The organism is Gemmatimonadota bacterium (genome assembly GCA_016704275.1).
In the GTDB taxonomy this organism is placed as follows: Bacteria; Gemmatimonadota; Gemmatimonadetes; order Gemmatimonadales; family GWC2-71-9; genus Palsa-1233.
The window spans coordinates 171,752-587,500 of sequence record JADJAK010000003.1 but is presented as its reverse complement, the minus strand read 5'-3'; the positions used below and the strand labels follow the sequence as shown (position 1 = coordinate 587,500).

Sequence of the window (415,749 nt, the reverse complement as noted above, 5' to 3'; positions counted from 1 at the left end):
TCCTGAAACCGTGTGCCGACAAGCTGTGGGAGGGTCCGCAAGGGCCTGACCGCGTGCCTTTTGCATTATGATCCGGCGAGTTACTGATCACGTGCGGGTTAAGGCCCTCAGGGCCGGAGCCAGAGCGAAAGCGAGTCTGAATAGGGCGCATGTACGTGGTCGTAGACCCGAAGCCGTGGCGATCTATGCTTGAGCAGGTTGAAGCCGCCGTAACAGGCGGTGGAGGACCGAACCGATGTGGGTTGAAAACCGCTCGGATGACTTGAGCATAGGGGTGAAAGGCCAATCAAGCTCGGAGATAGCTGGTTCTCCCCGAAATATATTTTGGTATAGCCTCGGAAAATGAGTTCCTGGGAGGTAGAGCTACTGGATGGGTCCGGGCCGCGTCAGCGGTACCTCCCCCAACCAAACTCCGAATGCCCATGGAATGCTGTCCGGGAGGCAGTCGCTGTGCGCTAATGTACAGCGGCGAGAGGGAAAGAACCCAGAACGACTGCTAAGGCCCCGGAGTGGTGGCTCAGTGTAGCAAAGGATGTGATTTTGCTGTGACAACTGGGAGGTTGGCTTAGAAGCAGCCATTCCTTTAAAGAGTGCGTAATAGCTCACCAGTCCAGCGAGATTGCGCCGATAATGGTCGGGACTTAAGCCACCCGCCGAAGCATCGTCTTCATGCTTTGCATGAGGGGTAGGGGAGCGTTCCCATAGCGATGAAGCCGCGGCGGAAGCCTTGCGGTGGAGCGGTGGGAAGTGAGAATGCCGGATTAAGTACGCGATAAACAGGGTGAAAACCCCTGTCACCGTAAGCCTAAGGTTTCCTGAGCCATGTCGATCAGCTCAGGGTTAGTCGGTCCCTAAGGTGAGGCCGAGAGGCGTAGCTGATGGGAAACGGGTCAATATTCCCGTACCAACTGTAGGCCGTTATGAGCTCGAGGAGGGACGCAGGAGCAGGGTGTCCGACGGATTGTGGTTATGCCGTTGCAAGGTGGTAGACGTTTCCCGGTAGGCAAATCCGCTGGGATAGTCGAGAACCGATGCCGAAGGGTCTTCACCGACCCGCAAAGGGATGCTGACGCCGACTGCCGAGAAAAGCTTCGCGAGCCAGGACTGCAGTTGACCGTACCGTAATCCGACACAGGTAGGCGAGGCGAGCAGCCTAAGGTGCTCGAGTGATTTACGGAAAAGGAACTCGGCAAAATGACCCCGTAACTTCGGGATAAGGGGTGCCGGCAGTAGCTGACCTAATCAAGGGAAGGCGAGACCGGCCGCAGAGAATCGTCCCAAGCGACTGTTTAGCAAAAACACAGGAGCGTGCTAAGGCATTGTCCAAGCCAACGTATACGCTCTGACTCCTGCCCGGTGCCGGAAGGTTAAGGCAAGCTGTCAGCCGCAAGGCGAAGCAGTGAACCGAAGCCCCGGTAAACGGCGGCCGTAACTATAACGGTCCTAAGGTAGCGAAATTCCTTGTCGGGTAAGTTCCGACCTGCACGAATGGAGTAACGACTTGGGAGCTGTCTCTTCCGTAAGCTCGGCGAAATAGAAGCATCGGTGAGGATTCCGATTACCCGCGACAGGACAAAAAGACCCCATGCACCTTTACTACAACCTGTCATTGATTGTCGGTATGCGTTGCGTAGCATAGGTGGGAGCCGGTGAAACCGGGGTTTCGGCCCTGGTGGAGGCACCAGTGAAATACCACCCTTCGTTTACTAACAATCTCACTCAGCCGGCAACACCGGCGAGGACCGTGGCAGGCGGGTAGTTTGACTGGGGCGGTCGCCTCCTAAAAAGTACCGGAGGCGCACAATGGTTGGCTCAGTGCGGTCGGTAATCGCACGTCGAGTGTATACGCAGAAGCCAGCCTGACTGCGAGCGCGACAGCGCGAGCAGGGACGAAAGTCGGTGTAAGTGATCCGGCGGGACCGTGTGGACGGCCCGTCGCTCATCGGATAAAAGGTACGCTGGGGATAACAGGCTTATCGCGCCCGAGAGTTCACATCGACGGCGCGGTTTGGCACCTCGATGTCGGCTTGTCACATCCTGGGGCTGGAGAAGGTCCCAAGGGTCCGGCTGTTCGCCGGTTAAAGTGGCACATGAGCTGGGTTCAGAACGTCGTGAGACAGTTCGGTCTGTATCCGTCGTGGGCGTGGGAATGTTGAGGGACGTCGACCTTAGTACGAGAGGACCGGGTCGAAGCGACCGCTCGTGTACGGGCTATCCTGCCAAGGGTATCGCCCGGTAGCGATGTCGCGCGCAGATAACCGCTGAAAGCATCTAAGTGGGAAACTGTTCCCAAGATGAACATTCCTGGGTCTTAAGACCCCTGAAGGGCCGTGGGAGACTACCACGTTGATAGGCGGCAGATGTAAGGCGTGCAAGCGCTTCAGTCGAGCCGTACTAATCGCCCGTGCAGTTTGATCTCTCCCTATTATTTTTGGTTTTCGGTTGCCTTCCCAGGCACATCATCCCTCCCTTCGCTTGTTAATCAGCCCATATTTTTGGCTGGCGACCAGCGCGCAGGGGCCACACCCGTTCCCATTCCGAACACGGTAGTTAAGCCCTGTAGCGTCGATGGTACTACGACTGCGAGGTCGTGGGAGAGTAGACCGTCGTCAGCCACCCCATTGAAGCCCGAGGTTCCGCAAGGAGTCTCGGGCTTCTGGCGTTTATTGAGGTGCTAGAGGTCATAAGTCGTAAGTCGTAAGTCGGTAGGCCCGCCCCGACCTACGACTTAAGACCTAAGACCTCTTCCACGACTATCTTCCCCCATGCCAAAGACCGGACGCATCGCCCTGGCCGGCCGACCCAATGTCGGCAAGTCCTCCCTCATGAACGCCATCCTCGGCACCCCCCTCGCCATGGTCTCCCCCAAGGCCCAGGCCACGCGGATCCCCGTCACCGGGCTCCACACCGAGGGTGACGTCCAGATGATCTTCGAGGACCTCCCCGGGCTGCTCGATCCCGCCTACCTGATGCAGTCCGCGATGCGCCACATGGCCCTCGAGCTGCTCCCCAAGGTCGACGTGATCCTGCACTTGCATCCCGCCGACGAGGGTGACCATCCCGATTTCGCCTCCCTCGTCCCCGATGCCCCGGCCTTCACGGCGCCGATACTCAAGGTGCTGACCAAGGGCGACCTGGTGAGCGGCCCCCGCCGGACCGAGCTCATGAAGACCGTCGTCGTGACCGAGATTGGCCGGCCGGCCTCGATCAAGGCGCTGTTGGCGGCCATCACGCCGCTGCTGCCCGAGGCGCCCTTCAGTTACGACCCGGAGGACATCGGTACCCAGCCGGTCCGCTTCTTCGTCGGGGAATACCTCCGCGAGGCGGCGTTCCAGGAGCTGGGCGACGAGGTGCCCTATTCGTTCGCGGCCGAGGTGGACGAGTTCCGCGAAACCCCGGCGCCAGTGTACATTCGGGCGACGCTGTACGTGGAGCGGGAGTCCCAGAAGGGCATCGTGATCGGCAAGCAGGGCGCCACCCTCAAGAAGATTGGGGCCCACGCCCGGCAGCGCCTCGAGACCCTGTTGGGGGAGAAGGTGTACTTGGAGACCTGGGTCAAGGTCCTGCCCAAGTGGCGCCGCTCGCCGACCGCACTGACCCGCTTTGGCTTTCCCATCCCGGACCCCGAGATTCGTTGATGCCCCTGGCTCAGGAACTCCTCGACCTGCTCGTCTGTCCGAAGTGCAAGGGCGACCTTGTGCATCGCACCGAGCCGGAGGAATCGCTGGCCTGCCTTGCCTGTCGTCTGGTATTCGCGGTCGAGGATGACATCCCGATCATGTTGCTCGACGAAGCCACCCCTCTCGACTGACCTCCGTGCCCCCACTTGATGATCTTCGCGCCGCCGCTGCAGCCCGGGCCGCGGCGCTGGAAGCCGATTTCACCGGCACCGAACACCTCCTGCTCGCCTGGCTCGACACCGCCACCGGGCCACTCGCCGACGCCGTCACCACCGCCGGCCTGACCCCCGACACCCTCGCCGCGTTGATGGCCCAGGGGAAGGGACGTCGGCGCGGCGGCGTCCCAGCCGGCGAGCCCGGTGGGCTCTCGTCGCAGGCCCAACGCGTGATTGACCTGGCAACCGAGCAGGCTGTCGCCGCCGGCCGCACCGACGCGACCCCGGACGACCTCTTCCTCGCGATGATCCATGAGCCGCGGGGGATCGTCGCGCGGGCCCTCACCGAGTACCAGCTCAAGCCGTCAAAGCTGCGCGCACTGGTCCGAGCCGAGGCCCCCAAGCCACGGCGCGATCCGGCCGAGGCCGAGGCCCGAGCCGCCGAGAAGGCCGCTCGCCGTGCGGCGCGTGAGAATGAGCCCAAGCCAGAACGTCCCGCGCGGAGCGAGGCCCCAGCCCCCAAGGCCGAGCGCCCGGCGCGCCCCGAACCGAAGCGCGGTCGCGATCCCGAGATCGACGACATCCCCGAGCCGCGGGCACCGGTTCGGCCCAAGCTGGTGCCGCCGCCCAAGCCGGTCGCGGTCGTGGTCGAACCGGCCAAGCGCCGCTTCGGCATCACGACGCCGCTCTTCCTCGCGGTCCCGGTCGCCATCTGGCTCTACAGCACCGGCGCCGATCCGCTCTGGATCTTCATCACGGCCTGTCTCGGCGTGCTGCCGCTCGCCGGGCTCATGGGCACCGCGACGGAACACCTCGCCGAAAAGACCGGCCCCGCCCTGGGTGGCCTGCTCAACGCGACCTTCGGCAACGCCGCCGAGTTGATCATCGCGCTCGCGGCGCTGCGCGCGGGTTACGTCGACCTCGTCAAGGCGTCGATCACCGGCTCGATCCTCGGCAACCTGCTGCTGATCCTCGGCCTGTCGCTGATCGCCGGCGGCACCCGCAAGCCGATGCTCGCCTTCAATCGCACCAACGCGGGGATGAGCTCGGCGATGCTCGCGCTCGCCGTGGCGGGCATGGTCTTCCCGGCGCTCTTCCACGCGACGCACCCCGATGCTGCCGTGCTGGTCGAGCTGCACCTCTCCGAGGCGGTCGCGGTCATTCTGGGTGTGACCTATATCTTCTCCCTCGTCTTTGTGCTGAGGACGCATCGTCCACTCTTCGGCGGCGCGAGCCACGGCGTGGACGGACCGGTGTGGGGGATCGGCCGCGCCGTGCTGGTGCTCGGCCTGGCCACCGTCGGCGTCGCGGTGATGTCGGAGATTCTGGTGCATGCCGTCGAGCCGGTGACGAAGACCCTCGGCGTCTCCGAGGTGTTCCTCGGGTTGATCATCATCCCGGTGATCGGCAACGCCGCAGAACACGCGACGGCGATCGTGGTTGCCCGGAAGGGGAATACCGACCTGGCGTTCCAGATTGCCCTCGGCTCCTCCACTCAGGTGGCGCTGCTGGTCGCACCGATACTGGTCTTTGCAGGCGCGATGATGGGCGTGGTCGGCATGAACCTGGTCTTCCCGGCCTTCGAGGTGATGGCGCTCAGCGTCTCGGTGATCCTGACCGCGATCATCACGCTGGATGGCGAGTCCCACTGGTTCGAAGGGGTGCAGCTGCTGGCCCTGTACGCCATGCTCGGTGCGGCCGCCTGGTTCATTTGACGGCCTCTGCGGGAGCGGATACGTTGAATTGTTGGTTCACCCTCGTCCCGGAGTGCCGGCGTGCCGCTGCCGCGTCGCACCATCCTTCACTGTGGCTCGCCTGAGCAGCCGCTGCCGGAGTTGTACCGGCGGTGGGCCGAGGGCACCGGGATGGTCGTCGAGTTCACGGACGATCCCGCCGAGATCGAGGCGCGGATTCTCCGGGGGCGCGGTGCGCTCCTCTTCGTGGGGGACGACGAGGGGCACCCCGAACGGGAGGCGATGCTCCGTCGGCTGAAGGGTGATGCCTACACGGCGATCGTCCCGGTGACGATCCTTGCAGGGGCGCACGACGCCAATCGGGTGGCGCGTTGGTACGAGGCCGGCGCCGATGAGGTGTTGACGCCCCTGTTCGCCCCGGCCGAACAGCGGGCCCGGCTTGGGGCCTTGATGGCGCGGACGGAGCGCAACGTCGGCGTCCATCCGTCGACGCGGTTGCCGGGCACCATCGAGATCGAGCGCGAGTTCCGGCGTCGGATCGACGCGGCCGCCGGCTTCGCCGTCTGCTACGCCGACCTCGACCACTTCAAGGAGTTCAACGACCGCTACAGCTACTACGATGGCGATCGGGTGATCTTCGTGCTCTCGCGCATCCTCCACGACGTCGTCCGCGGCGTGGTCGGTCCGGAGGGCTTCGTCGGCCACATCGGTGGCGACGACTTCATCTTCGTGGTTCCCGCGGCGTCGCACGCCGAGATCTGCGCCGAGATTCTCAACGTCTTCGACACCCTGGTGCCGTTGCAGTACAGCGAGCAGGATCGGCGGGCGGGCTACTTCTTCGGCAAGGACCGTCGCGGGCAGTTGCATCGCGTGCCGCTGATGACCCTGTCGATCGGCGTGGTGACCAATGCGCACCGGACCTTTACCCATCCGGCGCAGATCAGCGAGTTGGCCACCGAAATGAAGAGCTATGCCAAGACGCTTCCCGGCTCGGTCTACGTGGTGGACCGGCGCCGCAGTGATCATGAGATTCGTAGTGGGCCGGGTGGGCGCGATGCCCGCGGCTCCTGAGGCTTCGAGGACCCGATGAACGTTACCTGTCCGCAATGTGCGTCCGTCTTTCGGGTGGACCCCGCCAAGGTCCCCGAGTCCGGTGTTCGTGCGCGCTGCTCCGTCTGCGCCGGACTGATCGCCGTGCGCCGTCCGCCCATCTCGGCGCCGGTGCTTCCGCCGATCGACATTCCGCTCCCACCGAGGGACGTCCAGCCGACCGCGCCTGTCGTCGAGCCCATCGTGGCACAGCCGCCGGCGCCGGAACCGGAACCGGTCGTCCACCACGAGCCGCTGTTCGAGGCGCCACCACTCGAGGCACCACCGATCGACGTGCCGCCGCCGGTGGCCGAAGTCATGGTGCGCGACGTCGCGGCGCCGGTGATGCCGCCGGCGGTCCCCTTCACGACGCTGCCCCCGGAGCCGACGCCGGCCGCTCGTCCGGCGGCACCGACGCCCGACGCTGAGGCACCACGCGCGGCACCCGGCCGCTTTGCCAATCCGTTCCTGCAGCAGGATCCGGCGACGCGCGCGCGTCGCTTGGCGCGCGCCCTCGTCTCCGATCTCGTCGTCTACCATCCGGAGAAGCGGCAGCGCGGGCTCGCCGACGGCACGCTGAAGGAGCTCTTCTCCGAGGAGATCCGGAAGAGCTGGGAAGAGTATTCGGATCAGGTGGGGCAGGAGATCGCCACCACCACGCCCTGGTTCACCGAGGCACTCAACGAGATCCTCGCCGAGGGGCGGCCGCTCTTCGGTTGAGGCACCCGGCGGCGTCGCCGCGCAGGGCCGATCGCGTTATCTTTGAACGCTGAGTCCGGGTCGTTCCCCGCCACCGGGCGGGTGAGCGGCCCGGTGGTGTCTCTGGTCCCGATGGGGTGGTGTGATGGCCGATCTTTCCGAACGCGCAGCGGGCTTGAAGCAGCGAGTCGTCGAACTCCGAGACTTCCTTTGACGTCCCACGGAAGACGGCGCGGCTGACGGACCTGGAAGGACGGCAAGGCGATCCCGCGTTCTGGGCGGATTCGGAGCGTGCCCGGGAGCTGGTGCAGGAGATCAAGACGCTGAAGGCGTGGATCACGCCGCACAGCGACCTCTCGGCGCGCGTTGATGACGCGAGCGGCATGCTGGAGCTGCTCGAGCTCGAGCCCGATGCGTCGATGGAAGCCGACATCGCCACGGAGCTCGACAAGATCACCGCGGGGCTCGACAAGCTCGAGATGCAGACGATGCTGCAAGGCGCCGACGACCAGCGCGACGCGCTGCTCACGATCCATCCGGGCGCCGGCGGCACCGAGTCGCAGGACTGGGCCCAGATGCTCATGCGGATGTATGTCCGCTGGGCGGAACGGCGCGGCTTTGCCGTGACGATCCTCGACCTGATGGAAGGCGACGAGGCCGGCATCAAGTCGGCCACGATCGAGATCAAGGGGCAATACGCCTACGGCTTTCTCAAGGCGGAGAAGGGCGTGCACCGGCTGGTGCGCATCTCGCCCTACGACTCGCAGGCGCGGCGGCACACCTCGTTCGCGTCGGTGTTCGTCTATCCCGACATCGATGACACCATCGTCATCGACATCCGCGACGAAGACATCAAGATGGACGTCTATCGCGCGTCGGGCGCCGGCGGCCAGCACATCAACAAGACCTCCTCGGCGGTCCGGCTCACGCACATGCCGACCGGCACCGTGGTGGCCTGCCAGCAGGAGCGCTCGCAGCACAAGAACAAGGACACGGCGATGAAGATGCTGCGCGCCGCGCTCTATGCCCTGAAGCTCGAGGAGCAGGAGGCCGCCAAGGCGGTGCTCGAGGCCACCAAGAGCGACAACTCGTGGGGCAACCAGATCCGTTCGTATGTCTTCCAGCCGTATACGATGGTCAACGACCACCGCACCGAGCTGAAACTGACCGACGTGCACGCCGTGATGGACGGCGATCTCGACGAACTGATCGAGGCGTATCTGAAGCGGAACGGGGGGACGGCTGCATGAGTGATCCGCTGCTGATTCGGGGGCATGTCGAGGAGGGTCGGCGCGCCAAGCGCACCGCGCTCGAAGCGATGGGCGTGACGCCGTTCGCCTACGCCTTTGCCCGCAGTCACACCGCGGCCGCGGCCCTCGCGCTGTGGGACGACGCGATGGGCGAGGACGGACCGGTCGTGACCGTCGCGGGTCGCCTGGTGGCGCTGCGCGGCCAGGGGAAGACGGTCTTTGCGCACCTCGAAGACGCCTCGGGCCGGATCCAGCTCTACTGCCGGCGCGATGCCCTCGCCGACGGGTGGGCGGTGCTCGAATTGCTCGACCTCGACGATCACGTCGGCGTCGAGGGCCGGCTCTTCCGGACCCGGACCGGCGAGGTGACCCTCGCGGTGTCGGCCATCACGCTCCTCGCCAAGAGTCTCCGGCCGTTGCCGCGCGGGAAGGTCGAGACCCTCGAGGACGGCAGCACGGTGGTCCATGGCGGGCTGACCGATCCGGAGGTCCGCTATCGGCAGCGCTACGCCGACTTCGCGGTGCATCCCGAACTCCGCGAGACCTTCCGGCTGCGCGCGCGGGTCATTGCCTACATCCGGCGTTTCCTCGACGAGCGCGACTTCCTCGAAGTCGAGACGCCGGTGCTGCAGCCGCTCTATGGCGGTGCCTCGGCCCGGCCGTTCGTGACGCATCACAACGCCCTCGACATGCCGCTCTTCCTCCGCATCGCGGACGAGCTGTACCTCAAGCGGCTGCTCGTCGGTGGCTTCGAGCGCGTGTATGAAATCGGCCACGACTTCCGCAACGAGGGGATGGACCGGACGCACAATCCCGAGTTCACCATGCTCGAGTGGTACATGGCGTACGCCGACTACCACGAAGTGCTCACGATGTTCGAGGAACTCCTGAGCGGGCTGGTGCAGGCGACGCTCGGTGGCGTGCAGCTGGAGCGGCAGGGGCACACGCTCGATTTCACCGCGCCGTACCGTCGGGTCTCGTTCGTCGAGGGAATTCGCGACACCTCGGGGCTGGACGTGCTCAACGATTCCGAGGCTGTGCTCCGTGCCTACCTCGTGAAGCGTGGCGAGCCGGCCGAGTCGGCGGCGACGATGGCGGGTGGTCGGCTGCTCGACGAAGTCTTCAAGGTGACGCTCGAGCCGACGCTGGTGCAGCCGACCTTCGTGCTGGACTATCCGCGCGCGCTCTCGCCGCTGGCCAAGCCGCACCGCGACGATCCGCGGCTCACGGAGCGCTTCGAGTTCTTCGTGCTCGGTCGGGAGGTGGCCAACGCCTTCTCCGAGTTGAACGACCCGGACGACCAGCGGGCGCGCTTCGAGGATCAGGTGGCCCAGCGGGCCGCCGGTGATGACGAGGCGCAGCAGTTCGACGCCGACTACATCCGCGCGCTCGAGTACGGCATGCCGCCGACCGGTGGTATCGGCGTCGGCATCGATCGGTTGGTGATGCTGCTCGCCGATGAGGCCTCGATCCGCGACGTGATCCTCTTCCCGGCGATGCGCCCCGAATCCACCGGCACCGGGTCGGCCGCGCCGGCCGCGCCGATCGCTCCCGAGGGCTGATGGCCGCCCGCTGGTGGCCGACGGCGCTTGAGCGCCAGATCGCACTGCGCTACCTCCGCGGGCAGCGCGGCACGAGGAGCGCGTCGCTCCAGACCATCATCGCGACCGCCGGGATCGCCATCGGCGTCGCGGCACTGATCGTGGTGCTCGGCGTGATGACCGGACTCCGGAACGACCTGCGTGACCGGATCCTCGTCGCGGCGCCGCACCTCCGCGTGCTCACCTACGGTGCCTCGCTGCGGGTCGACGACTGGCAGGCGCAGCTCCCGAAGATCCGCAGCGTCCCCGGTGTGGTGCAGGTCGCGCCCGAGGTGAACACGCAGACGATCACGCTCAACGCCGATGGCTATCCCGAGCCCGCCGCCGTGCTCGGGATCGAGCCGGGGCTGGGCCACGACGGCGTCGTCCGACTCGACTCGGTGATGACGCAAGGGAACCTCGACTTCAAGCCGACCGCGACCGATGTCGATGCCGCCGTGGTGCTCGGGGGCCGGCTGGCGCAACGTCTCTCTGTGCTTCCAGGGGATCTCCTCCAGATCATCCAGCCGAAGGCGGTTCGCCGGAGTCGCACGCTAGGCACATTGACTGGCGCCAACGTGGTGCCGTGGACCGTCGAGGTCACCGGGACGTTCGAGACCGGGATGTACACCTACGACAACACCTTCATGGTGATGTCGCGGTCGGATGCGCAGCGCTTTGCCGGGCTCGATAGCGCCATCACCGACATCGCCGTCCGCGTGAGCGACCCGTGGCGTGCAGTGGCGATCGCGCGGCAGATCGACACCCTGCTCGGCCTGCCGTATCGGACCGAGGCGTGGCAGGAGCAGAACGGCACCCTCTTCGCCGCGCTCGAGCTCGAGAAGAAGGCGATGGCGATGGTGATCTTCTTCATCATGCTGGTGGCGGCGTTCAACATCGTCGGGACGCTGACGATGGTGGTGGCGTTCAAGACGCGCGAGATCGGTATTCTGCGCGCCATGGGTGTCACGCCGTCGGGCATCGGTCGGATCTTCCGAACCCAGGGGACCACCATCGGTTTGGTGGGCACCTCGATCGGACTCGTGCTGGGCCTCGCGCTCTCGCTTGCCGTCGATCGCGGCAAGCTGATCACGCTCGATCCGACCGTCTACTTCATCGACGCCTTGCCGATCCGCACCGAGCCGCTCGACGTGCTGGGCGTGGTGCTGACGTCGCTGGCGATTGCGGTGCTCGCGACCATCCCCGCCGCCCGCCGCGCCTCGCAGCTCGAGCCGGTGGAAGCGATCCGCGCCGAATGAGTATCCTGCTCGAAGGTCACGATCTGGTTCGCCGCTTCACGGGCGGCGACGGCACCCCGGTCGAGGTGCTGAGCGGCGCGTCGCTCACGATGGCTCCGGGCGAATGCGTGGCAATCACGGGCGCCAGCGGCACCGGGAAGAGCACCTTGCTGCACCTCCTCGGTGCGCTGGATCGGCCCGATCGTGGGACGGTCCGGCTCGAGGGCGTCTCCTTCGCCGACCTCGGTGCGGACGCGTTGGCCGATGTGCGGAATCGACGGATCGGATTCGTCTTCCAGTTTCATCATTTGCTGCGCGACTTCACCGCCACCGAGAACGTCATGATGCCGTTGCTGATCGCCGGGGTCGCGCCGGCCGATGCCCGACGCCGCGCGACCGCCGAGTTGGCGCGGGTCGGCCTCGAAGGGCGGGCGGCGTCGCGGGTGACGGTCCTCAGCGGCGGCGAGCAGCAACGGGTGGCCCTGGCCCGGGCGCTGGTGCCACGGCCGGCCCTCCTGCTGGCCGACGAGCCGACCGGCAATCTCGACGTCCCGACGGCGGCCCGGATGCATGGCCTGCTGCTCGACGCGGCGCGCGAGGCCGGGGCGGCGGTGGTCCTCGTGACCCACAATCCCGACCTCGCCGCCCTGGCTGACAGGGTGCTTACCCTGCACGGCGGCGTCCTCTGCGCCGCCGATCAGGTGGGGACCGGGGGCATGAGCCTCTGCGTCGATTGTCACCAGCGCGAGGCAGTGGTCCACCTCACGCAGGCGGAAGGCGGCGAGGTGCGGACGCTCCACCTCTGCAGCCGGTGTGCGGCCGAGCGCGGAGTTGCTACCGATTCCGAGGTCGAGGAGACGCCGCTCGGCGCGTTCCTGGCGGCCATGGGAAGCGGCGGCGCCATGCTGGCGGCAGCAGCCGCCCCGGACGTCCACTGTCCGGCGTGCGATGCGACCCTCGGCGATTTCCAGGCATCGGGTCGATTGGGATGCCCCACCTGCTGGGAGACCTTCGATCGCCCCCTTCGAGAACTGCTCCGCCGGGTGCATGGGGCGACCCGCCATGTGGGCGAGGCGCCCGGGCAATCGGCGGTCGCCGCCGGCGCCCTGACGGCGGAGCAGCAGGTGGCCCGATTGGAAGCCGTGCTCGCCGCCGCGGTGGCCGCCGAGCGCTTCGAAGAGGCCGCCGAGCTGCGGGACCGGCTGCGGCAGCTCCGTGAGGTGGCCGAGTGACCACCGACGGGCTCTACCCTGATGGGGCGCTCCCCTGGCTGGACGCGACCGGGCCGGACAGCGCCCTGGTCGTCTCCACCCGGGTGCGCCTGGCTCGGAACCTGACTGGACGGCCGTTCTGGGGTCGGAATTCGCCGTTGGACCGCGAAAGTGTGGTCCGGATGGTCGAGGCGGCCTCCGGCGAGGCGCCGGGGCTCTCCGGGGCCGCTGTGGTCCGGGTGGACGGCCTGAGCAAGCGCGAGCGGATCCTGTTGCATGAGCGGCAGTTGATCTCCCGTGAACTGGCCGGGCTGGACGCCTCGGGACGGGTCCGTTCGGGGGCCGGTTTGCTGCTCGGGGCGACCGCCTCGGTGATGCTGAATGAGGAGGATCACCTCCGCATTCAGGCCTTCCGGTCCGGCTTCGCGCTGGCGGCCGCACATGCCGATGCGGCGGGGGCAGAAGCCGATTTGGGGCGGCGACTTTCCTTCGCCTTCCACCCCGAGTTCGGCTATCTTACGAGCTGTCCGACCAACGTCGGTACCGGCCTCCGCGCGTCGGTGCTGATGCACATCCCGGCCCTTGTGATGACCCGGGAAGCCGCGAAGGTGCTGCATGGATTGGGGCAGGTGGGGCTCACGCATCGTGGCCTCTCCGGTGAGGGGAGCGAAGCCCTCGGCCACCTCTTCCAGCTCTCCAATCAGACCACCCTCGGCAAGTCGGCGACGGAGCTCCTGGATCATTTGGGGCGATTGGTCCGTCAGGTCGTGGAATACGAGGAACGGGCGCGGATCGTCTTGCGACGCGACGCCCCGACGGCCCTCGAGGACCAGGTGTGGCGTGCGTGGGGACTCCTGCGGCACGCCAGGGCACTGGGCCTCGAAGAGGCGGTGACCCTGTTGAGCAGCGTCCGGCTGGGCGTCGGGATGGGCATCCTTCCGGCCGTGGCGCGACCGATCTTGAACCGGCTCCTGGTGCTGGCGCAGCCCGCGCACGTAGCCCAGGATGCCGGGACCGGCCTCGACGACGAGGCACTCGCGATGCACCGCGCCACGTTGGTGCGTCGACTGCTGGCTGACACGGAGGGTGGCGGATGAACGGCTACAACTTCACCGACCGCGTGCGGAAGGTGCTCCAGATGGCCCGCGAGGAAGCGGCCCGTCTGCACCACGAGTACGTCGGGACGGAGCACATTCTGCTCGGGCTGATTCGCGAGGGAGAGGGCGTCGCTGCGGCGGTGCTCACCAACCTTGGCGTCGAACTGGAGGATGTCCAGCAGAAGATCGAAGAGACGGTGAAGAAGGGAAAGGCGGCCTCGGCCGCCGGTCCGGAGCTGCCGTACACCTCGCGTGCCAAGAAGGTGCTCGAGCTGGCGATGGTCGAGGCCCGTGAGCTGAACCACTCCTACGTGGGCACCGAGCACCTGCTGCTCGGCCTGCTCAAGGAAGAGAAGGGGATCGCGGCGCAGGTCCTGACCGATGCCGGCATCTCGCTGGAACAGGCGCGCAGCGAGACGCTGCGACTGCTTGGCTCCGACCTCCCGGCGCAGCCGCCCGCGTCGTCGGCGCCGGCCGCCGGTCCGCAGAGCGTGCCGCCCAAGGGCGACAAGAAGTCGAAGACGCCGGCCCTCGATCACTTCTGCCGCGACCTCACGACGCTCGCCGCCGAGGGAGCGCTCGACCCGACGATCGGCCGTGCGAAGGAGATCGAGCGCGTCATGGAGATCCTGGCGCGTCGCAAGAAGAACAATCCGGTGCTGATCGGCGAGCCGGGCGTCGGCAAGACGGCGATCGTCGAGGGGCTCGCGCTCCTCGTGGCGAACGGCAATTGCCCCGACGTGCTCCGCGACCATCGCGTCCTCTCGCTGGACATGGCGGCGGTCATCGCGGGCACCAAGTATCGCGGCCAGTTCGAGGAGCGGCTCAAGGCGGTGATGAACGAGATCGCGCAGAGCAAGAACGTGATCCTCTTCATCGACGAACTGCACACGCTCGTCGGCGCGGGTGCCGCCGAGGGTGCCATCGACGCCTCCAACATGCTGAAGCCGGCGTTGGCGCGCGGCGAACTGCAGTGCGTCGGCGCCACGACGCTCAACGAGTATCGCAAGTACATCGAGAAGGACGGCGCGCTCGAGCGTCGCTTCCAGACCGTGGTGGTCGAGCCGCCGTCCATCGAGGAGACGATCGAGATCCTCAAGGGGCTGCGCGGCAAGTACGAAGACCACCATCGCGTGACCATCCCTGATGCCACGCTGAAGGCGGCCGCGGAACTCTCGGAGCGCTACATCACCGACCGGTTCCTGCCGGACAAGGCGATCGACGTGATCGACGAAGCGGGCGCGCGCGCCCGCCTGGCGTCGCAGCATCCGCCCGCCGAAGTCGGCGCGCTGAAGCTGCAGCTCGAGCAGGTCACCGTCGAGAAGGAAGAGGCGGTCCGCGACCAGAACTTCGAGAAGGCCGCGGCCCTCCGCGATCGCGAGCGCGACCTCCAGCAGCAGATCCGTCAGGTGCAGGAAGACTGGGAGCGCGAGCGGCAGACGATGCGGCCGATCATCGACGAGGAGGCCGTCGCCTTCATCGTCGGGCGGTGGACCGGCATCCCGGTCACGCGCATCCAGGAAGCGGAGGCGTCGCGCCTGCTGCGCATGGAAGACGAGCTGCACGTGTCGGTGATCGGCCAGGATGAGGCGATCAAGGCGGTGTCGCGCGCCATCCGTCGCTCGCGCGCCGGCCTCAAGGATCCCAACCGCCCGATCGGCTCGTTCATCTTCTCCGGCCCGACCGGCGTCGGCAAGACCGAGCTCGCCCGTTCGCTGGCGAAGTTCCTCTTCTCCGATCCGTCGGCGTTCATTCGCGTCGACATGTCGGAGTACATGGAGAAGTTCTCGGTCTCGCGGCTGATTGGTGCGCCGCCGGGGTATGTCGGTTACGAGGAATCCGGGACGCTCACCAAGGCGGTCCGCCGCAAGCCGTATTCGGTCGTGCTGCTCGACGAAATCGAGAAGGCGCATCCGGACGTCTTCAACATCCTGCTGCAGGTGCTCGACGAAGGCCACCTGACCGACAACTACGGCCGGGTCATCGACTTCAAGAACACCGTCGTGATCATGACCTCGAACGTCGGGGCCCGCGACATCATGCAGGGGAAGTCGCTCGGCTTCCACGCCGCCGACGGCGCGCAGAGCTTTGCCAAGATGTCGGAGACGGTCAAGGAGGAGATCGGCAAGGTCTTCAATCCGGAATTCATCAACCGGCTCGATGACGTGATCGTCTTCCATCCGCTGGCGAAGGAGCACATCGCGAAGATCGTCACCGTCCTGCTCAAGGACGTGATGCGGCGGCTCGGCGACGAGGTGCGGCTCACGCCGGCGGCGATCGACTTCCTGGCCGATCACGGCTATGACCAGAGTTATGGCGCGCGTCCGCTGAAGCGTGCGATCCAGCGGTACATCGAGGACCCGCTCAGCGAGCGGATTCTCGCCGCGGACTTCGTGCCGGGAGATGAGATCGAAGTGGATGTTGCCCCTGAAGGGGACAAGCTGGCCTTCCGGGCCCTGTCCGAGAGCAAGGCCTGAGCGCCGCGTCGGTGTGCCGGCGTGTACTCGGGGTGGCCGCAGTGGCCACCCTGATGCAGACCACGCCGCTCCGGGCGCAGGATCCGCCGGCGATGCCACCGGTCGATTCGATCCTGGTCGAGGGCAACCTCCGCAACAAGGCGGACCAGATTCTGGCCGTTGCCGGGCTCAGCAAGGGTGCCGTCATCACCTGGCGTGACATCCAGCGCGCCATCACGCTGCTCTACCGGTCCGGTCAGTTTGACCGGGTGACGGTCGAGCAGCGCGAGGGAGACGAGGTCCTGATCCTCGCGCTGGTGGTGGTCGAACGGCCGCTGCTGCGAAGCTGGACGCTCGAGGGGCCGGACAAGGTCGCGGCGCGGCAGTCGAAGGAGTTCGTCCGGCTCGCGATTGGGCAGCCGATCGAACGCGTCGCTGCCGCCAAGGCGCGATATCAGATCGACTCGATGTATCACAAGCTCGGCTACTACACCGCCAAGGTGACCTACAAGGAGACCCGGACCGAGGACGGCGGCGTCACGCTGGCCTACACGGTCGACGAGGGCAATCGCGTCGCGATCGCCCGGGTCGAGGTCGAAGGCAATTCGGCGATGACGGCCGAGCAGATGGTCGGGGCGATGGCCACCAAGCCCGAGGGCTTCTGGTGGTTCCGCCCCGGCGCGTACAACGAGCGCGAGCTCGACCTCGACATGCGTGAGCGGCTCCCCCGGTGGTATGGCGAGCGGGGAATGATCGACTTCCAGGTGGTCCAGGACACGATCGTCGACGACCAGCAGAACGGGAAGGCCACGCTCAAGCTGAAGGTCGAGGAGGGCGACGTCTACAAGGTCGGCACCTTCGAGATCATCGGCAATCGGCGCTATTCGCTCGAGGAGCTGTCGCAGGGCTTCCCGTTCGGCCTGCCGGGTCAGGTGGGCACCGGGCAACAGCTCGGCGGGCTCTTCAACCGCAGTCAGTGGGAAGAGGCGACCCAGAAGGTCGGCGAGACCTACGCCAACGCCGGCTACATCCAGGCGCGCGTCGATCCCGAGCAGGCGCGGCGCACCCTCCCCGATGGCAGCAAGGTGCTCGACCTGCGGTGGCGGATCTTCGAGGGCCAGCCGGCGACGGTCAACAAGGTCAACATCGTCGGCAACGAAGTCACCCATGAGCGCGTGATCCGCGAAGCGATCGTCCTGCTCCCCGGGCAGCTGTACAACCAGGAAGCGGTGAAGCGGTCGTACCAGAACATCTCGAATCTCGGCTACTTCAACCCGCTGCCGAATCCGGACATCGCGCCGGCACCGAACGGCGTCGACGTCGACGTCACCTTCCGCGTCGAAGAGAAGCGGACGGGCAACATCAACTTCGGCGCCTCGGTCGGCCAGGGCACCGGACTTGGCGGCTTCCTCGGCCTCGAAGAGCCGAACCTCTTCGGCCGCGGCAAGCGCGGGCGGTTGCAGTACCAGTTCGGCCGGAACATCAACGACTTCTCGCTGTCGTATTCCGACCCGGCGATTCACGAGAGCCGGATCTCCGGCACGCTGACGGTCTACAACTCCCGCCAGCGGTACGTGATCGGCGACCTCGGGCGGCAGCAGCAGGAAGGCGGCTCCATCCAGCTCGGCTTGCCGTGGCTCGGCTCGCGCGTCTCGCGACTCTTCGCCTCGTACGGCTTCCAGCGGATCCGCTACTCCGAAGGGTCGGTGGAGTTGCAGGCGCGGTACCAGTGCGCTCCGTGTTCGCGGTCGACGATCGGCCTGTCGTTCATGCGCGAGACGCGGATCGGCCTGCCGTTCCCGATCGCCGGCTCGATGGTGCAGGTTGGCGTCGAGCAGAATGGCGGTCCGCTCGGGGGCACCGGTGACTACCAGAAGGTCGACCTCGATACCCGGTGGTACGCCCCCCTCGGGCGCGTCGGCGGCACCCCCGGCTCCCTCAGCGGCGGCGTCCAGTTCACGCTCGGCCTGACGGCCAAGTCGGGCTTCATCTTCGGTGATCCGGGTGGCTTCTTCACCCAGCTCTATTCGCTCGGCGGCGTGCAGTATGGCATCCCGCTCCGCGGCTACAGCGAGTTCGCGATCACCCCGAACGGCTTCGACACCCAGGCGGGTGGGCAGCGCGCCAGCGCCGACGGCTTCGGCAAGTCGTACGCGGCGTTTACGGTGGAGGCGGGCGCCAGAATCTCCCAGGCGCTCTATGTCAACACCTTCTTCGATGCCGGCAATGTCTACCGCAATGTGCGCCAATACGATCCCACTCGTCTCTATCGGGGCGCAGGCGTCGGCGTGGCGTTAATTTCCCCGCTTGGCCCGATCGGCGTCGATCTCGGGTACGGGTTCGACAAGCTGGACAATCTGGGTCGCCCCAAGCCCGGCTTCCAGCTTCATTTCCGCCTCGGCAACTTCCAGTAGTTGCTGACTTCAACCGGCAGTACGCCAAGGATGTCCCGATGATTCGTGTTGGATTCCCGCTCCGCGCCCTCGGCCTTCCGGCCGCCATGCTCCTGCTCGTGGCGCCGGTCTCGGCCCAGTCGATCGCCGGCTGCAAGGTCGCCTACGTGAACGGGGCGCAGGTGCTCCAGTCGACGCCTGGCTACGCGCAGGCGGACTCGATCTTCAAGCGCGAGATGCAGATCTACTCGACCGAGATCGCCAAGCTGCAGGGCGACCTCCAGGCCGCGGCCGCCAAGTTCGAGGAGACGTCGGTGATGCTCTCCGCCACGAACCGCGCCGCCGAGCGGAAGAAGCTCTCGGACCAGCAGGATGCGCTCGAGAAGCGTCAGCAGGACATCCAGACCAAGGCGCAGGATCGTCGCACCCAGCTGGTGTCGCCGATCGAGTCGCGCATCACCGCCGTCATCGAGGGCATTCGCGCCGAGAACAACTGCGCGATGATCTTCGACGTCGCGGTGGACGGCAACGCCATCCTCGCGGCCGACAAGTCCCTCGACCTGACCGCCAAGGTCATCGAGCGTCTCCGCGGCGCGACCGCTCCGGCCGCGAAGCCCTGAGCCTCGGGGCTGAGGGCGCGCTGACGGCACAGGCGGTCGCCGACGTGGTCGGTGGCCGCCTGTATGGTCAGGGGGACCTCCCCCTGCGGCGGCTCCGTTCGCTCGAACTGGCCGAGGCCGATGCGTTGGCGATCTGTCTCGGTCCGAAGTACCTCCCGGCCATGGCGACGACGCGCGCCGGGGCCGTCTTGCTGCCCGAGGCGCTGCGCGACAGCGCCGGCCCGTCCACGCGCATCGTCGTGGCCGACCCGGCCCAGGCGGTGGCCGAGGCGGCCCGTCTGCTCCATCCCCGCGCGGGCTCCGTCCCACAGATCGACGTGTCGGCCCGGATTGGCGCCGGCACCACCATCGGGGAGTCGCCGCGCATCGGGGCGTTCGTCGTGGTCGGCGCCAACGTGACCATCGGCCACCGCGTGCGCATCGGTCCCCATGTGGTGATCGAGGACGGCGTGATCCTTGGAGACGATGTCCGGCTCGACGCCGGCGTCGTCGTGCATGCGCAGGCCTTCCTCGGCGATCGGGTCTGGTGTCAGACGCGGTCGGTGATCGGGAGCGAAGGCTTCGGCTTTCACTCCGACGCCTCGGGACATCGTCGCTCACCGCAGGTTGGCGGCTGCCTCCTCGGCGACGACGTCGAGGTCGGCGCGGGCAGTTGCATCGATCGCGGATCGCTGGATGACACCGTCATCGGTCGCGGCACCAAGCTCGACAATCTCGTGCATGTCGGTCATAACGCCCGGCTCGGCGAGCACTGTCTCGTCATGGCGGGCACCGGCATCTCGGGGAGCGTCATCATCGGCGACCGGGTGATTCTGGCGGGCCAGGCCGGGATCGCCGGCCACCTCGCGATCGGCAACGACGCGCGGGTCGGCGCACAAGCTGGTGTGATTTCCTCCGTTCCCGCTGGTGCCTCGGTGTCCGGCTATCCGGCCCGACCGCATCGCGAGTTTCTACGGGCGATGGCCGCCCTATATCGTTTGACACCGCATGTCGACGCCCTCGAAGCGCTCGGCAGGGCAGAGGAGCAGGACGATGGCTAGGCGCACGCTGGCCGGCACGGCAACTGTCTCCGGAACCGGGCTGCATACCGGCGCGAAGACCACCGTTCAGGTCGGCCCCGGCGAAGCCGGGAGTGGCATCCGATTTCAGCGCACCGACCTGCCGGGTCAGCCGCTCGTCGCTGCGCGGGTCGCGCAGGTCGAGGCGACGGAGCGTCGGACCGGCCTGGCCGACGGCGGCGCCGCGGTGCAGACGGTCGAGCATCTGCTCGGGGCGCTGTTCGCCGAGCAGATCGATGACGCGCTCATCACCATCGACGGCCCCGAGCCGCCGATTCTTGATGGCTCCTTCCAGCCGTGGATCGAGGCGATCGACCGGGCCGGGGTCAAGGAACTCGAAGGCGACCCGGTGGTCATCCGTGTCACGGCGCCCTTCACGGTCGAGGAAGGTGACGCGCGCTACGTCGTGGCGCCGGCGTCGAACTTCCAGGTCACCGGGACCATCGAGTGGAACCATCCGGTCATCGGCCGCCAGTCGTTGTCCGTCACCATGACGCCGGAGTCGTTCCGCCGCGAGATCGCCCCCGCGCGCACCTTCGGATTCGTGCACGAGGTGGCGGCGCTGCAGGCTCGCGGCCTGCTGCAGGGCGCCACCCCCGACGTGGCGGTCGTGCTGTCGGAGAGCGGGATTGCCTCCGGAACGTTGCGCTGGCCGGACGAATTCGTGCGCCACAAGATCGGCGACATCGTCGGCGATCTCTCGCTGCTCGGCGCACGGATCGAAGGGCACGTGATCGCCGAGCGCCCCAGCCATCAGGGCAACCTGGCGTTGGCACGGGCGCTGGCGCGGCTCGCGCTGCGGTCCGACCCGCGTCGTCTCGACGTCACCGCGATCATGGACGTGTTGCCGCACCGCTATCCGTTCCTCCTGGTGGATCGCGTGCTCGAGATCGAACCGGGGAAGCGCCTGGTCGGGATCAAGAACGTCACCATCAATGAGCCGTTCTTTCAGGGCCATTTCCCGGGCCATCCGATCATGCCCGGCGTCCTGATCGTCGAGGCGATGGCGCAGGCGGGTGGTATGCTGTTGATGGACAACTTCGATGACCCGGGGTCGAAGGTCGTCTACTTCGCCGCCCTGGATGGGGTGAAGTTCCGTCGGCCGGTGGTACCGGGCGACCAGCTTCGCTTCGAGCTCGAACTGCTGCAGTTCCGTGGGCGCACCTGTCGCATGAAAGGACAGGCCTTGGTGGAAGGACGCGTCGTGTGCGAGGCCGAGATGCTGGCGACGGTGGTGGACCGGTGACCCAACGCATTCACGTGTCGGCAATCATCGACCCGGCCGCGACGATCGGGGACAACGTCGAGATCGGGCCGTTCGCGATCATCGGACCCAACGTCACCGTGGGCGACGGCTGTCGCCTCGGCGCGCGGGTCACGCTGGAGCGCAACGTCCTGCTCGGCGAAGGGATCCAGATCGGCACGGGCGCCGTGCTCGGCAGCCCGCCGCAGGACCTCAAGTACCGCGACGAGGAAACCTGGGTCGAGGTCGGCGACGGGACGATCATCCGTGAGTACTCCACGATCAATCGCGGCACCGCCGCGTCCGGCAAGACGACTGTGGGTTCTCGCTGCTTCATCATGACCTACGTCCATATCGCCCACGATTGCCACATCGGCGATGGCGTCGCGATCGCCAACGGCTCCCAGTTGGCCGGCCACGTGACGATTCAGGATCGTGCGGCGCTGTCCGGGCTGGTGGCGGTGCACCAGTTCACCACCATCGGGGCGCACTGCTTCATCGGTGGGGCCACGCGCGTCAGCCAGGATATTCCACCCTACGTGAAGGCGGTGGGCAACCCGGTGGAACTCTACGGCCTGAACTCGATCGGGTTGCAGCGCTCCGGATTTCCGCCCGAGACGATCGCGGCGCTCAAGCGCGCGTACCGGCTCTTCTTCAACTCCGACTTCAATCTTGGCCAGGCGCTTGATCGCGCCCGCACGGAGCTGCCTGCGATTCCGGAAGTCGAGCGCTTTGTCGAGTTCGTCTCCTCCTCGCAACGCGGCGTCCCGGCGTGAGCTCGCGGATCCCGGTCGGCGTGGTTGGCGTCGGCGCACTCGGTCGGCACCACGCCCGCCACTACGCCAAGATGCACGGCGCGGAATTGGTCGGAGTGTACGATGCCGACCCGGCACGTGCCGCCCTCGTCGCGGCGGAAGTCGGCTGCCGCGCCTTTCCGGTGCTGGCCGAGTTGCTCTCCGAGGTGCGTGCCGTTTCCGTCGCGGTCCCGACGTCTTACCACCATCAGGTCGGACTCGAATGCCTCGGGCGTGGCGTGGCCGTGCTCATGGAGAAGCCGATCGCCGTCACGCTCGAGGAGGCCGACGCGCTGCTGAGCGAAGCGACCCGCCAGGGCGTCGTGCTGGCGGTGGGGCATGTGGAGCGGTTCAATCGTGCGGTCCGCGCGGCCCAGACGGTCCTCGAGCGCCCGATCTTCATCGAGGGCATTCGGCTGGCACCGTTCCAGCCGCGCGGGACGGATGTCGCCGTGGTGCTCGACCTGATGATCCATGACCTGGACCTCGCGAACCACCTCGTCGGCGGTGCGCCAACGCAGGATGTCCGAGCCAACGGCGTCTCGATCCTCTCCCCGCACCTCGACATGGTGAACGCGCGCGTGGAGTTCCTCGGCGGCGTCGTCGCGTCCATGACCGCATCGCGCGTGGCCCGTGATCGGGTGCGTCGGCTGCGCGTCTTCCAGCCCTCGGGCTACATCTCGATCGATCTGGCCGAGGGCAGCGGCACCTTCATGCGACTCCGCGACGGGTGGCGTCCCGGGATGGGCAGCAGCATCGAGGAGATCGTCGAGACCATTCCGCTGACGGCACCAGAGGCGGATGCACTCGGCCTTGAGCTCGCGGCGTTCGTCGCCGCCGTGCGCGGCGAGCGTGCCGCCATCGTGACGGGCGTGGAAGGGCGGGCTGCCCTCGCGCTCGCGCTGGAGGTGACGGCGGCCGTCCAGCGCTCCCCCCAGCCTGCGCTGGGGCGATGACCCCCCGGATCCTCATCACCGCCGGAGAGCCCTCCGGCGACTTGCACGCCGCCCGGATTGTCGCGGCACTGCGCGCTCGAATGCCCGAAGCGGTCATCGAGGCGGTCGGGGGTCCGCTGATGGAGAAGGCCGGCGCGGTCTTGCGACGATCGATCGATGGACTGGCCGCCATGGGACTGGTCGAGATCCTCGACAAGCTGCCGGCGCACATTCGCCTCCTCCGCATGCTCACGGCCGATTTTCGCGCCGGTCGGTACGATCTCCTCATCACCGTCGATTACCCGGGGTTCCATCTCCGCCTGGCCGAGTCGGCCAAGCGCCACGGCGTGCCGGTGCTCTGGTACATCGCGCCGCAGCTCTGGGCCTGGCGACCACAGCGTGCCGCGCGTCTGGCGCGTGCCGTGGATCGACTCGCGGTGATCCTGCCGTTCGAGGAGGCCTTCTTTGATGCCGCGGGCGTCGAGGCGACCTACGTCGGGCATCCGCTGGCCGATCGCGAGGCGCCGTTGACGCGCGCCGTGGCACGTCAGCAGCTCGGGTTGCCCGAAGGTGCCCGCACGCTGGCCCTCTTTCCGGGATCGCGTGCGGGCGAGATCAGCCGTCTCTGGCCGGCGTATCGCGAGGCGGCGCGACAGCTCCTCGCGAGCGGCGCCTGCCAGGAAGTGCTGGTGGCCGCCACCGAATGGGGCAGCTATCCCGGGGCCGAGGGGATGCGCCTGGTGCGCGACGACTCCTCGCGCATCCTTGCGGCGGCCGACGCCGTGCTCGCCAAGTCGGGCACCACGACACTCGAAGCGGCGATGGCCGACGTCCCGATGGTGGTCGCCTATCGGGTGCATCCGGTGACCTATCGGCTGGCGCAACGAATGATCACCGTCAAATGGGTCTCGCTGGTCAATCTGATTGCCGATCGTGAGGTCGTGCCGGAGTTGTTGCAGGGCGACGCCACGCCGGCGCGGCTGGTGGCGGCGATCGCCCCGCTGCTCGATCCCACGAGCGCGGCCTGCCGGGCCCAGCGCGCCGGGCTGGCCGAGGTGCGCGCGCGAGTCGGTGGCCCGGGTGCCAACGCTCGGGTGGCCGAGCTCGCCGCCGGATTGCTCGCCGCATGAAGATCCCGATGCCGCAGCTCCTGCTGCGCTGCGTGGTCGAGCCGCTGGTGTCGGCGCTCGCCGGCTCCTGGCGCATGCGGGTCCATGGCGAGGCGCGCGTGGCGGCCCTCCAGGCGAGCAACACGCCGGTCGTCTTCCTGTTGTGGCACGAGACGTTGCTGCCGCTGCTCTGGTGGCAGCGCCGCCGTGGCATCGGCATCGTGGTCAGCCAGGGGCGCGACGGCCAGGTGCTCGCCGACTACGCGACGCGCCTCGGCTATCGGTGCATTCCCGGCTCCTCCTCGCGCGGGGCGGTGCGTGCCTTCCTCAAGGCGGTGCGACTCCTCGACGAGTCGGTCTCCGTCGCATTCGCCACCGACGGCCCTCGGGGACCGCGGCGCGTCGTGAAGCCCGGCGTGGTGCGCGCAGCACAGCGCGCCGGGGCGCCGATCGTCCCGCTCCACGCCGTGGTCCGCTCGGGGTGGCATTCGCACTCCTGGGACCGGACGGTCGTCCCGAAGCCGTTCACCCGCGTCGATGTCGGCTACGGCGAACCGTTCACGATCGCGGCGGGCGAGGAAGGACTCGGGGCAGGCGTGGCGCACGCCGCCGCCGCGCTCGAAGCGCTGGAACGCGAGATGGTGGCGTGATGGCGACGCGCAAGCGCGACGGCCACCGACTGGTGCGCTGGCTGTGGACGGCGCGCTCCCTCGGGGCGAGCAGTGCGCGCGCCGCACTCGTTCCGGCCAGCGGACTCTGGCATGCCGGGATGGCCGTGCGCGAGCTGTGCTACGCCCGGGGCTGGCTGGCCCGGCACGCCCTCCCGTTGCCGAGTGTGGCGATCGGGAATCTCTCGGTGGGTGGCTCGGGGAAGACGCCGCTGGCGGGATGGGTCGCCTCTCACTATGTCTCTAGGGGTTTGCGGCCCGGGATCCTGCTGCGCGGAGTGGGTGGCGACGAGGCCCTGGTGCATCGCGAGGCGGTTCCCGAGGCGATCGTGGTGGCCAACCCCGATCGAGTGGCCGGCGCCGCGATGGCGTTGGCCGCCGGGGCCGAGGTGCTGGTGCTGGATGACGCCTTTCAGCGCCTCGACGTCTTGCGGGACCTCAACCTGTGCCTGGTGAGTGCCGAGACGAGCCGCGCGGTGCCGTGGCGACTGCCGGCTGGTCCGTGGCGCGAGGGGTTCGGGGCCCTGGCCCGCGCCGACGGGTTGATCATCACCCGGAAGCGGGCCGATGCGGGCACCGCCCAGCAACTGGCGGCGCAGCTCGCCCCGCGCGTCAACGGGCCGGTCGCCATCGTCCGCCTCGACCTGGCGATGCTTGAGGGGCTGACGAGTGGACAGCAGCAGCCGATTGGCGTACTCGACGGGCGGCGCGTGGTGGCCGCCAGTGCGATCGCCGATCCGGAGGCCTTCGTGACGCAGCTGAAGCGCACGGGGGCGCAGGTGCAGGTGGCAACCTGGAAGGATCATCATCAGTTCCGCGACGAGGACGTCGCCTGGCTCGCCCATGCGGCGCGCCGTGCCGACCACGTCGTGATCACGGCGAAGGATGCCGTCAAGTTGCGCGACCGCTGGCCCGCCTCCGTCCCCGAGCCGCTGGTTGCCCGGCTCGCGGTGACCTTCGAGGCAGGAGAGGACGCACTGCGGTCCGCGCTCGACCGAGTGGTCGGGCACGACGCCTGACCACCGAACCCTGAGGTCCCTCGCGGACCGGAGTCTGACATCATGGCTAGCCCGAAGTCGCGCAAGTCAAACGAAATCATCTCGCCGGACAAGGATCGTCGCTTCACCTCGGAGGAGAATCCGTTCGAGGCGATGATGAGCCGGTTCGACGACGCCGCTCGTCGCCTCAAGCTGGAGCCGGGGCTCTACAAGGTGCTCCGCGCCCCCGAGAAGCAGCTGATCGTGTCGATTCCGGTAATGCGCGACAACGGCGAGATCGAGGTCTTCACCGGTCTGCGCGTGCTGCACAACACCTCGCGCGGGCCGGCGAAGGGCGGCATTCGCTTCGACATGAACGTCTCGGTCGACGAGGTGAAGGCGCTCGCGGCCTGGATGACCTGGAAGTGTGCCGTCGTGAACCTCCCCTTCGGTGGCGCCAAGGGCGGGGTGATCTGTGACCCGACCTCGATGTCCGCCGGCGAACTCGAACGCCTCACCCGCCGCTACACCTCCGCCATCATCGACCTGCTCGGCCCCGACTCCGACGTCCCGGCGCCGGACGTGAACACGAACGAGCGCGTCATGGCGTGGATCATGGACACGTACTCCATGCACAAGCGCCACACGGTGACCGCCGTGGTGACCGGCAAGCCGGTCGCGATGGGCGGCTCGCTCGGTCGCCGCGAGGCGACGGGCCGCGGCTGCCTGGTGGTGACGCGCCGCGCCTTGCAGCGCAAGAAGATGAAGGTCGCCGGTGCGACCGTGGTGGTGCAGGGCTTCGGCAACGTCGGCTCGATCGCCGCGCAGCTGATGCAGGAAGAGGGGATGAAGGTGGTGGCCGTCTCCGACAAGACCGGTGGCGTCTACAACCCGAAGGGCCTCGACGTGCACGACTGCCTCAAGTGGGTCAAGGAGCACAAGTTCCTCGAGGGATATCCCAAGGGGAAGCCGGTGACGAACGAGGAGATCCTCGAGCTGCCGTGTGACGTCCTCGTCCCGGCCGCGCTCGAGAACGTGATCACCAGCAAGAACGCCGGCGCCATCAAGGCGAAGATCATCTGCGAAGGCGCCAACGGTCCGACCACCGCGAAGGCCGACGCCATCCTCGATGCCAAGGGGATCTACGTCATTCCCGACATCCTTGCCAACGCGGGCGGCGTGACGGTGTCGTACTTCGAGTGGGTGCAGGATCGCGGCGGCTACTTCTGGGATGAAGCCACCGTCAACGAGCGCCTCGAGAAGATCATGGTCAATGCCTTCGACGAGGTCGCAGCGATGGCGGCCGAGCACGACGTGTCGATGCGGATCGGCGCCTACATGTTGTCGATCGACCGGGTCGCCTCGATGCACCGCATGCGCGGGCTCTATGCCTGATGAAGTGGACCCTCGTCGCGGTGGGGAAGCTGCGACCCGCCCTGCGTGAGGTCTGCGACGACTACCTCCGGCGCCTCGGCCGGCACCTGCCGGTCGAGGAGCGCGAGGTGCGCGAAGCGGGTCGGGCAGGATCGCCGACCCGTCAGCGTGATGAGGAAGGGAAGCGCCTGCTCGAGGCGCTGCCCGCATCGACCGACGTCGTGCTCCTCGATGTCGGTGGCAGCGAGTGGTCCAGCGAAGCGCTGGCCACCCAACTCGAGGGTTGGCGTCTCGCCGCCCGCGATCGCGCCTTCGTGATCGGGGGCGCCGAAGGGGTCTCCGAGGCCGTCCGCGCCCGTGCCGCCACGCGATGGAGCCTGGGCCCGTTGACCCTGCCGCACGAACTCGCCCGCGTCGTCGTGGCGGAGCAGCTCTACCGCGCGGGGACGATCCTCCGTGGCGAGCCCTACCACCGCGGTGAGCGCGACACGTGACCGACGACTTGCGACTGCTCGGCGGCGCACCCGCCCCGATTCCGGCCCTCGTCCCCACGACGGTCTCCTGGGACCCGGCGCTGGATGCGGCTATCGTATCGTGCGCGGAGCGCGATGCGCTGCTGGCGCGCCTGCATTCCCCTGGCGCCATGGTCGTGACCACCGGGCAGCAGCCCGGCCTCTTCACCGGGCCGATCTACACGGTCCACAAGGCGCTGGCGGCCGCGGCCTTGGCGCGTCGACTGGAGGCGCAGTGGCGCCGCCCGGTGGTGGCGCTCTTCTGGCTCGCCGGCGACGATCACGATCATCGCGAGGCCAGCAGTGCGGCGTGGCTCGATGCCCACGGACGACTCGACCGCTGGAGTCTCCCCGAGCGGGCGGCCGATGCGGTGCAGCATCCGATGTCGCGGGAGCCGCTCCCCGACAACATCACCGAAGGACTCGACCGACTCGCACGGACGTTGCCGCCGGGGCCCGACACAGACGCCACCATGGCATGGCTCGAGCGGCATTACGTCGCCGGGGCGACGATCCACGCCGCGTATGCCGGTGCACTGGCGCAGTTGCTGGGACCGTATGGAGTCGCCTGCCTCGATGCCACGCATCCGGCCGTCAAGGCCGCGCAGCGACCCGTGCTCGCCCAGGCCCTCCGCGAGGCTACTGCGCTCGACGCGGTCCTCGCGGCGCTCCCCGATGCCGGGACCGGCATCCGTGCCGGTGAGGGCGCCACCCTGGTCTTCCTCGAGACGGTCGCGGGACGCGAGCGTCTTCTGGTGGACGGTGACGGCTTCCAGGCCAGGCGAAGCGGTGATCGCTTCTCGGCCTCGGATCTCGAGTCGCTGCTGGCCACAGCACCCGAACGCTTCTCCGCGAACGTGCTGCTGCGTCCCGTGGTGGAGCGGCGCATCCTGCCGACGGTCGCCTACGTGGCCGGACCTGGTGAGTTCCGCTATCTCACGCGCCAAGCCGCTGCACTTTACGCCCCATTCGCCACCACGCCGCAGACGCCGGTGCCGCGCTGGGGCGGGACGCTGGTCGAGCCGTGGGTGCAGCGCCTGCTGGAACGACTCGGCGTCTCGGCGGAGGCGGTGCTCGCCGATGACGGCACGCTGGCACGATCGATTCTCCGGCGCGACCTCTCTGCGGCCGTGATCGATCAACTCGAGGCGCTGCGCCAGTCGATCGCAACGACGGAGCGTGTGCTCGGCGCCGAGGGCCACCTCCTCGATCCGGTGCTTGATCGCGCCGTTGCCGGTCGAGGGCGCAAGCTCACGGCCGTCGCCGAGGATCTCGAACGACTCTTCGAACGGCACCTCCGGAAGCGCGATGACATCGCGCACGCGCAGTTGCGGCGGGTGCTCGACGCATTGCGGCCTGGCGGCACCCCGCAGGAACGGCACCTGACCGCGGCGACGTTCCTGGCCCGCTACGGTCGGAGTTGGCTGGACCGGATCGTTGCCGCCACGGATGCGTGGGCCGCGGAGTGGTCGGCATGAGCATCATCTCGGTGGTCCTCATCGTGGCGCTCTGCATCCCGATTGTCGCGTTGATCGTCGACTCGCCGATCGGCCGCGCGCTCGGTCGGCGGCTCGAACGCGAACCGACCCCAGGCACGCGCCGCGATGCGGTCATCGGCGAGTTGACCAAGCGCCTCGATCTCCTCGAAGGCGATGTCGAGATCCTGCAGCACACCGTCGACGAGTTGCGCGACGAGAACCAGTTTCTCCAGCGCCTGCTGGATGACGGCGGGCGGCCGCCGCGCGCACTGCCGCCCGAGGAGCGGTGACGCTGCGGAACCGCGGCTCGGTCCTGGTCGGTGCGGGGATCCTCCTCTCGCGGATCGCCGGCCTGGTTCGTCAGCGAGTGCTGGCGTACTACCTCGGTCTCGGCGACGCGGCCGACGTCTTCGCCGCCGCCTTCCGCGTCCCGAACCTGCTCCAGAATCTCTTTGGCGAAGGGGCGCTTTCTGCCTCCTTCATCCCGAGCTACTCGCGCCTGCTGGGCGAGGGCCGCGAGGAAGAGGCGCGTCGACTTGCAGGTGCGGTGCTCAGCATCCTCTCCCTTGTGGTGGCGATCATCGTGACGGGCGGAGTCTTGGCCGCGCCCACCATCGCCAATCTGCTGGCCCCGGAGTGGACCGGCGAGAAGCGCCTCCTCATGGAGCAGTTGATCCGGATTCTCTTTCCGGGTGCTGGCCTCCTGGTGTTTTCTGCCTGGTGCCTCGGGGTACTGAATTCGCACCGCCGGTTTCTGCTCTCGTATGCCGCGCCGGTCGTCTGGAACCTCGCGATCATTGCCGCGGTGTTGTTGGCAGGCAGCGCCGGGGGGATGGGGCGGGTCGTCGTCTGGGCGGCCTGGGGCTCCGTGGCGGGTTCGCTCCTGCAGGTTGCCGTCCAGTGGCCGATGGTGCGGGAGGTTGGCGGCGCAATCTGGTATCGCAGCTGGGTCAGCGTCCCCGACGTCGGGATCGTGGTGGCGACGTTCCTGCCGGCGCTCCTCTCGCGGGGAGCCCTGCAGTTCGTGGCCTTCGTGGACCTCTACCTCGCGCAGTTCCTTGGAACCAGTGCCGTGGCCGTGCTCGCGGCGGCGCAGGTGCTCTATACGCTCCCGGTATCGCTCTTCGGCATGTCGATTTCGGCGGCTGAGCTGCCGGAGATGTCACGAGAGCGTGGCGACGCCGATGCGATCGCCGGATCACTGCGGGTGCGCCTCGACGCGGCGACCCAGCGCCTCGCCTTCTACATCGCGCCGTCGGCCGTCGCCTTCCTCTTTCTGGGGGGCGTCCTCGCCGGCGCGATCTACCAGAGTGGCAAGTTCACCGCGGCGGACTCGCAATACGTCTGGGTCGTCCTGGCCGGCTCGGCGACGGGGTTGCTCGCCTCGACACTGGCGCGACTGTATGCCTCCGCCTTCTACTCGCTCCGCGACACCCGGACGCCGCTCCGTGCAGCGCTCATTCGCGTCGCCCTCGCGACCGTGCTCGGCGCGGTGGCGGCCTTGCTCGTGCCGGGATGGCTTGGCATAGACCCGAAGTGGGGCGCCGTCGGGTTGACTGCCACGGCCGGATTCTCGGGACACATCGAGTTCCTCATACTTCGGCGCGGGCTCTGCCGCCGGATCGGTCGCTTTTCGCTGCCGCAGACCGAGTTGGCCAAGCTCTGGGGAGCCGCCTTGCTCGCCGGGCTCGTGGCCACGGGCGGACGGCTGCTGCTGGGCGCCCTCGCGCCGTTGCCCATGGCCGCCGTCGTGGTGCCGCTCTTCTGTGCGACCTATCTGGCCGCGACGCACACCATGGACATCCCCGAAGCGGCGGTCCTGACCTCGCGCCTGGTGCGTCGCGTCCGCCGATGATCTCCGAGGCCCTCGCACGGAAGCTGGACACGCTCGCAGACGGCCCTGGCGTCTACCTCTGGCGCGACGCCGAGGGGGAGGTGCTCTATGTCGGCAAGGCCAAGAAGCTGCGGACGCGGGTGCGTTCCTACTTCGCCACCGACTTCCCCGACTCGCCGAAGCATCGCCTCCTCCAGCGCCGCATCGCCGATGTCGAGACGATCGTCGTCGTCAACGAGGCGCAGTCGTTGCTGCTCGAGAACAACCTGATCAAGGAATACCAGCCGCGCTTCAACGTGCGGATGAAGGACGACAAGAGCTATCCGTCGATCGCCGTCACGCTCGGCGAACCATTCCCGCGGGTCCTCGCCACGCGTCGCCGGGACATTCCCAAGGCGAAGTACTATGGCCCCTACACCGACGTCGGCGACATGCGCCGCACGCTGGGGCTGGTGCGCCGGATGTTCACGGTCCGCTCGTGTAGCGACAACATTCCCGTCGATCGCCGCGAACGGCCCTGCCTCGACTATCACATCGGACGCTGCAAGGCGCCTTGCGTCGGCTGGCAGGGTGAGACGTCGTATCGCGCGATGATCACCGAGGTCACCGACTTCCTCGATGGCCGCACCGTCGACTTGAAGGCGCGCATCCGGGTCATGATGCACGAGGCCAGTGAACGCGGAGGACTTCGAGCGAGCCAAGGATCTTCGCGACACGCTCAAATGGTTGGAGCAGGTCGAGACGCCGGCGACCGTGGATGTCGTTGGCACCGGGGACGCGGACGTCATCGGCTACGCGCGCGATGGGGACGATGCCGTCGGCGCACTCCTCCGCATCCGGGATGGTCGCGTGATCGGCCGCGAGCATCGCTTCCTGGAGAATGTCGACGAGGTGCCCGATGGCGAGGCACTCGAAGCGCTCCTGGTGCAGTGGTACGTCCCATTGGCCGGGAAGGCACGCCGGCTGCTGCTGCCGTTTCTGCCGGCTGAGCTCGAGGGCCTCGAGGAGTTGCTCCCCGACGCCCGAATTGCCGTGCCACAGCGCGGCGTGGGATCGCGGTGGAGCGAACTGGCCGACCAGAATGCGCGGCACCTCCTCGAGAGCCTCCGGATGGAGAGCTTCGAGACCGAGGAACGCGTCGAGGATCCGGTCTACCTGCTGGGGAGAGAACTCGGGATGACGACCGTCCCGCGCACATTCATCTGCGTCGACATCTCGACGGCCCAGGGCAAGGACACGGTCGGTTCGCTCGTGACGTTCGAAGCCGGGCGTCCGCGCAAGGCCGAGTATCGCAAGTTCAAGATTCAGGGGCCGGGGCAGCAAGACGACTTCGCCGCGATTCACGAAGTGGTCACCCGCTACTTCACGCGCCGCCTCGAGGAAGGGAAGCCCCTGCCCGACCTGGTGGTGATCGATGGCGGCAAGGGCCAGCTCGGCGCCGCGCAGGATGCACTCCGGGCGCTCGGCCTCGACCATATGCCGCTCGCCTCGCTCGCCAAGCGGGACGAGGAGATCTACCTTCCCGGCCAGAGCGACCCCATCCGGTTGACGCGACGCAACCCCGCACTGCGCCTCCTGCAGCGGGCGCGCGACGAGGCCCATCGCTTCGGGGTCACCTACAACCGGAAGCGTCGCACGCAGCGGACGATCACCTCGGCCCTGCTCGACATCCCGGGCATCGGCGCGACCAAGCGGCGGCTCTTGCTCACCACCTTCGGGTCGCTCGCCGGGGTCAAGGCGGCGACCGTTGCCGATATCGCGGCGCTGCCCGGATTCTCGACGACCAGCGCACAGAAACTGCTCGACGCCCTCAAGGGGAGCTGAATGGACTGGCATCTCGAATGTTCTGACTGCGGGCTGGTCGCCGCCCCCGATGGCCTCCCCTCGGTCTGCACCGCCTGCGGTCGCCCCTGGCTGGTCCGCTATCCCGACCGCGTCCATAGCACCATCGAGCGCGCCGAAGTGCGTCGTCGCCACGGCATGTGGCGATACCGCTCCTTCATGCCGCTCGGCGTCAACGAGGAACCGATCTCGCTCGGCGAGGGGGACACGCCGCTGCTTCGGCTGCCGCACCTGGAGCGGAGCCTCGGCTTCACCAATCTCTGGGTCAAGGACGAGGGCACCAATCCGACCGGCGCCTTCAAGGCGCGCGGACTCAGCGCCGCGATCACTCGCGCGGTGGCCGCAGGGGCCACGCGCTTCACCATCCCGACCGCCGGCAACGCCGGGGTGGCGAGCGCAGCGTACGCGGCACGCGCCGGTGCACAGGTCCGCGTCTACGCGCCGAAGAGCACACCGCGAACGATCCTCTCCCAGATCACGGCATTCGGGGGCGAGTTGGTGCTGCTCGACGGGCACATCGGCGACTGCGGCAAGGCCTCCCGGGCCTACGCGACCGAAAGCGGCGCGATGGACCTGAGCACCCTGCGCGAGCCGTACCGGATCGAAGGGAAGAAGACTCTCGGGCTGGAGCTGGCGCTGCAGTTCGGCTGGGAGCTGCCGGAGGTCATCCTCTACCCGACCGGCGGTGGGACGGGGCTGATCGGGATGTGGAAGGCGTTCCACGAGCTGCGCGAGGCCGGTTGGGTCACGTCCCCGATGCCCCGGTTCTATACGGTGCAGAGCACCGGATGCGCCCCGATGGTGAAGGCCTTCGAGGATGGCAGCGAGACGGCGACGCCGTGGGCCGACCCGTGGACCATCGCCAGCGGGCTCCGAGTCCCGGGGCCGCTGGGCGACAAGTTGATGCTCAAGATCCTGCGCGAGAGCGGGGGCGGTGTCTCGGCCATCGCCGATGCCACCATGGCCGACTTTGCGGCCCGGGGGACTCGGGAGGAAGGGGTGGACTGGTCGCCGGAGGGTGGAGCGGCCCTGGCAGCCGCCGTTGCCCTCCGCGATCAGGGGCAGGTGGGGGCCGACGAGCGGGTCGTGGTCTTCAATACCGGGGCCGGCTGGCTCTACCGGACCCCCGAGGATTTGCTCGGCCCCATCCAATGATTGATATTTAGGGGTTCTTGAGGAGGAGGCCGAGTGTACCCCCGGCCCTCCCTCGGGCGTCCCCTACGCTGGAACATGTCAACAACCGGCTGTTGTCGGAGCGCGTAATCAGTGTGGTCGCCAGGCAGGTGACCTTCCATCACCAATGCCGATTTCTCCGGGAATCGGCGGATTGAGACGAGGAACTGCGATGAGGACGTTCGGATTCGTTGGTGTGGCGGCGGTGGCCCTGTTGGCTCTTCCGCTGACGGCGCAGGTCGAGGGCAACCAGCGCGTCATGCGGGTCTTCGCCGGCGGCCGCTATCAGAGCCCCCTCTGTCCGCTGAAGGGTGACTTCCGGACCAGCAGTGCCGGGATGTATCTCAAGACCTCTGTCGAGGGCGCCGAGGGTGGAGCCCGCCCGGATGACGAGAAGCGGATCGGGATCGTCAAGAAGGGCCGCGACCAGGCCCTCGAGGCGGTCAAGGCGAATCCCAAGAGCGGGGCGGGGTGGTATTACCTCGGCCGCGCCGAGCTGCTGCTTGGCAATCTTGTTGGCGCCGACACCGCGTTCACCAAGGCGACGGAGAATGCTCCGGATTGTGCCGAGGAGATCAAGGGGTACCGCCAGCGCGCCTGGCAGCCGCTGCTGACTGGGGCAGCCGAAGCGATGAAGGCCTCGAAGAACGAGGAGGCGCTCACGCTCTTCCGCGAGGCGGCCATCATCTCGCGCGACTACCCGCAGGGCTTCTACAACACCGGCATTCTCTTCGCCAATACGGACAAGCCGGATTCGGCGGCGCACTACTTCGCGCTGGCGGTGGAAAAGAGCGGCAACGATCCGCGGCTCGCCAAGGACAAGCTCTCCGCGATCGTGAACCTCGCTTCGATGTACCAAGCGATGGACAAGCATGCGGAAGCGGTCGTGCAGTTCCGGAAGTTCCTCGCCGTCGAGCCGAACGACGCGCAGGTCAAGAAGGCCATGGCCTCGTCGCTTCGCCTCAGCGGGCAGGCCGAGGAAGCGTCGAAGATTGAATCCGCGATGCTGACGTCGGCGCTCGCCGACGGGTCGGCGACGGCGAACGACCTGATGCAGATGGGCGTGAACCTCTTCCAGGACAAGAAGTACCCGGAAGCGGCTGATGCCTTCGGCAAGGCGCTCGAGAAGGAGCCTTACTTCCGCGACGCGTTGTTCAACCTGGCCAACGTCTACCTGGCCGAGAAGAACGGGCCGAAGCTGGTCGAGACCGCCCAGAAGCTGTTGGCGATGGAGCCGTTGAACACGATCAACATGAAGCTGCTCGGCGAGGGCTATCGCGCCGCCAACGACCAGACCAAGCTGATCGAGACGGTCGAGAAGCTGGTCGGCGTGCCGACCAACGTGTCGATCGACAACTTCCAGGCTCGGAAGGACGGCGCCAAGCTGGTCGCGACGGCCACCGGCCTCGAGGCCACGACGCCGGGTGGCAAGCCGCTGCCGGCAGTCGCGAAGACGCTGACCTTCGAGTTCCTCGATGCCACGGGCACCGTGGTCGCGACCAAGGAAGTCGCCGTGCCGGCCCTCAAGGCCGGGGCGACGCATCCGATCGAGTTCGAGGTGACGGGCGCGAACATTCACGGCTGGCGCTACACCGCGAAGTGAGGCCGGCGCGCTGCCGACGCCGTTGATCGGCGTCGGCGGCCGCGCTATCTTGGTGGCCTCGCGGGAGTAGCTCAGTTGGTAGAGCATCAGCTTCCCAAGCTGAGGGTCGCGGGTTCGAACCCCGTCTCCCGCTTAGGTCCCGGACTGCCCATGGGCGGTCCGGGATCGCTCGTTTTCCCCCTATACACACCGGTCGCCCCCGTCCCTGCCGCCACGAGGCAGGGTTCTGGCCGCGAACTCGCTTGAAGTGAGAGCCCTTAACCCTTGTCAGGGGGCCAACATAGCGTCATATTGACTTGGTGAATAACTCCCTCGGGCGGCTCCCGTGATCAAGGTGACCAGTGTCCAACCCGATTCGATCGGCGAGGAACTCGGACTCGTACCCGGCACCGAGCTGTATACGGTGAACGGCCGCGAGCTCGAGGACTTCCTCGACTGGGAGTTCCTGACGGCGGACGAGGAGTTCACGCTCGTCTTCCAGGAGCCCGGGGCCGACGAGGCGTTCGAGGTCGTCGTCGAGCGCCCGGTCGAGGAGCCGATGGGGGTCGCCGTCGAGCCGCCACGCATCCGGCGCTGCGCCAACCGCTGTGACTTCTGCTTCGTCGAAGGGAACCCGGACGGCGTCCGCGAGGTGCTCTACATCCGCGACGACGACTACCGGCTGTCGTTCCGGTACGGCAACTTCGCGACGCTGACCAACCTCAAGCCGCACGACACCGCCCGGATCATCGAGTACCGGTTGTCGCCGCTCTACGTCTCGGTGCATGCCACCGATCCGGCCATCCGACGCTGGGTGCTTCGCAATCCGCAGGCGCCGGAAATTCTTCCGCAGATGCAGGAATTCGCCGACCACGGGATCGAGTTCCACACCCAGATCGTGATGTCACCAGGCGTCAACGACGGCGATGCCCTCAAGCAGACACTCGACGAGCTCTACGCCTTCGGACCGTCGGTATTGTCCGTCTCCGTGGTTCCGGTGGGGCTGACGGAGTTCTCGAAGCACCACCTGGTGCGCGAACCGGATGACGCCGAGTGCCGCAAGGCCGTGCTCCTGGTCGAGGCCGCCTCCGCCCGTGCCCGTGCCGAACGCGGGACGGCGTGGGCCTACGGCGCCGACGAGCTCTATCTGCGGGCCCATCTCGACCTGCCGCCCGCCGAGAGCTACGGCTCCTTCGACCAGGTCGAGAATGGCGTCGGCTCGGTCCGCTGGCTGCAGGAGCAGGTCCGCGAAGGCGCCGACGACCTCCGTGGCTGGGAGGGGCGGCGGATCGCCGTCGTGACCGGGACCTCGATGGCACCCCTGATGCCGATGGTCCTCGGACCGCTGGAGGAAGCGACGGGCGCGACGTTCACGCTCCTCGCGGTCGAGAATGATCTCTTTGGTCGGCGCGTCACCACCGCCGGCCTGCTTTCGGGCGGCGCGATGCGCGACGCCCTCCTGGCGCTTGAGGGGATCGACCTCGCGCTGCTGCCCGGTGAGTCGGTCAACGACGCCGGGCTGTTCATTGATTCGCTCAGTATCACCGCCCTTGCCGAGGCGGTGCCGATGCCGGTGCGGCTGTCGCGGACCTTTGTAGACGCCCTGATGGAGCCGTTGCCCGCATGAGCAGAGCCACTGTAGCCCTGGTCGGACGCCCGAACACCGGGAAGTCCACCCTTTTCAATCGCCTCGTCGGTGGCCGTGAAGCCATCGTCTCCGACAAGGCCGGCACCACGCGCGATCGTCACTTCGGCGAGGCCAACTGGATCGGCGTCGACTTCTGGCTGGTCGACACCGGCGGCCTCGTTCCTGGCTCGCAGGACACGATGGACAAGGCGATCGGTGCCCAGGTCGAACGCGCCGTCGAGGAAGCCGACGTCGTGATCTTCCTGGTGGACGGCAAGGACGGCATCAATCCGATCGATGCCGAGATCGCCGCCGGCCTCCGCGCCTCCGGCAAGCCCGTCATCCTCGGCGTGAACAAGCTCGACGACATCGCCGACCGCGACGCCCGGTTCGTCTTCTACTCGCTCGGGCTCGGCGAGCCGTGGCCCGTTTCGGCCGCCACCGGGAAGGGAAGCGGTGACCTCCTCGACGAGGTCGTGCGCCTCCTCCCCGAATCGGATGAGGACGAGGAGACCGAGCGCATCGATGTGGCGGTCATCGGCCGACCGAACGCCGGCAAGTCGTCGCTGGTGAACAAGCTCCTCGGCGAGGAGCGGCTCGTCGTGACGCCGATCGCCGGGACCACGCGCGACTCGATCGACACCGACTTCGCCTACGACGGCGGCGTGATCCGGTTCATCGACACCGCCGGACTCAGGCGGAAGGCGAAGGTCGAAGAGGACCTGGAGTTCTACTCGGGGATGCGGACGGAGCGCTCCATCGGGCGCGCCGACATCTGCCTCCTCGTCGTCGACGCCGAGCGCGGAATGCACAACCAGGACCTCCGCATCGCCAACAAGGCGTGGGACGCCGGGTGCGCGGTCATCGTCTACGTGAACAAGTGGGACCTGATCCCCGAGAAGGACGCCAACACGGCGAAGCGCGGGCAGGAGCAGTTGATCGAGAAGGCGCCGTTCCTCGAGTTCGTGCCGTTCCTCTACGGCTCCGCGCTCACTGGTCAACGCGTGCGCAACGTCCTCGAGCTGATCCGCAAGGTGGCCGACGAACGGAAGCGCCGCATTCCGACCGCCGAAGTGAACACCGTCCTCGAGGCACTGCTCGAGCGCGCTGCCCCGCCGCAGGCTGCTGGCGACGAAGTGAAGCTGTTGTACGCGACGCAGATCGAGTCGGCGCCGCCGACCTTCGTCATCATCTGCAATCGGCCGGACCATGTGGCCGAGTCCTATCAGCGGTATCTCATTCGCGGCTTCCGGAAGGCGTGGGGCTTCACCGGCTCGCCCTTGCGGCTGAAGCTGAACCGGCGGGGAAACCGGAATTGACGACCGCGCTCCTCGGTGCGGTCGTGGCGTCGTACCTGCTCGGGGCGATTCCCACCTCGCATTGGGTGGCGCATGGCCTCAAGGGGATCGACCTCCGCACGGTGGGGAGCGGCAATCTTGGCGCGACCAACCTCTATCGTCAGCTCGGGTGGCGGTACGCAATTCCGGTCGGGATCTTCGACATGATGAAGGGCGCCATTCCGGTGGCGGTCATCGGGCCGTGGGCTGGCGCGGGGGCCATCGGCTCGCTGTTGCTCGGCGTGGTGGCGGTGTTCGGCCATGTCTTCTCGCTCTTCGTCGGCTTCAAGGGTGGCAAGGGCGTGGCGACTGGTGGCGGGATCGTCCTCGGCTTTGCGCCCTGGGCCTTTCTGGTGGCGTTGCTGGTGTGGATCGTGACGACGCGCCTGAGCGGGTACGTCTCGCTCGGCAGCATCCTCGGCGCCTTGGCGCTGCCGCCGGCGCTCTGGTTCTTGCATCCGTCCGAACGCGGCGCGGTCCCCTATGTCCTGTTGCTGTCGGCGCTGGTGATCTGGTTCCACCGCGCCAACATCCGCCGGCTGATGGCGGGAACCGAAAACCGGTTCGGGACGGGGCGGTCCACCACGGGGGCGACCACGTGAGCCGGGTCGCGGTCCTCGGCGCCGGCGCGTGGGGAACGGCGCTGGCCGACCTGCTCGCGCGGAAAGGCCATGAAGTGCGCCTCTGGGCCCACGAGCCCGACGTCGCGACCGCGATCAACGCCGACCATCTCAACCCACTCTACTTCCCTGACGCCCCGCTCGATCCCCGACTGATCGCGAGCAGCGATCTCGGGGCAGTGCTCGACGGCGCGCCCGTGATCTGCTCCGTGGCGCCGAGTCACGTCACACGGGCGCTGTTCGAACGGGCGGCGCCGATGGTGCGTCCCGGCACGCACCTGGTGTGCGCGACGAAGGGGATCGAGACGGAAACTCTCGCCCTGATGAGCGATGTCGCCGCCGAGGTGTTGCCGCACGCGCCGTTCGTCGCCCTGTCGGGGCCGAGTTTCGCGGACGAAGTGCACGAGGGCCAGCCGACGGCGATCGTGGCCGCATCGCTCGATGAGGCGGCGTGCGAGGCCGTGCAGCAACTCTTCAGTACGTCCTACTTCCGGGTGTACACGGGGAGTGATGTCACCGGCGTCGAGCTGGCGGGCAGCCTGAAGAACACCATGGCGATCGCCGCCGGCATCCTCGAAGGTCTCGGGCTGGGCCACAATCCGCGGGCGGCGCTGCTGACCCGCGGCCTCGCGGAAATGGCGCGGCTCGGCGCGGCGCTCGGGGCACGGCCGGAGACCTTCGCAGGGCTCGCGGGCATGGGCGACCTGATCCTCACCTGCACCGGGGCGCTGTCGAGGAATCGCCAGTTGGGCGTGCTGCTGGCCCAGGGGATGACGCTGGACGATTACCGTGCGACGCATCGCAACGTGGCGGAGGGGGTCAACACGGCACTCGGCGCGTCACGGCTCGCGGCGAAGCATGGCGTGGCGATGCCGATCACCGAGCAGGTGGCGGCGGTGTTGTATCATGGGGCCTCGCCGCGCGAGGCGATCCGAATGCTGATGGAGCGGGAGCTCAAGGCGGAGCGATGGACATGACGCTGCCGAATCCGGTGCAGCAATTCTTCTCGATCGGCGAGGTGTGTGCCCTCACCGATCTCAAGCCGCACGTGCTGCGGTACTGGGAAAGCCAGTTCCGCTTCCTGAACCCGGCGAAGAATCGCTCGGGCAACCGGGTGTACAAGTCGCGCGAAGTCGAGATGATCATGCTGGTGAAGCATCTCCTCTACACGGAGAAGTTCACCATCGAGGGCGCGCGGCAGCGCCTCGACGCGTATCGCCGCACCGGCGAGCTCAAGAATGCCGCGCGGGCGGCGATGCGCTGGGAGACGGTGCAGGAAGTGCGCGCCTCGCTCGACGATGTGCTGGCCGTGCTCGAGGGACGTGAGCCGGCGATCCGCGCCCAGCCGGCCGACGAAGAGGTGGGGTGAGATGCACATTCTCGTGGTGAATGATGATGGCATTCTCTCGCCCGGAATCCAGGTCCTTGCCGAAGCGTGTCAAACGGTGGCGCACGTCACGGTGGTGGCGCCCGATCGCGAGCAGAGCGCCCAGAGTCATGCGTTGACACTCACGCGGCCGCTGCGCCCGGTGGTGCGCCCCGATGGCAGTTGGCAGGTCGATGGAACCCCCACCGATTGCGTGCTGCTGGCGCTCGAGGCGTTGATGCCGGAGCAGCCGGCGTTCGTCTTCTCCGGGATCAACCACGGCCCGAACATGGGCGAGGATGTGCTGTACAGCGGAACCGTCTCCGCGGCGATGGAGGCCGTGGTGCTCGGCATCCCCGGGGTGGCGATCTCCTTCGCCGGTCGGCGCGAGGACCTGCTTCCGGGCTACGCTCCGATCCTCGCGAAGTTGGTCAAGCGAATCACCACTCTCGACAACTATCCCCGCAACACGCTGCTCAACATCAACCTCCCCGAGATTCCGGCTGATGAGGTCAAGGGGATCACGGTCGCCCGGCTCGGCTCGCGCGTCTTCGAGGGGTCGGTGGCCCGACAGAAGGATCCGTGGGGTCGCGAGGTCTTCTGGATCGGTGGGGGCACCATCACCTGGAGCGGCGAGCTCGACACTGACCACGCCGCCGTGGCGGCGGGCTACATCGCCGTGACCCCGCTGCAACTCGATCTCACGAATCACACCCTCCTCGAAACGGTCCGCGGATGGCGCCTGGAGGAGTAGCGTGAGCGACGGCTATGTCGGCTACCGCTCCGCGCTGGTCGAGGCGCTGCAGCGCAAGGGCATCCGCGACATGGCGGTGCTGCGCGCGGTGGCCACCGTGCCGCGTCACCACTTCGTGCCGGAATCGCTCCGCCATCGTGCGTACGAGGACGCGGCCTTGCCGATCGGCAGTGGACAGACCATTTCACAGCCCTACGTGCAGGCCCGTTCCTGCGAGTTGCTCGCGCTCACCGGGCGCGAACGCGTGCTGGAGATCGGCACCGGCTCGGGCTACCAGACGGCACTCTTGTCGATGTTGGCCGAGAGCGTCTTCTCGATCGAGCGGGTGCCGGAGCTGGCGCGGCGTGCGCATGACGCCCTGCGCTCGCTGGGCGACTACGAGAACGTCTCGGTGATGCACGCCGACGGCACTCTCGGCTGGAAACCGAACGCGCCCTACCAGGGGATCGTCGTCGCCGCGGCCTCGCCCACCGTGCCGAAGCCGCTGGTCGAGCAGCTCGCGCCGGGGGGGCGGTTGGTGATCCCCGTCGGGTCGCAGGAAGGGCAGGTGCTCACGCTGGTGACACGAGACCAGGACGGCCCCGGCTACGCCGAGCAGGCCATTCACGATGTCCGATTCGTGCCGTTGCTGGGCGAATTCGGCTTTTCCCCGCAGGATTGAATGGAATTCCTCAAGACCTTCGTCGGCTACTTCCTGCACCTCGATGTCCACCTCGGGGAGTTGATCCGCAATTACGGCACCTGGACATACGGGATTCTCTTCCTGATTGTCTTCGTGGAAACCGGCGTGGTGATCATGCCGCTGTTGCCGGGGGACTCGCTGCTCTTCGCGGCCGGGACCTTCGCGGCACTCGGCGACCTGAATCCGTGGGTGTTGAACCTGATTCTGGTCGTGGCGGCCGTCCTCGGTGACGGGGTGAATTACCACATCGGCAAGTCGATCGGGTCGCGGGCGTTTTCGGGCAACATCCGGTTCCTCAAGAAGGAGTACCTGGAGCAGACGCAGGCCTTCTACGACAAGCACGGCGGGAAGACGATCATCCTGGCCCGCTTCATCCCGATCATCCGGACCTTCGCCCCGTTCGTGGCCGGCATCGGGACGATGACGTACCCCCGCTTCCTGGCGTACAACGTCATCGGCGCGGTGGCGTGGGTCACCTCCTTCGTCTGGATCGGCTATGGCTTCGGCAATATCCCGGCGGTCAAGGAGAGCTTCTCGCTGGTGATCCTGGGGATCATCGGCGTCAGTGTCCTGCCGATCGCACTGGAGCTCCTGAAGGGGTGGCGGGCGCGGCGGCAACCCGCCGCCTGACCGGGCTGGGGTCCGGCGGGGCGCCCCCCAGCATTAGATTCGTGCGATGCGCCCCCGTAGCTCAGCTGGATAGAGCGGACGCCTCCTAAGCGTCAGGTCGGCAGTTCGAATCTGCCCGGGGGCATGGAACCAGGTGTCCGTCCGTTTCGTCGTAGACCAGGCCACACCATCCCGTCCAATTCCTTGCCCAGTACTGAGGGCTTTGGCGCCATGCATCGCACTCTCCGACCCATCCCGACCGTCCTCGCCCTGCTGGCGCTGACGGGCTGTGCCACTGCCGCCGCCCGCACGCCACCCAGCGCCCCCGTGCCATCGGCGATGCTGGGTGGCGACCCCGGGAGCATCGCGCGCGCCCGCGCTGACAGCATCCGGTACCCCTACACGGCCGCCGACATCCATTTCATGACCGGGATGATCGGCCACCACGCGCAGGCGATCGACATGGCCCGGTGGGCGCCGACTCACGGCGCCTCCGAGTCGATGAAGGTGCTGGCCGGACGGATCATCAATGCGCAGCAGGACGAGATCGTCATCATGCAGCGCTGGCTGCGCGACCGCCAGCTGCCGGTACCCGAGGCGAAGGCCGGCCCGATGGTGATGCAGATGGGGGGCATGGCGCATTCGATGCTGATGCCGGGGATGTTGACCGAGGCGCAGATGAAGGAGCTCGATCAGGCCCGCGGTCTCGACTTCGACCGGCTCTTCCTCCAGTTCATGATCCAGCACCACCGCGGCGCCGTCACGATGGTGAAGGAGCTCTTCGCCACCGACGGGGCCGCCCAGAACGAAACCGTCTTCAAGTTTGCCTCCGACGTCAACACCGACCAGACGACGGAGATTGCCCGAATGGAGCGCATGCTCGCGACGATCCTGTTCGAGAAGCGCGCGCCCTGAGTCGTTCCGTTTCCCTCCACCCCCAGGAGTCTTCCATGACGATTCGTACCACCCAGATCGCGCTGCTGTTCGGCGCCGGTGTCTTGGCCGGTTGCGCCGGCGGTGGTGCCGGCGGCAGTGCGTCGCCCGCGCCGATGGCCTTCACGACGTCACCGCGCCCCGATCCGCGTGTCGGCCTCAAGGCCGGCCTCTATGATGCCGGCGAGGCGTCGTGGAACCTGCGGCTCGCCTCGACCACGAAGTCGCCGCCGAGGTTCGAGGGGTCGACCAACTCCGACCTCGCCTTCACCGGCAAGTATGCCATCCAGGGCAACTACAACGGCTACCAGGTCTGGGACATTTCCAACCCGGCCAAGCCGGTGCTCACCACGGCCTACTTCTGCCCGGCCTCGCAGAGCGACGTCTCGGTCTACAAGAACCTCCTCTTCGTCTCCGGCGAAGGGCAGACGGGCCGACTCGATTGCGGTGCCCAGGGCGTTTCCACGGCAGTCAGCAAGGACCGCCTCCGTGGCCTCCGCATCTTCGACATCACCGACATCAAGAATCCGAAGAACGTCGGCAACGTGCAGACCTGCCGCGGCTCGCACACCCACACGGTGCTCGAGGACCCGAAGGACAAGGCCAACGTCTACGTCTACATCTCGGGCTCGGCCAACGTCCGCTCGGCCGACGAACTCCCGGGCTGCGTGAACACGACGCCGGACAAGGATCCGAACTCGGCGCTGTTCCGCATCGAGGTGATCAAGGTCCCGCTCGCCGATCCCTCGAAGGCGGCGATCGTTTCGTCGCCGCGCATCTTCAACGACCTCACAGCGCCGAAGGGCCACGGCGCGTCGCCGGCTGACGCGGCCGAAATGGCGAAGGCCAAGGCGGCTGGCGCGTTCATCGCTGACGTCGGTGGTGAGCAGATGATCCTTCCTTCCGGCTTCGTCAGGACGATGCTCGACTCCGTCGTGAAGGCACGCGGTGGCGCGGGGGCCCCGACGGGGGCGGACTCCAGCGCCCTGCGCGCCGCGCTGCCGGCCATGATCGCCAAGATGATCGGGCAGCAGGCCGGGCCGAGCAACGCACCGCGCCCGGGACCGACGCAGTGCCATGACATCACCGTCTATCCCGGCATCGGTCTGGCCGGCGGCGCGTGTGAGGGGTACGGCCTCCTGCTCGACATCAGCAATCCGGCCAACCCGGTGCGTATCGCGGCGGTCGCCGACTCGAACTTCTCCTATTGGCACTCGGCGACGTTCAACAACGACGGCACCAAGGTCCTCTTCTCCGATGAGTGGGGCGGTGGCGGCGGGCCGAAGTGCCGCGCCGACGACCCGAAGCAGTGGGGAGCCGACGCCATCTTCACGATCGAGAATCGGCAGCTGAAGTTCCGCAGCTACTACAAGTTGCCGGCGCCGCAGACGTCGCTCGAGAACTGCGTGGCCCACAACGGCTCGCTCATCCCGGTGCCGGGCCGCGACATCATGGTGCAGGCCTGGTATCAGGGCGGCATCTCGGTCTTCGACTGGACTGATGCGGCGCACCCGACCGAGATCGCCTTCTTCGACCGCGGCCCGATCGCGGCCGACCATGCGGGCAACGGCGGGTCGTGGTCGGTGTACTGGTACAACGGCGCGATCGTCTCGTCCGAAATCGCCCGCGGCCTCGACATCTTCGAGCTGGTGCCGAACGCGAACCTGACCCAGAACGAGATCGACGCCGCCAAGACGGTGGTGCTCGATCACCTCAACACCCAGGGCCAGCCGAAGTTCACCTGGGCGCCGACCTTTGCGCTCGCGCGCGCGTACACCGACCAGCTGGAGCGGTCGCGCGGGCTCTCATCGAGCCGGATCACGTCGGTCCGTCAGGCGCTGCTCCGCGCCGAGCAGGCCAACGGCACCGCCAGGCGCGATGCGCTGACCGCGCTCGCCAACGAGGTGAACGGTGACGCCGGCAGCTCGAAGGATGCCCTGAAGGTGCGGGCCCTCGCGGCCGCGGTGCGGGACCTGGCCGCCAAGTAGCACCACCCTTTCTTCAGGCGGGGGGCGTCGACTTCTGGATGAGGTCGGGGCCCCTTCGCCGTGGAGCCCCCTCCCATGTCCGGTGAACTGATTGTCTTGCGTCTGCTGCATGTGGTTGGTGGCGTCGTGTGGGTTGGCGGCGTCGTCCTGATGCATTTCGTCCTGCTCCCGTCGGTCGCTCAGGCCGGCCCAGCCGCAGGTCCGGTGATGGCCGCCATCCCGCAACAGCGGCTGTTCCGGTGGCTCCCCGCGATCGCCGTGATCACCATGCTGGCCGGGATCCGGCTGCTCTGGGTGGCCTCTGCGGGCTTTGCGAAGGAATACTTCCTCACCTGGACTGGCCACACGTACTCGGTCGGGGCGCTGTTGGCGATCGTCGGCTTCCTGATCGCCATGCTCGTGAGTCGGCCGAGCGCCATGCGCGCCGGGCAACTGATGGGGCAGCTGGCTGGCGCGGGCGATGACGCCACGCGGGCCCAATTGCAGGCCGAGGTCGCCAGGCTCCGGGGGCGGGCCGGTCGGTTCGGCGGCCTCTCCACCATCCTGTTGTTGACGGCGACTGCGGCGATGGCCATTGCCCGGTACCTCTAGGATGCCAGCAGCTTCCCCAGACGTTAGATTCGGGGGCTTTCCGCCCCCAACCCCGTCACCAGGTGTCTCGATGCGATCGCATTGCCTTCGTGCGTTCCTCATGTTGTCCGCCGTGGCCATTCCGCTCCACGCCCAGGTCCAGAAGAAGGCGCTGACCCAGGCCGACTGGGATCGTTGGGAGTCGATCGGTGCGCCGACGCTCTCCAACGACGGTCGCTGGGCCGCCTACACCATTCGTCCGCAGGTGGGCGACGGCCGCTATGTCGTCCGTGCCACCACCGGCAACACGGAATACACCATTCCGCTCGGCTACATCGCGCGGGCCAACAACAGCGTCCCCGCGCGCGGCGCGGCGGGCGGTGGGGCGCCGGCTGCCGGTGGCGCCGCGGGGGGAAGCGGGCAGCTGACCCCGGATGGGCGGTTCGCGATCGCGACCACGCAAGCGACCAAGGCCGAGGTGGACCGCATCGCCAAGGCGGTCGCGGCGCTCAAGAATGCTCCGCGGCCAGCCGCGGTACCGGCCGGGGCGGCGCCTGCGCCGGCCGCCGCCGCGCCCGACACGGTGACTCCGAAGGGGGCGCTGGTCATCCTCGATCTTCGGACCGGGGTTCAGACGGCGATTGTCGGGGCACGCGGCCCCCGGTTGGCGAGGGAGAGCAGCAACTGGATGATCTACACGCCGGACTCGGTGCGCGTCCCCGGTGACTCGTCGGCGGCGAATGGTCGCGGCGCGGCCGGTGCCGCCGGTGGGCGTGGCGCTGGTGGCCGCGGTGCCGCGGGCGGGGCAGGGGCTGCCGCGTCGACGGGGCCGCGCCGGACGTACGGCTCCACGATCACGCTGCGGAACATGGTGACCGGCGCCGAGGAGAAGATGACCTACGTCGCCTCGTCGACCTTTGACGACAGCGCCAAGGTGCTGGTCTACACCATCGCCTCGCGGGACTCGACGCAGGACGGGATCTTCATCCGCAACCTCGCGACCGGGACCACCACCACGGTGATGAAGGCGCCGGGCAATTATCGCGGCTTCAACTTCGACCGGGCCCAGCAGCAGTTCGTCTTCACGACCGATGCCGGTGCCGAGTTCGGCAAGCCGGAGGCCGTGGGCACGATCTACCATGGCACGCTCAAGAGCGGCACGGCGACCGCGCTGATCACGCCGGCGATGGTGCCGACCGGACTCCGCATTCCGGCGACCACGACCGCCACCTTCAGTCGCAACGGGACGGCACTGCAGTTCACCATGTCGCCGCCCGCTCCCGATACCATCCCGGCCGACTCGTTGAACGGCAAGGCGCGCTTTGACCTGTGGCACTGGAAGGATCCGCAGTTGCAGCCCGCACAGCTCCTGAGCGCCGGGCGTGATCGGACCAAGAGCTATCAGACGATCTTCCATCTCGGCCCGGCGCCGAAGGCGACACGCACCGTCAAGGGTCGCGACACGATGATGACCCTCGTCGGCGACAAGCGGCTCGTCAAGCTCGCCGATGACACCGTCAGCGGCGTGCAGCTCTCCGACGATGCCAAGGTCGGCGTCGCGACGAGCTCGGTGCGCTACGACATCGAGAAGATGTGGGGCGCGGGCGGCAACGACATCTATGTGGTCGATCCGATCACCGGCATCCGCAAGCAGATCGCCACCCAGGTGCAGACGGGTGGGCAGCTCTCGCCTGATGCGAAGTACGCCTATTACTTCGATCGTGGGAACTGGTATGCCTATCAGCTTGCCACCAACACGCTCCTCAACGTCACGGCCCAGGTGAAGGGCGTCCGCTTCGGTCAGGAGACCTGGAGCACGCCGGACGAGCCAGCGGCCTGGGGCGTGGCCGGCTGGACCAAGGGCGACAAGTCGGTCCTCGTGTACGACCGCTTCGACGTCTGGGAACTCGATCCGACCGGCGCGAAGGCCCCGGTCATGGTGACCGACTCGGTCGGCCGTCGCGAACGGACGGCCTTCCGGATCGTCGACCTGAATCGTGATCGCGAAGAGGATCGCTTCATCGACCCGAGCAAGCCGCTGTACTTCCGCGCCTTCTCCGAGGCCACCAAGGGCAGCGGCTATTACCGCGACCGGCTCGACGTGAAGGGCGCGCCGGAGAAGATCGTCTTTGGCGACTATGCCTATGGCGCGCCGACCAAGGCGAAGGCGGCCGACGTCTACCTCATGACGCGCGGCACCTTCGTCGAATTCCCGAACCTCTGGGTTGGACCGTCGCTCACGCAGGTGACCAAGATCACCGACGTGAATCCGTGGCAGAAGGAGTACAACTGGGGGACGGCCGAACTCGTGAGCTGGCTGAGCGAGGACGGCGTGCCGCTGCAGGGCATCCTGTACAAGCCGGAGAACTTCGATCCCTCGAAGAAGTACCCGCTCATCGCGTACAACTACGAGGATCTCTCCGACGGGCTCTTCAGCTATGTCCCGCCGACCGGCCGGAACATCATCAACGCGACCCACTACGCCTCGAACGGCTACCTCGTCTTCATGCCGGACATCCACTACGAGGAAGGCCACCCGGGCGAGAGCGCCCGCAAGTCGATCGTGCCCGGCGTGCAGATGCTGCTGGCCCGTGGGTACGTCGATCCCAAGGGCCTTGGCATCCAGGGACAGTCGTGGGGCGGCTACCAGGCGGCCTACATCGTCACGCAGACGTCGCTGTTCTCGGCCGCGATGGCCGGTGCCCCCGTCGCCAACATGACGTCGGCCTACGGCGGCATCCGGTGGGGCAGTGGCCTGGCGCGCGCCTTCCAGTACGAGAAGGGGCAGAGCCGCATCGGCAAGTCGCTGTGGGAGGCGCAGGATCTCTACCTCGAGAACTCGCCGCTCTTCCACCTGCAGCGCGTGACGACGCCGCTCTTCATCATGCACAACGACCAGGACGACGCGGTGCCCTGGTGGCAGGGGATCGAGTTGTTCGTCGGCCTCCGCCGGTTGAACAAGGAGGTGTACCTCATCAACTACAACGGTGACGTGCACAACCCGGCGTCGCGCGCCAATCAGAAGGACATGGCCATGCGGATGCAGCAGTTCTTCGACACCAAGCTCAAGGGCGCAGCCGCCCCGGAGTGGATGGTCAAGGGCATCCCGGCCGTCAACAAGGGTCGCGATCAGGTCACCTACACGACCCCCGTGCCGCCCGCCAAGCCGTAACGGCCTCGGCACGACGTACCAACGCAACGGGGCGACGCATCACGCGTCGCCCCGTTGTGTTTTCGCGTGCGACGCGAGCGACTAGGCGCCGCGCTTCGCGATCAATGCCACACGCGATCGGTCCGACACCACCACGCCACCGGGCTTCTCGACCGTCACCACAAACAGCGTCGCCTTCGTGACCCGGATGGCCGGGTCGATCGGCACCAGCGCCTCCGCAGTGCCGGCGGCCACATTGAAGACGCCGCCGTCCACGGGATAGCGTTCATCGCCCGACGCATCGAAGATCCAGAGCTGGTACTGCTCCTTGGTCGGGTCGTTGGCGGCGAGCTGGTGGAATCGCATCACGCCGGTCTGTGCGGAATCGCTCCACACCACGTCGCCGTGCGCGCTGTCGGCCGCCTCGTCGGGGCCACGCGTCCAGGAGAGTTCGCCGGCGGTCGGCAAGAGCGTTGCCCGCAAGGCAGCCACACTCGGCCCGGTGATCACGGTGGGCCCCGGACTGCGGCCGACCATGGCCCAGAGGGCGATCGCGGCGGCGGCGGCCCACCCGGTCCACCATGGCACGCCCGTCGTGCGCCGCGCCCCGAGATCGATCACTGGGGAGACATCCGCCTCGCCCCGGCTGATGAGGGTGGCGGTCAGCTCGCGCGAGAGGGGAGATTCTTCGCCCGCCACCAGCGCGGCCGCAAGCTCCGCCTCGATCAGCTCCTCGTCGGAGGGGCGTTGCATGTCGGTCATCGAGCACCCCCTTCGTTGGACTGGCCCACACCCATCAACGCCCGGGCCCGCAGCAGGCCACGACGCACGTGCGACTTGACCGTGCCGAGGGGCGTGTCGGTCTCAAGCGCCACCTCCTCATGCGTCTTTCCTTCGAGCAGGGTCATCTCCAGCATCCGTCGTTGCATCGGCGTCAACTCGGCGAGCACGCGGCGCGCCGCATCGCCGTGCTCCAGCACCTCCGCCGCTCCGGTCGTCTCGGCGGCCGGATCGAAATCTTCGGGGAAGGCGACCATCACCGGGGCGCGTCCGCGCTTCCGAGCCCGATCAATCAGTCGGCGCCTCGCGATCATTGCCACGAAGCCCCGCGGGGAACACTTGGCTGGGTCGTATCGACCGGCGCTCTTCCACAGGTCGATGAAGATCTCCTGCACCGCATCCTCGGCATCAGCGGGATCGTGGTTCCAGCGCTTCGCCAGCGCCTGCACCAGCCCGCCGAAGGTCTGGACGCAGTCGGCCACCGCACGCTGGTCGCCGCGAGCGATGCGGCCGAAGAGTTCGGCAGCGTCGAGGTCACCCATCATCACGCCGGGAGTGAGGAGCATTCCTGTCATCTCCCCTCGGTTCGCTCCACGTCGTCCGTTGGATGCAGTCGGCTGGATTCATGGCCGGCCGTCGTCGCCGAAGGGGTCTCCCGGCGGGGCGCGCAGGGCCGGGGAGGGTGTCGGCAGTTCGCGACGTTCGCGCCACCGGGTGATGTCCGCGGAGATCGCGGCCCAATGGGCCCGCGCCGTGACCACCCCAACCACGGACCGCGCCTTCGCGTCGGTCCCGAGCGCGGCCAGCTTCAATTCCACGACATCACGGACTTCCTGGGCAGCGTCCCGGTCAGCCGCGAGGGTCAGCATCCGATCCACGACGGCCCGCTGGGTAACACGGCGCAAGGCAGCTTCGGTTGGCGTGGTCGCAGCACCGCGCCAGGTGGCCGCCACGAGGCGGTCGATCACTTCCTCGAACGTGAGCTGGCCCGAGTGGCGCACCGCCCCGATCACCAGGCGCGCGGCACGCTCCCGCTGCAACAAGCCGTCGACGGTGAACTGGGCCAGCGTGCGCGCAGCGCTCAGCGCATCGAAGCCCGGGCGACTGCGGGTCGCAAAGAGCTCCACCGATTCGGGGTAGCCGCCGGGCCGAGGGGCCATCAGCGTCTGAATGGAATCGGGGATCGCCAATTCGGACGGCTCGAGGGTGGTGAGCAACTGGGCGAGGGCCGCGCGTTGACGGTCGGCCGAGATCATCCGCGTCGCCTGCTGCCCATCGCCCTTTACGGCGTAGGCATACTCCATCCCACCGACGGTCTTCACCAGCGAGTTGATTGCGAAGCGATGCCAGAAGTAGAGCGGCACGAAGCGCTCCTGCAGCGTCGCGATCGGCTCACCGTCGCGGATGTTGCGGAGGCCGAAGTGCGCGATGCCCCAACGCCGCACCTCCATCTGGTGCCTCAGGAACTCCTCTGCGGTCGCCGCATCATCCCAGAGATTGGTGCGGGGGTCACTCGCCGATTCGGGGCGGGCGTCGTTGTCGGAGAGGAAGCGATAGCCCTTCCGCAGGCCGTCGGCGACAATCGCGCGCAACGAGTCCGCCTCCACCGCTGCGGGCCAGATGCCGTAGCCCCAGCGGATCGCCCAGACGTCGTACTCGCCGGGGCCCACGTCATAGGCGGCCGAGATATCGGGCCGGCCATTGGTCATCCGGATTCGCGGGGCAGGGTAGTCCATCACCGAACCACGATCGTAGGTCGAAGCGATGTAGTTGTGGGCCAGGCCCAGCGTGTGACCGATCTCGTGCGCCGTGACCTGGCGGACGCGGGCCAGCACGAAGGCGGTGTCGGCCGAGGCGGCGTCGGCGCCGAAGAAGGCCGCGTAAAGGTTGTAGTCGGTGCGCGCACGGTGCGAGTCCATCCGCGCCATTCCCTTGAGCAGCTCGCCGGTGCGCGGATCGCCAACGGCACCGCCAATGCTCCAGCCGCGTTCGTTGCGATTCTCCCACTGCACCACGTTGTACCGCGCATCCATCGGATCGGCACCCGCGGGGAGGTACGCAACGCGGAAGGCGCCGGGCAATCCGGCCCGTGCGAACGCCTCCTCCCACCACTTGGCACCTTCGAACGTCGCGGTGCGGACGGGCTCGGGAATGCCGGGGTCGATGTAGTAGACGATCGGATTGAGGATCGGCGACCCGGGGTTCGCCGGGTCCTGACGCTGCAGCCGGTGCCGCGCGATCCAGCGCTGCGTGAGATCGCCCTGGATCGGCTCGAAGTAGTCCTTGAATCCGGTGGCGCCGTAGCCGACTCGCGGATCGTACAGACGGGGGACGTAGCGAGCATCTGGGAGGGCGAGCAGCGTCAGGTGTTGACGCAGCGTGAATGCCCGGCCATCGGGAACGATGGACTCCACCGTGCGGCCCGGAATGCCACTCGTCGCAAAGGTGAGCGACACGTCGATTTCACTGTTGCCCGGGAAGCCCGCGGTGAAATTGCGATTGACGCCGGAGCGGTCGCGCGCAACGGCGTAACTCCCCTCCTGGCTTCGCTGCAGCGTCGAGGCGACTTCCATCCAGTCACGATGCACGAAGTCCGTCGCATCGACGAGCACGCGGTCGCCCTCGGCGCCGATGATCGGCAACGCACCGGAGATGCTCGACGGAAACGCCTCATCGACCGTGCGACGATGGAGCGAGTCCCCTCGCGTGCGATAGCTCCAGTTCTCGAAGATGACCCGCACCACGTTGCCGGCCGTTTCGAAGCGGGTGACGTAGGACGGGCCGTTGGCCCCGCGATCCAGTCCGATCGGATTGGAGCCGAGCCCGGTCGCGAGCTCGGCGACGAAGAGCGCCCGAAGGCCGCCCTTGGGCAGCTCGAGGGCGAGGGTCCCCTTCGATTCGTCGAGATACATGGTGACGAAGCCGGGGAGACGGCTCCAACCGGCGGTCTTGCTGGCGATGGTTGGCAGCGGGGCGGGGGCCGCGGTCTGCTGGGCCGTCAGCCCGCCATTCGGGAGCACCGCTAAGAGGAGGGTGGCGGCGGCAGCCGGCATCCCCCAGTAGCGGCGGAGATTGGCAATGATCACGGGCAGGCCCCGGAAGACGCAGAAGGTGAGTGCCACCCAGGCCAGCCAGCGACCGCCCTGCAACAGGGTCGGGGCGTACCCGGCCAGCCTGTCTGAGGCGGGGTACCCCGCGAGCGCTTGGGCCAGGGTGAGCAGGGTAAAGGTGACGATCTTGCTGATCGAGTACCCGGTCCGCATGAAGGGGGATCCGACCATGAACTTGCCAAGCTTCGACTTGTGCTGGTCGAAGGGGGCCACCCCTTGGGCGATCCCGATACTCCGGAAGGCGTCCGTGAGGGTGGTCCGGGCGATCACCACGAGCGGGATGACCACCGAAATCAGCCCGAGATCGGCAAAGACGGCCCAGAGCACCAATTCATAGGTGCGATCGGCCGCGATGTCGAGCACCGAGCCAAACATGGTGGTTTGGCCGCTCTTCCGTGCCACCATCCCGTCCACCGTGTCCAGGCCGAGCCCCACCAGCAGGAGGGCGACCCCCGCCAGCCGGAGGGCTGGTGAGCCGAAATAGAGTATCAGGACGTTGGCGAGGAGGAGGGGGAAGCGGGACAGCGTGATATAGTTGGCCAGCAAGCGGTGCTCCGGTCGGGGCTGGGAGGAATGGACACCCTGCAGGGCGGTGGAGACAAGGGACGGGGTCGGGATCTGGCGTCCACCACGCCATTGTGCCATCTTTGGAGGCTGTATCGGCCATTTCTGGCCAGTGGCGGGGCTTCTTACACGACAGGTCGCATGGCTACTTCTACCGACGACACCTCGACGACGACCCCGGATGCCGTGCCGCACTACGCGGACGGCTCCTTCCTGACTCCCCAGCGCATCAAGGTGCTCGGCATCGCCGGTGCGGCGGTCCTGGTGGTGGCGCTCGGGATCTGGTTCGCCATCACGGCGGGCAAGCGCAAGGAGGCCTTCGCGGCCCAGGCCCTCGAGTCGGCGCGGATCACGGCCGAGCAGGGGAACCTGCCGGAAGCGGTGTCCCAGTTCGAGAAGGTCGTCACGACCTACTCCGGCACCTCCGCAGCCTACAGTGCCTCGCTCGGCGTCGCGCAGGCCCGACTGGTGAGCGGGCAGACCGAGCTGGCGATCGCCTCGCTGCTCGACTTCCTCAAGACCAATCCGCCGGCGCTCTACGCGTCGCCGGCCAACGGCCTGCTGGGCAGTGGCTACGAGAACACCGGGAAGTACGCCGAGGCTGCCGCGGCCTACCGCAAGGCGGCCGATGAAGCGACCTCGGATTACCTCAAGGCGTCGGCGCTCCTGGACGCTGGCCGTGCCTTCCGCCTGTCCAAGAACAAGGACGAGGCGATGAAGTGCTACCGCGAAATTCTCGACAAGTACGCCGAGACGGCCGCGAAGACCGAGGCCGAGGTTCGGCTGGCGGAGATGACGATCGGTCAGGGCTGAGACGCTGCGCTGAACGCGGCAGGCCTCGACGGAAACGAAACGCGGCGCCCAGTGGGCGCCGCGTTCTGTTTCCAGTCTGGCGGTGAATCACTTCGGGAAGTTGACCCTGCGAATCGTGAAGGTACCGATGCCGAGGTCGTCCTCGGTGCGAAACACGACGCGATCATCGCCGAAGGCGAGCGGAGCCGCGCCCTTCGCTTCGACCAGCCGGCCGAGGATGCGCCCGTCCTTCGCGAAGGCAGTGGCCGCCCACCCGTCGGCGCCCGGAATCGGATAGTCCACCACCCAGAGCGTCCCGTTCGGGGTCACCTGCGTCCGCTCGAACAGTGGCAGCGAGTCGGCGTGCTCATTGGCCAGCATGTTCTTGCGCATTTCTGCGGTGTCGGGGCCGGCCCCTCCGCCACCGATGGCGCGCGTGGAGCCGACGCTCATCGTCGATGCCCGCCCGCTGCTCGCGCCGGTGAACTGCGCGATCATTTCCGATGCGTTGTCGTTCAGGAGCTTCTCGGTCACCGCCTGACGCGCCTGCGCGACCACGAGCACCTGCTGCAGTCCTCCCGTGGTGTCCCGAAACTCCATCCGGAAGTGGTTCGGGTCAGCCACGACATACCGGCCACCCCACGCAAAGGCCGTCGGGAATGCCTCGAACGTCTTCATCCGAATCGCCATCCCGACCATCATCATTCCGCCGGTTCCCTCCACGACGCGCGGTGCCTCTGGCGGCTTCTCCGCTGGCCCGGTGGTGAAGGCGCGCCGTGACGCATCGGCCGCCGGATTGAAGAGCACGCCCTTGATGCCGGCCGGGGTCCCTGCGGCCGCATCGGCACCCGAGGTGATGTTCAGGCCGTAGAGGAGGAGCCTGCCGTTCGCCTCGCCAATCAGGACGTTGCCGCCGTCCGCCATTGCCTTGGCCAGCGGATACTCGGCACCCAATCCGCTGACCGGATCGACCACCGTGGCGCGAGCGTTGGCGTAGTCCTGCACCAGCACCGTGGTGCCACCGGCTGGCACGATGTTGCCGATCGCGGTGAATTCACCAGGGCCGGCACCCGGCCGTCCGAACTCCTTGCGGCTCATGCCGTCGGCCCCGAAGACGACGATCACCTGGCGCTGTTGATCACGACCGACCAGTCGACCGTCGGCGAGGAAAAGGGCCGGGGCGATGGTGGAGATGTCGGCCGCGGCGTCTTCCGCCGATCCCTTGATCTCGGCGAGCGCCGCACTGTCCAGAGTGAGTCGAGGGGCGCGGCCAAAGGGATCGCCCTCGTGCCGCAGCATGACGATGCCGGCCGAGTCGGACTTGGTCGGCTCGAGGCTCGCGGTCGTGGTCGGTGCGTCGGCGCTGCCAGCACAGGCAGCAACCAGAACCAGGCAGGAGAGGGACCAGGGCTTCACGTAGACTCCAGGCACGGTGCGCGATGGGTGAGGGGCAGGGCGGACCAGTCATTGCATCTTGGATGCGCAATCTACCCCGATTGATTCTGTCCCGACCGGAGCGGAACGGCCCCACCGGGGTACCATTCCGGATGCGCCGCGCCGTCCGCCTCGTTGTCCTCGTCATGCCGCTGCTGCTCAGCTTTGCCCGGGATCGGCGGCGCTGGCTGGTCGGTGGGCAGGGTGCCCTGCGGTCGCCGGCGTTTCATGCGGCGCGGGCGGAGCGCCTCGCGGCCACGATCGCCCGCATCGGGCCGACCTTCGTCAAGCTGACGCAGCTCTTTGCTGGTCGCGCGGACCTGATTCCGTCGCCCTATGTGGAGGCCATCAGCACCCTCACCGACCGTGTCCCGCCGGTCGAGTGGCCGGCGATCGAGGCAGTGCTCCGAGCCAGCTACGGGCGCGCACCGGAGGAGCTCTTCGACACCATCGACCCGATGCCGCTGGCCGCGGCCTCTCTCGGACAGGTGCACCGCGCCACCGTCGGCGGCCGGGACGTCGTGATCAAGGTGCTCCGCCCTGGCGTCGAGGCGACGATCGCCGCCGACCTGCGGATTGCCCGTTGGGTGCTGCGGCAGGTGGCTCCGCGGTTGCGCCCGCCCCATGTGACGGGGCTCGGCAGCGTCCTCGACGAGTTCGAGCGCCGCGTGGCCGAGGAGATGGACTTCCGGCAGGAGGCGCGCTTTGCGACGACGATCCGTGGCAACTTCGCGCACAACCCGTCGGTTCGCATTCCGGAGGTCTTCGCCGAGTTCACTCGGCAGCGCACCCTGGTGCTGGAGTACATCGAGGGGAAGCGCATCGACCGCCTGGATGGTGCCGTCACCGAGGGCCGCTTGGCGCCCGAGCAGGCGCTGCGGACGGTCATGGAGCTCTACGTCCAGATGATGCTGGTCGACGGACTCTTCCACGCCGATCCGCATCCGGGGAATATCCTCGTCGATGAGGCGGGTCGCGTGGTGCTCCTCGATTTTGGCATGGTCGTCGAGGTCCCACCGGCGACTCGGCGTGCCCTCGTGGGCACGGTCTTCTCCGCTATCGCGAAGGACGTGGATGGTGTGGTCGACGGCTTTCATGATCTCGGACTGATCGAGGAAGGGGCCTCACGGGAGTTGATCGCCACCCTCGCGCGCGAGCTGATCACGCTCGCGGGCATGCGCACCACGGCAGAGGAACGGATCGGCCGGGTGACGCGCCTCGCGGATGAAGTGGTCGAGACGTTGTATGACTTTCCGGTCCAGCTCCCGCCGGCAATGGTGTACTTCGCCCGGACGGCGGCGTTGATCGAGGGGTTGGGCGTGCGCTACGACCCGCGCTTCAACGCGGTCGACTTTGCCACGCCGATCGCGCTGCGCTTCCGGGGATCGATCCTCCGGTCGCTGGGCGAGTCGGTGCGCATTCCGGCGGACGTGCCGGGGGCGATCGGCGCGATGGCTGGCTACGCCGTGCGATGGGCGACGCAGGTCGCACGCCTGGTGCTGCCCGTCGGCGGCTAGCGACCGACAGAAATCCGCTATCTTTGGCGCTTCCCCCAGACAGGCTCCGTCCATGCTCGGCTTCCTCCTGCTTGCGGCGTTCCAGCAAGGGCAGACCCCGGCCCCGGCCCAAGGGTTGCCCCCCTCCCCGATTGCCAAGATCGAAATCACTCCGGCGCAGCCGTCGATGACGGCGCGAGATACGATGCGGTTGAGGGCCCGGGCCCTCGACGCAGCCGGGAGGAGGTGCCCAACGTGACCGTGCGCTTCGTGCTCGCCTCCGGGGCGCGCTTCGAGGGGCGCGTCACGACGGATGGTCTCGTGAGCTCCGGCGCCACCGGTCGCCTGCCGATCTCGGTGATCGCGTCGGTGCCTGGGACGGCACCGGTGACCGAGCGGATCGAGGTGCCGATGCTCCCCGGCGCACCGGCGCGAGTGGTGATCGACAAGGCGCCGAATCGCTTGGCCATCGGGCAGCGCGTCGGCCTCACCGCCACGGCGTTCTCGAAGGACAACGACCCGCGGGCCGGCGATCGGATGCGCTGGACCAGCCTCAACCCCGCCGTGGCGCGGGTCAACGAGGCCGGCGTCGTGACGGCGGTCGGCCCAGGGAAGGCGGTGATTCGGGCTGGGACCGCCCTCTCCCGAGATGCGGGCAACAATTCGGTGAACAGCTGGATTGCCACCGCGGAGTTCCCGATCGAGGTGGTGCGGGCCCCGATCGGCAGCATCTCGGTGACCCCGGGTACCGTCGACGCGAAGACCGGTGACGTCCTGCACTTCGGCGTCGACGTGCGCAGCACGGGTGGCGCATCCATCGCGGGGCTCACCCCGACCTGGTCGATGTCGCCAGGACAGGGGACCATCACGACGGATGGGGCGTTCGTCGGGTATGAGGCCGGGACCTACACGATTGTCGCCAACCTGGGTGAGCGGAGTGCGGTCGCCACCGTCCGCCTCACGCCGCGCGACGTGCGCCGACAGGCAGAGGTGGTCGGGAGGCTCCCGCGCACGCTCTTCACGACGGAAGAAGTCTGGCTCCACCCGAACGGCAAGAACCTCTACCTCGGCACCGGCGGGGGCGGCGATCGGATGTACGCCATCGACGTCAGTGCACCGGGGGCGCCAGTCGTGACGGACTCGCTCGTCTCGAACACTCGTCGCGTCAACGACATCATGACAACGCCAGACGGCAAGTTCATGGTGCACACGCGGGAAGGGGCGTCGGACCGGAAGAACGGCATCGTGATCGCGTCGCTCGAGGACCCGGCGCACCCCAAGGTCATCGCCGAGTTCACCGAGGGCGTGACGGCCGGCGTCCACTCGGCGTTCATCTTCCAGCAGCCGAAGCACGGCACGCACGTCTACATCACCAACGACGGCACCGGCGCACTGCACGTCATCGACATCAACGACCCGTACCATCCGAAGCAGGTCGCCGAGTATCGCTTTCCGGGGCCGATGGCCGGGAACTCGCTGCACGACCTCGACATCCAGGATGGCCTGGCCTATTTGTCGAACTGGAACAACGGTCTCGTCATCCTTGACGTCGGCAACGGCATGAAGGGCGGCTCCCCGACGAAGCCGGTGCTGGTGAGCCAGTACAAGTACGACCTCAACGCGATGTATCGCGATGTCGAGGCGAGCGGCGGCCCGGGCTTCATCCGCGGGACGCACACGGCCTGGCGCCACAAGAACTACGTCTTCATCGCCGACGAAGTCTTCCCGGCGAGCCAGGTCGCGGGCGCGAAGGATGCGTCCGCCGGTCGCGCCTACGGGCGGTTGCAGGTGATTGACGTGTCCAACATCGAACAGCCGAAGTCGGTGGCCTGGTACGAGCCGGAGTATGGCGGCGTGCACAACGTCTGGGTCGCTGGTGACACGCTCTACATGGGTGCGTACAACGCCGGCTTCCGCGCCTTCGACATTTCGGGTGAACTGATGGGCGACCTGCGGGCACAGCAGCGCGAGATGGTGCACGTCAACACGGCCGACATGGAGGGGACCGTCGGCGGCCGGAACACCGCGATGACGTGGGGTGTGGTGGTGCGCGACGGGCTCGCGTACGTCAACGACGACAACAACGGCCTGTGGATCATCCGGATGAAGCCGAAGCAACCACCCACCGTCCTCGTCCCATGACTCGGTGGGGATGGACGGTGGGGGCGGGGTTGGCGCTGGGGTGTGCGGCCGCACCGCCCGCTCCCGCGCCGGCACCCGTGACTCCGGCCGCACCAGCGCGGGACTACCTCGTGCTGATTGCCGCGGAAGCGACGGACCAGATCACCCTCGCGCGTTTCGGGGCGGGGGCGCCGAAGGTGGAGCGTGTCCAGCTCACCGGACTCAATCCCAACGAGCCCGATGGGCCGCATGGGCTCGCGGTGGCCCCCGGCGGGGCGACGTTCTTCGTGACCACCGCGCACGGGACACCGTTCGGCTCGCTCTGGAAGTACAACACCGCCACGGGCGCGCAGCTCGGCCGCGTCGAGCTCGGTTCGTTTCCCGCGTCGATGCAGGTCACGCCCGACGGCCACTATGTCTTCGTCGTCAACTTCAATTTGCACGGCGACATGGTGCCGTCGTCCGTCTCGATCGTTGCCGCGGACCAGATGCTCGAGGTCGCCCGAGTCGAGACCTGCACGATGCCCCACGGCTCGCGCCTCAATGCGGCAGGAACCCGACAGTACTCGACCTGCATGATGGACGAAGCACTGGTCGAGATCGACGCGACCAGCTTCACCGTCGCACGCCACTTCATCCTCACCAAGGGTGGTGAGCATGGCATGGCGGGCACCCCGGCTGCCCACGCGATGGGCGCGCCCGCCGCGGGAAAGTGCTCGCCAACGTGGGCCCAGCCCTCGCCGGACGGCAGGCACGTCTTCGTGGCCTGCAACGCATCCAATGAGATTGTCGACGTGGACGTGGTGTCATGGACGCTGGCGCGCCGGATCCCGGCGGGCACGGGCGTCTACAACCTGGCCTTAACGCACGACGGCACACGGCTGATCGCCACCAACAAGCGGGCGCAGTCGGTGTCGATCATCGACGTCGCGAGCGGCCGTGAGCTGGCGCGGATTCCCACCACGCGTCGCTTCCCCCACGGGGCCGTGGTCAGCGACGATGACCGCTATGCCTTCATCTCGGTCGAGGGGTACGGCAGCGAGCCGGGGACACTCGAGATGATCGACCTGCGGCGCCTGGAGCGCGTGGCCGCGCTCGACGTCGGCCAGATGGCCGGCGGGATCGACTTCTGGCGGAGCGAGGCGCGCCGGTAGCTAGCGACCGGCCGCGCGGCGAATCCCCGTAATCACGATGGCCGGGGTCAGGTTCTGGTCCGTGTGGGGCGCCTGCTGGATCATGCGCACGACGTCCATGCCCGCCGTCACCTTCCCGAACGCCGCGAAGCCCTGACCATCGAGATTGCGATGGCCGCCCTCGTCGAGGGAAGGTTGCGCACCGATCGTGATGAAGAAGGCGGAGGTGGCGCTGTTCGGGCCGCTCCGTGCCATCGAGAGCACCCCATCCCCGTGCCGCAGTCCAGTGACGCTGGTCCGCTCGAGCGGAATCGGCGCGAAGCCGGAGTCCGGCTGCGTCCGGCGTGCTCGGCCCTGGATGACTTCAATTTTCACCGAATCGCGCGGCTGGTTCTCGGGCGTCACCGTCCGATGGAAGGCGCCACCGGTGAACAACCCCGCGTCGACATAGCGCAGGAAGTTCGTCACGGTGACCGGTGCCTTCGCGCTGTCGAGGACCGCGCGGATCTCGCCGCTGCTGGTCCCGATGATGATCGCGACCTGACCGCGCTGCCCCTGGGCCGATGCGGGGAGCAGGAGTACGAGGGCGGTCGCGAGGGTGCGAGCGGATGTCATCGCCCCACTCCGGTCAGCGCGGTGAGAATGAGGAGCGCGAGCTGCGGGCCCTTGTACGCATCGGCGGTGTCCTGATACCACTCCGCGGTGCCATGGGCACCGCCGCCGGCTCCACCACCGCTGATGGTGATGGCCGGGATGCCGAGGGAGATCGGAATGTTGGCATCGGTGCTCGCCGCGCTGGTGCGTGGGGTCCAGGCGAGGCCGTCGTCGAGAAGTTTCGCGGCGGCCATGGCCGTGCGGACGATGTAGGCATCGTCGCGCTGGCCGCCGGTCGGGCGAATGCCGATGGTGTCGACCTTGACCGTGATCGGCGCTTTCGACGTGGGCCACCGGGCAAGCTCCTCGCGGACGGCGGTGTCCACGGCGGCACGGATGCGTCGATCCATTTCCAGCAGATTCTCGGCGGACTCGGAGCGCATGTCCACGTCCATCTGCGCCAGCGGGGTGATGGTGTTCACGCTCGTCCCCCCGCGCACCACGCCGACATTGAACGTCGTCCACGGTCCTGCCGGGACTTGCAGGTCGGCGATGCGTGCAATGGCTCGCCCCATGGCGTGCATCGGGTTGGTCATTCCGAAGGCGCCGTAGGAATGACCACCGGGCCCCTCGAAGGAAATGGTGTACCGATGGCTCCCGACCGCTCGTGAGGCGATCCCCGCGCCACCACCACCGTCGACCGAGACGAAGTAGTTGATGGTGCCCGGAAACTCGGTGCCAAAGAGGTGACGCATGCCGCGCAGGTTGCCCGGCCCCTCCTCGCCGACGTTGGCGACCAGATACACCCGGCCGGCGGGTGTAAGTCCGGTCTCTTTCAGCACCTTCGCCAGCGTGAGCAGCACCGCGAGGCCGCGGCAGTCATCGCCGATCCCCGGCCCGGCAATCCGGTCGCCCGTGCGCTTCGTCTTCACGTCGGTCCCTTCCGGGAAGACGGTGTCGAGGTGCGCGGCGACCATCACGGTGGGCCCGCTCCCCGTGCCGAGCTGGGTGATGACGTTGCCGACCGCATCGATCCGCGTGTCGGCGTAGCCGAGGGCGATCATCCGCCGCCTGAAGTCCTCCCCACGCGCGGCCTCCTTGAAGGGGGGCGCGGGGATCTCGCAGATGGCGATCTGTTGCTGTAGGGTCCAGGCCTGATGCTGCTGCATCGAGGCCATCGCCTTCACCACGGTCGGATGTTGGTTGGCGAGCCGGACGTCCTGGGCAGCCGCCGCAGCGGGCAGTCCGAGGATCGCGACCAGGAGGGCACGAAGGGCAGGGGAGTGAATGGGCATCCCCGAATCTACCGACCCGGCATGGCGCGGCGGCAGTCGGCGCTTGCCATGACGCCAGAGCCGGACCCACCTTTCCTCGCACATGCCCCCACTTACATCGTGCGAGCCCCGCCTGTGACCACGGCGACGCTCCCCCTTGGTGCCCCGATGCTGCCCGCGACGCCCGCCGGGTGATCATCGCCTCGTCCCTCGGGACCGTCTTCGAGTGGTACGACTTCTATCTCTACGGGTCGCTCGCCGCGATCATCAGCCGGCAGTTCTTCTCCGGGGTGAATCCGACCGCAGGCTTCATCTTCGCCCTGCTGGCCTTCGCCGCCGGCTTTGCGGTCCGACCGTTCGGTGCGCTGGTCTTCGGCCGCCTGGGGGACCTGGTCGGGCGGAAGCACACCTTCCTGGTGACCATCGTCATCATGGGGGTCTCGACGTTCATCGTCGGGATCCTGCCGGGCTACGCCACCATCGGCATCGCGGCGCCGGTCATCCTGATCCTGCTCCGACTGCTGCAGGGGCTGGCCTTGGGTGGTGAATACGGCGGCGCGGCGACGTACGTGGCCGAGCACGCCCCCCATGGGCAACGGGGAGCGTACACCGCCTGGATCCAGACCACGGCGACGCTGGGGCTCTTCCTCTCGCTGCTGGTGATCCTGGCGTGCCGGGTCGCCCTCGGTGCCGAGGCCTTCGAGGCCTGGGGATGGCGGATTCCGTTCCTGGTCTCGCTCCTGCTCCTCGGCATCTCGGTGTGGATCCGCCTCGCGCTGGATGAATCGCCAGTCTTCAAGCAGATGAAGGCGGAAGGGACGCGGTCGAAGGCGCCGCTGCGGGAGTCGTTCGCGGAATGGGGCAACCTGAAGATTGTCATTCTGGCATTGTTCGGGCTGACGGCAGGGCAGGCCGTGGTCTGGTACACCGGTCAGTTCTACACCCTCTTCTTCCTGACCCAGACGCTCAAGGTCGAGGCCCAGACGGCCAATATCCTGGTCGCGATCTCGCTGCTGCTCGGGACGCCGTTCTTCGTGGTCTTTGGGCGGCTGTCGGACCGGGTCGGTCGGAAGCCGATCATCCTCCTCGGCTGTGCGCTGGCGGCGCTGACCTACTTCCCACTGTTCCGCGCCCTCACCCATTACGCGAACCCCGCGCTCGAGGCCGCCCAGTTCCGGGCGCCGGTGACGGTCGCGGCCGACCCGGCCAACTGCTCGGTCCAATTCAATCCGGTGGGCACCAGCAAGTTCACGTCGAGCTGCGACGTGGCGAAGGCGGCGCTCGTGGCGCGCGGGGTGCCGTACCAGAATCGGGCGCTGCCAGCCGGGGAGGGGGCAGTCGTCCATGTCGGCACGACCGTGATCGCCTCCTTCGACGCGGCCGGCCCGGACGCCGCGGACCGCCGCCCGGTGTTCCAGGAGGCGCTCGGCGGTGCCCTCGATGGGGCCGGCTATCCGGTGACGGCCGACCTCGCGGCCATCAACCGGCCGATGGTGGTCTTCGTCCTCTGGATCCTGGTCCTCTACGTCACCCTGGTCTACGGACCGATCGCCGCCATGCTGGTCGAGATGTTCCCGTCCAAGATCCGCTATACCTCGATGTCCCTCCCGTACCATATCGGGAACGGCTGGTTCGGGGGCTTCCTGCCGACCACCGCCTTCGCGATCGTGGCGGCGACCGGGGACATCTACGCCGGTCTTCGCTACCCGGTGGCCATCGCCACGATGACGCTCATCGTCGGCGCGCTGTTCCTCAAGGAAACCAAGGACGTCGATATCGTGGCCCAGGACGGCCCGCCCCCGATCTGAAAACGGCTCACGCCTCCAGGCGCGCCAGCCGGCTCATCAGGAGGGTACGATGCGGGGCCGATGGTTGCCGAGCCAAAGCCCCCCGATAGTCGTTCCGTGCCCCATCGACATCCCCGAGTCGGTCACGGAGCCATCCGCGGGTCGCGAAGAACCAGCCATATCGGCTGACACCAGGTTCTTCCGCGGTCGCCTCAAGCTCGGCGACTCCCTCCTCGATCCGGCCAGCGAGCACCAGCGCCACGGCGCGGTTGGTCCGCACTACCGGCGTCGGGGAGAGGACCATCAGCCCACCATACAAGTCGACGATCCCGTTCCAGTTGGTCGCCTCGAATGAGCCGGCCCTCGCATGCTCGGCCGCGATCGCCGCCTCGAGGTGGTATCGGGTCGGCGTGTCCGACTCGGCTGCTCGCGAGAGGTGATGAAATCCCCGCTGCAGCAGGACCTCGTCCCACAGGGTGCGGTCCTGGTCGGCGAGCAGGACGAGGCTGCCGTCGTCGCCTTGTCGTGCGGGGAAGCGCGCGGCATGAAGCAGGATGAGGGCCGCCAATGCCTCGACCGCCGGCTCGTTGAGTTCCGGGACGCTCGTCAACAGCATCACGAGCCGGAACGCCTCCCGTGCGAGTTCCGACCTGAGGACCTCGTCGCCCTCCGAGGCGTTGTGCCCCTCGTTGAAGAGCAGGTAGATCGCGCGGAGCGCCACGTCGCGTCGCTGGGCGAGCTCTTCGAGGGGCCGGGCGAAGAGTTCCTCATCTGCTGGCCACTCGCGCATCCGTTTCTTGGCCCGGACAATCCGCTGCGCCACGGTCGCCTCGGGGAGGAGCATGGCCCGGGCGATTTCCCTGGAGCCGAGGCCGCCGACTGCCTGCAGCAGGATGGCCACGACGGCGTCGACCGGCAGGCCGGGATCGGCGCACGCGAGCATCAGGTGAAGCGTGTCCTCTCGTCGGTCGCCACCGCTATCGTCCACTAGTGAAGTAAAATGATGGGCGATGCGAGACTCGAGCTCCTCGCCGAGTCGGGCACGTCGCACCAGATCGACGGCGCGATTGCGCGCGGTCCGCATCAGCCAGGCGGCCGGGACGTCGGGGATCCCATGGAAGGGCCACGTCCGGAGGGCCCGGAGCATCGTCTCCTGGACCACGTCGGCGGCGAGGTCGATCCGGGAGGGGCCCAGGATGCGGACCACCCCGGCGGTCAGCTGTCCCGCGAGGGTGCGGAAGAGCCGCTCGACGAGGTGGTCGACCTCGCGTTCCCGCGCGGGGGTCAGGGCGTGGTCTCCACTCGGCGGACCTCGATCCAGCCATAGTCGAGGTGGGGGCATTCCTGAGCGAGTGCCACGGCGCCGTCGTAGTCCTCGGCCAGGACCTCGAAGAAGCCTCCCACGACCTCCTTGGTCTCGGCGTACGGGCCGTCGGTCACCCCGACGGTCCGGACGTGCCGGCCGCCCTCGTCGGCCAGCTTGATCCCGCCGGCCATGACGCCTCGCTCGGCGAGGGAGTGCCCCCAGGCCACGTAGCGTTCGACGATCGCCTGCATCTCGGCCGGAGAGATGTGCTCGAAGGCGGCGGGGTTCTCACGAAGGATGAGGAGGTACTGCTGCACGGGGAGCTCCTGGTCATGGTCGGGGTGCGACCGCGGCGATTCCGGGGCCGTCACCATGATGACGGCCGAGGCCGGGAATCTCGACAGGACGGCGGGGCGGCGAAAGAGGGAACGCTCGCTCGGGGACATTACAGGGTGCGATTGTGGCGGGGAATGTTTGTTGGCTAGCGCCATAACAGTATGGCAGATAACGCCTTAGGTTTGTTTGGTGGTGGGGGTATTTCTGTGGGATGAATATGACGTATAAGATGTATTATGTTAAGTCGTCATGAGGATAAGTGGGGAAAACTCGAGACCTCCCCATCAGAACGACATGCACTGCCGCGTGACCAGTAACCAGTAACCCGTGACCCGGAAGACGGACCCCCTTCCAGCCCACCCCTCTCGACACAGTCTGACAGTTCCTGGTTACAGGTGACTGGTCACTGGTCACCGGCCACTGGTCACCTTCGAGCACGCAAAAGGCCGCCACGCGGCGGCCCTTTTCTCCCTGCGCCGAGCTCCGCTCAGGGCGTCAGTTCTTCCGACGTCCCCGTGGCATCGGCGTCCCCGGCCTCCAGTTCCGCCACGATTTCCATCGCCTCGAGCTCCTGGGCGGCCGACACCCAGATCTCGGGATATGGCCCCGACCCCATCGGCGTCGGGCCGGCCTTGATGGTCGCCGGAATGCCGGCGGCCTCGAGTTCCAGTCGAATCAGGTCGGCCTCGATCTGGTTGGTGGCCACATAGATGCAGATCATCGGAATCCTCCGTTGGTGGTGGTCACACGTCCAGCCAGACCCCTCGGGCCACCAAGCGGCCCTCCCCGCAGAGCCAGATCTGGGTCGCCCGGCTCCCCTCGATCGTCGCATTCACCGCCAACAGTCGGCCACTCTCGGTCCGGAACCGGAGCGGCAGCTGGTCCAATCCGAGGGCCGCAATCGCCAACGCGGCGGTCACGGTGCCGGTCCCACAGGCCATCGTTTCTGCCTCGACCCCACGCTCGTACGTCCGCACAGCCCACTGCGGTTCATCCACTTTCGAGGCTCCACTTCCAGTAGAACGTGAGGTCCGCGAAACGAAGTTGGCATTGGCCCCGCCGACTCCGGCCCGCTCGTGGAACCGGAGCTCCCGGCCGCGGGTCGGGATGTCGACCGCCGCCACGTCCTCTGTCATGACGACCAGGTGCGGGACCCCCACACGCCCCAGACGGACCCACCCCTCCCCTGCCAGGGGTGGAATTCCAGTCTCGACCGGCACGTCGGTGTCCGGCAGATTGAGCTCGGCCATGTGCCCTTCCCCGACGCATCGGGTCCGGAAGCTCCCCGCGCCGGTGACCAGGGTCATCCCTGCCGGATCGGCCATCTCGAGGTGGGCGGCCAGCCGGGTCGAGCAGAGGGCGGCGTTCCCACACATCGGGGCCGCCGAGCCGTCGGAGTTGTAGAAGGTCATCTCCACGGCGTCCGGCCCGACCGGGGTCAGGATCACGAAGCCGTCGGCCCCGATTCCGTCCCGACGGTCACAGATGGCCCGGATGCGCTCGACCGGCCAGTCGGCCGGGGTCGTGGACCGACCATCGACCATGACGAAGTCGTTTCCCGACCCCGTCAGCTTGAAGAAGACCACACTCACTTGAGCCTCCCGAGCATTGCCTGGAGCTTGAGCCACCAGACCATCCAGACCGCCTCGCGGACGATCCGCTTGTCCATCTTGCTCTGCCCCTCGACCCGGTCGACGAAGATGATCGGGATCTCCTTGAGCCGGAAACCCTTGCAGTAGGTCCGGTACGACATCTCGATCTGGAAGGCGTAGCCGTTGCAACGCACCTCGTCGAACGGGATCGCCGCCAGGACCTCCCGCCGGAAGCACTTGAAGCCGCCGGTGGCGTCGGTCAGCGGCAGCCGAGTGATCCAGTGGACGTACTTGTTGGCGAACCAGGAGAGCAGCAACCGGCTCATCGGCCAGTTGATGACGTTCACCCCGGTGGCATACCGGGAGCCCAGGACCAGATCGGCGTCCTGGATCGCGGTCAGGAAGGCCGGCAGGGCCTTCGGGTCGTGCGAGAAGTCGGCGTCCATCTCGAAGATGAAGTCGTACCCCTTCGGGAGCGCCCAGGTGAAGCCGGCCAGATAGGCGCGCCCCAGTCCCTGCTTGGCGGTTCGGTGCAGCACGTGGACCCGCGGGTCGGCCGCCGCCATCGCGTCGGCCAGCTGCCCGGTCCCGTCAGGGGAGCCATCATCGACGACCAGGACCTCGAGACGCGGGTCCTGCGCCAGGATCGCCGGGACGATCTGGGGGAGGTTCTCGCGTTCGTTGTAGGTCGGCACCACCACCAGCGCACGTTCAGGCATTCATGGTCCGCGGCCGGAATCGTCCGGCCGCCAGCAGCAGGAGTGCTCCGGCGAGCGACCCCAGGGTGATCAACTTGCCGGTCCCGTACCCCGGCGTCTCGTAGCGCAGCGTCACTTCCTTGGCGCCCGGCGGCACCGCCACCGAGAGCATCGCGTGGTTGGCCCGGAGCGTCGGGGCCGGCGTGCCGTCAATTGCCGCCGTCCACCCCGGATACCAGTTCTCCGCCACCAGCAGGTAGGTGGTCTTCGGGTCGCTGCCGCTCAGTACGACTTTCATCGCGCCAGGTTCCCAACTCGACAACGCCGCCGTGACCGGGGAAGGTTCGGGGATCGCCTGCCCCGTCTGGACCCCCGGCACCGTCGTCGTGTCGTCGTACAGCACCACTCGGCTCACCGGGAAGCGCGGGTCGACCACCGTCGGGATGATCTGGGCGTCGGGGACCTTTACGGCGCCCGGGACAATTCGCACCCACTGCGCCGTGCTGTCCCGTTCAAAGAGGTACCCGGCCAGGGCGGCCCGACCCATCGTGCTTGAAAACGAGACCGGGCCGAGGGTCTGACGGTATCCCGGAAACGCCTTCGCCACGTCCTGGTTGGCGACGATGTACTTCACCGCGTATAGGTCGAGCAGCGTCGGGGCGAACTGGTTCGGCCAGTCGTTCTTGCCACCGAAGAGCTCGTCGAAGAAGCGGCTCTCGTTGCCGTGGTATCCGAAGAGAGTCGGGATGGTGTCGGCCATCAGCCACGACCCCTGATAGAGCGTCGCCGCACCACCCCTGCCCGACGGGTCATAACTCCGATACGGATGCGCCGCTTTCCGCATCTCGGTCATGAGTTGGTCGTCGGCGTAGGTCACCGAGGCCGGCGGGAGCCATTCGGGGAAGCGGCGCAGCAGGCTCCAGTTGTCGCCCCAGAGCGCGATGATCATCGCCCCCGCGGCCAGCGCCCCGGTAAGTGCACGACGCTGGACCGCGACCAGCAGCCCGCCACCGAGGAGCACGACCAACAGCATCCGGAGCGAACCGGCACGGAGCTCGCCGGCGTTGGCGCTGACTTGCTGGGTGATGCGTCCCGTCATCTGCGGGTCGAGGCCCGAGCCGATGCTGCTCGCCACGCCCTCGGCCACCCCTTGGAGGGCGCCAGCCACGCCGAGCACCGCGATGAACGCAAAAACGCCCAGGACGATGTTGAGCCGCTTTGAGCTGACCTCCCCGTTGAGCAGACGCTCGACGCCGAGCCCCGCCCAGACGCAGATCGGCAACGCGACCAGGAAGAATGCCATGCCGGCCGCGCGAACCTTCTGCATCATCGGCATCACTTCAAACCAGAGGCGGTAGAACGGCGTATGCCCGCCGAACGCCACCAGCAGGAAGAGCGCGGCAACCATGCCGAAACCAAGGAGCAGGCCGCGCTTCCTCGCGGCACCGAGTCCGAGAATGGCGAGGATGATCACGATCGCGCCGACGTACTCGGTGTGGCTCTTGAAGAAGTTGCTGCCCCAGTAGTTCTCCATCATCCCGTTGAACTGCGGCAGGATGGTGGTCATCAATTCTTCGACTGGCATCGCGTAGGACGTCGCGTACTCCCACCCCGACGACGCGCCGCCGGGGGCGCGCGGCGAGAACGGGATGTACTTGAGGAACGGCAGCCCCTGGATCATGCCGATGCCGACGCCAAGCGCCACGCCGACCGCGGCGAGCCCCATGTCGGCGAGCGGCGCCTTGGGGCGCTCGCGCTCCTTGTCCCAGAACGTCAACCAGAGCGTGAAGAGCCCCGATGCCACCAGCAGGTAGTACGTCATCTGGTAGTGGGGCGACAGCATGCAGAGGCCGATGACGAGCGCATACCAGCCGAAGGCGCTCACCTTGCCATGGCGGATGCCGCGGATCAGCGCCAGGAAGGCGAACGGCGCCAGTGCCGAGACGAAGAGTTTGCCGTCGTGCCCGTTCCGCATCATCGAGACGAGGATGCCGGAGAGCTCGTAGCCGAGGCCGCCGACGACGGCCGCCGTCCACGACAACTTGAGCACACGCAGCAGGCAGTACATCGCCACGCCGGCGATGATCAGGTGCAGGAAGAAGCCGAGCGACATCCCGAGGTCGGTTGGCACCAGCCAGCGGAGCCAGGCGGTCGGATAGAAGATGTCGCCATGCATCGCGGCGATGAACGGCATCCCGCCGAAGATGTACGGGTTCCATTGCGGGATGCTGCCGTGCGCCTTGAAGTAGTTGGCGCCGAACTCGCGGAAGGCGTACCCGGCAATGACCTGGTCGTCGCCGCCGAGGTACTGGCCGGTGAAGAGCGGCCAGCAGAGCGAGAGCGCGGCAAGGACGAAGACCAGGCCGGCCCACAGCAAGGGCGGCCGCGGCTCAAAGGCAGGGCGCGAATCAGGCGTCGTCACGCGACGGCCTCCGCATGAGAAGGAACGGCACCGCAGCGCCGATCTCGTTGATGGTGAGCGTGATGCGCGAGGCGGCCGCGAGGGCAACCGCCGGGCCGATGCCCAGTGATCCCTTCAACAACAGCACCAGCAGCCCTTCCCGAACGCCGAGCCCGCCGGGCACGACGAGGGCGAGGTAGCCGACGATATAGGACGCTGCGAAGGCGCCAGTGGCCGTGGTCCAGTTCAGGTCGAGGGACGGGATCGTCCCGAGCAGCAGCAACTGGAACGCCAGGCCGTAGCCCCCCCACGCGAGGAAGTTGACGAAGAGCGCGCCGGCGAGTGCACCAGGCTCGACCGGCTGCACCGAGCCCGGTTTGCCGATCAGGTGGCCCAGCCGCCGCGTGAGCGATGGCAACGTGAGGGCGAACGAGCAGAGCAGCGCGAAACCTGCCCCGGCGAAGGCCAGCAGGCTCCCATACGGCGTGTAGGGGGCGAGCACGCGGTCGAGGACCACTGTGCCGGTGAACATCAGCGCGACCACGGCCCCGGTCGCCAGTGACACCAGCTGCATGATGACTGCCGACCCGATCGCCGCGACGCCGGAAACTCCCTGCTTCTCGGACATCGCCGCCATTCCGGCGATCGACCAGACCTTGCCGGGGATGTACTTGCCGAGCGAGGAGAGGCACCAGATTCTGGCGGCGTCGACGGCGCGAATGTACTGGCGCCAGCCGTGCAGCACCGCGCGCCACCCCCAGATGAGCAGCCCGTACATCACCCAGGTGACCAGCAACGACGCGATGATGAACTCCCATCGGAGCTGCCACTCGATCGGCTCCGAGGTGACCAGGGACCAGTCGTCGGCGAGCCGGAGCGCGATAAAGCCGATGAGGGCCACGCCGCCGACCGTCTGGATCACCCGCCAGAATTGCTTACTCATCGAGCGCCTCGCCGTACCAGGTGAGAAAACGCTCCGCCACGAACTCGGGAGCCAATCGGATCCGCCACGCCTCGCCCGCCACCCGTGCCGTCGTCCTGGCGTCGGGATCGTGGAGCACGTCCACCAGCGCTGCCGCCAGCGCCGCCGGTTCGGGAGACACCCGGCGCCCTGCCCCTTCCATCGGCACCACGTCGAGGAGTCCGCCGCCATCGGTGCACGCGATGACCGGGACGCCCTGCATCAAGGCCTCTGCCGCCGCGAGCCCGAACCCCTCGCCCCGCGCCGGCATGAGGCAGGCATCCGCCGTGGCCAGCAAGGCCGGGACATCGGTCGGCGCCACCGCGCCAAGGAACTGCACCGCGGCCGAGAGGCCGAGGCCGCCGACCTGCGATTGCAGCGCGGCCCGCGTCGCGCCGTCACCGGCGATCACGAGGGGAAGCGTGCAGCCCTGCTGGCGGGCGAGTGCATACGCTTCGACGGCCAGATGGACCCGCTTCTGCTCCGTCAGCCGGCCGAGGACGACGATCCCCCCACCTCCAATGCTCCAAGGCCGCTCCATTGCCGTCACCGGCATCGGGACAACGCTGTCGTCGGCGACCTTGGCGCCATGCGTCCGGAGCGCGTCGGCGAGGGAACGCGAGACCGTCGTGACCCGACGTGCCCGGTGAAACGGTCGCTTCGCGAGCCAGCGTGCCGGGCCGCTCGTTTCAAGCATCCGGACATCGGTGCCGTGGCAGGTCACCACCATCGGACGCTCGGACGGCGCCGCGAGGCCGGACGGAAACCACCAGTGCGCATGCACCACGCCGCGTGTCGCCCCGTCCAGCTCTTCGCGCGCGCCGGCCCGAAGGGCGCGGATCATCCCGGCAAGCGCCTTCAGTCCCTGCGGCGACTTGGTCGCGGTCGCGAGCTTGCCGGACTGGGCGTACTGCTCGCGATCGGCCGCTGCGTAGCGCACGCGGTGCACCGGCACCCCATCGAGCGTTCCGCGCCCGCCCTTCCCCGCATCGCTCGGCGTCACCACCCGGACATCGACGCCACGCGCACGGAGGGCCACGGCCAGTGGATGGAGGAAGGCGCCCGCCACATCACCCCGCTCGCGCGGATAGTTGTGGGTCAGGAACACCACCCGGAGTGGTTCAGTCACGCCGCTCAGACTCGACGCGTCGCACCAGTTCGCGCTGCTCCTCGCGGAGGTTGGCCACCAGCTCGCCGAGGAAGCCGAATCCGAAGAGCACCACGCCCATGATCAGCAGCGTCTGCACCAGCGACACCAGCAGGGCCACGTCGGCGCGGATAGTGAACCGCAGCACGATCGCCACCACACCGGCCACGAAGCCGAGGAGGAAGAGCAACGCGCCGGCGAGACCGAAGAAGAGCATCGGCTTCCGCCCGAAGCGGAGCTGGAACCAGACCGAGAGGAGGTCGAGCACCCCGATCGGGATCCGCGTCCAGGTGAACTTCGATGTCCCTGCCGTCCGCGGGTAGAGCGGCACCGGCGTCGAGGTGAGCCGGAAGCCGTCGGCCGCCGCGATCACCACCATGAAGCGGTGCCAGTCGGGCCGCATCGGGACGTGCGCCATCACCTCGCGGCGGTAGGCCTTCACCGAATTCAGGTCGGTGACGCGCACGCCGAAGAGCCAACGGCAGAGCGTGTTGTACACGGTCGACACGAACGCCTTTTCGTACTTCCCTTGCTTGGTGCCGGTGACGATGTCGGCGTTGCCGGCCAGGATCGGGGCCACCAGCTGCGGGATGTCTTCCGGCTTGTACTGCAGGTCGGCCGGGTAGAAGACGAAGACATCGCCCTCGGCCGCATCGCCCGCACTGCGGAGCGCATCGGCGATGCCGCGCTGCCGACGGTGGGTGACGACACGCAGAAACGGATACTGTACCTGCAGCTGGGCCAGGACCTGTGGGGTGCCGTCGCGCGAGCCGTCGTCGACGATGACGACTTCGGTGGGGGCGCCGACCTTCGGGAATGCCTCGGCGCACTGCCGCAGGAATTCCGGGAGGTTCTCGGCCTCATCCTTGGCCGGCACCAGCACGGAGACAATCGCGCGCTCGCTCATACGCGCTTCCGCATGCGGGCCGGGAGGATGCCGAGCTGGTCACGATACTTCGCCACGGTGCGCCGCGCGATCTGGATCCCCTGCTCCTCGAAGAGATGGACAATCTGCTGGTCGGTGAGCGGCTTCGCCGGCTTCTCCTCGGCGACCATCTTCTCCAGCTTGGCGCGGATCGAGCGGGCTGAGGCGTCTTCGCCCGAGGCGGTCGAGAGCGCCGACGAGAAGAAGAACTTCAGCGGCAGAACGCCACGCGGCGTCTGGACATACTTCTCGTTGGTGACACGGCTCACCGTCGACTCGTGCATCGAGATCACCTCGGCGACCTCGCGCAGTGTCAGGGGCTTGAGGTACTCGACGCCCTTCTCGAAGAACTCGCGCTGCCGGTCGACGATGAAGTTCATCACCTTGAGCATCGTCTGCCGGCGCTGCTCGATCGCCTGCACCATCCAGGTGGCGCTGTTCATCCGCGAGGCGATGAAGTCCTTGTTCTCCTGCGTCATCCCGCCCTTCTGACGGGCGATGTCCTGATAGGCGCGCGAGAGGCGGAGCCGCGGCACGCCGGTGTCGTTCAGGAACACCTGGTAGCGCCCCTCGATCCGATCGACGATCAGGTCGGGTGTCACGTAGGCCTCGGCGCGGTCGGCGTACTTGAGCCCGGGCTTCGGGTCGAGGCGACCCAGCGCATCGGCGGCGGTCTGCGCCTCGCGCGGCTCGACACTGAAGCGACGGGCCAGGTCGTTCCATCGGTGTGCGATCAGGTCGGGAAAGGCCTGCTCGACGATCCGGTAGGAGAGCGACGTGGAATCGCCGACATCCGTCAGCTGCAGGAGGAGACACTCCTGCAGGGTCCGCGCCCCGATGCCCGCCGGGTCGAGTGCCTGCACCACGCGCAGGGCCGCCTCGAACTCTTCCGGCACGAAGATCGAGACGCCGACCGGCAGCCCCGCCGCGTGACCATTGGTGAGGACGATGTCATCCTCCTCCTCGTCGAGGTCAAACGGGTCGTGATCCTCGGGGTCGAACGCGGGCCGAAGCGCCGGATTGTTGGAGAGAAGCCAATGGTTGGCGGAGGCGAGGATCACGTCGGCATCGCAGCCGAGGTAGCCGTCGTCGTTGATGTTGCCGATGATTTCTTCGCAGAGCAGCCGTTGACGCGCCGGGAGGTCGAGCATCTGCAGCTGATCCCGGAGGTGGTCGGCGAGGTCGCGGCTCTCGACCGAGACCGGCTCGACGTATTCCAGCTGCTCGTACTGTTCCTTCTGCCCGCCGACGTCGAAGCCGTTGAGGAGGATCTCCTCCCAATCCACTTCGTCGTCCTTCTTGACCTCTTCCTGCTGCTCCTCGGTGGTCTTCTCGGGGACTTCCTCTTCCTCCGGTTCCTCGAGCTCCAGGAACGGGTTGTTGAGGAGCTCGGCCTGCAGGTGCTGTTGCAGGTCGAGCATCGGCATGTACAGCATGTCCATCGCCTGGTAGAGGCGAGGATTGATGCGGAGCTCCTGGCGAAGCCCGGTGTGCTGCTGCATGCCAGTCTTCATGCGGGCTGCTCCGTCCGCGCCCGAAGGCGTGCGGTCAGGGTCGGTCCGAGATAGACGTCCGCGACGTGATCGTTCCAGACCAGCTCGGCGACGAGACCCGCCGCCTGGACGGTGCCGGAGTGCATGATGTAGGCGCGGTCGACGATTTCCAGCGTCTGCTCCACGTTGTGATCGGTGATCAACACGCCGATGCCCCGGTCGCGCAACGAGGCGACGATCTGCTGGATGTCGTGCACGGCAATCGGGTCGACGCCGGCGAAGGGCTCGTCCAGCAGCATGAACTTGGGGTTCGTGGCGAGTGCCCGGGTGATCTCCAGCCGACGACGCTCGCCGCCCGACAGCGTGTAGGCCGGCGACTTCCGCAGGGACGTGAGATCGAGTTCAGCCAGCATCTCGTCGAGTTTGGCGAGTCGCTCCGCCTTGGCGAGCGGTAGCGTCTCGAGAATCGCGAGGACGTTCTCCTCGACCGTCATGCGGCGGAAGATGGACGGCTCCTGCGCCAGATACCCGATTCCAGCCCGAGCCCTGCGATACATCGGCTGGTCGGTCAGCTCGGTGTCGTCAAGGAAGATCCGTCCCGCGTCGGGCCGGATCAAACCGGTGACGAGGTAGAAGGTCGTCGTCTTCCCGGCACCGTTAGGGCCGAGGAGGGCGACGATCTCTCCCTGGGCAAGCTCGATCGAGACGCCGTCCACGACGGCGCGCTTGCGATAGCTCTTCCGGAGTCCTTCGGCCCTGAGGACGCTCATGGGGTCGGCCTCTTGGCGGGGAGCACGGCCTTCTTGCCGAGTGAGGCCGTCTCAAGCTGGACGCCGTCGACATGGCCGTTCATCCGGACCTCGTCGAAGCCACTGCCGGGAAACGGCTTCATTGTCACCCGGATGGTGTCGGCCCGCGAGTAGTTGATCGTCGGGGTGGTCTTGCCGTTCTTCTCGACTTGCTGGGTCATCAGGGACCGCGCGGCGCCAATGGCCTCGACGTGCAGCAGGCGAGTCAGCATGGTGCCGGCGGAATCCGCCTGGGCAAACTTTGCCGCGATCCGGTTGCCCCACAGCGTGTCCCGTTCGCGCTTGGGCGTCGCGGTGCTGTCGGCGGTGCTGTCGGGGACCGGCAACGCGATCGTCGTGTCGACCGGGTTCTGGATGGAGCCGCGCCCGCGCACGAAGATCGACTCGAGAATTTCGCCAGGCGTCTTGACGACCACCGAGTCGCCGGTGATGTCATAGCCGGCGCGCGTGGCACGTGCCTGCGTGGTTCGCCCCCAGGCGTCGGTCTGCTCGAGCTTGCCGTCCTTGAAGCGGAGCGCCACCGAGTCGCCGGAGACTCTGGTCGAATCCTGATGCACGTCGCCGTCGCCGTAGGCCCGGAGGTCGTCGAGCACTTCGTTGGTCAGGCCGAGGCGAATGTCCTTGCCGGTCACCCGGAAGGAGTCGGGCCCCGTGCGCCGCCAGCTCGCGGGGGCGCCGGTGAGGATCGTTCGCCCCGCGGTGCCAGTGGTATAGAGGAGCGAGTCGCCCTGCCCCGCCAGATCGCTCCGGTTGATCGTGACGTTGCCCCGACCGCTGAGCCGCGATGAACCGAAGCCGCGCAGGAGGTCCGCGACGATCGTGTAGGGGCCCTTGTCGGCGGTGGTGTCGGTGGCCGCGCGCTTCGGCCTGACCTTGAGCGTCGGGCGCTGCATCGCCACCGATTCGGCGCTGTCGCGGATCCCCTTCACGGCGCGGAGGTAGTCAAGGTAGGGGCCGTCGAGCGTCGTCGAGTCGCCGGTCGTGATGACATGGACAGAGCCCCGTGCTTCGAGCCGCTCGCCCTGCTTGAAGTAGGTGAGCGTGTCGGCCCGCACCGCCACATCCGCGTCCCGATAGTATGCCCGGGTGATGAACCGGACGACATCGCCGTTCATCGACTCCACCGAGTCGGCGCCGATGCGCACATTCTGGCCCTGACAGCGGAAGCGGACGTCGCCGCCGAAGTAGTAGTTCTCGTTGCCCTCGAACGGGACGATCTGCGCCGCCTCGCGCCCGACGGCGCGCTCGAGTTCGAGGGTGCAGCGCTTCGGCGCCGGCACGCGGCGCTTGGGCTGCTGCGCCGAGGCCGGGGCGAGAGCGACCACAAGGAGCGCCGCCACGAAAGCGAGGAGGCGCGCCTTCACCTGCCGCCTCCCTTCGCGGCCGGCTTGGGCGCGGGGGCCTTGGCGGCCGGCTTGTCGTCTTCCTGACCCGGCAGCACGAACCCCTTCCCCTTGGCCCGTCCACCCATCCGCTGCGACCGGATCTGCTTGAAATCCGGATCGGCCGTGAACGATGCTCCCGAGCCGGCACCGTCCGGGGAGGTGAAGGTGTATGCCGTGTCCGAGTAGATCACGTTCTGCACCTTGTCGTAGACCAGGTGCGAACTCTTGAGGACCTTCCCGTTGGCGGCGGTCGCCACGACGTTGCCCCGCGCATCGAGGGTCTGGTCCTTCTTGTTGTAGCTGCCGCTATCGGCGGTGACCACCGAGGTCTCCTTGCCGGTCACCTTGTCGTAAAAGGTGACCTTCAACTTCTTGAGGTCGTTCATCTGGCGGGCGTTGTAGACCCATGCCGATTCCGCATCCACCTGGGAGACCTTCACACCCATGGTGGTGACGTTGAACGACATCCCCTTCATGACTTGATCGGCCGAGTCTCCCGCCGCGGCGACGGGCGGCTCGATGCCACGATCACCGCACGCGGCCAATACCACGGCGGCCAGCAGCAGGAGACGTCGCATCAGACCACCCCCGCCCGCAGCAGGTCGTGGAGGTGAACCACACCAACCACGTGCTGCTCGGCATCGAGCACCGGTGCGGCGACGATCCCGTGCCGCTCCATGAGACCGACCACCGATGCGGCCAGCTCGTCAGCATGGGCGGTGCGTGGACCGCGCGTCATCACGTCCGAGGCAGGTAGCTCGAGAAAGTCGGCCGAGCGGTCCGCGACGCGGGTCAGGTCGCCGGCCGAGATCACCCCCGCTAGCGTGCCACCCTCCACGATCAGCGCCAGGCCGCGCCCCTTCGCGAGCGCGACGACCACCTGGCGCATTGAGGCGGAGGCAGGCAGCTGCCACTCGGCCGGGACCATCACATCCTTGACACGCACGAGCAGGCGACGCCCGAGGCGCCCCCCGGGATGCAGCGCCGCAAAGTCTTCCCGGCGGAATCCCTTCCGCTCCAGCAGTGCCACCGCCAGCGCATCACCCAGCGCGAGGGCCACCGTGGTGCTGGTGGTCGGGGCGAGGTCGTGCGGGCACGCCTCCTCCGCCACTGCGCCATCGAGCGCCACCGTCGCGGCACGCCCCAATGTCGAGTCGACGGCGCCGACGATCGCGATCAGCGGGACGGCACGCCGTGCGAGTTCCGCCAGGAGCCCCACGAGTTCGTCGGTCTCGCCGCTCTTGCTCAGGACGATGGCCACGCTGTCGGCATCGACGAGGCCGAGGTCGCCGTGGAGCGACTCGATCGGATGGAGGTAGGTCGCGGAGGTGCCAGTCGACGTGAGCGTCGCCGCGATCTTCTGCGCGATCACTCCCGACTTGCCGATGCCGCTGACAATGACCCGACCTCCGGTGGCCAACAACTCGACTGCACGCTCAAAGCGTGCGTCGAGTCGCGCTGCCGCGGCCGTGACCGACTCGGCCTCGAGGCGCATCGTGCGCCGCCCGGCGTCGAGGGCGCTGCTCACCCGTGCCACTCCTCGCGGCCGAGGTAGCGCGCCACCGATGCCTCGTAGGACCCGCGGCTCTTGAGCAGCCGCTCCACCACTTCGCGGACGGCGCCATGGCCACCTCGCGACTCGGTCACGTGGTGCGCGGCACGCTTGGCCTCGTCTCGGGCGTTCGCCACCGCGATCGCGAGGCCGACCTTCTCGAAGACCGGCACATCCGGGAGGTCGTCGCCGACAAACGCCATCTGCTCCCACGACAGCCCCTTTCGTTCGAGCAGGGCCTCGATGTGGGCGACCTTGGTGGTCGAGGTGACCTGCAGCACGTCGGGGACGCGCAGTTCCTGGCCGCGGTGCGTGGTCGCCTCGGACTGCCGCCCACTGATCCAGGCGACCTCGATGTCATTCCCCTTCAGGAGTGAGTGCGCCAGGCCGTCATGGATGTCGAAGCGCTTGAACTCGACCCGCTGGCCGCCGACATCGCCGATGAAGACGGCATTGTCGGTGAGCACGCCGTCGACGTCGAAGCCGAGCAGCTTGATCTTGCGGGCGCGGCCCATGTCAAACATCGCCGGCCTCGCGGGCAGCGTGCCAGATCGCCATGGTGCGGCCGAGGAGCGCGTCGAGCCGATCGAGCGGCCACTGCGTCGCGGCGTCGGAGAGGGCGCGCGCCGGTTCCGGGTGCGTCTCGAGGAAGAAGCCGTCGGCACCGGCGGCGGCGGCCGCGCCGAGCAGCGCCGGGATGAACTCGCGCAGACCGCCGCTCGCACCACCGGCCGCCTGCCCCGGCTGCTGCACCGAATGCGTGCCGTCGAAGATCGTCGGGACGCCGGTCGCCTCGCGCATCCGCACGAACGAGCGCTGGTCGACCACCAGGTCGCCGTAGCCGAAGAAGGTCCCGCGCTCGGTGACGGCCACCTCGCTCGCGCCGGCGCTCTTCACCTTGGCGACGGCGCCCGCCATCGCTTCCGGCTGCATCCACTGCCCCTTCTTGATGTTCACCGGCTTCCCCGTCGCCCCAGCGGCGACGAGCAGGTCGGTCTGCCGCACCAGGAAGGCGGGAATCTGCAGCACGTCGACCACTGATGCGGCGACCGCGGCCTGATGCGACTCATGGATATCGGTGAGCAATGGCAGCCCGGTCGCGGCGCGGACCCGTTCAAGCGCCCGCAAGCCAGCATCCACACCCGGCCCGCGTGGCGAGTCGCCGCGCGCGCGGTTGGCCTTGTCGAACGATGCCTTGAAGCAGACGCGCAACTGGTGCTTCTCGCCCATCCGGGCCAGCGTCTCGCCCACGCGCAGCATCGTGTCGTCGTCCTCGACGACGCACGGCCCTGCGATCAGGAAGGGGCCAGGCCCGAATTGCCACAGTGGCATCAGCCGTTGCTCCGGGTGTGCTTGGCGAGCGCCGCACCGACGAACGCCGCGAAGAGCGGGTGCGGCCGCGTCGGCCGGCTCTTCAGCTCCGGGTGGAACTGGCAGCCGACAAACCACGGATGGTTGGGCAGCTCGATCATCTCGACCAGTCCGCCGTCGGGCGACTGCCCCGAGAGCCGGAGGCCATGCTCCGCCAGTACATCGCGATAGGCGTTGTTGACCTCCCACCGATGCCGATGCCGCTCCGAGATCTCGAGTGTCCCGTACGCCTCGGCGGCGTGGCTCCCAGCGCGAAGCCGGGCGGCGTAGGCACCGAGGCGCATCGTGCCGCCCAGGTCCTTCACGTCGCGCTGCGACGCCATCAGGGCGATCACCGGGTCGGGGCAGTCGGGGGCGAACTCCGTTGACGTCGTGCCGGTCATCCCGCAGACGTTGCGGGCGAATTCGATGATCGCCACCTGCAGGCCGAGGCAGATGCCGAAGAACGGCAGTTCATGCTGACGCGCCCAGCTGATCGCCTGGATCATCCCCTCGACGCCGCGCTCGCCAAAGCCGCCGGGGACCAGCAAGCCGTCGTAGTCCTTGAGGATCTCACCGGCCGCTTCGGGCGAGGTGAAGCGGTCGCTGCCGAGCCATTCGATGGAGACGCCGGTGTTGTGCGGGATGCCGCCGTGCAGCAGTGCCTCGCCGACCGACTTGTAGGCGTCGTGGAGGTCGGTGTACTTGCCGACCACGGCGATGCGCACGCGATGCTGCGGCTCGAGGATCCGACCGACCATCGCACCCCAGGTGCTGAGGTCCGGCTCCGGCGTCTCGAGGCGGAGGCGCGAGCAGACCTCGCGATCGAAGCCCTGCTCCGAGAAGCGGAGCGGCAGTTCGTAGATGCTCTTCACGTCGGGCGACTCGATCACCGCGGAGAAGTCGACGTTGCAGAAGAGCGCGATCTTCCGCTTGATGTCGGCGCCGAGGGGACGTTCGCTGCGGCAGATCAGCATGTCGGGCTGGATACCGACCTGCATCAGGTCGCGGACCGAGTGCTGCGTCGGCTTGGTCTTGAGCTCGCCGGCCGCGGCGATCCACGGCACCAGCGTGAGGTGTACGAAGAGCGCGTTCTCGCGGCCGACATCCTGGCGGAACTGCCGGATCGCCTCGAGGAACGGCAGCGACTCGATGTCGCCCACGGTCCCGCCCACCTCGATCAGCACCACATCGTGGCCCGGTGCGGTGCGGCGCAGTGCGCTCTTGATCTCATCGGTGATGTGCGGAATGACCTGCACCGTGCCGCCGTTGTACTCGCCGCGGCGTTCCTTGCCGATGACGGTCTGATAGATGCGGCCGGTGGTGATGTTGTTCTGCTGCGACAGCGAGCGGTCGATGAAGCGTTCGTAGTGGCCCAGGTCGAGGTCGGTCTCGGCGCCGTCATCGGTGACGTAGACCTCGCCGTGCTGGAACGGCGACATCGTCCCCGGGTCGACATTGATGTACGGGTCGAACTTCATCATCGTGACGGACAGGCCGCGCTCGACCAACAGCCGCCCCAATGAGGCAGCCGCGATCCCTTTGCCCAACGACGAGACCACGCCACCAGTGACGAAGATGTACTTGGTGGTGCGGACGGGAGTGGTCATCGGGAATCCTCGGTCAGTTCGCGCCACCGCACTTCGGCGGCAGCCAGGTCGTCTGGGGTATCAATCCCGGCAGGCGCCGGGTTGTCGAGCAGGGCAACGCCGATCGTGAGGCCGGCGTCGAGGGCGCGGAGCTGTTCCAGCCGCTCGGCGCGTTCCAGCATGCAGGTCGGGAGGGCGGTCACGCGGAGCAGCGCCTCCCGACGGTAGGCGTAGACGCCGAGGTGCTGCCACCACCGGGTGCCGGCGAGGTCGGCGGCGTCGCGGACGTGCGGGATCGCGGCGCGCGAGAAGTAGAGCCCCCGGCCGTTGGCGTCGCAGACCACCTTCACCAGGGCCGCCTCGTGGCGGAGATCCGGGTTGAGCGGGGCGGCGGCCGTCCCGATGTCGTCCCCTTCCTGGGCCTTCCGGATCGCGCCGGCGACCGCATCCGCGGGCATGAACGGCTCGTCGCCCTGGAGGTTCACCACGATGTCGTAGGCCGAGTAGACCGGATGCCGGGCCACCTCGGCGACGCGATCGGTGCCGCTCTCGTGATCGGCCGACGTCATGACGACCTCGACCTCCCAGGGATCAACGGCTTCGGCGATTTCTTCGGAGTCGGTGGCGAGCACGAGGCGGTCGACGCCGCGGACCGTGCGGGCGCGCTCGATGACGCGGGCCACAAGTGGGGCCCCACCAAGGAGCTGCAACGGTTTTCTCGGGAGACGCGTCGAGCCGACGCGAGCGGGCACGACAAGCAGGACAGGCACGCTCTAAACTATGCGGGAGTGGCCCCGGAGTCAAAATGCGTGCCGGAGCCGCCGGAATGTGGGTAACTGCTTGATCAACAAACGATTAGCTGTCAAGCCCCGCGAGGCGAAGGAAGTTGACCAGCAACCGCTTCCCGTCCGGCGTCGCGACCGACTCCGGGTGGAACTGGACACCCCAGACCGGGGCGGTCCGGTGTTGCACCGCCATGATCTCGCTCCCGGCCGGGCGATCGGTGGTCCAGGCGGTCACTTCGAGCTCCGCTGGGACTGTCGGCGGGTCAATTACCAGCGAGTGATAACGCATCACCGACATCGGCGCGGCGACGTCCTGGAAGAGCCGCGTGCCGTCGTGGGCGATCTCGCTGGTCTTCCCGTGCATCAGCCGGTCGGCCCGGACCACCGTCCCGCCAAAGGCCTCGCCGATGGACTGGTGACCGAGGCAGACGCCAAGGAGCGGAATCCCCGCCTGGGCCGCAGCGCGGACCAGCGGCACCGAGATCCCGGCTTCTGAGGGGGTGCATGGCCCCGGCGACACGAGGATCGCCGCTGGCCGGAGGGCGATTGCCGCCTCGACGCTCACCTGATCGTTTCGGACGACCGACGGCTCCGCGCCCAGCTCGCCCAGGTACTGGACCAGGTTCCAGGTGAACGAGTCATAATTGTCGAGGACGAGGATCATGGCGGAAAGATAGAAGTCGCCGGTGATTCCGCGAATGGGGATTCAGGCCCATACTTGGCCACCTCTCCGCCACCGGGGCCCTGTTGCGACAAGCCAAGTCCGCCACGATTGACGAGTACCTCGCGAAGCTTCCGACGGCCCAGCGGGCCGTGCTCCAGAAGCTTCGGAAGGCGCTGCACAGCGAGGCTCCCGGCGCTGTCGAGGGGATCTCGTACGGCCTGCCGACCCTCAAGTACAAGAAGAAGGTCCTGATCTACTTCGGCGCCGCGACCCACCATTGCGCCGTGTACGGGGTGCCAGAGCTACCGGCCGCCGCGACCAAGGCCTACGATACCAGCGGCAAGGGGACGATTCGCTTCTCGCCCGACCAACCGTTGACCCCTGCCCTGATTCAGCGGATCGTGGCCACCCGAATCGCCGCCATTGAGGCCAAGCTCAAGCGTGCCTAGCAATGGGCGTCCCCGCCCGTTGGAGACCGGATGAACAGTCGTCGGATCGTGGACCTGATCGGTGTCGGCGTCCTGTGGGGCCTGCTCGCGCTGTTGCTGGGACATCGAGCCTACGGAGCTGGCATCTGGACCGGTGTTGTCTGTGCACCGGCCATCGGGCTCGCGATCGGGGCCATGCTGCAGCAGCCTTTCGAGGACGCCACGACTGGCCGCCGCCGTGTCATCGCGCTCTGCTCCCTCTACCTCGGCGCCACGCTCTTCGCCGTGATGATCGGCCTCGGCACCATCCTCGGTCCGGGCGCGGGCCATCGTCATTTCCATTCCGCGCTGATCGAACCGATCCTCGGCACCTGGTGGGGAATCACCTTCACCGGCTTCTTCCTCGTGCTCTGGCCGCTCGCGTACGCCACCCACTGGTGGCTGGAGTGGCGCGCCACCCGCTGACCGGGCCGCGTGGGATTTTGGCGCCATGGGTGTCATATACCTGACCCCTTCCCGGATGCCGATGCTGCAATCACCGACCGAGGCCGAGATCACCGCCATCTACCGTGACACGGTGGCGGCGTTGTACGGCTTTGTCTCCCGGCGATGTGGCGGCGAGCGGCAGCTCGCCGAGGATATCACGCAAGAGACCTGGCTGCGGGCGGTACGTGAGTGGCGCCGCACTGGTTTGCCGGCCGTGCCGCTGGCGTGGCTGACGACCGTGTCGCGCAATCTCCTCCTCAATCAGCTGCGGACGCGCGTCCCGCTACCGATCGACGCGGTGCCGCCGCAGCAGATCCTCGACGCGCTGGAGCGCGACGCCGTTGGCGACTCGACGGTGATTGCCGTCGCGGTGACCGATGCCCTGACCCGACTTCCCCCGATGAGGCCCAGCTGCTCGAGGCCTTTCACTTCGAACGGCTGCGCGTGTCGCGGCTCGCCGAAGTGATGGGGATCACTGAACGCGCGGTCGAAGGCCGACTGCGCCGCGCTCGCGAGCGGTTGCGACGCGAGCTCGAGACCGATCCTGCCAACCATCGAAGGAGGGCTGCCATGAGCACCCCGGATGACCTGCACACTCCGACGCCCGCGTTCGTGGCCGGCCTCGAGGAGGCCGTGCTCCGCGCCTACCGCGAGGCCGACGCGATTCCCGTGATTCCTCGAGCTCCCTCGACCCGTTGGCGCGACTGGGGCCGCATCGCGGCCGTGCTGCTGCTCGGCGCCGCGCTCGGCATCGGCGGCCAGTTCGCGTCGGCGCAAGTGCGTGACGCCAAGACGCGGAGCGAGATTGAGCGGTCAGTGATGGCCGAACGAGAACTTCAGAGCTTCCGACTTGAACTGGCGAAGCAGGAGGTCAAGCGAATCGATGCGGCCGTGCGACTCGGGGGGATGCCCGCGCGCGCGTTGATGGAAGCGACCCGCGAGCAACGTGTAGGCGAGAGCGCCGTGCAACGGCTTGACCTCGACCTGGCCGAAGTACGCCTGAGCAATGCGCCACCCCGCAACGAGCTCTCCGCGCCACTTGTTGGTGGCCGTGATTTCGTCCTTGAGCGGCTGCGGTTGCGGGCCCCGCTTGCCTTGCGCGAGGAGGATGGTGCCCTGCGCCTGGCATTCGAGGCTGATCGTCGAGTCAAGCTCGGGCTCGACCCCGAGTGCTGCGACCGATGCCCACGTCCGCGCCGTGGATGCTCACCGGGAGATGCAACTTGTCGCCATGCAGCTTCGCCTGCGTACCCTGTTCGTGAAGGAGCGGCTCTCCCCGGGAGAGGTCGCCCGACTGCTGCAGCAGGAGACGATGCAGATCGAAGTGGGGCGGACGAAGGAGCTGCTTGACTTCGACAAGGAGCGCCTCGCACAGGCGGAATTGCGGCGCAAGGCGGGGACAATCACCGAGGTCGAGTTCCGGCGGGTCCAGCTCGACTATCTCGAGCGAGAGCGGATGCTGTACCGCATGCAGGTTGAGCTCAGACGTGGCACGGCAGGGGGCCGGCCCGCTCGAGTATCGCGTCGTCTCGGCGCTTCACCGCGCCGCCGGCGACTCGGTCCTACTCTGGGACCCCGCCAACAGCCGCATCTCCGTGATCTCGCCCAACGGCACCATGCTCGGCAGCTGGGGTGACCCTCGCATGGCGGAGCTTTCGCGAACCCTGCCAGCGGCCGTCGCGGGCGGCCGGTGGTTCGTCCCGGTGCGGCCGGCGTTCGCGCCGGATACCACCACGCTCGTGCGGATCACCCTCGCGACCAAGCGGACCGATACCCTGCTCCGTTTCGCCACGCCGACCTTTCGTCCCGATCGTACGGCGGGGCCTGGTGTGGTGCGCGTCATTGCCCCGGGATTTCTACCGGTCACCGGGTGGGGGGTCTTCCCGGACGGCCGGCTCCTGGTGGTGCATGGCGCCGACTATCGGCCGGAGATTTTCAACCTCGATGGGAGCCGCACTCAGGCCTCAGCGATTCCGTACGCCCCGACTGCGGTCACGGCCGCCGACAAGGCGCGGCACCTGCAGGAGACCGTCGCTGAAATGAAGCGCCGGCTCTCAGGTGAGCTTGCTGCCGGCGCAGGCGGGAAGATGCCGAGGCTCGAGGCCGGTGCCCCCGACCAGTGGCCCGCGATGCTCCCGCCGCTTCGCTCGCCGACGATCCATGTCGATTCGCGTGGTCGTGCGTGGGTGCTGGTCACCGATCCGGCGCGCGCCGGAGGCGATCGCTTCGATCTGCTGAACGCCCAGGGGAAGCGCATCGACGCGCTGCGCCTCCCTGCGCAGGTCACGCTCGTCGGCAGGGACGGGTGTCTCTATGCCACCCGCGAGGACGAGGACGGGCTGCTGCACTTATTGCGGTATCCGCTGCCTTAGCGGCACCCACACCGCCAGGCGGCCCGGCTCGACCGTGACCGCGTCACGGATTCGAGAGCTATCTTCGGGGAGAATCGTCTCCCACCCCGGAGCCCCCCCGTGGCCAAGCTGGTCTACGTCCCACCGCCCGATCCCATACCGCATGCCATCCCGCTCATGGTTGCTGGTGCGGAACTGGCGTTTCAGCTGGGACGGATCGGGATCCACATCTTGCGTGGTCCCGGCGCGGTGGCCGAGGGGCACTCGCACGTCCTGCCGCTGCTCCTGATGCCAGTGACGGTCGGTGCAGTCGCCGTGGGGGCGATGCGGTTGTGGGGCCGGAAGGTCCCGCTGCGCCTCCGCGAGCCACGCATCACGCGTCTGCGCTTTGTTGGCCGGCTGATCCTCATCGGGGCCGTGTTCGGGGTCATTGGACTCCAAGTCGGCCTCGCGAACATCCGTGCGCTCCGCCCGATGGTGCTCATCGACAATCAACGCGTCGTCAGGTCGGCGGCGATGCCCCTTGGCAACGACTCCACGGTTCCGCAGCGGTTGCTGATCGGGCCGACCGGCCGCGATACGCTGACGCTGGGCGGTCGCGTGGTGACGATGGCGAAGGACAGCGCTTCGTTGACGATCGCTGAGCAGGACGGGGCGCGCCGGCTGACCGTGCCCCTGCCCGCGCTCGGGATGCCCCAGCAGGTGGAAGTCGTCCCGATCCGCGCCACGGCCCCGGAACCCGTCGCCTTTGCCGTGCTGGTCACCGGGTCGCCGACGAGCAATCAGGCGATGTTCGCGGTGGCCGATTCCAGTTGGCGGCTCGTCTATCTGGAACGGATGTACCAACGCTGGCCGGCAGCTTCCCGGATGCTCACGCTACAACGCGACACGGTCACCTCATTGGACGTCGTGATCGTGGCGCGGAACGAACTGACGAAACGGATGTACCGCCTGGCCGCGCAATAGCCCTGGTAGTGTCAGGGGCGCGGCGCGATCGAGGGAATTCCGAGGCATGTGCTCGCAATAGCGATGTGGTATCCCGTTCCGTGTGCGGCGATATTCCATCTTCAGCTCAACCGAAGGAGCCCAGCCGTGCAGGCGAATCTCGCGACGACCGATGCGACGGGCGGCACCTCGATCCTCTACAAGATCGATGGCGCGGACTATCTGATGGAGGTCGGCGGCGCCTGGAACGACTTCGCCGACGCCAACGAAGGCCCCGAGTTGGTTGCCGACGCGGTCCTCGGCCGCTCCCTCTGGGATTACGTCGGCGACCTCACCACTCGGCAACTCTATCGCACCATCCTGCGCCATGTCCGTAATGATGGGGTGGCGGTACGCTTTCGCTTCCGCTGCGATGGTCCGACCATGCGTCGCCTGCTCGAGATGGAGATTGCGCCCGTCGACAGCGGCCACGTCCGGTTCTCGGTCGTTCCGGTGGCCGAGGCCACCCGCCCCGCCGTGCCGTTGCTCGACGTGGCCCAGAAGGTCGCTCGAGGCGGGAAATTGATCATGTGCGGCTGGTGCCAGGACGTACGGCTTCCCGGACCGCGGTGGGTGCCGGCAGAGCAGGCCGTCACCGCGCTGGGTTTGTTCGAGGGGACGGCGATACCGACGGTCAGTCACGGCATCTGTCCCGACTGCCATGATGAATTGACCGGCGCGCTGCTCGACACCACCCTCGCGGAAGGAGGGACGATCACGCTCGGCGACTGGGTGGTCGGCTAGGGCGCGGCGCTACTCCAGCTGCGGTGAACGGATCGACGGAATCGCTGTCATCGCCTCGCCCGACTCGAGCCGTTTGATGTGCGACTCGAGTTCCTGCTTCACCAGCGCTCCCAGCAGCCCCCGCTTCTCGTGGGCAAACGGCCGCTGGTAGGCCGCGATGGCGGCTGCGCGGTCACCCATCCGCAGGTAAGCATTGCCGAGCTCGATCGCCGCCGGCAGGTGCCACGGCATGACATCCAGGATCTCTGTGGCCTTTGTGGCAATCATCGCGTAATCGGTGCCCTTCTCATCGTAGACATACTCGAGCAGGCGCCGGAAGAGGTTGCTCGCCCGCGTCCTCGGCAGCGTCTGCGTTCCCTCCCATACCTCGACGATCCCCAGTCGCTTCACCATGGTCAGTCCGGCGAAGACTTTTGCCGGGTCCCAATCGGAGCTCGGATCCGGGCGTCGATCGCTCGCGGTGTAGATGAAGAAGCCGGTATAGATCCCCGCCCGGTTGGTGTCGGCAAGCGACTCGACCTTGCGCGCGGTGGTCAGCTTCAGCGCCTTGGCCTGCTCCTCGCCGAACCAGTATGAGGAGTAAGTCGGCAGTCCGGTCGGCACGATGGCCGAGTCGGAGAATTGCTTGATCTCGTAGGCTCGCTGTCCGAGGTCGAGACCCTCGTTGCCGAAGGCCAGCGCGGCATTCAGGGTCCCGCCGGCGAGTTCGTTGTGGTACTCCCAGAGCCGGGGGATCCGCACGGTCATCACAATGGTCGCGGCGTAGAGCCCACCGACGCCGAGCACCGACATCCGAGTCCGCTGCTGCCAGGCGAACTGCGCGCCTGCACCGGCAATGATGCCAAGCGCCACGATCACGGGGAGCGCGTGCCGGACACCGGCGTACGTGCCGAGGGAACCACTGAGCGCGAAGAGGTGGGTCGCGGCGAGCGCGAGGACCACGGCCGTACTCCAGCGTTGCAGTGGCGTGGTGATGGTTCGTCGCAGCGCGCCCACTCCCACCACGGCCAGGCCGAGCAACGCCAGCGGCACCTTCGAGAGAATGAAGCTCGGCCAGGTGTACCAGGGTGGTGCACCGTAGACCATGGTTCCCCAGAGGAGATGCTGGTTGTCCCCGCGCCCTTCGACCCCAGCACGGACGGTGTCGGCCAGCCCCCAGATGTAGGAGCGTGGCAGGATGTGCCACCTGTCGAGCGCGGTCAGCAGGTCGCGCCAGCGGACCACGCGGAGGTCGCCCAGTTTGGCGACCATGGTGCGATTGAAGTCATCGGCGCCATTGGGGCCGGCGTGGAAGTGGAAGCCGTAGAAGGCCCACAGCGTGCCAATGGCCACCAGGACGACGAAGGCGAGTTGTCCGGCATGGAGGGCGAGGGTATTCAGGTACCGGCGCTGACGATGCCATTGCCAGACGGCGGCGAAGGCGGTGAACGCGCCGATGCCCGCGAGTCCCGGCAGCGCCGAATGCTTCGCGGCGAGGGCAAGACCCATGGCGAGGCCGAGGGCCAGCGCCCAGCGCCATTGCCAGGTCATGATCAGCCGTGCGGCGGTGAGTGCCGCGATGGCGAGCGCCAGCGCGACCGGCAGGTCAGTCATCACGACCGGGCCGTGAGCGCCGACGGTCGGTTCGAACCCGATGAAGAGCAACGTCCCGATGGCCCACGGCATCCCGAAGGCGGAGGCCACGAGCGCGCCGAGGATCAGGAGCATGGCGCCATTCAGGGTCCAGACCGCGATGCGCGCGCGGTCCTGGGCCAACCGGAAATCGTTGTCGAAGAAGAAGGTCTCCTCGACAAAATCCCGCTCGGCGCCCTTGTCGGAGAGGGCGGACTTCGGTCGAAGCGTGAAGGTGGCGGGCATGTTGGCCGCGGCCACGAGCTTCACCAGCGGCGGATGCTCGGGGTTGAGACGGAAATCGTTGGTGCGCAGGTATTCGACGCCGGCGACGATGTGCCACGGTTCGTCGACCGTGAGCGAATCGAGGCGGGTACCGACCGCCGACCGGGCCGTGGCGAGGAGCACCAGGGCGAGGAGGACGAGGGTGTGCACCGGGGTGAGTCGGCGGAAGGTGGCTGGGGGAGTCACGGCCTGTAGATACGGCGGATTCGGAGAGGAGGCAAGTGCGCGCCACCCCTGACGCAGGAGCCTCCGGGCGGTAACTTCAGATTCGACCCTGGGGAGGAACGCCATGATCGTCGAAGCTGCCGTCACCGTTGCTGGATCGCGCACTGCAGTTTGGGCGGTGATCACCGATATCGACCACGCGGCGACCACCTTCAGCGGTGTGGAGGAGATTGAGGTCCTCGAGCGGCCGCTGAGCGGCCTGGTTGGGCTCAAGTGGCGGGAGACGCGGATCCTCTTCGGCAAACCGGCCGCCGTGGAGAAGTGGATCACCGACGCCGCCGAGCCGGAGTACTACAGCGCCCGGGCCGAGAGCGATGGCTTTGTCTTCGTCTCCACCAAGCGGCTCTCCGAACATGACGGGGTCGTCACGCTGACCGAGTCCCACGAGTCGCAACCACAGACCCTCATGGCCAGGCTGCAGATGATTCCGATGGCGTTGTTCTTCAAGGGCGTGATCCGGAAGGCGATCCTGCAGGACCTCCATGATGTCAACGCCGCGCTCGGCGGACACCGGCCGTGAGTCGCGAAGGTCGATCCAGCATCCGGCTCCGCTTCATCGTCACTGACCCGGTGCCCGGTGTCGCGCTGGCCTTGCAATCTGGTCGCTTCGACCTGGTTCCCCCGACGTCGGTGACGGCATCGGCGGTGAGCTTCGAGTGTGCGGTGGAGGCCAGTCAGCCGGTCGCAGGTGGCCCGGTCGTCTGCTACGGGCCGTTCACCCAGGGGCCGCCGGCGGCGCGGTTTGTCTACATCACCGTCGGGACACGGGCCGGGCAGCCCAACAGTCCGTATGAGCGGCGGGCGAAGATCCCGCTCACCGGAATCACCCCCGAGCTCTTCCTCGGTGCCGTGAAGGATCCTGAGCGCATGCTCGAGGTACGGTTCGGCGGTCGGGGCCGGGACGGCAGCCCGGTCTGCGCCACGGTGAAGTTGGCGGCGGATGCCTGGCGGCTCGTTTCCTCTCCTACCGGACCGGTGCGCTAAATGTCTTCCGCGTTTCGCTTCGTGCTCGTCACGCTCGGTGTCGCTGCCATTTTCTGGATGACTAACCGGTTTCTCTGGCAGGACGAGCGCTCCATCATCGAATTGCTCGTGAAGGCGCTGGCCTGGTGTGCCATGATGGCGGCGCTCGCGCGCTGGCAATCGCGCCGTGCGCGGGCCGGCAAGGTCAGCGACTTCCATCCCGCCGTCTATTTCGTGCTCGGTCTTGTCATGATCGCTGCGGGGATCGAGTGTTGGTACGAGGCGTCACCGACCAGGTCCCCGGAGGACGCGCTCACGTCGGTCGCTGCGGCAGCCTTTGGACTGTTCTTTCTGGGCTGCGGGGTGAGCGCGGCTCGCAACCGCAAGCTCAGTGGAGTGACGCAATGAAATCATTCGTTCTTGGTGGCATGGTCACCGTGTTGTTGCTTGGTGCCACCACCAGTGCCAGCGCGCAGCTCGCGTACCGCGGGCCGACGGCGGTGTTCCGGGATTCCCAGGCCGCCGTCCCACTCTTCGAGCTGAAGCCCACGCTTGGCCCGTTCGGACGCGGCACGACTGCGGCCAAGCCCACCGCGTTGACGGTTCGTCTGAACGGCGTCGCGGGCGATCAGCTCTCTCCGACGCGCTGCCCGATGCGGATCATTCTCCCCGACTCCACCCGGCAGGACGCGATGCCGATCAGCCGACCCAATCTCACGACGGTCGAGCGGATGCCGGTTGACCGGAGCAGCTGTTCGATTCGGTAAGCACGCCTCAGACCCCGACGCCCTACCCCGGAGTGCCCTTTGGCGATCATCCGTCTGACGACCGTCGCTCTCCTCGCCGTCATCGCTCCAATGGCGACCGTCTCCCTTCAGGCGCAGGTCCCCGTTGCAGCAAAGGCGTTACTGCGCATCGACGCAGAGGCCGAGAATCTCAGTGCGATCTCGACGCTTGCGGTGAGCCCCTCGGGGATCCTCGCCGTCTATCTCCGTCAGGATGGGGTCATCCGCCTCTACAGCCCTGCGGGGAAGCTGCTCGCATCGGCGGGGCACACAGGGGAGGGTCCGGGCGAATTCCGGCAACTCGACGCCATCGGGTGGCTCGGCGATACCCTCTGGGCATCCGATGGTCGCCTGCGTCGGTTGACTCGGTACACCGCCGACGGAAAGTTCCTTCGCGCCATTCAGCTCCCTGACCGCATCGAGCAGGTTGTACCCGGCGCCGCATCGACCCGATATACCGGTGCCCGCTTGCAGGCGGTCTATCCTGACGGCAGTCTGCTGCTGCAGGTGATGCAGTTCAGGGTTCCTCGCTCCAACGCTCCGAAGGAAGTGATGGGTGACCCGCGGTACGCTGTCCGTTCCTCACTCGAGGGCGCCGTACGCTTCCTGGTCGCGACGGATCCTCCGAACCTCTGCAAGTTCGCGGGGCCGGAGATCATCATCAGCATGCCAGGGTCCTCCTGCCCCATGACGCTGCGCGCGACTCCTCCGAATGCCAGCCGCCGGGTCGCGGTGCTGCAGGAGACCTCGCCCGGCGGATCGGGCTTGATCAGGGTTGTCGCCGTGAACGACCGCGGTGAACCGCTCTTCGAGCACAAACGGTCAGTCCCGTTGCGCCCGGTGCCGTCCGAGGCACATGACCGCCAACTCGAAGGGGTGCCGAACGACATGCGCGAGCAGGTCGCGGCGCGAACTCGGTTTTTCCCGCCGGCCTTCGAAGTACAGGTGGCACCCGGAGGTGCCGCCTGGATCGGCCTCGACGCAGCCTCGGGCAAGCTTCGCGAGTGGTTCCGCCTCGATGCCAACGGCAGGCAGCTCCCCTCCGTCTGGCTCCCCGCCTCGGCCAAGGGGCTCGCCTTCGATCGACGCGGCGCGTGGGCGATCACCGAAGCAGAAGACGGCTCGCAGAGCATCGTCCTCTACGAGGCACGGCCATAGTGCTCCAACGCACCATTGTCACCCTGCTCCTCGTGGGCGTCGCTCCGCTTGCCGCCCAGACGGACTACATGGCGCGCGCTCGGCCGCTCCTTGGCTGCTGGACCATGTCCGTCGGCACATACACGCCTGCGCAGGGCCGAGATTCGACCTGGGTACACCCGCCCCGCATCATGAAGGTCGACACGACGCCCGGACAAGGGATGATGGACAACGACTCTCTCGGCTGGCTGATCGCTAGCGCGACTCCCCCGATCGAGCGACACTGGCGGGGCGCAGTCGGGCTCGGCGAACCAGACAGCCTCGCGCTCTTCTGGACGCGCGGACTCGGCGCGCTCCAGGCCAGCGTGAAGGTTGCTGCCGACACGGCGGAGGGGTGGATCACCCTCATCCGCGACACCGGGTACGACAGCCCGATGGCCCGTCTCATAATGACCCGCACCCGATGCCCTTGACCGCCCACTAGTTCCAGTTGTCGATCTTCATATCGTCCGGAGCGGGCCTTCCCTGCCCTGTCTCCACCAGCTCGCGCAGGCTCAGCAGGAAGACCGCCCACTTCGTGCTGCAGTGCGCAGTGAATTCCACCGCCTCCTGCCATCCGCGGTGACCGAAGAGCAGCACCGTCATTTCGCCGTCATGGGTCAGGTCGAAGGTTGCCTCGGTGCCGACCCATTCCGGCGGACCGGCCACGAAGCGCCAGCGCACGGCCCGATTGGGCTCCAGCGCCGCAACCTCGAACTCCATCTGTCCGATCTCGTGTCCGTCGCCATGGCGGAAGACGACCGTGACCCGACCACCCAACGCCGCCGACCCGGTCGAATCCCGAGTCCACCACCCTGCCACGCCGTCCACGGTGGCGATCGCCGCGTATACCTGCTCGAGTGGTGCCTTGATTCCGATGCGATGAATGATATCGACCACGTCTGCTTCCTCTCGTGACAAGTGGACTACTCCGGTGCTTCGACGAACGCCTTGAGGCGTGCCGCGGCCGCATCCCACTGGGCCGAGACCTGATCGAGATACTCGCGCGCGACACTGAGCCGCTTGAGGTCAAGCGAGTACACGTGCTCCCTCCCCTCCTTGCTGTCGCGGACCAGGCCGACTCGTTCAAGCGACTGCAGGTGCCGGGTGATGCCCTGCCTCGTCATCCCGCTCCCTTCGGTCAGGCGCGTGATCGAGAGGTCGCCTTCGACGGCGAGTCGGCCCACCAGGGTGAGGCGCGTGGTGTCGCCAAGGGCGGCGAAGACGGGGGCCGCGTGGCGGACGGCGCCGCTGCGACTACTCGACATACGCCGCCAGCTTCTTCGACTGCCCGTTCCATCCGCCGGTGTTCATCCGGAACGCCTCCACACGGCGCGTGGCCGGCAGCTGGTCAAAGCCGGACTCGATGATGGTGATGGCGGTACCGCCCGCGTTCTCCTCGAGGCGGAACTCCACCAACGTCATTGGCTCGGCGGTGTAGTCGACCTTCGGGTCGATGGCGCCCGGGTGCCACCGGTAGGAGAAGTAGCCCTCCGGCTCGACCCGTTCGATCCGCATCTCGATCGTCACGTGCTCCAGCCCCGCCATTCGGAGGCTGCCGTGGACGATCGCCCCGGGCCTGAACGGACCGTCGAGCGAGATGCCGAACCAGGTGCCGAACTCGGTGGCGTCGGAGAGTGCGCGCCACACCCGGGCGCGTGGCGCGGCAACGTCCAAGCGCTTCTCGATCCGGTCGGTTGTCTCGGGCTGTTCGGCTGTGCTGCTCATGGGGGTGCTCCAGGCGGGGGTCGAAGGAACGACAATAGGCAACGGTTGTGTTGCACATGATACGACGGGCTGGAGGGAAGCGCAAGACTTTGGTTGCGCATTGGAGCCGGACCATGGCGCGTGGCGCCTCGCGGGGGCCGTGGCCTGATACCTTCCATCCAGTCGCCGACCCCCCGCGGCCGTACCCGGACCCGGAGCCCGGCATGTTCAAGGGCCTTACGTCGATCGTCGTCGCCGCCGTCCTCCTCGGATCGGCGCCCACCGCCTCCGCGCAGCAACCTCCCCTCCCGGCACCCGTCGACAGCGGCAAGATGGTGCGGATGTACACCGCGACGACGATGATCGAGGGTCGACTGCTCGCCCCGTACGGCAAGCACGACTCGGCGCTGTACTACTGCCGTTTCCCCGGCAGGCCGTGCCTCGGGATCGAGGACTCGGCCGCCATGCGCACGATTCCGGTCAGCGACCTGCGCCGGCTCGACGTCTCGACCGGATCGCACTGGCGCCGTGGCGGACTGATCGGTGGCGTCATCGGCGCCGCGATGGGCGTCGCCGCGACCGCGTTTGCGGTCAGCATGTGCGATACCACCGACTGCGCCTCCCACCGCGACACCATCGTGATTCTCGGCGGCATCAGCAGCGGCCTGACGTTCGGCGCCCTCGGCGCACTCTGGGGATCGGCCTTTCCACGATGGGACTCACGGTGACTCAGTGACCAAGGCGCCACAAACACTCCCGCGGGTGGTTGGCTTCATGCTCTTCGCGATCACGGTGTGGGTCGCGGGGCCAGTCCTGATCGGATCCCACCAGTTCGAGTGGGCTCGCGCCGCCGAGGGGATGCTCACCGGCGCGTTCTTCGCGATCGCGATCACGGCGACGGATCATTCCCGACTGCCCGTGGAGAAGCGCTTGGCACCGCCCCACGCGATCGGCCTGGGTGGATTCAGTCTGGCGCTCCTCGGCATGATGGTCGCCGAAGGCGCGGCGCGGCGATCGAAGCTCGATGCCATCATGGTGGTTGGCTCGCTGCTCTTCGCGTTGCCGGGGGGCTATCTGATTGTGGCCGGAATGCGGCAGCGGCGATCGACCGACGCCCAGGGCGGTGCCTGACGGTTGGTCCACTCGCAGAAATCGACTTCGGAGTACCCATGACCGCACCACGCGTCCCCACGTTCGCAACCGTCGCCCTCGTCCTGTTCGCCGCCCCGAGCGGCGCGCAGGCCTTCGCCGCCCCCTCCTTCGCGCGCCCAACCTGGACGTCGGCGCAATCGTTCACCACCGTCACGGGTGTTCGAGAGCTCTCGAGCGGCTCGGTGCTCGTGGCCGACTTCTCCGAGCCGATGGTCCACCTGCTGGCTCCGGGTGGCCAGAGCGCCAAACAGATTGGCCGAAAGGGATCTGGCCCGCGCGAGTACCTCACGCCCCTGCGGCTGATCGCGCTCCCGAACGACTCGACCCTGCTGATCGATCGGGACGCAGATCGCTACCTGATCATCGCGCCGAACGGGGACATTGTCGCCACGACCCCTTTCCCCGAGCAGATGCGTCTCGCCGGCCAGTACATCCGCGGGGCCGACCAGGGCGGGCGCCTCTACTTCCAGATGCGTTACATCGCCCCGGAGCCGACCGCCCCCTCGACGACGGGCATTCTGCGCTGGGATCGCCGGAGCGTCCGATTCGACAGCCTCGGCTTCGTGAAGATGCCCTCCGCCACCCCGATCGGCGGCAAGCTCGCGAACGGCGCCAGCTACCAAGGGATGCGGATCATGCCGTACACGCCCGCGGATGCGTGGACCGTGGCCCCCGACGGCCGGATCGCGATGATTCGCGTTGCGCCCTACCGTGTCGATTGGCTCGCGACCGGCCGCCCGCCGGTGGTTGGCGGGGCCATCCCCTATTCCCCGGTCCCGGTGACCGATGCGGACCGGAAGGCGAACGAGCCGAAGGGACCTCCCTTCACGCTGGTGTACGCCGAGGTCAAGCCACCCTTCAGCAATGACGCGGTCGTGCTGGATGACCGAGCGCGTCTCTGGATCGGCCGCTCGTTCACCCGAGGCGCGAAGACAAGAGACTGGGATGTTGTCGATAGCCAGGGGAAGCTGCTCAAGACGATCAACCTCGCCGCCGACAAGTGGATCATGGCCGTCACCGCACGCTTCGTCTACGTGCTCTGGCGGGACCAGGACGACGTGGAGTGGCTGCAGGCCTACGCACGGTAACGGGCTAGCGCCGCACCGAGCGATCGCTGAGCAGCTTGCTTGCCGCCTGCCTCGCCGCCGGGGTACTGTTTCCCATGCCCACCATCCGCTCCGCCGCCCTTGCCGTCCTCACGGCGCTCCTCGCCGCGCCCCTCTCCGCCCAAACCCGCCCGACCGTCACCGGGTTGCTGACGGAGTACCGCGCCAACCCCCTCGGCACGGACGTCGTCAAGCCGCGCCTCAGTTGGCGGATCGAGAGCCCGCGCCGCAACACAATGCAGGCGGCCTATCAGATCCAGGTCGCCACATCGCAGGCAGCGCTGACCGCCGGCAAGTCGCTGCTCTGGGACTCGGGCCGCATCACCACCGATGCCTCGATCTTTCGCCCGTACGACGGCCCGGCGCCGACCTCGGCGACGCGCTACTACTGGCGCGTCCGCGTCTGGGACGACGCCGGCAATCCATCGGCCTGGAGCACCCCCGCCTTCTGGGAGACGGGCCTGCTCAAGCCCACCGATTGGTCGGCCCGATGGATCGGGCCATCGGCAATCTCGAAGGACTCCGCCGGCGCCCCTGCCCCGCTGCTCCGCGGCAGCTTCACCGTGAACGGTGCGATCCGCTCGGCTCGCGTCTACGTCACGGCGCGCGGCCTCTACGAGCTGCACCTGAACGGGCGGCGTGTCGGTGAGGACTTCTTCACCCCCGGCTGGACATCGCTCAATCGCCGCCTGCAGTATCAGACCTACGACGTCACCACCGCGCTCACCCAGGGGGAGAACGCCATCGGCGCGATGCTCGGCGACGGCTGGTATCGCGGCTACCTCGGTTTCAGCGGCCGCCGACACGCCTATGGCACCACGGTGGCACTGCTCGCGCAGCTCGAGATCCGCTACACCGACGGCCGAGTGCAGCGCGTGACGACCGACAGCGCGTGGCGAAGCAGCACCGGCGCAATCACCTTCGCCGACATCTATCGCGGCGAGAGCTACGATGCTCGACTCGAACAGGCGGGGTGGGATCGGGCCGGCTTCGACGTCCGCAACTGGCAACCGGTGACACTCGCTCCGACCACGACCGCCGTGCTGGTTGCGCCGACGACGGAGCCCGTGCGGCGCACCCAGGAAATCACCCCCATCAGCATCCTCCGCTCCCCGTCGGGGAAGGTCATCTATGACCTCGGTCAGAACATGACAGGTTGGGTGCGGCTCCGGGTGCGCGGCAGTGCAGGCACGACGGTCACCCTCTCGCACGGCGAAGTGCTCACCCCCAAGGGCGAGCTCTACACCGACAACCTGCGCGACGGCTTCCAGAAGGACCGCTACACCCTCAAGGGCGGCGGCGACGAGATGTGGGAGCCGCACTTCACGTATCACGGCTTCCGATACGTGCAGGTCGAGGGGCTGCCGGGTGAGCCGTCGGTCGGCGCCATTACCGGCGTGGTCGTCCACACCAACCTGACCGAGACCGGGACGTTCGTCACGTCGGACACGCTGCTGAACAAGCTGCAGCGCAACATTGTCTGGGGGCAGCGCGGCAACTTCCTCGACGTCCCGACCGACTGTCCGCAGCGCGATGAGCGGCTCGGGTGGACCGGCGATGCGCAGGTCTTTGCACGGACAGCGAGCTTCAACATGAACGTCGCCGGCTTCTTCGCGAAGTGGCTCGGCGACCTTGCCCTCGACCAGCATCCAGGCGGCGCCGTCCCCTGGGTCATCCCCAATCCACTCGGCGGCGACAGCACCCGCTTCGCCTCCGCGGCCGGCTGGGGCGACGCATCGACCGTCGTGCCCTGGACTATGTACCAGATGTACGGCGACCGCGGTGGACTCGAACGGCAATTCGCCAGCATGACGGCGTGGGTGGACTACGAGGCGCGCCGCGCCGGCCCAGCGCTGCTCTGGAAGCAGGACTCGCACTTCGGCGACTGGCTCGCCTGGCACAGCGACGACGCTGGCTATCCCGGTGCCACCACCGGCACCGATTTCATCGCGACGATCTATCTGGCCCACTCGGCCGACATTGTCTCGCGCGCCGCCACCGTCCTCGGCCGCACCGCCGACGCCGCCAAGTATCGCGACCTCTTCAACCGGGTGCGGGTCGCGTTCCGAAAGGAGTTCGTGACGGCGAACGGTCGGGTGGCGGAGAACACCCAGACCGCGTATGCCCTCGCGCTCAACTTCGGGTTGCTCGACGCCAGCGAGATGCCGCAGGCGGTGCAGCGCCTGGTCGATGACATCGGCAAGCATGGTGGCCACCTTTCGACGGGCTTCCTCGGCACGCCGGAGCTGACGCACGCGCTCTCGCGCAACGGCCGGACCGATGTGGCCTTTGCGCTGCTCAATCAGCGCGGTTATCCGGGGTGGCTCTATCCGATCGGGCGTGGCGCCACGACGATGTGGGAACGGTGGGACGGCATCCGTCCCGACGGGACGTTCCAGGAACAGAGCATGAACTCATTCAACCACTACGCCTTCGGCGCGATCGGCGACTGGATGTACCGTACCATCGGCGGGCTCGACGTCGACGACGCCGCACCAGGCTACAAGCATGCGATCATCGCCCCGGTGGTCGGCGGCGGGATCACCAGCGCGAAGACCGAGTTGCAGACGTCCTATGGCCCGCTCGGCTCCGACTGGCGGGTGGCCAATGGGGTGATGACGCTCACGGTGACGGTGCCGGCGAATACGACGGCGAGCGTGACGCTCCGGAACACCACCGCCGCGACGGCGCGTGAGGGTGGCATGGCGTTGTCGGCGGCCGCGGGTGTGCGCAGCGTCCGGGCCGAGGGGAAAGACCTGGTGGTGACGATTGGGTCTGGGCGGTACGTCTTTGACACTGCGGCGCAGTAGGAGCAATCATGGGGAATCCGCCAACCGACCTTGGCGATCTTGCGCACGCGATTCAACTGGCCCTCGCGCCGGTCTTTCTGCTCACCGGCATCGCTGGCATCCTGAATGTCATGACAGGGCGTCTGGCTCGGATCATCGACCGCGGTCGGTACCTGACGGAGCGGGAACTGCCGCCCGCCATGGTCGCATCGTCCGCCTATCGAGTCGAGCTGGCCAGTTTGGAGTTCCGGCGCCACTTGGCGAGCTCCGCCATCGCCGCCAGCACGCTCTCGGCGCTGCTGGTGTGCGTGGTCATCGCGTCCCTCTTCGTGCAGGTGCTGCTGCAGGTCGAGCTGCGGTGGGTGGTGGGGGCGATGTTCACCGGTTCGACATTGGCTCTCGTCGTGGGGCTGGGCTACTTCCTGCGCGAGGTCCACTTGGCCACCAAGACGGTGCGCATCCCAAGCGCTACCCCGAGCGCGTGATGCCACTCACGACCCGAGCCACCTTCCGCATCAACCTGCTCCTTGCGCTGCTCGGTGCGGTGGTGGGCGCCCTCGCCGCGATCCCCTGACCTGGTGGGCAGGTGTTGTCAGGCGCCCCGCCGGCGGATCTCGCCAATCCTCTCGGAACATGCGGCTTGGGATCATGGGGCCTGTTCGACCGATGCTTGCCTGGTCGTCGCTCCGCAGCGTGCCGCTTTGGCGTGCCGCGCTTGAACCCACCATCGGGGCCCTTGTCGGGGCAGCGCTCGGCATGGCCACCGGTTCAGAGGCGTTGTTCCTGCTCGGAACGGTAGCTGGGCTCGCGCTCCCCGCGTGGCGATTGAATCGGGTCTATCGCGAGGTTCCCCGCCTCGACGCCGCGACGGCCAGCGAAGGACTTCCCCTGGAACCGTGACCCTTCTCCGATCGGAGACGTCGGCATTCACTGCGCTGCGTCGAGATTCCCACGCGCACCACTGCCCCGCTGCTGTTCCCCGTCGGATGCCGCTACACTTCGTTTGATGCAGCGCCTCACTGGCCTCCCTCGCGCGATCGCATCGCTCAGCGGCGTGTGGTTCGTGCTGTTCACGCTCCTGCCAGGGAGCCTGCGGCCGTGCCCAATGCACCCGGGTGCGCACGGCTCCCCGGCGCCGATGGAGATGGCGGGGCACCATCACCACGCACCGACCCCGCCGATGCCGGATGCGCACGACGGCTGCGATTGCCTGGTGACGTGTTGCGCGTTTCCGGCGATGCCGGCTGAGCCGGCACCCATCGTGGCACGCGTCGTCGCCTTGCCACACCTTCCGCCCGCCAGCGCCACGCCATCCCTCGCGCCGACCCGCGCCCGGCTCCTCCCCTTCGCCAATGGCCCTCCGGTGCTGCCCAGCAGCTGACGCACTTCGCGTCTGCTGCTCGTTCCACGGCACATACGGATCGGAGCGCAACGCGTCATGTCGCACTTCAAACTCGAGGCGGCCCACTGGGCCCTGGCCCTCGTGGTGATCACCGCGTGCACCCGGGGCGATTCCCGGGTGCACATCGAGCACGTCGCGTTCACGCGTGACGTGCTGGGCGCGGACGTGGCCGGGTACTTCACCGTCCGGCTCGATGGCAGCCCTCTCGACTCGGTGGCCGAAGTGTCGTTGGCGGAGGCCCAGATCGGCTCGATGCAGACCGTCCAGGCGCACCGCTCGACGGTCGGCAGCAACTCGCTCACGATGATGATGCCGGTCGGTCCGGTCCCGATCGGGCCCACCGGAATCCGGCGATTCGCCCCGGGTGGCTATACCGCCGTGTTCTACGGCATGCGGCGGCCTCTGGTGCCGGGCGATTCGGTCACCCTGACCGTCACGATGACGAGCGGTCGCAAGGCGAGCGTGGTGGCCCCCATTCTCGTCTACGACAGCCTCGAAGCGGCGCTCGATCCAACCTCCCTGACGCGACAATCCACCGACGCACCGACGGCGATGGAGGGCGCTCGACTCTATCGTGCCAACGGCTGCGCCAGCTGCCACGGAGCGGAAGGGCGGGGCGACGGCCCGGTGGGCCATACGCTGGTACCGCCGCCCCGCGACTTCCGCCTCCCGACGTCGTTCAAGAGCGGCACTGACGCCCAGAGCATCGCGCGCACCCTGGCGATCGGCATGCCCGCCGGCGGGTCGATGCCCCTCTTTGCCCATCTCACCAATCACGAGCGACGCGCATTGGCGCTCTACCTCGTCTCGCTACGCACATCACTTTCCGAACGGAGCAGCACACCATGACCGCCATTGCAAGCACCTCCCTGCGCGGCATTGCCGCGTTCCTGGGCGTCACCCTGATTCCCGCCATCGCGCTCTCGGCGCAGGCCGCCACCGTGACCGTACGCGACGTCTGGGTCCGCGAGGCTGCCGCCGGGCGTCCCACCACCGCCGCCTTCCTCATCCTCGAGAACAAGGGTGATGCCGTCCGCGCGCTGATCCGCGGCACCGCCAGCGTCGGCGACACGCTCGAGCTGCACGAGATGAAGCGCGACAACGGGATGATGCGGATGTCGCCGGTGGCGCGTATCGAGATTCCGGCCCACGGCGAAGTCGCCCTGCGCCCCGGTGGACTGCACCTGATGATCTTCGGCCTCAAGGCCCCGCTCACCGTTGGCGACACCGTTGCGCTGACGCTCACCTTCGACGATGGCAAGACGCTCTCGCTGAAGGCCCCGGTGCGCGCGATGCAGGGGATGCCGTGATCCGGGCCGTCCGAGCTTGCGGGCTACTGCTGGCGTTGTTGACCACGGTCGTGGGCTGTTCCGGGAAGCCGCCGGAGCAGCCCGCGATCGGCGGCGACTTCACGCTGATCGACCAGGACAGCGCGCGTTTCGAGCTCGCCTCGCTGCGCGGCAAGGTTGTCCTGGTCTTCTTCGGCTACAGCCAGTGCCCCGATGTCTGCCCCACGACCCTTTCCAAGCTGTCGTCGGTGGCGCGTCGCCTCGGCGCGCAGCGGGCAGAGATGCGGGTGGTGTATGTGAGCGTGGACCCGGAGCGCGACACGCCCGCCGTGCTCAAGGCCGACCTGCAGAACTTCGACCTCGACGCCGTCGGCGTGACCGGCACGCGCGCCGAGATCGATCGGGTCGTGGCGATGTACGGGGCCAAGTATGAGATCGTCCAGACGCCGCAGTCGGCGGCGAAGTACACGGTGAGCCACTCCACAACGCTGTACCTGCTTGACAAGCAGGGGAAGGTCGTGGAACAGTTCCCGTACGAGGCGACGGCCGATGAAATCGCCGAGGCAGTGCGAGGACGACTCGCGCCCTGACCACGGAGTCGTGAGGAGGTACGTCATGCTGGCGGAATGGGGATGGGACGCCGAGTGGGCGGTCGCGCTGGCCGCTCACGGGTCCGCCGGCGAGCAGGCTGCGCGTGTGACCGCCCAGGAGCGCGATCGCTGGGCTGTGCAACTGGAGCACGGTCCCGCCGAAGCACGCCTCGTCGGGACGCCTGATTGGCCGCTGCCGGTAACCGGCGACTGGGTTGTGGTGCGCCCCGGCCCGATGCCCGGCGATCCGTGGTCGATCATGGGAGTGCTCCCCCGTCGCACCGCCATCTCTCGCGGGAGTGCCGGCGAGGGGGGCACCGAGCAACTACTCGCGGCCAACGTCGACGTCATCTGGGTCGTGCAGCCGCTCGACGCGCCGACCAATCCGCGCAGCATCGAGCGCTATCTCGCCGTGGCATGGGAGAGCGGTGCGGTGCCGACGGTCGTGTTGACGAAGGCCGACCTCGTCCCCGAGCTGGCGGCCGCGCGGCTCGAGGTGTCGGCCGTGGCGCTCGGCGTTGACGTGCATGTCGTGCGCGTCGACGATGCCGCGAGTGTCGCCGCGCTGTCGGCGACCCTGCGCCCGGGACGCACGGTGGCACTCCTCGGGCCGTCCGGGGCCGGCAAGTCGACGCTCGTCAATACGCTCGCGGGGGCGCATAGGCTGGAGACTGGCGAAGTGCGGGCGTTCGATCGCAAGGGTAGGCACACCACGACTCGCCGCGAACTCTTCCAGATCGAGGGCGGCGCCCTGCTGATGGACACACCGGGACTGCGCGAACTGCGGATCTGGACGCTCGACGAAGGACTCGCCGGGGCATTTCCGGAGATCGACGAGCTCGCGGCGACATGCCGTTTCCGGGATTGCCGTCACGACGCCGAGCCCGGCTGCGCCGTGGTGGCTGCAATGGAGGCGGGGCAGCTGGCCGCGGACCGACTCGCGAGTTATCGCAAGCTCGTCGCCGAGGCGGCGTGGATCGACCGCAAGAGCGACCCGCTCGCTCGAGCCGCCGCGGTGTCCGAGCACAAGACGGCGATGAAGACGATGAAGCACCACCCCAAATACCGGCGCGGCGAGGGGTAGGGCGACAGAGTGGCGACCGCCGGGGTGGACAATTGGGGGATCCGGGAGTCACTTGGATGGAGAGTTCGAGTCGCCTTCTCTGCGATCCCCAGGAGAGTCCGTGGCTTCCTTGCTTCCGCCGCCCCAGACGCTCCCTCGCGCGATCGGCACCGTCCTGTTTGGTGTCGCGGTCTTCATCGGGCTCTCGTTCCTCGACAGCAGCCGCGTCCAGGATCTGACATCCCTTTCGTTGAGCATCGCGGGTGGCGTTACCGTCGGGACCATATTGGTCGCGCTCGACTTCGGGCAATTGGCGCCGGGCCATCGACTACCACCTCGGCAAGCGATCGGCCTCGCGGCCGTCCAGCTCGCATTGCTTGGGTGGCTTCTGACTCGCTTCCTCCACGGATTGGACTGGGTGGTGCTCGTGCTCGTCGGGGTACTCGCTATCCCCGGGCTCTTCCTACTCGTCAGTGGGGTGCACACCCTGCGCGCCATCGAGCGGTGAGTGTTGGCCACGGCGGCAGCTTCAGTGCCGCGCTCTTTCGCTACCCGGGCAAGGGCGGCTGGCACTTCGTCCCGGTACCCCCGCTAGGCCCCGTCCGCGTTGGGTCACACCGGTGACCCAAGGTCTGGCGTCGGGTCGACCAGCGTCTGGCGCGGGAAGGATGGGCGGACACTGCTCGCGGGCCTCCTCTCGACGGCCTCGGCGCAAGCGCCCCGCGTCATCGAGAACCCACGACCTACGTGGAAGCCGAGTGAAGCGGTGGCGCTCTCCACCGCGCCGACGCTCGTTATCGGCACCGACGGGGGGCCCGACTACGAACTCTCGCGCGTTCGAGGGGCGGCACGACTGCGGGATGGCCGCATCGTCGTCGCAGATGCCGGCAGCCTGACACTGCGCTTCTACGATGCTGCGGGGCGTTTTTTGAAGTCCGCCGGAGGAAAGGGGGGAGGCCCGGGCGAGTTTGAACAGATGGACTCGTTCTGGCGGTTGCCGGGGGACACCCTCGTGGCAGGTGGCATGATGCCGGGAGACCTCTCGTACTTCACGGGGGATGGGAAGTACCTGTTACGGCTTGCGAAGACACCACCGCCGCCGCCACCGGGCGGCGGGGCCGCCTCGGGGATGCGACTCACCCTGGCGCCGCTGGATGGACGCGGCCAGCGCGTCATCGGGTATCTGCCGATGGGTCGTCCACGCGCCGCGGGTGGCCGCTCCGTCGATTCGTTTCCGGTGGCGATCGTCGATCAGAAACACATCGAGACGCACCGCATCGGCAGCCTGCCATCAATGTCTGTGACCATGGACGAGGGCGAGCTGCGACCGCCCTGGTTCGGCGCCCAGGCAGCCTTTGCCGCGGACGAATCGCGGGTCTATTACGGCCTTGGACTGGACTACTCCGTCCAGGTCTACTCACGGAGTGGAAGCCTCTCTCACACGATTCGCAGGGCGTGGACGCCGCGCAAGGTGACCAAGGCCGACATCGACAGCTATGTCGTCGAATGGGGCAAGCGCTGGATCAAGTCGACGGGTGCCGCGGCCGAAGCAGAACGCGTCGACCTGCGCAACGACCCCTACGCCTCCGTCGTGCCAGCATTCTCGCAACTGATTCCCGACGCCATCGGCCGCCTCTGGGTTCGCGAGGCGCACCTCGCCGATGCGCCAGGCGCCGGACAGCTCAACACCACCCCGCTCGTGGCCAGCACCTGGAGCGTCTTCGACGCGGCCGGCCGCTGGCTCGGTGATGTCACCATGCCGGCACGGTTCCTTCCGCGCGATATCGGAGCCGACTATGTCCTCGGCACCGCGCTCGACGCCGACAATGTCGAGACCGTCGTGATGTACCGGCTCGCGCCCCGAGGGGCGCGCTGACCGGCTGACCGGCTGACGCCATGATGCGTTGACCCCCATCAGGAGGAGCTGATGCGCACAACCGGTTGGGTGATCATGACGTTCCTCAGTGTCGCGGTAGCCGCGTACGCCGCCGCCGTGCTGCTCGTCCCCGGTTTCGGCCCGCCGTTCGTTGCCGACCGCCGAGCCATCACCCCACTCGCCGTCATTGCCCACCTCGCCGGTGGCCTCACCGCCCTCGCCCTCGGCCCCTGGCAACTCAACCGCTGGCTCCGCACCCGCTACCTCGCCCGGCACCGCTGGATCGGGAAGGCCTACGTCGTCGCCGTCATGATCGGCGGCCTCGGTGGCCTCGCCCTCGCGCCGCTCGCGCAGGAAGGGTTCGCCTCGCACCTCGGCTTCGGCCTCCTCGCCACCCTCTGGCTCGCGGCGACCCTGCTCGCGTACCGCTCCATTCGAGACGGCGACCACGGCCGCCACCGCGAGTGGATGATCCGCTCCTTCGCGATGACCCTCGCGGCCGTCACGCTCCGGATCTACATCCCGCTCAGCGTGATCGCCGGCATTCCGTTCAACGAGGCCTATCCGGCCATCGCCTGGCTCTGCTGGGTCCCGAACCTCATCCTCGCGGAGTGGTTCATCCTCGATCGCCGGCGGGTGCCCGACGCAATCGCCTGACGGCGGTGTGACGGGCCGTTGCCACCTGAAACTTGCGCGGCACGTCCCCGTACTTTACAATACAAAGTGCTTTACCGTCTCCCAGGAGAGGCCCGTGCGTCCTTGCCAGCCCAGTCCGTCGGTCACCGCATGACAGCCCCGGAGCCCGAACCGACCCCGCTGCACGACCGGGCCCTCCAGGACCTGTCGTTCATCCGGCGCACCATGGAGGGCGCCGCCTCCTTCACGGATGTCCCCGGCAAGGGGCTGGTGGCACTCGGGCTGATCGCCATCGCGGCGGCCTTCATGGCCTCCCGACAGCCCACTCCCGATGCATGGCTCACGGTGTGGCTGGTGACGGGTCTCATCGGCGGCCTCGTGGGCAGCGGAACCATGTACCACAAGATGCGCCAACGGATCGGCGCCGGCGGTGCGTTCTCGCTCAGCGCTCCGGCCCGGAAGTTCTTCCTCGGCTACTGGCCGGCACTGCTCGCCGGCGCGGTCCTCACCGTCGCCCTGATCGATCCGGGCACGCCGGGTGTCGAGGCGCACGTGACCGAACGACTCCTCCCTGGTGTCTGGCTGCTGCTCTACGGCGTCGGCGTCACCACGGCCGGGGCGCATTCGGTTCGCGCCGTCCCGTTGATGGGGATCGGATTCATCCTCCTCGGCACGACCGCGCTCTTCTGCTCCGCCCTCGGCGGCGACCTCATGCTCGCCCTCGGCTTCGGCGCGCTACACATCGGCTTCGGTGTCCACATTGCCCGGCGGCACGGTGGCTAAGCCGCGCGGCAGCGCCGCCCGGGCGCACAAGCCATCTGCCACCGAGGCACCGGCCTCGAAGGCACCGGGCCCGAACCTGCAGGCCATTGATGGGGATGTCTCGATGCCGATGTCGCTCGATCGGATCATCCACGAACGGATGCGCCTCGCGATGGTGAGCGCGCTAGCGGTGCACGACACCCTCTCGTTCAACGAGCTGAAGTCGCTGCTCGACACCACCGACGGCAACGTCTCGGTGCACGCCCGGAAGCTCGAGGACGCCGGCTACATCACCTGCACCAAGAGCTTCGAGGGCCGTGTGCCGCGCACCGAGTTCCGCCTCGCCCCGGCCGGACGCCAGGCGCTCGAGGAGTACCTCGGCCACATGGAAGCGCTGATCCGTCGCGTGGGAGGCGCCTGATGCCCGCCGGGATTCCCTCGCACCTCGCGATCATCATGGACGGCAACGGCCGCTGGGCCACCTCACGCGGGCGTCCGCGCTGGATGGGGCACGCCCGTGGCGCACGCACCGCCGCCGAGATCGTGGCGCACTGCGCCCGCCTCGGCGTGGCGGACCTCTCGCTCTACGCCTTCTCCAGCGACAATTGGAAGCGCCCGCGCGAGGAAGTCGGCTTCCTCTTCGACCTCTTCGCCTCGCACCTCGAGAACAAGCTGGCCTCGCTGGTCACCCATGGCATCCGGCTCTCGATCTTCGGCCGACGCGATCGCCTGCCGACCAAGCTGGTGATCGCGATCGAGGAGGCCGAGCGCCGCACCGCCCATGGAACACGGATGCATCTCCACGTGGCGATCGACTATTCCAGCCGCGCCGCACTGGAGGACGCCCTGCCACGGGCTGACCATGCCACGCGCACTGCCCTGTTGCCGTCGGTCGACCTGCTGGTGCGTACCGGCGGGGAGCGGCGTCTCTCCGACTTCCTGCTGTGGGAAAGCGCCTACGCCGAGCTCGCCTTCCTCGACGTCTGCTTCCCCGACTTGAGCACCGACGACCTCGACGCGGCCTTCGCCGACTTCGCCCGACGCGATCGACGCTTCGGTGCCGTTCCGTCCATTGCCTCCCCCCTGGAGCCCGTCACATGACCGTCGTGCAGATTACCCAGTACGCCGAAGAACCGGAGGCGCTCGAGGCGCTGTATCGCCGTGACCCGGCGCTCTTCAACCGTTCGTTCGCCGAGGCCTTCCGGGCGGCGCCGCAGTCGCCAGTGCTCCGTGCCTGGCAGGCCCGGCTCAACTATCGGGAGCAGTCGGATCAGGCGGCGACGCGGCGCGGCGTGATGATGGTCATCCTGCTGGCGCTGATCTCCGGCGCGGCGGTCCGCCTGCCGGCGCTGGCCCTCACGGTGGATTGGTACTATCCCCGCTTCGCGCCGATGATCGTCATCCTCGGACTCTGCACCTACTTCTGGATCGCCAACCCCGACCGCCGACGAATCATCCTCGGTCTCGGCGTCGCCCTCAACACCGGCATCTACGTCTCGCTGCTGCCCGGCTTCAAGGATTCGGTGGTGATGGCGCTGATTCACCTCCCGATCCTCTTCTGGGGCGTCCTCGGCCTGGCGTTCACCGGGTCAGCGTGGCGTGACACCGATGCCCGCATCCGCTTCATCCGCTACAACGGCGAGATGGTGATCCTCGTCGCCCTGGTCGGCCTCGGCGGCATGGTTTTCAGCGGACTGACCGTGGCGCTGTTCGAGATGGTGATGAAGGACAGCGCCGAGCAGTACTTCGAGAACATCGGCATCTTCGGCGTCGCCGCGGTCCCCGTGGTGGCGACCTACCTCTATGACGTCGTCTTCCGTCGGCGCACCGGGATTCCGGCCGTGCTCGCGCGCGTCTTCGCCCCGCTCTTCCTGGCCATGTCGACGATCTACCTCGGCGTCGCCTTCCTCGGCGGGCAGAACCCGTTCCTCGACCGCAGCTTCCTGATCACCTGCAATGGCCTGCTGCTGGTGGTCCTGGCGATCACCGTCTTCTCGATCGTCGAACGCGACGCCGATTCGCCCACCGGGATCGTGGACACGATCAACGTGGCGCTCGCCGGCGTCACGCTGGTGATCAATGCCATTGCCCTGTCGGCGATCGTCTTCCGGCTGGCCTCCTACGGCTTCACGCCGAATCGTGTCGCGGTGCTCGGCGTCAACCTCGTGATCATGGTCCACCTCGCCCGTATCTGCTGGTCCTACCTTGGCGTGGTGCGCGGGCGTGCCAGCTTCGCGACGATGCGGCCCGTCGTGGCTGGCTACCTCCCGGTCTATGCCGTGTGGGCCGCGCTGGTGACGTTCCTGCTCCCGGTGGTGTTCCGCTTCGCCTAGTGCTGGCTGACTGGCCCGCCCTGAGGAGGGGCGGCATATTCCGCTCGGTCGATTCCCCACACGCCCGAGCCACCCGATGAGCGATTCCCTCTCGCGCCGAGCTGCCCTCAAGGCACTCGGCGCGGCCGCAACCGCCGGCCTGATTCCCACCACGCCGACTCTCGCCACACCGGTCACGGGTCGGCCCGCCCCGTTGCCGACCGAACCGATCGGCTCCCCACAGGCGACCGGCGAGATCGTGCCGCTGACGAGCACCAGCGAGGTCTTCACGCCGGCGCGTGGCGACTCCTTCATGCGCTTCTCGTTCGACTTTCCGGAACCCTCGGTAGTCTTCGGGCCGCACCGCTTCGGCTTCGTCCTCTTCACCAACGAGAACACCTACTCGCTCGACATGGCGCGGATGCGGGCCGAGGGGAACGACGACGCCATGCGGCTGACATGCGACTCGTTCGTCTGGGCCGGTGGGCAGGAGAAGGTGCCGGGGAAGTTCGAGGCGACCTTCAGACGCGGCGGCCAGACGATCGAGTGGGACATCGTCGTGACCATGCCGCACCCGGTGAAGACCGTCACCACGGTGATCCGAGACATTCCGAAGGGGCCGGTCTCCTTTGGCGGCGGGGGCTTCGTCAATCCGCGCGAGGGCGACTTGTTGGGTGGCTACACCTTCGGCGCAGGGGACCTGCACGGCGCCTTCTCGCCGATCGGGATGACGACGCCGATTGCGGTATTGCAGGCGGCGGATGCCGACTTCCTCGCCTTCTCGACCCTCGACGATCGCGTCCGCCCGAAGCGATTCCTCTTTCAGCAGGGTGAGAAGGGCTTCCGGGTCGAGGCGATCTACGAGCATGACGCCTGGCGGAACGACACCACCCTCAAGGTGCCAACCTGGCGATTGCTGCGCGCCACGACCTTCGAGGGGGCGATGACGCCTCACATGGCGCACATTGAGCGCGCGTACGCGCTGCCGACCTACGAGACCCGCCCCGACGCCCCGGCGTGGATGCGCAACGTGGCCCTCGTCACGACGTTCCACGGGCAGCACTATACCGGCTACGTCTTCAACGACTACGCCAAGCAGCTCGAGATCCTCCGCTGGATGGCGACGCAGATCGCCCCCGAACGGGTACTCGTCTTCCTCGCATCATGGGATGGCCGCTACTACTGGGACTACCCCAACTACACGGTGCCCGAGCGGATGGGCGGCGAGGCAGGCTTCCGGCGGCTGATCAGCGAAGGCCAGAAGATGGGCTTCAAGATGATGCCGATGTTCGGCGCCAACTCGGCCAACCGGCAGCAGCCTTCCTGGGAGAAGATCAAGGGCGGCGCGACCTACAAGCTCGACGGCGACCTCTACAACCTGAACTGGGTCGATTGGAACAACGATCGCCATCAGGACGGCTGGCTCACTTACATGAACCTGGGCCACGACGCCTGGCGGAACCACATCACGGGGCGGATCGCCGAGACGATCGAGCGCTTCGGCGTCGATGCCTACTTCCTCGACATCGTTGGCGGGCACGTCAACGCGACCACAGGCGACATGCACGAGGGGACCAAGCGGATGATCAGCGACCTGCGGACGCAGTTTCCCAAGGTCGCCTGCGTCGGGGAGATGCCGTACGACGCACTCTACGGCTTCATTCCGATGTTCCACGCGGGTGGTGGTGGGCGGTGGCGGAAGTACGCCCGCTTCTTCTCGCACCTGAGCGCCCCCGCCCCGGGACGCGGCAGCAGCGGCGTCCACGAGGCGGGATTCCAGCGCTTCAACACCGAAACCCTCGGGCTCTCGCCCAACACCATCCCGACGCTGCAGGTGGTCGACGACACCTTTACCGTGCACCGCGAGACGATGGCCGCGGTCATCGCTCGCGCCAAGCAGCGCGCCGGCCTCGGCTAGCGCGCGCCTGCGCGCACCATCCGGACGCCGAAGATCGGCACGATGCGCCCAGGCGGAGTGGCCTGGAAGCGCACGGTGACCTTCGTCTTGCCGCGCACGAGTGTAGCCGGCACGGGATATGTGGCGTCCCAGTAGCCCACCGCGTCCGGCTTCGCCTCGAAGGTCCCCACCACCGTGCCATCGACCAGAACCTCGAAGTTCCCGGCAGCCGGCATCAGGCCCATCTCATTCAGGTAGGTCACGACGACCGCCATCGGCGCCTCGGCATCCACCGCGAGCTGGTAGGAGAACCACCCCCCTCCCGCGCGATTGGGCTTGCCGTCGGCAGTACCGGCAGGCCGGTTCGCGGGCTCGCTGACGTATCCCGCCGCGGTCTCCTCTGCGACCACACCCGGGTGCACCACACTGACGGTGGCGGCCTCCAACCGACGGACGCGTTCCCGCTCGGCCGCAATGGCACCAACCCGCGCATCGAACTCCGCCGTCGTGATCACGTCGAAGTAGTTGCTATACCGTCGGCGATGCGTCCGATAGAATGGCTTCAGTGGGAGGTCGGTCGGCGGCGCCGGTTCGGCCGGCACCCTGGCGACCTGCTTCGCCGTGAAGTCACCTGGCGCGCCGGCGGGCAGCAGCCACTCGGTGAGCGGCTTGTCATCCGTCACCAACGCCGGGATCCTCGCCACGCTCGCGCCTTCACCACCGCGGCTCGGCCCATGGTCACCCGCGAGCACGAGCGGGCCCCACATGACGGCCGTGACACGCTTGTTGTCGGCTGTTGGCTCAAAACGCAGAGTCTTCGGCAGGCTCATCTCGATGGTGTCACCGGCCTTCCACTGCCGCGTGATGCTCACATACTGACTGGGCGGCAGACCCGACTCGTCGATCCCGATCCGCCACCCGCCGGCGGCACCTGCCCGGAAGCTCGCGATCGGCGGCTGGGGCAGCTGGCTGCCGTTCACGCTGACGGCGTAGCCATCGCCCGCCCACGCAGGGCGACGGAGGTGGATGGTCACCGGCTTCAGCGATCCGGCGACGACCTTGATCCGTGCCGTGTCGCCGTCCGGGAAGCTCGTCTCCTGAACCAACTTCATCCCGGAGGCAAAGTCGGCCGAGCTGGGGACGAAGAGATTCACCCAGGCCTGGTCGACGTGCTCATAGTAGATGCCATCCCCATGCAAGGCGTGGCTCTCCATCCCGCTCCCGACGCAGCAGGTGAAGTCGCGCTGCATGTCCTGGTATTCCTGCGTGACGCCACGCCCGGCCGGTACCATGTAGGAGGTCGTACCGTCGGCCGGATCGATCGACGCCAGGATGTGATTGAAGAGCACGCGCTCGTGGAAGTCGCCGTACTCGACATCCGGCCGGAACGAGAAGAGCCGGATCGAGAGCTTGCGCATGTTGTAGGCGTTGCAGGTCTCGCAGGTGCGGCCGTCGAGGCGATTGCTCAGCTGGTCCGGCATCCCGAAGTACTCGGCCAGGCCGTGCCCGCCGGTCGCGTAGGTGTGGTGCTGCACCACGCGGTCCCAGAAGAAGGAGGCGGCGACGATGTCGGCAGGGTCGCCGGTGTAGCCATAGCGCGCGGCCGATCCGATCAGCTTGGGGATCTGACAGTTGCCGTGCTTCCCGGCGAGGTTGTCCTGGTGCCGCTTGAGCGCTTCGGTGAACGCCAGGTGCTCAAAGCGATGCGACAAGTCGAGCCAGCGCTTGTTACCGGTGTCGGCGTAGAGGTCGGCAAAGACCTCGTTCATGCCACCGTACTCGGTCAGGAGCATCTTCTGCACCTGCGCCTCCGACAGCGGCGCCAGCACCGACTCCGCCCACGCGGCGTACTTGATCTCGAGCGCCAGTGCCGTGGCGTTGCCGGTATGGCGGTACGCATCGCGGAGTCCGGCGAAGGTCTTGTGCAGCGTATACCAGGGGGACCAGAGGCCGTTCAGGTCGAAGCCACCGGAGCGGATGTTCCCCTTCGAGACCGCACCGAACGCCTCGCGCAGCCCTTCGAGGGCGCCGAGGTAGCCGTCACCGTTCTTGAGCTGGACCTCCTGCATCTCCTTCACGAGATAGTCTGCGCGCGCCTTGAATCGGACGTCGCCCGTGGCCCGGTACATCAGGCTCACCCCTGACAGGTGGTGGCCGGCGATGTGCCCCGTGAGGTTGCGACCCCCGCCGTCCCATCCTTCGTACGGCTCGGCCTTCTTGGGCAGTCCCGCACGCAGCCGATAGTGGGCCATCATCCGATCGGGATCGAGCGCGAGCAGGTAGCTCGCGGTGACATCCTGTGCGCGCTTCAGTGGCCCGCCAAGTACCCGCACCTTGTGCAGCGGCAGTGGACGCGCCTTCAGCATCCGCAGCTCGAAGGCGCGGATCGTCGGGTCGATCGTCGGGACCGCCTCCGGCGGCTCAGCGGCGATGTCACTGCCGGTGAGAGGCCCCAGCGTGAAGGCGGCGGCAGTGGCGGCAGACTGCTGCAGGAAGTTGCGGCGATTGGTCGGCATCAGGGACGCCCCTTGGCTGGAACCGTCAGCGCACGCTCGCCGATGCCGGGCTGCTTCATCAGCGCTTCGATGTCGGCGATCTCGATCGGCACGAAGGCGGACAGCACCTCGTAGCCCGTCTCGGTGATCAGGATCATATCCTCAAGCCGGACGGAGAGTTCACCGGCGCCGTCGATGGTCATCTGCGGTTCGATCGTGAAGATGTAGCCTGGCTCCAGGGTCCGGGTGATGTTCGGCACGTCGTGCACTTCCATGCCGACGGTGTGGCCGAGTGAGCCGCCCCGGCCTGTGCTGCCGGCAGGGGCGGGCTTGTAGCGGTCCATCATCGCCTGCGCGGCCGCCTTGATCCGCGGATCGGTGAAGCGATACCCCGCCATGATCGACTGCATCTTGACGTACGCGCTGTCCATGACGGCGCGCGCGGTCACGTGCGGGCGGATGGAGGTCAACACCGCCTGATAGAGACGGAGGTAGATGGTGTAGTACTCGCGCTGCCTGGGCGTGAACTTGCCGTTGACCGGCCAGACGCGCGTCACGTCGGCGGTGTAGTTGCCGAGGTCGGGGGCCCAGTCGAACTGCAGCAGCTCACCGTCGACCAGCGTGCCCCGGTTCTTGTGATAGTGGGTGTACTGCATCCGCGGCCCGCCGGCGATCAACGGGAAGTACGACGTGCCATACGCCCCGCCCCGCTTGTAGACATACTCGGCCGGCGCCTCGAGCTCGTGCTCGAGCATCCCCGGTTTGGTGTCCCGCATCGCTTCCATGATCCCGAGTCCGGCGAGACGGCTCGCCTCGCGGATCAGCGCGATCTCTCGCGGCGTCTTGAAGGCCCGCAGCGAGTCGAGGATCGGATCGAGGTCCTTGATCTGCGCCGCCGGCACCGTGCGCTTCACTGCCGCCACGAACAGCTCCTCCCGCGAGACGCGCCCGTCCCAGGGATCGGCCTTGGAGCGACGGAAATAGCCGGCGACGTCACTAGCCGATTCGCTGCTCTGCGTCTCCGGTCGGAAGGGGGTGTAGATGACGCGACCGTCCAGCGCGGCGAGCATGACCGCAAAGGAGTCGCGAGGCATGACGGCGTCGACGCCGGTCACCCGCCGAGCGGAGTCGGTCGCCGTCAGATAGGGCCCGTACTGGCGGACTCTGGGCGTGGCGGCATTCAGGAAGAGTGTCGTACGCTTGGTGCGGCCATCGATGATCAGCATCGCGCGTGGCTCGATGACGCCACTCAGGTAGAAGAACTGGTTCCCCTGCCGCAGCGTCCATTCGCCGCGGGCCTCGGTGGCGCCCTGGATCACTGCCACCCCCTCGCCGATGTGCTCCGTCACCTTGGCGCGGTGGGCGGCGAACTCCTCCGGCGGGAAGACGTCGGTGAAGCCGCCTTGCGCGGCCATTGGCGCCGCCGAGAGGACGAGCGCCACTGCGGCGATGCTGGTGCGACGTGCCATGCGGTCCGTTCCTTGTGGTGGTTACTTCCGGGTGAATGCAGGGGGCGTCATCAGGAGCCGGGTCCGCGGGTCGAGAACCACATCCCGTGGCGCCCGCGCGCTCGGGATCTCGATCCGCGTGCTCGCGCCCGCGAACGGCATCGTCGACACTGTCGTGGCCGCTCCGATGCTGTCAGGCACGATGCCCACATCCAGCGAGAGGCGGTACGGCGCACCGGCCTGCGTCTGCCGAAGCTCGATGACGACCACCTTCCGGGCGTCATCCCAGCTCCATGTCCCCGTGATCGCGGGCGAGATGGTACGATGCAACCACTGCTCGAAGAACCAGCCAAGCGACTGGCCCGACACCTCTTCCATGACCCGCTGCAGGTCATCCGACGAGGCATTGGCATCACGGTAGCGCTTGGAATATTCGCGGATCCCGGTGCGGAAGACCCCATCGCCAAGCTGGACGCGGAGCATGTGGAGGACCCAGGCACCCTTCTGGTAGACCAGGTTCGGGATCACCCCGCGCAGGTCCGCCGGGTTGGCATGGACCACCGGATGGTTGACCCGCGTCTCGGCGGCCAGTGCCGTGGTCCGCGCCCGCTGGAGACCCGCGACGAAGGCGTCGCGCCCGTCATAGTGCTCGGTGAAGAGCAGCGTGAAGTAGGTGGCGAAGCCTTCGCTGAGCCAGGCATCGTCCCAGTCACTTTCGGTCACGGCATCGCCGAACCACTGATGTGCAATCTCATGCGCCACGAGCGACGTCTGCGGCGTGGTGCGGACGGTGTTCTCGCCGTAGAAGATCGCGCTGGCGTGCTCGGTCCCGCCGCCGCCGAAGGCTGCCGCCACGTTGGCCAGCTTCTCGTACGGGTAAGGCCCGATGTAGTCGCTGAAGAACTCCATCGCCTGGCGGGCCGGTGCCTCGTAGGTCAGGATGCCGTTCTCGAGCTCCTGATAGGCCACCCAGGTCTGCAGCGCCACGCCCCGGACGGTGCCGGCGTGATGCACCGCAAACTGGGCGACGCCGATGGCATTCAACCATGACGAGATGGGCACCGACTGCGCCCAGTGCGTCCGCTTGGTGCCGTCCCCCCGGGAGATCTCGGACTGGAGCAGTCCGTTGGCGACGACCGCATACTTGGTCGGCGCCGTGACGATGAACTCGCTCGTCGCCTTGTCCGAGGGGTGGTCGATCATCGGCAGCCACTGCCGTGCCTGGTCGGGCCAGTTCCACGAGAAGAAGCAGCGCTCCTTGAACTTGTTGAGTCCCACCATCAGGCCGCCGGCCGGAATCCCGTGGTACCGCACCCGGAAGCGACGCAGCTCACCCGCCGCCGGCGCACGGCCCAGCGTCATGGTGAGGCGGTTCTCACGATGCGTGAATGGCACTGCCACGCCGTCGCTGGTCACCTCGGCGACTGCCATCCCCTTCCCGTTCGCGATGCTCGCGAGGTCGAGGAAGTAGCTGGTCAGTCCGCCCTTGGTGAAACGCACCGTGACCGTGGCGTCGCCGACGAGGTCGTCGGTCGAGTCGTTGAGCGCGAGTTCGAAGCGATAGTGCTGCACGTCGATCCCCGGCTGACGCGGGTAGGCGTCGCGCATGGTCGGCGGCGTACCGACAAGGCCAGCGGATAGTCCGACAAGGGCCAACAGATGCATCGCGAGCTTCTCCGGGTGCCGTGCGTGTGAGATGAAGCGGGTCGTACCCTAGCCGGGCACCTTCGGTGCAACGAACCGCTTCGATGCCTGCTCGTAGCTGTGCGCGAGCGCGAGGAGGCGTGCATCGCTCCCCGGCAGTCCGACGAACGAGAGGTTGCCTCCCGGCATGCCGTCGCTGCCGAGGCCGCTCGGCACCGAGACTTCGGGGAGGCCGAGCCAGTTGCCGTAGCCGAGCGTGGTGCGGATGTCGGGCCAGTTGTCGACGGCGCGGGGCGCCGGGAACGGCATCGTGGGGTAGACCATCGCCTCGATCCGCTGCTGCCGGAACGACTCGGCCAGTTGCGCCGTCACCTCAGCGCGCGACCGGGCAAACGACACCCCCGCCGGGTCGCTCTCGTACGGTTGCACCATCAGCTTCGCCATCGCCTCCCATTCCTTCGGGAGCACGTCATAGAACTTCTGGAAGGCCGCCAGGCCCCTCTGCACGTCCCGCTCCGCGTGGGCACTTCCCTGCCGCTGGAAATAGCGGAGGAGGGCGTTGGCGGTGGCGGCGGGGGAGTTTGGGTCCGGGCGGACGTCCTTGCGGGAGGTGGCACTCGCCGCGAACAGTTGCCGAACCGTGGCGCGGGTGACCACCGGGGCGAACGGCTCGACGATGGCACCAGCGCTCTTGAGATCAGCGATGGACCGATCGAAGAGTGCCACGGATTCGGGAGACATCTGGTCGCGCGGGACGTGGAACTCCACCAAGCCGAGGCGGGCCCCCCGCAGCGCGTGATCGTCAAGTGACGTGAGGGAGCCGCGGCGCCATGGCGAGGTGAGGGCGAGGCCGTCTGAGGCGTCGGGGCCGGCGATCGCGTCGAGCATCAGCGCGGCATCTGCGACGAAGCGAGAGAGCGGGCCGTGGGTGTCGAGGTAGGGCCAGGTCGGAATCACGCCACTGCGTGGGACGAGGCCGAAGGTCGGTTTCACCCCGACGACGCCGGTGAACTGTGCCGGGATGCGATTGGAGCCCCCGTCGTCGGTGCCCAAGGCGGCGAAGGCGATGCCGCAGGCGACGGAGACGGCGGAGCCGGCGCTGGAGCCTCCGGGGGTCTTGATATCGGCCGAGTCGTACGGATTGATCACCTGGCCAGAGAGCGAGGCGGTGCCGTTGCCGCGGTAGGCGAAATCGTCGGCGGCCGTCTTGCCGAGGAGGACCGCGCCGGCGGCGCGGAGCCGGGCGACCTCCAACGAGTCGTGGCGTACCGGCTCAGGAAAGAGCTCCGCCCAGGCGGCACTCGAGGCAGTGGTCGGGAGGCCGGCCATGTCATAGATCGACTTCGCGAAGAGCGGGACGCCGTCGAGCGGACCACGCAGGGCGCCGCGTCGGGCGCGTTGGTCGGAGGCTGCGGCCTCGGCGAGGGCGCGGTCACTGAGCAGGTCGGTCGAATGGAGCCGGCGATTCCAGGCGTAGCTATGGTCGATCGCCTGGCGGGTCACCGTGAGCGCGGTCCATTCCCCACGGGCGCGGCCGGTCTGGAACTGGAGGATGGTCCCGGCGAGCGGATCGGGGGGCAGCACGGGCCAGCGGAGGAGCGGCGCGGCGAAGAGGGCGCCGAGGGTCTCGAGGGCTTCGCGGCGTGTCAGGGGCATGGGGAAGTTTACAGCGATTTCGGGGGCGAGGGGGGTGGCGGGTTGCAGTCGGGGGAATCGGGGTAGCTTCAATCAGGCGGGCGAATCGACGGTCACATCCGGGAGGCGACATGTCGTTTGGCGACGAGGGCACCTTGGCGGCGGTCAAGCGGGATATCCGCAACTTCATGACGGCGCAGGAGGCGTATCGCCAGAAATGGGGCGACTACGCGACGGATGCGGCGACGCTCGATCGGTTGGGACTGCTGACGCTGACGCCAGGCCACATCGTGAAATGTACCGGGACTCCCACCGGGTATTCGGTCACGGTGAGCAACGACGCCATTCTCGATGGGCCGCGGCGCTGCTCCGTGTACATCGGCGATGCCGCGCGGGCGGCGGGCAAGCAGGAGGGACGGTTGGAGAGTCACGAATGATCCGCCTGCTCCGGGGGCGGTGGGCACTCCTTGCATGGCTCAGCGTCGTGGCCTGCACATCGGGCGAGCAGCCGCCGGCGGTGATCGACACGCTCCCGTCGGGGCAGATCACGGTCACCAACCACGCCCCTTCAGGGTGGGCGGACACCAACGGCTGGAAGATCGTCAAGGTCTCGGAGCGAACGTTCAAGTTCGGTGAGCTCGGCGCGATGGAGCGGCCCAACTCCCCGGCGCTGTTCGCCGACGGCGGAGTGGTCGTCGTCAATCAACGCCCCGTCTTCATATCACGATTCTCCCCGACGCTTGAGCCCCTTGGACAGTTCTCGCGCGAGGGCGAGGGGCCTGGCGAGTTCCGCGGTCCCGAACTGTTCGTGGCCCGCGACTCCATCTACGTCGTCGACAACCAGCGTTCGGTCCTCGCCGCATTCGACAGAAACGGGATACTGGGCCGGGAGACGTTGCTCCCCTGTTGCGTCAACGACATGCCCGTCGTCGACACCGCGGGCCGATTCGCGATCGGCGGGCCCTTCACCAACCCCCGGACGGCCATTCGGTGGTGGTCGCTGGATGGCAGCCGCTTTGTCGATTCCGTCACGCTGCCGCCGGGCCCGGAGCCAATTGTCATCGCGCCGTGCAGCTTCCAACTCCCGTATCAGGCCGAACGGATGGCAGCGGCCGGTCCGAATGGCCTAACCTGGTGGGGCGTGAGCGACGCCGACCGGTTCGTGTTGACGCGACGTGGGTCAGACACGATTCTGGTCACCACCAGCGATCGGCCGAGGGTGCCAGTGACCGACGCGAATCTGGCGTACATCTTCGATGACACCACCTTCTTCGCGAAGCAGTGCGGCGCCGCGCTGACCACGCGACGCGGGGATGTCCCCAAGCTGCGGCCCGCGTTCAGCGACCTGCACGTGGATTCGCAGGGCACGCTGTGGGTGCAGCGCCCGAAATCGACCTTCGATGTGTACGCGCCGGATGGGCGCTGGCTGGGAGTGGTCGCGAATCCGATCTCCGGGAACGAGAACTGGTATTGGCGCGGCGACCGCATCGCCTCCGTCGAGACGCGTGACGATGGTGCGTTCGTGCTCAGGGTGTATCGGGTGGAGCGGCGCTGAGCCCCGCCCCCCGGTCACCACGCCACACCGGGAGGGTGGAGCTCATTCGCCGTGGCGGCTTCGCAGCTCGCCCATCACCGTTCATATGGCTAGCGGAGGGAATCCCCACTCGTCGCCGGCCCTTCTGGGCCCCCCCCCCCCCCCCCCCCCCCCCCCCCCCCCCCCCCCCCCCCCCCCCCCCCCCCCCCCCCCCCCCCCCCCCCCCCCCCCCCCCCCCCCCCCCCCCCCCCCCCCCCCCCCCCCCCCCCCCCCCCCCCCCCCCCCCCCCCCCCTCCCGCATCGTGGCCCGCCCTGGCCGCCGTGACCGCACTGACCGCCGCGCTCCTCGCCGGCTGCTCGTCGACCGTGCCGGCACCGACACCCGCCCCTGCCCCAGCCCCTGCCGCTTCGGCGTCGAGCCGCACTGCCACGGCCACCACCGAGCGGCTGCCAGCGTGCAGTGGCCCAGTCGTAGATGGCAGGGTCTTCACCTCTGATGAGATCGATCTTCCGCCAGCCTATCGCGATGGACCGGCGGTCCAATACCCGGCCGCCCTTCGGCAAGCGGGCGTCAAGGGCAGAGTCACGCTCGCCTACATCATCAACGGCGATGGCTCTGTGGACAGCACCAGCGTGACCGTGATCTCCTCGACCAACCCGGCGTTCGAGGAGCCCTCACGGAGGGTGGCGGCGGCGACCCGCTTCTGGCCCGGCTGCCTCAGAGGGCAGCCGGTGCGCACCCGCGTCACGCAGGGGATCATGTTCGACGTCAGGCGCGACGGAGGCGGCGCGCCGTGAAGATCGCGCTCGCGGGCCTCCTTCTCCTCGCGGGCTGCGGCACGACCTCCATCGATGCCACTGGTGCCCTCGTCGGAAGCTGGGGTGGCCCCAATCGCAAGGTGACCGCCTCGACCTCCGAGGTGTTCGTTTCCCTCCCGTGTATGCGCATCAGACTCGAGGGCCCGATTCAGGTGGCATCGGATGGATCGTTCGCGGCGATCGGGACCGTAGACGCAACCTCCTGGCTAGGTGGTGTCGGCACGCCGGCACGCGCTTCGGGGGTGGTCGTCGGTAACCGGTTGATTCTCGGCATCGAATGGCAGAACGCCCAAGGGCAATGGCCATCGGCCCCGAGCGTCTCCACTCTCATCCGCGGACAGGAGGTCACATGGCCGGACGGCCGTACCTGCCTCGCCTGATGGTGAGGGCCATCCTCCTCGCGCTTGTTCCGCTACCAACCGCGGCGCAAGGTGTCGCCACCTTCGATGCGCTGGTGCGGCAAGTGGTGCTCACGCGGACAGGTGGCTACGGCCACCCCACCGGCATCAGTTATCAGGCCGCCGACTCCACGACAATGCGCCTGCTCGGCAGCAACGATTCGCTACGCGTCACACCGCCAAAGTCATCATCCCCCATCGATTGCCCCAGCGTCACCAGCGCCCCGGGGCGGTGGACCGGCGGGTACCTGATTACGGTCTCTGACACGAGCACGCCAGAGGACGGCGTCCGACGCCTCACGGTCGAACTGTCGTGCACCAGTCACGTGGTTATCCGGAATGAAATGCCGACCAGGTTTTGGGAGCTCGGTGTCTGGGACGTCATCCACGATGCGACCGGGTGGCGCGTCTTGCGGCAGATCACGCGGCGGATGACGTGAGCGACGGGAACGAGGCCGCCAAGGTCCAGCGCATCGCCGCCTTCTCCGACGGCAACCAGGGTGGCAATCCCGCCGGCGTCTGGATCGGCGACGCCTTCCCCTCTGACGCCGAGATGCAACGCACGGCGCATGAGGTCGGCTTCTCGGAGACGTCGTTCGCGGTCCCGACGGCAACCGGCTTCCGCGTCCGGTACTTTGCCCCGGCCTCCGAGGTCCCCTTCTGCGGCCACGCGACGATTGCGCTCGGGGCAGCGCTCGCGCTCGCGCACGGCGACGGCACCTTCGCACTCGAGTTGAACGACGCCAGGATCACGGTCGAAGGGCGGCGCGACGGGACCGTGGTAATGGCGGCGCTGCAGTCGCCGCCGACTCGCAGTGCTCCGGTCTCGCCACTGCTGACGTCGGAAGTGCTCGGGATGTTCGGGTACACGGCGCAGGACCTTGACTCGCGCATCCCTCCGGCGATTGCGCACGGGGGCGCGGACCATCTCGTGGTCATCTTGAAGTCGCGAGCGCTCCTCGCCGCGATGCGGTACGACCAGGAGGCCGGTCGAGCGCTGATGCAACGCGAGGGGCTCGTCACCATCCTTTTCGGCTGGGCCGAGTCGGCGCAGCGCTTCCATACGCGGAATCCCTTTGCGTCGGGCGGCGTCTACGAAGACCCGGCCACCGGCGCCGCGACGGCGGCGTTCGCCGGCTACTTGCGCGACATCGGCTGGCCGCACGGCGGCGTGATCGACATCGTGCAGGGCGAGGATATGGGGATGCGGTCGCTTCTCCGGGCGGAGATCCCGGATGTCCCGGGCAGTTCGATTCGCGTTTCGGGAACGGCGCGGGTGATGGAGAGGTAGGACATCCTCGTTAGCGAATCGTCATCCTTGCGCCACGCCCCCGCCATCTCCAAGCCTGACATTGAGTGCACTACCCCCTTCGCCTCGGAGTGCCCTCATGCGCCTCGTTCAACTCCTTCCGCTCCTCGGGCTCCTGTCAGGCTGTCGCTCGGCCGAACCGCCACCACAACAACCGGCGGAGCGCATCGCGGCGGCCACGCAGCTCACCGAGATGCCACAGCTGGAGCGTCGAGCTTTCACGCTCGCAGAAGCGGATCTTGCTGACGACGAGTATGGCCCGCTCGCAATCAGCGGAGAGGGAGTCGTCGTGTTCCGCGCGTCGGCGAGTGATGCGCCGATGTTCAGGATCGTCGATTCCACTGGCCGTCGACTGCATGCGTTCGGCCGACAGGGTGATGGACCGGGCGAGTTTCGTAGCCCGCTCTTCATGCAGCCGCGCGACACGAGCATCTGGATCTGGGACGCGCGCCGAATGGTTTCCCTGCTGTACTCGTTCCGAGGGGATCCCCTCGGTGAGTCACTGGCCCCCGTCGTTCGGTGGCCGGCAGCGTGGGCCGGAGACTCCGTGGATCTCTGGGTCCCCCCAGGACCCGGTACGCAGGCGGCCCCGGCGGTCCTGCGAACTGCCGTGCGCGGCGGCCCCGACCGGACCCTGATCCCCGCGACCGACTCGGGGCTCAGACACATCGTGGCGGCCTGGCTCGGCCAACGCCTTGACCTCCTGCCCTACGCGCTCGGCCCTGATCGCATCTACATCGGCGACTCCTACAACTTCCGGATCTACAGCTACGATGGTAGCGGCAAACCGCTGGCCGTCTTCGGCAGGCAGCTACCGCCTCACCACCGCGGCCCCCGCGAGGCCGCGGAGTATCGCGCGAGCCTCACGCGCGGGCTGCAGCCGTACGTCGGACCGGATGGCAAAGCCGTGCGGCAGCCTGGCATCAGCGCACGCCTCGACACCCTCGATCGCGAGGTTACGCCGCACTTCTTCCGCGCCCCGCTCCATGTCGACGACGTTGGGCGACTTTGGGTGATCGGGACGCTGAACGATTCAACGACGGTCGACGTCTTCGCCGATACCACCTTTCTCGGGCGCACCGTCCTCCCCTGCTATCTCAACCGCAGGGGAATGCCGGCCTCTGTCACTAGCAAGTGGTTGTTGCTGGAGTGCACCCTGCCTGAGTCGTCGGACCGGCCGACCGAGTTGCAACTCTATCGTGTCAAGGAGATCCAAAGGCCATGACCGGGACGCGATGCTCTCTTCGCACTGGCCTGAGCCTGATGGCACTCACCGCCTGCGGTGGCGGCACCCAACCCATCGTCCCGTTCGCAACCCGTGACAGCGCCGGCGTGGAGATTGTCGAGTCCGGTAGTGCTCTCTGGGACAGTACTCCAGGATGGACCGTCGACTCGACTCCCACACTGACGATCGGCAAGGCCGAAGGGGACGACCCTTACCTCCTGTCGCATGTCGTAGATGCCTTCCGTCGGGACGATGGATCGATCGTCGTCCTGGACGGCTCCAGCCACCAGCTCCGCGCATTCGATTCGACCGGCACATTTCTGGTCGCACGGGGCCGACGAGGCAACGGACCGGGCGAGTTTCGCTATATCGAATACGCGTCCCGCTGCGGCCGTGACGCGATCTGGGTGCAGAGTGGTCAGCGCATCTCCGTCTGGGGGACCGACCTCGCCTATCGACGGGAATTCACGTTCGCCGACAACATGATGTGGCCCCTGCTCTGCCTCGACGGGACAGGTCTGGTGGTCAAGGAGGACATCCGGCGGATCGGTGAAGACCCGAGCGACGTGATCTACGACACCTCGCTCCAACTTCGCGTCCTGGATTCGCTCGGTGGTGCGCGCCGAGATCTCCTCACGATGCGATTGCGCTCCTACATCAACATCAGCGCTCCGAAGGGTGGCATCGGCTTTCCCCACCCGTTCGGCAGCCAGACCCAGCTCGGACAGGATGGCGACCAGCTGGTCGTCGGCGAACCTCACGAACTCTCCTTCCGCCGCTACTCGGACGACGGCCGACTGCGTCGGATCGTGAGAGGGCCGCTCGAGTCGTTCGAGTTGACGTCGGCGATGCGAAACAGCTACACCTCCGCCACGCTCACCGACCGCGAGTCAATCGAGATCCGGACGGCCCTGGCCACGAAAGACTACCCGATGCCACAGCGCTTCCCCGCCTACACGGCCCTGGAGGTCGACCGCGACGGCAACACCTGGGTGCGACGCTTCGAGATCCCGGATATTCCAGCGCGTCGCTGGGGCGTCTTCCGGCAGGATGGCCGATTCCTCGGACACGTCACCCTCCCCGCTGGAGTCCAAGTACTGGAGATCGGTTCCGACTATCTCCTCGGCCTCGGCAAGGGTCCAATGGACGAAGAGCAGGCGCAGCTGTACCGTATCAGGAAGTAGCGACCTTCGTCCCATCACTCCATCGAGGCTGCCATGACCACCCGACACTCGCTGATGCTCGTCGCCGCCATCTCGCTCGTGCCCACGCTCGCCACCGCACAGTCGACCCGTGTCGGCGTCTCCGGTGGGCTCAACTTTGTGGGCGGCGGCGCGAGTCGGATCGGGGTCGACGTCGAGGGCACCACGGTCACTGGCGCAGACCGACAGGGGGAATACGTCTCCGCGTTCCTCGAGCGCCATGGCGATGCCGGTCCACTCGGCATGCGGCTCGAAGCGTTCTACAGCCGGCTCACGTCGGGACGGCAGACTTGGTCACCCAAGGGCCGCCCCGCCCTACGCGACGAGACCTTCGGCGCCGTGGCCACCCTCGTCTACTCGCTGCGCGCTGGAAGCGACCTGACGCCGTATACCCTCCTCGGCGCGGGCCTCTACGCGACCTCCCTCGGCACCAACCCCGACCCCTCCGCATCCACCGTGAGTCAAACGGCACGTGGTATGGGGTTGGGCATGCACGTGGGCGCAGGCCTCGAGTGGCAACTCCACCGCACGCACTCTTTGCGGAATGGCGCTTTCAGCAGGCACTGCACCAAACGCGCGGAGGAGCCTTCATGCCGTTCGTGCTCGGGGTGAAGTTCTAGGGCCCAGCAGAATCGTCGGCCCGAGCGGTCGCTGACACTTTCCGAGCCCCGGGGACGTCTTGTTCTGGAACGCCAGCAGCCCCCAATCAATTCGGCTTTGATCGAGCCCTCAGCGTGGGCGTCTCGGAGCCAAAAACGCGGAGCCTCCCATGGGTGACGACCTCTTTTTCGCGCTCCTTTTCGTGGCAATCTCCGTCACCATGAACCTCGTCCTCGCCATCGCCTGGTTCCGCTCCACCCGTCGTGCCAGTCGCTTCGAGAAGCGGCTCTTCGCGGCCCCGCCAACCTTTGACCGCCGGGTGGAGCATCTCGAGTCGGTCCTCGACTCCGTCGCCGGCCAGGTCGACCGCCTCGCCAACGGACAGGAGTTCCTCAGTCGCATCATGGGGGGAGCGGAGCACCCGCGGAGCGGAGCGCCCGCAGGTCGAGACCCCCCATTAACATCCACGACCCCGTGGCGGGAGGACGTCCTCCCGCCTTCATCGTGAGCGTAGGGACGACCCTACATCGTCGCTGGAGTCGTCGAGATGGCATGGATCGCCCTGTTTGTCGCTGGACTGCTGGAGATCGGTTGGGCTGTGGGCCTCAAGTACACCGAAGGCTTCACCAAGCTCTGGCCAACGGTCGGCACCGCCGCTGCGCTCGTGGCGAGCATGGGGTTGCTCGCCTTCGCGATGCGCACCCTGCCGCTCGGGACGTCGTACGCCGTCTGGACCGGTATCGGCACCGTCGGCACGGCGATCCTCGGCATTGTCCTCTTCCGCGAGCCAGCCACGGCGATTCGCATCACCTGCATCGCCATGATCGTCGCCGGCATCGTCGGACTCAAGCTGGCATCGGCGCCAACACCGAACAGTTGACCCCTCGTTTCCGACTTCGCCAGGAAGACGCCATGCACGCCAATACCATCACCCCGATCCTCAACGTCTCCATCATCCAGGAGAGCTTCGCGTGGTTTGCAAGGCTCGGTTGGACGAAGGGGTGGGAGTCGTGACGGCGCGCGCACCACTCCGGGTCACCCGATATCCGACGGCGCAGGACTTCCTGAGTGACGTCGGTCCATTCCTCATGGCCGATGAGGCCGAGAATGCGTTGATGATCGGCGTGGCAGAAGCACTAGTCGGCCAGGATTCCCCGGTCTACTTCGCGGCGGTGCATCTGGACGGCGCACCGGTGCTGGCCGCTTTCAGCAATCATCCCGAGAAGCTCGGCCTCACGCAGACGGGCGAGACGTTGGCCGTGACGGCGCTCGTCGACGACGTGCTCGCGGCGTGCCCTCACATCACACGCATTGGCGGCCCCGAACCAACCGTGGCGCATTTCGTGGCAACGTTCGTTGCGCACACGGGACGTCGCGTCACCGACCGGATGGGGACACGCATCCATCGGCTCGATGAATTGCGGCCACCGGCACGCATCCCGCCCGGGAGGCTGCGCGTGGCGGTCGAGGCCGACTTGCCGACGCTCGTGCCGTGGGTCGAGGACTTCCTGGTGCACATTGGCGACCAGGGTGAGGCGCGACAGATCGCCGAGGTGCGGGTGCGTGGCGGGCAGGTCTTCGTGTGGGAGGATGAGGCGCCGGTCTCGATGGCCGCCTGGACGGGCAAGACACCGAACGGCGTACGTGTGAACCTCGTCTACACGCCCCCGGCCTTGCGCGGTCGGGGCCTGGCCTCGGCCACGGTGGCCGCATTGACCCAGTCTCTGCTGGACCAGGGAAACCACTTCTGCTGCCTGTACACCGACGTCACCAACCCGATCTCGAACGCGATCTACGCGAAGCTCGGGTATCAGCCGGTGTCTGAGGCAGCGTTGTACACGATCTTCCGCCCGGGGGGGGGTGCCATCGTGAGCGACCGCCTTTCCTCGGCGCGGGCGCCCTTCATGGGGCATGCGGTCAACCGCTACGCTCGGCGTGATCATCGTTCGCGCTGCCGGCCCGCGGACACCACGCCCCCGATTGCGGTGCCGCCCTACTGTCGCCCGCCCAGACCGCGCTGACCAGTAGGACTCTCGGCCCCGTCGACAGCCGCTGCGCCTTGCGGGCTCGCGCGACAAGCCGATTTGAACCGCCCCCTGATTGTCGTCGGCGGGCTCGGCAAACTCGGCTTCTTCGGCCTGACCCGGCGGGCGGGTGGGGGCCCCACCGCCTACAGCGGCCCCGCGGTGCGACCTTCCTCCTCGGCCGCTGGCGCCTCGCTGAACGCCACCCCCGACCTCATCCTCGCCGGCATCTTCCTCCTGTGGGCGCGCGCACCTCGTCCATGAGCGCGATACTCGCCCCGGTTCTCGCCGCCATTCTGCTTATCCTGGCGCTGATCCACCTGTACTGGATGGTGCGCGGCGTCGGGGCCAGTGCGGCCGTGCCGAGCCACCCCGACGGGACGCCGGTTTTTCGACCAGGACGCGTCGCCTCCTTCATCGTCGCCGCGGCGCTCCTTCTGGCCGCGACGATCGTGCTGGGCCAGGCACAGCTGCTCCGGCTCGACCTGCCACCCGGGTTGCTTCGACTCGGCACCTGGGGGTTGGCCGCAGCCTTCGCGGCGCGCGCTGTCGGTGACTTCCGCTTTGTCGGGCTCTTCAAGCGGGTCCAAGGAACGCGGTTCGCCCGCTGGGACAGCCTCCTCTTCACCCCGTTGTGCCTGGTAATTGCCCTTTCGGCCGCGATTGTGGCCACGAGCGCGGAGTAGTCCTCCCCTCCGCGGGTGGTGCTGGATCACTATGCGCCACCAGTGAAGCATTCGGCCCGCCAGGCCAAGCGCAACCTTCCGCCCCCTCCGAGCATCAACTTTTCCGGTGCGCACCCCGTACGGGTGGCGACACCTCTCTCGCGCGGCAGTTGCCCGTGAGTTGATTCCCCTGCCTGGAGCCATCTGATGATTCGTGCCCGAACCCTGCTCGCCCTGCTTGTGGGCCTGCCCTTGGCGGTGAGCGGCCAGTCCGGCGCAGTGCGCTATGACCAGTCGACCCGTATCGACATCAAGCTCCCCCCCGAATTGGCCCGGAACCCCGAGGTCATGGCCAACATGGGGAACATCCCCAAGTCCTCGACTCGGCCGATGCAGCTGCGCTTCACCCCGCAGGCCGCCCTCTTCGGGCCGGCGCCGGTGAGCGCCGCTCCGGGCGCTCCGGGCGCCGCCGGGATGGCCACCAGAGGCGACGTCATCATGATGGGCGGCTCGGCCGGTGGCGGTGGCGCCGCTCGTGAGGTCATGGTCATGGACGCCTCCGCGATGTCTGGGAGCTTCGCCTTCTTCGGCGGTGGCGGTGGTGGGATGGACGCGGTCACGGGTGCCTTCACCGACCTGGAGAGCGGCAGCTACGTCGAGCTGCGGTCCCTCTTGGGCCGGACCTTCCGGATCACGGATAGCCGCCCCGCCATCGGCTGGAAGCTCACCGGCGAGTCCGCCCAGTTCCTCGGCTACCCCGTCTTCCAGGCAATCGCCAAGCAGGACACCACCTCGATCGAGGCGTGGTTCACGCCGGACATCCCGGTCTCCGCCGGTCCCGCCCAGTACGGTGGCCTGCCCGGCTTGATTCTCACGCTCGCGATCGATTCGAATCGTGTCGTCTTCACCGCCACCGCCGTGGACCTCAAGACACCCGTCGAGAAGATCTCGGCGCCCTCCGAGGGCAGCAAGGTGACCCGCGCGGAGTACGACAAGCTCCTGGCCGACAAGCAGGCCGAGATGATGAAGGGCCGCCGTGGACGGGGGAACTAGGATGGCCTTCGTGTCGCGTCGCCTTCGGGCCGTCGCCGTCGTGGCGGCCGCCCTCATCGGATTGGCCGCATCGGCCAGCTCCGCCGCCGCCCAGCAGTTCAACGTCCGCGGGGTCGTCGTTGACTCCGCCAAGAAGCCGGTGTCTGGTGCGATGGTCGTGGCCCTGACCCGGAAGGACTCGGTCATCGCCGCGTTCGCCACCTCGGGAGGCTCCGGTGGCTATGTCCTGTCGCGCCTCGCGCCCGGCAACTACATCCTCCAGGTCACCCAGATCGGCTCGAAGCCGTATCGCCGCGACTTCACCCTCGGTGCCGCCGCCTTCACGGCCGACACCGTGATGATGATGGGCGCCGGTCCAATCAAGCTCAATGACCTCGTGGTCAACGCCGAACACATTCCGATCGTGAACAAGCCGGACACCCTCGAGTTCAACGCTGCGGCGTTCAAGACGCGGGTCAATGCCACGACGGAGGAGCTACTCAAGCGGTTGCCCGGCGTGACGGTCGATGCCGACGGCACCATCACCGCGCAGGGCAAGACGGTGCAGCAGGTGCTGGTTGACGGCAAGGAATTCTTCGGCAACGACCCGAAGATGGCGACCCGCAACCTTCCCGCTGCCGCCGTTGACAAGGTGCAGGTCCTGCAGAAGAAGTCCGATGCCGCCGAGTTCTCGGGCATCGATGACGGCAACGAGCGGACGACGGTCAACCTCGGTGCTCAAGCCGAACGCGCGGGTGGGCTACTTCGGCCGTGCCGTCGCAGGCGCCGGGCCGAAGCCGAAGACCGACGCATCATTCGCGGGCCCGAAGGGTGACGACGCCCGCTACACCGGGGCGCTCAACCTCAACCGCTTCTCGCCGGTGACCCAGCTCTCGCTGGTGAGCAACCGCAACAACGTCGGGCAGTCTGGCTTCTCGTTCGGCCCCGAGGCGGTCATGATGGGCCGCGGCAGCGGCGGCGCCGGCGGCTTGGGCAGCGGCTTCAGCGAGACGATGGCGATCGGCCTCAACGGGAGCCGCCAGTTCGCCAAGAACAGCTGGCTGCGCGGCAGCTACTTCCTGAGCACCAGCGACAACCGGCAGCAGGCATTCACCGATGACCAGCTCCTGCAGGGCGCCGCGGTCTCGGCGAACCGGCACGAGACGGCGACCACGCAGGCGGAGAACACCTCCCACCGCCTCAACATGAACGCCCAGCATGCCTTCAACGACTGGAACCAGCTCCGCTTCCGCGGCAACTTCAACGCGGGTACGAGCAACTCGGACAACCTCTCGGCCCAGGAGACGCGCTTTCCCAACGGATCGCTCCAGAACAGTGCCACCTCGCGCGTCGCGACCGATGGCGACAACCTGAGCGGCGACGGGCGGTTCACCTTCTCCAAGCGCTTCAATCAGGCCGGCCGGTCGCTCGTGGCCGAGGCGTGGGGTGAGCTCTCCTCGCCGGAACAGCGCTCGAATCTGGCGTCGACCACCACCCTCGTGGGCGCGCCGGGAGGCACCACGATCCGCGACCTGCTGCAGACGCAGCGCCGCGACAGCCGGACCGCGACCACGGGCCAGCGCCTGGGGCTTACGGAGCCGCTCGGCAAGGGCCGGTCGCTGGAGCTCTTCGGCCAGCATCGGGCCATCTCGGAGGACCAGACCTACGACGTGAACGACCTCGTGAACGGCACCCCGGTGCCGAACACCGACCTGAGCCGCGCCTTCGAGCGGACCTACAGCTATCTCCAGGGCGGCACGCGCTTCAGCAAGAGCAGCCAGGCCCTTCGCTGGGTGCTGGGGCTCGAGGTGCAGAACTCGGATCTGCAGGGGAAGATCATTGGCCGCAATGAGTCGATCGACAACGGCTTCACGAACGTGTTGCCGTCGGCCAACCTGCGCTACCAGTTCAACCAGGGCAGCAACGTCAGCGTGAACTACCGGACGTCGACGCGGGACCCGTCGCTCAACGAACTGCAGCCGTTCGTCGACAATACGGACCCGCTGCGGACCTATGCCGGCAATCCGAACCTGACGCCGCAGTACCAGCACAGCCTTTCGGCCGACTTCCGGCGCTTCGACCAGTTCACCTTCCGGAACGTCTACGCGTACGCGAACGTCGGGTACAATCGCAACCAGATTGTCCAGTCCCGCGTGATCGATGCGCAGGGCCGCCAGACGGTCATGCCGGTCAACCTCGGCGACGGCTGGAACGGCAACGCCGGCGTGAACCTCGGCTCGCCGATCCGGTCGCTGGGCGCACAGGTTGACGTTGACTACAGCTACAATCGGTCGGTCGGCCAGGAACTCGTCAACGCGGTCACCAACGAGAGCCGCAACTCGTCGCACAACATCGGCCTTCGCCTGCAGAACCGGTCGAAGGAGGTCTTCGACCTCAACGCCGGCGCACGGTGGGGCTTCAACAAGGTCGCCTACTCCATCAACAGCGCCCTGAACCAGAGCTACCTGACCAGCACCTATTACGGCGACGGCACCTGGTTCCTCAGCAAGACGTTGTCGGCGAACGTCAGCGGGAACTACCAGGTCTACGACCAGGACCTCTTCGGACCGCGGGACAACATCTTCATGCTCGGCGGTTCCATCGGCGTGCAGATGCTCGACAACCGGGCCGAGTTCGGCTCTATGGCGTCGACCTGCTGAACGAGAACAACGGGATCTCGATCTCGAGCACGAGCAGCTACATCCGGCAGCGCCAGTCGCCGACGCTCGGTCGCCGGGTGATGGTGCAGTTCAGCTACTCGCTCGGTTCGAACCTCGCCCCGGCGGGTGGTGGCGGCATGCGCGGCCGGTAACGGCACGGCAACAGCGGGCAGGAACGAAACCGCCGTACCGGGACATCCGGTGCGGCGGTTTCGCCGTGTGACCCCCGCCCTTCCCCTGAATGACTAAGGGGACTTGACAGGCCACGTCAACGACGTACGTTCCCCTTATCTCTTCAGGGGACTATCATGGCGGAGCTGGACCTGCTGCACGGCACCCTCGATCTCATCATCCTCAAGGCCCTGATCTGGGGGCCATCACATGGCTACGCCGTGGCGCGCTGGGTGGCGGATACCACCGGGGAGGAGTTGCAGGTGGAGGAGGGCGCCTTGTACACGGCCCTGCACCGCATGGAAAAGCGTGGCTGGATCGCCGCCGAGTGGGGACTGTCCGAAAACAATCGGAAGGCGAAGTTCTACCGCCTCACGCCGGTCGGACGGAAACAGCTGCGCGACAAGGCGGAAATGTGGCAGCGCTACGCCCGTGCGGTTGCCCGCGTCCTGAGCACGGCCTGAGCCCCGGCCATGAGCATCCCTCCACGCTTCCGGCGGCTCTTTCGTATTGACCGCGGCTCCGAGGACGTCCCGACGGCGGTTGCCGACGAATTGCAGTTTCATTTCGACATGACCATCGAGGAGCTCGTAGCGGCGGGGATGTCACGAGGAGGCGACCCGGGACGCACAGGCGCTTCGGGGACGTGGAGCAGACGCGACCGCACCTGCACGGACTCGATCGCGCCCGGGTGACGCTCGAACGACGCGCGCGCTGGTGGAGCGGACTCCGCCAGGACCTGCGGTACGCAGTCCGGGGCCTCCGTCGGTCGCCAGGCTTCACGCTCGGCGTGACGCTTACGCTGGCGCTCGGGATCGGGGCCAACGCGACGATGTTCTCGATCATCGATCCGATTCTCTTCCGGCCCCCCGCGTATCTGCGCCACTCTGATCGGGTGCACCGGCCCTTCGTGGCAACGGTGCAGCAAGGCAGCGAGGCCTTCCAAGGGTCCTTCAGTTATCGCCAGTATCTCGACCTCGCCAGCGACACTCGCTCCTTCGAGCGCTTCGCCGGCTATTGGGCCACGAGCCTCGCCGTCGGCACCGGAGACAACGTCGAGGAGCAACGGATCACCGGCGTCAGTGCGTCCTTCTGGCCGCTGTTCTCGGTCCGGCCCGTACTCGGCCGCTTCTTTGGCGCGGAGGAGGATCGCCTCCCCTTCGGCGAACCGGTCGTCGTCCTGAGCTGGCCCTATTGGCAGATCAGGCTCGGCGGTCGCACGGACGTCCTCGGGCAGCAACTCCGGATCGGGAAGCTGAGCTACACCATCGTTGGCGTGGCGCCGCGTGACTTCCTCGGCTTCGAGCTGCGCCGCTCGATCGGCTTCGTGCCGCTCACCAATCTTGCCTCGAACGTCTTCGAGGACCGCGGAGCGGGTCAGCGCTACTCCGACACCTACAACATGAACTGGTTGCGCCTTGTTGCGGAGCGCAAGGCGGGCATCACGGCCGCCGTGGCCACTGCGGATCTTCAACACGCCGTGGTGCGCTCCCTCGAGCGACGCGCCCTGGAGCAGCCGGGTCGACGACCGCTCTCGGAGATCAAGCCGCGCGCGATGCTCTCCCCCGTGCAGGAGCAGGCCGGCCCCAATCGATCTGCCACGACCCGCGTCGGCACCTGGCTCGTGGGCGTTGCGCTCGTCGTGCTGCTGATTGCCTGTGCGAACGTCGGGAACCTGCTCCTCGCGCGGGCGCTGCGGCGTCGGCGGGAGATCGCGGTTCGACTGGCCTTGGGCGTGACCCGCGGGCGTCTCCTCGCGCAGCTGCTCACCGAAAGCCTCCTGCTCGCCGCACTGGGGGCGGTCGCCGGCCTGTTCGTGGCAACCTGGGGCGCATCGATCGTCCGGGGAGCGCTGGCGCCCGACACCGAGCCGATCGGCATCCTCTCCGACACGCGACTCCTGGTCGTGGCCGGCATCACCATGACGTTCACTGCGATCGTGTGTGGCCTCGCCCCGGCCTTGCTGGTGTTCCGTGCCGATCTCGTGGCGGGGCTGCGCGGAGGCGTCCGAGAAGGCGGTGGACCACGCTCGCGGTTGCGCAGCGGGCTGCTGATCGCGCAGGGGGCCCTGTCCATGCTGCTCCTGGTGGGCGCGGCCCTCTTCGTCAGCTCCCTGCGTGCCGTTCGTGCCGAACCGCTGGGCTACGATCCCGCGCAGATCACCTACGTCGAGCAGAATCTCCGCGGCGTTCCGATGCCGGATGACGAGCGCTACCGGCTGCTCGACCGACTCGTCACTCGTGCAGGGGCACTGCCTGGGGTCGTCGCTGCCACCCGGACCACCAGCGTGCCGTTCTGGACGGACTGGAGCATTGACCTCTTCGTTCCCGGCATCGATTCGGTCGGAAAGCTGGGCGACTTCATCCTGCACTCCGTGAGCAGCGGCTATTTCCGCACCATGGGAACTGCCATCCTCGAGGGTCGTGGGCTTGTCGATGCCGACCGTGCCGGCAGCGAACCGGTCATCGTTGTCAGCCGGTCGATGGCCCACGTCCTCTGGCCCAACCAGCCGGCGCTCGGGAAGTGCGTCAAGCTTCAGGCCGACTCGCTCCCGTGCCACGTCGTCGTCGGGGTCGCGGAGGACATCAAGCGCGGCTCCCTGAGCGCGGACCCCGGGCTGCAGTACTACGTTCCGGCGGCCCAGTACCCGGCGGGCGCCTTCGGCATTCTCGTCCGGACGACGCGGCCTGCGGCGTCGATGGCCGAGTCGATTCGCCGGTCGCTGCAGGCCGAGATGCCCGGCCCCGCGTACCTCACCGCTCAACCGCTCGATCGCCTGATCGCACCCCAGATGGTCCCGTGGGAGCTCGGCGCCACGATGTTCACGTTGTTCGGTGGCTTGGCCCTCCTGGTCGCGAGTGTCGGCCTCTACAGTGTCCTTGCGTACGGCGTGGCTCAACGGCGGCAGGAGCTGGGTGTCCGGATCGCGCTCGGGGCACGCGTCGTTACCGTCCTGCGACTGGTCGTGCGGGATGCGATGCAATTGATGCTGGTGGCCGTGGCGCTCGGGCTATGCGCCGCCCTGGCCGCCGCACGGTGGGTGGCGCCGCTGCTGTTCCACACGTCGCCACGCGACCCCGTGATCCTTGCCGGTGTCGCCGCGATCCTTTTGCTGGTGAGTCTGGCGGCCGCATTTGCCCCGGCCTGGCGCGCGGCGCATGTCGACCCGGCCATCGCGCTCCGCAGCGAGTAGCCCCAAGATGGCATGTCAAACCGCCGCCCCGGGGAGACCTGGGGCGGCGGTTTCGGCGTACCAGCCAGCGCGACGACTGAGTGGTCAACGCACGACGATCGTTCCACGCGCGCCCGAATTGGGGTCGATATAGCGATACGTCCCGGCCGTGGTGAAGATCGTCTCGACAATGGAGAGGCCCGCGTAGGGGAATCGTCCGCCGACGAACAAGGGCGCACCATCCGGCTCGATGGAGTGGTCCTCGTAATCGAAGATGCTCATCTGCCAGCGGACCGTCGCGCCAACGGCGACCGTGTCGACGGCGGGAGCCGTGCGATTCCACCCGCTGACGAAAATGAGGGTGTTCGTGTTGAGGTAGATGGTCGCGAGCGGAGGCTCGACCACGAGGTTGAAGCGCGCGGCGAGGCCATCGGCGACGCTGGCCCGAACCACCGCGCTGCCGGTGCCCGGCACCGCCCCGACCACGCGGGCGACGCTGCGGCCGTCGCTCTTCGTGGCCGGATCATTCAAACTAATCATCACGGGACCCTGCTCGACACTCCAGACCACCGGTACGCCGGCCACCACGTTGCCGAATCGGTCGCGTGCCGTCACCGACAGCGGCTGGAACGCGGTCCCGTACGGTGGCAGGCTCTGGGCATTACCGGCCGTGGCCTCGAGGGTCACCACCGGCCCGGTCGTTGCCGTGGCGAGGAAGTTCACGGGTCCGGATCGATTCCCCTGGACGCGCGCGGTGGCGATGTACGTCCCCTTGCCCGCCCCGAGAACCCATCGCGCCGTCGCGATCCCATCCACGCCGGTCACGGTCGAGGGAAAGAGTGTGCCGCCAGCGGTCTCCCATTCAACCGGGATCCCCGCGATCGGCTGGCCGTTTCGCGTGACGGCCACAGCAAGGGGAATCGGCAGCTGCTGCCCGACCTCGGCCACCTGCTGCGTGGTGGACGGGACCACAAACGCGTTGACCGCCGGGACGGCAGTCGCCGTGAAGGTCACCTGCTTGGCCTCAGGAGCGTCGATCTTCGCCGTGACCTGCACCTCCCCTGTCTGCTCCCCCAGCTGCCACGTCGCCTGCGCCTGCCCGTACTCGTCGGTCACCCAACTGCGCGGCGTGAGTGTTCCGTTCACTCCACTCCAGCTGACCGGAACCCCCGGCGCTGGGTGCCCATCGAATCGAACTTCCACCAGCAATGGGCGAAGCAAGGAGGATCCGGTGATCCCCTCCTGCTTGTCCGTCAGGGGAATCGCGATCATCGTCACCACCGGCGCTGGTGGCGGCGGATCGGCTGGGGTGGGGGAATCACCGCAAGAGGCCACGGCAATGCCCACGCAGGCCAACGGGGGGACCCAGAAGCGAAGACGCATGCAGGCCTCACAGGGGGGGATGAACAACGATACTCGAAGGTACTGGTAGACAATAGGTGGTCGCCGGAGCACGGTATGGCCCGGCACGCAGAAACCGCCGCACCGGGAATTCCGATGCGGCGGTCTTGTCTTGCGGTGCTACCGGTGGATCAGTTGCCGAGCGCCTTCTTCAGCGCGGCCGCGCCGCCGAGCACCGGCAGCGTCACCGAGGTGCCATCGAGGTCGATGGTCAGTTCGGTGCCCGGCGCCGGGTGGATCGTGAAGCCCAGAGTCGCTGGAGAAGATCATCAGGCCGAGCTGCTGGCCGGGCTTGATGATCTGGTCGTCCGGCTGGAGCGGGAAGGTCACCGTGACGAACTTCCCGGGCACGAGCGGCTCGCCCGGCTTCTTCGAGGTGAAGTCGGCGGCGCCCTTCAGCGCCTTGTAGTTCTGCGGGTCCGCCCAGCCGCGCGTGACGACGCCGACCTGGCCGGCGCTACCGATGTTCGCCGGCTCGAACGGCAGCGTGACGAGGTACACCGAGAGGTTCGCGGCGGCCTTGCTCGACGCCAGCTTCAGCGTGACGAGCGTCGTCCCCGAGAGATGGATCGAGTCCTTGAGGATCGGCAGCGCGTAGAGCAGCCGATTCGGCGACGACGCGGCCAGCGCCATGTCGCCCGGCTTGACGTGCCAGTCGTCGACCAGCTTCTCGACGCCCTGCTTCCCCGTCGTCATGAAGGCGAGCGCCCCGACGCCGTTGCCACCCTTGGCCAGCTTGAGCTTGACCGGCTTCGTGCCCGGGATCGGGAAGTCGGCGGAAGGTGGGCGCTGCGGGCCCCGCGGCCGCCACCGGCGACCGTGGCGGTTGACTGCACGATCATCGCGCGCGGGAGATTCTCGACGCCATTGTCGACACCATAGAGATAGTGCGCCCACCACTTGTTCTGGATATCGGCCGGCGGCGGCGCGCCGTGCCCGCCCTGGCTCATGTAGATCTTCGACGACTTGTTGATCTTCTTGAGCGCGTCCCACATCCGGGTGCTATTGTCGGGCATCACGTTCCAGTCGTTGAAGCCGTGGGCGAAGAGCACCGCGGCCTTCACGTTCTTGATGTATCGGTCTGGTCGCGCAGCCCCAGCCGTCGTTGTAGTCACCCTTCTCGCGGTCCTGGAAGCTCTTGAACTCGCCATCGCGCCAGATCGAGTCGCACGCGGCGCGCACGCGTCCGCTGTGGATGAAGTCATAGAGGACGTCGATGTCCTCGCCGAGGTAGCCACCGGGCGAGCGCACCAGGCCGTAGCTCCGGTAGTAGCGATAGTTGGAGGTGTTAGGCGAGATCGGGATGATCGCCTCGAGCCCCTTCACACCGGTGGTCGCGGTCGCCATCGGCATCGCGCCCTCATAGGACGTGCCGTACATGCCGACCTTGCCGCTCGACCACGACGTTGCCGACACCTGCTCGTTGCCGTCGACCGAGGTGTAGCCCTTTGCGCGGCCGTTGAGCCAGTCGATCACGAACGAGGCGGAGGTCCGCTCGGAGGTGTCGCCCGAGCTCGGGCAGCCCATCGACAGCCCGGTACCGGCCTGCTCGGCGGCAACGGTCGCGAAGCCGCGCGGGACCCACTGCGTGGCGTAGCCGACACGGAGGGGCGGGTTCTCCATGAACGCGCGCTTGGGGACATCGGTCCGCTTCGGGCCCGGGACGCCGAGCTCATGCTCGACGTTCCAGTTGGCGGGATTGTTGGTGGGGCCGATGTAGGGCGAGGCCAGCATGATGATCGGCACCTTCAGACCCGCCTTCTCGGCGGCCCCCGGCCGGACGATGTCGGCATGGACACGGTCCATCTTGCCGTCGCGGTCGGAGTCGAAGTTGGTCTCGACCCAGACCCGCTGCTTCACCATCTGCGCGGTGTCGGCGAACTCGGTGACCGGCATCACCATGCCGTCCTTGATGATCGGTCCGATCTTCCCCATCGTCGCCATCGCGGAAACGGGAGCGATCGGAGCGGGGCCGCCGGCGCGGCCCTGAGCGGCGAGCGAGGTCGTTCCGGCGAGGGTCACCACCGCGAGCATGGCGGCGTGACGGCGAATGGTCATCGTGGGCAAAGGCAGTGACATGCTGAGGCACCCAGCTGAGGGAGGAACGAATTGAAACGTATGGGCGAGATCGATAGTTGACCGGCAAACCATCGTGGCGGCGTCAACAATCACGAATACGCCGCCGGGGCGCAACTTGTTGTGTCTGGCGCGATCCGCAGGCGGATGGTATCTCGGAAGGGTGGTGTGCAGCTGCCGCAGGGCAGCTGTGACCGACGACTTTGAGCGCCAGCGCCCCGTGATGGCGCCCCGTCGCACGTCGTCCCCATATAGCTTCCCTCGGCTCCCCCGACCCGGCACCTGAGAGGTCTCCCATGAGACTGCCGCTTCTGTTCGCGCTGCTTGTCGGACTCCCTGCCGCCGCGCGTGGCCAGGATCGCCCGACCCTCGACGATTCCCTGCTTCGCTCCTACGCCCAGGCCACGCCCTGCCCGGCACAGCCGCCGGCGGCCTGGCTCAAGGGTGACTCGGCGATAGCCCGCAAGCCGACTTGCACGGTCGTCGCGATGGCGGCGGCACGGCTGGCCGCAGACCCGGATCCCGTCGTTCGCGCATTGGGGGTGTCGCCCACGTGCGTCTCCTCCATCGGAATGAGTGGATGGGGGCAACCGACCCCGATGTATCGGACCGATCAGCCGGCGCAGCGGGTATCGAGCGGCCCACGGAATACTTCGCCCTCTGGGGAGTCACCTTTATCGACAAGGACTCAAACCTGGTGTACGTCTCCGTGAACCGATTTTCTGGCGCGGTCACCCACCGAACGCGAGCCATCGACGCGCGGAACCCGGCGCCCAAGGCATGCCAGCGATGAGGGTTGTCGCGACCGCAATCATCGTCCTCCTGTGGCGCGGGGCGCACGGCCTCGATGCCCAGCGCGTCGTGACCCGCGATAGCGCCGGCGTGCGGATCGTCACCTCGCCGCCGCGGAGTAAGCCCCCGGTGGCCTTTCGGGTGGGACCACAACTCTGGGATGTCGGTGGCCTCAACGACGATCCAGCTCGCGAGCTCGGCCGAGACGGTGGCCATCACGCCGTCGTGCTCTCGAATGGCACGATCGTGGTGAGCGACCGGACGCGTATCGTCTATTTCGATGCGCGTGGAAGTTCATAGGCAGTGTTGGTCGCAAGGGCGGCGGACCTGGCGAGTTCGAGCTGGTCGGCGCCATGTGCGTTCGCACCGGCGACACGCTTCAGGTGAATGATGGCGGGATCCATCGAACGACCATCATTACCCCGGATCGCGCGATCGCGCGCATCGTTCCCGGGCGACGGACCGGCGAACTGAAGGGCTGCCTCGACACGAAGTGGACGATCACCACCGAGCTCTTCCCGAAGGGCGACGGCTGGACCCAGTGGGTTCACGTGCGCGGAGTCGCTGACGATGGGGTGCCTCGGGTGGATTTCGGCGACTTCCCCCTTCGAGGCATGGGAGTCGCCATGCGGACGGGTGCGCTCGCGGGCCACGGCAGTCGACTCGCGCTGGGTAGCGGGATCGAACCGAGTGTGGAGGTCCACGACACCACCGGACGGCTCGTCCAACTGATCCGCCTCGACGAAAAGCCCGCATCCATCACGGCCGCAGAAATGGAGGCGGGCGTCGGCATGACCCAAGGTGCCAACCTCAAGACAGGGGCAAGCTTCAAGGTCCCCACGCCGAAGGGCGCTCCGATGACATGGCCGGCCTACGGGGAACTGCGCTATGACCCGCTCGGCCGACTCTGGATGGAGGACTACACCAAGCAGCTCGGCACCGGCTGGTGGACCGTCTTCGCGGCGAGCGGAGAGTCGCTCGGCCGGATGCAGCTACCGAAGTCCGCGAAGGGCACGCCCCCACTGGTGGTTGGCTTCACGCGGGACGCCGTCCTTGTCCGCCGGCTTGACGACGACGGCGCCCCGCACGTGACGGCGTACCGCCTCATTCCCGTCAACCGCTAGACTTCAGCGCCCGCTCCGCTCCATCGGGGCGACCTCAGCCAGCATCCTCGGGCGAACCCCCTCCTCGACGGTCGGAAGCCCCTTCGAGGCCGTTGTCGACATCGTTGCTGACCAGTTCAGTCAATTCCACGGAGTATGTGATGCTCACCGCTGCTCGACTGACCGCCTTTGCCGCGACTACCCAGCCCGACCTCGCGCGCGCCTTCTATGGCGAGACGCTAGGGCTGCGACTGATCACCGAGGATGACTTCGCGCTGCTTTTCGACGCCAACGGCACCGACCTGCGCGTGCAGAAGGTCCGCACCGTGCAGCCCGCGGAGTACACCGCGCTCGGCTGGCAGGTCCCCGAACGGTACCCCTACTTCGAGCAAGACGCGGACGGCATCTGGGACGCCCGGCGGCGCGTGGCGTGGTTCGGGGACCGGATGGCAACCTGTTGTCTGTGGTGACGGTGCCAACATCATGATCGCGACCGGCCCTGCACGGATCGGCCTGATCGCACTCCTCTGCCTTGCTGGCGTGCTGCACGATGGCGTGGCCCAGGCTGGCCTCGCCAAGCCCGTCATCGGCAAGCTGCCGAATGGTGCGATCAGCGTGGTGAACACCGGGCCGAGCCGCTGGGTGGACACCAACGGTTGGAAGCTGGTGTATGAGCGCACGGTGCAGCCGGCCGAGGGCGAGCCGGGTGTGCTCCTGAGAGCCCGTAAGCACGGCGCTTCCGCCGGCGGATATCTCGCCACGATCGATTTCCGCAATGTCGCGGTTCGGCTGTACGGCCCCGACGGCAAGTTCCTTCGCGCCATCGGGCGACGTGGAGAGGGGCCGGGCGAGTATCGCGTCCCCTTCGCCGCGTTCTTCAAGGACCTCTACGTGTATGACCCGCAGCTTCGCCGCGCATCGGTGTTCACCGTCGACGGCAAGCTGGTCCGCACCGTAGCCACCACGGCGAACGACCAGTACCCGATTCACTTCGACGCGCGAGGGATGATGGTGCTCCGCGCGAGCACATTCACTCGCACGCAAGTGACGGCCCGATGGGTGTACCAGACGCGCACTGGCCAGAAGCTGGACTCGATGGTGGCCCTCGGGTGGCTCGACGCGAAGTCGTGGAAGTACGTAGGGGGAGAGGGACCATCTGAGTGGACCATCCCTTTCCCTCCCACCAACATCGAGCAGCTGCTCCCGACGGGAGGAGCAGTGATCGGCCGCACGGACGACTATGCACTGGTCGTCACCAGGACCGGAACCGATACCGTGCGCCGTTTCTCGCGCGTCAATCCCCCGCTGGTCCGGATACCGGAGGCCACGCGCGATTCGGCGCTGCAGGCAAATGTGCGCCAGCAGCCGAAGCTCCGCGGGATCGCGCGCCTCGAGGATGTTCCGACGCACTACGCCCCGTGGCGCGGTGTGTACCTCGACGCGAGTGGCAACTTCTGGGTGCATGCGCGCACCGAGAGATCCGACCGCACCAGATTCGATGTCTACACGCCCGACGGTGTGCTGCTCGGAGCGGTGGTCGCCCCAATCCCGGCCGCGGCCACCGTGAACTTCCACGGCGACCGGCTTGCGGTGATCGATACCGATGCCGACGATCTACCACGGATCCGGATCTTCCGGATCGATCGCCGCGGGAAGTAGCGTGAACCGCTCTACCACCCTCCTCGACGCCGCCGACCTCACGGTCAGCCGCTTTGACCACCCTCCGCACGAGGTGCACGACGACCCCGACCGCGAGGAGGGCGGCCACTATGGCATCGCGTTCGTGCAGGAAGGGTGCTTCGGCATCGGCACGGCGTGGCTCCACCCGGGGGCCGTCCTGCTGACGCAGCCGGGAGTCGCAGTCGCCTGCCGGCACGATTCGTCGTATCCCACGGATGTCTGCATCGCCGTCCGCTACAACGAAGCGGCCGCTGCGCCATTCGCGCATGCTTGGGCCGGGCGGGGTGGCAGTCGAGGCGACGACCGACGCCTCGGCTGGCGATGGTGCAGCGTCGCCTGGCGATTGCGATTGACGCGGCGGATGATTTCGCGGTCGAACGGTGGTCGCTCGGTGCGGTGATGGCACTTGCGGCGGAGAGCCAGGATGCGCGGGCCCGGGGTGCCTACGCCCCGCGTGCCGCCGACATCGACGCCGTCGTGGCCTGTTGCCGCGCGATCGAGCAGGACCCGACCTCGCGACAACTCGTCGCCGAGCGGGCGCGCGCCGTCGGGTTGAGCTCGACACGTCTGACGCATCAGTTCCGGCGGTACCTTGGCGTCTCGCCGCACCAGTATGTCCTGGGCTGGCGACTCGCGGCGGCCACCGAACTGCTCGATCAGGGCTGCTCCGTGTCGGAGAGTTGCTGGCGCTCGGGCTTCGACAACCTCAGCCATTTCTGCCGCAGCTTCCTGCGCGCGCTCGGCGTCCGCCCCTCTTCGTGGCGCACCCTCGCCCTCCCCGAAAGACGACGAAAAGTGCAAGCCATGCGGAGGGCCGTCCTCTAGGATTCCGGCTCACTCCAAGGAGGATGTATGCGGCATGGCAACATTCTGGCACTGGTGCTCGCGGTGAGCGGGCCCGGTACGATGGCGGCGCAGGGTGCGCCGAGGGTCGCGGCGCCGCTCCCGCCCGCAGAGCTCAAGGCGCTTGAGGCGATTCGGAAGGATGTCTGGGTCCACTGGTTTACCGGCGACACGGCCGGACTGCGACGGGTGCTGCCTCCCGAGCTGATCGCGATCAGCCCCGATGGTACCCCGTGGCAGACGCTCGAGCAGACGCTCGAGGGCTCGATCAAGTTCAAGGCGGCGGGCAATCGATTCATCTCGGTGACGTTTGAGGGGACGACCGTTCATCGCTTCGAGGCGGTGGTGGTGATGTTCTCCAGCTACGCCGTAGTGACCGAGCGCGCCGGGCAACGGAACAGGCAGCGGGGCCGAGCCACTGAGGTGTTTGTCCGGAAGGATGGACGGTGGGTGCATACCTCGTGGCACCTGGACGTCACTTCATGATCTGACCAGACCGTCTTTAACTGCCCCTGGAGTATCGCCATGGCAGGTGCCGATCGAGCCATCGGAGTATCCTGGGTGCGGTGGGTCACGGTGTTTGTCATGACGATAGCGGGGTTGGCACCGAGCCTGCCGCTGCCCGCTCAATCGACACGTCCGCAGCCGCCCTCCAAGTGCGTGAGCACGGATCACTATCTGACCTGCGGTCTGATGGCCGGCAACATTGACGACATTCTCTACGCGCGCGTTGGTGACGGAAGGCGCGAGATTCGATTCTGGGCGTCCGGTGCCGGCGACCCAGCATATCTGTTGATCTTGCGCCAACACCGCGACTCCGTCTCGGGACAGGTCGTGCTGCTGTGGCATCCGTCCGCTCGGGGTGATTCCTTCGTCAGGGAGTCGTGCGGGCAGCAGTGGTGGAACGATGGCGGCGGCGCCTGCATTGCGAAGCTGAGTGCTCCTCGCGACTGGAAGGACATCCTGGCGCAGCTCGACGAGGCGGGGTTGGCCATGGTCCCGGGCACCCCGGTTCCGACCCGTCCGTGCCCACCTCTGGATTCGGTACCCGGGCAACCCCGTCGGCCGCGCATCTGCGGATTTGTGACCGGCGGGGATTCCTACGTCCTCGAGGTGCATACGCTCACGACCTCCTGGCGATATAAGTTCCCAAGGCTGCCGGATACACTGACGCCAGGGTACCCGCGCGACAGGAAGATCCTAGACCTCCTGACCTGCGTCATGCAGAAGTGGGGCGACGGACCCTGTCTCGAGGACCGGAGACCGTAGATGCTACGCTTCCGCTTCGTGCTGGCACTCCTCGCTACGACCGCCCCCCCAGCGGCGGGACAGTTCATGGAACGCCTGCCGTGTGCTGGCGGCGACTTCTACGCGCCATGCGCACTCACCGCCGGCCGCATTCCGGACCTCCGCACGATGTACTTCAAGGCAGGAGAGCGGGAGATCCGCTATTCGTCGGTCTATGGGAGGGACTCACACAGCCGTCTCCTGGTGATCCACGAACGCGATGGGATCGTCACCGGGCGACTCTTCCTGGTGATGTACTCCAACTTGATGGGCAGCCAGTTTGCGCAGGAGAGTTGCCTCGACCAGTACTGGGTTGGCAGACAGGGCATCTGCGTCCGCCGCCCGGCCGCCGAGGAACCCGATTGGGCGGACGTGCTGCGCCGGCTCGATGCACTGGGAGTGGCCGAGTTGCCGTCGTATCCGGCGCCCCCCTTCCCCGAAGACACCACGCCGCTGCCGCCGACCAAGCCCGGCATGCTGCCGGTGGACCGGGTCTCGCGGATTCTGTGGGACGGGCCGAGCTATTCCATCCAACTCCGCAATCCTGAGCTGTACTGGAGTTACCAGGTGCCGTCAATGCCGGATCCGGCCGCTCGAGCGTCCAAGCGAGACGCGGAGATCGTGCGCCTGCTGGAGTGCACGGTCGCGAGCTACGGTGGTGGTGCGTGTCGCGATGACCGGGACCGGTAACAGATGACCGCTTCGCATCGCCTTGTGGGACAGGGCGGGATGCTCCCGCGAGTTCTCGCGCTGCTGGTGGTTCCGGCAGCGTTCGTCGTGGTGGTGTTGGGTGGGTGGCTAGCCAACGGCGGCCCCAGCATGACACGGGATGCTGGCATGGGATTCGGCGTGATCACGCTCTTCCTGATCCCGCCGTTCGTGATCAGTCTCCTCGCCGTGCCGATCTGCTATCCGCTGCTGCGCGGCGTGCCACTCCGCCGCCTGTTGATGTTCTCGGGTGTGGTGCTCCTCGGATATGTCGTAACGACCGCCCTCCTCGGCCTGCTGATCTTCGCTGGGCTCGGGCCACGCGACGGCGGACTGGCCGACTCGCTGACATTCGCCCTCCTTCCGTTTGCCCCGATCGTGCTGGCGCTGACGCTCGGCTATTTCGTGGCAAGGCGGGCACCGCCTGAGCCCTCGACCACGGCCTGACGCACCCCCGCCCCGCCGGGGTTCCGCCTCCGCCACATCCGAGGCAGATTCTCCCCTCACGACCCACTCTCAGGGAGGTCCAAATGAACGTGTTTGCGGTGATCACCCTCGCGACGCTCGCCATCGGGGGCCCCGGCCCCGACTGGCTCCCGCTCCGCTGGCAGGCGACGAACGGCCCCCGAGACGTCGACTTCATGGTCAGCAGCGTGAAGGTCACCGAGGGCATTCTGTCGGTCGCCGTCCGCCGCTCGCGCGAAGTGGCACTGAAGCAGGACCCGACCATCGCGCCGGAAACCAACCCCTGGACTTGGCAGGAGCTGCAGGTCGATTGCACCCAACCCCGCTGGCGCGTCCAGACGAGCGTCTCGCTTGGGAAGGATGGTCGCATGAAGAACGGCTATGGCGGCGATGGTACCTGGCTGCCGCTCGAATCGCCCAGCCTGGCAGAGGCACTCCGCAAACGGCTCTGCCCCGCGGCCTAGATCTCCCCAACCTCGGAGCAAGTAGATGCCCTCTATCAATAACGGCAACGTCGCCGACGGTGACGACTGCCGGGTCATCGCCGGCACTCACAAGGGCAAGTCCGGCACCGTGCGCGACATCAACACCAGCGCGGGTGGACATGTGACGATCACCGTGGTGCAACCCAACGGCGACCGCTTCAAGACCCTGGCCCGCAATGTGACTGTCGTGCCCCGTCCGCGCTGAACGCCCCCCGCCCACAACACTCCGACATTGGGACGTACGCTGCCCATGGCCGTAACCCTGAATGACGACGCGCAGAAGCAGGCGCTCGCGTCGATCGCCCGTTTCTGCGCGGATGAACTCGAGCTGGAGTTGAGCGGCGTCCAGTCGACGCAGCTGCTCAAGTTTCTCCTCGCCGAGATCGGACCGTCGATCTACAACAACGGCGTGGCGGATGCCGAGGCCTTCCTGCGCGATCGGCTCGCCGACCTTGAGGCGACCTGCTACGAGCCCGAGTTTGCCTACTGGCCCAAGGCGTCGTCGGTGCGCCGGAAGCGGTGATCGCCGCTAGACCACGTCCCTCGCCACCCGGACGATCGCCGCCACGCTCTTATCGACATCGGCGGCGGTCGTCGCCCACGACGACACCGAGATCCGCATCGCCGTCTTCCCCTGCCACAAGGTCGGACCGGCCCAACAGGTGCCTTCTTCCTGAACGGCCGCAATCACGCGGTGCGTCTGCTCCGGCGTGCCGAATGACACCAGCACCTGATTGAGCACCACCTCGTTCAGGATCTCGAAGCCTGCCGCGCCCAGTCCCTCGGCGAAACGGCGCGCGTGCACGCAGGTGCCATCGATCATCGCCGCGACGCCCTCCTTCCCCAGCGAGGACAGCACCGCCCAGACATCCACGCCGCGCGCTCGGCGCGACAGCTCGGGCGTGTAGTCCGAGGGGTTGCGCTCGGCGCTCGCCGTCGGCAGGTACGACGCGGTGACCGCCATCGCCGCTCGCAGCGCCTCCCCGTCCTGCACGAGGGTGATCCCGCTGTCGTAGGGCACGTTGAGCCACTTGTGCGCGTCGGTCGCCACCGAGTCGGCGGCCTCGATGCCAACCACGTGGTGCGCCAGCGCGGGTACTGCCCCAGCCCACAGCCCGAACGCTCCGTCCACATGCACCCACGCGCCACCGGCGTGCGCGTGGGCGATGATGGCCGGCAAGGGATCGAAGGCGCCCGTGTTGAGGTTGCCGGCCTGGGCCACCACGATCGTCGGACCGGTGATCGGTGGAAGCGCTGAGGCGATCATCCGCCCCTGGCCATCGACCGGAATGCGGACGATCCGATCGCGCCCGAGGCCGAGGAGCCCAAGCGCCTTCAGCACCGTCGGGTGCACCTCTTCGCCGACGATCACCGTGATGGGTGGTGCCCCGAAGAGGCCGTCGGCCTCGACATTCCAGCCCGCATTCGCGAGCACACGATGCCGACCCGCCGCGAGACCGCACAGGTTGGCGACCGTGGCCCCTGTGACGAACGCCCCCGCCGTGGTCGCCGGGAAGCCGAACAACTCGGCCAGCCAACGCAGCGCCACCCGCTCGATCACCGCCGTCCCCGGCGTGGCACGGTAGAGTCCGGTGTTCTGATCCCACGCCGTCGAGAGCCAGTTGGTGGCGACACTCACGGGCAGTGCACCGCCGATGACGAAGCCGAAGAAGCGCGGCCCCGCCATCGCCATCGTCGCGGGGGCGACCATCGCATCGAGGCGAGCGAGCACGGCGGCCGGTGCACTGCCCGAGGTGGGCATGGGCTCGTCCAGCTCACCGAGCCTGGCGACCGCCGATGCATCGGGGGCAACGGCACGGGAGCCGAGGCTGTCGAGGTAGCGAGTCGCGCGATCGGCCGCGTCCTGGAGGAGTCGCGCGGTGTCGTGGTCCTGGAGCGAAGGTGCGGTCATGGGCTCGGATCGTCGGGGTGAAGGTCAGCTCGGAAAATTGGGCTCCCGTTCCAGATGCGCAATCGCGCCGGCCAAGACGACATGTCGTGAATCAGTGAGTGGCGGCGCATCTCCCGATACACATCCACCCTCAGGAGCACGACATGTCGATGATTTCCCGCCGGTCCCTCTTCGCCACGGCCACCGTGGTTCTCGGTGCCATTGTGCTGGCCCCGCGCCCCGCCGCCGCCCAGGATGGGAAGAACTGGATCGCCACCTTGCACGGCACGCACCGCATGCTGTTCGATGCCCCCGCGACCGCCAACGGCGTGCCGCTGGTGCACCTGATGAACTACTACGACACCTACAACAGCGCCTTCAAGGTTGCCGACAAGGATATCGACGGTATCCTGACGTTCTACGGCTTCACGACCTTCCATGGACTGACCGATGCCATGTGGTCCAAGTACAACATCGGGGCCTTCCTGAAGGAGAACGACGCCAAGGGCGTCCCCTTCACCGCCAATCCGTGGCGTGCCGCTCCGACCGCCCTGGGCATGGTGCTTCCACCGGCGAGCATCGAGGCGATGCAGAAGCGCGGTGCGACATTCCTCCTCTGCAACAACGCGTTGCAGATCCTCTCGGGGATGCTTGCCAACGCCCAGGGCCTCGACCCGAAGGCGGTCTACGCCGACATGAAGGCGCACATCCTGCCGGGGGTCACGCTGGTGCCGGGGATGGTGATCGCCGTCGACCAGGCCCAGCGCGCGGGCATTTCCTATCACCGCCAGTAGTCCAGGTACGAAACCCACGTCCCCCTCACGCGCGTAGCTTTGGATGCGCGGGGGGCGGGCCGTGGTAGTCGCCTTCCGCGCGGGACCCCTCTTCCCCTGGAGGACCTGGCCGATGTCGCACCTGCGCCTGGAGAATCGCCACACCGGCGAAGTACTCGACATTCGCCGGACCCGCGAGCGTGGCGTCGAGTGCCTCGAACTCCGGGGGACCCTTCCACCGCGCAGGCGGCCGATCCCTCCCCACCATCCCGGAGCGCACCGCCGGTGTCCTCTGGCTGGATGGCCCCGCGGCATGGGGGAGACCTACCTGCAGGCCGTCTACGATGAACCGGTCCGGCCGATCATCCGCCCCGCCTGTTGCGCCACCGTGAACCAGCGCCCCCCCCCGGGAGGCCCGCCCCGTCTGGCGCGCCACCGCCGGCCCAACAGACCCCCCCCGACCCCGCCCCCCCCCCCCCCCCCCCCCCCCCCGGCCCCGCCCCCCCCTCCGCGATGGCCGCGTGCTGGTCGCCGGCGGATTTGCCGGAGTGTCACAGGCTGCAGTCAGTGCCGAACTGTACGACCCGGCCGCCAACCGCTTTCTGGCGCTGCCCCGCATGCTCGCCCCGCGCCACAGCCACACCGCGACCCTCCTGCGTGACGGCCGCGTCCTCCTGGCTGGCGGTTATGCCGCCGACGGCACGACGGCGTCGGCGGAGGTGTACGATCCCGTGACCCGGCGCTTTGTCGCCACGGGCGCAATGCGCGCGGCACGGGCCGGCCACATCGCCGCCGTGCTGGAGAATGGGAAGGTCCTGCTCGTCGGCGGAGTCGGCCCCGACTGGACCTTTCTGTCGAGCGCCGAACTCTTCGACCCGGCCACAGGGCGCTTCACCACGACGGGATCGATGTCCGTCGCACGGGAAAGCCACGCCGCGGTCCGTTTGATTGACGGTCGGGTGCTCATCATCGGCGGACACCGGGGTCGTCGGGCGGACATCACGCTATACGCCTCGGCCGAGGCCTACGATCCACGCAGCGGGACCTTCAGTCCCGTCGGAGGGATGCGGAACCGGCGGCACAAGCATGACGCCGTCCTGCTGCAGGACGGCCGAGTGCTGGTGATGGGGGGGTCGGACGAGCGCGACAATCGGGGCATGTATCGGAGCACGGAACTCTTCGATCCGCGCACCAACGCCTTCTCGGAGGGCCCCGAGATGCAGCGTGAGCGGTACAAGCATGTCGGCAGTGCCGTCGTGCTGCCGAACGGCCAGGTACTCCTCGCCGGCGGCGCCGCCGAGGCCGAACTGTTCACCCCCGCGACGAACCGATTCTCGCTCGTAGCTGGGGCGGTACCCGTCGCCGGCCTCTTCTCCGCGGTGGCGCTGATCGGCACGACGGACGTCCTGATCACCGGCGGCTACGGCCATGATCGCGGGCCACAGGCCGCCGCGTGGCGCTACCGGCCGTAAGCGCCGCTACGGCTTCCAGCTCGGCCAGTTGTCGGTGGCCGCGTCGTTGGTGATCCGCGTCAACCCGGTGCCGTCACGCTTCATCACGTGAATTTCGAAATTGCCGCTGCGGTTGGAGGTGAAGATGATGTACTCGCCGTCCGGAGACCACGCGGGCGAGGCGTCGCCCCCCGGGTGATCTGTCATCCGGCGCAGGTTCGACCCATCGGCATTCATCAGGTAAATCTCGGCGTTGGTCACCCCGTGGCGCGTCGTCACGAAGACAATCTCGTCGCGCGTCGGTGACCACGACGGGTCCTGGTCGGTCCCCGGACTCTGGTGTGTCAATCCGATTTCGCCAGCGCCGGTCGCGTCCACCGCCCACACGTCATACTGATTGCCCTCGACCGGGAGAACCGTGCGATTCGTCTCGAAGGCGAAGCGCAACCCATCACGCGACCACTCGGGATCGGAATCGACATAGCCGACGCCGAGGACCACCGACACTTTACCGGTACCATTGGCGGCCATCTTCCACAGGGAGCCGCCACTGCTCGAGGCCGTATAGGCGATCTGCGTCCCGTTGGGTGACCATGACGCGAGATTGTCGGTCTCACCGGGGTTGTTCGTGAGATTGGTGACGCCCGTCCCTGTCCCGGTCATCCGGTACACCTCGCCGTTGCCGTCACGCTCGCTGGTGAAGACGATCGACGCCCCGTCGGGCGACCAATCCGGCTCCATGTCATTGGTCGGCGAATTCGTCAGGTTGGCCAAGCCGCCGCCGTCGAACCGCGATCGATAGATCTCGTAGTTGCCGGTGCGATTCGACATCCAGGCGAACTCCGCCCCCGCAATCGCCGGCGCAATCACGCCGAAAGTCGCCGTGCAGGAATAGGAGGCTGCGGCGTTGACCGTGAGCTCGGTCGTGGCGGTACCAGCAGAGGCCGGACACCCCGCAGACCAGCCCGTGAACTGTGCCCCTGCCCCCGGCTCGGCCATCAGTTTGACGATCACGGGCGCCGTGTAGCCCCCAGTCGCGGAACACCCTGTCCCCGTTCCGCTGCAGGCGATCGCGCCGAGGGTCGCGTCGTAGCCGCTGCCGACAGGGACCGCGGAGATCACCCGGCCATTGCCCACAACCGTGACGGTCAGCACCGCGTCGCCGCTTGGCTCGTCGTCATCCGGGTCGGTTGGGCCGGGCGACGAACTGCAGGATTGCAGACAGAAGACCGCGAGGAGTAGCGGGATTGGACCGCGGACGATGCGCCCGATCCGGGAGGGAACGACGAGAGAGGTCACGGAACCAACCTGGATGAGTTGGGGTTCGGGGGGGCCGGGAGGCGAGCATAGGGATACTGCCCGGTACCGCGGTCCGCAAGCGACGCATGGCACCGCCAGGATGGCGCCATCTGCAGGCCGCGCCTACACTTGAGGCGATCCGGCTGCATCCGCCCCCACCACGATCGGAGCACCCCATGGCCGAGACAAAGACGAAACCGACGAAGGTCAGCGTGACCGCCTACATCAATGCCATCGAGGATCCCGAGCGCCGCAAGGACTGCAAGACCCTCGTGACGATGATGACCAAGGTGACCACAGCGAAGCCCAAGATGTGGGGGCCGAGCATCATCGGCTTCGGCAGCTACCACTACAAGTACGATAGCGGCCACGAGGGCGACTCCTGCGTCGTCGGCTTCGCGTCCAGGGCGGCGGCGATCAGCGTCTACATCATGGGCGACTTTCCCGACCGCACCACCCTCCTCGGCAAACTCGGCAAGCACAAGATGGCCAAGGCGTGCCTCTACATTCGCCGACTTGCCGACGTGGACCTCGCGGTCCTCGAGAAGCTGGTGGCCGGCTCAGTCAAAGCGATGACCACGCGCTACGGCAAGACCGGCTGACGAGACCCCTACCCACTCGCCTCGTGTCCGAGGCCCAGGAGTTTGCATGAGCACACGCCCCACCAGTTGCCCCAAGTGCAATGGCCCGATGGAAGAGGGCTTCGTCCTCGACAAGGCACACTACGGCTCTCCCACGACACCGGAATGGCTCGAAGGGAAGCCGGAGCGCTCCTTCTGGACGGGGCTCCGGACCAAGGGGCACGATCGCTACCACGTGATGACCTACCGCTGCGAGCGCTGCGGCTATCTCGAGTCGTATGCCGACTCCGCTCCCATCTGATGGCGACGTCCCGTCGGCATCATGCGCTGCTTCTCGCCCTGACCTGCCTGCCGGTTGGCGTGGCCGCCGCGCAGACGGCCACGCTCGAGTCCCTGGCCTGGCGCACGCCCGCACTGCGCAGCCTGCGGAACGTCGTGACCCAGGATTCGCTCTTTGCCCCCGCCCTGCTGGCCTGCCGGGCGGCGTCGATCGCGCTGCAGGGGCAGGTGGTCGCCAAGCTGCTGGAGGGCGCCGACTCGGCCGCCGCGGCACGGCACACGGCGATCCCCGCGGCCCAGTGGGATGTCACCTGCCTGCTGCGCACGGTTGACACGCTCCCTGGGCTGTTTAGCCGCCCTGGCAGCGTGTCTCGCATCGAGGAAGTGGTGGGGTTGGCTCGTTCAGGAGGACTGGGCGTCGCGCAGCGCCAGACATTCGCGGAACGGCTCGCGGCGGCCACGCCGGCGATGCCAACCACGCCTGCCGCGCTCAAGGACGAAGTGCGCCAGGAATACCTTGCAGACTTCGTCCGCGATCGGCTCGGCGAAGACGAGAGCCTCCGGCGCGGCCAACAACTGCCCGACCTGAGTCGGCCGCCGGCGCCGCTCTCCGTGATCATGCCACCCGCCAACTTCCCCACGTCGATGTTCGGAAAGCAGGTCGTGGCGACATTCCGCCTTGGCCCTGACGGCGTCGTGGAGATCGTCTCGATGCAGCCCGAGATCGGCGATTCGACCTACCGGACGGCGCTGCTGACCACCTTCATGCGCTATCGGTTCCGCCCCGCCACCGACCAGCAGGGCCGCCCCGTCGGTGGTACCTACGTCTACACCTTCAGCTTCAACCGGGGGACCCGCCCCTAGTCACTCCGACTTGACCGATCCGACAAAGAGGATCGGCATGGTCGGCGTGGTCGAGCCGCCCGTCGGCTCCATCGTGACCGCGCTCGCCGCCACCGTGCCCGCGGGCAGCGTCACCTGCTCGATCAACGCGCGACCCTGGGCATCCGTCTGGAAGGTCACCGACGGCATGGGTACGCCATCGACGATGAACCAGAGTTGATAGACCTTCCCCGCTGGCGCCGTGTCGAGCGAGGCAATCGAGAGCAGCGCACTCTTTCGGACGCGATCGAGATAGACACGCACCGTCGGCTTGGCAGCGCCCGTCGAGGCGAGTGTCACCAATTCCACCCCCGGGTCCATCAGCCGCGCCAACAATGCCTCCCGCTCGGCCAGCGTGGTCGCCGTCTGCGCGGCGAGTGCCTGCGCCGCAGCAGTGGCTTCACGCTCGCGGTTGAGCTCACGCGACTGGACGGCGAGAACGCCGAGTGATGCCGCCAGGCCGAGGCCCAACCAGAGCGGCGCGCGAGATGGCCGCGGGGAACGGATCGGCGTCACGGGCGTCTCCGCGACCGCTGGTGGCGCCTCGGGGAGCCGGACCGCCTGTGCCATGACGCGTGCCTTGAGCTCCGACGGCAGGCGGGTCGGCGTGCTGAGCGCGAAGTCGGCCAAGGTCGCGCGCATCTCATCGACTCGGCGGGCCAGCGCACTGTCCGTCCCCAGGCGTGCCTCGAAAGCAGCGAGCTCGGCACCGTCGAGCATGCCGAGGACGTACTCCTCGACCAGGTCCATCAGTGCGTCATTCGACAGGTCGCTCACGTGTGTCCCCCAGGCCCGAGCGCCGCGACCAGGTCGCGCATCTTGCGCAGCCCGAGGCGGAGGCGCGTCTTGACCGTCCCCAACGGCTCGTTGAGCCGCTCGGCAATTTCCGTCTGTGACAGCCCCTCGAAATAGGCCAGCTCGATGGCCGTGCGCTGCGCATCCGGGAGCACCAGCAGGGCGTCTTGAATCCTGCGTGAGCGCTCGTCTGCCAGCACACCCGCGATCGGCGAGGCGAAGCCGCTCCCCATCGCCGGCGGCGCGGACGTCTCGGCCTCCGCGGCATCGGCCAGCTTCCCCCGACGCGACCGGGCCCGCAACAGGTCCAGAGCCCGACTCCTGGCGATGGTCACCAACCAGGCAGCGACGGACCCCCGCTCCCCCTCGAACCGGGCGGCCTCGCGCCACGCCTGCGCAAAGGTATCCACCACCACCTCTTCGGCATCGACTTGCTCCCGCGTGATGCGAAGCGCCAGACCGAGCAGGCCCGGAGCGTAGCGATCGTAGAGCGCGGACATGGCGGTCGCGTCCCCGCTTCTCATGGAACGCACGAGAGCGGAGTCGTCTGGGGGCAGGCGGTCGGCAGGATGTGGCATGCTGCGGGGGACGTTCCTTGGTGGGCTACCCGGCACAGAGTAGCAAGCCGAATCCTACCCCCTCGGGGAACCCCATCACAAGAGCGAGTCGTCACGGGAGACCCTGCGATGCCTCGCCCGGGAGGAAGACCAGGGTGCGACGGCGGCCGTCGATCCGTGCCTCCACGACGTTGACCTGATCATCAAACCGCTCATGCAGGAGCGTCGCCGCGATCCGCCCGTTCCGGAGGCCTTCGATTGCCTTCCCGCGGAGCGCGATGCGGAGCCGATCGCCCTCGCTGCTGATCTGGGACGGGGCCAGGTTGATGACTCGGTCGGCGGCGTCCCGAAGCACGAGCGTGCGCGACAAGTATGCGGCAATCGCCTCGGGTCGGTTCCCTGCGGGGAAGTCCGTCTCGTACACGAGCACCGTCGCCCGCACGTCGTGGCCGATGCCCAGGATGTCGATACGTGCCGCATGCACTGGATGCCACTCGGCGCCGGCGAGCAGTCCCACTGCCGCGAGGACCGCCATGACCCGCGGGGCCATCACCACGGGAGCCGACCCGCCGCGACCACCAACGCGGCCCCACCCACGGCCACGGAAGTCAGGCCGCAAGCGCCACCGCGTGGCGTCGTCTCGGCCGGAGGCAAGGACGGTTCCGATCGCCCAATCGGCCATTGTCAGCACCGAGACGATCGTGGCGAGGATGACGGCCTGCCCCAGCTCGATCCCGATATTGAAGCCGAGCAGTGGCAGGGCGATCCCGCCATCAAAGAGCTGTCCGAGCGTGGTCGCAAAGCCGGCGCCGTGCACCAGGCCGAAGAGCCCCGCGAGGGCGGGGCGTTGCCATCCCGCCGGGCGGGTGCCGCGGCTCCAGAGGTTCTCGATCGCGGCCACCACGATCGTGCACGGGATCAAGAACTCGACCAGTGCGCTCGGCACCGCGAGGAGGCCCAGCGCCACGAGCGCGAGGGTGATGCTGTGCCCGACCGTAAAGGCGCTCACCACCGCGAGGCCGTGCCGCCAATCGCGCAGGCGGTAACTGGCGGCGAGGGCCGCGAGGAAGAGGAGGTGATCGAGCGCTTCGAACGAGAGGAGGTGGCGGACGCCGACCATGATGAAGTCGGCGATCATCGCGTCATCCCCAGTGCCTTGGCATGCGCGTCCAGCAGTCGATCCTCAGTGCCCCATCGCAGTGCCTGGTGCATCGCCTGGCGCGCCTCATCAGTACGCCCTGCCTTGTGCAGCGCCCACGCGTAAACGTCATACCCCAGCACGTCCTTCCGGGTCAGCAGCTCTGCCTCGGCCTGCGCCAACACGGCTGGCACCTGTCTGCCACGATCCAGCAGCGCGAGCCGCCACTGCCGATGCCACGCCGTACCGGGGACCCCGGCAATCAGCGTCTCGAATGCACGGAACCGCTGCTCCGCTTCCTGATCGCGCCCCAAGCGTCGCATCGCCTCGGCGGCGAGTGCCAGCGCCAAGGGATCCCCACCGTGCGCCATCGCCGCTTCGGCATACTCGAGGGCGTCTGCTGGATCGTTGGTATCGAGCGCCAGTTGGGCCTGCGTCATCAGCACCCGCGCGTCATCGGGCGCGACGGCGGTGGCCGCCTGAAGTGCGCGTGACGCGAGCCGCGTCGCGCCGACGGTGCGTGCGAGATCCCCAATGCGCAGGTCATACCACGCGATCTGCTCCGCCGGCGTGAAGGCCATGCGACGGGCGTCTTCCCTGGCCTGCTCCAGCAGCGCCTTGGCATGACCCGCCCGGCCACGCATGGCCGCCCACCGGGCCACCCGCGCGGTCACGGCCGGATCCTCACCCCCGTGGTCCAGCGGGGTGAACAGCCGATCCGCCAAGGGATAGTCTCCCTGCTCGAGCGCAATCTCGGCGCGCAACGACTGCGCGCCATGCGAGGAGGGATCAGCCGTGAGCAAGGAATCGGTGGCGTCGGCCGCCTCGGCGAACCGGTGCTGTCCGATCAACGCGATGGCCAGGACGCGGAACGCCTCGCTGTTGTGCGCGCGTCGATTGACCAGCGATCGACGTGCCTCCTGCTCCGCAAGCAGCAAGTCGCCCGGACTGCCACGTTCACGCGCGCGCTGGAGATACAGCGCTGCCAACCGAAGCCGATCGAAGGCCCCGGTCGGATCGCGCTCCGCCCGCATCGTGTACCACGCGATGTCGGCATCACGCCGACTCCGTTCCCCGGCGACATCCCAACGCGGCGATGCCGCGACGCGCGTGTGACCGCGCATCGCCACCGCCGTCGCCACCCCGAAGGAGGCGATCACCGACGTGATGACGATCACACGCGCCCACCGCATTAGTTCTTCACCGCGAGGTACGGGAACGTGGTCAGGAAGTTCGAGTCGTTGGGTACGTTGTCGGACGCCAGCCCAGGCGAGACGTTGCTCGGGTCGAGCAGCGTGCCGAAGATGGCGCTCAGTCCGGCATCGACGACGTCATCGCTCAACTTGCGTCCGCCGTAGCCATCCGCGAGGGCCCAGCTGAGCCACCCGGCGCTGGCGATCGGCTTGTCGGTCTGCACGATCAGCATGTCGGGCAACAGCACGGTCGCCAGCGTGTTCTGCACCGTCGCGTTGCGGCCGGCCACGGTCGCGATGAAGTTCACGAACTCGGCGCGGATGGTGGTCGGGTCGACGGCCGGCCCGGTGCTGCCATGCAGGGCGTGGCTGCGCTTGGCGAGGAAGACCTCGCTCACCAGCGGATTGCCGAGGCGCTGCACCTGGTTGTACATCCGGGTGCCGTTGTCGGTCGGCATGGTGGTGCTGTCGCTGCTGCAGCCGGCGCCGACGAGCACGGCGACGAGCAGAAGCGGTGAGACGGCAAGACGGGTCATGGGGGCAAGCCTCAGGCGAGAGAAGGTGGTGTTCATCGGGAGATCGTGCCCCAGAGGCCGATCTTGGCGTTGCCACCGGCGGTGAGCTGCGCCGTCGGCAACTCGATCACCAGGGAGGCGACATTGGCGCCAAGCAGCACGTTGACGGCCTGTCCCACGGGACGAAACGCCGTGGCCGTGGCAGTCGACGGCGTGGAGAGCGGGCCGGTCCCGGGGCGGCGATCCGGGAGGATCCGGAAGAACTGCTCAAGGTCGATGAAGAACGGCTCGTCACGAACGCCGGCGTAGACCTGCATGCCGCTGGTCGATCCCAAGGTCGTGTTGATCGTGCCGGTCACCGCCGGCTCCATGGACGAGACGACGTTCTGCATCGCCCCACGGACCGTGGGTGCGAACGGGCCGCGGACGAAGACCTTCTGGTTGGCGCCGGTGCCGGTGAAGGTCACCTGCAGCACGAGGTCCTCGAGGGCGTCCCCAGTGTTGTCGATCTTGATCTGGTAGAGGAGGTTCGGATCGAACGACGATGACGCCGCCTCGGCGGGGGTGATGAACGGGTGCGAGTTCAGCACCAGCGCGATCCGACCGGCGGTGGTCGGGAAGGCGTAGAAGTCGGTCAGGTCCTGTGTCGGGTTGAGCTCGACGTCGGCGGTGTCCTGGTGGTCGGAGGCCTGGACGAGTTGCCAAGCGCCGGTCAGGGCCACGACGCCGAGGACGGCGGCGAGACCGAGCCGCACGGTTCGGGAGGGGGTGTTCATCCTGGTGGTACTCCTGGTGGAGGTGGTCGTGCTTCTGCACGCATCAGGGGTACGGCACCGGCCGGGGATCGGATCTCTCCACGCCCTGCCGGGGGCGAGGGGTGTCCATTTTCGGCCCCGGGCCCCACATTTCCGACTCTCCCTTTCGCCAATCGACGGCCCCATGACTGCACCCCCTCCCGTGCGCAGCCAGTCCTCCTATTTCTGGCTCTGCCTCGCGCTCTCGGCGACGGTGTTCTACGGCTTCTCCATCACCTACTTCCAGCCAATGCTGGCGGGGGCGTACCCCGAGTCCTCGACCACCGTCCACATTCACGGCTGGACCTTCTTCCTCTTCTACCTCCTCCTCCCCCTCCAGGCGTGCCTGATCCGGGCCCGCCGGGTGGCCTGGCACCGCGCCCTCGGCACACTGAGTCTCGGACTCGCCGCGGCGATGATCGGCACCGGCATGGTCGTCATCGGGACGCAAATGAACCTCTCGCTTCAACCCGATGGCTCGCCGTTCTGGCAGGGGATGGGGCTGGCCGTCTTTTCGACCCTGATCCTCTTCACCCTCTTCTTCACGCGCGGGATCCTGGCACGCCGCGATCGGGACCGACACCGCCGCTTCATGCTGCTGGCCAGTGCCGGCGGGATGGGTGCTGCCGGCTTTCGGGTCATGACCCAGGTGCTTGGCTTCTCGATCGCAGCCGGCGTCGTCGGCATCCTGATTCCGAATCTCTTCATCGTGGCCGCGATCCTGATTGATCGCCGCCGGGGGCGTCCGTTCCATCCGGTCTATCGCACGGGCCTTCCGCTCTCGGTGGGGCTGGAAGTCGCTGCCTTCCTGATCACCCCGACGCCGGTGGGCCGTGCGCTCGCTGAAGCCCTCGCCTCGGTTGGCCGGGCACTCGCTCCTCTCTACTGAGACCACGACCCATGCTGCTCACCGCTCCCGCCCTGATCGGCATCGCACTGCAAGCGCAGTTGATTGCCACCCTGCCCCGCACGCCGCTGCCCAAGCCGGCTCCGGGGGTGGCCCACGCCGGGGTGCACCAGAACACCGCCGCCGCGGGGCGACTCGTGGGGACGACGCTGACCCTCGCGGTCGACATCGTGGAAAGCGGGTGGAAGCCGGAAGGGGCAGACGACCCCGAAGTGCCGATCCTCGCCTTCGCCGAGCATGGCAAGCAGGCGACCGTCCCGGGCCCACTTGTCCGCGTGCCGCTCGGGACGACCATCGCCCTGACGCTTCGCAACACGACCGACTCTGCGCTGGTCATTGGCGGGTTCCGCTCATCGCTCGCCGCGGAGCGCGACACGATCCAGCTCCCGAAAGGGGCCACGCGGGTCATCCGCTTCCGGGCGAACGCCGCCGGCACCTTTGCCTACTGGGGAGCCTTCCTCGGCACCGACCCGATGGATCGCCTCTGGAAAGACAGCCAGCTCAACGGGGCGATTGTCGTCGATGCCCCTGGGGCCTCCACGCGCGACCACATCCTCGTGCTGAGCGAGTGGTTCCATCCGTACGAGGAGAACCGCCCCTTCGAGGTCGTCTCCGTGATCAATGGCAAGGGGTGGCCGTACACCGAGACCATCAACCTGACGCAGAACGACTCGACCCGCTTTCGCGTCGTGAACATGACGGCGCTCTACCACCCGCTCCATCTGCACGGCTTCTACTACCGGATTGAATCGCACGGCACGGGGCGAAAGGATGTCGCCGTGCCGATGGCGCTGCGCCACCTCTCAAACACCGACCTGATCGCGCCGGGCAATACCGTCACCTTCTCCTTCCTCCCCTCGACGCCCGGCAACTGGCTCTTCCACTGTCACTTCTCCTTCCATGTGGACGAGACGGTCACGCTGAGTGGCTCGCCGAAGGATTCGGCGGAGGCGGCGGCCATGGCGGCGATGCCGAGCGGACCGCACACGATGGCGAGCACAGAGGGCCACTCGATGCGAGGCCTCGCGATCGGGATCAAGGTGGCGCCGGCGCCGAGTTATGTGCCGACCTCGACGGCCAACGCGCGCGACATGCGGCTCTTCATCCAGAAGAAACCGAACGCCCTGATGACGGGGGCACCAGCCTACGGCTTCGTGCTGCAATCGGGCCCGAAGGAACCGGCCAAGGACTCGGTGAACCTTCCCGGCCCGGTACTCGAGCTGGTGCGTGGCAAGCCGGTCCGCATCCTCATGAAGAACAACCTCGACGAACCGTCGTCGGTGCACTGGCACGGACTCGAAATCGAGAGCTTCCCGGATGGTGTCCCGCACTGGAGTGGGCTGGGCGACAAGGTCTATTCGCAGATTGCTGCGCACGATTCCTTCGTGGCGGAGTTCACGCCACCCCGGTCGGGGACGTACCCGTACCACTCGCACTTCAATGACCGGCACCAGATGCTCGCCGGGATGTACGGTGCGCTGATCGTGACCGATGGCCCGCGTGACTTGACGCACGACCACCTGATCGTCGCCGGTGGTGGTGGCCCCGAACTGGAGCGGAAGGCCGAGAGTTTCTATGCGCTGGTCAATGGGCGGCGGTTCCCTCGGCCACTGCGCCTGACCGTCGGCGAGACGCACCGCCTTCGCATCGTCTCGGTCCACCCGGACTGGCGGATCGCCTTCACCCTCCAGAACGATTCGTCGCTCGCACGTTGGCGGCCGATCGCCAAGGACGGCGCCGATCTGCCGGCCGCGATGCGGATGTCCCGTGCCGCACATGTCGAGATGGGGCCCGGCCAGACGGCCGACTTCACCTTCACCCCCACCCGCCCCGGCACCTGGCGGATGGAGATCCGGTCGGTCGAGACCGGGTGGTTCATCCCGCTTGAGGTGATCGTCGCGCCGAAGGGGCCGAAGCGGTAATTCCGGGCGGATGGCGGTAGTTTTCGGCTGATCCTGATTCCGGGGCGGGCATGAGCGAGCGGGAGTACGACGACGAGGAAGTGGCGGCCATCTTTCAACGGGCCGCTTCGCCGGAACATGCGAGCGTCGCCGCGCCCGGTCAGGGGAAGGGACTCACGCTTGCGGCGCTGCAGGAGATCGGGCGGGAAGTCGGCATCGCCCCGGAATCGATCGCCTCCGCCGCGCAATCGCTTGAGCAGGCACCGCGCGCCAAGCCCGCCAGCGTGCTCGGTGTCCGGATCGGCGTGGTGGACGCGGCCGAGTTCGACCGCCCGATCAGCGACCCGGAATGGGAACGGCTGGTCTCCGATCTGCGGACGACCTTCAACGCGGCCGGCGTCGTGCGCTACGACGGTCCCTTCCGCCAGTGGAGCAACGGCAACCTGAAGGTCCTGGCGGAGCCAACGGCCACCGGGCATCGGCTGCGCTTCCAAACCATCAACAGCGCCGCGCAAGGGATGATCAGCGCCGGCCTCGGCGCGTTCATCGCCGCGACCGGGGCGCTCCTGGTTGCGCCGAATGCGCCAAGCGCCGGTGCGGCCTTCCTGGCGCTCGGTGGCTCGGCAGCACTTGGCGTCGGGTGGTGGCGCCTCAAGGGGTGGGCAAGCCAACGGCAGGCCCAGTTCTCCGCGCTCGTGGGCCGGTATCGCGGGGCCCGCATCCTCCCGCCTGGGGTGGAGTAGCCGGTGGCGCTGACCGCGACGATCTACAATCTCGACATCCAGCTGGCCGACGTCGACCGCAACGTCTACGAAGAGCTGGCCCTCCGGGTCGCCTGCCACCCGTCGGAGTCGCCGGAGTACCTGATTGCCCGGGTGCTGGCGTACTGCCTCGAGTACACCGAGGGGATCGCGTTCGGTCGTGGGATCTCCGAGCCGGATGATCCACCGATCGCTGTCCGCGATCTGACCGGCAGCCTGCTCGCCTGGATCGAGATCGGCTCGCCCGATGCCGCACGGCTCCACAAGGCGAGCAAGGCGGCACCGCGAGTGGCGGTGTACACGCACAAGGAGCCTCGCACGCTGCTGCGACAACTCGAGGGCGAGAAGATCTACCGTGCCGAGGCGCTCGAGCTGTACGCGTTCGACCGGGCACTCATCGATGGCCTCGTGGAACTGCTCGACCGGCGCACCAAGCTGGCGCTCTCCATCTCCGATCGGGAGATCTACGCGACGGTCGGTGACGTCACCGTCTCCGGCGCGGTGGAGCGGCACGCCCTCATCCCCTAGCACCTCCCCGAATCACCCTCACTCGCGGCGAGCATTCCATGGAACGACGCCCTTTCGTGCGGTTGGCAGGACTCTCGGCACTCACCGGCCTCTTCGGCGCCCGCCAGACCGCCTGGGCCAGCACCCCTGCCCTCGCAGCGCCTCGCCCTGCGCCCGGCAGCTGGAGCTTCGTCCTCCTCCCCGACACGCAGTGCTACAGCGAATCCTACCCTGATGTCTTCATGGCGCAGACGGAGTGGATCGCGCGGCAGCGCCAGGCGCGCAACATCCAGTTTGTCCTCCACCTCGGCGACATCACCAACAACAACGTCCACCCCGAGTGGATCAATGCGCGTCGCGCGATGGACGTGCTGCGCCAGGCGGGGATCCCGCACCTGCTGGTGCCCGGCAATCACGACATGGGCACCTGGGGGAACGCCGACTCGCGCGAGTCCTTCTTCAGCGACTACTTCATCCAGCGGAATGCGCGGGTTGGCGGTGAATCGGAGAACGCCTTTCTCCGGGTCACCGTCGGCGAGGCGAAGTTCCTGATTGTCGGCCTCGAGTTCGGCCCGCGCGACAAGGTGGTCGACTGGGCCAACGAGATCGTCGCCAAGTATCCCGACCACCACGCGATCCTGGTGACCCACGCCTACATGTACTCCGACGACCAGCGCTTCCATTGGACCGGCCCCGGCAAGGCGCAGAGCTGGAATCCCAACGCCTACCCCGTCGGCACCAACCCGGCGCTCGCGGCCGAAGGCGTGAACGATGGCGAGGCGCTCTGGCAGAAGTTGGTGAGCCGACACAGACAGTTCCTCTTCACCTTCAACGGCCACGTCCTCAACGACGGCATCGGCACCCTCGAGAGCAAGGCGCCGTTGGGCCACTCGGTGCACCAGATGCTCGTCAACTACCAGTGCGGTGTGACCCCCGACCGGAAGAAGGGTGGCGGCGGCTTCCTCCGGCTGGTCGAGGTCCAGGCCGACGGTCGCACGGTGAACATCAGCGACTACTCGCCCTACTATGACCAGTGGTTGACGGAACCGGATCGGAAGTTCACCATTGCGGTCGACCGCGACCTCAACAAGCCGTTCGCACCATGAACCTGCCGTCCTGCTGACGGCCCGGGCCTCGTGCCCATCCCCGCTCCACCCACGGAGAACACCATGCGCCGATTGATGCTGGTCCTGAGCACCGCCGTTGTGATGGGCTGCGCCAAGAAGGAAGAGGCGCCGCCCGAAGTGGTCACCGAGCCGCCGGCACCGGTCGCCCCGGCGCCGATCGACATGGCCGCCGTCGCCGGGACGTGGGAGATGAAGACGATGGGGGCCACGTCCGACAGCGTGCTGACCACCTTCACCCTCGAGGCCTCGGCGGACACCGCGGGCTGGCTGATGGCCTTCCCGAAGCGGACGCCGATGAAGCTGAGCATCACCGTCTCGGGCGACAGCATCATGTCGGTGAGTCCGCAATACGAGAGCGTCCTCCGGAAGGGGGCCAAGGTGCAAACCAACACCGTCTTCCACCTGGTCGGCGACAAGTTGGTCGGGCGCACAACGGCCCACTACACGGGGGCCGGCGCGGATTCGGTGGTGACCTTGCGGAGCGAGGGGACCAAGCTGCCGAAGTAGTCAGGCGTCGGGCAGTGGCGGGACGCGACGGGTGGTCGCCCAATCGGGCGGCCACCCGTCGTCGGTTCAGCGGTTGGCCAGTTCGAACTCCTTCATGAAGTCCACCAGCGCCACCACGCTGTCGCGCGGGCAGGCGTTGTAGATGCTCGCACGGATGCCGCCGGCCGAACGGTGGCCCTTCAGTCCTTCCATGCCGCGCTTCCCTGCCTCAGCCAGGAACTTGCTGTCGAGCTCATCGCTGGCAGAGCGGAAGACCACGTTCATGTGCGAGCGGCTGTCGGCGTGCACGGGCGTCCGGAACATCATGCTCTGGTCCAGGAAGTCATAGAGCAGCGCGGCCTTCTCGGCATTGCGTTCCGCCATCGCGCCGAGGCCGCCGGTTTCCCGGATCCACTTCAGCACCAACCCGACCATGTAGATCGCGAAGGTCGGCGGGGTGTTGTAGAGCGACCGCTCCTTCACGTACGTGCGGTACTGCAGCATCGTCGGGAGCGAGGCCGGGGCACGGTCCGCGAGGTCGTCGCGGATGATCGCCATCACGACGCCGGACGGGCCGAGATTCTTCTGGGCACCGGCATAGATGAGGCCGTACTTGCTGACGTCGAGCGGGCGGCTGAACATGTCGCTCGAGGTGTCGGCGATCAGCGGCACGCCTTCCGGCACCGGCGGCAGCTCGCTCCACTGCGTGCCATAGATGGTGTTGTTCGTGGTGATGTGGACGTACGCCGGCGCGGACGAGTAGGCGATCTCCGCCACGTCGGGGATCCGGGTGAACTTCGACCCGGCCGCCGACACCGCCACATGGGTCGCGCCGAACTTCGCCGCTTCCTGGACCGCCTTCTCCGACCAGACCCCGGTGACGAGGTAGTCGGCGGTCTCGCCGGCGGGGAGCAGGTTCATCGGCACCATGGCAAACTGCTGCGAGGCGCCGCCCTGCATGAAGATCACCTTGTAGTGGTCGGGAATCCCCGCCAGTTGCCGCGCTTCCTCCTCGGCGTCCGTGATGATCTTCTCGAATAACTTGCCCCGGTGGCTGTGCTCCGCCACCCCCATCCCGCTGCCGCCGATGTTCCAGATGTCCTGCTGTGCCTGCCGCAGCACCGACTCCGGAAGGACGCCTGGTCCGGCACCGAAGTTGTGGATCCGCTCTGTCATGATCGAGGTTCCCGCTCGCGAAGGATTAGGCGATGGCCGTGAGGTCAACGCTCAGGATGTGCGGATTGCCGCTGCGAATCTCCGCCAGAGCAGCGTCCGATGGCGCCGAGCCGAGCTGAATGCGGGCTGCCGCGGCCTCGGCACCATGGTAGGGGATGTTCTCGACCTCCTCGACATTGACGGAAGCTTCGGCAAGCACCCGGAACACATGCGCCAGCACACCGGGGCGGTTCTGGTGGCGGACCGTGAGCACGTGCGTCGCGGCGCTGCGCGCAAGGCGATTGACGCAGTACGGCGCCACGCCGGTCTTTGCGAAGGCCTCGACGATTCGCACCACCTCCTGCGCGATGGCGATCTGCGCCTGATCCGTCGAGGCACCAACATGGTGCGTCCCGTAGACCCCGGGGAGATCGGCAATGGCGGGCTTGAACTCCGCCTTTCCGCCGCCTGGCTCGCCGTCGAAGACGTCGAGACCAACGCGGAGTCCTCGCTCCGTGACGGCTGCCGCAAGTGCCACCTCGTCCACCACACTGCCACGGGAAGCGTTGATGAGGTATGCCCCCGGCTTCATTGCCGCGAGGAACTCGGCGTTGACCAGCTTCTTGGTCTCCGCGCCGCCGGCGACATTGATCGAGACGGCGTCGGAGTGTCGCGCGACCTCGAGCGGCGTCTCGCAGTACCCTACCCCGATCCGGTCGGCCTCCTCGTTGGTGAGGTTCCGCGAGTAGGCGACCACGTGCATGCCGAACGCCTGGGCCCGCTTCGCGATCTCGCGACCAATCTGACCGAGCCCGACGATGCCGAGGGTGCGGCCGTAGACTCCGCGCGCCTTGGAGTACTCGCCCTTGCGCCACTCGCCGCGCCGCAGGTCGGCGACCTGATCCGGAATCCGGCGGTCCATGCCGAGGAGGAGCCCCATCACCAGCTCCGCAACCGCGATCGAGTTCTTGCCCGGCGTGTTGGCGACGAAGACCCCGAGGCGCGAGGCGGCGGCGACATCAATCGAGTCGATGCCGGCGCCGGCACGGATCACCAGCGAGAGGGCCGGACCGGCCGCCAATGCGGCCTCGCTCACCTTCTTGCCGCGCACGATGAGCACTTTGGGATTCACCTCGGCGATGGTGGCCGGGAGTTCCTCCATGGCACCATCGGGCCGAAGCACCACGTCACAGCCGAGATCCTTCAGTCCATCGACGCCCACGGTTTCGAACTTGTCTGCGACCAGCACTTTCATTGCGTTGCCCCTCCCGGGGTCATGGGGTCGAAGGTGTGGACGAAGAACCCGCTCTTCAGCTTGGGTTCGAACCAGGTGGACTTGGGCGGCATGATCGCGCCGGCGTCGGCAATGGCCATCAGCTGTGCGACCGACACGGGATACATCGCGAAGGCCACCGCGTCCTGGCCGGAATCCACCCGACGTTCGAGCTCGGCGGTCCCGCGGATGCCGCCCACGAAGTCGATCCGCTGATCGATGCGCACGTCGCCGATCCCGAGGATCGGTGCGAGCACGCGCTCGTGAAGCAACGACGCGTCGAGCGAGCCGATCGGATCGTCGGCAGCGACGGAGGCCGAGTCGAGCCGCAACCTGTGCCAGCTGCCGTCGACATAGATGCCGAACGTCCCGGCCGCATCGGGCACCGGTGTCGTGGTTGGGGTCAGGGTGCCCACCGCGGCGAGCCGCGAAAGAAACGCCGCCGGGGTGAGGCCATGCAGATCCTTCACGACGCGATTGTACGAGAGGATGTGGAGCTGATCCGACGGAAAGAGCACCGCGAGGAACCAATTGTAGTCTTCATCGCCGGTATGATGCGGGTTGGCCGCTCGCAGCGCCTTGCCGGTGCGCCACGCGGAGGCACAGCGGTGGTGTCCATCGGCTACATAGCAATCCGGCATCGCCGCGAAGGCGGCAGCATAGGCGTCGGTGGCACTGACACGCCAGACGCGCTGGCGCACCCCATCGTAGGTGACCAGATCGTACAGCGGCTCCTGCGCCATCGTGGTGGCGTTGAGCGCGGCCAACGAGGCTTCCGGCCGGTGCGTCAGGAAGACCGGCTCCGCGTGCGCGGCGAGGGTCAGCACGTGGCGAGTGCGGTCGTCCTCTTTGTCGGGCCGCGTCTTCTCATGCTTCTTGATCAGGTCGGCTTCGTAGTCGTCGACATGCACTCGACCGACCACGCCGACCTGCGACTTCCCCTCGCGGGTCAGCTCGTAGAGGTAGAAGGCCGGCGCATCGTCGTGGATGAAGGTGCCGTTGCCGAGGACCAGGTCGAGGTTCTCCTTGGCCTTGGCGTAGATCCGATCGTCGTGCGGGTCGGTGTCTGGGGGGAGGTCGATGTCGGACCGTCCCACGTGGAGAAAGGAGAGCGGATTGCCGGCGGCCAGGGCAGCTGCCTCGGCGCGGTTGACGACATCGTAGGGCGGCGCGACGACGCGATCGACCAGATCGGGCCTGGGACGCCACGCACGGAATGGGCTGAAGCGGATACGCCCTCCGGGGGAGGTGCAGGTGCGAGGGGGGAACCTCGGATGATACCCCCGGCGGGCCACCGGCAGGTAGTCGGACCGGTGCGTGTCGACCCTTGACGGGTACGCCCAGCGGGCCGAGAATGGGGTGGCCGGACCCCGGCCGATCCTGCGATTCCGCCTTCCCCGCCACCGACTGTCCTCATGACCTGGCTCGCCTCGATCGCCGTAGCCATCCTCTCCGGCCTCCTCACCATGCTGGCCGCAGGCTTCGTGGCCACCCTGGCCGTGGATTGGCACCGGATCTCCTCGTTCGAGGGCAACTCGGGCTACTTCGTCGTGGGGCTGGGGCTCGTCGGGCTGGTCGGCGGGCTCCTCGTCGGCTTCGTGGTCTCACGCTACCTCGGTCCCGGATTCTTCAAGGCGCTGGGGGTAGCCCTCCTGATCACCTGCAGCTGCATCGGCCTCATCGGAGGGATCTCCCGGTTGATGGCGGACGTGCCACCGACCCTCGGCGGCGAGACAGTGGCGCTGGCCGTCGAGTTCCGCTGGCCAGCCGGTCAGCCGCTCCCTGCCGCTGACTCGGCCGAGTGGTTCCTCCGGTTGCACTCGGCGACTGGCGGGACGTTGCGGACCAGCCGCAACGGCCCCCTCTGGCGCGAAGATGCACGCATGGAGGATGGCCGCTGGATCGTGCCGGGCGCCGTCTCGCTCTTCACCGAACGGGGCGACCGGATCATCGACGTGGTCCCCGACAGCATTCTCAAGAACGGTTTCAGGGTCCCGATCGGGCGCTCGCCGAAGCGGAGTCAACTCGAATGGAGCGAGTGGCTCCCTCGCAAGCCTGGCGACGACGGCATCACGTTCCGCTTCCGCGTCGTGCCAGCCAATCAGCCGCTCCGCACCGAAGCGTTCGGCCCCTTCGAGGTCACCACCATCGCGCGCTGGCTGGGGGAAGTGACCTACGCTGGCCAGCCGCCAATGTGGAGCGCGACCGCGGAATTCCGGATCCGACACCGGGGACAGCCCGTCGTGATCCCGCACCGGCCAGATTCTGTCGAGACGGTGACGCCGGTCGAGCTCGCGACGGCCGTCGCCGCCGTACGTGGTCCGACGCCGGCGCTGATGGTCCAGGTCACCATCGAGCAGGGCGTGGGCACCTGCTACCTGCTGGTGAGTACGGCCGGAGCACCGCGGATCGAGCGCGTCGGATCATGTGCCCATCCCATGCAACTCGCCCCGCTCACCAACGATGCGGCAGAACTGGCTACCACGACGCTGATGCCCGAAGGGCGCTTTGATCGCACCTCGTTCGCCCGATCGCGCTATTACCTCTTGGCCAACCATCTCTTCGACAGCGAGACGATGACCCTGCGGCCGTATGACAGTGCCGATCAGTCGCAGCTGATCGACCGGTTGCCGCCGATCGGGATCGCGCCGGATGCGCAGAGCTTTGTGCGCGCGGAATGGGACAGGGACACCACGGGCAAGTTGGTGTTGGCCGTCACCCGGCTTGATGGAGGTCCCCGCTACCGGATGTCGGTGGATGCGGCACGGATGCGCTACTTCGTGATCGACCACGTCGACCAGGCGTGGCTGCAGCGTCACTTCGAGTGGCGGCACGAGCCCGGACACCTCGACTCGCTGGTGCCCCGAGCGAGCTTCGCCCCGATGCCGTATCGGGGGACGCTCTCCACTGCATCCGATTACCGCGAATATCGCCTTGGCCCCGCCCTGCCCGGGCTGCGGCCAGCGGTGATCGATTGGCTGGTGGCTGAGTTCAAAGCAGAGCGTGTCACCAGCGACGAGTCGGCGTTTGCGCAAGAAGTGAAGATCGGGGAAACCGTGCTCCATGTCAGCTACAGCCCCGATGGTGAGTCACACGTCGGGATCTGGATGGATCGTGGACCCGACACCAGGCTGGTGGCCGAGATTGCACGGCGGCTCGACGCCGCGCTCGCGACGTATCGGTTCGACCAGTTCATCGGACAACCGCCGTCTTCGACACCCTGAGCCCGCTCCAAGGAGCGATATCCCGGCCCCGGGGTACGGCAGTAGGTTCACGGTTCACCCCGATATCTGGAGCGCCGCATGTCCGTCGCCAAGGTTGCCGAACTGATCGCCGAGTCGAACAAGAGCTTCAAGGACGCCATTGAAGAGGGCGTGGCCCGTGCCCACAAGACCATCCGCAACGTGACGGGCGCGTGGGTTGAGGGGCAGAAGGTCATCGTGAAGGAGGGGAAGATCGTGGCCTTTCGCGTGATCCTGAAAGTCACCTTCGTGCTCGACGACTGATCCGTGGAGTCGACGCCCTGACGCGCGATCCCGTGGCGCCTGGGGCGCTGACCCATCTTCGCCGGGTGACCACCTGGCTGGATGATGGCATCCGCGTGCCCGGCACGTCGTTCCGATTCGGTATGGACCCGATTCTCGGCCTCGTGCCGGGCGTCGGCGATGCCGCCGGTGCCGCCCTCTCCGCCGGCGATCGTGGCCGCGGCGGTGCGGCAGGGGGTCTCGCGCTTCACCTTGACGCGGATGGCGGGGAACGTGGCCCTCGACGCCACGCTCGGCATCGTCCCGCTCCTGGGCGACCTCTTCGACGCGGCCTGGAAGGCCAATCGGCGAAACCTCATCCTCCTCGAACGGCACCTGAGCGAGCCGCCGACCGCGGCGCGCGCCGATCGCCGCTTCGTGGTGGTGCTGGTCGGGGCACTGGTCGTCCTGGTTGGCGCCTTGATGCTCGCCGGCGCGATGCTGAGCGTGGCCATACTGCAGTGGCTGTTCGCCCGCGTGTAAATTGCGGGGGACGTGGTCATCTGTCGCCCCGGTACTTCTGGAGGATCGCCTGCTCCCCTCGACCCGACGCCTTCGCCCCGCCTTCCTGCTCGCCCTGACGACCGCGGTCGTCGCCGGCTGCCAGCAGGACACGCCCCAGAAGGCGGTGACCGCACTCTATGACATCCTTCGGGACGCCAAGGTGACCGGCGCGCCGACGGTCGAACAGCTCGCCCGCATGGCGCCCCACCTTGGCAACGAATTGCACGCGACCCTCGACAGCGCGCACCTCCGTCGAGAGGCCGACGTGCTGGCCCAGTCGGGTGAGAAGCCGGCGTTTGCCGAGGGCGATCTCTTCTCGTCGCTCTTCGAGGGCGCGACGTCGGTGGCTCCGGACGCAGCAGGAGCCGACGCCCCGGTGCATCGGCTAGTGGTCCGGTTCCGCAACGACAGTGTCTCGCCCGTGGTCGAGTGGACCGACACGGCAGTGGTGGCGATGGAGAGCGGACACTGGGTGGTCACCGACATTCGGTACGGCGGAAGTTGGCCCCTTGCCAATCGAGGGAGTCTCGTCGCCTCCCTGCAGGCCGTGCTGCATCCCCCGAAGTACGTCAAGTGGCAGCTTGAGATGGACGGCATCGGACTGGGGCGCGTTGGCATGACAGTCGCTGCGGCCGAGCGCGTCCTCGGGCCGGCCAAGGTGGAGCGCATCGAGGCAGGCGCGGTGTGCGGCTATGCCAACTTCGCCAAGCTGCCGAAGGGAGTCTCCTTCATGGTCGCTGGCGACACCCTCGTCCGCGCCAACGTCAGCACCGAAGGCGTGCGCACCGCGGAGGGGATCGGCGTCGGAAGCCCCGAGGCGGCCGTGCGTGCCGTGTACGGCAACCGGATGACGGTCGAGCCGCATCCCTACGAGGCCCCGATCGGCCACTATCTCGTGGTGACCGACGCGAGTCGACCCGGCTTCCAGATGATCTTCGAGACGAACGGCACGTCGGTGACCACCTTCCGGGCCGGGCGATTGCCGGAAGTGCGCCTGGTCGAGGGATGCGCCTGACCCGCTAGCCCCGTGGGTGGAACTTCCGGTGCACGTTCCGCAGGTAGTCGCGGTCCACGTGGGTGTAGATCTGCGTGGTCGAGAGGTCGGCGTGGCCGAGCATCTCCTGCACCGCCCGCAGGTCCGCGCCCCCTTCGAGCAGGTGCGTCGCAAACGAATGCCGCAGTGTGTGGGGCGTCACGCGCTTGGTGATTCCCGCTTGCGCGGCCCGCTTCTTTACAATGCCCCAGGCACCGACCCGGCTCAACGGCTCCCCACGCGCGTTCAACAGCACCCTGCCCTGTGACTTTCCGCGGTCGAGTTCGGCGCGCGTGGTGTGCAGATACACCGACACCGCGCTCACGATCGGACGCCCGATCGGCACCAGCCGCTCCTTCCGCCCCTTCCCGAATGCACGCACCAGCCCATCACCGAGCAGCAGGTCGGTGAGTCCCATGTCGCAGAGCTCCGAGACACGCAGACCGGCCCCGTAGGCCAGCTCGAGCATCGCGCGATCCCGCCATGCGAGGGTCTCGTCCACCTGCGGCGCAGCGAGGAGGCGGTCCACCTCCTCCACGGAGAGCGTGTCGGGGAGTGTCCGCCACTTCTTCGGTGTCTCGAGCCGATCACTCGGATCCTTCTCGACCAACCCCTCGGCCGCCATGAAGGCGAACCACGTTCGCAGCGACGACACGTGCCGGCGAATCGTGGCGCCGCTCAATTCGAGGTCCTTCAACAGGAAGATGAACTCGCGCAGGAGCGGTGTCGTCAACTGCCGCGGCTCGGTGATCCCCTTCGACCGGGCAAAGGAGACCAGCCGAGACAAGTCGCGCTGGTACGCCTCGATCGTGTTGGGCGAGTGCCCTGCTTCGAGGGAGAGGTGATCGCGGAAGGAGGGGAGGTGAAACGCGGCCACCAATTCCGGGGGGAGGTCGCCGAGGCTCACGGTGCCAGGCGCTTCCGTCGGCGCCACCAGATGAGGCCGCCGATCGCGATCAGCACCAACAGCCCGATGCCGGCCACCTTGTTGAACTGATTCACCCAGCCAATCACCGTCTCCCAATTCTCGCCAAGCTTCGCCGCGGCGAGAATGATCCCACCGTACCAGAGTGCGGAGGCGAAGAAAATCGGCACCAGCGCGCGAAACGGCCCGAGGTGGATCAGCCCCGTGAAGGGCGCCACGACCGCACGCACCCCAGGGAGGAGCCGCCCGACGAAGAGACCGAGCAGGCCGAACCGCTGGTACTCCTTCCGGACAATGGCGAGCCCCTGCTCCGGGAGGAAGCGCTTGGCGAAGCCGGATTCGAAGAGGGTGTGGGAGTGGCGCGCGGCGAGCCAGTACATCCCCATGGCACCGCCAACATTGGCAACCAGGGTGATCGCGAAGATGATCCGCGCGTCGATGATGCCGCGATAGGAGAGGAAGGCACCGAGGGCAATCGCGGTGTCGGCCGGAAAGGGCGGGAAGATGTTCTCGACGGCGGCGAGGAGCGCAATCACCGCATAGATGGCGACCGGCGGGAGCCCCGCCAGCCATTCCACCATCGCGGCCATCAGACGGGCCGCAGCGTCGCGACGGCGATCACGGCAATCCCTTCGCCGCGGCCGAGGAACCCCATCCCCTCGTTGGTCTTGGCCTTGAGCGACACCGCCCCATCGCCGACACCCAGCGCCTCGGCGAGGCGCGCCTGCATCGCGGGGACATGCGGCGCCAGCTTCGGCGCCTGCGCGATGACGGTGATGTCGCACTGCTGCATGGTCCAGCCGGCGGCAATCACGCGGCGGTGCGCCTCGATCAGCAGCGGAATCGAGTCGGCATTGGCGTAGGCCGGATCGGTGTCGGGGAAGAGCCGGCCAATGTCGCCCAGCGCGGCGGCGCCAAGGAGCGCGTCGGTGAGGGCGTGCGAAACCGCATCGGCGTCGGAGTGGCCGACGAGGCCGAGGGAGTACGGAATCGTCACGCCGCCGAGGATCAGCGGGCGTCCGGCACCGAAACGGTGCGAGTCGTAGCCGATCCCGACGCGAATCACGCGACCGCCGCCAACGGCGATTCGATGAGCGAGTAGTCCTGGCGACGCCGGGCCGGGTGCATGCCGGCATCACGAATGGCGCGCTCCATCTCCTCGATCGTGGCGCGGTACGTGGTGCCAGCGGCGGAGACGACGTTCTCCTCCATCATCAGCGACCCGAAGTCATTCGCGCCGAAGCGGAGGGCCACCTGCCCCACCTTCAGCCCCATCGTCACCCAGCTGGCCTGCATGTTGGGAATGTTGTCGACGAGGATGCGCGCGGTAGCCAGCGTGCGGAGGTAGGTGACGGCGTCCGTCTTGACGCGGTCGCTCATTGCCGTCCCTTCGGGCTGCAGCGGCCAGCAGATGAACGCCGTGAACCCGCCGGTGCGCGCCTGCACCTCGCGGATGCGGAAGAGGTGCTCGATGCGGTCCTCGTCGGATTCGCCGAGGCCGTACATCATCGTGACCGAGGTCTTCATCCCCTGGCGATGCGCCTCTTCCTGCACGCCGAGCCACTCGTCGGTCTGCGCCTTCTTCTTGGCGACGCGCTCGCGCACCTCGTCCACCAGGATCTCGCCGCCGCCGCCGGGGATCGAGTCGAGTCCGGCCTCGTGCAGCTGGCGCACGACCTCCGGCATCGGAATCCGGAAGCGCTCCGAGAAGAAGACCACTTCCGACGGCGAGAAGCCGTGGATGTGGATCGGGTGATGCACCTTGATATAGCGCATCAGCTCGAGGTACCAGTCGAACGGGATGTACGGGTTGTGCCCGCCCTGCAGCAGGATCTGCGCACCGCCGATCGCCTTGCACTCGTCGATCTTGGCGCCGATCTGCTCGAACGAGAGGACATACCCTTCATTGTCCTTCGGGCGCCGGTAGAAGGCGCAGAAGGCGCAATCGGCCACGCAGACGTTGGTGTAGTTGATGTTGCGGTCGATGATGTACGACACCGTCGGCTCCGGATGGAGCCGGTGCCGGGTCGCATCGGCCAATGCGCCGAGTTCGAGGAGCGGGGCGCGCTGGTAGAGCTCGAGCGCCTCGCGAAACTCGCTGCTGTTGCGATCCACGGTGCTCATTCAGGCCGCCGTGAGAAAGGTGAGGGAGCCATTCGGTACCAGTCCGTCGGCGGCGAGACGCCCGAAGAATTCGGTCAGCCCCGCGAGGTGCCGGTAGGAGAGATCGTAGTCGAGGTCGCCGAGATAGGCGCGGCAGGTGGCCGCGGGGATCCCGGTGCGTGCGGCCGCCTCGGCGGCAATGATGTCGAGGTTGGCCACGCCCCAGTCGCGGGACGCACAGAGCCGTTCGTGAAGCGCCAGTGCCTCGGTCCGATCGGCATCGCGGCGGGCCGCCCAGACGGCAAAGACGAACGGCAACCCGGTCCACTCCTTCCACGCCTGGCCCAGGTCGATGAAGACCGGGTACTGCCCCGATGCGCGGAGGTGGAGCGCCGCGTCGCCGATGACGAGGACGGCGTCGTGCGGCAGTGCCTGCAAGCCCGCCAGGTCGTTCGGCTCGGCGCGCACCGTCGCGAACTGCGGCGACACCTGCCAGCGGTGCTTGCAGAGTAGCTCGAGCAGCAGCACCGACGTGCGAGACGACGCGGTGCGCAGGACGGTGGCGCCATCGAGCTCGTTCACCGGCCGCTTCGAGAAGAGCGCCACCGAGTGCACCGGGCCGTCGCAGGAGATGGCGAGGTTCGGGAGCAGGTGGTAGAGCGACGCATCCCGCGCGTACTCGACCGCCGAGACGGCGCTCACGTCGAGCTCGCCGGCCGCGAGCAGGTCGTTCAGTTCGGCGGCCGTGGCGGTGACCACCTCCGCCCCGCAACTGACCACACCCCGGTCCATCGCCGCGAAGACCGGGGCGGTGTTGATCCAGGGGAGTCGACCCAGCCTCACGCCGCGTGCACCACGGGGAGCGACATCCGCGACGTGCCGCCCTTCGGCATCACCAGGTCGGTGAAGTCGCTGCGGACCGCCTCGTAGAGCGAGTTGCGCTCGACCGGAATCTTCTGCGCATCGCGGATCAGCGACACGAGCCCTTCATAGGGCATGTGCATCTGCGTCGTCGCACCGGCCTCGTGATAGACCCGCTCGTAGACCACCGTGCCCTCGACGTCGTCGCAGCCGAACGCCAGCGCGATCTGTGACAGGAAGGGCGTCACCATCGGCCAGTGGGTCTTCACGTGGGCGATGTTGTCGAGGAAGAGCCGACCGACCGCGATGTTCTTCAGGTCCTCGAAGCCGGTCGTGGCGGTGCCGACGCGTCCGAGCTCCTCGCCGAGTTCGTTGTTCTCGGTGTGGTAGGCGAGCGGGATGTAGGTCAGGAAGCCGCCGGTCTCGTCCTGCAGCTCGCGCAGCATCGAGAAGGTGCTCGATCCGGTCGTCGGCGGTCTCGATGTGGCCGTAGAGCATGGTGCAATTGGTCGGGATGCCGAGACCGTGGGCCTCGCGGTGCACCTTGATCCACTCGGCGCCGGTCAGCTTCCGCTCGGCGATCGTCGCGCGGACCGCGGTCGAGAACACCTCGGCGCCGCCGCCGGGCATCGAGGTGAGGCCGGCCTCCTTGAGCGCGATCAGCACCTCGCGAACGGAGGTCTTCTCGATCCGGGCCAGGTGCGCGATCTCGACCGCGGTGAGCGCCTTGATGTGGATGTGCGGGTGGCGCTCCTTGAGGCCGCGGATCATGTCGGTGTAATACGACAGCGGCAGCTTCGGGTGCAGCCCGCCGACGATATGGAATTCCTTGGTCGGTCCGCCGATGGCGGTGGCCGCCTCGTGGTAGACCTCGTCGAGCGATCGGGTGTAGTGCCCTTCCTCGTTCGGCATCCTGGCATACGAGCAGAAGGTGCAGGTATTCCGGAGGATGCAGACGTTGGTCGGGTTGATGTGCTGATTGGCCGAGAAAAAGACGCGGTCGCCGTTCTTGCGCCGGTTGGCGAAGTCGGCGAGGGTGCCGAGGCCGATCAGGTCATCGGTGGCGTAGAGCGCGCGGGCGTCGGCGGCGTCGAGGCGGATGCCATCGGCGACCTTCCTGGCGATCGGCCGGAGGGCTGGGTCGCGGAGTCGCTCCTCGTGGAGGGCGACGGGCGAGAGGGTCGGCGGCGCCTGCTCGGTCATGGTGGTCATCCCTCAAATCTACGGGCACCCGGGGTTGGGGCCAACGTTCTCCTGGGGTATACCCGGGAGGGGTGGTCGGGTTGCCTCCTGGAGGGCCGCCACACCTCCCGGAGTGCCTTCGGACGGGCATATTTCAGGGCGATGGCCCCCTCCCCCACCTGCCTCTCCTGCAATCGGCCGTTTCCCCGGAACGGCGAACTCGCCTCCCTCCCCGAGGGGCGGCGGATCGCGTTCGACCCGGGGCAGCGGCGCGTCTGGCGGATCTGCACCAAGTGCGGCGAGTGGAACCTGCTGGGGGCGGAGGCGGCGGGGGCGGCGCTGGGGGAGTTGGAGGCGCGGGTGCCGGCGCGGGGAACGGCGCTGCTGATCACCCATGTTGGGCCGCGGCTCGAGTTGTTGCGGGTGGACCGTTTTGCGGATGTCCGAGTCGGCGAGCTGGCCATGGCGGAGCGTCGAGACAAGCTGGCCTCGGCTTCGGGTACGATGGCGGCAGTCCTCGGCGGGCTGATCGTGCTCGTGGTGCCGTTCGGGCTGTGGCGCGCTGTCGGACGTCCAGAGCTGATGGTCCTGCCGATGACCATGATGAGTGTGTTGCTGTTCGGGCGTGAGTGGTACCGACGCCGGCAGGGCCTCCGGGTCAGTGGGCCCCGACTCGCGATCGGAGCCCTCTGCCTCCTCGTGGGCGTGGGGAGCGCTATCGTGGGACGGGCTGGGTGGGACTCCGTCGGCCTCGCTGCGCTCACAGGCGTGATCGCGTTCGGATTGACCAACGTCATCCCGCTGACCGCCAAACTCCCCTCCGGACGGTCGGTACGCGTCCCTGGTGAGCACTGGGAGAGCATCGGCATTCGTTGGGACGTTGAGCGCGGCGAGCTCTCGCTGCGGGCACGAGACGGCACCTGGCTCGACTCGGGCGACTCGTGTGTTCTGCTGCGTCACGTGCTGGAGGAAAGCCTGATTGGCGCGCTCACCGATGAGGAACTCGCCAAAGGTCAGCTGCTGGCCACGACGCACAGCGTCGCGGGCATCCTCGGGGCGCTCGACGCCTGGCGCCAGGACCGCGATGACACGCTTCGGCTCACCGACATCCCGGTGATGTATCTCGTCGCGCTCGATCTCGGCTTCGCCCGCCAGGAGGACGGCTCCCTGTCGGCGCAGCTCGCGCACGAGAAGCTGCTCGACGCGGCGAGGGTCGCCGAGGAAGCCGAAGCGCTCGATCGGCCTCCAGGAGGCGCCTGATGGCCAAGGACGCCTGCCTCGAGTGCGGCAAGCCGTTTCCAGCCAACGCGCAGTTGGCGAGCGTCCCGCTTGCCCGACTTGTGGCGTTTGATCCTGATGCCAATCGGGTGTGGCGGATCTGCGACGCGTGCGACGGCTGGAACCTGCTCGGGCCGGAAGCCTCGAGAGGCGCGATCCCCGAACTCGTCGCCCGCCACACCAACGAGCCCTCTGCAGGGCGCGGTGGAATCGCCATGACGGTGCTCGGCAGGCGCGATGTGGTGCTCTTCCGACTCGGGACGCCGCCAACTCGACTGGGGGCCGACCTCGCTGCCTCGGAAGCACACGCCGAAATCGGCGCGCCGATACCGTGGGACATCTACGCGACCATGGGGCTGTTGTTCCTGGCAGCGGCTTCGCTGTCTTCCTGGGTCAGGAGATTCCCGACCGTCAACGCTCTCCTCGACAGGAGCCTGCTGCTGCTCGCGGCGGCGACGTTCTTCACGGTGCGTGGCCTTCTGGCGTCGCGCGAGCTGTGGCGGGGCCAGCCAGCGGCGCTCCGACTGCTCCCGGTCGTCGGGCTCCCCGCCATCGCGTTCATGTTCGGCGAGCCGGATGTACCACTCTGGGGTGGGTTGGTCACGATCCTCCTCGCGACCGCGGCCGGCCTGTGGGCTGGGCGCCGTGCCGGGAGCCCGAGGGGTATCCGCTGGTCCGATTCCGGCGACGCCCTGACCTACCACGACGGCATCACGCCGTCCGAAACAGGCCAGAATGCCCTGGTGTCGCTCTCGATGGAGTTGCAGCGGGAGTTCAATGAGGTCGCGAAGCCCGCGGACCGGGACGCTGCGTGGACGCTCTGGAAACGCCACGAGTCGGTGGGCGCACTCGTTGAGAGCTTCGCGTCGCGCCGCAGACGGGATGGACTCCTCCGACTGACGGACCTCAGCGCTTCGGAACGCATGGCACTCTTGATCGCCGTCAGTGCGCGACTCGCCGAGCCGCCAGCCGAGGTCATCGCCGGGCTTCAGGAGGCGGAGCGAGTCGCCGCGATCGCGGAGACCCTCGACCTGCCGGCAGAGCTGGGCTGATGGCGAAGGACAGCTGCCTCGAGTGCGGCAAGCCGTTTCCTCCCAACAAGGAGTTGGCGAGCGTTCCGCTCGCCCGTCTCGTGGCTTTTGATCCTGATGCCAACCGGGTCTGGCGCATCTGCGAACCGTGCGCGCACTGGAACCTCCTGGGGCCAGAGGCGGCAAGTGGCGGCGACCCCGGAATTGCTGGCGCGCAGCGAGGCGCGCAGTGCGTGCCGGCGGCATGGGTCTCGGACTGATGGCCATCGTCGGCGGGAAGCCCTCCTGCTCCGGGTCGGGGCCGTGCCCGACTCTTCCGGTCGGCGCTGTAGGCCGCGAGATCCACTCCCAAAGGCGGCAAGAGGCGTCACCTGGCACGGCTGATAACCGCGTTCGCCTTCATCGGCGCCGTCTGCGGCGCGGGGTTCTGGTGCTGGAACGGATTCCGCTTCCTGTCGACGCTGTGGCACAGCGACTCGCGGAGGGCGCTGTACTGTTCGCTTTTGTGGCTCGCTTCGCTCTTCTGGAGAAGGAGATCTTTCGCCGGAGGCATCCGTGGGCCCCTGGGTGCCGTTGCTATTCGTTCCTTCGATCGTCCCGACGTTCTGCGATGTCGATTCTCCGATCGGGCTCGTGCTGCCGCCTGGTGGTCGGTGTCGGCATCGGTTTCGGACTGGCCGGAGGGAGGGAGCGCCACGAGGTATTTCGCTGGGACGACGACAGCGACAGATCCGAGATACCACGACGGCCACCACCCGGAGAAAGTGGCTGACTCGCGCTGACGTTGCCCTCTTGGAGCTCGTCCGGGACTTCACCGTCAAACGGGTCGCACCCCAAGCGCCGGGACGCGGCTGGGCGATCTGGCGGCAACACGGCTCGCTGCCAGCGATCTTGAACCAGTTCTCAGGACGCCGCGACGTCGATAGCGCTTGCCTGCTCGACCAGTGAGATGGAGCTCTGCGAGCGCCTCGCCCTCCTCGTTGCCATTGGCGCCCGACTCGCCGAGCCGCCGGCGGAAGTAGTCGCCGGCCTCGATGAAGCGGAGCGCGTCGCGGCCATCGCCGAGTCCCTCGATCGACAGCTCGCGGAACCGGCGTGACGTCCCCGCTCCAGCCACGATCGCACGACCCTGCCCTCGCGACCGCCGTCGAGACAACTCTCGCAGAGACGCAGGCCAAGCCCTCACGCATGCCGAGTCTGCGCACGTGGCTTAGGGGGATCGGGGCAGTCTGGATCCTCGTCGCCACCGTGAACGGGACCGCGCGGACGTCGGCGGGATTCTATGTCGGCTTCGCGCTGTTCGGTGCGGCGATGTTGGGCCTCGCCGGCGTGATGAAGCTCAGGGCGGGCGAGAAGGGTCCGGGATGGCGCATCGGCATCGCGACGACCGGCGTGCTCGCCGGCATGATCGCCACCGGAGTCGGACTGCTCTCGGTGCCATGGGCCACCGGCGCGCTCGCGGTCGGTGCGTTGCTCGGATGGTGGGGGACGCGCCTTGAGACCGTGGGCGAATCACTCACGTGGACGCCAGGGGGTGACGACCTGCGCTACCGCGACGCTGGCGGGATCATCGACCAGGCCGAAGGTGGCAATCATCGTCGATCCGGTGGAATCCAACCCAGGGGCGGTTGCGCCGACGGCACGGGTCGCCGAACTCGGCGAGCTGCGCGACGTGCTGGCATGGCTGGCATTCGAGACGGGCACTTCAGGAAGGATCGCCGTCGATGATCTCAGCGACCATCAACGGCTCGTGCTCGCGCTGGCGCTGCGCGCCCACGCGGCGAAGCACGGCCCTACCCTCCCAACACCTCCCGCACCTTCGTCGACAACTCTTCCGGCGTGAACGGCTTCGGCAGGAACGGCACGTCGCCGTGCTCGGCCGCCACCAGCTCCTCGCTGTAGCCCGACATCAGCAGCACCTTCATCTGCGGATGCCGCTCGCGGATCCGGCGCGACAGCTCGCCGCCGCCCATTCCCGGCATCACCATGTCGGTGAGCAACATGTCGATCGTGCCGCCATGGTTTGCGTCCAGCGCGAGCGCCTCGGCCCCGCTCGCCGCGCTGAGGACCACGTAGCCGAGCTGCGTCAACACCCGGTCGACCAGCTTGCGGACCTGCGCCTCGTCTTCTGCCACCAGCACCGTTGCGCCACCCGCGGCCTTCTTCTCGACCGCCGCCGCACTCGCCGCCGCCTCGACCTCTGCCGAGGCCCGCGGGAAGACCAGCCGGAACAACGCCCCCTCACCGACGGTCGACTGCACCTCGATCCGCCCGCCCGCCTGCTCCATGATGCCGTAACAGGTCGCCAAGCCGAGACCGGTGCCCTGCCCCGCCGGCTTCGTCGTGAAGAACGGCTCGAAGAGGTGCGCCAGCACTTCCGGGGCGATGCCCTGGCCGGTGTCGCGGAAGGTCAGGTGCACCTCATCGCGGACCGCCAATGCCTGGATGGTGAGCGTGCCGCCTTCGGGCATCGCGTCGCGCGCATTGACCGCGAGATTGGTCAGCAGCTGGTCGCCCTGCGTGGGGTCGATCAGGATGGGGGCCGGGTCCGGGGAGAGCCGAATGCTGAGCGCGACACCGTCGCCCACCAGCTGGCGCAACCGGCGATTCGCGTCGAGGATCAACGCGTTGACGTCGACCACGCGCGGCTGCACCACCTGCCGACGCGCGAACGCCAGCAACTGCGAGGTGAGGTCCGCCGCCCGCGCCGAGGAGCGGACGATCTCCTGCACGTCGGCCAACGCTTCGGGTTGATCGGCGACCCGCGCCTCGAGCAGGTGGCCATAGCCGGAGATCGCGGTGATCAGATTGTTGAAGTCGTGCGCGATCCCACCAGCCAGCCGCCCGATCGACTCGAGCCGTGCCGCCTCGGTCAGCCGCCGCTCGAGCTTCCGCTGCTCGGTCACGTCGCGGATGATCATCAGCACGCAGCGCATCCCGTCGATGTCGACGAGTCGGCCCGCCAGTCGCGTCTCGCGGACCGCGCCATCGGGACGCACCAGCGCGACGGCGAAGTCCGTCAGCGTACCGTCCCGCGAGATCGCGCGCACCATCGCCTCGCGGTCGGCCGGCGTCGGCCAGAGCTTCAGCTCCACGGCCGATCGCCCGAGCACCTCGTCCCGACTGCGCCCGGTCAACTCGACGAAGCCCTCGTTGACCTCGAGCAACACCCCATCGGCAAAGCGCGTGAGTGCCACGCCGTCCGGCGTGAGCGAGAAGAGCCGGGAGAACTTCTCCTCGCCCCGAAGCCGCGCCGCTTCGGCGCGTGCGTCGCGACGCCCCACCAGGACGAGTGCCAACCCGGCGGCGAGGAGCACGAGGGCCGCCAGGGCCGTGCGCATCGGAAAGACGCGCTCCCGGATCGTCACGGCCCAGCCGTCAGTCGGCATCGCCAACAGTTGCCACTGCCGCCCCGCGAAGGTGACCGATGCGCGGATGGCCCGACCGTTTGCCCCGACCACTGTCGAATCACCGACGATCAGCGCGCCGCGTTCGTCGACGAGCGCGCTCCGGATATTGGGAAGGTTCTCGAGCCCCGCCTCTACGGCGATCGGTGCCAGTCGCACCACCACGGCGGCCACGGCGATGACCGAGTCATCGGGGCCGCGCGCGGCGAGTCGCCCGACGAGTCCGGCTCCGCCCTGATACAGCTCGGTGGGGCCGGACACGACGATTCCCGGCTCGGTCAGCGCTCGCTGGAAGTCGGCGACCGTGCCGGGTCGGGCATCACGCAACAGATTCCGGCCGACCGCCTGCTCATTGCCCGCCTGCGGCCAGATGTGGGTGATGATCCCGTCGGGAGCGACGAATTGCACCGCGAGCACGCTGGGCACATCCCGGAGAATGTCCTCCGCGAAGCGGTCGAACTCCTTCGCGCGATCGGGCTTCGCCCAATGAATTTCGAGGAAGGACGAGAGCCCATGCAGCAGCGCCATCCGACCGCGCAGGGACGTTTCGAGCGCCGTGGCGGTCGGCACCACTTCGTTGCGCACCGACTCCCGCAGCAGCTCGCTGCGCACTCCGGCGTACCACTGATCCGCGACCACCGCGATCCCTCCGGTGCCGAGGAGCACCAGCAGGGCCGTCGTCCAGGCCGAAAAACCGACGCCCCCCCGCCGGCGTTCGCCGCGGGGGGGCTGAGTGGTCGGCATGACCGGGGTCGTCATCAGAGAGCTCGGACCGCCAACGTCACGTTGTGGCCGCCGAAGCCGAAGGAGTTGGAGAGGGCCACGCGCACGGGCTGACTCCGCTTGACGTTCGGCACACAATCCAGATCGCACTCGGGATCGGGATCATCGTTGTTGATGGTCGGCGGGACTTCTCCGGTGCGAGCCACCAGCAGGGACACGACGGCTTCAATCGCCCCGGCCGCGCCCAGCGCGTGTCCGGTCATTGACTTGGTCGAGGCAAAGATGAGCTGCTTGGCCCGGTCGCCGAAGACCGCCTTGACCGCGTTGGTCTCGGCGATGTCGCCCTGAGGCGTCGAGGTGCCGTGCGCGTTGATGTAGTCGACCTCGTCGAGCGAAATGTTGCCGCTCTCGAGGCACATCTGCATCGCCTGCATCGCGCCATGGCCATCCGACGGGGGCGAGGTGATGTGGTACGCGTCGCCCGATGCGCCGTAGCCGATGACCTCGCCGAGGATCGTCGCGCCACGGGCCTTGGCGTGCTCGTACTCCTCGAGCACCATCATGCCGGCGCCGTCGGCGAGGACGAAGCCGTCGCGTCCGCGATCGAACGGACGCGACGCCCGGGTTGGTTCATCGTTCCGGGTGGACAGCGCCTTCATGTTGCCGAAGGCCGCCACCGTGAGGCCGGTGATCGCGGCCTCGCAGCCGCCGGCCAGCATCACGTCGGAAATGCCGCCCTTGATCAACTGCCACGAGGTCCCGATGGCGTGCGCGCCCGAGGCGCAGGCCGAGACGGTGGCGAAGTTGGGGCCGCGGAGGTTGTAGCGAATGGACGCCAATCCTGCCGCGATGTCTGGAATGAACATCGGGACGAAGAACGGCGAGACACGGTCGGGCCCCTTGGTGAGGTAGGCCTCGACGTTGTCGGTGAAGGTCTGCATGCCGCCGATGCCGGCCCCGATGATGCAGCCAGCCCTGGCGGCGTTGATGGTGCCCGGCTCCGCGAGTCCGGCCTGCACCATCGCCTGATGGGCGGCGGCCAGGCCGTACTGCGCGAAGAGGTCGTAGCGCCGTGCTTCCTTCTTGTCGATGTAGGGGAGCGGATCGAACCCCTTCACCTCGCACGCGAAGCGCACCGACGACCGGACGGGATCGAACTTCGTGATCGGCGCCGCGCCGGAGACCCCCGCGAGCAGGTTCGTCCAGGACTCGTCCACGGTGAGCCCCACCGGGGTCACCAGGCCGAGTCCCGTCACCACGACGCGGCGCGTCAAATCACTTCCCCAGCTTGTCGTTCAGGTACTTCAGCGCATCTCCCACGGTCCGCAGCTTCTCCGCGTCCTCGTCCGGGATGTCGATGTCGAATTCCTTCTCGAAGGCCATCACCAGCTCGACGGTATCCAGGGAGTCGGCGCCGAGATCCTCCATGAACGAGGCCTCCGGGGAGAGCTTCTCGCGCTCGACACCCAGTTCCTCGACAATGATGTCCTTGACCTTCTCCGCCACGTCACTCATGTGATGCCTCTGTGCGTTGTGTGAACGATGAACCAGCTCAGCCGATCATGCCGCCGTCGACCACCAGGACCTGCCCGGTGATGTAGGCCCCCATTTCCGACGCAAGGAACGCGACGGTTCCCGCGATGTCCGCCGGGGCGCCGAGGCGACCCAACGGGATGGACTCCAATAATGCCGCCCGGGCCGTCTCCGGCAAGGAGGCCGTCATGTCCGTCTCGATGAACCCCGGCGCGATGCAGTTCACCAGGACGCCCCGGGCCGCGTACTCCTTCGCCACCGACTTCGAAAAACCGATCAGCCCCGCCTTGCTGGCCGCGTAATTGGCCTGCCCGGCGTTGCCGGTCACGCCGACCACCGAGGCGATGTTGATGACCCGCCCGAAGCGGCGCTTCATCATCCCTTTGATCACCGCCTGTGTGGCGACGAACGCCCCCGTCAGGTTCGCGGCGAGCACCTCATCCCAGTCGGCCTGGCCGAGGCGGATGAGGAGGTTGTCGCGCGTCAGGCCGGCGTTGTTGACCAGGATGTCGATCGGACCGAGTTCCGCCTCGCAGGCGGTGATCGCGGCCCGGATGGAATCCGGCTGGGTGACGTCGCAGGCGAAGCCGCGGGCACGCGGGCCGATGGCCGCCGCGACCTCGGCCGCGTTCGCCGCCGACCGACCGACGACCGCCACCTGGGCGCCAGCGGCGTGCAGCGTCTCGGCGATCGCACGGCCGATGCCGCGGGTGCTGCCGGTCACGAACGCAATGCGCCCGGTGAGATCAAGCTGGAGGGTCATGAGGCGAGGAAGGTCTCGAGGTCGGCAGCGGTCCCGAGCGGCGTGCAGGACGCCTCGGGGACGATGCGCTTGAGGAGGCCGGTGAGCACACTGCCCGGGCCGATCTCGAGCCAGCGTGCGTCGGGGTACTCCCGCGCGATCCGCTGCATCGAGGCGACCCAGCGCACCGGGGCGGTCAACTGATCACCGAGCAGCCGGATGGCGTCGTCGCGATCGTCCACCAGCTCGGCCGTGGCGTTGGCGCAGACCGGGAAGGCGGGCGTCCGGAAGGGGGCGACGTCGAGCGCATCGCGAAGCCCGCGCACGGCGCTCTCCATCAGCGGCGAGTGAAACGCCCCACTGACCTTGAGCGGCAGCACCCGCTTGGCCCCGGCGGCCTTGCACGCCTCGCCACCACGCTCGACCGCCGACGGATCGCCGGAGATGACCGTCTGATCCGGTGCATTCTGGTTGGCGGCGACGACCACGCCACCGCCCGCGGCACTCGCCTCGGCACAGCAGCGCTCGACGATGGCCGTGTCGAGCCCGAGCACCGCCGCCATCGCGCCGGGACGTGCCCGGCCCGCCTCGTACATCAGCGCGCCCCGTCGGCGCACCAGCACGGCGGCGTCGGTCGCCTCGAGGGCGCCAGCGGCGACCCAGGCGCTGTACTCGCCCAGCGAGTGCCCAGCCGCCGCCGCGACGGGGCCGAGCTTGTCACCGAGCACCGCCAGCACCGCCGCCGAATGGGCGAGGATCGCGGGCTGCGCATTGTGCGTGAGCGTGAGGTCGACCTCGGGGCCCTCCCACATCAACGTGCTCAGCGGCGTCGAGAGTTCGTCGTCGATCCGCTGCAGCACATCGCGCGCAGCCGGAAACGCCTCGGCCAGGTCACGCGTCATCCCGACCTTCTGCGACCCCTGCCCGGGGAACAGGAGGACGGTTACCACCGCACCACCACGCTGCCCCAGGTGAAGCCGGCGCCGAAGGCGACGAGCATCACGACCATCCCCGGCTTCAGGCGGCCTTCGAGTACAGCCTGCGTCACCGCGAGCGGGATGCTCGCCGACGAGGTGTTGCCATAGCGATCGAGGTTGACGAACACCTTCTCCATCGGAATGCCGGCATGCTTGGCGGTCGCCTCGATGATGCGGAGGTTCGCCTGATGCGGAATCAGGAGGTCGATGTCGTCGGCGGTCATCCCGGCCTGGCGGATCGCCTCGTCGGTGGAGCGGCTCATCGCCAGAACCGCGGCCTTGAAGACCTCGCGGCCCGCCATCTTGATCAGGTGGCGCTTCTCGCGCACCAGCTCTTCGGTGAGCGGATCGGCGGCGCCACCACCGGGGATGTGCAGCAGATCGGCCAGCTTGCCATCGGCGCCCAGGTAGGCCGAGAGAATGCCGCGTTCCCCGCCCTGCACCCGCTGCACGATCCCGGCACCGGCGCCGTCGCCGAAGAGGATCGCGGTGCCGCGGTCTTCGGGGTCGACGATGCTGGAGAGCTTCTCGGCGCCAACCACGAGAATCGTGTCGCCGTGGCCGGTCGCCATCAGGCCCTCGGCGATGGTCAGCCCGTAGACCCACCCCGGGCATGCGGCCACGACATCCACCGCCCAGCACCCTTCGATGCCCAGCGCGGCCTGCAGGTCACAGGCGGCCGACGGCAGGCGATGATCCGGAGAGACCGTCGCGAAGACGATCCCGTCGAGATCCGCCGCCGTGAGACCCGCCATGGCGAGCGCCTGCTGGGCGGCAACCAGGGAGTAACTGGTCAGCGTCTCGAAGCGCTCGGCGATGTGGCGCTGCCGGATGCCGGTGCGCTCGGTGATCCAGGCGTCGGAGGTGTCGAGCGTCTTCTCGAGGTCGGCATTGGTCACCACCCGACTCGGGGCCGCGGCACCGACGCCGATGATCGCCGCGATGGGGCGCGTGATCATTCGGCCACCGGGGCGTCGCGCAGCGACAGTTCAGTGGCGATGTGGTCGCTCAGGCCGACCCGCACCGAATTCACGGCATAGCGGATGGCATTCTTGATGGCGATCGGGGTCGACGAGCCGTGGCAGATGATCTGCACTCCCTTCACGCCGAGGAGCGGTGCGCCGCCAACTTCCGAGTAATCGAGGAAGCGCATCAGCGGCGCCATCTCGGGCGACTGCAGCAGCCCGGGGCTTTCCGCCTTCAGCACGCGGCCCAGCACCTTCCCCATCGACTCGTAGAATTTCAGCAGGATGTTGCCGACGAAACCGTCGCAGACCACGACATCGATGCGGCCGTGCTTCGGATGGCCGACGACGACGTCGCGGCCCTCGATGTTGCCGACGTAGTTGATGCGCGGGTGGGAACGGAGCGCGGCATGCGCCTCCCGAACGATCGCGTTCCCCTTCTCATCCTCTTCGCCGACATTCAGCAGGCCGACCTTCGGCTCGGGACGTCCCATGACGTCCCGCGCATAGATCGACCCGAGGTAGGCGAAGTTGAGGAGTTCCTTGGCGGTGCAATCGACATTCGCGCCGGCATCGAGGACGAGGACGTAGCCGTCCGGCGCCGGGAATGACGAGGCGACGGTCGCGCGATCCACGCCGTCGTGGAGTCCGAGGAGGATGGTGCCACCGGCGAGCAGGGCGCCGGTGTTGCCCGCCGAGACGAAGGCATCGGCGGCGCCGTCACGGTGCAGCCCGAGGCCGATCACCAGGGACGAATTGGGCTTCTTGCGCACGGCGGCCAGCGGCTTTTCGGCCATGCCCACGACCTCGGCGGCCGGAACCACCGTGAGGCGGCTCCGGTCGAGATCGGGATAGCGCGCCAGTTCTGCCTCGACCGCGTCGGGCTGGCCGACGAGGAGAAGCGAGAATTCCGGCGGCAACTCGCGGAGGGCAAGCGCCGCGCCGGCCACTTCGGTGGCCGGCGCATGGTCGCCCCCCATCGCGTCGAGCGCGACGCGAATCACGGCCTAGTTGTCCTCGACCTCAACGCGCTTCTTGCCCGCGTAGTACCCGCAGGACGGGCAGACCCGGTGCGAGAGCTTGGGCGCGCTGCAACGCGAACAGGGCTGCGTCGCCATGCCAGCACCGGTGTGGTGCCCACGGCGCAAGCGCTTGCGCGACTTCGAGAGTTTCCGCTTCGGAACAGCCATCGGTGCCTCAGTTGGTCGTGCCAGCCGTGCACGCGCACGGACCGGCGTTCAAATCTGCCCCACAGGTGAGACAGAGTCCTGCACACTCAGGGCGACAGAGGGGAAAGGGCTGCACCCGCAACACCAGCTCCTCACGCACCGCCTGCCCCAAATCCACCTCGCTCGACGAGACCGCCAGCGGATAGACACTGGGATCCTCGAGCAGTTCTTCGTTCGCCGAGAAGACCACCTCGACCGCTTCGTCGAGCAGTTGGACGAGCGGCTCCAGGCAACGGCGGCATTCTCCCGCCACCCGCGCCGTCAGATGCCCGTGCCAGAGCACGTCATCACCGGCCGTCCCCTGCAACCGACCCCCAACCTCCACCGGAGCCACCAGGTCGAGGGTCAGCCCCTCGAACAGCGGATGGTCCGCCGGGACCGTCGCCTCGGTGGCGACCGGTCCGTCCTGCAATTGGCGAAGATCGAACGAAAGCATAGCCATCAAAGCTAGCAGACGAGACGCCCCGCGGTCAACCCGGTCAGACCACCCCGAGGAGAGCTAACTCACGCTCGGGAAAGAAGAAAGCGATCTCACGGGCGGCGTTCTCGTCGCTGTCCGAGCCGTGGACCGCGTTCTTCCCCTTCGACTCGGCAAAGAGCTTCCGGATGGTCCCGTCCGCCGCTTCGGCCGGATCGGTCGCCCCGATCGCCGTCCGCCACGCCAGGACGGCATCCGGCGCTTCCAGCGCCATCGCCACCACCGGCCCCGAGCTCATGAACTCGACCAGCTCGCCATAGAAGCCGCGCTCCCGGTGGACCGCGTAGAACGCCTCGGCCTCGACCCGAGTCAGGCGAAGCATCCGCATTGCCTTGATGGCAAAACCAGACTTTTCCACATGAGCCAGGATTGCGCCGGCGTTACCAGCGGCGACGGCGTCGGGCTTGAGCATGGCGAACGTCAACTTTCCAGCCATCGGTGTAGCTCCACAAGGTCGTAAGTCGTATGTCGTAGGTCATAGGTCATAAGTTGTAGGTGTCTTACGACCTATGACTTATGACCTAAGACCTCATGTATTACTTGAGCTTCCCCTTCAGCAGTTCGACCACATCCACCGGTCGCCGCATGATCCCCATCCCGGCCGCTTCAAAGGCCGCAAACTTCTCCTCCGCCGTGCCGCTGGCGCCGGAGATGATCGCGCCGGCGTGCCCCATCCGGCGGCCCGGAGGCGCCGTCGCTCCGGCCACGAAGCCGACAACCGGCTTCTTGACGTTGGCCTTGATGTAGTCCGCCGCTTCCTGCTCCGCCGTGCCGCCGATCTCGCCCATCATGACGATGGCCTCGGTCTTCGGGTCGGCATTGAAGGCGGCCAGGACGTCGATGAAGTTGGTCCCGACGATCGGGTCGCCGCCGATCCCGACGCAGGTGCTCTGGCCGAGGCCAGCCTTGGTCAGGTGGTGGACGATCTCGTAGGTCAGCGTGCCGGAGCGCGAGACCAGGCCGATCGGACCCGGGGTGCAGATCGAGCCGGGGATGATGCCGACCTTGGCCTCACCCGGGGTGATCATGCCAGGGCAGTTCGGGCCGATGAGACGGATGTTCCGCTCGGCCAGGTACGGCATGACGGTGGTCATGTCGAGGACCGGGACGCCTTCGGTGATGCAGACGACGACCGGGATCCCGGCGTCGGCCGCTTCCATCATCGCGCCGGCCGCCATCGCGGGCGGGACGTAGATCACCGAGCAGTTGGCGCCCGTGGCCTTGACGGCCTCGGCGACGGTGTTGAATACCGGCACCTTGCTCTCGAAGGTCTGGCCGCCCTTCCCCGGCGTGACACCGGCGACGACGTTGGTGCCGTACTCGACCATCTGGCGAGCGTGGAACGACCCTTCACGGCCCGTGATGCCCTGCACCACCAGGCGCGTGTCCTTGTTGATCCAGATGCTCACGCGGCCTCCTTGGCAAGCGCCACGGCCTTCGAGACCGCCGCGTCCATGTCATTCATCGCCACCATCCCGACGCTCTCGAGGATCTTGAAGGCCTCGGCCTCGTTGGTTCCCGTGAGCCGGATGACGATCGGCACCTTCACCTCGAACTGCTTGGTCGCAGCCACGATCCCGTTGGCCACATCGTCGGTGCGCGTGATGCCGCCGAAGATGTTGAACAGGATGACCTTCACGCTCGGGTCGGAGGTGATGATCTTCAGGGCGTTGACGACCTTCTCCGGATTCGACGAGCCGCCGATGTCCAGGAAGTTGGCCGGTTCGCCGCCGTAGTACTTGACCAGGTCCATCGTCGCCATCGCCAGCCCGGCGCCATTCACCACGCAGCCGACGTTGCCGTCGAGCTTGATGAAGGTCAGGTTGGCCCGGCGCGCCTGCACTTCGCTCGGCTCCTCGGCCGACTCGTCACGGAGCACCGCGAGGTCGGGGCGACGATCGAGTTCGTTGTCGTCGATGATGATCTTCGCGTCGAGCGCGAGGACCTTGCCGTCGGGCGTCGTCACCAGCGGGTTGATCTCGGCCAGCGAGCAGCCATTCGCCATGAACACCTGGTACAGCTGGGTCATGATCTTCGTGGCAGCCTTGACGTGGTTCCAGTCGCGGTAGAGCGCCAACGCCAGCTGCAGCGCCTGATGCGGCAGCAGCCCGTAGCGCGGGTCGACCGCAAGCTTGGTGATCTTCTCGGGCGTCTTGGCCGCGACTTCCTCGATGTCGACGCCACCGGCGTCCGACACCATGAAGACCGGCTTCTGCGAGGCGCGGTCGAGGATGAGGCCAACGTAGCTCTCGGTCGCGATCTCGGCGGCCGGAACGACGAGGACCTTGTTGACCACGAGGCCCTTGATCGTCATGCCGAGGATCTGCGAGGCGCACTCAAGCGCCTCGGCCGGATTGCGCGCCAGCTTGACGCCGCCGGCCTTGCCGCGGCCGCCGACGTGGACCTGCGCCTTGACGACCACCGTGCCACCCAGACGCCGGGCAATCGCCTCGGCCTCGGTCGGCGTGGAGGCGACGTCGCCGTCGAACATGGGAATCCCGGCGACCTTGAGGAGGTCGCGGGCCTGATATTCATGAAGGTTCACGTACACCTCGGGAGTGTGTCTCGAGCCTCAACCACGAAAAATCCGAGCAAAGCCCCCGAAAATAGCCGCGCGGGGGCCGCATCGCCACTTGGTCCCGCTACTTCGGCGGCTCCTCCGCCAGCAGCTTTCGCAACGCCTCGAAGGCCCGGCCGAAGGCGGTCAGGTCGCCCCGCGCCAGGGCGGAATCGGCCCGCGCCATCCATTCCCGGGCCTTGAGCCACCGCTCCGCCTCGGCAACGGCGGATTCGGGGGGCTTTGGAGCGGTCGGGTCGCCGAGGAGCTCGGCCCACGCCGATTCCGGATCACGGGCCGCCGTCGCCCGCTCCCCCACGGAGGCCGCCACGGCGAGGGCGGTCACCCTCCCGAACCGATTGACCGCGATGATCGGTTGCCAGGCCATCAGGCCCGCCGGTCCCGGATACCAGCGCACCGTGCCGGGGATGATCGAGTCCCGGGCGGCGCGGGCCGAGTCACGCCACCGGGAGAGGATGGGCAACCGATTCCAGCGGCGTTCGGCCTCCCGAGCGTTCTCCGCGCCCTGCCCTTCCTGCCGAACGACCTCGAGCCGCATGATCCCGGCCCGTCGCGAGGCCGTCAGGATGGTCGCCAGCGCCTGCCGCGCGGGGTCCTCCATGACGCTCTGCCACCCCGGCCCATCCCGAACCGACCAGACAGGCACCGGGGACTCCGGCGGGCCATCGGCCTCGCGCCGCCCGGGCCGCTTCCCGAAATGCCACGCCGGACCTTCCAGGATGCGCAACTGCGCCTCGATCAGCAGCCGCGGATAGTGCAACTCCGCGACGATCGCCGGCGGCAGGGGACTCGACTCGACCAGCGGCCCGAGGATGGTGGCCCATGCCTTGGCGAGCGCGTCGGCCGCGGGATCGAGATAGACCCGCACCGAGCCCGACTCCGGCTCCATGAGGGCGACGAATCCGGGCTTGACCCCGGCCACGTCACGGCCGCCCCAACGACCGTGGGTCGCCAGGGGGTATTCGCTCAGGGGAATCACGCCCTGCACCACCCAGACGGCACGGCCCTCCACGATCACCAGCTCGCCCGGCAGCCACGAAACCATCGGCATCAGCGCCGCCGCACGATCACTCGGGTCGAGCAACCAATCGACACTTCCCGAGGGCGACGGCCGCAGGAGACCACCGGCCTGACGGCCCCCAGGCGAGCATGACGCGCCGGAAGACGCCGCTGGTCGAGACGCCGGTGGCCGTGGCCTGCCACTCGGGCGCGCCCGGTCGGACGCGTACACGATCCAGTCCGATCCGCGTGACGATACTGCTGCTGTCCTGGAGCGGGGCGCGGGCATCGCGCACCGTGATCGCTTCGAACGCGGGGCCGCGTGCGCTCCTCGCGATGGCCAAGTGCCACACTGCGGACACCGTGTCACCGTGCAGTTCGCGCCCGGGCGTGGCCACCAACAAGGTCGCGCCTTGCCCGTCGACCAGTCGCCGAAGCGAGGTCTGGTCCCATCGGCCCGTCACCGGTGGCAACGTGTCCGGGGCAGCCGTCGCGGCGACCGGGTTGAGCCCCCACGCGTCGGCGGTGGCAGCACGGATCTCGGCGTCGGCGGTCGCGACCGGCGCGGTCGGCTCGCTCATGGCCGGTACCAGCCATCGTTCGACGGCCATCGCCGCGCCGAGCACGATCCAGCCGGCGAGGAGCAAGGAGGTGCGGCCGCGGAGCGCCCAGGTCGCCGACATGACTGCCACCGCGATGGCCGCACCCATGAGCGCCTGCGAGGCGAGCTCGCGCACGCTCAGCACCACCATCGGCAGCGGCTCCTGCATGGCGGCCACGGCGAGCCAGGGGTGCAGCATTGCCCCCACGCCGACCGCGATCGCCAGCAACGTGATCAACGCCCCGAGATGGTATCGGCTGTGCGGGTGCACGACGAGTTGCCCACCCTGTCGACGGATGCCGCCCGTGATGGTGTAGAGCAGCGTGATCATCGCCAGCGCCAGAACGACCAGCGTGACGAAGTAGTCGTAGCCGATCTCCCACACCGGAAGCTGCGCCACGAAGGTGCCGAGGTCGGCGCCAGAGATCGGTTCCGGTCGGCCGAAGCGCAGCCCCTGCCACGCCAAGGCAATCGGTGCACGCCAGCTGCGCGCACCGGTGCCCGTCATGCCGCCGAGCAGCAACCCCATCCCCACGGCCCAGAGCGTGAGCGCGCGGGGCGAGATCGCGACGGGGATCTCCTCCTCCCCGACCCGCTGCGCGAGCGTGACCGACGCGATCCCGCGCACCACCCAGAGGGCGTGCGCGATGAACCACGCGGCGGCGACGGCGATGGCAGCGAGCTCCAGCATCCAGCCAAGCAGCATCCATTCGGACACGGCCTGGGCGGCCGCATCAGAAATCGCGGCCGCCCACCAGCGCGCCGTGAGCAGCACGGCGAGCAGACGGCCCAGAATGAGCAGCACCACCACCGCCCCACCCACGGCGAGGAGCCGCCGTGCGCGCGGCGTCATGCGCCTAGGCCCCGATGCCCCGCGTGGCGAGCCAGGCCGTCATCTCGGCGTGGTGCGCGTCGCGAGCCGCGGCCGAGGTGCCCTCGAATCGGAGCACCAGGATCGGCTGGGTGTTGGAGGCGCGGACGAGTCCCCAGCCGTCAGGGTAGCGGATCCGCACGCCATCGATGGTGACCACGGGATACAGCGCCGCGAAGTGCGCCGCGGCCGCCTCGACGATCGCGAACTTGGTCTCGTCGCTGCACTCCACGCGGAGTTCGGGGGTGGCGAATGTCTCGGGCAGATCGGCCAGCAGCGCGGCAAGACCGCCAGGGCCCCGGGAGACAATCTCGCAGAGTCGAGCAGCGGCGAAGAGCGCGTCGTCGAAGCCGAGCCAGTCGCCACCGAAGAAGATGTGGCCGCTCATCTCGCCCGCGAGTGGCGCCGCCTCTTCCTTCATCTTCGCCTTGATCAGCGAGTGCCCGGTCTTCCACATGACCGGCCGTGCACCGGCTGCCGTCAGGGCCGCCGGCAGGGACTCGGAGCACTTCACGTCGAAGATCACCGGCACGCCCGGCCCGAACCGCCGCACGGCATCGCGGCCGTAGAGCACCAGCAACTGATCGCCCCAGATCTGGCGTGCCGACTCATCGACCGCGCCGATCCGATCACCATCGCCATCGAAGGCGATGCCGAGCTCGGCACCGTGCGCGCGCACCGCCTCCTGCAGGTCGACGAGATTCTCGAGGACCGTCGGATCGGGATGATGGTTCGGGAAGGTGCCGTCGCTCTCCGCGAAGAGCGGGACCACGTCGACACCGAGCGCCTGCAGGGTGGAGATGGCGATCAACGCCGCCGCGCCATTGCCGCAGTCGACCACGGCCTTCACCGGGCGCGCCAGGGCATGACGCGAGACGATCGCCTCGCGATAGCGCCCGAGGATCGACGCGTCGCTCGCGTGGTGGCCGGCCCCGGTGGAATACTGCTCGACGGCAATCCGTTCCCACAGTTGCTGGATCGCTTCGCCGTGCATCGAGCCGCCGGTGATCACCATCTTGAAGCCGTTGAACTCTGGCGGATTGTGCGAGCCGGTGACCTGCACGCCGCCGTCCGTCGCGAGGGCCTGCACCGCGAAGTAGAGCGCCGGCGTCGGCAACGTGCCGACGTCGATCGCGGTCCCGCCGGCGGCGACGATCCCATCACGGACCGCGGCAGCGAGTGCATCGCCGGAGGGGCGATTGTCCCGACCCACCACCAGTACCGGCGGACGGCCGAGGCGTTCGGTCACCACCGAGGCGAAACCGCGCCCGAGGTGGTGGGCCAGCTCCGGGGTCAGCTGATCGCCGACGATGCCCCGGACGTCATACTCGCGAAAGATCGTGCGCGGAAAGAGCATCGGTCGCTCGCTCAGCGCGTCATGATGGGCGTGGCGATGGCCCGCAGCTGCCCGGCCGTCTGCCCCGCGAAGTCCAGCACCGGCTGCGGCCAGACGCCCAGCACCACGATCGCAGCAATGCAGACGGCCACCGCCACCTTCGCCGGCAACGGGAAGCGAATGCTCTGGTGGGCCTGCCGAGTGCGTGTCGGCTTCAGCGTCATCGAGAGCACCACCGGGAGGTAATAGCCGATCGAGATACCGCTGCCGAGCATGGCGACAACCGGGAGCAGCACCTCACCCTGGCGCAGCGTGGCGGAGATCAGGAACCACTTGCCGATGAAGCCGAACGTTCCCGGAAAGCCCAGCAGCGAGAGCATGCAGAGCGAGAGTCCGAGCGACGCGAAGGGCCGCACTGCGTAGAGGCCTTCCAGGTCGGTCAACTGCACGGTGCGGGCGCCGGCGCGCTCGATCGAGGCGAGGATGCCGAAGGCGGCCACCGTCGTGATGGAATACGCAATGAGGTAGACCATCACCGACGCGGTCCCCTCGTCGCTGTTGGCATAGAGCGCGAGGAAGAGGTAGCCGGCGTGCGCGATGGCGCTGTAGGCCAGCATCCGCTTCAACGAGGTCTGCGCCAGGGCGACCAGGTTGCCGATGAGGATCGTCACGATCGCCAGGCCGGCGAGAATCGGTCGCCACAGCTCCACGTAGGCCGGGAAGGCCTCGGCCAGGAGCCGGGCCAGTGCCAGGAAGGCCGCCGCCTTGACACCGCTCGCCATGAACGAGGTCACCGGGGTCGGCGCGCCTTCGTACACATCGGGTGCCCAGGCGTGGAACGGGACGGCCGCCACCTTGAACGCGAAGCCGACGAGCAGCAGCCCCATCCCGAACTTCGCCATCAGTGTCGGCGGCGTGCTGGCCAGTTGCGCGCCGATGAGCGCGAAGTTGAACTGCCCGGTCGCGCCGTACGTCAGGGCAATGCCATACAACAGGAAGCCCGAGGCGAACGAGCCGATCAGGAAGTACTTGAGCGCCGCCTCGGCGGATGCCCGCCGAGTCCGGTCATAACCGGCCAGGACGTACACCGAGATCGACATCACCTCGAGGCCGAGGAACAGCACCGTCATGTCCACCGCGCCGGCGAGCAGCATCATCCCGACCGTCGCGAGCATCAGCAGGACGTAGTACTCCGGCGCGAGGATCCCCTGCCGTTCGAGCCAACGGAGCGACATGATCGTGATGGCGAAGCCGATGCCGAGCAGGAGCGCGTCGCTGGCAAAGCGGAAGCCGTCGAGCGCGACCATCATCGCGAGGCCGTCGGGGTGCGCGCCGATCGCCGCCAGATACGCGGTGCCTGCACCGGCCAGGAGGTAGCCGCCCAGCGAAAGGACGCCGACGAGTCGCATGTCCTGCGCGGTGCGATGGCGCCAGCCGACGACGAGCAGCACCACGAGCGCCCACGCCGTCAGCAGCAGCTCCGGGAGCAGGGCGAGCGTGGCCCCGCCCGGGGTCGAGAGATCGATCGGAGTGCTCATCGCTGACCTCCCGGGCGGATACCGACCGGCCCCGGGAGCTCCGCGGGCGGCAGCGACGGTTCAATCATTTCCACGTAGCGCTTGACCGCGCTCTCGGTGCGTCGGAGGAGCGGGCCCGGATAGAGACCGATCCAGACCATGGCGGCAATGAGCGGTGTCAGCACGGCGATCTCGCGCATGTTGAGATCGCCGATGCCCTCATTGGCCGGGTTGGTGAAGCGGTTGAAGAAGACCCGTTGGGTGGCCCAGAGCATGTACGCCGCCGAGAAGACCACGGCGGTCGTCGCGACACCCACGAGCACCGGGTACCGCCCGAACGAGCCGATCAGCACCAGGAATTCGCCAACGAAGCCGTTCAATCCGGGCAATCCGATCGAGGAGAAGGCGGTGATGACGAAGGCGAGCGACATCAACGGTGCCACCCGCGCGAGTCCGCCGAACTCGGAAATCATCCGGGTGTGCCGACGCTCGTAGAGCATGCCGATGATGAAGAAGAGCGCACCGGTGGAGATGCCGTGCGAGACCATCACCATCATGGCGCCCTGGACGCTCTCGACCGTACTCCCCCAGATCCCCAGCATGACGAAGCCCAGGTGGGAGACGGAAGAATACGCGACCAACCGCTTGAGGTCGGGCTGCACCATCGCCACCAGCGCGGCGTACACGATGCCGACGACGGCGAGCGTCGTCATGACCAGCCCGGTGGTCTTCGAGAGCGCGAAGGCGGGGACGAACGGAATCGCGAACCGGAGGAAGCCGTAGGTCCCCATCTTGAGCAGGATCACGGCCAGGTCGACCGAGCCGGCGGTTGGCGCCTCGGTGTGCGCATCCGGCAGCCAGGTGTGGAACGGGAAGAGCGGCACCTTCACCGCGAAGGCCACGGCGAAGGCCACGAACAGCCAGCCCCCCCACGGGGCCATCACGCCGGCGTGCTCCAGCAGGTGCGCGTAGGCGAACGAGTAGGTCCCCGTCGCCTTCCCCACCTGGAAGACCATCCACAGGATCGCCACCAGCATGAGCAGCGACCCGACGAAGGTGTAGATGACGAACTTGGTCGCCGCGTAGAGCCGGTTCGAGCTGCCCCAGATGCCGATCATGAAATACATCGGGATCAGCAGCAGTTCCCAGAAGGTGTAGAAGAGGAAGAGGTCGAGCGAGACGAAGACGCCGAGCATCCCCGCCTTCATCGCGAGGAGGAGCGCGTAGAAGCCGCGCTGCTTGTGGTCGATGCTCCGCCAGCTGCCCCAGACCACCAGCGGCATCATCACGACGGAGAGCAGCACCATCAAGACGGAGATGCCATCGATGCCGACGCGATAGCCGATGCCGTAGCCGGAGAGCCAGGGGACGTCGGTGACGAACTGCATCCCCCCGTTGGCGGGGTCGAAGGCCCACCAGAGGCCGATGCCGAGGAAGAACTCGAGCAGGGCGACGGTGAGCGCGATCCAGCGCGCCGCCTTGACCGGAAAGAGCAGCACGAGGGGCATCCCGACCAGCGGGAGCACCAGCAGCACGTGCAGGATCCAGCGATCGTAGCCGATGCCAGCGAGGAAGGCAGCCATCGGTCAGCCCACCAGGGTGCGGAGGATGATGACCACCCCGGCCGCGAAGAGGGTGACGTACAGGGCGGTCTGCCCGTTCTGCAATCGCGAGCCGAGCCAGCCGAGTCCCTGCGCCAGTCGCGCCGTCCCGCCAACCCCCATGCGATCGACCAGGAACTGGTCGAAGCCCTTCCAGAGCACGGTGCGGGAGAACCACACCGTCGGCCCGACGAAGAGCTTGGCATACAGTTCGTCGATGAAGTACTTGCCGTTGAGCAGGCGCCAGAGCCCCCGTTCCGCGGGCTGCGCCGCGGGAAGCGGAATCGCCTGCCCCAAGGTGAGCCGCACGCCGAGCGCGAGGCCCGTCAGCGCGATCAGCACGGCACCGCCGATGAGGTACAGCTCGGTGTGGCCGTGGGGGAGCACGAGCGGATCCATGAGCTGGGTCGCGCCTGCCGTGACCGGCTCGAGCCAGTGCTCCAGCGCCGCGGACCCACCCACAAAGCTCGGCAGGTTGAGCATTCCGCCCGCGACGCTCAGCACGCCGAGGACCGCGAGCGGCACGGTCATGATGGCCGGCGCTTCGTGGAGATGGGCCTCGACGCCGTCGCCGCTGCGGAACTTGCCGAGGAAGGTCATCGCGATCAGGCGCGCCATGTAGAAGGCCGTCATCAGCGCCGCCGCGAGGCCAAGGAGCCACGAGACGAAGTAGACCGGATTGTGCTCGCCGCGCACGAAGGCGGCGGTGAGAATCTCATCCTTCGAGAAGAAGCCCGAGAACGGTGGCACGCCGGCGATCGCCAGCGTCGCGAGCGTCATCAGCAGGAAGGTCCACGGCATCGCCTTCCGCAGCCCGCCCATGTTGCGCATGTCCTGGGCGTCGCCATGCGCGTGCGCGTGATGCTGCGCCGCGTGCATGCTGTGGATCACGCTGCCGGCACCGAGGAAGAGCAGCGCCTTGAAGAAGGCATGCGTCACCAGGTGGAAGATGCCGGCCGAGAAGGCACCGGTCCCCACCCCGAGGAACATGTAGCCCAGCTGGGAGACGGTCGAGTAGGCCAGGACCTTCTTGATGTCGTACTGCCGGAGGCCGATCGTCGCGGCAAAGAAGGCCGTCAGCGCACCGGTGATCGCCACCACCTCGAGCGCCACCGGGGCCAGCGCGAAGATCACCCCCGTGCGGACCACCAGGAAGACGCCCGCGGTGACCATCGTCGCCGCGTGGATGAGCGCGGAGACCGGCGTCGGGCCGGCCATGGCGTCCGGCAGCCAGACGAAGAGCGGGATCTGCGCCGACTTGCCGGTGCAGCCGAGGAAAAGGAAGAGCGCGATCGTGGTGGCGATGGTGCCGGCGTAGGGGAGGACCGCCGGCGCCCGCAGCGCCAGCTGGGCGTAGTCCAGCGTCCCGACATACCACCAGAGCATGAACATCGCGATCAGCACGCCGAAATCGCCGATGCGATTGGCAAGGAAGGCCTTCTTCCCGGCATCCGCATTCGCGTCGATGTCGAACCAGAAGCCGATCAGGAGGTACGAGCAGAGCCCGACGCCTTCCCAGCCGATGAAGGAGACCGGGAGCGACGCGCCGAGGACCAGCACCAGCATGAACGCGACGAAGAGATTCAGGTACGCGAAGTAGCGCGCGTAGCCCGGATCGTCGTGCATGTAGCCGACGGAGAAGAGGTGGATCAGCGAGCCGACCCCGGTGATCACCAGCAGGAGCACCACCGAGAGGCGATCCACCTGCAGCGCGAGGTCGATGCTCAGCGCGTCGGAGACTGGCATCCACTGCCAGAGCATCACCTTGACCGGTTCCCCGGCACCCGCGGCCGACTCGCGGAAGACCGCCAGTGCCACCGCGAACGCGCCGAGCAGCACCCCGACGCCGATCAGCGAGACGAGCCCCTTCGCCTGCGGCCGCTTGAACGCGATGACGCCGTTGGCGACGGCGCCGAGCAACGGCAGGAGGATGGCGAGCCAGATGTATGGCGTCACGCCTCAGCCCTTGAGCAGGTTGAACTGCCGGAGATCGACCGACTGCACATGCCGGAAGATCGCGAGAATGATGGCCAGGCCGACGGCCGCCTCGGCCGCTGCCACTGTCATCACGAAGAAGACCATGATCTGCCCGCTGGTGCCGTGAACCTGCGACAGCGCCACCAGCGCCAGGTTCACGGCGTTGAGCATCAGCTCGACGCACATGAAGACGACGATGGCGTTGCGGCGGATCAGCACGCCCACCACGCCGAGCACGAAGAGGATGGCCGACAGGGCGAGGGAAGGACCGAGCAGCATCAGAGCCTCTTCTTCGCGAGGACGACGGCGCCGATGACGGCCGCCAGCAACAGCACCGAGGTGATCTCGAACGGAATCAGGTACCCCTGGAAGAGCGGCTCCGCGATCCGGCCGACCACCCCGCGCGGATCCGGCATCGCCTGGGCCGCCGACGGGAAGACATAGGCGGGCACCGCCATCGAGTCGGGCATCGTGGAGAACTCGCGGGCCAGTCGCTCCGGCGAATAGGCCCTGAGCCGCACCAGTTCGGCCCCCATGAACGCGGTGATCCCGCCCGCCACCAGCCAGGCCGGCCAACGCTTCCACTCGCGCGGGACGGCCTCGATGTTGAGCAGCATGATCACGAAGAGGAAGAGCACCATCACCGCGCCGGCGTAGACCAGCACCTGGATCGCCGCGATGAACTCCGCGTTGAGCAGGACGTAGATCCCCGCCAGCGCGAACATCGTCGACACCAGCCAGAGGGCCGACGCCACCGCGTTGGTGCGCGTGATGCAGAGGAGGGCCGAGGCCACGGCCCAGGCGGCGAAGATCCAGAAGACGATCGTCACGGCGGTCATCTCACTCGCCTCGCGGATCGGAGGGATCCCACAGCGACGAGACCGGATGGACCTGCGCCGAGAGCCGCTCGAGATCGTAGACAAAGCGGTCGCGCGAATACTCGGCGTTCTCGTAGTGCACGCCGACATGGATCGCCTCTTCCGGGCAGACTTCCTGGCAATAGCCGCAGAAGACGCAACGGAACTCGTCGATCTCGTAGATCAGCGGATAGCGATTCCCTTCCTCGTCCTCGCCCGGCACCAGCTTGATGCAGTTGGCCGGGCAGATCTGCGGGCAGAGGCCGCAGGCAACGCACTTGGACCGCCCCTGCTCGTCGGTCAGCATCCGGTGCGTCCCGCGCCACCGCGTGGCCAGGCGCCAGTCGTCGGTGCTCTTCTGCTCGGGGTACTGCATGGTGAAGCGCGGCTGGAACATGTGCTTGAACGTCAGCACCATCCCCTTGAGCGTCGCTCGCAGGTACGAGACCTCGCGGTCCGGCCGATGCATCACCTTCACGCCGATGGCCATTACTCCTCCCCGGTGGTGCGCGCGGCCAGTCGCACCGGCCGAATCGGGGTGCTGACGCCCCGCACGATCCGACCACGATCCAGCACGAAGATCAACAGCCAGCCCAGGACCACGTTCAACCCGAGCAGCCCGAACGCCTGCGCCCGCGGGGTCGTCCAGCCGAGGCCGCGGTCCAGGCCCCAGATCGCCCCGGCCGTCACCAGGATGTAGGCGAGCGCCAGCGGCAGCAGGACCTTCCACCCCAGCGACATCAGCTGGTCGTAGCGGAAGCGCGGCAGCGTCCACCGGATCCACATCACGAAGAAGATCCAGAAGAACATCTTGCCGAAGAAGAAGAGATGGGTCACCAACGTCTGGGCGAGTCCGCCCTGCTGGTCCCAGGTCGTGAACGGAATGTCCCAGCCACCGAAGAAGAGCGTGGTCAGCATCGCCGAAATCGTGACGATGTGCGCGAACTCGGCGATCATGAACATCGAGAACTTCATCGCGCTGTACTCGGAGTGATACCCGGCCACCAGCTCCGACTCGGCCTCGGGAAGGTCGAACGGCAGGCGGTTGGTCTCCGCGAACCCGGCGATCAGGAAGACGAAGAACGAGATGAAGAGCGGGCCGACGAACCAGAGCCCCGCCTGCTGTTTGGCGATGATCTCGCTGAAGGAGACGTTGCCCGTCATCAGCAGGAGCGGGATGAGCGAAAGCCCCATCGCCACTTCGTAGGAGATCATCTGCGCCGAGGCGCGCAGTCCGCCGAGGAGCGAGTACTTGCTGTTCGACGCCCAGCCGGCCAGCGCCACGCCGTAGACGCCGAGCGAGGAGATGGCGAGGACGAAGAGGAAGCCGATCGGCACGTCGGCGATCGAGATCGTCATCGGGCCATCGAAGGTGGCACGGCCGACCAGCGGCAGGGTGATGTCGAAGTGGAGCGGCAGCGGCGCCGCCAGGGGAATCACCCCCAACAGCATCAGTGCCGGAATGAACGAGAACGCCGGGGCCATCATGAACAGGGCGCCGCTGGCACCGGCCGGCCGGGTCTCTTCCTTGATGAAGTTCTTGAGGCCGTCGGCCGCGGGCTGCAGGATGCCGAAGGGCCCCACCCGATTCGGGCCCGGCCGGTTCTGCATCCACCCCGCCACCTTCCGCTCCATCAACGTCATCAGCGCGACGCCCACCAGCAGCACCGTGAAGATGACCAGCAACCTGACGACCGACACCAACAGGAACCCCTTCATCTCGGGACTCATGCCGTCACCCCGGCGCCCGTCACCACCCGGCCGGTGAGGCCGAGGTCGCGGTGCGTCATCCCGGCGAAGGGCGCCAGCGCGCCGAACGCCTCGGATGCCGTCGCCGGTGCTTCGCGTTCAGGCGTGTTCAGCGCCCAGGCCTCCCAACAGACTCGCCACGCCGGCCAGGCCATTCCCGGCGCCGGACGCGCCGGCAGGTAGCGCTGGGCGCGGCCATCGCGGTTCACATAGACGCCCTGCTCCTCGACCATCGACGTGATCGGCAAGACCAGCGCGGCCGGACCAAGGCGTGCATCGGCCACGGTGGTGAGGTGCACGACCGCCGCCGCGGACGCGACCGAGGCCGCCTCGGCGTCATCCAGCTCGACGTCCAGCACGACCACCAGCGCGGCACCCGCAGCGGCGGCCACTGCCGCCGCGAAGTCGCGGCCGATGCCGAGCAGCTCGGCGCCGCCGAGATTGGCCGCACGTTCGGCCCGAAGCGCCAGATTCGGAATGGTGCCGATCGGCGCGCTTGGCCCGAGCGGAACCTTCATCGCGGCGGTGACTCGGTGCCCTTCGAGCAGCTGCATCGCAGCGCCCAGCGATTCCACCGACGCCCGGCCACCAGCCAGCAGCACCACCGGGCCGTCGACGTTCCGCACCAGGGCGGCAAGTCCTTCCAGGGCGCTCGGCCAGTCCGTGGCGTGGTAGCGGATGCCGTCGTGCGCCATCGGCGCCTCGACCCGATCCCCCCGGTTCATCCAGCGATAGTCGCTGCGGCCGGTGTCACAGATGAAGTGGCGGTTGACCTCGAGATTGGCCCGGGGGCGCAACCGCACCACCGCGTCGTCACGGGTGTCGACCATGATGTTGCACCCCTGCGTGCAGCCGGGGCAGATCGACGCCGTCTTGTCGAGGTCCCAGGCGCGCGCCTTGTGCAGAAAGTCCTTCGAGACCAGCGAGCCGACCGGGCAGAGGTCGACCACGTTGCCGGCCCAGTCATGATCGAGCAGCGCACTCGGATCGATGCCGATGTAGGCGCGATCGCCCCGCTCCGAGACGTTCAGCACCTTCTCGCCGACGACGTTCCCCATGAAGCGGACGCAGCGGGTGCAGAGAATGCAGCGGTTGGCGACGTAGAGGATGTCGGGGCCGAAGTCCTCGACCGGGCTGTAGCGCTTCGGGTAGTCGCCGTAGCGCGAAGCGGCCTGCCCTTCCTGGAAGACGAAGTCCTGCAGCTCGCACTCGCCGGCCTGGTCGCAGACCGGGCAGTCGAGCGGATGGTTGATCAGCAGGAACTCCAGCACGCCCTCACGCGCCTTCTTCGCCGCCGGCGAATGGACGTGGATCACCTGGCCATCGGCGATCGGCGTCACGCACGACGGGACCAGCTTCGGGAACTTCTCGATCTCGACCAGGCACATCCGACAGACGGCCGGCGACGGCAGCGAGGGATGGTAGCAGTAGTGCGGGACCAGCACGCCGGCCTGCTTGGCGGCCTCGATGATCGAGGTACCCTTGGGCACCGTCACCTGCACGCCTTCGATCGTGACCGACACCATCTCGATGGTCATCGGGTCAGACCTCCGCGAGCGACGGAGCGTGCGCGCCGGTGATGTAGGCCTCGAACTCGTGCCGGAACTTGCGGATGCCGCTCACCACTGGCGTCGCGCAGGAATCGCTGAGCACGCAGATGGTCTTTCCCGTCATGTTGTCGGCCAGGTCCATCAGCAGGTCGAGGTCGGACATCTTCCCCTCGCCGCGCAGGATCCGTTCGAGGATGCGCGTGGTCCACGCCGTCCCCTCGCGACAGTTGGTGCACTGCGCGCAGCTCTCGTGGGCGTAGAAGCGCGCCAGCCGCATGATCTGGTAGACCATGTCGGTCGAATCGTCCATCACGATCATCCCGCCCGAGCCGAGCAGCGAGCCCTTCGCCGCGATCCCCTCGTAGTCCGTGGCACACTCCGCCACTTCATCCGGGGTCATGATCGGCACCGAGGAGCCGCCGGGGATCACCGCCTTGAGGGTCCGCCCCGGCAGCATCCCGCCACAGCAGTCGAAGATCAGCTCCTGCATCGAGAGGCCGAGGGTGATCTCGTAGGTCCCGGGCCGCTGCACATGCCCGCACACCGAGATCAGCTTGGTGCCGGTGCTCTTCGGCGAAGAAAGCGAGAGCGAGGCATACCAGGCGCCGCCGCGGGTCAGGATGTGCGGCACCGCAGCGAGGGTCTCGACGTTGTTGATCGTGGTCGGCAGGCCGAAGAGACCCGCGACCGCCGGGAAGGGCGGCTTGATGCGCGGATTGCCACGACGCCCCTCGATGGCATTCATCAGCGCCGTCTCTTCACCGCAGATGTAGGCGCCCGCGCCGCGATGGACGACGACCTCGAGCCGCTTCCCCGAGCCGAAGGCATTGGCCCCCAGGGCACCCGCGGCATATGCCTCGTCGACGGCGGCCTGCAGGATGTGATACGGTTCGGTGTACTCGCCGCGAATGAAGATGTAGGACGTTTCCGCGCGGATCGCGAGGGCGCCGATCGCGCAGCCCTCGATGAGCGCATGGGGCGTCCACCGCAGGATCTCGCGATCCTTGAAGGTGCCCGGTTCGGATTCGTCGGCATTGCAGCAGAGGTAATGCACCTTGCCATCGTCCTTCGGCATGAAGGACCACTTCAGACCGGTCGGGAAGCCGGCGCCGCCCCGCCCGCGCAATCCGGACGCCTTCACCTGGTCGACGATCGCCTCGGGGGTCATCGTCAGCGCCTGCTGGAGCGCGACGTACCCGCCACGCGCCACCCAGCCGGCGTAGCTGCGCGCCTCGACATCGCCGAAGTGGGTCGAGAGCAGCGGCGTTTCCTTCGGATGGATCGGATGGGGATAGCCCATCAGGGATACCTGGCGAGGAGGGCCGGAATGCTCTCGCGCGTCACCGACTCGATGAAGTCGTCGTTGATCAAGACCGGCGTGTTGAAGGCGCAGGCACCAAGGCACTCCGCCTCGGCCACGGTGAAGCGACCGTCTGGCGAGGTGGCGCCCAGTTCGCCGCACCCGGTGTGCTCGAGGAACGCCTCGAGGACCCCTTCCGCGCCGCAGATGTTGCAGGGCGACGTGGTGCAGACCTGGATGAAGTACTTCCCCACCGGGTGCGTGTGGTACATGGTGTAGAAGGAGACCACGCCGCGGATGTAGGCGGCGGTGATGCCGAGTTCGCCGGCGATCTCGTGGATCGCTTCCGGCGCCACCCAGCCGCGCGCTTCCTGGACCATCCAGAGCGAGGGCAGCAGCAGGGCCTGGCGATTGGGATACTTGGTCGCGAGGGCCTCGAGGCGGGCCTTGGTCTCGCCGGTGAACACCGGCTGATACGGCTCGGTGGAGTGGCCGGTCATCGGTCGATCTCTCCCATCACGATGTCCACGCTGGCGTTGATGGCGATGACGTCGGAGAGCAGCGCCCCTTCGCAGAGTCGCGGCAGGACCGCCAGGTTGAGGAACGAGGGTGGGCGGATGCGCCACCGCACCGGCTTCGCGGTGCCGTCGGAGACGAAGTAGTAGCCGAGTTCGCCCTTGGGATTCTCGGCGCCGAAGTACACTTCGCCGGCGGGCACCTTGATCCCTTCCATCACCTGCTTGAAGTGGAAGATCATCGCCTCCATGTCGCCCATCGCGCGCGACTTGGGCGGCAGGATGACGCGTGGATCGGCGACGTTCACGGGGCCGGGCTGGATCCGGTCGAGCGCCTGCTCGAGGATCCGCGTCGACTGGAACATCTCCTCGAGGCGGACGCGGTAGCGGTCGTAGATGTCGCCGTACTGGCCGATGGGCACGTCGAAGTCGAATTCGTCGTAACCCAGGTACGGACGATCCTTGCGGACGTCGTAGTCGACGCCGCTCGCCCGGAGCATCGGGCCGGAGAGCGAGTAGTTGATCGCCTCCTCGGGGCCGATGACCCCGACGCCCTGCGTCCGCCCGCACCAGATGCCGTTGTTGGTGAACATCGTGTCCACCTCGCGCAGCACTGACGGGAAGTTGCGCACGAACTCGCGCAGCCCGGCTTCCCAGCCATCCGGCACGTCGGCCAGCATGCCGCCGACCCGCGACACGGACGTTGTGAGCCGGGCGCCGGTCCACGCCTCCTGGAGATTGTAGATCAGCTCGCGCTGCTGGAACATCCAGAGGAACGGCGTGAAGGCGCCGAGGTCGATGCCGGTGGTGCCGAGCCAGACGAGGTGCGAGATGATCCGACTCATCTCGCAGGCGATCACCCGCAGGTAGCGGCACCGCTCGGTGATCTCGATCCCCATCATCGCCTCGACCGCCATCGCGAGGGCGACGTTGTTGGCCATCGGGGCGAGGTAGTCGGTCCGGTCGGTGAGCGGGATGATCTGGTTGTACTGCCGGTACTCCCCGAGCTTCTCGAAGCCGGAGTGGAGGTAGCCGACGTGCGGGATCACTCGCTTGACCGTCTCGCCCTCGAGCTCGACCACCAGGCGCAGCACGCCGTGCGTGGCCGGGTGCTGCGGGCCGATGTTCACGAGCATGTGTTCGGCGCCGAAGTCGTCGGAGACCGACTCGCTCGGGCGGCGGGCCACGCCGAGGGGGATGTTGCGGACCTTGCCGTCGGCGCCGACGGTCGGCGTGCTCATCGAGAGCTCGAGGGTGCGGCGACTCACGACGTCCCCTCCTTCGTCCGGGTCAACAGGCGCGCCTGCATGTCGGCCGGGAGTTCCTGATAGGCATCCGCGATCGACAGCTCCTCCATCGAGTAGTGCGCCTCGGGATTCGCGGCGAGCGCCTGCAGCGTCTGCTCGGCCCGCGACCGATGGCCGCGGAGCGGGAAGGACTTCCGGAGCGGGTGCCCCTCGGAATACGTCTCCCACATGAGGATGCGACGGAGATCGCCGTGGCCGGCGAAGACGACGCCGAACATGTCCCACGCCTCACGCTCCAGCCATTCGGCGCCCTTCCAGAGGTCCGTCACCGTGGCGACCTCGAGGCGACCGACCGGATCGAGGGCGATCTTGACCCGGAGATCGACCCGACGCGCCAGCGACCGCAGCTGGTAGACGACCTCGAGCGGCCGTTCGGGATCGCGATATTCGACGGCGGTGATGTCGGTGAGGTAGTCGAACGCCTGGGCGGGGTCCTGTTGCAGCCATTCCAGGATGTCGTGGGCGCGGGCCGCGGCGACCTGGACCACCTGCTGGCCCGAGTGGAGGGCCGTCCGTTCGATCGCGGCCCCCCAGCGCTCACGGAGGGCCGCCACCGTCGCGGCGGCTCCAGACGCGGCGCGTTCCGCCGGGGTGCCGGCGGTGTCGCCTGCGCTCATCCCGACCTCGTCTGGCTGACCGAATTGCCAAACGGCTCCGAGACCTCGTTGATCTCCTCGGGGCGGCGGAAGAGGCCGTCGGCCTGCACCAGGTGTTCCACCCGGAGCATCGGGTCGACCATCGACTCCTGCTTGATCTTCTTCTGCAGCATCAGGATGCCGTAGAGCAGCCCTTCGGGGCGCGGCGGGCAGCCGGGGACGTAGACGTCGACCGGGATGATCGTGTCGATCCCCTGCACCATCGCATAGGTGTCGAAGATCCCGCCGGTCGAGGCGCAGGCGCCCATCGAGATGGCCCACTTCGGCTGGGGCATCTGGTCCCAGATCCGTCGAATCACCGGCGCCAGCTTGAAGGGGAGACGTCCGGCACAGATCAGGACGTCGGCCTGTCGGGGGGAAAAGCTCTGCCGCTCCATTCCGAAGCGGGAGATGTCATAGCGCGAGGCGGCGGTGGCCATGTACTCGATCGCGCAGCAGGCGGTGCCGAACGGCATCGGCCAGAGGGAGTTGGAGCGCGCCCAGTTGGCGAGGAAGTCGAGCCGGGTGGTGACCCAGTTGGGCGAGGTCAGCTCCAGCGACTCGTCGCTGCCCATCGGCGGCGGCAGGGTCAATCCCATTGCAGCGCTCCCCGCTTCCAGATGTAGACATAGCCGACCGCCAGGATGAGCACGAAGGTCAGCATCTCGATGAAGAGGACCCCGCCCAGCTCCCGGAACTGCTGAAACGCCACCGCCCACGGCACCATGAAGACCGTCTCGATGTCGAAAATGATGAACAGCATGGCGATCAGGTAGAACTTGACCGAGAAGCGCTCGCGGGCATCGCCCAGCACGGGCATCCCGGATTCATAGGCGGCGAGCTTGACGGCGGTGGGACGGGACGAGGAGAGGAAGTGCGAGAGGCCGAGGATCAGGGCCGCATTGGCCACCACGAAGAGGAGTAGCATGAGAATCGGGATGTACGGCTGCAGCACGCCTTGCCCCCTCTCGTGAAATGTTTCACAATCCCGACCAAAATACCGCCCTTGGGTGGCGATTTCAACCAGAGGGAGGCGATGCATTGGCGGACTGGCACCCATATATTCCCCGCCGTTGAACCGCGCTCCCCTCCAGTCCCCACCCCCACCTTGGCAGGCGCTGATGTCCATCAAGTCGGACCGCTGGATCCGCCGCATGGCGACCGAACACGGCATGATCGAGCCCTTCACGGACGGGCAGGTCCGCGCCGGCGGGATCTCCTACGGTGTCTCGTCCTACGGCTACGACATGCGCGTCGCCAATGAGTTCAAGATCTTCACCAACGCCCTCTCGGCGATCGTCGACCCGAAGCACTTCGACGAGAAGAGCTTCGTGGAGTTCACCGGCGACGTCTGCGTCGTGCCACCGAACTCCTTCGCGCTGGCCCGATCGGTCGAGTACTTCCGGATCCCGCGGAACGTGCTGACCATCTGCGTCGGCAAGTCGACCTACGCCCGCTGCGGCATCATCACCAACGTGACGCCCTTCGAGCCGGAGTGGGAAGGCCACGTCACGCTGGAGATCAGCAACACGACGCCGCTCCCCGCCCGGGTCTACGCGAACGAGGGGATCTGCCAGGTCCTCTTCTTCGAGGCCGACGCCGACGATGTCTGTGAGACGAGCTATGCGGACAAGAAGGGGAAGTATCAGGCGCAGCGCGGGGTGACGTTGCCGCGGTTGTAGGAGGGTCGTAAGTCGTAAGTCGTAGGACGTGAGAGGTGAGACGTGCCCGATTGGGGGCAATGTCTCACCTCTCGTCACGTACGACGTACGACCTACGACTTACGACCTACGACCCTTCATTACTGGAACTGCAAATTCCGCTCGAAATCCGCCGGACTCGTCGCCGCCGCCTTGGCGACCTCCAGCGAGATCAGTTGCGCGGAGTAGAGCTCCGTGAGGTGCTGGTCGAACGTCTGCATGCCGTACTGCGTGCGGCCGGCCGCGATGTGGTCCCGGATCTCGCTGGTCATCTGCGAATTGGCGATGCAGTCGGCGATCGTCGGCGTGTTGCGCATCACCTCGGCCGCCACCACGCGCCCCTGCCCATCTGCCCGCGGCAGGAGCCGCTGCGAAATCACCGCCCGGAGCGACTCCCCCAATCGGAGGCGCACGGCGGTCTGTTCGTTCGGGTCGAAGACGGAGACGAGGCGGGCGATGGTGCGCTGGGCATCGGTCGTGTGCACGGTACTGAAGACGAGGTGCCCCGTCTCGGCGGCCTTGAGGGCGATGTCGATGGTGGCGCGGTCGCGCATTTCGCCGACGAGGATCACATCGGGATCCTGCCGGAGCGCGGCGCGCAGCGCCATCTCGAACGACTGGGTGTCGGAGCCGATTTCGCGCTGGATGACGTTGCTGCGGTCATCGCGGTGCAGAAACTCGATCGGGTCCTCGATCGTGACGATCTTGCCGGCGCGCCGGTGGTTCACATACGCGATCATCGAGGCGAGGGTCGTCGACTTGCCGCTCCCCGTGGTCCCGGTGAGGAGCACGAGGCCGCGTTCCTCCATCGCGATATCGGCCAGCACCGTGGGGAGGCCGAGCTGCTCGAAGTCGGGGATCTGGTCGGCAATGGCGCGGAGGACGGCGGAGACCGACCCACGCTGACTGCAGAGATTCACGCGGAACCGCCCCACTCCCTGGACCGAGTAGGAGCAATCGATGTCCTGCAGCTGGTCGAGCACCGCATCAATCGTCTCGGCGGTGGCCTTCCGGGCGTTCAACAGGATGTGCCCGGCCAGTTGGCGCGTCTCGACCGAGGTCAGCGGCGGAACGCCCGCCACCGGCGCGATGGCCCCCCGCAACCGCATCCGGTAGGGCCCGCCCGCGCAGATATGCACGTCGGACGCGCCCAGCTCGTGCGCCTTGCGGAGAATCAGGTTGAAGGTCTCGATCAAGGACATGCGGCTTCCGGGCACGGGGGTCTTCAGGCGATTCGACGCCCCATAACCAGCACAGCCCGTGCCGCACCCAACTGTCAACCTTTTTGACGATCAGCCTCAGGCCTGGAGCCGCCGGCTCTCCGCCACCGTGCGCCAGATGCCCAATTCCCCCTCCATGACCCGGCTCACCTCGGCCGCCACGGCGCCCACCTCGAGCAGCTCGATCGGCTGGACCCAGCGCATCCGGTCGGCCAGCCGCCCGAGCTGTGGCGCAATACCGCCCGAGCGGAGGACGCTCCCCTCGAAGTCCGCCGTGCCCAGGAAGCCGTGAATGCCGGCCGCCAGCGCCGGCAGGGTGACCGCCGCGGCATGCAACGACGGGTTGATGATCTCCTCGGCCTCGAGGATCCGCGGGGCCGACCACCCCAGCAAATCGGCGGTGATGAAGCCGACCACCCCGGTGAGCCGCGCCATGGCGAGCAGCACCGCAAGGACCACGAACCGCTCTGCCCACGCTTCCATCGGATGGTGGATCTTGGCCGACCGCGAGGCGACCGCTTCATGAAACCGCTGCTGCGGCAACAGCTCGGCGGAGAGGAACCAATCCCGCGTGGCGGCGGTGTGCGCTGTGTCCAGGGTCCCGCCGATCAGCCCCGCGTCCCGTGCAACGGCGCGAAGGTACCAGGCCACCCACCCCTCCCGATCAGCGCCTGGCTGGGTCGCGGGGCGAACCGCCTCCGGCACCCGCACCAGCGGCGTCGTCCGGGCCAGTGGCCACAGCATGGCCAGATGGCGGACTCGCTCGGCGAGCGAGCGGAATTGCAGCCAGCGATCCTGCGATCGGACCTGCCGCCCTCGCCGAACGAAATAGAGCACCACCAGCAGCAGCAGCACCTCGCCCGCCTCCGGGACGGGACCGAGCGCCTCGAATTCAGCCGCCCCGATCCCCGCCGCCATGACGGCGAAGACGGTGAGGAGAAAGATCGCCGTGAACGATTGCCGAAATGCGGCGCCATACCAGACCGCCGCCGCATCTGCCCAGCCATGGGCGTCGGCAAAGCGGGCCGTGAGCTCCTCGCGGCGCTCTGCGGGGAGCACCGTCCAGGCGCGGCGCCACTCCTCGCCGCAAGCCTCACCCGGCTGCTCGGGGATCGACCCACCGGCGGGAGCCTTCGTCCCGGCGGCGAAGTGCACCAGGCGGTCGTAGAGTCGCGAGCGCGGCCGTCGCGGGAAGTCCCCCGTCAGGAACTGGCCGAGGATGGGATCGGGGGTGGGTGCGGCGAGCAACGCCGTGAGGACGGCGGGGAGCCGATCGAGTCCACTCCCCCGCCCCTCGTCCGAGGCGCTCAGATCTTCCAGCCAGGGTGCGTTGGGAAGCCGGGGATCGATGCGAATGATCGGGACCGCGTCGCGTCGGGCGTGCTGCACCACCTCGGCGGTCCCCCCGACACCTCGAGCCCGCTCCCCATCCCAGACCGCGACCAACAGATCGGCCTGCTCCACCAGGACCCTGGCCAACGGGACGTAGGCGTCGTACCGCCCAGCCACGCCGTCGAGGACCGTGACGGCCGCGCAGCCCTCAATTGCGGCACGCAGCCCCTCCTGAGTGGTGGCGTGATGTCCCTCGATCGGGAACGGCAACACCGCATGCACCGCCCAGGACGGCTCGGTGTGTGCCGCATCGACGGCATCGCGATCGGTACCGTCGGCCATCCCGGTGAGCAGCGTGAGCCGCGGTCCGTCCGACCGATAGTGCCGCACATCCGCCGTGGTCGCCACGGCGCTTTCGCGGACCTGACGAAGGAGCCGGGCCAGGGTTCCCCGTAGCAGTCCGCGGTCCACCCCTTCGAGGCGCTCGGCCCGATGGCCGACCACCCCGACCCGGATGGCGACGCGGGGCCGGAGATCGGCGCGGACTGGTTCGGGGGATGCAGAGGGCATGGGGTCAGGGTCGGAGGGTGGCAGGGTACGCTGGGGCAACCCCCAAGATCTAACGGTCGCGGGGCCGCCCCGGAAGGCACGCGGCCGGTTGCGGCCCTGCCCGGTGAGAGCGATGTTCTTGCTCTCCTCCCTCCCCCGCGGTCCATGGCCCACGACGTCTTCATTTCCTACTCCAGCACCGATCAGCCGGCGGCGCTCGCCGTCCTGCACGGGCTCGAGAGTGCCGGCATCCGCTGCTGGATCGCACCGCGCGACATCACGGCCGGGGCGATCTGGGCCAAATCGATCATGGAAGGCATCAGCGGCTGCCGCGTCCTGGTGGTGGTGTTCTCCACCAACGCCAACCGGTCCGAGCACGTGATCAACGAAGTGGACGCCGCGGTCCGCAAGGGCGCGATCATCATTCCATTCCGCATCGAAGACGTGATGCCGGATGGGGCGATGGAGTACCACCTGCGCACGCGTCACTGGCTCGACGCGCTCACGCCGGACCTCCAGCGGCACACGGAATTGCTCGCGGAGAAGATCCTGCCGCTGCTCGCCGCGCCGAGTGGCGCGGGGCCCACACCGACGGCACCGCCCCGTCCGATCCCCGAGGGGCTGCCGAAGCGCCCGGTGAAGAAGGGGCCACCGCGCCAGTGGCGTCGCTATCGCACGCCGGCCGCGCTCCTCGGGATCGTCCTGCTCGGGGGTGGGTGGTACGCCACTCGTGCCCGGCCCAAGGAGGGCGTGCAGTTCGAGGTGAAGGAGGTGTCGAGTAGTGGCGGCACCGCACTCTCCGTCCGCGTGACCGGGGCGACGATGCGCTTCTTCGAAGGGCCGCGAGAAACACCGACGCTGACCACCCGCGCGTACGCCGACTCGTTCGCGATCGGCCGGGCCCGCTATCTCTACCCCGAACTCAAGCTGACCTACGACGCGCCGGGTCGCGACTTCACGATTCCGTTCTCGTGCACCGTTACGCGTGACGGTGGCACGGTGATCACCACCATCGCCATCGTGGCGAAACTCCAGGCCGCCTGGACCGAGAGCTATCACACTTACGGATACGGCCGCGACACGCCGGGCTGGTGGCAGCTCGGGCGTCACGAAGTGCGCTGCTACTATGGCGAGGAGCTGATCTTCCGCAACTGGTTCCGGATCGTCGCATCGGGTGACGGCGCGGCGTCGCCCGCCTCTGATGGTCCGGTCGCAACCGCCGAACCGCTGGCTCGCATCCATGCGCGCGTGCGGCGGATCACGCTCTTTCCGTCGGGTCGTCAACTGCCGCCGGAGGCCTCACAGAGTCCGACCACGACCTTCGAGTCGGCGCAGACCACCTACATCGGCGCCAAGGTGTTGCTCAACCACGACGCACCCGGTCGCCGACTCCAGGCGGCACTCACGTGCCGCTTCCTTCGCGACGGCACCACCGAAATGGGCCGCGCCACGCTGCGCTACGACATTCAGCCGACGTGGACCTCGACCTGGGCGGCGATCCCATTCGGTCGCGAGACGGCGGGCGGCTGGCCGGTCGGGCAATATCTGATCGCCTGTGACGACGGGCAGCGCACCCTCGCGCAGCAACGGTTCACGCTGCGCTGAGGGTCGGGCGGCTCAGCGTCGAGGCGGGAGCGCAGCCCGGGCCGCATCGACGCCCTTCGCGGCGTTCTGAATGCGCTCGGCCAGCTCCTTTGCCTCGGCAGCGGCACGCGTCGAGTCGTGATCGCGCAGTGCCTCGACAACTCCGGGGAACTGCACGTTGGAATAGCCGTTGTCGCGATCCGACGCGAAGATCAGGTTCTTCAACAGCGGCCGTCCCACCAGGCCACTCGGCCGCGCCAGCATCGGTTCGACGCGCCGCAGCAGCCGATTCGCCTCGGCGAGCGACCCCGGATCCGGATTGCTGGTCAACAGGGCGTCGCGCGCCGATGTAAAGCGCGCGCCGGCCGCCTCAAGCTCTCGCGCGGCCGCCGCCACGCCATCCAATTCGCCACCGATGGTGGCCGCCCCCGGCTCACGACGCGTGCGCTCGACCAGCGTGAGGAGGTACGCCCCGAGCATGCCGTGATCGAGCGGGACGACGGCCGCGTTTGCCAGTCGGGACAGAATCACCGACGACAGTTGACCCGCGGCGACATGGCTCAGGTATCCCGGATCGCCGAACCGCTCCATCCAGGTGTAGCTGTCGTACGCGCTGTGATACACGCCGCCCGGGCCACCGAAGCCGAACTCGATCGACGGCAGCCCGAGCATGTTGTAGAAGCCGGCGAAGTCCGACCCGCCGCCGAGATCGCCGACGGGCGGCAGCGGCCGCTGTGTGGTGACCGTGCGTTGCGCCCAGTCACGGTAGATCGAGCCGGTATCACCCGGCTGCCGGATCCCGTGCGTCGCGTCGCGCAGGAACGCCGCCAGTGACGCAGTCCCCCCGCCACCGAACGAGCGACCGGACGCCGCCACATCCTGGTTCAGGTAGGCGACAGCATTGGCCGACAGGGTGTCGCGCATCAGCTCGACCCACTCGGTCGACCCGACCAACCCCCACTCCTCGGCGTCCCAGGTGGCGAAGACGATCGTCCGGAGCGGACGGTGGCCCGCCTTGAGTGCTGCACCCCACGCCTCCGCGGCCTCCAGAATCGAGACGACACCGGAAACGTTGTCGGCCGCGCCCGGGCCCCAGGCATCGCGATGCCCGCCGACGATGACCATCTCGTCGGGAAACTGCGACCCGCGAATCACGCCGAAGGTGTTGACGATCGTCTTGAAGGCACGCTCGCCGCGCTCGGGCCAGAGCGCAACACGCGCCTGCACCTTCTCGTCGCCGAGGTGATAGCGGAACGCCAGACCACCCTGCCAGCCAGCGGGGACCGACGGACCGCGCATCTCACCAAGCAGCTGGCCGGCGTTGCCATAGGAAATGGGAACCACCGGAATCTTCGGCAGCGTAAGCGTCTCGGGGGCCGCACGCTTCGCGTCGAGCGTGGACGGCCACCCCGGCGTCGTCGGATCGCCGAAGCCGTTGTAGATCGAGCCGCGCTGCACCCCCGTCGCGGGCCGCATCGGACCTTCCGGATAGACGTCACCCTGCGTGAATCCGTCGTCGAGCGGATCGCTGTAGATCAGCAGCCCGACCGCGCCATGCGCTTCGGCCTCGCGCGCCTTGATGCCGCGGAAGGAGCGCCCGTACCGCGCGATGACGATGCGCCCTTTCACCGCGATGCCGAGCGAATCGAGCGTGGCGTAGTCGGCCGGGAGGCCGTAGTTCACGTAGATCAGCGGCGCACGCACGTCGCCGGCGCCGGCATTGCCATTCATTGCGGGCCAGCGCTGCAGTCCGGTGGTCGGGTCGCCCGCAACGGCCGGTTCACTGAGGTCGAGGCGACGGCGCGTCGGCGTGAGCCGTTCCACCACGGTCGAATCGTGATACGGCAGGTAGACGCGGAACGGCACCCGCATCGTGTCGAGCCCGTAGGAGGCCATCGTCGTGAGGACGTAGTCCGCCGTCGCCCGCTGCGCCGGCGTGCCCGCAATGTGCGGTCTGGCCGCCAACGTGCGGGCATGGGTGCGCGCCGTCGCCGCCTCGGGCACCGCGAGCAGCCGCGCCTCGAGTGCGGCTTCGCGTGCGGCGCCGAGCGGCGTGAAGCCGGTGATGGCAACCTGCGCCTCGGCGATCGTCGGTGCCGTCAACAGAACCAGTCCAGCAAGCAGGCGTGTCCGGATCATGGCGCGATCGTCCCTGTGATGTCGTAGATGCGAAGTTCCGGACTCGCGGGGTTCTTGGCGGTGAAGACGTAGGTCCGGCCGTTGATCACGGCAATCTCGCCGGTATGCAGCCCGCCGCTCACCACCACGGAGCCGCGGAGGACCGGGGCGCGGGGGTCGGCGAGGGAGTACACGTAGAGCCCGGCCCCGGCACCCCCTTCCGCGGTCGCGACGAGCGCGACGTTACCCGGGGTGACGGCGACGTCGCTCACCGTGGTGGCGTTCGGAATGGCAATCTCGAGAATCGGCGCTGGTGTCGTGCCGCCCACGTCCCAGATGCGGATGCTGTTCCCGCGCGCGTTCCGGTTGCCCCACCCGCCAGTGTAGGCGGTGGTCCCGGTGACCCAGAGGTCGGAGACATACTGCGTGGGCACGTTGTTGCCACCGCCGAGGGTGGCGAGCGTGAGCGGATCGAGCACCCAGAGGCCGCTGAGCATGTCCGTGGCGTACAGCCGGCCGCCCGCGAGCATCACGCCCCAGATGTAGGTGTTGTTGGCGCCGCCGGGTTGCACCTGCGCGACGATGCGGCTCGACATGTCACCGGTGAGGGTGCCGGACACATCGACGGCGATGACACCGCCATTGTAGTACGCCGCATAGAGAATCTGCCGCGCCTCATCCATCCAGAAATTGTGCGCCCCGGCGCCGGGGACAGTGATGAAGCCGACCTCGACCGGCGCGGCCAGGTTGCTGACGTCCACGATATGGATGTCGCCGGCCGATGCCACGCCGACGGTCCCCGGGCCTTCCTGGCCGATGAAGAGGTACTTCTTCTGGTTCGTCACCGGGTTGTGGAACCACCAGGCGTTGTGGACCTGCGCGCCGCCGGCCACGCCGTTGGTGTTCGTGATCAGCTGCGAGACGAGCTCCGGATTGTTCGGCGATCCGCCGCGAACACCGTTGCCGACATCGTAGATGTAGACGCCGGCATTCCAGGCGCAGACGAACGCCAGCCCGTCGCGCACGAAGGTATCGTGATGCCCGTACGTTGCCGGCACGCCGACCGACGCCACCAGGACCGGCGTCCGATTCACGACGGCACTCGTCGCGGTCGCGGAAAAGACGATTTCCGGGGTGCCCTGCGTCACCGTGGCGCGTGCCGAGTTCGTGCCGGCATTGGCCCCGAGGGTGAGCACCGCGGTCGCCTCGCCGAGGGCATCGGTGACCCCTTCACCCGGCGTGATCGCCCCCCCGCCCAGGATCGGATTCCAGCGCACCCGCCGTCCGGCAACGGGCACACCCAACTCGTCCTTCACGCGGATCTTGAACGGCTGCAGCGCCGTGCTGACGGAGGCCGTCTGGTTGTCGCCAGACACCAACGTCACAAAGACCTGGGGCTCGGAGGCGACGGGCGGCGTACCGCAACCAGCGACGACCAGCATGAGCAGGGCGAGTCGGGGGGCTCGAAGCATCTGAACCTTCTGCGGGAAGTGAGTCAGGGAGTGTGGTGCTGATGATCCGGGTCGGCGGCGAGAACGCCGTAGCGACCCATGCGGTGGTGACGCATCCCCCACCCCACAACCACACCGATCGATAATTGCCGAACGGAGGTCCGGCCATACAGTTGGACGGGGTCGAAGATCCCGGCGTCGAGCTTCTCCACGTCGCCGAACGTCGCTTCGATGAACGGCGTCGCCCGGAACGGGAGCGCGGGATCGCGAAGTTCGCGCGCCACGCGGACGGTGTGCAGCGTCCAGCGACCGATGCCGAGAATGCTGTTCTCAAGATGCGGGCGGAGCGATCGGAATGGATCGGTGAGGCGCTCCTCCTCCGGTCGATCCGTCGCCTCGAATCGATACCCTGCCGACCAGGGACCGCGGCTGATGCTCCCCTCGGCCAGCAGGGAGAGGAAGACGAAGGTCCCCTCGAGTTCGCTGGTGCGCGCCCACTCGGCCATCATGTAGCGAGTGCCCCAGCTCGGGGCATCCTGCCAGCGAAGTGATCCCGACGCCTTCTTGGCCCGACCGCCGGCCGCCAGACGATGCTCCGGGGAAAGTATCGAGGCCACCGACGCCTGGAGTTCGAGTCCGGTCAGGGGACGCACCGTCACCCGGAGCGCGCGCGAATCGCCGAAGCGCCACTGCCCGTCGGGAAGTCGCAGGAGCGGCCACTGCGACGGACGCTCCGGCTCATCCCCGTTGAAGAGGGCGCCCTCGACGGTCACCGGACCATGATCCACCTGGCCGATGACGACGGCGCGTTCCAGCACCTGCGCCAGGTGGTGGTTTACCGGGTAGCGGAGGAACGGCCGCACCATCGGGTCGTCTGTGCCGAACGGTACGAAGCCCTTCCCTGCCACCAGGCCGAGTCGGGTGCCGCGCCGCGCCGTCCCCAGCAGATCGGGCGTCCCGAGCAGCAGCTCGTGGACCGTCGTGTGCGGGTGTCGCCGATCGACAAAGCCCTCGCCCCAACCGCCAGGGGTCAGCTCGCCATCCGGGATGCTGATGCTCTCGAAGTTCAGGGTGAACGTCGCCTGCAGGCGCCCGCCCGCGGCGCTCAGCAGCCCCATCGCGACGGGCTGCACGAGGCGAACCTCGGTCAGCGAGCCGCCACCGGGGATCGGGTCGACCGAGGTCGCCACGCCGACCCCTTGCGCCATCGGCGTGAGCCGAACGCTCGACTGGGCGGAGAGCGCGATCGCGCCCCCGCCCAGTGCGGCCACCACGACCAGCGCCCGCCCGCGCCAGCTCACATCACGCCTGAGGCGGCGTGCGCGCCGACGCGCTCACCGAGCGAGGCTCGGAGATATTCGCGGTTCAGGAAGGCGATGTTCTCGATCGAGATCTCCTTGGGGCAGGCAGCCTCGCACTCGCCGAAGTTGGTGCAGCCGCCGAAGCCCTCCTCGTCCATCGCGTTCACCATCGCCAGCACCCGGCGCTCGCGCTCCGGCTGGCCCTGCGGCAACAGCCCGAGGTGGGTCACCTTCGCCGAGGTGAAGAGCATCGCCGAGGCATTGGGGCAGGCCGCGACACACGCACCACAGCCGATGCAGGCGGCGGCATCCATCGCGCGGTCGGAGGCCTCCTTCGCAATCGGAATCGCATTGCCGTCCGGCGGCGCGCCGGTCGGCACGGAGACGAAGCCCCCGGCCTGGATGATCCGGTCAAACGGCGAGCGATCGACGACGAGGTCGCGGAGCACCGGGAACGCCTTCGCGCGCCACGGCTCGATCGCGATCACGTCCCCATCCTTGAAGCTGCGCATGTGCAGCTGGCAGGTGGTGACCCCACGCTTCGGACCATGCGGCGCGCCGTTGATCACCAGCGAACACATGCCGCAGATTCCCTCGCGACAATCGTGGTCGAAGGCGATCGGCTCTTCCCCGCGGCCCTGCAACTCCTCGTTGACCACGTCGAGCATCTCGAGGAACGACATGTGCTCGTTCGCCGTTGCCGCGTACTGCTTGAATGCACCCGGCGCCCCGGGACCCGCCTGGCGCCACACCTTGAGGGTCAGCTTCATGTCGCTCACTTGTAGCTCCGCGTCGCGAGCTTGACGAATTCGAAGTTCAGCTCTTCCTGGTGGCGGAGCGGCGTCTTCCCCTCCCCCTGATATTCCCACACGGCGGCGTGCGCAAAGTGCTCGTCGTCGCGCAGCGCCTCGCCGTCTTCGGTCTGGTACTCGGTCCGGAAGTGTCCGCCACACGACTCTTCGCGCTCGAGTGCGTCGCGGCACATCAACTCGGCGAACTCCATGTAGTCGGCCACGCGCCCCGCCTGCTCGAGCGCCTGGTTCAACGCTGCGCCCGACCCCAGCACCTTCAGGTTGCTCCAGAACTCCGCCCGGAGTTCCGGAATCCGCTTGAGCGCTTCCTGCAATCCGGCCTTGTCACGCGCCATGCCGCACTTCTCCCACATCAGGAGGCCGAGCTCGCGGTGGAACGAATCCACCGTGCGCGTCCCCTTGATGTCGAGGAAGCGCTGCGTCGCCGCCCGCACTTCCGCCTCCGCGGCCTTGAACGCCTCGTGCGAGGTGTCGACCGGCGCGAGCTTGGTGCCGGCGAGATAGTCGCCAATCGTGTACGGCAGGACGAAGTAGCCGTCGGCCAGCCCCTGCATCAGCGCCGAGGCGCCGAGGCGGTTGGCGCCGTGGTCGGAGAAGTTGGCCTCGCCGATCACGTGCAGCCCCGGCAGCGTGCTCATCAGGTTGTAGTCGACCCAGAGTCCGCCCATGGTGTAGTGGACTGCCGGATAGATACGCATCGGAACCTGATACGGATTCTCGCCGGTGATCTGCTGGTACATGTCGAAGAGGTTGCCGTACCGCTCGCGGATCGTCGCCTCGCCGAGTCGCGCGATCGCCGCGGAGAAGTCGAGGTAGACGCCGCGGCCACCGGGGCCGACGCCGCGCCCGTCGTCGCAGGCTTCCTTGGCGGCCCGGGACGAGATGTCACGCGGCGCGAGGTTGCCGTAGCTCGGGTACTTCCGCTCGAGGTAGTAGTCGCGCTCGGCCTCGGGGATCTGCCCCGGGGCGCGCGTGTCGCCCTGCTTCAGCGGCACCCAGACACGACCATCGTTCCGGAGCGATTCCGACATCAGCGTCAGCTTGGACTGGTAGTCGCCGCTCACTGGAATGCAGGTCGGGTGAATCTGGGTGAAGCACGGGTTCGCGAAGCCGGCGCCGCGCTTGTAGGCACGGTAGGCGGCCGTCACGTTGGCGCCCTTGGCGTTGGTCGAGAGGTAGAAGACGTTGCCGTAGCCCCCGGTGCCGAGGACGACGGCGTGCGCCGCGTGCGAGGTGACCTCGCCGCTGACCAGGTCGCGGACGACAATGCCGCGCGCCTTCCCGTCGACCACGACCACGTCCAGCATCTCGTGCCGGCTGTACATCTTGACCGCCCCGAGACCGATCTGCCGCTCGAGCGCCTGGTAGGCGCCGATCAGCAACTGCTGGCCGGTCTGCCCCCGGGCGTAGAAGGTCCGCGAGACCTGCGCACCGCCGAAGGAACGGTTCGCGAGCATGCCGCCGTAGTCGCGCGCGAACGGAACACCCTGCGCCACGCACTGGTCGATGATGTTCACCGACACCTGCGCCAGCCGATAGACGTTGGCCTCGCGGGCCCGGAAGTCGCCGCCCTTGATGGTGTCCTTGAAGAGCCGTTCGACCGAGTCGCCGTCGTTCTGGTAGTTCTTGGCGGCATTGATGCCGCCCTGCGCTGCGATGGAATGGGCGCGGCGCGGCGAGTCCTGGAAGCAGAAGCAGGAGACCTGGTAGCCGAGCTCGGCCAACGAGGCCGCCGCCGAGGCACCAGCGAGGCCGGAGCCGACGACGATGACGTGGAACTTCCGCTTGTTGGCGGGCGACACGAGCCGCACGTCGGCGCGATGACGATCCCACTTCGCGTCGAGCGGTCCGGCCGGGATCTTGGCGTCGAAATTCATGACTGTGCTACCCCGGTTGTCAGCGCAGGAGCCCGAAGAGGGCGGCAAGCGGAATGGAGAGGAAGCCGCCGGCCACCAGCAGCGTGAGCCCGACCGCGATCGAGGTGCGGGTCCGATTCCAGGCCGGGTGATTCAGCCCGAGGGTCTGGAAGACCGACCAGATGCCATGCCAGAAGTGGGCGCCGATGGCGACCATCGTCACGGCATAGAACGCCGCCGTCCATTGCACCTGCATGCCGCTGATCAGATTCCGCCCGACTTCGCCAGGGTAGAAATCCGGGTGCAGCGTGCCAGTGGTGAAATGGAGGATGTGAAAGACGATGAAGACCAGGATCAGCACGCCGCCCCAGCGCATCGTCCGGGCGGCATACGTCGAGACCCGCCGTTCCGCCTGGCTGTAGGCCTGTGGCCGGGCGCGCCTGGCCATCTGGGTGAGCTGGTAGGCGGCGAGGATGTGAATACCGACCATCGCCAGCAGTCCCGCGCGTGCGACCCAGAGCAGCGCCCCGAAGGAGCGCAGCCACTCGGCGTAATGGTCCAACTTCGCCGGGTCGACAAAGATCAGGACATTCGACGCCATGTGGGACACCAGGAATCCCACCAGCGCCAGCCCGCTCACCGCCATCGCGACCTTCTTGCCGATCGCGGTCTGCCAGAGTGCCTCGAGTCGATTCATCCGGCGCTCAGACGATCGCCTGGATCGACCGCACCGATTCGGCCGAGGCGTGCAGCGCCGTGCGCTCGTCGTCGGTCAGCGTGATGTCGATGATCCGCTCCAGCCCGCCGCGACCGAGGACGCAGGGCACGCCGCAGTAGACGTCGGTGAGGCCGAACTCACCCTGCAGCCACGCCGAGCACGGCAGGACGCGCTTCTTGTCGAGGACGATGGCCTCGACCATCTGCACCGCCGCCGCACTCGGCGCATAGTAGGCCGAGCCGGTCTTCAGGTGGGCGACGATTTCCGCGCCGCCATTCCGCGCCCGCAGGACGATCGGATCGAGGACCTCTGGCGTCAGCAACTGGGTGACCGGGATCCCCGAGACGGTGGTGTACGACACCAGCGGCACCATCGTGTCGCCGTGGCCACCGAGGACCATCGCCTGGATGTCTTCGACGGACACGCCCATCGCCTCGGAGAGGAACATCCGGTAGCGCGCGGTGTCGAGCACGCCGGCCATGCCGATCACCCGCTCGCGCGGGAAGCCGGTCGCCTGGCGCATCACGTAGCACATGGCGTCGAGGGGATTGGAGACGACGATCACGATCGCGTTGGGCGCGACCTGCTTGATCTGTTCGCCGACGGAGCGGACGATGCCGGCGTTGGTCTTGACGAGGTCGTCGCGGCTCATCCCCGGCTTGCGGGCGATACCGGCGGTGACCACGAAGAGCTCGGACCCGGCGGCGAGGGTGTAGTCGTTGGCGCCGACGACCCGTGCGTCAAAGCCCTCGACCGGGCCCGATTGCCACTGGTCGAGGGCCTTCCCCTGCGGGATCCCCTCCGCCACGTCCACCATCACCACCGTCCGCGCGAGATGCTTCTCGGCGATTCGCTGCGCTGCGGTGGCGCCGACGTTGCCGGCACCGACCACCGTGATCTTCTCGAACATGGGCCTTCCCGACCAGAGTGTCCTGACCGCGGCGCGGACGTCGTATCCGCTCGGCTGGTCAGCCTCGGAAACGTAATCGGCCGGGACACTCCCCCCAACGGGGGTGGGTCGGCTAGCGCCGCCTCGCGCGGCTCCGTGGCCGCTCGGTCGGCGGCGCGGCCACGCCGGCGGCGGTCCCGTCGCCGATCCGCTTCGAGGCAAAGCCGAGGAGCGCCTTGGTGGCGCCGGCCAGATCGCCGGGCACCTTCCCTGCCAGCCGGGGCAGTCGGTAGATCCGCTCCGGGTACTTGTCGCGGATCTTCTCCGGCAGCGCCAGGCTCGCGTCGCCGAGCACCAGCACGCTGTTGGCCCGGAAGGGCGCCTCGGCGGCGTCCCGCTCGGCATCGGCCGAGAAGTAGAGGCAGCGCTCCCGACTCATCGCGTCACGGAAGGCGCGCCAACCGGGATGCAGCCACCAGTCGAGCGCCTCCCAGTCCTTCGGGCCGGCAGCGCGGAACTCGGCCGCGTCGGCGGCGAAGGTCAGCGGTCCGATCAGGTGGAGCGACGCATCGGCGGCGCCGCACTCGCGCGCCACCGCGCCGGTGACCTCGGCGGGAACGGCTTCGAGCAGGGCAATGTGGAGCGGCATGCTGGGCCCGGGCTGCGGGAAATGAAGGGTGGGACTGCTGAAGAGAACGCGAAACCCGGCCATCCCGCAACCATCGCGAGACGACCGGGAATCGGATGCCCTGCCCTGGCGTGCTACTGGCGGCAGCTCGCCTTGGGGTTGAACGGCCCTTCCTTGTCGAGCTTCACGCGATGATCGAGGTTCGCCGCACGGAGCACGACATCGAAGCTGAGCTTCGCCACATCGGCCATGTGGCCGTAGTTGATGTACTGCGGCTCATCGGTCACCTGGTGGTAATCCGAGTGGCCGCCGGTCGTGAAGAAGACGACCGGGATGCCGTACTTGGCGTAGCTCCAGTGGTCGCTGCGGCAGTAGATGTTCTGCGGATGGCCGTCCGCATCGATCTCATAGTCGAACGTGAAGCCATGCTTCTTGTCGGTGTTCACCGATTCGACGAGGTCACCGTACTCCTTCGAGAGCCGGCGCGAGCCAACCAGCTGGAGGTAGCCGGCGCCGCCGTAGATCAGGCCACCGGCCTTGGTGCTGCCCGTGACGTCCGAGGCGAAGCCGCGACCGACCATGTCCATGTTGACCGCCGCGACGATCGAATCGCGCGGAACGGTCGGATGGTCGACGAAGTACCCCGACCCGATCATCCCCGACTCTTCACCCGTCTGCCAGATGAAGATCACCGAGCGCTTCGGCTTGATGACGCCCTTGGCAAACGCCTCCGCCACCTCGAGCACGGTGACGCTGCCCGAGCCGTCATCGTCCGCGCCGTTGTAGATCGAGTCCGCGCGCGGTGCCGTCCGGATCCGGCGGGCCGCGGCGATCTTGCCGTTCACCATCGCCCACTTGACCGGATCCTTCAGCGCGTCCGGCGAGGGACGGCTGTCGGCACCCTGAATCAGGAACACCTCGGCGAAGGCCTTGAGCGAGTCGTGGTCGGCCGGGCGGTTGTTGTAGCCGACGTGGTCGTTGTGCGCGCCGATGAGGACGTACTGCGACTTCAACGTCGGATCGGTACCGGGGAGGATCGCCACGACGTTGCGCGTCGGGACCGGTGCCGCCGTGAAGTTGATGTTCGCCGCGAGGACGGCCCCTTCGGTGCCCTTGGCGACCTGCTCAATCGGCTTGCCGAACAGCAGTTCGGCGACGCGCGGCGTGATGGTCAACTGCAGCGGCGACGTCTCCGCGACCGCGGCGCCAACCAAGGTGTTCGGCGTTTCCGTAACCCTGGCATTGACGGCCATCGCCGGGAGGGTCGCCGGGCCAACCATCACCAGCGCGGCCGCACCGGCGTAGAGCGCCGGCGAGATCGGCCCGCGACCCGCCGCCCCGCTCGCGAGTGGCGTGGTGACCACGACGACCTTCCCCTTGATCTGCTCCGGCGTGACCGAGTCCCCGCGCATGCCGCCATAGATCGCGGTGCCGGTCCGGTTGCCGATCTGATTCCCGGTGAGGTCCTTGCCGACGACCAACGCCGCGCCGCCCGCCGAGGCCGTGCTCGCCCGGTCGAGCATCCGGCCGTACGTCGAGAGGTTCTGGAAGAAGGTGCCGTTGTCGCCACCCGGGCGCAGGCCGAGCCGGCGCACTTCGCGCTCGATGTAGGCCGTCGCACGGATGTTGTCCTCGGTGCCGAAGCGGCGGCCCATCATCGAGTCGTCGGCATAGACGTAGAGCCGGGTCATCAGGTCGCCGGCCGAGATCGCCGGGGTCGTCATCGGCCCCTTGTACTTGAGCGGGAGCGGCTGCTGTGCCGCGGCAGGGGTGGCGAGGGCGACGAGCGTCGTCAGCAGCAACGCCTGGCTGGAACGGGAGGAAATCGACAAGAGCATCACCACGAGTGAAGGGGAACCAAGGACGCGCCACCACCCGGCGGCGCCAACAACGAGAGCACTACGCACCACCTCGCCAGAAGTTGCTCAGCCGCCCCGCACGTGCATTTCCTTGCGCGGATCGGCCCGAAGGCCTTCCAGCGGCACCAGAATGCCACGTTCCTGCACCGCTGTCCGCTCCTCGGCCCCGCGGTCCCGGCGTGACGCCCAGGCCGCGCGGAGGATGTCGCGGATCGCGACGTCGTCGCTCCCGTCCCGAAGCGCGGTCCGCAGGTCGATCCCGCTCGGCGCGTAGAGGCAGCGATAGAGCGTCCCGTCGGCCGTGAGGCGTGCCCGATCGCAATCCCGACAGAACGGGGCCGTGGTCGACGAAATGACCCCGACCACCGTGCCGTCGGCGAAGCGATACCGCTCGGCCGGCGCCCGCGGATCGCCATGCCGCGGCTCGGCGGTCACCGCGCCGAACGCCTCGGCCAATCGCGCCAGGATCTCCTCGCGCGGGACGACCTGCGTCGAGTCCCAATCGGTGGCGCCGCCGACATCCATGTACTCGATGTAGCGTGGCTCGAGGCCGGCGCGCGTCGCGAAGCGAGCCAGGTCGACGAGCTCGTCGTCGTTGAAGCCCCGCACGACCACCGTGTTGAGCTTGATGCCGGCAAATCCCGCGCGGATGGCGGCGGAGATCCCTTCGAGCGCATCGCCATGGTGCGTGCTCTTGGCAAAGGCCGCCATCCGATCGGCGCGCAGGGTGTCGAGCGAAATGGTCACGCGATGCAGCCCCGCGGCCTTCAGCGCCTCCGCCTGCTGCGCGAGCAGCAGGCCGTTGGTCGTGAGGGCCACTTCCCGGATGCCCGGCACCGCCACCAACGTCGCGACGAGTTGTGCGAGGTCGCGCCGAAGCAGTGGCTCGCCACCGGTGAGTCGCAGCTTCGAGACACCGAGCGACGCGAAGGCAGTCGCCAGGCGGGTGATCTCCTCGAAGGAGAGAAGCGACGCCCGCGGCAACCAGGTGTACTCCTCCTCGGGCATGCAGTAGCGGCACCGAAGGTTGCAGCGATCGGTCACCGAGATCCGCAGCGAGCCGAGCGGGCGGCCGAACTGGTCGAGCACGCCGCTCATGGCGTGCCTCCGGTCGGCACGGTTCCGTCAGGCGCGGTCGGATCGACCCATGCCTCGCTACCATCGAGGTACCGCTCCCGCTTCCAGATTGGCACCTGGGCCTTCACGGCCTCGATCACCCAGCGGCAGGCCTCAAATGCGGCGTCGCGGTGCGCAGAGGCCGCCACGACGATCACGGCGGCCTCACCAACGGTCAGCCCACCCAGCCGGTGCGCCAGGGCGACCCTGACCTTCCACTGCCCCTCGGCCTCCGCCACGATCCGGGCGCAGGCCGCCTCGGCCATCGCCCCGTAGGCGCTGTACTCCAGTCCCAGGACGCCCCGACCGGCGTGATGGTCGCGGACGAGGCCAACGAAGGTCGCCAACGCCCCACGGTCGGGAGCGGAGACCGACGCCATCAGCGCCGGGAGATCGAGGGGATCGTGTTGCAGGTGCACGGGTTAGCCTCCCGCGAGCGGCGGGAGCAGGGCCAGTTCCGCATCGGCGGGAAGGCGGTCGCCGGGGGCGGCCTGTGCCTGGGCGACGGCAACGAACGGCTGGGGAGGAAGTGACGCGCCCCCCGGCAACGCGCGGAGGGCAGCGATCAGATCAGCAACGGTGGCACCATCGGGGAGATCCACTGACACCGACTCCGCGCCGAACAGTTCGGCGTACCGCGCGAACAGCAAGACCGGCCGACGCATCACTCGTCGTCGTCCATCTCCGACCCATCGTCGATGTATTCCTCGTGAGCGACGAGTGCCCGCAACTCCTTGCTGGGCTTGAACACCGGCACGGGACGCGCGGCCACTTCCACCGGATCACCGGTGCGCGGATTGCGCGCCATGCGCGTCTTGCGACGACGGATCTTGAACGTCCCGAAGCCGCGGACTTCGATGTTGTGCTGGTCGCGCATCGCCAACTTCACGGCGTCCAGGAAGGCGTCCACCACGCGGGCGCAGTCCTTCTTGGAGATCATCGGCCCCGACGTTCGGGCGATGGCGGCAGTGACTTGTTCGACGAGATCGGCTTTGGTCATCTGAGCCCCTCGGGGAGACACCGTGAGGGCCGTCCACAGGCCCCCTTCGGGCCGATATGTACGACCCTTAAGCGTTGTCTGTCAAGAGGTTGCGCCCTTTTCGGCTCGCCGGACCCGGATCGCCTCCAGGAACTCGCCGAAGTGCGGGAAGGCATCATGGGGCCCCGGAGCCGCTTCGGGGTGGTACTGGACCGCGAAGACGGGGAGCCGAGTGTGCTTGAGCCCCTCCACCGTCCCGTCGTTCAGATTGAGGTGGGTCACCGCCAGCTCCGGGGCCCCGGGAATGCCCGCTTCCGTGCCCTGGACCGCGAATCCGTGGTTCTGGGTGGTGATCAGGACCTTCCCCGTCGCCAGCTCCTTCACGGGGTGATTACCGCCCCGGTGGCCGTACGGCAGCTTGGCGGTGGCGCCCCCGAAGGCGAGCCCGACCAGCTGGTGCCCAAGGCAGATCCCGAAGGTCGGGACGCCGGCCTCGGCGACCGCACGAATCGTCTCGCGGGCATAGCCAACGGCGGCCGGATCGCCCGGACCATTCGAGAGGAAGAGCCCATCAGGCGCCTTCGCCAGAATCTCGGCGGCGGTCGTCTCGGCCGGCACGACCTCGACGCGGAGGCCGGTCGACTCGAGCATCCGGACAATGTTGCGCTTCATCCCGAAGTCGATCGCCACCACCGATGGCCCGCTGCCCTGCACATACGACTCGGTGACCGTCGCACGCGAGGCGAGGTCGAGGCCGTTCATCGATGGCGATGCGGCGAGTTCGGCGCGCAGCGCATCAGTCGGCCCGTTCCCCTCGGCGATCACGCCGCGCATCGCGCCGCGTTCGCGGATGTGCCGCGTCAACCGGCGGGTGTCGACGCCCGTGATGATCGGCACGCCGGCGGCGGCAAGCCACTCAGGCAGCGACGTCACCGCCTGCCAGTTCGAGTAGTGCTCGGCCAGCTCCCGCACGACCACGCCGCTCACCTGCGGGTGCGCGGATTCGTCGTCGGTCGCGGTGATGCCGTAGTTGCCGATCATCGGCGCCGTCATCACGACGATCTGGCCGAGGTAGCTGGGATCGGTGAACGTTTCCTGATAGCCGGTGAGGTTGGTGGTGAAGACGACTTCACCGAACCCCTTGGCGATCGGTCCGACCAGTTGGCCGGCGAACCAGCTGCCGTCCTCCAACAAAACGAAGGCGGGACGAAGTGTCCCGCCTGCGTTGGTCGCCATCACGGCTGCTTGGTCCCGGCGGGCGCCGGTGCTGGCGTCGTCCCGGGAGCGGGAGCGGGCGCCGTGGTGACCGGCGGGGGAGCCGTGGTACCCTCGAGCGGCGAGGTCGGCACGGGCGCCTGCTGGGCCCCCTGCTGCAGCTTCTGCTGCACCTCGCTGGCCGCAGTGGCCCTGCCCGGCGCGATCGCCGAGAGGAGCAGTGCGAGGCCCATGAAGGCGCCGCCAGTGATCCAGGTGGCCTTGGTCAGGATCGTGGTGGCCTGACGGCCGCCGATCGCCTGCACGCCGCCGCCGCCGAGCGAGGCAAGCCCGCCGCCTTGGCCAGCCTGCATCAGAACGACCGCCGCGAGGATCAGGGCGTCGAGAATCATCAACGTCAGCAGAAAACCGAACATCCGAAAGTCCTGTGGTTTGAGCCTAGCCCCCCAAGATAGCGGCCCGGTGGACCGGGCTCAACCTCTAGGGGGCCAGCGTCGAGCAAATCCCCGCCCACCCATCCGGGTCGAGCGAGGCGCCACCGACCAGCACCCCGTCGAGCTCGGGCTGGGCCAGGAGGGCGGCCGCGTTGCCGGCGTTGACGGAGCCGCCGTAGAGGACTCGGGTCGTCCTCGGGAGGCCCAACCCCTCCAGCACCCCGCGAATGGCGGCGTGGACCGTGTTGGCGTCCTCCGGGGTGGCGTTCTTGCCGGTGCCGATCGCCCAGACCGGTTCGTAGGCGATCACCAGGTCGGCCGTCGGTGCCACACCGGCGAGCGCGGCCTGGAGCTGCCTGGCGCAGACAGCCTCGGTCTCCCCGGCCTCGCGCTGCGCGAGCGTCTCGCCGACGCAGAGCATCGCCTGGAGGCCACCGCCGAGCACCGCCGCCACCTTCTTGGCCGTCTCGGCGTCGGTCTCCCCGAAGACGTGCCGCCGTTCGCTGTGGCCGATCAGCGCGGCACCCGCACCGGCGGCGCGCACGAGCGGGACGCTGACCGCCCCGGTGAAGGCGCCCTTCGGCTCCCAGTGCACGTCCTGCGCACCGGCGACGATGTGATCATGTCCGCGGATGGCGTCGGCCACTGCTTCGAGCGACACGGCCGGTGGAAAGAACGCCAGCGTGCGGCCGGCACGCGGCGCGTCGAGCGAGAGAAAGCGCTCGAGGTAGAGTCGTGCCTCACCGGGGGCGACCTGCATCTTCCAGTTCGCGGCGAACAACACCGGGCGCCCCATCAGGCGTCGTCCAATGCTTCGACACCCGGCAACGGCTTCCCTTCAAGAAACTCGAGCGATGCACCGCCACCGGTCGAGACGTGCGTCACCTGCGACTCCAGTCCGGCGGCCACAATCGCGGCAGCCGAGTCGCCGCCGCCCACGATGGTGATCGCCCCCGATGCCGTGGCCGACGCCAGCGCGCGCGCCACGCCCATCGTGCCGGCGTCGAACGGCGGCATCTCGAACACCCCCATCGGGCCGTTCCAGATGACGGTGCGTGCGCCCGCGATGATCGCCGAGAACTGCATCACGCTCGATGCGTCGATGTCGTACATCGCCCAGCCCGCCGGGATGCCATCGCGTGGCACGCCGCGCGTCACCGCGTGCGGCTCGAGTCGCTCGGCGATTCGCGCCCCGGTCGGCAGGACCAGTTTGCTGCCGGCCTTGGCAATCAGTTCCTTGGCCATCTCGACCCGGTCGAGCTCAACCAGCGAGTTGCCGACCTCGAGTCCCATCGCCTTGAAGAAGGTGCACGCCATCGCGCCGCCGACCAGGATATGATCGACCTTCGGGAGCAGCGCCTCGATGAGGTCGATCTTCCCCGAGATCTTGGCGCCACCGAGAATGGCGACGAACGGGCGCACCGGTTTGTTGACGGCCTCGCCGAGGAACGTCAGTTCCTTCTCCATCAAGAAGCCGGAGACGGCCGGCTTGAGCAGATGCGCGATCGCTGCCGTGCTGCTGTGGGCGCGATGCGCCGAGCCGAACGCGTCGTTGACATACATGGTGCCGAGCGCGGCGAAGCGCTGCGCCAGCGCCTCGTCGTTCTTCTCCTCGCCCGGATAGAAGCGGGTGTTCTCCGCCAGCGCGACACCACCGCGCGGCATGTGCCGCACCGTCGCGGCGGCGTCATCGCTGGTCGGATCCGGCAGGAACGTCACCGGGAAACCCAATGCCACTTCGAGCGCGCGAGCCACCGGGCGGAGCGAATACTTCGGATCGGGACCGCCCTTGGGACGGCCGAGGTGCGAGAGCAGGACCACTCGCGCGCCCTTGTCGCGGAGGTAACGGATCGTGGGCAACGACGCCCGGATCCGCGTGTCGTCGCCGACCACGCCATCGGTGATCGGGACGTTCAGATCCACCCGAACCACGACACGTTGCCCGTCGAGGTGCACCCCCTCGAGCGAGGCGAGGGTCCGCTTGCTCACAGCTGCGCGCCGATGTGACGGATCATGTCGACGCAGCGCGCCGAGTACCCCATCTCGTTGTCATACCACGACGAGACGTGGATCATCGTCCCCTCGAGCACGGCGGTCGAGAGCGCGTCGACGGTGCTCGAGGCGCGGTCGCCGGTGTAGTCCACCGAGACCAACGGCTCATCGCTGACGAAGAGCACGCCCTTGAGCGCACCAGCGGCCGCCGCGCGGAAGGCCGCGTTGACCTCCTCCACCGTGGTGGTCTTCTCGACCGTGCAGACCAGCTCGACGAGCGAGACGTCGGCGGTCGGGACGCGCAGCGCGACGCCGTCGATCTTCCCCTTCACCTCGGGGATCACGAGCGACGTGGCCTTCGCGGCGCCAGTGCTGGTCGGGATGATCGACATCGCCGCCGCGCGCGCCCGGCGCAGATCCTTGTGCGGCAGGTCGAGGATGTTCTGGTCGTTGGTGTAGCTGTGCACGGTGGTCATGTAGCCGCGCACCCAGCCGAAGTTGTCGCGGATGACCTTCACCACCGGCACGAGGCAGTTCGTGGTGCACGACGCGTTCGAGATGACGTGGTGCTTGGTCGGATCGTAGTCGAGGTGGTTCACGCCGTAGACGAAGGTCTTGTCCTCGCCCTTCGCCGGCGCCGAGATGATCACCTTCTTCGCGCCGCCCTGGATGTGCAACGCCGCCTTGTCGCGATCGGTGAAGTGGCCCGTCGATTCGAGCACGATGTCGACACCGAGCTCGCCCCAGGGCAGCTTGGCCGGGTCGCGCTCGGAGAGGACGCGCACCAGGTCGCCGCCGACGTCGAGCCCGCCCTCGACCGCGCGGACGTCGCCCGGGAAGCGGCCGTGCACCGAGTCGTACTTGAGGAGGTGCGCCAGCGTCTTCGTGTCCGTCAGGTCGTTCACGGCGACGAAGTCGATGTCGGTGACCCCCGCGGCCTTCGCGGCGCGAATCACGTTGCGGCCAATGCGGCCGAAACCATTGATGCCAACACGGATGCTCATACGGGCTCCTCACTCCAGCGAGAGTGGGTCAAGGGTCTCAATCGGGCAGCGGCGCCCACCAAGGGTGGTTCGGCGCGCGCAAAGGTGATCGCTTCCACCTGGGGAGCTCCGGCATCGAGCAACGCCCCAGCAGCGGAAACTAATGTCGCTCCGGTGGTGAATACATCATCCACAAGAATGACGCCTCGGGCACTCGGAATGGCACCAAACGCCTCGGCGAGATTGGCCAGCCGGGCCTCGGGGGCCAGGCGGGTCTGCGTCGGGGTTTCACGGCAGCGGACGAGCCGCTCCGGACGGACCGGCCACCCTGCACGCCGCCCGAGCGCCCGGGCCAACACCTCGGCTTGGTTGTAGCCCCGCTGCCGCCGCCTCCCTGCCGCCAGCGGGATCGGGACCAGATCCGCGTCGGGCCGCCCAGCCAGCAATGGCGCCATCCGGACCGCGAAGGCGTCCGCCAGCCGCCACCAGCCGAGGTACTTGAAGCGATGCACGAGGGGGCGGACCCGGTCATCAAGGAAGACGGCGGATTGCACCGGACCGATCCCGGCCGGCCACTGGGCGCAGAGTCGGCACGCCAGACCAAGCGGAGATGGTTCGCCACAGATGGCACAGCGGGGCTCGGGGAGGGCGCGCCACTGCACCCGGCAGCCGGCGCAGACGAGGGGCTCGTCCGGCTCGACCACCGGTTGCTGGCAGACGAGGCATTCCGACGGGAGGAGCCAGCGCTCCGCCCGTCGGGCCACTTCACCCCAGGCGACCATCGAGGGCGGCCTGCAGGATGGCCATCGGCGCGGTGAGGCCGGGGAACCAGAGTCGCCACGAGGCCGCGCCCTGCACGAGCAGAATGTGGCGGCCGTCATCCGCCCGAAGACCGCGCGCACGGCACGCCTCGACCCACCGCGTCGGGCCACGCTCGAGGTAGGTCAGGTCAAGCGCCGCGCGCAGCGCCGGTCCCTGCGACGGATCGATCGGCATGCCATCGCCCCCGGCCAAGCCGAGTGGTGTGGCGTTGATGACCACCTCGCACTCCTCGGCCGCCGCGGCGGCCACGCCCACGGAGGCACACCACGCCAGAAATGCCTCGCCACGCCCCGGGGCCCGGGAGCGCACCGCGATCCGGGCACCCCGCTCGCGCGCTGCCCCCACGACGGCGCGGGCGCTCCCACCGGTCCCAAGCAGATGCCACGCTGTGGCGGGCGCCTCGAGCCGATCGAGCGCCGAGAGAATCCCGTCGACATCGCTGTTGCCAAGCATGGTGCCACCGTCGACGCCGCGGCCGAAGACATTGGCCACACCCAGCGCCTGCACGCGCTCGTCGCGCACACCAGGCAGAGCGGCGGCAGCGTTCTTGTGCGGAATGGTGATGTTGCCGCCACCACCGCTGGCCACCAAAGTGTCGGCCAATGTCGGGAGCTGGGCGGCACTGCACGGCATCGCGACGTACACCGCATCCAGACCCGCGGCGAGGAAGCCGGCGTTCTGCATGCGCGGCGAGAGCGAGTGCGACACCGGATCGCCAAGCAGGGCAAAGAGGCGGGTGTTGGCGCTGATCCTCACGGCCGCGCCTCGCGGACCAGCCGCGCCGTCACGGAGCCCATGAGCTGGTCGAGGCTGTCGGCGGTGTAGCGATAGTCCTCGACATCGCCGCCAACAGGGTCGGCGACGTCCGGTGGAAAGTCGTCGCGGCGGCCGGCATACTCGACCACCGTGTGGGTCTTCCCTGCTCCCCCCATGGCGAGCACCGCCGTGGCGTGGCTCCGGCTCATCGTCAGGATCAGGTCGGCCTGCCGCACCAGGTCAATGGTGAGCGCCGTCGCGCGATGCGCCGACAGATCGAGCCCACGCTCGAGCGCCACCAGGTACGATCCTTCCGACGCCGGCGTCCCACTCCACGCATTGGTGCCCGCTGACGTGACGGTGACGTCCGCAAGCCTGGACTCCGCCGCCAGATGCGCGCGCAGCAAGACTTCGCCCAAGGGCGAACGACAGGTGTTGCCGGTGCAGACGACCAGGATGCGCTTCATGGGGCCAACCGCCCCACCCGTCGCCGCAACTCGGCGATCGGAATCGCCCCGGCACGCACCAGCGCCGGCACGGCGGTGGTGCAGTCGACCAGCGTCGACGGCGGCACGTTACCGAGGACGCCGCCGTCGAGCACCATCAACTCATGGGTCGCCATCGCATCGGGGAAGAGTGAAGCGATCGCACCGGGGCCCGGTGCCGTCGGTCCACCGGGCAGGTTGGCCGAGGTGGACGTCAGCGGGCGGCCGCACGCCTCGATCAGTCGGGCAATGCCGTCGTGCGACGTCCAGCGTACCGCAATCCCACCACCACCGCCGCGCAGTCGGTCCGGGAGTCTTCCCTCGCCACCGCTGAGGACGAGCGTCAGTGGTCCCGGCCAGAACTCCTGCGCCATCGCCTTCGCGCTCGGTGTCAGGACAAGGCCGCACTGATTGAGCATCTCGAGACCGCTCACGAGGAGGAGAAACGGTTTCCGTGCCGGCCGGCCCTTGAGGGTGGCGAGTCGGTCGAGTGCCGCATCGGTCGGCGCGCAGCCCAGACCGTAGACGGTCTCGGTCGGGTAGGCGAGCAGGCGATCGGCGGCGAGGTGCGCCTGGACCGCGGGGATCGCGCGGGCGACATCCTCCGGCGTGCGGAACGGAATCATCCGGACTCCGCGGCGTACCATTCGGCCAGGGCCAGATCATCGCGCGTGGTGATCTTGAGATTGCGAGCCGTCCCCGGAAGAATCTCGACCACGGCGCCCAGCAGTTCGGCGAGCATCGCGTCATCCGTTGCCACGATGTCGCCCGCCATCTCGGCGGCGTGCGCGCGCTCCAGCATCGCGCGCGGAAACGCCTGCGGGGTCTGTGCACGCCACAATCCTTCGCGCGGCACGGTCCCCAGCACCCGCCCGAAGTCATCGGCGCGCTTGAGCGTGTCCGATACAGGCAGCGCCGGCAACGCCGCGTGTCCGGCGCGGGCCGCCTGAATGCCGCCGTCGATGGCGGCGCGTGGTGGAAAGGGTCGCGCGCCATCGTGGACGAGCACGACAGTGCACTCCGCGGGAACGGCGGCCAGCCCATTCCGCACCGACGCGGCGCGGTCCGCTCCGCCCGCGACAATCATGAGTGCATCCCCGACGAGGCCCGCAAGCCAGGGAGGCGGAGCCTCGGCGTCCGCAGGCGGCAGCACGACCACCACCGTCGCGACCTCGGGATGACTGACGAACGGCCGGAGGGCATGCAGCAAGACGGGGTGGCCGGCGAGCGTGAGGTACTGCTTCGGCACCTCGCCGCCCATCCGCGCGCCGCGACCGGCGGCGACGACGATCACGCCGACGTCACGTCCCAATGGTGCGCACCAATTGATCGACATGATCGAGGCCGCGGTGCTTGATCCCGGGGACCGACGCGGTGGCGCGTGACGAGCCGAACGCCTGCGTGAAGCCGAGGCGCGCGGCCTCCGCGAGCCGGCGATCGAGTCCGCCGATCGGACGGATCTCGCCACCGAGGCCAAGTTCGCCGAGGTAGAGGGCGTTGGCCGGGGTGGGGCGGTCGCGCATAGACGAGAGCAGCGCCGCGGCAACGGCGAGGTCGGCGCCGGGCTCGGTGAGCCGCACGCCGGCGGTCACCTGCACGAAGACATCGAGCGTCGCGAAGGAGGCGTTGCCGCGCCGCTCGAGGATCGCGAGGATCACCGCGAGACGCTTCGGGTCGAGACCGGTGGCCACCCGCTGCGGCGTGCCGTAGCCCGACGGCGCGGCGAGCGCCTGCACTTCGACGAGCACCGGCCGGGTCCCTTCCATCAATGCCGTCACGGCACTGCCGGCGGTCCCCTCGGCGCGCGCCGCCAGGAAGACGGCCGACGGGTTCTGCACCGCGACGAGTCCCTGCGAGGTCATCGAGAAGACGCCAAGTTCATCGACCGAGCCGAAGCGATTCTTGGTGGCGCGCAGCAGGCGGTAGTCGAGCGTCGACTCGCCCTCGAAGTAGAGCACGGTGTCGACGATGTGCTCCAGCGTCTTGGGGCCGGCGATCGCGCCACCCTTCGTGACGTGGCCGACGACGATCACGGCGACACCGCTCTCCTTCGCGAAGCGCATCAGCAGCCCGGCGCATTCGCGCACCTGCCCGACGTTGCCGGGGGCGCTCTCGAGGGCATCGGTGTAGACGGTCTGGATCGAGTCGAGGATGAGCACCGCCGCATCGATCTCGCGCGCGGCCTGGAGGACACCCTCGAGGCGCGTCTCGCCGAGGACCTGCACGTCACCGCTCGCCTCGCCGAGGCGGTCGGCACGGAGGCGGAGCTGTTCGGCTGATTCCTCGCCGCTGGCGTACAGGACGGTGCGGCCGCTCGCTTCGAGGCGCGCGGCGGCCTGCATCAGCAGCGTCGACTTGCCGATGCCGGGTTCGCCACCGATCAGCGTCATCGAGCCGGGGACGATGCCGCCGCCGAGGACGAAGTCGAGTTCGGGTAGTCCGGTGCCCCAGCGTTCGAGGCGCGCCTCGGTCACGTCGCGCAGGCGGACCACCGGGGCGTACGTGGCCACGGCCCCGCCGCCGCGTGGCGCGGGCGCCTTGCTGATGGCTTCCTCGCCGACGCTGTTCCACGCCCCGCACGCCTCGCAGCGACCGACCCACTTCGGGTGGTCGTGGCCGCATTCGACGCACCGCCAGACCGCGCGGGCCTTCGCCATCACTGCTCCCGTTCGGTGCGGCTGTCGAAGCGCGTGAACTGCTTGTGGAAGAAGAGATCGATCGAGCCGGTCGGACCGTTCCGGTGCTTCGCCATGATCACTTCGGCCTTGCCGTCGAGCGAATCGCCCGCCTGCTCCGCCTTCTCGCGCAGGTCGCGATACATCTCGGGCCGGTGGATGAAGAGGACGATATCGGCGTCCTGCTCGATCGCGCCGGAGTCGCGCAGGTCGGAGAGCAACGGCATCCGGTCACCGCCGCGTTGCTCCGAGGCGCGCGAGAGCTGCGACAGCGCGATGACCGGCACTTCGAGTTCGCGCGCCAGCTGCTTGAGCGAGCGCGAGATGTCGGAGATTTCCTGCACGCGGTTGTCGGCGTATTCGGGGCTGCGCATCAGCTGCAGGTAGTCGACGATGACCAGCTTGAGGTCGTTGTCCGCCTTGAGGCGGCGCGCCTTGGAGCGCATCTCCAGCAGCGTCAGGGCTGGTGTGTCGTCGATCCAGATCGGGCAGTTCTGCAGGATGCCGGCGGCGCGGGCCAGGCGCGTGAAGTCGGTGTCGCGCAACATGCCACGACGCACCGCTTGCGAGTCGACGCGGGCCTCGGCGCAGAGCATACGCTGGACCAGCGAGTCCTTCGACATTTCCAGCGAGAAGACGGCGACGCCGTGCCCCTCGATCGCCGCGTGGGTCGCGAGGTTCAAGCAGAACGCGGTCTTCCCCATCGAGGGACGCGCCGCCACGATGATGAGTTCGGAGTTCTGGAAGCCGGTGGTCATCTCGTCAAGATCGGCGAAGCCACTGGGGACCCCGGTAATCGAACTACCGCTTCGCTGGAGCTGTTCAATGCGCTCCATCGACGGCCAGAGCATCTCCTTGATCCGGGTGAAGCCGTCGTCGCGACGCTGCTGCCCGATCACGAAGATCTTCCCTTCGGCCTTGTCCAGCAGCTCCGCGGCGGTGGTCTTCCCTTCGTACGCCTCGGAGACGATCTGCGTCGCCGCCTCGATCAGGCGGCGCTGGATCGCCTTCTCACGGAGGATCCTGGCGTGGAACTCGAGGTTGGCGGCCGTTGGCACGGCGTTGACCAGCTCGTCGAGATAGGAGACGCCACCGGCCTGTTCCAGGTCGCCGCGGCGCTGGAGCTCGTCCCGCACGGTGACGTAGTCGATCACCATCCGCTGCTCGACCAGCGAACGCAGTGCCCGGAAGAGTCGGCGGTGGCCTTCCTTGTGGAACTGGAGGTCGTCGAGCAGCTCAGCGCCCCGCAGCGACGCCTCGCTGTCGATCAGCATGGCGCCGAGCACGGCCTGTTCGGCCTCCTGACTCCAGGGGACGGTGCGTCCCTGGAACGGATCAGGCGTCGAGTTCGAGGAGCTGTCGGGCGATTCGGACATCATCCCAGGCGGGTCGCTTCCAGTTGGGGTTACGCAGCAGCGCAGCCGGGTGATAGGTGACGATGAGTGGTATGCCGTCCCAGGCATGGACCCGGAGACGGAGATCACCCAGCGGCTTCTTGACCCCAAGCAACGCCTCGGCGGCGGTACTGCCGAGCGCGAGGAGGACCTTGGGCCGAACCAGCGCGATCTGGCGATGCAGGTACGCGCTGCAGGCCTCGCGCTCGTCGGGGAGCGGCGCCCGGTTCCGCGGGGGGCGGCACTTCACGACATTGGCAATGTAGACCTGTTCCCGAGGAACCTCGATGTTGGCGAGGATCTTGTCGAGTAGCTCGCCCGCCTTGCCCACGAACGGTCGCCCCGTGAGGTCCTCGTTTTCCCCCGGACCCTCGCCGACACACATCAGCCGGGCCGCCGGATTCCCCTCCCCTGGCACGGTGTGCGTCCGCCCCTGGCACAGCGGGCAGGCACGACATTCGGCGACCACCGAGGCCACCTGCTCGAGCGAGGTCCACACCGCGCCCTTGGCCACGCTGGCGGCTGGCGGCACCACAGCCATCCCCGGCCCAGGAATCTCGGGCGCCGCCTTCCGCCAGACGGCTTCGGGGTCGCCAAAGGGCCTGACCACACCCCCGAAGACCGGTGCCGACTTCGGCTCGACGGTGGCGCTCGCACGCGGCGACGGTGGGGGGGAGGCTTTCGGTTTGGCCTTCAGCGGAGTCTCGGGGGCGGCCTGCGTGGTGGTCGGAGCAACGGGAGTGGTGCGGGCGGCCTTGGGCGGTTTGGCGCTCATCGCCGCGATGAGATCGGCAGGGCTGTCGACGATCACCTCGTCGCCGCCGAGGTCGCGCTGGAGCTCGAGCCAGCGCCGGACCGGATCAGCCACGGTACTGCTCGATGGCGTCGAGGATCGCCTCGGCCACATCCGCCTTGCTGCGCAGCGAGATCCGCTGGTCGCCACCCTGGCAGTCGAGGATCGTCACGGCGTTGGTGTCGACGTCGAACCCCGCGCCCGCCTCGAGTGCGTCATTGATGACGATCATGTCGAGCTGCTTGCGGGTGAGCTTCATGCGGCCGCGCTCGATGGCGGCACCAGTCTCCAGCGCGAAGCCGACCACGGTGAGCCCCGCGTGCCGCTGCGGCATCGTCGCGACCAGGATGTCTTCGGTCGATTCAAAGGCCAGCGTGAAGCCGCCCTCGGAGCGCGGCAGCTTGGTGTCCCGTGTGTGCACCGGGCGGTAGTCCGCCGGCGCCGCGGCCATCACCAGGACGTCGCTGCTCGGCATCTCGCGCGCGACGGCATCCTTCAGTTCGTGCGTGGTCTCGACCCGCCGCACGGTCACGCCGACGGGAATTGCCTCCGATGACGGCCCGGTGATCAGCGTCACCTCGGCGCCACGCCGCCACGCGGCCTCGGCAATCCGATAGCCCATCTTGCCGCTGGAGCGATTGGTGATCACGCGGACCGGATCAATTCCCTCGCGGGTCGGGCCGGCCGTTACCACGACCTTGAGCCCGAGCAACGGACCGGGGCCGGCCAACACGCGCTCCGCGTGTGCGACGATCTCGCTCGGCTCGGCCATCCGCCCCGGCCGATCGGACGGCCCCTCAGCGAGTGCGCCCACCACCGGCCCGACCTGACGCCAGCCGCGTTCGCGCAGCAGCGCGAGGTTCGCGGTGGTGGCCTCGTCGGCGTACATCTCGTCGTTCATCGCCGGCGCAATGAGCACTGGCGCCTTGGCCGCGAGAAGTGTGGCGGTGAGGAGATCGTCGGCCATGCCGAGTGCGGCGCGCGCCAGGAGATGCGCCGTTGCCGGGGCGACGAGGATCAGGTCGGCCGATTCGCCGAGTGTCACATGATCGAGCGCCCCGTCGCGCTCCCAGAGGGAGGTGCGCACGGGGCGTCGAGTCACGGCTTCGAATGTCGGGACACCGATGAATTCGGTGGCGCCCCGGGTCAGGATCACATCCACCAGCGCGCCCCGTGTCGTCAGGTCACGCGCCAGCAGGACGGACTTGTAGGCCGCGATTCCCCCGGTGACTCCGAGGACGACTCGACGGCCCCGCCACATCTCAGGCCTCGGTGCGGCGCCGACGGAGCTCGCGGAACGTGAGGTCGCCGGTGGTGAGCTTCTGCAGCGAGAGCGTGGTCAACTTCTTGGCGCCCTCCGTGTGCTCCCAGCTCGCCACGACATCACGCGGGAACTCGTTCAGGTAACGCGCGAACTTCGCGGCGACCAGAATGCCCCGGTACTTCGAGCCGGTGTAGCGAGCGACTTCCTGCGGCGTAAACACTTCCATGGTGCTCCTCCAGTCAACGATGAGCGGTCGAGCGCGCGAGCTCTGCCGCGACCTCGGCACGGAGCCGATCAAGCAGGACGGCGACGTCCCGCTGCCGGCTGGTGCGCCGAGCTTCTGCATCGAGGATCGCGTGCACAATGCGCACGGCCTCGTCCAACGCGTCGTTTACCACGACGTAATCGTAGGCCACGGCGGCGGCCAACTCATCCAGCGCCTTCTGCAGGCGCCCCGCCACCACCTGCTCGGCCTCCGTCCCGCGACCCCGCAACCGTTCGGCGAGCACCGCACCGCTCGGCGGCACGACGAACACCAGCACCGCATCGGGAAAGCGCTCCCGGACCAACCGGGCACCCACCACCTCGATGTCGAGGAGGACATGGCGTCCCGTGTGGGTCACCCGCCGGACCTCGTCGAACAGCGTCCCGTAGCGATGCCCGTTGTACTCGGCATGCTCGAGGAAGTCGCCGGCCTGCACCCGCCGCTCGAACTCATCCGCCGAGAGGAAGTAGTAGGCCTCGCCATCCACCTCACCGGGCCGCGGCTCCCGCGTGGTGGCGGAGACCGAATAGCCGCTGTCTTCGCGTTCGGCGAGCAACCGCTTGGCGATCGAGGACTTCCCGCCGCCCGAGGGCGACGACAGCACCACCACCAGCGGCGTCACTCGAGGTTCTCCAACTGCTCGCGAATCTTCTCGAGCTCGCCCTTCATCCCCACGACCTCGTGGGCGATGACGGCATCGTTGGCCTTCGAGCCGATCGTGTTCACCTCGCGCCCGAGCTCCTGCGCGATGAAGCCGAGTCGCTTCCCGACCGCCAGTCCTTCGGCCAGCGCGGCATCGGTCGCATCGAGGTGGGCGCGGAGGCGCACCAGTTCCTCGGTGATGTCCAACCGGTCCGCGAGCACCGCGATCTCCTGCGCCACGCGCTGGGCATCCATCGCGACACCATCGAGCAGCTGCGTCACGCTGGCCCGGAGCCGGTCCCGTTCGCGCACCACCCGCTCCGGCGCCTGCGTCGCGACCCGATCGGCGGCGGCGCGAATCGAGGCCACGCGCTGGGCGATCTCGGCTGTCAGGACCGCCCCTTCGCGGGCCCTGGAGGCTCGGCACTCGGCCGACGCCGCGGCGACCACCGGGGCAAGGCCGCTCCATGGGAGGGCCTCGCCCTCACCCTCGCGCCGAATGCCCAGTACATCCGCCTGCCGCGCCACCAGTTCGACCGTCACCTCGCCACCCAGGCCGAAGCGATCGCGGAGCGCCGTCAGCGAGGCCACCACGGCCTCGGCCCGGGTCCAGTCGATCCCGGCGGTCAGTGCCCCATCCTCGACCCAGCGCACTGACACCGTGAGGTGCCCGCGTTCGAAGCTGGTGCGCAACGCCTCCCGCAATTCCCCTTCGACCGCCGCCAGTTCCGACGGCAAACGGGCCGCCAGGTTGAAATAGCGGTGGTTGACGGTGCGAATCTCGACCCGGAGTCGCCGGCCCCCCAGATCGCCTTCCGCTGCCCCGAAACCGGTCATGCTCAAGGCCACGCCGTGGTCTCCGGACCGAGGGTAGCTGGGAAAGATAGCTGATCCGGGGCATCAGGGGGAATCCTGCCCCTTCGGCCGCCCGGATCAGTTCAGGAAGTCCCAGCGGATCCCGAAGGAGGAGGCCAGCGAGGGGATCGGATACCCCGGGACGGTACCAGCCCGGACCGCCCTGAAATTCACCCGGTCGTAGTAGGCGATGAACGGCCCGATCTTGAACTGCAGCCAGCCGCGGACGAAGGTCCGGCCTGGGAGGGCGATCGGGTCGCCCTGCGCCGTCCGGCCGATGACGCCCGGGCTCCAGCTTTCGATCATCCCCTGGAGCTTCATCTCGAAGATCCCGCTGGGGAAGTTGCGAAGAAAGCGCGAGCGGATCGTCGCGGTGGTGAGGCCGTGGTGGGGCGGCGTGCCATCGGGCTGGTCGCCCCGAATCGGATGCTCGTACACGCTCTCGAAGGTCAGCCAGCCGTTGGCGGCGAACCGAGCCCGCGCCGTCACCCAGTCCGTGGTCTCGAGGGGCGCGAGCGAGGCGATCGTGGGGAAATTGCGATACGCCATGGGCCGCCACCCATCGAGACGCGCGCCACCCACCTCGACGCTGAGCCGCCGCGTGTCGATCGAGGCCGTCGCTTCGACATCGGTAAAGCGTTGCGCCAATTCCGATGCATCGGCAGGCGCCTGCACCCGGTGACCATCGCGGATCACGCCGCTGAGCGTCACGCCGAGCGGTGCGCGGAAGCCGATGCGCGCGGTACCCCAACTGCTGCTGCGGTCGCCGTCGTGCTGCTGACTCACCAACTCGACGGAGCCACTCAGGCGCCGCGATGGCGCCCAGCCGAGCGCGAGTCGTGCGTCGAGCGGCGTCCACTCGGTCTGATGCCAGACGGTGAGTTGACTCGACCAGGTCGGTTGCCGGCGCGCCAGGACTGCCCCGACGCGGCCAACGTCATGCCGAATCCCCTCGCCGCTCCACGCCGTGCGGCCCAGGATGATGTCCGCGCGTGATCCGAGGCCATCGGTGGAGCGCTGGTAGGAGAGTCGGAGCTGCGCGTCACTCCGCGTCCCGGTGAGCCCTGGACTCAGGACCGTGCCCGCTGGTGCATCACCGGCGAGGAGGGTGTCGCGCACGGCGTCCTGCACCTGCAATTGGAACTGCATCCCGATGCGCGGCGACGGGATGTAGCCCAACTGGATCCAGGCGTTGGTGCTGTTGGCGCCGCCACTGCCGCCATTCGGTGGATTCACCGAGAGGTATTCCGCGGCGAGCCCCAATCCGATGCCACTCGGATAGCGGCGCTCGAAGGAGCCGAGATAGCGAGCCACCGATCGATCGCCGGAGGTAAGTCCGATTCGCGTGCGCGGCGCCGCGCGGTCGTGGCGTCGCGTGAACAGGGCAACGCGCAGCTGCCCCGCCCCGCGCTCGATCTCGACGCGATCGAGCAGCGCGAGCGCCCAGAGCGACGGATCGGCGGCGAGCGAATCCGGTCCGACCGGCAGATAGGGCACACCGTCGACCGAATACTCGACCGACGTGGCCCCGCGCCCCAGGTACGTTGGCATCTCGCTGCGGGCGAGCCACCCTTCGCGCCAGAGGTAGACACCCGGAACGCGCGAGAGCAACTCGCTGACCGTCTGCGCGGTGGCCCAGTCGATCGAGTCGCGAGTGATCAGGATGCGACTGTGCGGCGTGAGGAGTCCGGTGGTACCGACCGGATCGAGCGTACGCAGCAGCACGCGCTCCTGCCCCTGCGCCTTGAGCACGCGGTCGGCGGTCGAGATGGTGTCGGCGGCCACTTTCTTGAGGGAATCGGCGACGCGCGCCGAGTCGGAGAGCGGCGGTGGCGGCGGGGCGATGACCTGGGCGTGTGACGCGACGGCGCCCCCGATGACGAGGGCGCCGACGAGGCATACCGTCCGGAGCACCGACACGGCGGGCGTCAGCTCCGGGCCAGCACGAGCTCGGAGAAGAGCCGCACCATCACACCGGTCGGACCGCGCACCTGCGTCGCCGGCTCGCCCTCGGTGTAGGCGGTGCCGGCGATGTCGATGTGCACCCAGGGATACCCCTCGACGAACTCGCGAAGGAACCATCCCGCCGTGATGCTGCCCGCCGGACGGCCGCCGGTGTTCCGCATGTCGGCAATATCCGACTTGATGTGCTCGCGATACTCGTCCCAGAGCGGCAGCTCCCATCCGCGTTCGCCGGCGCGCTCGCCCGCGGCGATCACCTCCGCGACCAAGGCCGCGTCGGTCCCCATCACGCCGCTCGCCGTGTGCCCCAACCCGATCACGATCGCGCCGGTCAGCGTGGCGCAATCGACCACGGCCGCGGGGTTGTAACGTCGCGCCCAGGAGAGGGCATCGGCGAGCAACAGCCGTCCTTCGGCGTCGGTGTTCTGGACCTCGATGCTCTTCCCGAAGTGCGAGCTGACGACATCACCCGGCTTGTACGCGGTGCTCGACGGCATGTTCTCGGCCGAGGGAATCAGGCCGATCACGTGTGCCTTCGGCTTGAGGCGGCCCAGCGCCTCGAACGTCCCGAGGACCGCGGCCGCGCCGGACATGTCGTACTTCATCTCTTCCATCGCCGGCGCAGGCTTGATCGAGATGCCACCGGTGTCGAACGTCACACCCTTCCCCACCAGCACCACCGGCGCGTCGTCGCTCCCCTTGTACTCGAGGATGATGAAGCGCGGGTCGAGCGCACTCCCCTTCGCGACCGCCCAGAGCGCGTGCATCCCTTCCTTTTGAATCGCCTTGCCGTCCATGACCGTCACGGAGAAGCCATGCCGCTTGCCCAACGCCTCGGCCTGCTCGCCGAGGAACGCCGGCGTGCAAGTATTGCCGGGGAGCATCTGCAGGTAGCGCGTGAACGTCTGCCCCTCGGCGATCGCGGTGCCGCGTGCCACGCCGGCGGCGAACGCGGCATCGGCTACGGCGGTGATGATCTCGGCCGACTCGAACTTCGGCTTTGGGGTCTCGGGAGGGCGCTTCAGGTCGGGGTAGTGCCACGCCCCGAAGGGCAGTCCCTCGGCGAGCGACTGCCCCGCCTTCCCCGCGTCGACCGCCGGAGCCATCGCCGCAATGAAGAGCAAGACAGCCGACGGCGCGCCAAGGACGCGCGCCCGCTTCCCAGCCACCATGGCGGCGCGGCGGAGCGACGCCGCAGTCACCTTCTCGACGTCGCCGACTCCCACCAGGATGACCCGCGCGACCTTGCCGGCCGACGGGTAGAGGACGGCGACCTCATCCTTGGCGCCGGTGAAGTCACCGGCCGCGCGGCAACGACCGATGACGCCTCCCACCGAAGTGTCGAGGGCATCGAGGGCGGGTGATGCGGCCCCCTTCGCGACCGGGACGATCAGGAGGGGTGTGTCGAGAGTGGCCGGGTCGGCCGAGCGATGCGTAACGGTGAGCGCCATGGGCTCCCACGAGGGGTTGGGGAGTGAGGGGGTCGGAAAACCGGAGTTTCCTATGGGGCGGGAAAATACACGGGGAGGGCCGTCGGCGAGAGCCACCCCTTGCCGCTGGTCAGCGTCCCCGATCGAGCGGCGGGAGTGCCCAGCGGAGCCCGATCCCCCTTCCCGCCGCGCTGGTCGAGCTGGCCGAGCGAGACCAGACGACCGGCGCCCACTGTTCGGTATAGATCATCGAGCCGATCAGGCCTCCAATGATCGCGCCGGCGGGGCAAAGGCGATCGCGCGGAGGCGGAACTCGTCGTCATAGGTCCCACGCTTGACCCGCCCGATGACAGCGGCGCCCACCAACCCGATGAAGGCGCCCTCCCAGGCGTGGCCCCTCCGCGAGGCGACCCGCTCAAGGGTGGCGCCCTGCGGGAGCTGGAGCGACCTGGGTGCCGACCCCGACGGCTTCCAGAGAAGTGAATCCTGATGCAATTCGAGGAGCCGGCCCTCGGCGCGCCGCGGACCGCGCTCCGGCTGGGATGGCAGGGTCACCCTGATCCACTCGCCGGCCGAAAGTGTGGGCTCGGCCCGGTACTGCGCGTAGAGTGCGTCCTGATGTGCGTGGAGTTCCCCGCGACGGGCATTGAGGGCCGCAATGACGGCAGCCATCCGGTGCGCCTCCGGATCGTCAGGCTTGACCCGTGCCAGAAGGAGGCGCTGCTCGACCGCCAGCTCGCGCAGGCGACGCTCCAGTGCGCCATCGAGCCGTTCACTGAAGACCACATCGGCCATCGCGGGGTTCGGGAGCGCGGCAAGCTCCCGCCGTGCGGCGTCGAGCCCTGCCGACAGACGACGGAGGAGCGGGTCATCGCTGTTCCTTCTTGCCACCTCCGCCGCGTGGTCGACTTCGAGCGCCGACAGCTCGCGCGCGATGCGGTCGAAGGCCACCTGTGCCGCTGGTGACCCCCAGTACTCCTGCACCGGGGCGGGTGGCCGGCCGGGGGCCGACCCCGGAGTTCCCGTGTAGCACCCCGTCAGCAGGACGGCGAGGGGGAGAACCAGCCGGAGGCGGCGAATCGATGGCATCAGAATACTCGACCAAGGGACGGGTCCGGGGCCGACGGCCGCCGTTTGCCGCAGCAAGTGCCGCAGGGTACTCTTGAACGTAACCCCGCCCCATCACCGAGAGTCCCCATGGCGCCTCGCTTCTCCGTCGCTCTCCTGCCCGTCCTGGCCCTCTGCACTGCTGCCGTGAGCACGGCGAGCGCCCAGACCCCTGCCCGTCCCGCCGCCGCCGTCGCGCCGCCGCCCGCCCCGGGAACGCCCGCCGCCTGCAGCAAAGCGGCGGCCGATTGGCAAAAGGCCGAGACCGCCCCGGCCCTCGAGGCGTACCGCAAGGCGACCGACTCGACTCGCGCGGAACTGATGGCGACGTATCAGGCCGCCAGCCGGGCCGCATTCAAGGGTTTCCAACAGCGGGCGGCGGAGTGCGCCGCGACCTTCTCGGTGGAGACAATTCCTGCCGGCCAGCTGATGGATCTCGTGAGCCTCTACAACGCGGCACAGGACACCAGCGGCGCGCGTCGGGCGACCGAGCGGTTGATGACGGCCACCGACCTTCCGCCGCGGGCACGGGCGCAAGCACTGCTGATGGGGATGAACCAGGAGGTCGCGAAGGTGCCGAGCTACTTCGGCATCATCGAGGGCGCCGAGCGGTACGTCGCGAAGGTCGATGCCCTCCCCGACTCACTCGATGACCTCAAGCTCGCCGCGCACCGCAGCATGCTCGGCCGCTACGAGTACCTCGACGTCGCCGAGGGGCTCCGGGTCCATGCTCTTGCGGTGATCGCGCTCGGGAAGAAGCTGAACAAGCCGCAGGAGACCATCTCCGGCTATTCGTCACTGGCGCGCTCGTATGCGGACAAGCTGCACCCGGACTCGGCCCTGATGATCCTCGACGCCGCAGAGAAAGAACTCGGGGCGCCGGCGACCGCGAGCTTCAAGGATTTCCGGAACCGCTACGCACTCATCGGCACCAAGGCGTCCGAGATCTCGGCGACCTGGTGGATCAACACCGACCAGAAGACCGTCGTCGCACCAAAGCCCGGTCGCGTCTCACTGATCGAGTTCACGGCGCACTGGTGCGGCCCCTGCAAGAACAGCTATCCCGGGCTGGTCGGGCTGACCGAGAAGCTCAAGGGAAAGGCGTTCGACGGCTACATGGTCACGTCGCTCTACGGCTACATCGGGACGCGGCAGAAGTTGACCCCCGAGGAGGAAGTCGAAGCGGACCGGGAGTACTTCGGCAAGGAGCACGCACTCCCCTTCCCGGTCGCGATCAATCCGCCGGCGAAGCAAGTCCCGGGTGCCTATGCCCAGCCGAAGCCGGACACCGATTACCGGGTCGGCGGGATCCCGCAGATCATCATCGTCGACAAGAAGGGGATCATCCGTCAGATCGTGACGGGCTGGGACCAGGGCAACACCGCCCGCTTCTCGAAGTTCATCGACCAGCTCCTCAAGGAACCGGGCAACCCCACGCCGTGAAGCGTCGGGACTTCCTGCATCGGTTGAGCGGCGTCGCGGCCTCCCTGGCTGCGGCGCCGCGCCTCCTTGCGGCCAGCGGGCGTGGCGGGGAGTTCGCCTTTGCCCGACTGCGGTACGACTCCGGCGATTGGGACTACAACCCCAAGGTCTGCGCCAACGTCCTCGATGCGGTGCTGCAGTACACCACCATCCCAGTCCGCGAGCAGGAAGTCGTGATCACGGCGGACTCGACCGAGCTGGGTGCCTTTCCGTTCCTCTTCATGACCGGTCATAAGCTGGTCCGCTTCAGCGAGAAGGAACGCCAGGGACTGGTGCGCTACGTCGAGAACGGTGGCCTGCTCTTCTCCGACGACTGCAACCACGACGTGAACGGCCTCTACAGCACCTCGTTCGTCGCGGAGATGCGCCGCGCCTTCCCGGCCCCGGACACCCTCGCCAAGATCTCCAATCGCCACGCGCTCTACCGGAGCTTCTTCCGCTTCGACGGTCCCCCGCAGACCAGCCACGAGATCAACGGCTGGGGCGACAACGTCGTACACGACTACCTGCGCGGGATCGAGCATCGCGGCCGCCTCGGCGTCATCCTTGCGAATCAGGACTACGGCTGCGAATGGGACTACGCCTGGCAGAACAAGCGGTTCCGGCGGAGTGACAACACGAAGTTTGCGGTGAATCTGGTGGTGTATGCGATGACGTGACGGGATGATGGATGATGGGTGATGGATGCCCGACCATCGGTGTCATCCTGAGCGTAGCAGCCCGAAGGGCTGCGTAGTCGAAGGACCTCTCTCCGCACGCCGGGAAAGAGGTCCTTCGACTGCGCCCGCTGCGCGGGCTCCGCTCAGGATGACAACATACCTCCATCATCCATCATCCATCATCCATCATCCATGCTTCTCAGTCGAACGCCGCCCCCAACATCATCTTCCGGATCAGCAACCACGGCGACCCGTGCGACACGGAGTTCGTCTGCGTCGGCTGCCCCTTGGCGTCGCCGCCGGTACCGTACTTCCGGTACTCCTTCGGCCCGGTGATGCCGTCGAGGTTGCCCCAGAAGTCGGTGGTGATGGCGTTGTAGGCCACGTCGGTGCACTGCCGGGTGATCTTCCCGTTCTTGATCTCCCAGAAGATGTGACCGCCGAACTGGCCATTGTAGCGCTGCTGGTCGATCGAGTACGAGCCGCGGCCGTCGATCATGACGCCGTTCTTGACGTCGGCGATCAACTCCTCGCGCGTCGGCGAGTTCTCCGGTCCGGGCTCGACGTGGATGTTCGGCATCCGGAGGAACGGATAGTCGCGCCACGAGTTGGCGAAGGTGCAGCCGCGCGACGAGGTCTCGCCGATCAGGTGCGCCGTCTCGCGGTTGGTCTGCAGGCCGACCAGAATGCCGTCGCGGACGATCGGCCACTTCTGCGCCTTCACCCCGTCGTCGTCAAACCCGGCGGAGGCGAGGCCGTTGTCCGTCTTGTCCGCCGTGACGTTCATCAGCTTGGAGCCATACTTCAGCTTGCCGAGGTCGGAGACCTTCACGAACGAGGTGCCGGCGTAGTTGGCCTCGTAGCCCATGATCCGGTCGAGCTCGGTGGCGTGCGCCACGATCTCGTGAATGGTGAGCATCGCGTGCGAGGGCGAGAGGATCAGGTCACGAAGTCCGCTGCCGCCGAGCGGCTTGGCGGTGCACATCTCCACGGCGTCCGTCGCGACCTGCTCCGCGACGTCGAAGAAATCGCTCTGTTCAGCGAGTTCCCATCCACCGCACGCGGCGACGCCCGGATAGCTCCGCGTCTTGGTGACTTCGCCAACCTTGGCCGTCACGCTCATCGTCGGCGTGGTGGTGAAGAGCTCCTGTTCGATGTAGGAGCCTTCCGTGGACGCGAAGTAGCGCCATTCATAGCCGTGGTTCGCCGACACCTGCACTGCCGTCACGCCGGCGACCTTGCTGGCCTTGTCCACGATCTTCTGCGCCCACGCCTGCTTGTCGGTGGCCGAGACCGACGTCGGGTGCTTCTGCATCGGGGTGATGAAGTGTTCGATGTAGGCCGGGACCGGGGCGAGCTTCAGGTCGGTCTTCTTGGCGATCGCGCTGGCCTTGGCGATCTCCGTGGCCAGGCGGGTAACGCGTCGCAACTCGTCTTCGGTCACGATCGGCGACGAGGCAAAGCCCCAGACGCCGCTGTGCATCACGCGCACGCCGAAGCCGGCCGCCTTCCGATCGGCGTCGGTCGGGATGCCCTGCACCCCGCCACGTCCGCCGCCACCGAAACCGCCCCCCCGCCGCCACCACCACCGCCGCCACGACCACCACCCCGTCCACCGCCGGCGGCCGCGGCCGCGCTGTCGGCCGGAGTGCCAGGCGCGCCGCCACGTCCGGTCGCCGCGACGCGGAAGTTGGCGCTGCCGCCCGGGAGGTTGGAGGTCATGGTGAAGCGGACGTCGGCGTACCGACAGCCGGCGAGGCGCGCCTCGCCGAGGACGACGTCGGCGAGTGCCTTGAACTTCGATTCGTAGGCATTGCCGCGGCGCGAGGTGGCGAGAATGTCCGACACGACATCGTGCGCGACATACGGCAATGCCGCCGCGACGCCGACGCCCTTGAGGAAATCACGACGAGTGGGTTCCATGGTGGATTCCTCTTAGACGGCGGGAGAGACGGAGGTCATGTAGAACTCCTCGATCCGCACCGGCGGAACGAGCGCGGCATTGCCGCCTTCGGACGATTCACCGAGCCCCATCGGGACCGGCTTCCCCACCAGCGTCAAATTGTTGTAGCCGACGAGCGGCGACATGTTCCAGCGGAAGTTCTGCACCGGGCCGGCGATCTCGCCATTCTCGATCAGGAAGAGTCCGTCGCGCGTCATCCCGGTGTTGAGCAACGGCTGTCCCTCGGCCGGGACACCGCGGATGTACCAGAGCTGGGTGACCAGCAAGCCGCGCCGCGTCTGCTTGATCATCTCCTCGAGCGAAAGTTCGCTGCCGCCCTGCACCAGCGAATTGTTCAATCCGGCCGGCTGATTGTTGGTGGTGTTCCGCAGCAGACCATTTTCGGCCCACGTCACTGGCGCCGCCGGCTTGTAGGTGCCGAGGATCGGCGACTGGCGCAGGACCGAATTGCCGACGTCGCTCTTGAGCGTGAAGAGATCGCTGAAGATCTTGTCGCCCGGCTTCTTGTCCTTGAGGAAGTCCCCCGCCCCGCCACCGCCGAAGCCACCGCCGCCACCGCCACCACCTCCGGCACCCGGCGCACCTGCGGGAGGAGCCCCCGCGCCGGGCGCGCCACCCGGGGCGCCAGCCGCTCCACCGGGCCCGCCAGGGCCGCCAGGCCCTCCGGCACCACCGCGGCCGCCGCCACCCGACTGGAAGACGCCCGTCACCAACGAGAGGAACCGTGCATTGGCGCGCGGCTCCAGGATGACGGTATAGCGACCCGGCTCAAGCGCCTTCGCCTTCCGGCTCTTGAGCGCCTTGCTCGCCGCAATCTCGGTGAGCGCGTGCGGGTCGAGCATCCGCATGTCCTTGATCCCCATCGCGCCGGCCCACCCTGACCCGCTGCCATCGGCCATGCGGCACGTCAACGCGAACGACACATCAGCGCTGCGGAAGTAGGCGAAGAGCCCCTTCGAGTTCGCCGTGCAGGTCGCGACGTCATTCTTGGGAATGAAGCCGGCACCCACCACCCCGCGGGCCGCGGCCACATCGAGTGAAGCCTTCACCATCCGCGCGCGCTCCGCCGGGCCGAGGTTGATCATCTCGGCCGGCGCACCATCGACCGGGAGGTAGATCTGGGCCCCGAGCAACTCGGGCAGATTCGGCGACTCCTGCGCTTTCTCCGCCGCCGTCAATGCTTCGGCGATCATCGTCTTGATGCCATCATCCGACCAGTCCCTGGTCGATGCGGTCCCCACCTTCTGGCCCAGACGAACCGTCACCGTGAGGTTCCGGTCGTATTGCACCAGGTTGGTGGTGATGGTCGAGTTGGCCCATCGCGTCCCCGAGCGCTCGCTGGCGCTCAGGTTCACTTCGACGGCATCGGCCTTGGCAAGGTTGAGCACCTTGTCGACGACGGCTTTGGCTTCTTCGCGTGTCAGCATGTGGGAATTGTCGGGAGGGGGTGGAGCGACGAGCCTCGGTCGCCAAGCATACCGAATTTCTGGGGATGTGTCATCTAGGCGTCTCCGGCACGGCGGCGCAGCCACCATTCGGTGGCCAACAGGAGGGCAAACGGGAGAATCCACCACGGGGAGCGCATCGGGTGCCATCGCTCTGGCGTCGGGTCGGCACCGATCAACTTATGCACTACGTCGGGCAGCCGCGCCAGGTTGTCCCCCGACAGTTGTTCCCCACGCGCCCCGGCCACGAGGTGGCTCACCAGGTCAGCCGTGCCGGGCGCGGCCGACCGAGCCGCCGCATCCACCAGCATCGGCACGGAGGCGCTGTCCGCTCCCCATCGGACCTCGATCCTACCAGGGCCACTCGTCGTCGCACGCACCGTCCCCTCGAGTGTCCCCAGGGCGCGCCCCGGCCAGAGCCGAACCATGGTCCGGCCACCATCCGTGCCGACCAGCCGTGCCGCCACCGACGCGTCACTCCCTCGACCTGCGGCGATATCGCGGAGCGTGACCGTGAGCCGTGTTGAATCCCCCGGCTGAAGGACTGTCTGACTCAGGCCGATCTCGATCGGGGGAGGCGCCGACGCCGCAAGCCCTGCGACGAGGGCCGGCCAGAATCGTCCGAAGTCGGATTCGGTCGGCGCCCGCCGCTGCCAACTGTCGAGGGCTCCGACGACCACCACTTCACCATCCCCAACCGGCCGCCGCCAGATCGCAGGGCGCCCCTCCCCAGCCCAGGCGATCACCTCGGCACCGCGCGGCAAGCGCGCCGGAAAGAGGAAGGACGCCCCGCGGAGGCGGCCGAGCGAAGAATCGGCCGCAAGGTCGACGACCCGACCGCTGCTGTCCTGTCGCCACGCCGAGCCGCCGACCAGTCCAAGGAGCGGTCCCGCAGGCGGCGCCTCCAACAGGAGCACGACGCGGCCGCCGCGCTCGCGGAGGAAGCCCTCGATCGCGGCGATCTCCCGCTCCGAGAGCAGCCCGGGCGCACCGATGACCAGCACCTCGTGGCGTGCGATGGTCGCGAGATCGGTCAATGCAGTCGGCGAGGACCCCCGCGATCTCGTGATGCCCGGCGAGGCAACCACTCGGCTGGTCACCGCCAGTCGCGCGTCCGCCTCGAGCGCCCGGCGGACGAAGGTGGCCTGCCACGAGGGACGCAGGTCGAACGCCAGGACATCGCGACGCGTGTCTCGAACGTCAACGAGCAGGTCGGCGGCGGTCGCTGCCGCGCTACCAACCTCCGCGACGATGCGGAGTCGCACAGCGTCGACTTTCGTGGCCACGTACGGCAACGCGACGGCGAGCCGCTCGTCGGCCGTCGCCGGCGTGACGCTGGTTCGGGCCACGACGTGCGCGCCGTCCTGCAGCGCCACATTGACCGCCCTCCCCTTCGCCCCTACGACCCGCAGCTGCGCCGTGACATCGACGCGCTCGTCTCGCAGCGCGCCCGATGGCACAGCGACGTGTTCGATTGCCAACCATGGGGTCGAGCGCGATGGCATCACGGCGACCAGCGGTCCGCGGATCGCCTCGACCGCCCGAGGAAGGCGGTCTCCCACGAGAATGGTGGCATCGGACGGCCCCGCCTCGCCGACGACCACCCGGAATGCTCCGCTCAAACGGCGCACCACGGAGGCCACGAGCAGCGCGTCGCGGTCAGAGTTCGTCGCCACGACCCGCACCTCGGCACGAGCAAATCTCTGCGTCGGCACCGAGGGATCAAGGAAGCCGAGCAACGCGATGAGTATCGCGACGGTGCGGAGCCAGCGGCGAGGGGTCACGGCTGCCTCGATGTTGGCGCACGCGGACCATCGGCGAGGCTCCCACGCAACCGTCGCGACTCGGCACTGCTCGGGGCTGTCATGGCGCGTGGCGCGGATGCGCCCACCAGCGTGCTGAGCCTCGTCGTCATGCGGTCGAGCCCCTGCGCGGCCGCCACCGTCTCACCACGACCCGCGTCATCTGCGGCCTTGGTGAGTCCGGATGCGATGGCCTGCAGCCGCGCATCCGCTGGATCGATCCGCAGTGCCGCTTCGGCGAGTGCGCCGATTGACGCCCGCGAGGGAACGGGCGGGAGCGCGACCAGCGCGGCAAGTAGCTGTCGGGTCGCGGCGCGCTTGGCATCGGATGGTGGCGGGGCTGCGGCCTCGGCTGAACTGGCCGCGTCGGCGAGGGCACCACTCAGCCGCCGGGAGAAGTCCAGTGACTCGCGCTGCGTCAGGGCGCGCAGGATGATTCGCGAGTGCGAAAAGGCCTGCTCGATCTGCGCCAACGCCTTCCGTTCTTCGATGAGCGCACCTGGGACCTCATTGGTGCCGAGCAAAGTGGCCGCGCGACTCATATCGCGGATGCCACGGATCAACGCCAGGCGGCCGGCATTCAGAAGGCGCCCAGCGGCGAGCTCATCCTCGCCCTCCGCTTCTGCTACTTCGTTGAGTTCGGTCTGGCTGATCTCCTCGTCATGGCCATGACCGTCGTCGACTTCGCCGCCCATCATGAAGACGAACTCGGCGCGTACCCGGCGTTGCTCCATCCCGATCTGCGCCGCCGAATCGGCGAATGCCTCCGGCGTGAGACGGGCCTTCCCGGCCAGCAGCCGTTCGGTCTTGAGGATCACCATCTGCTGCGAGAGGGCGTAGCGGTTCTGCTCCGGATCGATGGCGAAGCCGCTCGCCGCGAGGCTCCCCGGCGCGGTGATCTCGACGATCCATGCGTCGGACTCCACGGGTGTGGCACCGGGCCGATGGTCGGTCGCGACGGCGCGATACACCACCATGTCGCCCGGCTCGAGGCCGAGCGCCGCCAACCGCCACGAGGTCGACGCGGTCCAGCGGCCAGCACCCTGCCGAGTGATGCTGATCGGCACGTCGCGCTCGGCGAAGGAGAAGCGCTCGCCCGACCCGGAGACGGTGGTGGCCCGGAGCTTCAACGAGGCCAGCCCATGGTCATCGTTCGCATCGATGGCGATCGACACCGTGCGGGCGCCGTCCGGGAAGTGGAGGTCGCGCCCCGGAGTGCGGACAACCACCGTCGGCGGGAGATCCGCGAGCACCGTCAGCCCAATCAGCCGCCGGTCGCCCAATTGGCCGTCGCCGCCTGCCGGCTCGAACGCAATGAAGCCATCTGCGGTTGCGGTGGCGGAGCCAACGAAGGCCTTGCCGCTTCGTGCGAGCGACGAGCGCTCTGCGAGCGTCTCCAACCGCACAGCGGCGGCGCGTGCGTTCACCGTGATCGAGAGGCGACTCCCGGCGACTGCTTCAATCCGGCCAGGATTGCTGACGGTCCGGGGCGCAAGACCGAGGTACGCCGGTGGCGTGATCACCACCGTGACATCGGTGATCGCTGGCGGGCCACTCTGGGCGGCCATCGCGTCAGCCTGTTCGGCATGGGTCGCTCGCCAGGTGACCGCACTGCCCCAAACGGCAGCCGCCAGCATCAGGCGTTGCAGCGCCGCCCGATTGGGGAGCACCGCGGGGAGGGCGAATGACACCGTCAGCGCCGCGGCCTGTTCGTAGACCAATGCCGCGACGTACGGATCGACTCGTGACCCCTCGAGCAGTTCACTCGCCGTGACCAGCAGGTTGCGACACGCCGGCACCCGCGACTCGATCTGCACGGCCACCGAACGGCGACTCGCGCGCCTGAGGAGTGCCCATCGCAATCCGCCGCCGACACCAGCCAGCGCGCCAAGCAGGAGCAGTGGGCCGAGGCCGTCGCGAATGGGCCAGCCGACGATGGTGAGGAGCGCCGCAACGGCCAGACCGATGGATGCACCGGTGATGGCCATCCCCTGATCGGCCCGTCGACGTGCCGCGTCGAGGAAGCGCTCGACCGTGGTTGTTTCAGCCGACGGCAACGGGCACCTCCGCCGCACGACGGCGCAACCACCACTCGACCCCGAGCAACAGCAGCGCGGCCAGCCAGAGCCAGCGCCCGTCCGATGTTTCTGTGCCCGTCGCCGGCACGCTGCCACCGACGCCTGCGACGCGTTCCCACGACGCGAGTCGAACCGAATCGATCGCGATCGGTTCCTTCTCACTCATCGGTGTGGCACGCTCCTGGAGTCGGAGCACCGTGGCGGCGAGTGCCGCCGAGAAGGTGGCGGCGACGGAGTCATCGACGAAGAACAGCAGTTTGTTGCCATCCGCGGCCGCCGCGACCCGCACCGCCCCGCGCAGCGAGCGCACTGCGGCTGTGAGGGTGTCACTTGTGCCCGGGCCATCGGCGGCGAGCTGTGCCAGCAGCGTGGACTCGCGGAGCTGTGCGACGAGGGCGATCATCCATGCGGCGCGGAGTGGCGTGGCGCGGGCGCGCAGCGTGGCGCGCTCCGGGGCGGTCGGAAAGATGAAGGTGACGCTGTCTCGTGAGGCTGAGGTCGCCGGGACCCCGATGCTGTTGGCGGCGCGCAGAGACGCAGAGGCCAGGGCGGTCTCGCCGGGCCCCACCAGCCAGCGCAGAGGCGCAGGGGGGACAGCGGCCGGAGATCGGCGCCAGCTCACGGTACTGGAGATCGAATCGGCGACGACGGTCGCGGTGATGAGGCTGCCGTCCTGCGCGGTGACGAACTCCGAGGTGGCGGTCGGCGTCAGGCTGATGGGGAGAAGCCGGACTCCGAGTGATGCCTCCACCTCCGCGATGTCGCTGCTGTCCACGGCACCGAGTTGGAAGTCCGAGATCACGACCAGCTCGCGCTGTCCGGACTGTTGCGCGAGCCAACTGGTGGCGCCGGGGATTGCGGCGCCTGGCGTGGCGGTCAGGAACCGGCGGCTCGTCGTGGCCTCGCCAGCGAGCCGATCTGTCGCGTCACGAGCAGCACGATGCCCCGGTACCCCTGCCGCCGTGAGCCATCCCATGCTCACCGACGTATCCATCACAATCGCCCGCGTGAGACCCCCGCCTGCGGCCCCCAGCGCCTCTCTGCCACGCCAGCGCGGCTGCGCGAGGGCGATGACAGCCAAGAGCAAGACCGCGACACGCACGAGAAGCAACAACAGATCCTGCAGGCGGGTCCGCTGTGCCGGGAGCAACCGCGCCGCATCGATGAAACGGAGCGAGGGAAATCGGTGCGTCCGGCTCTGCCCCCGACCGAGCAGGTGAATCAGGATCGGGAGGAGGATCGTTGCCGCGCCGAGCCAGGCCCAGGGCTGGAGCCATGTCATGCCGAGGCGGGCCGTTGCGCGTTGGTCGACCGCGACTCGCGGTGCCGCAAGTAGTGCCGCAGCGCCCGCGCGGGTGGGACATCGGTCGAGAGGAGCGCGTAGTCGATCCCAGCGCGGACCGACTCCATCCGGCAGCGTTCATGGAAGGCCGAGACGACACGGCGATACTCGGACGCGATCGCTGTCGCATCGGTGATGCGCTTCGTCCCCGCTTCCACGTCCTCGATCTCGACCGCCCCGCTGAAGGGGAGTGCCACTTCGTCAGGCGAGGTCAGCTGGAGCACGGTGACATCGTGGCCTCGCTGCACCAGGTGCCGAAGTTCGCGACGGCTCTCCTCCTCGGCGTCGTAACAGTCGGAGAGCAGGATCACCACGCCGCGGCGGCGCAGCAGCCGACCAACACCGGCAATGGCCCGCGGGGCATCGAAGCTGCCCTCGGCCTTGAGCCGATCCAGCCGAGCCAGCAGGGCGAGCAGGTGCGGCCGTCCGCCACGCGCTGGCAGGTGCGTCAGCGTGCCGCCTTGCAGCGTGGAGAGGCCGACGGTGTTTCCCTGCTCCGCCACCAGGTAGGCGAGTGATGCGGCGACGATCCGTGTGTACTGCCACTTGCTGACGCCGTGCTCGGGATAGGCCATCGAGGCGGAGGCATCGACAATGAGCGTGACCGCGAGGTTGGTGGTCTCGCGGTATTGCCGAGTGTAGAGACGATCGCTGCGGCCGTAGAGCTTCCAGTCGAGATGCTTGAGGTCGTCGCCGGCGCGGTAGGGGCGGTGCTGGTGGAATTCGGTGGTGAAGCCGTGGAACGGCGAACGGTTGCCGCCGGTGCGGGTGCCTTCGATGACGATCCGCGCCATCAACTCGAGGTCGTCGAGATGCGCGAGGACCGACGCGCTCAGCGATCCACTGCCAGGCGCCTCCGTCACGTCAGGGCCGGACGGCGTCGAGCAAACGCCGGATCACGTCATCCGGCGTGATGCCGTCGGCCTCGGCCTGGAAGTTCACCAGGAGGCGGTGCCGCAGTACCGGCAGCGCGACGCGCGTCACGTCTTCGGGTGCCGGGACCGCGCGACCGTCGAGGAGTGCGGCGGCCTTGGCTCCGAGGACGAGGGCCTGTCCGGCGCGCGGACCGGCACCCCAGCGCACGAAGTCGCGCACGGCGGCCGGGGCGTGCCCATCGGCAGGGCGCGTCGCGCGGATCAGGCGCAGCGCGTAGTCCACCACATTGGCGGCCGCAGGCAGCGCGCGCACCAGCATGCGGGCCGACTCCAACTCCGCCCCCGTGGTCACTGGCGAGACGGCCGCCGTGCGTCCGGTGGTGGTCTCCGCGAGGATGCGCCGCTCATCCTCAATCTCGGGATAGTCCATCACGACGTTGAAGAGGAAGCGGTCCAGCTGCGCTTCGGGCAGCGGATAGGTCCCTTCCTGCTCGATCGGGTTCTCGGTGGCGAGCACGAAGAGTGGCCGCTGCAGTTCGTGGCGCACGCCGCCGATGGTGACCTGGTACTCCTGCATCGCCTCGAGCAGCGCGGCCTGCGTGCGCGGCGGGGTCCGATTGATTTCGTCGGCGAGGATGATGTTGGCGAACACCGGGCCCGGCAGGAAGCGGACGTGCCGCTTGCCGCCAGCGGCGTCGTCCTCGATCACCTCGGTGCCGAGGATGTCGGAGGGCATCAGGTCGGGGGTGAACTGGATGCGGGAGAAGGTGAGGTGCACCGCATCGGCCAGCGTCTTGATCAGCAGGGTCTTGGCGAGCCCCGGGACGCCGCGGAGGAGGCAGTGGCCGCCGGCGAGGAGGCAGGTCAGGATGTCGTGGCGGACCTGGCGCTGGCCGATGATGACGCGGCCCACTTCCTCGTCGAGGCGGTGGACCAGCGTGACCGCGTCCTCGAAGCGGAGCGGCGGGGCGGCAGACGGAGTGGTCAGGGATTCAGCAGGCATGGAGGAACATACCCGAGGGTCGGCGCGAGGGACCAGCGGGTCATTCCGGGTCAGCTGCGTTCGAGGAGGGCAGCCACCTCGTCGGCGACTGCACGCATCCGGCGCTGATTGGCCGCCGCGATCCGATTCCACCAGAGCCGGGCGACCCCAAGGTACGCGACGCCCGCGCCGAGGGCGATGGGTGCGCTGAACTCTCCGGCGGAGGCCGCCCCCGCCACGAAGCCGGTGAAGACGGCGGCAGCCAGCGCGCCGGCGTGGATCACGAACTGCGTCCCGTCGGCTCGCCCGGCCACGTCGATGCTCGTCGTCGTGTCGTCCGTCACGATCGTGACGGCCGCGGTGCTGAAGCCGCTGTCGTAGCGCCACTCCATCCCGCCGGCGATCTCCCGGCTCTCGCCGATCTCAGCGAGGCGAGCGCGCACCTGCGCGAGGGCCGCGGAGAGGTTCTGCGGCGTGGAGGCGCGCGCCACCACTCGGGTGAGATGATTCGCCGAGGATGCGCCCCAGAGGCGCGAGGGCTGTTCGGGATCGGCGAGCGGCAGGGCGGCGGCACGCATCACTACGTCCGGCGCGATGCCGATTTCGGCGGCGATCCGCTGGATGTCGGCGAGGGAGTGCTGCCGTTCCTCGGCGCTCGACAATTCCACCGCACGGCGGAGGATGAGGGCCATCTCCTTGTCGGTGAACTGGGGGTCGGTCACGGGGGGCGACTCCGGCGGGGGAACGCGGCGCTGCTCGGGGGAAACGTACGCCGGATGGCGGGATTGGGTTGCAGTGAGGGGTCCGAAACGCCGATCGGCCCGCCGGGGAGGGCGGGCCGATCGTGACGCTTATCGCTGAGTGCCCGAGGCGAGACTCGAACTCGCAAGGGATCGCTCCCGGCGGATTTTGAGTCCGCTGCGTATACCATTCCACCACTCGGGCGTGCCCGGAATCTCATCGCAGACGCAGGCGCAGGCAACCCCGGCACGGCGCCCCCGACCCGCCTACATTTGCCGGAGCCCCCGTGCCCAAACCCATAGCCCCGGCCAACTCCGTGATCTCCCCACGCCCCTTCCATCCCTGGCACGACATCCCCCCCGGCCCCAACCCGCCGGACATCGTCACCGCCATCATCGAGATCCCGGCCCACGGCCGCAACAAGTACGAGCTCGACAAGGAGCTCGGCGTCTTCCGCCTCGACCGCGTCCTCCACAGCGCCGTCCACTACCCGGGCGACTACGGCTTCATTCCGCGCACCCTGGGCGACGACGGCGACCCGCTCGATATCATCGTCCTGCTCACCGAGCCGGTCTTCACCGGCTGCCTCATCGAAGTGCGCCCCGTCGGCGTCTTCGAGATGGTGGACCGCGGCGAGGCCGACGAGAAGATCATTGCCGTCGCCACCAGCGACCCGTTCGCCGAATCGATTCATGACCTCGGCGACATCCGGCCGCACGCGCTCCGCGAGATCGAGCACTTCTTCCAGGTCTACAAGAACCTCGAAGGGACGCGCGTCGAAAGCCGCGGCTTCAAGAACGCCGCGGCCGCGAAGCAGTTCATCACCCGGTACATCGCGGCCTACGACGAGCGCTTCGGAGCGCCCAAGGCGTAGCGCCGGATCAGCCGCCGTCGCGGAGCGAGAGCGGCGGCGACAACACCTCGTGCCAGACCATCGCCCGCCGGAGCGCCGTGGCCCGAGTCTCGGCCGCGGGGAGTGCGGCGGGCTTCGTCGTCCGGATCGAGGCGTCGAAGCGGAGGTGATCGACCGGGGACATCGCGCCGTCCCGCACTTGTGCCGCCGTCACCCGGCGCTGCACCAGTGCCTCGGCGTCATCGTCGTAGTCGACCCGCTTCGGCACCGGCCGTGCACCGATCTCTTCCGCAGCAATCGGACGCTCTTCCACCTCGAGCGACTGCCCCTCCTCCACGTCCCACGGCTCACGCTGCGTGGGCGGCAGGCGCTTGATGGTCGTCGTCGGTACCGTCCGCGGCGGCCGCGGGCCAGGGAGTCGCTTCGCCGGCCCGGGATGGACCGTCGCCGCCTCGATCTCCTGATGTCGGCGCGCTCCGTCGAGCTGTCCGCGCATCTCCTGCAGCAACTCCTCCATCGTCTGCGGCGCCCGCGAGCGGCCACCCGACACCCCGGACATGTCCAGCGTGGCGGCCCGCTCCCGGGCCACCTTCGCGGCGCGCTTCACGATGGCCACGAGACCATACACGACCGCCACCGTGAAGAAGAGGCCCTCACCGGCCATCGATCAGCCCGTCACTTCGCCGACGCCCGGCAACTCGCCGCCCGCCGAGATCGCGCGACGCATGTCGGTGTCCGCCTGCATGTTCTTGTAGCGCTGATAGTCCATCACACCCAAGTGCCCCGCGCGGAACGCCTCCGCAATCGCCATCGGAATCAACGCCTCGGCGGCCACCAGCTTGGCGCGCTCACGCACGACTTCGGCCTTGTATTCCTGTTCGACGGCCACGGCCAGCGCACGCCGCTCCTCGGCCTTCGCCTGCGCGATCCGCTTGTCGGCTTCGGCCTGGTCGGTCTGCAATTCGGCGCCGATGTTCTTGCCGACATCGACGTCGGCGATGTCGATCGAGAGGATCTCGAAGGCCGTCCCCGCGTCGAGCCCCTTCGCGAGCACCGTCTTCGAGATCATGTCGGGGTTCTCGAGTACGGCCTTGTGGGAATCCGCCGAACCGATCGTGCTGACGATCCCTTCGCCGACACGCGCCAGGATCGTCTCCTCACCAGCGCCACCCACCAGCCGATTGACGTTGGCGCGCACCGTGACACGCGCCATCGCCAGCAACTGGATGCCGTCCTTCGCCATCGCCGCGATCTTCGGCGTGGTGATGACCTTGGGGTTCACGCTCACCTGTACCGCCTCGAGCACGTCACGGCCGGCAAGGTCGATCGCCGTGGCCTGCTTGAACGTCAGCGGGATGCCGGCCTTGTCGGCAGAGATCAGCGCGTTGACCACCCGCGCCACGTTGCCGCCGGAGAGGAAGTGCGCCTCGAGTTCGTTGATGCCGAGCGGCAACCCTGCCTTGATCGCGGTGATGAGCGGATCGACGATGCGCGTCGGATCGACCTTTCGGAAGCGCATGCCGAAGAGCGTCACAAACGGCACCCGCACGCCGGAGGCCGCCGCACGAATCCACAGCCCCACCGGGATGAAGCGGATGAAGATCGTCAGCACGATCAACGCGATGGTGAGGAGAACCAGCAGCATCGCCAGACCGGCGGCGTCGTTATTCATGGAGGGTACTCGCGTGTGGAAGATGAAGCGTGGCGGCGTTGGCCAGCCGCACGACATGCCGATACCCCTCGGCATTGATGACCGTGACCGAGGCGCCTGCCACGATGAACTCGCCCTCGGTCACGACGTCCATTCGTTCGCCGCCGATCTCGGCCGTGCCTGATGGACGGAGATCCGTGATGGCCGTCCCGACCTGACCGATCAGATCGTCCCGCTGCGGCGCCGAGATGTAGCCCTCACCGCGCGCCACGCCGTGATTGTGAAGCAACCCGGCAAAGCGCTCCGAGCCCGGCAGGTGGCGGATCCAGGCGAAGAAGACCGCTGCGGTGACCGCAAGGGAGGCACCGAGGATCCCCAGCGCGCCCATGATGTCCGCGGTGCCGGGGGAGCCACCGGCCAGCGTGAGGACGGTCGCCGCCGCCATGAAGAGGATGCCAAGCACGCCCGCGACCCCGAAGCCAGGGAGGAGGAACACCTCGACCATCAACGCGAGCATCCCCAGGCCAAGGAGGATGACCTCCTCCCAACCGGCGAGTCCGAGCAGCAAGGATGAGCCGAAGAAGAGCCCGAGCGAGACGACCGAGAGGAGGCCGCCGAGCCCGAACGCCCCGGCCTTGACCTCGAACATCAGCCCGACCATCGCCATCACGAGCAGCAACAGCGCCACGATGGGATTGGTCAGGAACTCGAGCACCGGCGCGGCGACGACCGGGTCGAAGCCGGCCAGGGTCGGCAACACGCCGGAAGCGGGATGCTGCGCCCCGGCGACAGCCGTCAGGCCCAGCATCCCGCCGATGATCATCCCACCTGTTCGCTGCATTCCGCTCCTCCGCGCCGAGGTGGCCCTCGACGGGAATCTAGCGGCTTCTGTTTCAGATCACTCCTCCGGGGGCGGCCCAGCCGCCGGGGGGCGGCTGTCCTGCAACTCGCGGATCCGCTGCAGGAGACGATCCCGCATGATCAGGTACTGGCCCCGCTGAATCGGGGTGAGCACCGGCTGCAGGTCGCGCATCTCGTCGCGGAAGGATTCCGCATACGCCACGCGATTCTGCCCCATGCGGTCGATCATCCGCGAGACGGAGTCGGCGTTGGCGGCGACGCCCGGGCGCAACTCACCGTCGAGCGCGTCCTGCAACCGTCGCATCTCCTCTTCGAGCAGCCGGCGCCGCTCGCCCGTCGCTTGGACCACCCGTGACATGCGTGCAGCCTGGTCATCGGTCAGCGCCAGTTCCTTCATCGCCCGGCGCTTGAAGGTCTCCTCGATCTGGCCACGCAGGATGGCAGCGCGCGGAGGGGGGCCGCCGGGGCGTTGATTGCCCCGGCCGCCGCCCTGCGCCGCCAGAGGCGCTGCGGCAAGCAGGAGCACGAGTACGGCACGAGTCGAATGCATGGTCACCCCTCCACAGTCTTCAAGAGCTGTTGCAGTTCCGCTTCCGTCAGTTCATCCAGCCGCGGCAGGGGGCCCGGCGTCAGCACCGGTGCGGGTTCATCTTCCTGTACGGCGGCGAGCACCATCTTCAGTTCATCCTCGAGCAGCGCATCGAGTTCCGGAATCGTGGTGACCGCCCGGGTCGGCACCAGCGCGACATCCGTGGCCGGCGCGGGCCGGGTTGGCAGATAGACGGCCAACGCAATGCCGGCCGCCGCGGCCAGCCCCACCAGGGCCCTGCTCCAGCGACGCCGGGAGGTGATCGACACCACCGTCGGCGTGGGGCGGACGGCTGCGTGCACCGCGGCGGCGATCCGCTCGATGTCCATCGTCGGCGCGGGGCGGGCCGCGAGGGTAATCGGAGCCACCAGACGCCATTCGAGCTGACAGTCCTGGCAGATGCCCAAATGGGCCGCCTCTTCGTTGTCCCAGCTCGCATCGCCACGAGCCACCGCCGGCATCCGGTCGGAGAGTGCTTCGCAGATCATTCGACCAACTCCTTCAGGCGGCGGACCGCGTGATGGTAGTGGACCCGGGCCGCGCCCGGGGTGGTGCCCAGGGCGGCGGCGATCTCGGGATACTCAAGGCCTTGCTCCACCCGGAGGAGGAAGACCTCGCGCTGGAGCCGCGGCAAGCCCGAGATGCCGACCCTGATCCGCTCAGCCGTCTCATCGGCCGCCAGCTCGCCTGCCGGATCGGCGACGTCAATCACGTCATGATCCTCGATCGCCACGTCGATCCGGCCGCGACGATGCCGAAAGCCGTCCTTGACCAGATTCCCGGCGATCCGGAAGAGCCACCCCCGAAAGGGGCCGTCGCCGCGCCAGCTGTCGAGGCCCCGAAACGCCCGGATGAAGGTCTCCTGGACCAGGTCCTCAACGTCCGCGCTGGACGCCCCGCCCGCCGCCACATAACGCCCAAGCGCCGGGGCATGCCGCTTCACCAGATGGGTGGCGGCCTGCTCGTCCCCTCGGCGCCAGGCGGCGACCAGATCGGGATCGTTCGGGAATTCGGCGGCGAAGGCGGTCATCAGACTCAATGACGAGGGAAGTTGAGCTCCGTTAATCGATGATCGATGATCGATGGGCGATGATCGATAAGGAACCCTCGACCAGCTGCCCCGTTCAACGTCCACGCACCATCCATCATCGATCATCGATCATCGACCATCGATCATCGACAACCTACCCACATCTCCTTGTCCACAATGGTGATAAGATGTGCGTATTCAAGTAATATCCACAGCATACACACCCCGTCCACCCTCCTCCCACAGCGGATGTCCACAATGTTGGTGATCGGTCACCGTGGGGCCTCCGGACATGCCCTCGAAAACACCCTGGACGCCTTTGAACGGTGTGTCGCACCCTCCCCGACCGCGTGTGACGGGGTCGAACTCGACGTCCACACCACCGCCGATGGGGAGCTCGTGGTTCACCACGACCCCGCGCTGGCCGACGGCCGGCAACTCCACGAGCTGACGGCGGCCGAGGTGGCAGCGGCGCGACTGAAGGACGGGAGCGGCATCCCGACGTTGGCCGAGGCGCTGGCGGTGCTGTCCCCGATCGAGGTCTTCATCGAGGCGAAGGGGGTCTCGATCCACGGCCTCGGGCGCCTCAGGGCGCTGATTGCCGGCCACCCCTTCCCCGAGCGGCTCCACGTCCACGCCTTCGATCACCGGGTCATCCGCCGCCTGTACGAGGCCGATGCCACCCTGTCGCTGGGCGTCCTCTCCTCCTCCTATCCACTCGACGTCCCCGGGCCGGTGCTCGCTACCGGTGCCCAGACGCTCTGGCAGGAGTGGCACCTGATCGATCGGGACCTGGTCGAGCGCTGCGCGATGGTGGGGATCCGGGTCGTCGCCTGGACGGTCAATGACGCCGCGGTGGCGAGACACCTTGGGGAGCTGGGGGTGGCAGGGGTGTGCGGGAATTGGCCTGAACGGCTAGTCGTAGGTCATAAGTCGTAAGTCGTAGGTCAGCCAGAACACTAAAAGGCCGGCTTCCCGTTGGGAGGCCGGCCTCGCTGTATTACGACCTACGACTTACGACTTACGACATCAAGACCTACGCTTCGGCAGTCACCGGCTTCGGATACACCGACACCTGCTGCCGAGCCTTGTCCTTCCGCTCGAACTTGACGACGCCGTCGATGTACGTGTGCAGCGAGTCATCCTTGGCGCGGAAGACGTTCTTCCCGGGATGGAACTTGGTGCCGCGCTGCTTGACGAGGATGCTCCCCGCCGTGACAGACTCGCCACCGAAGTGCTTCACGCCCAGGTACTGCGGATTCGAATCGCGACCGTTGCGGCTAGAGCCGACACCCTTCTTGTGAGCCACGTGTTACCTCAACCCGTCACGACGTCAGTGATGCGGACTTCGGTATGCTTCTGCCGATGCCCGGTCTTCCGGCGGTATCCCTTCCGGCGCTTGAACTTGAAGACGTAGATCTTCTCGTCCTTGCCGTGCTTCACGATCTCCGCGGAGACCGAAGCCCCGGCGATGGTCGGTGCACCAGCCGTGATCGCATCCCCATTGGAGGCGAGCAGCACATCCGTGAAGGTCAGCGTGTCCCCAGCTTCCTTCCCGTCCATATACGGCAGCTTCAGCGTCGCGCCCTTTTCCGCGCGGAACTGCTTGCCCAAGGCCTTGAAAATCGCGTACATAGAACCTGTTTACTCCAATGGGTCTGAGTTGCCAAGCCAGCCAATATAGCCCCCCGTTTTCCGGGGGGCAACCCCGAAGCTACGCCACCGCATAGAGTTCGGTGACGTCCCGCCCAGCCGGCCTGGACATCAGCCGGAACTCGTCCAGTCGGAGCATCGGGTCGTCGCGGACTTCGAGCTCCAACCCGGACTGCCGCCCCAGGGTGGCGACCAGCTTCGGCTCCTCCTCGAGCAGGTAGAGCGCCACATCCGGGTGGAGCCGGATCGCCAACCGACGCTCCTTCTGGTCCACCGCGGCCCGCTTGAGGGCCCGTTCCAGCCGCCGCGAGACCACTTCGGGCGAGAAGACCCGCCCGGTCCCGCTGCAGGTCAGGCACTCCCGGGTCATCGAGGCCCAGAGCGAAGGCCGGACCCGCTGACGGGTCATCTCGATCAGCCCCAGCTCGGACACCGCAAAGGCGCGGGTCCGGGCCCGGTCGCGGCCCAAATGGGTCCGCAGCTCGGCCAGCACCCGGTCACGGTTCCCCTTCGACTCCATGTCGATGAAGTCGACCACGATGATGCCGCCGACGTCCCGCAGGCGGATCTGGCGCGCAATTTCCCGGGCCGCCTCGACGTTGGTCCGGAGGATGGTCTTTTCGGGGTCGCGCTTGCCGGTATAGCGGCCGGTATTCACGTCCACCGACACCAGCGCTTCGGTCGGCTGGATGATCAGGTAGCCACCGGTCGGCAGATCCACACGCGGCTTGAAGAGGTCGCGGATCTCGTGCTCGATCTTGTAGGCGTCGAAGAGCGGCGTCGGATCCTGGTAGAAATGCACCCGCGCCTCGAGCTCCGGATCGATCAGCTGCAGGTACTGGATGATCTCGCCGTGCAACTCCTTCGAGTCCACCCACAGCGCGTCGACCTTGGCCGAAAAGACGTCACGAATCAACGAGCGCGTCAGTGAGGCCTCGCGATGCAGCAACGCCGGCGCCTTCACGTACTGCTGCTTGCGCTGGATCTTGTTCCACGTTGCCAGCAGCGAATCGATCTCGCGCCGGAAGTGGTCTTCCGTCACGCCCTCGGCCACGGTGCGCACAATCACGCCGCCCGCGTCACGCGGCAGCAGACGGGACACCATCTCGCGCAGGCTCGCACGCTGCTCGCGGTTCTCGATCTTCCGTGAGACGCCGACTTTCGAGGCGTACGGCATGTACACGAGGAAGCGCCCGGCCAGCGAGATCTGCGCGGTGACGCGGCAGCCCTTGGTCGAGATTGGTTCCTTGGTGACCTGCACGGGGAGGAGCTGGCCCTTCTTCAGCATCTCGCCGATGTCGGGCACGGCGCGCCGGGCGCCGACTTCGCGCTTGCCGCCGGAGCCGCGACGCTTGCGCGCCGTCGTCGGGTCCTTGACCGCTTCCGCGTCGTCCTCGCCCTCACCGTCGCCTTCGTCGTCCGCCTCGTCCTCGACGTCCTCGGGCTCGGCCTCGACCGGGCTTTCGTCGTCTTCGGGCTCGAGCAGATCCGAGGCGTGGAGGAAGGCGCTCTTTTCGAGGCCGACGTCGACGAACGCCGCCTGGATGCCCGGGAGGACGGCGTCTACGCGCCCGTAATAGACGTCACCAACTGTGCGCCGCTGATCGGGCCGATCGACGAGGAGCTCGACCAGACGGTCGTCCTCGAGGATGGCCACCCGCGTCTCGCGCGGGGTGCCGGAAATGAGAATCTCGCGCTTCACGGAGAGTCCTCGCGGTCCGCACGCGCCCGGGGGCGCTGCCATCCGCGACTATAGGGGTGGAGGAGGATCGTCCCGCGGGGACGACCACGAACCGACCAGGACTCCAACGCCCGAGCCGTCGAGGCTCGTGCTGCCGCCCAGAGGAAAACCCCGCAGTCGTTCGGGAGCGGCGGATGGCGGCGGGCGTACCCGACACAGTCGTGTCGAGCGCGTCCGATGCCCCTCCGGCGCGAGCCAGAAGCCGAGGCTGTCGCAAGATGGGATGGAGCGGCGATTTGGCGAGGAGGATTGACCGGCGGAACTGTGTGACGATACCGCATGCGACTCGCCGGATCAGCACTCTGGCTGATCCGACCCCCGGGGCCCTGTGGCGGCGGAGCACGATTCGCATCCGTGAAAAGCTATGGGGGACAGCAACTTACAGCAATAGCCGAGCGCCGTTTTCCCCCTTTTCCCCCTCCGCGAAAGGGGGCGTCGGGTCATGGGACGGTTCGCGACGGCGCCGACGCTCCCCGTTCCGATCGATCCTCCCCCATATTTGGCAGATGCCATCCATCCTTCGGTCGAATTCCCCGCTCCCTTTCGTCGTCGCGCTCGTCCTTGTCCTTGCCGCCTGCGGCGGCGAGACCGGTTCGACCCTCGGGCCGCCGGCCACCCTGGAAGTCCTCGCCGGTGGGGCGCAGTCGATTCCGGTCGAGGGCGTCGCCCCGATCGCCCCACGCGTTCGGGTCAGGGATGCCAATGGGGCCTCCCTTCCGAACGTCGCCATCCTCTTCAGTATCGATGCCGGCGGCGGGTCGGTGACCCCGGCCCGGGTCGTGACCGGGACGGACGGCGTCGCCGTCGCGACGACGTGGACGATGGGCTCGGTGCCGGGGGTCAACACGCTCCGAGCCGCGGCCGAGAACACCACCGTCAGCAACACCATCTCGGTGACCGCCACGGTGGTGCCTCCCTCGATGGTCGCCGCCGTGGGGAGCGCGAATTTCGTCGCCTTCGCCGGACAGCCCCTCACGACCCTGCCGGTGCTCGAGGTCCGCGACGGATTCGGCGCCGTCAAGCCAGGCGTCACCGTGGTCTTCAGCGTGACGCTCGGCGGCGGGACCGTCACCGGTGGCACGCAGGTCACCAACGCCGCGGGCCGAGCCTCCCCGACCGGGTGGACGCTCGGCCCGCTCGCCGGCGTGAACCAGCTGACGGCGCAACTCCCCGCTGGCGAACGGTTCATCTTCACGGCGCAGGGGCTCGGAGCAAACATCACCACCTTGGAATTGATCTCCCCGGCCGCCCAGACCGGGACGCTCGGTTTCCAGGTCCCGGTGATCCCGCGAGTCCGGGTCGTGGATGCGCTCGGTGCGCCCGTTCCCAACATTCCGGTGGCCTTCGCCCTGACTGGCTTCGGTGACGCCACGATGACCGGACCGGTGGCGCTTTCTGATGCCACCGGGATTGCTTCGCCCCAGGACTGGAAGCTCGGCCGAGTCAATCCGACCAGTACACTCGTGGCGACGGTCCCCGGGTTCCCAGGGCCGCGTGCGGAGTTCACCGCGACCGGCACGGCGAAGCAATTCGTCGTGGACCTCCGGCTGCTCACGATCATGAAGGCGAGCCAGCGTGATGCCTTCGTCACGGCGGCGACGCGGTGGATGGCGGTCATCACCGACGACATCAGCGATGTGCAGATCACCCGACCGGCCGGCGATTGTGGCTCGGGCTCGCCGGCGATCGACGAGTTCGTGGACGACGTCATCATCTTCGCCGCCGTGGAGAACATCGACGGCCCCGGCGGCGTCCTGGGCAGTGCCGGCCCCTGCACCATCCGCTCCCCGTCGGCACTCCCGGCCGTCGGCCGGATGCGCTTCGACGACGCCGATCTCGTCACCCGCGAGAACAACGGCCAACTTGTCCCGCTCATCCTGCACGAGATGGGGCACGTCCTCGGCTTCGGAACCATCTGGACCGACCGCGGCGTCATTACCGACAAGGGCGGCAACGACCCGATCTTTGTCGGCACGCAGGCGCTGGCCCTCTGGCCGACGCTGACGTTGGGCTACGCCGGCCGCCCGGTGCCCGTGGAGAACACCTTCGGTCCGGGCACGGCGGACGCGCACTGGCGGGAGTCGGTCTTCCGGGCCGAGTTGATGACCGGCTTCATCGAGTCGCCCGGCGTGCCGATGCCGCTCTCGCGCATGACGATCGCCTCGATGCGCGACCTCGGCTACGTGGTGAATTACGACGCGGGCGATACGTTCGCGGGCTCGCTGATCGCCATGCTGCGCGAGATCAACAGCGTGCCAACGCGCATCAACGAGGTGGTGATGCTGCCGACCACCTCGGTTGACGTGCAGGGTGTGACGCGGCCAATCAATCGGCGGTGAGACGCCGCACACCACGGGGCGCCCTCACCGCCCCGTGGTCCGGCAGCGATCACACCCCGCGCAGCGCACGTTCTTCTCTCCAAACCACTCCATCAACACGCGCCGTCGGCAGTTCCGGGTGAGCGCGTAGCTGCTCATCGCCGCGAGGCGCTTCTCCGCCTCACGACGGCGTCGCCGCACGCGCGTCCAGTCCACAGCGCCACGATCCGGTCGCAGTTCCGCCGCCAACCGATCCGCCGCCGCGACGATGCTCGGCGGATGGCGCTGCCTGAGCTCGGGCGTCTTCCACAGCAACTCGAGCGTGCGCTCCGGCGGATACGTCACGTCGAGTTGACGCCGCGGCAACACCATGTCGCTGGGGTGGTGAAAGATGATGCAGCGCGCCGCACTGCCGTCACGCCCTGCGCGCCCCGCCTCCTGGTAGTAAGACTCGGGCGTGGCAGGCATCGTCCAGTGCGCGACCAGCTTGACCCCAGGCTTGTCGATTCCCATGCCGAAGGCGCACGTCGCGACGACGACACGAATCCGATCGTCGAGAAAGCGGACCAGGGTGTCGCTGCGCTCGGTGGTCGTCATCCCGGCGTGGTATGGTGCGGCCGCCACGCCGGCCTCGACCAGCACACGCGCCAACCCTTCGACGAGGCCGCGGGTGGGGGCATAGACGATGGCGGCGCCGGGGGTGGTGCGGATCAGGACCGCGAGTCGCGCGAGGCGGTCATCGCGCGACACCACCGGGACCACACTGAAGTGCAGGTTCGGGCGATCGAACGACGCGACGATTTCGACGGCCTCGCGGCCGAAGCCGAGGGCGTTGCGGATCTCCTCGCGGACGGCCGGCGTCGCGCTGCCGGTGAGCGCGACGCACGGTGGTGCCCCGAGCGCGGCCCGCGCGGCACGGAGACCGCGGTACATCGGTCGGAAATCGTGCCCCCATTCGACAATGCAGTGCGCCTCATCGACGGCGAGGCGCTCGACACGCGCATTGCGGGCCTTCAGTTCGTCGCAGAGGCGCGGCAACCGCTCGGGAGAGACATAGAGGAGGCGAAGGGCGCCGCGCGCGGCATCGGCGATCGTGGCCGCCTGTTCGCTGGCGTCGAGGGTGCTGTTGAGGGCGGCGGCGGCGATGCCGCGCGTGCGGAGCGCGGTGACCTGATCCTGCATCAGCGCCACGAGCGGCGAGACGACGAGCGTCAGGCCGCCGCCGACGAGTGCCGGGACCTGGAAGCAGATCGACTTGCCGCCACCGGTGGGAAGGACGGCGAGTACGTCGTGCCCACTGAGGACGGCGGCAACGACGCGCGCCTGCATCGGACGGAAGTCGGGGTAGCCGAAGGCGCGGCGGAGGACGTGGCGGGCGATGGGGGGCGTGGTGGACATGCCGAAGGAAGGCATGGGCCCCACGATCTCGGGGTGACAACTTCTGCGGTGGGGCACCAACTGTTGCCTGCTACTCCTCCATCGCCTCGCGCTGCGCATCCTGCAGCCGTCGACGGAGGAGGAGCCGCACCAGCACCGACGCCCCCAGGCACCCCATCGCCACCCACATCAGCATCTGATCGTCCCGCGCGACGGCGGCGATGACGATCAACAGCCCCACCAGCGAGAGCCCGATCCGGAACCGCGAGAGCCAGAGGATCATTTGGCGAGGAACGCCGCGATGGCGCGCTTGAAGTCCTCGGTCGCCCGGGAAAGCGCATTGACCCGCGCGCCGAGGAGGATGCCGTCCTGGAAGGACCGACCATCGAGCTCGGTGAAGAGCTGCTTGGTGAGCGCCAGCGCGGTGACACTCCGGCCAGCGAGTGCAGCGACGATGGCCGCCACGGCGCCATCGAACCCTTCCTCCGGTACCACCCGACTCACCAGCCCGCACTGCTCGGCCTCCTGCGCCGAAAGGAGCCTGCCGGTGGCGACGAGGTCGAACGCCCGCTTCTCCCCCACGGCGCGCTTGAGCATCGTCATCACCATCGCCGGGACGAAGCCGCGCTCGATCTCGGGATAGCCGAACCGCGCGGACTCGCTCGCGAGGACGAGGTCACAGGCCGTCGCCAACCCCGCCCCACCCGCCAACGCGCGCCCCTGCACCACCGCGACCGTCGGCTTGGGGAGGCCCCTGAGTGCGAGGAACAGCTCGCCCAAGGCGAGCGCGTTCCGCTCATTCTCCTCGAGTGAGTTGTCTGCCGACGCGAGCAGTTCGTCCAAATCTGCGCCGGCACAGAAGTCCTTCCCCGCCCCGCGGATCACCAGCACCCGCACCTCGGCGTCGAGCTCGGCCTGCGCGATGCCGATGGCGAGGCCGTCGACGATCGCCGCGTTGAGTGCGTTGCGCTTCTCGGCGCGGTTCAGCGTGAGGGTCAGCACGCCGCCTTCGAGCGTCGAATCGACCGCGTTCACGATGCGGCGTCCTTGATCCGCTTGGCGAGCTTCTTCGGAACCTCGATCTCCATCCGCAACAGCGCGGTCGAGAAGACCTTCCCCTGCGCGTCGGTCTTGAGCGAAAGCGTGCCGCCGCCGTCGAGCGCGCCGTGCAGCAGGAAGTTGAGGGCATTCAGGTTTGGCAACTCGAAGCGGTCGACCGCCGAGACCATCCCCTTGAAATGCTTGGCCACCCGCCGCTTGGTCACCTGTTCGACGAGCAACGGGTAGTACTCGGCCTCGAAGGCGATCAGGCCGACGTTCGCCGTGTCGCCCTTGTCACCGGAGCGGGCGTGGGCCAACCAGCGCAGTTGCAGCAGGGTCGTCGCCATCAGAGCATCTCCACGCGAACACGGGGTTCGATCTTCTCCCGCGCCACCAGCGCGGGCCAGTAGGCCACGATCTCCTCGACCGCCGGACGGCCACCGGCGAATCCGGTGACGCTCGGCGGCCCGGTCAGGACCAGCGGCGCGATCTCGCGGGTGAAGCGCTCCACCGCCGCCTTGTCGGTGCCCCGCACGCCGACCCGCAGCATCACCTCGGCGATGTCGTCGCGCGGTTCGCCGGCCAGCTTGCCATGCGTGGCATCCACGCCGACATACTCGGTCAGGATCTGCTCGAAGGAGAGGCCGAGTGTCGCCAGCCGCTTGCGGAGGATTTTGTCGGCGGCCTTCGCCTTGTCGTACGCCTCGGGCCACGAATAGACCAGCGTGCCGACCGCCTTGTAGCCGTAGAAGTAGGCCACCGAGACCTTGAGCATCGGCGTGCGGGGCGAGCCGGTGATTCCCGATACGCGGACCCGATCCTTGCCGACCTGGTCGAGCCGGATACTGGTGAAGTCCGCAATGCCGTCCGGCGTGATGTAGTTGTGCGGATCGCCCATCTCGTACACCAGCTGCTCGGTGACCGAGGCGACGTTGACCACGCCACCTGTGCCCGGATGCTTGGTCACCACGAAGGTGCCGTCGGACTCGACCTCGGCGATCGGGAAGCCGACGTCCTCCAGCCGCTTCACCTTGCGCCAATCGCGCAGGAGGTTGCCGCCGGAGCTCTGCGCCCCGCATTCGAGGATGTGCCCCGCGATGGTGCCGGCGGCGACCTTGTCCCAGTCGTCGTAGCTCCAGCCGAACTCGTGGACGAGTGGCCCGAGAGTGAGGCCCGTGTCCGTCACCCGGCCGGTGATGACGATCGTCGCCCCCTGGTCGAGGGCATCGACGATCGACTTCATGCCGAGGTAGGCGTTCGCGGAGCGCACCTGCGAGCGCACGTCGCTCAGCGGCGCGCCGGTGTCCATGTTCGAGAACGGCTCGCCCGCGGCGGTCAGGGCGTCGAGCTCGTCGAGAAGGTCGTCGCCGGTGACCAGCGCAATCTTGACCTTGTCCCCGACGCCCAGCTTGTCGGCGGCAGCCCGCACGGCAGCGGCACAGGCGCGCGGGTTGACGCCACCGGCATTCGAGATGACCCGGACGCCGTTGGTCGCGATGGTCGGGAGGATCCGCTCCATCTGGGTGACGAAGTCACGGGCATAACCCGCGCCCGGATCTCGCGATCGCTGCTTCTGCAGGATCGACATGGTGACTTCGGCGAGGTAGTCGAGGACGAGGTAGTCGATCGCCCCGCCCTCCACCTGGCGCACGGGCGCCTCCAGCCAATCGCCCCAGAAGCCTTGGCCAGCGGCGATGCGGACGGTCTTGCGAGCGGTCATCGGGACGTACCCCCTGCAATGTCGAGCGTGACCTCGCGGGTCCACGCGTGCTCATCGCCCTCGAGGGCGACGAGAATGACTACGGGCCGGAAACCGACCGGCAGCTTGAGCGGCAACACGCCGAGCGAATAGCGTTGCGTGACCGTGGCGCGTCCGGCCAATGGCGCGAACGGGGAGCCACCGCTGTCGAGCTCGGTCACGTCGGCGGCATAGAAGCGTACGGCGACATCAAGCGCCCACTCGCCAGCCCGTTCAGCGAAACCCGGCGCCAGAAGGATCACGAGCGAGTCACCGATCACGTGCGGCGGCAACTCGGGGGTGGCGCGACCGAAGGCGTAGTTGAGCGGCAACGCGTCGATGTGCCGTCCGGTCTTGTCCTGGATCGTCACGCCGAAGTCCGTAAAGCGAAGCCATTGATCGCGTGGCATGCGCGAGTCGATGCTGACCCGCTCGGCCCACTCCGGCACCGGGATGACCAGCCGCACCGGGGCGTCACCGGACCGCTCAATCCGCTGCCGCCATTCACCGCCGATCATCCCGGCGCGGGTGCGGACGGAGAGGCGAGCGGCGACGACCGACGTCGTCGTGACCCGAAGGCTGTCCCCGGTCAACGTCGCGTCCAGTGTCAGCGGTGCACGCCGGACGGTCACCCGCATCGTGGCGCCGGCCAGCGGGCCCCCCGCCACGACGACCTCGTACAACCCGGCGACGACGTCGTTGCCGGTCAACTCGAAGAGCGCTGCGCCGTCGCCGAACCCCGACGGACTCATCGCCCCTTCGCGAAACGGCATGCCGCCGGGCTCGTGGAGGGCTGCGGTGGCCAGCTGCGATGCTTCCGCCGTCGCGACCTCGACCTGGAAGCCGCGGCCCGCTTCAGCAGGGACGAAGATCCGTGTCGTTCCACCAGCAGCGACGGTGAAGGTGTCGACCACCGTGAGCGCCGTCGCCGAGATCGGCAGGCGCACCGTGACGGGGACGAGGGCCAGGAGCGATCCGTCGCGCGCATCGCTCACCCGAATCCAGCCGGACGCGTTCCGACGCCCGGCGGTGACCGTCGCCGTGAAGTTGGCCTTCCCGCCGCTCATCGCGGTGGCGGCGGGAACGACGATCCACGGTGCGCTGGCATCGAGGCGGATCGGCGGTGGCGACCCGGCGTCAATCTGCCGCAGCGTGACCTGCGTCCGCACTGGCCGGGTGCCGTCCGCGGAGTCACGAAGCGTGATCCACACGGCCCCGCGGCCCTGCACACCATCGGCGACATCGACGACAAGGGCCGTGGCGCTTTCCCGGCGCTCGAGCCAGCGCCACGCACTGAGCAGGTCGGGTCGGCCCGCGCCCTGCTCTGCCGTGGTCGCGCCAGGGACCGGCTGCGCCGAATTCCGCAACGCCTGGATGATCAGCGTGGCCGGAGTCGTGGTGGCGCGAGTGCCCAGGGCCGAGAGCAGTCGCGCCGCCAGACCGGCGGCATGTGGCGCCGCCATGCTGGTCCCGCTCTCGATCTCGTCACCGATGGCAAAGTTGGGGACCGCGCTGTATGCCGTCCCCGGCGTCACCAGGTCGGGGCCGGCCACTTCCCCGCCGCGACTCGAAAAATCCGCGAGCGGCTCCGGCACGGAATCGGTCGCACTCACCCCGTTGAAGACCAGTGGCTGCGTCGCACCGACCGAGAGGACGCGCATCGCGGTGCCAGGGAAGCCGATGGTCGACAGCGCTGGGCCATCGTTGGCGGCGGCGACGGCGACGACGACGTTCGGATGCGCCGTCAGGACGGAGTCGACCAGGGCGTCAATGCGCGATGCGCCCTCGCGCTCGTTGCCAACGCCAAAGGAGATGTTGACCACCAGCGCGAGCTGGCGTTCGGCGGCAAAGTGGATCGCGTAGTCCAGCGCACGGATCATCGCGCCGGTGACAGTGATGCCGCCGCCCGCATCGTTGGCGATCTTGAGCCCGAGCAGTCGGGCCCCAGGAGCGACCCCGTCGAAGCCGGCAACGCCATAGAGGCCGTGGCCGGCAGCGATGCCGGCCACATGCGTCCCGTGCGCGCTGGTGTCGAAGACCAGGTCAAGCGTGGGGGTGCCGGCGGAATCGGCGAAGTTCACGGCCATCTGCGTCGACGGCGGTCGGATGGTGCTGCTCCACCCGAAATACTCCTGCGCCGTCGCGTAGTCCCGAATCGGGCGGTCATCGGCGAAGGTCCCGTTCCCCTGGGTATCCGCGAAGAGGGCCCAACCGTTCGTGGTGCGGACCACGACCACCGGGAGCGCATCGCCAACCGTCCCGTTGCCGTTGGCGTCGGCCGCGCGCGCCGGCCCGAGGGGGAGCTCCGCAAAGACGCCACCCCACCAGGTCGCGCCGACGGCCACCGCCGCGATGCGCGACGCACCGAGGATGCGCTGGCCATGCACGAGGAGGGTGTCGCCACGGCGGACGATCGGCGCGAGCGGTACGCGCCCTTCGCCCGAAAAATCGCGCGCGTCGAGCAGCTTGGGCGTTCCGTCGGTGGTGCGCTGGAGGCCTGGGACCGACGGGTCGATGCCACTGTCGAGAATGGCGATCACGACGCCGCGACCATCGGCCTGCGGCATTGCGCTCGCGAACTGGGGCACGCCAGTTGACGCCAACGGCATCAGGCCGCGGCGTGCGGCCTCCTCCGGAGGGAGCGACCGTTTCGCGTCATCGGCCGGGGCCACCGGTGGCGTCTCACTGCTCGGTTGCCGCGGCTCGGTGGGGCTCGGCAACGGGGCCGGGTCCATCTGCGGACGAACTTCCACCGCCCGAGGCGGCGTGCAGCCGAGCACCAGAGTGGCGGCCAACCAGGGCGCGAGCCGCCACGATCTCATCCGCGCACTCCGTCGAGGACGAACGGCCCGAGATGCGGGCCGGCGTAGTTCGACGTCACGCGCAGCAGGAAGGCCAGGGCGGAGCGGCTCTCGTCGGGCGCCACGATGGCATCGACAAAGCCGCGCGCGGCGGCGTAGCGGGCATCGAGCTGCGCCTCGTAGTCGGCGCGCATCCCGGCGATTGCTCCCTGCGTGGCGTCATCGAGCGGACGCTTCTCCTGCTGCGCCTTCCCGATCGCGGCACCGTGGACGGCCATGATCGCGGCCTCGCCCTCCATCACGGCCATCCGACCGGTCGGCCAGGAGAGGATGAAGTCGGGGTCGAATCCCTGTCCTGCCATCGCGTAGTAGCCGGCTCCCGACGCGTGGTTCACGGTCAGGACGATCTTCGGCACCGAGGCCGTTGCCATCGCCTCGACGAAGTGCGCCCCCGCGCGGATGATCCCCGCGTGCTCCGCCTCCGCACCGACCATGAAGCCGGAGACGTCCTGCACGAAGAGAATCGGCAGCCCTTCCCGGTTCGCCGTCTCGATGAAGAACGCCACCTTCTCCGCGCTCTCGGGATAGATGATGCCGCCGAACTTCGGCCGCTCGCCCGGCCGTCCCTTGATGACGCCGCGCTGATTGGCAATGACGGCGACGGGGCGCCCCTCGATCCGCGCATGACCGCAGAGCATCTCGCGCGCGACATCGGGCTGGAACTCATCGAGCACGCCGCCATCGAGCAATCCGTTGAGGATGTGGCGCATGTCGTAGGAAAGGCGGTGGTCGGCTGGCAGCATGTCGTACAGCGCGGCCCCATCGGCCAGCGGCGCCTTCGACTCGATCACCGCATGGACGACACCCGGCGAACGGGGCAGCCGGCCGATGTACTCGCGCATCCGATCCAGGCACGAGGCATCGTCGGGGGCGCGATAGTGTGCCACCGCGCTGATCTCGGTATGCGTGCGCGCACCGCCCAGTGTTTCGCCGTCGACGGTCTGACCAGTCGCGCCCTTGACCAGGTTGGGCCCGCCGAGTCCCATGAACGAGGTTCCCTCGACCATGAAAATCACGTCGGAGAGCGCCGGGAGATAGGCGCCGCCGGCGATGCAGCTGCCCATGACCGCCGAGATCTGCGGGACGTGCAGATAGCGACGCATCAGCGAGTTGTAGTAGAAGATCCGCGCCGCCCCATACTGACCGGGGAAGACGCCCTCCTGATACGGGAGGTTCACCCCGGCGGAGTCGACCAGGTAGACGATCGGGATGCGTTGCCGCATCGCGATCTCCTGGGCGCGGAGGATCTTGGTAATCGTCTCGGGCCACCACGAGCCGGCCTTGACCGTGGCGTCATTCGCCACGATCACGACGTCTCGCCCGGCAACCACGCCGAGGCCGGTGATCACGCCGGCGGCCGGCGCCTCGCCGTTGTAGCGATCATGGGCGACGAGGAGGCCGATCTCGAGCCAGGGCGACTCGGGATCGAGGAGGTGGGCGACACGCTCGCGAGGCGACAACTGCCCCTTGGCGTGCATCTTCGCCACGCGTGCCTCGCCCCCGCCGGCCTGAAGGCGGTCGGCGAGGGCGCGGTATTCATCGGTGGCCCCGCGCAGTCGCGTGGGCTTGGCGTCGGTCACGAACGCCTCACGCGCTGAGGTGCGTGCGCGACCACTCACGGATGTAGGTCACCAGGTCCCCCGTGGGGGTCCCGGGACCGAAGAGCTTGCCGATGCCCTGCGCCTCGAGCGCCTCCATGTCTTCCTGGGGAATGATGCCGCCCCCGGTGACGAGGATGTCGGGGCGCCCCATCTCGCTCAACAGCGCCCGAACCCGCGGGAAGAGCGTCATGTGGGCTCCCGAGAGAATCGAGAGTCCCACCACGTCGGCGTCCTCCTGGACGGCGGCAGTGGCGATCATCTCCGGCGTCTGGTGCAGTCCGGTGTAGATGACCTCCATGCCCGCGTCACGCAGCGCGGCGGCCACCACCTTGGCACCACGATCGTGGCCGTCGAGGCCCGGCTTGGCCACCAGCACTCGAATCGGACGATTGAGGGCCGGGGCATCGGCAACTGCCATCATGCGCATCTCCTTGGAGTCAGGCTCACTTGAAGCGGAGCAGCCCGGCGAGGCCGTCGACGGATTCGGAGGCGTCCGCGTCATAGACCACGTCGAGGCCGACCCGCTGCCGCAGTGCCTCTTCAATCGCGTCATCGAGCACGTCGAGCGTCGGCACCACCTCACCGTCCTCGCGGAGGTCCCGCGCGAGCGTCGACATCCGGCCGGTCGACAGCGAACGGAATCCCGGCAAGGAGGCATCGCCGCGGACGAGCAGCAGCCGGACCTGGCCATTCGCCAACGCCTTCAGCGTCTCGCGCACGCCATTGACCGCCCACCCCATGCCGAGACCCTCACCGAGTTCCTCGATGTGGTGGCCTTCCGAGGCACGCGCATGCGCCTCGCGCACTTCCATCGTGAGCTGGTGCACCGCGCTGGGCGTGGCATCCTTGGGCGCCAACCGCGCGAGGCCGATCAGCCGATCGGCGACGTAGCGGTGCAGGAACGGCTCGAGGGCCTGCGCATCGTTGCCCGCGCCGGCGAGCACGATCTGGTGCCCCGGCGACGCGCGATCCTCTTCGAAGAGCGCCCGGGCGATGGCTTCGAGGTGCCGCTTCCGCTCGTTGGCAATCCGGTTGTGGAAGGTGTGCTCGCCGTGGGCCGCATTCGGGCCGGCATGGAAGCGACTGCCCCGCGTCACCTCGGTCTTCACCTTGCGGACCACCTTGGCCGCGAACGCGGTCACTTCCCACACCAGTGCCGTCGTCTTGTCCATCGTGACGGTGAAGAGGCGGCCGAACTCCTCCTCGGTGGCGGCGAGTTCGCGCACCAGCGGCGTGCGCTCGATCGCGAGGCGCGACCGGTGGACCTTCGGCAGCTCGTGGACTTCGAAGAGCTTGTGCCCGGCCGAGGCGAAGAGGGCGATCCCCGGCGACGCCGGCAAGTTGGCTTCGTCGCCGAGATAGTCGAGGATCCGCGCGAGGTCGAGGCGGGCCATCTCCTGCTGCGCCTTGGTCCAGTGCGAGGCCCCGAGCGTGGACTCGATCGCCTTGACCCGATTCTTCACCTTCGTCAGGTACTTCTTCCGAGCGCGGTCGCGCGTCTCGATCTTGAGGTAGCAGGTGACGACCGGATGCGGACCAGGCTTCATCCGCAGCAGGTCACGGCCGCTGGCAGTCTGCCGGGCGGTGGCCATGAGGAACCTCTCGTGAGCTAAAAGAACACCGGTTCGCGGTACGCACCCCAGACCGTCTCGAGGGCGTGCCGGATTTCGTACAGCGTGCAATAGACCCGCGCGCAATCAAGCATCGCGGGGATGACGTTCACTTCGTCCTTCGCGGCCTGGGTCAACTCGGCCAATCGGCGGGCGACGAGCGTCTCGTCGCGCGCGCCGCGCATCTGCTGCATCCGCTGGCGCTGCAGCACTTCGGCACTCGCATCGATCTTGAGGATCTCGATCGGCGACTCCTCATCTTCCACAAACGCATTCAGGCCGACGATGGTCTGCCGTCCCGTCTCGACCTCGGACTGGAAGCGCGACGCCGAGCGCGCAATCTCCCGCTGGAACCACCCGGCGTTGATCGCCGCCACCGTCCCGCCCATCTCCGCCACCTGCGCGAAGATCCGTTCCGCCTCGGCTTCGAGCTGGTCCGTCAGTGCCTCCACCAGGTACGAGCCGCCCAACGGATCGGCGCTGTGGGCCACACCCGTCTCATACGCGAGAATCTGTTGCGTGCGCAGCGCCACGCGCACCGCCTGCTCCGTCGGCAGCGCGAGGGTTTCGTCCAGTGCGTTGGTGTGCAGCGACTGGGTGCCGCCGAGGACCGCCGCGAGCGCCTGGTAGGCGACGCGCGCCACGTTGTTGAGCGGCTGCTGCGCCGTCAGCGAGACGCCGGCAGTCTGGCAGTGGAAGCGCATCTTGAGCGACCGGTCGTCCTTGGCGCCGTAGCGCTCGCGGAGGTGCCGGGCCCAGATCCGACGCGCCGCGCGCATCTTCGCAATCTCTTCGAAGAAGTCGTTGTGCACGTCCCAGAAGAAGGAGAGGCGCGGGGCGAACTGGTCGACATCGAGGCCGCGCTGCATTCCGCGTTCGACGTAGGTGAAGCCGTTGAGCAGCGTGAACGCCAGCTCCTGGGCAGCGGTCGACCCCGCCTCGCGGATGTGGTAGCCGGAGATCGAGATCGAATTCCACTTCGGGGTGTGCGCGCTGGTCCACTCGAAGAGGTCGACGATGAGCTTCAGCGACGGTTCGACCGGATAGACCCAGGCGTGCTGCGCCACGAACTCCTTGAGGATGTCGTTCTGGATGGTGCCCTGCAGCTTTGCGATCGGCACCCCCTGCTTCTCGGCCGCCGCCACGAAGAAGCAGAAGAGGATCGCCGCCGGCCCGTTGATCGTCATCGAGACCGAGACCTGGTCGAGCGGAATGCCCTCGAACAGCGTCTCCATGTCGGCCAGCGACGAGATCGCCACGCCGCACTTGCCGACTTCGCCCTCGGAACGGGGGTGGTCTGAGTCGTAGCCCATGAGCGTCGGGAAGTCGAACGCCACCGACAGGCCGGTCTGACCGCGTGCGAGGAGGAAGTGGTAGCGGCGGTTGGTGTCTTCGGCCGTGCCGAAGCCGGCAAACTGCCGCATGGTCCAGAGGCGGCCGCGATACATCGTGGGGTGGATGCCGCGGGTGTAGGGATACTCCCCCGGGAGTGGCTCGCTGCCGTTCGCGTCGAGCGGTGTGTACACCGGTTCGACCGCCACGCCCGACAAGGTCTCGAAGGTCGCATCGTCGCGGACCGGAAGTCGTGCGACGCTCGCCTTCCAGGCGGCGACCTCGGCGCGCAATCGCGCCAGTTCTGCCTCCTGAACCGCGAGGCGCTCGAGCAGTCCGCTGTCGGACATCACGGTCGTCATACGCGCGCTCCTTCTCGCAACGCAGCCACGATCTCGGCCGCCAGTTCATAAGGGCTCATCGCGCCTGCCCCGATCTCGTCCAATCGCGCCGCGATCGCTTCCTCGGCGTGAGACTCCTGCCATACCCACCGTCGCGCGGCGCGGTCCACCACTTCTCGCGTCCGCTGCGCGAGTCGATCCCGCCGTCGACTCGCCAATCCGCCGCTTTCCGTCAGCCACTGCCAGTGGCGCTCGAGCGCATCCACCAATTCGGGAATGCCCTCACCCTGCGCGGCGATCGTCAACAGCACGGGAGGGCGCCAGCCCGAGTCATCCTCGGGGATCACGGGTCCCTTGGGCCCCCGCAGGGCGCCGTGGTGTGCCGGGATGTTGCGGAGCGTCTTCCCCGCCCGGAGATCGAGGGCCATCTCGACCTCACGCTGCAGTTTTGGTGCCCCGGGACGATCGCTCTTGTTGATCACGAAGAGGTCGGCGGCTTCCATCACGCCGGACTTGAGGGCCTGAATGCCGTCGCCCGATTCAGGGACCAACGCGAGTAGCGACGTGTCCGCCATCCGGGTGACGTCCAGTTCCGACTGGCCGACACCCACGGTCTCGACGAGGATCCGGTCGAAGCCCGCCGCGTCGAGGACATCGCAGACCTCGCGTGTCGAGGTGGCCAGGCCGCCCAGGGAGCCGCGGGTGGCCATCGACCGAATGAAGACGCCTGGGTCCAGCGCGACCGACTCCATCCGGATCCGGTCGCCCAGGAGCGCGCCACCCGTGAATGGCGAGGTCGGATCGACGGCAACCACCGCCACCCGCAGCCCTTGGGCGCGGTAGGCCTGCGTGAGTCGCTCGGTCAGCGTGGATTTGCCGGCGCCCGGGGGCCCGGTGAGGCCGATCCGACGGGCATGGCCAAGGTGGGGATGCAGCGTGGAGAGGAGATCTTCGAAGCCGGTCCGGGCGTTTTCCACGACCGAGACGGCACGGGCGACACCCGCCACCTTGCCGTCGAGCACCTGCGCCGCCAGCGTCGTCTCACTCATGCCTGAAAGCTAGCACCGGGCCGGGAGTTCGGGCACCTCGGCGGGAGCATCTGCGGCCCCCGTTTCAGAGCAGAATCGCGGTCGCCAGCCCCAGCAGGAGGCCGAAACCACAGACGTCCGTGAAGGTGGTCACGAAGATCGACGAGGCGATGGCGGGATCGATCCCGGCCCGCTCCAGCATGACCGGAATGAACGACCCCGCGAATCCGGCGACGAAGAGGTTGCCGGTCATGGCGAGGAAGACCACGAGGCCGAGCTTCCATTCGCCGCCGAGGAGCACGGCGAGACCGGCGATCACCAGCCCGATCGCCGCGCCATTAATGACCCCGACGACCATCTCCTTGGTGACGATCGCCCGAAAGCGCGTCCCCGCCCCGCTCCCGAGCGAGAGGCGGCGCACCGACACCGCGAGCGCCTGCGTGCCGGCATTGCCCCCCATCCCGGCGACGATCGGCATCCAGATCGCCAGGAAAGGGAGCTTGTCGATGGAGCCCAGGAAGAACTTGACCACCGCCGCTGCCAGGAAGGCGGTCAGCAGGTTGACGTAGAGCCACGGCAGCCGGCTCTGCACCGCTGACGACCAGCCACCACCGAGTTCTTCGTCCGGCGAGACACCGCCGAAACGCAGAAGGTCTTCCGTCGCCTCCGCCTCGGCCACGTCGATGACGTCGTCGTAGGTGATGCGTCCGAGGAGTCGACCCGCCTCGTCGACCACGGGAATCGACGGGAGGTTGTAGCGGCCCATGATGCGGGCCACCTCTTCCTGGTCGACATCGGTCGAGACCTGCGCCACGGCCGGCTCCATCCCGTCACGCACGAGGCGCGATGGGGTCGAGAGCACCAGCTGCTTGAACGAGAGGACACCCACCAGCCGCCGAGCGCCATCCACGACGTAGACTTCCATCACGTCGTCCATGTCATGCGCCTGGCGACGCACCGCTTCGAGGGCCAGACCAACGGTGTCGAGGTCGGTGACGGTCACGACCGACGTCGTCATGATGCCGCCGGCGGTCTCGTCGTCATAGCGGAGGAGTCGGTCGACGCCGGAGCGATCCTCGACCTCGGCGAGAATCCGCTCCTGCTCTTCCGGTTCCATCTCGCCGAGCAGGTCGGCGGCATCGTCGTCCTCGAGCTCCTCGACGATCTCGGCGGCCTGCTCCGGATCAAGCGCCGCGACGATCTCTTCCGCGTGTTCATCGGCCGGCATCTCGACCAGCGCCTGAGACGACAACTCCGCCGGCAGGATGCGCACGAGGGCGAGCCGTTCGTCCTCGTCCAGCGACGAGAGGACGTCAGCGAGGTCGGCCGGTTCGAGTGTCCACGCCTGCGCGAGGAACGCACCCTCCCGTCCTTCACGGGCGAGGGCGACCAGTTCCGCCAATCGGGAATCAGTCATCGAGCTCACGTCGGCTCCCGGTCGAGGGACACTGGTTGCGTTCCGCCGCGGCGCACCAACAATCGCTCCACCCGCGTGGGCGACGCCTGCAGCACTTCCACTTCAAGGCCAACGACCGCAAATCGTTCCCCGGCCACCGGTATCCGCCCTGCCAACTCGCCGAGCAGGCCCCCGATCGATGCCGCCTCGCCCCCTGGCAGGAGCACGCTGAAGTGTTCCTCGATGAGGCGCGGGGGCTCCGAGCCATCGAGTTCCAGCAACGACCCCGGGGCACGGTGGGACGGCGTGGAGCCATCATCCTCATCGGAAATCTCGCCGACCAGTCCTTCGAGCAGGTCCTCGAGTGTCACGATACCTGCGGTGCCGCCGAACTCGTCGAGCACGACGGCAAAGTGGCGACGCTCGCGCTGCATGTCGAGGAGCAAGTCACCGGCGAGGCGCGACTCGGGGGCCAGTGCGACGGGCCGCACCGGGACCGGGTCGTCGGGACCGAGCTTGAAGAGGTCGAAGGCGTGGACAATCCCGACGATCTCATCGAGCGTGCCGCGCATCACCGGCAACCTGGTGTAGCCGCTGTCGGCGAAGATGCGCATCACCTCGTCGTGACTGGCATCGTGCTCGACCGCCACGACTTCGGTGCGCGGCGTCATCACGACGCGCACCGGGCGTTGGGCGAACGACATGACGCCGCCGACCATCACCAGCTCGTCGTCGGCGAGCCCGCTGGCGGCGCCCTCGCGAGCCAGGGCGCGGACGTTCTCGGCGGGGTCGGTCAGTCGCGCCGGCATCACGATGCCGAGCAGCCTGCTCCACGCCGCCAGCACCGGGCGCAACGACTCCACGACCGACTCCGCCCGCGGCACCGTCAGCCAGCGCGGCAGCAGGTAGCCCCCGACCAACGTGGCGGGGACGACGAGCGTGAGAACGGCCAGCGCGAATTGCGTCGGCGTGAGCTGACGCAGCAGCCCCGGGATCGTGACCCCGATCAGCGCGATGCCAAGGGAAGTTGCCGCCGTCGCCGCCGCCACCTGGCGCTCGGTCTCAGCCAGCCAAGCGAGCGAGTCATCGCCGCCCCGGAGCCGTCGTGCGATCGCTTCGGCCAGGGCTGCGCGCGCGGTGGTGACCAGTGCGGTGGCACCGGCCGATCCGGCGACCGCGAGAAGGAGCCCGAGGGCGAGGAGGAGGAAGCTCACGACGCCTCCGCCTCATCATCGTCCGGCTCGGCGACCGGCGGGGTCACGCCAACGCGACGCACCCGGCGGCGCGTGATCACCTCGACGGCGATCTGCCAACCGTCGACGGTGACCACCTCGCCAGCACGCGGCACTCTGCCGAATTCGGCGAGCACCAGCCCACCGACGGTGGCCACGTCGTCGCGCGCAAAGTCATGCTCGATCTCGGCCTCCAGGTCGGCGAGGGCGACGCCACCCTGCACCGTCAGGTGGCCGTCGGGGTGGCGCTGCACCGGCTGCACCTCGTCGGTATCGTGCTCATCGCGGATTTCGCCGACAATCTGCTCAAGGATGTCCTCGAGGGTCACGAGGCCGGCAGTACCACCGAACTCGTCGACGACCACGGCCAGGTGTCCGGGGCCGCGCTGGAAGTCCCGCAACTGTCGATCGAGCCGCTTCGCCTCGGGCACGAAGGCCGCCGGACGGATCAGCTCCTGCCAGGCGCCTCGCGGGGCGATGACAGGACGAAGCCGGGGCAGGATGTCCTTGGCGTAGATCACGCCGACCACGGCGTCGGGATGGTCATCAAACACCAGCAATCGCGCATGCTCGCTGCGACGAAGCGTATTGACGACCGCCGCTTCCGTCTCGGCGACGTCGACGGCAATGATGTCGAGGCGCGGTGTCATGACTTCGGACACCGTCATCTCCGCCAGCGAGAAGACACCCTCGGCCATCTCCTGCGGGGTGATTCGATCCGGGGCGGTCCCCACGGCACGGGCCTGCTCCGCCGTCGCGCGATCGAGTGCCAGCGCAAGCCAGAGCAATGGCCGAACGATCGGCGTGGTGGCGAGCACGAGGCGCCGCGCAGGCGCCACGAGATCAGGCGCCACGACACTGAGGAGGCGTGGCACCAGGTCGCCGATGGACCAGACGACGAGGGTCGCGAGCACGACACGCAGGACGCCCATCATCGCAGCATCCTCCCACCACGACGTGCCGACCGCCGCGAGGACGCCCGCCAGCGTGAGCCCGGCCAGATGCATGACGTGGAGCACGCGCTCCGGTGGCAGATCACCACCCGATGGTTCGCGAGCGAGCGCCCGTGCGCCGAGCTCCCCCTCATCCTCGCCGGCCAGTGCGATCACCGCGACCGCGAAGAGTACGATCGCCGTGACTCCCCAAAGCGTTCCCTGCAGCAGCGGAATCACGTCGTGACCTGGCGGACGTATCGCTCCTGGCTGGCCCACATCGCCGAGTGCTCGCGCCCCTCGCCCTCGGGATGATCCTGCCCCAGGACATGGAGCGTGCCGTGGACCACGAGGCGCAACACCTCCTCGCGAACCGAGAGGCCACGACGCCGCGCCTCCCGGGCCGCCACGGCCCGACAGAGATAGATGTCCCCGGCGAGCGAGCCATCGGGTTGCGGCAGCGCGAACGAAATCACGTCCGTCGGGCGATCGTGGTGCTTGTAGTCACGATTGAGGCGACGCATCCGCCGCAGCCCCAGGAAGGTGACCGCGACAAATGCCTCGCGACCTTCCCCCGTGAGGACTGTCGTGACCGCCCGACGCACCGCCGTGGGCGGGAAGCCGCCAGCGGCTCCGCTCACGATCACGGTGGTCGGTGAGTGCCCAGCCATCAGCCCGCCTGATCCTCCGCGTACGCGCGGACGATGTCGCGAACGAGGCGGTGACGAACCACGTCTTCCTCGCCGAAGTAGTGGAAGCCGATCCCCTCGATCCCCGGCAGGATCCGCTCGCACTGCACCAGCCCCGAATCTTCGCGGCGCGGCAAGTCGATCTGGGTCTTGTCGCCCGTGATCACTGCCTTGCTGTTCACGCCGAGACGGGTGAGGAACATCTTCATCTGGGCACCGGTGGCGTTCTGTGCCTCGTCGAGAATGATGAAGGCATCGGCCAGGGTGCGGCCGCGCATGTAGGCGAGTGGCGCGATCTCGATCACTCGCGTCTCCATGGCGCGCGCCACCTTCTCGGGCGGCATCATGTCCTCGAGTGCATCATAGAGCGGCCGCAGGTACGGATCGACCTTCTGCTGCAGGTCGCCGGGGAGAAAGCCCAGCGATTCCCCCGCCTCGACCGCCGGACGGGCCAGGATGATCCGGCGCACCTGCTTGCGTGCCAGCGCCTCGACCGCCTTCGCCACGGCGAGGTAGGTCTTGCCTGTCCCGGCGGGCCCGATGCCGATGACGATGTCGTGCGCGTGAATGACTTCGAGATACGTCCGCTGGCCGGGCGTCTTCGGCACGATCGCGCGGCGCATCCCCGGCAGCACGACCTTGCGGATGTCGCTCGGCGAGGCAATCTCGGGCACGCCACCATTGGTTGCGAGGCGGAAGACATCCTCGGGCGCCACGCTTTCGCCGGCCCGGGCGAGGTCCACCAACCCCTGCACCACCGGCGTGGCGCGGGTGATCTGGTCCACCGTCCCCATCAGCGTGATTGCATCGCCACGCTGCGACACCCGGACACCGAGCGCCCGCTGCAGCTCGGCGAAGTTGGCGTCATTGACACCGGCGAGCAGCAGCGGGTCGGCGCCTTCGGCCGAGAGGGTGTGGCGGATGTCGTCGGCGCTCACGAACGCTCCTCGGGGAGGGTGGCGAGGTGCAGGGCTGCGAGGTCTCGCGTGGCAATCGGCGTCGGTGCCCCTTCGAACATCGCCCGCGCGTTGGCGGTCTTCGGAAACGCGATCACGTCACGCAACGACGGAGCACCGGCGAGCAGCATCGCAATCCGGTCGAAGCCCAGGGCAAAGCCACCATGCGGTGGTGCACCGGAGGCGAGGGCATCGAGCAGGAATCCGAACCGTCGACGCTGCTCGTCCGCCGGAATCCCGAGGAAGCGGAAGACCGTCGCCTGCAGCGCTGGGTCCGTGATGCGGATCGAGCCGCTGCCGAGTTCATTGCCGTTGTAGACGGCGTCATAGTGCACGGCTCGGCAACGCGACGGGTCGGTTTCGACGTACGCGAGATCGTCCGGATGGGGGGACGTAAAGGGGTGGTGCGTGAACACCCATTCGCCGGTGGCGTGGTCCTGCTCGAACAGCGGGAAGTCCACCACCCAGGTAAAGGCGTGCGCCATCTTCGGTTCGACACCGGGCCGCTTGGTGAGTGCGCTCCGCACGTTGTGCAGCGCCGGCGAGGTGACGCCGTCACGCCCGACCACCGCCAGCAACAGATCACCCACCGCGGCCGGCAGCGCATCAAGGCAGGTCGTGCCGAAGGCCTTCACTCCCTGCCCTTCCCAGCCCGTCTCGGTCCGCTTGGCCCAGAGCAACCCGCCCGCACCGGCCGCTTTCGCGGCGTCAGCCATCGCGTCGATCTCCTTGCGGCTGGCGCTCGCGGCCCCAGCGGCATGGATACCACGGAGGCGGCCACCAGCAGCGATCGCGTCGTGCACGAACGACGCGGCATCGGCACCAACATGCGCCGTGATATCGACGATCTCGAATCCGTACCGAAGGTCCGGCTTGTCGATCCCGAAGCGTTCCATCGCCTCGCGATACGTCAGCCGCCCGAACGGAATCGTCACCGGCTGCCCGGCCTCGGCCCAGAGATCGTGGAGCACCGCCTCGATCACCGGGAGGATGTCCTCCTGCGTGACGAACGAGGCCTCGAGGTCGATCTGGGTGAACTCGAGCTGGCGGTCGGCGCGGAGGTCCTCGTCGCGGAAGCAGCGCGCGATCTGGAAGTAGCGGTCGAAGCCGGCCACCATCAGCAACTGCTTGTAGATCTGCGGCGACTGCGGCAGCGCGTAGAACTCCCCAGGATAGATCCGGCTCGGCACCAGGAAGTCGCGCGCCCCTTCCGGCGTCGGCTTGGTGAGGATCGGCGTCTCGATCTCAAGAAAACCGAGCCCGCTCATGGTCTGTCGGGCGCGCTGAAGCAGGCGATGGCGCATGATGATGTTGGCCTGCAGCTCCGGGCGGCGCAGGTCGAGCACGCGGTGCTGCATGCGCAGCTCCTCGGAGGCGAGTTCCTCGCCCTCACGCCGAGCCACCGGGATCGCCGGCGTGACCGCCGGGCCGACCACACGGAGCCCACTCACCTGCACCTCGACATCGGTCGAGCCGGTCGCCCCGTCCCGCGCGGCGTCGCGTCGTGCCGCCACGGTTCCCTCGACCAGCACGACCGTCTCGGCCCCCAATCCGGCCGCGAGCGCGAGCACCTCCGGCGGCGTCCAGGTGGGGTCGCAGGAGAGCTGGACCAGTCCGTCGATGTCACGGAGGTCGAGGAAGACGATGCCGCCGAGGTCGCGACGACGATGGATCCAGCCGCCGAGGCGGACGACGGTCCCGACATCGGCGCGGGTCAGGCCGCCGGCGCGATGAGTGCGGAGGGAGGTGGTGAGCATCCTCGCAAACTAACGCCGCCCACAGGGGCACGAAAGCGAGGTGACCACCCCGTGACTCGCCGCAAGTGGCGCAACGGCTTAGCTTTCCGCCCCATGACGACTGAGCCGAGCCTGCTGGATCTCCCCCCCGACGCCGCGGCCGGACGGCTGCGCGGCTGGGTGGCCGCTGAAGGGCTGCCGACCTACCGCGCCGCCCAGATCCACCGCCGGCTCTGGGTCGATCCCGTCGCGACCTGGGCCGAGGCGACGGAACTCCCCAAGGCGCTCCGGGAGCGGCTGACGACGGCGTTCCCCCTGCCGAGGCTGGTGGCCGAGGTGGTGCAGCAGTCGCAGGACGGCACGCGGAAGTACCTCTGGACGCTGCCCGATGGCGAGAAGATCGAATCGGTGCTCATCCCGAGCGCCGGGCGGCGGACCCTCTGCATCTCCTCGCAGGCAGGGTGTGCCTTGGGCTGCACCTTCTGCGCGACCGGGACGATGGGGCTGCGCCGCAACCTCAAGACCTGGGAGATTGCCGGACAAGTCCGCGAGATCGTCCTGGCGAACGTTGCGGAGAAGCCGACCAATATCGTCTTCATGGGAATGGGTGAGCCGCTGGTGAACTGGCCGGCTGTCGACGCCACGTTGACGATCCTCAACTCGCCGGACGGCTTCGGCATCGGGGCGCGGCACATCACCGTCTCCACCGTGGGGATCGTGCCCGGGATGAAGGCGCTCGCCGCACGGCCCGAGCAGTTCCGGCTGGCGATCTCGATGCACTCGCCGCGCGGCACCGACCGGATCGGCATCATGCCGGTCGAGAAGAAGTATCCGCTGAAGGAGGTCCTCGAGGTCGCGGAGACCTTCCACAAGCGGATCACCTTCGAGTACGTGCTGATCGCCGACGTCAACGATCGTGACGACGATGCCGCCGTCCTCGCGAAGCACGCACGAAAGCTCGGCGCCCACGTGAACCTGCTGCCGCTGCACCCCGGCGGCGCACCGGGCCTGGTGCCGACGGCGCCGGCCCGCATCCGCGAGTTCCGCGACTTCCTGGTCGACAACGGCATCGAGGCGGTGGTGCGTCGGTCGCGCGGGCTCGACATCGACGCGGCGTGCGGGCAGTTGCGCGTGCAAATGGAAAAGCGGAAGCGGGTGGACGAGCGTGTCGCGGCCGAGTGAGCTGATCCTCGCCGTGGCGGTGGGCAGCGCCGCGGGCGGCGTTGCCCGCTTCCTGCTCACCGATGCCGTCCAGCTCCGCACCGGCACCAGCTTCCCGCTCTCGGCACCCTCGTCGTCAACGTCCTCGGCTGCTTCCTCCTCGGCGTCATCACCCAGCTCGTCATGCAGAGCGGCGATGCTTCGCCCCGACTGCGCGCCCTCCTGACCACCGGTCTCTGCGGCGGCTTCACGACGTTCTCGGCGTTCTCACTGGAGACGGTGCGGATGCTTGAGGATGGGAACGTCGGCGGCGCGGTCGGCAATGTCGGCCTGAGCGTCGCGCTCGGCCTCGCGGCGCTCTGGCTTGGGATGGTGGTGGGGCGGCTGGTCAGTCCCGCGGCCTGACCGCCTTCCGCTCCTTGATCCACTTCGCCACGTCGCCGATCATCTCCTCGCTCACGTGCCCACCCTTCGCATACTCTGACGGGTTCGGCGGCCCCTCGCCGGCGAAGAAGAGGTGGTTCAGCGCGGCGTAGCGCTTGACCGTCATCTCCTTCCGCGGCCCCACCACCTTCAACCAGTCGTCGAGCCCCGCCGGCGTGACCTGATAGTCCCGCATCCCCTGCAGCACGAGCACCGGTCCGGTGACCTGGTGCATCACGACCGCCGGGTCGTATGCGTTCATGTCGAGGTAGTAGGAGGCCGGTGCACCGAGGAGGTTCTGCGTCTTGGCCGAGTCGGCCGGCGTGACGCGCCGGATGGCGTTGAGGAACGGCTGGTATTGCGCCAACTGCGCGCGCAGCGCCGTCGTGTCCGCACCCCCCAGTGAGATCATGTACTCGATCTGGCGCGGCATCGCATCCTGCAGCTTCTCGCGCGTGGCGCCCGCCATGATGATCACGCCGGCGACCTGGCCATCGGCCAGCGCGATTCGCGGCGCGAGCATCCCGCCGAGGGAGTGGCCGATGAAGAACGAGCGGGTCGGATCGAGCTCCGGTTGCTGCCTCGCCACTTGCAGTGCGGAGACGGCGTCGTCGATCGTCTCGTCCTTCACGGTGAAGGCACGACCGAAATACCAGAACGGCTTCACCTTGGCGCGCTTGTCGTAGCGCAGGACCGCCACGCCACGACTGGCCAGCCCCCACGCGATGTCGCGATACGGCTTCACCTGATCGGCGCCGGCGCCGAACGTGAGGTCGCGGTCACCAGCCCCCGAGCCATGCACCAGAACCACCACCGGGAACGGCCCCTTCCCCGCCGGCAGCGTCAGGGTGCCCGGAAGCGGCACGGGCCCGGGGACGGTGAGCTCCCGCTCGGTGACGCCGCCCGGAGGGGACGGCGCCTGCGCCGCCGCATTGACCACGATCACTCCGATCAGTGCGATCACCAGCTTCATCCCGCGCCACGCCATCTGCATCGACCGCCTCGTCCGTTGAAATGCCTGCGGGTGATATGCGCGTCAGGCCACGCGATTCGGAACTGGTTGCCCGGCAAAGAACGCATCCAGATTCGCCACAACCATCGCCCCCATCGCCTCGCGCGTCTCACGCGTCGCCGATCCCTGGTGCGGCAGGAGCATCACCTGTTCGAGTGACAGGTAGCGCCGATCGAGGTTCGGCTCACCGCGGTAGACATCGAGACCGGCGCCCGCGAGGTGCCCCGCCATCAGCGACGCGATCAGTGCATCGTCGTCCACCAGATCGCCGCGCGCGGTGTTGATCAGGAACGACCCGGGCTTCATGAGTGCGAGCCTCGGCGCGTTGATCAGGTTCCGCGTCTCCGGCGTGCTCGGCGCGTGCAGCGACACGACATCGGCGCGCGCCAGCAGTTCCTCGAGGGTTGCCACGGGCTCGATGCCATCGGCCGCGAGAGCTGCGGCATCCTTTGGCGTGCGCGAATAGCCCAGCACCGGCATCTGGAAACCGAAGTGCGCCCGGCGAGCCACGGCGCGCCCGATCCGCCCGAGGCCGATGATGCCGAGCGTGCGCCCCGTCACCTTGGCGCTCAGCAGGTGGGTGGGCCGCACGCCGGTCCAGCGACCGCCGCGCAGTTCACGCGCTCGCCCTCCCCGGTGCGTCGCAGCGTGCCGAGGATCAACGCCATCGCGATATCGGCGGTGAATCGGTGAGGACGTCGGGGGTGTTGGTGATCACGATCCCATGTGCCGCCGCAGCGGCGAGGTCATGGTTGTCGGTGCCGACCGCATAGTTGCAGATGATCTTCGCACGGCGCGGTGAGGTGGCGAGGACGTCCGCCCCGAATCGATCCGCACCCGTGCAGATGATGGCGTCGGCATCGCCGAGGGCGGCCTGCAACTCCTCCGGCACCATCGCGTGATCATCGCGCGAGAGCACGGCGTCGAAGCGCTCCACGAGCGTCGCCTCGGTGGCGGGTGGCAGACGACGTGTGGCGATGACCCGCGGACGGACGGAACCAGGCATGGCGCGACCAGGTGAAGGACCGGGGTAATATTGACGGGAACGCCTCAGGAGTCACCGTGGCCCACCCCAGCACCACCCCCGCCGACCTCCTCCGCGCCTGCTTCGATGACGCGGTGCGTGCCGTACAGCCGGAGGCGGTGATGGCGTCGCTCCCCATCGCGCCCGGACCGGGCTCGGCGTGGATCATCGCGGTCGGCAAGGCCGCCGAGGGAATGGCCGGCGCACTCCAGCGCGCCCTCGAAGCGGCAGGCCGCGAGGTCGGCGGCGGTCTGGTGATCGGCGCTTCCGAGGCCAGCGAGGTGCGAGCGCCACTTCGGCATCTGGTCGGTGACCATCCGTTGCCCGCAGACCGCTCCGCCGCAGCCGCCACTGCGCTGGGCGAGCTCGTGGCGCAGCTACCCGGCCACGCCGAAGTCCACGTCGCCCTCTCCGGCGGGGCCACCTCCCTCATGGCGGCGCCCCGTGATGCCATGTCCACCGACGAGCTCAGCTCGGCGTTCGCGGCGCTGCATCGCGCTGGCCTTCCGATCGAGGCGATGAACGCTGAGCGGCGGCGTCTGGTTCGGTGGGGTGATGGCCGACTCGCCGAGGCGCTCGCCCCGCGCCCGACGTACGTCTGGCTGATCTCCGACGTCATCGGCGACGATCCCGCGACGATTGGCTCGGGGCCCTGCGTGACTGTGCCGATGCTCCGGACCGTGCAGCACACCGTGCTCGCATCGAACAGGATTGCGGTGCAGGCCGCAGCGCACGCGGCTGGCCGGCGCGGCTGCGTGCAACGGATCGCCACCGCGCCGCTCACGGGAGAGGCACGCGACGCGGGTCGGATGGTGGCCGTCGAGGCGATGCGGGCGGCGCGTGAGTGGCAGCAGCAGAATCAGGCACTGCGCGAGGACGGTCACGGCGACTCCATCCGACCGCTCGTGCTGGTGTGGGGTGGCGAGACAACGGTCACGCGGCAGGATGACCGCGGGCTTGGGGGGCGCGCGCAGGAATTGGCGCTCGCCGCGGCGGAGATGCTCGACGTCTCGCCGCTTGCGGTCACGCTCCTTGCGGCGGGGACCGATGGGCGCGACGGACCGACGGACGCGGCGGGGGCCATCGTGGACCAGGGGAGCTGGGCTCGTCTCGCCGAGATGGGCGACCCGCGCGCGGCGCTCGATGGGCATGACGCGCATCGGCTCCTTGATGGACTCGGCGCGCTGGTGCGCACCGGCCCGACCGGCACGAACGTGATGGATCTGGTGTTGGTGGTGGTCGGCTGGGAGGACGCCCGCCCGGAGGGACTAGGTCGCCAGGGTGCGGATCAGTCGACCATGTGCGACGGCCACGTCCGGCGCCCGCTGCACGAATTCATGGTATCGCTGCTGGAAATCGCTGCCGTTCTCGTCGGGGTGCAACAACGTCGCGGCCTCGGCGAGAATCGCCGTGGTGCGCGACTCGCCCTCCGGGGTGTCATCCACCAGCGCCTCGTCCATCGCCGCGATGAGCGCGGTCAGTGGCCGGAGCCAGGTGAACCACGGATCCTCGATCGCCAGATGCAGCAGCTCGACATTGCCGACCGTCCGGCCGTTCATCCGTTCCCACGCGAGTCGCTCGGTCTCGAGCAACGCCCGATGGAGGGACAGCACCGCATCCCGCACGGCGACCAACGTCGGCCCTTTCATGGTTTCCTCCGTTTCACGACATCACTCCCCAACACCATCGTCAGATCGACCAGCGGCGTCGACGACGGTTCGTCGCGGACCATCGCCTTCGGGTAGGCCGCCAGCACGCGACCCACCCCGGTCGAGTCGCCGCGCCGAATCAGCACCATGGTCACACCGGCCTCGCGTTGCGCTGCAGTGGCGTTCCCCGTGCCGACCACGTCGAGCCCGACACGCCGCAGCCGTGCCATCCCCACCCGCGCCAGGCCGTCGACCCCGCTCGCATTCAGCACCTCGACCGTGACCCGCCGCGGGAGCGGGGGCAACCCGACCAAGGCGCTGTCCACGTCGACGCCCTTCGGGGCAGCGGGCCCACCACGGCTGAGCGCGAAGACCACGACGGCCACCACAAGCGCGCCTCCGCCGATCCACCAGGCGCGCGGCGGCACGCTCAGCATCCGCAGATCACCCGCCGAAACTCGGCGCTCTCGGGCGGATGACTCCATCCCTGGCTGTCGGCGTATGCGAAGCGTGCGACCACCACCTGGCGGAGCACTTCGTCCGGAGCCTCCGGGAAGCGCTCGGCAAGCGCCGCGCGCCCTTCCTGATCGAACGACCGGCCGGGCTCGAGGAAATCCGCGCAGTAGAGTGCCCGACCCGTCCGCCCCCAGCCGACCCAGCCGACCGAATGCCAGCGCACGGCACTGAGCACGTCGGCATTTGCCTCGCCCTCGAGCTCGGCCCGCGCCGCCGCGGCCGGCCCGTGGCGCAATTCCACCGGTCCTTCCACGGTCGGTGCCCACCGGCGCATCTCGGCCTCGGGCGCATCACGGAGGGCGTCGTGCAGCCATCCGGCCCGGAGCCACCGCGCGGACTCGTCGGGGGCCAGCTTCATCGCCACGGTCCAGTGACGGAGGAGTGCGACGACGCGACCGATATGCTCGCGCCGACGAGGCGAGACGACGGCCCAGGGCGGGAGTCCGTCCTGGGCCGTGACGAGAAGCGAGGCCGGCGGATGCGTCACGCGGCTGGCTCGACCCGCCGATTCTGTCCGTCCACGAATACGACGGCGGGAATGAAGGCGGCCAACTCGTGGTCCTCGACGTCGCCATACGCGATCAGGATCACCAGGTCACCCACCATGCCGAGGCGCGCCGCGGCACCATTCAACTGGACCACCCCGCTGCCGGCCGGCCCGGGGATCACATACGTCGTGAACCGCTGGGCGTTGTTCACGTTCACCACCTGGATCTCTTCGTATTCCACCAGATTCGCCGCGGCCATCAACTCCGTGTCCAGCGTCAACGACCCCTCGTAGTGGAGGTCGGCGGCCGTGATGGTGGCGCGGTGAACCTTGGACTTCATCAAGCGTCGGCGCACGTCAGACGTCCTCGTCCCCAAGGATCACATTGTCGATCAATCGCGTGCGCCCCACGCGGGCGGCCAGCGCAATGATCGTTCCGGCATCGACGGTCGACACCGGGGCGAGCCGTCGTGGCTCGACGACGGCAATATAGTCCGTGGTGATCTCGGGCTCCTCCTCCAGCACCGTCCGCACCACGCGCTCCAGCGCGGCCGCGGTGGTCTCCCCCTGCTCGAAGGCCGCTTCGGCCGCCCGGAGGGCGCGCGACAACGCCAAGGCACGCAGCCGCTCGGCGGGCGTCAGATAGACGTTGCGGGAGCTCCGGGCCAGTCCGTCGGCTTCGCGCACCGTCGGCGAGATGTGGAGTCGCACCGGAATGTCGAGCTCCTGGATCATCCGACGAATCAGGGTGACTTGCTGGATGTCCTTCTGCCCGAAGCACACGACGTCCGGCTGCACGATGTTGAAGAGCTTGGCCACCACCGTGAGCACGCCATCGAAGTGCCCGGGGCGGAACTCGCCCTCCCAGCGCGCGGCGGTCTCGCCGGCCACGATCCGGAGCTCGTCGCCGCTGCCGTACATCTCGCCGACGTCCGGCGTGAAGAGGATATCGACGCGACGCGCTTCGGCCAGCGCCTGATCGTGCGCCAGATCGCGTGGGTAGTTGTCGAAGTCTTCCCCGGGCTGGAACTGGCGCGGGTTCACGAAGATCGACATCACCACCACGTCGGCCTGGCCGCGTGCGGCGTCAACCAACGCCAGGTGGCCTTCATGGAGGAAGCCCATGGTCGGCACCAGCGCAATGCGTCGCCCCGCCTGCCGGTGCGCGGCGAGGGCGGCACGGAGGCCCGCAATGGTGGCGTGCTGTTCGAGGGTAGTCATTCGAAGGAATGCTCATCGTCAGGGTAGCGACGTGCCCGCACGTCGTCGCCGAACTGCCGGATCGCGGACTCCACGGTCTCGGCCAGGTTGGCATAGCGGCGCAGGAACTTCGGCTGGAACCCTGCATTCAATCCGAGCACGTCCTGGAGCACCAGCACCTGCCCGTCGCAGCCCACGCCGGCGCCGATGCCGATGGTCGGGATGCGCAGCGTGGCGGAGATTTCGGTGGCGAGGTCCCGCGGCACCAGCTCGAGGACAATGGCGCTCGCTCCGGCGGATTCGAGGGCCAGCGCATCCGTGCGCATCTGTTCGGCGGCCGACAGTCCGCGGCCCTGCACGCGGTGGCCACCGAGGGCGTGGACACTCTGCGGCGTGAGCCCGAGGTGGCCCACCACCGGAATTCCCCTGGCGACGAGCGCCTCGACCGTGGGGGCCATCACCTCGCCCCCCTCAAGCTTGACGGCGTGGCAGTCGGTCTCCGCCATGACGCGCCCGGCGTTCCGGATGGCGTCCTCGATCGACACCTGATAGGTCAGGAACGGCATGTCGACGACGATCGGCGTCCGCTGGGTGCCGCGCCGCACGCTGGCCGCGTGGTAGATCATCTGGTCGAGCGTCGCACTGAGCGTTGATCGCCGCCCGGCAAGCACTTCGTTCACCGAATCACCGACCAGCAGGATGTCCACGCCCGCCCCCTCGAGCAGGCGGGCAAAGAGCGCGTCGTAACACGTGAGCATCACGATCGGCACACCATCACGCTTGCGGAGGGCCAGATCGGGCATGGTCAAGGGACGGTCAGCCATGGGACTCCAAGGTCGCGACCTCGCGCGCCCAGAAGAGGCGATCGCGAAGTCCGGGATGCGGCAACACCAGCGTCGGCGTGTCGCAAAGCAGCTCATCATACCGTACCACATCGAGGTCCAGCGTGCGCGAGGCCCACGCTTCGCTTCGCGTGCGTCCCGCCTGCTCCTCGATCCGATGACAGGCGGCCAGCAGCGCCCTGGGCGGCAGCCGGGTCTCGAGGAGCACCATCTGGTTCAAGTACGCCGGCTGCGCGAGTCCGCCGAGCGGCGCCGTTTCTTCCGGTGCGGTCTCGGCCCGCAAGGTCGTGTCCGGCAAGTCCGCCAGTTCGCGTCGTCCCAGGGCCAGCATCGCCGCGCGGTCGCCCAGGTTGCTGCCGAGGGCCACGAACGCGCGGACCACCGGCATCAGGCGCCGTCCAACGCGGCCCGGAGGCCGCCGAGGAAGCGATCCGCCCCCGCGACACCCTCCCGCCCGAGGACCTCCACCAGCGCGCTGCCGACCACGACGCCGTCCGCCAGCCCTCCCACGGCGCGGGCCTGCGCGGGCGTCGAGATACCGAAGCCAACGGCGATCGGCAACGCCGTGGCGGCTCGTACCGACGCCACCGAGGCGGCCAACCCGTCCGCGAGATCACGCGAGGCGCCGGTGACGCCGAGTCGGGCGATGAGGTAGACGAATCCCTGCCCACCTCCGACGGCGGTCGCGATCCGCGAGGTCGACGAGGTCGGTGCGACGAGGCGAATCAGGTCGAGCGGAGACTGCTGCACGGTGGACTCGAGTGCGGCATCCGCGCCGGCCGGGAGATCGGTGAGCAACAGCCCGGAGACGCCGGCGCTGGCCGCGTCGCGCACAAGGCGTTCGACGCCGTATTGCAGCACCGGATTGAGATAGGAGAAGAGGACCACCGGCGCGCGCAGCGAGGCGCGGGCGATCAGGTCCAGCGTCTTCGGAAGGGTCATCCCGTTCTCGAGCGCGCGAAACGTCGAGGCCTGGATCGTCGGGCCGTCGGCGAGCGGATCGGAGAACGGCACGCCGACTTCGATGACGTCGGCGTGCGCATCCGCCGACTGAAGCGCCGCCAGCGAATCGTCGAGGGTCGGAAAGCCGGCGGTCAGGTACGGAACCAGCCCGGTCCGACCCTCGCGGCGCAGGTCGGCCCAGGTGCGATCAAGTGCGGAATCAGACAAAGAAATCACCGACGACGAGCCCATAGCGGTCCGGGGAAGTCACTTTCATGATGCTGCGAGAATAGGTCCCGTCGGGACCCGCAACGGAGAGGTCGACCAGCTGTCCCGGTGCCGGCACCAGTCCGCCGGCCGAATCGATGGCGATGCGGACCAGGGGACGGTTCAGCTGTTCGGGGTCGGGGCCGATGCCCGCGACGATCGCGACCTCGTAGGTGTCGAGGATCACGCAACTGCCGACGGGATAAATCCCCAGCATGTTGATCAGCGCCTTGACGAGCGTCAGGTCGTAGCCGCGATTGGCGTTGAGCCACATCTCGCGGAGCACGGCCTCCGGCTCCCACGGCTCGGTCTGGTAGGAGCGTCGGGTCGTCGCGGCGTCGTAGCCGTCGGCGACGGCGACCAGCCGCGAGAAGAGCCCCAGCCGACGAGGGCGGATCGGTCGGGGATAGCCGCTGAGATCCACCTTCATGTGGTGCTCGTGTGCGGCCAGAATCGCCCGGTAGGGGAGCTCTTCGCCCTCGCGCATCTTGAACAGCGTCAGCGTGCCGAGCCAGGGGTGGGCCTGCATCTGGCGCCACTCCTGGTCATCGAGGGCCGAGTCCTTGTTCACGATCTGGATGTCGAGCCGCGACTTCCCGATGTCGTGCAACAGGGCCGCGAGGCCAAGGTCGTACAGTTGTCGCCGGTCCAGCCCAAGTCGCTTGCCCAGCGCGACCGAGAAGATGCAGACGTTGACGCAGTGGGTGAAGGTGTACTCGTCGTAGTCGCGCAACGTGGTGAGTCCGGCGATCGAGAGCTCGTTCTCGAGCACCTGGTCGACGATCAACTGGATCGCGCGCTTGAGCCGTCGCACGCTCGGCGTGCGCCCCATGCGCACGCCCGACACCACGTCACGCGCGACCGCCACGCCATGCGCGTAGGTCCGCTTGGCCCGTTCGAGCGCCTCGTCGGCCTGCGGCCCCTCCTCCCCGTCGCCGCCACCGGTCTCGACCATCAGGCAGGTGATGTCGGCCTGCTGCATGCGCTGGCGGAGCTGGTCCATCCGCTCCAGCGGCTCGTCGGCCGTGGGGAGGGAGCCGAGAATCGAGAGCCACGCCTGCCACTCGCGCCGGGTCACGCCGTCCTCGACGCGGAGGACGCCGATCCCGCAACTGTGCATCAGGCTGACGAAGCCGCTGAACGCGGCGAAGTTGTCGAGCCCGAGCCGGAGCCGTGTCTGATTGACGAAGATGACGTCGCCACTCAGCCGAACGTCGATCGCTCCCTCGAGCCGGAGCAGGCTCTCGCCGGTGGCCAACAGGTCGTCGAGCGCCCGCTGCACCGCGACATTCTCGACGGGATAGAGCTTGAGGGCGCGCCCGGCGCCGTGGATCGCGACGAGGAGGGCGCGGCCGGATGCGCGCAGCTGCGCATCATCGCGTGGGGCGTCGGTCATGCGAGCCAATCCCGGAGCACGGCGTTGGCCGCGCTGCGCACGATCGCTTCCTTGTCGGCCGTGAACTGGTCGACGACGAGCCGCGCTTCGAAGGTGCGGATCTTGGCGAGCGCGAAGATGGCGCAGGCCCGCACGTCGGGCAGTTCCTTGCGTCGCAGCAGGCCGCGCGGGGCGAGCAGCTCACGCAGCCGGGTGATCGCGGCCGGACCGGCCAGCTGCCCATACGCCTCGAACAGGGCGCGCCGCTCGCTCCGTTCCCAGTCCTGATCCTTGCCGGCGAAGAGGAGCGCCTCGAGCTTCGCCAGCGTGCCCCCCGAGCCGCCGCGCGCGAGCAGGATCGTCAGCGCGGTTTGACGGACCGTCCGCTCTTCGTCGGTCAGTGCCGACTCGATGGCCGTGATCGCCGAGGGCGTGGCGAAACCGCCGAGCGCATTCAGCGCGGCGACGCGCACCCCGATGGTGCCGTCCACCAGACGGGCTGCGACCGACGGCACCAGCGCACTCAGACCGAGTCGGGCGACCAGGTCGATGGCCGGCTCCACGGCGTCGCTGCTGCCGGCGTCAAGCACTTCCTGCAGTGCCTGCGGCCGGCTGCGCGCCAGCTGTTCGACACTCGGGAGGAGCGCACGGCGGATCTCCGGCGCGATGCTCCGGCCGAGGTGCACCAGCACGATCGGGAGCGCGCCAGGCTTGAGTTCCCGCAACACCTCGCCGATCTCGTCCTCGGCCGGCCGGGTCGCGGGATCCTCGAGCGTGCGGAAGAGCTGTTCGAGAATGTCGGGCTGTGAGAGCCGTTCCTCGAAGGAAAGGATGGCATCGTGCAGCGACTGTTCCAGGCCGGCCGCCCGCACCGCGATGACGCGCAATTCCCTGAGGATGCGGGCGACGGCACGAAAGCCACCCACCGCCAGTTGGGACGGCAAGACGTCCTCGAGCAGCGCGACCACCTCGCGCCGCACGGCAGGCTCGCGTTGTCCCTCGAGGACGTCCAGCAGCGCATCGATCGCGGCGGTGCGAATGTCGCGACGATACTCCTCCTCGAGCTCGCTCTGCATCAGGCGCAGCTCGGCCTCGTCGAGAAAGAACGGTGCCGCGTCCAGATCGGCCGGCGCCACCGCGCCGCCCGGATCCTGCTCCACCTTTTCGCGGACGGCCCCGGGATCCTGCGCGGCGTCCGCTGCGCCGCCTGATTGCAGGAACTCGACGCCGTCGCTGAGCGCCTCGACGAAGGTGTAGGCGATCAGCACGAACTGCTGCTCCCAGAGCAGCGTGAGGAGATCGTCGCTCGCATCCTTCGGCAACAGCCGGGCGCGATTCATCACCGCGAGAAAGCGGGTGATCTCCTCCGACTCGACCCCGGGCAGCAGGACCAACCGGCGCAACCCGTCCTGATGCAACTGGGCCGCGAACCCCTCCGTGCGCGACGCACCGTAGTGCAGCGGTGCGCCCTCCCACTGCAGCTCGCCGTCCTGCAGATCCAGCACCAGCCGCCCCGTCACGCCCCACACCGGCCCGAACGCCTCGGCGACTTGCTCCACCGATCGCTGGTAGACGGGATTGTTGGGGAGATACATCTGCAGCGCCCGCTGGCCCTTCGCGAGCGCGCGCAGCAACTCCTCGACCACCCGCACATCGGTGGGCGCCGGCGGGTCGAGCAGGGGCGATGTCACCGGCGCGCCTCGAGCATGGCCGCCACATGCGCCACGTCCTTGTCGCCGCGCCCGCTGAGGCAGAGCAGGACGAGATCGTCGGCCTGCCACTGGCCGCGCTGGCCCTGAATCCAGGCGATCGCGTGCGCCGTCTCGAGCGCCGGGATGATCCCTTCCATGCGCGTGAAGGACTGGAAGGCGGCCAGGGCCTCGTCGTCGCCAATGGCATGGTACGCGACGCGCCCCGTGTCCCGCAGGTGGCTGTGCTCGGGACCGACGCCCGGATAATCGAGTCCCGCCGAGACCGAGTGGGCCGGCGAGACCTGGCCGTCTGCGTCCTGCAGCAGATACGACAGCGTGCCGTGCAGGACCCCGGGGCGACCCGCGGAGAGCGTCGCGCTATGATGGCCACTGGCAATGCCCTCGCCCGCGGCCTCGACGCCGACGAGCGCGACGTCGGCGTCATCGAGGAAGCCGGCGAACATCCCCATCGCATTCGACCCGCCGCCAACACAGGCCACCACCGTGCTCGGGAGGCGACCAAGCTTCGCGCGCACCTGCGCGCGCGATTCCCGCCCGATGACGGACTGGAAGTCGCGCACCATCCGCGGGAACGGATCGGGGCCGACGACGGAGCCGATGATGTAGTGCGTGGTGGGGACGTTGGTCACCCAGTCGCGGAGCGCCTCGTTGGTCGCATCCTTGAGGGTGCGCGTCCCGGAGGTCACCGGCACGACCGTCGCGCCAAGCAACTGCATCCGGTAGACGTTGAGGTTCTGTCGCGCGACATCCTCCTCGCCCATGTACACCACACACTCGAGTCCGAAGCGCGCGCAAATCGTGGCCGTCGCGACGCCGTGCTGCCCTGCCCCGGTCTCCGCGATGATGCGCCGCTTTCCCATCCGCCGCGCCAGCAACGCCTGGCCGATGGTGTTGTTGATCTTGTGCGCGCCGGTGTGGTTGAGGTCCTCGCGCTTCAGCAGCACGCGCACGCCGGAGGCCTCGCTGAAACGCGGCGCCTCCGTCAAGCGTGACGGCCGGCCGACGATCTCCTCCAGCAACGCCTGATACTCCGCCCAGAATGACGGATCATCGCGCACGCCGTCGTACAGGGCAGTCAGGTCGTCGAGCGCGGCAACCAGCGTCTCGGGGACATAGCGTCCGCCGTACGGGCCGAAGCGACCGGCGACCGAGGATTCAGGCGGCAGGGTGAGCGTCACGCGCAATCTCCAGAAAGCGAATCAACCGCGCGGGATCCTTGATCCCGGGCGCCCCTTCAACCCCGGAACTTACATCCACGAGGTCAGGACCGACGAGCCGGATCGCGGCGGCGAGGGTCTCCGGGGTCAGGCCACCGGCCAGTCCGACGCGAATCATCGGTGGCAACTGCTGGCGAGCCTCCCGGGCAGCGGGAAGTGCGATCGCCACCCCGCGCCCTCCGGCGGCCAGGGGCTCCCCGGCGAGGCGCGGTTCCAGCAGGACCAGATCGGCCTCCTCCGAGAGCGTCACCAGCATGGCTGGCCCATCGGCCGGGACCCGCGCGACGCGCCAGACTTCGAGTCCTTCCGCGCGCAGTCGCCTCGCGACCTCGACGGAGGAGGGCCCGTGCAGCTGCGCTCCGGCCAGGCGCGCCGCACCGGCGATGGCCAGGATCTCCTCGACCGAATGGGCACCGAAGACCCCGAGCACCGGGACCCCGCCTGCCGCCGCGACGATCTCCCGAGCCTGCGCCGGGGTGCGCTCCCGCGGTCCGCCAGCGAAGATCACCCCCAGACGACTCGCGCCATGCGACGCGGCCAGCGCCGCGTCCGCCGCACGGGTCAGCCCGCAGATCTTGGCCTCAACGGCCACGGCGTGCGATCCCCGCCATGCTGCGTGCCGCCGCTTCCGGTGTGCCGTGCGCGGCCAGCGCGCCCCCGATCAGCACCGCGTCGGCGCCGGCGTCCGCAGCCGTCTCGACATCCGCCGGCGAGGCCATGCCACTCTCGGCCACGGCGATCAGCGTCGACGGGACCTCCGTCAGCAGCCGCCATGCCGCATCGCGGTCGATGGAGAAATCATCCAGGTCGCGGGCGTTCACGCCGATCACCTCCGCGCCGGCATCGATGGCACGCCGGATCTCCACCGCCGTATGCGTCTCCACCAGAACACCGAGCCCCAGATCATCGGCCGCACGGTGAAGGGATCGGAGGGTGGCATCGTCCAGGACACGCACGATCAGGAGCACAGCAGACGCCCCGGAAGCGCGGGCTTCGAGCAATTGGCAGCGATCGAGGATGAAATCCTTCCGGAGCGCTGGAACCACGACCGCCCGGGTGACCTCCTCGAGGTCGGCTAACGAGCCGCCAAAGAACGGCCCGTCGGTCAGGACGGAGATGGCCGCCGCCCCGCCCGCCGCATACGCCTGGGCGAGCGTGGTCGGGTCGAGACCGGTGTTGATAGCCCCCGCCGACGGTGAGCGGCGCTTCACTTCGGCGATCAGGGCGACGGTCGGCCGGCGCAGGGCGTGGACGAAGGAAGGGGGCGTCGGGGCGAAGGCCGCGGCGTGCTCAAGCTCCGCCTGGCGGGCCTGCAGGGCCGGGAGGGTCGCACGGGTGCTCGCGATGATGGTATCGAGGACTGGCATCTTGCCGTTCGGGGTCCCTTCGGGTATGGTTGGTTCGGTTTCTCTTCGCCATGTACAGCTCCGAGGCCCCGATGACGCTCTCACCGCTGACGCCGAAGCAACGCAAGATGCTCGACTTCCTCTCCGAGGCCATTGCCCAGCAGGGCTATGCCCCGTCGTTCGAGGAGATCGCCGAGAAATTCAACTATCAATCGCTGGCGACCGTCCACGAGCACCTGACCACCTTGCAGCGGAAAGGCTACATCCGCCGCAACTACAACGAGAGCCGGGCCATCGAAGTGCTGCCGCCGCGAGGCAGCACCGGGGCCACCGACATCCCGTTGCTCGGTGCCGTCGCCGCCGGCTATCCGATCGAGTCGATGATGAGCGGCGAGGTCGTGCAGGTCCCCGACGCCATGCTCCCGCGCCGCGGCCCGAACTACGCGCTGCGCGTCCGCGGCGAATCAATGATCGACGAACAGATCTGCGATGGTGACCTCGTCGTCGTCAATGGCCGCGATTCCGCCGACAACGGCGAGATGGTGATCGCCCTCGTGAATGGCAACGAGGCCACCGTCAAGCGCTTCTACCGCGAACCGGGCGGTTGGATCCGACTGCAGCCCGCGAATACCGCGATGCGCCCGCTCCGGTACCAGGAAGACGACGTCCTGATTCAGGGCATCGTCGTCGGCGTGATCCGAAAGTTCTAGCGCGTCGCGGCCTGCAGCGCCGCGAGCCGCTCCGCACCGCGGCGCTCGCGCAATGCGCTCCGGGCCGCGTCCACCGCGGCTTCCAGCGTGGTCACCACCCCACTCACATAGATCGCCGCCGCCGCGTTGAGCACGACGGCCGACTCGACCGCCGCCGCGGCGCGCCCCCCTCGAGCATCCCGCGGATCACCGCAGCGTTCTCCTCCGGCGAGCCGCCGGCCAGCCCGTCGAGCGTCGGCGCGGCGAGCCCGAAGCGCGCCGGGTCGAGCCGCCACTCCGTCACCGCTCCGCCCCGCACCTCCCACACGGACGTCTCGCCCATCGGTGCAATTTCGTCCATGCCGATGTCGGCGTGGACCACCAGCGCGTGAGTCGAGCCGAGTCGGGCGAGCGCGCCCGCCATCCGCGGCGCGCGGTCGATGTCGGCGACCCCCACCACCTGTCGACCGGCGAGCGCAGGATTCGCGAGCGGGCCCACGAGGTTCATCACGGTGGGGACGCCGAGCTCGCGTCGTACCGGGGCGACGTGGCGCATCGCCGGGTGATAGCTCGGGGCGTAGAGGAAGACGATCCCGGTGGCCGCAAGGACCTCGGCCGCCCGCTCCGGGGTCAATTCGATGCCGACCCCGAGCGCCTCCAGGACGTCTGCCGAGCCGGACTTCGAGGTGAAGGAGCGGTTGCCATGCTTCGCCACGGGGACCCCAGCCCCGGCGGCCACGAACGCCGCCGCGGTCGAGAGGTTCAGCGTGGTGACTTTCCCGCCGCCCGTGCCGCAGGTGTCGACCAAGGCGTCCGGGGTCGGGTGGTCGACGCGGCGCATGGCATCGCGCAGCGCCCGGACCGCGCCGGCGATCTCCTCGGCGCTTTCCCCCCTGGTCCGCAGGGCCAGCAGGAGGGCCCCGAGCGAGGCCGGCCCGGCAGCCCCCGCCATGATCTCGCCGAAGGCACGCGCGGCCTCCTCCTCACTCAGGCCATGGCCGGCGGCAAGGAGGCCGAGGGCATGGCGAACAGCCGGGGCCGGAACGGAAGCGGGAGTGGTCATCGTGGCAGGCCAAGCGTATCGGGCAGACCGCCGTTTTGTCAATATTCACAAGGGTTTACGACGCTTGCCGCACCCCCGGGAGCGGACTAGGTTTCGGGCCGGAATGGGACGCGCGCTGCTGCTCACGCTGGAGTTCGACGGATCCGCCTTTTTCGGGTGGCAGCGCCAGCCTGATCGACGGACGGTGCAGCAGGTCGTCGAGGAAGCATTGGGTCGGCTGGCCGGGATGCCGTGCACCGCAATTGCGGCGGGGCGGACCGACACCGGCGTTCACGCGTTGGCCATGCCGGTCTCGACGACGATGCCCGAGCAGTGGACCGCCGAGGCGTTGCTCCGAGCACTGAACGCCGTGTTGCCGCGCGATGTCGCCGTGTCTGAGGTCCGGGCGATTACCCCCGGTCGTGATGCGCGGCGGGCCGCCGAATCGCGACGGTACCGGTATGATGTCGGCGTCGACGCGGCCAGTCGCTCGCCGTTCCGGGGACGGACCGAGTGGGCGCTGGGGCGCCCGGTCGATCTCGCGATGCTGCAACGGGCCGCGTCGGTCCTCGAAGGCGAGCACGAATTCCTCGCCTTCATGGTGACCGGCGAGCCCAAGCCGCACTACCGGTGTCGTATCGTCGAGGCCGCGTGGTCGGCACCGGAGGCCGGGCGTCTCCGCTTTATCGTGGCCGCCGACCGGTTTCTCCACCACATGGTGCGCATGCTGGTTGGCACCATGGTGGAGATCGGCCAAGGACGACGACCTGAGAGCGACATGGCCCGACTGCTGACGATGACCCACAACGCCGACACCAGTGCACCGGCGCCGGCGGCTGGCCTGAGTTTTCTGTCCGCGACTTACCCCGCGACCTACTTCCTCGGAGAGCGCGCCGCGTGGTGACCCGCCGTATCGGAGCGCTGCTCCTCGCCCTTGTGGCCGCCGCCTGTCGCGGCGAGGCCACGGCCAACGCCCAACAATCGACGCCACCCGCTCCGCGCCCCGCCGCCTCGCTCGACGGCGCGCGACGCACCGCGATCGTCGATGCCTCGGCCCGCGTGGCGCCTGCCGTCGTCTCGGTGCGGGTGACGCTGCCGACCCCGCGTCCCTCGCAGTGGGATCTCTTCACCGGCAATCAGCCGGGCACGCCACAGAGCTTCGGCACCGGCTTCATCCTGCGCGCCGACGGCATCGTCGTCACCAATCAGCACGTCGTCGCCAATGCCCAGCAGGTGACCGTCACCCTGGCTGACGGGACCGACGTCGAAGGGCGCGTGCTGGGCGAGGATCCGCTCACCGACATCGCGGTCATCAAGATCGAACGCCAGGGACTCCCGATCGTCCGCGTCGGGCGCTCGAGCGACCTGATGATCGGCGAATGGTCGATCGCGCTCGGCAATCCCTACAGCTACCTCCTCGGCAATGCGGAACCGACCGTCACGGCTGGGGTGATCAGTGCCACAGGGCGCAACATCCTGCCCACTGGGGAACAGAACGGCCTCTACCTCGACATGATCCAGACCGACGCGGCCATCAATCCGGGTAATTCCGGCGGCCCGCTGGTGAACGCCCTCGGCGAAGTCATCGGCGTCAACTCCTCGATCTTCTCGAACAGTGGCGGCAGCGTCGGACTCGGGTTCGCCATTCCGATCGAGCGTGCCGTCCGCGTGGCCGAGGAAATCGTCCGCAACGGGACGGTGCGTCGCGCGTGGGTCGGACTCGATGTGGCGCAGGCGAGCGAGATGGGCGAATGGAAGCGCACCGGCGGCGTCGCGGTGGCGAGCGTGGCGCCCGGTGGTCCCGCGGCGAAGGCCGGCCTCCGCACCGGTGACGTGCTGGTGAAGGCCAATGGCCGCGTCCTCCGCAATTCGCTCGACTGGGAATCGGTCAAGCTCGATCTCCACGTCGGCGACCCGATCACGATCTCGGTGCAGAGCGCGGGGCAAACGAGCGACAAGCGATTGGTCTCCTCCGACCTGCCCACGGCGACAGCGACTCCGGGTGCGCTTTGGTGGCCTCGACCTGGTGACCGTGACGCCGGCGGTTCGCGCCGAGCTTGGCATTCGCAGCGATGGCGGCGCTGCGATTACCAAAGTGCCGCTCGAACTCGCACGCGAGACGGGACTGCGCGAGGGTGATGTGATCGTCAGCCTCAATCGGACCCCCGTGCGCCGGGCGGAGGACCTCGCGCGCCTCCTCGACGGCATGCGGCCCGGCACCTCGTTCCAGCTGGTGATCGAACGTCGCGGCACGCTCTATCCCTTGAACCTGCGGATCTGATGACCGACGCCCGCTGGCAGTCACCGCTTTCCGGCCGCTATGCCTCCCCGGCGATGCTCCACCTCTGGAGCGAGGCCTATCGCATCGGCCGCTGGCGTCGCGTCTGGCTCGCCCTGGCGGAGTCGGAGCGGGCCCTCGGCCTGGAGATCCCCGACGCCGCCCTGGAGGCGATGCGGGCGCACCTCGACGACGCCGACCTCGCCGTCGCCGCGGCGTACGAAAAGCGCTTCCGCCACGACGTGATGGCGCACGTCCACGCCTACGGCGAGCAGGCCCCCGCGGCGCGCGCGCACCTGCACCTCGGCGCCACGTCGGCGTTCGTCACCGACAACGCCGACGTGCTGGTGATGCGCGATGGGCTCGCACTGATTCTCGGGCGACTGCTCGACGTGGTGGGCCACTTGCGCGCCTTTGCCGAACGCCACGCTGCCCTGCCCTGCCTGGCCTACACGCACTTTCAGCCGGCCCAGCTGACCACGGTCGGGAAGCGCGCCACGCTCTGGGCGCAGGACTTCGCGCTCGACATCGAGGCGGTCGTCCATCGACTCGCCACGCTGCGGCTCCGCGGCTGCAAGGGGACCACGGGCACACAGGCCTCCTTCCTCGAGCTCTTCGACGGCGACCATGCCAAGGTCCGCGACCTCGAACGACGGATCACCGAGGCGCTTGGCCTGCCGCGCGCGTTCGCCGTCACCGGCCAGACCTACCCGCGGAAGGCCGATGCGCAGATCCTCGATGCGTTGAGCGGCATCGCCCAGTCGGCGGCGAAGTTCGGCGCGGACATCCGGCTGTTGCAGCATGAGGGCGAATTGCTCGAGCCGTTCGAATCGGAGCAGATCGGATCGAGTGCGATGGCCTACAAGCGCAACCCGATGCGTGCCGAACGGATCGGCGCGTTGTCGCGTCACGTCATCTCGTTGCAGGCCAACGGCGCACACACGGCGGCGGCGCAGTGGCTGGAGCGGACACTCGATGACTCGGCCAATCGCCGCTTGACCCTGCCGGAAGCGTTCCTCGCCGTCGATGCCATCCTGCTCCTGGCCGGCAACATCGCGCAGGGCCTCGAGGTGCGAGAGCCCGTGATTGCCCGCCATGTCCGCGAGCAGATGCCCTTCATGGCCACCGAACGGTGGTTGATGCTCGGCGTGCAAGCGGGTGGCGATCGCCAGGCATTGCACGAAGTGGTGCGCAGTCACGCGATGACGGTGCACGCGGCCGTCGCGGGTGGGGCGCCGAATGACCTGATGGATCGCCTCGCCGCCGACCCGGCGTTTGCCGGCATCGACCAGGCCCGACTTGCAGCCGAGCTGGACCCCGCGCGCTACACGGGACGCTCCCGCGAACAGGTCGCCGAGTTTGTCGCCGAATACCTCACTCCGCTTATCGCCGAGGCCCGCCCGTACGCCGCCGCCGCGGAGCACGCGGAGCTGCGCGTATGACCACCCCCATGGTGCAGAGCAAGCTGCCGCTCCCGTTGTGGCGTCGGGGCAAGGTCCGCGAGGTCTACGAAGTCGACGATGCACGGCTCCTGATGGTGGCCAGCGATCGCGTCTCGGCGTTCGACGTCGTGATGGCGGAAGCAGTCCCCGACAAGGGCCGGGTCCTCACGCAGTTGTCGGCCTTCTGGTTCCAGCGGCTCGGCAACCTGACCCCGTCGCACTTCCTCACGGCCGACACCGACGCGATTCTCGTCGAGGTGCCGGCGCTCGCGCCGCACCGCGCGGAAATTGCCGGCCGCGCCATGCTGGTGCGCCGCACCGCTCCGGTGGCGTTCGAATGCGTCGTGCGAGGCTACCTCTCCGGCTCGGCGTGGCAGGAGTATCGCAAGCGCGGCACGCTCGCCGGCGAGCCGTTGCGCGCCGGCCTGCTCGAATCGTCCCACCTCGAGCCGCCGATCTTCTCGCCGGCCACCAAGGCGGAGTCGGGGCACGACGAGAATGTCACCTTCGGTGCCATGCGCTCCGCCCTGGGCCCCGATCTCGCCGATGCGCTGCGGGACCTCTCGCTTGCCATCTACGCCGCGGGCCGGCTCACCGCCGCCGACCGCGGGCTCATTATCGCCGACACCAAGTTCGAGTTCGGTCTCGACATCACGGGCCATCCGATCCTCATCGACGAAGTGCTGACCCCGGACTCGTCGCGGTTCTGGGAGGCGGCAGCGTGGACCCCGGGGAGCACGCCGCCGAGTTTCGACAAGCAGCCGTTGCGCGACTATCTCGCCAGCGAACGGGAGGCCGGCCGATGGAATGGCGACGCCCCACCGCCGCCGCTGCCCGAGCAGGTGATCCGCGCCACCACGACGCGCTACCGCGAGGCGTACCACCGACTGACGGGCCATGAGTTGCCCGAGGACCGCTGATGCGCGTTGCCCCGGAAGGACTGCCGTTCATCGCGATCGCCTGGGTGATCGCCGCCGCGCTCTTCGGCTTCGGCCTTCCGATCGCCGGCCTCGTCTGGCTGCCGATCGCCATCTGGGTCGTCGCCTTCTTCCGCGATCCGGTCCGGAGCGGACGTCGCGGCGATGACGTGGTCATCGCGCCCGCCGACGGCAAGGTCGTGAGCATCATCCCGATCCACGAACCGCACGTGATCGGCGGCACGGCGACGCGCGTCTCGATCTTCATGAACGTCTTCAACGTTCACGTCAACCGCTATCCGAGCAACGGCACGATCACCTTCCGGCGCTACACGCCGGGCAAGTTCTTCAACGCCGCCGACGAGAAGGCCGCGCTCGAGAACGAGCAGAGCGACATCGGGCTGACCACCCCGCGCGGCGCGCTGCTGGTGCGCCAGATCGCGGGCCTCATCGCGCGACGGATCATCACCGACCACGCCGAGGGTCGGACGGTGTCGCAGGGGGAACGTCTCGGTCTCATCCGGTTCGGCTCGCGCGTGGACGTCTTCTTCCCGCCGGGCGTCCGCATCCTCGTCAAGGAAGGAGACGGGACGCAGGCCGGCGTCACGGCGATCGCCGAATGGACCTGACCTCGCCCCCTCCGCGGAGCGGCATGCGCCGCGTCGTCGTCGTGATGCCGAACGCCTTCACGCTCGGCAATCTCTTCTTCGGCTTCTGGTCGATCGTTTCCGCGCACAACGGCAACTTCCTCTGGGCCGGGTGGTTCATCGTCTTCGCGGGCGTGCTCGACATGCTCGACGGCCGCATCGCCCGCGCATCGAACAGCGGGTCGCGATTCGGCGCCGAGCTCGACTCGCTCGTCGACGTGATCTCGTTCGGTGTCGCGCCGGCGCTGTTGATGTACTTCCTGGAATTCTCCACCGCCGGCCGCCTCGCCTGGGTGATCTGCTTCTTCTACGTCGCCTGTGCGGCGCTCCGGTTGGCGCGATTCAACGTCCTGGCCGGTCAGGGCGGGAAGCCGTCTCACTGGTTCACTGGCCTGCCGTCCCCGTCGGCCGGGATGACGCTGGCCACGTACTTCGCCTTCTCGCAGACCGACTGGTACCGCGGCTCGCTCGCCTACCTGAACTTTCAGCACCAGGGGCTGGTCTTCCTGGTGGTGGCCCTCGCGCTGCTGATGGTCAGCAATGTCCAATATCCGCGCTGGCCAGCGGCCGGCATTCGCAGCCCGGCGCAGGTGCTGGGGCTGCTCTGGTACCTGGTGGTGCTCGCCGGCTCGCTCCTCGTGCCGCAGTACTTCCTCTTCACGCTGGGCCTGACGTATCTGCTCTACGGTCTCATTCGCCATGTCGTGTTGCTGATCACCGCGCGCGATGACGAAGAACACGACGAGCAGCCCCCGATCACGCTGGTCACCCCGACCCTACGTCCCCGCCGCGCTGAGCGGCGTCAGGAGAACGCTGAATGATCGTCCAAGTCCACGTCCGCGTGATGCCCCGCCCCGGCCTCCTCGATCCTCAAGGGCAGGCCGTGGAGCATGCCCTCGCTTCGCTGGGCTTCGGCGCCGCGACCGGCGTGCGCGTCGGCAAGGCGATCGAACTCTCGCTCGACGCGGAGAGCCCCGCCGCGGCCGAAGCGATCGCCCGCACCATGTGCGAACGCTTGCTGGCCAATCCGGTGACCGAGGACTTCGTCATCGAGGTCGGGTCCTGATGGCACGCGTGGCCGTTGTCCGCTTCCCCGGAAGCAACTGCGAGACCGAGACCCTGACCGCCATCGAACGCGCCGGCGGCGAGGCGGTGCTCCTCGACTACCGCGCGACCACGCTCGAAGGGGCCGACGCGGTGATTCTCCCCGGTGGCTTCTCGTACGGTGACTACCTCCGCTCGGGGGCCATCGCCCGGTTTGCGCCCGTGATGCAGGCCGTGCGGGCGCACGCTGACGCCGGCGGCGCCGTGGTCGGCATCTGCAACGGCTTCCAGGTCCTCTGCGAGGCGCATCTGCTGCCGGGGGCGTTGCTGCGGAATGCCGCGCAACGCTTCCTCTCCCGCCCCGTCGACGTGCGCGTCGAGCGCCGCGACACGATCTGCACGTCGGACTACGCCGTCGGCGATGTGATCCGGATCCCCATCGCCCACGGTGAGGGGCGCTTCGTCGCCGATGCAGAGACCCTTGCGGCGCTCGAGGCCGAGGGTCGCGTCGTACTCCGCTATGTCGCGGTCCCTGGCAGCGATGCCACGCACAATCCCAACGGCTCGGCCAACGACATCGCCGGCATCTGCAACGCCGCCGGCACCGTGGTCGGCTTCATGCCGCACCCGGAGCGCCTCGCCGAGGCGGCACTGGGCTCCGACGCCGGCCACCGCTTCTTCTCTTCGCTGATCGGACGCCTCGCGACGACCGGGGTGGCCGCATGACCGTCGTGACTCCCGCCGAGGCCTTTCCGGGCGAACGGCCAGTGACGCAGGCCGTGGTGGCCGAGCACAAGCTGAACGAGACGGAATACACCGCCATCCTCGCGTTGCTGGGCCGCACGCCAACGCTCACCGAGCTCGGCATCTTCTCGGCGCTCTGGTCCGAGCACTGCTCGTACAAGCACACCAAGCCGGTGTTGCGGCGCTTTCCGGTCGAGGGCCCGCAGGTGGTTCAGGGCCCGGGCGAGAATGCCGGCGTGCTTCGCCTCCCCGAGGGCTGGGCGGTGGCGTTCAAGATCGAGTCCCACAACCACCCGAGTGCGGTCGAACCGTATCAGGGCGCCGCGACCGGCGTCGGCGGCATCCTGCGTGACGTCTTCACCATGGGGGCCCGGCCGGTCGCGGTGCTCAATTCGCTCCGACTCGGTCCCCTCGATGATCCGCGCAATCGCTGGCTCTTCGCGGGGATCGTCAAGGGCGTTGGGGACTACGGCAATTGCGTCGGGATTCCGACCCTCGGCGGCGAGGTCTGCTTTGCGCCAGGCTACAGCGGCAATCCGCTCGTCAACGCCATGGCGGTCGGACTCCTGCGTGAGGCCGACCTGATCACGGCGCGTGCCCACGGCGTCGGCAACATTCTCCTGACCGTCGGCGCCAGCACCGGACGCGACGGCATCCACGGGGCGTCCTTTGCCTCGGAGGACTTGACCGCCGAGAGCGAGAAGCGGCGGCCGCAGGTCCAGGTCGGCGACCCCTTCACGGAAAAGCTTTTGCTCGAGGCGTCGCTGGAACTGATCACCAGCAATGTCATCGTGGCGATCCAGGACATGGGGGCCGCCGGTCTCACCTCCTCCTCGGCCGAAATGGCGGCGCGCGGTGGTGTCGGGGTCGAACTGGACACCTCGAAGGTGCCGACCCGCGAAGCGGGGATGACGCCCTACGAGATCATGCTCTCGGAATCCCAGGAGCGGATGCTCGTGGTCGCGGAGCCCCATCGCATTCCCGAGATCCAGGCGATCTGCCGGAAGTGGGAACTCGACGCGACGCCGGTGGGTCACGTGACGGACGATGGGCTGTTCCGGATCGTGCACGAGGGACGCACCGTCGCGGCGATTCCCGGACAGGAACTGGTCGATGGCTGCCCGATCTACACGCCTGACGCCATCGAATCGCCAGAGGCCGTGGCGCGACGGAAGCGGACGCCGAGCCGCCAGGCGCCGACGCCGGGCGAGGCACTGCTGACACTGCTGGATGCGCCGACCATCGCCAGCAAGCGCTGGGTGTTCGAGCAGTATGACTCCACCGTGCGCGCCGGGAGTGCGATTCTCCCCGGCGGCGACGCCGGCGTCCTGCGCGTGGCCGACACCACCTTCGGCCTGGCGATGACGGTCGACTGCAACGCACGGCACGTCCTCCTCGATCCATTCGAGGGAGGCAAGGGGGCCGTGGCCGAGGCGGCGCGCAACATCGCCTGCACCGGCGCGCGACCACTCGGCATCACGGACTGCCTGAACTTCGGCAACCCCGAGAAGCCGGAAATCTTCTTCCAGTTTACCGAGGCCTGTCGCGGCATCAGCGACGCCTGCCTGGCATTCAATACGCCGGTGACCGGCGGCAACGTCTCGCTGTACAACCAGAATCCGCACGGTGCGATCGATCCGACCCCGACCATCGGAATGGTCGGCCTCTTGGCGGACATCACCAAGGCGGTGCCGTCGCACTTCCGCGCGACCGGCGACGCCGTCCTCCTCCTCGGCACCAGCCGCGGGCACCTGGGCGGCTCGGCGTACTGGGCCGAGGTCCTCGACACCGTCGCCGGTTCGCCGCCGCCGGTGGACCTGTCCGCGGAACGCGCGCTGCAGGAAGTGCTCATTGCGGCGGCGGAGACACGCCTGCTGCGTTCGGCGCACGACCTGAGCGATGGCGGTCTGGCCGTGGCCCTGGCCGAGTGCTGCATGGGCGGCCCATGGGCCACCACCACCTTTGGCGCGATCATCGATCTCGACGCGCACGCTCCGGACGTCAGTGATGACGGCTTCCTCTTCGGGGAGGACGGCGCGCGGGCGATCGTCTCGTGCGACCCGGCAGACGTCGCCGCGCTGCAGCGCATCGCGGCGGCGCAGGGGGTGTCGGCACACTACCTCGGCCTGGTGGGCGAGGCCGACAGCGACCTGATCGTCAATCGCGACGGTCGGGGCTGGACCTGGCAGACCGCTGCCCTTCGCCAGAAGTATTTCGACGCGATCCCCCGCCGCATGGCGGCCCCGGTCACGGCCACAGGAGAGGAGTAAGCGATGTGCGGTGTGATCGGTGTCTCGGGGGTCCCTGACGCATCACGCGTCGCCTACCTGGGCTTGTACGCGTTGCAGCATCGCGGGCAGGAGAGCGCAGGGATCATGGCCGTCGATGAGAACACAACGGCCCGGATCCATCGCGAGATGGGCCTGGTAGCCGACGCCTTCTCCGAACCGGCACTCGAAGCGCTCCACGGCGACGTGGCGATTGGGCACACCCGCTACTCCACCGCGGGCAGCACGGTGTTGGCGAATGCCCAACCCTTCCTGGTCAACTATCACGCCGGTCCGCTGGCCGTGGCCCACAACGGGAACCTCGTCAACGCCGACCTGTTGCGCGAGGAGCTGGTTCGTGGCGGCGCGATCTTCTCGTCCAACAGCGACACCGAAGTTCTCATCCATCTGATCGCCCGTTCCGACGCGCCGACGGTCGAGGGTCAGATTCGCGACGCCCTGGAGCAGGCCGACGGCGCCTACTCTGTGGTCATTGGCGTGGGTCGGACCTTGTATGCGGCGATCGATTCGCGCGGCTTCCGGCCGCTCTTTGTCGGCCGAGTCGGCGACGGGCTCGTGGCGGCGTCGGAGACCTGCGCCCTCGACCTGGTCGGCGCCACCAACATGCGCGAACTCGAGCCGGGAGAATTCGTCCGGCTCGAGGATGGCGTGGTGACCAACCTCGCCCCGCTCTCTCCGCGCCGGGTGACCCGCTGCATCTTCGAGCTGGTGTACTTCTCCCGACCCGACTCCACCATTTTCGGGGAATCCGTCGATCGCGTGCGCCGCGAACTCGGCCGCCAACTGGCGCGTTTCCATCCGGCCACCGGGGCGGATGTCGTCTTCTCGGTCCCCGACTCGGCCAATGTCATGGCACTCGGCTACTCCGAGGTCTCGGGCGTGAAGCTCGAGCATGGGCTGATCCGCAACCACTATGTCGGACGGACCTTCATCAACCCGACGCAGGCCATCCGTGTCGAGAAGGTGAAGATCAAGTTCAACGCCGTTCGCGAAGTGATCGCCGGGAAATCCGTCGTCGTGGTCGATGACTCCCTCGTGCGCGGGACGACGAGCAAGGGGCTGGTCGAGATGATCCGCGCGGCGGGCGCGCGCGAAGTCCACCTTCGCCTCGGCTCGCCGCCGATCACCGGGCCGTGCCACTACGGCATCGACACGCCGACCCGGGACGAGCTCATTGCGGCGACGCATTCCCGCGACGAGATCCGCGCCTACCTCGGCGTCGACTCGCTGGAGTACCTCACGCTGGATGAGATGACGGGCGCGACCACGCACGGCACGGAGTGGTGCCATGCCTGCTTCTCCGGCGACTACCCGACCCCCGTACAGCTTACCTTCGGCGCGTTCCGCACCGCCGCCGCACCGCTGGAGGTCATCGCATGATCGACGCCTTCGCCCAACAGCCGCTGGTCTACTCGTTCGGCCAGGGACGCGCCGAGGGCTCGTCGGCGATGAAGGACATCCTCGGCGGCAAGGGGGCCGGCCTCGCGGAGATGACCAATCTCGGCATTCCCGTGCCGCCCGGCTTCACCATTTCGGCGACGCTCTGCCAGACCTATCTCGACACGACCTCCTTCCCGCCGCGACTCCGCGCCCAGGTCGAGCAGGCCCTCCAGCGTCTCGAGGCCGCCACCGGTCGGGAGTTCGGCGACGCGACGAACCCGCTCCTCGTGTCGGTGCGGAGCGGTGCCGCCGTCTCGATGCCCGGCATGATGGAGACCATCCTCAACCTCGGCCTGAACGATCAGACCGTGGAAGGGCTCGCGGCCAAGAGCAACAACCCGGCGTTCGCCTGGGATTGCTATCGCCGGTTCGTGCAGATGTACGGCGTGGTCGTGTTCGACCAGCCCCGGGCGCCGTTCGATCAACTGGTCGAGGAGGCGCGGCACGCCCACGGGGCGTCGCGTGACATCGACCTGCCAGTGGCGGCGATCAAGGGCCTGGTGGCCCGCTTCAAGGCGATCATCACCGAACAGGCCGGTCGCCCATTCCCCGAAGAGCCGATGGAGCAACTCTGGGGCGCCATCGCCGCCGTCTTCGAGAGCTGGAACACGCGTCGGGCGATCGACTACCGACGCATGCACGAGATTCCCGACACGATGGGCACCGCGGTCAACATCGTCGCGATGGTCTACGGGAACCTCGGCGAGACCTCCGGCACCGGCGTCACCTTCTCTCGCAATCCGTCGACCGGGGAGCGGCTGCTCTACGGGGAGTTCCTCTGCAACGCCCAGGGCGAGGACGTCGTCTCGGGTGCGCGCACCCCGGAGCCGATTGCCGCCCTCCGCGAGAAGATGCCCGGGGTCTTCCATGAGCTCGAGCGGATGGCGCGCACGTTGGAGCGGCACTTCCGCGACGTGCAGGACATGGAGTTCACCATCGAGGAAGGGCGACTCTACATGCTGCAGACCCGGCGCGGGCAGCGCTCCGGCCAAGCGGCGTTCCGGGTCGCCTGCGAGATGGTCACCGAGGACCTGATCAGCGAGGAAGAAGCGGTCGCGCGGATTCCGCCCGCCGCGCTCGAGCAGCTGCTGCACCCGATGATCGACCCGGGCGCCGTCCTCGACCGCCTCGCGACCGGGCTGCCGGCATCGCCCGGTGCCGCCTCCGGGCAGATCGTCTTCGATGCGGATGTCGCGGCCGATCGCGCCCGCGCCGGCGACGCGGTGATCCTGGTCCGTCGGGAGACCTCGCCCGAGGACTTCCACGGCATGGTCGCCTCGAAGGCGGTGTTGACGGCGCGCGGCGGGATGACGTCGCATGCCGCCGTGGTCGCTCGCGGGATGGGGAAGCCGTGCGTGGCCGGTGCCCAGGACCTGGAAGTGGACGAAGCGCTCGGCACGGTGCGCGTCGGCGACCGCGTGTTGCATGGTGGCGACTGGATCACGCTCGATGGCAGCACCGGCATCGTGTACGTCGGGCAGGCCAAGCTGATCGCGCCGGAGCTCGACGAGCACTACCACACCTTGATGGCGTGGGCCGACCGCATCCGCCCGATGAAGGTGCGCGCCAATGCCGACACCGCCGCCGATGCGCATCGCAGCCGCGACTACGGCGCCGAGGGGATCGGCCTCTGCCGCACGGAGCACATGTTCTTCGATGGCGATCGGCTCCTCGCGATGCGCGAGATGATCGTCGCGGAAGATCGGCCGGCCCGCGAACGGGCATTGGCCAAGCTTCTGCCGATGCAGCGTGGCGACTTCGAGTCGATCTTCCGTGCGATGGAAGGATTTCCGGTTACGATCCGATTGCTCGATCCGCCGTTGCACGAGTTCCTCCCGAAGGACGAAGGGGAACTCCTCAAGTTGTCGCAGGATCTCGGCAAGCCGCTCGACCGGTTGCGCCACGTGGTCGAGTCGCTGCACGAAGAGAATCCGATGCTCGGGCTGCGGGGCTGCCGACTCGGGATCATGTACCCCGAGATCACCGCGATGCAGGCCCGGGCGATCTTCGAAGCCGCGTGCACCGTCGCGGCTCGCAAGGGTCGCGTGATGCCGGAAGTGATGATCCCGCTGGTGGCGTCGGTGATCGAGTTCCGACGCCAGGCCCTGCTGGTCCGGCAGGTGGCGGAAGAGGTGTTCCGTGAGCGGCAGCTGACGGTACCGTACCTGCTCGGCACGATGATCGAGCTGCCGCGCGCGGCGCTGACGGCCGACGAAATCGCGCGCGAGGCCCAGTTCTTCTCCTTCGGGACGAACGACCTGACCCAGACGACGTACGGGCTCTCCCGGGACGACGCCGGTCGCTTCCTGCCCCACTATGTCGCCAGCGGCATCATGGAACAGGATCCGTTCCAGACCATCGACCAGGCCGGCGTCGGCAAGTTGGTGCGGATGGCCTGTGAACTGGGCCGCGCGACGCGGGCCGACCTGAAGATCGGCGTCTGCGGCGAGCACGGTGGCGATCCGGCATCCATTGCCTTCTTCGAGACGGTCCGCATGAACTATGTCTCGTGCTCGCCGTTCCGAGTCCCCGTCGCACGCCTCGCCGCGGCCCAGGCCGCGCTGGCCTCACGCGGGACCGTCGACCGCACGAAGGCCACGGTATGAGCGCGGCCACTCCCCCGCTGGTGGGCGTCGTGATGGGCAGCGACTCGGACTGGACCACGATGCAGCATGCGGCGGCGCGGTTGGTCGAGTTCGGCATCCCGTATGAGACGAGGGTGGTCTCCGCGCACCGGACGCCCGACCTGCTCTTTCAGTACGCGTCCGAGGCGGCGGAGCGGGGCCTCAAGTGCATCATCGCCGGTGCCGGCGGTGCGGCCCATCTGCCGGGGATGCTCGCGGCGAAGACCATCGTCCCGGTGCTCGGCGTGCCGGTCGCGTCGAAGCACCTGCAGGGGCTCGATTCACTGCTGTCGATTGCGCAGATGCCGAATGGCGTGCCGGTCGCGACCTTCGCCATCGGTGATGCCGGCGCCCACAACGCGGCGCTCTTCGCCGTCGCGATCCTCGCCCGCGAGAACCCGGACCTCGCGCGCCGCCTGGAGGGCTTCCGTGCGGCGCAGGATCTCAAGGTTCGCGCCCTGACCCTCCCCCCCGCGTGATCCTGCCTGGCGGGACGCTCGGCGTGCTGGGGGGCGGCCAGCTGGGGCGCATGTTCACCGCCGAGGCCCAACGCCTCGGCTATCGTGTCGTGGTCCTCGATCCCGACGCGGAGGCCCCAGCGGGGCAGATCGCACACGAGCACATCACCCGGGAGTGGGGCAATCGCGAGGCGCTCGCTGAGCTTGCGGCGCGTGCGGATGCCATCACCACCGAGTTCGAGAACGTGCCGGCGGACGTGCTTCGCGCCCTCGCCGCGCACTGCCCCGTGCGTCCCTCCGGTGATGCGGTGTGGACCACCCAGGATCGGCTCCGCGAGAAGGCGTTTCTCAATCAGGCAGGGGTCGACACCGTCGGCTGGCAGCCCATCGCCTCGATAGAGGATTGCGCGGCGGCATGGCACAGCGTCGGCCCCCTCGGCGCCATCCTCAAGACGGCGCAGTTCGGCTACGACGGCAAAGGACAGGTGCGCGTCGCCACGCACGACGATCTGGCCACGGCGTGGCGGACGCTGGGTGAAGTGCCTTGCATCCTCGAGGAGCGCGTCGCGCTTGCCACCGAGCTCTCGGTGATGGTGGCCCGAGGCGCGGCCGGCGCCGTCGCGACCTGGCCGGTCGGCGAGAATGTGCACATTGCGGGGATCCTCCATACGACGGTTGCCCCGGCCGTGATCGCACCGACGTTGGCGGAGGCGGCGCGCACCGTTGCCGAGCGGATCGTCGCCGCCCTCGACTACGTCGGTGTCATGGGCGTCGAGTGCTTCGTCACCAGCGACGGTCGCTTGCTCGTCAACGAGCTGGCGCCCAGGCCGCACAACAGCGGGCATTGGACGCTCGACGCGGCGGTGACGTCACAGTTCGAGCAGCAAGTCCGGATTCTCGCGGGGCTTCCCCTCGGCGAGACCACGGCGTTCGGTCCGACGGCGATGGTCAACATTCTCGGCGACTGCTGGGCCGACGGCGAGCCGAAGTGGGCTGCTGCCCTGGCGATGCCGGGCGTTCGGCTGCACCTCTACGGCAAGCGCGAGCCACGCGCCGGCCGCAAGATGGGCCATCTCACGGTCACCGCCGAGACTGGTCCCGATGCCCTCCAGCGCGCGCTCGCCGCTTGGCGCGCGCTCACTGATTGACCTTTCCCCCCTGGAGTACCGCATGCTGATGCTGTCCCTGCTCGCCCTGACCCTTGCTGCCGATCCGGCCTGCACCCCCAGCGTCCGGCCGCCTCTGTCGCCACGCGCGCATCCAAGTACGACTCCACCTCGACCAAGGTCGGGACGGCCGTCGTGAAGGTCTGCTACGGCCGCCCATTGGTGAAGGGGCGCACCATCTTCGGCTCGGAGCTGGTGCCCTACGGCAAGCTCTGGCGCACCGGCGCCAACGAGCCGACGATCATTCACACCACCGGGCCGATCACGGTGGCCGGCGTCCGCCTCGAGGCCGGGAGCTACTCGCTCTACACGGTGCCGATGGCTGGCGCGTCGTGGGACGTCGTGATCAACCGGTCGATCTCGCAGTGGGGGATCGAGAGCGCCTATGAGGGAGTGAAGGCGCAGGAAGTCGGGCGCGGCAAGGCACCGACGATGCCGATGCCGCTGGTCGAGGCGCTCACCATCTCGGCGGCCCCGACGTCGCTGAACCTGAGCTGGGAAAAGGTGATGGTGATGATTCCGATGGCTGCAGCGAAGTAGCGCTGACATGACGTACCCGGCCCCTCTCCCCTTCCGCATCAAGATTCCCGGCGAAGAGTCGATGGATCTGACGACGGTGCGCGAGGTCTCCACGAAGGTCGAGGGGCTGCTGCACCTTGAGGGCGATCGGCTGCTGCTGGAATGGGCGGTGACACGCAGCTCGGAAGAAGTCGGCCTGAGCGGCGTCAAGACCGAGACTGAGGAATTCGAGCCAGAGGAAGCGGAGCTGCCACTTGAGTGGCTCGCCGGGGTCACGCTGGCCGGGGGAATCCTCTTCCCCCGGCTGGAGGTGCGTGGCCGAGGCCTGCGCGTCTTCGACGGCATCCCGGGCGCGAAGGGCGCCCGGCTCGAGCTGTTCTACGCGCGGAGTGATCGGATGGCCGCCGTGGCGATGGTGCGCGCGATCGAGGCAGCTCGGGAGTCGCCCCGCCTGGAGGATTCGGGCGAGACACCGCGGATCGACGATGGCGACAGCGGCTGACGCAGCCTCGAGGCGGCGCTAACGCACCATCCGCGTCGCACCGGCCATCGACCACGTCGACGGGTCGGCCGAACAGATATTCGGCGCAGTCTGCGGAACCTTCCGAATCATGATCTCGCTTGGCCCGGTCATCATGAGCAGGATGTTGATGAACCCACCCGCCCCCGGCGCCGGGGCGTAGCAGTAGATCAACCCGTCCGGCGTGACCTGCTCGAAGGGACGATTGACGCGACCCTCCGTGGCGCGGGGAACCACCAACACCGTCGCGCCGAGAATGTCGGGGCCGAGACTGAGTGCCAGTTCAGCTTCCGGCTGATACGGGTAGTTCGCCAAGGTGATGTACCCGGTTTCGTTCCCCTGCACCGGTTCCGTGATGCTGGGCAGCGCCCAGATCCCCTTCGCGGTCCCGGCCACATCCACAACCATCGTCCCACAGCGCGGCTCGCCGGTCGACGGCCTCGGCACGCCACTCATGTCCCGCAGCTTGGTATAGAGCTGCGTCTTGATGGACGTCTCGAACCGTTCCCATGGGCAGACCGAGTGCAGCACCGGCTCCGGGTACCGCCATCGCGCCACATAGGCATTCGTCACGCGCGCGTCCAGCAGCCCGAAGTCGAGCCCCATGAGGCCGAGGGCGATCGAGAAGCCGCTCGTCCCCATCGGTTGCCCCGCGGCGAGCGAGACTCCGTCGAGTCGCGCGGTACAGGTCTCGATCGACTCCAGTGCCGTGCTGTAGCGCTCGCACTCCTTCCAGCCACCGTCCGGCACCGGGATCGCGGTGGAGAGCGACGAGAGGTGGCCGAACCAGCCGGAGATATCCTTGCACACCTGGAATTCGGCGGTGTAGTCCTCGTGCCCCTGCCGGTTGGGCGACGTGATGTATCGCGTCCGGCGGAGCTTGGTGATCTGGATGGCGCCGGGAGAGCGAACCTCGGCCCCTTCGGTTCGAAGGATGAAGCCGGTGTGGGCCGTCGGCAGGGTGTGCCCGGGCGCACCGAGCCCGCCCACGACGGCGATCGCCTCGATGTCGCCAAGCGCCACCGGCATCGCCGTGAAGTGAGGGTCTCCCCCGCAGGCCTCGCCCGCGGGGCCCACCAGATTCTGTCCGCACGCGGCAAGACCGATCGTGAGCAGGGCGAGCACGCTGCGTTGAAGAGCGCGGAGCTGGGAGCGCATGAGGCCTCTGGGGGGGGGAGGTCGACGGGCTCCCTGAGTATACCCCGAGTCGGGGATGGAGGGGCAGGTGGTGCCAGGAGTGGACCCGGACACCCACCCCGGCAACTACCCTGCGCCCAGCACCGCCATCAGGAAGGCGTAGTCCACCGCGTACTCGCGCAGCCGATCGTACCGGCCGGACGCGCCGCCATGCCCCGCCCCCATGTTGGTGAGGAAGAGCAGCGGGGCATCGGTGGTCGTGAGCGTCCGCATCCGCGCCACGTACTTTGCCGGCTCCCAGTACATCACCTGCGAGTCGTTGAACGCGGTGCGCACCAGCATCGGTGGGTATGGCTGCGCCGAGAGGTTGGTGTAGGGGCAGTAGGCCCGCATCCAGGCATACTCGGCAGGGATCCCCGGGTTGCCCCACTCCTCGTACTCACCGACCGTGAGCGGCAGCGTGGCGTCGGACATCGTGTTGATCACGTCCACGAACGGCACCTGCGAGAGCACGGCCGCGAAGCGGTCGGGGCGGAGGTTGACGACCGCGCCCATCAAGAGTCCCCCGGCACTCCCGCCTTCAATCGCGAGGCGATCCGCGGCGACGATGCGCTTCGCGACCAGATGATCGGCGCAGGCGATGAAGTCGGTGAAGCTGTGCATCTTCTCGCCCATCCGTCCGGCGTCGTGCCACGGCTTGCCCAGCTCACCGCCGCCACGGATGTGCGCGATCGCCACGACGACACCCCGTTCCAGCAGCGACAGCCGATTCGACGAGAAGGAGACCGGGTAGGGATAGCCGTAGGAGCCGTAGCCGTGCAGGAGTGCCGCCGCGGTGCCGTCTTCGGGCACATCCGCCCGCCGGACCAGCGAGATCGGCACCAGCGTGCCGTCGGACGCCGTGGCGTGGATGCGGTGCGAGACGAAGCGCGTCGCGTCGTAACCGCCGACAACTTCCTGTTGCTTGAGCAGCGTCCGCTCGCGCGATTCCAGGTCATAGTCGAGCACGGAGGACGGCGTCACCATTGACTGGTAGCCGTACCGGTAGATCGCGGTGTCAAACTCGGGATTGGCGTGCGGATAGCACTCGTAGGCAGGCTCGGGGAAGGCGATCCGATGGACCGCACCATCCGCGAGGCGGTGGACGGCCATCTGGGGCACACCGTCTTCGCGCTCATGCACGATCAGGTGTCGACGGAAGCACTCCATCCCCTCGAGCATCACCCCGTCGCGATGCGGGACCACCTCGACCGCATCGGCCAGTGCGCCGCCGGTCACAGGCATGGTGACCAGGCGGAAGTTCCGGCCCGTGTCGTTGATCCGCACGAAGAAGCGGTCGCCGTGATGGTCGACGTCGTACTCGCGATCGGCCACGCGCGGCAGGAGCGTCTGCCACACATCCGCGCTGCCGGCGCGCCGTACCCGGGCTTCCGAGGTGGTGTGACTGCCGCTGAAGAGCACCAGCCATTCCCGACTCCGGGTCCGCGCGATGCCGACATTGAACGCCTCATCGGCCTCGTGAAAGACGAGGCTGTCCTCCTCCGCACCGAGCCGATGCTGCCAGATATCGCACGAACGCTTCGTCTCGGCGTCCTCGACAGCGTAGTAGAGCGTCTGGCTGTCGCTGTCCCACGCCACGGATGTCACCCGCTCACGCCGGACCGGCAGCAGTGTGCCCGTGCGCAGGTCCTTCACCACCAGCGTGTATTGCCGAAAGCCCGTCTCGTCGGTGCTGTACGCCAGCAGCCAGCCATCGTCGCTCACCGCCATGTCGCCGAGCGCCATGAACGATGTCCCCTCGGCGAGCAGATTCAGGTCGATCAGGACCGTCTCCTCGCCCTCGGTCGGTGACCCGAGGCGACGGCAGTGGATCGGGTACTGCTTCCCTTCCTCGGTGCGGGTGTAGTACCACCAGTCACCTTTCCGATACGGCACGGAGAGATCGGTCTCGCGGATGCGGCCGAGCATCTCCTGGTAGAGTTGTTCCTGCAGCGCCGCCGTCGGGGCCAGCCACGCGTCTGCCCAGGCATTCTCGGCGTCGAGATACGCGCGGACGGCTGGGTCGTCCTTCTGCCGCAGCCAGGCATAGTCGTCGACCAGCGTCTCGCCATGGTGCACGACGGTGGTGGGATGGCGGGGGGCGACGGGCGGAGACAGCGGAGCAGACACGGGAAGTCTCTGGTGGCGAGAGGGTAAACGGTAAACGGTGAACGGGGTCACGGGTTGAGCCCGTTCACCGTTCACCGTTCACCAACCAAATGGAGGCGCAGGGAATCGAACCCTGGTCCGAATCAATTTCCGGGACCGCGTCTACGTGCGTAGGCTCCGCTTCGAACTTGGCGTTGGGCCGGTGCCGAGCCGACCTTCCCAACGGTGACCTCCTGAAGTCTCGCTTCCGGTGTCGGAGGACCACCAGTCGCTATTCCGGATTAATGATTCCGATCAGAACGCCCCGGACGGGCTTTCATCTCGGAGGTGCGAAGCGAACTACTTAAAGCTCAGCTTACGCAGCCATCGCCAGATCAGTGTTGGCAATTGTGTTTTTTCCAGAGGGATTATCCAGGACCCCGGACCTGGGCACGCGGCGATGCCTTCTACCAACCCGTCGAAGCCGATCGCCCCCGTGCCCGAAGAGTAGCCGAAGCTCCGCCCCCGGGCAAGTCCGCCGCACGGAGACTGGAGTCTCTCCCTCCGAGGATGGATATTAGGGGACTGCCGTCCACTCCCTCCCTACCCGTGGGTCCTCCATGCGCTTGCCGCTTGTCGCCCTCCTGCTCGTCGCCCCTGCCCTGCAGGCGCAGACGCTGCCGCTCCGCCAGTCGAAGCTCGATGCCTCGGCGCGCGATGCCTCGCTTCGCGTGCCACTCGATTCCACCGTCGATGCGCGCTGGCTCGGCATCGCCCCGGGCGCTCCGCGCTGGGATCTCGAGGGCCGCTGGATCTACTTCTCGTACGACACGGTGGTGAAGCCGGCGGAGCCGGTCGCCCCCGACGCGCCCTGGTTCCGCGTCTCGCGTGACGGCAAGAAGATCGAGGGCGTCAGCCGGGAGATCGCCACGCGGATTCCGATCGGCGTGCAATGGACGCGGGACGGGAGCCGTGGTGTCTGGAGTGCGCGGAACGAGCTCCGCATCTGGGAGCGCGGCAAGGGCGAGCGGCTCCTGCGCGCCAGCCTGGAGGGTGGCGGCTTCGGCTGGTCGGAAGACGAGTCCGAACTGCGCTTCCAGCGGAACGGCGACCTCTTCGCGCTCAACCCGACCACCGGCGTCGAGCGACAGCTCACGCGGACCAGCGTCAAGTTCGAGGCACCGAAGGACAACAAGAACGCCGCCGAGCTCAAGAAGGAGCAGGTCGAGATCTTCGACTTCGTCAAGCGCCGCAAGGAGCAGCAGGACTCGGCGAAGGCCCGCGCGCGCCGCGATCGCGTGCCGATGCCGGCCGTGGTGCTGAAGCCGAAGAAGGACGACACCATCGGCGACCTCGCGATCACGCCCGACGGCAAATTCGTCAGCTACATCGCCACGCCGAAGGTCGAGGAAGGGTCAACCGTCTTCGGGGACTACGTCAACGATTCCGGCATCGTGATCTCGCGGACGTCGCGCGCCAAGGTGGGCGCGCCGCTGGCACAGAGCCGTGCCGCGATCATCCCCGTCGATCCGATGGCCGAGCCCGACAGCGTCGCCATCACCTTCGTCGACACCGCCGGCTTCGGCAAGCCGGTCCGCGCCACGGATCTGCAGTGGAACCGGCAGGGGACGCGCCTGATCGCCGAGTTCGCCTCGCTCGACTACAAGGACCGCTGGGTGGTGCTGGTCGATCCCGCGACGGGCAAGCAATTGAAGACGCTCGACCACCAGCACGACGATGCCTGGCTGCTCGAGCCGCGCGGCCTCACCTGGATGCCCGATGGCGAGCGCATTGCGATCCGCACCGAGGAAACCGGCTGGGATCATCTCGTGCTGGTGACGATGGACGGGACGCGCCGCGCCCTCACCAGCGGTCAGTGGGAAGTGCGCTCCGCCGCACTCTCACGCGATGGCAAGTGGTGGACCCTGTCGACCTCCGAGGCCCACCCGAGCGAGCTGCACCTCTACCGGATGCCGGCCGAGGGTGGACCGCGCACGCGCATCGACAATCTGGGCGAGGGTGAGGTCACGGCCGTCTGGGCGCCCGGCGAGGACGGTGCGGTGCTCCGCTGGAGCACGCCGAAGGAGCTGGCCGATCTCTACCTGATGCCGAGCCTGGCTGCGGCGCCGATCCGTTTGACGAAGAGCGGCACCGACATGTTCTGGAAGCTCGCCTGGCCCACGAGCGACTTCGTCACCTTCAACGACGACCAGGGGAAGCCGGTGTGGGCCCGCGTCTATCGGCCCGCGACGCAGCACGCCAACCGTCCGGCCGTGATGGAGATCCACGGCGCCGGCTACGCCCAGGGCGTGCACAAGGCGTTCTCGGGCTCGAGCGCGCACGGCGGCTCCCTCTATGCCAAGCACCTCACCGACCTCGGCGTCACCTACATGGTGCTCGACTACCGGGCGAGCGCCGGCTACGGCCGCGATACGCGCACGGCCGTCTACCGCAGCATGGGTGACCGCGACGTCGCGTCGGCGGTGGCCGCGGTGCCGTTCCTCAAGGAGAAGTACAACGTGAGCCCGGACCGGGTCGGCCTCTACGGCTGCTCGTACGGCGGCTTCTTCACGCTGATGGCGCTCTTCAAGCATCCCGGCGTCTTCAAGGGTGGCGTCGCGCAGTGCTCCGTGACCGACTGGGCGCACTACAATCACTGGTATACCGCCCGCATCCTGAACGGTGCGCCAGCGAGCGACTCGGCCGCCTACCGCGCCTCATCACCCATCTACCACGCGGCAGGCCTCAAGGACCGGCTGGTCATTCAGCACGGCCTGGTCGACAACAACGTGATGTATCAGGACGCCGCCCGGCTCACACAGCGGCTGATGGAGCTGGGGAAGGATTTCGACTTCGTGACCTATCCGATCGAGGCGCACGGCTGGCAGAACTCGTGGTCGAAGCGCGACTCGCAGCGGCGGATGCAGAAGTTGTGGGAGGAAGTGCTGCTCAACAAGTAGCGAGGATCGAGAAGCGAGAAGCGAGAAGCGTGGCCCAGCGGAGAGATCTTCCCGCCGAACCACGCTTCTCGCTTCTCGCTTCTCGCTTCTCGCTTCTCGCCTATCCTCCCAGCCACCCCTTCCGCCGGAACCACGTGGCGATCGCCGCCGAGACGCCGACCATGATCACCAGCACCGCCGGGTAGCCCCACGGCTGTGCGAGTTCCGGCATGTGGGCGAAGTTCATCCCGTAGATGCCGACGATGAAGGTCAGCGGGAGGAAGAAGGCCGAGAAGACGGTGAGGACCCGCATCACTTCATTGTTGCGGTGCGAGGCGACGGCGAGGTGCACCTGCTGGAGGTTGTTCGCCTCGTCGAGGAGCTGGTCGGCCCAGAAGAGCAGCGCCTCGACCGACTCGCGCACGTCCTGATACAATGGCTCCGCGCGTTCGGCCTGCGGCACCAGCTTGTTGATCACCTGGCTGCTCTGCCAGAGGATCCGGCGGATCAGCGAGACGCGGCGCTTGAGGTTGTGCGCCTGCTCCAGCGATGGCGGCGGGCCGCCATCAAAGAGTCCCGCCTCGATCTGGTCGACCAGTTGCTCGGCCAGTTCCAGCGGCTTCTCGTAGGAGCCCAGGATGTTGTTGCCAAGGCCGAAGAGGAGCAGCGGGAGGGTGCACGACTCGGCCGGGGCCCCTCCCCTGCCGCCGAATCGCTCACGCAGCATCGCGACTTCGTGCAGGTCGACCCGATGCACGGTGAGGGCGAAGTTGGGCCGGAAGAAGATCGCGACCTTTCGCGTCAACTCCTGGATCGACGAGGCGTCGTCCTTGGCGGAATCGTCGTGGGCACGAAGGATCAGGAAGGTCGCGTCGCCGATCTTCTCGTGCTTCGGCAGGTGCTCGGGATCGAGGCAGTCCTCCACCACGGTCTGGTGGAGGTCGTAGGTGCGGGCCAGGTCCTGGAGGTCGAGGCGGGAGGGCGAGACGACGTCGAGCCAGGTGAACCCCTCGCTCTCGACGACGCGATGGAGGGTCACGCCGCCGTCGCGAACGATTCGCGGGCCAGGTAGTCCGCGAAGATCTGCTCCGCCTCGACCAGCGATTCCACCTGGAAGAGCTTGCCCCGCAACGCGGTCGCCGCGTGCATCCCCTTGGTGTACCAGCCGAAGTGCTTGCGGAACTCGATCATCGTGTGGCGCGTGTTGCCCTGCAGGCGGAGGGCCAGTCGGGCATGCTCGAGCGCGACGGCGAACCGCTCCGCGACATCTGGCGCGGCCGGCTTCGGCTCGCCGTTGAGCAGGGCACGCGCATCACGGAAGAGCCAGGGATTCCCGAACGCGCCGCGACCAATCATGATCCCGGCACAGCCGGTGTGCTCGTGCATCCGAAGCGCGTCCTCGGCCGTCACGACGTCGCCGTTGCCGATCACCGGCACATCCAGCGCCTCGACCACGCAGGCGATGTCATCCCAGTTCGCCTTGCCGGTGAACATCTGCGTCCGGGTGCGGGCGTGGAGCGTGAACGCGGTGGCGCCGGCGTCCTGCATCCGGAGCGCGATGCCGACCGGGTCACGCGACTCCTCAGACCACCCGCTCCGCGTCTTGACCGTCACCGGGAGGTGGGTCGCGGCGACGCAGGCGCGGATGATGTCATCCACCGTGTTCATGTCGCGGAGGCAGCCGGAGCCGCCGTTCCGCTGGACGACCTTCTTGACCGGGCAGCCGAAATTGATGTCGATGAAGTCGGGGGCGTAATGCTCCGTCACCAGCGCCGCGGCGTGGGCCATGGCATCGGCGTGGGCGCCGTAGATCTGGATCCCGATCGGCCGCTCGACCTCGTCGAACTCCGCCCCTTCGAGCGTCGAGGTAATCCGGCGCCGGATCGCCTCGGCATTCAGGAACTCGGACAGCACGACATCCGCCCCCAGCCGCCGGGAGATCCGGCGGAAGGGGGGCTCCGAGACCCCGGCCATGGGGGCCAGGAAGAGCGGAACGTGGTCGGTACCAGTCGGATACGGGAACAGCATCCCCGTAATCTAGGGAGGGGGTCGGACCGAGGGAAACCCTCAGGCCCCCGACGCGTTGAAGGGGGACCCCGGTGGGATTAGGCTTCGGCCATGTCCCTCCACGACTTCTTCGCACCCGAATCGATCGACCTGGCCCTCCACGCCGCCGACCGCCCGGCCGCGCTGGCCGCCGCGGTCCGCCTCCTCCACCTCGATGCCCGGGCCGAGGAGACCCTCCTCCGGGTCCTCCACCGACGCGAGCAACTCGGGTCCACCGGCATGGGGCGAGGGATCGCGATCCCCCACTGCCGCTCCCTGGTCGTGCCGCGGCTGCGGATGGCCTACGCCCGGCTCATCGAGCCCCTCCCCTGGGACGCGATCGACGGCAAGCCGGTCCACCACATCTTCCTGATCGTGGCGCCGCCTCTCGAGGTTTCCAATCAGTACCTCCCGACCCTCGGCCAGCTCGCCGGGTTCGCCAAGGAACCGGGCAACCTGGAGAAGCTGGACTTGGTGAAGTCGGCGGGGGAGTTTCTGGAGTTGTTCGGGCCGAAAAGGTCGTAGGTCGTAGGTCGTAAGTCGTAGGTCGTAGGTCCTGCGGCATCGGCGGAGTCATCCTGAGTGAAACGAGGGATCTGCGTGATGGCCTCCACGCAGATCCCTCGCGTTGCTCGGGATGACATGTCCATACGACCTACGACTTACGACTTACGACCCCTTCGCTACTCCCACTCAATCGTCGCCGGCGGCTTGCTGCTCACGTCGTAGACCACCCGCCCGACGCCGGCCACTTCGTTCGAGATTCGACTGCTGATCTGCCCGAGGACGTCGGGCGGGAACGGGAACCAATCCGCCGTCATCCCGTCGCGTGAGGTCACCGCGCGGAGCCCGATCACCTGATCATAGCTGCGCTCGTCGCCCGTGACGCCGACGGAGCGAATCGGCAGCAGCACCGCGAAAGCCTGCCAGATCTGATCGTACAAGCCCGCCGCGCGGATCTCCTCGATGTAGATCGCATCGGCCTGACGCAGCAGATCGAGCTGTGGCCGGGTGATCTCGCCGAGGATGCGGATGGCGAGGCCGGGCCCCGGGAACGGATGCCGGCCGACCATCTCCTCCGGGAGTCCGAGCTCGCGACCCACCTGCCGCACTTCATCCTTGAACAACTCGCGGAGTGGCTCGATCAACTTGAACGGCAGCCGCTCGGGCAAGCCGCCGACGTTGTGGTGCGTCTTGATCGTGACGGACGGCCCACCGGTTGGCGAGAACGACTCGATCACGTCGGGATAGAGCGTCCCCTGCACCAGGAAGCCGACGTTGCCGTCGACATCCTTGGCGGCCTGCTCGAAGACGTCAATGAAGCGGTGCCCGATCCGCTTCCGCTTCGTTTCCGGATCGGTGATGCCGGCCAGATCGCCCAGAAAGAGGTCGGTCGCATCAATGGTGCGGAGATCGATGCCGAGATGACTGCGGAAAGTGCGCTCGACCTGGGCACGCTCGTTGAGGCGGAGCATCCCGTGATCGACGAAGATGCAGGTGAGGCGGTCGCCGATGGCGCGGTGCACCAGCGCGGCCGCCACGGACGAATCGACGCCACCCGAGAGACCGCAGATCACGCGGGTGTCTGGCCCCACCAGCTCGCGGATCCGCGCCACCTCGGATTCGACGAAATGCTCCGAGGTCCAGTCCGGACTGCATCCGCAAATGCCGAAGAGGAAGTTGCTGAGGATTTCCCCACCCCGCGGGGTGTGCGCCACCTCGGGGTGGAACTGCACCGCGAAGAGCGGCTTGCTCAGGTGTTGAATCGCCGCGACCGGCGAGTTCTCGCTGGACGCCGTCACCCGCCATCCCGGCGGGGCCTCGTCGACATGGTCGCCGTGGCTCATCCAGACGGGCGTCGTCGCCCCAACCACGAAACCCGCAAAGAGGTCACCATCGCCGATGGTGACATCGGCCCGGCCGTACTCCCGACGCGATGCACGCACGACGCTTCCCCCGGAGAGGTGCGCGAGCAACTGCATGCCGTAACAGACGCCGAAGATCGGGATGCCGAGCTCGAGGAGCGCCGGATCGGCGGTCGGCACGCCATCGCCATACACCGAGTTCGGCCCACCCGAGAGGATGATCCCCTGCGGTTGCCATTCGCGGATCCAGTCGATGGTGCGCGATGGCGGATGGATCTCGCAGTAGACGCGCTGCTCGCGCACGCGGCGGGCAATGAGCTGCGTGTACTGGGAACCGAAGTCGATGATCAGGACGCCAGCAGGGTGATTCACGGGGACTCGTCGGCGAAGGGGTCGGCGATCTCGTCGCGAAAGAGATCGGTCAGGCGCTCGCGCGGGCGGATCACGGCCCACCGGCCGTCGTCCACCAGCACCTCCGCGGCCCGTGCGCGGGTGTTGTAGTTGGAGCTCATGCTGAAGCCGTAGGCGCCGGCACCGAGGACGGCGAGGAGCTGCCCCCCGGCCACCGGCGCCAGCGGCCGCTCGAGCGCGAGGAAGTCGCCGCTCTCGCAGATCGGGCCGACGATGTCCGTGAGCAGCGGCTCGCCCGCGATCGTGTCGACCGGGACGATCTCGTGCCATGCCTTGTAGAGTGCCGGGCGCATCAAGTCATTCATCGCCGCATCGACGACGAGAATTTCGCGGCCGCCCGAGTGCTTGCGATAGATCGCCTTGGTCAACAGCACACCGGAACTTCCCACGAGGAAGCGCCCCGGCTCGACATGGATGGCGCAGCCGCTGCTGGCGAGCGCCGGCGCGAGGGTGTTCACCCATTCGGCGGGATCGAGCGGCTCCTCGTCGCGGTAGAGAATGCCGAGCCCGCCGCCGATGTCGAGCACCTCGGGCGCATGGCCCGCGGCGCGCACCTGTGCCAGCAATTCGAGCATGCGACTGACGCCGGCCTCGTAGGGTGCCGTGGCCAGCAACTGTGAGCCGAGATGCATCGCCAAGGCGTTGAGGCGGAGTCCGGTCGACGCGTCGATCACCTCGAGCGCCTCGGGGAGCTGGTCGACCGGGATGCCGAACTTGAGGCCGCCCTTCCCCGTCGAGATGTAGGGGTGCGTGTCGACCGTGACATCGGGGTTCACGCGAATGCCGACGGTCACCGTCGCGCCGCGCAGATCGGCAAACATCGCCAGCCGCCGCAACTCGGCGAGCGATTCGACGTTGACGTGGCCGATTCCGGCCGCGATCGCCGCGAGCAGTTCGTCGTCGGTCTTCCCCACCCCGCTGAATACGATATCCTCGGGGGCGAAGCCGGCCGCCAGGGCGCGCAGCATCTCGCCACCCGACACGATGTCCGCCCCGGCACCGAGCCGGGCGAGCAGCGTGAGGATGGCGAGATTGGAGTTGGCCTTGACCGCGTAACAGATGCGGTGCGGCAAGTCGCCGAAGGCGTCATCGAGTCGGCGATACTGCGCGCGGATGGTCGCCGCGTCGTAGCAGTAGGTCGGCGTGCCGTACTGCTCGGCGATCAACGGCAACGGGACGCCGGCCATGGCCAGCGTCCCTTCGCTCGTCCGGACCAGGCCGGCGTCAACGAGATGAGTGCTCAATACGCCCTCGCGAAGAGTGCCTCGACGACCGCCGGCCGTCCGGTCCAGATGCAGGTCGTCGGCGCCACGGGCGACCGGAATTCGGCATCGGGCAAGCAGCGGATCGTCGCCTTGGTCTGCTCCTTGATCTCGGCCTCGACCGCCGGGTCGCCGCAGAAGCCGGCGTACACGAAGCCGCCGTTCCCTTCCAGGAAGGCAATGAACTCTTCCTTCGATTTCGGGCCACGGAGCGACGCCGCCTCGCGCCGGGCAACGGCGGTCTCGAGCAACTGCTGCTGCATCGCCGCCATCTCCTGCTGCAGCCGCTCGGCCAGGCCCGCCATCGGGATCGGCTCCTTGCCACCGAGCCGCCGGGCGAGCATCACCGTGCCGGCCGCGAGGTCGCGCGGGCCGAGCTCGAGCCGGAACGGCGTGCCGCGCGCTTCCCACTCGTAGTACTTGGCCCCCGGCTTCATGTCGCGCAGGTCGGTCGTCACGCGGATCCCGGCCGCACGAAGCTCGGCCTGCAACGCCGCGGTCGCCGCAAACGTCGCGTCGCGCTCCTCGTCCTTCCGCCAGATCGGGACGATCACCACTTGCCACTGCGCCAGTCGCGGAGGGCAGACCATGCCGGTGTCATCACCGTGGGTCATGATCAGGCCGCCGACCAGTCGGGTCGACACACCCCACGAGGTGTTCCAGACGTGATCCAGGCCGCCTTCCGGCGTCTGGAACGTGACGTCGAACGCCTTGGCGAAATTCTGCCCGAGGTTGTGCGACGTGCCGGCCTGCAGCGCCTTGTTGTCCTGCATCAGCGCTTCGCACGAGTAGGTGCGCAGCGCGCCGGCGAACTTCTCGGCGTCGGTCTTCCGGCCGGTGATCACCGGCATCGCCATCCACTCTTCCATGAAGCGGCGGTAGAGGCCGAGGATCATCAACGTCTCCTCCTCCGCCTCCGCCTCGGTCGCGTGCGCCGTGTGCCCTTCCTGCCAGAGGAACTCGGTCGTGCGCAGGAAGAGGCGCGTGCGCATCTCCCAGCGCACGACGTTGGCCCACTGGTTGATGAGCAGCGGCAGATCGCGCCAGCTCTGGATCCACTTCGAGAACATCGCGTAGATGATCGTCTCGGAGGTCGGACGCACCACCAGCGGCTCCTCGAGCTCCTTGCCGCCGCCGTGGGTGACCACCGCGAGCTCGGGCGCGAAGCCCTCGACGTGCTCCGCTTCCTTCGACAGGAAGCTCTGCGGAATGAAGAGCGGGAAGTAGGCGTTCTGGTGCCCGGTCGCCTTGAAGGCGTCATCGAGGGCTCGCTGCATCTGTTCCCAGATCGCGTAGCCGTTCGGCCGGATGACCATGCAGCCGCGCACCGGACTGTAGTCGGCGAGCTCGGCCTTCATGATGAGGTCGTTGTACCAGGCGGAGAAGTCCTGGGCCCGGGGAGTCAGCGCTTTGTTGTCAGCCATGCGGTCAGGGCATCCGGAAAAGGAGATCACGACAACGGGCCGGCAGCGCCTCGCGCGCCACGGCCTCCTGCGTCTTGCCGACGAGGTCCTTCAGCTGGACCTCGCCGCGGGCCCGGTCATCGGGGCCCATCACGATTGCCAGCCGCGCGCCACGCGCATCGGCCAGCTTGAGCTGACGGCCGACGGCCGCTTCGCCAAAGACATACTCGAGCCGGAGTCCCGCGTCACGGAGTTCGTGGGCCAGCCCCAACAGGTGCGGCTGATCCTCCGGCGTGACGCCGACCAGGAAGAGGTCGATCGCCGGCGGCGGTGTCGGGCGCAGTCCGCGGTCCTTCAACAACTCGCCGAGCACCACGTCGCCCATGCCGAAGCCGAGGGCCGGGAGATCCACGTCGCCGAGATTCTTGAGCAGCGTGTCGTAGCGCCCGCCACCGCAGATGGCCCGGAGGGAGCGCCCCGCATCGAACAGCTCGAACACCGTGCCGGTGTAGTAGGCGATGCCGCGCACGATGGTGAAGTCAATCTCGATCCAGTCGCCGAGCCCCATCGCCGTCAACGCGTCGACGGTGGCGCGGAGTGGCGCCACGGCGTCGGATCCACCGGCGAGGCCGGTGACGGCCGCTTCCACCTTCTCGAGCCCGCGCAGCGACGCGATCGCGATCAGGTCGTCCGGCGTCGCGGGTGCGTATGCTTGCGGGACGGCACGGCGCTTCTCGATCTCCTCGGGCGGCATCCGCTCGAGCTTGTCGATGAACTGGTACGCCTCGTACATCCCCGCGTCGGTCACGCCGCGCGCGCGGAGCAGCGCCGTGAGCGCCCGACGATCCGAGAGGCGCACCTTGACGTCCGTCGACCCGAGCCCAAACTCGCGCATCACGTCGATGGCGAGCGCGATGATCTCGGCATCGGCGAGCGGGCCCGCCTCGCCGATCAGGTCGCAGTTGAGCTGGAAGTGCTCCCGGAGCCGGCCGCGTTGCTGCCGCTCGTAGCGGAACAGCTGCGGGATCGAGAACCAGCGGATCGGCTTCTTGAGGCCGTTGGCCCGCTCGGCCACCATCCGGGCCAGCGTCGGCGTCATCTCGGGGCGCAGGGCGACGGCACGGTCGCCCTTGTCGACGAAGTTGTACAGCTGGCCGACAATCTCGTCGCCGCTCTTGGCGGTATAGAGCTCGAGGGTCTCGAGGGGCGGGCCGTCATACTCCTCGAAGCCGTACCGCGTCGCCACCCGCCGCCAGGCCGCGAAGATGTGCGCCCGGAGGGCGAAATCGGCGGGCGGGAAATCGCGGAATCCGGGGAGGGGCTTCGCAGTCATGGCGCAAAATAGTCGGGCGCCACCCCTCACCCCAGCACCTCCACCCCCCGCGCCTCCATCACGTCCCCGACGGTGTGGAACGACCCGGTGACCACGATTGTCCCGGCCCCCTGCTCCACCACCCGGAGTGCCTCGCGGAAGTCGGGGATCAGCCGCCAACGCGCCCGGGCGGCCGGCCGTTCCGGGTCGGCCAGCCAGCGTTCCAGCCAGCCGAGGTCCCATCGACGGGTATCCGCGCTCGGGGCCACGGTCAGAATGCCCACATCGATGGCCCGGTCGAGCTCCACGAGCATCGCCGGCCACGCCTTGTCGCCCAGAATCGAGACCAGGCCGTGGACCGGCCCCGGCAGCCGGAGCTCCGCCATCGCGGCCGTCAGGGACCGCATCCCGTCGGGATTGTGGGCCACGTCGAAGAGCCAGCGGCCCCGACGGTCGAGGCGGCCTGGCACGCGGGTCCGAGAGAAGGCCTCGGCCATTGCCTGCGACGGGACCTGAAAGGCAGGCGGGAGGGCGGCGAGGGCCGCCTGCGCCACGGCAGCGTTGCGTTGCTGGTGGGGCCCGACGAGCCCGAGGGGGCCCTCCCAACGTGCGTCCGACGGCACCACGACCACCGGCAGGGTGGCGGTTGGTTCAGCGCGCTGGACTGCGGCGGTGCCGGCGTCGACAAGCATCGCCACGATGGCCGGGTCGGGGTCGCCCACGACGAATGGCACCCCCGGCTTGGCAATACCGGCCTTTTCGGCCGCAATCGCCTCAAGGGTGTCGCCGAGGTAGCGCTGGTGGTCCAGCGCGATGTGCGTGACGACAGTGACCAGTGGCTCCAGGACGTTCGTGCTGTCGAGCCGGCCGCCCAGGCCGACCTCGACGACGGCGATCTCGACACCGCGTGCCGCAAAGTCCGCGAAGGCAATGGCCGTGGTCGCTTCGAAGAAGGTCGCGCCGGATGCCAGGATCGTCGGCTGGAGCAACGCCGTCCATGCCGCCACCGCGGCCTCGCTGATGGGTGTGCCATCGACGCGGATGCGCTCCCGGAACGAGACGAGATGCGGCGACGTGTAGAGCCCGACCCGGAAGCCGGCGGCGCCGAGCGCCTCGGCGATCAACGAGGCCGTACTTCCCTTCCCGTTGGTCCCCGCCACGTGGATCGTGGCGTATTGCCGCTGCGGATTCCCCAGCGCGTCGAGTAGCGCACGTGTCGTGTCGAGCCCGAACTTGATCTGGGTCGTGCGCGGGAAGAGAAAGTCGAGCGCGTCCTGATACGGCATCGTCACGAGGTCAGATCCCATAGCAACGCGCCCCGCTCCGAATCGGGAGCGGGGCGCGACAGCCGAACGTTGAGGCCGGGACTCAGGCGGCAGTGCCGCGAAGCCGGTGTCCCTGCATGTGGCGGAGCAGGCGTGCGGTGGTTTCGCGCAAGGAGGCGCGCGGGACCACGTCGTCGATCTGCCCCTTGTCGAGGAGGAACTCCGCCGTCTGGAACCCTTCCGGCAGGTCCTGACCGATCGTCTGCTTGATCACGCGCTGCCCGGCGAAGCCGATGACCGCGGCCGGCTCGGCCAGGATCACGTCGCCCTGCATCGCGAAGGACGCCGAGACGCCGCCGGTGGTCGGATCCGTCAGGATGGAGATGTACGGAATGCCAGCCAGCTTCATCTGCGCGATCGCGGCGGACGTCTTCGCCATCTGCATCAGTGACAGGGCGCCTTCCTGCATCCGCGCGCCGCCGGAGGTACAGACCAGCACCATCGGGATCTTCTTCTCGGCCGAGCGGCGGGCAAGACGGGCGATCTTTTCCCCGACGACCGAGCCCATCGAGCCACCCATGAAGCGGAAGTTCATCACGCCAAGATTCAGCGGATGTCCTTCGAGCTTCGCCATCCCGGTATAGATCGCATCCGACGCCCCACCCTTCTTGCGCGCGCTGACGAGGCGCTCGGCATAATGCTCGAACGTCAGCGGGTCGACCGACTGCAGCTCCGGGTACAGTTCCTTCCAGCTGCCCTCGTCCGTCAGCAGCTCGATGTATTCCTCGGCGAGGAAGCGCTTGTGTGTCCCGCACTCGGGACAGACGTTGAGCGCCTTCTCGAACTTCTCCCGGATATCTATATGCCCACAGGACTCGCACTTCTCCCAGGCATCCGCCGGAATTTCCAGGCGTTCCCTGGTGGCGGTTCTGGTCTTGCGCTCCTTCTTGAACCACGCCATGACGGTCATACGACCTCGCGTAGGGCGGCCTTCCTAGCGGCCGACAGGAGCCTTCAACGTGCGATAGAAAGTCAGTTCGCGCAAGACCTTGACACGCAAGTCATTGTCATGAATCAACATAGCCAGACGCTCTGGCCTCCGCCGCCGCCCGGAACGCCATCCCCAACCCCAGAAAAAGGGCCAGGAGGAAGGAGCCCCCGTAGGAAAAGAAGGGCAGCGGGATGCCGGTGATCGGCATCAACGAGATCGTCATCCCGACGTTTTCGAACAGATGGGTCAGCACCAAACCGATCAACCCGAATACCACCAAGGATGCGTAGGGGTCGGCGGTTCGTCGCGCGATCCGCACCAGGATGAAGAAGAAGGCGAGAAAGAGGCCGAGCGCGATGGTGACCCCGAGGAAGCCGAACTCCTCGCCGACGATGGCGAAGACGAAGTCGGTCCAGTGCTCCGGGATCCCGCCGGTTCGCTTCAGGGGGCCATCGGTGAAGCCGCTCCCGAACCAGCCACCAGAGCCGATCGCCACCTTGCTCTGCATCGCCTGATACCCCGGTCCGCGACGGTATTCCTCCGGATTCAGGAACGAGAGAATCCGATTCCGCTGAAAGGGGCTGAGGCGGGCCCAGACCACAATGGCGAGCGCACCCATCGCCGAGTTGGCGAGAAAGATGAAGATCGACTCGACGATGAAGGGACGGATCCACAGCAGCGCCAGGAAGACCACCACCATCCAGATACTCCAGAGGGTGGTGTTCCACGCGAGAAAGAGCGACACGACCGGCGACACCAGCAGGAAGAGCAGCGACGGCGCCACACCGGACCAGAAGAGCATGATGAAGAGGATGCCGGCGAAGACCATGGCGCTGCCGAGGTCCGGCTGCTTCAGCACCAGGAGTGCCGGGACCAGGGCGATGGTGATCGGTGCGACGAGGCCGCGCAGGGTGGTCGGCGGATCGCGTCGGGCGGAGAGCCACCGCGCCAGCATCAGGATGGTCGCGAGCTTGGCGAGCTCGACGGGCTGGCCGACGCGCCGGCCGGCGATCGTGAGCCAGCTGCTCGTGCTCGCGGCCGATCCCTCGCCGCCGGAACCGAGGCCCACGATCGTCAGCACCAGCAACCCCAGCCCGAGGCCGTAGACCCACGGCGCGGCCCAGTCGAGAATCCGAAACGACATCCGATAGCTGAACGCGGCCGCGATGGAACCGACGCCAAGCCACATCAGCTGGCGCGTCCAGATCCCGGTGGCGCGCATCGCCACATCGGTCTGCTCGGCCGAATAGAGGATCAGGGTGCCGAAGAGCGCCAGGGCGAACACCACGATCAGGAGCGGCCGATCGAGATCACGAATCATGGCCGCGTGCCTCGACGACCGGTGTCGCGCGGCGTCGCGAGCGGCGCCGGGGTGGTGGAGTCACCCGCCACCGTAGAGGTGTCCTCGGTGACCAGGATCCGTGCACCGGCAACCGGCTGGCCGAGGAACTTGCCGATCGCGTCCACGACGTAGCCCGCCACCGATGATCCGTGGAGCCCCTCCTCCACGACGATGCCCACCACGATCTTCGGCGCATCGGCCGGCGCATAACCGATGAACCAGCCGAGGTCCTTCTGCGGCGGGAACTGCCCGGTGCCGGTCTTCCCGGCGACCTTCAGTTCACGCCCACCCGAGGCGGCGGCGGTCCCGATGTCGACAACGGCGGCGAGGGCGCTGCGCAGACCCTGCAACTGCTCGGGCTTGAGGCCCAGATCCCACGACTTCGCCGCGGTCCGGCGGCGGACCATGAAGGGCGCGCGGCGCACGCCATCCGTCGCGAGCGCGGCGTAGAACGAGGTCATGCCGACCAGCGTCTGCACGTTGCGTCCCTGCCCGATGGCGAGGTTGAGCAGTTCCCCCCGCGACCAGCTGGTCCCACCACTCTTCCGGATGTAACTCTTGACCGTCGGAAAGCCTGCCGCCTTCTCACGCTCGAGGTCGACGCCACTCCGCTCACCGAAGCCCATCGAGGCGCCGTCATCGAGGAGCGGGTCTCGATCGAGCATCAGGCCGAGCTGGTAGAAATAGACGTCGCACGACGTGGCGATCGCCTGGGCGAGCGTCAGCGAGCCGTGACCGCCATCGCGCTTCCAACAACGAAAGTTGCGGTTGCCGAACTGGAAGCCACCGTTGCATGACGTCCGCATGTGCGTGTCCATCGTCACCAGGCCGCGGCGGAGTCCCATCGCGGCCGTCGCGAGCTTCCACGGCGAGGCGGGCGGATAGGTCGCCTGAATCACCCGATCGAAGAGTGGTCGGTTGGGGTCGTTCGCGAGCAACGAATAGGTCGGCGCGTCGATCCCGCCGACGAAGTCGTTCGGATCGTAGGACGGGAAGGAGATGTAGGCGAGGATCTCCCCCTGCGGCGTCATCGCCAACAGCGCACCGTTCTTCCCCGGCAGGGCGGCGCGCCACATCGAGTCGACGAAGCGCTGCAGTGGAAGGTCGATGGTGGTCTTGAGGGAGGCGCCGGCCTGCGGCCTGATCGAGCCGCTGACGCCGCGGTCGCGAATGGTGCGCCCCTTCGCCGTGACCTCGACGTAGCGGATCCCCTGACGCCCACGCAGGATCGAGTCGTACTCGACTTCCAGCCCGTTCTTGCCGACGACCTCTCCCTGACGCGCGTTGGGAAAATTGCCGGACTCCAGCTCGCGTTCACTCACCTCGCTCACGTAGCCGACCAGGTGCGCCACCGCGGTGCTGTCAGGGTAGCGACGCGACGGCTCCGCCTGGATCACCAGGCCGGGAATCGCGGCGCGGTGCTCTTCCAGCGTGGAGACAATCCCGAATTCGCCCGAGGCGAACACCAGCACCGGCTCGTACGGCGTCTTTCGCCACCGCCGCACGACCTTCTCGACGTCGACCGAGTCCGCCGGGACGAAGGCCCGCAACCTGGTGAGCACCGAGCGCAACGAGTCTTCGCCCGTGGCCAGCAATCGGATCGAGTACCCCGGCACGTTCTCGGCGATCAGCAAGCCGTTGCGATCGAAGATCTCGCCGCGAGGCGCGGGCAGTGGAATCGGACGCAGTCGACTCCCCTCGGACGCCAACCGGAATTGGGCGCCGTCCACCACCTGGGCCTTGAAGAAGGCGCCACCGAGGATCAGGAAAATGAGTGCGAGCACAGCCTGTGCGCGGCCGGCCCGCTCGGAGAGCTGCCACGATTCCCAGGCGCTCATGGTTCGATGCGGATCGCGAGCCAGTCGCGGAAGAGGACGACCACCACCACACCGACTGCCGCCGTGCTGAGACCCTGCAATGGCGACCAGACCGTCATTTGCATCAGCAGCGACGAGGCGGCCGTCCCGCTCAGGAGCAGGACGATCAGGTTGCGCACCCACGTGCCGACCGCGAACAGTGCCGCGTTGACGAAGAGATTGTCGGCAAAAAAGACCGATCGGCCCCACGACGCGCCCCAGCCCACGAGCACATGGGCCAGGATTCCAGCGCCGAAATGGGCAGGCGTCAGGACATCGGCCACCAGACCGACCGCGAAGCCGATGACCGCAGCCACGCCCGGGGGCTGCCGAATGGCCAACAACAGGAGCGCGAGCAGGAGCAGGTCGGGCACCCACGGTCCCGTCACCACGGACGGCAGGAGGTAGGCATCCGCGAAGAGCAGCAGGAGCACCACCAGCGCGATGCGGACCCGATCGGTGGAGCGGGTGCGCCGACGACGGTCCGAGGAGCCGAAGGCCATCAGGGCCCCTCCCCGCCTGGCAGCGGCAGGAACGTCGAGTCGCGGGGCGCCGTGAGGATCAGGACATGGGACACGAAGCCCGGGTTCACGAAGGGGCGGATCAGGTAGACCCGCTCGTACCCCAGCTCATCGCGCCCGATCCGCGCGACCGTCCCGATCGGGATGCCGCGGGGGAATACCCCGCCGAGCCCGGAGGTGAAGACCTTGGTGCCGAGGGTGAGTGAGTCACGAAGCGCGACGCCGCGAAGCTCCAGCAGCGGCTGGCGCCCTTCCATCGAGGGGGAGGGTTGCACCATGCCCAAGATCCGACCGTCACCGGTCACCGCCGAGGCCCGGAATTCGGGGTGGGCCCAACTCATCACGCTGCTCGTCGTCGGCCCGGCATTCCATACCGCCCCGAGCAGGCCGTCGGCGGTCACGACGGCGGCGAAGGAGTCGACGCCGACGCTCCGACCGGCACCGACCAGCAACATCCGTCCCTCGGTCGATGCGGGACGGTGCAGCACTTCGGCGGCAACATACGGATGCACCAGGCGCTGCCGGAGCCCCACCAGCGAGCGCAGGTTGTCGTTCTCCTGCTGCAGTGCGGCCTGCTGCTGAATCGCCAACGCGAGCGAGTCGCGCTGCAGCTGGATCCCCTTCAGCCGAAAGCGGGCCGTCAGATCTTCGGCGGCGCGGGTCTGAAGAATCACCATCGGGCGGAAGGCGGTGTTGCGGAGGGCCGCCGTCAGCCCCTGGGCCCAGGAACGAGGCAGCGCGAGGGCGATCAGCGCGAGCGCGACACAGCCGGCGAACAGGAAGAGGTCGCCGCGGGCGGTCTCACGTCCGGCGCGACGCCCCATGGTCAGGTCACAAGGACGCTACGGTACTTCTCGAAGTCGTCCAGGATCCGGCCAGTCCCACGGACGACGCAGGTGAGCGGGTCCTCGTCGACGTGGATCGGGAGGCCGGTCTCCTGCTGGAGCAGCATGTCGAGGCCGCGGATCAGCGCGCCGCCGCCGGTCATCACGATGCCGCGATCGACGATGTCGGACGAGAGTTCGGGCGGAGTGATTTCGAGCGCGCGCCGGACGGCATCGACGATCTGCTGGACCGGCTCCTGCACCGCTTCGCGGATCTCGCTCGAGTGCACGCGCACCGTCTTCGGGATGCCGGAAACGAGGTCGCGCCCCTTCACTTCCATCTCGCGCTCTTCGCTCAGCGTGAACGCCGAGCCGACCTTGATCTTGATCAGCTCCGCCGTCGGCTCGCCGACCAGCAGGTTGTAGTTCTTGCGCATGAACATCACGATGGCCTGATCGAGCTCGTCACCGCCGATGCGGATCGAGGTATCGGAGACGATGCCGGAGAGCGCGATGACGGCGATCTCGGTCGTGCCACCGCCGATGTCGATCACCATGTTGCCGGTCGGCGTCTCCACCGGCAGGCCGACACCGATCGCCGCCGCCATCGGCTCCGCCACCATGAGCACCTGCTTCGCACCGGCCGTCTCGGCCGAGTCACGCACCGCGCGGCGCTCGACTTCGGTGATCCCCGACGGCACCGCGACGATCACCTTCGGCTTCACGCGGAAGAAATGCTTGTCGATGATCGTCTTGAGGAAGTAGCGCAACATCTTCTCGGTCACGTCGAAGTCGGCGATGACGCCGTCGCGCATCGGTCGCACCGCAACGATGCCGTCCGGCGTCCGTCCGAGCATCCGCTTCGCTTCGAGTCCGATCCCCTTCACGCGACCGGTCGCCTTCTCGATGGCGACGACGGAGGGCTCGTTGAGCACGATGCCTTCGCCCTTCACATAGATGAGCGTGTTCGCGGTGCCGAGATCGACGGCGATCTCGTTGGCGGGAAGCAGGGAGCCGAAGGAGGGAAATTTCACGTGACAAACCGCCGGGTCGGGTCGGAAATGGGCCAGGATCCTGTCCTAAAGTGTCCGCGGCGCAGACCACGCGCAACCGCTTGTCCGGAGCCACCTTGGGGGGAGTCGTGAGCAAATGCTCACTGGGGCCAAGGGGAGCCTTCAGTCGAAGGCCGGGTGAGCGCGCGCTCATCGCCGCCGGCCGCCTTGCCGCCATGCCCCGTTCGCCCCATACTCCGCCCGGTCACCACGCCACTCACCGCCTGCCGTCCCGGAGTCGTCCATGCCGCGCACCATCGCCCTCGCCTATTCCGGCGGCCTCGATACCTCGATCATCGTCCCCTGGCTTCGCGAGCAGTACCCCGGGGCACGGGTCGTCTGCGTCGCGGCCGACATCGGCCAGGGCGATGAACTGGCCGGGGTCCGGGAGAAGGCGATTGCCTCCGGGGCCGACGAGTGCCAGATCCTCGACCTCCGCGAGGAGTTCGTCCGGGATTTCGCCTTCCCCACCCTGCGCGCCGGTGCGATCTACAACCGGACCTACCTCCTCGGCACCTCGATTGCCCGTCCCCTCATCGCCAAGGCGCAGGTCGAGGTGGCCCGCCAGGTGGGAGCCGACGCCCTGGCCCACGGCTGCACCGGGAAGGGGAACGACCAGGTCCGCTTCGAGCTGACATACATGGCGTTCGCCCCTGAACTGGAAGTCATCGCCCCATGGCGGGTGTGGAACATCCGGTCGCGTGAGGATGCCCTCCGCTACGCCGCGGAGCACCACGTTCCCGTGGTGGCGACCAAGGAGAAGATCTTCTCGCGCGACCGGAACCTCTGGCACGTCTCCCATGAGGGGGGCAACCTCGAGGATCCGGCGTCGGCACCAGTCGAGGAGATGTTCCTGATGACGACCGACCCGCGGCTCGCCCCGGACACGCCCGAGGACGTCGTGATCGGCTTCGAGGCGGGGACGCCGGTGGCCGTGAATGGCGAGCGGCTGGGTGCGGTCGCGTTGCTCGAGCGGCTGAACACGATTGGCGGTCGGCATGGGGTCGGCCGAGCCGACATCGTCGAGGATCGCCTCGTGGGGATGAAGTCGCGCGGCGTGTACGAGACCCCAGGCGGCACCATTCTCTATGCCGCCCATTCGGAGCTTGAGCAGCTGGTGCTCGATCGGCGCACCCTCGACGCCAAGGACGTGATCGCGCCACGCTATGCCGCGCTGGTCTACGAGGGCCGCTGGTGGACCACCGAACGCGACGCCTACGATGCCTTCATCGGCGTGACGCAGGCTCGCGTCACCGGGGACGTCACGATGCGGCTCTACAAAGGCGCTTGCCACGTGATCGGGCGCCAGAGTGCGCATTCGCTCTACGACGAGGCGACCGTCACCTTCGGTGAGGACAACGTCTACCAGCAGTCCGACGCCGCCGGCTTCATCCGGCTCTTCGGACTGCCGCAGCGCGTGGCGGCGTTGAAGGGGCGCACCGCCGGGGGGTGACCCGACAGCGGGGGCGTGAAGAACCGGCGGTCGGCGAGTAGATTTGGCGGGTTCCCACCCCATCTGCTCCGCGATCACCCGCCGGCCCTGGAGTCCCGCGATGTCCCTGCGCTGCGTCCCGATGTCCCGTTGTGTCCTCGCCCTGGCCCTCCTCGGGGCGGCCCCCCTCGCGGGGCAAGCCGCCCTCGGCACGCGCGACCCGGCGCAGGCGCAGGACACCGCGTTCGCCCGGCTGTACACGCTCTGGACCGGGAAGACGAAGTTCGGCTCGCCGCTGGTGGACCACCTCCCGGTCGTGAAGGGGATCCCCACGCCGGCTGACATCATCGGCCATCATGTGGGCGCCCCGCGCACCCTCACCTACTACGCCGATCAGCTGAAGTACTATCGCGCGCTGGCCGCGGCCACGCCGCGCGTCCGTGTCGAGACGATCGGCCGGTCGGACGAAGGGCGGGAGCTGGTGGTGGTCTGGGTCTCGTCCGACGCCAACATGGCGAAGCTGCAGCAGAATCGCGACCAGCTGGCGAAGATCGCCGACCCGCGTGGTCGCAGCGACGCCGAGATCCGCGAGCTGATCGGCGCCACCAAGCCGCACTACCACCTGATGGGCGGGCTGCACAGCGGCGAGACGGGGCCCTCGGAGATGCTGATGGAGCTGGTCTATCGCCTGGCGACCGAGACATCGCCGGTGATCGAGCAGATCCGGAACAACGTCTACGTCTCGGTGACGCCGGCGGCAGACGCCGACGGCCGTGATCGGAACGTCGATTGGTTCTACCGCGGCCAGGACGCCGCCCGTGCGGCGGCGGCACGTGTCGCCCCCGGCACGCCGGGCGCGCCAGCAGCACCGGCCGGGGGAGGCCGCGGAGGCGGTTCGGTGCCCTACTGGGGCAAGTACGCCTTCCACGACAACAACCGCGACATCAATCTCTCGCTGGTGCAGATGCGCGCGATCGCCGATTGGTACTTCACGGCGCACCCGCCGATCATGCACGACCTGCACGAGTCGCTCACGCTGATGTACACCTACAGCGGCGCGGCGCCACAGAATCCGAACCTCGATCCGCTGCTCTTCGCCGAGCTCCCCTGGTTCGCCAACTATGAAATGGCGCAGATGACCAAGTGGGGCATGCCCGGCGTCTACACCTATGCCTTCATGGATGGGTGGTCGCCGGGGTACCTCGGCTCGATCGCGTACAATCACAACGGCCTGATGAAGATGTACGAGACGCAATCGGGTCGAGACCTCGACACGACGGCGACCGCTGGTGCCGGGCGTGGTGGCCGTGGCGCGGCCAATGCACCGCCGGCACCCGGTGGTGCCGCCCCCGCGCCAGGCGGTGGGCGTGGCGGTGCGGGCGCACCGGTAACGCCTCCGGCCGGTGGCGCGGTGACGCCGCCTGCCGGCGGAGCCGTCACGCCTCCAGCCACTGGTGTGGTCACGCCGCCTGCCGGAGGGCGCGGCGCAGCACCCACGGGGGCGCCGGGTGCCGCGACGCAGACCCCAGCTCCCGCGCCAGGTGCGGCACAGGCTCCCGGCGGGGGGCGTGGCGCAGCAGGCGGTGGCGGCGGCGTCCCGACCGGCCGAGGCGGCGCGCAAGACCGTGAGTGGTATCGCGGCATCCCCGTCGGCTTCGACGACGTCGCCTCGTTCTCCCGGCGCGCCAACACGAACTACATGCAGACCGGCGTGCTGTCCGCATTGCAGCTGACGGCGATGTTCCCGGGCACGGTGGTCGAGAACTTCTACATCAAGACGCGGAACGGAATGGAGGCGGGCAAGACGCGCGCGCCCTACGCCTACATCTTGCCGAAGCAGCGCGACATGACCCGTGCCGCCGAGATGGTGCGGATCCTCCGGGTGCAGCGAATCGAGGTCGGCCTCGCGACGGCGCCGATCAAGGTCGGCGATTCCACCTATGCTGCCGGCTCCTATGTCATCAAGCTCGACCAGCCGTACGGTCGCCTCGCCAAGAACCTGCTCGAGAAGCAGCAGTTTCCCGACGCGCGGCTGACCACGTATGACGACAGCGGCTGGTCGATGGGGTGGGCGTTCAATGTGGCGGTCCGCGAGATCGCCGACTCGACCATCCTGAAGGCCACGACGACGCCGGTCACCACCGATGGCCTCGCGGGCCGCACCGTCGGCGAGGGGAAGGCCGGCATCGCGGTGGCGCACCTCGGCTCGAACAACATGATCGCCTTCCGCTACGCCCTGCGCGATGTGCCGATGCAGGTCACCGAAAAGACCTTCATCGTCGACAGTGTCGAGTTCCCGGCCGGCACCTTCCTCGTGACCGACGCGAAGGCGGCGGCTCGGGTGCGGGCGGCCGTGGAGAAGTTCGGCTTGACCGCCAAGGCGCTGAACCAGCTCCCGCCGATCGCGACGCACGCAGCCGACCTGCCGCGCGTGGCGATCTACTCCCAGTGGAGCGGCACGCAGGAGCTCGGTTGGTATCGGCTGACGTTCGACAACTTCGGCATCCCCTACGACCTGATCTACAAGGAACGGGTCATGAAGGGGAAGCTGAAGGAGCAGTACGACGTGATCCTCGTGGCGCAGCAGAACCTGAGCAAGACGACGGTGATGCAGGCCAAGCAGCCCACGCCGATCCCCTACAAGAAGAGCGAGAAGTTCCAGTTCCTCGGGATGTACGGCGAGACCGATGACATGACGGGCGGGATGGGCCAGGCCGGCGTCGATGCCTTCGCCGACTTCCTGGCGAAGGGCGGTACGCTGATCGCCACCGGCGACGCGATGCGGCTCCCGATCGACTTCGGCTGGGCGCACACCGTCGACACCGAGCCGCTCACCGGCTTGACCGCCCAGCGCCCACTCGTCGAGGGCGAGATCGTGAAGCCGCTCCACCCCGTCTTCTACGGCTACGAGGGGACGAAGCTGCCGCTCAAGTACGTCGGCGGCCCGGCCCTCCGCGTCGGGGTGGCGGACCAGGGCAATATTCTCGGCCGCTACGTCGGCGGCGATGCGGCGGTGCTGTCAGGGCTGATGACCGGCGCCGATGCGCTCAAGGGGCGGCCGTTCGCGGTCGACATCCCGGGGGCCAACAACGGCAAGGGACGCGTGATCCTGTTCGCGAACAACCCGATCTATCGCTGGCAGAATCATGGCGAGTTCGGGATGGTGTTCAATGCGATCATCAACTGGAATGATGTGCCGTGACACGGAGTGACCAGTGACCAGTGACCAGTGACCAGTGACCAGTGAACAGTGAACGGTGAATGGTGAACGGTGAACGGTGAACGGTGAACGGTGAACGGCGCACTGCGGGGAGGTTCTCGCAGTGCGCCATTCGCTTGGGACCGTTGCGGGTCAGGACCCTGGCGGCTTCCCGATCGGCCCCAGACAGTCTCCCATCCCGCCGTCATCGACGAGGCTGGCGATCTTCCAACGACCTGCAGGATCCCGATCAACCAGCGCGATATACCGCGTCGTCCCGCACGCGGACACTCGCACCGTCACGAGCATGAACACCTGGGTGCCGTCGTCGGCCACGCCAATCCCAGACGGGATAAACACCACGCCCGCCTTGGGGTGCGCGGCCTGGATTGCGGGCCACGAGGCAAGCGGGCTGGCAGTCGTCACGGCGCGCCCATGCCCCGGCATCTCGGGGCAGACGCGTTCAGGCTGCGCATTGCGCGCGAGGAAGCTGTTCCACGTCTCCTCGCGCAGGCCACGCGTCTCCTTCAACCGTGCAAAGAACTCTGGCACGTAGTTCTTCTGTCCGTAGGCGGTGGTCGTTTCCGCCAGCAGCGGATACGCACCACTCTGGCCGACGGCGAGCGAATCGAGCACCACGGCCAGCGCGGCGCAGGCCGGACCAGTGGCCATCAGGGGCTGGGCTCCCCCGGATGGCTCCGCCGCGGGTACCGACGGTGTATGGGCGCAACCGCACAGCAGTGCGAGCACCCCAAGGCGAGCAAGGTAGGGCGAGATCATCGGGGCCTCAGGCATCCGTTGGCTGAACTGCCGGGATTGAAGAGGTTGAAGGGTGTTGTCGAATAATATCCGCGAGGTGATTGACCATCGGACTTTGGATGGAAAAAGAACAACGAGTGCATCGCTTCGTGCAGCATCAGCCGCGCAAACGCCTCCATGCCTTCCCTGCCGAGCTCCTTCACCCGCCGATAATCATCCTGGTCAAAGTGCATGCTCACGAAGCGACGCTTGCCGGTCGCCGGGTCGACGGGGATGTCGGTAATCGCCGAATGATCCCCTTCATGGCCATCGGCGATCGACTCGCTCCCGATGAAGACCTTCCCGGCCTCCAGCGCGCTCCGCATGGCGCCAAGCGCCGTACGACACGTCGGATGCGTGGGATCGACAAGATCGAGCGCCTGCTGGAAGTAGCGCCCCTGCCGGTCGTCGAGTTTCACGAGACACCCCGTGACGAGGTGATCACATTCATCGGCTGCGGTCCAGATCGAATCGGGCGTCAACGGCTCCGACGGCGGGACCAGTGGATTCAGCGGCTGCGTCGGTCCCGTTGGTCCCCACGACCCCGGTGGGGCGCCGGCGCCATCGCCGCCGGGCACCTTGTACTTGTAAATCGCCATCCAGGCACAGCTACCGGGCTGTGCGGTCACCACCACGAAGATCTCGAAGTCGCCGTCCGCGTTGATCCGCTGCCCGTACTCCGGCGGCGTCGACTCCTGCCAGACGCACTCGGTGTGGTCGTACTCGTAGTACGGCGATCCCCCCGCCCCACCAGAAAGCGCCGATGCCCAGACCGGGTTCTTCGCCGTGACCGCCCTGATCGCCTTCGCCGTCGCGAGGAGGGTGACCGCCCGGACGCCGGGGCAGCGGTAGAAACGCCGGCGCGAGCCCGGGGAGGATCAACCGATCGTCAAATGACCGGGGGCACCAACGAGCCGAGGTGGATGCGTCAGTCGGAGAGAGCGAACGCGACCGCCGCCTCGGCGTGAATCCGGGTCGTGTCGAAGGCCGGAACGGCGAGGTCCGCCTGACTGAGGATCAACGGCAGCTCGGTGCAGCCAAGGATGATCCCCTCGGCGCCGCGGGCAAGCAGGTCCTCGATCGCTTGCAGGTACCGGCGCTTCGTCTCGGCGAGGATCACCCCGCGGCCGAGTTCGTCCCGGATGGTCGCCTGAATGAAATCGCGCTCGGACTGTGTGTCGGGGACGAGCATCTCAATGCCATGGGCCTGGAGCCGTTCACCATAGAACGGCAACTCCATGGTGAACTGCGTGCCGAGCAGCCCGACGCGGGTCAGGCCCTGAGCGCGGATGGCGGCGGCGGTGGCATCGCACACATGAATCAGCGGCAGCCCCACCGCACGCTCGACCTGCTCCGCGACGGCGTGCGCGGTGTTCGCGCAGAGGACGATCCCCTCGGCGCCTGCACGCTTCAGCTGCTCCGCGGCGGTCGACAGCAGGTCCGCCGTCGCGTCCCAGTCGCCCGCGGTGTTGTTCCGGACGAAGTCTGCGAAGTTGACGGAGACGATGACGCATTCGGCGAAGTTGAGTCCGCCGAGCCGGGCATTCACGCCTTCGTTGATGATGCGGTAGTAGTCGATGGTCGAGACCCAACTGATGCCACCGACCAAGCCAAGCTTCTTCATCAGCAGGCTCTCCTTCGCCGTTCGCCCTTCGCCGTTCGCGATGCCTACCGCCCCGTACTCCCGAACCCCCCGGCCCCGCGTCCGCTCGGCGGCAGTTCGTCCACCTCGCGGAAGAGCACGTGCTCCACGCGCTGCACCAGCGCCTGGGCGATCCGGTCGCCGCGCGCGATCACGAACGGCGCCTCGCCATGGTTGATCAGGATCACCTGGAGCTCGCCACGGTAATCCGAATCGATCGTGGCCGGCGTGTTCGGCAGCGTGATGCCGTGCTTGAGCGCGAGCCCCGAGCGCGGCCGCAGCTGCAATTCGTAGCCGTCCGGCACTGCGACCGACAACCCTGTCGGCACCAGCCCACGGGCGCCCGGCGCGATCGTCACATCGACTGCCGACACGATGTCCATCCCCGCCGCCCCGGCCGTCGCCCGGCCCGGAAGCGGCAACCCCTCGCCGTGCGGCAATCGCACGACGAGGAGTTCGATGGGACCGCCGGAACTAGAGGACGCTGTCAACGTTGGTGCACTCGAGGCCGAAGGCTTCGGCAACACCGGCGTAGACGATCTTCCCGTCCACCACGTTGAGGCCGAGCTTGAGCGCGCCGTCCTGGCGGCAGGCGTCCTTCCAACCGAGGTTGGCGAGCTTGATCGCGTACGGCAGCGTCGCGTTGGTGAGCGCGAGCGTCGACGTGCGCGGCACCGCACCCGGCATGTTGGCGACGGCGTAGTGCAGCACGCCCTCGACGAAGTACGTCGGGTTTTCGTGCGTGGTCGGCTTGATCGTCTCGACGCAGCCACCCTGGTCCACCGCGACGTCGACGATCACGCAGCCGTCAGGAATCCCCTTGAGGTCTTCCTTGGTGATCAGGTGCGGCGCCTTCTTCCCCGGAATGAGGACGGCACCGATGATCAGGTCGGCGTCCTTGACCGCGTCGAGGATGTTGTGCCGATTCGAGAAGACGGTGTCGACGTTTGCCGGGAGCACGTCGTCGAGGTAACGGAGCCGATCGAGCGAGGTGTCGAGGATGGTGACATCGGCGCCGAGGCCGGCGGCCATCTTCGCCGAGTTGATGCCGACCACGCCGCCGCCGATGATGACGACCTTGGCGGGCTTCACGCCGGGCACGCCGCCGAGCAGCACACCGCGGCCGCCGAAGAGCTTCTCGTTGTACTTGGCGCCTTCCTGCACCGCGAGGCGGCCGGCGACTTCCGACATCGGCGTCAGCAGCGGGAGCTGGCCACCGGGGAGCTGGACCGTCTCGTAGGCCACCGCAATCGCGCCCGACTTCATGACCGCGCGCGTCAGCGGTTCGTCGGCGGCGAAGTGGAAGTAGGTGTACATCACCAGGCCCGGACGCATCCGCGGCCACTCGACCGCGATCGGCTCCTTCACCTTGATGATCATGTCCGCGTTGGCCCACGTCGCATCGGCGCTCGGCGCAATCGTCGCGCCCGCCGCGACGTAGTTCTCGTCGCTGAAGCCGCTGCCGATGCCAGCCCCGGTCTCGACCTGCACCGCATGCCCCTCGCGGACCAGGGCCTCGACACCCGACGGGACGAGCCCGACGCGATTTTCGTTCGTCTTGATTTCCTTCGGTACGCCGATCAGCATGATCTGCTCGCTTCCGTGAAGGTCAGTGACGTGGGCCGAGGCGGACGGTTGTCATCCGCGCCGGGGTGAGGAATTCGGCGGCCAGGGCTGCCGTCTCCTCGAGCGTGACGCCCGCAATGAGGCCAAGGACCTCGTCGAGTGGGCGATAGGGTTCTTCCTGCAAGACATGCGACGCCAAGCGGTGCATCCGGCTCGACGTTCCCTCCAGCGCCAGCATCACCTGCCCCTGCAGCTGGCTCTTGGCGTCCGCCAATTCTCCGGCCGGAAGCCCCTCCGACGCAAGGTGCGTCAGTTCCGTTTCGATCGCCGCCACCGCCTGATCGGCGGTGCTCGGCTGGGTCCCCACGTAGACGCCAAAGACGCCGGTCGCGCGGTAATGGGTGTGCCAGGCATAGACCGCGTAGCAGAGCCCCAGCTCCTCACGCACGCGCTGGAACAGCCGGCTCGACATCCCGCCGCCGAGCGCCGTGGTCAACAGGGCAATTCCCCATCGACGCGGGTCGGCCGAGCCGACGGTGTCGGTGCCGAGGACGACGTGGACCTGCTGCAGGTCGTCGGTCTCCACGCGCGCGATGCCGCGACGCGCGGGGACCGGCACCACCGCGGGGCGGGACGCGCGCGCCTCGCCCGCGAACCATCCTTCCTGCTCCAGCAGGCCGAGGACCTGCTCGTGGGTGATGTTGCCGGCCACGGCGATCACGGCATTGCCGGGATAGTACCCCTCGGCGTGCACCGCTCGGAGATCGGTGACCTGCAGCGCACCGACGGTCTCGGCGGTCCCGAGGATCGAGTAGCCGTAGGGATGCGAGGGCCAGATCGTCTCGCCGAACAACTCGAAGACGAGGTCGTCCGGGGTGTCCTTCACCCCGTTGAGCTCCTCGAGCACGACGTTCCGTTCGAGGCTCAGGTCGCTGTCGCGCAGCAGCGGACGGCGAACCAGGTCGGTCAGGACGTCGAGGGCCAGCGGCAGGTCGGCGTCGAGAACGTGTGCCTGATACGAGGTGTGGTCGCGGGAGGTGTATGCATCGAGGGAACCGCCCCGCGTCTCGAGCGCGAGAGCAATCTCGCGCGCGCTGCGCCGTTCGGTTCCCTTGAAGACCATGTGTTCCAGCAGGTGCGACACGCCCATCTTCGCGGGGGTCTCGTGCCCACTGGCGGTGCGAACCCAGATCCCCGCGGCCGCCGACCGAACACCGGGGAGGCGTTCGGTGACGACCACGAGGCCATTGGGCAGGTCGGTGCGGAAGAGCGCTTCGTCGAGTTGGACGGTACGCACCGACGGTGTCCTCACTCCTTCGGGAGGAGGGCCTTCCGCGACAGCTTCATGCGGCCGCGCTCATCCACTTCCAGGAGCTTGACCTGCACGATGTCGCCCTTCTTCAGGACGTCTTCCGTCTTCTCGACCCGCTTGTGGTCGATCTCGGAAATGTGCAGCAGCCCCTCGACGCCCGGCATGATCTCGATGAACGCTCCGAAGGCGGTCGTGCTCTTGACCGGGCCCTCGTAGATCTTGCCGACTTCCGGCTCCGCCGTGATGGCCATGACCATCTCGCGCGCCTTGTCGCCCGCCTCGGCGCCGACGGCGGCGATGGTGATGAGGCCGGTGTCGTCGATGTTGACCTTGGCGCCCGAGGCGTCCTGGATGCCGCGGATCGTCTTGCCCTTGGGGCCGATCACGTCGCCGATCTTGTCGGGGCGGATCTGGATCGTGAAGATCCGCGGCGCCCACGGCGACATCTCGTCCCGGTGCGTGGTGATGACCTTGTTCATCTCGCCGAGGATGTGCAGGCGACCCTTGCGGGCCTGCTCCAGCGCGGTCGTCATGATCTCGAGCGACAGGCCCTCGATCTTGATGTCCATCTGGATCGACGTGATGCCGGCCTCGGTGCCCGCGACCTTGAAGTCCATGTCGCCGAGGTGATCCTCGGTGCCCAGGATGTCGGTCAGGACCGCGACCTTCTTCCCTTCCTTGATCAGGCCCATCGCGACACCGGCGCAGGCGGCCTTGATCGGCACGCCGGCGTCCATGAGCGCGAGCGAGCTGCCGCAGACCGACGCCATCGACGACGAGCCGTTCGACTCGAGGATCTCGGAGACGATGCGGATCGTGTACGGGAAGTCAGCCGTCGCCGGGAGGAGCGGATGAATCGCCCGCTCGGCCAGCGCGCCGTGACCGATCTCGCGGCGCGACGTGCCGCGCAGCGGACGGACTTCGCCCGTCGAGTACGGCGGGAAGTTGTAGTGCAGCATGAACGACTTGCGCTGCTCGGTCTTCACTTCGATCGAGTCGAGGCGCTGCTCGTCATCGGCGGTGCCGAGGGTGACGGCGACGAACGCCTGCGTCTCGCCACGCGTGAAGACGGCGGTGCCGTGCACGCGGGGGACGACGCCGACTTCCGGCGTGATCGGGCGGATCGTCTCGAGGTCGCGGCCGTCGATACGCTCGCCCTTGTCGAGAATCTGGGCCCGCATGGCGTGATACTCGATCTCCTCGAGCTCGTTGGCGATGTCCTTGACGCGCTCAGGGAACTTCTCCATGAGGGCGGCCTGGGCCTCCTTGCGAACGGTCGAGACGCCGGCGGCACGGCCGGCCTTGTCCTTCGCGTTCATCGCCTTCGCCATCGCCTTCTCGGCGGCGCCCTTCACGGCCTTGACCAGCTCCGCGTCCTTCTCCGGGGCGACCCACGCCATCTTCGGCTTGCCGACCTTCTTGACGAGATCGGTGATCAGCTTGACCTGCTCGACGATGCCGAGCTGCGCGACCTTGAGGCCGTCGAGGACTTCCGCCTCGGACACCTCGAGGGCGCCGCCCTCGACCATCATGATCGAATCCTTGAGGCCGGCCACGACCAGATCCATCGCCGAGAACTCAAGCTGCTGGAACGTCGGGTTGAGGATCCAGTTGTTCTCGACCTTGCCGACGCGCGCCGCGGCGATCGGGCCGTTCCAGGGGATCTCCGAGATCGCGAGCGCGGCCGAGGCGGCCAGCACGCCGATCACATCCGACTCGTTCTCCTGGTCCGTCGAGAGCACGGTCACGAAGACCTGCACTTCATGACGGAAGCCTTCGGGGAAGAGCGGGCGGATCGAGCGGTCAATGATCCGGCAATTCAGGATCTCGTCGTCCGACGGGCGACCTTCGCGCTTGAGGAACCCACCCGGGATCTTGCCCGCGGCGTAGGTCTTCTCCTTGTACTCGACGGTCAGCGGGAAGAACGGGAGGTGGGTGACGTTCGGCGAGACCGTCACGGCGGCCAGCACGGTGGTCTCGCCATACTGCACGAGAACCGATCCTGCGGCCTGCTTGGCGAGGCGGCCGGTCTCGATGACCAGCGGGCGACCCGCGAACTGCGTTTCAATACGATGCACTTTCATTCCTTCACGTCAGTGAGCACGCCAATACGAAAAAGCGTCCCACGGTGCTCACGTGGGACGCCCATGCAGCATCATTCCCCGGTCAGTTCCGGAGTCCGAGTTCAGCGATCAGGGAACGGTACGATGACAGGTCGCGGCTCTTCATGTAGTTGAGGAGGCGACGCCGTGTCCCGACCATCTTCAACAGCCCACGACGACCATGATGGTCCTTCTTGTGGGTGCGGAAATGGTCGGTGAGGCCGTTGATGCGCGCCGTGAGCAGGGCCACCTGGACCTTTGCGGATCCGGTGTCGCTCTCATGCTGACGGTGCTGCTCGATGACGGGCTGCTTTTCAATCATGCCGTTGAACCCTACGCTGAGTCATGCTGCGCTTACACTTAGGATATTCTGGATAGCCAACAATTATAGGGCCGAGGGGGGGCAAGGGGCAAACAGCCGATGATCGATGATCGACCATCGATGATCGATTTCTCCCGCCGCTCGTTCTCGACGTTCCTCATTGCAACACTCCATAGATCATCGATCATCGATCATCGACCATCGACCATCGACCATCGACCATCGATCATCGATCATCGAATCTCCCCCTACACCAACCACCCCAGCCCCACCGCCGCCCCGAGCGCCAACAACCCCATTCCCAGGCGGGCACGGAAGGCCGGGCTACCCAGCACCACGCCGAGTCCCAGCTTGAACGCCGTGTTGGAGAGGACGCCGATTGCGACGCCGGTGGCCGCCACGCTGGCCATCGTTGGTGCGCCGCCCAGTCGGGCCATCGCGACCGTCAGCGCGTCCATGTCGGTCAGCCCCAGGAGCACCGCGGAGGTATAGACCCCGGTGCTGCCCCACTGACGTTCGAGGAACTCGATACCGATCAGCGCGAGCCAGAACAGCACCGCCATGCGCACCGAGGCCGCCACATGCAGCGGTGACGTGTCATCCTCCGCCGCCTCTCCCCCGCCCTTCGTGCGCCGGAACGCCACCGCGACGATGACGGCGCCGACCACCGCCGGCGGAATCAGATACGGGAGTGCCGCCTTTCCGACCGTGGGGGCGAGGACGCCAAGAATGGCCAGGAGGCGCACTGGCAGCACGGTACACGCGGCGATGACACCAAGCGCGAGTGCGCCGGCGTGGGTCGGCTCGACGCGACTGCGCCGCGCGAACTGCATCGTGACCAGCGTCGAAGAGATGAACCCGCCGAGCAATCCGGCCAGCCCGTAGCCACGCTCCGGCCCAACGGCGCGGCGCGCCAGATAGCCCGCGAAGTTGATCCCCGAGAAAAGGAGGACCAGGGTCCAGAGGCCGCGTGCCGAGATGTCGCCGCCGAACGGCAACGGCGTCGTCGGCAAAATGGGAAGGATGACCAGCGCCATGACCGCGAATCGCGCCGCCGCCTGGAGCTCAGCCTCGCCGACCTTGGCGACCATCCCGTGGAGCCGCCGCTTTTCGCCGAGCACCAGCACGACCAGCGCACCGGCCCCCGACGCGAGCGCGAGCTGTCCGATTCCCGCGAGCAGGCCGAGCGCAAGGATCACCAGCGCCGCAGCTTCCGTCGTGCCGTCGGCATCGGCCTCCGGGTTGCGCATCGCCAGCACGTAGGCCGCGATCACCAGGCCGACGCCGCCGAGGAGGATCACGGCGCCGAGGCCGGACAGCTCGGCGGCAGCGAGCACACCGGCCACGCCCCCGCAAAGCCCGAGGATGAGGAAGGTCCGCATCCCTGCGAAGCGGGCCGCCGGTCCCGTCGCGTGCCCGGACCATTCGCGCTCGATACCGGCCGCCACACCGACCAAGCCGGCGATCCCCAGGCGCAGTGCTGCCTGGAGACCGTCGGATGCAGGAATGACGAGTGGCTCGAGCACGTCGGCCTCTCTTTTCGGCTACTGGCCGAGCAACCGCATGATGTCGTTCTTGAATGCCACGAACATGATCAGCAGGATCATGCCGAGGCCGGCCAGCGAAATCATTTCGCGCACCTTGGTCGGCAGCGGGCGCCGCATGATCCCTTCGGCCACCAGGATCAGGAACGCACCGCCGTCGAGGACGGGAATCGGCAGCAGGTTCACCACGGCGAGGTTCATCGAGATCAGCGCCATGAAAGCCAGCAGCGGCTCGATGCCGGCGCGCGCCTGTTGCGCCGCCATCTGCCCGATCATGATCGGACCGCCGATCTCGGTGGTGGCGACCTTGCGCGTGGCCAGGCCACGGAAGGTGCGGAAGATCGCGCCCGCAGACGAGATCGTCAGTTCCGTCCCGACGCGGACGGCGCCGACGAAGCCCAGCGACTCCATCTGCAGCGGCTGCCGCGGCATCGCCCCGATCCGACCGATCATCGGCGAGGCCGTGTCGGCGGCGACTTCCCGCTCGAGCTTCGGCGTCACCACCACGGTGACCGGTGCGCCATCGCGGATCACGTCGAAGCGTGCCTCGACACCACCGGACTGCTTGATGAGGCCCACGGCATCGACCCACTGCGTGATCGGCTGGCCGTTGATCGCCACGACCGAGTCACCGGCCTGCAAACCGGCCTTCGCGCCAGGATAGTTGGGCGTCAAGGTGCCGAGCACCGCTGGATGCTGCGGCTCGAGCGCGATGGCCGTCTTGCCGCGTTCGGCCAAGGCGTCGCGATGCAGCTTGATGACGATCGGCGCGTGTCCCTCGAAGGAGAAGCCGATCTCGTTGCTGTTGCCGGTCGCGACTCGTTCCCGGATGTCGTCCCACGAATGCACCGGCTCGCCATCGATCGCGGTGATCTTCGTGCCGACCGGAATGGTCGCGAGCTCGGCGGCCTCCGGCGGGAGGAGCGCCGTGTTGATGCGCCCGATGGTCGTGGTGGGATCGAACTGCCGGCCATTCTTCCACGCGAGTCCGGTGAACACCACCCACGCAAAGAGCGCATTCAGTGTCACGCCCGCCAGGATGATCACCATCCGCTGCCAGATCGGCTTCGCCTCGAAGACGCGATCGGCGGGCACGTCGGACGAGTGTCCACCCTCGAGGACCGACGACGCCGGTTCCTCCTCGGAGGACGCCATCTTCACGTAGCCACCGAGCGGCAGCCACGAGATGGCCCACTCGGTCTCGCCGCGCTGGAAGCTGAGCGCCTTGACGGGCTTCCCCATCCCGATCGAGAAGCGGTGCACCCAGACGCCGAAGCGCTTGGCCGCCCAGTAGTGTCCGAACTCGTGCACGAAGATCAGCACGCCCAGAACGACGAACAGGACCGCGACGGTAAAGAGGAAGCTGCTCATGCGATCCCCTCGGCGGCCACGCGGCGCGCCTCGCGATCGGCACCCTGTACGACTTCGACGGACGACGCGGGCTGCACCTGATGCGCGTCGAGGGTGCGGGCGATCACATCGGCAATCCCGCCAAAGGTGATGCGGCGATCCAGGAAGGCAGCGACGGCGATTTCGTTGGCCGCGTTGAAGACCGCGGGGGCCGTGCCACCGGCGCGTCCGGCCGCCACGCCGAGGTCGAAGGCGCGGAAGGCATCGCGACGGACCGGCTCGAAGGTGAGCGGGCCGGCGGCCACGGGATCAAAGCGCCGCACGCCGCTGTCGGCGAGTCGGGTCGGGTGGGTCAGGGCGTACAGGATCGGAACCTCCATCGACGGGAAGCCGACTTGCGCCAGCACGCTCCCGTCCGGGAACTCGACAAATGCGTGAATGATGCTCTGCGGGTGCACCACGGCCTCCAGGGCATCGTACCCCAACCCGAAGAGGAAGTGCGCCTCGATCAACTCCAGGGCCTTGTTCGCCAGCGTTGCGGAGTCGACCGTGATCTTGGCACCCATGCGCCAGGTCGGATGATTGAGCGCCTGGTCGACCGTTGCACTCGCAATCGCGTCGAGCTCCCAGGTCCGGAACGGCCCGCCCGACGCCGTGAGGATGATCCGCGACGGCGCAGCGCCCTGGGCCACGATGCACTGGAGGACCGCACTGTGCTCCGAGTCGACCGGGACCAATTCGCCGCCACCCGCCCGCGCCGCGGCGGCCACCAGCGGACCCGCCATCACCAGCGTCTCCTTGTTCGCCAGCGCCACGCGCTTGCCGGCATGCAAGGCGGCCAGCGTGGCCTCGAGCCCGGCGGCACCCACCACCGCGTTGACGACGATGTCGACATCGGGGTGCGTGGCCGCGTCGACCAGGCATTGCGGTCCGCTGGCCCACTGGTGCGCTTCGCGACCGTTGACCACACCCACGAAGCCGGGTGTCCACTCCGTGGCTTGTGCCGCCAAGCCGGAGACGTTTGAACCGGTCACCAGCGCCACCAGACGGAAGGCGTCGGGATGGCGTTTCAGGACGCGGAGCGTGCTCTCACCGATCGAACCGGTCGATCCGAGCAGCGCCACGCCGCGCGGGGCGGACGCCGCCGAGCTCACAGCAGGCCCATGAGGCGATAGCAGATGGCGGCCGTCGGGAGGATGACGTAGAGCGAGTCAAAGCGATCGAGCACGCCGCCGTGCCCGGGGATCAGCGCCGAGGAGTCCTTGACGCCGGCTTCGCGCTTGAACAGGGACTCTGCCAGGTCTCCCAGTTGGCCAATGATCGACAACACAGCGGCCATCGCCACCGCCGGCAGCAGACCCATCTCGATGCCGACGAGGGGCAGGAGCCACAGTGCGAACACCGGCGCGATCAGCACACCGCCCACCACGCCAGCGAATCCGCCCGACCGCGTCTTCCCCGGCGAAATCGTCGGCGCGAGCTTCGGGCCGCCGAAGGCCCGGCCGCCGAACATCGCCGCCGAGTCGCAGACCCAGGTGACGACCAGCGGGAAGAAGACCAGCGCCGTGCCGGCCCACGACTGCATCGGCCAGCTGCCGTGGCGAATGCCGAGCAGGAAGGCGGGCAGCAACCCGGCGTAGCCGACCGCGAAGGCGGTCACGGCCACGGCGGCCAGCGGACGTTCCGTCGGCGCGCGCTGCTGCAGTGCCAGAACCAGGAGGAGGAGGAGGAAGCCCGCCGCCAGGAAGACCCAGTTGGCGTCGAGCAGCGCGCGACCCGGCGCGTCGGCGACGGCGTGGTACACCAGCAGCGGCCCGACCGCGGCCGCGGCCATGCCGGTCGTCCGGAAGGCCTGCACGCCCTGCTTCGCGGCGATGTCGAAGAGCTCCCGCGTCCCCAGCGCGCCGATCAGCGCCACGAGCGCGGCAAGCGGCCAGCCGCCGAGCCAGACGAGGCCGACGGCCACCGGAATGGCGACGGCAGCAAAGGCGATGCGTTTGACGAGATTGGCGTCCATCGCCATGCTCAGCTGCTCACGCGTCCGAAGCGACGATCACGTCCCTGAAAGTCGAGCAAGGCGGCGTAGAGCGTGTTGCGGCTGAAGTCGGGCCAGAGCACCGGCGTCACGTGCAGTTCGGCGTAGGCCATCTGCCAGAGGAGGAAGTTCGAGACCCGCATCTCGCCAGAGGTCCGGATGATCAAGTCGGGGTCGGGCCATGCTGCCGTGTAGAGCTCGGCGGCGACGTCGCGCTCTCCAATCGCCTCGGGCTCCAACGATCCCTCGCGGACCCGTGCGGCCAGCTGCCGCATCGCGCGGACGATCTCGGCGCGCGCCGAATAGGAGATGCAGATGTTGAGCGCGAGCTTGGTGCCCCCGACGGTGTTCGCCTCGATGTGATCGACGGCGGCGCGCGCCGACGGCGAGAGTCGCTCGAGATCACCGAGCATGCGCACCGACACGCCCTGTTCGCGCAGTTCGGCGGCTTCCTTGGCGATGTACTCCTCGAGGAGCGACATGAGCGCATCGATTTCGGCGGGGGGGCGCTGCCAATTTTCCTGCGAGAAGGCGAAGAGGGTGAGCACCTCCACCCCGGCGGCCAGGCAGCCCTCGACGGCCTCGCGCACCGATCGCATCCCGGCCTGATGTCCGGCGGGACGACTGAGACCACGCTCCTGCGCCCAGCGGCCATTGCCATCCATGATGATGGCGACATGCCGCGGCACTGCGCCGTGGAGGCGCAACTGGTCGAGGAGCGTCGGCATCGCGGTGGTCACACTGCGAGGATCTCGGCTTCCTTCGCCTTGAGCAGTTCGTCGACCTGCTTGCTCGCCTCGTCGGTGTGCTTCTGCACGTCCTTCTCGGCGCGCGTCTTCTCGTCCTCGGGAACCTTCTCGAGCTTCTTGATCTTGGTCATCGCATCGGTCCGCGCCTGGCGCACGGAGACGCGGCCCTCCTCGGTGAGGCGGGCGCAGATCTTGACGAGCTCCTTGCGACGCTCCTCGGAGAGCATCGGCAGCGGCACCCGGATCATCTGGCCCTGGCTCTGCGGATTGAGGCCGAGGTTGGCATCACGAATCGCCTTGTCGATCGCGATCGCGAGGCTCTTGTCGAACGGCTGGACCACCAGCATCCGCGGCTCGGGGGCGGTGACCATCGCGACCTGATTGAGCGGGACCGCGGAGCCATACGCCTCGACGCGCACCGTGTCGAGCAGGTTGGTAGTCGCCTTGCCGGAACGAATGCCGCTGAGCTCGCGGCGGGTGTTCTCGACCGCCTTCTGCATCCCTTCGCGGGCGGCCTTGACGATATCCTGGCTGGTCATCGGACGAGTGTCCCGACCCGGTCACCATGCAGCACGCGCAGGATGGTGTCGGGCTGATTGATGTTGAGAACGACGATCGGCAGCGCGTTGGCCTGGCAGAGCCCGAACGCGTTGGCGTCCATGACCGCATAGCCGTTGACCAGCGCATCCTGGAAAGTGATCTCCGGGAGCAGCGTCGCCGCCGGATCGGTGCGCGGATCGGCGGTGTAGACGCCGTCGACGTTGGTCGCCTTCAGCACGACCTCGGCTTCCATTTCGAGCGCGCGCAGCACGGCCGCGGTGTCGGTCGAGAAATACGGATTGCCGGTGCCGCCGGCGAAGATCACGAGCCGGCCCTTTTCGAAGTGTCGCATCATCCGGCGGCGGATGTAGGGCTCCGCGAGCGATTCCATGCGGATGGCCGTCATCACGCGCGTCTCGACGCCCAGCCCCTCGAGGACATTCTGCAGCGCGAGGGCGTTGATCACCGTCGCCAGCATCCCCATGTAGTCGGCCGACACGCGGTCGAGCCCTTCACGGCGCGCCATCGCCCCGCGAATGATGTTGCCGCCGCCCACCACGACCCCGAGGTGCACGCCCAGGGCGTGCACCTTCTTGATTTCCTCGGCGAGTGCCTCGACCACCTGGTAGTCGAGGCCACCCCCCTTCCCTCCAGCCAACGCCTCACCGGAGAGCTTCAGCAGGGCCCGGCGGTAGGCGAGGGCCATCAGACGGCCTCGCCGACCTTGAAGCGGGCGAAGCGCACCACGGAGGCACCGGCCAGACGGGCAACCATCGCCCCGACGGTGACCGACTCATCCTTGATGAAGGCCTGCTCGAGCAGGGCCCGATCGGCGGCGAACTTCTTCACCTTGCCGTCCACGATCTTGCCACGGATGGCTTCGGGCTTCCCTTCGGCGGCCACCTGCTCCTCCGCGATCCGGCGCTCGCGATCGAGCAGCTCGACCGGGATGTCGGTGGTGCTGACGGCGATCGGATCGGCCGAGGCGATGTGCAGCGCCACTTCGCGCGCCAGCGCGAGCGCGGCATCGCCGGTGACGCCGGCGACTTCGACCAGCACGCCGACCTGGCCGTTGAAGTGGCGATACTCGCCGACGGCGCCGCCGAACTTCGCGACGCGCTTCACCGACACGGCTTCACCCGTCTTGCCGGAGGCGAGCTTGACGACTTCCTCGATCGTCGTGCCGTCCATCGACTCGGCGAGGAACCCCTCGAGCGTGACCCCGACCGGCGACGTCGCCAGCGCGTGGGCGGCGAGCTTCTTGGCGAGGGCGAGGAAGTCCTCGTTGCGCGCCACGAAGTCGGTCTCGCAGTTGAGCTCGACCATCGCGCCGACCGACCCGTCCGCGGCCGTGTCGATCACGACCAGGCCCTGCGACGCGTCACGCCCGGCCCGCTTCTCGGCCTTCGCGATGCCCTTCTTGCGGAGCAGCTCCGAGGCGAGCGCCATGTCGCCATTGGCTTCCTCGAGGGCCTTCTTGCAATCCATCATCCCGGCGCCGGTACGGGCGCGGAGTTCCGAAATGTCCTTGGTGCTGATCGTCATGGAGCTCATTGCCGCCTGCTGAAGTGTTCAAGTCCCTGTGTGAAACCGCCGCCCCGGGCCCGTGGGCCCGCGGGGCGGCGGTTCGCGCATGATCCGGTCGGTCCGGGTCAGGCGCCTGCGTCGCCGCCCTCGGAAGGAGCCGCGGGATCCTGCTTGAGCCGGGCGGCAATCGCCTCCGGACGCGCCTTGCGCTTGCGGCGCGGGCGCCGGCGCTTGCGATCGTCATCCGACGCACCGTCGCCTTCGCCGGCCGAGAACGTCTCGCCCTCGTCATCCGACGCCGAGCCATCGCCGCGCACCGGCATCTGGGCCCGCGCCTCACGCAGCGCATCGCACAGCGCGCCGGTGATCAGCGAGACCGAGCGGATCGCGTCGTCGTTGCCCGGAATCGGCACGGTGATCGGATCGGGATCGGCGTTGGTGTCGACGATCGCCACGACCGGAATCCCGAGGCGGTTGGCCTCCTGGATCGCGATCTTCTCCTTCTTGGCATCGACGATGAAGAGCGCGCCCGGAAGGCGGTTCATCATCTTGATCCCTTCGAGGTTGCGGGAGAGCTTCTCGCGCTCACGCGAGAACAGCAGCTGCTCCTTCTTCGTGTAGTTCTCGAAGTCGCCCTCGGCGGCACCCTGCTCGAGATCGCGGAGGCGACGGATCTGCTTCTTGATGGTCTGGAAGTTCGTCAGCGTGCCACCGAGCCACCGCTCGTTGACCCAGTGCGCCCCGGCATTGCGGGCCTCGGCCTCGACCACCGCCTTGAGCTGGCGCTTGGTGCAGACGAAGAGCACGTTCTCGCCACGGAGCGCGACGCTCTTGAGGAGCTCCGCGGCAGTGGTGAGCTGCTTCAGCGTCTTCTGGAGGTCGATCAGGTAGATGCCCGAGCGCTCGGCGAAGATGAACTTGCGCATCTTCGGATTCCAGCGACGGGTCTGGTGGCCGAAGTGGGTGCCGGCCTCGAGCAGTTCCTGCAGGGTGGGTGTCGCCACGAACGGTAACTCCTTGGGTCTGGTTGATCCGCCGCGCTCCGTCGCTTCAACGCGAGTGCCACGGGGGCACCGCTCGCGCCGATCGGGAGGCGTGTGTCACCCGGCCATCGTGGCGCGGGCGTATGGTGCGGCCGGTGCGTTCGGCCAGACGGTGGCGCCGCAGGGGCGAGGCAGGCCTCGCCCCTACGCTGCCAATCCTACCGCTTGCTGAACTGGAAGCGCTTGCGGGCGCCCGGACGGCCCGGCTTCTTCCGCTCGACCGCGCGCGGGTCGCGGGTCAGCAGGCCGGCCGTGCGGAGCTTCGGGCGGTTCAGTTCGTCGACCTTGCAGAGCGCGCGGGCGATCGCATGCCGCATCGCGCCGGCCTGGCCGCTGACGCCGCCGCCATCCACGTGCGCCTTCACGTCATACGAGCCGAGCGAGTCGGTCGCCGTGAACGACTGCTGGATGTGCTGCACCAGCGACGGACGCGGGAAGTAGTCGCCCAGCGTGCGGCCGTTCACGTCCCACTTGCCGGTGCCCGGCGTCAGGTAGACGCGGGCGACGGACGTCTTGCGGCGGCCGACGGCCTGCCAGCGGAGTTCCGGGGTCTCGCTCATCAGTTGGCCTTCGCGGTGTCAATGGTGAACGGCTTCGGCTGCTGCGCCTCGTGCGGGTGCTCGGCGCCGCCGTACACCTTCAGCTTGGTGCGGAGCTTCTGCTTGGCCAGGGAGTTCTTCGGCAGCATGCCGAAGACGGCCTTCTCGATCACCCGATCCGGGTGCTTCGCGAGCAGGTCCGCTGCGACCGTGTAGCGGTCGTGGCCCATGTAGCCGGTGTGGCGGAAGTATTCCTTCTGCGACGCCTTGCGGCCGGTGAGCTTCACCTTCGACGCATTGGTGACGATGACGAAATCGCCGCCGTCCATGTGCGGGGTGAAGGTCGGCTTGTGCTTGCCGCGAATGAGCTGCGCGACATGGCTGGCGAGGCGCCCGAGCGGGATGTCGGTCGCGTCGACCAGGATCCAGTCGTGCTGGAGCTCGCTCTGCTTCTGCGTATACGTCTTCATTCCTGACTTTTCCTTGGCACCGGACAAAAAGGCCACTTCGGAGACAGACCTCAAAGCTAGCGGCTGGTAAGGGGTTGGGTCAAGCCATCGCACGCCGATCGGGGTCGGGGGCCACTGGCCCCCGACCCCGATCTTCCCCGCCACAAACCCGTGTGTCACGGGTCCAACGTTTCATTCAGGGACGACGGGCCCCTTCCGTGGCCGATCCGGTGGCCCCCGCCGCCCGCGGCCAGACGTTGTCGGCCGCGCTCCGGTCCGGGAACCGGCGGAACGGATCCAGCGTGATCTTCGCGACCTTCCGCCCCCCGAAGACCAGGTCGGCCTTGAAGGTCCGGCTCCCGGCGAACCAGACATCGACCGGGTAGGTGACGATCGCAGTGGCGCTGTCGGTCATGACGGCGTTCTTCATCGGCCGGATCGCCGGCCCGGTCGGGGCGAACTCCACCTTGAGCACCACCGGCGAGGGCATCGCCCCATCCTGTCGCACGACGACCGAGGTCCGGATGCCGGCCGTCGTGGCCGACACGATCGAGCCGTCGACCGACTCGGTGGTGAAGAGCCAGTAGTACCAGAACCAGCCGAGGTCGCGCTTGAGGGCGTTGTTCATGAAGAACATGTAGTCCCACGGCGACGGATGCTTGTAACGCCACGCTGCCGCGTATTCGCGCATCGCACGCTGCACCGCCGAGTCACCGACGACGCCACCCAGCATCGAGAGCATCAGCGGCGTCTTGCTGTAGGTCTGGAACGAGTACATCGGGCCGGCGTTGTTGGCGCTCCACATCATCGGCGCCTCGCGCTCGTCGCCACTGATGCGGCCGTAGTTCTGCCCCTGGCCATCGAGCACCGGCGGCCGACCGGCGGCATCGGCATTCGAGAGGATGTTCATGTACTGATTGAAGCCCTCGTCCATCCAGCCATACTGCGTCTCGTTGTTCCCGACCAGCATCGGCCACCACTGGTGTCCGGTCTCGTGGTCGGCAGCACCCTGGTTCGAGTTGATCACCATCGGGTATTCCATGCCGGCACTCGGGCCGTCCTGCAGGGTGAACTGCGGGAACTCGTACGGCACCCAGAGCTTCGAGTAGAACTCGAGGGCATGACGGGAGATCTCGCCGGCCCGCGCGAAGAGATTCGCGTTGCCCGGGAGGTAGACCATGTGGATCGGCACCTTGCCGCGGTTGGGGATCGTGGCGCGGGTGGCCTTCCACACGAACTGCTTGGCCGTGGCCCAGGCGAAGTCGTTCACCGTGTCGGCGACGAAGCGCCACGTCAGCCGATCACCGGCTGCCGTGGATCGGCCGGGGCCCACTTCATCCACCCCGACGACGGTGATGATCGAGTCGCTGTCGAGCACCTTGGCGAGGCGCGCACGCGCCGTCGAGGTCAGCACCTGCTCCGGGTTCTGCAGCACGCCGGTGCCGCTGACGATCCAGCCGCCAGGGACGTCGATCGAGACATCGAACCGGCCGAAGTTGTTGTAGAACTCCGACGGGCCGAGATACGGCTCGGTGTCCCAGCCGCGCAGGTCGTCATACTTGCCGATGCGGGGATACCACTGCGTCGGCTGGAAGAGCGTGTCGGCCCACCGCTGCGTCATCCGGTGGCCCTGCCCACCCGGTCCGCCGGGGAGCTTGTGGTTCCATTCGATGTCCAGCGTCACCGTGCCCTTGGCCGGCACCGGCGTCGGCAACGAGACGCGCGCGTTCGTCAGCGTCAGCCCGCTGACCCGCACCGCCCCGCCAGCCGCCGGGGGCGCCCCACCCGCCCCGCGACCACCACCGGGCGCCTGGGCAGCGAGATCGGCGGCCACGCCGTTCACGGCCACCTTGGTCAGGATCATCCCGTCCGTCGTCTCGGCCGGCGTCGAGCCGCCACGCGGCACGGTCGGGCGGAAGATGTTCGGATCGAGGCGGAGGGCGATCTGCGTCAGCGCGGAATCGGAGCGATTGTGGATCAGGACCGTCTCACGGCCATAGAGCCGCCCCGTGGCCGGATCGAGCCGCACCTGGATCGTGTAGTCGGTCCGCAACTGCCAGTAGTTCCGACCCGGGCGGCCGGTCGAATCCCGGGTGCCCGTCGCGAAGGCACGACGGATCGAGTTGGTCAGCGGGATGTCGCGACGGACGGCGCGTTCCGGGAGTGGAACGTTGGCCTGGGCGGCCAGCGAGAGCGGCGCGGCAAGCGCAGCGGCGAGGAGAAGACGGCGCATCGGCGAACTCCAGAAGGATGGATCGGCAGAGCGGGCGTGGAACGCCCAGAAAGGTACACCGACGCCCCGGCCGGGTCGGAGGCGCAACCATTCGCCCGGCTCCGTCGTATCACCCCCTGAACCGTGGTGGGTCGGCTCGCGGCCGGCGACCAATGCATACCGACGACGCAACAGGGGGAATCCCGTGAAGGATCTTCGCAGCTGGACCCGCATCTTCTTGACCCTCGCCCTCGCGACGGCGCCCGTGGCCAGCCTGGCGGCGCAGGGCGGCGGTGGTGGTGGTGGTCGCGGCATGGGCGGTGGCGGTGGTGGTGGCGGCACCGGGATGGTCGACATGACCGGGATGGGCGGTGGTGGCGGCGGCAATCAGGCGCCGCGCCCGCTCCACTACGACCTCGACGGCCCGTTCTCGTTCGACACCTTCACCGTGCTGTTGACGCTCGATTCGGTCAAGCACGCCAAGCTCGAGCAGCTGCGCACGGCGCACCTCGCGGCCACGGCCGTGCTGCGCGACTCGGTCAAGGCGGCAGCGACGGAGCTGAACCTCACGACGCCGGGTGGATTCTCGTTCACGGCGATGAGCAAGCCCGAGCTCTCGAAGGCGTATGACAAGCAGCTCAAGGCGGTTCGCAAGCTCGACGTCGCCTTCTTCGAGAAGCAGGTCAAGCCGGAGCTGAACAAGGAGCAGTACGAGGCGATGAAGAAGTGGTATGGTGAGCAGCGCCCGATCGGTCAGCCGGCGCGTGGCGCAGGTGGCGGCGGCCGAGGCGGCGACCAGGGTGGTCAGGGTCGTGGCGGACGTGGCGGTGGTGGTGGCGGCGGCGAGTAACCGCTCCCAGCCTGCGGAATTGCACAGCGCGCCCGGACGAGCATTCGTCCGGGCGCGTTGTCATTCCGGCGCGTGACGCCTGGCTGCGGCGCGGTAATCGTCCGGCGTGTCGATGTCGTGGAGCGCACTCGACGGCCAGTCGACATGCACCGCCTCAGCGGCGTGCGCGGCGAACAACGCGCGCCCGACACCATCACCCTCCATGGTGCGCAACTCGGTGAGGAAGCGCTGCGGAAACAGCAGCGGTGGTGCGATCACCTGGCCGTAGCGCGAGCCCACCATCCGGCACGGCGCCGTACCGCCGGCCGCAATCGCAGCCGACATCATGGCAGTCGTCACGCCGACCATATCAGCCAGCACCACGAGCACGCCATCCACCGACGGGTCGAGGCCGTCGATCGCGGTGTGGAGTGAGTCACTCACCGGGCCCCCGATCGACGGTGCCTCAAGGCAGGTCACGGCCAAGCCGCCGAGCGCCTCGCGCCATGCGGTCGCGGCCGGGGGCAGTACCACGACCACGGAGGATGCCCCGCAGGCCAATGCGCGTGTGGCTGCCCGCCGAAGCACCGGTTCCCCTTCCAGCGGCAACAGGAGCTTTGGCTGACCCATCCGCCGCGACGCCCCGGCCGCGAGGATGACGACCGCGATGCGGGCCTCAGCCATCGACCGCGTGAATCGGCACGCGCCGTTCGCGCAGCGGCCTCGCCGGTCGACCGGCCTGCACCGCCATGATCTCGGCGATGATCGAGAGCGCCACCTGCTCCGCCCCATCAGTGCCGATGTCGAGGCCGGCCGGTGCATGAATCCGTCGATCATCGCCGGGCTCGATACCCTCCGCCGCCGCGAGCATCCGCTCGGTCCGCTGCCGGGGGCCGAGCATCCCGATGTAGGGGATGGTGGTCGTGCGCAACGCAGCGAGATAGGAACTGTCGTCGGCGTAGTGGTGCGTCATGACCACCGCGAAGGTGTCCACGCCCGCGGCGCACTCGACCGCGACGTCGCGGGGTTGGGCCAACCGGAGCGCGACGTCGTCGCCGAACCGCTCCGAGGTCAGCAGCCCGGGGCGGCGGTCCGTCACCACGACCCGAAACCCGGTCGCCACCGCGAGTCGCGCCAATGGCATGGCATCATCCCCCGCCCCGCACACGAGCAACTGCGGTGGCGGCAGGAAGGCATCGACAAACCACTCGCGACCCTCGCTGTCCGTCACCAGGCCGGGCGTCGCGACGCCCTCACGGATTCGACGAGCATCCGACGGTCCGTCCATCGGCACCTCGACCGCGAATGGCCGCTGCTGTGCGATCGCCACTCGCTCGGCGCTGTACGCATCGCGAACCGGAGCGACGAGCAGCTCGACAGTGCCCTCACAGCCGACGCCGAGATCCCATGCGGCGATCTCGTCGCTGCCGGAACAATATTGTCGACGCTCCGCCTGCCCGGTCGCGAGCACGCGCCGGGCGACTTCACGGACATCCTGCTCAAGACACCCCCCGCTCACGTTGCCGACGATCGTCCCGTCGGCCCCCACGAGCAGCTTGGCTCCCTCATGGCGATAGGCGGAGCCATGCACGCGCACGACGGTCGCGAGCGCGGCGGCGATTCCCTGCCGCTGCAACTCGGCGATCGCCGCAAAGACGAGCCGCGATTCGGCCCAGTGCTTCATCGCCGGGCGCTCGCCTCAGGCCGAGTGCAGGCCGTGGCGTGAAAGCGGCAGGGAACGAATCCGCTTTCCGGTGACGGCGAATATCGCGTTGCAGAGCGCCGGGACCACCGGGGGCAAGGCCGGCTCGCCGAGACCGGTCGGCCCGACGTCCGAAGTGACGAAGTGGACGTCGATCACCTTCGGCGCCTGCGGGATGCGCATCACCGGAAAATCGTCGAAGTTGCTCTGCTCGACGCGCCCGGCGGCGATGGTGATCTCCTGGCCGAAGGCCTCCGAGAGTCCATCGATCACCGAACCTTGCACCTGATTCACTGCGTTGCTGGGATTGATGATCTGCCGGCCGATGTCCCCCGCCACCCAGACGCCGTGCACCCGCACGCCACCGTCGCTGCTCACGCTGGCCTCGACCACTTCGGCGAAGTAGCCGCGGTGCGAGAAGTGGAAGGCGACACCGAGTCCGTGACCGGCCGGCACGGCGCGAGTGCCCCAGCCCGATCGCTGGCGCACGGCCTCGAGCACCCCGCGCATCCGGCCGGCGTCATAGATGGTCCGCCCGTTCTCTTCCACGATTCGGGCGGGGCCGAGGAGGTCGAGCCGGAATTGCAGCGGGTCCCGCTTGGCGGCGTGCGCGAGCTCGTCGAGGAACGACTGCGCGACAAAGGCGAGGGCGTTGCTCCCGGGGGCGCGCAGGAAGCCGGTCGGCACCCCCAGCGACATCACGGACGACTGCAAGAGGAAGTTCGGGACGAAGAGGGCCGGAAATTCCGTGGCGCCGATGTTGGCGCTTGCGGCGAAGCCCTGCCCTTCGCCGAAGGAGACGAAGTGGTTCTGCCACGCCACGAGCTTCCCGGCGGCGTCGACGCCGCCCTTCAGGAAATGGAAACCGGCGGGGCGATAGAAGTCGTGCTGGATGTCGTCGTCGCGCGACCAGAGCAGCTTGACCGGCACCCCGGCCTGCTTGGCGATCGCGGCGGCCTCGACCATGTAGTCGTTGTTCAGTCGGCGGCCGAAGCCGCCGCCGCAGCGCGTCATGTGAATCGTGATGTCAGCCGGCGGGACACCCAGTGTCTGCGCCACCAGCTGCCGGCCGGACTGCGGATTCTGCGATGGTGCCCAGATCTCCACCTTGCCATCGACCAACCGCGCAGTGCAGTTCATCGGTTCGAGCGTCGCATGCGCCAGGAAGGGATAGCTGTAGGCCGCCTCGACCTTCTGGACTGCGCTCCCCAACGCGGCCGTGAGGTCGCCATCCTGCCGGAGCGTCCGCTGCGGTGCACCGGCCGCCAGCGTCTCGGCCTGCGCTGCGAAGCCGGCGCTGCTCTGCGCCGCCGTGGCGCCTTCGGCCCAGGTGACCTTGAGCTGCTTGCGCGCTTCGTTGGCGGCCCACCAGCTGTCGCCGAGGATGGCGACGCCGGAGAGGAGGCCGGCGAGATTCGTCCCGCCCGTCACCACGAAGGCCTGCTTGACGCCGGGCAGTGCGCGCACCGCGTCGAGGTTCGCGCTCACGACGGTACCGCCGAAGACGGGACACTTGTGGAACACGGCGTAGAGCATCCCCGGCACGGTGACGTCGATGCCGAACAACGGCTTGCCACGGACGATCGCGGGGTTGTCGACGCCTGGCACGGCGGTCCCGATGACGGTGTAGTCCTTCGGGTCCTTGAGGCGCACGGTCTTCGGATCGGGCACGGGCATGGTGGCCGCTTTGGCCGCGAGCGCCCCGTAGCGCATGGCGCGCTTGCTGTTGGCATGACGGACCATTCCGCCACTGGTGGTGCACTCGGTCTCGGGGACGCCCCACGTCGCCGCAGCGGCCGCCACGAGCATCTGTCGCGCCACGGCGCCCGCCTGCCGCATCGAGTCGTAGTGGGCCGGGGTGGCGGTGCTGCCACCGGCGACCTGCGAGCCGTATCGCGCGGCATCACTCACCGCCTGCTCGACGGTCACCGTCGACCACGCGACGTCGAGTTCTTCGGCGACCAGCATCGGCAGCGAGGTCTTGATCCCCTGCCCGATCTCCGGGTTCTTCGAGACGATGGTGATCACGGAATCGGCGGTGATCCGGATGAAGGCGTTGGGCGCGAACGCCTCGGCGATCGGCGCACCGGCGGCGTCGAGCGGTTGCCACCACGAGCCAATGGCGAGCCCACCGCCCGCGAGTGCCGTCACCTTGAGAAAGTCGCGGCGATCCAGGGCGGCGGTCATCGTGCCCCCTTCGGCATGGCCGCTGCCTGATGGATGGCGGCGCGAATGCGGATGTAGGTGGCGCAGCGGCAGAGATTGCCCTCCATCGCCTCGTCGATTTCGTCGTCAGTCGGACGTGGCGTGGTGGCCAGGAGCGCTGCCGCGGACATCAGTTGACCCGCTTGGCAATAGCCGCACTGGGGGACGTCGGCCGCCTCCCACGCGCGCTGGACCGGATGTTTGCCATCGACCGACAACCCCTCGATGGTGGTCACCTGCTTCCCGGCTGCTCCATCCAACGGGATCTGGCAGGAGCGGACGGCCTTGCCGTCGAGATGGACGGTGCACGCGCCGCAGAGCCCTTCGCCGCAGCCGTACTTGGTGCCCTTGAGGTCGAGGACATCACGCAACACCCAGAGCAGCGGCATACGGCCGGCGGCGTCCACGGTCGTGCGCTTGCCATTGAGGGTAAAGCTGACGGGCATCGGTCGCTCCGGAACGGAGGATTGGAGAGGATGGTGCAATGTACCAACGGGTGTACCCGGGGCGGGACGCGCGGTCAGGCCGGGGGCGCAATGTCCAGCAGCACAGCGCCCTTCTCGACCGCGGCACCCACCACCACGCGAATGTTGGCGACGACGCCGGCGATGGTCGCCTTGAGTTCGTTCTCCATCTTCATCGCCTCGAGCACGACCAGCGCGTCGCCCACGGCGACGACGGCGCCGACGGCCACATCCACCCGCACGACGAGGCCCGGCATCGGCGCCTTCAGGACGCCGCCGGTCGCCACGTCGCTCGAGGTCGCGACCAGCGACCGGATGTGTCGCGCGCGTTCGTCCTCGATCCCGACATCGCGCACGGCCCCGTGGTGGACGACGCGCCACGAGGCGTCAGCGAAGCCATCGATCGCGAGCGTCGTCGTCACGCCATCGATGATCACGCGCTGTTCCGGCGTTCCGGGGACCGCCTCGAGGTGGGCCGTGTGCGGGACGCCATCGACCACGACCTGGTCGCCATCGACCGTGACGTCGACCTCCCGGTCCCCGATGGTCACGAAGTATTTCATCGCCGCTCCAGCAGGGCGACGCACTCGAGGTGCGCGGTCTGGGGGAATTGATCGAAGGCCTGCACGGACGAGACCGCGTACGTCGCCTGCAACCGGGCGATGTCGCGGGCCAGCGTCGCGGCGTCGCAGGAGATGTAGACGATGCGCCGCGCCGTCGTGCGGCCGAGGGCGTCGGTCACCACTGGCTCCATCCCGCTGCGCGGCGGATTGGTGATCACCACCGCCGGCGGCCGCATCTCATCGATCCGCTCCTCGACCAGGCCGGCGCGGCGAATCGGGCCGGCCGGCCCCTCGCGTTCGGCCTGTTCAACGGCGCGCCGATCCAGCTCGACACTCTCGACGGTTGCGCCACGCGCCACGAGCGCAATGGTGGTTTCGCCGACACCGGCGTAGAGATCCCAGGCATGCTGGCCGGCGACGTCGCCGAGCGCGTGCAGCGCCGCCTCGCGCACCATGCGCCCCATCGCCGGATGCACCTGTTCGAAGACCGTGGCCGGCCACGGTTGGCTTCCACCCGCCACGGCGCGTGGTGCGCCGCCTTCCGGGTGCCACCAGATGGTCGCGGTGAGGCCGGCACGCTGCAGCTGTCCATGCAGCGTCTTTCCCTTGACCCACGCGTCCTTGCCATCGGTGCGGACCACGACATGCAATCCCTCGTGGCGATCCCGACGGAAGACGACCCGGGTGACATCGAGCGGCAACAAGGAGACCGCGCTCCGCACGGCCTGGTGCAGGCGTCGCACCGCCGGCTCGGCGAGCAGGCAGTCGCGGATGTCGAGCACCCGATCGGGTTGCCCAAGAGGGTGGTAGCCCATCCGCCCGCCAGCCACTGCGAAGGTGACCTTCGCCCGGTAGCCAAGTTGGGTCGGCGATGCGATGACGACGGGGTCGGCGATCTCGAGGTGGCCGATCCGCCGGAGCGCGTCGCCCGCGATCCGGCCCTTCGCCGCTCGCTGTGCGTCGGCGCTCAGGTGCATGAGCTGGCAGCTGCCGCACCGATCGCGGACATAGTGCGGACACGGCGGCGTGACCCGTCCGGCGCCGTGGGCAAGGATCTCGCCGATCTCCGCGCGCGCGAACCGCTTGTGCAGCCGGAGGGTGCGCAGCCGGACCCGGTCACCGGGCGCGGTCCGGGGAACGAAGACGGTGCGGCCGTCTTCGAGGGTGGCAACGCCGTCCCCCCCGGCCGCGATGGCGCGCACCTCGACCTCGGTGGCGTCCGTGCTCACCGGAGTCCGTCGCGCCGCGCGGCACGACGCCACGCCGAACCACTGCTCGCAGGCATTGCCGCGCCATCGTGCGTGGCGGGTTTCCGGCGTTGGCGCCGCTGCTCTTCCAGCAGCGCCACGGCCACCGCCAGGCGCCGCACCTCGGCGTCCGATTCGGGAGCGGTCAGCAGATCCGGACGGCGCTCGAGGAACTGGATGTCGATGTTGCCCGAGACAAAATCGGGGTCGGCGAGGAGGCGTCGATGGAATGCCGCATTGGTCGCGACGCCCACGATCACGAGCTCGTCCAGCGCACGGCGCATCGCCTCGATTGCCATCGGGCGCGTCGGCGCGTGCACGATCAACTTCGCGAGCATCGAGTCGTAGTGCAGCGTGACCTCACTCCCGGCCTCGACGCCGCTCTCCCACCGCACGCCCGGGCCGGATGGCGCCCGCATCCAGCTGATCCGGCCCGCGCTCGGCAGCAACTGGTTGGTCGGATCCTCGGAGGTGATGCGGCATTCAATGGCCCAGCCGCGCGGCACCAGCGGACCCTCCGGCAACGACATCGGCAGGCCGCGCGCAATCCGAAGCTGTTCACGCACGAGGTCGACGCCGTAGACCTCCTCGGTGACCGGATGCTCGACCTGGATGCGCGTGTTCATCTCGAGGAAGTAGAACGAGCCGTCGGCCGCCAGCAGGAACTCGCAGGTCCCCGCGCCGCGATAGCCGACCGCCGCCGCGGCGGCGACGGCCGCGGCGCCCATCGCGTCGCGCAGCGCGGGGGTGACGGCCACGGAGGGCGCTTCTTCGAGGAGCTTCTGGTGGCGGCGTTGCACCGAGCATTCGCGCTCGCCAACGTGGACGGTGCGCACGTGGTCGGCGAGCACCTGGATCTCGACGTGGCGGGGTCGTTCCACGTACTTCTCGAGGTAGACGCTGCCGTCGCCGAACGCCTTGAGCGCTTCACTCGCGGCCGACGTCAGCGCGCCGGGGAGGGCCGCCTCGGTCGTCACCACGCGCATCCCCTTCCCGCCCCCGCCGGCGGCCGCCTTGACCAACACCGGATAGCCGATCTGCTCCGCCATCGCGAGCGCGTCGGCGGGGTTGTCGAGCGCCGCCACCGCCCCGGGAACGATGGGCACACCCGCAGCCTGCATCAGTCGCCGGGCGGCCGTCTTGTCGCCCATCGCCTCGATCGCGGTGGACGGCGGCCCGACCCAGACGAGCCCCGCCTCCTCGACGGCCCGCGCGAACGGCGCGCGTTCCGAGAAGAAGCCGTAGCCGGGATGGATCGCGTCGGCGCCACTCGACTGCGCGGCGTCGAGGATCAGGGCGGCGTTCAGGTAGCTGGCGGCCGCACGCGCTGGGCCGAGGCGGACGGCGACGTCGGCCGCTCGCACAAAGGGGGCGTGGCGATCGGCATCGGAATAGACCGCGACGGCCTCGAGCCCCTCGTCATGACAGGCGCGGATGATGCGCAGGGCAATCTCGCCCCGGTTGGCCACCAGGACGCGTCGGATGGGACGGGAGGTCATCGGGGACAGGCCGTGATTGCCGGGAGCCCGTGTGCGTCAGGTCGATTGAAGAGCGACTCGCAGAGGGTGCGGTTGCGACGTGCGGCGAGTTCATAGACATCGCGCACCGCCTCGCTCCAGACCGAGCCGGCGATGCCCGTGCGCGCAAGCTGGTGCACGCTCATTTGCATCGGGGCCTCGCCGTTCGCGATCGTGCCGGCCGCGAGCACCAACCGCAACGGATGCCAGCTGAGCGCCGTCGTCGTGATCGAATCAACGGTCGGTGTGAGGCAGACCGGTCGCTTGGCACTCGCCGCTACCAACGCCGCGGGAAGGTCCGCCGATGCATCGGCACCGATCTCCGTCGCCATCCGACCGCGGTAGAGCGAATCGAAGGCATAGAGATCGGGGCGAATCAGAATCAGGTCGGCCCGCTCGTCGTCGAGGAAACGCGCCCCCCATACCGATGCGGTTTCCACGAGGGAGCCGGTCACCAGCACGCCGCCCCGCGGACACGATCCCATCAGATTGCGGCCGAGTTCGTTGAGCACCGGGGGAAGCGGCAGCTCCTCGGCCGCCATCGGTTCCGCGACCGCAGCGGTCCAGCCGAGCCGCTCGATGCGCAGCGTGGCCTGCTCCACCACGGCAAGCACGAGGTAGACACTCGCCGAGTCGGCCAGCAACCGGTGCGCCTGGTCGAACGCGGACGAGGCAAACTCGGCCACGGGAATGCCGACCCCGGCGGCGACGTGTCCCTCGCGATGCCAGCGCTGGGCGTCGCCGAGATGAATTCGACCCAGGGCAAACCAGGCGCGGCCATCGTTCGGCTCGAGCGCGAGGTGTTGACCGAGGAACATCTTGGCATCGATCCGGCGCCCGTCGCGCAGCAACGCTTCGGCCCGTTGCACGGCGGAACTGCCCGTTGCGCCGCTCCCACCGACGGCGGTGGTCTGCGCGCGGAGCCCCGGCGCCCAGGCCAGGAGGCCCAGGGCGAGTGCGGCGCGGTGCGCCCGGCGGGGGATCAGAGAGGAATGCATCCGTGCTTCTTCGGTGGATTCCGGTCGCGCTTCGTTTCGAGGGTCTGCAGGGCGTCGATCAGTCGCGGACGGGTGTCCCGCGGATCGATCACGTCATCAATGTAGCCGCGCGCCGCCGCCTGGTACGGCGTGGCGAAGGCCTGCGTGTAGGCGTCGGTCTTGGCGGCCGCCTCGGCGGCCGGATCGGCGGCCTGTGCAATCTCGTGCTTGTAGAGGATCTCGACCGCTCCCTTGGGCCCCATCACGGCGATCTCCGCGGTCGGCCAGGCAAGGTTGACGTCGCCCCGAATGTGCTTCGAGCTCATCACATCGTACGCCCCACCATACGCCTTGCGGGTGATCACCGTCAACTTCGGGACGGTCGCCTCACAATATGCATACAGCAGCTTGGCCCCGTGCCGGATGATGCCGCCGTGCTCCTGGGCGACCCCGGGAAGGAATCCCGGCACGTCGACAAAGGTGACGAGTGGAATGTTGAAGGCATCACAGAAACGGATGAAGCGCGCCGCCTTGACGGAGGCGTTGATGTCCAGCACCCCGGCCAGCACCGCGGGCTGGTTGGCGACGATGCCGACCGACCGCCCGCCAAGTCGCGCGAAACCGGTGAGGATGTTTCCCGCGAAGGCCGGCATCACTTCATGGAAAATCCCGTCGTCGACCACGGCGCCGAGGACCTCGTGCATGTCGTACGGCTTGGCCGCGAGGTCCGGGATCACCTCGAGCAGCCGCTCCTCCCGCCGATCAACCGGATCACTGGTCGGGACGATGGGCGGTTCGTCGATGTTGTTCGAGGGGAGAAAGCCGAGCAGGGTGCGGATCGCCTGCAGGCACTCCGGTTCGGTCGCGTGGACGAAGTGCGCCACACCCGAGGTTTCGGCATGCACATCGGCGCCGCCGAGATCATCGAACGTCACTTCCTCGTGGGTGACCGTCTTCACGACGTTCGGGCCGGTCACGAACATGTAGCCGACGCCGCGCACCATGTGCACGAAATCGGTGATCGCAGGCGAGTACACCGCGCCGCCGGCGCAGGGCCCGAGGATCGCCGAGATCTGCGGCACCACGCCCGAGGCGAGGGTGTTGCGCAGGAAGATGTCGGCGTAGCCGCCGAGCGACGCCACACCTTCCTGGATCCGCGCCCCGCCGGAATCGTTCAGGCCGATCATCGGCGCGCCATTCCGGACGGCGAGGTCCATCACCTTGCAGATCTTCGCGGCGTGCGTTTCCGACAGCGAGCCGCCGAAGACCGTGAAGTCCTGCGAGAAGAGATAGACGAGACGGCCGTCAATCCGACCCCACCCGGTGACCACGCCATCGCCGAGCGGTCGGTCCTCGGCCATGCCGAAGTCGGTGGTGCGGTGGGTGACGAATCGATCCAACTCGACGAACGAACCGGCGTCGAGGAGGAGGTCGAGGCGTTCGCGCGCAGTGAGCTTCCCCTTCTTGTGCTGCTGCGCGATCCGCGCGGCGCCGCCACCCTGTTCGGCCAGGGTCTGGCGGTGTCGCAGGTCCTCGAGTCGGGACGGGTTGTCGGGCATATCCCTCAAAGCTAATGCGCGGCTGGAACGGGCCAAGTCACTGCCCCGGTCGGCTCGACTGGGGTAGCTTCCGGTCCCCCCGCACTGCGCAACGGAGTGTCAGATGGCGACCTCGCCTGCCGACTCGACTCCCGTCCCGAACGATGACCCGGCAGCGCTGCCCGATTCGGCGCGGCGCCTTGCCCAGCGGGAGGCCGCGTTCACGGCCGTGGTCGAGGCGGCCGGTGACGTGATCGTCCAGATCGACGCCGAGCTCCGCGTCACCTACATCAATCCGGCCGCAGCGCGTGCTGCCGGGGTCCCCGCCAGTGAGATCGTGGGGCGCGCAGCGCTAACGGTCCCGCTGGACGAGGCGTTCAAGGGTATCTGGCTGACAGCCATCCGGGACACGATCCTCACCGGCCTCCCCGTCATGGTCGACTACGACTTCCCCGCCCCGGATGGCACAACCTCCCGCTTTCAGGCGCGCTTCACTCCGGAGCCAGATACGGAGCATGGGGGCACCGGCGTCTTCGTGATTGCGCGGGACATCACGGCCCTGCATCGTGCCGCCGAGGCACTCGCCAACCGCGAGGCCGAGCTCCGGGCGATCGTGGATGGTGTCGAGGACCTCATGATGCGCTTTGATGCCCAGGGCCGAATTGCCTTCGTCAATCCGGCCTTCGCGCGCGCGGTCGGGCATCCGGTGGAAGACTTCATCAACCGGGCGCCCGCCGACGTGTTGGTCGACCCTGTGGCGCGTGCGGCGTTCTCGACCGCGCTGCACCGCGTCCTGCGCGACGGCCGTGCGGAGACGCTCGAGTTCGAGTATCAGCGGGCTTCCGAACCGAGCGCCCGCTATTACGTGACGCGATTCACGCCGTTGCGGGACAGCCACGGGCAGGTGAATGGCGTCCTGACCCTCAGCCACGACCTGACCGAGCGGCGGGCCACCGAACTGGAGCGCGAGCGGCTCCTCGAGGAATTGCTTCACGCGAAGGCGGCGGTGACGACCCTCAAGGGGCTGTTGCCGACCTGCTCCTGGTGCCACAAGATCCGCGACGAGCATGGCCACTGGGAACAGATGGAGAGCTACATCGCGAAACGGAGCGAAGCGGAATTCTCGCACGGCCTCTGCCCCGAGTGTGCGGTCAAGATGCTGACCGAGTAGCGGCACGGCGCAGGGCCGGAACGCACGCGGGGGCGGCCAGTGGTGGCCGCCCCCGCGTCGTTCTGCTGCCTGAGCGTGTGGCTCAGTTGTCGTCATCGACCTCGGACATGTCGATCTCGACGTCCGACGGCTCCGGCAGACGGGGCAGCTCGGAGAGCTTGGGCTCGGTGCCCGGCTCCGGGATGCCGTCTTCCGGGTACTCGATGATCGCCACGACGACGCGGTGATGGATCGGGTCCACCTCGAGGATCTTGGCAATCACCTGCTGGTTGAGGACGACCGCATCCTCGGGGTTCTGGTCGTGGCCGATCCCCATCTGCGACACAGGGGCGAAGCCCTCGATGTCGTTGCCGAGGTCGAGCACGATCCCCTTGTCGACCGGGCGGAGGACCTTGGCACGGAGCTCGGTGCCGATCGGCAGCTTCTCGCCGATCGTGAGCCACGGGTCATCGGTCGCCTGCTTGAGGCCGAGCGAGATGCGCTTGTTGTCGGCGTCGATGTTGAGGATCACGACGTCGACGGTGTCGCCCTTCTTGACGACTTCCGACGGATGCTGCACGCGCTTGGTCCACGACATGTCGGAGATGTGGATCAGGCCGTCGATGCCCGCCTCGATCTCGACGAAGGCGCCGAACGAGGTGAGGTTGCGGACCTTGCCCGTGATGCGCGTCCCGACCGGGTAGCGGAGCGGGAGGATCATCCAGGGATCCTGCTCGGTCTGCTTCATGCCGAGGGAGATCTTCTCCTCCGACTCGTCGACCTTGAGCACCACCGCCTCGATGGTCTCGCCGATCGAGACGATCTTGCTCGGATGGCGGACGTTGCGCGTCCAGCTCATCTCGGAGATGTGCACCAGCCCCTCGATCCCCGGCTCCAGCTCCACGAAGGCGCCGTAGTTGGTGATCGAGACGACCTTGCCCTGCACGCGGCTGCCGACCGGGTACTTCTCGGCGACGTTCTGCCACGGGTAGGACTGGAGCTGCTTCATGCCGAGCGAGATCCGCTCACGCTGCCAATCGATGTCGAGAATCTTGACCTCGACTTCGCGGCCGATGCCGACCAGTTCGCTCGGATGCGAGACGCGCCCGTACGACATGTCGGTGATGTGCAGCAGGCCGTCGACGCCGCCGAGATCGATGAACGCCCCGAAGTCGGTGATGTTCTTGACGATGCCCTTCCGGACCTGACCGACCTCGAGCTCCTTCATCAGGTGCTCGCGCTTGTGCGCCCGCTCGTTCTCGAGGATCACGCGACGCGAGACGACGATGTTCCGCCGGCGCTTGTTGAGCTTGATGATCTTGAACTCGTAGGTCGAGCCGAGGAGTTCGTCGATGTTCGGCACCCGGCGCAACGCGATCTGCGAGCCGGGGAGGAAGGCATCGACGCCCATCAGGTTCACCACGACACCACCCTTGATCTTCTTCATCAGGGTGCCTTCCACCGGCTGGTCGGACTCATGGGCGATGCGGATCTTCTCCCACACGCGCATGAAGTCGGCCTTCTTCTTCGAGAGGACGACCGCGCCTTCCTGGTCCTCGAGGTGCTCGAGGAAGACCTCGACCTCGTCGCCGACCTGGAGGTTCTGCGGGTCCTTGAACTCGTCGAGCGGTACGGAGCCCTCGGACTTGAAGCCGACGTCGAGGATGACCGCGTTATCGGTGATTCGGAGAACCTTCGACTTGACGATCTCGCCCTCGACGATCTGCGCCATCGTCCCTTCGTACATCGTCAGGAGCGCTTCGTATTCATCGCTGGTGTAGTCCTCGTCGTAGAGGTCCGCACGCACACGCATGCCGGTCGACATCGCGAAGGGCATCGCGGCGGTCGACTGGAAGGTGGGCACGGCGGGCGTCGCGTCGAGCACGGCGTCTTCGGTCGGGGTTTCGGTCTCAGACATTCGGGGAGGTCCTGCGACAGCGGGAAACCGGGGCCACGGCGGCCTCGGGGTGAGGAAAATCCTCGACTGGCCCGATTTCGGGACAGCCAAGAAAGATACCCGCCGGTCAAACCGGCAGCAACCCTCGTTCCCCCGCCCAGCCCACGATCCGCGCCACCTGCGTCCCGAAATCGAGGGTGCTGGTGTCCAGCAGCAGCGCGTCCGGGGCCTGCCGCAGCGGGGCCACCGCCCGGCCGGCGTCGAGGCGGTCCCGGGCGGCCAGTCGGGCCGCCTCGGCGGCGATCGCCTCCTGGCCGGGCTCCTGGCCGTCCTGGAGCAGCCGGCGGCGCGCCCGAGCCTCCGGGGAGGCGGTCAGGAACACCTTCAGCACCGCGTCGGGAAAGACCACCGTGCCGATGTCCCGCCCGTCCATCACCCCGCCACCCGCCCCGGCCACCGCCGCCCGAAGCCGGCCATTGACCCATCCCCGCACGGCGGGCAGCGCGGCCACCCGCGAAACCTCGGAGGTCACCTCGGGGGAGCGGATAGCCGCCTCGATCGGTTCCCCGCCCGCCCGGAGGGTCAGCGTGCTGCCGTCGGCCACCAGGGTCAGGTCGGCGGCCTCTGCCGCCCGACAGATCGCATGCTCGTCCTGGAGGTCGTCCCGCACCGCCAACCAGGTCAGGGCGCGGTAGAGGGCGCCCGAATCGACGTGGATCAATCCCAGGCGGGCGGCCACCATCGACGCGGTGCTGGACTTCCCCGAAGCGGCCGGTCCATCGATCGCCACGACCGGCATCGTCATGCCGTCCTGCCGTAGAGCACCGCGAGTTGGGTCGCGAAGTTGGGGAAGGAGACGGCCGCGCAGTCGGGATCATCCACCACAATCCGCGACCCGCGCGTCTGCCCCAGCACCGCGAAGGCCATCGCGATCCGGTGATCGCCGTCGGTCACGACTCGACCCCGGTATGGCCCCGGCCGACCACGCACCAGCAGGTCGTCGCCCTGCGACTCGGCCTCGACGCCCACCGCCCGGAGGTTGCGGACAATCAAGGCCAGTCGATCGCTTTCCTTCACCCGGAGTTCGCCGACCCCAAGGAAGCGCGATTCCCCCTCGGCCCGGGCCGCCAGGCAGGCCAGCATCGGGATCTCATCGATGATGCCGGGAACCTCCTCGGGCTCCACGACGACACCCCGCAGCGCGGCCGGGCGGGTCACCAGGTCGCCGATCGGCTCGCCGAACGGCGCCTCCTCGTCGGTCGCGGCGATCGAGGCCCCCATCCGCGCCATCACGTGGAGGAAGCCCGTTCTGGTGGGGTTCAGCCCGACCCCGGCCACGCAGGCCTCGCCGCCTTCTGCCAGCAGGATCGCGGCGAGCAGGAAGGCCGCCGAGGAGGGATCGCCGGGAACCTGCATCGCGAAGGGGTGGAACGCCCCGGTGGGCTCCAGACGAAGCCACCCCTTCTCCCGGGAGACTGCGAAGCCGTTGGCGCCGAGGAGGCGCTCCGTGTGGTCACGCGTCACGGCGGTCTCCCGGAGGGCGACGGCGACGCCACCGACGGCGCCGGCCAGCAGCAGCGCGCTCTTCACCTGGGCCGAGGCGATCGGCAGACTCCACTCGAGGGGGCGGAGGGCGCCGCCGCGGATCGTGAGGGGGAGGCCGTCCCGGCCGCCATCGTCGATCCGCGCCCCCATGGCGGCGAGGGCGGTGGTCACCCGGCGCATGGGGCGGCGGCGCAGCGAGGCGTCGCCGGTGAGGGTGCTCGCAAAGCGGTGGCCGGCCAGGATCCCCAGCATCAGCCGGGCGGTGGTCCCGGAATTGCCACAGTGGAGCGCCACGGCAGGCGTCGAGAGCCGGCGTCGCCCGCGAATTTCCACGACTGTCTCGGCCCGCAGGGGTGAGATCGTGGCCCCCAGGGCTCGCAAGACCTTCGCGGTCGAGCGGGCATCGAGCGAGGTCAGGGCCCCGCCGACCACCGAGGCGCCGGGGGCCAGCGCACCGAACATCAAGGCGCGGTGGGTGATGCTCTTGTCGCCGGGAACGCGATGCGTACCCGACACGTGGAACCGAGGACCGGCAGGCAGAGAATGCTCCGCGTCGCGGGAAGGGATTCAACTTGACCCGTGGGAATCGTATCTTTCCGAGGATCGTGGTACAACACCACCCACGAACCCCCCGCTCCACTCACCACGACGGAACCTCATGACTGCACCCGACGTCGGCATTGCCCCGGATGCCTGGATCGGCCCGTACCTGGTGGCGGCCGGTCTCGTGCCGGAAGAGCGGCTCCCGGTGCTCGCCTCGATCAAGGACGTGCGTCTGTGGCGTTCGGTGGTCGACACCGGGCTGGCGACCGACGCCGCCATCTGTGCGGCGCTCGCCAGCCACTTCCGCCTTCCGGTCGCGGTGATGACCGGCGCGGAGCCCCGGGCCGTCGCGGTGCTCCCCGAGGCCGCCGCCCGCAAGTACCATGTGGTGGCGCTGGCGCTGGACGAGAAGACGGTCCGGATCGCGACCTGCGACCCGCGCGACTTTGCCGCGGAACAAGATCTCGGGTTCCTCACCGGCCGTGATGTGAAGCTCGAGGTGGCCTCGCCCTCGGCGATCAGCGACAAGCTCGACGAGTTCTACCGTCCCGAGAACTCGATCAACCGGTTGCTGCAAGGCCTCACGCCGACGTCGGTCGAGGTCCAGATCAGCGACAGCCCCGAGGAGCGCGATCCGGCCCTCGACGCCCCGATGACCAAGCTCGTCGATGCGATGATCTCCGACGCGGTGCAGGCGGGGGCGAGCGACATCCATTCGGAGATCGAGGCCAGCCACGTCATCGTGCGCTACCGGGTCGACGGCATCCTGCGCGAAGTGATGCGTCTGCCCGAAGCCGCCGGCGCGTCGCTGGTGCGGCGCGTGAAGATCATCGCCGGGCTCGACGTGACCAACTCGATGACTCCGCAGGACGGGCGCAGCTCGCTCAAGGTCGGCGGCCAGTTCGTGGACATGCGCGTGGCCACCGCCCCGGTCGCGCGACGCGGCGAGAAGCTGGTCATCCGAATCCTGAACAAGTCGAATCTGCGGGCGTCGATCCCTGCCCTCGCCCTGCCACCGGAAGAAGAGTCGGTGCTGATGCGGATGCTCTCGCACCGCGAGGGGATGGTCCTGGTGACCGGCCCGACGGGCTCCGGCAAGACGACCACGCTATACGCCGTGCTGAACCACCTGAAGACGGGCAAGGTGAACATCGTCACGGTCGAGGACCCGGTCGAATACGACGTCGACGGGATCTCGCAGATGCAGGTGAACGAGGCGCAGGGGTTCACCTTCGCCACCGCGCTGCGCTCGGTGCTGCGTCAGGACCCGGACATCGTGCTGGTCGGCGAAATCCGCGATGGCGAGACCGCCACGATCGCGATCCAGGCCGGCCTGACCGGCCACTTCGTCTTTTCGACGCTGCACACCAACGATGCCGTCTCCGCGCTGGTCCGCTTGCGCGACATGGGGATTGATTCGTTCAAGCTGGGCACCGTCCTCCGCGGCGTCGTGGCGCAGCGCCTGGTGCGCCGAATCTGCCCCCAGTGCGCGGTCGACCTCCCGTTGGACGAGGTGCCGGAGCAGGCGCGGCCGCCAGCGGGCTACGCCGGCGTGTATGCGCCGAAGCGCGGAGCCGGCTGCAAGGGCTGCGGCGGGACGGGGTACAAGGGACGGATCGCGGTGATGGAGATGTTGCCCATCGAGGGCGCAGTCGGGGGCCTGATCGAATCGGGTGCCTCGCAGCAGGCGATCCTCGATGCCTCGCGTCCCTACGGCATGCGGACGCTCTGGGAGGGCGGCCTGATCCGCTACTGGTCCGGCCAGACGAGCTACGAGGAAATTCATCGGGTCCTCGGCGAATCCCAGGAGCGCAGCGTCCACGCCAGCGCCGCGGCAACCGCACCGGCTGCCCCCACGGCCACGACGGCACCAGCAGGTTGGGCGGGCGCGGGCACGGCCGACGCCGACGGCAAGGGCGCGACGATCCTGCTCGCCGACGACGACGCCCAGATGCGTCGCCTGGTGCGCACCGTCCTCGAGCGCGAGGGCTTCGTGGTGGTCGAGGCCGCCGACGGACTCGACACACTCGCCGCCGTCGAAACCAAGGGGATCGACCTGATCCTGCTCGACCACGACATGCCGCGCCTGACCGGCCTTGGCGTGCTCGAGGAATTGCGCGCCTCCGTCGCGACAGCCGCCCTGCCGGTGATCATGCTGACCGCGCGCACCGATGATACCGAATCCCAGGCGCTTGAACTCGGCGCCCAAGACTACCTGACCAAGCCGGTGCAACCGCGATCACTGGTCGCGCGCGTGCGCGCCGTGCTCAAGCGCACCAGGATGGAGTGACCTCCCGATGATCCTGATTGTCGAAGACAGTCCCGACAACATGAAGCTCTTCCGCACCTTGCTCACCCTGAAGGGCCACGAGATCGTCGGCCTGATGGGCGGCGAGGAATTGTTCGCGACCCTCGCCGCGAAGTTGCCCGACCTGGTGCTCATGGACATTCAGATGCCCGGCAAGGACGGCTTCGCGCTGCTCGCCGAGATTCGTGCGTCGGAGTACCGCGAGCTGCGCGTGGTCGCCCTGACGGCGCACGCGATGGCCGGCGATCGCGAGCGGGCGATGTCCGCGGGCTTCGATGGCTACATCACCAAGCCGATCGACATTCGCGCCTTCCCCGAGCAAGTGGCACGTGCGCTCGCGGGGGAATCGCCACAGAATGCCTAAGCGGCCGTCGCGCGGTCGGTCGAAGTCGCGCGGCTCGGCGGGCCGCCGTCCCGACCTGCCGCCCGACACCGGGCAGCCCGCATCGCCGGAGCCGGCGCTCGCGGAGTTGCCAGTACCCGAGCCGGTCCCTGTGGTTGTGCCCGTGCCAGTCGTCCGACCCGCGCCGCCGCGCACATGGGACACGGCCCCCGCCCCGACCATCACGCCGTCGCCACTCCTCGCCGATGCGCTGAGTGCCGTAGTGACGCGCGCGGCTGAGCAACAGGCCCGCGACGCGGTCGCCCAGGACCCACGAGTGAAACCGCGTCAGTCGGTGCCGTCGGGGTGGCTGTCGGCCGCCCTCGCCGGCTGGTTGCTCGTGGCGTTCGTCCTGCTGGCCCCGCCAGCGATCGCACGCGGCCCGGCAGACCGCCCGTGGCAGCCGCCGCGCGATGCCGCGGAGGCCTCGCTGCGTTATGGCCTCTGGTTGGCGCGTGGTCGAGTGGACGCCCTGGTGTTGGCGGAGGGGCGAGTGCCGCCCCGTCTCGGTGATGTCGGTGTCGTGGACACCAGTCTCACCCTGGTGGTCACCGGACGTCGTGCCTTTCGAATTGAGGGACGACAGGGGGCCCTGCGACTCTCGCTCAGCAGCAGCATGGCCGCGGACAGTTTTCTGGGGGCGAGCCTCGAGACGCTCAGGAGATAGCGTCGGCCTGACCTACCAGCAGACCACGGCACCGGGGGCGCTGAGGGCACGATGCGGGGCGGCGGCGGGCGGCCCGCGATAGATGCCGCACCGCCTGGGTGCGGCAAGGAGTCGGTCCGACGTGGCGATCGCGCTCCAGCCACCCGGGACGGAGGCCTCGAAGCGGAGTTCCACCCCGGGCGTCGGTGTGAAAGCCAGCGTGGTATCATTTTCGGTCGCGCCGAATTGCCGGGCAAACGTCCCGTGGCGGGCATCCCAGGCGGCCTGCTGGTCGTCGAGTCGACGTAGTTCGCCCAGGAGCTGAGCACGCGCGGTCGTGTCGCGCGTTCGAGCGGCGGCGGCCCGAACGAGCACCGCCACCACGACCACCAGGGACAGCACGGTCAGGGCGATCAAACGAAAGCGCCACGGTGGCGAAGCGGGCGACATAGCGGAATGCATGGATGGCATTTTCACACCGCGACGCGCCGCTGGCAACACTCCGTGCCAAGAGGAGGCTCCCGATGGATGACCTGCAAAGCCGGCGCGAGCTCGCCGAGGCGCTCGGGAATGTGGTCGCCAAGCATGCCGCCGAGGACGCCGCCGCGCGTGAGAAGCGACTGTCGCCGCCAACCGCCAGGCGGCGGAAACTGTTGCCCTTCCTGGTCCTCACGTGGGTCGGGCTCGCGTGGGTGTGGATTGCCCGACCCGCGCTGATCTTCGAACCGGAGCGGCCGAGACGGCACACGCCGGCCGAGATGGAGGCGTTGGCGCGAAACGCCCTCTACCTTCAGCGTGCGCGCGTCGAGTGGTTCCGCGCGGAGAGCGGGCGGCTCCCCGGGGTCCTCGGTGAGGCAGGGGATGTGGAGGAGGGGGTGAGCTACATCCTGACGCCGCCTGATTTCGTCTTGGTGACGCGCGCGGGGAAGTCGCAGTCGCTCCAGCTCACCAACCGGATGAATGCCGACTCGTTCCTTGGCGATGCCCTCGGGCGACTCCCCCGCCCCGTGGGTCAGTAGCAGGCCGGCATGCCGGGCCCGGGGACCTTGGCATTCGGGGCGTACGACTTGTGACCGATGTAGATCCCGCAGACGTCGGCGGCCTTGTTGGTCACCCGTGGGTTCTTGATCGTCGCGGACCACCCTGCGCCGTTCTTGTTCGTCGGAGCTCGGCGCGTCATGGAGATGGTGTTGCCCTGGCTCGGAATGAAGGAGATCCGCCCCGAGCCCCCGGCGACCACCTTTTCGGGTCCGCTGGTGATCCCGGCGGCGTAGTCGTTTGCGGCGGAGAAGTAGCCCTCCTGCAGTGCGACCAGGTTCTTCAGGTCGCTGATCATCGAGGCGCGCAAGGCGCGCTCCCGAGTGTACTGCAGGCGCGGAATCGCGATCGTGGTGAGCACCCCGATGATGGTCATCACCACCATGAGTTCGATGATCGAGAAGCCCGAGCGCTGTCGGATCATAGCGAGGATGCGGAAGGCGAGGGTAGCATATGCCTGCATAGTCGCTGGGCGGCGGCTGCCACGCAATACGCCCTGGTGCGTTTTGGAGGATAGATGACGCAGGAGAACCGACGAAAAGACCTGGTCGAGGCGCTGCAGGCGGTGGCGGATTCGCAGCGTGCCGAGGCGGCCGAGACACAACGGCGCCAGCAACCCCCGCCTCGGAACGGGACGCACCCGGCCACCATCTTCATTGGGATTCTCGCCGCTTGCGTGCTGGGGTGGCTCTGGATCGCGAGGCCCGCGGCGGTCTTTGCCCCCGACCCCGCCGCCCCGCTCACGCCGGCTGCCGCCGAGGCGCGGACTCGATTCGCGCTCTACCTGGAGCGGGCCCGTGTTGACGCGTATCGACAATCGAACGGGCGCTTGCCGACTTCGTTGGAACAGGCCGGATCGGTGGAAGAGGACGTGACCTTTCGGGTCACCGACGGCGGCGGCTACGTACTGGAAAGCCGCGCGTCAGGCACGCTCCTGCAACTGACCGACCGGATGAACAGCGACTCGTTTCTGGGCACGGCCGCCGTCGCCCCACCCCGTCAGCGCTAGTAGCAGGCGGGGACGCCGCTCTGGGTCACCGCGGCGTTGGGCGAGGCGGACACCGGCCCCATGAAGATGCCGCAGTGGCTCTGCACGCCCGACGAGATCCCCGGATTGGTCGCGACAGCCGACCACCCGCCTGATGTCATGGGCGTGGGGCCAGGGGCGAGGCTGACGGTGATCTGATTCCCGGGGCTCGGTGTCAGGGCAACTCGCCCGCCATTGCCCGGCACCAGCACCTGCGACGCGGCGATTCCGCCCGCGTAATCCCCGACCACCGAAAGGTGGCCTTCCTGCGCTGAGACCAGGTTGTGCAGGTCGGAGAGCATCGAGGCCCGAAAGGCCTTTTCGCGAACGTACTGAAGCCTGGGCAGGGCGATCGTCGCGAGAATGCCGACGATGAGCACCACGACCAGCAATTCAATCAACGTAAAGCCACGCCTCGACCGGGCCATGCCGCAATCTCCCCTCGTTGAGTCATACTCGGGCCCGGACTCGAACCGGGACGGGGTTGCCCCCTGGGGATTTTAAGTCCCCTGCGTCTACCATTCCGCCACCCGAGCCACGGCACCAATATGCTACCGAGGGCCGCCTCGCGCCGATGCCGCTATCTTCGACGGCGATGATCCGCCGCCTCGTTCCCGCCCTGTTGCTGGCCCCGGTGTGCACCGCCCAGGCGCAGCTCCCGCTGATGACGGCCCCTGCGGGCGTCCTCCGCATTGAGCTGGGCGGGGCGTTCTTCCCGACCGACCAGCTCCGGATCGACGGCGTGCGGCGGGAGCTGGGGAGCCGGCTCACCATCGGTTCACTCGACGCCGCCGCCACTCCCCTCCTCGCCAATGCCGAGGCCAGTCTCGCCCGCGTCCTCGGCCGTGCATCGGCGCCGCTCACGCTCGGAGGCCTGACGGCCATCGCCGAGCAACAGCGTGGCGTCGCGTCGCTCGGGCTCGCGGTTGGCCTCACCCGTCGGCTGACCTTCGCCGTCACCGTGCCGATCGTCTCGGCGCGTACCCAGCTCCAACTCCGCACTGATGCGGCCGGGGCATCGGCAGGACTCAATCCCGCCGATGCCTCGCTGGGCACGGCCGCCGGTATTGCCCAGACCACGGCGTTCTTCACGGCATTCGACGAGGCGCTCACGGCACTGAGCGGGCGGATCGCGAGTGGTGCGTTCACGAACCCGACGCAGCTTGCCCTCGCGCAACAGACCCTCGGCCAGGGCACCTCGTTGCGCGATGGACTCTTCACGCTGCTCGCCGATCCCGTCTCAGGATCGGCCGTGCTGCCCACCGCATCGAGCGCCGACGGCACGGCCGTGCTGGCCGCGATCACGGCCCTCGACGCGACCCTCGGCGGCGCGCTTGCAGGCCAGACCATCAGCGCGGCGCCGGCGCTCCCGGCCGCGGTGTTGACCAGCAGTGATCTCGACGCGCTGCTGGCTGCCCCGACCGGCTTCGGCATCACGAGGCCCGAAGACATTCCGCCGGTGGGCCTCGGCGATGTCGAGCTCGCCCTCACTGCAGAGGTGCTCCGGCGTGGGTCGCCGGGCGATGCGCACTGGCTTGGCGTTTGGGCACGCGCGGGCGCGCGGCTCTCGACCGGGAGTGCCCCGCGCGCGGGCTATCTCCTCGATCAAGGCACCGGTGACGGCCAACCGGACGTGGAGTTCGGTGGCGTCGCCGAACTGGGGCGAGGACGATTCGGGGTGCGTGGCAGCGCGCTGATGACACTGCAGCTTTCGGGGACCTCGGCGGAACAGCCGGGCACGCGCGACCAGTTGCTGCGACCATCGCGGGTCACGGCGCTGTTCGCGCGCAATCCTGGCGACCTGCTCACGGTGACCGCGCAACCGTTCTATCGGATCGTGCCGCACTTCGCACTCACCGCGCTGCTCCAATATCAGCGCCGCGGTGCCGATCGGTTGGCATGGGCCGATCCGACGCAGGCGATCGCCGGCCTCGATCTCGCCACCCTGGTCAACGGCACCGCCGCCAATGCAACGCGCGTCGGTGTCGGCCTCAGCTTTGTGCATGATGGAAAGAATCGCGAGGGGCTGCTGAAGATGCCGGTGGAGGCGGGCTTCTCGATCGAGCGCACGGTGGCGAGCAGTGCCGGTGTCGTCGCCACGCCGCTCACCTCGCGGATGGTGCTGCGGGTCTACAAGCCGATCACCGGGCGCTGACGCCCTCTCCCAGCAGCGCGCGCGCGAGGCCGCGTTCCGCCTCGCCATCTCCCCCCAACATCCGCGCCAGCTCCAGCACGCGGTCCTCGCCGTGGAGTCGCGTCACGTCCGACGTCGCCATGCCATCCCGTGTGGCCTTCGCGATGCGCAGGTGTCGGTCGCCGCGGGCGGCGATCTGTGGCAGGTGGGTGATCACGAGCACCTGATGCCGGAGGGCAACCTGGGCGAGCGCCGCGCCTACGCGTCCGCCCACTTCCCCGCCGATCCCCTGATCGATCTCGTCGAAGACCAGCGTCGGGACGGCATCGGCTCGCGCCAGCACGACCTTCAGCGCGAGCATCAGGCGCGAGAGCTCTCCGCCGGAGGCGACTCGTGCCAGCGGCCTCGGTTCCATCCCCGCATTCAACTGCACCTCGAAGGTCACCTCCTCGGCGCCGTGTTCACGCACCTCAGGCATCGACTGGAGCGTGACGCGGAAGCGGCCACCAACAAGGCCCAGCTCGGGGAGCAATCGCGTCACCTCGCGTGCCAACCGTTCTGCGGCGGCAGTTCGCTTTCCGGTGAGATCGGCCGCCAGCGCACGGAGCGCCGCATCCGCCGCGGCGGCGCGTGCCTCCAGCGCGCGAAGATCAAACGCGGCGCTGTCCAGCAGGTCGAGCTCGGCACGCGCGTTGTCGCGGGTGGCCAGGACGTCGGCGAGGGTGGCGCCATGCTTCCGCTTGAGCGCGAAGAGGAGATCGCGACGCCGCTCGAGTTCACCGAGTCGCGCCGGTTCCTCGGCGATGGCATCGGCGTACGCCGCCGCGGACCGCGCCAACTCGTCGAGCTGGGCATAGGCACCATCGAGGAGTGCCCGCCACTCGCCCACGGATGGGTCGTGCCGTTCCAATCCATTCAGCGCCCGCTCCGCGCGGCCGATGGCGGTGCGGGCCGAGGCGTCGTCGCCATCGAGGGCATCGGCCAATCGGCGGGCCTCCTCGCCGAGCGTCCCGGCCTGCGCCAGCCGCGCAATGTCCCGGTCGAGCGCTTCCTCTTCGCCGGCCAGGAGCTTCGCACCGTCGACTTCCTCCACGACGTGGCGCAGCCAATCGGCGCGGCGCATCGCCTCATCGCGACGCCCCACGAGCAGTTCCCGTTCGGTGCGCAGCATCGCGGCATCGCGCCACGCCTGCGCCACCGCCTCGGCTGCGGGGCCGGCATCGGCAAAGGCGTCGACGAGCGCTCGCTGTTCGGCCGCCTCGAGGAGCTGCAGCGTCTGGTGCTGGCCGTGCAGGTCGACCAGCGTGGCGCCGAGGGTGGCGAGCACCCCTGCCGTCGTGGGCGAGCCGTTGATCCACGCGCGCGATCGCCCTTCGGCGGTCACCTCGCGCCGGATCACCAGCGTCTCCTCCGCATCGAGTCCGGAGGCCTCCAACTGCCGCAGCGCCGCCCGCGGCACGCCGCTGATGGCACCCTCGACCACTGCCTTCGTCGCACCCGGACGCACCGCCGCCCGGTCAGCGCGATCGCCGAGCAGCAGGGCGAGCGCATCGACCAGCATCGACTTGCCAGCGCCGGTCTCGCCGGTGAGGACATTGAGGCCCTCGCCGAGTTCGAGGGTCACGTCGGCGATGGTGGCGAGGTCCCGCACCCGCAGGGAGGCAAGCATCACTGCTCGCGGTCGGAGAGGTCGCCCCAGTGCAGCTTGTCGCGGAGCCGGCGAAAGAACCCAGGATCGCCGAAGCGGACGAGAATGACGCGGGTCGGCGCCGGGCGGACCTCGAGGGCCTGCTCGGTCCCGAGCGACGCCGTTTCCTGGCCATCGAAGGAAACGAGCAGGTCGGCGGCACGGGGCTCCAGCGGCTCGATGCGGACCAGCGTGTCGCCCCGTGTGACGATTGGCCGCACGCCGAGGGAATGGGCGCAGATCGGCGTGACGATCATCGCATCGAGCGTTGGCACGATGACGGGGCCCCCAGCCGACAACGAGTACGCCGTCGATCCGGTCGGTGAGGCGATGACCAGCCCGTCCGCCGAGACGGGGCCCATCGGCTCGCCATCGATCAACACCTGGAAGCGCACCACACGGGCCACACCGCCCTTGTGGAGCACGACGTCATTGAGGGCGGTCTGTTCGGTGACGATGGTGCCGGCGGCGTCCACGATCGTGGCGTGGAGGGCGGCGCGTGGCGACAGCCGGTGCTCTCCGGCAGCGATCGCCGTGAGCGCCTCGACCACGCCGTCACGCGCGACGGAGGTCAGGAAGCCGACGCGCCCGAAGTTGACGCCGAGGATGGGGACTTCGCGGCCGTGCAATTGCCGGGCGCCGCGGAGCAAGGTGCCGTCACCGCCGAAGGTGACCAGCAGGTCGATCTCGGCGGGGTCGAACGGCGCCAGCGGGACCGGCGCCATTTCGGCCAGCTCCGCTGAGCCGGTGAGCGACCACCCGCGCGCCGCGGCGATCCGCGCCGTGTCGGCGAGCGCGACCCGCAGGTCGGCGTAGCGCGGGTTTCCGACGAGGCCGATGCGCAGGAGCGTCTCAGCGCACCAGGGCGGTGCGCAGTGCCTCGGTGGTGCGCCGGGCAATCCCCGTCGCGGTGAGATCGTACGCCTCGAGCTGCTCGGTGCGCGGCGCCTGCAGGATCAGCTCGTCCGCGATGCCGATGGCGATCACTCGCACTTCGGGGTGGGTGCGCTGCATCCGCTCGGCCAGCATCGCGCCAAAGCCGTTCACGACACTCCCCTCCTCGACGGTCACGAAGAGCCGACAATCGCGCGCCAGCTCCTCGATCATCGCCTCGTCCACCGGCTTGATGAAGCGGGCGTTGACGGCGGCCGCCTCGATGCCCTGGGCGCGAAGGAGTTCGGCCGCTTCCTGCCCTGGCAACGCCATCGTGCCAACGCCGAGAATCGCGACGTCGCGCCCCGGGGTGAGCAATTCCCACGTGCCGTAGGGCACGGCGGGCACCGACGCCACCGGATTCGGATCGGTCGGCGCCTTGTCGCGCGGATAGCGCAGGCAGGCCGGGCCATCCAGCGTGAGCGCCGTGCGCATCAGGCCGACCATCTCGTCGGCATCCTTCGGCGCCATCACGGTCAGTCCCGGCACCGCCAGCATGTAGGGGATGTCATACAACCCCATGTGGGTCTGGCCGTCCTCACCCACCAGCCCCGCGCGGTCCATCGCGAAGATCACCGGGAGATGCTGCACCGCGATGTCGTGGATGATGTTGTCGTAGGCGCGCTGGAGGAACGTCGAGTAGATGGCGACGACCGGACGGATGCCCTGCGTCGCCAGGCCACCGGCGAAGGTCACCGCGTGCCCTTCGGCGATGCCGACATCGAAGAAGCGGGTCGGATGCGCCTTCTCGAAGATGTTCGTGCCGGTGCCGCTCGGCATTGCGGCGGTGATCACCGCGAGCTCCGGATGTTCGTTGCCGAGCGCGACGAGCGTGTCGCCAAAGATCTGCGTCCAGGTCGGCGGCCCCGAGGCCTTCTTGCGCGCCTCACCCGTGATCGGGTCATACGCCGCCAGACCATGCCACTTCTCGCGATTGGCTTCGGCAAACGAGAAGCCCTTTCCCTTCTCCGTCAGCACATGCACGACGCGCGGCCCCTCGAGCTTGCGCACGAACGCCAGCGTCTCCGTGAGCTTGTCGAGGTCATGGCCGTCGATCGGACCGAAATAGCGGAAGCCGAGTTCTTCGAAGAGCATCCCCTCGGAGAAGAGATTCTTGGCCGACTCCTCGATGTTCTTGGCGAACTCGACGACGCCATCGCCGAACACGCCGCCGAGCTTGAGGGTGACCTTCTTGATCTGGTCGCGGAGACGATTGGTGCGCGGATCGGCGACGATCCCGCCCAGCATCTTCGAGATGCCGCCGACATTGGGCGAGATGCTCATCCCGTTGTCGTTGACGATCAGGACGATGTCGCGATCGGAGTGGCCGGCGTTGTTCAACCCCTCGTAGGACAGCCCACAGGTCATGGCCCCGTCGCCGACGACCGCGACGACCTTGTAGTCGAGGCCGTTGAGGTCGCGCGCCGTGGCCATGCCGAGCGCCGCCGACATGGCGGTCCCGGCGTGCCCCGCGCCGAACTGGTCATGCGGGCTCTCGTCGCGCTTCAGGAAGCCCGAGACGCCGCCCTTCGTCCGCAAGGTCGGGAACGCATCGTTGCGGCCGGTGAGCAGCTTCCACGAGTAGGTCTGATGCCCGACGTCCCAGACGACCTTGTCGGTCGGCGAGTCGAACTCGTAGAGGAGCGCAATCGTCAGCTCGACGACACCGAGGGAGGCACCGATGTGGCCGCCGGTGATCGAACAGCACTCGATCAGACGATCACGAATCTCCTGGGCCAGCTGGGGCAGCTGGTCACGCGAGAGCTTCTTGAGATCGGCAGGGCCCTGAATCTGGGCGAGAAGTGACACGGTCAATCCCCGTAGGGAAAAGGGTCAGGATGCTCTTGAGACAATATACCGCGCGAGCGCGCCGAGGGTCTCGGTCGGGAGCCCGGCGTCGGTGAGGGCCGTGATCGCGAGGGCCTGGTGCCGGGCCGCCTCCGCCCGCGCTCCCTCGACCCCCAGCAGCCCCACGTATGTCGACTTGGCGAGTTCGGCATCGCGCCCGGCGGTCTTGCCCAGCGCCTCGGTTGTCGCAGTGGCATCGAGGACGTCATCGGCCACCTGAAAGGCGAGCCCGATCTCCTCACCAAAGCGGCGCAAGGCGTCCAGCTGGGCGGTCGTGGCCCCCGCGGCGATCCCGCCGAGGACCAGGGCCGACCGGATCAGTGCCCCAGTCTTCCCTCGGTGTACCGCCATCAGCCCCGGGAGGTCCAACTGGCGGTTCTCCGCCTCGAGATCGAGCCACTGTCCGCCGACCATTCCTCGAATTCCGCCCGCCTCGAACAACTCCTCGGCGAGCGCCCGGCGCGCCTCGGCACCCAGCGCGAGGGACTCGGCCGCCTCCGCCAATGCCTCCGCGGCGACCGGCACGAGCAGGAACCCCACGCGGGTGGCTGTGGCCACATCGAAGGCACAGTGGGTGGTCGGCCGGCCCCGACGCATGGCGTCGTCGTCCATGCACGGGAGGTCGTCGTGCACCAGCGAGTAGGTGTGGACGATTTCGACGGCGGTGGCCACCTCGAGCACCGCCATCGCGTCGCCACCGACGGCACGCGCGGCGCTCAGGAGCAGCGCCGGTCGGACGCGTTTCCCGGGGCTGCGGAGGGCGTACGCGAGCGCCTCGCCGAGCTGGCCCGGCACTTCGCCGGCCATCCGCTCGGCCCAGGCCTCCAGGCGCGCATCGACGAGGCGTCGTGCCTCGTCGAGCACCCGCCGCGCCGTGTGGTCGGCCTGCTCAGCCATCAAGCGGTTCAAGCCGCAGGCCGCCGGACTGTTCCGAATCCTGGAGCACCTGCATCACACGCGCTTCGGCCACGGCGAGTCGCGACTGGGCGGTCTTGAGCCGCGTCACGCCCTCCTCGAAGAGCTGCAGCGCGGCCTCGAGGGCGAGATCGTCGTCTTCCAGCCGGCGGACAATTTCCTCGAGTCGGGCAAGGTCCTGACCCAGGGTCGGGGTATCGCTCATGCATCCTCCACGCGGGCGGCCACGGGGCCGTCGGCAACAGTCAGGGTGAATCGGGTACCGGGCGGCAGGTCGGCCTGTCGCCGCAGGACACGCCCGTCCGCGTCGCGCGCCATGGCATAGCCGCGCCCGAGGACCGCCAGCGGCGACAGGGCATCGAGCTGTCCGGCCAGACGGCCGACGCGTGCCCGATCACGGGCCACGCGGCGCTCCATCGCGGGTGTCAGCCGAGCCTGCAGCGCGGCGAGTCGCTCGCGTGGCACCCGGGCGTGCCGTTCGAGTGCCAGGGGCAGACGGCCCTGCACCTGCAACAGCCGACGCTCGGCACTCCGCAGCTGATCGAGCAGCGCACTTCCCATCCGGTCCCGGGTGCGATCGAGTCGTTGCTGCGCGGCGGTGACATGGCCCATCCCCTGGGCGGCGAGCGCCGCGCCGAGCCCATTGAGCCGGGCCTGCACCTCGCGACGATCCGGCAGCGCGAACTCCGCCGCCTGCGATGGCGTGGCCGCGCGAATATCGGCGACCAGGTCGGCGAGCGTGACATCGACCTCGTGCCCCACCGCGGAGATCACCGGCACCGGGCACGCGGCGATCGCACGGCAGACGCCCTCGTCATTGAAGGCCGCGAGATCCTCGCGCGCCCCGCCGCCTCGACCGATGATGCAACAGTCGATCGCCTCCAGTCGGGCCACCGTCGCCAGCGCGGCGACAAGCTCCCCGGGTGCGGCCTCGCCCTGCACCGCGCTGTTCACGACGAAGAGTTCGACCCCGGGCCAGCGCCGCGTCGCCACAGTGATGATGTCGTGGACGGCCGCGCCCGCGATCGAGGTGATGACGGCGATCCTGAGCGGGAAGCGCGGCAGTGGCCGCTTGCGTGCCGGGTCGAGGAGGCCGTCCTTGAGCAGCGCCTGCTTGGTGCGCTCGACCTGCTGTGCCGCCGCGCCGATGCCGGCGGCGGGGACGACGCGCGTCACGTTGAAGCGGAGGGAGGTGCGCTCTTCCCAGACATTCGGCGTGCCGAGCGCGAAGACCTCCTGCCCTTCCTCGAGCGGGCCGGTCAGCCGGGACGCCACGCCCTTCCACAGCGTGCAATCGACCTTCGCGGCTTCGTCGCGCAGGCCGAAGTACCAGTGGCCGCTCGGATAGCGTTTCACGCCGACCAGCTCACCGCGCACCCAGACCGGCTCCATCCCCTCCTCGACCTGGCGCTTGATGGCGCGGGCGAGTCGCGAGACCGACCAGGCCTCGTCGGGCGTGCTCACCAGGTCAGCGGCGCGGCCGTGGCCGCCTGCAGCGTATTGGAGAGCAGCATCGCGATCGTCATCGGCCCCACCCCACCCGGCACCGGCGTGATCGCCCCGGCCACTTCCGATACGGGCCCGAAATCGACGTCGCCGGCGACGCGGTAGCCGCGCGGGCGCGAGGCGTCATCCACCCGATTGATGCCAACGTCGATGATGGTCGCGCCCGGCTTCACCATGTCCGCGGTGACGAACTCGGCGCGACCGATCGCCACGACGAGAATGTCGGCGCTCCGGCAGATGGCGGGGAGATCGCGGCTGCGCGAGTGGGCGACGGTCACCGTCGCATCACCGCCGATGCCGGATTGGATGAGCAGGTTGGCCATCGGGCGACCGACGATCGTCGAACGACCGATGATGACCGCATGCGCGCCCTTCGTCTCGATGCCACTGCGGATGAGCATCTGCTGAATGCCCGAGGGCGTCGCCGGCTTCAGGGCGCCCGGGTCGCCAAGGACGAGCCGACCGACGTTGACCGGATGGAATCCGTCCACATCCTTCGCGGGGTCGATATGCCGGAGGACCTTGTCGGTGTCGATGTGCGGCGGGAGCGGCAGCTGAATCAGCATGCCGTGGATCGCCGGGTCGGCGTTGAGGCGATCGATGGTGGCGAAGAGTTCCGCTTCCGTTGTCTCGAGGGGAAGCACGATGGTCTCGGAGTGCATCCCCGCCTCCAGGCACGCCTTCCCCTTGGAGCGGACGTAGATCTGCGAGGCGGGATTCTCACCAACCAGCACCACGGCCAGCCCTGGGACAAGGCCGTTGCGCCGGAGCTCGGCGACACGGGCCGCCACTTCCCCACGAATGGCGGCCGCCATCGCGACGCCGTCCAGAAGGCGGGCGCTCACTTGGCCACGTCGGTGGCACGGGTCTCACGAATGACGGTCACGCGAATCTGTCCGGGGTATTGGAGTTCCTGTTCGATGCGCCTGGCGATGGTCTCCGAGAGGAGCTGCGCCGCGGCATCGTCGATCTTCTCGGGCTGCACGATCACCCGCACCTCACGCCCCGCTTGAATCACCGTGGTCTTCTCGACACCGGGATAGCCGCCGGCGATCTCCTCGAGCTTGGTGAGCCGCTTGACGTACGTCTCGAACGCCTCGCGCCGCGCACCCGGCCGTGATCCGCTGACCGAGTCCGACGCTTGCACCAGCACCGATTCGCTGCTGTCGTGCGGCACGTCGTCGTGGTGCGCCTCGATGCAGTTGAGCACGGCGGCCGATTCGCCATGGCGGCGGCAGACCTCGACGCCGAGCTGGACGTGGGTGCCCTCGTGCTCGTGGGTGAGGACCTTGCCGATGTCGTGGAGCAGGCCGCCGCGGCGCGCGAGGGCGACGTCGAGCTTGAGCTCGGCGGCCATCATCCCGGCGAGCCAGGCGACTTCCTTCGAGTGTTCGTAGAGGTTCTGGCCGTAGGAACTGCGGTAGCGCATCCGCCCGATGAGGCGGATCAACTCCGGATGCAGCCCGTGCACGCCGACGTCGTGCGCGGCACGCTCTCCCATCTCGACCAGCTGGGCATCGAGCTCGGTCTTCGCCTTGACGACGACTTCCTCGATGCGGCCCGGATGGATCCGGCCGTCGACGACGAGCGCGTCGAGCGCGCGCCGCGCGACCTCGCGACGCACCGGATCGAAGCAGGAGATCACCACGGTGTCCGGGGTGTCGTCGATAATGACATCAACGCCGGTGGCAAGCTCGAAGGCACGGATGTTCCGCCCCTCGCGCCCGATGATCCGGCCCTTCATCTCGTCGTTGGGGAGGGCGACCGCCGAGACGGTCGACTCGGCGGTGTGCTCGGCGGCGAGTCGCTGGGTGGTGATCGCGAGAATGCGCCGGGCATCCTTGTCCGCCTCGCGCTTGGCGCGCTCCCGGATCTCGCGACCGGCGGCAGCGGCCTGGGTCCGCGCCTCGTCCTCGACCTGTTGCCGGACCTCGCGGGCGGCGGCCTCGGCGCTGAGCCCGGCGACGCGCTCGAGCCGCTGCTGCACTTCGCCATGCAGCAGCGTCAACTCGGCTTGCCGGGCCATCAGCCCCTGTTCGCGCGCGGCGAACTCGCCGCGACGCTGTTCCACCGCCTTCTCCTCGGTGCGCAGCCGATCCTGCCGCTCCGCGACCTGGGCTTCGCGATCAGCCAGTCGACGCTCCGCCTTGTCGACCTCATCGCGGCGTCGGGCCGCCTCGCGCGCCGCCTCTTCCTTGATGGCGACTGCTTCCTCACGGGCCGCCACCACCTGGCGCTCGCGGGTCACCCCGGCGTCGCGCTCGGCGGCTGCCACCAGCTCCGCGGCGTCCTGTCGGGCCCGGTCGCCCAGCGCCCGCAAGGAGCGGGCACTGCGCGCGAGCACCATGTTCCAGAGGAACATCCCGATCGGAACGCCCACCACCAGACCGCCGACTGCGGCGATCATCAGCGTCGTATCCATCATTTATGCCCTCGACCGGTGCCAGGCGGCACCGGGCAGTGGTCACTCGGTCGCGCCCCCACGGGGGCCGCGCTTGGCAGGCGGCAGGAGACGCGTCAGGTCATCGGCCAGCGCCGTGATGCGGCTGGCCACTTCCCCGTCGGTACGACGGGCACGAAAGAGCTCGTCGGTCACGGCGAGCCCGGCAAGGATGGCGGCCTTGTGGGCCTCCAGGGTCGGCAGCATCGCCCGGATGCCGCGCAGCTTGTCATCGAGGTACGCGGCGACGTCGCGGGTGTATTCGGCGGGCAACTCGGAACGGACCACCAGTTCCTCGCCCCCGACCACCACGCGCACCGACTGCTTGGGGGCCTCGCTCACGAGCGTGCCTCCGACCCGAATTCCTGCTCGAGAAAGGCGAGCCGCTGCTGCAGCCGGACGACCATGTCGCGGGCACGGTCGACGCGCGCACGCAGGTCGAGGTTCTCGCGCTGCAGGTCGAGCGTGCGCGCCTGCATCCCGATCACCTGCTGCCCCGGCACCATGCCGTCCTGGGCCTTGAGTCCCTGCAGCTCCGCTTCCGCCTTGAGGCAGCGACGGCGCCATCCGGCCAACTCGTCGGTCAGGTGCCGGAGCACCCGATCGAGTTCGGCCAGTGCCGGCAGGTCAGGACGTACGTACGGTGACGTCAAGCTCGCGCTCCAGGGAAGTCCGCAGGCGGCCCATCGCCTGCTCCACATCGGCATCGGTCAGGGTGCGATCGGCGGCGCGGAAGACCAACCGCACCGCCACGCTGCGCCGACCGTCCGGAAGATTCTTGCCTCGGTACTCGTCCACGACTGCCACCGACGCGAGCGCATGGCGTTGCCCGCGCTGCAGCAGGAGGGTGGTCACCGCCTCGACGGCGCAGGCATCGGGAACGAGCAGTGCCAAATCGCGGGTGGCCGCCGGGAAGGCCGGGACCGGGATGAAGGGGAGCGCCGCGGCCACCGCCTGCGTCACCGTGATCTCCCCGCCGAAGAGCGGCGCGGCCCACGGCGGCGCATCGGCAACGAGCGGTCCGCAGTGCCCGACCACCGCACCGTCCGGACCCCGGGCAACCCACCGCCCCTCTTCAACTTGGACCCCAGCCGCCGGATGCGCCAGAGCCACCAATTGTTCGAACCGGGCTCTGGCATCCCACCGGTCCCACTGGGGCGCCTTCCCCCCGTCGGTCCAGTGCATCGGGTGCCGTGCCCCGGTCAGGACGAACGCCGCGTGCATCGCCTCGGCTGGCCGGTCACCGGCCGGCCCCTTCGCGAAGACGGTCCCGACCTCGAAGAGGCGAACGTCGCCAGTCTGGAGGGCCCAGTTGGCCTCGACCTGCTGGACCAGCGCCGGAAGGAGGGCGTCGCGGAGCATCCCCTGCTCCGCCGAGAGCGGGTTGAGGAGGCGGACGGCGTCCGCGCCACCAGCCGCCACCATGGGCAGTGTCATGACCTCGGAGAAGCCGCTCGCCGCGAGTCCGCGACGGATGCGGGCGGCCGTTCCCCAGGCCGCATCGTCCTGGCGGGTGCCGGGGCGGAAGCCACGCAGGTCGGTCGGCAGCTGGTCGTAGCCATAGAGGCGCGCCACTTCCTCGATCAGGTCGATCTCGGTCGTCACGTCGGGACGCCAGCCAGGGACGTCGACCGCCATCCGGCCATCCTCGGGCTTCGCCACGACGGTGGCGCCCATCTTCACCAGCTGCTTCTCGATCGTGCCCCACGCCAGCTCAACCCCGAGTACCTGCGCCACGCGCGCCGGACGGAGGAAGATCCGCGGCGGATGCGACGGCACCGGGAAGACATCAACCGTGGGGCCATCGAGCGTGCCGCCCGCGACCGTCACCAACATCCGAATGGCACGGCGGAACGCATCGACCGCGCCCCAGCGATCGGTGCCGCGCTCGAAGCGCTGCGAGGCATCGGTCGAGAGGTTGGCGGCACGCCGCGCCGCCCGCACGCGGGACGGATCGAACCAGGCGCACTCGAGGAAGATGTCGGTGGTGGCATCGGTGACTTCGGTGTCGTGGCCACCCATCACGCCGGCGATGCCGATCGCCCGCTCCGCATCGGCGATCATCAGCGAGCCTGCTGCCACCGTGCGGGTGACGCCATCGAGGGTGACCAGCGACTCCCCCTCACGCGCTCCGCGCACGATCAACGCCGGACCGCGCAGCGTCGCGGCGTCATAGGCATGCATCGGCTGGTTGAGCTCGAGCATGACATAGTTGGTGACGTCGACGACGTTGTTGATGGAGCGGACGCCCGCGCCTTCGAGCCGCTGCTGCAGCCACGCCGGCGAGGGGCCAACCTTCACGCCCCGAATCACGGCGGCGAAGAAGCGACCACAGCCATGGTCGGCGATCGCGAGCTTCACGCCGCCGACCTGCACCTGGTCGGTATAGCGGCCCGGCACCGGCAAGTCGAGCTCCACCTCGCCGGGCACTTCGGGCAACCGATAGGGCACGCCGTACGACGCGGCGAGTTCGCGCGCGACGCCCTTGTGGCCGAGCAGGTCGGGGCGGTTCGGCGTCACGTCGACGTCGAGGCGATCGTCGCCGCTGTCGTGCAGGATCTCGAGCAACCGCGTCCCCGGGGCCGCGTCCGTGTCGAGCGTCATGAGGCCGTCGTGATCCTGGCCGAGGCCGAGCTCGCGCGCCGAGCAGAGCATCCCCTCGGAGGCCTCGCCGCGCAGCTTCCGCTTCTCGATCAGCATGCCACCAGGCATCACGGTGCCGAGGCGTGCGAACGGGTACTTCTTTCCGGCCGTCACATTCGGGGCGCCGCAAACCACCTGGAAGATCGTCCCACTGCCATCATCGACCGTCGTGACGCGGAGCTTGTCGGCGTTCGGGTGCGGGCGCACGTCGGTGACGAGTGCCACGACGAACGGCGTGAGGTCGGCACCGATCGGTTCGATCGCGTCGACCGGCGCGCCGAGCATGCCGAGGCGGGCGGCAATGTCCTTGGCGTCGAGAGGCTGGCGGAGGAAGGCCTCCAGCCAGCGGCGCGAGATCTTCATCGGCCGATCCCCCCGAACTGCGAGAGCACGCGCATGTCGCCGCCGTAGAGCAGGCGGATGTCGGGCAGGCCGTAGCGCTGCATGGCAATGCGCTGCGGGCCCATGCCGAAGGCGAAGCCGGTCCAGCGCTCGGGGTCGAGGCCAACGCCGCGCAGGACGTTCTCGTGCACCATGCCGCAGCCGAGGATCTCCATCCAACCGGTCCCCTTGCACGCGGCGCAGCCGGCGCCATCACAGAGGCGGCAGCCGACATCCATCTCGGCCGACGGTTCCGTGAACGGGAAGAACGACGGCCGGAAGCGGACGCGCGTGTCGGGCCCGAGGAAGCGCTGCGCGAAGTGCGTCAGCGTCGCCTTGAGATCGACGAAGGTGATGCCCTCGTCGACGGCGAGGCCTTCGATCTGCGAGAAGGCCGGGGCGTGCGACGGATCGAACGGGTCGTTGCGGTAGACGATGCCGGGGATCACGACGCGATACGGCGGCGGGCCATCCTGCATCACGCGGATCTGCACCGGCGAGGTGTGGGTGCGCAACAGCATCCGCTCGCCCACCGGGCGCGGCGCGCCCTCGGGATCGAGGTAGAGCGTGTCGTGCATGTCCATCGCCGGATGATCGGGCGGGAAGTTCAGCATCCCGAAGTTGTGCTGCTCATCCTCGGCCTCGGGGCCGAGTGCCACGGCGAAGCCCAAGCCGCGGAAGATCTCGACGATCTCGTCGACCACGACGGTCACCGGATGCAGCGTGCCGGGCCACTGCGCGCGGCCCGGCATGGTGAGGTCGACATCGCGCGAGGCGAGCGAGGCGGTGGCGGCGGCGAGCTCGGTGCGGCGCGCCTCGACGGCGGCTTCGAGCTCGACCTTGAGGCGATTGAGGGCGCCACCCACGGCGCGCTTCTCCTCGAGCGGAAGCGCGGCGAGCCCCTTCAGGAGCGCGGTGACCTCGCCCGCCTTGCGGCCGAGCAGGGCGGTCGCTTCGGCCTCGAGGGCGTCGGCGGCGAGCGTGGGGATGGCGGCAAGCCGCGCCCGAAGGGGCGCGAGCGACGGATGATCAGGCGACTCGGACACGACGACTCCGGACGACGATGGCGGCGGAAAGCGACAGCGGGGCCGCCCGTGCAGCGACGGCCGGCCCCGCGGGCGAAGTGCGTGGCAGGGCGGCTCAGGCCGCCTGGTGCGCCTTCGCCATTTCGGCCAGCTTCGCAAACGCGTCGGCATCGTTCACGGCGAGGTCGGCGAGGACCTTGCGGTTCACCTCGACGCCGGCGGCCTTGAGGCCCGCCATCAACCGCGAGTACGAAATGTCGTGCATGCGCGCGGCGGCGCCGATGCGGACGATCCAGAGGCGGCGGAAGTCGCCCTTCTTCTTGCGGCGGTCGCGGTAGGCGTACGCCAGGCCCCGCTCGACGTTCTCCTTCGCGGCCTTGTACAGCTTGCTGCGCGATCCGAAGCCACCCTTGGCGGCTTCCATGATCTTCTTCTTGCGAGCGTGGTGGGCAACACCATTCTTGACGCGTGACATGGGCTATCTCCTCAGGCCTGAAGCAGCTTGATGGTGCGCGGGTAGTCCGCCGAGGACACCAGCGCCGCCTTGCCGAGCTGGTTCTTCCGCTTCTGGGTCTTCTTGGTCAGGATGTGGCGCTTGTTGGCGCGGGAGCGCTTGATCTTGCCCGTGCCCGTGATCGTGAAGCGCTTCATCGCGGCGCGCTTGGTCTTCTGCTTCGGCATGTCGTAACTCTCCAGTGATTCCAGCAGGGTCCGACGCCTTACTTCGGCGCGAGGACCATGATCATGTTGCGGCCGTCGAGCTTCGCTTCCTGCTCAACCTTGCCGATGTCGACCAGGGCGGCGGCGACGCGGTCGAGGACCGCCTTGCCGAGCTCGGTGTGGGCGATCTGCCGCCCACGGAACATCATGGTGACCTTGACCTTGTTGCCCTCGCCGAGGAACTCGCGGGCGTGCCGGGTCTTGAAGTCGAAGTCGTGGTCGTCAATGCCCGGCCGGTACTTCACTTCCTTCAGGTGGATCACGTGCTGCTTCTTCTTGGCCGCACGGGCCGCCTTGGCCTCTTCAAACTTGAACTTGCCGTAGTCCATGATCTTGACGACGGGCGGGCGAGCCATCGGGGCAACCTCGACCAGGTCGAGGCCCCGCTCTGCGGCAGCCGCGAGCGCTTCCTCGATCGGCAGCACTCCGAGCTGTTCGCCCTCACCCGTCACCACCCGCACCGGCGAAATCCGAATTTGCCGGTTGACCCGCACGCGACGTTCACGATCGAAGCTGGACAGTGGCAGTTCCTCCCCACAGGACAAAAAACGGACACCCCACCGAGGCGGGGTGTCCGAAGAGTTGCACCGCGGCCCCGTGGGACCGGATGCTTATGTCTCCTCAGACCGCGTCGCCATGTCCTTCGGCTCGGGGTGGGACGGATCTCCCGTCCTCTTGCGATGGGGGGAACCTAGTGGACCGGCCCTCCCCGGTCAAGGGGGTGCCGTTCCGTGGTGGAACATATGGCCGATACCCCTCCCCGGCAGGTCTGCCGACACCAGGCGGGGCCTACTTCTTCGAGGCGTCGCCGATCATGGCGCCGCCGACGGCGCGCCACCATCCGCTCCGCCAGCTCCGTCCCCTTCTCCCCCGACACCATCCGCCCACCCACCGTGTCGGCGTCGTGCTCGAAGACGACCCGCCACCCCTCGGCCATGCCGCGGTAGTAGAGCGCCCGCTTGCTCTCGAGGGTGCGGAGCGGCTCCACGTCGTACCCCATGATCCACGGCAGCGGCAGGTGGTGCGCCGTCGGCACCGTGTCGGCCGGGAAGAGGAGCCCCTCCCCCGCGCTCTCGAGCAGCACCGCCATGTGCCACGGCGTGTGCCCAGGGGTGACCATCACGCGGACGCCAGGGACGATCGTGCCCGCGGGGCCGTCGATCATCTGCATCTGCCCCGACTCGATCAGCGGCGCGTAGTTGTGCGGGAAGTAGCTCGCCGTGGTCCGCTCGTTGGCGTGCGCGGCGTAGGCGTACTCGCGCCGATGCGCCACGTACCGCGCGTTCGCGAAGGTCGGCTGCACCCGCCGCTCGGCGTCATCCGGCGCGATGAAGGTGTTGCCGCCGGCATGGTCGAAGTGCAGGTGCGTCGAGACGACGACCTTCACATCCTCCGGCTTGTGCCCGAGTTCCGCGAGCGCATCCTCGAGTGCCGTGCGGCCGTCGGCCCCCGCGTTCTCGATGCCGTAGATGTCGAGGAACTTCTGCGTCTCCTTGTTGCCGAGTCCGCTGTCGACGAGGACGAGGCCGTCGTCGTGCTCGATCAGCAGCGTGCGCATCGCCAGGCGGATCCGGTTGCGGGCGTCCGGCGCAATGCGCTTTTCCCAGAGCGGCTTCGGCACGACGCCGAACATCGCGCCGCCATCGAGATGCTGGATGCCGGCCTCGAGCGCGTGCACCCGGAGCTTGCCGACTTGCATGGTGGTGACGCGGCTCACTGCGGCAACTCGGCCACCGGCGTGCGATGCATCGTCTCGAGGTCGTGCAGCGTGCGGACACCCTTCTCGGCAGCGGCGCCCAGCAGCTTCTCGAGCAGCATCCCGGTGACGATCGCATCGCCGGCGGCACGGTGGCGCGCGGTGAATTCCATCCCGAAGCGCGCGGCGAGCGAGCCGAGCGAGTACGACGGCTCGTGCCGATAGAGCCGCCGCGCGAGTCGCACGGTGCAGAGGCGCGGGCCGTCGAGCGCGAGGTCGCGCGCGCGCTTCACCTCGGCGCCGACGAAGCCCCAGTCGAAGCGCGCGTTGTGCGCCACGAAGACACGGCCGGCGAGCGCATCGACCACCTGGTCGGCAATGTCGCGGAACGCGGGCGCACCCTGCACCATCGCGTCGGTGATGCCGGTGAGCTCCTGGATGCGGCCCGGAATCGAGCGCCCCGGATTCACCAGTGAATCGAACACGACCTCGCGGCGAGCGCCCTGCACCACCACCACCGCAATCTCGGTGATCCGGTCATCGCCGACGGGCTGCATGCCTGTGGTCTCGACGTCGACCACGGCGAAGGCGCACTCGTCGAGCAGTGGGGAACCCTGCGCTGCGGCGAGCAGCGCCCAGCGGCCGTCGGGTTGCTGCCGCACGCGCGGGTCGGCGCCGAGGAGCGCGGTGGCGAGGCGATCGGCAACGGCACGCGGCGCATTCGGCAGCCCCAGCACCTGCACCGCCAACTGCTCCGCATCGACAGGGCCGTCGGCGAGCAGCAGCAGGGCGCGATCGACCAGCGTCCCCGACGGCACCGCCGAGAGCCCGCTCACGCGCGCCGCGCATCCACCGCGCGATGCGCGATGGCGTAGGAGAGCGTCTCGAGTTCGACGGCGAGGTTCACGTTCTTCACTTCGACTCCCTCGGGGACATGCAGCTGCACGGGGGCAAAGTTCAGGATCGCGGTGACGCCGGCCTTCACGAGTCGATCGACCAGCGCCTGGGCCGGATCGGCCGGGGTCACCAGGACGGCCAGATCGACGCGCTCGTCGCGGACCACCTGCTCGAGGTGCGCCACGTTCTGCACCGGAATATCACCCCACGACTGCCCGATCTTGGCGGGGTCCTTCTCGAGGACGGCGACGATGTCGAAACCGCGAGCGCCGAATCCGGAATACTGAACCAGGGCGCTGGCCAGCCGCCCTGCCCCGATCATCATGACCCGGTAGCGGCGGGTGAGGCCGAGGATCTCGCGCAGCTCGCTCGCCAAGGCGTGGACATCATAGCCCAGCCCCCGCTTCCCGAAGGAACCGAAAAACGAGAGATCCTTCCGAACTTGTGCGGAGGTGGTGCCGGCGCGGTGCGCCAGGGCCTCGGAGGAGAGGGTGTCCGCTCCCTGTTCCGCGAATTCCTCGAGGAAGCGCAGGTAGATCGCGAGGCGGCGAACGGTGGAGTCGGCGATCTTGCGCTGGAGCATTTGTGAAATGTTTCACGAGCCCGGGGGCGGGGCAACCCCGGAACGGAAACGGCCGGCCCAGAGGGGCCGGCCGCCGCCGTGTCCGAGCGCCCGCTCACCCCTCAGCGCGGCCAGAGCCAGCCGAAGACGCCGGCGGTCACCGCCCCGTACAGCAGGGCGTCGAAGGTGGCCTTGGCGGCCAACCCGACGCCGCGGTGGTACCAGATGGTGATCGGCCACGCGCCCGCCCCGTAGGCAACGAAGGCGGTGGTGCCGGCGAAGCGGAAGGCCTGCAGATAGTCGGCCCCGACCGGCAACGCCCGCGAGGTGACATAGGCGCAAATGGTCGAGACCACCAGCAGGAAGAGAAACCACTGGGCGAAGGTCGGCCCCATCAGGAAGGGCTGGTTCTTCATGACGGTCAGCGACATGACCGGCCCCTGGCGCAACTTCTCCGTGAAGTCCGGGGAGCCCATGTCCTTCATGTCCGCGGCCCGCGGCAGCATGTAGTCGCCGGGTGGAATCGCAAACGGCCGCAGCGCCGCCATCACCCGGTCCTGATCGGGGACCGCCGGATAGTCGCCCTTGTGCCAGGGGAAGACGGTGTGGACCATGCTGGAGAGGAGGAAGACGGCGACGGCGGAGAGGACGATCGGCAGCCAGAGGGAGGCGATGGTCACCATGAGGGGCTCCAGGAGGGGGGAGGACGGTGAGCGCCGACGATAACGCCGGATTCCCTCCCCCGACAGGGGCCTACCAGTCGACCGAGCGGTAGTCCTTGAGGAACTGTCCCCACACATGGTCGCCCGTGTTCATCCCCGCGATGATCGGATCGACGATGCGGGCCGCACCATCGATGATGTCGAGCGGCGGGTGGAAGCGGTGCTCCGCCGTCTTGGCCGCCGCGAGCTCCACCGGATCCTCGTCGGTCACCCAGCCGGTGTCGACCGAGTTCATGTGGATCCCGTCCTTCTGATAGTCTGCCGCCGCCGTGCGCGTCATCATGTTGAGGGCGGCCTTCGCCATGTTCGTGTGCGGATGACGCGTGGTCTTGAAGCGGCGATAGAACTGCCCCTCGACGGCCGAGACATTGACGATGTGCTTGTCCCGATTCGGCGTGCGGTTCATCAGCGGGCGCAGCCTGGCATTGAGCACGAACGGTGCGACGGCATTGACGAGCTGCACTTCGAGCAACTCCACCGTCGACACTTCATGCAGATGCAAGCGCCATGAGTTCCGGCCGCGCAGGTCGACCTGCTGCATGTCGATGTCGAGCTCCCCTTCCGGGAAGAGATGCGACTGGCCCAACAGCTCCTCGGCGAGGAGCGGCACCTGCGAGAGCGCGGCGGCGTGCGTGAGCCCCGGCACCTCGGTCAGGAGCTCGTTGATCTTCGGCAGCCCGTCGCTCGAGGCCGCAATGGCATTGGCCTCGCGCATCCCTTCGAGCGGATGCAACAGCTTGCGCGCCGCCGGCGGCAACTCCTTCAGCGAGCCGAGCTCCGCCGCCATCATATGGCGATAGAAATCGGGCGGACGCCGCACGGTCTGGCAGGCGTTGCTGATGATGTAGTCCAGCCGGTCGGTCTCGGTGATGAGCCGATGACAGAGCGCCTCGACGCTCGGCGTGTGCCGCAGGTCGAGCCCGACGATCTCGAGGCGGTCGCTCCAGTCGCCGAAGTCCGGCTCCTTCGCATAGCGCATCGCCGAGTCGCGCGGGAAGCGCGTGGTGACAATCAGCCGGGCGCCGGCGCGCAGCATCTTGAGGCCGGCCTGGTAGCCGATCTTCACGCGGCCACCCGTGAGCAGCGCGACGCGCCCGCTCAGGTCGGCCAGCTCACTCCGCTTGACGAAGTTGAACTCGGCGCAGGTCGGGCAGAGCTGATCGTAGAAGTGATGGACCGCGGTGTAGTCCTGCTTGCAGACGTAGCAGTTCTGCGGCTGGATCGCCTCGCGGAAGTCGGGATCGTCCTCGACCTCTTCCGGCTCGACCGGATTTGCCAGGAAGTAGTTCGGGGTCGCCACGCCGGGGCGGGTCCGCAACTGCCGGATCCCGGTGCTGCCCAGCACCGACTCTTCGATGTGGACCTTCTCCGCCTTCCGCTTCCGTGCCGCGGCCTTGACCAACTGCCGGCGCGAGAAGGCGTCGGGGGCGTAGACCTTGGCCGCGGCATTCAGGAGCCGATGCCGCACGTCGTCGGTCAGGTGGACCAGGACGGCGCGGTCGGCCACGATCGCCTCGAGGATGTCGGCGGCCTCGGCGATCTTGGCGAGCTGCTCGGGGCTGGGGGCCTCCGGCGAGGTGAAGTCTGGGGTCGTCATGGGGGACAGACTAACCGAGCCGCCGGGGAAGGCAAAGGGCACCGGGCGGCGATAGCTTTGAGCCATTCCACCACGGAGTCCGCCTGATGTCCACCGATCCGACTTGCCTGACCCGCGATGCCGCGGTCCGGCAGGCCTACAGCGCCGATGCCTCGGGGCTGACCATGCTCCCCGACGCCGTGGCCCGGCCCGCCTCGGCCGCCGAGGTCGTGGAGGTCATGCGCCAGGCGTCGGCCGACGGGACGCCGGTGACGCCGGCGGGGGGCCAGAGCAGCATGACGGGCGGCTCGATCACGGACCGGGGGACGCTGCTCTCCCTCCGTGGGATGGCGAAGATCCTCGACATCGATCCGGTGCGGCGGACGGCCCGGGTCGAACCCGGGATCCTGGTGGGCGATCTGAAGCGGGCGCTGGCCGCGGAGGGGCTCCTCTTCGCGATCGACCCGACCTCGGAGGAGGAGGCGGCGCTCGGAGGGTCGATCGCCTGCAATGCCTCGGGTGCCAGGTCCCTTCGCTACGGCGCCACGCGGCGGCACAT

The 415,749-nt window shown here is 68.1% G+C and carries 400 protein-coding genes, 4 tRNA genes, 2 rRNA genes, 1 other RNA gene and 6 pseudogenes (2 of these 413 only partly in view); 174 read left to right on the top strand and 239 right to left on the bottom strand.

Going from position 1 to position 415,749, the window contains the following annotated elements; genetic code table 11:
• The 45 genes from IPG05_10430 to IPG05_10210 form a co-directional block, all read left to right on the top strand.
• Window positions 1-2,419, top strand: a 23S ribosomal RNA gene (locus tag IPG05_10430) (it extends 529 nt beyond the left edge of the window).
• A gap of 79 nt (window positions 2,420-2,498) precedes the next feature.
• Window positions 2,499-2,615: ribosomal RNA gene (rrf, locus tag IPG05_10425) — 5S ribosomal RNA — on the top strand.
• Window positions 2,616-2,765: 150 nt separating this feature from the next.
• Window positions 2,766-3,638, top strand: a complete 873-nt coding sequence (gene era / locus IPG05_10420; protein MBK6495502.1) for a GTPase Era — start codon at window positions 2,766-2,768, stop codon at window positions 3,636-3,638.
• Entirely contained in the window at window positions 3,638-3,811 is a 174-nt protein-coding gene (locus IPG05_10415; protein ID MBK6495501.1) for a Trm112 family protein, read from the top strand. Before era ends, IPG05_10415 begins: the two co-directional genes overlap by 1 nt.
• Window positions 3,812-3,816: 5 nt before the next feature.
• Window positions 3,817-5,550, top strand: coding sequence for a calcium/proton exchanger (cax, locus tag IPG05_10410; GenBank protein ID MBK6495500.1), 1,734 nt, complete (start codon window positions 3,817-3,819; stop codon window positions 5,548-5,550).
• Between the two features lie 60 nt (window positions 5,551-5,610).
• Entirely contained in the window at window positions 5,611-6,600 is a 990-nt protein-coding gene (locus IPG05_10405; protein ID MBK6495499.1) for a diguanylate cyclase, read from the top strand.
• Window positions 6,601-6,654: 54 nt separating this feature from the next.
• On the top strand, window positions 6,655-7,338 hold the full coding sequence (locus tag IPG05_10400; protein MBK6495498.1) for a hypothetical protein: 684 nt from the start codon (window positions 6,655-6,657) through the stop codon (window positions 7,336-7,338).
• Window positions 7,339-7,462: 124 nt separating this feature from the next.
• Window positions 7,463-8,567 (top strand): peptide chain release factor 2 gene (prfB, locus tag IPG05_10395; protein MBK6495497.1). Its coding sequence is split into 2 segments (ribosomal slippage): window positions 7,463-7,522 and window positions 7,524-8,567, totalling 1,104 coding nucleotides; the frame shifts between segments, so codons are not numbered across the junction.
• The gene (gene lysS, locus IPG05_10390; GenBank protein ID MBK6495496.1) at window positions 8,564-10,129 is read left to right on the top strand and encodes a lysine--tRNA ligase; all 1,566 of its coding nucleotides are present in this window, start codon (window positions 8,564-8,566) and stop codon (window positions 10,127-10,129) included. Before prfB ends, lysS begins: the two co-directional genes overlap by 4 nt.
• A complete protein-coding gene (locus IPG05_10385) occupies window positions 10,129-11,406 on the top strand; it encodes an ABC transporter permease (protein MBK6495495.1) in 1,278 nt (425 codons plus the stop codon). The genes lysS and IPG05_10385 overlap by 1 nt, the downstream gene beginning before the upstream one ends.
• Window positions 11,403-12,617 carry an ATP-binding cassette domain-containing protein gene (locus IPG05_10380; GenBank protein ID MBK6495494.1) on the top strand — a complete coding sequence of 405 codons (1,215 nt, stop codon included), beginning with the start codon at window positions 11,403-11,405 and terminating at the stop codon, window positions 12,615-12,617. The genes IPG05_10385 and IPG05_10380 overlap by 4 nt, the downstream gene beginning before the upstream one ends.
• Window positions 12,614-13,693: an ATP--guanido phosphotransferase gene (locus IPG05_10375; protein MBK6495493.1), complete on the top strand. Its 1,080-nt coding sequence runs from the start codon at window positions 12,614-12,616 to the stop codon at window positions 13,691-13,693. Before IPG05_10380 ends, IPG05_10375 begins: the two co-directional genes overlap by 4 nt.
• Entirely contained in the window at window positions 13,690-16,170 is a 2,481-nt protein-coding gene (locus IPG05_10370; GenBank protein ID MBK6495492.1) for an ATP-dependent Clp protease ATP-binding subunit, read from the top strand. Before IPG05_10375 ends, IPG05_10370 begins: the two co-directional genes overlap by 4 nt.
• A 41-nt stretch (window positions 16,171-16,211) precedes the next feature.
• The gene (bamA, locus tag IPG05_10365) at window positions 16,212-18,563 is read left to right on the top strand and encodes an outer membrane protein assembly factor BamA (GenBank protein MBK6495491.1); all 2,352 of its coding nucleotides are present in this window, start codon (window positions 16,212-16,214) and stop codon (window positions 18,561-18,563) included.
• 38 nt (window positions 18,564-18,601) lie between these two features.
• Window positions 18,602-19,162 carry an OmpH family outer membrane protein gene (locus IPG05_10360; protein ID MBK6495490.1) on the top strand — a complete coding sequence of 187 codons (561 nt, stop codon included), beginning with the start codon at window positions 18,602-18,604 and terminating at the stop codon, window positions 19,160-19,162.
• 44 nt (window positions 19,163-19,206) lie between these two features.
• Window positions 19,207-20,202: a UDP-3-O-(3-hydroxymyristoyl)glucosamine N-acyltransferase gene (gene lpxD / locus IPG05_10355; GenBank protein ID MBK6495489.1), complete on the top strand. Its 996-nt coding sequence runs from the start codon at window positions 19,207-19,209 to the stop codon at window positions 20,200-20,202.
• Window positions 20,195-21,466, top strand: a complete 1,272-nt coding sequence (gene lpxC, locus IPG05_10350) for a UDP-3-O-[3-hydroxymyristoyl] N-acetylglucosamine deacetylase (protein MBK6495488.1) — start codon at window positions 20,195-20,197, stop codon at window positions 21,464-21,466. The genes lpxD and lpxC overlap by 8 nt, the downstream gene beginning before the upstream one ends.
• Window positions 21,463-22,239, top strand: coding sequence for an acyl-ACP--UDP-N-acetylglucosamine O-acyltransferase (lpxA, locus tag IPG05_10345; protein ID MBK6495487.1), 777 nt, complete (start codon window positions 21,463-21,465; stop codon window positions 22,237-22,239). Before lpxC ends, lpxA begins: the two co-directional genes overlap by 4 nt.
• Window positions 22,236-23,213 carry a Gfo/Idh/MocA family oxidoreductase gene (locus tag IPG05_10340; protein ID MBK6495486.1) on the top strand — a complete coding sequence of 326 codons (978 nt, stop codon included), beginning with the start codon at window positions 22,236-22,238 and terminating at the stop codon, window positions 23,211-23,213. Before lpxA ends, IPG05_10340 begins: the two co-directional genes overlap by 4 nt.
• The gene (gene lpxB, locus IPG05_10335; protein MBK6495485.1) at window positions 23,210-24,322 is read left to right on the top strand and encodes a lipid-A-disaccharide synthase; all 1,113 of its coding nucleotides are present in this window, start codon (window positions 23,210-23,212) and stop codon (window positions 24,320-24,322) included. The genes IPG05_10340 and lpxB overlap by 4 nt, the downstream gene beginning before the upstream one ends.
• On the top strand, window positions 24,319-24,951 hold the full coding sequence (locus tag IPG05_10330; protein ID MBK6495484.1) for a lysophospholipid acyltransferase family protein: 633 nt from the start codon (window positions 24,319-24,321) through the stop codon (window positions 24,949-24,951). Before lpxB ends, IPG05_10330 begins: the two co-directional genes overlap by 4 nt.
• Entirely contained in the window at window positions 24,951-25,988 is a 1,038-nt protein-coding gene (locus IPG05_10325) for a tetraacyldisaccharide 4'-kinase (GenBank protein ID MBK6495483.1), read from the top strand. The genes IPG05_10330 and IPG05_10325 overlap by 1 nt, the downstream gene beginning before the upstream one ends.
• Before the next feature lie 42 nt (window positions 25,989-26,030).
• On the top strand, window positions 26,031-27,341 hold the full coding sequence (locus tag IPG05_10320; GenBank protein ID MBK6495482.1) for a Glu/Leu/Phe/Val dehydrogenase: 1,311 nt from the start codon (window positions 26,031-26,033) through the stop codon (window positions 27,339-27,341).
• Window positions 27,341-27,814, top strand: coding sequence for a 23S rRNA (pseudouridine(1915)-N(3))-methyltransferase RlmH (gene rlmH / locus IPG05_10315; protein ID MBK6495481.1), 474 nt, complete (start codon window positions 27,341-27,343; stop codon window positions 27,812-27,814). Before IPG05_10320 ends, rlmH begins: the two co-directional genes overlap by 1 nt.
• Window positions 27,811-29,310 carry a bacillithiol biosynthesis cysteine-adding enzyme BshC gene (gene bshC, locus IPG05_10310; GenBank protein ID MBK6495480.1) on the top strand — a complete coding sequence of 500 codons (1,500 nt, stop codon included), beginning with the start codon at window positions 27,811-27,813 and terminating at the stop codon, window positions 29,308-29,310. The genes rlmH and bshC overlap by 4 nt, the downstream gene beginning before the upstream one ends.
• Entirely contained in the window at window positions 29,307-29,600 is a 294-nt protein-coding gene (locus tag IPG05_10305; protein ID MBK6495479.1) for a hypothetical protein, read from the top strand. The genes bshC and IPG05_10305 overlap by 4 nt, the downstream gene beginning before the upstream one ends.
• Entirely contained in the window at window positions 29,597-31,165 is a 1,569-nt protein-coding gene (gene murJ / locus IPG05_10300) for a murein biosynthesis integral membrane protein MurJ (GenBank protein MBK6495478.1), read from the top strand. Before IPG05_10305 ends, murJ begins: the two co-directional genes overlap by 4 nt.
• Complete coding sequence (locus IPG05_10295) at window positions 31,162-32,133, top strand: GIY-YIG nuclease family protein (GenBank protein MBK6495477.1); 972 nt, start codon at window positions 31,162-31,164, stop codon at window positions 32,131-32,133. The genes murJ and IPG05_10295 overlap by 4 nt, the downstream gene beginning before the upstream one ends.
• A complete protein-coding gene (locus IPG05_10290) occupies window positions 32,036-32,968 on the top strand; it encodes an excinuclease ABC subunit C (GenBank protein ID MBK6495476.1) in 933 nt (310 codons plus the stop codon). Before IPG05_10295 ends, IPG05_10290 begins: the two co-directional genes overlap by 98 nt.
• Complete coding sequence (locus IPG05_10285; protein MBK6495475.1) at window positions 32,969-34,141, top strand: threonine synthase; 1,173 nt, start codon at window positions 32,969-32,971, stop codon at window positions 34,139-34,141.
• A 190-nt stretch (window positions 34,142-34,331) separates the two neighbouring features.
• Window positions 34,332-35,762 (top strand): tetratricopeptide repeat protein, encoded by a 1,431-nt coding sequence (locus tag IPG05_10280; GenBank protein ID MBK6495474.1) that lies wholly within the window; start codon window positions 34,332-34,334, stop codon window positions 35,760-35,762.
• A gap of 60 nt (window positions 35,763-35,822) precedes the next feature.
• A tRNA-Gly gene (locus tag IPG05_10275) sits at window positions 35,823-35,895 on the top strand.
• Window positions 35,896-36,096: 201 nt separating this feature from the next.
• Complete coding sequence (locus IPG05_10270; GenBank protein ID MBK6495473.1) at window positions 36,097-37,368, top strand: DUF512 domain-containing protein; 1,272 nt, start codon at window positions 36,097-36,099, stop codon at window positions 37,366-37,368.
• Complete coding sequence (der, locus tag IPG05_10265; GenBank protein ID MBK6495472.1) at window positions 37,365-38,687, top strand: ribosome biogenesis GTPase Der; 1,323 nt, start codon at window positions 37,365-37,367, stop codon at window positions 38,685-38,687. Before IPG05_10270 ends, der begins: the two co-directional genes overlap by 4 nt.
• Window positions 38,688-38,710: 23 nt before the next feature.
• Window positions 38,711-39,307 (top strand): glycerol-3-phosphate 1-O-acyltransferase PlsY, encoded by a 597-nt coding sequence (gene plsY / locus IPG05_10260; GenBank protein ID MBK6495471.1) that lies wholly within the window; start codon window positions 38,711-38,713, stop codon window positions 39,305-39,307.
• The gene (locus tag IPG05_10255; protein MBK6495470.1) at window positions 39,304-40,302 is read left to right on the top strand and encodes an NAD(P)-dependent glycerol-3-phosphate dehydrogenase; all 999 of its coding nucleotides are present in this window, start codon (window positions 39,304-39,306) and stop codon (window positions 40,300-40,302) included. Before plsY ends, IPG05_10255 begins: the two co-directional genes overlap by 4 nt.
• Window positions 40,299-40,694 carry a MerR family transcriptional regulator gene (locus tag IPG05_10250; GenBank protein ID MBK6495469.1) on the top strand — a complete coding sequence of 132 codons (396 nt, stop codon included), beginning with the start codon at window positions 40,299-40,301 and terminating at the stop codon, window positions 40,692-40,694. Before IPG05_10255 ends, IPG05_10250 begins: the two co-directional genes overlap by 4 nt.
• Window position 40,695: 1 nt before the next feature.
• Complete coding sequence (gene surE / locus IPG05_10245; GenBank protein ID MBK6495468.1) at window positions 40,696-41,445, top strand: 5'/3'-nucleotidase SurE; 750 nt, start codon at window positions 40,696-40,698, stop codon at window positions 41,443-41,445.
• A gap of 70 nt (window positions 41,446-41,515) precedes the next feature.
• Window positions 41,516-42,106, top strand: coding sequence for a protein-L-isoaspartate(D-aspartate) O-methyltransferase (locus tag IPG05_10240; GenBank protein MBK6495467.1), 591 nt, complete (start codon window positions 41,516-41,518; stop codon window positions 42,104-42,106).
• Window positions 42,107-42,757, top strand: a complete 651-nt coding sequence (locus tag IPG05_10235; protein ID MBK6495466.1) for a DedA family protein — start codon at window positions 42,107-42,109, stop codon at window positions 42,755-42,757.
• Between the two features lie 50 nt (window positions 42,758-42,807).
• Window positions 42,808-42,881: transfer RNA gene (locus IPG05_10230), tRNA-Arg, on the top strand.
• An 86-nt stretch (window positions 42,882-42,967) separates the two neighbouring features.
• A complete protein-coding gene (locus IPG05_10225; GenBank protein MBK6495465.1) occupies window positions 42,968-43,651 on the top strand; it encodes a DUF305 domain-containing protein in 684 nt (227 codons plus the stop codon).
• 35 nt (window positions 43,652-43,686) lie between these two features.
• Window positions 43,687-45,657: a hypothetical protein gene (locus tag IPG05_10220; GenBank protein MBK6495464.1), complete on the top strand. Its 1,971-nt coding sequence runs from the start codon at window positions 43,687-43,689 to the stop codon at window positions 45,655-45,657.
• A gap of 75 nt (window positions 45,658-45,732) precedes the next feature.
• Complete coding sequence (locus tag IPG05_10215; protein ID MBK6495463.1) at window positions 45,733-46,248, top strand: hypothetical protein; 516 nt, start codon at window positions 45,733-45,735, stop codon at window positions 46,246-46,248.
• Window positions 46,249-46,360: 112 nt separating this feature from the next.
• Window positions 46,361-49,399 (top strand): S9 family peptidase, encoded by a 3,039-nt coding sequence (locus IPG05_10210; GenBank protein ID MBK6495462.1) that lies wholly within the window; start codon window positions 46,361-46,363, stop codon window positions 49,397-49,399.
• 81 nt (window positions 49,400-49,480) lie between these two features.
• On the opposite strand, the gene IPG05_10205 is transcribed toward IPG05_10210, so the two are convergent.
• From IPG05_10205 to IPG05_10195, 3 genes are all read right to left on the bottom strand, one after another.
• Complete coding sequence (locus tag IPG05_10205) at window positions 49,481-50,140, bottom strand: anti-sigma factor (protein MBK6495461.1); 660 nt, start codon at window positions 50,138-50,140, stop codon at window positions 49,481-49,483.
• Entirely contained in the window at window positions 50,137-50,700 is a 564-nt protein-coding gene (locus IPG05_10200; GenBank protein ID MBK6495460.1) for a sigma-70 family RNA polymerase sigma factor, read from the bottom strand. Before IPG05_10200 ends, IPG05_10205 begins: the two co-directional genes overlap by 4 nt.
• 81 nt (window positions 50,701-50,781) lie before the next feature.
• Entirely contained in the window at window positions 50,782-53,814 is a 3,033-nt protein-coding gene (locus tag IPG05_10195) for a zinc-dependent metalloprotease (GenBank protein ID MBK6495459.1), read from the bottom strand.
• Between the two features lie 159 nt (window positions 53,815-53,973).
• On the opposite strand from IPG05_10195, the gene IPG05_10190 reads away from it, so the two are divergent.
• Window positions 53,974-54,645, top strand: a complete 672-nt coding sequence (locus IPG05_10190) for a tetratricopeptide repeat protein (protein ID MBK6495458.1) — start codon at window positions 53,974-53,976, stop codon at window positions 54,643-54,645.
• Between the two features lie 87 nt (window positions 54,646-54,732).
• Here IPG05_10190 and IPG05_10185 read toward each other — a convergent pair whose 3' ends face one another.
• Window positions 54,733-56,040 carry a hypothetical protein gene (locus tag IPG05_10185; protein MBK6495457.1) on the bottom strand — a complete coding sequence of 436 codons (1,308 nt, stop codon included), beginning with the start codon at window positions 56,038-56,040 and terminating at the stop codon, window positions 54,733-54,735.
• A 131-nt stretch (window positions 56,041-56,171) separates the two neighbouring features.
• On the opposite strand from IPG05_10185, the gene IPG05_10180 reads away from it, so the two are divergent.
• The 3 genes from IPG05_10180 (at window position 56,172) to IPG05_10170 (ending at window position 60,829) form a co-directional block, all read left to right on the top strand.
• Window positions 56,172-57,575: an AarF/ABC1/UbiB kinase family protein gene (locus IPG05_10180; protein MBK6495456.1), complete on the top strand. Its 1,404-nt coding sequence runs from the start codon at window positions 56,172-56,174 to the stop codon at window positions 57,573-57,575.
• Between the two features lie 234 nt (window positions 57,576-57,809).
• The gene (locus IPG05_10175) at window positions 57,810-59,696 is read left to right on the top strand and encodes an Ig-like domain-containing protein (GenBank protein MBK6495455.1); all 1,887 of its coding nucleotides are present in this window, start codon (window positions 57,810-57,812) and stop codon (window positions 59,694-59,696) included.
• The gene (locus IPG05_10170) at window positions 59,693-60,829 is read left to right on the top strand and encodes a YncE family protein (GenBank protein MBK6495454.1); all 1,137 of its coding nucleotides are present in this window, start codon (window positions 59,693-59,695) and stop codon (window positions 60,827-60,829) included. Before IPG05_10175 ends, IPG05_10170 begins: the two co-directional genes overlap by 4 nt.
• Here IPG05_10170 and IPG05_10165 read toward each other — a convergent pair whose 3' ends face one another.
• Window positions 60,830-61,423 carry a peptidylprolyl isomerase gene (locus tag IPG05_10165; protein ID MBK6495453.1) on the bottom strand — a complete coding sequence of 198 codons (594 nt, stop codon included), beginning with the start codon at window positions 61,421-61,423 and terminating at the stop codon, window positions 60,830-60,832. It lies immediately after the preceding gene.
• Window positions 61,420-62,697, bottom strand: a complete 1,278-nt coding sequence (locus tag IPG05_10160; protein ID MBK6495452.1) for a M20/M25/M40 family metallo-hydrolase — start codon at window positions 62,695-62,697, stop codon at window positions 61,420-61,422. Before IPG05_10160 ends, IPG05_10165 begins: the two co-directional genes overlap by 4 nt.
• A 170-nt stretch (window positions 62,698-62,867) precedes the next feature.
• Here IPG05_10160 and IPG05_10155 point away from each other — a divergent pair, with 170 nt between their 5' ends.
• Entirely contained in the window at window positions 62,868-64,484 is a 1,617-nt protein-coding gene (locus IPG05_10155) for an MFS transporter (GenBank protein MBK6495451.1), read from the top strand.
• A gap of 7 nt (window positions 64,485-64,491) precedes the next feature.
• On the opposite strand, the gene IPG05_10150 is transcribed toward IPG05_10155, so the two are convergent.
• The 19 genes from IPG05_10150 to IPG05_10060 form a co-directional block, all read right to left on the bottom strand.
• Window positions 64,492-65,805, bottom strand: coding sequence for an RNA polymerase subunit sigma-70 (locus tag IPG05_10150; GenBank protein MBK6495450.1), 1,314 nt, complete (start codon window positions 65,803-65,805; stop codon window positions 64,492-64,494).
• Window positions 65,748-66,086 carry a transcription initiation protein gene (locus IPG05_10145; protein ID MBK6495449.1) on the bottom strand — a complete coding sequence of 113 codons (339 nt, stop codon included), beginning with the start codon at window positions 66,084-66,086 and terminating at the stop codon, window positions 65,748-65,750. The genes IPG05_10150 and IPG05_10145 overlap by 58 nt, the downstream gene beginning before the upstream one ends.
• A 506-nt stretch (window positions 66,087-66,592) precedes the next feature.
• Window positions 66,593-66,826 carry a DUF2007 domain-containing protein gene (locus tag IPG05_10140; protein ID MBK6495448.1) on the bottom strand — a complete coding sequence of 78 codons (234 nt, stop codon included), beginning with the start codon at window positions 66,824-66,826 and terminating at the stop codon, window positions 66,593-66,595.
• A gap of 22 nt (window positions 66,827-66,848) precedes the next feature.
• Complete coding sequence (gene dapF / locus IPG05_10135) at window positions 66,849-67,697, bottom strand: diaminopimelate epimerase (GenBank protein ID MBK6495447.1); 849 nt, start codon at window positions 67,695-67,697, stop codon at window positions 66,849-66,851.
• Entirely contained in the window at window positions 67,694-68,416 is a 723-nt protein-coding gene (locus tag IPG05_10130) for a polyprenol monophosphomannose synthase (GenBank protein ID MBK6495446.1), read from the bottom strand. The genes dapF and IPG05_10130 overlap by 4 nt, the downstream gene beginning before the upstream one ends.
• Window positions 68,409-70,817, bottom strand: coding sequence for a YfhO family protein (locus tag IPG05_10125; GenBank protein ID MBK6495445.1), 2,409 nt, complete (start codon window positions 70,815-70,817; stop codon window positions 68,409-68,411). The genes IPG05_10130 and IPG05_10125 overlap by 8 nt, the downstream gene beginning before the upstream one ends.
• On the bottom strand, window positions 70,804-71,739 hold the full coding sequence (locus tag IPG05_10120) for a flippase-like domain-containing protein (GenBank protein MBK6495444.1): 936 nt from the start codon (window positions 71,737-71,739) through the stop codon (window positions 70,804-70,806). The genes IPG05_10125 and IPG05_10120 overlap by 14 nt, the downstream gene beginning before the upstream one ends.
• Complete coding sequence (locus IPG05_10115; GenBank protein MBK6495443.1) at window positions 71,732-72,886, bottom strand: glycosyltransferase family 4 protein; 1,155 nt, start codon at window positions 72,884-72,886, stop codon at window positions 71,732-71,734. Before IPG05_10115 ends, IPG05_10120 begins: the two co-directional genes overlap by 8 nt.
• Window positions 72,879-73,811 (bottom strand): glycosyltransferase family 2 protein, encoded by a 933-nt coding sequence (locus tag IPG05_10110; protein ID MBK6495442.1) that lies wholly within the window; start codon window positions 73,809-73,811, stop codon window positions 72,879-72,881. The genes IPG05_10115 and IPG05_10110 overlap by 8 nt, the downstream gene beginning before the upstream one ends.
• Window positions 73,808-75,343 (bottom strand): RNA polymerase factor sigma-54, encoded by a 1,536-nt coding sequence (rpoN, locus tag IPG05_10105; GenBank protein ID MBK6495441.1) that lies wholly within the window; start codon window positions 75,341-75,343, stop codon window positions 73,808-73,810. Before rpoN ends, IPG05_10110 begins: the two co-directional genes overlap by 4 nt.
• Window positions 75,340-76,092, bottom strand: coding sequence for an LPS export ABC transporter ATP-binding protein (gene lptB, locus IPG05_10100; protein ID MBK6495440.1), 753 nt, complete (start codon window positions 76,090-76,092; stop codon window positions 75,340-75,342). Before lptB ends, rpoN begins: the two co-directional genes overlap by 4 nt.
• Window positions 76,089-77,495 (bottom strand): hypothetical protein, encoded by a 1,407-nt coding sequence (locus IPG05_10095; GenBank protein MBK6495439.1) that lies wholly within the window; start codon window positions 77,493-77,495, stop codon window positions 76,089-76,091. The genes lptB and IPG05_10095 overlap by 4 nt, the downstream gene beginning before the upstream one ends.
• On the bottom strand, window positions 77,492-78,094 hold the full coding sequence (gene lptC / locus IPG05_10090) for an LPS export ABC transporter periplasmic protein LptC (protein MBK6495438.1): 603 nt from the start codon (window positions 78,092-78,094) through the stop codon (window positions 77,492-77,494). Before lptC ends, IPG05_10095 begins: the two co-directional genes overlap by 4 nt.
• Window positions 78,094-79,011: a KpsF/GutQ family sugar-phosphate isomerase gene (locus tag IPG05_10085; GenBank protein ID MBK6495437.1), complete on the bottom strand. Its 918-nt coding sequence runs from the start codon at window positions 79,009-79,011 to the stop codon at window positions 78,094-78,096. Before IPG05_10085 ends, lptC begins: the two co-directional genes overlap by 1 nt.
• Window positions 79,012-79,040: 29 nt before the next feature.
• Window positions 79,041-79,592, bottom strand: a complete 552-nt coding sequence (locus tag IPG05_10080) for an HAD hydrolase family protein (GenBank protein MBK6495436.1) — start codon at window positions 79,590-79,592, stop codon at window positions 79,041-79,043.
• Entirely contained in the window at window positions 79,585-80,400 is an 816-nt protein-coding gene (gene kdsA / locus IPG05_10075; GenBank protein MBK6495435.1) for a 3-deoxy-8-phosphooctulonate synthase, read from the bottom strand. Before kdsA ends, IPG05_10080 begins: the two co-directional genes overlap by 8 nt.
• The gene (locus IPG05_10070; GenBank protein MBK6495434.1) at window positions 80,400-82,028 is read right to left on the bottom strand and encodes a CTP synthase; all 1,629 of its coding nucleotides are present in this window, start codon (window positions 82,026-82,028) and stop codon (window positions 80,400-80,402) included. Before IPG05_10070 ends, kdsA begins: the two co-directional genes overlap by 1 nt.
• The gene (gene kdsB, locus IPG05_10065; GenBank protein MBK6495433.1) at window positions 82,025-82,777 is read right to left on the bottom strand and encodes a 3-deoxy-manno-octulosonate cytidylyltransferase; all 753 of its coding nucleotides are present in this window, start codon (window positions 82,775-82,777) and stop codon (window positions 82,025-82,027) included. Before kdsB ends, IPG05_10070 begins: the two co-directional genes overlap by 4 nt.
• An 85-nt stretch (window positions 82,778-82,862) precedes the next feature.
• Window positions 82,863-83,456, bottom strand: coding sequence for an aminodeoxychorismate/anthranilate synthase component II (locus IPG05_10060; protein ID MBK6495432.1), 594 nt, complete (start codon window positions 83,454-83,456; stop codon window positions 82,863-82,865).
• Window positions 83,457-83,539: 83 nt separating this feature from the next.
• Here IPG05_10060 and IPG05_10055 point away from each other — a divergent pair, with 83 nt between their 5' ends.
• From IPG05_10055 to IPG05_10025, 7 genes are all read left to right on the top strand, one after another.
• Window positions 83,540-83,905, top strand: coding sequence for a DUF1801 domain-containing protein (locus tag IPG05_10055; protein MBK6495431.1), 366 nt, complete (start codon window positions 83,540-83,542; stop codon window positions 83,903-83,905).
• Between the two features lie 30 nt (window positions 83,906-83,935).
• Complete coding sequence (locus IPG05_10050) at window positions 83,936-84,349, top strand: hypothetical protein (GenBank protein MBK6495430.1); 414 nt, start codon at window positions 83,936-83,938, stop codon at window positions 84,347-84,349.
• Window positions 84,350-84,404: 55 nt separating this feature from the next.
• Window positions 84,405-84,836 (top strand): hypothetical protein, encoded by a 432-nt coding sequence (locus IPG05_10045; GenBank protein MBK6495429.1) that lies wholly within the window; start codon window positions 84,405-84,407, stop codon window positions 84,834-84,836.
• A gap of 104 nt (window positions 84,837-84,940) precedes the next feature.
• Complete coding sequence (locus IPG05_10040) at window positions 84,941-85,720, top strand: hypothetical protein (protein MBK6495428.1); 780 nt, start codon at window positions 84,941-84,943, stop codon at window positions 85,718-85,720.
• A 137-nt stretch (window positions 85,721-85,857) separates the two neighbouring features.
• Entirely contained in the window at window positions 85,858-86,742 is an 885-nt protein-coding gene (locus IPG05_10035) for a hypothetical protein (GenBank protein MBK6495427.1), read from the top strand.
• Window positions 86,743-86,841: 99 nt separating this feature from the next.
• Entirely contained in the window at window positions 86,842-87,687 is an 846-nt protein-coding gene (locus IPG05_10030) for a hypothetical protein (protein ID MBK6495426.1), read from the top strand.
• 126 nt (window positions 87,688-87,813) lie between these two features.
• A complete protein-coding gene (locus tag IPG05_10025) occupies window positions 87,814-88,449 on the top strand; it encodes a hypothetical protein (protein MBK6495425.1) in 636 nt (211 codons plus the stop codon).
• A 9-nt stretch (window positions 88,450-88,458) separates the two neighbouring features.
• Here the strand turns inward: IPG05_10025 and IPG05_10020 are convergent, their stop codons facing one another.
• Window positions 88,459-90,531, bottom strand: a complete 2,073-nt coding sequence (locus IPG05_10020) for a hypothetical protein (protein MBK6495424.1) — start codon at window positions 90,529-90,531, stop codon at window positions 88,459-88,461.
• 103 nt (window positions 90,532-90,634) lie between these two features.
• On the opposite strand from IPG05_10020, the gene IPG05_10015 reads away from it, so the two are divergent.
• From IPG05_10015 to IPG05_09990, 6 genes are read left to right on the top strand one after another with little or no spacing between them, the layout of a single operon-like run.
• Window positions 90,635-91,090, top strand: a complete 456-nt coding sequence (locus IPG05_10015; protein MBK6495423.1) for an SRPBCC family protein — start codon at window positions 90,635-90,637, stop codon at window positions 91,088-91,090.
• On the top strand, window positions 91,087-91,554 hold the full coding sequence (locus IPG05_10010; protein ID MBK6495422.1) for a hypothetical protein: 468 nt from the start codon (window positions 91,087-91,089) through the stop codon (window positions 91,552-91,554). The genes IPG05_10015 and IPG05_10010 overlap by 4 nt, the downstream gene beginning before the upstream one ends.
• The gene (locus IPG05_10005; protein MBK6495421.1) at window positions 91,555-91,941 is read left to right on the top strand and encodes a hypothetical protein; all 387 of its coding nucleotides are present in this window, start codon (window positions 91,555-91,557) and stop codon (window positions 91,939-91,941) included.
• Window positions 91,938-92,300, top strand: a complete 363-nt coding sequence (locus tag IPG05_10000; GenBank protein ID MBK6495420.1) for a hypothetical protein — start codon at window positions 91,938-91,940, stop codon at window positions 92,298-92,300. Before IPG05_10005 ends, IPG05_10000 begins: the two co-directional genes overlap by 4 nt.
• Window positions 92,301-92,339: 39 nt before the next feature.
• On the top strand, window positions 92,340-93,476 hold the full coding sequence (locus tag IPG05_09995) for a hypothetical protein (protein ID MBK6495419.1): 1,137 nt from the start codon (window positions 92,340-92,342) through the stop codon (window positions 93,474-93,476).
• Window positions 93,476-93,928 (top strand): hypothetical protein, encoded by a 453-nt coding sequence (locus tag IPG05_09990; GenBank protein MBK6495418.1) that lies wholly within the window; start codon window positions 93,476-93,478, stop codon window positions 93,926-93,928. The genes IPG05_09995 and IPG05_09990 overlap by 1 nt, the downstream gene beginning before the upstream one ends.
• Before the next feature lie 7 nt (window positions 93,929-93,935).
• On the opposite strand, the gene IPG05_09985 is transcribed toward IPG05_09990, so the two are convergent.
• From IPG05_09985 to IPG05_09975, 3 genes are read right to left on the bottom strand one after another with little or no spacing between them, the layout of a single operon-like run.
• On the bottom strand, window positions 93,936-94,394 hold the full coding sequence (locus IPG05_09985) for an SRPBCC domain-containing protein (protein ID MBK6495417.1): 459 nt from the start codon (window positions 94,392-94,394) through the stop codon (window positions 93,936-93,938).
• Window positions 94,395-94,420: 26 nt separating this feature from the next.
• Complete coding sequence (locus IPG05_09980; protein MBK6495416.1) at window positions 94,421-94,762, bottom strand: helix-turn-helix transcriptional regulator; 342 nt, start codon at window positions 94,760-94,762, stop codon at window positions 94,421-94,423.
• Complete coding sequence (locus IPG05_09975; protein ID MBK6495415.1) at window positions 94,752-95,222, bottom strand: SRPBCC family protein; 471 nt, start codon at window positions 95,220-95,222, stop codon at window positions 94,752-94,754. The genes IPG05_09980 and IPG05_09975 overlap by 11 nt, the downstream gene beginning before the upstream one ends.
• A gap of 203 nt (window positions 95,223-95,425) precedes the next feature.
• Between IPG05_09975 and IPG05_09970 the strand changes: the two genes are divergently transcribed.
• The 19 genes from IPG05_09970 (at window position 95,426) to IPG05_09880 (ending at window position 112,096) form a co-directional block, all read left to right on the top strand.
• Complete coding sequence (locus IPG05_09970) at window positions 95,426-95,929, top strand: hypothetical protein (protein ID MBK6495414.1); 504 nt, start codon at window positions 95,426-95,428, stop codon at window positions 95,927-95,929.
• Window positions 95,930-95,933: 4 nt separating this feature from the next.
• Entirely contained in the window at window positions 95,934-96,332 is a 399-nt protein-coding gene (locus IPG05_09965; GenBank protein MBK6495413.1) for a hypothetical protein, read from the top strand.
• 38 nt (window positions 96,333-96,370) lie between these two features.
• Window positions 96,371-97,441, top strand: a complete 1,071-nt coding sequence (locus tag IPG05_09960; GenBank protein MBK6495412.1) for a hypothetical protein — start codon at window positions 96,371-96,373, stop codon at window positions 97,439-97,441.
• Window positions 97,442-97,515: 74 nt separating this feature from the next.
• Complete coding sequence (locus IPG05_09955) at window positions 97,516-100,269, top strand: family 78 glycoside hydrolase catalytic domain (protein ID MBK6495411.1); 2,754 nt, start codon at window positions 97,516-97,518, stop codon at window positions 100,267-100,269.
• A gap of 8 nt (window positions 100,270-100,277) precedes the next feature.
• Window positions 100,278-100,733, top strand: a complete 456-nt coding sequence (locus tag IPG05_09950) for a DUF2721 domain-containing protein (protein MBK6495410.1) — start codon at window positions 100,278-100,280, stop codon at window positions 100,731-100,733.
• A 181-nt stretch (window positions 100,734-100,914) separates the two neighbouring features.
• On the top strand, window positions 100,915-101,148 hold the full coding sequence (locus IPG05_09945; GenBank protein ID MBK6495409.1) for a hypothetical protein: 234 nt from the start codon (window positions 100,915-100,917) through the stop codon (window positions 101,146-101,148).
• A gap of 106 nt (window positions 101,149-101,254) precedes the next feature.
• On the top strand, window positions 101,255-101,629 hold the full coding sequence (locus tag IPG05_09940) for a hypothetical protein (GenBank protein ID MBK6495408.1): 375 nt from the start codon (window positions 101,255-101,257) through the stop codon (window positions 101,627-101,629).
• Between the two features lie 57 nt (window positions 101,630-101,686).
• A complete protein-coding gene (locus IPG05_09935; GenBank protein MBK6495407.1) occupies window positions 101,687-102,499 on the top strand; it encodes a copper chaperone PCu(A)C in 813 nt (270 codons plus the stop codon).
• On the top strand, window positions 102,496-102,960 hold the full coding sequence (locus IPG05_09930) for a copper chaperone PCu(A)C (GenBank protein MBK6495406.1): 465 nt from the start codon (window positions 102,496-102,498) through the stop codon (window positions 102,958-102,960). The genes IPG05_09935 and IPG05_09930 overlap by 4 nt, the downstream gene beginning before the upstream one ends.
• The gene (locus tag IPG05_09925; protein ID MBK6495405.1) at window positions 102,957-103,529 is read left to right on the top strand and encodes an SCO family protein; all 573 of its coding nucleotides are present in this window, start codon (window positions 102,957-102,959) and stop codon (window positions 103,527-103,529) included. The genes IPG05_09930 and IPG05_09925 overlap by 4 nt, the downstream gene beginning before the upstream one ends.
• Before the next feature lie 25 nt (window positions 103,530-103,554).
• On the top strand, window positions 103,555-104,613 hold the full coding sequence (gene rsgA / locus IPG05_09920) for a ribosome small subunit-dependent GTPase A (protein ID MBK6495404.1): 1,059 nt from the start codon (window positions 103,555-103,557) through the stop codon (window positions 104,611-104,613).
• Between the two features lie 100 nt (window positions 104,614-104,713).
• Complete coding sequence (locus IPG05_09915) at window positions 104,714-105,100, top strand: hypothetical protein (GenBank protein ID MBK6495403.1); 387 nt, start codon at window positions 104,714-104,716, stop codon at window positions 105,098-105,100.
• Between the two features lie 258 nt (window positions 105,101-105,358).
• A complete protein-coding gene (locus IPG05_09910; protein ID MBK6495402.1) occupies window positions 105,359-106,468 on the top strand; it encodes a hypothetical protein in 1,110 nt (369 codons plus the stop codon).
• Between the two features lie 51 nt (window positions 106,469-106,519).
• Window positions 106,520-107,125 carry a DUF2306 domain-containing protein gene (locus IPG05_09905; GenBank protein MBK6495401.1) on the top strand — a complete coding sequence of 202 codons (606 nt, stop codon included), beginning with the start codon at window positions 106,520-106,522 and terminating at the stop codon, window positions 107,123-107,125.
• Between the two features lie 129 nt (window positions 107,126-107,254).
• Complete coding sequence (locus tag IPG05_09900) at window positions 107,255-107,887, top strand: hypothetical protein (GenBank protein MBK6495400.1); 633 nt, start codon at window positions 107,255-107,257, stop codon at window positions 107,885-107,887.
• Window positions 107,888-107,990: 103 nt separating this feature from the next.
• A complete protein-coding gene (locus IPG05_09895) occupies window positions 107,991-108,287 on the top strand; it encodes a transcriptional regulator (GenBank protein ID MBK6495399.1) in 297 nt (98 codons plus the stop codon).
• Window positions 108,287-108,967, top strand: a complete 681-nt coding sequence (uppS, locus tag IPG05_09890) for a di-trans,poly-cis-decaprenylcistransferase (protein MBK6495398.1) — start codon at window positions 108,287-108,289, stop codon at window positions 108,965-108,967. The genes IPG05_09895 and uppS (IPG05_09890) overlap by 1 nt, the downstream gene beginning before the upstream one ends.
• Window positions 108,964-110,199: a hypothetical protein gene (locus tag IPG05_09885; GenBank protein ID MBK6495397.1), complete on the top strand. Its 1,236-nt coding sequence runs from the start codon at window positions 108,964-108,966 to the stop codon at window positions 110,197-110,199. Before uppS (IPG05_09890) ends, IPG05_09885 begins: the two co-directional genes overlap by 4 nt.
• Window positions 110,200-110,275: 76 nt before the next feature.
• Window positions 110,276-112,096: a hypothetical protein gene (locus IPG05_09880; GenBank protein ID MBK6495396.1), complete on the top strand. Its 1,821-nt coding sequence runs from the start codon at window positions 110,276-110,278 to the stop codon at window positions 112,094-112,096.
• Here IPG05_09880 and IPG05_09875 read toward each other — a convergent pair.
• The 4 genes from IPG05_09875 to IPG05_09860 all read right to left on the bottom strand — a co-directional run bounded on the left by IPG05_09875 (window position 112,093) and on the right by IPG05_09860 (window position 119,318).
• Window positions 112,093-114,591, bottom strand: coding sequence for a glycoside hydrolase family 127 protein (locus IPG05_09875; protein MBK6495395.1), 2,499 nt, complete (start codon window positions 114,589-114,591; stop codon window positions 112,093-112,095). The genes IPG05_09880 and IPG05_09875 overlap by 4 nt on opposite strands.
• Entirely contained in the window at window positions 114,591-116,021 is a 1,431-nt protein-coding gene (locus tag IPG05_09870; GenBank protein ID MBK6495394.1) for an aminopeptidase P N-terminal domain-containing protein, read from the bottom strand. Before IPG05_09870 ends, IPG05_09875 begins: the two co-directional genes overlap by 1 nt.
• Window positions 116,022-116,060: 39 nt before the next feature.
• Window positions 116,061-117,626 carry a M1 family metallopeptidase gene (locus tag IPG05_09865; protein ID MBK6495393.1) on the bottom strand — a complete coding sequence of 522 codons (1,566 nt, stop codon included), beginning with the start codon at window positions 117,624-117,626 and terminating at the stop codon, window positions 116,061-116,063.
• A 105-nt stretch (window positions 117,627-117,731) separates the two neighbouring features.
• A complete protein-coding gene (locus IPG05_09860; protein MBK6495392.1) occupies window positions 117,732-119,318 on the bottom strand; it encodes an amidase in 1,587 nt (528 codons plus the stop codon).
• A gap of 110 nt (window positions 119,319-119,428) precedes the next feature.
• Between IPG05_09860 and IPG05_09855 the strand changes: the two genes are divergently transcribed.
• The 19 genes from IPG05_09855 to IPG05_09765 all read left to right on the top strand — a co-directional run bounded on the left by IPG05_09855 (window position 119,429) and on the right by IPG05_09765 (window position 136,129).
• Window positions 119,429-119,734: a hypothetical protein gene (locus tag IPG05_09855; protein MBK6495391.1), complete on the top strand. Its 306-nt coding sequence runs from the start codon at window positions 119,429-119,431 to the stop codon at window positions 119,732-119,734.
• Window positions 119,731-120,852, top strand: a complete 1,122-nt coding sequence (locus tag IPG05_09850; GenBank protein ID MBK6495390.1) for a hypothetical protein — start codon at window positions 119,731-119,733, stop codon at window positions 120,850-120,852. The genes IPG05_09855 and IPG05_09850 overlap by 4 nt, the downstream gene beginning before the upstream one ends.
• A 300-nt stretch (window positions 120,853-121,152) precedes the next feature.
• Window positions 121,153-121,629, top strand: a complete 477-nt coding sequence (locus IPG05_09845; GenBank protein ID MBK6495389.1) for a TonB family protein — start codon at window positions 121,153-121,155, stop codon at window positions 121,627-121,629.
• The gene (locus IPG05_09840; protein ID MBK6495388.1) at window positions 121,626-122,030 is read left to right on the top strand and encodes a hypothetical protein; all 405 of its coding nucleotides are present in this window, start codon (window positions 121,626-121,628) and stop codon (window positions 122,028-122,030) included. Before IPG05_09845 ends, IPG05_09840 begins: the two co-directional genes overlap by 4 nt.
• The gene (locus IPG05_09835) at window positions 122,000-122,488 is read left to right on the top strand and encodes a hypothetical protein (protein MBK6495387.1); all 489 of its coding nucleotides are present in this window, start codon (window positions 122,000-122,002) and stop codon (window positions 122,486-122,488) included. The genes IPG05_09840 and IPG05_09835 overlap by 31 nt, the downstream gene beginning before the upstream one ends.
• Window positions 122,485-123,339 carry a PhzF family phenazine biosynthesis protein gene (locus IPG05_09830; protein MBK6495386.1) on the top strand — a complete coding sequence of 285 codons (855 nt, stop codon included), beginning with the start codon at window positions 122,485-122,487 and terminating at the stop codon, window positions 123,337-123,339. Before IPG05_09835 ends, IPG05_09830 begins: the two co-directional genes overlap by 4 nt.
• A 97-nt stretch (window positions 123,340-123,436) precedes the next feature.
• A complete protein-coding gene (locus IPG05_09825) occupies window positions 123,437-124,582 on the top strand; it encodes a hypothetical protein (GenBank protein ID MBK6495385.1) in 1,146 nt (381 codons plus the stop codon).
• Between the two features lie 38 nt (window positions 124,583-124,620).
• A complete protein-coding gene (locus IPG05_09820) occupies window positions 124,621-125,766 on the top strand; it encodes a hypothetical protein (protein MBK6495384.1) in 1,146 nt (381 codons plus the stop codon).
• Window positions 125,767-125,799: 33 nt separating this feature from the next.
• A complete protein-coding gene (locus tag IPG05_09815) occupies window positions 125,800-126,396 on the top strand; it encodes a hypothetical protein (protein ID MBK6495383.1) in 597 nt (198 codons plus the stop codon).
• 157 nt (window positions 126,397-126,553) lie between these two features.
• Entirely contained in the window at window positions 126,554-126,892 is a 339-nt protein-coding gene (locus IPG05_09810; GenBank protein ID MBK6495382.1) for a hypothetical protein, read from the top strand.
• Between the two features lie 39 nt (window positions 126,893-126,931).
• Window positions 126,932-127,264 carry a quaternary ammonium compound efflux SMR transporter SugE gene (gene sugE / locus IPG05_09805; GenBank protein ID MBK6495381.1) on the top strand — a complete coding sequence of 111 codons (333 nt, stop codon included), beginning with the start codon at window positions 126,932-126,934 and terminating at the stop codon, window positions 127,262-127,264.
• A 91-nt stretch (window positions 127,265-127,355) separates the two neighbouring features.
• The gene (locus IPG05_09800) at window positions 127,356-128,405 is read left to right on the top strand and encodes a GNAT family N-acetyltransferase (protein ID MBK6495380.1); all 1,050 of its coding nucleotides are present in this window, start codon (window positions 127,356-127,358) and stop codon (window positions 128,403-128,405) included.
• Between the two features lie 63 nt (window positions 128,406-128,468).
• Window positions 128,469-128,672, top strand: coding sequence for a hypothetical protein (locus tag IPG05_09795; GenBank protein ID MBK6495379.1), 204 nt, complete (start codon window positions 128,469-128,471; stop codon window positions 128,670-128,672).
• Window positions 128,669-129,094: a DUF3995 domain-containing protein gene (locus IPG05_09790; GenBank protein ID MBK6495378.1), complete on the top strand. Its 426-nt coding sequence runs from the start codon at window positions 128,669-128,671 to the stop codon at window positions 129,092-129,094. Before IPG05_09795 ends, IPG05_09790 begins: the two co-directional genes overlap by 4 nt.
• 186 nt (window positions 129,095-129,280) lie before the next feature.
• Window positions 129,281-130,126, top strand: a complete 846-nt coding sequence (locus IPG05_09785) for a GLPGLI family protein (protein MBK6495377.1) — start codon at window positions 129,281-129,283, stop codon at window positions 130,124-130,126.
• A gap of 10 nt (window positions 130,127-130,136) precedes the next feature.
• On the top strand, window positions 130,137-130,940 hold the full coding sequence (locus IPG05_09780; GenBank protein MBK6495376.1) for a TonB-dependent receptor: 804 nt from the start codon (window positions 130,137-130,139) through the stop codon (window positions 130,938-130,940).
• A complete protein-coding gene (locus tag IPG05_09775; GenBank protein MBK6495375.1) occupies window positions 130,840-132,765 on the top strand; it encodes a TonB-dependent receptor in 1,926 nt (641 codons plus the stop codon). Before IPG05_09780 ends, IPG05_09775 begins: the two co-directional genes overlap by 101 nt.
• A 308-nt stretch (window positions 132,766-133,073) precedes the next feature.
• Window positions 133,074-133,400, top strand: a complete 327-nt coding sequence (locus tag IPG05_09770) for a PadR family transcriptional regulator (GenBank protein ID MBK6495374.1) — start codon at window positions 133,074-133,076, stop codon at window positions 133,398-133,400.
• A gap of 182 nt (window positions 133,401-133,582) precedes the next feature.
• Entirely contained in the window at window positions 133,583-136,129 is a 2,547-nt protein-coding gene (locus tag IPG05_09765; GenBank protein ID MBK6495373.1) for an ABC transporter permease, read from the top strand.
• A gap of 84 nt (window positions 136,130-136,213) precedes the next feature.
• On the opposite strand, the gene IPG05_09760 is transcribed toward IPG05_09765, so the two are convergent.
• Both IPG05_09760 and IPG05_09755 read right to left on the bottom strand, forming a co-directional pair.
• Window positions 136,214-137,254: a hypothetical protein gene (locus tag IPG05_09760; protein ID MBK6495372.1), complete on the bottom strand. Its 1,041-nt coding sequence runs from the start codon at window positions 137,252-137,254 to the stop codon at window positions 136,214-136,216.
• 386 nt (window positions 137,255-137,640) lie between these two features.
• Window positions 137,641-138,889, bottom strand: a pseudogene (locus IPG05_09755) (X-prolyl-dipeptidyl aminopeptidase).
• A gap of 1,485 nt (window positions 138,890-140,374) precedes the next feature.
• Between IPG05_09755 and IPG05_09750 the strand changes: the two are divergent.
• From IPG05_09750 to IPG05_09690, 13 genes and pseudogenes are all read left to right on the top strand, one after another.
• Window positions 140,375-140,677 carry a hypothetical protein gene (locus IPG05_09750; GenBank protein ID MBK6495371.1) on the top strand — a complete coding sequence of 101 codons (303 nt, stop codon included), beginning with the start codon at window positions 140,375-140,377 and terminating at the stop codon, window positions 140,675-140,677.
• A gap of 53 nt (window positions 140,678-140,730) precedes the next feature.
• Window positions 140,731-141,501, top strand: a complete 771-nt coding sequence (locus tag IPG05_09745) for a hypothetical protein (GenBank protein ID MBK6495370.1) — start codon at window positions 140,731-140,733, stop codon at window positions 141,499-141,501.
• Between the two features lie 140 nt (window positions 141,502-141,641).
• Window positions 141,642-141,967 (top strand): annotated as a pseudogene (locus tag IPG05_09740) (VOC family protein).
• Window positions 141,964-143,139: a hypothetical protein gene (locus IPG05_09735; protein ID MBK6495369.1), complete on the top strand. Its 1,176-nt coding sequence runs from the start codon at window positions 141,964-141,966 to the stop codon at window positions 143,137-143,139. The pseudogene IPG05_09740 and the gene IPG05_09735 overlap by 4 nt, the downstream one beginning before the upstream one ends.
• A 1-nt stretch (window position 143,140) precedes the next feature.
• The gene (locus tag IPG05_09730; GenBank protein MBK6495368.1) at window positions 143,141-143,560 is read left to right on the top strand and encodes a hypothetical protein; all 420 of its coding nucleotides are present in this window, start codon (window positions 143,141-143,143) and stop codon (window positions 143,558-143,560) included.
• Entirely contained in the window at window positions 143,485-143,985 is a 501-nt protein-coding gene (locus tag IPG05_09725; protein ID MBK6495367.1) for a helix-turn-helix transcriptional regulator, read from the top strand. The genes IPG05_09730 and IPG05_09725 overlap by 76 nt, the downstream gene beginning before the upstream one ends.
• 27 nt (window positions 143,986-144,012) lie before the next feature.
• On the top strand, window positions 144,013-144,489 hold the full coding sequence (locus tag IPG05_09720) for a nuclear transport factor 2 family protein (GenBank protein MBK6495366.1): 477 nt from the start codon (window positions 144,013-144,015) through the stop codon (window positions 144,487-144,489).
• A gap of 39 nt (window positions 144,490-144,528) precedes the next feature.
• Window positions 144,529-145,272 carry a hypothetical protein gene (locus IPG05_09715; GenBank protein MBK6495365.1) on the top strand — a complete coding sequence of 248 codons (744 nt, stop codon included), beginning with the start codon at window positions 144,529-144,531 and terminating at the stop codon, window positions 145,270-145,272.
• Window positions 145,273-145,980 (top strand): hypothetical protein, encoded by a 708-nt coding sequence (locus IPG05_09710; protein MBK6495364.1) that lies wholly within the window; start codon window positions 145,273-145,275, stop codon window positions 145,978-145,980. It begins immediately after the preceding gene.
• Between the two features lie 3 nt (window positions 145,981-145,983).
• Window positions 145,984-146,445 carry a hypothetical protein gene (locus IPG05_09705; GenBank protein ID MBK6495363.1) on the top strand — a complete coding sequence of 154 codons (462 nt, stop codon included), beginning with the start codon at window positions 145,984-145,986 and terminating at the stop codon, window positions 146,443-146,445.
• An 83-nt stretch (window positions 146,446-146,528) separates the two neighbouring features.
• Entirely contained in the window at window positions 146,529-146,927 is a 399-nt protein-coding gene (locus IPG05_09700; GenBank protein MBK6495362.1) for a hypothetical protein, read from the top strand.
• A 25-nt stretch (window positions 146,928-146,952) separates the two neighbouring features.
• On the top strand, window positions 146,953-147,153 hold the full coding sequence (locus tag IPG05_09695; protein ID MBK6495361.1) for a KOW motif-containing protein: 201 nt from the start codon (window positions 146,953-146,955) through the stop codon (window positions 147,151-147,153).
• Between the two features lie 45 nt (window positions 147,154-147,198).
• Complete coding sequence (locus IPG05_09690; protein MBK6495360.1) at window positions 147,199-147,471, top strand: DUF2164 domain-containing protein; 273 nt, start codon at window positions 147,199-147,201, stop codon at window positions 147,469-147,471.
• Between the two features lie 6 nt (window positions 147,472-147,477).
• Here IPG05_09690 and IPG05_09685 read toward each other — a convergent pair whose 3' ends face one another.
• Window positions 147,478-148,860 carry an aspartate aminotransferase family protein gene (locus IPG05_09685; protein MBK6495359.1) on the bottom strand — a complete coding sequence of 461 codons (1,383 nt, stop codon included), beginning with the start codon at window positions 148,858-148,860 and terminating at the stop codon, window positions 147,478-147,480.
• A gap of 143 nt (window positions 148,861-149,003) precedes the next feature.
• Between IPG05_09685 and IPG05_09680 the strand changes: the two genes are divergently transcribed.
• Both IPG05_09680 and IPG05_09675 read left to right on the top strand, forming a co-directional pair.
• Window positions 149,004-149,633: a hypothetical protein gene (locus IPG05_09680; protein ID MBK6495358.1), complete on the top strand. Its 630-nt coding sequence runs from the start codon at window positions 149,004-149,006 to the stop codon at window positions 149,631-149,633.
• A 527-nt stretch (window positions 149,634-150,160) separates the two neighbouring features.
• The gene (locus tag IPG05_09675) at window positions 150,161-151,084 is read left to right on the top strand and encodes a hypothetical protein (protein ID MBK6495357.1); all 924 of its coding nucleotides are present in this window, start codon (window positions 150,161-150,163) and stop codon (window positions 151,082-151,084) included.
• Window positions 151,085-151,090: 6 nt separating this feature from the next.
• Here IPG05_09675 and IPG05_09670 read toward each other — a convergent pair whose 3' ends face one another.
• Entirely contained in the window at window positions 151,091-152,362 is a 1,272-nt protein-coding gene (locus IPG05_09670; protein ID MBK6495356.1) for a PD40 domain-containing protein, read from the bottom strand.
• Between the two features lie 176 nt (window positions 152,363-152,538).
• Between IPG05_09670 and IPG05_09665 the strand changes: the two genes are divergently transcribed.
• From IPG05_09665 to IPG05_09655, 3 genes are read left to right on the top strand one after another with little or no spacing between them, the layout of a single operon-like run.
• Window positions 152,539-152,964 carry a DUF1801 domain-containing protein gene (locus IPG05_09665; GenBank protein MBK6495355.1) on the top strand — a complete coding sequence of 142 codons (426 nt, stop codon included), beginning with the start codon at window positions 152,539-152,541 and terminating at the stop codon, window positions 152,962-152,964.
• Window positions 152,965-153,010: 46 nt separating this feature from the next.
• Window positions 153,011-153,244, top strand: a complete 234-nt coding sequence (locus IPG05_09660) for a hypothetical protein (GenBank protein ID MBK6495354.1) — start codon at window positions 153,011-153,013, stop codon at window positions 153,242-153,244.
• Window positions 153,244-154,086, top strand: coding sequence for a hypothetical protein (locus IPG05_09655; GenBank protein MBK6495353.1), 843 nt, complete (start codon window positions 153,244-153,246; stop codon window positions 154,084-154,086). Before IPG05_09660 ends, IPG05_09655 begins: the two co-directional genes overlap by 1 nt.
• Here IPG05_09655 and IPG05_09650 read toward each other — a convergent pair whose 3' ends face one another.
• The 6 genes from IPG05_09650 to IPG05_09625 form a co-directional block, all read right to left on the bottom strand.
• On the bottom strand, window positions 154,087-154,881 hold the full coding sequence (locus tag IPG05_09650) for an anti-sigma factor (protein MBK6495352.1): 795 nt from the start codon (window positions 154,879-154,881) through the stop codon (window positions 154,087-154,089).
• The gene (locus IPG05_09645) at window positions 154,878-155,423 is read right to left on the bottom strand and encodes a sigma-70 family RNA polymerase sigma factor (GenBank protein MBK6495351.1); all 546 of its coding nucleotides are present in this window, start codon (window positions 155,421-155,423) and stop codon (window positions 154,878-154,880) included. The genes IPG05_09650 and IPG05_09645 overlap by 4 nt, the downstream gene beginning before the upstream one ends.
• A 145-nt stretch (window positions 155,424-155,568) precedes the next feature.
• Complete coding sequence (locus tag IPG05_09640) at window positions 155,569-156,594, bottom strand: HupE/UreJ family protein (protein MBK6495350.1); 1,026 nt, start codon at window positions 156,592-156,594, stop codon at window positions 155,569-155,571.
• Complete coding sequence (locus tag IPG05_09635) at window positions 156,591-157,787, bottom strand: hypothetical protein (protein MBK6495349.1); 1,197 nt, start codon at window positions 157,785-157,787, stop codon at window positions 156,591-156,593. The genes IPG05_09640 and IPG05_09635 overlap by 4 nt, the downstream gene beginning before the upstream one ends.
• A complete protein-coding gene (locus tag IPG05_09630) occupies window positions 157,787-158,323 on the bottom strand; it encodes a DUF4331 family protein (GenBank protein MBK6495348.1) in 537 nt (178 codons plus the stop codon). Before IPG05_09630 ends, IPG05_09635 begins: the two co-directional genes overlap by 1 nt.
• Before the next feature lie 32 nt (window positions 158,324-158,355).
• A complete protein-coding gene (locus IPG05_09625; protein ID MBK6495347.1) occupies window positions 158,356-159,078 on the bottom strand; it encodes a DUF4331 family protein in 723 nt (240 codons plus the stop codon).
• A gap of 163 nt (window positions 159,079-159,241) precedes the next feature.
• On the opposite strand from IPG05_09625, the gene IPG05_09620 reads away from it, so the two are divergent.
• From IPG05_09620 to IPG05_09595, 6 genes are all read left to right on the top strand, one after another.
• Window positions 159,242-159,985 carry a hypothetical protein gene (locus IPG05_09620; GenBank protein ID MBK6495346.1) on the top strand — a complete coding sequence of 248 codons (744 nt, stop codon included), beginning with the start codon at window positions 159,242-159,244 and terminating at the stop codon, window positions 159,983-159,985.
• Window positions 159,986-159,996: 11 nt separating this feature from the next.
• Window positions 159,997-161,925, top strand: coding sequence for a multicopper oxidase domain-containing protein (locus IPG05_09615; GenBank protein ID MBK6495345.1), 1,929 nt, complete (start codon window positions 159,997-159,999; stop codon window positions 161,923-161,925).
• A 50-nt stretch (window positions 161,926-161,975) separates the two neighbouring features.
• On the top strand, window positions 161,976-162,647 hold the full coding sequence (locus IPG05_09610; protein MBK6495344.1) for a hypothetical protein: 672 nt from the start codon (window positions 161,976-161,978) through the stop codon (window positions 162,645-162,647).
• A 3-nt stretch (window positions 162,648-162,650) separates the two neighbouring features.
• Window positions 162,651-163,193 (top strand): YaeQ family protein, encoded by a 543-nt coding sequence (locus IPG05_09605; GenBank protein ID MBK6495343.1) that lies wholly within the window; start codon window positions 162,651-162,653, stop codon window positions 163,191-163,193.
• A 38-nt stretch (window positions 163,194-163,231) separates the two neighbouring features.
• Window positions 163,232-164,278: a metallophosphoesterase gene (locus IPG05_09600; GenBank protein MBK6495342.1), complete on the top strand. Its 1,047-nt coding sequence runs from the start codon at window positions 163,232-163,234 to the stop codon at window positions 164,276-164,278.
• A 63-nt stretch (window positions 164,279-164,341) separates the two neighbouring features.
• Entirely contained in the window at window positions 164,342-164,806 is a 465-nt protein-coding gene (locus IPG05_09595) for a hypothetical protein (GenBank protein ID MBK6495341.1), read from the top strand.
• 66 nt (window positions 164,807-164,872) lie between these two features.
• Here the strand turns inward: IPG05_09595 and serC are convergent, their stop codons facing one another.
• From serC to IPG05_09580, 3 genes are read right to left on the bottom strand one after another with little or no spacing between them, the layout of a single operon-like run.
• Complete coding sequence (serC, locus tag IPG05_09590) at window positions 164,873-165,961, bottom strand: 3-phosphoserine/phosphohydroxythreonine transaminase (GenBank protein MBK6495340.1); 1,089 nt, start codon at window positions 165,959-165,961, stop codon at window positions 164,873-164,875.
• Between the two features lie 25 nt (window positions 165,962-165,986).
• Window positions 165,987-167,195: an ACT domain-containing protein gene (locus IPG05_09585; protein ID MBK6495339.1), complete on the bottom strand. Its 1,209-nt coding sequence runs from the start codon at window positions 167,193-167,195 to the stop codon at window positions 165,987-165,989.
• Window positions 167,192-168,445, bottom strand: a complete 1,254-nt coding sequence (locus IPG05_09580) for a DUF1015 domain-containing protein (GenBank protein ID MBK6495338.1) — start codon at window positions 168,443-168,445, stop codon at window positions 167,192-167,194. The genes IPG05_09585 and IPG05_09580 overlap by 4 nt, the downstream gene beginning before the upstream one ends.
• Before the next feature lie 183 nt (window positions 168,446-168,628).
• On the opposite strand from IPG05_09580, the gene IPG05_09575 reads away from it, so the two are divergent.
• The 4 genes and pseudogenes from IPG05_09575 (at window position 168,629) to IPG05_09560 (ending at window position 172,256) form a co-directional block, all read left to right on the top strand.
• Window positions 168,629-170,437, top strand: coding sequence for a hypothetical protein (locus IPG05_09575; protein ID MBK6495337.1), 1,809 nt, complete (start codon window positions 168,629-168,631; stop codon window positions 170,435-170,437).
• 78 nt (window positions 170,438-170,515) lie between these two features.
• On the top strand, window positions 170,516-170,719 hold the full coding sequence (locus tag IPG05_09570; GenBank protein MBK6495336.1) for a dodecin domain-containing protein: 204 nt from the start codon (window positions 170,516-170,518) through the stop codon (window positions 170,717-170,719).
• Between the two features lie 122 nt (window positions 170,720-170,841).
• Window positions 170,842-171,220, top strand: a pseudogene (locus IPG05_09565) (DUF4112 domain-containing protein).
• A gap of 1 nt (window position 171,221) precedes the next feature.
• Window positions 171,222-172,256, top strand: coding sequence for a hypothetical protein (locus IPG05_09560; GenBank protein ID MBK6495335.1), 1,035 nt, complete (start codon window positions 171,222-171,224; stop codon window positions 172,254-172,256).
• Window positions 172,257-172,260: 4 nt separating this feature from the next.
• Here IPG05_09560 and xerD read toward each other — a convergent pair whose 3' ends face one another.
• The 5 genes and pseudogenes from xerD to mqnE form a co-directional block, all read right to left on the bottom strand.
• Entirely contained in the window at window positions 172,261-173,772 is a 1,512-nt protein-coding gene (xerD, locus tag IPG05_09555) for a site-specific tyrosine recombinase XerD (protein ID MBK6495334.1), read from the bottom strand.
• Window positions 173,773-173,788: 16 nt separating this feature from the next.
• The gene (locus tag IPG05_09550; GenBank protein MBK6495333.1) at window positions 173,789-174,265 is read right to left on the bottom strand and encodes a 2-C-methyl-D-erythritol 2,4-cyclodiphosphate synthase; all 477 of its coding nucleotides are present in this window, start codon (window positions 174,263-174,265) and stop codon (window positions 173,789-173,791) included.
• Entirely contained in the window at window positions 174,262-175,323 is a 1,062-nt protein-coding gene (gene mqnC / locus IPG05_09545) for a dehypoxanthine futalosine cyclase (protein ID MBK6495332.1), read from the bottom strand. Before mqnC ends, IPG05_09550 begins: the two co-directional genes overlap by 4 nt.
• Window positions 175,324-176,145 carry a menaquinone biosynthesis protein gene (locus IPG05_09540; protein MBK6495331.1) on the bottom strand — a complete coding sequence of 274 codons (822 nt, stop codon included), beginning with the start codon at window positions 176,143-176,145 and terminating at the stop codon, window positions 175,324-175,326.
• Window positions 176,142-177,366 (bottom strand): annotated as a pseudogene (gene mqnE / locus IPG05_09535) (aminofutalosine synthase MqnE). Before mqnE ends, IPG05_09540 begins: the two are co-directional and overlap by 4 nt.
• 141 nt (window positions 177,367-177,507) lie before the next feature.
• On the opposite strand from mqnE, the gene IPG05_09530 reads away from it, so the two are divergent.
• The 5 genes from IPG05_09530 to IPG05_09510 all read left to right on the top strand — a co-directional run bounded on the left by IPG05_09530 (window position 177,508) and on the right by IPG05_09510 (window position 181,382).
• Window positions 177,508-178,605, top strand: coding sequence for a hypothetical protein (locus IPG05_09530; GenBank protein ID MBK6495330.1), 1,098 nt, complete (start codon window positions 177,508-177,510; stop codon window positions 178,603-178,605).
• Complete coding sequence (locus IPG05_09525) at window positions 178,605-179,675, top strand: hypothetical protein (GenBank protein MBK6495329.1); 1,071 nt, start codon at window positions 178,605-178,607, stop codon at window positions 179,673-179,675. Before IPG05_09530 ends, IPG05_09525 begins: the two co-directional genes overlap by 1 nt.
• Window positions 179,675-179,914 carry a hypothetical protein gene (locus IPG05_09520; GenBank protein MBK6495328.1) on the top strand — a complete coding sequence of 80 codons (240 nt, stop codon included), beginning with the start codon at window positions 179,675-179,677 and terminating at the stop codon, window positions 179,912-179,914. The genes IPG05_09525 and IPG05_09520 overlap by 1 nt, the downstream gene beginning before the upstream one ends.
• Before the next feature lie 689 nt (window positions 179,915-180,603).
• Window positions 180,604-180,753, top strand: coding sequence for a hypothetical protein (locus tag IPG05_09515; protein ID MBK6495327.1), 150 nt, complete (start codon window positions 180,604-180,606; stop codon window positions 180,751-180,753).
• Window positions 180,750-181,382 carry a hypothetical protein gene (locus IPG05_09510; protein ID MBK6495326.1) on the top strand — a complete coding sequence of 211 codons (633 nt, stop codon included), beginning with the start codon at window positions 180,750-180,752 and terminating at the stop codon, window positions 181,380-181,382. Before IPG05_09515 ends, IPG05_09510 begins: the two co-directional genes overlap by 4 nt.
• A gap of 65 nt (window positions 181,383-181,447) precedes the next feature.
• Here the strand turns inward: IPG05_09510 and IPG05_09505 are convergent, their stop codons facing one another.
• From IPG05_09505 to IPG05_09365, 29 genes are all read right to left on the bottom strand, one after another.
• Window positions 181,448-183,820: a response regulator gene (locus tag IPG05_09505; protein ID MBK6495325.1), complete on the bottom strand. Its 2,373-nt coding sequence runs from the start codon at window positions 183,818-183,820 to the stop codon at window positions 181,448-181,450.
• Window positions 183,820-185,058, bottom strand: a complete 1,239-nt coding sequence (gene fabF / locus IPG05_09500; protein ID MBK6495324.1) for a beta-ketoacyl-ACP synthase II — start codon at window positions 185,056-185,058, stop codon at window positions 183,820-183,822. The genes IPG05_09505 and fabF overlap by 1 nt, the downstream gene beginning before the upstream one ends.
• Before the next feature lies 1 nt (window position 185,059).
• On the bottom strand, window positions 185,060-185,299 hold the full coding sequence (locus IPG05_09495) for an acyl carrier protein (GenBank protein ID MBK6495323.1): 240 nt from the start codon (window positions 185,297-185,299) through the stop codon (window positions 185,060-185,062).
• 37 nt (window positions 185,300-185,336) lie between these two features.
• The gene (gene fabG, locus IPG05_09490) at window positions 185,337-186,080 is read right to left on the bottom strand and encodes a 3-oxoacyl-[acyl-carrier-protein] reductase (GenBank protein MBK6495322.1); all 744 of its coding nucleotides are present in this window, start codon (window positions 186,078-186,080) and stop codon (window positions 185,337-185,339) included.
• Entirely contained in the window at window positions 186,077-187,009 is a 933-nt protein-coding gene (fabD, locus tag IPG05_09485) for an ACP S-malonyltransferase (GenBank protein ID MBK6495321.1), read from the bottom strand. Before fabD ends, fabG begins: the two co-directional genes overlap by 4 nt.
• Window positions 187,003-187,995: a ketoacyl-ACP synthase III gene (locus IPG05_09480; GenBank protein MBK6495320.1), complete on the bottom strand. Its 993-nt coding sequence runs from the start codon at window positions 187,993-187,995 to the stop codon at window positions 187,003-187,005. The genes fabD and IPG05_09480 overlap by 7 nt, the downstream gene beginning before the upstream one ends.
• Window positions 187,992-189,005 (bottom strand): phosphate acyltransferase PlsX, encoded by a 1,014-nt coding sequence (plsX, locus tag IPG05_09475; GenBank protein ID MBK6495319.1) that lies wholly within the window; start codon window positions 189,003-189,005, stop codon window positions 187,992-187,994. The genes IPG05_09480 and plsX overlap by 4 nt, the downstream gene beginning before the upstream one ends.
• Window positions 189,006-189,008: 3 nt before the next feature.
• Window positions 189,009-189,191 carry a 50S ribosomal protein L32 gene (gene rpmF / locus IPG05_09470; protein ID MBK6495318.1) on the bottom strand — a complete coding sequence of 61 codons (183 nt, stop codon included), beginning with the start codon at window positions 189,189-189,191 and terminating at the stop codon, window positions 189,009-189,011.
• Window positions 189,192-189,198: 7 nt separating this feature from the next.
• Window positions 189,199-189,672 (bottom strand): DUF177 domain-containing protein, encoded by a 474-nt coding sequence (locus IPG05_09465; GenBank protein MBK6495317.1) that lies wholly within the window; start codon window positions 189,670-189,672, stop codon window positions 189,199-189,201.
• 37 nt (window positions 189,673-189,709) lie between these two features.
• Window positions 189,710-190,144 carry a nucleoside-diphosphate kinase gene (gene ndk, locus IPG05_09460; GenBank protein MBK6495316.1) on the bottom strand — a complete coding sequence of 145 codons (435 nt, stop codon included), beginning with the start codon at window positions 190,142-190,144 and terminating at the stop codon, window positions 189,710-189,712.
• Window positions 190,145-190,244: 100 nt separating this feature from the next.
• A complete protein-coding gene (gene sucD / locus IPG05_09455; protein MBK6495315.1) occupies window positions 190,245-191,117 on the bottom strand; it encodes a succinate--CoA ligase subunit alpha in 873 nt (290 codons plus the stop codon).
• Window positions 191,114-192,253, bottom strand: coding sequence for an ADP-forming succinate--CoA ligase subunit beta (gene sucC / locus IPG05_09450; GenBank protein ID MBK6495314.1), 1,140 nt, complete (start codon window positions 192,251-192,253; stop codon window positions 191,114-191,116). The genes sucD and sucC overlap by 4 nt, the downstream gene beginning before the upstream one ends.
• A gap of 97 nt (window positions 192,254-192,350) precedes the next feature.
• A complete protein-coding gene (locus tag IPG05_09445) occupies window positions 192,351-193,337 on the bottom strand; it encodes a UPF0182 family protein (GenBank protein ID MBK6495313.1) in 987 nt (328 codons plus the stop codon).
• 16 nt (window positions 193,338-193,353) lie between these two features.
• The gene (locus IPG05_09440; protein MBK6495312.1) at window positions 193,354-194,739 is read right to left on the bottom strand and encodes a UPF0182 family protein; all 1,386 of its coding nucleotides are present in this window, start codon (window positions 194,737-194,739) and stop codon (window positions 193,354-193,356) included.
• Between the two features lie 4 nt (window positions 194,740-194,743).
• Window positions 194,744-196,114 (bottom strand): phosphomannomutase/phosphoglucomutase, encoded by a 1,371-nt coding sequence (locus tag IPG05_09435; GenBank protein MBK6495311.1) that lies wholly within the window; start codon window positions 196,112-196,114, stop codon window positions 194,744-194,746.
• 11 nt (window positions 196,115-196,125) lie between these two features.
• Window positions 196,126-197,631 (bottom strand): NADH-quinone oxidoreductase subunit N, encoded by a 1,506-nt coding sequence (locus IPG05_09430; GenBank protein ID MBK6495310.1) that lies wholly within the window; start codon window positions 197,629-197,631, stop codon window positions 196,126-196,128.
• Window positions 197,628-199,193, bottom strand: a complete 1,566-nt coding sequence (locus IPG05_09425) for an NADH-quinone oxidoreductase subunit M (GenBank protein ID MBK6495309.1) — start codon at window positions 199,191-199,193, stop codon at window positions 197,628-197,630. The genes IPG05_09430 and IPG05_09425 overlap by 4 nt, the downstream gene beginning before the upstream one ends.
• 3 nt (window positions 199,194-199,196) lie before the next feature.
• Entirely contained in the window at window positions 199,197-201,167 is a 1,971-nt protein-coding gene (gene nuoL / locus IPG05_09420; GenBank protein MBK6495308.1) for an NADH-quinone oxidoreductase subunit L, read from the bottom strand.
• Between the two features lie 3 nt (window positions 201,168-201,170).
• Entirely contained in the window at window positions 201,171-201,467 is a 297-nt protein-coding gene (gene nuoK, locus IPG05_09415; protein MBK6495307.1) for an NADH-quinone oxidoreductase subunit NuoK, read from the bottom strand.
• Window positions 201,467-202,027: an NADH-quinone oxidoreductase subunit J gene (locus tag IPG05_09410; GenBank protein MBK6495306.1), complete on the bottom strand. Its 561-nt coding sequence runs from the start codon at window positions 202,025-202,027 to the stop codon at window positions 201,467-201,469. The genes nuoK and IPG05_09410 overlap by 1 nt, the downstream gene beginning before the upstream one ends.
• Before the next feature lies 1 nt (window position 202,028).
• Window positions 202,029-202,514, bottom strand: coding sequence for an NADH-quinone oxidoreductase subunit I (locus tag IPG05_09405; protein ID MBK6495305.1), 486 nt, complete (start codon window positions 202,512-202,514; stop codon window positions 202,029-202,031).
• 20 nt (window positions 202,515-202,534) lie between these two features.
• The gene (nuoH, locus tag IPG05_09400; protein ID MBK6495304.1) at window positions 202,535-203,764 is read right to left on the bottom strand and encodes an NADH-quinone oxidoreductase subunit NuoH; all 1,230 of its coding nucleotides are present in this window, start codon (window positions 203,762-203,764) and stop codon (window positions 202,535-202,537) included.
• Between the two features lie 8 nt (window positions 203,765-203,772).
• The gene (locus tag IPG05_09395) at window positions 203,773-205,332 is read right to left on the bottom strand and encodes a (2Fe-2S)-binding protein (protein ID MBK6495303.1); all 1,560 of its coding nucleotides are present in this window, start codon (window positions 205,330-205,332) and stop codon (window positions 203,773-203,775) included.
• Between the two features lie 4 nt (window positions 205,333-205,336).
• Window positions 205,337-206,644, bottom strand: a complete 1,308-nt coding sequence (gene nuoF, locus IPG05_09390; GenBank protein ID MBK6495302.1) for an NADH-quinone oxidoreductase subunit NuoF — start codon at window positions 206,642-206,644, stop codon at window positions 205,337-205,339.
• Window positions 206,644-207,144, bottom strand: coding sequence for an NAD(P)H-dependent oxidoreductase subunit E (locus IPG05_09385; GenBank protein MBK6495301.1), 501 nt, complete (start codon window positions 207,142-207,144; stop codon window positions 206,644-206,646). The genes nuoF and IPG05_09385 overlap by 1 nt, the downstream gene beginning before the upstream one ends.
• Window positions 207,141-208,400 carry an NADH-quinone oxidoreductase subunit D gene (locus tag IPG05_09380; GenBank protein MBK6495300.1) on the bottom strand — a complete coding sequence of 420 codons (1,260 nt, stop codon included), beginning with the start codon at window positions 208,398-208,400 and terminating at the stop codon, window positions 207,141-207,143. Before IPG05_09380 ends, IPG05_09385 begins: the two co-directional genes overlap by 4 nt.
• Window positions 208,401-208,423: 23 nt before the next feature.
• Window positions 208,424-209,083: an NADH-quinone oxidoreductase subunit C gene (locus IPG05_09375; protein ID MBK6495299.1), complete on the bottom strand. Its 660-nt coding sequence runs from the start codon at window positions 209,081-209,083 to the stop codon at window positions 208,424-208,426.
• On the bottom strand, window positions 209,080-209,700 hold the full coding sequence (gene nuoB, locus IPG05_09370; protein MBK6495298.1) for an NADH-quinone oxidoreductase subunit NuoB: 621 nt from the start codon (window positions 209,698-209,700) through the stop codon (window positions 209,080-209,082). Before nuoB ends, IPG05_09375 begins: the two co-directional genes overlap by 4 nt.
• On the bottom strand, window positions 209,691-210,029 hold the full coding sequence (locus IPG05_09365; GenBank protein ID MBK6495297.1) for an NADH-quinone oxidoreductase subunit A: 339 nt from the start codon (window positions 210,027-210,029) through the stop codon (window positions 209,691-209,693). The genes nuoB and IPG05_09365 overlap by 10 nt, the downstream gene beginning before the upstream one ends.
• Before the next feature lie 193 nt (window positions 210,030-210,222).
• Between IPG05_09365 and IPG05_09360 the strand changes: the two genes are divergently transcribed.
• On the top strand, window positions 210,223-210,783 hold the full coding sequence (locus IPG05_09360) for a dCTP deaminase (protein ID MBK6495296.1): 561 nt from the start codon (window positions 210,223-210,225) through the stop codon (window positions 210,781-210,783).
• A 119-nt stretch (window positions 210,784-210,902) separates the two neighbouring features.
• Here the strand turns inward: IPG05_09360 and IPG05_09355 are convergent, their stop codons facing one another.
• A complete protein-coding gene (locus IPG05_09355) occupies window positions 210,903-212,003 on the bottom strand; it encodes a PilT/PilU family type 4a pilus ATPase (GenBank protein ID MBK6495295.1) in 1,101 nt (366 codons plus the stop codon).
• 96 nt (window positions 212,004-212,099) lie between these two features.
• Window positions 212,100-213,923: a hypothetical protein gene (locus IPG05_09350; GenBank protein MBK6495294.1), complete on the bottom strand. Its 1,824-nt coding sequence runs from the start codon at window positions 213,921-213,923 to the stop codon at window positions 212,100-212,102.
• A gap of 144 nt (window positions 213,924-214,067) precedes the next feature.
• Here IPG05_09350 and IPG05_09345 point away from each other — a divergent pair, with 144 nt between their 5' ends.
• The gene (locus tag IPG05_09345) at window positions 214,068-215,507 is read left to right on the top strand and encodes a TIR domain-containing protein (GenBank protein ID MBK6495293.1); all 1,440 of its coding nucleotides are present in this window, start codon (window positions 214,068-214,070) and stop codon (window positions 215,505-215,507) included.
• Between the two features lie 12 nt (window positions 215,508-215,519).
• Here the strand turns inward: IPG05_09345 and IPG05_09340 are convergent, their stop codons facing one another.
• The 33 genes from IPG05_09340 to IPG05_09180 all read right to left on the bottom strand — a co-directional run bounded on the left by IPG05_09340 (window position 215,520) and on the right by IPG05_09180 (window position 248,269).
• A complete protein-coding gene (locus IPG05_09340; protein MBK6495292.1) occupies window positions 215,520-217,625 on the bottom strand; it encodes a M20/M25/M40 family metallo-hydrolase in 2,106 nt (701 codons plus the stop codon).
• On the bottom strand, window positions 217,622-219,076 hold the full coding sequence (locus IPG05_09335; GenBank protein MBK6495291.1) for a hypothetical protein: 1,455 nt from the start codon (window positions 219,074-219,076) through the stop codon (window positions 217,622-217,624). The genes IPG05_09340 and IPG05_09335 overlap by 4 nt, the downstream gene beginning before the upstream one ends.
• Window positions 219,077-219,099: 23 nt before the next feature.
• A complete protein-coding gene (locus IPG05_09330) occupies window positions 219,100-220,356 on the bottom strand; it encodes a hypothetical protein (protein MBK6495290.1) in 1,257 nt (418 codons plus the stop codon).
• Complete coding sequence (locus IPG05_09325) at window positions 220,353-221,126, bottom strand: succinate dehydrogenase/fumarate reductase iron-sulfur subunit (protein MBK6495289.1); 774 nt, start codon at window positions 221,124-221,126, stop codon at window positions 220,353-220,355. The genes IPG05_09330 and IPG05_09325 overlap by 4 nt, the downstream gene beginning before the upstream one ends.
• A 5-nt stretch (window positions 221,127-221,131) precedes the next feature.
• A complete protein-coding gene (locus tag IPG05_09320) occupies window positions 221,132-223,045 on the bottom strand; it encodes a fumarate reductase/succinate dehydrogenase flavoprotein subunit (GenBank protein ID MBK6495288.1) in 1,914 nt (637 codons plus the stop codon).
• Between the two features lie 19 nt (window positions 223,046-223,064).
• Window positions 223,065-223,721: a succinate dehydrogenase cytochrome b subunit gene (locus IPG05_09315; GenBank protein MBK6495287.1), complete on the bottom strand. Its 657-nt coding sequence runs from the start codon at window positions 223,719-223,721 to the stop codon at window positions 223,065-223,067.
• A gap of 7 nt (window positions 223,722-223,728) precedes the next feature.
• The gene (gene mdh / locus IPG05_09310; protein MBK6495286.1) at window positions 223,729-224,652 is read right to left on the bottom strand and encodes a malate dehydrogenase; all 924 of its coding nucleotides are present in this window, start codon (window positions 224,650-224,652) and stop codon (window positions 223,729-223,731) included.
• Between the two features lie 112 nt (window positions 224,653-224,764).
• A complete protein-coding gene (locus tag IPG05_09305; protein ID MBK6495285.1) occupies window positions 224,765-225,280 on the bottom strand; it encodes a hypothetical protein in 516 nt (171 codons plus the stop codon).
• Between the two features lie 113 nt (window positions 225,281-225,393).
• Entirely contained in the window at window positions 225,394-227,166 is a 1,773-nt protein-coding gene (locus tag IPG05_09300; protein MBK6495284.1) for a M20/M25/M40 family metallo-hydrolase, read from the bottom strand.
• A gap of 18 nt (window positions 227,167-227,184) precedes the next feature.
• Window positions 227,185-228,216, bottom strand: a complete 1,032-nt coding sequence (gene moaA / locus IPG05_09295; GenBank protein ID MBK6495283.1) for a GTP 3',8-cyclase MoaA — start codon at window positions 228,214-228,216, stop codon at window positions 227,185-227,187.
• Window positions 228,213-228,614, bottom strand: a complete 402-nt coding sequence (locus IPG05_09290) for a molybdenum cofactor biosynthesis protein MoaE (protein MBK6495282.1) — start codon at window positions 228,612-228,614, stop codon at window positions 228,213-228,215. Before IPG05_09290 ends, moaA begins: the two co-directional genes overlap by 4 nt.
• Window positions 228,615-228,656: 42 nt before the next feature.
• Window positions 228,657-228,899 (bottom strand): MoaD/ThiS family protein, encoded by a 243-nt coding sequence (locus IPG05_09285; protein MBK6495281.1) that lies wholly within the window; start codon window positions 228,897-228,899, stop codon window positions 228,657-228,659.
• Window positions 228,899-229,234 carry an integration host factor subunit beta gene (locus IPG05_09280; protein MBK6495280.1) on the bottom strand — a complete coding sequence of 112 codons (336 nt, stop codon included), beginning with the start codon at window positions 229,232-229,234 and terminating at the stop codon, window positions 228,899-228,901. Before IPG05_09280 ends, IPG05_09285 begins: the two co-directional genes overlap by 1 nt.
• A gap of 81 nt (window positions 229,235-229,315) precedes the next feature.
• Window positions 229,316-230,449: a glutamine-hydrolyzing carbamoyl-phosphate synthase small subunit gene (gene carA, locus IPG05_09275; GenBank protein ID MBK6495279.1), complete on the bottom strand. Its 1,134-nt coding sequence runs from the start codon at window positions 230,447-230,449 to the stop codon at window positions 229,316-229,318.
• Window positions 230,449-230,844 carry a preprotein translocase subunit SecG gene (gene secG / locus IPG05_09270; protein MBK6495278.1) on the bottom strand — a complete coding sequence of 132 codons (396 nt, stop codon included), beginning with the start codon at window positions 230,842-230,844 and terminating at the stop codon, window positions 230,449-230,451. The genes carA and secG overlap by 1 nt, the downstream gene beginning before the upstream one ends.
• A gap of 64 nt (window positions 230,845-230,908) precedes the next feature.
• Window positions 230,909-231,658 (bottom strand): triose-phosphate isomerase, encoded by a 750-nt coding sequence (locus tag IPG05_09265; protein ID MBK6495277.1) that lies wholly within the window; start codon window positions 231,656-231,658, stop codon window positions 230,909-230,911.
• A complete protein-coding gene (locus tag IPG05_09260) occupies window positions 231,658-232,851 on the bottom strand; it encodes a phosphoglycerate kinase (GenBank protein ID MBK6495276.1) in 1,194 nt (397 codons plus the stop codon). Before IPG05_09260 ends, IPG05_09265 begins: the two co-directional genes overlap by 1 nt.
• The gene (gap, locus tag IPG05_09255; protein MBK6495275.1) at window positions 232,848-233,858 is read right to left on the bottom strand and encodes a type I glyceraldehyde-3-phosphate dehydrogenase; all 1,011 of its coding nucleotides are present in this window, start codon (window positions 233,856-233,858) and stop codon (window positions 232,848-232,850) included. Before gap ends, IPG05_09260 begins: the two co-directional genes overlap by 4 nt.
• Window positions 233,855-234,619 (bottom strand): ComF family protein, encoded by a 765-nt coding sequence (locus tag IPG05_09250; protein ID MBK6495274.1) that lies wholly within the window; start codon window positions 234,617-234,619, stop codon window positions 233,855-233,857. Before IPG05_09250 ends, gap begins: the two co-directional genes overlap by 4 nt.
• The gene (locus IPG05_09245) at window positions 234,603-235,415 is read right to left on the bottom strand and encodes a shikimate dehydrogenase (protein ID MBK6495273.1); all 813 of its coding nucleotides are present in this window, start codon (window positions 235,413-235,415) and stop codon (window positions 234,603-234,605) included. The genes IPG05_09250 and IPG05_09245 overlap by 17 nt, the downstream gene beginning before the upstream one ends.
• On the bottom strand, window positions 235,412-235,882 hold the full coding sequence (locus tag IPG05_09240) for a low molecular weight protein arginine phosphatase (GenBank protein MBK6495272.1): 471 nt from the start codon (window positions 235,880-235,882) through the stop codon (window positions 235,412-235,414). Before IPG05_09240 ends, IPG05_09245 begins: the two co-directional genes overlap by 4 nt.
• The gene (locus IPG05_09235; GenBank protein ID MBK6495271.1) at window positions 235,879-236,526 is read right to left on the bottom strand and encodes an L-threonylcarbamoyladenylate synthase; all 648 of its coding nucleotides are present in this window, start codon (window positions 236,524-236,526) and stop codon (window positions 235,879-235,881) included. Before IPG05_09235 ends, IPG05_09240 begins: the two co-directional genes overlap by 4 nt.
• Window positions 236,523-237,212 carry a 2-C-methyl-D-erythritol 4-phosphate cytidylyltransferase gene (gene ispD / locus IPG05_09230; protein ID MBK6495270.1) on the bottom strand — a complete coding sequence of 230 codons (690 nt, stop codon included), beginning with the start codon at window positions 237,210-237,212 and terminating at the stop codon, window positions 236,523-236,525. The genes IPG05_09235 and ispD overlap by 4 nt, the downstream gene beginning before the upstream one ends.
• Window positions 237,202-238,557, bottom strand: coding sequence for a DNA repair protein RadA (radA, locus tag IPG05_09225; GenBank protein ID MBK6495269.1), 1,356 nt, complete (start codon window positions 238,555-238,557; stop codon window positions 237,202-237,204). Before radA ends, ispD begins: the two co-directional genes overlap by 11 nt.
• Complete coding sequence (dnaB, locus tag IPG05_09220; GenBank protein ID MBK6495268.1) at window positions 238,557-239,951, bottom strand: replicative DNA helicase; 1,395 nt, start codon at window positions 239,949-239,951, stop codon at window positions 238,557-238,559. The genes radA and dnaB overlap by 1 nt, the downstream gene beginning before the upstream one ends.
• Window positions 239,911-240,837, bottom strand: coding sequence for a uracil-DNA glycosylase (locus IPG05_09215; protein ID MBK6495267.1), 927 nt, complete (start codon window positions 240,835-240,837; stop codon window positions 239,911-239,913). Before IPG05_09215 ends, dnaB begins: the two co-directional genes overlap by 41 nt.
• Window positions 240,830-242,023 (bottom strand): bifunctional phosphopantothenoylcysteine decarboxylase/phosphopantothenate--cysteine ligase CoaBC, encoded by a 1,194-nt coding sequence (gene coaBC / locus IPG05_09210; protein ID MBK6495266.1) that lies wholly within the window; start codon window positions 242,021-242,023, stop codon window positions 240,830-240,832. The genes IPG05_09215 and coaBC overlap by 8 nt, the downstream gene beginning before the upstream one ends.
• A 1-nt stretch (window position 242,024) precedes the next feature.
• Window positions 242,025-242,252, bottom strand: a complete 228-nt coding sequence (locus IPG05_09205; GenBank protein ID MBK6495265.1) for a hypothetical protein — start codon at window positions 242,250-242,252, stop codon at window positions 242,025-242,027.
• A 13-nt stretch (window positions 242,253-242,265) separates the two neighbouring features.
• The gene (gmk, locus tag IPG05_09200) at window positions 242,266-243,402 is read right to left on the bottom strand and encodes a guanylate kinase (protein ID MBK6495264.1); all 1,137 of its coding nucleotides are present in this window, start codon (window positions 243,400-243,402) and stop codon (window positions 242,266-242,268) included.
• Between the two features lie 464 nt (window positions 243,403-243,866).
• A complete protein-coding gene (locus IPG05_09195) occupies window positions 243,867-245,708 on the bottom strand; it encodes a TonB-dependent receptor plug domain-containing protein (GenBank protein ID MBK6495263.1) in 1,842 nt (613 codons plus the stop codon).
• Window positions 245,709-245,716: 8 nt separating this feature from the next.
• On the bottom strand, window positions 245,717-247,201 hold the full coding sequence (locus IPG05_09190) for a leucyl aminopeptidase (protein MBK6495262.1): 1,485 nt from the start codon (window positions 247,199-247,201) through the stop codon (window positions 245,717-245,719).
• A 50-nt stretch (window positions 247,202-247,251) separates the two neighbouring features.
• Window positions 247,252-247,413: a hypothetical protein gene (locus tag IPG05_09185; protein MBK6495261.1), complete on the bottom strand. Its 162-nt coding sequence runs from the start codon at window positions 247,411-247,413 to the stop codon at window positions 247,252-247,254.
• A gap of 25 nt (window positions 247,414-247,438) precedes the next feature.
• Window positions 247,439-248,269: a hypothetical protein gene (locus tag IPG05_09180; GenBank protein MBK6495260.1), complete on the bottom strand. Its 831-nt coding sequence runs from the start codon at window positions 248,267-248,269 to the stop codon at window positions 247,439-247,441.
• Between the two features lie 108 nt (window positions 248,270-248,377).
• Here IPG05_09180 and IPG05_09175 point away from each other — a divergent pair, with 108 nt between their 5' ends.
• Together IPG05_09175 and IPG05_09170 are read left to right on the top strand one after the other, a co-directional pair.
• Window positions 248,378-249,730, top strand: coding sequence for a TlpA family protein disulfide reductase (locus tag IPG05_09175; protein MBK6495259.1), 1,353 nt, complete (start codon window positions 248,378-248,380; stop codon window positions 249,728-249,730).
• Window positions 249,727-250,428, top strand: coding sequence for a DUF4159 domain-containing protein (locus IPG05_09170; GenBank protein MBK6495258.1), 702 nt, complete (start codon window positions 249,727-249,729; stop codon window positions 250,426-250,428). Before IPG05_09175 ends, IPG05_09170 begins: the two co-directional genes overlap by 4 nt.
• A gap of 199 nt (window positions 250,429-250,627) precedes the next feature.
• Here the strand turns inward: IPG05_09170 and IPG05_09165 are convergent, their stop codons facing one another.
• The 10 genes from IPG05_09165 to IPG05_09120 all read right to left on the bottom strand — a co-directional run bounded on the left by IPG05_09165 (window position 250,628) and on the right by IPG05_09120 (window position 261,860).
• Window positions 250,628-251,968 carry a TldD/PmbA family protein gene (locus IPG05_09165; protein ID MBK6495257.1) on the bottom strand — a complete coding sequence of 447 codons (1,341 nt, stop codon included), beginning with the start codon at window positions 251,966-251,968 and terminating at the stop codon, window positions 250,628-250,630.
• The gene (locus IPG05_09160; protein MBK6495256.1) at window positions 251,911-252,351 is read right to left on the bottom strand and encodes a twin-arginine translocation signal domain-containing protein; all 441 of its coding nucleotides are present in this window, start codon (window positions 252,349-252,351) and stop codon (window positions 251,911-251,913) included. The genes IPG05_09165 and IPG05_09160 overlap by 58 nt, the downstream gene beginning before the upstream one ends.
• 12 nt (window positions 252,352-252,363) lie before the next feature.
• Window positions 252,364-253,818, bottom strand: a complete 1,455-nt coding sequence (locus IPG05_09155; GenBank protein MBK6495255.1) for a hypothetical protein — start codon at window positions 253,816-253,818, stop codon at window positions 252,364-252,366.
• Window positions 253,819-253,892: 74 nt separating this feature from the next.
• Complete coding sequence (locus tag IPG05_09150) at window positions 253,893-255,620, bottom strand: hypothetical protein (GenBank protein MBK6495254.1); 1,728 nt, start codon at window positions 255,618-255,620, stop codon at window positions 253,893-253,895.
• Window positions 255,617-257,695 (bottom strand): hypothetical protein, encoded by a 2,079-nt coding sequence (locus IPG05_09145; protein MBK6495253.1) that lies wholly within the window; start codon window positions 257,693-257,695, stop codon window positions 255,617-255,619. The genes IPG05_09150 and IPG05_09145 overlap by 4 nt, the downstream gene beginning before the upstream one ends.
• Window positions 257,682-258,998: a BatA domain-containing protein gene (locus IPG05_09140; protein MBK6495252.1), complete on the bottom strand. Its 1,317-nt coding sequence runs from the start codon at window positions 258,996-258,998 to the stop codon at window positions 257,682-257,684. The genes IPG05_09145 and IPG05_09140 overlap by 14 nt, the downstream gene beginning before the upstream one ends.
• Window positions 258,995-259,921, bottom strand: coding sequence for a DUF58 domain-containing protein (locus tag IPG05_09135; GenBank protein MBK6495251.1), 927 nt, complete (start codon window positions 259,919-259,921; stop codon window positions 258,995-258,997). Before IPG05_09135 ends, IPG05_09140 begins: the two co-directional genes overlap by 4 nt.
• A 1-nt stretch (window position 259,922) precedes the next feature.
• Window positions 259,923-260,921 carry a MoxR family ATPase gene (locus IPG05_09130; GenBank protein MBK6495250.1) on the bottom strand — a complete coding sequence of 333 codons (999 nt, stop codon included), beginning with the start codon at window positions 260,919-260,921 and terminating at the stop codon, window positions 259,923-259,925.
• A gap of 65 nt (window positions 260,922-260,986) precedes the next feature.
• Window positions 260,987-261,637: a hypothetical protein gene (locus tag IPG05_09125; protein MBK6495249.1), complete on the bottom strand. Its 651-nt coding sequence runs from the start codon at window positions 261,635-261,637 to the stop codon at window positions 260,987-260,989.
• Between the two features lie 140 nt (window positions 261,638-261,777).
• Window positions 261,778-261,860: transfer RNA gene (locus IPG05_09120), tRNA-Leu, on the bottom strand.
• 175 nt (window positions 261,861-262,035) lie between these two features.
• On the opposite strand from IPG05_09120, the gene IPG05_09115 reads away from it, so the two are divergent.
• A complete protein-coding gene (locus IPG05_09115) occupies window positions 262,036-262,530 on the top strand; it encodes an inorganic diphosphatase (protein MBK6495248.1) in 495 nt (164 codons plus the stop codon).
• Window positions 262,531-262,537: 7 nt separating this feature from the next.
• Here IPG05_09115 and IPG05_09110 read toward each other — a convergent pair whose 3' ends face one another.
• Genes IPG05_09110 through IPG05_09085 form a run of 6 tightly spaced genes read right to left on the bottom strand, consistent with a single transcriptional unit; the run spans window position 262,538 to window position 266,640 of the window.
• A complete protein-coding gene (locus IPG05_09110; GenBank protein ID MBK6495247.1) occupies window positions 262,538-263,173 on the bottom strand; it encodes a hypothetical protein in 636 nt (211 codons plus the stop codon).
• Window positions 263,174-263,176: 3 nt separating this feature from the next.
• Window positions 263,177-264,154: a flotillin-like protein FloA gene (gene floA, locus IPG05_09105; GenBank protein ID MBK6495246.1), complete on the bottom strand. Its 978-nt coding sequence runs from the start codon at window positions 264,152-264,154 to the stop codon at window positions 263,177-263,179.
• 19 nt (window positions 264,155-264,173) lie between these two features.
• Window positions 264,174-265,001 carry a hypothetical protein gene (locus IPG05_09100; GenBank protein ID MBK6495245.1) on the bottom strand — a complete coding sequence of 276 codons (828 nt, stop codon included), beginning with the start codon at window positions 264,999-265,001 and terminating at the stop codon, window positions 264,174-264,176.
• 57 nt (window positions 265,002-265,058) lie between these two features.
• Window positions 265,059-265,571, bottom strand: coding sequence for a Spy/CpxP family protein refolding chaperone (locus tag IPG05_09095; protein MBK6495244.1), 513 nt, complete (start codon window positions 265,569-265,571; stop codon window positions 265,059-265,061).
• Between the two features lie 2 nt (window positions 265,572-265,573).
• Window positions 265,574-266,098 carry a hypothetical protein gene (locus IPG05_09090; protein ID MBK6495243.1) on the bottom strand — a complete coding sequence of 175 codons (525 nt, stop codon included), beginning with the start codon at window positions 266,096-266,098 and terminating at the stop codon, window positions 265,574-265,576.
• Window positions 266,095-266,640, bottom strand: coding sequence for a sigma-70 family RNA polymerase sigma factor (locus IPG05_09085; GenBank protein ID MBK6495242.1), 546 nt, complete (start codon window positions 266,638-266,640; stop codon window positions 266,095-266,097). The genes IPG05_09090 and IPG05_09085 overlap by 4 nt, the downstream gene beginning before the upstream one ends.
• Before the next feature lie 249 nt (window positions 266,641-266,889).
• On the opposite strand from IPG05_09085, the gene IPG05_09080 reads away from it, so the two are divergent.
• On the top strand, window positions 266,890-267,579 hold the full coding sequence (locus IPG05_09080) for a glycerophosphodiester phosphodiesterase (GenBank protein MBK6495241.1): 690 nt from the start codon (window positions 266,890-266,892) through the stop codon (window positions 267,577-267,579).
• Window positions 267,580-267,676: 97 nt separating this feature from the next.
• On the opposite strand, the gene rpmA is transcribed toward IPG05_09080, so the two are convergent.
• The 3 genes from rpmA to IPG05_09065 all read right to left on the bottom strand — a co-directional run bounded on the left by rpmA (window position 267,677) and on the right by IPG05_09065 (window position 270,037).
• Window positions 267,677-267,949 (bottom strand): 50S ribosomal protein L27, encoded by a 273-nt coding sequence (gene rpmA / locus IPG05_09075; protein MBK6495240.1) that lies wholly within the window; start codon window positions 267,947-267,949, stop codon window positions 267,677-267,679.
• A gap of 8 nt (window positions 267,950-267,957) precedes the next feature.
• Window positions 267,958-268,275: a 50S ribosomal protein L21 gene (rplU, locus tag IPG05_09070; protein MBK6495239.1), complete on the bottom strand. Its 318-nt coding sequence runs from the start codon at window positions 268,273-268,275 to the stop codon at window positions 267,958-267,960.
• A gap of 79 nt (window positions 268,276-268,354) precedes the next feature.
• Window positions 268,355-270,037 carry an Rne/Rng family ribonuclease gene (locus IPG05_09065; GenBank protein MBK6495238.1) on the bottom strand — a complete coding sequence of 561 codons (1,683 nt, stop codon included), beginning with the start codon at window positions 270,035-270,037 and terminating at the stop codon, window positions 268,355-268,357.
• 503 nt (window positions 270,038-270,540) lie between these two features.
• On the opposite strand from IPG05_09065, the gene IPG05_09060 reads away from it, so the two are divergent.
• Window positions 270,541-272,373 (top strand): hypothetical protein, encoded by a 1,833-nt coding sequence (locus tag IPG05_09060; GenBank protein ID MBK6495237.1) that lies wholly within the window; start codon window positions 270,541-270,543, stop codon window positions 272,371-272,373.
• A gap of 24 nt (window positions 272,374-272,397) precedes the next feature.
• Here the strand turns inward: IPG05_09060 and IPG05_09055 are convergent, their stop codons facing one another.
• The 17 genes from IPG05_09055 to aspS all read right to left on the bottom strand — a co-directional run bounded on the left by IPG05_09055 (window position 272,398) and on the right by aspS (window position 292,243).
• Complete coding sequence (locus tag IPG05_09055; GenBank protein ID MBK6495236.1) at window positions 272,398-273,765, bottom strand: ATP-dependent DNA helicase RecQ; 1,368 nt, start codon at window positions 273,763-273,765, stop codon at window positions 272,398-272,400.
• A 55-nt stretch (window positions 273,766-273,820) separates the two neighbouring features.
• Window positions 273,821-274,012 (bottom strand): hypothetical protein, encoded by a 192-nt coding sequence (locus tag IPG05_09050; protein MBK6495235.1) that lies wholly within the window; start codon window positions 274,010-274,012, stop codon window positions 273,821-273,823.
• Window positions 274,009-274,764: an enoyl-CoA hydratase/isomerase family protein gene (locus IPG05_09045; GenBank protein ID MBK6495234.1), complete on the bottom strand. Its 756-nt coding sequence runs from the start codon at window positions 274,762-274,764 to the stop codon at window positions 274,009-274,011. Before IPG05_09045 ends, IPG05_09050 begins: the two co-directional genes overlap by 4 nt.
• Window positions 274,761-275,117 carry a hypothetical protein gene (locus tag IPG05_09040; protein MBK6495233.1) on the bottom strand — a complete coding sequence of 119 codons (357 nt, stop codon included), beginning with the start codon at window positions 275,115-275,117 and terminating at the stop codon, window positions 274,761-274,763. The genes IPG05_09045 and IPG05_09040 overlap by 4 nt, the downstream gene beginning before the upstream one ends.
• Complete coding sequence (locus IPG05_09035; protein ID MBK6495232.1) at window positions 275,117-276,490, bottom strand: DUF1446 domain-containing protein; 1,374 nt, start codon at window positions 276,488-276,490, stop codon at window positions 275,117-275,119. The genes IPG05_09040 and IPG05_09035 overlap by 1 nt, the downstream gene beginning before the upstream one ends.
• Complete coding sequence (locus IPG05_09030; protein MBK6495231.1) at window positions 276,487-279,330, bottom strand: S8 family serine peptidase; 2,844 nt, start codon at window positions 279,328-279,330, stop codon at window positions 276,487-276,489. The genes IPG05_09035 and IPG05_09030 overlap by 4 nt, the downstream gene beginning before the upstream one ends.
• Entirely contained in the window at window positions 279,327-280,847 is a 1,521-nt protein-coding gene (locus IPG05_09025; protein ID MBK6495230.1) for an acyl-CoA carboxylase subunit beta, read from the bottom strand. Before IPG05_09025 ends, IPG05_09030 begins: the two co-directional genes overlap by 4 nt.
• Window positions 280,848-280,956: 109 nt before the next feature.
• The gene (locus tag IPG05_09020) at window positions 280,957-281,388 is read right to left on the bottom strand and encodes a cobalamin B12-binding domain-containing protein (GenBank protein ID MBK6495229.1); all 432 of its coding nucleotides are present in this window, start codon (window positions 281,386-281,388) and stop codon (window positions 280,957-280,959) included.
• Between the two features lie 25 nt (window positions 281,389-281,413).
• Window positions 281,414-282,562: a hypothetical protein gene (locus IPG05_09015; protein ID MBK6495228.1), complete on the bottom strand. Its 1,149-nt coding sequence runs from the start codon at window positions 282,560-282,562 to the stop codon at window positions 281,414-281,416.
• 17 nt (window positions 282,563-282,579) lie between these two features.
• Entirely contained in the window at window positions 282,580-284,262 is a 1,683-nt protein-coding gene (locus tag IPG05_09010; protein ID MBK6495227.1) for a methylmalonyl-CoA mutase, read from the bottom strand.
• A gap of 8 nt (window positions 284,263-284,270) precedes the next feature.
• Window positions 284,271-285,302 carry a methylmalonyl Co-A mutase-associated GTPase MeaB gene (gene meaB / locus IPG05_09005; GenBank protein ID MBK6495226.1) on the bottom strand — a complete coding sequence of 344 codons (1,032 nt, stop codon included), beginning with the start codon at window positions 285,300-285,302 and terminating at the stop codon, window positions 284,271-284,273.
• 64 nt (window positions 285,303-285,366) lie between these two features.
• Window positions 285,367-286,698, bottom strand: a complete 1,332-nt coding sequence (gene mgtE, locus IPG05_09000; protein MBK6495225.1) for a magnesium transporter — start codon at window positions 286,696-286,698, stop codon at window positions 285,367-285,369.
• Window positions 286,699-286,703: 5 nt separating this feature from the next.
• Window positions 286,704-287,891, bottom strand: a complete 1,188-nt coding sequence (locus IPG05_08995; protein ID MBK6495224.1) for an HlyC/CorC family transporter — start codon at window positions 287,889-287,891, stop codon at window positions 286,704-286,706.
• Window positions 287,888-289,081, bottom strand: coding sequence for an HlyC/CorC family transporter (locus IPG05_08990; protein MBK6495223.1), 1,194 nt, complete (start codon window positions 289,079-289,081; stop codon window positions 287,888-287,890). The genes IPG05_08995 and IPG05_08990 overlap by 4 nt, the downstream gene beginning before the upstream one ends.
• On the bottom strand, window positions 289,078-289,512 hold the full coding sequence (ybeY, locus tag IPG05_08985; GenBank protein ID MBK6495222.1) for an rRNA maturation RNase YbeY: 435 nt from the start codon (window positions 289,510-289,512) through the stop codon (window positions 289,078-289,080). Before ybeY ends, IPG05_08990 begins: the two co-directional genes overlap by 4 nt.
• A complete protein-coding gene (locus IPG05_08980; protein ID MBK6495221.1) occupies window positions 289,512-290,324 on the bottom strand; it encodes a PhoH family protein in 813 nt (270 codons plus the stop codon). The genes ybeY and IPG05_08980 overlap by 1 nt, the downstream gene beginning before the upstream one ends.
• Window positions 290,325-290,464: 140 nt before the next feature.
• Window positions 290,465-292,243, bottom strand: coding sequence for an aspartate--tRNA ligase (aspS, locus tag IPG05_08975; protein MBK6495220.1), 1,779 nt, complete (start codon window positions 292,241-292,243; stop codon window positions 290,465-290,467).
• 93 nt (window positions 292,244-292,336) lie between these two features.
• On the opposite strand from aspS, the gene rlmN reads away from it, so the two are divergent.
• Window positions 292,337-293,404 carry a 23S rRNA (adenine(2503)-C(2))-methyltransferase RlmN gene (gene rlmN / locus IPG05_08970; GenBank protein MBK6495219.1) on the top strand — a complete coding sequence of 356 codons (1,068 nt, stop codon included), beginning with the start codon at window positions 292,337-292,339 and terminating at the stop codon, window positions 293,402-293,404.
• A 96-nt stretch (window positions 293,405-293,500) separates the two neighbouring features.
• Window positions 293,501-293,788, top strand: a pseudogene (locus IPG05_08965) (CrcB family protein).
• Here the strand turns inward: IPG05_08965 and IPG05_08960 are convergent.
• Both IPG05_08960 and IPG05_08955 read right to left on the bottom strand, forming a co-directional pair.
• Window positions 293,772-294,800, bottom strand: a complete 1,029-nt coding sequence (locus IPG05_08960) for an alpha/beta fold hydrolase (GenBank protein MBK6495218.1) — start codon at window positions 294,798-294,800, stop codon at window positions 293,772-293,774. The pseudogene IPG05_08965 and the gene IPG05_08960 overlap by 17 nt on opposite strands.
• Before the next feature lie 42 nt (window positions 294,801-294,842).
• Window positions 294,843-295,824 (bottom strand): annotated as a pseudogene (locus IPG05_08955) (D-glycerate dehydrogenase).
• A 56-nt stretch (window positions 295,825-295,880) separates the two neighbouring features.
• On the opposite strand from IPG05_08955, the gene IPG05_08950 reads away from it, so the two are divergent.
• Complete coding sequence (locus IPG05_08950; protein MBK6495217.1) at window positions 295,881-297,587, top strand: DUF4147 domain-containing protein; 1,707 nt, start codon at window positions 295,881-295,883, stop codon at window positions 297,585-297,587.
• On the opposite strand, the gene IPG05_08945 is transcribed toward IPG05_08950, so the two are convergent.
• The 12 genes from IPG05_08945 to trpC are packed head-to-tail and all read right to left on the bottom strand — an operon-like array spanning window position 297,488 to window position 307,416.
• The gene (locus IPG05_08945) at window positions 297,488-297,919 is read right to left on the bottom strand and encodes a LytR C-terminal domain-containing protein (protein MBK6495216.1); all 432 of its coding nucleotides are present in this window, start codon (window positions 297,917-297,919) and stop codon (window positions 297,488-297,490) included. The genes IPG05_08950 and IPG05_08945 overlap by 100 nt on opposite strands.
• Window positions 297,920-297,921: 2 nt before the next feature.
• On the bottom strand, window positions 297,922-298,494 hold the full coding sequence (locus IPG05_08940; GenBank protein ID MBK6495215.1) for a hypothetical protein: 573 nt from the start codon (window positions 298,492-298,494) through the stop codon (window positions 297,922-297,924).
• A complete protein-coding gene (locus IPG05_08935; protein MBK6495214.1) occupies window positions 298,491-298,850 on the bottom strand; it encodes an aspartate 1-decarboxylase in 360 nt (119 codons plus the stop codon). Before IPG05_08935 ends, IPG05_08940 begins: the two co-directional genes overlap by 4 nt.
• Before the next feature lies 1 nt (window position 298,851).
• On the bottom strand, window positions 298,852-299,715 hold the full coding sequence (locus IPG05_08930; protein ID MBK6495213.1) for a pantoate--beta-alanine ligase: 864 nt from the start codon (window positions 299,713-299,715) through the stop codon (window positions 298,852-298,854).
• Window positions 299,712-300,518, bottom strand: a complete 807-nt coding sequence (gene panB, locus IPG05_08925) for a 3-methyl-2-oxobutanoate hydroxymethyltransferase (protein MBK6495212.1) — start codon at window positions 300,516-300,518, stop codon at window positions 299,712-299,714. Before panB ends, IPG05_08930 begins: the two co-directional genes overlap by 4 nt.
• Window positions 300,511-300,924: a 2-amino-4-hydroxy-6-hydroxymethyldihydropteridine diphosphokinase gene (gene folK, locus IPG05_08920; protein MBK6495211.1), complete on the bottom strand. Its 414-nt coding sequence runs from the start codon at window positions 300,922-300,924 to the stop codon at window positions 300,511-300,513. Before folK ends, panB begins: the two co-directional genes overlap by 8 nt.
• The gene (locus tag IPG05_08915; GenBank protein MBK6495210.1) at window positions 300,924-301,706 is read right to left on the bottom strand and encodes a tryptophan synthase subunit alpha; all 783 of its coding nucleotides are present in this window, start codon (window positions 301,704-301,706) and stop codon (window positions 300,924-300,926) included. Before IPG05_08915 ends, folK begins: the two co-directional genes overlap by 1 nt.
• The gene (locus IPG05_08910; protein MBK6495209.1) at window positions 301,699-303,141 is read right to left on the bottom strand and encodes an HD domain-containing protein; all 1,443 of its coding nucleotides are present in this window, start codon (window positions 303,139-303,141) and stop codon (window positions 301,699-301,701) included. Before IPG05_08910 ends, IPG05_08915 begins: the two co-directional genes overlap by 8 nt.
• Window positions 303,138-304,811 (bottom strand): HEAT repeat domain-containing protein, encoded by a 1,674-nt coding sequence (locus IPG05_08905; GenBank protein MBK6495208.1) that lies wholly within the window; start codon window positions 304,809-304,811, stop codon window positions 303,138-303,140. The genes IPG05_08910 and IPG05_08905 overlap by 4 nt, the downstream gene beginning before the upstream one ends.
• A complete protein-coding gene (gene trpB / locus IPG05_08900) occupies window positions 304,808-306,016 on the bottom strand; it encodes a tryptophan synthase subunit beta (GenBank protein ID MBK6495207.1) in 1,209 nt (402 codons plus the stop codon). The genes IPG05_08905 and trpB overlap by 4 nt, the downstream gene beginning before the upstream one ends.
• Window positions 305,988-306,641 carry a phosphoribosylanthranilate isomerase gene (locus IPG05_08895; GenBank protein MBK6495206.1) on the bottom strand — a complete coding sequence of 218 codons (654 nt, stop codon included), beginning with the start codon at window positions 306,639-306,641 and terminating at the stop codon, window positions 305,988-305,990. The genes trpB and IPG05_08895 overlap by 29 nt, the downstream gene beginning before the upstream one ends.
• A complete protein-coding gene (trpC, locus tag IPG05_08890) occupies window positions 306,631-307,416 on the bottom strand; it encodes an indole-3-glycerol phosphate synthase TrpC (GenBank protein ID MBK6495205.1) in 786 nt (261 codons plus the stop codon). The genes IPG05_08895 and trpC overlap by 11 nt, the downstream gene beginning before the upstream one ends.
• Before the next feature lie 71 nt (window positions 307,417-307,487).
• On the opposite strand from trpC, the gene lexA reads away from it, so the two are divergent.
• Complete coding sequence (gene lexA / locus IPG05_08885) at window positions 307,488-308,105, top strand: transcriptional repressor LexA (protein MBK6495204.1); 618 nt, start codon at window positions 307,488-307,490, stop codon at window positions 308,103-308,105.
• On the opposite strand, the gene IPG05_08880 is transcribed toward lexA, so the two are convergent.
• A complete protein-coding gene (locus IPG05_08880) occupies window positions 308,102-308,239 on the bottom strand; it encodes a hypothetical protein (GenBank protein MBK6495203.1) in 138 nt (45 codons plus the stop codon). The two genes, lexA and IPG05_08880, sit on opposite strands and share 4 nt — an antisense overlap.
• On the bottom strand, window positions 308,209-309,147 hold the full coding sequence (trpD, locus tag IPG05_08875; protein MBK6495202.1) for an anthranilate phosphoribosyltransferase: 939 nt from the start codon (window positions 309,145-309,147) through the stop codon (window positions 308,209-308,211). The genes IPG05_08880 and trpD overlap by 31 nt, the downstream gene beginning before the upstream one ends.
• Window positions 309,148-309,250: 103 nt before the next feature.
• On the opposite strand from trpD, the gene truA reads away from it, so the two are divergent.
• From truA to IPG05_08795, 16 genes are all read left to right on the top strand, one after another.
• Window positions 309,251-310,030, top strand: a complete 780-nt coding sequence (truA, locus tag IPG05_08870; protein MBK6495201.1) for a tRNA pseudouridine(38-40) synthase TruA — start codon at window positions 309,251-309,253, stop codon at window positions 310,028-310,030.
• Window positions 310,027-311,265, top strand: a complete 1,239-nt coding sequence (locus IPG05_08865; GenBank protein MBK6495200.1) for a trypsin-like peptidase domain-containing protein — start codon at window positions 310,027-310,029, stop codon at window positions 311,263-311,265. Before truA ends, IPG05_08865 begins: the two co-directional genes overlap by 4 nt.
• Window positions 311,222-311,407, top strand: coding sequence for a PDZ domain-containing protein (locus tag IPG05_08860; protein ID MBK6495199.1), 186 nt, complete (start codon window positions 311,222-311,224; stop codon window positions 311,405-311,407). Before IPG05_08865 ends, IPG05_08860 begins: the two co-directional genes overlap by 44 nt.
• Window positions 311,407-312,846, top strand: a complete 1,440-nt coding sequence (locus tag IPG05_08855; GenBank protein MBK6495198.1) for an adenylosuccinate lyase — start codon at window positions 311,407-311,409, stop codon at window positions 312,844-312,846. Before IPG05_08860 ends, IPG05_08855 begins: the two co-directional genes overlap by 1 nt.
• Window positions 312,843-313,766, top strand: a complete 924-nt coding sequence (locus tag IPG05_08850; protein ID MBK6495197.1) for a phosphoribosylaminoimidazolesuccinocarboxamide synthase — start codon at window positions 312,843-312,845, stop codon at window positions 313,764-313,766. The genes IPG05_08855 and IPG05_08850 overlap by 4 nt, the downstream gene beginning before the upstream one ends.
• Window positions 313,766-314,392 carry a phosphatidylserine decarboxylase family protein gene (locus IPG05_08845; protein ID MBK6495196.1) on the top strand — a complete coding sequence of 209 codons (627 nt, stop codon included), beginning with the start codon at window positions 313,766-313,768 and terminating at the stop codon, window positions 314,390-314,392. The genes IPG05_08850 and IPG05_08845 overlap by 1 nt, the downstream gene beginning before the upstream one ends.
• Window positions 314,393-314,415: 23 nt before the next feature.
• Window positions 314,416-315,231 (top strand): CDP-diacylglycerol--serine O-phosphatidyltransferase, encoded by an 816-nt coding sequence (gene pssA, locus IPG05_08840; GenBank protein MBK6495195.1) that lies wholly within the window; start codon window positions 314,416-314,418, stop codon window positions 315,229-315,231.
• Window positions 315,228-315,476, top strand: coding sequence for a phosphoribosylformylglycinamidine synthase subunit PurS (gene purS / locus IPG05_08835; protein MBK6495194.1), 249 nt, complete (start codon window positions 315,228-315,230; stop codon window positions 315,474-315,476). Before pssA ends, purS begins: the two co-directional genes overlap by 4 nt.
• The gene (purQ, locus tag IPG05_08830; protein ID MBK6495193.1) at window positions 315,476-316,180 is read left to right on the top strand and encodes a phosphoribosylformylglycinamidine synthase subunit PurQ; all 705 of its coding nucleotides are present in this window, start codon (window positions 315,476-315,478) and stop codon (window positions 316,178-316,180) included. Before purS ends, purQ begins: the two co-directional genes overlap by 1 nt.
• Window positions 316,177-318,468 (top strand): phosphoribosylformylglycinamidine synthase subunit PurL, encoded by a 2,292-nt coding sequence (purL, locus tag IPG05_08825; GenBank protein MBK6495192.1) that lies wholly within the window; start codon window positions 316,177-316,179, stop codon window positions 318,466-318,468. The genes purQ and purL overlap by 4 nt, the downstream gene beginning before the upstream one ends.
• A 3-nt stretch (window positions 318,469-318,471) precedes the next feature.
• Window positions 318,472-319,866, top strand: a complete 1,395-nt coding sequence (locus IPG05_08820) for an amidophosphoribosyltransferase (protein ID MBK6495191.1) — start codon at window positions 318,472-318,474, stop codon at window positions 319,864-319,866.
• Window positions 319,863-322,532, top strand: a complete 2,670-nt coding sequence (locus IPG05_08815) for a pyruvate, phosphate dikinase (GenBank protein ID MBK6495190.1) — start codon at window positions 319,863-319,865, stop codon at window positions 322,530-322,532. The genes IPG05_08820 and IPG05_08815 overlap by 4 nt, the downstream gene beginning before the upstream one ends.
• The gene (purE, locus tag IPG05_08810; protein ID MBK6495189.1) at window positions 322,529-323,029 is read left to right on the top strand and encodes a 5-(carboxyamino)imidazole ribonucleotide mutase; all 501 of its coding nucleotides are present in this window, start codon (window positions 322,529-322,531) and stop codon (window positions 323,027-323,029) included. Before IPG05_08815 ends, purE begins: the two co-directional genes overlap by 4 nt.
• Window positions 323,026-324,156, top strand: a complete 1,131-nt coding sequence (locus IPG05_08805; GenBank protein MBK6495188.1) for a 5-(carboxyamino)imidazole ribonucleotide synthase — start codon at window positions 323,026-323,028, stop codon at window positions 324,154-324,156. The genes purE and IPG05_08805 overlap by 4 nt, the downstream gene beginning before the upstream one ends.
• Before the next feature lie 153 nt (window positions 324,157-324,309).
• A complete protein-coding gene (locus IPG05_08800) occupies window positions 324,310-324,714 on the top strand; it encodes a DUF2911 domain-containing protein (protein ID MBK6495187.1) in 405 nt (134 codons plus the stop codon).
• A gap of 7 nt (window positions 324,715-324,721) precedes the next feature.
• Window positions 324,722-325,195: a hypothetical protein gene (locus tag IPG05_08795; protein ID MBK6495186.1), complete on the top strand. Its 474-nt coding sequence runs from the start codon at window positions 324,722-324,724 to the stop codon at window positions 325,193-325,195.
• Between the two features lie 18 nt (window positions 325,196-325,213).
• Here IPG05_08795 and IPG05_08790 read toward each other — a convergent pair whose 3' ends face one another.
• The 3 genes from IPG05_08790 to ssrA form a co-directional block, all read right to left on the bottom strand.
• Window positions 325,214-326,371, bottom strand: coding sequence for a hypothetical protein (locus IPG05_08790; GenBank protein ID MBK6495185.1), 1,158 nt, complete (start codon window positions 326,369-326,371; stop codon window positions 325,214-325,216).
• Between the two features lie 105 nt (window positions 326,372-326,476).
• Window positions 326,477-328,519, bottom strand: a complete 2,043-nt coding sequence (locus IPG05_08785) for a S9 family peptidase (GenBank protein ID MBK6495184.1) — start codon at window positions 328,517-328,519, stop codon at window positions 326,477-326,479.
• Between the two features lie 87 nt (window positions 328,520-328,606).
• Window positions 328,607-328,973: a transfer-messenger RNA gene (gene ssrA, locus IPG05_08780) on the bottom strand.
• Window positions 328,974-329,097: 124 nt separating this feature from the next.
• Between ssrA and IPG05_08775 the strand changes: the two genes are divergently transcribed.
• The gene (locus IPG05_08775; GenBank protein ID MBK6495183.1) at window positions 329,098-331,437 is read left to right on the top strand and encodes a S9 family peptidase; all 2,340 of its coding nucleotides are present in this window, start codon (window positions 329,098-329,100) and stop codon (window positions 331,435-331,437) included.
• A gap of 100 nt (window positions 331,438-331,537) precedes the next feature.
• Here IPG05_08775 and IPG05_08770 read toward each other — a convergent pair whose 3' ends face one another.
• Together IPG05_08770 and dusB are read right to left on the bottom strand one after the other, a co-directional pair.
• Complete coding sequence (locus IPG05_08770) at window positions 331,538-332,455, bottom strand: hypothetical protein (GenBank protein MBK6495182.1); 918 nt, start codon at window positions 332,453-332,455, stop codon at window positions 331,538-331,540.
• Window positions 332,452-333,444: a tRNA dihydrouridine synthase DusB gene (gene dusB / locus IPG05_08765; protein MBK6495181.1), complete on the bottom strand. Its 993-nt coding sequence runs from the start codon at window positions 333,442-333,444 to the stop codon at window positions 332,452-332,454. Before dusB ends, IPG05_08770 begins: the two co-directional genes overlap by 4 nt.
• A 90-nt stretch (window positions 333,445-333,534) precedes the next feature.
• Between dusB and IPG05_08760 the strand changes: the two genes are divergently transcribed.
• The gene (locus IPG05_08760) at window positions 333,535-333,987 is read left to right on the top strand and encodes a PTS sugar transporter subunit IIA (GenBank protein ID MBK6495180.1); all 453 of its coding nucleotides are present in this window, start codon (window positions 333,535-333,537) and stop codon (window positions 333,985-333,987) included.
• A 158-nt stretch (window positions 333,988-334,145) separates the two neighbouring features.
• On the opposite strand, the gene guaA is transcribed toward IPG05_08760, so the two are convergent.
• The 11 genes from guaA to IPG05_08705 all read right to left on the bottom strand — a co-directional run bounded on the left by guaA (window position 334,146) and on the right by IPG05_08705 (window position 347,524).
• Entirely contained in the window at window positions 334,146-335,699 is a 1,554-nt protein-coding gene (gene guaA / locus IPG05_08755; protein ID MBK6495179.1) for a glutamine-hydrolyzing GMP synthase, read from the bottom strand.
• A complete protein-coding gene (gene lysA, locus IPG05_08750; protein ID MBK6495178.1) occupies window positions 335,696-336,925 on the bottom strand; it encodes a diaminopimelate decarboxylase in 1,230 nt (409 codons plus the stop codon). Before lysA ends, guaA begins: the two co-directional genes overlap by 4 nt.
• A gap of 53 nt (window positions 336,926-336,978) precedes the next feature.
• Window positions 336,979-338,424, bottom strand: a complete 1,446-nt coding sequence (locus tag IPG05_08745) for a proline--tRNA ligase (GenBank protein MBK6495177.1) — start codon at window positions 338,422-338,424, stop codon at window positions 336,979-336,981.
• Between the two features lie 4 nt (window positions 338,425-338,428).
• Window positions 338,429-339,736 (bottom strand): histidine--tRNA ligase, encoded by a 1,308-nt coding sequence (locus IPG05_08740; GenBank protein ID MBK6495176.1) that lies wholly within the window; start codon window positions 339,734-339,736, stop codon window positions 338,429-338,431.
• A 26-nt stretch (window positions 339,737-339,762) separates the two neighbouring features.
• Window positions 339,763-341,022: a bifunctional folylpolyglutamate synthase/dihydrofolate synthase gene (locus IPG05_08735; GenBank protein ID MBK6495175.1), complete on the bottom strand. Its 1,260-nt coding sequence runs from the start codon at window positions 341,020-341,022 to the stop codon at window positions 339,763-339,765.
• Between the two features lie 61 nt (window positions 341,023-341,083).
• On the bottom strand, window positions 341,084-341,941 hold the full coding sequence (locus tag IPG05_08730; protein MBK6495174.1) for an acetyl-CoA carboxylase carboxyltransferase subunit beta: 858 nt from the start codon (window positions 341,939-341,941) through the stop codon (window positions 341,084-341,086).
• 106 nt (window positions 341,942-342,047) lie between these two features.
• A complete protein-coding gene (rodA, locus tag IPG05_08725) occupies window positions 342,048-343,292 on the bottom strand; it encodes a rod shape-determining protein RodA (protein ID MBK6495173.1) in 1,245 nt (414 codons plus the stop codon).
• Entirely contained in the window at window positions 343,289-345,151 is a 1,863-nt protein-coding gene (mrdA, locus tag IPG05_08720) for a penicillin-binding protein 2 (protein MBK6495172.1), read from the bottom strand. The genes rodA and mrdA overlap by 4 nt, the downstream gene beginning before the upstream one ends.
• Window positions 345,148-345,672 (bottom strand): rod shape-determining protein MreD, encoded by a 525-nt coding sequence (gene mreD / locus IPG05_08715; protein MBK6495171.1) that lies wholly within the window; start codon window positions 345,670-345,672, stop codon window positions 345,148-345,150. Before mreD ends, mrdA begins: the two co-directional genes overlap by 4 nt.
• Window positions 345,672-346,514: a rod shape-determining protein MreC gene (locus tag IPG05_08710; GenBank protein ID MBK6495170.1), complete on the bottom strand. Its 843-nt coding sequence runs from the start codon at window positions 346,512-346,514 to the stop codon at window positions 345,672-345,674. The genes mreD and IPG05_08710 overlap by 1 nt, the downstream gene beginning before the upstream one ends.
• 2 nt (window positions 346,515-346,516) lie before the next feature.
• Entirely contained in the window at window positions 346,517-347,524 is a 1,008-nt protein-coding gene (locus tag IPG05_08705; protein MBK6495169.1) for a rod shape-determining protein, read from the bottom strand.
• 286 nt (window positions 347,525-347,810) lie between these two features.
• Here IPG05_08705 and IPG05_08700 point away from each other — a divergent pair, with 286 nt between their 5' ends.
• Window positions 347,811-349,019 (top strand): argininosuccinate synthase, encoded by a 1,209-nt coding sequence (locus IPG05_08700; GenBank protein ID MBK6495168.1) that lies wholly within the window; start codon window positions 347,811-347,813, stop codon window positions 349,017-349,019.
• 100 nt (window positions 349,020-349,119) lie between these two features.
• The gene (locus tag IPG05_08695) at window positions 349,120-352,200 is read left to right on the top strand and encodes a hypothetical protein (protein MBK6495167.1); all 3,081 of its coding nucleotides are present in this window, start codon (window positions 349,120-349,122) and stop codon (window positions 352,198-352,200) included.
• A gap of 150 nt (window positions 352,201-352,350) precedes the next feature.
• Here the strand turns inward: IPG05_08695 and IPG05_08690 are convergent, their stop codons facing one another.
• The 20 genes from IPG05_08690 to IPG05_08595 all read right to left on the bottom strand — a co-directional run bounded on the left by IPG05_08690 (window position 352,351) and on the right by IPG05_08595 (window position 371,948).
• Window positions 352,351-352,869 carry a hypothetical protein gene (locus IPG05_08690; GenBank protein MBK6495166.1) on the bottom strand — a complete coding sequence of 173 codons (519 nt, stop codon included), beginning with the start codon at window positions 352,867-352,869 and terminating at the stop codon, window positions 352,351-352,353.
• Between the two features lie 104 nt (window positions 352,870-352,973).
• Complete coding sequence (locus tag IPG05_08685; protein MBK6495165.1) at window positions 352,974-353,630, bottom strand: hypothetical protein; 657 nt, start codon at window positions 353,628-353,630, stop codon at window positions 352,974-352,976.
• A 293-nt stretch (window positions 353,631-353,923) separates the two neighbouring features.
• Window positions 353,924-354,619: an aspartate/glutamate racemase family protein gene (locus tag IPG05_08680; protein ID MBK6495164.1), complete on the bottom strand. Its 696-nt coding sequence runs from the start codon at window positions 354,617-354,619 to the stop codon at window positions 353,924-353,926.
• Window positions 354,620-354,663: 44 nt separating this feature from the next.
• On the bottom strand, window positions 354,664-355,128 hold the full coding sequence (gene dut, locus IPG05_08675) for a dUTP diphosphatase (protein MBK6495163.1): 465 nt from the start codon (window positions 355,126-355,128) through the stop codon (window positions 354,664-354,666).
• Window positions 355,112-356,224, bottom strand: a complete 1,113-nt coding sequence (ald, locus tag IPG05_08670) for an alanine dehydrogenase (protein ID MBK6495162.1) — start codon at window positions 356,222-356,224, stop codon at window positions 355,112-355,114. The genes dut and ald overlap by 17 nt, the downstream gene beginning before the upstream one ends.
• A 22-nt stretch (window positions 356,225-356,246) precedes the next feature.
• Window positions 356,247-357,500 carry an insulinase family protein gene (locus IPG05_08665; protein ID MBK6495161.1) on the bottom strand — a complete coding sequence of 418 codons (1,254 nt, stop codon included), beginning with the start codon at window positions 357,498-357,500 and terminating at the stop codon, window positions 356,247-356,249.
• A gap of 11 nt (window positions 357,501-357,511) precedes the next feature.
• The gene (gene pnp / locus IPG05_08660; protein ID MBK6495160.1) at window positions 357,512-359,599 is read right to left on the bottom strand and encodes a polyribonucleotide nucleotidyltransferase; all 2,088 of its coding nucleotides are present in this window, start codon (window positions 359,597-359,599) and stop codon (window positions 357,512-357,514) included.
• 82 nt (window positions 359,600-359,681) lie between these two features.
• A complete protein-coding gene (rpsO, locus tag IPG05_08655; GenBank protein ID MBK6495159.1) occupies window positions 359,682-359,939 on the bottom strand; it encodes a 30S ribosomal protein S15 in 258 nt (85 codons plus the stop codon).
• A 248-nt stretch (window positions 359,940-360,187) separates the two neighbouring features.
• Window positions 360,188-361,465 (bottom strand): MgtC/SapB family protein, encoded by a 1,278-nt coding sequence (locus tag IPG05_08650; GenBank protein MBK6495158.1) that lies wholly within the window; start codon window positions 361,463-361,465, stop codon window positions 360,188-360,190.
• An 18-nt stretch (window positions 361,466-361,483) separates the two neighbouring features.
• A complete protein-coding gene (gene rseP / locus IPG05_08645; protein MBK6495157.1) occupies window positions 361,484-362,854 on the bottom strand; it encodes an RIP metalloprotease RseP in 1,371 nt (456 codons plus the stop codon).
• Entirely contained in the window at window positions 362,851-363,987 is a 1,137-nt protein-coding gene (locus IPG05_08640) for a 1-deoxy-D-xylulose-5-phosphate reductoisomerase (protein MBK6495156.1), read from the bottom strand. Before IPG05_08640 ends, rseP begins: the two co-directional genes overlap by 4 nt.
• Entirely contained in the window at window positions 363,984-364,850 is an 867-nt protein-coding gene (locus IPG05_08635) for a phosphatidate cytidylyltransferase (GenBank protein ID MBK6495155.1), read from the bottom strand. The genes IPG05_08640 and IPG05_08635 overlap by 4 nt, the downstream gene beginning before the upstream one ends.
• Before the next feature lie 8 nt (window positions 364,851-364,858).
• Window positions 364,859-365,596 carry a di-trans,poly-cis-decaprenylcistransferase gene (uppS, locus tag IPG05_08630; GenBank protein ID MBK6495154.1) on the bottom strand — a complete coding sequence of 246 codons (738 nt, stop codon included), beginning with the start codon at window positions 365,594-365,596 and terminating at the stop codon, window positions 364,859-364,861.
• Window positions 365,597-365,604: 8 nt separating this feature from the next.
• Window positions 365,605-366,156 (bottom strand): ribosome recycling factor, encoded by a 552-nt coding sequence (frr, locus tag IPG05_08625; GenBank protein MBK6495153.1) that lies wholly within the window; start codon window positions 366,154-366,156, stop codon window positions 365,605-365,607.
• Window positions 366,153-366,863: a UMP kinase gene (locus IPG05_08620; GenBank protein ID MBK6495152.1), complete on the bottom strand. Its 711-nt coding sequence runs from the start codon at window positions 366,861-366,863 to the stop codon at window positions 366,153-366,155. Before IPG05_08620 ends, frr begins: the two co-directional genes overlap by 4 nt.
• Entirely contained in the window at window positions 366,863-367,711 is an 849-nt protein-coding gene (locus IPG05_08615) for an elongation factor Ts (protein ID MBK6495151.1), read from the bottom strand. Before IPG05_08615 ends, IPG05_08620 begins: the two co-directional genes overlap by 1 nt.
• A 98-nt stretch (window positions 367,712-367,809) precedes the next feature.
• Window positions 367,810-368,688, bottom strand: a complete 879-nt coding sequence (gene rpsB, locus IPG05_08610) for a 30S ribosomal protein S2 (GenBank protein MBK6495150.1) — start codon at window positions 368,686-368,688, stop codon at window positions 367,810-367,812.
• Window positions 368,689-368,885: 197 nt separating this feature from the next.
• A complete protein-coding gene (rpsI, locus tag IPG05_08605; protein MBK6495149.1) occupies window positions 368,886-369,287 on the bottom strand; it encodes a 30S ribosomal protein S9 in 402 nt (133 codons plus the stop codon).
• Window positions 369,287-369,736 (bottom strand): 50S ribosomal protein L13, encoded by a 450-nt coding sequence (gene rplM, locus IPG05_08600; GenBank protein ID MBK6495148.1) that lies wholly within the window; start codon window positions 369,734-369,736, stop codon window positions 369,287-369,289. Before rplM ends, rpsI begins: the two co-directional genes overlap by 1 nt.
• A gap of 175 nt (window positions 369,737-369,911) precedes the next feature.
• On the bottom strand, window positions 369,912-371,948 hold the full coding sequence (locus IPG05_08595) for a M1 family metallopeptidase (protein MBK6495147.1): 2,037 nt from the start codon (window positions 371,946-371,948) through the stop codon (window positions 369,912-369,914).
• A 184-nt stretch (window positions 371,949-372,132) separates the two neighbouring features.
• On the opposite strand from IPG05_08595, the gene IPG05_08590 reads away from it, so the two are divergent.
• Window positions 372,133-372,777, top strand: a complete 645-nt coding sequence (locus IPG05_08590; GenBank protein MBK6495146.1) for a hypothetical protein — start codon at window positions 372,133-372,135, stop codon at window positions 372,775-372,777.
• A gap of 60 nt (window positions 372,778-372,837) precedes the next feature.
• Here IPG05_08590 and IPG05_08585 read toward each other — a convergent pair whose 3' ends face one another.
• The 9 genes from IPG05_08585 to IPG05_08545 all read right to left on the bottom strand — a co-directional run bounded on the left by IPG05_08585 (window position 372,838) and on the right by IPG05_08545 (window position 382,990).
• Window positions 372,838-373,440 (bottom strand): nucleotidyltransferase family protein, encoded by a 603-nt coding sequence (locus IPG05_08585; protein MBK6495145.1) that lies wholly within the window; start codon window positions 373,438-373,440, stop codon window positions 372,838-372,840.
• Window positions 373,433-374,440, bottom strand: a complete 1,008-nt coding sequence (locus tag IPG05_08580; GenBank protein MBK6495144.1) for an XdhC family protein — start codon at window positions 374,438-374,440, stop codon at window positions 373,433-373,435. Before IPG05_08580 ends, IPG05_08585 begins: the two co-directional genes overlap by 8 nt.
• 15 nt (window positions 374,441-374,455) lie before the next feature.
• Window positions 374,456-376,645 (bottom strand): xanthine dehydrogenase family protein molybdopterin-binding subunit, encoded by a 2,190-nt coding sequence (locus IPG05_08575; GenBank protein MBK6495143.1) that lies wholly within the window; start codon window positions 376,643-376,645, stop codon window positions 374,456-374,458.
• Window positions 376,642-377,109, bottom strand: coding sequence for a (2Fe-2S)-binding protein (locus IPG05_08570; protein MBK6495142.1), 468 nt, complete (start codon window positions 377,107-377,109; stop codon window positions 376,642-376,644). The genes IPG05_08575 and IPG05_08570 overlap by 4 nt, the downstream gene beginning before the upstream one ends.
• A 74-nt stretch (window positions 377,110-377,183) precedes the next feature.
• Entirely contained in the window at window positions 377,184-377,690 is a 507-nt protein-coding gene (locus IPG05_08565; GenBank protein MBK6495141.1) for a hypothetical protein, read from the bottom strand.
• Window positions 377,687-378,919 carry a class I SAM-dependent RNA methyltransferase gene (locus IPG05_08560; GenBank protein ID MBK6495140.1) on the bottom strand — a complete coding sequence of 411 codons (1,233 nt, stop codon included), beginning with the start codon at window positions 378,917-378,919 and terminating at the stop codon, window positions 377,687-377,689. Before IPG05_08560 ends, IPG05_08565 begins: the two co-directional genes overlap by 4 nt.
• Complete coding sequence (locus IPG05_08555) at window positions 378,916-380,436, bottom strand: acetyl-CoA carboxylase biotin carboxylase subunit (protein MBK6495139.1); 1,521 nt, start codon at window positions 380,434-380,436, stop codon at window positions 378,916-378,918. Before IPG05_08555 ends, IPG05_08560 begins: the two co-directional genes overlap by 4 nt.
• Entirely contained in the window at window positions 380,433-381,452 is a 1,020-nt protein-coding gene (locus IPG05_08550; GenBank protein MBK6495138.1) for a hypothetical protein, read from the bottom strand. The genes IPG05_08555 and IPG05_08550 overlap by 4 nt, the downstream gene beginning before the upstream one ends.
• A complete protein-coding gene (locus IPG05_08545; protein MBK6495137.1) occupies window positions 381,437-382,990 on the bottom strand; it encodes an acyl-CoA carboxylase subunit beta in 1,554 nt (517 codons plus the stop codon). Before IPG05_08545 ends, IPG05_08550 begins: the two co-directional genes overlap by 16 nt.
• A 103-nt stretch (window positions 382,991-383,093) precedes the next feature.
• Between IPG05_08545 and IPG05_08540 the strand changes: the two genes are divergently transcribed.
• Window positions 383,094-384,140, top strand: coding sequence for a PAS domain-containing protein (locus tag IPG05_08540; GenBank protein MBK6495136.1), 1,047 nt, complete (start codon window positions 383,094-383,096; stop codon window positions 384,138-384,140).
• Window positions 384,141-384,222: 82 nt separating this feature from the next.
• Here the strand turns inward: IPG05_08540 and IPG05_08535 are convergent, their stop codons facing one another.
• From IPG05_08535 to aroA, 3 genes are all read right to left on the bottom strand, one after another.
• On the bottom strand, window positions 384,223-385,956 hold the full coding sequence (locus IPG05_08535) for a 30S ribosomal protein S1 (protein ID MBK6495135.1): 1,734 nt from the start codon (window positions 385,954-385,956) through the stop codon (window positions 384,223-384,225).
• 187 nt (window positions 385,957-386,143) lie between these two features.
• Window positions 386,144-386,821 (bottom strand): (d)CMP kinase, encoded by a 678-nt coding sequence (gene cmk, locus IPG05_08530; protein MBK6495134.1) that lies wholly within the window; start codon window positions 386,819-386,821, stop codon window positions 386,144-386,146.
• Entirely contained in the window at window positions 386,818-388,077 is a 1,260-nt protein-coding gene (gene aroA / locus IPG05_08525) for a 3-phosphoshikimate 1-carboxyvinyltransferase (protein ID MBK6495133.1), read from the bottom strand. Before aroA ends, cmk begins: the two co-directional genes overlap by 4 nt.
• A 142-nt stretch (window positions 388,078-388,219) precedes the next feature.
• Between aroA and tadA the strand changes: the two genes are divergently transcribed.
• From tadA to IPG05_08510, 3 genes are read left to right on the top strand one after another with little or no spacing between them, the layout of a single operon-like run.
• On the top strand, window positions 388,220-390,394 hold the full coding sequence (gene tadA, locus IPG05_08520; protein MBK6495132.1) for a Flp pilus assembly complex ATPase component TadA: 2,175 nt from the start codon (window positions 388,220-388,222) through the stop codon (window positions 390,392-390,394).
• A gap of 7 nt (window positions 390,395-390,401) precedes the next feature.
• Complete coding sequence (locus IPG05_08515) at window positions 390,402-390,776, top strand: response regulator (GenBank protein MBK6495131.1); 375 nt, start codon at window positions 390,402-390,404, stop codon at window positions 390,774-390,776.
• Window positions 390,769-391,461, top strand: coding sequence for a hypothetical protein (locus IPG05_08510; protein MBK6495130.1), 693 nt, complete (start codon window positions 390,769-390,771; stop codon window positions 391,459-391,461). The genes IPG05_08515 and IPG05_08510 overlap by 8 nt, the downstream gene beginning before the upstream one ends.
• A 12-nt stretch (window positions 391,462-391,473) precedes the next feature.
• Here IPG05_08510 and IPG05_08505 read toward each other — a convergent pair whose 3' ends face one another.
• Complete coding sequence (locus IPG05_08505) at window positions 391,474-391,911, bottom strand: hypothetical protein (GenBank protein MBK6495129.1); 438 nt, start codon at window positions 391,909-391,911, stop codon at window positions 391,474-391,476.
• Window positions 391,912-391,964: 53 nt separating this feature from the next.
• Here IPG05_08505 and IPG05_08500 point away from each other — a divergent pair, with 53 nt between their 5' ends.
• Window positions 391,965-392,459, top strand: a complete 495-nt coding sequence (locus tag IPG05_08500; GenBank protein MBK6495128.1) for a hypothetical protein — start codon at window positions 391,965-391,967, stop codon at window positions 392,457-392,459.
• Here IPG05_08500 and IPG05_08495 read toward each other — a convergent pair.
• Window positions 392,453-392,902 carry a prepilin-type N-terminal cleavage/methylation domain-containing protein gene (locus IPG05_08495; GenBank protein ID MBK6495127.1) on the bottom strand — a complete coding sequence of 150 codons (450 nt, stop codon included), beginning with the start codon at window positions 392,900-392,902 and terminating at the stop codon, window positions 392,453-392,455. The two genes, IPG05_08500 and IPG05_08495, sit on opposite strands and share 7 nt — an antisense overlap.
• A gap of 93 nt (window positions 392,903-392,995) precedes the next feature.
• Here IPG05_08495 and IPG05_08490 point away from each other — a divergent pair, with 93 nt between their 5' ends.
• A complete protein-coding gene (locus IPG05_08490; protein ID MBK6495126.1) occupies window positions 392,996-393,487 on the top strand; it encodes a hypothetical protein in 492 nt (163 codons plus the stop codon).
• Here the strand turns inward: IPG05_08490 and IPG05_08485 are convergent.
• Together IPG05_08485 and IPG05_08480 are read right to left on the bottom strand one after the other, a co-directional pair.
• Window positions 393,484-393,933: a prepilin-type N-terminal cleavage/methylation domain-containing protein gene (locus IPG05_08485; GenBank protein MBK6495125.1), complete on the bottom strand. Its 450-nt coding sequence runs from the start codon at window positions 393,931-393,933 to the stop codon at window positions 393,484-393,486. The genes IPG05_08490 and IPG05_08485 overlap by 4 nt on opposite strands.
• A 25-nt stretch (window positions 393,934-393,958) precedes the next feature.
• Window positions 393,959-394,041: transfer RNA gene (locus IPG05_08480), tRNA-Leu, on the bottom strand.
• A gap of 59 nt (window positions 394,042-394,100) precedes the next feature.
• Here IPG05_08480 and IPG05_08475 point away from each other — a divergent pair.
• The gene (locus IPG05_08475) at window positions 394,101-395,660 is read left to right on the top strand and encodes a hypothetical protein (protein MBK6495124.1); all 1,560 of its coding nucleotides are present in this window, start codon (window positions 394,101-394,103) and stop codon (window positions 395,658-395,660) included.
• On the opposite strand, the gene recN is transcribed toward IPG05_08475, so the two are convergent.
• The 20 genes from recN to IPG05_08375 all read right to left on the bottom strand — a co-directional run bounded on the left by recN (window position 395,647) and on the right by IPG05_08375 (window position 415,211).
• A complete protein-coding gene (recN, locus tag IPG05_08470; protein MBK6495123.1) occupies window positions 395,647-397,308 on the bottom strand; it encodes a DNA repair protein RecN in 1,662 nt (553 codons plus the stop codon). The two genes, IPG05_08475 and recN, sit on opposite strands and share 14 nt — an antisense overlap.
• Window positions 397,308-398,225, bottom strand: a complete 918-nt coding sequence (locus tag IPG05_08465; GenBank protein ID MBK6495122.1) for an NAD(+)/NADH kinase — start codon at window positions 398,223-398,225, stop codon at window positions 397,308-397,310. Before IPG05_08465 ends, recN begins: the two co-directional genes overlap by 1 nt.
• Window positions 398,179-400,068, bottom strand: coding sequence for a 1-deoxy-D-xylulose-5-phosphate synthase (locus IPG05_08460; protein ID MBK6495121.1), 1,890 nt, complete (start codon window positions 400,066-400,068; stop codon window positions 398,179-398,181). Before IPG05_08460 ends, IPG05_08465 begins: the two co-directional genes overlap by 47 nt.
• Window positions 400,069-400,092: 24 nt before the next feature.
• Complete coding sequence (locus IPG05_08455; protein MBK6495120.1) at window positions 400,093-401,004, bottom strand: polyprenyl synthetase family protein; 912 nt, start codon at window positions 401,002-401,004, stop codon at window positions 400,093-400,095.
• Window positions 400,997-401,227 (bottom strand): exodeoxyribonuclease VII small subunit, encoded by a 231-nt coding sequence (gene xseB / locus IPG05_08450; GenBank protein ID MBK6495119.1) that lies wholly within the window; start codon window positions 401,225-401,227, stop codon window positions 400,997-400,999. The genes IPG05_08455 and xseB overlap by 8 nt, the downstream gene beginning before the upstream one ends.
• Complete coding sequence (gene xseA / locus IPG05_08445) at window positions 401,224-402,486, bottom strand: exodeoxyribonuclease VII large subunit (protein ID MBK6495118.1); 1,263 nt, start codon at window positions 402,484-402,486, stop codon at window positions 401,224-401,226. Before xseA ends, xseB begins: the two co-directional genes overlap by 4 nt.
• Window positions 402,483-403,373, bottom strand: a complete 891-nt coding sequence (locus IPG05_08440; GenBank protein ID MBK6495117.1) for a bifunctional 5,10-methylene-tetrahydrofolate dehydrogenase/5,10-methylene-tetrahydrofolate cyclohydrolase — start codon at window positions 403,371-403,373, stop codon at window positions 402,483-402,485. The genes xseA and IPG05_08440 overlap by 4 nt, the downstream gene beginning before the upstream one ends.
• Window positions 403,370-404,953: a ribonuclease Y gene (gene rny, locus IPG05_08435; GenBank protein ID MBK6495116.1), complete on the bottom strand. Its 1,584-nt coding sequence runs from the start codon at window positions 404,951-404,953 to the stop codon at window positions 403,370-403,372. The genes IPG05_08440 and rny overlap by 4 nt, the downstream gene beginning before the upstream one ends.
• Window positions 404,954-404,992: 39 nt before the next feature.
• Complete coding sequence (locus tag IPG05_08430; GenBank protein ID MBK6495115.1) at window positions 404,993-405,310, bottom strand: cell division protein ZapA; 318 nt, start codon at window positions 405,308-405,310, stop codon at window positions 404,993-404,995.
• Window positions 405,307-405,621, bottom strand: coding sequence for a hypothetical protein (locus tag IPG05_08425; GenBank protein ID MBK6495114.1), 315 nt, complete (start codon window positions 405,619-405,621; stop codon window positions 405,307-405,309). Before IPG05_08425 ends, IPG05_08430 begins: the two co-directional genes overlap by 4 nt.
• The gene (locus IPG05_08420; GenBank protein MBK6495113.1) at window positions 405,596-407,974 is read right to left on the bottom strand and encodes a phenylalanine--tRNA ligase subunit beta; all 2,379 of its coding nucleotides are present in this window, start codon (window positions 407,972-407,974) and stop codon (window positions 405,596-405,598) included. The genes IPG05_08425 and IPG05_08420 overlap by 26 nt, the downstream gene beginning before the upstream one ends.
• Window positions 407,971-409,188: a phenylalanine--tRNA ligase subunit alpha gene (pheS, locus tag IPG05_08415; protein MBK6495112.1), complete on the bottom strand. Its 1,218-nt coding sequence runs from the start codon at window positions 409,186-409,188 to the stop codon at window positions 407,971-407,973. The genes IPG05_08420 and pheS overlap by 4 nt, the downstream gene beginning before the upstream one ends.
• The gene (gene rplT / locus IPG05_08410; GenBank protein ID MBK6495111.1) at window positions 409,133-409,492 is read right to left on the bottom strand and encodes a 50S ribosomal protein L20; all 360 of its coding nucleotides are present in this window, start codon (window positions 409,490-409,492) and stop codon (window positions 409,133-409,135) included. The genes pheS and rplT overlap by 56 nt, the downstream gene beginning before the upstream one ends.
• 11 nt (window positions 409,493-409,503) lie before the next feature.
• Window positions 409,504-409,698: a 50S ribosomal protein L35 gene (gene rpmI / locus IPG05_08405; protein ID MBK6495110.1), complete on the bottom strand. Its 195-nt coding sequence runs from the start codon at window positions 409,696-409,698 to the stop codon at window positions 409,504-409,506.
• 38 nt (window positions 409,699-409,736) lie between these two features.
• Entirely contained in the window at window positions 409,737-410,231 is a 495-nt protein-coding gene (locus IPG05_08400) for a translation initiation factor IF-3 (protein ID MBK6495109.1), read from the bottom strand.
• Between the two features lie 197 nt (window positions 410,232-410,428).
• On the bottom strand, window positions 410,429-411,454 hold the full coding sequence (locus tag IPG05_08395; GenBank protein ID MBK6495108.1) for an MBL fold metallo-hydrolase: 1,026 nt from the start codon (window positions 411,452-411,454) through the stop codon (window positions 410,429-410,431).
• Entirely contained in the window at window positions 411,451-412,269 is an 819-nt protein-coding gene (locus IPG05_08390) for a hypothetical protein (protein MBK6495107.1), read from the bottom strand. The genes IPG05_08395 and IPG05_08390 overlap by 4 nt, the downstream gene beginning before the upstream one ends.
• Window positions 412,266-412,913 carry a redox-sensing transcriptional repressor Rex gene (locus tag IPG05_08385; GenBank protein ID MBK6495106.1) on the bottom strand — a complete coding sequence of 216 codons (648 nt, stop codon included), beginning with the start codon at window positions 412,911-412,913 and terminating at the stop codon, window positions 412,266-412,268. Before IPG05_08385 ends, IPG05_08390 begins: the two co-directional genes overlap by 4 nt.
• 101 nt (window positions 412,914-413,014) lie before the next feature.
• Window positions 413,015-413,572: a hypothetical protein gene (locus IPG05_08380; protein ID MBK6495105.1), complete on the bottom strand. Its 558-nt coding sequence runs from the start codon at window positions 413,570-413,572 to the stop codon at window positions 413,015-413,017.
• A 73-nt stretch (window positions 413,573-413,645) separates the two neighbouring features.
• Window positions 413,646-415,211 (bottom strand): SDR family oxidoreductase, encoded by a 1,566-nt coding sequence (locus IPG05_08375; protein MBK6495104.1) that lies wholly within the window; start codon window positions 415,209-415,211, stop codon window positions 413,646-413,648.
• A gap of 86 nt (window positions 415,212-415,297) precedes the next feature.
• Here IPG05_08375 and IPG05_08370 point away from each other — a divergent pair, with 86 nt between their 5' ends.
• Window positions 415,298-415,749: the 5' portion of an FAD-binding oxidoreductase gene (locus IPG05_08370; protein ID MBK6495103.1), read on the top strand. 931 nt of this gene lie beyond the right edge of the window; 452 of the gene's 1,383 nt are visible here — the first part of the coding sequence; its start codon is at window positions 415,298-415,300; the stop codon falls past the right edge of the window.

Excerpts from the sequence above, each read along its gene's own strand:
- IPG05_08565 (MBK6495141.1), bottom strand. The coding sequence starts at position 377,690 with ATGAAATACTTCGTGACCATCGGGGACCGGGAGGTCGACGTCACGGTC.
- IPG05_08855 (MBK6495198.1), top strand. The coding sequence starts at position 311,407 with ATGACCGACGCCCGCTGGCAGTCACCGCTTTCCGGCCGCTATGCCTCC.
- IPG05_08710 (MBK6495170.1), bottom strand. The coding sequence starts at position 346,514 with ATGGGGCGTCGCGCCGGACGTGAGACCGCCCGCGGCGACCTCTTCCTG.
- IPG05_09010 (MBK6495227.1), bottom strand. The coding sequence starts at position 284,262 with ATGTCCGACAGCGGACTGCTCGAGCGCCTCGCGGTTCAGGAGGCAGAA.
- IPG05_09665 (MBK6495355.1), top strand. The coding sequence starts at position 152,539 with ATGGCCGAGACAAAGACGAAACCGACGAAGGTCAGCGTGACCGCCTAC.
- fabG (MBK6495322.1), bottom strand. The coding sequence starts at position 186,080 with ATGACCCTCCAGCTTGATCTCACCGGGCGCATTGCGTTCGTGACCGGC.
- IPG05_10080 (MBK6495436.1), bottom strand. The coding sequence starts at position 79,592 with ATGTTTGACATGGGCCGCGCCCGCAAGATCAAGCTGCTCGGCTTCGAC.
- IPG05_10225 (MBK6495465.1), top strand. The coding sequence starts at position 42,968 with ATGCATCGCACTCTCCGACCCATCCCGACCGTCCTCGCCCTGCTGGCG.
- IPG05_09640 (MBK6495350.1), bottom strand. The coding sequence starts at position 156,594 with ATGATCGCCGACTTCATCATGGTCGGCGTCCGCCACCTCCTCTCGTTC.
- IPG05_08570 (MBK6495142.1), bottom strand. The coding sequence starts at position 377,109 with ATGCCCGTCAGCTTTACCCTCAATGGCAAGCGCACGACCGTGGACGCC.
- coaBC (MBK6495266.1), bottom strand. The coding sequence starts at position 242,023 with ATGTGGCGGGGCCGTCGAGTCGTCCTCGGAGTCACCGGGGGAATCGCG.
- rsgA (MBK6495404.1), top strand. The coding sequence starts at position 103,555 with ATGCTGGCGGAATGGGGATGGGACGCCGAGTGGGCGGTCGCGCTGGCC.
- IPG05_09015 (MBK6495228.1), bottom strand. The coding sequence starts at position 282,562 with ATGGCCACCGCCCGGCAGACTGCCAGCGGCCGTGACCTGCTGCGGATG.
- uppS (MBK6495398.1), top strand. The coding sequence starts at position 108,287 with ATGCCCGCCGGGATTCCCTCGCACCTCGCGATCATCATGGACGGCAAC.
- IPG05_08775 (MBK6495183.1), top strand. The coding sequence starts at position 329,098 with ATGCGCTTGCCGCTTGTCGCCCTCCTGCTCGTCGCCCCTGCCCTGCAG.
- IPG05_09055 (MBK6495236.1), bottom strand. The coding sequence starts at position 273,765 with ATGCCTTCCTTCGGCATGTCCACCACGCCCCCCATCGCCCGCCACGTC.
- IPG05_09030 (MBK6495231.1), bottom strand. The coding sequence starts at position 279,330 with ATGAGATCGTGGCGGCTCGCGCCCTGGTTGGCCGCCACTCTGGTGCTC.
- rpsI (MBK6495149.1), bottom strand. The coding sequence starts at position 369,287 with ATGAGCGAGACCCCGGAACTCCGCTGGCAGGCCGTCGGCCGCCGCAAG.
- IPG05_09160 (MBK6495256.1), bottom strand. The coding sequence starts at position 252,351 with ATGGAACCCACTCGTCGTGATTTCCTCAAGGGCGTCGGCGTCGCGGCG.
- rpsO (MBK6495159.1), bottom strand. The coding sequence starts at position 359,939 with ATGATTGAAAAGCAGCCCGTCATCGAGCAGCACCGTCAGCATGAGAGC.
- IPG05_10045 (MBK6495429.1), top strand. The coding sequence starts at position 84,405 with ATGCCGATGCTGCAATCACCGACCGAGGCCGAGATCACCGCCATCTAC.
- IPG05_09505 (MBK6495325.1), bottom strand. The coding sequence starts at position 183,820 with ATGACGACCCCGGTCATGCCGACCACTCAGCCCCCCCGCGGCGAACGC.
- IPG05_09600 (MBK6495342.1), top strand. The coding sequence starts at position 163,232 with ATGGAACGACGCCCTTTCGTGCGGTTGGCAGGACTCTCGGCACTCACC.
- serC (MBK6495340.1), bottom strand. The coding sequence starts at position 165,961 with ATGACAGAGCGGATCCACAACTTCGGTGCCGGACCAGGCGTCCTTCCG.
- lpxB (MBK6495485.1), top strand. The coding sequence starts at position 23,210 with ATGACCCCCCGGATCCTCATCACCGCCGGAGAGCCCTCCGGCGACTTG.
- IPG05_08595 (MBK6495147.1), bottom strand. The coding sequence starts at position 371,948 with ATGCGCCGTCTTCTCCTCGCCGCTGCGCTTGCCGCGCCGCTCTCGCTG.
- IPG05_08375 (MBK6495104.1), bottom strand. The coding sequence starts at position 415,211 with ATGACGACCCCAGACTTCACCTCGCCGGAGGCCCCCAGCCCCGAGCAG.
- IPG05_09320 (MBK6495288.1), bottom strand. The coding sequence starts at position 223,045 with ATGAATTTCGACGCCAAGATCCCGGCCGGACCGCTCGACGCGAAGTGG.
- IPG05_09595 (MBK6495341.1), top strand. The coding sequence starts at position 164,342 with ATGCGCCGATTGATGCTGGTCCTGAGCACCGCCGTTGTGATGGGCTGC.
- radA (MBK6495269.1), bottom strand. The coding sequence starts at position 238,557 with ATGGCGAAGGCCCGCGCGGTCTGGCGGTGCGTCGAATGCGGCCACGAC.
- IPG05_09480 (MBK6495320.1), bottom strand. The coding sequence starts at position 187,995 with ATGATCACGCGCCCCATCGCGGCGATCATCGGCGTCGGTGCCGCGGCC.
- rplT (MBK6495111.1), bottom strand. The coding sequence starts at position 409,492 with ATGTCACGCGTCAAGAATGGTGTTGCCCACCACGCTCGCAAGAAGAAG.
- secG (MBK6495278.1), bottom strand. The coding sequence starts at position 230,844 with ATGTTCGGTTTTCTGCTGACGTTGATGATTCTCGACGCCCTGATCCTC.
- IPG05_09345 (MBK6495293.1), top strand. The coding sequence starts at position 214,068 with ATGGCCCACGACGTCTTCATTTCCTACTCCAGCACCGATCAGCCGGCG.
- IPG05_09960 (MBK6495412.1), top strand. The coding sequence starts at position 96,371 with ATGACCGCACCACGCGTCCCCACGTTCGCAACCGTCGCCCTCGTCCTG.
- IPG05_10085 (MBK6495437.1), bottom strand. The coding sequence starts at position 79,011 with ATGCGCCTCGAGGCCGAGTCGGTCACGGCCGCGGCAGCGCGACTCGAC.
- IPG05_09575 (MBK6495337.1), top strand. The coding sequence starts at position 168,629 with ATGACCTGGCTCGCCTCGATCGCCGTAGCCATCCTCTCCGGCCTCCTC.
- IPG05_09625 (MBK6495347.1), bottom strand. The coding sequence starts at position 159,078 with ATGAACACCCCCTCCCGAACCGTGCGGCTCGGTCTCGCCGCCGTCCTC.
- IPG05_09880 (MBK6495396.1), top strand. The coding sequence starts at position 110,276 with ATGAGCGATTCCCTCTCGCGCCGAGCTGCCCTCAAGGCACTCGGCGCG.
- IPG05_09100 (MBK6495245.1), bottom strand. The coding sequence starts at position 265,001 with ATGCAGCGAACAGGTGGGATGATCATCGGCGGGATGCTGGGCCTGACG.
- IPG05_10240 (MBK6495467.1), top strand. The coding sequence starts at position 41,516 with ATGGCGGTGCTGCGCGCGGTGGCCACCGTGCCGCGTCACCACTTCGTG.
- IPG05_09020 (MBK6495229.1), bottom strand. The coding sequence starts at position 281,388 with ATGGCAGTTGCCGATGCCCCGGCCCTCAATCGTCCGATTCGAGTGCTG.
- IPG05_09325 (MBK6495289.1), bottom strand. The coding sequence starts at position 221,126 with ATGAAGCTGACCCTCAAGGTGTGGCGCCAGGCGGGTCCCGGGGCGCCG.
- IPG05_09180 (MBK6495260.1), bottom strand. The coding sequence starts at position 248,269 with ATGCCATCGATTCGCCGCCTCCGGCTGGTTCTCCCCCTCGCCGTCCTG.
- carA (MBK6495279.1), bottom strand. The coding sequence starts at position 230,449 with ATGGCGACCAACGCAGGCGGGACACTTCGTCCCGCCTTCGTTTTGTTG.
- IPG05_08730 (MBK6495174.1), bottom strand. The coding sequence starts at position 341,941 with ATGGCGTGGTTCAAGAAGGAGCGCAAGACCAGAACCGCCACCAGGGAA.
- IPG05_10320 (MBK6495482.1), top strand. The coding sequence starts at position 26,031 with ATGGCTAGCCCGAAGTCGCGCAAGTCAAACGAAATCATCTCGCCGGAC.
- IPG05_09975 (MBK6495415.1), bottom strand. The coding sequence starts at position 95,222 with ATGAGCAGCACAGCCGAACAGCCCGAGACAACCGACCGGATCGAGAAG.
- mgtE (MBK6495225.1), bottom strand. The coding sequence starts at position 286,698 with ATGACTGATTCCCGATTGGCGGAACTGGTCGCCCTCGCCCGTGAAGGA.
- IPG05_09315 (MBK6495287.1), bottom strand. The coding sequence starts at position 223,721 with ATGAATCGACTCGAGGCACTCTGGCAGACCGCGATCGGCAAGAAGGTC.
- IPG05_10005 (MBK6495421.1), top strand. The coding sequence starts at position 91,555 with ATGTCTTCCGCGTTTCGCTTCGTGCTCGTCACGCTCGGTGTCGCTGCC.
- truA (MBK6495201.1), top strand. The coding sequence starts at position 309,251 with ATGGGACGCGCGCTGCTGCTCACGCTGGAGTTCGACGGATCCGCCTTT.
- IPG05_08735 (MBK6495175.1), bottom strand. The coding sequence starts at position 341,022 with ATGGGATCTGACCTCGTGACGATGCCGTATCAGGACGCGCTCGACTTT.
- IPG05_09810 (MBK6495382.1), top strand. The coding sequence starts at position 126,554 with ATGGGTGACGACCTCTTTTTCGCGCTCCTTTTCGTGGCAATCTCCGTC.
- IPG05_09355 (MBK6495295.1), bottom strand. The coding sequence starts at position 212,003 with ATGTCCTTGATCGAGACCTTCAACCTGATTCTCCGCAAGGCGCACGAG.
- IPG05_09140 (MBK6495252.1), bottom strand. The coding sequence starts at position 258,998 with ATGACATGGCTCCAGCCCTGGGCCTGGCTCGGCGCGGCAACGATCCTC.
- IPG05_09360 (MBK6495296.1), top strand. The coding sequence starts at position 210,223 with ATGTCCATCAAGTCGGACCGCTGGATCCGCCGCATGGCGACCGAACAC.
- IPG05_09645 (MBK6495351.1), bottom strand. The coding sequence starts at position 155,423 with ATGAGAAGCGGGGACGCGACCGCCATGTCCGCGCTCTACGATCGCTAC.
- IPG05_09110 (MBK6495247.1), bottom strand. The coding sequence starts at position 263,173 with ATGGCCGGTGAGGGCCTCTTCTTCACGGTGGCGGTCGTGTATGGTCTC.
- IPG05_08815 (MBK6495190.1), top strand. The coding sequence starts at position 319,863 with ATGATCGACGCCTTCGCCCAACAGCCGCTGGTCTACTCGTTCGGCCAG.
- IPG05_08555 (MBK6495139.1), bottom strand. The coding sequence starts at position 380,436 with ATGACCTCCCGTCCCATCCGACGCGTCCTGGTGGCCAACCGGGGCGAG.
- IPG05_08680 (MBK6495164.1), bottom strand. The coding sequence starts at position 354,619 with ATGAAGAAGCTTGGCTTGGTCGGTGGCATCAGTTGGGTCTCGACCATC.
- mreD (MBK6495171.1), bottom strand. The coding sequence starts at position 345,672 with ATGGCCTTCGGCTCCTCGGACCGTCGTCGGCGCACCCGCTCCACCGAT.
- rlmN (MBK6495219.1), top strand. The coding sequence starts at position 292,337 with ATGACGACTGAGCCGAGCCTGCTGGATCTCCCCCCCGACGCCGCGGCC.
- IPG05_09980 (MBK6495416.1), bottom strand. The coding sequence starts at position 94,762 with ATGTCGAGTAGTCGCAGCGGCGCCGTCCGCCACGCGGCCCCCGTCTTC.
- IPG05_09305 (MBK6495285.1), bottom strand. The coding sequence starts at position 225,280 with ATGCCGCTCCACATTGCCCTGCTCGAAGCCGTTCCCGCCGAGGTCACC.
- tadA (MBK6495132.1), top strand. The coding sequence starts at position 388,220 with ATGACTGCACCCGACGTCGGCATTGCCCCGGATGCCTGGATCGGCCCG.
- floA (MBK6495246.1), bottom strand. The coding sequence starts at position 264,154 with ATGCTGCTGGTTCTCCTCACCATCGCGTTGATCGTGCTGACGATCTTC.
- IPG05_09585 (MBK6495339.1), bottom strand. The coding sequence starts at position 167,195 with ATGAAAGTGCTGGTCGCAGACAAGTTCGAAACCGTGGGCGTCGATGGA.
- IPG05_09520 (MBK6495328.1), top strand. The coding sequence starts at position 179,675 with ATGGCGAAGGACAGCTGCCTCGAGTGCGGCAAGCCGTTTCCTCCCAAC.
- IPG05_08485 (MBK6495125.1), bottom strand. The coding sequence starts at position 393,933 with ATGGCCCGGTCGAGGCGTGGCTTTACGTTGATTGAATTGCTGGTCGTG.
- IPG05_09285 (MBK6495281.1), bottom strand. The coding sequence starts at position 228,899 with ATGCGTCGGCCGGTCTTGCTGTTCGCGCGGTACGCCGAACTGTTCGGC.
- gap (MBK6495275.1), bottom strand. The coding sequence starts at position 233,858 with ATGAGCATCCGTGTTGGCATCAATGGTTTCGGCCGCATTGGCCGCAAC.
- IPG05_10220 (MBK6495464.1), top strand. The coding sequence starts at position 43,687 with ATGACGATTCGTACCACCCAGATCGCGCTGCTGTTCGGCGCCGGTGTC.
- IPG05_09620 (MBK6495346.1), top strand. The coding sequence starts at position 159,242 with ATGACTGCACCCCCTCCCGTGCGCAGCCAGTCCTCCTATTTCTGGCTC.
- IPG05_09850 (MBK6495390.1), top strand. The coding sequence starts at position 119,731 with ATGATCCGCCTGCTCCGGGGGCGGTGGGCACTCCTTGCATGGCTCAGC.
- IPG05_09940 (MBK6495408.1), top strand. The coding sequence starts at position 101,255 with ATGCAGCGCCTCACTGGCCTCCCTCGCGCGATCGCATCGCTCAGCGGC.
- IPG05_09445 (MBK6495313.1), bottom strand. The coding sequence starts at position 193,337 with ATGCCGATGGTTTCGTGGCTGCCGGGCGAGCTGGTGATCGTGGAGGGC.
- IPG05_09720 (MBK6495366.1), top strand. The coding sequence starts at position 144,013 with ATGCGGCATGGCAACATTCTGGCACTGGTGCTCGCGGTGAGCGGGCCC.
- IPG05_08420 (MBK6495113.1), bottom strand. The coding sequence starts at position 407,974 with ATGAAGATCTCGCGCCGCTGGCTGGAGGCCTTCCTCCGCCAGCCTCTC.
- IPG05_09335 (MBK6495291.1), bottom strand. The coding sequence starts at position 219,076 with ATGCTTCGAGCCCCCCGACTCGCCCTGCTCATGCTGGTCGTCGCTGGT.
- IPG05_09955 (MBK6495411.1), top strand. The coding sequence starts at position 97,516 with ATGCCCACCATCCGCTCCGCCGCCCTTGCCGTCCTCACGGCGCTCCTC.
- pheS (MBK6495112.1), bottom strand. The coding sequence starts at position 409,188 with ATGCCGACGCGTTTGCGAAGCTGGCCGAAATGGCGAAGGCGCACCAGG.
- IPG05_09715 (MBK6495365.1), top strand. The coding sequence starts at position 144,529 with ATGGCAGGTGCCGATCGAGCCATCGGAGTATCCTGGGTGCGGTGGGTC.
- IPG05_08760 (MBK6495180.1), top strand. The coding sequence starts at position 333,535 with ATGTCCCTCCACGACTTCTTCGCACCCGAATCGATCGACCTGGCCCTC.
- IPG05_08700 (MBK6495168.1), top strand. The coding sequence starts at position 347,811 with ATGCCGCGCACCATCGCCCTCGCCTATTCCGGCGGCCTCGATACCTCG.
- IPG05_10305 (MBK6495479.1), top strand. The coding sequence starts at position 29,307 with ATGAGCATCATCTCGGTGGTCCTCATCGTGGCGCTCTGCATCCCGATT.
- IPG05_09745 (MBK6495370.1), top strand. The coding sequence starts at position 140,731 with ATGTGCGTTCGCACCGGCGACACGCTTCAGGTGAATGATGGCGGGATC.
- IPG05_09050 (MBK6495235.1), bottom strand. The coding sequence starts at position 274,012 with ATGATCCTCTGGCTCTCGCGGTTCCGGATCGGGCTCTCGCTGGTGGGG.
- IPG05_09825 (MBK6495385.1), top strand. The coding sequence starts at position 123,437 with ATGCGCCTCGTTCAACTCCTTCCGCTCCTCGGGCTCCTGTCAGGCTGT.
- IPG05_08790 (MBK6495185.1), bottom strand. The coding sequence starts at position 326,371 with ATGCGCTCCCAGCTCCGCGCTCTTCAACGCAGCGTGCTCGCCCTGCTC.
- IPG05_08960 (MBK6495218.1), bottom strand. The coding sequence starts at position 294,800 with ATGCAGATGGCGTGGCGCGGGATGAAGCTGGTGATCGCACTGATCGGA.
- IPG05_09205 (MBK6495265.1), bottom strand. The coding sequence starts at position 242,252 with ATGGAAGTGTTTACGCCGCAGGAAGTCGCTCGCTACACCGGCTCGAAG.
- IPG05_08795 (MBK6495186.1), top strand. The coding sequence starts at position 324,722 with ATGACGTACCCGGCCCCTCTCCCCTTCCGCATCAAGATTCCCGGCGAA.
- rplM (MBK6495148.1), bottom strand. The coding sequence starts at position 369,736 with ATGAAGACGTATACGCAGAAGCAGAGCGAGCTCCAGCACGACTGGATC.
- mrdA (MBK6495172.1), bottom strand. The coding sequence starts at position 345,151 with ATGAGCGCCTGGGAATCGTGGCAGCTCTCCGAGCGGGCCGGCCGCGCA.
- nuoH (MBK6495304.1), bottom strand. The coding sequence starts at position 203,764 with ATGAAGGGGTTCCTGTTGGTGTCGGTCGTCAGGTTGCTGGTCATCTTC.
- ybeY (MBK6495222.1), bottom strand. The coding sequence starts at position 289,512 with ATGGCTGGGCACTCACCGACCACCGTGATCGTGAGCGGAGCCGCTGGC.
- IPG05_08635 (MBK6495155.1), bottom strand. The coding sequence starts at position 364,850 with ATGGACGCCAATCTCGTCAAACGCATCGCCTTTGCTGCCGTCGCCATT.
- panB (MBK6495212.1), bottom strand. The coding sequence starts at position 300,518 with ATGGCTGACCGTCCCTTGACCATGCCCGATCTGGCCCTCCGCAAGCGT.
- IPG05_08500 (MBK6495128.1), top strand. The coding sequence starts at position 391,965 with ATGGATGACCTGCAAAGCCGGCGCGAGCTCGCCGAGGCGCTCGGGAAT.
- IPG05_10120 (MBK6495444.1), bottom strand. The coding sequence starts at position 71,739 with ATGAGTAAGCAATTCTGGCGGGTGATCCAGACGGTCGGCGGCGTGGCC.
- IPG05_10295 (MBK6495477.1), top strand. The coding sequence starts at position 31,162 with ATGATCTCCGAGGCCCTCGCACGGAAGCTGGACACGCTCGCAGACGGC.
- IPG05_10150 (MBK6495450.1), bottom strand. The coding sequence starts at position 65,805 with ATGCCCCCACCTCGACTATGGCTGGATCGAGGTCCGCCGAGTGGAGAC.
- rpmI (MBK6495110.1), bottom strand. The coding sequence starts at position 409,698 with ATGCCGAAGCAGAAGACCAAGCGCGCCGCGATGAAGCGCTTCACGATC.
- IPG05_09430 (MBK6495310.1), bottom strand. The coding sequence starts at position 197,631 with ATGAGCACTCCGATCGATCTCTCGACCCCGGGCGGGGCCACGCTCGCC.
- IPG05_09190 (MBK6495262.1), bottom strand. The coding sequence starts at position 247,201 with ATGGCGCTCACCGTTACGCATCGCTCGGCCGACCCGGCCACTCTCGAC.
- IPG05_09570 (MBK6495336.1), top strand. The coding sequence starts at position 170,516 with ATGTCCGTCGCCAAGGTTGCCGAACTGATCGCCGAGTCGAACAAGAGC.
- IPG05_10060 (MBK6495432.1), bottom strand. The coding sequence starts at position 83,456 with ATGATCCTCGTCCTCGACAATTATGACTCGTTCACCTGGAACCTGGTC.
- IPG05_08695 (MBK6495167.1), top strand. The coding sequence starts at position 349,120 with ATGTCCCTGCGCTGCGTCCCGATGTCCCGTTGTGTCCTCGCCCTGGCC.
- IPG05_08550 (MBK6495138.1), bottom strand. The coding sequence starts at position 381,452 with ATGCATTCCTCTCTGATCCCCCGCCGGGCGCACCGCGCCGCACTCGCC.
- gmk (MBK6495264.1), bottom strand. The coding sequence starts at position 243,402 with ATGGAGCGGCCTTGCCCCGGTGGTCGCCGCGGCGTCGGCCGAGTGCCG.
- IPG05_09705 (MBK6495363.1), top strand. The coding sequence starts at position 145,984 with ATGACCGCTTCGCATCGCCTTGTGGGACAGGGCGGGATGCTCCCGCGA.
- meaB (MBK6495226.1), bottom strand. The coding sequence starts at position 285,302 with ATGAGTGAGACGACGCTGGCGGCGCAGGTGCTCGACGGCAAGGTGGCG.
- IPG05_09525 (MBK6495329.1), top strand. The coding sequence starts at position 178,605 with ATGGCCAAGGACGCCTGCCTCGAGTGCGGCAAGCCGTTTCCAGCCAAC.
- IPG05_08850 (MBK6495197.1), top strand. The coding sequence starts at position 312,843 with ATGACCACCCCCATGGTGCAGAGCAAGCTGCCGCTCCCGTTGTGGCGT.
- IPG05_09895 (MBK6495399.1), top strand. The coding sequence starts at position 107,991 with ATGCCGATGTCGCTCGATCGGATCATCCACGAACGGATGCGCCTCGCG.
- IPG05_08545 (MBK6495137.1), bottom strand. The coding sequence starts at position 382,990 with ATGCCCGACAACCCGTCCCGACTCGAGGACCTGCGACACCGCCAGACC.
- IPG05_08745 (MBK6495177.1), bottom strand. The coding sequence starts at position 338,424 with ATGGCTGACAACAAAGCGCTGACTCCCCGGGCCCAGGACTTCTCCGCC.
- IPG05_08580 (MBK6495144.1), bottom strand. The coding sequence starts at position 374,440 with ATGAAGCACTGGGCCGAATCGCGGCTCGTCTTTGCGGCGATCGCCGAG.
- IPG05_10165 (MBK6495453.1), bottom strand. The coding sequence starts at position 61,423 with ATGACATCCGCTCGCACCCTCGCGACCGCCCTCGTACTCCTGCTCCCC.
- IPG05_09040 (MBK6495233.1), bottom strand. The coding sequence starts at position 275,117 with ATGGCGACGACCCTGCTGCAACTGCGCTGGTTGGCCCACGCCCGCTCC.
- nuoK (MBK6495307.1), bottom strand. The coding sequence starts at position 201,467 with ATGCTGCTCGGTCCTTCCCTCGCCCTGTCGGCCATCCTCTTCGTGCTC.
- IPG05_09935 (MBK6495407.1), top strand. The coding sequence starts at position 101,687 with ATGTCGCACTTCAAACTCGAGGCGGCCCACTGGGCCCTGGCCCTCGTG.
- IPG05_09970 (MBK6495414.1), top strand. The coding sequence starts at position 95,426 with ATGTTCAAGGGCCTTACGTCGATCGTCGTCGCCGCCGTCCTCCTCGGA.
- IPG05_09085 (MBK6495242.1), bottom strand. The coding sequence starts at position 266,640 with ATGACCGCCTTCGCCGCCGAATTCCCGAACGATCCCGATCTGGTCGCC.
- IPG05_09820 (MBK6495384.1), top strand. The coding sequence starts at position 124,621 with ATGGCACTCACCGCCTGCGGTGGCGGCACCCAACCCATCGTCCCGTTC.
- IPG05_09700 (MBK6495362.1), top strand. The coding sequence starts at position 146,529 with ATGAACGTGTTTGCGGTGATCACCCTCGCGACGCTCGCCATCGGGGGC.
- pssA (MBK6495195.1), top strand. The coding sequence starts at position 314,416 with ATGCGCCGCGTCGTCGTCGTGATGCCGAACGCCTTCACGCTCGGCAAT.
- purQ (MBK6495193.1), top strand. The coding sequence starts at position 315,476 with ATGGCACGCGTGGCCGTTGTCCGCTTCCCCGGAAGCAACTGCGAGACC.
- IPG05_09380 (MBK6495300.1), bottom strand. The coding sequence starts at position 208,400 with ATGAGCACGCCGACCGTCGGCGCCGACGGCAAGGTCCGCAACATCCCC.
- trpD (MBK6495202.1), bottom strand. The coding sequence starts at position 309,147 with ATGACCACTCCCGCTTCCGTTCCGGCCCCGGCTGTTCGCCATGCCCTC.
- sugE (MBK6495381.1), top strand. The coding sequence starts at position 126,932 with ATGGCATGGATCGCCCTGTTTGTCGCTGGACTGCTGGAGATCGGTTGG.
- moaA (MBK6495283.1), bottom strand. The coding sequence starts at position 228,216 with ATGAGCGGCGTGCTCGACCAGTTCGGCCGCCCGCTCGGCTCGCTGCGG.
- IPG05_09080 (MBK6495241.1), top strand. The coding sequence starts at position 266,890 with ATGTCCACAATGTTGGTGATCGGTCACCGTGGGGCCTCCGGACATGCC.
- IPG05_09375 (MBK6495299.1), bottom strand. The coding sequence starts at position 209,083 with ATGAGCGCAGGCGACACCGCCGGCACCCCGGCGGAACGCGCCGCGTCT.
- era (MBK6495502.1), top strand. The coding sequence starts at position 2,766 with ATGCCAAAGACCGGACGCATCGCCCTGGCCGGCCGACCCAATGTCGGC.
- IPG05_09615 (MBK6495345.1), top strand. The coding sequence starts at position 159,997 with ATGCTGCTCACCGCTCCCGCCCTGATCGGCATCGCACTGCAAGCGCAG.
- IPG05_09365 (MBK6495297.1), bottom strand. The coding sequence starts at position 210,029 with ATGCTACTCCTCTTCGTGGTGGCCAATGCGGCCCTGATCCTCGGCCTC.
- trpC (MBK6495205.1), bottom strand. The coding sequence starts at position 307,416 with ATGCCAGTCCTCGATACCATCATCGCGAGCACCCGTGCGACCCTCCCG.
- IPG05_09735 (MBK6495369.1), top strand. The coding sequence starts at position 141,964 with ATGATCGCGACCGGCCCTGCACGGATCGGCCTGATCGCACTCCTCTGC.
- IPG05_09790 (MBK6495378.1), top strand. The coding sequence starts at position 128,669 with ATGAGCGCGATACTCGCCCCGGTTCTCGCCGCCATTCTGCTTATCCTG.
- lptC (MBK6495438.1), bottom strand. The coding sequence starts at position 78,094 with ATGCGACGTCTCCTGCTGCTGGCCGCCGTGGTATTGGCCGCGTGCGGT.
- IPG05_10285 (MBK6495475.1), top strand. The coding sequence starts at position 32,969 with ATGGACTGGCATCTCGAATGTTCTGACTGCGGGCTGGTCGCCGCCCCC.
- IPG05_10235 (MBK6495466.1), top strand. The coding sequence starts at position 42,107 with ATGGAATTCCTCAAGACCTTCGTCGGCTACTTCCTGCACCTCGATGTC.
- IPG05_10380 (MBK6495494.1), top strand. The coding sequence starts at position 11,403 with ATGAGTATCCTGCTCGAAGGTCACGATCTGGTTCGCCGCTTCACGGGC.
- IPG05_09155 (MBK6495255.1), bottom strand. The coding sequence starts at position 253,818 with ATGCTGACACGCGAAGAAGCCAAAGCCGTCGTCGACAAGGTGCTCAAC.
- IPG05_09655 (MBK6495353.1), top strand. The coding sequence starts at position 153,244 with ATGGCGACGTCCCGTCGGCATCATGCGCTGCTTCTCGCCCTGACCTGC.
- rlmH (MBK6495481.1), top strand. The coding sequence starts at position 27,341 with ATGAAGTGGACCCTCGTCGCGGTGGGGAAGCTGCGACCCGCCCTGCGT.
- IPG05_09350 (MBK6495294.1), bottom strand. The coding sequence starts at position 213,923 with ATGCCCTCTGCATCCCCCGAACCAGTCCGCGCCGATCTCCGGCCCCGC.
- IPG05_10280 (MBK6495474.1), top strand. The coding sequence starts at position 34,332 with ATGAGGACGTTCGGATTCGTTGGTGTGGCGGCGGTGGCCCTGTTGGCT.
- IPG05_09410 (MBK6495306.1), bottom strand. The coding sequence starts at position 202,027 with ATGACCGCCGTGACGATCGTCTTCTGGATCTTCGCCGCCTGGGCCGTG.
- IPG05_10360 (MBK6495490.1), top strand. The coding sequence starts at position 18,602 with ATGATTCGTGTTGGATTCCCGCTCCGCGCCCTCGGCCTTCCGGCCGCC.
- IPG05_09240 (MBK6495272.1), bottom strand. The coding sequence starts at position 235,882 with ATGAAGCGCATCCTGGTCGTCTGCACCGGCAACACCTGTCGTTCGCCC.
- IPG05_10200 (MBK6495460.1), bottom strand. The coding sequence starts at position 50,700 with ATGGGTGACCTCGACGCTGCCGAACTCTTCGGCCGCATCGCTCGCGGC.
- purS (MBK6495194.1), top strand. The coding sequence starts at position 315,228 with ATGATCGTCCAAGTCCACGTCCGCGTGATGCCCCGCCCCGGCCTCCTC.
- IPG05_10040 (MBK6495428.1), top strand. The coding sequence starts at position 84,941 with ATGAGCACCCCGGATGACCTGCACACTCCGACGCCCGCGTTCGTGGCC.
- IPG05_09900 (MBK6495400.1), top strand. The coding sequence starts at position 107,255 with ATGACAGCCCCGGAGCCCGAACCGACCCCGCTGCACGACCGGGCCCTC.
- IPG05_08910 (MBK6495209.1), bottom strand. The coding sequence starts at position 303,141 with ATGACCGACGCCCCACGCGATGATGCGCAGCTGCGCGCATCCGGCCGC.
- IPG05_10330 (MBK6495484.1), top strand. The coding sequence starts at position 24,319 with ATGAAGATCCCGATGCCGCAGCTCCTGCTGCGCTGCGTGGTCGAGCCG.
- IPG05_10250 (MBK6495469.1), top strand. The coding sequence starts at position 40,299 with ATGACGCTGCCGAATCCGGTGCAGCAATTCTTCTCGATCGGCGAGGTG.
- IPG05_09175 (MBK6495259.1), top strand. The coding sequence starts at position 248,378 with ATGGCGCCTCGCTTCTCCGTCGCTCTCCTGCCCGTCCTGGCCCTCTGC.
- IPG05_09340 (MBK6495292.1), bottom strand. The coding sequence starts at position 217,625 with ATGATCCGGACACGCCTGCTTGCTGGACTGGTTCTGTTGACGGCACCG.
- IPG05_09875 (MBK6495395.1), bottom strand. The coding sequence starts at position 114,591 with ATGCCGACCAATCGCCGCAACTTCCTGCAGCAGTCTGCCGCCACTGCC.
- lpxC (MBK6495488.1), top strand. The coding sequence starts at position 20,195 with ATGGCTAGGCGCACGCTGGCCGGCACGGCAACTGTCTCCGGAACCGGG.
- IPG05_08690 (MBK6495166.1), bottom strand. The coding sequence starts at position 352,869 with ATGGCCACTGGTCCGGCCTGCGCCGCGCTGGCCGTGGTGCTCGATTCG.
- cmk (MBK6495134.1), bottom strand. The coding sequence starts at position 386,821 with ATGACGATGCCGGTCGTGGCGATCGATGGACCGGCCGCTTCGGGGAAG.
- IPG05_09495 (MBK6495323.1), bottom strand. The coding sequence starts at position 185,299 with ATGAGTGACGTGGCGGAGAAGGTCAAGGACATCATTGTCGAGGAACTG.
- IPG05_08510 (MBK6495130.1), top strand. The coding sequence starts at position 390,769 with ATGCCTAAGCGGCCGTCGCGCGGTCGGTCGAAGTCGCGCGGCTCGGCG.
- xseB (MBK6495119.1), bottom strand. The coding sequence starts at position 401,227 with ATGAGCGATACCCCGACCCTGGGTCAGGACCTTGCCCGACTCGAGGAA.
- IPG05_09035 (MBK6495232.1), bottom strand. The coding sequence starts at position 276,490 with ATGACCGCTCGCAAGACCGTCCGCATCGCCGCTGGCCAAGGCTTCTGG.
- IPG05_08845 (MBK6495196.1), top strand. The coding sequence starts at position 313,766 with ATGCGCGTTGCCCCGGAAGGACTGCCGTTCATCGCGATCGCCTGGGTG.
- dusB (MBK6495181.1), bottom strand. The coding sequence starts at position 333,444 with ATGCTGTTCCCGTATCCGACTGGTACCGACCACGTTCCGCTCTTCCTG.
- ndk (MBK6495316.1), bottom strand. The coding sequence starts at position 190,144 with ATGGCTGGAAAGTTGACGTTCGCCATGCTCAAGCCCGACGCCGTCGCC.
- IPG05_09280 (MBK6495280.1), bottom strand. The coding sequence starts at position 229,234 with ATGACCAAAGCCGATCTCGTCGAACAAGTCACTGCCGCCATCGCCCGA.
- IPG05_09385 (MBK6495301.1), bottom strand. The coding sequence starts at position 207,144 with ATGACCGGCCACTCCACCGAGCCGTATCAGCCGGTGTTCACCGGCGAG.
- IPG05_10180 (MBK6495456.1), top strand. The coding sequence starts at position 56,172 with ATGCGCCGCGCCGTCCGCCTCGTTGTCCTCGTCATGCCGCTGCTGCTC.
- IPG05_10130 (MBK6495446.1), bottom strand. The coding sequence starts at position 68,416 with ATGCCTGAACGTGCGCTGGTGGTGGTGCCGACCTACAACGAACGCGAG.
- IPG05_10205 (MBK6495461.1), bottom strand. The coding sequence starts at position 50,140 with ATGACCGACATGCAACGCCCCTCCGACGAGGAGCTGATCGAGGCGGAG.
- rpoN (MBK6495441.1), bottom strand. The coding sequence starts at position 75,343 with ATGAAGACTGGCATGCAGCAGCACACCGGGCTTCGCCAGGAGCTCCGC.
- IPG05_08740 (MBK6495176.1), bottom strand. The coding sequence starts at position 339,736 with ATGACTGCGAAGCCCCTCCCCGGATTCCGCGATTTCCCGCCCGCCGAT.
- IPG05_09095 (MBK6495244.1), bottom strand. The coding sequence starts at position 265,571 with ATGCATTCGACTCGTGCCGTACTCGTGCTCCTGCTTGCCGCAGCGCCT.
- IPG05_08575 (MBK6495143.1), bottom strand. The coding sequence starts at position 376,645 with ATGACCGCCGCCCTGGATCGCCGCGACTTTCTCAAGGTGACGGCACTC.
- IPG05_09635 (MBK6495349.1), bottom strand. The coding sequence starts at position 157,787 with ATGCGGTGGGCGCGTGTGATCGTCATCACGTCGGTGATCGCCTCCTTC.
- lexA (MBK6495204.1), top strand. The coding sequence starts at position 307,488 with ATGACGCTCTCACCGCTGACGCCGAAGCAACGCAAGATGCTCGACTTC.
- rplU (MBK6495239.1), bottom strand. The coding sequence starts at position 268,275 with ATGTACGCGATTTTCAAGGCCTTGGGCAAGCAGTTCCGCGCGGAAAAG.
- IPG05_09060 (MBK6495237.1), top strand. The coding sequence starts at position 270,541 with ATGCCATCCATCCTTCGGTCGAATTCCCCGCTCCCTTTCGTCGTCGCG.
- IPG05_09065 (MBK6495238.1), bottom strand. The coding sequence starts at position 270,037 with ATGGCAGCGCCCCCGGGCGCGTGCGGACCGCGAGGACTCTCCGTGAAG.
- ald (MBK6495162.1), bottom strand. The coding sequence starts at position 356,224 with ATGCTGATCGGCGTACCGAAGGAAATCAAGACGAACGAAAATCGCGTC.
- IPG05_09865 (MBK6495393.1), bottom strand. The coding sequence starts at position 117,626 with ATGCGCGACGCCTACCCGCGTCAGCCGGGGATCGACGTGCAGCACTAT.
- nuoF (MBK6495302.1), bottom strand. The coding sequence starts at position 206,644 with ATGGGCTATCCCCATCCGATCCATCCGAAGGAAACGCCGCTGCTCTCG.
- IPG05_08490 (MBK6495126.1), top strand. The coding sequence starts at position 392,996 with ATGACGCAGGAGAACCGACGAAAAGACCTGGTCGAGGCGCTGCAGGCG.
- IPG05_09770 (MBK6495374.1), top strand. The coding sequence starts at position 133,074 with ATGGCGGAGCTGGACCTGCTGCACGGCACCCTCGATCTCATCATCCTC.
- lptB (MBK6495440.1), bottom strand. The coding sequence starts at position 76,092 with ATGAGCGTCCTCAGGGCCGAAGGACTCCGGAAGAGCTATCGCAAGCGC.
- IPG05_10215 (MBK6495463.1), top strand. The coding sequence starts at position 45,733 with ATGTCCGGTGAACTGATTGTCTTGCGTCTGCTGCATGTGGTTGGTGGC.
- purL (MBK6495192.1), top strand. The coding sequence starts at position 316,177 with ATGACCGTCGTGACTCCCGCCGAGGCCTTTCCGGGCGAACGGCCAGTG.
- IPG05_09680 (MBK6495358.1), top strand. The coding sequence starts at position 149,004 with ATGTCGATGATTTCCCGCCGGTCCCTCTTCGCCACGGCCACCGTGGTT.
- IPG05_08980 (MBK6495221.1), bottom strand. The coding sequence starts at position 290,324 with ATGGGGACGGTGGACCAGATCACCCGCGCCACGCCGGTGGTGCAGGGG.
- IPG05_09860 (MBK6495392.1), bottom strand. The coding sequence starts at position 119,318 with ATGCCCCTGACACGCCGCGAAGCCCTCGAGACCCTCGGCGCCCTCTTC.
- surE (MBK6495468.1), top strand. The coding sequence starts at position 40,696 with ATGCACATTCTCGTGGTGAATGATGATGGCATTCTCTCGCCCGGAATC.
- purE (MBK6495189.1), top strand. The coding sequence starts at position 322,529 with ATGAGCGCGGCCACTCCCCCGCTGGTGGGCGTCGTGATGGGCAGCGAC.
- lysS (MBK6495496.1), top strand. The coding sequence starts at position 8,564 with ATGAGTGATCCGCTGCTGATTCGGGGGCATGTCGAGGAGGGTCGGCGC.
- IPG05_09290 (MBK6495282.1), bottom strand. The coding sequence starts at position 228,614 with ATGGCGTCGGTCTCCGCTCCCGACCGTGGGGCGTTGGCGACCTTCGTT.
- IPG05_09660 (MBK6495354.1), top strand. The coding sequence starts at position 153,011 with ATGAGCACACGCCCCACCAGTTGCCCCAAGTGCAATGGCCCGATGGAA.
- IPG05_10110 (MBK6495442.1), bottom strand. The coding sequence starts at position 73,811 with ATGAGCGAGCGCGCGATTGTCTCCGTGCTGGTGCCGGCCAAGGATGAG.
- IPG05_08540 (MBK6495136.1), top strand. The coding sequence starts at position 383,094 with ATGGCGACCTCGCCTGCCGACTCGACTCCCGTCCCGAACGATGACCCG.
- mqnC (MBK6495332.1), bottom strand. The coding sequence starts at position 175,323 with ATGAGCACCGTGGATCGCAACAGCAGCGAGTTTCGCGAGGCGCTCGAG.
- IPG05_09435 (MBK6495311.1), bottom strand. The coding sequence starts at position 196,114 with ATGCTCTTTCCGCGCACGATCTTTCGCGAGTATGACGTCCGGGGCATC.
- xerD (MBK6495334.1), bottom strand. The coding sequence starts at position 173,772 with ATGGCTGGCGGGGCTCCCGCCGGTCGCCATCTATGCGGTGATTGCGCT.
- IPG05_09265 (MBK6495277.1), bottom strand. The coding sequence starts at position 231,658 with ATGGGGCGCCCGGTGTTGTTCGCCGCGAACTGGAAGATGCAGGTCGCC.
- IPG05_08620 (MBK6495152.1), bottom strand. The coding sequence starts at position 366,863 with ATGGCCCTCGCCTACCGCCGGGCCCTGCTGAAGCTCTCCGGTGAGGCG.
- IPG05_10000 (MBK6495420.1), top strand. The coding sequence starts at position 91,938 with ATGAAATCATTCGTTCTTGGTGGCATGGTCACCGTGTTGTTGCTTGGT.
- IPG05_08930 (MBK6495213.1), bottom strand. The coding sequence starts at position 299,715 with ATGACTACCCTCGAACAGCACGCCACCATTGCGGGCCTCCGTGCCGCC.
- IPG05_09855 (MBK6495391.1), top strand. The coding sequence starts at position 119,429 with ATGTCGTTTGGCGACGAGGGCACCTTGGCGGCGGTCAAGCGGGATATC.
- IPG05_10170 (MBK6495454.1), top strand. The coding sequence starts at position 59,693 with ATGACTCGGTGGGGATGGACGGTGGGGGCGGGGTTGGCGCTGGGGTGT.
- IPG05_09750 (MBK6495371.1), top strand. The coding sequence starts at position 140,375 with ATGAGGGTTGTCGCGACCGCAATCATCGTCCTCCTGTGGCGCGGGGCG.
- IPG05_10385 (MBK6495495.1), top strand. The coding sequence starts at position 10,129 with ATGGCCGCCCGCTGGTGGCCGACGGCGCTTGAGCGCCAGATCGCACTG.
- IPG05_08535 (MBK6495135.1), bottom strand. The coding sequence starts at position 385,956 with ATGCCCTTCGCGATGTCGACCGGCATGCGTGTGCGTGCGGACCTCTAC.
- IPG05_09465 (MBK6495317.1), bottom strand. The coding sequence starts at position 189,672 with ATGGCTATGCTTTCGTTCGATCTTCGCCAATTGCAGGACGGACCGGTC.
- IPG05_10070 (MBK6495434.1), bottom strand. The coding sequence starts at position 82,028 with ATGACCACTCCCGTCCGCACCACCAAGTACATCTTCGTCACTGGTGGC.
- IPG05_09235 (MBK6495271.1), bottom strand. The coding sequence starts at position 236,526 with ATGATTCCGTTCCGCACGCCGGAGGATGTCGCCCGCGCGATCCCCGCG.
- IPG05_08515 (MBK6495131.1), top strand. The coding sequence starts at position 390,402 with ATGATCCTGATTGTCGAAGACAGTCCCGACAACATGAAGCTCTTCCGC.
- lysA (MBK6495178.1), bottom strand. The coding sequence starts at position 336,925 with ATGGCCGGCGTCCCGTTGCCGTTGATCGCCGAGCAGTACGGCACGCCG.
- IPG05_10190 (MBK6495458.1), top strand. The coding sequence starts at position 53,974 with ATGGCTACTTCTACCGACGACACCTCGACGACGACCCCGGATGCCGTG.
- IPG05_09945 (MBK6495409.1), top strand. The coding sequence starts at position 100,915 with ATGCTTGCCTGGTCGTCGCTCCGCAGCGTGCCGCTTTGGCGTGCCGCG.
- mdh (MBK6495286.1), bottom strand. The coding sequence starts at position 224,652 with ATGTTCGAGAAGATCACGGTGGTCGGTGCCGGCAACGTCGGCGCCACC.
- rodA (MBK6495173.1), bottom strand. The coding sequence starts at position 343,292 with ATGATTCGTGATCTCGATCGGCCGCTCCTGATCGTGGTGTTCGCCCTG.
- folK (MBK6495211.1), bottom strand. The coding sequence starts at position 300,924 with ATGCCGGTGGTCCGCGCGTTCGTGGCCCTCGGCAGCAACCTGGGCGAC.
- IPG05_08475 (MBK6495124.1), top strand. The coding sequence starts at position 394,101 with ATGATCCGCCGCCTCGTTCCCGCCCTGTTGCTGGCCCCGGTGTGCACC.
- IPG05_09425 (MBK6495309.1), bottom strand. The coding sequence starts at position 199,193 with ATGGCTGCCTTCCTCGCTGGCATCGGCTACGATCGCTGGATCCTGCAC.
- IPG05_09950 (MBK6495410.1), top strand. The coding sequence starts at position 100,278 with ATGGGGAATCCGCCAACCGACCTTGGCGATCTTGCGCACGCGATTCAA.
- kdsA (MBK6495435.1), bottom strand. The coding sequence starts at position 80,400 with ATGCCACTGTGGCAATTCGGGCCTGGCCCCTTCCTGATCGCAGGGCCG.
- IPG05_09930 (MBK6495406.1), top strand. The coding sequence starts at position 102,496 with ATGACCGCCATTGCAAGCACCTCCCTGCGCGGCATTGCCGCGTTCCTG.
- IPG05_09695 (MBK6495361.1), top strand. The coding sequence starts at position 146,953 with ATGCCCTCTATCAATAACGGCAACGTCGCCGACGGTGACGACTGCCGG.
- uppS (MBK6495154.1), bottom strand. The coding sequence starts at position 365,596 with ATGCCGACGCTCCTCGACCAGTTGCGCCTCCACGGCGCAGTGCCGCGG.
- IPG05_09835 (MBK6495387.1), top strand. The coding sequence starts at position 122,000 with ATGGCCGGACGGCCGTACCTGCCTCGCCTGATGGTGAGGGCCATCCTC.
- rpmF (MBK6495318.1), bottom strand. The coding sequence starts at position 189,191 with ATGGCTGTTCCGAAGCGGAAACTCTCGAAGTCGCGCAAGCGCTTGCGC.
- IPG05_09250 (MBK6495274.1), bottom strand. The coding sequence starts at position 234,619 with ATGGTCGCCTGGGGTGAAGTGGCCCGACGGGCGGAGCGCTGGCTCCTC.
- IPG05_09785 (MBK6495377.1), top strand. The coding sequence starts at position 129,281 with ATGATTCGTGCCCGAACCCTGCTCGCCCTGCTTGTGGGCCTGCCCTTG.
- IPG05_09405 (MBK6495305.1), bottom strand. The coding sequence starts at position 202,514 with ATGCATCGGCCGGACCGCGAGGTCTCGTACCTGCGAGCGACGCTCAAG.
- IPG05_09530 (MBK6495330.1), top strand. The coding sequence starts at position 177,508 with ATGGCCCCCTCCCCCACCTGCCTCTCCTGCAATCGGCCGTTTCCCCGG.
- IPG05_08505 (MBK6495129.1), bottom strand. The coding sequence starts at position 391,911 with ATGCCATCCATGCATTCCGCTATGTCGCCCGCTTCGCCACCGTGGCGC.
- IPG05_10370 (MBK6495492.1), top strand. The coding sequence starts at position 13,690 with ATGAACGGCTACAACTTCACCGACCGCGTGCGGAAGGTGCTCCAGATG.
- IPG05_10015 (MBK6495423.1), top strand. The coding sequence starts at position 90,635 with ATGATCGTCGAAGCTGCCGTCACCGTTGCTGGATCGCGCACTGCAGTT.
- IPG05_09515 (MBK6495327.1), top strand. The coding sequence starts at position 180,604 with ATGGAGCTCTGCGAGCGCCTCGCCCTCCTCGTTGCCATTGGCGCCCGA.
- IPG05_09815 (MBK6495383.1), top strand. The coding sequence starts at position 125,800 with ATGACCACCCGACACTCGCTGATGCTCGTCGCCGCCATCTCGCTCGTG.
- IPG05_09710 (MBK6495364.1), top strand. The coding sequence starts at position 145,273 with ATGCTACGCTTCCGCTTCGTGCTGGCACTCCTCGCTACGACCGCCCCC.
- IPG05_09630 (MBK6495348.1), bottom strand. The coding sequence starts at position 158,323 with ATGACCCGTCTTGCCGTCTCACCGCTTCTGCTCGTCGCCGTGCTCGTC.
- frr (MBK6495153.1), bottom strand. The coding sequence starts at position 366,156 with ATGACCAGCCAGGATATCGTCAAGGCCGCCCGCGAAGGGATGCAGAAG.
- IPG05_08585 (MBK6495145.1), bottom strand. The coding sequence starts at position 373,440 with ATGGCTGAGGCCCGCATCGCGGTCGTCATCCTCGCGGCCGGGGCGTCG.
- IPG05_09025 (MBK6495230.1), bottom strand. The coding sequence starts at position 280,847 with ATGCACGCCAAGGGGCAGTTGTCGCCTCGCGAGCGTGTCGCCCACCTC.
- IPG05_09610 (MBK6495344.1), top strand. The coding sequence starts at position 161,976 with ATGAGCGAGCGGGAGTACGACGACGAGGAAGTGGCGGCCATCTTTCAA.
- IPG05_09690 (MBK6495360.1), top strand. The coding sequence starts at position 147,199 with ATGGCCGTAACCCTGAATGACGACGCGCAGAAGCAGGCGCTCGCGTCG.
- IPG05_10160 (MBK6495452.1), bottom strand. The coding sequence starts at position 62,697 with ATGCCCATTCACTCCCCTGCCCTTCGTGCCCTCCTGGTCGCGATCCTC.
- IPG05_08455 (MBK6495120.1), bottom strand. The coding sequence starts at position 401,004 with ATGGCTGAGCAGGCCGACCACACGGCGCGGCGGGTGCTCGACGAGGCA.
- IPG05_10050 (MBK6495430.1), top strand. The coding sequence starts at position 83,936 with ATGAACAGTCGTCGGATCGTGGACCTGATCGGTGTCGGCGTCCTGTGG.
- IPG05_08495 (MBK6495127.1), bottom strand. The coding sequence starts at position 392,902 with ATGATCCGACAGCGCTCGGGCTTCTCGATCATCGAACTCATGGTGGTG.
- IPG05_10140 (MBK6495448.1), bottom strand. The coding sequence starts at position 66,826 with ATGATCTGCATCTATGTGGCCACCAACCAGATCGAGGCCGACCTGATT.
- IPG05_10325 (MBK6495483.1), top strand. The coding sequence starts at position 24,951 with ATGGCGACGCGCAAGCGCGACGGCCACCGACTGGTGCGCTGGCTGTGG.
- pnp (MBK6495160.1), bottom strand. The coding sequence starts at position 359,599 with ATGAAAGTGCATCGTATTGAAACGCAGTTCGCGGGTCGCCCGCTGGTC.
- IPG05_09090 (MBK6495243.1), bottom strand. The coding sequence starts at position 266,098 with ATGATCTGCGAAGCACTCTCCGACCGGATGCCGGCGGTGGCTCGTGGC.
- der (MBK6495472.1), top strand. The coding sequence starts at position 37,365 with ATGAGCAGAGCCACTGTAGCCCTGGTCGGACGCCCGAACACCGGGAAG.
- IPG05_09905 (MBK6495401.1), top strand. The coding sequence starts at position 106,520 with ATGCGCACAACCGGTTGGGTGATCATGACGTTCCTCAGTGTCGCGGTA.
- rny (MBK6495116.1), bottom strand. The coding sequence starts at position 404,953 with ATGATGGATACGACGCTGATGATCGCCGCAGTCGGCGGTCTGGTGGTG.
- IPG05_08820 (MBK6495191.1), top strand. The coding sequence starts at position 318,472 with ATGTGCGGTGTGATCGGTGTCTCGGGGGTCCCTGACGCATCACGCGTC.
- IPG05_10415 (MBK6495501.1), top strand. The coding sequence starts at position 3,638 with ATGCCCCTGGCTCAGGAACTCCTCGACCTGCTCGTCTGTCCGAAGTGC.
- recN (MBK6495123.1), bottom strand. The coding sequence starts at position 397,308 with ATGCTTGCCTCCCTGCGGGTGCGGGACCTCGCCACCATCGCCGACGTG.
- IPG05_09685 (MBK6495359.1), bottom strand. The coding sequence starts at position 148,860 with ATGACCGCACCTTCGCTCCAGGACCACGACACCGCGCGACTCCTCCAG.
- IPG05_09395 (MBK6495303.1), bottom strand. The coding sequence starts at position 205,332 with ATGACCATCGAGATGGTGTCGGTCACGATCGAAGGCGTGCAGGTGACG.
- rseP (MBK6495157.1), bottom strand. The coding sequence starts at position 362,854 with ATGAGCAGCTTCCTCTTTACCGTCGCGGTCCTGTTCGTCGTTCTGGGC.
- IPG05_09885 (MBK6495397.1), top strand. The coding sequence starts at position 108,964 with ATGACCGTCGTGCAGATTACCCAGTACGCCGAAGAACCGGAGGCGCTC.
- dnaB (MBK6495268.1), bottom strand. The coding sequence starts at position 239,951 with ATGTCCGAATCGCCCGACAGCTCCTCGAACTCGACGCCTGATCCGTTC.
- IPG05_08385 (MBK6495106.1), bottom strand. The coding sequence starts at position 412,913 with ATGCTCCAGCGCAAGATCGCCGACTCCACCGTTCGCCGCCTCGCGATC.
- IPG05_09440 (MBK6495312.1), bottom strand. The coding sequence starts at position 194,739 with ATGACGCCGCGCGCACGGCGGCTCCTCGCCGTGGGTGGGGCGGTGGTG.
- aspS (MBK6495220.1), bottom strand. The coding sequence starts at position 292,243 with ATGCTCACCACCTCCCTCCGCACTCATCGCGCCGGCGGCCTGACCCGC.
- IPG05_08615 (MBK6495151.1), bottom strand. The coding sequence starts at position 367,711 with ATGAGCTCCATGACGATCAGCACCAAGGACATTTCGGAACTCCGCGCC.
- nuoB (MBK6495298.1), bottom strand. The coding sequence starts at position 209,700 with ATGGGATTGACCCTGCCGCCGCCGATGGGCAGCGACGAGTCGCTGGAG.